The organism is Ancylobacter oerskovii, from assembly GCF_018390555.1.
In the GTDB taxonomy this organism is placed as follows: Bacteria; Pseudomonadota; Alphaproteobacteria; order Rhizobiales; family Xanthobacteraceae; genus Ancylobacter; species Ancylobacter oerskovii.
This window is the reverse complement of record NZ_JAHBGB010000044.1, coordinates 219,410-673,969: the sequence shown is the minus strand read 5'-3', so window position 1 is coordinate 673,969 and position 454,560 is coordinate 219,410. Positions and strand designations below refer to the sequence as shown.

Sequence of the window (454,560 nt, the reverse complement as noted above, 5' to 3'; positions counted from 1 at the left end):
CGGTTGAAGAACGCCGGCTTGCCGTCCGGCGCGAGGCGCCACACATGGGTGGGCACCATGTCGACGAGCTGCGAGAGTTCCCGCTCGCGCTCCGTCAGGGCGTCGTCGTTCACGGCGTTGATTGCGATGGACGACATCGCCACGTCCTCCTGTGGGGAGCCACGTTCGCCGGGCCCGCGACCTTGGCGCAGACTAGCATTCCTCCCGTCCAGGGGGCTCATTCGCCATGAGGATAGGGCCGCGCAGCGCCGCGGGCACCCTATGGAAATCCATCGGTTGCCTTGCGGAAGGCGGCCTGCGCGGCCGCGGCGGCGGGACAGCGATGCCCGCCGCCCGTCGAGGCAGGCGTCTACAGGCCGAAGCCGCCATCGACGCCGATGATCTGGCCGGTGATCCAATCGGCCGAGGGATCGGCGAGCGCCACCACCCAGCGGGCGACATCCTCCGGCACGCCGCGCCGTCCCAGCGGGATCATCTCGACCTCCCGGGCCTTGATGGCCGCCACCTCCTCGTCCGAGAACCCCATGCGCTCGCGCAGGAAATCGGTCTCCACCGGCCCGGAGGCCACGGCATTCACGCGAATTCCGTCCGGCGCGAGTTCGAGCGCCCAGCTGCGGGTGAGTTGCTCGAGGGCCGCCTTGCTGGCGCAATAGGCCGAGAAGCCCGGCACCGGCTTGCGGGCCAGCGTGCTCGACAGGTTGACGATGGTGCCGCGCGTGCGGCGCAGATGCGGCAGCGCCGCCTTGGCCAGCAGCGACGGGCCGAACACGTTGGTGCTGAAGATCGCCTCCAGGCTTTCCGCCGACATCTGCGCCAGCGCCGCCGGCTGGCCGGCCCCGGCATTGTTCACCACGATGTCGAGGCGCCCCCAATGTCGCAACGCCTCCGCGACCGTGGCCTCGATCGCCTCGGGGCGGGCGGCGTCCGCCACCACGCCCTGGATCGCGGGATGAGCCTGCGCCGCGGTCGCGACGGCCTCGGGCCGCCGGCCCGTGATCAGAACGCGGGCACCGCGTTCGGCCAGTTGCCGGGCCACGGCGTGGCCGATGCCGGCTCCGCCTCCGGTGACGATGGCAACGCGGCCTTCGAATGTCGTCATGATAACCTCCATCCATGGGTCATCGACATGTGAGCCGCGCGGATACTTTCCTCAATTGATGCGGAACTGGTCCAATCTTTCACGATCTGCAATGATCGACGGATGGATCGGCTGCGCGCCTATCAGGTCTTCGTCGCGGTCGTCGCGCGCAACGGCTTCGGCCGCGCAGCGGCGGAGCTCGGCATTTCGCCCGCCAATGTCAGCCGGCACGTCCAGCAGCTCGAAGCCTCGCTCGGCGCCCGATTGCTGGAGCGCAGCTCGCGTCGGCTGGCACTGACGGACGCCGGCCGCAACGTCTATGAGCGGGCGCGGCGGGTTCTCGACGACATCGCCGAGCTCGAGACGAGTTTCGCCGATCCCGACAGCGCGGCGCGGGGACGCCTGCGGGTCAACGCGCCCCTGACGTTCGGGCTCGTCTGGCTCGCCCCGCTCCTGCCGGAATTCGCCGGGCGTCACCCCGCCATCGACCTCGACATCCGCTACAGCGACCGGGTGGTCGAGATGACCGAGGAAGCGTTCGACGTGGCGCTGCGCATCTCGCCGGCAGGGCCGGAAAGCCATGTGTCCCGGCGGGTGGCCAGCACGCGCATGCGGCTTTGCGCGGCTCCCTCCTTGCTCGCCCGGATAGGGAATGTCGGCGACGTCGACACGCTGCTGTCCCTCCCCCGCATCGGCTACCAGTTCTCCGACACCGGAAATGTCTGGTCGCTCCTCGCGCCCGACGGATTCCGGCGGGAGATCGACACTCCCTGTGCCGTCACCTGCGCCAGCGGCCTCGGCATGAAAGCCGCCATGCAGCGCGGCGAGGGCGTCGCCCTGCTGCCGGACTTCCTCATCCATCGCGAACTCGCCTCGGGCGAGATCGTCTCCTTGCTTCCTGCTTATCGAAACGAGGCGATGGACATCCGCATCGTCTATGCCGGGCGCCGTCACCTTGCACGGCCGGTGCGGCTCTTCATCGATTTCGTCGCCGAGAGCTTCCGCCGGCCGCCCTGGGATGCGCCGGGGCGATAAGCCGGCTGACGATACGGGGAAGCCAGGGCGGCAGGGCTTGGGGGCACGGCCGCGCCTCTCGCCCGTCATCGTTTCACTTCGCCGGCTATCCGCCGGCGGTTCGATAGGGATGACGCGACCTATACCCCGGTATGACCCGCCCTCGTCCTCGACCCAATCGACCGCGAACCCGCCCCCCAATAGCGTCGTCCATGCCGCGCATAGGCGGCGGTCAACAGGAGGCGAATATGAGCCTGGACAACACCTCGCAACTCGAGAGACGGCCCCCTGACGAGCTGGTTCCGTCGCGCTATGCGGTACAGGTCGGCGACATCGAAGTGCTGGTCATCAGCGATGGCGTGCTGCCACTCCCGACCAAGATGCTCGGGCACAATGCGGATTCCGCCGTGCGGGCCGCCTGGCTGAAGGACATGTTCCTGCCACAGGACGCGTTCGACTGGTCGCTGAACGTGGTTCTGGTGCACAGCGGCGGCCAGACCATCCTCATCGACGCCGGGCTCGGGCTGGACCCGGACCTGAACCTGCCGCGGGCGGGGCAGTTGGTGAAGCGGCTGGCGTCCGCCGGCATCGATCTCGCCTCGGTGACCGACATCGTGCTCACCCACATGCACATGGATCACATCGGCGGGCTTCTCGTCGAGGGCGTGAAGGAACAGCTGCGCCCGGACCTGCGGATCCATGTGGCCGCCGCCGAGGTCACGTTCTGGGAGGCGCCCGATTTCACTCACGTCAACATGCCTCCGGGCTTCCCGGATGCCCTCCGTTCGGCCGCCACGCGCTTCGCAAGCGAGTACCGCAGCCAGCTTCGGCTGTTCGACGAGGAGCACGAGGTCGCTCCCGGCGTCGTCGTCCGTCGCACCGGCGGCCATACCCCCGGCCACAGCGTGGTCCGTCTCGCCTCCGGCGAAGACCGGCTGACTTTTGCCGGCGATGCCGTGTTCACGGTCGGCTTCGACCACCCGGACTGGCACAACGGCTTCGAGCACGATCCCGAGGAGGCGGCCCGCGTACGCGTGCGTCTGCTCACGGAGCTGGCGGCGACCGGCGAACAGCTGGTAGCCACTCACCTGCCGTTCCCGTCCGTCGGCCGCGTGGCGGTCGCCGGCGACGCCTTCCGCTGGGTGCCGGCCTTCTGGGACTACTGACCGACCGCCCCGCCCAAGCCCAAGCCCAAGCCGAGGCCGAAGCCCAAGCCGAAGCCGAACATCGGCTTGAATGCGCGGCGTCGGCGGGTCCAGGCGCCTTGCCGGTGCGCCGAGGTCGCGCACCGGAACGGGTGCCAGGCTCCGCCGACAAGGCATCGGCCTCGATAAGCCGGCAAGGCCGGCTCCTGTCCTTCCCCTGCCTGTTCACCGCGCCGCGCGACCCGCGGCTGCGACAAGGAGACCTTTGCCATGAAGATCGTCGTCATCGGCGGAACCGGCCTCATCGGTTCCAAGACCGTGGCCCGCCTGCGCAAGCGCGGCCACGACGTCCTCGCCGCCTCGCCCAATTCCGGCGTCGATACCGTGACCGGCGAAGGCGTCGCCGAGGCGCTCGCCGGCGCCGAGGTGGTGCTGGACCTTGCCAATTCGCCGTCCTTCGAGGATCAGGCGGTGCTCGATTTCTTCGGCACCTCGGGCCGTAACCTGCTGGCGGCGGGCAAGGCGGCGGGCGTGCGCCACCATATCGCCCTGTCGGTCATCGGCACCGAGCGACTGCAGGAAAGCGGCTATTTCCGCGGCAAGCTGCTGCAGGAGAAGCTGATCCGCGTCTCCGGCCTGCCCTTCACCATCGTGCACTCCACCCAGTTCCTCGAATTCCTGCCCGGCATCGCCAAGTCGGCGACCAGCGGCGACGCGGTCCGCCTGTCGCCGGCCTTTGTGCAGCCGATCGCCTCCGACGACGTCGCCGACGCGATGACCGACGTCGCTCTTTCGGCGCCGGCCAATGGCATCGTCGAGATCTCCGGCCCCGAGCGCTTCGCGTTGAGCGAGCTGGTCCGGCGATATCTGCGCGCCATCGGCGACGCCCGCGCGGTCGAGGTCGATCCCGAAGCCCGTTATTTCGGCGCCCGGCTGGACGAGACGTCCCTCGTCTCGGATGCTGGCCCTCGGCTCGGCTCCATCACCTTCGAGCAATGGATGAGCGCGCAGCGCTCGGCCGCCTGACCGGCCGCGCCGCCCATCCCGCGACATCCCAGGAGGATCCCATGTTCCGCACGCTTGGTGCCGCTTTCATTCTCGCCCTGTCCCTCGCCAGCGCCCATGCGCATGGCCCCGATGGCCTGAAGGACACCGACAAGGCGTCCAAGGTCACGCTGGTCTATGAGCACGAGCTGCCCAACGTGCCGGGCAAGAGCATGAAGGCGGTGCTGGTCGAATACGGCCCGGGCGGCTTCTCGGCCGCCCATACCCATCCGAACTCGGCCTTCATCTACGCGACCATCCTGGAGGGCGCCATCCGCAGCCAGGTGAATGACGGCCCGGTGGTGACCTATCACGCCGGCCAGAGCTTCTCGGAACTGCCGGGCGACCGCCACGGCGTCAGCGAGAACGCCAGCACGAGCGAACCGGCCAAGCTCCTCGCCGTGTTCGTCGTCGACACCGCCGAGAAGGAGCTGACCTTCCCGCTGAAGAAATAGCGCCCGTCGCCCACCGGCCGGCCCGTGCCGCGGGTGGGCGTCCAGCTTGGGAGAACGTCCGATGACGGGGGTGCAAGTGACGGGGATGCAAGTGACGGGGGTGCAGGCCTTGTCGCCGCTCGCGCTGATCAACCTGTTCGGCATTGCGGGGATCGTCGTCTGGCACGCGATACCCCGCCGGCAGGCGACCATGCGGCTGGTCGTCCAGCTCGGCTTCTTCGCCGTCATGACCGGCGTCCTGCTGCGCGACGGCGTCGTGCCCTACCGGATGGAAGGGTACGGCGCCTTCCAGTCCACCGACCTCACCTTGATCCTCGCCAAGATGCTGTGGTGGATCCACCTCGCCTGGGCGGTCATCGGCTTCGTCCGGCTGTATCTGGTGATCGAGGGACATCCCCGGCAGGCCCGGCTGCTGCAGGATATTTTCGTCGCCGTGATCTATCTCGGCGTGGCGCTGGCGATCCTGTCCTTCGTGTTCGGCATGAACGTATCCGCGCTGGTGGCGACATCGGGCGTGGTGGCGATCACGGTGGGCCTCGCCCTGCAGAACACGCTGGGAGACGTGTTTTCCGGCATCGCCCTCACTCTGGGCCGGCCCTACCGCCTCGGCGATCTCGTGGTTCTCGCCGACGGCACCGAGGGCCGCATCGTCGAGACCGACTGGCGCTCGACCCATGTCCAGACGCCCGCCAACAATGTCGTCGTGCTGCCCAACAGCGTGCTGGCGAAGATGACGATCACCAATCTCGGGCGGCCCGACGGCTCGCATATGCAGAGCGTCACCCTGCGCATCGCCCCCACCCACGCGCCGTCGAAGGTGAAGGAGGTGATGCGCGACGCGCTGGCCGGCTGCGGCGTGATCATGCGCGATCCCGCGCCGCTGGTGGCGCTCAGGAGCATCGACGCCGCGGCGATCGAACTCGAGCTGCGCTATTGGGTGGCGACGCCGGCCGATCGCGTCCCGGCGCGCAACGAAGTGCTCGACGTCGTCTATCGCCACGGCAAGGCGGCGGGCCTGCTGCTCGCCTAGCCGGGCGATGCCTCCTTGCCCGTGCCCGCCGTCCTCGCGGCGGGCAGCTTGTCGTCTCCGGCCTCCCGCTCGGCGAAGAGGCGTGTGACCTCGGCGATGTTCTCCGTGCCCCACACGCACAGCGGCACCAGCGCCTCGGCCAGGCCGCGGCCCAGAGGGGTGAGGCCGTAATCGACCCGCGGCGGCACCTCCCGGTAATCGGTCCGCTTCACCAGGCCGTCCGCCTCCAGCTCCTTGAGCTGCTGGATCAGCATCTTGTCGCTGACGTCGCGCACCGCCCGGCGCAGCTCGCCGTAGCGGATGGGGCCGCGCTGGGCGAGGAAATACAGGATCAGCGGCTTCCACTTGCCCGCGATGACCCGCAGCGTCGCATCGAGCCCGCAGGTGAAGCCGGGCAATGTCGGGGTACAGCTCGGGAGCGGCGACGGGACGGGGTTCGGATGGTCTGACGACATTTTTCCAGTACTTACCAAAAGGTGCATACTTGTCGATAAGTATGTGCCCAGCCAGCTTAGTGCAACCTCAATCAAGGAGCACATCATGAGCAGGCTACATGGCAAGACGGCGGTCGTGACCGGCGGGGGAACCGGCATCGGCCTCGGTGCCGCCAGACGGTTCATCGAGGAAGGCGCGTTCGTCTACATCTTCGGACGGCGGCAGGACGCCCTCGACGCCGCCCTGGCCCAGCTCGGGCCGCAGGCGCGCGCGGTGCAGGGATCGGTGACAGACTTGGCCGATCTCGACCGGCTGTACCGGACGGTGAAGGAGGAACGCGGCGGCCTCGACATCGTGTTCGCCAATGCCGGGACCGGAGCTTTCGCGCCGCTCGGCGAGATCACGCCCGAGCATTACGACCAGATCTTCGACGTCAATGTGAAGGGGCTGCTGTTCACCGTGCAGAAGGCGCTGCCGCTGATGACGGCCGGCGGGTCGATCATCCTCACCGGCTCCAGCACGGGGGTGATGGGAACGCCGCAGTTCAGCGTCTACAGCGCCACCAAGGCGGCGATCCGCAATCTGGCGCGCAGCTGGGCGCTGGACCTGCGGGGAACGGGCATCCGCGTCAACGTGCTGTCGCCGGGACCGATCCGAACCGAGCTGGCGATCGAGATCGTGGGCGAGGACACACTGGACGCCCTCGGCGCCACGACGCCGATCGGGCGCATGGGCGACGCGTCGGAGACCGGGGCGGCCGCGGCGTTCCTGGCCTCGGCGGACAGCAGCTTCATGACCGGCGGCGAGATGTTCGTCGATGGAGGCCTGGCGCAGGTCTGAGGCGCCAGGCGCGAGGGCTTCGAGCATTGCCTCGAAGCCCTCGCTGCGTTTCGGCGGGCGGCGGCGTCAGCTGATCGCCACGTCACGACCCGCAGGGCGGTACGGAAAAGGGGCGCCGCAGCGCCCCTTCGGAAAGCCGACGAAACCGCCGCCGTCAGTGCTCCTGCACCGACACGGTGGCGGTGAGGCCGGCGACCAGCTGCACATTCTCCGGCATCTCGTCGAGCGCGATGCGCACCGGCACGCGCTGGGCGAGGCGCACCCAGCTGAAGGTCGGGTTGATGTTGGCGAGCAGGCCAGTGCCGACCGTGCGCTCGCGGTCCTCGATGCCGGTGGCGATGCTCTCCACATGGCCGCGCAGCGGCGCCGCCTGCCCCATCAGCCGGATCGTCACCGGCGCGCCGACGCGGATGCGGGCGAGCTTGGTCTCCTCGAAATAGCCTTCGATCCGCAGCGAGTCGGTATCGACCAGCGCCACCTTGGCGGTGCCGGCGGTCACGTAGTCGCCGGGCCGCAGGCTGAGATTGGAGATGGTGCCGTTCACCGGCGCCTTTACCTCGGTGCGATCGAGATTGAGCTTGGCGAGGTCGCGATCCGCCTGGGCCTGGCGGAGGGACGCACCGGCCTCGGCCTCGGACATCCGCATCTGCTCGGTCTTCTGCTCGGAGACGACGTCCTTCAGCTCCTCATAGCGCTCGCGGTCGCGCACCGCCTGGTCGAGCGTCGCCTTGCGGCCGTCGACCACCGCCTCCGCCTGCGCCAGCGCGATGGCGAAGCGGGCGCGGTCGATGCGGAACAGCACGTCGCCCTTCTTGACGCTCTGGTTGTCCTGCACCAGCACCTCGCTGACGAAGCCGGAGACGTCCGGCGCCACGCCGACCACATCGGCGCGCACCTTGGCGTCGCGCGTCCAGGGATCGTCCATGTAGTGCGCCCACAGCTCGCGGCCGGCCGCGACCGCGGCGAGCACGAGGAGAAGCGTGACGGTAACGCGGATGGCGCCGCGAAACGAGATATTCATGACAGCCACCATTGGGACATCAGGGACATGCCCTGCAAGAGAACGATGTAGAGGGCGACGTCGAACAGCCCGCGATGCCACACCAGCGCATAGACGCCGAGAAAGGCGAGCACCCGCCGCACGACGAGGCTGACCAGCAGCGTCGCCACCATCAGCGCCAGCAGGTTGGGGATATAGACGCCGTAAATGTCGATTTCACCGGCCATGGGTCACTCCGCCGCCAGCAGCATCGGCTGGTCGGGATGTTTGGGCGCGAAGCCGCCCGCCGGGCCCGGCGCATCCGGGAACAGCGCCCGCCGCAGGCCCACCAGCGCATCGATGGTGCGCCGGGCCACCCCGCCCTCCTGGCAGGCGATCAGGCGGAGGGCGTTGTCGAGGGTGGCGCACAGCTCGTCGGAAGGCGCCACGAAGCCCCGCCGCGCCATGCGCTCGCGATACAGCCCGGCGACGCCGGCCAGCACCGCATCGACCGCCGCCCGCTCGCCCTCGGCGAACTCGCGGCGCGTCTTCTGCAGCTCGACGATGTTGAAGCCGACGCGCACCTCCGCGAAGCCGTCCACCTTGGCCAGCTCGCGGTCGTCGACCACGGCGATCCTCGGCACCAGCTGGCCGAGCCGGTCGAGCATGCGACCCGCCAGCCGCTCATGGTCGTCGCGATGATGCCCGGAAGCGGTCTCGGCGAGATCCTTCCAGCCCGCCAGCACCAGCCGGCGGGCGGCCATCTCGGCGCCGAAGGGGCGCGTCGCGATGGTCCAGGCGAAGGCGAAGGTCAGGCCGACGACCGCCGCCAGCCCCTCATTGGCGAAGGTGGCGAAATCGACGTTGTAACGGTTCTGCATCGCCACGAAGGAAGCGGTGTTCACCGCCATCAGCACGCCCAGCATGTTGAATTGCGGGCGCGGGATGATCAGCCCGAGCAGCAGGAAGGGCGGCGCGAACACCAGCACCAGCATCTCGAAATCGTGCACCATCGGCAGGATGGCGAACTGGTACACGCCCGCGATGACGACGCTGACGCCGGTCAGGACCGCCATGGTGCGGATGAACGGCGCCGGCCGGTCCATGGCCGCGAAGAAGGAGCAGGCGACGGCGGCCATCATCACCGCGCCGGAGCCGTTGGACCAGCCGCTGAGGATCCAGAAGCCGCTGAGCACCAGCGTGGCGAGCACGCAGGAGCCGGCGGAGAACAGCATGAGCCCGAAATCATAGTACCGCGCCCGGCTCACCACCCGGCGGTGACGGAAGCGCGGCCGCCAGGGCCCGGCATGCTGGCCGCGCTCGATATCCGCCTTCAGGCTGAGGCAATCGCTCCACAGGGAGACGACCTCGCCGAGCCGGTCGAGCGCGCTCGCCTGCATCAGCCCGCTCCAGTCGACGGCGCCCTCGGGCCGCAGCGCGGTCATGGCGGCGATCAGTTCGTCCGCCGCGCCGGGGTCGGCACGGCGGCCCTCGCCGAACCACTCGGCGACGCGCTGCAGCAGCGCCGCCAGCTCGGCCGGCAGTTCGCCCGCCTCCGCCTTCAGCGCGTGCAGCCGGTCGGCGAGCGAGGAGAGCAGCGGCAGCAGCATGAGCAGCCGGCCGCGCAGCTCGCGGGCATGGGGCACCACGTCGCGCGTCGCCGCGTCGTAGGAGAGCTGGCTGATGATCAGGTCGAGCCCGCCAATGTCGGCGGCCAGCTTCTGGCGGCGCAGCGGCGTCGCCGGCAGGGCGCCCTCCCCGTGCAGGATCTCGCCGGCCCAGGAGGCGGCGTCGTCGAGCCAGCCGGTGATGCGCGCCGACAGCGCCGTGCCGACGCTGGTGGGAAACACCACCGCGCCGACGACGGTGGCGCAGGTGATGCCGATGATGATCTCCTCGCTGCGCGCCAGCGCGACGTCGAAGATCTCCTCCGGCGTGCCGATCACCGGCAGCGCGATCAGCGGCAGGCTGTAGCCGGCAAGCATGAACACATAGCTGCGCGGCGTGCGGTCGAGCATGGAGATGTAGAGCAGCGTCCCGGTCCACAGCGCCACCACCAGGGTGAGCAGCTCCGGGGCGTTGATGAAGACCGGCACGAAGAACACCGCCGCCGCCGCGCCGATCAGCGTGCCGAGGGCGCGGTACAGCCCCTTGGAGCTGGTCGCGCCGGCGAGCGGGTTGGCGACGATATAGACCGCCGCCATCGCCCAGTAGGGACGCGGCAGGTCGAAGGCGAGCGCGATGTACAGCGCCAGCATGGAGGCGAGGAAGGCTTTCCCGGAGAAGAGCCAGTCCCGCCAGGACGGCAGAGTCACGACGCCCCCTCCTCCGTCGCGCGGACGGGTACCTCGTCAAAGGCCTTGAGCACCCGCAGCGCCGCCTCGAGATCGGCGGGATCGATGCCGGCGAGCACCTGCCCGCGCACATCCACCAGCACCTCCTCGATGCGGGCGGCAAGACGCTCGCCGGCCTCGGTCAGCCAGATCGTCTTGGCGCGCCGGTCGGTGGGGTCGTCGCGCCGCTCGATGAGATCGGAGGCGGCCAGCTGGTCCAGCAGCCGCACCAGCGAGGGGCCCTCGATGCCGACATAGGCGGCCAGCGTCACCTGCCGCACGCCGCCGCCCAGCCGGCCCGTCCACAGGAGCGGGGCGGCGCAGGCCTCGGAAATGCCGAGCGACACCAGCTCGCGCTCGGCGATGCGGCGCCATTGGCGCCCCGCCTGCAGCAGCTGGGCGGTGAGCGACCGCCGGAGGTTGATTGTTTCATTCATAACCAATTAATAGGATGCGAATAATATTTTTGCAAATGAAATATGCAGCAAACCCCAGGCGCGGGCGCCTCAAGACCCGGCCTGCCGGAACGCGGCGCCCGTAGCCTCGGATGGATTTTCATGGGGTGGACAAACGCCGATGCGCCCCGGCGCATCACGGCGGGGCGCATCATGGTCATGCCTGTCGGCGCCGGGCGAACCCCGGCCGGTAACGCCCGCGAAGAAGCGCGGGAAGGCGGCTAGCCGCCCGTCTTCATATGGGCGGCGAAGGCCTCGGCATAATCGGGATGCCAGCGCGACAGCGCCGGACGGTTCTCGACGATATCGCCCATCGCCCAGCGCATGCGCTTGAGATCCACCTCGCGCGTCACCTCATTGTCGGGGCAGAGAATATAGAAATCGCCCTTGCCCATGCCGTCGATCAGGAAGTCGGCCACCTGCTCGGAGGTCCAGGCGCCCGCGGGCTGCTCGCTCACCCCCTTTGCGCGGGTGAAGCCGGTGAAGGTGAAGCCGGGGATCAGCAGATGCGCACCGACCCGCCCCTCCGTCTGCGTGACGAGGTCGTGGGAGACGGATTCCGCCAGCGCTTTCAGCGCCGCCTTCGAGACATTGTAGGCGGTGTCGCCGGGCGGCAGCGTGATCCCCTGCTTGGAGCCGGTCATCACCACCGCGCCGGGAAGCGACGAGGCCACCATGTCCGGCACGAAGACCTGCAGGCTGTGGAACACGCCCCAGAAATTGACCTCCAGCGTCCGGCGCCACACGGCCTCCTCGGCCGCGAGCCCGCCGCCGCCTTCGCGCCCGGCATTGCACATCAGCACCGTCACCGGGCCCATGCGGTCCGCCTGCGCCTTCGCCGCCTCGATCTGCGCGCGGTCGCTCACATCGGCCGGGGCGTCCACCACCGTGACGCCTTCCGCCTTGAGCGCCTCCACCGCCTCGACGAGCGCCGGCCCGGGAAGATCGATGATCAGCACCGCCATGCCCGCGGCGCCGAAGCGACGGGCGGCGGCCAGTCCGATGCCACTGGCGCCGCCGGTGACGACCGCGACGCGGCCGGGTGCGATGGCCGGATGTGTCATGTTGCTTCCCTCGGTTCGCTCATCTCGGTGCGCTCATGGCCCGGCCTCATCCTACAGCGCGCGGCCGCCACCTCAACGCACGCGCCCTCATCGCCGCGTTGAGCCGGGCTCAACCGTCGCCTGCCCGCGGCGCATCGAAAAATACGATCATCAACATTGCCAATATTTATTCTGATGCGCTAAAGTCACCCAAGAGATGACAGGTTGAAGCGACCGAATAACGACATCTGATACATAGTTTTATCCGATGCTTTAAATAGAATTGCATAATTTTATCTGATTAAATAGTCATCTCGATTATCGATCCTTGCATCTATCGTGAGCATCCGTAGAGTTTCGGATGTCTTCTACGAGCGGATCCTGCGTCTGGCACGATAGATGCAAAAAGATCCGCCATCTTTCTCTAGGGCAAGGAATGCGGATCATGTTCACTCTCTCGCCGCTGAAGCGGCTGGCGGCCGTCGCTGTCGCCGCGTCGGTGCTCGGCGCCGCCGGGCTGGCCTCCTCCCCGGCCCTCTCCCAGACCAAGCTGCGGCTGGCGGTGGAGACCAATGCCGGCGATCCGCTGAACATCATGCTCGCCAATTTCCGCGACGCGCTCGTCAAGTCGGCCGGCCCGGAGGTCGCCATCGAGTTCTTCGAGGGCGGCGCGCTCGGCGACGAGACGGCGCTGATGGAACTGATCCGCGCCGGCGAGGTGCAGGTGGTGCCGATGGGCTCCGACGTCGTCACCCTCGACAAGGGCTTCTCGGTGCTCGACACGCCGTTCCTGTTCGCCGACAAGGCAAGCGCCCGCGCCGCCTTCGACGGCACCTTCGGCGAGTTGCTCGGCGCCTCGCTGCGCCAGAAGGCCGGGCTCGAGGTGCTGGCCTTCGGCGAGCTCGGCTTCCGCACCATCTCGACCACCAACAAGCAGATCAACGTCCCCGCCGACCTCAAGGGCCTGAAGATCCGCACCCCGGGCAGCCCCACCCGCATCCTCGCCTTCAAGGCGCTGGGCGCCGCCCCCACGCCGATGCCGCTCGGCGAGGTCTACATGGCGCTGAAGCAGGGTGCGCTGGACGGGCAGGAGAACCCGCTCTCGGTGATCAAGGACTTCTCCTTCTTCGAGGTGCAGAAGTTCATCGCGCTCACCAACCACGTCTACACGCCGATCACCCTCGCCATGAACGGCGCCGCCTTCGACGCGCTCTCCCCCGAGCTCAAGGCCAAGGTGAAGGAAGCCGCCAAGGCTGGCGCCGCCGCCACCCGCAAGGTCTCCGACGACAGCGACGCGCGCCTGGTCGACGAGTTCAAGTCCAAGGGCGTGACGGTGACGACGCCGGACCTCGCCGCCTTCCGCACCGCCGCCGAGCCGGTGAAGGGCGAGATCGCCAAGGTGGTCGGCCCGGATTTCATGGCCAAGCTCGAAGCCAGCCTGAAGTGAGCTCGATCGACATGACCGCCATCACCGGTGAGGAAGCCCGCAAGGGCTTCCGTTACGACGGCTACGCTACACTGGGCCGCCTCGGCCTCATCTACATCGCCTCCAGCATCGTCATGGACGCCGAATGGGCGGCCATGGCGGCGCCGGGGCTGTCCATCCATACCACCCGCGTGCGCCTGCCCAAGGTGACGCTGGAAGGCATCGACCAGATGATGAACGCGCCGGAGCTGGAGCAGTCCGCCCGGCTGGTCGGCTCGGCGCCGATCGACGTGCTGTGCTTCGGTGGCACCAGTGCCTCCTTCGTCTACGGCACCGCCTATGACAAGGCGCTGATCGGCCGCATGGAAGGCTGGGCGCCCGGCGTGAAGGCCACCACCGCCTCCACCGCCTCGCTCGCCGCCCTCAAGGAGGTGAAGGCCGGCCCGGTGGCGCTGGCGACCCCTTACGTCGACGCCATCCACCAGCGCGCCATCAACTTCCTGGAATCGAACGGCCACAAGGTGCTCAACAGCGGCAATCTCGGCATCGACGAGGATTGGGCGCTGGCCGAGGTGCCGCTGGAAAAGGTGTTCGACCATGTGGTCGCCTGCGACCACCCGGACGCCACGGCGATCTTCATCTCCTGCACCAATTTCCGCTCCGCCGGCGTCATCGAGGCACTGGAGACCGCGCTCGGCAAGCCGGTGATCTCCGCCGTGCAGGCCTCGTTCTGGCATTGCCTGGAGGTGGCCGGCATCGACGGCGCCCGGCCGGGCTATGGCCGGCTCTTCGACCGTCGCCTCGCCGCCGCCGAGGGAGGGCCCGCATCATGACCTTCAAGCTCATGGAGGCCCGCCCCTTGCCGTCGGGCGTCCCCGGCCGCGTCTCCCTCGTCGGCGCCGCCTCCTGGCTGCTGGAGACCGCCGGCGTGGTGCTGATGGCGGCGCTGAGCCTTCTGGTGCTCGCCAACGCCACCGGCCGCTACTTCCTCAACCATCCGCTGCCCTGGACCGAGGAGGCCGTCTCGATCCTGCTGGTCTGGATCGCCGCGGTCGGCGTGGTGCTGGCGGCGGGACGCGGCGCGCTGGTGGGCTGCGAGATCGTCACCAGCCGGCTGAACGCGCGCAATGCCCGCACGCTGGCGCGGGCGATCAGCTTCGTCAGCGCGCTCCTGATGCTCGCCGTCGCCTGGTTCTCCTGGCGCTACATGAACGTGTTCGGCCGCGACGTCACCCCGATGCTCGACATCCCGAAGTCCTGGATCTCGGGCGGACTGCTCGCCGCCGCGCTCGGCATGGCCGCCGCCTTCCTCTTCCGCACCGTGGTGCCGCACGAGCCGGTGCATATCGAAGACATCGCCGCGGAGATCGCCGCGCATCCCGCCCATGAGGTGAAGCTATGATGCTCGCTCTCGCCGGCGGCTCGCTCGCCGCCCTCTGCGTGCTGGTGGTGATCGGCTTCCCGATCATCGTGGCGCTGGTCGCCGCGGTGTTCATCTTCCTGTCGATCAGCGGCGGCTGGACGCTCGCCTTGCCGCAGCAGACGCTCACCGGCGTCGCCGACTACATCCTCGTCACCCTGCCGCTGTTCATCCTCGCCGGCGGCATCATGAACAATGGCGGCATCGCCAAGCGGTTGTTCGACTTCGCGGTGGCGCTGGTCGGGTGGATGCGCGGCGGCCTCGCCCATGTCGACGTGCTCACCTCCATCCTGTTCGGCGGCATGATCGGCACCTCGGTGGCCGACCTCGCTGGCACCGGCTCCGTCACCATCCCGCACCTCAAGAAGCACGGCTATCCCGGCCCCTTCGCGGCGGCGGTGACGGCGACCTCCTCGGGCATCGGCGTGCTGATCCCGCCCTCCTCGCCGATGATCCTCTATTCGGCGGTGACCGGCACCTCGCTGGGCGCGCTGTTCCTCGCCGGCGTGGTGCCGGGCCTGCTGATGGGCGGCATGATGATGGGCGTCATCTCCTGGCTCGCCCGCCGCAAGGGCTGGGGCACCGCCGGGCCGTTCATGCCCGCCGAGGTGTGGCGCACCGGCAAGCGCGCCATCCTGCCGCTCGGCCTTCCCGCCTTCATCCTCATCAGCCTGATCTCCGGCGTGTGCACGCCGAGCGAGGCCGGCGCCTTCGCCCTCGCCTATGCGTTCATCCTGTCGAAGTTCGTCTACCGCTCGATCTCTTGGGCCGAACTGCGCAAGGTGACGGTGGACGGGGTGATCATGACCGGCGAGGTCCTGATCGTCGTCGGCTTCTCCACCGCGCTCGGCTGGGCCTTGTCGCAGGCCAAGGTGCCGATGGTGCTGGCGGACGGGCTGCAGACGCTGTTCCCCTTCGAGGGCCAGACGCCGAAACTGCTCGTCCTGCTGCTGCTCGCCCTGATCGCCGGCATGGTGCTGGACCCGCTGATCCCGATGATCATGCCGGTGCTGCTGCCCTCGCTCGTCGCCATGCAGGTCGACCTCGTGCATTTCGGGGTGCTGATCGTGGTGACGGTGGTGATCGGCCAGATCACCCCGCCGGTCGCCATCGCGATACTGGTGTCGGCCAAGATCGCCCGGGAGGACGTGGTGCATGTGTTCCGCGCCAACATGCCGTTCTTCTGGGGCATGGTGGCCTTCCTCATCCTGCTCACCGCCGTGCCCTGGCTCTCCACCGGCCTGCCCTCGCTGATGGCGGAGTGACGACAGCGGCGGCGGCCCGACGGTCGCCGCCGGCCCCTGCCTGCCCTCGCCCGCTCGTCGCCGGGGCAAATGTAACAATCCGTGGCGCCCGCGCCGCGACGCGACAGCTGACGACAAAATCGATGCTGCGCCGCGGAAACTGCGCGACAATTGCCCGCTAGCGTCCCTCCAGGTTTCAACCAAGGGACAGCCATGCGCCTTCCGGGCACCCGCACCCCCCTCGCTCCCGCCGTGACATTGGCCGCCGGCCTGTCGGTGGCGGCGGCCGTCGCCGCCTTCCATCTCGTCTTCGACATACCCACAGGCCGGCCTGCCGGCCTGCCCGCCGAGACCCGCCTGCAGGCCGCCACCCCGCTGCCGCCCGCGGGCGCCATGCCGCGCGACTGCACCGCCCCCGGCGCGACGCCCGGCCAGGCCAGCCCATGCCGCTGACGGCCCCTGGCGGCGTCCCCGCTCCCGCCCGAGAAACGGAGTTTCCCATGCCCGACCACCCCGAACGACTTTCCGCCGGCTGGCGCGACATCGGCGCCGGCTTCTTCCTTGCCGGCACCATCCTGCTCGGCATGGTGGCCTTCGGCGATGCCGGCACCGATGTCGACCCCCACCTGCTGCGCGCCGCCGCCCCGCCGGTCGCCGACGAATGGCTGTCCGATGACGAGGCGACGGGTCCCGGCGCCCCGCGCGTCTATCGGGTCGTGTCGCCGGACGCCGGCTACCGGCATTATTGCCAGAACGGCACACCCACCCTTGTCGGCGCGCCGCCGAGCGATTATCCGCGTTCCTAGGCCGGCGGCGGCGCGGCCCGGTGCCCCCGGCCATGGAAACGCCATGCGGCGAGGGAATTGTCGCAATCCATCGCGCGCGCGGCACCGGCGACAATCTGCGACAATTTTTTCGGTCGGCCCGCGGTTTCTGCCTATATTGGAAGCGGCAAAGGGCCAGCTCATGGAAGCGACACCGCACATTGCCGTGGTCGACGACAATCGCGACATTCGCGATCTGGTCGGCAAATATCTGCAGAAGCACGATTACCGCGTCAGCCTCGCCGAGAACGCGGCGGCGCTCCGGCGCCTGGTCGAGCGCAACGCCATCGACCTCGTGGTGCTCGACCTCATGATGCCCGGCGAGGACGGCCTGTCGCTCTGCCGCTTCCTGCGCGAGACCACCCAGTTGCCAGTGATCATGCTCACCGCCATGGCGGAGGAGACCGACCGCATCGTCGGCCTCGAGCTCGGCGCCGACGATTATCTCACCAAGCCCTTCAATCCGCGCGAGCTGCTGGCGCGCATCAAGGCGGTGCTGCGGCGCGTGCAGAGCCTGCCGCCGCAGCGCGCCCAGATCCAGGCGAAGGAGGTGCGCTTCGACCGCTGGCTGCTCAATGTCGGCCGCCGCGAGCTCGTCGACCAGGACGGCATGACCGTTCCGCTCAGCACCGCCGAATTCCGCCTGCTCAGCGTGTTCCTCGATCATGCCGGGCTGGTCCTCAGCCGCGACCAGTTGCTCGACCTCGTGGTCGGGCGCAATGCCGAGCCGTTCGACCGGGCCATCGACAACCGCGTCAGCCGCCTGCGCAAGAAGATAGAGAGCGATCCCCGCGCGCCGGCGCTCATCAAGACCCATTGGGGCGGCGGCTACAGCTTCTCCGCCGAGGTGGTGTCGCGATGATCCGCCTGTGGAACCGCAGCCTTACCGCCCGCTTCGTCGCCATCATGCTGCTGGCGCTCGCCTTCTCGCAGGGCGTGAGCTTCCTTCTGTCGCTGGACGAGCGCGGCCAGGCCCTCGGCCACGCCGCCAAGACCGAGTTCCTCAGCCGCGCGGCGTCGGTCGCCCAGCTGCTGGAATCCACGCCGCCGGCGCAGCGGCAGGAGATCCTGCGCGCCAGCGGCACCAGCTATTCCCGCTTCTGGGTGACGCCCGGCTTCCCCGCCGATGCGGCGGCGTGGCGGGAGGATGCCAGGAGCCGGCTGGCGCAACCGCTGCCCACCGTCGCCAGCCTCGCCGCGTCCGGCGGGACGCCGGACGATGCCGCGCCGCCGGCCCGTGCGGAAGCGGAGATGGCGGCGTCCACCCCCGACCTGCCCCCATGGGTGGAGATGCCGGCCTCCGCCTGGCCGTTGTCGCGCCCGGCGAAATTCCTGCATCTCGACGATGCCAACGGCATGGGCCTGACCGTCCGGCTCAATGACGGTTCCTGGCTGTGCAGCGCCTTCGGCAAGAAGATCGTCAACAGCCTCTGGAGTTCGCAGTCGCTGCTGTCGCTCGGCGTCACCGCTTTGGTGCTGTCGATCAGCGCCGCCTTCATCGCCCGCTGGATGACCCGGCCGATGCGCCGGCTGGCGGTGGCCGCCGAGGCGCTAGGACGCGGGGAGAGCGTCGAGCCGCTGCCGGAAAGGGGGCCGGAGGACATCCGGCAGGCGGCGGTGGCGTTCAATCGGATGCAGGCGCGCCTGCAGCGCTTCGTCGAGGACCGCACGCGCATGCTGGCGGCGATCGGCCACGATCTGCGCACCCCGATCACCTCGCTCCGGCTGCGCACCGAGTTCGTCGCCGACGACGAGACCCGCGAGAAGATGCTGGCGACCCTCGACGAGCTGCGCGCCATGACCGAGGCGACGCTGGCCTTCTCGCGCGAGCAGGCGGCGGAGGAGCCGACGCGGCATGTCGATCTCACCGCGCTGGTCGAGAGCCTGTGCGACGATCTCGTCGAGCTCGGCCATGAGGTGGACGTCGCCGAGGCGCCGAGGATCGGCTATCGCTGCCGCGCCGACGCGCTGCGCCGGGCAGTGCGCAATCTGGTTGAAAACGCGGTGCGCTATGGCGAGCGGGCTCGCGTGGCCGTGCATTCCCGGCCGGCAGCCATCGAGATCGTCGTGGAGGATGACGGGCCCGGCATTCCCGCCGAGACGATGGAGCGGGTGTTCGCCCCCTTCTTCCGGCTGGAGGATTCCCGCAACCGCGAAACCGGCGGCATCGGGCTCGGCCTGTCGATCGCCCGCAACGTCGTGCGCCACCATGGCGGCGACGTCACACTCGTCAACACCGGTGCCGGGCTGCGGGCGGTGATCAGCCTGCCGCACGCCTCCCCTTCCGGCGGGCTCGACGGGGGCGAGGGCAAGGCCGGCGCCCGCTTCGCGGCCTGGCGCGGTCAGGGCTCGCCGCGCCCGAAGCCGGCGGCCGTCTGAGCCCGCGCCGTCGGAGCGACGGCACGGCCGGCATCTTCGTTACCGGATCTTCCTGGTCGGCGTCCATGAACCGCCCCCGGCCCGGCCTCGATATTTCGGGGCCGGGCGCGCCGGCGCCTGCGCGCTCCGGCGACAGGGCCGCCTGATTGATTTTGTCGCACCCCTCCTCAGACACGTTAAGCTTTTATCGGTCGAAAAATATTTTCATCCGATCGGTCAGAGTCGCTGACATGTTTTCGGAAGAACGTTGACTTCATTTGGCGACAGGAAAAATCGGACCGATCCGTCCGCGCATGGGCCACTCGAGGCCCTTCATGTCGAAAAAATGGCCGCATTTCGACACTCCGTCCGGCCAGATTCCACCTCTCCGAAAAAACACATATGACCCTTCTCATTGATTTTGCATAATTTATCCCAGAACTGGTTTTTTAATACCAATCGGGCGCCCAATGCCCTCCGATTGACTCCCCTAACGGAATCCGCAAGAATTTCGGAAAGAGAGTCATCTCTCGCATTTATTTCGAATATTAAGATACCCGCGAAGTTGGCGAGCGTATTTGGTATGCCAGTCAGCTTTTCGAGCGATCAATTAAAGTCGACCGAATAAAGGCCGTTGTCGTCTTCATTTTTTTATGCATCATAAGTAATTACATAACTGGTACGAGTATTAAGCGCGCACTTGATCAGTACGCGGTCGGGTATTCGTTGCCATTTATCAGAGAAACAGAGCTTTTATTCCACAGCATGGGGCAGGGAAGATGGCGCTTCTTGATGCAAACCTTTTTGACTCGAGCGTAACTTACGACTCGACCAATCTGCCGCCTGGCGAAACCAACGTCGTTACCATCACCGCGCTCGGCAGCAACACGCTGACGCTGGATGGCGTCGACACGACGGTCGATTACGGTCTGGTCGGTGCGCAGGCGGTCTCGAATGTGACCATCGCCGCCATCGGCGGCTCGAACGTGGTGGTCAACAACCCCGACGTGGCGGTCGCCGTCGGGACGAACTTCATCTATTCGGTCGGCGGCACGTCGTCGATGGAAGTCAACGGCAGCAACGTCCTCAATCTGCCGGTCGGCGTGACGCAGAGCGTCGCCTTCGACAACAGCGGCGCCGGCACCTTCATCTATGACTCCGGCACTCTGCTGGGTCTCTCGCCGACGTCCACGACGATCAGCGTCACCGGCTTCGCCACCGGCGACACGCTGGGTTACCAGAACGCCACCTTCAATGCGTTCTCGTACAATGCCGGCACCAGCGTCGGCACCATCACCTTCAACGAGCCCGGCCTGCTCGGCTCCACCGTCACCCAGACCTTCAACCTGCAGGGCCTGAGCGCTTCGGACGCCGCCGCGATCCAGGCGGCCATCACTGCCGGCACCTTCGTGGACGCCGACGGCAATGTCGTCATGCCGGTCTGCTTCGTCCGCGGCACCCTGATCGAGACCCCGGAAGGTCCGGTGGCGATCGAGACGCTCAAGATCGGCGACAAGGTGATCGGCCGCTCCGGCGTCCGCGAGGTGAAGTGGATCGGCTGGCGTGACTATGGCCGCGCCTATCTGCGCACCAACGAGCAGAAGCGGGCCGTCGCCCCGGTGCGTGTCCGCGCCGGCGCCTTCGCCGACAACGTGCCCTCGCGCGATCTGCTGGTCTCGCCCTGGCACCACCTCTTCGTCAGCGGCAAGCTGGTGCGTGCCAACGACCTCGTCAACGGCATGACCATCGTGCAGGAGCTGAACACTCCCACGGTCTCCTACTGGCACATCGAGCTCGACCAGTTCGACGTGGTGCGTGCCCACGGCATGTTCTCGGAAGCCTGGGCCGATGGCGGCAACCGCGACTTCTTCCAGAATGTCGACGTCACCGCCCTGCGCCCCGAGGACCGCAAGCGTCGCAAGGCCGATCGTCCCGGCTTCGAGGCGCTGCGCGACGAGAAGCGCATCAGCGTGATCCGCGAGAAGGTTGCGGCGCGCGCCCGCAAGCTGGCCGCGACCGAGGCGACGGTGGAAAGCACCACCGTCGCCGCCTGACGACCGAGACGGGAAGCGGGGCCCGGGCCGGAACAACCGGTCCGGGCCCCATTCTCGTTGAGCCTTGCGGAACCGTTGCGCGGCCTCAGCCCCCGCGCCGGCGGCGAATGTTCCCCGGTCGTCCACGAAGGACCTCCCGCACGAAGGGCCTTGCGGACCAGAAGGCCCCGCGCACAGGCCTCCCACAGGGGAGCTCCGCGCCTCCAGCGCCCCGCGCGCGAAAACCTCCCGCACGATAAGCCTCGCGCTGCCCTTGCAGCCCCCGCGCTCCCCCTTCCTCGCCTCCCGCGTGCCGTATAGGGTGAGCGAGGATTCCACGGGGAGACCACGAGCATGCGGCATATCGCGGTGACCGGCTCGAGCCGATCCAACCCCTATATGGACCTGCTCCTCTCCTGCTGCCCGCCGTCGGTGACCGTCTCCCGGATCAGCAACAAGAAGATCGCCCAGATCAACGAGGCCCCCATCCCGGAGGTGGTGCTGATCAACTGGGAGGAGCAGATCTTCAGCGGCGTGGATTCCGCCTTCCAGGCCCGGTCCGTCGCCACCCGCTACATTCGCGACCTGCGCAAATACGCGCAATCGGGCGGCCGCATCGTCTGGATGGTGCACAACGCCCACCCCCATAGCGATCTCTTCACCCATCACCTGGAGATGATGCGGAAGAAGATCATGCAGGCGGCGAGCGCCATCCTGCACCAGAACATCGAATCCCTGCGCTATGTCGACACGCTGGATGCCGGGATCGACCCGGAGCGGCACTATTTTCTCCCGCACCCGTCCTATCTGAAGGCCTATGAGCTTCGGCCGTCCTTCGAGGCCGCGCGCAACGCCGTGCTGATCTTCGGGCGCATCCTGCCGTACAAGAATCTCGAATGGTTCGTGCGGTTCCACGAGCTCCACATCCCGAAGACGCCGCTCGTCATCGCCGGCCAGTCCGACGACGAGAAATATGTCGACTACCTGCGGAAATCCGTGGCGCAGAACAAGAGGATCACCCTGGTCGCGGATCGCATCGAGGATGCCGACCTGCCGCTTTATTTCGACCGGGCGAAGTGCATCCTGCTGACCGACCACGACACCATCAATTCCGGCGTCGCGCATGTGGCGCTGCAGGGCGGCGCCGTCATCGTGGCTCCCGACACCGCCTATTACCGCGAGGTGATCCCGCCGGCGGGGCATCGCTTCTTCTACCAGCCCAACAGCTTCATGAGCCTGAAGAAGGCGGTCAGGAACGCCTTCAAGCTGGAGCCGGAGCCGCACCGGCAGCTGGTCGGCTCCTATATGCGCCGCGCCGCCTACATCAACAGCGACCGCATCAGCTCCGCGCTGTTCGGGATCTTCGAAGGGCTGGCGGGAAAGCCAGCCCCCGGGGAGAGCGACCCGGAGCAGGAGCCGCAGCAGGAACAGCCGGAGGAGCACATCGCCTCCTAGCCTGCCGGTCGCCGCGCGCGGCCCGCGCGGCCGGATATAGGCAAGCGCGGCCCCCCGCACCTCGGCGGCGTGGCCTCATGCATCCTCAAGGAGGTTCGCCGCCGACAGAACGGCTCCGACCGGACCCAGCCTCCCGCGAGCTCGCCCCCGGGGCGGCGCGCGGCGTGGCACCGACGCCGGCTTCCCGGTCGATCCGCCCTCTTCCGCCCCGCCCGGCACCTCGCCCCCGCGCGCGCACCCGTCGCGCGCCCGGGCCGGCTCCCGCCGAGGGCTTCGCCCTCGCCGCCCCGCGGGCGGCCCGCGCTCACAGGCGGTAGAGGATCTGGTCGGTCCAGAAGCGCTCCAGCCGCTGCAGCGCCTTGTTGATCACCTGGAAATCCTGCGAGCCGATGCCGCCGATCTGCTCGATGGTGGCGACATGCTTGGCATAGAGCGAGCCGACGATGTCGCGCACCTCCTCGCCCTTGGGCGTCAGGCTGATGCGCACCGCCCGCCGGTCGACCCGCGAGCGCTGGTGGTCGAGATAGCCGGTCTCCACCAGCTTCTTCAGATTGTAGGAGACGTTGGCGCCGAGATAATAGCCGCGGGTGCGCAGTTCCCCGGCGGTGAGCTCGGAATCGCCGATGTTGAACAGCAGCAGCGCCTGCACCGGGTTGACGTCCGAGCGCCCGCGCCGGTCGAACTCGTCCTTCACCACGTCCAGCAGGCGGCGGTGCAGCCGCTCCACCAGCGTCAGCGCCTCCTGGTAGAGCGGCGTGATCGCGTCCTGCGGTACTTCGTCGGGTACGGGCTTCAGCGCCCGTGCTGCGCTTCTCATGTTCGACACCCCGGCTCGACCTGTTGGGGGGTTGCGCCCCGCGCGGATGTCTCCGCGTGAGGCCCCTCCCTCTGTGTCGTTCCATATTCCGGGGGGCGTCTGAAAGTCCGTTTAAGCGGAAGGATGAATCGAATCCAAACGCCCATGCCTTACAAAGGGTTAAGCCCTGCGGTTCCCTTGCTTTTCCGGCGCCTCGCCCTCAGCGCTCGGCCTCGCGGCCGGCCTTGTAGGTGAGCCAGGCATAGATCGCCACCAGCACCGTCTCGAAGGCGGCGACGATGAACAGCCGGCCCACGCCCTCCGGCGCCGAGGCGTTGATCAGGATCTGCACCATGGCGGTCACCAGCCACAGCACCACGCCCCAGGCGGCGCCCAGCCACAGGCCCACCGCGGCCACGGGATTCATGATCGCCGCCCAGATCACCGCCGATTGCGCGGCCAGCGACAGCATCTCGAAGCGGCTGGTCTCGCCGTCCCACACGCCGCAGATCAGCGTCCAGCTATAGATGGTCTTGACGAGCAGCAGCCCGGCCAGCCCGCGCAGATAGAGCAGCACCCGCCGCTGCCAGGGCGGCATCGCGGCGCCGGCGGGTCCGAGGGTGGCGTCGATCGGATCGTAAAGTGTGCTCATTCTGCCTCAATAGCCGAAAATCGCGTCACGTCAGCAGCAAATCGTCCGGCAGGGGCTCGTCGAACATCGCCGCGATGGCGGCGGGGTCCACCTCGTCGAGCCGCGCGGGCTGCCAGCGCGGGCTCTGGTCCTTGTCCACCAGCACCGCCCGCACGCCCTCATAGAAGTCGTGCTGGGCGAGCACCCGCGTCACCAGCCGGAATTCCAGCGTCAGGCAGCCGGCAAGGTCGTGGGCCAGCCCGTGCTGCATCTGCTGGAAGGCGATATGCACGCTGGTCGGCGAGGCGCGACGGATCGTCTCCGCCTGCTTGGCGGCGAAGGCGCCCTCCGCGCCTTCCAGCGTCGCGGCATGGTCGAGCGCCGCCATCACCGCCGCCACGCTGCCGCCGGCGAACACCCGGTCGATGGTGGGAAACAGCGGGCCGAGCGGCGGCGGCGGCGGCACCGCGGCGAAGCGCGCCAGCGTCGGCTCGACCTCGTGTCCCCCAGCGAATGCCGCGACGAGATCGGGCCAGCGTTCCGCCGGCACATGATGGGTATAGAGCCCCAGCGCCATGGCGTCGGCCATGCCGATGCGGGCGCCGGTCATGGCGAGCCAGGTGCCGCTCCAGCCCGGCAGGCGCGGCAACACATAGGTGCCGCCGACATCCGGGAACAGGCCGATCGCCACTTCCGGCATGGCGAAGCCCAGCCCCTCGCCGGCGACGCGATAGCGCGCATGGCCGGAAATGCCGAAGCCGCCGCCGAAGCACAGCCCGTCCACCAGCGCCACGAAAGGTTTCGGATAGCGCGAGATCAGATGGTTGAGCGGGTATTCGTCGCGCCAGAAGCTGCGGGCCTCCTCGGTGCGCCCGGCGCGGCCGAGATCGTGCATCGCCCGCACGTCGCCGCCGACGCAGAAGGCCCGCTCCTGCGCCGAGCGCAGCACGATCACCGCCACCGCCGGATCCTCGGCCCAGGCATCCAGCGTCGCGCGCATCGCCCTCACCATTTCGTGATCGAGGGCGTTCAGCGCCTTCGGGCGGTCCAGCGTGATGATTCCGGCGCTTCCCGAGGTCTCGAAGCGAATGCCGATGGGCTCGACTGTCATTCATGCTCTCCAGGCCGGCCGGCCCCGCATCCGGGCCGCGTCATCATGACCTGCGACATATTTCGCGCGAATGCGCAATCGTTCGGGCGAATAGGTCGCTTCGACGCTTTTATGACGTTATAAGTGTTCGAAACTGGCTTCGAAGAGTGCGACATGCCCATTCCTTTCGCCCGCCCGCGCCCGGTGAACCTCGACCCGATGGGCCGCCCCGACGCTGCCACCCGCCTCGACCTGACGCATCGCCCCCGCCGCAACCGCAAGGCCGACTGGACGCGCCGGCTGACGCGCGAAAACACGCTGACCGTCGCCGACCTCATCTGGCCGATCTTCGTCATGGACGGCTCCGACGCCCGCACCCCGGTTTCCTCCATGCCCGGCGTCGAGCGGCTCTCGGTCGACCAGGCGGTGCGCGAGGCCGAGCGGGCGGCCGGGCTCGGCATCCCCGCGCTGGCGCTGTTTCCCTATACCGACCCGGAGCTGCGCACCGTCGACGGGCGCGAGGCGCTGAACCGCGACAACCTCGTCTGCCGCACGCTGCGGGCCATCAAGGACGCGGTGCCGGAGATCGGCCTCATCACCGATGTGGCGCTGGATCCCTATACCAGCCACGGCCATGACGGCCTCTTGTCGCCGGATGGGCGCATCCTCAACGACGAGACCATCGCGGTGCTCATCGAGCAGTCGCTGGTGCAGGCCGAGGCCGGCGCCGACGTCATCGCGCCCTCGGACATGATGGACGGCCGGGTCGGCGCCATCCGCCGCGCGCTGGACGCCGAGGGCCACCTCGACGCGCAAATTCTCGCCTATAGCGCGAAATACGCCTCGGCCTTCTACGGCCCGTTCCGCGACGCGGTGGGTTCCACCGGCTGCCTCAAGGGCGACAAGCGCACCTATCAGATGGACCCCGCCAACGGCACCGAAGCGCTGCGCGAGGCCGCCCTCGACATCGAGGAAGGCGCGGACATGCTGATGGTGAAGCCGGGCCTGCCCTATCTCGACATCGTCTGGCGGCTGAAGGACACGTTCGGCCTGCCGACCTTCGCCTATCAGGTGTCCGGCGAATACGCGATGATCGAGGCGGCGGCCCGCAATGGCTGGCTCGACGGCGAGAGGGCGATGATGGAGAGCCTGATGGCCTTCAAGCGCGCCGGCGCCGACGGCGTGCTCACCTATTTCGCCCCCCGCGTCGCCGAGAAGCTCGCCCGCGAGGCCTGATCCGCGCCGGGCCGGCGGCGGCTGCACTGATCGCCGGTCCATGCGCCTCATCATACACCTCACCGTACTCTGTCTCGGCCTGCTTCTGGCGGGTTGCGGCTCGGTGATCGATGCCGATCAGGCGCGCATCTGCCGCGACGTCGCCCCCGCCTTGCATGACGAAGGCGCCATCATCGAAGAGGTGTCTCTCGTGCCGGTGCCGGGGGCCGATGCGCTGCGGCTCGCCTATCGGGTGCGCCTCGGCGCACGCGCGCTACCCCATTGGATTGTCTGCCGTTTTGCCGGACAGACCGGCGCCGCCCGCGCCACGCTGACGGGTGTGGACACCGACGCCGGCCCGCTAAGCGACGTAAAATTCTACATGATCAAGCGCTGGTGGCTGGCCGAGCCGCCGGCTCGCGCCCTCCCGCCCGCCTGGCTGGCGCTGTCCGCGAGGCAGGCCTATTGGCTGCAGCAGGCGATGAACGGCACCACCCTCGCCGGCATTTACGGCCTGGTCGCCACCGGCTTCGCCCTCGTCCATGGCCTGTTCGGCCGCATCAATCTCGCCTTCGGCGAGATCGCGGTCGCCGGCGGCGTCTACATGCTCATCGCCATCGGCACGGCCGGCATGGCGGGACGGTTGGGGCCGGGCGATCTCACGCTCGCGCTGGCTGTCGGAATTATTGCCTCCATGTCAATAAGTTGGCTCGTCGGCCGCTATGTCGTCCTGCCATTGACGGCCGCCTCCCGCTCGCCGCAAACCGTGCTGATCGGCACCATAGCCGTCGCCATCGTGCTGGCGGAGGCGGCCCGCATCACCGCCCCCTCGCGCCTGAACTGGCTGCCGCCGCTGCTCAACGTCCCCTTCCCGCTCGCCGGCGAGGGGGAAGGCTTCGTGGCGACGGTCACCGCGGCGCAGATGCTGGCGGCCGGCTTGAGCCTCGTCGGCGCGTCCATCCTGCTCGGGATGATGGCCTTCACCCGCTTCGGCCGCGCCTGGCGCGCCTATGCGGACGACCCGCTGATGGCGACGCTCCTCGGCGTGCGCGCCCCCGCCTTGCGCAGCGGCACCTTCCTGATCGCTGGTGCCGCCGCCGGGCTCGCCGGCACGGTCAGCGTGATCGCCTATGGCACGGTCCAGCCAGGGGAAGGGCTGACCATCACGCTCAAAGCCTTGATTTCGGCCATCATCGGGGGCATTGGCTCTGTGCCGGGCGCCTTTCTCGGCGCCGTCATCGTCGCCGGCGTCGAAATCGTGTGGTCGGCGGCCTTCGACATCGTCTATCGCGATCTCGTCATCTACGCCCTTCTGGCCGCTTTCCTGGTATTGCGGCCCGGCGGGCTTCTCAACAATGCGGCCCCGCGGCCGCGCGAATTCTGAGTGGTTTCATGACCCTTCCCGTATCTCCCGCCGATATCGCCGCAGCCCGCCATGTGCTGACCGGCGCGGTGCTGCGCACGCCTACGCTGCCGGCGCCGCGCCTGTCGGCGATTACGGGCGCCCATGTCTTCGTCAAATATGAAAACCTGCAGGTCACCGCGAGCTTCAAGGAACGCGGGGCGCTGGTGAAGCTCGCCAGCCTCAGCGCCGAAGAACGTGCCCACGGCGTGGTCGCCATGTCGGCCGGCAACCACGCGCAGGCGGTCGCCTATCACGCCGCCCGTCTCGGCATCCGCGCCACCATCGTGATGCCGAAGCACACGCCCATCGTGAAGGTGGCGGCGACCGAGGCGCATGGCGCCCGCGTGGTGCTGCATGGCGAGACGGTCGCGGATGCCAGCATCGAGGCCGACCGCATCGCGCGCGATGAGAACCTCGTCTGGGTCCATCCCTATGACGACCGCCACGTCATTGCCGGCCAGGGCTCCATCGCCGCCGAGATGCTGGAAGATGCTCCCGACCTCGATGTCCTGCTGGTGCCGATCGGCGGCGGCGGCCTGATTTCCGGCATGGCGGTGGCGGCGCGTCACCTGCGTCCCGACATCGAGCTGGTGGGCGTGGAAACCACGCTCTACCCGGCGATGTGGAACGCCCTGCACCAGCAGAGCCTGCCCTGCGAGGGCACGACGCTGGCCGAGGGCATCGCGGTGAAGAATGTCGGCGTGCTCACCCGCGAGATCGTCTCGGCGCTGGTGTCCGACGTGGTGCTGGTGGACGAGCCGACCTTCGAGCGGGCGGTGAACCTGTTCCTCACCCAGCAGAAGACGCTGGCGGAAGGCGCCGGTGCCGGCGGCCTCGCCGCGCTGCTCGCCGAACCGGAGCGCTATCGCGGCCGCAATGTCGGCCTGGTGGTGTCGGGCGGCAATATCGATCCGCGCACCGTGGCCTCGATCATGCTGCGCGAGTTGGAGCGCGAGGAGCGCATCGTCTCCTTCCGCTTCTCCATGCTCGACCGGCCCGGCGAGCTCGGCATCATATCGACCCTGCTCGGCAGTCTCGGCGCGAACATTCTGGAGGTGGAGCACAAGCGCCACTTCCTCGATGTGCACGCCAAGGGCGCCCGGCTCGACGTGACGGTCGAGACCCGCGACCGCGCCCATGCCGACAACGTCCACCGCTCCCTGCTGGCCGAAGGCATGGACGTGGTGCGCATCGACTGGCAGTCAGGGAACTGATCCGGTCGCGATACGGCCTTGCCGGCGGAGCGGCCGAGGGCCATCTGTGAAGGGATGCAGCGGGAGACCTCCATGTCTGATCCCTTCGCGTTTGGCGGCTCGGCCGAGCCGAGGCCCTACGCTTACGACCCCGTGGCCGAGCCGGAATATTTCCGCGGGGTCCTCTGGCGGCGTTTCGTCGCCTTTCTGATCGATGCCTTCATCATCTGCGTGCCGGTCGGCCTCGCCGCGCTGGTGATCTTCGTCTCCGGCTTCGTCACCTTCGGGCTCGGCTGGCTGCTGTTCGGGCTGCTGAGCCCGGGCTTCGCCATCTGGGCCCTGGTCTATAGCGCGCTCACGCTCGGTGGCCGCGATTCGGCGACCATCGGCATGCGCGTGATGGAGATCGAGATGCGGCTCTGGTACGGCCCGCCGATGTACACGCTGCTCGCCGTGCTGAGCGTGGTGCTGTTCTGGGTGTCGTTCAGCGTCCTGACGCCGCTGGTGGTGATCGTCGGACTTTTCAACAGCCGCAAGCGTCTGCTGCACGACCTGCTGCTCGGCACCGTGGTCACGAACACCGAGGCGCGTGCGAACGCCCTGCGCCGGCGGTGACACTTTCGCGCGATACGCATTTCTACCTTTGACGCCGCGGCCGGCTCGCGCAATCCTCTCCACAGTCGAACATCGAAACTGCCGTGACGGAACATCCTCGCGATACGCCACAATTCTATCTGACGGCTCCCTCGCCATGCCCCTATCTGCCGGGGCGCGAGGAACGCAAGGTGTTTACCCATCTCGTCGGAGAGCGGGCGACGCAGCTCAACGACGTGCTGACGCATGGCGGATTCCGGCGCAGCCAGTCCATCGCCTATCGCCCGGCCTGCGAGCATTGCCGCGCCTGCGTCTCCGTGCGCATCGTCGTCGACGATTTCGCCCCGTCACGCCGCTTTCGCCGGGTGATGAAGGGCAATGCCGATCTCGTCGGCGACATGCGGGCCGCCGTGCCGACCGCCGAGCAATATTCGCTGTTCCGTGCCTATCTCGACAGCCGCCACGGCGATGGCGGCATGGCGGACATGACCGTGCTCGACTATGCGATGATGATCGAGGACAGCCATGTGCGCACGCGGCTGGTGGAATATCGCCGCCGCGGACCCGATACCGCCATCCACGGGCGCGGACAGGGCGCCCTCTATGCGGTGGCGCTCACCGACGTCCTGGCCGACGGACTGTCCATGGTCTACTCGTTCTACGAGCCGGACGAGGCGCCGCGTTCCATCGGCACCTACGTCATCCTCGACCACGTCGCCAAGGCCAAGGCAATGGGCCTGCCCTATGTCTATCTGGGCTACTGGGTCGATGGCTCCGCCAAGATGGGCTACAAGAGCCAGTTCCTGCCGCAGGAACGCCTCACCGCCCATGGCTGGGAACGGATCGAGAGCACCGAATAGGCGGACATCCGCGCGTGACCGCCGGCCGTCACGAGACGACCGGCATGTCGACAAACCCGGCTCAGAAGCGGTTATTGCGCGGGAACCCCTTGGGCGGCAGGCGACCGGCACTCGCCCGCTCGCCACGCCATTCCGTCAGGTCGTTCACCGTCCAGGTGCGGCCGGAACTGTCGAGCCAGGTAAGGCCGTCGGCGAGCGTGAACACCTTCAGGTCGGACATCTGGCCGTCCTTGTAGCGCTGCAGCCGCACGCCGCGTCCGCGCGCCATCTCCGGGATCTGCGACAGCGGGAAAACGAGCAGCTTGCGGTTCTCGCCGATCACCGCGACGCTGTCACCGGCCGCCACCACCAGCTTGCAGGCATCCTGCGCGTCGGCGGCGAGCACCTGCTTGCCCTTGCGGGTATTGGCGACGCAATCGTCCTCGGAGACGACAAAGCCCCTGCCCTCCCTGGCCGCCACCAGAAGCTTGCGCCCGCCCTGATGGACGATGACGTCGACGATGTCGGCTTCCTGCTCGAGATCGATCGTCAGGCGCAGCGGCTCGCCATGCCCCCGTCCGCCGGGCAGCTTGGAGGCATCCAGCGTGTAGAAGCGGCCATTGGTGGCGAAGACCAGCAATTTCGAAGTGGTCTCGGCGAAGAAGCTGAGCTTCAGCTCGTCATCGCCCTTGAAAGCCAGCGAGCCGAGATCCGCGACATGGCCCTTCAGCGCCCGGATCCAGCCCTTCTGCGACACCACCACGGTGATCGGCTCGCGCTCCACCAGCGCCTCGATCACCGCATCGGCGCCATGCGCCGCCGCCTCGCCGAAGCCGGTTCGCCGACGGCCGATCTCTGTCTCCGGCCCGAACATCTTGCGCGTCTCGCCGATCTGCCAGGCGACGGTCTTCCATTGCCGCGCCTCGGAGCCGAGCAGCTTCTCGATGCCGTCCTTCTCCTTGGTGAGCGCGTCATGCTCCTTGCGGATCTCGAATTCCTCAAGCTTGCGCAAGGACCGCAGCCGCATGTTGAGGATCGCTTCGGCCTGCACGTCGGTGAGCTCGAAGCGCGCCATCAGCGCCGGCTTGGGCTCGTCCTCCTCGCGGATGATGCGGATCACCTCGTCGAGGTTGAGATAGGCGATCAGGTAGCCGCCCAGCACCTCCAGGCGATGCTCGATCTCGGCGAGGCGATGGCGCGAGCGGCGCAGCAGCACCTCGCGCCGGTGATCCAGCCACTCGCGCAACGCCTCGGCGAGGCTCACCACCTTCGGCACCAGCCCGCCGACCAGCACGTTCATGTTGAGCGGGAAACGCGTCTCCAGTTCGGTGAGCTTGAACAGGCTCTCCATCAGCAGTTCGGCATCGACATTGCGCGCCCGCGGCTCCAGCACGAGGCGCACATCCTCGGCGGATTCGTCGCGCACATCGGCGAGCAGCGGCAGCTTCTTCTCGTTCAGCAGGTCGGCGATCTTCTCGACCAGCCGCGACTTGGCGACGCCATAGGGAATTTCGGTGACGACGACCACATAGGTGCCGCGCCCGGTTTCCTCCTTGTGCCAGCGCGCGCGCAGGCGGAAGCCCCCGCGGCCGGTGGCATAGGCATCCGCCATCGAGGCCGGGGATTCGATCACCACGCCGCCGGTGGGGAAGTCCGGCCCCTTCACGAATTGCAGGAGATCGTCGGTGGTCGCCTGCGGATGCTCGATCAGGTGCAGGCACGCGTCGAACAGCTCGGCGGCATTGTGCGGCGGGATGGAGGTCGCCATGCCCACCGCGATGCCGGTCGAGCCATTGGCCAGCAAATTCGGGAACCCGCCCGGCAGCACCACCGGCTCCTCGGCGGTGCCGTCGTAATTCGGGCGGAAGGAGACCGCGTCCTCGTCGATGCCGTCGAGGATGAGGCGCGCCACCTCGGTCATCCGCGCTTCGGTGTAGCGTTCGGCAGCGGCGTTGTCGCCGTCGATATTGCCGAAATTGCCCTGGCCGTCGACCAGCGGGTAGCGCTGCGAAAAATCCTGCGCCAGCCGCACCATGGCATCGTAGATCGCCATGTTGCCGTGCGGGTGGAACGAGCCCATCACGTCGCCGACGATCTTGGCGCTCTTGCGGAAGCCACCGCCCGGATCGAGCCGCAGGAGCCGCATGCCGTAGAGGATGCGGCGATGCACGGGCTTCAGCCCGTCGCGCGCATCCGGCAGCGCCCGATGCATGATGGTCGACAGCGCATAGGCGAGATAGCGCTCCTCGAGCGCGGCCTTCAGGCCGACAGGCTCGATGGTGCCGTCATCGGTCGGAATCGGTCCCTCTCCCATGATCTCTCGCTACCGCGAATGCGCGACAAGAACAAGACGCGAACACATGCCGCGCCCCTCTATCCAGAAGCTTGTTGGCAAAAGCCTGCCGCCAGGCGCCTACCGGCCGGGGCCGACGTCTCGCAGCACGGCCTGCAGGAACGCCGCCCGCGTGCCCGGCATTTCGCTTCCGCGCGGGTCGAACACCCGCCGCGCCAGGAAATGGCCGGTCAGCTCGAAGGCGGCGCGCAGATCCGCCGGCAATGGCGGCTCCGCCACCTCGCCGACGAGAAAATAGGGAAGCTCGAAGAGCTGAGCCCGCCACGGCTCGCCGGCGTCGCGGCTCACCGCGCGGCCGGATTTCGGCGAGACATAGAGCAGGTCGTTGCGCCCGCCGGTGGCGGCGCAGCTGTCGAGTTCCAGCCCGAAGCCGAGCTCGGCAAGCATGGCGAGCTCGAAGCGGGCCAGCATCATCCCGGCCAGCGACGGCTCGTCGAGATGCTCGACGATGGTCTCCAGCGTCGCATAGAGATCGGGATGAGGATCGCGCTCCGGCAGCAGCCGGATCAGGCTGCCGAGATGGCTGACGGCGAAGGTGGAATGCGCCTGTCGCATCAGCCGTTCCGCGCGGGCCTGCGTCACCTCCAGGGTGAAGGCGCCGAGCTGCTCGTCGAGACGCGCCCGCCAGGCCACATGCACGCTGTTGCCCGGCTGCAGGGCCGGCGCCTGCCGGCGCGACCCGCCGCCGCGCACCAGCCCGAGATGGCGCCCATGCCCGGCGGTGAGCAGCTCGACGATGGCATTGGCCTCGCCGTGGCGGCGAAGTCCCAGGATGATGCCCTCGTCGGTCCATTCCATCGCGGCGTCCCGCCCGGCTGCGGCCGCTCAGTCCGCGTCGGGGAATTCCAGCCCCATCTCGCGATAGCGCTCGGGATCATCCGACCAGTTCTCGCGCACCTTCACGAACAGGAACAGATGCACCGGCGCCTCGACGATCTCGGTCAGCTCCTTGCGCGCTGCCATGGAGATCGCCTTGATGGTGTCGCCGCCCTTGCCGAGCACGATCTTCCGCTGGCTCTCCCGCTCGACGAAGATGGTCTGCTCGATGCGCACCGAGCCGTCCTTGCGCTCCTGCCAGCTATCGGTCTCCACCGTCGAGCGGTAGGGCAGTTCCTCGTGCAGGCGGAGAAACAGCTTCTCGCGGGTGATCTCGGCGGCCAGCATGCGCATCGGCGCATCGGAGATCTGGTCCTCGGGATAGAGCCACGGCCCTTCCGGCAGCACCTCGGTCAACCATTGGCGCAATTGCACGAGCCCGTCGCCTTCAAGCGCCGAGATCATGAATACCCGGTCGAGGGTTATATGCTCGGCCACCTTGGCGGCGAGCTCGAGCAGGCTGTCGCGCTTCACGAGATCGATCTTGTTCAGGATCACCGCGCGGGGGCGCTTCACCTGGGCGAGGCCGCGCATGATGGCCTCCACCTCCTCGGTGATGCCCACGCGCGCGTCGATGAGCAAGGCGACCGCATCCGCATCGCCCGCCCCGCCCCAGGCGGAGCGCACCATCGCCTTCTCCAGCCGCCGCTTGGGGGCGAAGATGCCGGGCGTATCGACCAGCACGATCTGCGTCGTGCCCTCGATGGCGATGCCGCGCACCAGACTGCGGGTGGTCTGCACCTTGTGCGAGACGATCGACACCTTGGTGCCGACCAGCGCATTGGTGAGCGTCGATTTGCCGGCATTCGGCGCACCGATCAGGGCGACGAAGCCGCAGCGCGTGGCGGCTTCGGAAGAGGCGCCGGTATCGGCGTCGGTGTCATTCATGACGAAACTCGTTCGAGAAAGGCGGCCGCGGCGGCCTTCTGGGCACCCTGCTTGGAAGAACCGATCCCCTCGGCCATCTCCCATCCGGGGACTTCGACCGCGATGCGGAATTGCGGATTATGATCCGGCCCGTCGCGCTCGACCAGACGATAATGCGGCGGCGGCAGCCCACGCGCCTGCGCCCATTCCTGCAGCGCCGTCTTGGGATCGCGCCCTGCCCCGCCGTGCCGCTGCAAGCGCGGCCGCCAGAAGCGCTCCACCAGCTTTTCGGCCGCCGGAAAGCCGGCATCGAGATAGACCGCCGCCAGCACCGCCTCGGCGATATCGGCGAGAATGGCGGGCCGGTGTCGGCCGCCGGTGCGCTCCTCGCCGGCACCGAGCCGCACGAAGGAGGCGATTCCCATCTCGGCGGCGACCTGGGCGCAGGCCTCCTCGCAGACGAGATCGGAAAGCCGGCGCGACAGCTCCCCTTCCTCAGCATCGGGATAGGCACGATAGAGCATGTCGGAGACCACGAGCCCGAGCACATGGTCGCCGAGGAATTCCAGCCGCTGATAGGACTTCACCCGCGCCCGGCTGCCCTGCAGCCCGGTGACGGCGCTGATATGCGTCAGCGCCAGCGTAAGATAGGACGGGTCTGCGAAGACATGGCCGAGCGATTGCTCGAGGGCCGCGAGGTCGACGGGTTCGTCACCGCCCCGGGAGGACCGGCTCATCGCACGAACGAGAACAGGCGGTCCCAGCGTACCGTCCAGGGCCACTTCCACACCTGCCAGGCCGCCTCGCCCTCCTTGACCGAGAAGAAGATCACCTGGGCGCGGCCGATCAGATTTTCATAGGGCACGTAGCCGACCTGGCTGAGCACGCGGGAGTCGGTGGAATTGTCGCGGTTGTCGCCCATCATGAAATAATGGCCGGGCGGCACCTGGTAGACCGGCGTGTTGTCGTAGAAGCCGTTGTCGACGAGATCCAGCGTGTAATAGCTGACGCCGTTGGGAAGCGTCTCGATCCAGCGCTTCACCCGCTGAACCCGGCCGCCGCCCTCGTCGTCCATCCAGTAACCCGCGTCCTCGCGCTTCACCGGCTGGCCGTTGATGTGCAGCACGCCGCCGATCATCTGGATCTGGTCGCCCGGCAGGCCGATGACGCGCTTGATGTAATCGGTGGTCTCGTCGCGCGGCAGCTTGAACACCACGACGTCGCCCCGGTTCGGCGTCGAGCCGAGGATGCGCCCGTCGAACAGCGGCGGCGAAAAGGGCAGCGAGAAGCGGCTATAGCCGTAGCTGAACTTCGACACGAAGAGATAATCGCCGACCAGCAGCGTTTCCTTCATCGAGCCGGAAGGAATGTTGAATGGCTGGAACAGGAAGGTGCGGATGATGAGGGCAATGAGGAAGGCCTGCAGGATGACCTTGGCGGTCTCGCCCAGGCCGCCTTCCTTCTTCTTAGGTTCGGTTGTCGCGCTCATCGTGCTTTCCGCTTAGCCGTCCCGCTCTTCGCCGGCACGGCGCCACCCGCCAAGGCACGTCTGCCTCAAGGCCGTGGCTCCCTATAACCGCTCGAAACGCCTGCGGCAACGCGCGCACTTCACGATCGGTGGAGGTTACGCTCCGGGAGCGGCAGCCGCCTTCGGCACCGCGCTGATGATCACGAAGGCCTGGGCGAGCGGGCCGTCATCGGTGATGGTGAGGTCGATCCTCGCCTCGAAGCCCGGCGGGGTGATCGCGTCGAGCCGTGCCCGGGCGCCGCCGGTCAGCTGCATGGTCGGGCGGCCGGACGGCAGGTTGACCACCCCCATGTCCCGCCAGAACACGCCCTGCGCGAGACCGGTGCCGAGCGCCTTGGCACAAGCCTCCTTGGCGGCGAAGCGCTTGGCGTAGCTTTCCGCACGCCGTGCCCGCCGCTCCGACTTCGCCCGCTCGACCGGCGTGAACACACGCTCGATGAAGCGCTCGCCGTGGCGCTCCAGCACTTCGGCGACCCGCCTTGCGTCGGTGATGTCGGAGCCGATGCCGAGGATCATGCCAGCCTCATCACGCCGCGGCGCCGAGGCGCAGATGCGCCCGCCCGCGCGCCATCGCCGCGCGCATGCGCCGGATCGCCGTCTCCAGCCCCTCGAAGATCGCTTCGCCGATCAGGAAATGGCCGATGTTCAGTTCGCGGACATGGCCGTTGGCGGCCATGATCTCCGCCGTCGCATAGTCGAGCCCATGACCGGCATGCACTTCCAGCCCGAGCGTCACGGCCTGGTCGGCCGCCCGCATCAGCCGGTCCAATTCGGCAGCGGCATCCTCCTGCCGGCCGGCGACGCGATAATCGCACCAGGCGCCGGTATGCAGTTCGATCACCGCCGCGCCGATATCGGCCGCGCGCACGATCTGGTCCTCGTCCGGGGCGACGAACAGCGAAACCCGGATGCCGGCCGCCGCCAGCCGCTCGACACGGTGCGCGAGGTCGATGCCACCGGCGAGGACGTCGAGCCCTCCCTCGGTGGTACGCTCCTCGCGCCGCTCGGGCACCAGGCAGCAGGCATGAGGCTTCAGCTCGGTGGCGATGGCGACCATCTCATGGGTCGCGGCCATCTCGAAATTGAGCGGGAGGACCAGCGTCTCCTTGAGGCGCCGCATGTCCTCGTCGCGGATGTGGCGACGGTCCTCGCGTAGATGCGCGGTGATGCCGTCGGCACCGGCCGCCGCCGCCAGCGCCGCCGCCCGCAGCGGATCGGGCAAGGCCCCGCCCCGCGCATTGCGGATGGTCGCGACGTGATCGATGTTCACGCCGAGACGGATCGGCGGCACCACGACAGGCGAAGCGGCACTCATGCCTTGGCTCCCTGTATGCCGCGGCTGCCCGGCTTCACGGCCGGCAGGGCGGCGAGCTCCGGCGGCAGCTTGTCGGGCTCGTAATTCGGGATGTCGAGGCTCGCCAGGGCGACGAACGGTACGCCGAGATCAGCCTTGCCGCCCGAACGGTCGATCAGGCAGGCGGCACCGACGATTCTGCCCGGATGGTGGGCGATGGAGGCGAGGCACTCGCGCGACGACAGGCCGGTGGTGACGATGTCCTCCACCATCAGCACCCGCGCGCCCTCGGGAATGGAGAAGCCGCGGCGCAGCACGAACTGCCCGTCCTCCCGCTCGACGAAGATCGCCTTGGCGCCGAGATGGCGGGCGGTCTCATATCCCGGAATGATGCCGCCCATGGCGGGGGAGACCACGTAGTCGATCGGGCCGAAGGCCGCGCGCGCCTTCTCGGCCAGCGCCCGGCACAGTCGCTCGGTGCGCGCCGGATCCATGAAGATGAACATCTTCTGCAGGAAGACGGGGCTGCGCAGCCCGGAGGACAGGATGAAATGCCCCTCGAGCAGGGCGCCGGCGGCGCGGAACTCGGCAAGGACCTCGTCGTGAGTCATGACGGCAAACCGATCGGGCAATGAATGGACCGGCGGGTGATAGCCCATCCGCCGGTCCGCGTCACCTCATGGGCGTGGGCACCCGCACGCGCGCGTCACGCGGCGACGGAATCTCCGGCGATCATCTCGTCGGTCCACACCTCGAAGCTCGTCAACTGGTGCGGGCCGAAGGTGCAGACGATCGGCACGTCGGTGGCATCACGCCCACGCGCCATCACGATGCGTCCGATGCGCGGCACGTTGTGGCGGGCATCGAAGCTGTACCAGCGGCCATCGAGATAGGCCTCGAACCAGGCACTGAAATCCATCGGCGCCGGATCGCGCGGAATGCCGATATCGCCCAGATAGCCGGTGCAGTAGCGGGCGGGAATGTTCATCGCGCGGGACAGGGCGATGGCGAGATGGGCGAAGTCGCGGCACACGCCCCGCTTTTCCTTCAGTACCCCGGCAGCCGAGCGGGTGCAGTCGGCATGCGCATAGCCGAAGGCGACATACTCGTGGACGAAATCGCAGATCGCCTGCACCCGCGCCCAGCCTTCGGGGACGGAACCGAAGCGCGACCACGCTTCGCCGGCGAGAAGATCGGTCTCGCAATAGCGGCTGCCGAGCAGAAACGGCATGACCTCCTCTGGCAACTGGTCCAGCGCCGATTGCCGCGCGGCGACGTTCACCACATCCGGCACGCCCGCATCGTGGATGACGCCGTGATGCTCGATCTCGGTGCGCCCCACCGGCAGCACGAGGCGCCGACGGACATTGCCGAACATGTCGAGCGACATCGAGCCCGAAAGCAGGCGCTGCCCGCCGCGCAGGAACACCGGCGATTGCACGATGATGTCGTGATGACGCGAACTGTGCACGTCTATGGCGAAAGTGGCCGGTGTCGGATTGGCACAATCCAGCGCCATCCGAAATCCATATCGGATACGCATGCTTCGATCCTGTCTGGGAGGTGAGGCGCGGAGGCCCTCAGCGGGGGATGCGGCCGCTCCGGGAGCGGACCCGTACGGAGACGAGTGCCGCCCGTCCGACGAGTTCGTCGACGCGTCCCATTGCCTGCAAGGCACCGTCGCCCAAGGTACGGCCGCTGAGCTGCTTGAGGAAGCCGGCGAGGATCCGCATCGCGCTGTGAACGATCTCGACCATCATCGCCTCCTCCCTCATACGGCCGCTACGGCCTGTTCGAGGCGACAACGCGATGGAGGCCGGCGGGTTCCGGCAGGCGGCGTCAGCCGTTCACACGCTCGACGCTCGATACCACCGGCCGCGAGCGCAGGTCGGAGATGATGCCGTTGAGGTGGCGCAGGTCGTAGACGCCGATATCGATCACCATGCGGGTGAAATCCGGCGAACGCGAGGACATGTGCAGGTTCTCGATATTGCCGTCGCGCTCACCGATCACCTGCGCGATCTGCCCCAGCGAGCCCGGCTCGTTGGTCGCCACCACCACGATCTGCACCGGGAAGCGCTGCGGATCGTCCTCGTCGACGTCCCAGCGCACGTCGAGCCAGCGCTCCGGCTCCTCCTCGAAATCCTGCAGTGCCGGCGACTGGATCGGGTAGATGGTGATCCCCTCTCCCGGCGTCATGATGCCGACGATGCGGTCGCCCGGCACCGCGCCGCCATTCGGCGCGAAGCGCACCGGCAATTCGCGGTTGATGCCGCGGATCGGGATGGCGATCTTCGGGTCGGGAACGCTTTCCACGCCGGGGATCTTGAACTTGAGGCTCTGGCCGCCGTCGAGCTCGAACCAGCCCTCCCCCTTCGGCGCCAGCTTCTCCTCCGGCCGCGGCCCCGGCCATTCGGGATAGAGCGCCTTGACGACATCGTCGGCCTTCATCTCGCCGAGCCCGACGGCGGCGTAAACCTCCTCCGGCGTCGTGCGGGCGAGGCGGCCCACCGACCCCGCGAGCTTTTCGTCCGAGAACGCCTTGCCGGCGCGCGCCATCGCCCGCTCGACCATGCGGCGGCCAAGCCCGGCATATTGCGCACGCACCGCGACACGGGTGGCGCGCCGGATCGCCGCGCGCGCCTTGCCGGTGACGACGATGGATTCCCACGCCGCCGGCGGGGTGGCGCTCGGCGAGGTGATGATCTCCACCTCGTCGCCATTGTGCAGGCGGGAGACCAGGGGCGAGACCTTGCCGTTGATCTTGGCGCCGACCGCCATGTTGCCGACGCCGGTATGCACCGCATAGGCGAAATCGATCGGGGTTGCCCCGCGCGGCAGCGCGATCAGCCGGCCCTTGGGCGTGAAGCAGAATACCTGGTCATGGAACAGCTCGAGCTTGGTGTGCTCGAGGAACTCCTCCGGGCTCGACCCTTCGGCGAGGAGCTCGATGGTACGCCGCAGCCAGGCATAGGCATTGGAGTCGCGGGTCAGCAGATCCTCGCCCGCCGCGGCGACCGGCTCGCCGTCCTTGTAGACGGCATGCGCGGCGATGCCGTATTCGGCGATCTCGTGCATCTGCCTCGTGCGGATCTGCAGCTCGACGCGCTGGCGCCCCGGCCCGACCACCGTGGTGTGGATCGACCGGTAGTCGTTCTGCTTCGGCGTCGAGATGTAGTCCTTGAAACGGCCCGGCACCACGCGCCATTTGGTGTGCACCACGCCGAGCGCGGCGTAGCATTCCTGCACCGTGCTCACGATGAGGCGGAAGCCATAAATGTCGGAAAGCTGCTCGAAGGCGACCGACTTCTGCTCCATCTTGCGCCAGATCGAATAGGGCCGCTTCTCGCGCCCCTTCACCGTCGCGTCGAGGCCCTTCTGGTTCAGCGCCTCGGTCAGTTCCCGCTCGATCGCCGCGACCAGTTCGCCATTATGCTCCTTCAGGGCGTTCAGCCGGCCCAGGATGGATTCATAGGCCTCGGGCGAGAGCTGGCGAAAGGCGAGGTCTTCCAGCTCCTCGCGCATGTCCTGCATGCCCATGCGGCCGGCGAGCGGGGCGTAGATGTCCAGCGTTTCCTGGGCGACGCGGTTGCGCTTTTCCTCCGGCACCCATTTCAGGGTGCGCATGTTGTGCAGCCGGTCGGCAAGCTTGACCAGCAGCACGCGCACGTCGTCGGCGATGGCCAGCAGCAGCTTGCGCAGGTTCTCCGCCTGCTTGGCCTGCTTGGAGACGAGGTCCAGCTTCTTGATCTTGGTCAGGCCCTCGACCAGGGCGCCGATCTGCGGGCCGAACCACTTGTCGATCTCGTCGCGGGTGGCGTCGGTATCCTCGATCGTGTCGTGCAGCAGCGCCGCCACGATGGTGGCGTCGTCGAGCTTGAGATCCGTGAGGATAGCCGCGACTTCGAGCGGGTGCGAGAAATAGGGGTCGCCGGAGGCGCGCTTCTGCGTGCCGTGCGCACGCATGGCATAGACATAGGCGCGATCGAGCAGCGCCTCGTCGGTATTGGGATTATACCGGCGCACGCGCTCGACGAGCTCGTACTGCCGCATCATGACAGGGATCTCGCGAGGGGAACGACCCGTCCGTTCCTGACGGCTAGATATGTCCGCCGGCGAGGCCAACGCAAGCACCGCGGCGGAAATTCCGCCGTAAAAGCAGCAGCCCGGCACGAGGCCGGGCTGCAGGAAATCATCGCGAGGCGGTCGGGAGAAGGGCTTCAGCCTTCCTCGTCGTCGCTCGGCTCCGGCGGCACCAGCCCCTGCAGGCCGGCCAGCAGTTCCTCTTCCGTCATGCGGTCGAGCATGACGTCGGCATCGTCCGCGCCGCTCTCGCCGGTGCCCGACGCGATCATCGGCACCGTCTCGGGTTCCGGCTCGTCGACCTCGGTGAACTTCTGCAGCGAATGGATCAGGTCTTCCTTCAGATCTTCCGGCGAGATGGTCTCGTCGGCGATCTCGCGAAGGGCGACGACCGGGTTCTTGTCGTTGTCGCGATCGACGGTGATCGGCGAACCCGAGGCGATCATGCGCGCGCGATGGCCGGCCAGAAGAACGAGTTCGAAGCGATTGTCGACCTTGTCGATGCAATCCTCGACGGTGACGCGAGCCATGCTCCGGCACTCCTGTGGGTTAATTCGGAAAGCGCTGCCTTAACGCATGCCCGCCGGGAGGGCAAGCGACCCTCGGGGCGGATCGATCACATTCATAACTTTGAACGCCGCCCGGCATCAATTTCACCGCGCACAGGAGAAAATTTGCGCTATGAATCGTTTAGGGGCGGAAAGTCAGTTTCGTCAAGCGGGAGGCGGAACTTCATTTGAACGTATTGATTAGGTAATGCCGTAATGGTTCAACCCATGGAAAAGATTGCCTTATTTATTGACGGCGCCAATCTTTATTCAGCAACGAAGTCTCTTGGATTTGATATCGACTACAAGAGGCTTCTCAAGGAGTTTCAGAGTCGCGGATATGTATTGAGGGCCTTTTACTACACGACCCTCGTGGAGGATAACGAGTATTCATCCATCCGCCCGCTTCTGGATTGGCTGGATTACAACGGTTATTCGGTTGTAACAAAACCGGCCCGGGAGTTCACGGACAGCCAGGGTCGGCGGCGCGTGCGCGGCAACATGGACATCGAATTGGCGGTCAATGCGATGGAACTCGCCGCCCATGTCGATCACATCGTGTTGTTCTCCGGCGATGGCGATTTCCGCTCATTGGTGGAAGCGGTGCAGCGCAAGGGCGTGCGGGTGAGCGTGGTGTCCAGCGTCAACACCCAGCCGCCGATGATCGCCGACGAGCTGCGCCGGCAGGCCGACGCCTTCATCGACCTCGTCGATCTCCAGGCCCGCATCGGACGCGATCCGAACGAGCGCACCGGCCGCATGAGCGAGCCTCCGCGCTTCATGGAACGGCGTGGCCCGACGCCCGGCGTGGGCGGCGACGAGGAGCTCGCCAACCGGTGAGCGTGCACGACATGGCGACCGCGCCGGTTGCGGAGCCGGCGCGGGACTGCCCCATCTGCCCTCGTCTCGTGGCGTTTCGCCAGCATTGGCGGGCCGCCGAGCCCGGCTGGCACAACGCGCCCGTGCCTTCCTTCGGGCCGGTGGACGGCCGCCTGCTGATCGTCGGCCTCGCGCCCGGACTGCGCGGCGCCAACCGTACTGGCCGTCCCTTCACCGGCGACTATGCCGGCGAGCTGCTCTACGACACGCTGATCCGCTTCGGCTTCGCGACCGGAAAGTTCGAGGCGCGGCCGGATGACACGCTGCGGCTGAAAGACGCGCGCCTTACCAATGCCGTCCGCTGCGTGCCGCCGGAGAACAAGCCGACCACCGAGGAAATGCGCCATTGCCGCCCCTTCCTCGCCGCCACCATCGCCCAGTTGCCGAACCTCGGCGCCATCGTGGCGCTGGGCAAGATCGCCCATGACCAGGTGCTGGCCGCCCATGGCGAGAAGCTGTCGCACCACAAATTCGCGCATGGCGCCGTGCACCGCCTCGGCGATGTGGTGCTGTTCGACAGCTATCACTGCTCCCGCTACAACACGAATACCGGCGTGCTGACGCCGGAAATGTTCCGCAGCGTCTTCGCCGCCGTGCGGGCGCATATCGACACGCTCGGCTGATCAGGACGCGACCGGCGCCCACAGTACGTCCTCGATGCGGCGCGCCCCGGTCGCCAGCAGCACCAGCCGGTCGAGGCCGAGCGCAATGCCGGATGCCTCGGGCATCCGCGCCAGGGCGGCAAGGAAGTCCTCGTCGATCGGATAGCGCTCACCGTAGAGCCGCTGCTTCTCGTCCATCCAGCCGGAAAAGCGGCGGCGCTGCTCATCGGCGTCGGTGAGCTCGCCAAAGGCATTGGCGAGCTCGACGCCGCAGACATAAAGCTCGAAACGCTCCGCCACGCGCGGATCGCCCGGCTTCGGCCGGGCAAGCGCCGCTTCGCTGATCGGGTATTCGCACAGGATGGTCGGCCGGCCGAGGCCGAGGAAGGGCTCGATCTTCTCCACCATGACGCGGGTGAAGACATCTGCCCAGACATCGTCGCCCGCCACGCGGATGCCCGCCTGACGCGCCGCCTGCCACAGCGCGTCGCGATCGGTCGCCCCCGTCGCGTCCAGCGTCGCGAGAAGATCGATGCCGGCGAAGCGCGCAAAGGCCTCGGCAACCGTCAGCCGCTCGGGCGCGAGGCGGATATCGACGCCGTGCGGCCCGAAGCGGAAGACATCGATGCCCGCCGCTGCCGCGGCCGCCTGCAGCAACGCCGCGCAGTCGGCCATGAGCACCTCATAACTCTCCCGCGCCCGGTACCATTCCAGCATGGTGAATTCGGGGTGATGCAGCGCGGTGCGCTCGCCGTTGCGGAACACGCGGGCGAAGGTGAACAGCCTCTCCTCGCCGGCGGCAAGCAGCTTCTTGGCGGTGAATTCCGGTGATGTGTGGAGATAGCGCGGGCTTGCCGTTCCGTCCGGCGCCACGAGCTGGGTGGCGAAGGCGTGGAGATGCGTCTCGTTGCCGGGGGAAACCTGCAGGATCGGCGTTTCCACCTCGACGAAGTCCCGCGCGGCGAAGAAATCGCGCAGCGCGGCCAGTATGCGCTGGCGCCCGATCAGGAACGGCCGGCGATCGGCATGAACGTCCGGCGACCACCAGGGCGATGGATCGATATCGGGCATTGGCAGCCTCCGTCGGTCACGCGGGGGAAGGACATCAACCCCAATGCGGCCGCATTGGGGTTGGCGACGGGCGGTCGCGCTTGTATAGGAACCGCCCGAAGGAATCCCGGTCTGCGCCCGTTCATCCCGTGCGGCGCACCCAACAGCCAGAGGACCGCATGGTCAAGGTCATCGCCAGCACGCTGCGCAAGGGCAACGTGGTCGACATCGACGGCAGGCTCTATGTCGTGCTTACCGCCGATAACATCCACCCCGGCAAGGGCACGCCGGTGACCCAGCTCGACATGCGCCGCATCTCCGACGGCGTGAAGATCTCCGAGCGCTACCGCACCACCGAGCAGGTGGAGCGCGCCCATGTCGAGGACCGTCCCTTCACCTTCCTCTATTCGGACGGCGAAGGCTTCCACTTCATGAACCCGGAAAACTACGACCAGGTCGCGGTCTCGCCGGACGTGATCGGCGACCAGTCCGCCTATCTGCAGGAGAGCATGCAGGTCATGCTCAAGGTGCACGAGGGCAACGCCATCGCCATCGAACTGCCGCAGCGCGTCACCCTCGAAGTGGTCGACACCGAGCCGGTGGTGAAGGGGCAGACCGCCTCCTCGTCCTACAAGCCGGCGGTGCTGTCCAATGGCGTGCGCTCGGCGGTTCCCCCGCATGTCGGCGTCGGCACCCGCATCGTGGTGATGACCGCCGATGGCTCCTATGTCGAGCGCGCCAAGGACTGAGCGAGCTCCCGCCGCGACGGAATGAAAAAGGCCCGGGTTTCGCCCGGGCCTTTTGCTTTTGCTGGGTACCGACGTCCTGCGAGGCTCAGCCCCGGTCGCGCATCAGCCGCTGCTTGTCGCGCGCCCAGTCCTTCTCCTTGGCCGCCTCGCGCTTGTCATGCGCCTTGCGGCCGCGGGCAATGGCGATCTCGACCTTGGCCCGGCCCTGCTCGTTGAAATAGATGCGCAGCGGCACCACCGTCATGCCCTCGCGCTCCACCGCCTGCCACAATTTGGCGATCTCGCGCCCGTGCAGCAGCAGCTTGCGCGGCCGGCGTGGCTCGTGGTTGAAGCGGTTGGCTTGGAGGTATTCCGGGATGAACGTGTTGTAGATGATCGCCTCGCCGGATTTCGCCGAGACATAGCTTTCCGCCACGGTGGCCTTGCCGCCGCGCAGGCTCTTCACCTCGGTGCCGGTCAGGGCGATGCCGGCCTCGAAGACCTCGCCGATCTCGTAGTCGAAACGGGCGCGGCGATTCTCGGCCACCACCTTGCGGGGAACGGTTTTCTTCTTATCGGCCATCTTGCTCAGCTCCGTGCCGGAGCTTCGAAAGCTCCGGCCGGTATCAGTTGATCAGTCCCGCATGCACCATGGCCGAGCGGACGATCTCCTTCGTCTTGTCGCTCACCGGCACCATCGGGAGGCGCGCCTCGTCGGCGATCTTGCCGAGCACGCTCAGCGCATATTTGGTGGGGCTCGGATTGGTTTCAACGAACAGTGCCTGGAACAGCGGGAACAGCCGGTCCTGCAGCGTCAGCGCCGCGCGGAAATCGCCGGCGAGGCAGGCATTCTGCAGCTGCGAGCACAGCTTCGGCGCCACGTTGGAAGCGACGGAGATGCAGCCGTCGCCGCCATGGGCCATGAAAGCGAGGGCGGTGGCGTCCTCGCCGGACAGCTGGTTGAAGGACGGACCCATGGCCTGGCGCTGCTGGCTGACCCGGGCGAGATTGGCGGTGGCATCCTTCACGCCGACGATGTTCGGCAGTTCGAACAACCGGGCCATGGTCTCCACCGACATGTCGACCACGGACCGGCCGGGAATGTTGTAGATGATGATCGGCAGGCCGATGGCGTCGTTGATCGCCTTGTAGTGCTGGTACAGGCCTTCCTGGCTCGGCTTGTTGTAATAGGGCGTGACCACGAGCACCGCATCCGCCCCCGCCTTTTCGGCGTGGCGGGCGAGATCGATCGCCTCGATCGTGTTGTTGGAACCGGCGCCGGCGATCACCGGCACCCGGCCCGCCGCCTGGGCGACCGTCCATTCCACCACGCGCTTGTGCTCGTCATGGGTCACGGTCGGGCTTTCGCCGGTGGTCCCGACGGGGACGAGGCCGTGCGTGCCTTCCTCGATCTGCCAGTCGACCAAGCCGCGCAGCGCTTTCTCGTCGAGCGCGCCATCGCGGAACGGCGTCACGAGAGCCGTAAAGGAACCACGAAAGGGCGACGTGTGAGGCATGGCGCGCTCCTGGAATTTTCTGTCATTGGCGCCCGGCGCAGCACCTGCACCGGCAAAGGGGCTTTCAGATATCGCGTCGGCGGCTGCGGCGAAAGGGGTGTTGTGGCCTCCGACGCCGATCTTCCTTGGCAAAGCCGCCGCTTTGCGGCACGCTGCCATGGTTTCGCCGGTTAAGCGGGCGACAAGACCCTGCGTTGACGCAGATCACAAGATGCGTGATCGACCAGTGGTTAGCACTTCGTCAACGAGATCGCGAGACAACTGAAACGGACGCGGACCGGATCCGGGCTCGTGTGCGCCGCGTGGGGCGGTGTCTGTTTTTGGGGAGTGCGTGAACCGATGAGCCTCGAACCGCGTCGCCGCTGCGGCGTCGTCCTGTCCGTCGCGGCCAGCCTCCTGCTCGCGGCCACCGCTCCCTTCGTGCCGGCTCACGGTGCCACGCCCACCCCGCCGCAGAAGCCGAAGGCAGGGGCCAAGGCCGATAGCGCCAAGACCGCAACCGCCCCCAAGCCGCCGGCCAAGCCCGCCAAGGGCGGCACGGCAGCGTCCAAGGATGCCAAAACGGCCGCCAAGCCTGCGCCCAAGCCGACGGCGAAGCCAGCCGCCACGGCAACGGCGAAGAAGCCGCAGATCGCCGTGCCCGCCAATGCAAGCTCCTATGCTGCGGCATCGGCCACCGCCGGCGCGTCGTCCTTCCTTTCGCCGAGCTTCGCCGGCACGCCCGGTTTCTCGCCCGATCTCCGGCAGGCGATTGCCCTGGTCGAGAGCGGCAATGCCGCCGATGCGCTGGCCATGGCGGAGCGCATGCGCGATCCCGGGGCGCAGGCGCTGGTGCGCTGGCTGGCCCTGCGCGTGACCGCCCGTGGCGTCGGTTTCGACCAGGCTGTGGCGATCCTGCGCGCTCATCCGACCTTGCCCACCCCGATCGTGCTGCGGCGGCGGCTCGAATATCTGCTCTATGCGGAGAACAAGGACCCGGCGACCATCACGGCGTTCTTCGCCGAGCAGCGCCCCTACTCCGGCGAGGGCAAGATCGCGCTCGCCCGCGCGCTGTTCGCCGCCGGCGACCAGGCCAACGGCTCGGCCTGGCTGCGCGACGCCTGGCGCAACGATTCCCTGTCGTCGGACACCGAATCCACCGTCATGGTCGAGTTCGGTGGCGTGCTGACCCGCGCCGACCACAAATACCGCGCCGACAAGATGCTCTATAACGAGGACGCCGAGCGCGGCCTGCGCGCCGCCCAGCGCGCCGGCGCCGACGTGACGGCCCTCGCCCGAGCCCGCGTCGCACTGTTCAACAAGTCGGCGGGCGATCCCGCCAAGCTGCTGGCCAGCGTGCCGGCCTCGCTGCGCTCCGATCCCGCCTATCTCTACACCCTCGCCAAGATCCAGCGCCGCGCCGGCGACGATGCCGCCGCCGCCCGCACGCTCTCCTCGGCGCCGAGGGACCCGAAGCTGCTGATCGATACCGACGAATGGTGGATCGAGCGACGGCTCGTCTCGCGCGAGCTGCTCGATGCCGGCGACGCCCGCACCGCCTACAAGATCGCCGCCGAGACGGTGACGCCGGAAAACGAGCACTACATCGCCGACGCCCAGTTCACCGCCGGCTGGATCGCCCTGCGCTTCCTCGGCGATGCGCGCACGGCGCAGCAGCAATTCGCCCGCATTCCGCAGGATCAGACGCATCCGGCCACCCTGGCCCGCGGCTTCTACTGGCAAGGCCGGGCCTGGGAAGCGCTCGGCAGCACCGCCAATGCCCGCGCCCAATACGAGGTCGCGTCCAATTACAACTCGGCCTATTACGGCCAGCTGGCGCGGGCCCGCCTCGGCCGGCCGGATTTCTCGGTCCGCGCCGCGCCGGCCCCCAGCGCCGCCCAGCGCGTCGCCTTCGCCCGCGACGAGGGCGTGCAGATCTTCAAGCTGCTGCAAAAGCTCGACAAGACCGCGCTCACCGTGGCGCTTGCCCACGATCTCGCCGAGCGGCTGCCCGATCCCGCCTCCGTCGGCATGCTGGCCGAAGTCGCACGCGCCGACGGCGATGCCCGCACCATGACGGTCATCGGCAAGGTCGCCCTGAGCCGGGGCATGCCGCTGGAAGCCGAAGCCTTCCCCACCATCGGCGTGCCGCGCTACCAGCCGATCACCCAGGATGTGGACCGGGCTCTAGTCTTCGCCATCACCCGCCAGGAAAGCATGTTCAACGCTTCCGCGGTGTCGAGCGCCGGTGCCGCCGGCCTGATGCAGGTGATGCCCGCCACCGGCCGGACCATCGCCAACCGCACCGGCGCCCGGCTCGATCCGGCACAGCTGCGCTCCAATCCCACCGTCAACGTGCAGTTCGGGGCCGCCGAACTGCGTGCGCTGCTCGACAACTACCAAAACAATTACGTGCTGACCTTCGCCGGCTACAACGCCGGACGCGGCAATGTCGCGAAATGGATCGCCCAGTATGGCGACCCGCGCGACCCCAGCGTCGACCCCATCGACTGGGTCGAGCGCATCCCCTTCTCCGAAACCCGCAACTATGTGCAGCGGGTGATGGAGAATGCCCAGGTCTACAAGGCCCGTTTCGGCACCCGCGGCAGCCTGCAGATCGAAGCGGACCTGCGCGGCGCCCGCACGGACTGAGCCCGCTCAGCTGCGCCGCAGCGTGCGGCGCAGCCAGCAGCCGGCGGCACAGCCGACGACATAGACGGCGAACAACAGCAGCGCGACATCGACGGCGAACGCGGTCACGGCTTGGCTCCCAGCTCGGCCGGCGACGTTTCGTCGGCTACCGCGCGCCGACGCGGGGAGCACCCGCAGAACCAGCCGGTCAGCAGCCCGATCACCGCGGCGCCGAGGAGATAGGGCCAGAGTTCAAAGGCCAGAAAGATCATCGGCCGTCACCTCACGATGAGCAGGATGCCGCCATCCGCCCCCGGGCGGGCGGTCGACTGGGCGGCCAGCGTGCCGAAGGGCCCGACCCACAGACGTTCGGGGGCGATGCCGGCGGCGGCGAGATAGTCGATCACCGTGCGCGCCCGCGACGCCGCCTGATCGGGATCGATATCGGCATGGGCGACGCTGATCTCGATGGCGACATCGGGACAGCCCGCCGCCACGGAAGCCACGCGATCCAGAAGGCCGTAGCTCACCGGATCCAGCCGGGCGCTGCCTTGCGCGAACACGATGCTGCCGCGCTCCAGCAGCACGGCGACGGCTTGCCGGCACGCCTCGCGGTCCAGCATGTCGCGGCGCGTCAGGACATCGAGGCCAAGATCGACCGAGAAGCCGGCCGGCAGATCCCGCTTCAGGCTCTCCCCTATCGACGTGACGGCGGCGCTGTGGAAGGCGGTCCCGGTCAGCCGGAGCCGGCGGTCGTCGAGGCGCACCTCGCCGGCATCGAGGCGGGACAGCTCGCGCAGCGCCAGCCGGGCGGCAGCATCGAAACCGTCCGGCGCCCCCTGCGCCAGCGCCGAGACGTCGTTCACCGTTAGACCGGGAAAGTAGTGTTTGACGGCGTCGGTAATCTGGGCGTGCGCCTGCGGCGTCGGGTAGAAGCCGGAGATGGTGAGCCCCTCCCCGTCCCGGCGTATGCCGAACACATAGGGCGCCACCACCGGCGGGCGGACGTCGCTTTGCAGGGAGAAGCCCTTCGGGGCCGTTTCCAGCGCCCCGCTCACCGCCAGATAGGCGGCAGAATCCACCGCCTCGCCGGAGATGGTGAGCGTCGTGGCGAGGCCGCGCACCGAGCCCGCCCGCAATCGCGCCAGTTGCGCGATGCCGAAGGCGGTAGCGCTCGCCCACGCTTCCGCCGGGGGGCCACCGGCCGCGATGCGCATCTCGTCGCTGACCGGCAGGCCGGGGAAACCGGCGCGCACGGCATCGAGTGCCAGCTTCTTGGCCGCCTCGGAAGGCGCAAAGCCGGTGAGCCGCAGCCCGCCCGCCCCGTTCAGCACGCCCCAGATGAAGGGGGAGACCGTCGGCGGCTCCACCGCGAAGCGGGTGAGCGTATAGCCTTCGGGCAGGTTGCGCCGGGCACCGGCCAGCGCGTCATAGGACGCGAAATCCGGTGCCGTGCCCTCGATGGAGATCGTCGTGCCGGACAGCGACACCTTGCCGTCCGGCAGCCGCCCGAGCTGGTCCAGCGCGAAGGCCACCGCCTTCAGCCAGCCCTGCGTTGGCGGCGAGCCGTCGGCAAGGCGCAACTGGTCGGAGATCGCCGCCCCCGGAACCGCGCTGCGCACCAGGTCCAGCAAGGCGCGACGCGCATCGCCGAGCGGTATGTAGCCGGAGAGTTTCACCCCGTCCTGCTCGCGCTCGGCCGACCAGACGAAAGGCGCCACCGCCGGCGGCAGCACCGCGAAGCGGGCGAGGTCGAAATCCGCCGGCAATTCGCTGCGCACCGTCACTTCCAGCGCGTCATAGGTGGCGAAATCCGGCGCCCGCCCCTCGATGGAGAAGGAATTGTCGGCGATGGTCACTCGGCCGGACGGCATCTTCGCCAGCTGATTGATGCCGAAGATCACCACGCCGGCAAAGTCGCCGGCCGGCACGCCGCGCGCCCGGGTCAGTTCCTTCTCGCCGGTGACAATCACGCCGGGCGCCATCTGCGCGGCCGCCTCGGCGATGCGCTTTCGCGCCCAGCGCGAAGGCACGTAACCGGATAGATGCAGCTTGGAGCCGTCGCGCACCACCGAAAAGGTAAAGGGCCGGCGCTCCGGCAGCAGGGTGGTGCGATCCTCGAGGCTGCGCACGCCGGACAGCGCGGCGAGCTCGGTGCGAACCTTGACCCGGGCCTCCTCGGACAGCGCCTCGCCCTCGAGCTTCGCGTCACGGCCGTCGAAGCTCGCATGCGCCCAGGATTCGCCGATATTGACCAGCAGCGCCTCGGCCCGCCGCGTCAGGTCCTCCTCGGTCGGCACGCGCGCAAAGAACACTGCCGCCGCGATCAGCAGCGCCAGAGCGGGCAAGCCCTTCCACCAGGCGAGCCAGCGACACCTCACATTACGTCTCCCGATCCGCGCGGCCGCCCCCAACGCTTCCCGCACGGCACGAGTTCATCACAGTTCATCGACATCAGGAAGCGGCAACCCCGCGGCAACCGCTTCGCGCCGGCACGCTGATAGCCCTCATGCCCATTCGCCCTGCCGCATCACCGGCTCGGCCGAGCCGTCGGCCTTCAGGCCGTCGACGTCGATCTCCCCGGAGCCGATCATCCAGTCGATGTGGATGAGGCTGGAATTGGCTCCGCGCGCCGCCAGTTCCTCCGGCGACAGGTCGGCGCCGTTGATGAAGCACTTGGAATAGGACTGGCCCAAGGCGATGTGGCTGGCGGCGTTCTCGTCATAGAGCGTGTTGAAGAACAGCAGCCCGCTCCTGGAGATCGGCGAGGAATGCGGCACCAGCGCCACCTCCCCGAGCCGCCGCGAGCCCTCGTCGGTGTCGAGCACCTTGGAGAGCACGTCGAGGCCGGTGGCGGCCTGCGCCTCGACGATCCGCCCTTCCTCGAAGCGCACCCGGATGTCCTTGATCAGCGTGCCCTGATAGGCGAGCGGCTTGGTGCTCGCCACATGGCCGCTGACGCGCAGCTTGTGCGGGGTGGTGAAGACTTCCTCGGTGGGAATGTTGGCGTTGCAGACGATGCCGTTCTTGGCGACCGAGGCGCCACCGGCCCATTCGTGATCGTCGGCGAGCCCGACCGTGAGATCGGTGCCGGGACCGCGGAAGCGCAACGCCGCGTAGCGCCGGGAATTCAGCAGCGTGGTGCGGGCGTTGAGCTCGGCATTGTGAGCGTCCCATGCCGCGACGGGGTCCGGCGTATCGACCCGCGAGGCGGCGAAGATGGCGTGCCAGAGCTTGGCGACCGCGATGTCCTCCGGGTCGTCCGGGAACATCGCCCGCGCCCAGGCGGGGGAGGCATAGGAGACGATGGTCCAGTTGATGTCGAAGCCGGCGATCAGCGACAGCGCCGGCATATAGGCCCTGGAACGGGCCCGGTTGGCGCGCGAAACCTTTTCGGGATCCTCGTTCGCCAGCAGCGAGGGGTTCTCGCCGGCGATGGCGAGACGGGCGGCATTGCCCTTGAAGGCGTTCGCCATTCCCTCGTAGAGCCAGCCGGAAGCGGTGTCGAAGCTGGAATCCGCCGCGTTGCGGAAGCGCATCAGCGTCGCCTCCTCGTCGGAGAACAGCGTCGTCACCAGGCTCGCGCCGGCCCGGTAGGCGTGCTCGGTGATCCGGCGCACCAGCGGCAACGCGTCGAGCGAGGCGGTGATGACCAGCTCCTGCCCCGGCTTCAGGCCGAGGCCGACCTCGACCGCCACCCGTCCCAGCCGGTCGAGCCGCTCTTCATGCGAAAGAGCCTCGGGAACGCCTGCATGCCTCGTCATCATGGTCTCCGAATTGCCGCGGCCCTGTCATCGCCGGGCAGGCCGGCATGAAGGAACCTGCGGCGTCCTGCGTCAAGACCGCCATCCGGGGAGGTCCGGTCGAGCATGCGCGTCGGTACGGCGCGAATCCAGCCCTCGCCTTGCCTCACCGGCCGGTCAGCCAGTCGATTATCGGCCCGGCCGCCAGCGCGGCGGCAAGACTCGCCGCCAGCGCCGCCAGTACCATCATACGGGTATGGTGGTGAATCGCCCGGTGACGCGCCTCGTCGCGCCGCCGGCCTGCCGCGGCGGACAACGCCGCCACCGCCTCGGCGATGGCGTCCTGCGGCGCGGCATGCACCTTCTGGTCGCCGCGGACGATCATCAGGTTTTCCGGCCGGGCGAAATCCTCGATGAGATGGCCCTCCGCATCGCGGCCCGCCCCGTGCCGCGGATCCGCGGCGATCCGCTGCACAAGGTCGCGGGAATCGCTCGACCACAGGAACACCGGCAGCCCCAATGCCTCGGCATAGCCGATCTCGAAAGCGGTTCCCGGATCCATGTGGACGCCGCGGAAGGGGCTGATGTCGGCGACCAGCGCATCGGCGCGACCGATCAGTCCGATGCAATGGGCGCGAATCTCGTCGGCGTCCGCCACCTCGCCTTCCTGCAGCGGATAGAGGCCGAGGGCGCCGAGATCACGGCAGATTGCCTTCAGCCGCTCGCCTTCCGCCAGCGCGTCGGGGCGGAAAACCTCGGGCCCGGCAAGGTAGAGGCTCGGCTGCCACAGATCGCTCATATCGCCCCTCCCACGCTCGCCGCAGACGATTTCCGTCCGTCCTACACGCCGGCCTCCTGCCCGACAATCGCCTCGCCGTCATGCCCTAGCAGGTTCCCTGGCGGTAGAAATGCTTACCCCGCACCGCCAATTCGGCTAAATGCAAGGGAAGCCGACGCAAGGTCGGCCGGCCTTCGACCAGGCCGCTCCGCTCACGGGAGACTGGAGAATGACAGACAAGCGCGAGCCCTCCTTCGAAAACGGCACGACGCCGCCCGAGGCGGGAAGCCCCGCAGCAACCCAACCGCCGCCAGCCCCCGCGCCGCGCCCGGCACCGGCACCGGCCAAGACCGGCCGCACGCCGCCGGAAGATCCGGTGGCGTTCCAGCGCTGGATCGAGATCGAAAAGCTGAAGATCGAGCTGAAGCGCCTCGAACTGGAATCGCAGCACCTGCATCACGCCGCCGCCGAACCGCCGTCGAACATGCTGGCCTATGTCACGCTGGCGCTGGTCGCGGCAGTCGCCGGGCTGCTGATCTACATGCTGACCATGCTGGTGCCGCTGCGGGAGGAAGTCGGGCGGCTGCGCACGGCGCAGATCGAGTCTCCCGCCGATCTGGCGGCGGCAACGCCGGCGGCTCCGTCCGGGACGGCACCGGTGCCCGCCTCTCCCCCGCCCGAACCCTCGGCCGCGCAGTCTCCCTCGCCGCAGGCCGCGGCCCCGCAGGCGACGGACCCGGCCCTGCAGCCGCCGGCATCCGACACGCCGGCGCCGGCGCCCTCCGACAGCGCGGCCACCGAGCCCGCGCCGCCGCCGGCCGTCACCTATACGGTGCGGATCTTCGCCACCGCCTCGGCTGACAAGGCGAAGCTGGAGCGCTTCGCCAATGTCGCCAAGGCGGCGGGCTTCAATGTCGACGTCTCGTCGACGGAGGTGTTCCAGCCGCTGCGCAACGCGCTGTCCTACCACCCCTCGGTGGCGGACGCGGCCGGGCGCCTCGCCAAGGCGCTGCAGGCGAAATATCCCGGCATCAACCTTGATTCGAAACCGTCGCCCTCGATCACCGACATCGCCAAGAACGTGTTGATTCTCAACGTGATGGACGATGCCGTGAATTGAGCGGCCTCACGGCTTGAAGCGCTTCTTCAACGCTTCCGAGCCGCGCGCCAGCAAGCCGGTGTCGGACCCGACGGCCGTGAAAAGGCAGCCGGCCTCGATGTAGCGCTTCGCCAGCGCCTCGTCGCCGGTGAGGATGCCCGCCCGGTTGCCGGCGCCGCCGATGCGACCGATCAGTTGGACGATCAGATCGACGACGGCCTGATTTCCCTGATCGCCGAGATAGCCGATCGCCGAGGAGAGATCGCCGGGACCGATGAACACCCCGTCCACCCCCGGCACCGCGGCGATGGCCTCCAGATTCTCCATGCCGAGCTTCGATTCGATCTGCACGAGCACGCAGATCTCCTCATGGGCACGGGCGTAATAGTCCTTCACCCGGCCGAAGCGGGACGCCCGCGAGGCGCTGGCGAAGCCGCGGATGCCCTCCGGCGGATAACGGGTGGCCGCCACGGCCGCGGCGGCCTGCTCGGGCGTATCCACCATCGGCAGGAGGAAGCTCTGCACGCCGGCATCGAGGAAGCGCTTGATCCAGATCGGGTCGTTCACCGGCGGGCGCACGATGGGCTGCACCCGGTTCTCCATGCAGGCCTGCAGCTGGCACAGCACCATGGGCAGCTCGTTGGGCGAGTGCTCGGTATCGATGAGCAGCCAGTCATAGCCGGAGCCGGCGAGGATCTCGACGCTCATATGGCTGGCGAGGCTGCACCACAGGCCGATCTGTTGTTCACCGGCATAGAGGCCGCGCTTGAAATGGTTGGCGGGCAGTTCCACGGAAGAAATCCTTCTCAATAGATCGAGGGTTCGCCGACGGGGGCGCCGAACGAGGTTTCCAGGAAGTCGAAGTCGCAGCCTTCATGCGCCTGCTTGATGTGGCGCGAGAACATCCAGCCATAGCCGCGCTCGTAATGCGGCGGCGGCGGCACGAGGGCGGCGCGGCGGGCGGCGAGTTCCGCCTCGTCCACCTGCATGTCGATGCGCCGGTTGGGCACGTCGACGCTGACGAGATCGCCGGTGCGCAGCAAGGCGAGCGGGCCGCCGACATAGCTCTCCGGCGCCACATGCAGGATGCAGGCGCCGTAGCTGGTGCCGCTCATGCGCGAATCCGAAATCCGCAGCATGTCGCGCACGCCCTGCTTGATCAGCTTCCTGGGGATCGGCAGCATGCCCCATTCCGGCATGCCCGGCCCGCCGAGCGGACCGGCATTGCGCAGCACCAGCACATGGTCCGGCGTGACGTCGAGATCCTCGTCGTCGATGGCGGCCTTCATGCTTGGATAGTCGTCGAACACCAGCGCCGGGCCAGTATGCACCCGCAGATGCGGCGCGCAGGCGCTCGGCTTGATGACGCAGCCATCGGGCGCGAGGTTGCCGCGCAGCACGGCGAGCGCCCCCTCGGCATAGATCGGGTTCTCCACCGTGCGGATGACGTCGTCATTATAGACCGTCGCCCCGGCGATGTTCTCGCCGACGGTGCGGCCGGTGACGGTGAGCGCATCGAGATGCAGGTGGCCGGTGAGCCGTCCCATCAGCGCCGGCAGGCCGCCGGCAAAGTAGAAATCCTCCATCAGATAGGCGTCGCCGCTCGGCCGGACATTGGCGATCACCGGCACGAGGCGGCTCGCCTTGTCGAAATCGTCGAGGCCGATATCGACCCCGGCGCGGCGCGCCTGCGCGATGAGATGGATGATGGCGTTGGTGGAGCAGCCCATCGCCATCGCCACGGTGATGGCGTTCTCATAGGCCTTGCGGGTCTGGATGCGGTCCGGCGTCAGGTCCTCCCACACCATCTCGACGATGCGCCGGCCGCAGGCGGCGGCCATGCGGTTGTGCCCGGCATCGGCCGCCGGCACCGAGGAGGCGCCGGACAGCGTCATGCCGATCGCCTCGGCGATGGCGGTCATGGTGGAGGCGGTGCCCATGGTCATGCAATGGCCGAAGGAGCGGGCGATGCCGCCCTCGATCTCGCCCCACGCCGTCTCGTCGATATTGCCGGCGCGGCGCTCGTCCCAGAATTTCCAGGCATCCGAGCCGGAGCCGAGGGTCTTGCCCTTCCAGTTGCCGCGCAGCATCGGCCCGGCCGGCAGGTAGATCGCCGGCACCCCGGCGCTGGTGGCGCCCATCAGCAGGGCCGGGGTAGACTTGTCGCAGCCGCCCATCAGCACCGCGCCGTCGATGGGATGGGCGCGGATGCCTTCCTCCACCTCCATGGCGAGGAAATTGCGGTAGAGCATGGAGGTGGGCTTGAGGAAGGTCTCGGAAGCCGAATGCACCGGCAGCTCCAGCGGGAAGCCGCCGGCCTGCAGCACGCCGCGCTTCACGTCCTCCACCCGGTCCTTGAAATGGCCGTGGCAGGGATTGAAGTCCGACCATGTGTTGATGATGCCGATCACCGGCTTCCCCACCCAATCCTCCGGCGCATAGCCCATCTGCCGCAGCCGCGAGCGATGGCCGAAGCTGCGCAGATCGTCATGGGCAAAGTAGCGGGCGCTGCGCAGCTGGTCGGGAGTCTTGGCGGGATGGTTCTTGGGATGCGCGTTCATGAGGCACCTGTCGGGCGGAGGAATATCGAGAGCGCGAACCGGGCGGGAGTTCCGTCAGCGGCCCGCCATGGCCGTCTGGACGGTACCCCCGGTCGAAGGCGTGGAGGCCCGGGCCGGGCCCGGGGATGACGGAGCATGAGCGGGCCCGGCGTGCGGCACGGCAGGAAGGAGCACCGCGGACCGACAACATTCCCCTGTCTCTTCGTCATCCCGAGAGTCTGGCCCGTCATTGCCGAAAGAGCGGCAAAGCTCCCTCTCCCCGGCGGGGAGAGGGATGGGATGAGGGGTCTTCGACGCTTCCCAATGGTGTCTCCCCTCACCGAGCCCGCTTCGCGGGCCACCTCCCCATCGAAACCGGATGTATCCGGTTTCGACCTTGCCGGAACCGAACTCGGCAACAGCCGAGTTCGGTCGGGGAGAGGATAGGAAAGGCCGGCACTCTCAAGACGACGGCGCTCCATGAGCCGGCCTCCCGGCCCACGCCCCCGCCTCACTGCGTGACGATGTTGCCCGCCTTCACCACCTGGCGCCAGCGCTCCTCCTCCGCCTTCTGGAAGGCGGCGAATTCCTCCGGCGTGTTGGCGACCACCTCGAAGCCCATCTCGTTGAACTTCGCCTTCACGTCCGGCGCGGCGAGGCCGGCGGCGAACGCCTTCACCACCTTCGCCTTCACGTCGGCGGGAAGCCCCTTGGGCGCGGCGGCGGCCTGCCAGGAATAGACCTCGAGCCCGTCGACGCCGGCTTCCTTCATGGTCGGCACGTCCGGCAGCACCGGGTTGCGGGCGGCGGCGGTGACGCCCAGCACCTTCAGCTTGCCGGCCTTGATGTGGTTGGCGACGGCGCCAAGATTCTGGAACGACACGTCGGCATGGCCGGCGATGAGGTCGCCGATGGCCGGGCCGCCGCCCTTGTAGGGCACATGGATGCCGGACGTGCCGGTCTTCTGCCAGAACAGCGCCGCGGTGAGATGATCGGAGGATCCTACGCCGGAGGAGGCGAAGGTCACCTTGTCCGGGTTCTTCTTCAGGTAGTCGACCAGCTCCTTCACCGAATTGGCCGGGAAGGAAGGCGTCGCCACCAGCACGTTGGGCGTGCGCACCGCCACGGTGACGAGGTCGAAATCGGTCTTCGGATCGTAGCCGAGCGCCGGGTTGAGCGCCGAATTGATGGCGAAGACGCCGATGGAGCCGACCAGCAGCGTGTAGCCGTCGGCCGGCGAATTCTTCACATGCTGGGCGCCGGTAGCGCCGTTGGCGCCGGGCCGATTGTCGATCACCACCGACTGGCCGAGCGTCTCCGGCATCTTCGCGGCGACGAGGCGGGCGGTGGAATCCGAGGCGCCGCCGGGCGGGAACGGCACCACGACGGTGACCGGCCGGTCGGGATATGCCATGGCCGCGCCGGTGAACGGGCCGGCGGCAAAGGCGGCCAGCACCGCCAGCGAGGCGAGCGCGGCGCGGCGGGTCGGCGCGCGGGAAAGGTCGATGCGGGACATGTTTCCTCCTGTTCGTCCGTCAGGACCGGTGGAGGCGGACCGTTGGCGCGGCCTCGTGCCTCCCCTCCAACGCCCGTCTGTGCGGGCTGGGCTCCTCGAGCATGAATGCACTAAAGCGCTAATGCATCAGTGAAGTCAAGCCGAGACTGGTGTAGGATGCCGTCATGAACGTGACCGCGATTCCACGCCCCCCACGCGATCCGCACCGCCATGCGGCGCCGCAGGTGTTCGATTATCTGCGCGAACGGATCGTCAATCTGCAGCTGCCGCCCGGCACGGTGATCTCGCGTGCCGAGCTGCAGCAGCTGTTCGGCTTCTCCTCGACGCCGGTGCGCGACGCGCTGCTGCGGCTGCAGGAAGAATCTCTCGTCGAGATCTTCCCGCAGCATGCCACGGTGGTGAGCCCGATCGACCTGAAGCTCGCCCGGCAGGCGCAGTTCCTGCGCCGCTCCATCGAGCAGGAGGCGGTGCGGATGCTGGCCGCGCTGCCGGCGGCGGAGCGCCGTCCGGTGGCCGAGCGGCTGGAGACCGCCATCGACATCCAGGCCACCCTGCTCGGCCGGGGCGACCTCGAGGCGTTCCATGTCGCCGACCGCGACTTCCACCGGCTGTTCTTCGAGGCGGTGGGCGTGCCCGACCTGTGGGTGCTGGCGCGGCGCCATTCCGGCCATATCGACCGCATCCGCCGGCTGCATCTGCCGATTCCCGGCAAGGCCGAGCAGGTGATCGCCGATCACCGCGCCATCGCCGCCGGCATCGCCGCCGGCGAGGCGGCGCAGGCAGGGGCGGCGCTGCGCAACCATCTGTCGAAGTCGCTGGCCTTCACGCCGGACCTGCGCGCCCGCTGGCCCGCCTATTTCCGCGATTGAGGCGCCGGCCGCGCGCGGCGATGCCTTCCGGTCCTCGCGGGCGACGCCTATATGCGGGACAGGCCATCCTCTGAGCGACAGCGGGAGCAGGCGGATGTCGGAACGGATGCGCGAGGCGCCGGCGCAAGCGGAAGCCGGCGCGGTGCTGGTTCGCCAGCTCGGAGAAGGCGCCAGCTACTGGCAGCCCATGCCGGCCAACGGTCATGTCGAGGTGATCTTCGCCCCGGACGAGGTGGCGATGGAGCATCCGCTCGGCTTCGGTACCCAGACGGTGCCGCCCGGCGGGCATGTGCGCGAGCACGCCCATGACCGCAGCGAGGAAATCATCTTCGTGCTGCACGGGCGCGGGCGCGCGGTGATCGACGGGGCGGAGCACCCGATGCGGCCGGGATCGGCCCTCTTCCTCGGCCGCCACCGCCGGCACATGTTCGTCAATGAGGGCGACGAGAATCTCGTCTTCACCTGGACGATCGTGCCGAACGGGCTGGAGGCGTTCTTCCGGCGGATCGGCCGTCCGCGCCGGCCGGGCGCACAGGCGCCCGCACCGTTCGCGCGACCGGCGGACGTGCTCGACATCGAGCGCGAGACCGCCTTCGCGCCGCCGCCGGAGAACCCGCGGCAGCCTTGATCGTCGCCATGCGCCAAGCGCAGGCCTGAAGCACCGATAAACGGTACTCAGATAGCAGTGACGAGACGCAGGCGACGCTGCAGCGCTTCCTGAGGAACGTTCTCGGCGGCCTGCAGAGCGAGGCTGTGGATGTCGGCGCGGCTGAGGCCGAGCTCGGCGAGCTCGCGGTCGCTATAGGCTTCAAGCTCACGCTGGGTCTGGCGATACTGGCGGCGGCGCGCAAAGGCCGTCCGCAAGGCGATGCCGATCTGGTCGATCTGCATGACGATGTTCTCCTCTTGGATCTTGCTGCACAGCAACAAGGACCAGGGAAACATAGTGTGCGACGCAGCATCCAAGAAGCGTGAATCCCGCGCGCCAGCAATGCGCCCTGCGCAGAACGGCGAGCGGGAATATTTACCTTCCGATGCAATGATGCCCGCCACTCCCGTCGCCGGCATTCGCGAGCACGCGCCTATGCACGCACATGCCGATGCGGAGAGGCGCGTTCGGAGAGGCGCGCTCGGAGATGGCCGATGGCGCGCGGATTGGCTAGAAGGCGCGGATGATCGATCTCGCCGCCTATGCCGGGCTCTTCCTCGCCGCGCTCGTCGCCGCAACCATCCTGCCGATGCAATCCGAGGCGGTGCTCGCCGGCCTGCTGGTCGCCGGCAAGCAGCCGGCGGCGCTGCTGATCGCCGTCGCCAGCGCCGGCAACGTGCTCGGCTCGGTGGTCAACTGGTGGCTCGGCCGATTCATCGAGCACTATGCCGACCGGCGCTGGTTCCCCGCCTCGCCGGCGCAACTCGCGCGCGCCCAGAACTGGTACCGGCGCTACGGCAAATGGTCGTTGCTGCTGAGCTGGGCGCCGGTGATCGGCGATCCCCTCACCCTGGTGGCCGGGGTGATGCGCGAGCCTTTCCCGGTGTTCCTGCTGCTGGTCACCCTCGCCAAGGTCGGCCGCTATCTCGTGCTGGCGGCGCTCATCCTGAACGTGGCGTGAGGGAAGCGGGACCGCCGCTAGGCGTGCGGCTCGACGGCGATGCCGTTCGATTCCGCCCACCAGCGGAAGGCGTTGCCGGCCTCGATCACGTCCTCCGGGTCGGTGGCGATCTGCAGGCGGCGGATCAGGCCGTCATAATCGCCGCGCGGATGCGGGTTGGCCTGCGCGAAGGACAGCGCCTCGTCGAGCGTCAGTATGTCGAACTCCGCCGATCCCGCCCGCACCCGGACGGCGGGAATGGTGGCCGGCGTTTCGAGCGAATGATCGGCGATGGACATCGGGAAGCCTCCTCGTCGGGGCCGCCGCGGGCGGTCGGCGTCGCGCGGCCGTGGGAGTCAACGCGCATCCGGCGCCGGCGTTCCCGCGCCGGCGTCACCAATGATAGGCTAGGGTCGCCAGAACGCTGCGGCCGGTGCCGACGAAGCACTGATAGGCCGAAGCGCAGGCGGACACATAGTATTTGTCGGCGAGGTTCTGCGCGGTGAGCGAGGCCCGCCAGCCATCCCCTGCCCCCGGCGTGCCGCCGAAATCGTAATGCAGGGCGGCGTCGAACAGCACCCGGTCCGGCACCACCATCGCCGCCGTGTTGGTCTGGTCGCCGTAGCTCTCCCCGACATAGCGCGCGCCGCCGCCCAGCGTCAGGCCGGCCAGCACGCCGGTGTTCCAGGTGTAGTCGAGCCAGGCCGAGGCGGCGTTGCGCGGCACGCCCACCGGCACCTTGCCCTGGACGCCGGCGACGTTGCTCTGGGTGACCACCGCGTCCGTGTAGCTGTAGGCGACCGTGAGGTTGAGGCCGGCGAGCACCTCGGCCTTGCCGGAGAATTCGAAGCCGTGGGATTCGACCTCGCCGGTCTGGGTCTGGCAGGTGCTGCTGCTGCACAGAGTGACGGCGGTGTTGGTGCTGGTGTGCTGGGTGTCGGTGGTCAGCACGTTCTGCTGGGTCAGTTCGTAATAGGAGGCGGTGAACAGCCCGTTGAAGGTGGTGGGCTGGTACTTCACGCCGGCCTCGAACTGCCGCGCCGTGGTCGGCTCGAACGGAACGCCGCCATGGCCGGTGCCCATCACCGGATCGAAGGAGGTGGCGTAGCTCACATAGGGAGCGATGCCGTTGTCGAACTGGTAGAGCAGCCCGCCGCGATAGGTGAAGGCGGTGTCGTCGCCCGAATAGCTCACCTTGTTGCCGTTCGACAGCGTCTCGGTGGTGGTGTCGCTGTCGAGATAGTCCTCGCGGATACCGAGCAGCGCGTGCCAGTTGCCGATGGTGATCTGGTCCTGCACATAGCCGCCGAGCTGGGTGCGGTCGGCCGACTGGCTGGTCGTCAGCTTGGGCGAGGCGATGCTGGTCCAGGCCGGCGACAGGTAGTTCACATACACCGTGCTGCCGCTGCCATAGGTGGCGTCGGCGTCGTAGCGCTGCAGGTCGACGCCGAACAGCATCGTGTGGTCCAGCGCGCCGGTGGAGAATGTCGCCTGCGCCTGGTTGTCGAGGGTCAGGCCTTCCAGCGATTCGATGTAGCGCGAGGGCGAAAAGCCCATGCACAGATAGGAATGGCCCTGGCAATTGGCCGCCGAAGCCCACACGCTCGACGTCGCCACCGCGGAGAGCGCCTTGAAATCGGTATCCAGCCACATGTAGCGGAAGTTCTGGCGCAGGGTCCACACCGTGTCGACATCGTGCTCGATGCGGTAGCTCAGGCTGGTCTGCGTGCGGTCGAAGCCGGAATAGGGGCTCTCATTGGGCGAGAAATTGCGCGGGATCTGCCCGTTGGGGTTGGCCTGCAACGTGCCGAGCGCCGGCAGCCAGGTGGAGTAGTAGCTCTCCGGGTCGCGCTCATAGGTCGCCTGCAGCTCGACGCGGGTGTTCTCGGTGGGCTTGAAGGCCACCATCGGCGCCACGAGGATGCGCTCGCCTTCCGAGCCGTTGACCTCGCTGTCGCTCAGCCGCCCCAGCGCGATGAGGCGGTAGAGCGCCGAGCCGTCCGGCAGCAGCTTGCCGTTCAGGTCGAGGCCGAGCTCGGCCTCGCCATAGCTGCCGACGCCGGCGAGGATCTCGTTGCGCGCGTTCGGGTCCGGCCATTTGCTGACGAGGTCGATGCTGCCGCCCGGATTGGTCTGGCCGTAGATGGTGGACATCGGGCCGCGGACGATATTGATGCTCTCGAGCAGATAGGGATCGATGCTGGGCACCGCATAGTTCAATCCCTTGAACAGGCGCATGCCGTCCCAGAACTGCACGTAGTTGGCATTGCCGCCGAAGCCGCCGAAGCCGCGCATGATGATGCTGTCGTAACGGTTGCCCGGGCGGGCATCCGAGATGACTCCGGCCTCGTAGCGCAGCGCTTCCTGCACGGTCTGCGATCCCTGCACCTCGATCTGCGTGTCGGTGACCACCGAGATGGAGATCGGCGTCGTCTCGATGGCGGAATCCGTCTTGGTGCCGGCGGTGGTGCGCCGCGCGACATAGCCCTTGGTGTCGTCCTTCTCGTCGGCGCCGGTCACCTGGACGGTATCGAGCGAGATCGAGGCCTCGCCCTGCGATTGCGCCAGCGCGGGAGACGCCGCCGGCATGAGCATCAGCGACAGGGCAAGCCAGGAGGCTCGGCACATCAAATGCGCCTGCATTCCACACATCCTCGGGAGTTGACGTAACGTAAATAAAAATGGCAGATCGCTTTAATTCGCAGCCATTTTTCATGAAATTTCAGAAACGCATTATTATAACGATGCCGTGAGTGTCAATAAAATCGCAAAGATTGGAATTATTACACATTAAATAAGCGAATAATTGTCGCGAATACGCTTCCATCCTCTACACGAAATTGGAAACTTGCCTGAGTGACGAGTTTCAATACTGAAGATCGTAGCGGAAGCTGCCGATCGCCCGGCGCGGCGGCGGCATCGGATCACACCAACCGGCGCGTGCACGCGGTCAAGCGCGATGGCGGACAGGCGGAGGCCCGGCCTCGCGATGCGACCAAGAATCGCCATCGCCGGGCCTCGCCGCCTCGACTATTGGATCCCCGCCGATACCGAGGAGGAACGTCGATGCGCATGATTCTGATCGCACTCGCCCTGGCCGCGACCGCCGGCACGGCGCTGGCCCAGGAGGGCGACCTCGCGAAATACTGCAAGTCCGACATCGAGCGCCTGTGCACCGGCGTGCAGCCCGGCGGCGGACGCCTGTTGAAGTGCCTCAAGGCGCACGGCAAGGAGATGTCGGTGGGCTGCGCGCAGGCCCTGCAGAAGATGAAGGGCTAGCCTCTCACCGCGGCACCGGCCCCTCGGCCGCGGAAGGCGGCCGGCAGCGCAAGCTCCCCCCGGAGACGCGCCCCTGCCGGCCGCCGCCTCTCGCTCGCGGCCGCCCGCCGGCGACAATCGCGCATCGGCGGCGGAAGCATGGCGCCCTCAGGCGTCCGGCACGTCCGGCACACGGGCCGGCAAGGTGTCGCCGCCGCTCCCGAGCGGACGCTGCATCAGCACCGTGTCCACCCAGCGGCCGAACTTGAAGCCCACCGCTTTCAGCGTGCCGACGGTCTCGAAGCCATATCGCCGATGCAGGGCGATCGATCCCTCGTTGCCGCTATTGCCGATTACCGCCAGCATCTGGCGCCAGGGCCCGGCCTCGCAGCGCCGGATCAGCTCGTCCAGCAGGGCGCTGCCGATGCCGCGCCCGGCCTGTCCCTCCGCGACATAGACCGAATCCTCGATCGTGTGCCGATAGGCGGCGCGCGGCCGATAGGCGGTGGCGTAGCAATAGCCGACCACCCTGCCCTCGCGTTCCGCCACCAGATAGGGCAAGCCGGCGGCCCTCACCGCCTCCCGCCGGGCGATGAGATCGGCGACCGAGGGCGGAACCGTCTCGAAGCTGGCGAGGCCGTGCAGGACATGGTGCGCATAGATGGCCTGCACCGCCTCCATGTCGTCGCGGCCAGCCTCGCGAATGGATAGGGGATGGGCGCTCATCGCGTCGTCGCCGCCTCCTCGACCGGACAGCACCGTCACGCCGTCGCCCGGAAGCGATAGGGCGCGACCTCCATCAGCGGCGCCGGGTCCCATTCCGCCATGAAGCGGTCGGGACGCACCTCCTCGAAGAGCCGCATGCCCTCGGCCAGCGACGGGGCGAAGGGCAAGGTGAAGCCGACCCCGCTGGCGAAGTCCTGCCATTTGAACGGGACATCCAGATATTTCCCGCTCCAGAAGGCGAACGGTACGCCATAGGCCAGCGCGACCACCGCCGCATGCATGGCGTTCGCCATGACGAAGCGCGCGGAGGCGATGGCGTCGATGAACGCCTCGCAGGCCGCGACCGTGTTGGGAATGGCCGGGCTCATGATCACCGAATCCATGTCGGTGCCGAGCGTTTCCACCGTCACCTTGGGATGATGCACATGGGGAACCCAGAGCACCTTTCCCGCCGTCTCGGGGTTCACCGCCGGTGTGTAGAACTTCGGCAGCAGCAGCGCGGTGTCGCCGAGCGGCGTGTTCCTCGGCAGGTCCAGCGCCAGCCGCGAATGCTCCCCGCGTATGCCGAGGAAGATTGCCCGGCGCTCGGCGAGCGGCGGCAGGGGCTTGGCGTCGCGCTTGCCGCAGCCCCAGAACACCGCCCGGCCCGGCCCGGCATCCTCATGCGGCCCCCTGGCGCTGGTCTTGGCGATCTGGCGGTCGGAAATGACGCTGCCCACGAGATGCACCGTGCCGGTGCGGAACAGGCACGGCCCTTCGAACATGCGCGCCTGGTACAGCAAGGTCAGCGCATCGCCGAAATTGCCGAGCGTTTCCTTCGCGCGCCAATGAAAGATGGAAATATTCATAATTTCTCAATAAAATCGAACAAGCTGGACGACAGCCAGCCGGCATTACTCATGATGCCCCCTGCATCGTCAATCGCCGGGCCCCCCACGACGGCCTGACGCGGGAAAACCCGGCCGGACGGACGACCACCGTTCGAAACGGGATGGCGGCGGGAGCGATGGGCGCGGGAGCATCCGCACCGGGGACATTCGGAAGCGGCTTCGGGACTTTTCGCTCTCACAAGGGTCTTTTCGGGATTTCCGTTCCCTTTGCGACCCCGCAACCCCTTTCCGGGGAAGTCAGATTTTGTGTAAAATCAAGACCTTAATGGTCGGAGCGAGAGGATTTGAACCTCCGACCCCTAGTCCCCCAGACTAGTGCGCTAACCGGGCTGCGCTACGCTCCGACGCCGTGAGGCGCTGTCTCTCTAGCGATTTGATCCCGGCGATGCAAGCGGGGCCGGCCCCTCATTGGGGGATATATCCCCCGCCGCCTGCTCCCGCGGCGGCGTTTCCGGCCCCACTTCGCGCTCCACCGAGGCGCTGAGGCGCTGGAACAGGCCGAGTGACACCAGCGCCACGCAGCCGATCACCACCAGCAGCGCCGGATAGACCACCTCCGCCACCTCCTCGCGGGCGGTCTCGAACAGCAGGACCAGCGCCTCGAGGAAAAGCGCGATGATGATGGTGGAGAGGAACTTGGTCAGGCCGCGCCGCGCATCGGCGGCGGTGCGCTTCTCGCGATTGGCCGGCACTTCCTCCTCGAAGAAATATTTGGCGACGTCGAACAGCGCGATGGCGACGATGAGATAGCCGACGATGTTGAGCAGCGCCTCATGCACCAGCGTGTCGCCCCCCAATCCCTCGCGCAGGGCGGTATAGGGGGCGTAGACCAGCAGCACCGCCGCCACCGCCATCAGGGCGCAGGCGGCAATGGCGAACACGACGCGGATGAGGAAACTCATGGGGACGGGCTCCGTTGACCCAAGGCGAACTAGGACGCGGCGACCGGCCGTCAAGCACCTGCGCCTCAACGCCTGCCCTCGCCCCGTCGCGGATCGTGTATAGTCGCCGCACCCATCGACCGGAGATCCGCCATGGCCCATGAACACGCGAGCGCCGAGCTCGTCCGCGATCCCGACTTCGCGCCGCCGCCGGCGCTGGAGCCGATGATCGAGCGGCTCGCCGGCCGCCGCTCGGCGCCGCTGCGCAGCCTCGGCGGGCCGGCGCCGACGCCGGAGGAGCTCGATCGCCTGTTCGAGCTGGCGCTGCGGGTGCCCGACCATGGCCGGCTGACGCCCTGGCGCTTCATCGTCATCGAGGGCGAGGCACGGGCCGTCCTCGGCAGCCGGCTCGACGCGCTCTATGCGCGGCAGAACCCCGAGCTGCCGCCGTCCAAGGTCGATATGTGGACGCTGTACCTGATGCGCGCGCCGCTGACCGTGGTGCTGGTGAGCCGGCCGGACCCGGCCGCCAAGGTGCCGGAATGGAACCAGGAGCTCTCCGCCGGCGCCGCCGGCATGGCGCTGACCGTGGCGGCGAGCGCGCTCGGCCTCGCCACGCAATGGCTGCTGAAATGGCCGGGGCGCGACCCGCAGGCGGCGGCGCTCCTCGGCCTCGGGGCCGGCGAGAAGGTCGCCGGCTTCATCCATATCGGCCGGCCGACGGTCGCCAGTCCCGACCGGCCGCGCCCGGACGCCGCCGCCGTGGTGACGCGCTGGCGGCCGGCGGACTAGAAAGGCCCGCCCCGGCTCTTCCCGTCCCCCGAGCTATCTCATCCTGTTCGGAGATCGCATCGACAGGATAGAAACGCCTGCTCTTCCCGTCCCCCGAGCCACCTCATCCTGAGGTGCCGGGCGGAGCCCGGCCTCGAAGGATGGTCATCCAGCTGCGCTGAGCATCCTTCGAGGCTCGCCGTCGCTCGCACCTCGGGATAAGGGCGTTCCATGTCGGGGATGCATGGAAGCGCCCCGCCTCACTCTCCCACGTCGAAGGACACGCCCTGCGCCAGCGGCAGCGCGCGGGAGAAATTGATGGTGTTGGTGGCCCGCCGCATATAGGCCTTCCAGGCGTCGGAGCCGGCCTCGCGGCCGCCGCCCGTCTCCTTCTCGCCGCCGAAGGCGCCGCCGATCTCGGCGCCCGAGGGGCCGATATTCACATTGGCGATGCCGCAGTCCGAGCCTTCCGCCGACAGGAAGGTCTCCGCCTCGCGCAGGTCGTTGGTGAAGATCGAGGAGGAGAGCCCCTGCGGCACGCCGTTCTGCAGCGCGATCGCCTCGTCGAGGCCGCCGACGCGCAGCACATAGAGAATCGGCGCGAAGGTCTCGTGCTTCACCACCTCGGCCTGCTCGTCGATCTCCACCAGCGCCGGGCGGACATAATAGGCCTCCGGCGCGCCCGGCACCGCCACGCGCTCGCCGCCATGTACGGTGGCACCGGCGGCGCGGGCCTGTTCCAGCGCCGTCTGCATGCCCTCGAACGCCGCCTTGTCGATCAGCGGGCCGATCAGCGTGCCGTCCGCGCGCGGGTCGCCGATGGTGACGGAGGCGTAGGCCTTGGCGAGGCGCGGCACCAGTTCCTCATAGACGCCCTCATTGACGATCAGGCGGCGCAGCGTGGTGCAGCGCTGGCCGGCGGTGCCCATGGCGGCGAAGGCGATGCCGCGCAGGGAAAGGTCGAGATCGGCCGAGGGGCAGACGATGGCGGCGTTGTTGCCGCCGAGTTCCAGGATGGAGCGGCCGAAGCGCTTGGCCACCCGCTCGCCGACGATGCGGCCCATGCGGGTGGAGCCGGTCGCCGAGATCACCGGCACGCGGGGATCGTCGACCAGCGACGAGCCGATCTCGCCGCCGCCCACCAGCACCTGCGACAGGCCCTCCGGCGCATCGCCGAAGGCGGCGGCGGCGCGCTCGAACAGCGCCTGCACGGCGAGCGCGGTGAGCGGGGTCTTTTCGGACGGCTTCCAGATGAGGCTGTCGCCGCAGACCAGCGCCAGCGCCGCGTTCCACGACCATACCGCGACCGGGAAGTTAAAGGCGGTGATGATGCCGACCGGGCCGACCGGGTGCCAGGTCTCCATCATGCGGTGGCCGGGCCGCTCGGAGGCGATGGTGAGGCCGTAAAGCTGCCGCGACAGGCCGACCGCGAAATCGCAGATGTCGATCATCTCCTGCACCTCGCCGAGGCCCTCGGAGACGATCTTGCCGGCTTCCAGCGTGACGAGGCGGCCGAGCGCCGCCTTGTGGGCGCGCAATTCCTCGCCGAGCAGGCGCACCAGCTCGCCGCGGCGCGGCGCCGGCACCGTGCGCCAGGCGTGGAAGGCGGCCACCGAGCGCGCGACCGCCGCGCCGACATCGGCGGCCGTCGCCTCCGCGACATGCGCCACCACCTCGCCGGTGACGGGCGAGCGCACGGCGCGCCCGCCATCCTGCCAGAGCGCCGGCTCGACGCCGAGCGCGCCGAGCAGTTCCCCGACGTCGCCGGCGACCGGACCGAGGGCTGCGTTGATCTTCGCCGTCATGATGATGCTCCTCGCCTGCGCGGCCGGATCCGGCACGCCCGAACTGTTGCCGCGTCAATAGCACCGCTCGGCGCCACAAATCCATGCGGCCTGCGAAGGGGGCCGCCTCCCCGGCCCGCGACGCGCCCGGACGGGCCCTCCGGCCGCGGGGCCGTGCGGCGTATCGGCTCCTTCCCAAGGGGCATGACCGTGGGAGAAGCCGTTTGCCCGACAGCGAAAAAACCGCCGGTTTCTCTTTGCGGCAGGATAAGAATTCGCGCCAAGGATGTCTTGAATCTCTTCTGCGTATAACCCACATCACCGCTGCGATCAGTCTCGACAACAGGTCGCGAAGACTGTCACAATCAGCCTGTCGGCTCGCGAATTATGCATGGGGTATTCCATGGACAGATTCGCGAAATCACATTCCTGACATGAAATAGCTGTTCTGCAGCCACACTCCTTTTCCATCCGAATCCCGTGGATGCAACAGGAGAAGGACAGAGGTATTGACGGCTTGGGGAATGGGACGGATCGCGGGAGCGACGCTCGCCGCCGCGGTCATCTTCGCCGCCAGCGGCAATGCTGCTTCAGCAAACTCGGCAATCTCGAAAAAAACGGCCGCCTCCAGCGGGATGGCGTCCTATTACGGCTATGGCGGACGCACCGCCAATGGTGAGCGGCACAATGCCCGCGCCCTCACCGCCGCGCATCGCTCCTTGCCCTTCGGGACCAAGGTGCGGGTGACCAACACGGCCAATGGCCGGTCGGTCGTCGTGCGCATCAACGATCGCGGCCCCTTCATCCGCGGTCGCATCATCGACGTCTCGACCGCCGCCGCGGAGAGCCTCGGCTTCCGTCAGCGCGGGGTCGCGAAGGTCGATCTCGCCGTGGTCGACTGACGGCTCTGGAGTGAACGCCACGCCGGGACGAAGGTTCCTGAGGCCGCGCGGAACGCGCGCTCAGCTCTCGCCCCGGCGGGCTTCCAGCAGCAGGCGGTAGCATTCCTGCAGGTCGACCAGCGCCGCCCGCAACTGGGCCAGCTGCTCTTCCGAAAGCCCGTCCTCCGGTCCCTGCACGGGACGGAAGGCGGTCAGGCGCGCCGGCGGCTCGTCCTCGTCGAAGGGCGGCGCGGCGAAGGGTTCCCCCGCATGGCGGGGCGCGGACGCGGGATGCCCCGGTTCGCCGCCGACGCCGCGGAACGGGAACACCGGCCCGTCCGGTTCCGGCGCCCCGGCCGGCGGATCGAAATCCTCCGCATCCTCCGGCGGGTCGAAGCGCGGCTCGACGTGACGCGGCTCGGAATGGCGCGATTCGGCACGCTGCGGCTCCATATCCGGCAGCAGCGGCATATCGAGGAAGTTCGGTTCGTCCTCGGGGTCGCGCCGCCGCGCCGGCCGGCGCGGTGCCGGCTCGCTCTCGCGCTCCGGCGCCGCCGCGCCGCCGCGGCGCCCCGGCAGCAGCCCGAAGAAGCCGCCCAGCGCGGAGGTCCGCCCTTCCGGCGCCGGCCTCGCGTCGCCGTCTTCGGCGGCACCCTCGCCCATCGCCTCGCGCAGCAAGGCCTGCACGTAGCGCGGCCCCTCCTCCTTGAGGATGCGCTGGACACCGCGAATGGTGTAGCCTTCCCCGTAGAGCAGATGACGGATGCCGCGCAGCAGCTCGACGTCGTCCGGCCGGTAGTAGCGACGACCGCCGCCGCGCTTCAGCGGGCGGATCTGCGGAAACTTGGTTTCCCAGAAACGCAGCACGTGCTGCGGCAGATCGAGCTCTTCGGCGACCTCGCTGATGGTGCGGAAGGCGTCCGGGCTCTTCTCCACGGCGAAGCTTTCCTCCCTGCGGCTCACGACACGGCCCGCCTCACTCTTCGGTGGCGTCGAGGCCGTTGATCTGCTGCTTCAGGATGTTGGACGGCTTGAAGACCATGACCCGGCGCGGGGCGATCGGCACCTCCTCGCCGGTCTTCGGGTTGCGGCCGATGCGCTCGCCCTTCTGCCGCACCACGAAGGAGCCGAAGGAGGACAGCTTCACCGTCTCGCCCTTCGCCACGCAATCGGCGATCTCGCTGAGCACGGTCTCCACCAGCGCGGCGGATTCGGTCCGCGACAGCCCTACACGCTGGTACACCGCCTCGCAAAGATCCGCGCGCGTGATCGTCCGCCCTGCCATTGACCCGTCTCCGCCTTCTTCGTGTTGTGGCGATGCCTTGCGTCAACCTAGGCGCCGTCGCCCGCACAGGTCAACGGGGACGCGCATCCGGCGAAGCTCGAGGCGCCCGCCCTACCAGCGGACCAGCGCCGAGGCCCAGGTGAAGCCGCCGCCCATCGCTTCCAGCAGCACAATATCGCCGGCCTTGATCCGCCCGTCGCCGACCGCGGTGGCGAGCGCCAGCGGGATCGAGGCGGCCGAGGTGTTGCCGTGCCGGTCGACGGTCAGTACCACCTTTTCCGGCGCGATGCCGAGCTTCACCGCGCTGGCGTCGATGATGCGGCGATTGGCCTGGTGCGGCACGAACCAGTCGATGGTCGAGGAATCGAGTCCGGTGGCGTTGTAGGCATCGGTGATCACGTCGGTGATCATGCCCACCGCGTGGCGGAACACCTCGCGGCCTTCCATGCGCAGGAAGCCGGTGGTCTTGGTGGAGGACACGCCGCCATCGACATAGAGCTTGTTCTTGTGCCGGCCGTCCGAGCGCAGATGGCTGGTGAGCACGCCGCGCTCGTCGGGCGCGCCGGTGGTCGGCACCGCCTCCAGCACCAGCGCGCCGGCGCCGTCGCCGAACAGCACGCAGGTGGTGCGGTCCGACCAGTCGAGGATGCGCGAGAAGGTCTCGGCGCCGATCACCAGCGCCCGGCGGAAGCTGCCGGCCTTGAGGAAATTGTCGGCGGTCGCCAGCGCGTAGACGAAGCCCGAGCACACCGCCTGCACGTCGAAGGCGGCGCCGTGGGTGATGCCGAGCCCGGCCTGCACCGTCACCGCCGAGGCGGGGAAGGTGTTGTCCGGCGTCGAGGTGGCGAGCACGATGAGGTCGATGTCCTCCGGCTTCAGCCCGGCATTGTCGAGCGCCGCCCGCGCCGCGCGGATGGCGAGGTCGCTCGTCACCTCGTCGTCGGCGGCGATATGCCGCTCCCGGATGCCGGTGCGCTGGACGATCCATTCGTCGGAAGTGTCGACCATCTGGGCGAGGTCGGCATTGGAGAGGGTACGGGCCGGCAGATAGGCGCCGACGCCGCGCACCACTGAAGTCAAGCTGCTCACGATGAAACCTGCAATTCTGACGACGCCGCCCCGTCGGCGGAGCCGTCCCCATCCGGCGAGGTGCCCGCGCGCGGCCGCCCCTTGATGCCCGCCTCGATGCGCGACAGCAAGGCGTAGCGCACCATGTCGTAGCCGATGTCGATCGCCGAGGCGAAGCCCTCGGCATCGGTGCCGCCGTGGCTCTTGATCACCACGCCGTTGAGCCCGAGGAACACGCCGCCATTGGACTTGCGCGGGTCGAGCTTCTCCCGCAGCAGCGCGAAAGCGCCGCGGGCGAACAGATAGCCGATCTTCGCCATCAGGCTGGAGCGCATCACCCCGCGCAGCAGCTCGGCGAACTGCTTGGCGGTGCCCTCGGCGGTCTTGAGCGCGATGTTGCCGGAGAAGCCCTCCGTCACCACCACGTCGACCACGCCGCGGCCGATGTCGTTGCCCTCGACGAAGCCGCGATAGTCGAGCCCGGGATGCTCGGCGGCCTTCAGCGTCGCCCCGGCCTCCTTGACCTCCTCGACGCCCTTGATCTCCTCGACCCCGACATTGAGCAGGCCGACCTTGGGCTTCTCGATGTCGAAGACGATGCGCGCCATCGCCGCGCCCATCACCGCCATGTCGACGAGATGCTGCGCGGTGGCGCCGATCGAGGCGCCGACGTCGAGCACCACGCTCTCGCCGCGCAGCGTCGGCCACAGGCAGGCGATGGCGGGACGGGAGATGCCCTCCATGGTCTTGAGATTGACCTTGGCCATCGCCATCAGCGCGCCGGTATTGCCGGCCGAGACCGCGCAATCGGCCTCGTGGAGGCGCACCGCGTCGATCGCCTTCCACATGGAGGACACCTTGCGGCCGCGCCGCAGCGCCTGGCTCGGCTTGTCCTCCATGGTGACGACGACGTCGGTATGGACGATCGAGCTCGCCTCGGCGAGCTTGGGATGCCGGGCGAGGATGGCGCGGATCTTCGTCTCGTCGCCGAACAGCAGGAAACGGATGTCCGGGTGCCGCGTCAGCGCGAGGGCGGCGCCGGGAAGCACGACGTCGGCGCCGTGGTCTCCTCCCATGACGTCGAGCGCGATTCGAACGGGCGATGACATGAAGCGCTACTGATCTCGTTCATTCGGGGCCGGCGGCTCGCCGCCGGGACATGAGGGCATGCCCCAGTTGCGGGCGCGTGACAATAGCGGCTCGCCGCCGCGGAGCAACTTTCCGGTCAGTCGCCGCCGCCGCCCTCGGACTTCTTCAGCCGCGCGAGCGCCGCGAAGGGCGAGGCTTCCTCCGCTCCCGGCGCGTCCGGCGTCTCGAACGCCACCCCGGGCTTGCGCGGATAGGGATCGAGCCCCAGCGCCAGGAATTCCGCCACCACCGCGCCGACGTCGATAACGCCGTCGACGATCGGATCGGGGATGTCCTGCTCGCTTACCTCGATCTCCTGGCCGGGCCGGATCTCCGGCAGCTTGTCGGCCGGGGCGAAGCTCAACTCGATGTCCTCGCTCACCGGCGCATCGAAATCCTCGAGCGTGACCACGCAGTTCTGCCGCACCACGGCGTCGAGATGGCCCTCCACCCGCACGCCGCCGCGCTGGGGCATCAGCGTCACCGTGGCGGTGAGCTTGGGAATGCCGGCAATGCCGAAATCCTTGGCCAGCGCCGCGCGCGTCGCCGCGTCGGGCGCGAGTTTCACGGTCATGCCGTCATCGGGGATGGTGGCGACGAGGACGGGATGGGTCAGGGGAGCCGCATCGCTCATGAGGGTGTGTTCTCCACGAAGGGGGACGCGCCGGCCGCCGGCAGGGGCAGCTCGCCGCGCGCAAGGGTCTCGAACGGCGTCGCCGTGAGCGCCGCCGCCAGCTGGCGCAGCCGCACCGCCAGCGCCCCGGCCTCGGCGCGGCGCTCCGGCGAGGAGGCGTAGACGTTGCGCAGCAGCGCCTCGACGAGCTCGGCCTCCGGCCCGCCGAGCGCCGCATCATAGACGCCGACGCGGCCATAGAAAGCCGAAGCGACGTTCTTCATCTTCTTCGGCACCGTCAGGTCGCCGACGCCCATCTCGCGCAGATTGGCGTCCATGTCCCTGCAGAAGGCGTCGAACACCCGCTGGCCCAGCTCCTTGCCCGCCTCGCCCTCGTCCTTGAGGCGGTGGAACAGCAGGAAGGCGTGCAGCAGGATCATCTCGAAGCGGCCGGCGATGCTGTCGGCGACGCCATACTCCGTGTAATAGGCGGGATCGCGCGAGGACGCCACGATCGCGCCATAGAGCCGCTGGATTGTCTCGCGTCCGTCGTCCCGGCGGAAGAATCGCAGGATCATGGCGGGCCTCTGCCTTGTCGCCGCCGCGCATGGCGCCGTATCGCGGCGGGTTAGCGCGGGAGGGGGCCGCTGGCAAGCCTGCCGGCACGCCCGAACGGGGATTTCCCGTTGCCTCCCGGCGGCAGCCTGTGCTTTTTGCGCGGGACGACGTGCGGCAACGGCACAGGAGTGGGATGAATGGCAGTGCGGTTTGAGACACGGCAGGCGGATGAGCGGACCCGGCGCTCCGGGCACCGGCGCACACGCATGGCCGGCCTCGGCGGAGCCGCGCTGATCTGCACCGGCCTCGCCGGCTGCGCCGACATGCCGGTGGCGACCTCCAGCATGGGCCTCGCCCGCACCCCCTCGAACTTCGTCACCGAGCAGCAGCGCGGCTATGTCGCCGCCCCCGGCGCGCTCGACCAGATCCCGGTCGGCTCCAGCCAGGAGCAGGTGCTGCTGGTGCTCGGCACCCCGTCCACGGTCGCCACGGTGGACGGCGAGGTATTCTACTACATCTCGCAGAAGACCAAGAAGGTCATGTTCATGCGCCCCGAGGTGATCGAGCAGCGGGTGCTGGCGATCTATTTCGATCCCAAGGACAAGCGCGTCACTCGCATCGCCGATTACGGGCTGAAGGACGGCAAGGTGTTCGACTTCGTCTCGCGCACCACCCCGACCGGCGGCGCCGAGCTGTCGGTGCTCGGCCAGATCTTCACCTCCGCCCTCGGCGGCCCCAGCAACGACTGAGGCCCGCCCTTCCCGCGCGGGCCGCGGCTTCGGCGGGAAACCGCCGGCGCGGCCGCTCGCCGGGAGGCCGCGGCGGCAGCCCGCCGCCGGGGAACGGCCCGCCTCAGCCGAAGCGCGCCGGCGCGAACGGCGCCGGATCCACTGACGGCGTCTCGCCGCTCATCATCTCGGCGAGCAGCCGCCCGGTGATCGGGCCGAGCGTGAAGCCGAGATGCTGGTGGCCGATGGCGAGCCACAGGCCCTTCACCGCCTCCCCGCCCCGCCCGGTCGCCGGGCCGATCGCCGGCAGCATGTCCGGGAAGGCCGGGCGGCAGCCCATCCACGGCTCGGCCTCCACCCGCTCGCCGAGCGGGAACAGCTTGCGCGCCACCGCCTCGGTGCGCTCCAGCTGCACCGGTGTCTTGCGGGCGTCGCGGCGGGCGAACTCCACCCCGGTGGTCAGGCGGATGCCGAGCTCCATCGGGGTGATGACGTAGCCGCCCTCCTCGTCCAGCACCGGCCGCGACAGCTTCGCCCCGCCCTCGCCGCGATAATGCATGTGGTAGCCGCGCTTCACCGCCAACGGCAGCCGCACGCCGAAGGGGCGCAACACGTCGTCCGCCCAGGGCCCCAGCGCCACCACCACCTCGCGCGCCTCGACCAGGCCGGCGGCGGTCGACATCGCCCAGCCCGTGCCGAGCCGCACCAGGCCGCGCGCGTCGCCGGTCCCGATCTCGCCGCCCAGCGCCGCGAAATGCCGCGCATAGGCCTGGGTGACGCCGCCGGGGCTGGAGACCGAATGCGGATCGCTCCAGATCACCGCGGCGGCGAAATCCGGCCGCAGGTCCGGCTCCAGCGCCAGCGCCTCGTCGACCGTCAGCTCGCGCATGGACAGCCCGTATTGCCGCGCCAGCGGGAATTCCTTGCGCTCATTGTCCAGCCCTTCCGGCGAACGATAGAGCTTCAGCCAGCCGCCCTCGCGGAAATAATGCTCCGCACCGCTCAGCGCCGCGAGCCGCGCATGCTCGTCGAGGCTGTGGCGCAGCAGCGTCTCCATGGTGCGGGCATAGGCGAGGACGCGGGCGGGCGCCGAGGCCTTCCAATAGGCGTACATCCAGGGCAGCAGGCCGGGCAGCGCGTCCCAGTGGTAATTCGCCGCCGGGTTGCGGCCGAGCGCCACCTCCGCCAGCGCCTTCAGGTCGCGCGGGAAGGCCACCGGATAGATCGAGGAGCGCTCGACGAGGCCGGCATTGCCGTAGGAGGTCTCCTCCCCCGGCCCGCGCCGGTCGACCAGCGCCACCGAGCGCCCGCGCAGCCTGAAATTGAGCGCTACGCTGGTACCGACGATGCCGGCGCCGAGCACGAGCGTATCGACTTTCATGGGATGCACCATCCGCCGGCCGGCACGCGCCGGTCCGGTCCTGACCGGGAAAAGGGCCGGCGCCGCCGCTCCGTCGGGCGGCGGCGCCGGTTGCGACAGGCCTCAGTAGATGTCGAAGGGGAAGTACTTGGCGTTGATCTTCTTGTAGGTGCCGTCGGCGACGATCTCCTTGATCGCCGCGTTGATCTTCTCGCGCAGCTCATTGTCCTCCTTGCGCACGGCGATGCCGGTGCCCTGCGGATTGACGTCCTTCAGGTCCGGGCCGACGAACTTGCAGCACTTGCCGTCATTGCTCTTCTCCAGCCATTCGTAGAGCACGAACTTGTCGGCGAGGATGGCGTCGAGCCGGCCGGCGGCGAGGTCGGCATTGGCCTCGTCCTGGGTCGGATAGAGCTTGATCTCCGAACCCTTGTACTTCTCCTCGAGATAGACGGCGGCGGTGGTCGCCGACTGGGTGCCCAGCGTCTTGCCCTTCAGTGCCTCGGGCGAGATGTCGGTGATCTTGGTGTCCTTCGGGGCGATGAAATCGCCGGGCGTCTGGTAGTAGGGGACGGTGAAGGCCACCTTCTCCTTGCGCTCGTCGGTAATCGACATCGAGGCGACGATGGCGTCGAACTTCTTGGCCAGCAGCGCCGGGATGATGCCGTCCCAATCCTGGGCGACGAAGGTGCATTCCACCTTCATCTTCTCGCACAGCGCCTTGGCGATATCGATGTCGAAGCCGACCAGCTGGCCGGAGGAATCGGTGGAGTTGAAGGGCGGGTAGGCGCCCTCGGTGCCGATGCGCACCGTCTTGATCTCCGCCTGCGCGGTGGCGGCGGTCAGGGCCAGCACGGCGGCGGCGGCGAATAGTTTGGCGATCTTCATTGGAAAGCCCCTCTGCACGGCGGGCCGGAAGACCCGCCTGCCGGGCAAGCTAGGGCGCGGCGATGTCACGGGCAATCGGCGGAAAGGCCGAGACGGGAGCTACCCTCAGAAATGGCTGAAGCTGCGGCGCGCCAACCTCATCTCGGCACCGTCCGCGCCGAGCACCGACAGCCCGCTCCCGGCATGCGTCGAGCCGATCACCGCCAGCCCGAAGCCGGCGGCGGTCGCCACCATGCTCAGGGCGTCGATCCGGTCGTGCGGCACCGTGGCGAGGATCTCGTAATCGTCGCCGCCGGTCAGCGCCGTCTCCAGCAGTGCCGGCTCGGCGGCCACCGCGGCGCGGGCGGCGGCGCTCAGCGGCACCGCGGCGGCGCGGATCTCGCCCGCCACGCCCGATACCGCCAGCAGCTTGGCGGCATCGCCGATCAGGCCGTCGGAAACGTCCATCGCCGCGCTGGCATGCTCGCGTAGCGCCCCGGCCAGAGCGAGGCGCGGGCGCGGATGCAGATAGCGGTCCGCAAGGAAGGCCCGGCCGTCCGCGTTGAGCGCCCGGAAGCCGGCCCGCCCCGCATCGAGCCGCAGGGCGAGGCCGAGTGCGCCGTCGCCTATGGTGCCGGTGGCCACGATCGCCTGTCCCTCGCGGGCGCCGGAGCGCCGCACCATTCCCCCCGCCGGCACGGCGCCGAGCGCGGTGATCGACACGGTGAACGGCCCCGGGGTCCGCACCGTGTCGCCGCCGAGCAGCGGCGCCCCGAAGGCGCGCGCATCCTCGCCGATCCCGCGCGCGAAGGCGTCGAGCGCGGCGTCGTCCATGCCGGGCGGAATGGCGAAGGCCAGCAGCACGCCGAGCGGGCGGGCGCCCTTGGCGGCAAGATCGGACAGGTTCACCCGCATCGCCTTGCGGGCGATGCTGTCCGGCGGATCCTCGGGGAAAAAATGCACGCCGGCGACCAGCGCGTCCTTGGTGAGGATGAGGTCGTGCCCCGGCGGCGGGGCGAGGAAGGCGGCGTCGTCGGTGAGGCCGAGCGCGCCGGGATGGGTGGCGATCCGCCCGAACAGGCGGGCGATCAGCTTGTCCTCGCCGGAAGCCTTCGCCCCCTCGGAAGCCTTCACCCCGGAAGTCTTCGCCTCCTCGGAAATCTTCGTCCCGGAAGTCTTCGCCCCGCCGGAGCCGCCGCCCTTCCGCCCGTCCGCCATGATCGCCTCAGTTGCCGAACTCGCCCGCGCGCATCTCGCGCGCCAGTCCATCCAACACCGCATTGACCATTCCGGTTTCCTCGCGGTCGAGGAAAGCGGCGGCGACGTTCACATATTCCGCCACCACGACGCGGGCGGGAATGTCCGGCCGGCCGTGCAGCTCGTAGGCGCCGGCGCGCAGCACGGCGCGCAGCACCGTCTCGATGCGCTTCAGCGGCCAGCCCTTCACCAGCGCGGCGTCGAGCATCGGGTCGATCACCCGCTGCTCGCGCACCACCCCGCCGACGACGTCGCGGAACAGGGTGAGGTCGGCGCTGGCGATCTCGTCGCCCTCGATCTCCTGGCCGATCCAGTGGCTCTCGAACTGGGCGAGGATCTCCGGCAGCGGCGTCTGCGCGAGGTCCATCTGGTAGAGCGCCTGCACGGCGTTGAGCCGCGCCGCGCTCTTGCGCAGCGGCTTGTGGTTCACCGGCTTCTGGCCGGCGGAATTCGCGTCGCTCATGACCGCCTCACCAGGACCGGCGCTTCAGGCGCAGCAGGGAGAGCGCCGCCTCGACCGCGCCGCCGCCCTTGTTGCCGTCGGAGACACGGGCGCGCACCCAGGCCTGCTCGTCGGTCTCCACCGTCAGGATGCCGTTGCCGAGCGGCAGCTTGCGGGCGACGGCGAGGTCCATCAGCGCCCGCGAGGATTCCCCGGCGACGATCTCGAAATGATAGGTCTCGCCGCGCACCACGCAGCCGAGCGCCACCGCGGCGTCGAACGGCTTGCCGGCCGTCTCGGCGTCGTCGAGGGCGATGGCGATGGCGGTCGGCACCTCCAGCGCGCCGGGCACGGTGATGACCTCGCAGGTCGCACCGACCGCCTCGACGGCGGCGCGGGCGCCGGCCAGCAATTCATCGTTGAGGTCGTCGTAGAAACGGCCTTCGACGATCAGGATGCGAGCGCCGTCGAGACGCTCGGCCGCCTCGGCGGCGCGGCGGGGGGTCGCCATGGAAAGAAACCTCGTATTCGCGAACGAAGCGACGACGTACGCCGCTCCGCCGGACTGCGCAAGCCACGTCAGCGCAACTCCGCTCCCGCATGGGCGCAGCCCTGCCCCGCGTCAGCGGAACTCGGCGAGCCGCGCCGCGTAGCGGGCCATCATGTCGACCTCGATATTGACCCGATCGCCCGGCTGCACCGTCCCCCAGGTGGTGTGGGAGAGCGTGTGGGGGATCAGCAGGCAGGAGAAGCGCTCGCCCTCCACCGTGTTCACCGTGAGCGAGGTGCCGTCCAGCGTCACCGAGCCCTTGGTGGCGATGAAGGGCGCCAGCGCGCGCGGCGCCACGAAGGTGAAGCGCGTGGTCTCGCCCAGATCCTCGCGCGCCGCCACCTCGGCCTGGCCGTCGACATGGCCCTGCACGACATGGCCGCCGAGCTCGTCGCCGATCTTCAGCGCCCGTTCGAGATTGATCCGCGCGCCCTCCGACCAGTCGGCGACGGTGGTGAGCGCCAGCGTCTCCGGTGCCGCCTCCACCGAGAAGGCGTCCGGCTGCGTCTCCACCACGGTCAGGCACACGCCGGCACAGGCGATGGAGGCGCCGAGATCGATGGTCGCGGTGTCGTAGGCGGTGGCGATGGTGAGCCGGCGCACGTCGTTGCGGCGCTCGATGCGCACCACCTCGCCGATGTCGGTGACGATCCCCGTGAACATGTTCTAGCGTCGCCTCAATATGCGCAGCCGGTCCGGTCCGTGCCGCTCGGTTTCCACCGTGGTGAGATAGGTATCGAAAGCCGCCAGCGGCAGCCCCTCCAGCGCCTCGAGGCCATTGCGCCCGAGCAAGGTCGGCGCCTCGAACAGGCTGGCCTCGTCGACGAGATCGGCCTTGAGGAAGGCGGCCGACAGCCTCGGTCCCGCCTCCACCATCGCCCGGGTGATCCCCCGCGCCGCCATGAGCCGCAGCGCCGCCGCGAGATCGAGCGTGCCGTCCGGCGTCCAGCCGACCCGCATCACCTCGACGCCGACAGCCACCAGCGCCCGCTCGGCCTCGGCGGGCGCGTGCTCCCCGGCGATCGCCCATACGGGGGCGATGTCGAGATTGCCCAGCATCCGCGCGCCGACCGGCAGCCGCAGATGGGTGTCGAGCACCACCCGCACCGGCGAGCGCTCCGCCAGGCCCGGCAGCCGGCAGGTGAGGTCGGGGTCGTCGGCCAGCACCGTGCCGATGCCGGTGAGCACCGCGTCATGGGTGGCGCGCAGCATGTGCACCCGCGCCCGCGCCGCCTCGCCGGTGATGGCGGCGGGCCGGCGGCCCTCCAGCCCGGCCTTGCCGTCGGCGGAGACGGCGAGCTTCAGCATCACATGCGGCCGCCCGCGCACGATGCGGCTGATATGGCCGGCATGGGCGATCAGCGCCTCCGCCGCGCCCGGCCCGACCGTCACCTCGATGCCCGCCTCGCGCAGGATCGAGAAGCCGCGCCCGGCCACCCGCTCGTCGGGATCGCCGATCGCCGCCACCACCCGGGCGATGCCGGCGGCGCGGACGGCGTCGACGCAGGGCGGCGTGCGGCCATGATGCGAGCATGGCTCCAGCGTCACATAGAGCGTCGCCCCCCGCGCCGCCTCGCCGGCCTGGGCGAGCGCCAGCGGCTCGGCATGCGGGCGCCCGCCGGGGGCGGTGGCACCATGGCCGAGGATGAGCGGATTGTCGCCGTGGTCGAAGCGGGCCACCACCGCGCCCACCGCCGGGTTCGGCCAGGTCTGGCCGAGATGCCGCCGGCCCATCGCCAGCGCCGAGGCCATCAGCGCCGCGTCCAGCCGCTCCATGCCCGTCGTCTCCGCCGCCCCGGCGCCGGGGAGCGGATCGGCCGCCGCCGCGGCGGCGTCAGTCCTTGTCGGGATCGGCATCGATATCGGCCGGGAGACTGGTCGGCACGCCGCCGACCACGCCCTCGCGGGTCTGCAATTCGCCGATCAGCGCGTGGAAGTCCTTGGCCTCGCGGAAATTGCGGTACACCGAGGCGAAGCGCACATAGGCCACGTCGTCGAGCTGCTTCAGGCTCTCCATGACGAGCTCGCCGATCGCCTCCGAGGTGATCTCGCTCTCGCCCTGGCTTTCCAGCCGGCGCACCAGGCCGGAGACGAGGCGCTCCACCCGCTCCGGGTCCACCGGGCGCTTGCGCAGCGCCACCTCGATGGAACGTGCCAGCTTGTCGCGGTCGAACGGCACGCGGCGGCCGGAGCGCTTCAGCACGGTGAGCTCCCGCAGCTGCACCCGCTCGAAGGTGGTGAAGCGGCCGCCGCAATCCGGGCAGATGCGGCGGCGGCGAATGGCGGCGCTGTCCTCGGTGGGACGGGAGTCCTTCACCTGGGTGTCGAGGCTCCCGCAATAGGGACAGCGCATGGCGTTTCCTTTTTAGAGCCGGCCTCAGCCGTAGATCGGGAAGCGGGCCAGCAGGCCCTTCACCTTCTCGCGCACCGTCGCCTCGGTGAGGCTGTCCTCGTCGGTGCCCTTCTGCGACAGCACGTCGAGCACCTCGGCGATCATGTCGCCGATCTCGCGGAACTCCGCGACGCCGAAGCCGCGCGTGGTGCCCGCCGGGGTGCCGAGGCGCACGCCCGAGGTCACGAACGGCTTTTCGGGATCGAAGGGGATGCCGTTCTTGTTGGTGGTGATGTGGGCGCGCCCGAGCGCGATCTCCGACACCTTGCCGGTGAGCTTCTTCGGCCGCAGGTCGACCAGCATCAGATGCGTGTCGGTGCCGCCGGAGACGATCTCGAAGCCGTGGCCCTTCAGGTTCTCGGCCAGCGCCTTGGCGTTGTCGACGACGTTCTGCGCATAGACCTTGAACGAGGGCTGCAGCGCCTCGCCGAAGGCCACCGCCTTGGCGGCGATGACATGCATCAGCGGGCCGCCCTGGATGCCCGGGAAGATCGCCGAGTTGATCTTCTTGGCGATGTCCTCGTCATTGGTGAGGATCATGCCGCCGCGCGGGCCGCGCAGGGTCTTGTGGGTGGTGGTGGTCACCACATGCGCGTGCGGCACCGGCGAGGGGTGCACGCCGCCCGCCACCAGGCCGGCGAAATGCGCCATGTCCACCATGAGGTAGGCGCCGACCGAATCGGCGATCTCGCGCATCTTCGCGAAGTCGATATGGCGCGGATAGGCCGAGCCGCCGGCGACGATCAGCTTCGGCTTGTGCTCCTCGGCGAGCTTGGCCACCTCGGCATAATCGATGCGCTGGTCGTCCGGGCGCACGCCATAGGGCACCGCCTTGAACCACTTGCCGGACATGTTCACCGGCGAGCCGTGGGTGAGGTGGCCGCCGGCGGCGAGGTTGAGGCCGAGATAGGTGTCGCCCGGCTGCAGCAGCGCGAAGAACACGCCCTGGTTCGCCTGGCTGCCGGAATTGGGCTGCACATTGGCGAAGGCGGCGCCGAACAGCTTCTTGGCGCGGTCGATGGCGAGGTTCTCGGCGACATCGACATACTGGCAGCCGCCGTAATAGCGCCGGCCCGGATAGCCCTCGGCATATTTGTTGGTCAGCACCGAGCCCTGGGCCTCCAGCACGGCGCGGGAGACGATGTTCTCCGAGGCGATCAGCTCGATCTCGTCGCGCTGGCGACCGAGTTCGGCCGAGATCGCGGCGGCGAGCTCGGGATCGGTCTCGGCGAGGCCCGCCGAGAAGAAGGCATGGCTGGCGGCTTGGGCGGGCGACGACATCAGGAGGCCTCCGTGGCTCCGGGCGCGGCGGTCTGGCCGGAGAAGCATGCCCCGCGCGCCCGTGCGAACATGGCGGGTCGCTTAGCACAGCACCAGCGGCGTTTCAAAGCGAGACCGCGCCGGCGGGCATTGGCGAAGCGACCATCGGCGGAGGGCACGGGCGGAGCGCCCGCCCTGCCTCACCTATCATGCCTCACGTATGCAGCACCCGCACCCGCGCGCCCTCGAGCGCCACGCAGCTCAGCCGGCCGGTCTTGAAGGCGCCGGTATCGACATCGATGCGGTTGGCGCGGATGTCGACCCGCGCCACCGGCGTGTGCCCATGCACCACCCGCTTGCCGAAATCGGCGGTGGAATCGAGGAAGGCGCGGCGGATCCAGATCAGGTCGTGCTCGGTCTGCCGGTCCAGCGCGACGCCGGGCCGCACCCCGGCATGGCAGAAGAAATAGTCGCCGAAGCTGGCGCTGGTGCCAAGCGTGCGCAGGAATTCCATGTGCTCGGCCGGAAGCGCCGCCTCGAGCGCCCGCCGCAACCCGGCTTCGTCGTCGGACCCGCCATATGCCCGCGCCTTGATGCCATAGGAGGCGAGCACCGCATCGCCGCCATTGGCGAGCCAACGCTCCAGTGGGCCGGTGCCGTCGAGCCCCGCCAGCATCAGCGCCTCGTGATTGCCCGCGAGGCAGATGGCCCCGCGCTCGGCCTTCAGCTGGATGAGCCGCTCGATCACCCCGCGGCTGTCCGGCCCGCGGTCGATATGATCGCCGAGGAAGACGAAACGCGTCTCGGCATGGCCGCGCGAATCGCGCTCGACCGCCGCCAGCAGCTTGTCGAGCAGGTCGAGCCGGCCGTGAATGTCGCCGAACGCATAGACCCGCAGCCCCTCGGGGATGCGGTGAGGCGATGGTGCCGCGTCGGATCCCAATCCTCGCTCCCCTCAGGCCGCCCCGACCAGTTCCAGCAGCCGCGCCGCGGCGCGGAAGTCGCGCCAGCGCGCCTGCCGGCGCAACTCGGCCTCGTGGTCGGTGCCCCAGGCCTGTTCCTGCACTTCCTCGTCGATATGCGCGGCGCGCCAGGCCTCGTCCGCGGTCAGCCGTCCGTGCAGCACCGCCAGGGAGATCAGCGCCGAACCGCTCAGCACGGTCATCAGGTTGAGCGCGGCGAGCCGCAGCGGCTCGTCCGGCAGGCTCGCCCGGATCGCGTCGAGCGCCTCCGGCGGCTGGGCGACCGGCATCACCCCTTCCGCGAGCCGGAAACGGGCGTCGAGCCGCTCCTGCGCGAAGGCGAGCACCGGGTCCCAGAGTTCCGCCTGCAGCGCCACCAGCCGCGCCGGTCCCTCGGCGCGGTAGCACACCAGGTCGGAGCCGGCATAGCGCACCACTTCCGCCCCCACCTCCTCCTTCGCCGCCACCACGCCGTCCAGCGCCGAGTTGACGAGACGGGTGAGCGGCATGGAGAGCGGGTCGAGGGTCTCGCCTTGCGCCGCCCATTCGGCGGCGACCTCGCGTGCCAGCGCCTCGCTCGCCAGCGCGAGCGGGTTGCGGCCGGGCGTGCGCACCGGGCGGCCGTCGAGCTGCACCTGGAAGCCGGCCGGCCCCGCCGCGGTGCCCACCTCCTTGTAGAAGCGCTTGATCGGCGCGGCGGCGTTGCCGAGGCTCATCGCACCGCCTCCGCGGTGGGCTCCGACGCCAGCAGGCGCCAGAGATCGTCGAGCCCGCGCGCCAGCTCGTCGGCGCTGTTGACCAGCAGGTGCGCCCCGCCCTCCTCCAGCATCTCCGGCGCGTGATAGCCCCAGGTGACGCCGATGGCGCCCACCCCGGCGGCGCGCGCCATGATCATGTCGAAGCTGGTGTCGCCGATCAGCACCGTGTCGCGCGCCGAGGCGCCCACCGCCGCCATCGCCTGCTGCACCATGGCCGGATGCGGCTTGGACGGCGCGTCGTCGGCCGTCTGGATGGTGACGAAGCGGCCTTCCATGCCGTGATGCTTGAGCACCGAGGCGACGCCGCGCTGCGACTTGCCGGTGGCCATGCCGATCAGCACGTCGTCGCGCCGGTGCAGCGTCTCGACGAGGTCGCGCATGCCGGGGAACATCGGCTCGGTGAAATTGCCCTCGTCGCGCAGATCGTGGAACGCCGCGCGGTAGAAGCCGGCCAGTTCCTCGGCCGGAAATTCCGGCGCGTGGTTGCCGAGCGTGCGCATCGCCTCCACCAGCGACAGCCCGACAATGCCGAGGATCGCCTCGCGCGAGGGGCGCTCGATGCCGGCGCGGGCGAAGGCGCGGGTCATGGCGGAGACGATGACATGCTGGCTGTCGACCAGCGTTCCGTCGCAATCGAAGAGGACGAGTTTCACGTTCTTCCCACCCGGCCTCCGGCCGGCTCCGGCCGGTCGCGATCGTCTGCGACGGCTGCTGACGAATTGAAGGAAGGCCGGCGGCTTGCGGCCGGCGGCCTTGCCGATGCAGGGGCGCCGGTGGTGGGCGGTGACGGGCTCGAACCGCCGACCCTCTCGGTGTAAACGAGATGCTCTACCAACTGAGCTAACCGCCCTCGCCGACCCGCGGCCCTGCCGCTGCGTGCCCGGACGTCGTCCCGCCGCCGCGAGACCGCGGCCGGTGACGGCGCCCGCCGGTTCCGACCGGCTGATGGCGAGATAATCGGAATCGACCGCCGCGTAAACGGCCTTGCCGCATATTCCGGCCGGAGCGGCCGGAAACCCGTCGGCACGCCGCCCGGGAAAAGAGATGGGGTGTTGATCGAGGGAGGCGGCCATCGGCCGCTGGGCCAGTCGGCGCCGAAGCTGTGCGGCCCGTTCGGCCGCGAGAACCGGCGGCGGCCCGGTGGATCGTCGGCGAAGCCAGTCGGCGACGCCGCCCTTCCGTCCCGGAGCATTCCGCCCCGGCGGCCCCGTTTTCCACCCGGATCATCCGGCTGGAGCAGCCCCTCCAAGGGGCGGACCGGCCCCCCACCGGTCGAGCCGGCCGAGGCCGGCTGCGGCAGGGCGCGCCCACTTGCGTGGCCCGCGCGCCCCGATCCGCGCGTCCGGCCGGATCAGCCGTTGACGGTTTCCTTCAGGCCCTTGCCGGGCGTGAACTTCGGCGCCTTGGAAGCCTCGATCTTCACCGGGTTGCCGGTGCGCGGGTTGCGGCCCTCGCGGGCGGCGCGGGTAACGACGGAGAAGCTGCCGAAACCGATCAGCTTCACTTCCTCGCCGGCCTTCAGCGAAGCGGCAATGGCATCGAAGGTCGCGTCGACCGCGGCGGCGGCGGCCGCCTTCGTCAGCTTGGCCTGCTCGGCCACGGCGGCGACGAGTTCGTTCTTCGTGGTCATGAGACCGTTCCTTCCCTTGATTGCACAAGAATCGTCAGTGGGGTGCACGGACGACGGGCGCGTACCTTTCCCTAAATTGCGGCGATTGCAAGCATGATCGCCCCCAGAACCCGCATGAATAAACGGTTTTATGCACATTGAGGTATCTGGATAGGTCAAAGGTGAGATGTTTGGTACGCCTCCAATTTGAGCGTGGCGGCGGAAGCGCCCGGGTGTCCCGGTCCGGCGCCGGCCGAGGCGGCCGGCGGCAGATACGAAAACGGCCCCGGAATGTCTCCGGGGCCGTCCTCTCTTCAGGCAGGCAAACGCTTAGTGGGCGGCGACGCCGCCGCCTTCCTCGCGTGCGATCACCGGCTCGACCGGCGCGGGGGCATCGACAGGCTTCTCTTCCCACACGATCGGTTCGAGCTGGCGGATCAGCGCGTGGCGGAGCACTTCGTCCATCCGCGACACCGGCACGATCTCCAGCGCGTTCTTCACATTGTCCGGGATATCAGCCAGGTCCTTGGCGTTCTCCTCGGGGATGAGCACCTTCTTGATGCCCGCGCGCAGCGCCGCGAGCAGCTTCTCCTTGAGGCCGCCGATCGGCAGCACCCGGCCGCGCAGCGTGATCTCGCCGGTCATGGCGATGTCGCGGCGGATCGGGATGCCGGTCAGCACCGAGGTCAGCACGGTCGCCATGGCGACGCCGGCCGAGGGGCCGTCCTTCGGGGTCGCCCCTTCGGGAACGTGAACATGGATGTCCCGGCGCTCGAACAGCGGCGGTTCGATGCCGAAATCGACGGCCCGCGAGCGGACATAGGACGCCGCCGCCGAGATCGATTCCTTCATCACGTCGCGCAGGTTGCCCGTGACCGTCATCTTGCCCTTGCCGGGCATCATGACGCCTTCGATGGTCAGGATCTCGCCGCCGACTTCCGTCCAGGCAAGACCCGTCACCACGCCGACCTGGTCCTCGAGCTCGGCCTCGCCGTAGCGGAACTTCGGCGGCCCGAGATACTCCTCCAGCTGCGCGACGGTGATCTTCACGCTCTTCTTCTTGGTGAGCATGAGGTCCTTCACCACCTTGCGCGCGAGGTTGGAGATCTCGCGCTCGAGGTTGCGCACGCCCGCTTCCCGCGTGTAGCGGCGGATCAGGGTGAGCAGCGCCTCGTCGTCGATCGACCATTCCTCGGGCTTCAGGCCGTGCTTGGTCAGCGCCTGGGCGATCAGGTGCTTCTTGGCGATCTCGGCCTTCTCGTCCTCGGTGTAGCCGGCGATGCGGATCACTTCCATGCGGTCCAGCAGGGCCGGCGGAATGTTCAGCGTGTTCGCCGTCGTCACGAACATCACGTTCGACAGGTCGTAATCGACCTCCAGGTAATGGTCGTTGAAGGTCGAGTTCTGCGCGGGGTCGAGCACCTCGAGCAGCGCCGCCGAGGGATCGCCGCGGAAGTCGGCGCCCATCTTGTCGATCTCGTCCAGCAGGATCAGCGGGTTGGCCTTCTTGGCCTTGCGCATCGACTGGATGATCTTGCCCGGCATGGAGCCGATATAGGTGCGCCGGTGGCCGCGGATCTCGGCCTCGTCACGCACGCCGCCGAGCGACATGCGCACGAATTCGCGACCCGTCGCCTTGGCGATCGACTTGCCGAGCGAGGTCTTGCCGACGCCGGGCGGGCCGACGAGGCACAGGATCGGGCCGGTCAGCTTGTTCTGACGGCTCTGCACCGCGAGATATTCGAGGATGCGCTCCTTCACCTTGTCGAGGCCGTAATGCTCGGCGTCGAGCAGGCCCTGCGCGAAAGGCAGGTCCTTCTTGACCTTGGAGCGGTTGCCCCACGGGATCGACAGCAGCCAGTCGAGATAGTTGCGCACCACGGTGGCTTCCGCCGACATCGGCGACATCTGCCGGAGCTTCTTCAGCTCGTGCGTCGCCTTCTCGCGGGCCTCCTTGGAGAGCTTGATGGTCTTGATGCGCTCTTCCAGCTCGGCGAGCTCGTCGCGGCCTTCCTCGCCGTCGCCCAGCTCCTTCTGGATCGCCTTCATCTGCTCGTTGAGATAGTACTCGCGCTGGGTCTTCTCCATCTGGCGCTTGACGCGCGTGCGGATGCGCTTCTCGACCTGCAGGACCGAGATCTCGCTCTCCATCAGCGAGAGCACCTTCTCCAGCCGGGCGGGGACCTTGAGGATCTCCAGCACCGCCTGCTTCTCGGGAATCTTCACCGCGAGATGCGAGGCGACGGTGTCGGCCAGCTTCGAGTGGTCCTCGATCTGGGTGACGACGCCGACGACTTCCGGCGAGACCTTCTTGTTGAGCTTCACATAGCTCTCGAATTCGGCCAGCACCGAGCGGCCGAGCGCTTCCGCCTCGATCTTGTTGCCCGCGTCCTCCTCCAGCGCCACCGCCTCGGCCTCGTAGAGGTCGCTGCGGTCGGTGTAGTGGCTGACCTTGGCGCGCGAAATGCCTTCGACCAGCACCTTCACGGTGCCGTCGGGCAGCTTCAGTAGCTGCAGCACGGAAGCGAGCGTGCCGATCTTGTAGATGGCGTCGGTGGCGGGATCGTCGTCGGACGCGTTCTCCTGCGTGGCGAGCAGGATGAACGTGTCGTTGCGCATGACCTCTTCCAGCGCGCGGATCGACTTCTCGCGGCCGACGAAGAGGGGCACGATCATGTGCGGAAAGACGACGATGTCGCGCAACGGCAGGACCGGGAAGGTCTGCGGAACGCCGGGCGTGAGCGCGGTGCGAGGCTTCTGGCTCGTCATGGCTCTTTCCTTTCTGTTGCCGGCCGGCCGCCGGAGCTTTGCGCAGGACCCTGAAGGCAACCGCCCCGAAGGCATCCGCGCAGCTGTCCGTGGGACCGTGCCGCAATGCGGCCGGAACGCGAGCGAAAATCTCTCTGCGATGGCGGGAGGTTAGACCGCTTGGAGCAGGTCGATCCGATCGACGACCGGGTGTTGAAGCTCAGATGGAGATGCCGTCCCTCGCCGTCAAGGGCGGCCTGCGCCCCGCGGGAAGCCGCCGCCGCGCCCGGCGCGGCAGCGCGGGTCCGGCGCCTCCGGGAAGCCCCGGCCGGACGCGCGCGCCCGGCCGTATGCGTCTGTGGCGCCCCGTCAGGCACTCGCGCCCGCATCGCCGGCGGCACGGTCCGCATAGATGTAGAGCGGACGCGCGTTCTGCTCGACGACCTCCTTGGAGATCACCACCTCTTCCACGCCTTCGAGGCCCGGCAGGTCGAACATGGTGTCGAGCAGGATGCCCTCCATGATCGAGCGCAGGCCGCGGGCGCCGGTCTTGCGCTCGATGGCCTTGCGGGCGATGGCGCCCAGCGCCTCCTCATGGATGGTGAGCTCGACATTCTCCATCTCGAACAGCCGCTGGTACTGCTTCACCAGCGCGTTCTTCGGCTCGGCGAGGATCTTCTTCAGCGCCGCCTCGTCGAGGTCCTCGAGCGTGGCGATCACCGGCAGGCGGCCGATGAATTCCGGGATCAGCCCGTACTTCAGCAGGTCCTCCGGCTCGACCTCGCGGAACACCTCGCCCGGCTTGCGGTCCTCGGGAGCGGAAACCACCGCGCCGAAGCCGATCGAGGTGCCCTTGCCGCGCGAGGAGATGATCTTGTCCAGCCCGGCGAAGGCGCCGCCGCAGATGAACAGGATGTTCGTCGTGTCGACCTGCAGGAACTCCTGCTGCGGATGCTTGCGCCCGCCCTGCGGCGGCACGGAGGCGACCGTGCCTTCCATGATCTTCAGCAGCGCCTGCTGCACGCCCTCGCCCGAGACATCGCGGGTGATGGACGGGTTGTCCGACTTGCGGCTGATCTTGTCGATCTCGTCGATATAGACGATGCCGCGCTGCGCCCGCTCGACATTGTAGTCGGCCGACTGCAGCAGCTTGAGGATGATGTTCTCGACATCCTCGCCGACATAGCCCGCCTCGGTCAGCGTCGTCGCGTCCGCCATGGTGAAGGGCACGTCGAGGATGCGGGCGAGCGTCTGCGCGAGCAGCGTCTTGCCCGAGCCGGTCGGCCCGATCAGCATGATGTTGGACTTGGCGAGCTCGACATCGCCATGCTTGGTGGCGTGGTTGAGCCGCTTGTAATGGTTGTGCACCGCCACGGAGAGCACGCGCTTGGCGTGGAACTGGCCGATGACGTAGTCGTCAAGGACCTTGCAGATCTCCTTGGGGGTGGGAATCCCGTCGCGGGACTTCACCAGCGAGGACTTGTTCTCCTCGCGGATGATGTCCATGCACAGCTCGACGCATTCATCGCAGATGAACACGGTGGGTCCCGCAATCAGCTTGCGGACCTCGTGCTGGCTTTTGCCGCAGAACGAGCAGTAGAGGGTGTTCTTGCTGTCGCTGCCGCCAACCTTGCTCATGCGTCTCTCCGTCCGCTCGGCGGACCGGGGATGCCCGGCCTCGCCTCAGTCTCGCAGGCCGCCGCGGGCCTCCAAGAGGGAGAAACGCGACGGCATCAGGGCCGTCTGTCAGGAAGTGACCCGAGGGTCTGATCCGCCGGCAAGCCGACCACGCCAAGCCGATAGTCTAGCCAAGCATGGGTTAACCGAACCGATCAAGCAGGCAATCGTGCCGTCCCCGCTTTCGCGCGGGCCGAACGCCGCCTGTCTTCGCCTCGTCACACCTCCCGATCAACAATCACGCACGCTGCCGCATCACGCAAACCGTCGTCATGCATGTCACCCATGCAAGCGCGATGCCGCCCCGTGTGCAAGTGCCGGTTTCCCGGACAGCCCGCTCTTCCTCTCATATAGGAAGCCGCCGTTGCCCGGAAAACACGATCTCGTACGATATTTGGCGATGATGGTCAGGCCTTGGCGGGTGCGTCGTCGGGACGCTTGTCGATCACCTTGTCGATGATCCCGAACGCCTTGGCCGCATCGGAGGTCATGAAGTTGTCGCGCTCCAGCGCGTCCTCGACCTTCTTGAGCTCCTGCCCGGTATGGTGGACATAGATCTCGTTGAGGCGCCGCTTGAGGCTCTCGACCTCGCGGGCATGGATCAGGATGTCCGTCACCTGGCCCTGATAGCCACCGGAAGGCTGGTGCACCATGATTCGCGCGTTGGGCAGCGCGAAGCGCATGTCCTTCTCGCCGGCGGCGAGCAGCAGCGAGCCCATCGAGGCCGCCTGGCCGATGCACAGCGTCGACACCGCCGGCTTGATGAACTGCATGGTGTCGTAGATGGCGAGCCCCGACGTCACCACCCCGCCCGGCGAGTTGATGTACATCGAGATTTCCTTCTTGGGATTCTCGGCTTCCAGGAACAGCAGCTGCGCCACCATCAGCGTCGACATGCCGTCCTCGACCGGCCCGGTCAGGAAGATGATGCGCTCCTTCAGGAGGCGCGAATAGATGTCGTAGGAGCGCTCGCCCCGGTTGGTCTGCTCGACCACCATCGGGACGAGGTAGTTCATGTAGGTATCGATCGGATCACGCATCGTCTCTTCCTCGGCGGCGGGCGGAAGGCTGCCCGCGAATCCCTCTCGTGGCCCACAATAGTGGGAAAGCGCGTCCCGACCAGCCCGAAGCTCGCGCCCTCGACAGCCGCGTGCGCGGCACCGTCTCGAAGGCGGCGTCCCGGGGCCCGCGGGACGCTGAACGGTGGAAGGCCATGGCCTTCCTCATCCGAGCCTGGCGGCCCGGACGGTCCATGCCCACCCGAAACCGGAGGGGCCGGACGTCTCCAATGTCGGCATTGTCCGCGCCTTGCGCAAGGGAGCGAACGACAGGAGCGGACGACGGGAGCGGCGACGGACCCGGCCGCGAGGACCGGAACCCGGGACGACGCGGCGGCGAGCCCGCCCGCGCGCCCCGCCCGCGCTCCGTCCACGAGGTGCCGCCATGTCGGCCACGACGCCACGCCATGTCGGGCCGCATCAAGCCGACCGCGGCACGACGGGACCACACCATGCTGGTGCGGCCACGACGGACCGCTCCCTATCGGGCCGGATCAAACCGACCCCGCCATGACGGAACCTCGCCACGCCGGTGCGGGCACGACGGACCGCCCTCTATCGGGCCGTATCAAGCCGACCGCGCCATCACGCCGGTGCGGCCATCCATCGCGGCTGCCGGCGCCTGAAACGCAAAAGGAGCCGCCTCTGCGAAGCGGCCCCTGCGCAATCCACACCCGCCCGGAGGCGATGCTGGCGCTTTCCCCGACAGGGAGCAAGGCCCCTGCCCAGCAGGAAAGGGAGCACCCCGAGCTTCCCCTCCCCCAAGTGAGAGGAAGGCCCAAACTGTCCTTCTCCCCCGAAACGGAAGACCGCCCCCTGAACTTCCCTCCCCCATGGGGGAGAGGTGGCCCGCGAAGCGGGTCGGTGGAGGGGGGGGACGACATCGGGAGGCCGGGAAGGCCCCTCACCCCAGCCCTCTCCCCGTCGGGGAGAGGGAGCACGTCGCGACACTTGCCGCCCGACCGCCCGCCCTCATCCCGAGGTATGAGCGCAGCGAGCCTCGAAGGAGGCTGGGCGAAGCGCGCCCGGACGCCCCTCCTTCGAGGCCCGGCCTGCAGCCGGGCACCTCAGGATGAGGTGGCTCCAGGGTTTGCCCCAAGGTGGCTTCAAGGTGGCGTGCCCCCGAGATGGGCGTCAGATGCCCCCCGAGACGGACCTCAGGCGCGCGCCCCCGAAAAGGCCGCGCCGGATGCGCGGCCCGCCGGATGGCTCAGGCGGCCTTCTCGGCCTCGTCGTCGGCATAGAGCTCCTCGCGGGTGACCGGCTTCTCGGTCACATTGGCGAGCTCCAGCAGGAAGTCGACGACCTTCTCCTCGAAGATCGGCGCGCGCAGGGTGGCGAGCGCCTGGGCGTTCTTGCGGTAGAACTCCCACACCTGCTGCTCCTGGCCGGGGAACTGGCGGGCGCGCTCGACGACGGCGCGGGTCACCTCGTCGTCGGAGACCTGGATGTTGTTCTTCTCGCCGATCTCGGCGAGCACCAGACCGAGGCGCACGCGGCGCTTGGCGATCTTGTCGTAGTCGGCGCGGGCTTCCTCCTCGGTGGTGCCCTCGTCGGCGAAGCTCTTCTTCTGCTGTTCCATCTCCTGGGTGACGGAACCCCAGATGCCTTCGAATTCCTGCTCGGCCAGGGTCGGCGGCACGTCGAACTGGTGCAGGCCGTCCAGCGCGTCGAGCAGGCGACGCTTCACCTTGGCGCGGCTGGCGGCGGCGTGCTCCTGCACGATGCGGCTCTTCACCGTCTCCTTCAGCGCCTCGAGGCTGTCCATGCCGAGGGTCTTGGCGAACTCGTCGTCGAGCTTCAGCTCGCCGGGCGCCTCGATCTTCTTGGCGGTGGTCTCGAACTCGGCATCCTTGCCGGCGAGATGCGCGGCCTGGTACTCGGCCGGGAAGGCCACCTTCACGGTGCGGGTCTCGTCGGCCTTGATGCCGGTGAGCTGGTCCTCGAAGCCGGGGATGAAGCTGCCCGAGCCGATCACCAGCGGCACGTCCTCGGCGGAGCCGCCCTCGAACGCCTCGCCGTCGATCTTGCCGACGAAGGAGATGGTGACGCGGTCGCCCTTCTCGGCGGCGCCTTCCTTGTCGGAGAACGGCCGGTTGGCCTCGGCGATGCGGTTCACCGCCTCGTCGACTTCCTCGTCGGTCACGGCGAGGACCGGCTTCTCCAGCGAGATCGACTTGAAGTCGCCGAGCTCGATCTTCGGCAGCACCTCGAGGCCGACGGTGTAGGAGAGGTCGGCCTTGCCGTCGATGACCTCCTGCACCACCGCCTGGTCCTGCGGCAGCTCGACCTTGGGCTGCAGCGCCAGCTTGAAGCCGTTGTCCTCGACGATCTTGGAGTTGGCCTCGTTCACCGCCTGGTCGATCACCTCGGCCAGCACGGACTTGCCGTACATGCGCTTGAGATGGGCGACCGGCACCTTGCCCGGCCGGAAGCCGTTGAGGCGGACCTTGTCCTTCATCTCGTCGAGGCGGGCATTCGCCTTGGCGTCCAGTTCGCTGGCCGGCAGCACCACGCGATATTCGCGCTTGAGACCTTCGGCGAGGAGTTCGGTGACCTGCATTGTCGTTCGGCCTTCGTCGTGAGCGCCGCGTCGCGGCGTGTCTGATAGCGTCGATTGCGAGAGCGGCGCCGCACGGAACGGCCTCTGCCCTCGACGATGGGGTTCGGACTCGGCGGCAACGGAGGGGCAAACCCTGGTGCGGGCGGAGGGGCTCGAACCCCCACGACTTTCGTCACTGGAACCTAAATCCAGCGCGTCTACCAGTTCCGCCACGCCCGCTTTACGCGCCGCCGCTCCGGTCCTCGGCATACGCCATCGACCAAGGCACACGGACGCGCGCACCCGAATAGGTGCCGCCAGCCGGGTGCGGGCTTATAGCACGGACCTGCCCCGGCGCCAGAGCAAAATACATGTGAGGATCGGGCCACGGAGGCGACCGGCGAAAGGCCGGAGGGCCGGCCTCCCGCACACGGGACCGCGGGCGCCGAGGGCCGCCGTCCCTTCGCGGACCTGCGAATCGCGCGCCCCATCCCGATGGTCTTGGCTACTGGCCCCGCCCCGGGGCCTGACCGTCATTCCCGCTCGCATCGAGGCGAGGCGGCGCACGCAGCGGGTCTCGCCTTCGGCAAGCCCCGGGGAGCCGTCCCGGTTCGAAGCGGCGCTGCGGCCGGGATGATGACGGTTCGGTGGAGAATGATCATCCGGCGACGAGCGTCCGGGCCGGGCGGGACGGGGTTGGGCGGGACGGGACGGAGGGGACGGGACGGGACGGGACGGGACGGACGGGACGGACGGGACGGAGGGGACGGGACGGGACGGACGGGACGGGACGGACGGGACGGGACGGACGGGACGGAGGGGACGGGACGGACGGGACGGGACGGGACGGAGGGGACGGGACGGACGGGACGGAGGGGACGGGACGGACGGGACGGGACGGACGGGACAGGCGGGACGGGACAGGCGGGACGGGACAGGCGGGACGGGACAGGCGGGACGGGACAGGCGGGACGGGACAGGCGGGACGGGACAGGCGGGACGGGCTGGGCTGGGCCAAGCCAGGCCGCCCCCCCACCCGCACGACGTCATGGCCGGACTTGTTCCGGCTATCCACGCCTTCGGCTCCGCCGGGCGCACCGGCCCGAAACGTGAATGCCCAAACCCCACCCGGGCATGACGGCGTTTCTGCGATCGAGGTCAGCGCTCAGGAGACCGAACCGCATTCCCGCCCCGCTCCCCTGCCGAAAGCACGCCCTCTCACGCCCCCCAGCCACCCCCCTCATGCTGAGGCGTGAGCGCAGCGAGCCTCGAAGCACGCAGCCCCTCCCCCGCCAGCGACGTCTTCGCTCCCGCACGGCGCGTCCGGTCCAAGGCGTGGATGCCCGGGCCCCGCCCGGGCATGACGGCGTTTCTGCGATCGAGGTCAGCGCTCAGGAGACCGGACCGCATTCCCGCGGCCCCCCCTGCCGAAAGCCCCCCCCACCTCATGCCCCTCATGCCGAGGTGCGAGCGCAGCGAGCCTCGAAGCACGCAGCCCCTCCCCCGCCAGCGCTCACCCCGCGAACCCCAGCTGCGGAAACAGCCGCCGATAGACCGGCCTGAGCGCCTCGACGAGGTCGTCGGCGACCAGACCCGGCCCCGCCTCCCTTCCCGCCTCGCCATGCAGCCACACCGCCGCGCTCGCCGCCTCGAATCCCGGCATGCCCTGCGCCAGCAGCCCCCCGATCATCCCCGCCAGCACGTCGCCGGCGCCGGCGGTGGCGATGTAGGGCGGCGCGTTGGCGGCCACGCAGGCCCGCCCGTCCGGGCTCGCCACCACCGTGTCCGGCCCCTTGATCAGCAGCACCGCGCCGAGCAGCGCCGCCCCGGCCCGCGCCCGCTCCAGTTTCGACGGCGCCTCCAGCACCGAAGCCTCGCCGGCGAACAGGCGGGCGAATTCGCCGTCATGCGGCGTGACCACCGCCGCCGGTGCCGCCGCCAGCGCCCGCGCCAGCCCCTTCGCGTCGCCGGCGAAGGAGCTGATCAGGTCGGCGTCGACCACCAGCCGCCGCTCGGCCGCCGCCGCCAGCTTGGCCCGCGTCTGCGGCCCCACCCCGGCGCCGGGGCCCAGCACCACCGTGCCGAGCCGGGCATCGGCGAGCAGCTGCGCCAGTTCCTCGGCATCGTCGATCGGCCGCACCATCACCGCGGAGAGATTCGCGGCGTGGATGGCCAGCGCGTCCGGCGGGCACGCCACCGTCACCAGTCCCGCCCCGGCCCGCAGCGCCGCCTTCGCCGCCAGCCGCGTCGCCCCGGTGGCGGAAGCCGGGCCGGAGACCGCCACCAGATGCCCGCGCGAATATTTGTGCCCGTCCACGCGCGGCAGCGGAAAATGCGTCGCCCAGAGCGAGGGGACATTGGCGAAGGCCCGGGGACGGATCTCCTCCAGCACCTCCCGGCCGATCCCGATATCGGCCACCTCCACGGCTCCCGCATGCAGCCGCCCGGGCATCAGCACATGTCCCGGCTTCGGTCGGAAGAAGGTGACGCTCGCGCTCGCCCGGATGGCGGCGCCGCGCACCGCGCCGGTCGCCCCGTCTATGCCCGAGGGCAGGTCGACCGCCAGCACCGGCACGCCGGCCGCGTTCACCCGCCCGACGAGGGCGCGGACCTCTGGGTCGAGGTCGCGGGCGAGGCCGGCGCCGAACAGCGCGTCGACGATCAGATCGGCCGCGCCGACATCGACATCGGCCGCATCGTCCACCTCACCGGTCCACAGGGCGGCCATGGCGGCGGCATCGCCGCGCAGCCGCGAGGGCGAGCCGAGCAGCGCCAGCCTCACGCGGTAGCCCTGCCCCGCCAGCCGCCGCGCCGCCACGAAGCCGTCGCCGCCATTATTGCCCGGCCCGCACAGCACCAGCACCTGGCCGCCCGGTAGGCATCGCCGCGCCGCCGCCTGCGCCACCGCCGCGCCGGCCCGCTCCATGAGCACGGTGCCGGGAGTGCCGCCGGCGATGGTCGCGGCGTCCGCCCGCCCCATCTCGGCGGGAGTCAGCAGCTCGATTCCTGGCCCTTCCGGCAGCGGCGCGCGCAAGGCTGTGGACATCTCTCGCCTTCTCCTTCGCCCCCTCAAGCGGCAAAGCGGCATGTTTTGCCCAATTTAAACGCAGGACCGGCCGCCATACCGCGCCGAAAGCAGCCTATTTATTGATCGTATCGCACAAGAAATAATCAGCCGGGAAAGACCATCCGCCGCGGGCGGGATCATCGGCCGCCAAACAAGCTGATATCATGCGACTTACAGCGCTGCTATCGTGCTTGGCATGGGTTCTGCTTTGACGCGGGTGGCTCGGTCGCGGCTGACGGGCGGGCCAGGGAGACGAGATCAGATGAAGAAGATTGAGGCCATCATCAAACCCTTCAAGCTCGACGAGGTGAAGGAGGCGCTGCAGGAAGTCGGCCTGCAGGGCATCACCGTCACCGAGGCCAAGGGTTTTGGCCGTCAGAAAGGGCACACGGAACTCTACCGTGGCGCCGAGTACGTGGTAGACTTCCTGCCCAAGGTGAAGATCGAGGTCGTCGTAGGCGACGAGATGGTGGAGACGGCGATCGATGCCATCCGGCGCGCGGCCCAGACCGGCCGCATCGGCGATGGCAAGATTTTCGTTTCCAACATCGAGGAGGCGATCCGCATCCGCACCGGGGAGTCCGGCGTCGACGCCATCTGACGGGCGTTGCCGGGCTCCATTCTACGCCCGGCAAACCCCGCTGCCGATCAAAGGCAGTGCAATCAGAGGCAAGATACTATGACGACGGCCAAGGACGTCCTGAAGCTCATCAAGGACAACGACGTAAAATACGTCGACTTGCGCTTCACCGACCCGCGCGGCAAGTGGCAGCACGTCACCTTCGACATCTCGATGGTGGACGAGGATTTCTTCGCCGAGGGGCAGGCGTTCGACGGTTCGTCCATCGCCGGCTGGAAGGCGATCAACGAATCCGACATGCACCTGCAGCCGGACCTCGATTCGGTCAGCATCGACCCGTTCTTCGCCGAGACGACCCTCGTCGTCGTCTGCGACGTGCTGGAGCCGACCACCGGCGAGCCCTATGGCCGCGACCCGCGCGGCATCGCCAAGAAGGCCGAGGCCTATCTGAAGAGCACCGGCATCGGCGACACCGTCTATGTCGGTCCCGAGGCCGAGTTCTTCATCTTCGACGACGTCCGCTTCATGGCCGACCCGTACAACACCGGCTTCAAGCTCGATTCGAGCGAGCTGCCGACCAATGGCGACACGGAATATGAAGGCGGCAATCTCGGCCACCGCGTGCGCACCAAGGGCGGCTACTTCCCGGTTCCCCCGGTGGACAGCGCGCAGGACATGCGCGGCGAGATGCTGGCGGCGATGGCCCGCATGGGCGCCAAGGTCGAGAAGCACCATCACGAGGTGGCTTCCGCCCAGCACGAGCTGGGGCTGAAGTTCAACACCCTGGTGACGATGGCCGACCACCTGCAGGTCTACAAGTACTGCATCCACCAGGTCGCCAACGTCTACGGCAAGACCGCCACCTTCATGCCCAAGCCCGTCTATGGCGACAACGGCTCCGGCATGCATGTGCACCAGTCGATCTGGAAGGACGGCAAGCCGCAGTTCGCCGGCAACAAATATGCCGACCTCAGCCAGGAATGCCTGTGGTACATCGGCGGCATCATCAAGCACGCCAAGGCGCTGAACGCCTTCACCAACCCGCTGACCAACTCCTACAAGCGTCTGGTCCCGGGCTATGAGGCCCCGGTGCTGCTCGCCTATTCGGCGCGCAACCGCTCGGCGTCCTGCCGCATCCCCTACACCACCTCGCCGAAGGCGAAGCGCGTCGAGACCCGCTTCCCGGACCCCGGCGCGAACCCCTACCTCGCCTTCGCCGCGCTGCTGATGGCCGGCCTCGACGGCATCCAGAACAAGATCGATCCCGGCCCGGCGATGGACAAGGATCTCTACGATCTGCCCCCGCGCGAGCTGAAGAAGATCCCGACCGTCTGCGGCTCGCTGCGCGAGGCGCTGGTGTCGCTCGACAAGGACCGCGAGTTCCTCAAGAAGGGCGGCGTGTTCGAGGACGACTTCATCAACGCCTATATCGAGCTGAAGATGACCGAGGTGATGCGCTTCGAAATGACGCCGCACCCGGTCGAGTTCGAGATGTACTATTCGGTGTGATCCGGCCGGGGCGGGTTTTCCCCGCCCCGTCTTCTCACCGCGGACAAGACGGAAAGGGCGCCGACGGCGCCCTTTTTCATCAGGCATTCCGGCCGTCCGGCCCGGGCGAGCGGCGGACGCCGCCTCAGGGGGCCGCCGCCTTCAATCCCGGGTCGGGCCGTTCCGCCGCCCCCTCGCCGACGCCATGGACCACCACGCGGTCGCGCCCGCCCCGCTTGGCGGCGTAGAGCGCCGCATCCGCCTGCTCCTGCAGCGCTGCCAGGGCCGCCTCCGGGGCGAGCGGCGGCAGGAAACCGGCGGCGACGCCGATGCTGGCCGAAGGCCGCGCCTCGTGCATCGGCAGTCCCTCGCCGGACCGGCGGAAGCCGAGGCGGATGCGCTCGGCGATCTCGCGGGCCGCCGCCTCCCCCGCGCCGGGCAGCACGATGCCGAATTCCTCGCCGCCGAGACGCGCCACGATGTCGGCACCGCGCAGATTGTCGCGCAGCACATCCGCGAAAAGCCGCAGCACGTCGTCGCCGGCGGCATGGCCATAGACGTCGTTGATGCTCTTGAAGCGGTCGAGGTCCAGCGCCAGCACCGCCATCGGCCCGCCGCCGGCGACGACCTCGCGGATACGGGACTGGAATCCCCGCCGGTTGAGCAGCCCGGTCAGATCGTCGACCAGCGCCGCCTCCTCGAAATGACGTTCCCGCCTCTCGCGCACCAGGCCGATGAGGCAGAACGCCATCAGCAGTTGGAAGGCGACGAGTTCGAAGGCATAGACGATGAGGCCCGGATCCCGCAGGACGCTGCCTTCGATATTCACGGTGATGAAGCCGACCAGCAGCAGCGCCGGCCGGGCGACCATGGCGCCGAGATGCAGCGCCAGCAGCCCGATCACCAGCCAGCGCGACACCAGCCCGTCGGCGCGGCGGCGATAGATCTCGCGGATGCTGAGCAGCACCAGCACGGTGGTGAAGACGAGCATCACCCACATGCGCGGCACCGCGTCGTCGCGGAAGCCGGGAAGCTGGCAGGACAGGATCCAGGCGCCGATCAGCGCCAGCGGCAGCCAGATCACCGGGCGGCGGCGGTCGAAGGCGCGGAAGCCGTTCCAGGCCGTTGCCCAGGCGAGCAGCAGCGCGGTATTGGCCAGCTCGATGGAGGCGAAGGCCGGCACCACGCCGCGCGCCGCCAGGCCGGCGAGGCCCATGGTGGTGAGGACGAAGGCCGTGCCCCAATAGGCGAGCGCGTTCTCGCCCGGCCACATCACCCAGGACAGCAGCAGCACGCCCGCGATCAGCAGCGTCGAAAAGGTCGTGAAGGACCAGATCGTCAACGGGTCGTAGAACATGCGCGCGGCACCGGGCGGGGCGTGTCCCCGCCCCTTCGAGATAGCCGAACGGCGCGCCGCTGCCTAGCGACACCGCCGGGGAACGCGACATGAAGCCTGGCGCGACATGCAGCCTGGCGCGACATGAAGCCTCGCCAGCAAAAAGGGCAGGCCGCGAGGCCTGCCCTTCGATAGACGACGGTGGCCGGAGCCGCCGGTCAGCGCTTCGAGAACTGGAAGCTGCGGCGGGCCTTGGCGCGGCCGTACTTCTTGCGCTCGACGACGCGCGAATCGCGGGTCAGGAAGCCGCCCTTCTTCAGCGGGCCGCGCAGCTCGGGCTCGTAATAGGTGAGCGCGCGCGAGATGCCGTGGCGCAGCGCGCCGGCCTGGCCGGAGAGGCCGCCGCCGGAGACGGTGCAGACCACGTCGTACTGGCCGGTGCGGGCCGCGGCGGTGAAGGGCTGCTGGATGATCAGCCGCAGCACCGGACGCGCGAAATACACCTCGAGCTCGCGGTCGTTGACGACGATCTTGCCGGTGCCGGGACGAACCCACACGCGGGCGACCGCGTCCTTGCGCTTGCCGGTGGCATAGGCGCGGCCGAACTTGTCGAGCTTCTGGACGTGCTTGGGCGCCTCGGGAGCCTGGGCCTTCAGGGCGTCGAGCGCGTCGAGGGACTGGAGAACCTCGGCCATGATCAGTTCCTCACATTCTTGCGGTTCAGCGCGGCGACGTCGAGCGCCTCCGGCTGCTGGGCCTCATGCGGATGAGCCGGGCCCTTGTAGACGCGCAGGTTGCCCATCAGCTTGCGGCCGAGCGGACCGCGGGCGAGCATGCGCTCCACCGCCTTCTCCACCACGCGCTCCGGGAAGCGGCCGTCGAGCAGGAACTTCGCGGTCCGCTCCTTGATGCCGCCGGGGAAGCCGGTGTGGTGGTAGTAAACCTTGTCGTTGCGCTTGTTGCCGGTCAGCGCCACCTTCTCGGCGTTGATGACGACGACATTGTCGCCGCAATCGACGTGCGGGGTGTAGATGGCCTTGTGCTTGCCCTTCAGGCGCATGGCGATGATGGTCGCGAGACGGCCGACCACGAGGTCGGTCGCGTCGATCACCACCCACTTCTTCTCAATGTCGGCAGGCTTTGCCGAGAACGTCTTCATGGGATTGATCCAATATGCGTAAGGGTGCCGCCTTGAGGCCGCACTTCACTTGGGCGCGGCTTGTAACCGAGCGGCCCACGCGCGTCAATCGCATGACGTCGATATTATCGAAGCAAAATCAACAGCTTGCAAAATAGGTATAAAAATACCTTGCCGTAAGGCCCTCAAATCCCTCGTGGCGGAATGGAATAGGTGGTCACCGCATGGGCGCAGAGCTCCCGTCCCCCCGGCTCCCGCTCCCCCGGCTCCCCCTCCTCCTCGCCCTCTCCCATCAGCGCCACCTCGCACACGGCGAGGCGCTTGCCCAGCTTCATCAGCCTGGCTTCGGCGAGCATCGGCCCCGGCGCCGGGCGGCGCAGGAAGTTGATGGAGAAATTGGTGGTCACCGCCAGCGGCACCGGGCCGATGGCGGCGAGGATCACCGCATAGGCGGCGATGTCGGCCAGCCCCATCATCGTCGGGCCCGACACGGTGGCGCCCGGGCGCAGATGCTCGTCGCCGGCCAGCAGCCGCAGCGTGACCTTCTCCCCATCCACGCCGGCGATCTCGTGCGCCCGGCCGGGGCCGAAGGCCTGGGGGAACTCGGCGACGAGATAGGCCTGCAGCGCGTCCGCCGCCATGCCGTCGCCCGGCCGCGGGCTCGCCTCGACGCCGATCCTGCGCTCTGCCACCTCACCCATTCCGTCCTCCCGGCATTCCATCGTCCGCGATATTATCGCTGGCGTGCGGGCTCTGTCAGCCCGGCGACACCAGCATAGATTTCATGCCTGCCATCACCATATGCGATCGATCTGCCCCATGGAGCCCGCCCCATGAATCACGCTGTGAATCACGATTCCTATTCCGACGCCTATATCGCCGAGCAGCTGGGCCGCGTGCGCACGGTGGCCGTGGTCGGCGCCAGCCCCAATCCGGCGCGCCCCAGCCATGGCGTCGCCCGCTATCTCGCCTTGCAGGGCTTCCGGGTGTTCGCGATCAATCCCGGCCAGGCCGGCCGCGACATTGCCGGCCTGCCGACCTATGCCCGCCTCGCCGACGTGCCGGAGCCGATCGACATGGTCGACGTGTTCCGGGCCCCGGAATATCTGCCGAAGGTGGTGGAGGAAGCGCTGGCGCTCGTCCCCCTGCCGAAGCTGATCTGGTCGCAGCTCGGCGTGCGCGACGATGCCGCGGCGCGGCGCGCCGAGGAAGCCGGGGTCGCCGTCATCATGGATCGCTGCCCCGCCATCGAGATGCCGCGCCTGCGCCTCGGCGGGCCGCATTGAGCGGTTCCCCGGACAAGCCGCGCCCAGCGCAGCGCCGATCCGGGGTCCAAAGGAGTAATCGGCGAAGCCAGCGATCTCCTTATACCGAATTCCGTAAGCATACCCGACGACGGCAGTCCGCTCCCTCTCCCCGTCGGGGAGAGGGGTGGGGTGAGGGGCCTTCTTCGCTTCCCAGTGGTGTCCCCTCACCGACCCGCTTCGCGGGCCACCTCTCTGTCGAAACCGGATATATCCGGTTTCGATCTTGCCGGAACCGAACTCGGCAACAGCCGAGTTCGGCGGGGAGAGGGAAGCAGGGGGGCAGACTTCCAAGAAGCGCCTGCGGCGGCGTCTCCCCTCACGTTCCGGCTCGGCGCTCCGGCTGCGCCTCCGCCCGGCCGGAAAACAAGCGAACCGCTCGTCCCGAACGATCCACCACTCCGCAATTCACAACAGAATTTTGTTCTGAAAAATTCTATACGCCATAGTTGCGTTTTTTAGGCGCCGGGCGTGAACTGTCGCCCGGCGGCGGTGGTGCCGCCATGGAGGATGTCCAATGAGCGAGCAGACCCGCGACGCGGCGCAGACGCCCGGCTTCGCCACCCTCGCCGTGCATGCCGGCGCGGCGCCGGATCCGGCCACCAAGGCACGCGCCACGCCGATCTACCAGACGACGTCCTTCGTCTTCGACGATGTCGACCATGCCGCCTCGCTGTTCGGGCTGAAGGCGTTCGGCAACATCTATACCCGCATCGGCAACCCGACCAACGCGGTGCTGGAGGAGCGCGTCGCCGCGCTCGAGGGCGGCACCGCCGCGCTGGCGGTGGCCTCCGGCCACGCCGCGCAGCTGCTCACCTTCCAGACCCTATTGTCGCCCGGCGACGAATTCGTCGCCGCCAACAAGCTCTATGGCGGCTCGATCAACCAGTTCAACCACGCCTTCAAGAGCTTCGGCTGGAACGTGGTGTGGGCGGATCTCGACGACATCGCCTCGTTCGAGCGCGCCATTTCGCCCAAGACCAAGGCGATCTTCGTCGAATCGATCGCCAATCCGGGCGGTATCGTCACCGACATCGCCGCCATATCGAAGATCGCCAGGCGCGCCGGCGTGCCGCTGATCGTCGACAACACGCTCGCCACCCCCTACCTCATCCGGCCCTTCGAGCACGGCGCCGACATCGTCATCCACTCCGCCACCAAGTTCCTCGGCGGCCACGGCAACTCCATCGGCGGGCTGATCGTCGACGGCGGCTCCTTCAACTGGCTGCGCGAGGGGCGCTACCCCTTCCTGTCGCAGCCGCGGCCGGAATATGAAGGCGTCGTCATCGGCGAGACCTTCGGCAACTTCGCCTTCGCCATCGCCGCCCGCGTGCTCGGCCTGCGCGACCTCGGCCCGGCGCTGTCGCCCTTCAATGCCTTCCTCATCCTCACCGGCATCGAGACGCTGCCGCTGCGCCTCCAGCGCCACAGCGACAATGCGCTCGCCGTCGCCAAATTCCTCGCCGAGCACCCCAAGGTGGAATGGGTCAGCTATCCCGGCCTGCCCGGCGACCGCTACTACAACCTCGCCCAGCGCTACACGCCGAAGGGCGCCGGCGCGGTGTTCACCTTCGGGCTCAAGGGCGGCTACGAGGCGGGCGTGGCGCTGGTGTCGAACGTCAAGCTGTTCTCCCACCTCGCCAATATCGGCGATACCCGTTCGCTGATCATCCACCCCGCCTCCACCACCCATCGCCAGCTTTCCGAGGCGCAGAAGGTGGCGGCCGGCGCCGGGCCGGACGTGGTGCGGCTGTCGGTCGGCATCGAGGACGCCGCCGACATCATCGCCGACCTCGATCAGGCGCTCGCCGTGGCTTGAGTGCGGTGCAACAAAGGCGCCCGGCGCAATTATGAATGAATTATGGGCGTCGCATGCGCCGGCCGCATGGCTGGGATGCCACATACATTCTACTGGACGGGCATTCTGTCGAATATATAGGCAGCGAAATGATTACGGAGCGTGCAGCCAACCCCGGTAGCCGCTCCGCTTTCGCAACCTGATGGAGACTAGAATGCTGCACTGGGGCTTTATCGCCAAGCAGATCCGCCGTTGGCAGGCCTATCGCCGGACCGTTACCGAGCTCTCCCAGCTCGACGACCGCACCCTCGCCGACATCAACGTGTCGCGCTCGGAAATCTTCCGCGTGGCGCGTCAGGCGGCCGCTGCGGCCTGATGGCGGTTCAACCCGCCTGCGGATCCTCTGAGAACGCGGACTGAGCGGCCCCGGCCTTCCGGGGCCGTTTTCGTTTGTGGGCCCCGCGCGCGGGCGGCGCCTGTCTCCCGGCGCGATATCGCTCTGAGCGATAATCCTGCGCCGGATCGCGATCCGTGCTAAGGGGCCGCCCGGAAAAGCGGACCCTACCCAGCATGAACGTGAAGACTCCTTCTCCCGTCCATATCGTCGGCGGCGGCCTCGCCGGCTCGGAAGCCGCCTGGCAGCTCGCCCGTCGCGGCGTGCCGGTGGTGCTGCACGAAATGCGGCCCACCCGCGGCACCGATGCCCATAAGGGCGACGGCCTCGCCGAGCTGGTCTGCTCCAATTCCTTCCGCTCCGACGACGCCACCTCCAATGCGGTGGGCGTGCTGCATGCCGAGATGCGCCGGCTCGGCTCGCTGATCATGGCCAGCGCCGACAGCCACCAGATTCCCGCCGGCGGCGCATTGGCGGTCGACCGCGACGGCTTCTCGCAGGCGGTCACCGACGCCATCACTTCCCACCCGCTGATCACGCTGGAACGCGGCGAGATCGCCGGCCTGCCGCCGGCCGAGTGGGACAGCGTCATTCTCGCCACCGGCCCGCTCACCTCGCCGCCGCTGGCCGAGGCCATTCGCGAGCGCTCGGGCGAGACCTCGCTGGCCTTCTTCGACGCCATCGCCCCGATCGTGCATTTCGATTCCATCGACATGGACGTCGCCTGGTTCCAGTCGCGCTACGACAAGCCGGGCCCGGGCGGCACCGGCGCCGACTACATCAACTGCCCGATGGACAAGGCGCAGTACGACGCCTTCGTCGCCGCGCTCATCGCCTCCGACACCGTGCCGTTCCGCGAATTCGAGGCCAACACTCCCTATTTCGACGGCTGCCTGCCGATCGAGGTGATGGTCGCCCGCGGGCCGGAGACGCTGCGCCACGGCCCGATGAAGCCGGTCGGCCTCACCAATCCGCGCGATCCGCTGGTGAAGTCGCACGCCATCGTCCAGCTCAGGCAGGACAATGCGCTGGGCACGCTGTTCAACATGGTCGGCTTCCAGACCAAGGCCCGCCATGCCGAGCAAGTGCGCATCTTCCGCATGATTCCCGGGCTGGAAAACGCCGAATTCGCCCGCCTCGGCGGGTTGCACCGCAACACCTATCTGAACTCGCCGCGCGTGCTCGATGGCACGCTGCGCCTCAAGGCCGAGCCGCGCCTGCGTTTTGCCGGGCAGATCACCGGCTGCGAAGGCTATGTCGAGAGCGCCGCCATGGGACTGATCGCCGGCCTGTTCACCGCCGCCGAGCGGCTGGGTGTCGCCCTGCCGCCGCCGCCGGCCACCACCGCCCATGGCGCGCTGCTCGCCCACATCACCGGCGGCCACATCGAAACCGTGGAACCCGGCCCGCGCTCCTTCCAGCCGATGAACGTCAATTTCGGCCTGTTCCCGCCGCTCGCCGCCAATCCGACCCGCGATGCCGAGGGCAACCGCCTGCGCGGCACCCAGAAGACCGTCGCCAAGAAGCAGGAAATGGCCCGCCGCGCCCTCGCCGATATCGACCAATGGGCGCGCAACGCCGTGCCCGGCGATGGCGAGGTGTCCGCGTGACCCGCCGCTTCACCGATCCACCGATGCCGACCGCCCGCACCTCGGGCGGCCGCTTCGAGCTCGACACCGTGCTCAAGCGCGACATCTTCTCCACCATCGAGCGCGGCATCTGGCATGACGCGCAGGGCGCCCACCCCGCCGTGCGCCGGCACTATGCCGGGGTGAAATGGTGGGTGAAGCCGCTCGCCCGGCATTTCGCCCGCCGCGAGGCCCGCGCGCTGCGCCGGGCCAATGGCAGCGGCCACACCGTGCCGGTGTTCGCGCTGGAGGAAGGCTGGCTGGTGCGCGGCTTCGTCGATGGCCTGCCCTTGCAGATCGCCCGCCCGGTCGGCAACGCCCAGTGGTTCGCCGCCGCCCGCGAAGGGCTGCGCGCCATCCACCGGCGCGGCATCGCCCATAACGACCTCGCCAAGCCGCAGAACTGGCTCTATGCCGCCGATGGCGGCGCGGTGCTGATGGATTTCCAGCTCGCCGTCTGCTTCTCCAGGCGCTCGAAGCTGTTCCGCATCGCGGCCTATGAGGACATCCGCCACCTGCTGAAGCACAAGCGCAGCTTCTGCCCGGAGGCGTTGACGGCGCGCGAGAAGAAGATTCTGTCCCGCAAGAGCCTGATCAACCGGGTGTGGATGGCCAGCGGCAAGAAGGTCTACAACTTCGTCACCCGCAAGCTGCTGAACTACCATGACACCGAGGGCCGCGGCCCCCGCGCGATGGAGGAAGGCCCGCGCCTCGCCGCCGCCCTCGCCAGCGCCCCCGGCGTACGCGACGCGCATATCTGCGACTTCCCGACCCCCGGCGGCAGTTTCGGCCTCTATGCCTTCGTCGAGGCCGGGCCGGACGTCACCGAGCCGGCGCTGCGGGCCCGGCTGGCGAGTGCCCTGCCCGGCCATGCGCCGCCCGAGCACATCCAGCTGGTGGCCGAACTGCCCCGCGACGCCGATGGCGAGGTGCGCGACGACCTCCTGCGCCTCGTCGCGCTGAACCAGCTCGACCAGATGGACCAGCTGCCGCGCACGCCCGCGCAGCAGGCCGCTCTCGACGCCATCATCCGCGAGCGCAAGAACCTCAGCGACCGGGTGCGGCGGGGGATTTGAGCGGCTGTAGGCGCGTTCCGCCCGACGCTCCTTTTTTTCTTTTCCTCTCCCCACCCCAACTCGGCTGTTGCCGAGTTGGGATTCGACAGGGTCGAAGCCGGAAGCATCCGGCTTCGACGGAGAGATGGCCCCGCGCAGCGGGGTCGGTGAGGGGCGACGACGCTGGAAAGCATCGAGCCCCCTCACCCCAACCCTCCCCCACGGGGAGAGGGAGCAGCCCACCTCCCGCAACCCGCTCTCCCCGCCACCACCTCCCGCAACCCGCTGCCGTGGCCGCCGCCTCTAGCGCGCCGGCGCCGGCTCCGGCGGCAAGCCCCCCGCCCCCTTCCGCAACTCCCTCACGAACGCATCGATCAGCGGCCGCTCGCCCTTCAGCCGGCGCGTCGCGACGAAATGCGCCGATTCGAAGCCGTAGCTCTCCGGCCGGATCACCCGCATCTGCCCGCGCGCCACCCAGTCCTCGCCGATATGGCGCGGCAGGTAGCCGATGAAATGGCCGGACAGGATCAGCATCACCTGCGCCTCCATCTGCACGATCGAGGCGCTCGCACGCGGATGGTTCACCCGGTACAGGTCGTCGAAATGCCGATAGGCGCGCACGCTGAACAGCGCCGCCTCGATCTCCGCCTGGCCGATCTCGCGTGCCGGCCGCGCGAACAGCCTGTGGCCGCGCCCGCAATACAGCGCCTGCGGCTCGCGGTGCAGCGGAATGTAGGAAATGCCCGGCACCTTCTGCGAGAAGGCGCCGATCACCACGTCGCGCTCGCCGTCGAGCAGCGCCTGCTCCAGCTCGTGCGGCGTGCCGAGCACGAGATCGACGAACACCTCCGCCGCATAGTCCATGTAGCGGGAGAGCGCCGTCTGCAGGCCGAGATGCGGGTTGGTCACCACCCCGTCGAGAATGCCGATGCGCAGCCGCCCCACCAGCCGGTGCCGGTCCTGGCCGATGCGGGCGTGGAAACCCTCTATGTCGTCGAACAGCCGCCGCGCCGCCGCCAGCGTCGAGTCCCCGAAGGGGGTAAGGCGGAAGCCCGCGCGTCCGCGCTCGCAGAGCTGGCCACCGAGCTTGCGCTCCAGCGCCGCCAGATGGGTGGAGAGCGTCGATTGCGACAGGTTGAGCGCGATCTGCGCCTCGTGAAACCCGCCCTCCTCGGCCAGCACCACGAACACCCTGAGCAGCCGCAGGTCGATATTGTCGAGACGGCGCATGGCAGGCTCCGGGCGTTACATCGATGATTGTCGATACAAACTTCCATTAAAAGAGATTTTTGCGAATGTGAATCTGAGCGAGCATCGGTCGGCTTCTGGGGGAAGACGCATGACCGATATCGGCCTCGCCGGCCTTGCCGGCCGCACCGTGCTCGTCACCGGCTCCAGCCGCGGCATCGGGCTCGGCATCGCCCGCGGCTTCGCCGCCGCCGGGGCGCGGCTGCACATGCTGGCCGACGACGAGGCGATCTTCGAGGCCGCCGAGCGGCTCGGCGCCACCGGGCACCGGGCCGACATCACCCATGCCGGCGACATGGCGGCGCTGGCCGCGCAGCTCCCTCGCCTCGACGTGCTCATCAACAATGCCGGCCTCGAGCTGATCACCCCGCTCGACGATGCCGGCGAGGCGAACGAGGCCGCCTTCCGCCGCGTCGTCGAGATCAACGTGGTGGGGACGTTCCTGGTGACCCGCGCCTTGCTGCCGGGCATGGGCGCCGGCGGGCGCATCGTCAACACCGCCTCGATCTGGTCGCGCGGCTCGGAAGCGCTGTTCGGCGCCTATGTCGCCTCCAAGCATGCGGTGATCGGCCTCACCAAGACCTGGGCCCGGGAACTCGGCCCGCGCGGCATCACCGTCAACGCCGTCTGCCCCGGCTGGGTGCGCACAGAAGCCTCGCTGAGGTCCCTCCATCGCATGGCTGAGGCCCGCGGCGTTGCACCGGACGACCTCCTCAGCACGATCGTTTCGGCGCAGATTCTCCCCGGTCTCATGGAGCCGGACGACATGGCCGGCGCCTATCTGTTCCTGGCGTCCGACCTCGCGGCCAACGTCACCGGCCAGAGCCTCGGCGTCGATCGCGGAGAATTCCCATGGTAGCGCCCCACAAGGATTTGCGCGTCGTCATCACCGGCGCGGCAAGCGGCATCGGCCTCGCCAGCGCCAACGCGCTGGCGGATGCCGGCGCCCGGGTGGTGGGCCTCGACCTGCACCCGCCGGAAGTGGCGAACTGGCCGACCATCCTCACCAATGTCGCCGACGAGGCCGCCGTCGCCGGCAGCATGGAGGCCGCCGCCGCCCATCTCGGGGGCGGCTTCGACGTGGTGGTGAACTGCGCTGGCATCTGCCTCGAAACGCCGCTCATGAGCTTCGATGTCGCCGCCTTCGACCGCATGGCCAGCGTCAACATCCGCGGCCCCATACTGGTCGCGCGCGAGGCGCTGAAATATTTTGCCGGCGAAGGACCTATCAGGGGCCGCATCGTCAACATCGCCTCGGAGCTGGCCTATCTCGGCCGGGCCGGCTTTTCCGGCTATGCCGGCACCAAGGGCGCCGTCCTCGCCCTCACCCGCTCCTGGGCCCGCGAGCTCGCCCCGCATATCCAGGTCAACGCCATCGCTCCGGGCCCTGTCGACACCCCGCTGCTCGATTTCGACAATCTCAGCGACGAGCTCAAGCGGCTGGAGACCGGCAACCCGTTCGGCCGCGTCGGCCGGCCGGAGGAAGTGGCACAGGCGGTGCTGTTCCTCTCCAGCCGGGCGACGGGCTTCATCACCGGGCAATGCCTCAGCATAGACGGCGGCGCGGCCATGCACTGACCTCGGCAGATCACGCCTGCCTTTCCCTTTCCCCGCGGGGAAAGGGAGCCTCGCATCTCTACGCAACATCAGCTCGGACACAGAGGAAGATCATGGTCGACAGCGTGCGTCTCGACGAACTGAGCTGGCCGGAATTCGCGGCGAAGGTCGCGGCCGGTGCCCCGGTCTTTCTGCCGCTCGGCTCCACCGAGCAGCACGGCCCGCATCTGCCGCTGGGGGTCGACGTGGTGCTGCCCACCGGCGTGTGCGAGCGGGTGGCGAAGGCGGTCGGCGGCCTCGTCGCCCCCACCGTCAATTACGGCTGCAAGTCGATGCCGCGCTCGGGCGGTGGCGAGCAGTTCCCCGGCACGCTCAGCCTCGACGCCAACACCTTCGCGCTGGTGCTGCGCGACATCATCCGCAATCTCGGCCGCCAGGGCGTGCGCCGGCTGGTCATCGTCAACGGCCATTACGAGAATCTCTGGCCGTCGGTGGAAGGCCTCGACCTCGCCTTGCGCGAACTGAGGCGCGACGGCATCGACGACATGCAGGTGATGCGCCTCGAATATTGGGACTTCGCCACCCGCCCGACGCTGGACAAGCTGTTCCCGGACGGTTTTCCCGGCATCGAGCTCGAACATGCGAGCCTGCTCGAGACCTCGCTGATGCTGCTGTTCCGGCCCGAACTCGTCGAGATGGACAAGGTGCCGACCGACGGCCCCGCCACCTTCCCCACCTATGACCGCTTCCCGATCCCCACCGATTTCGGCCTGCCGCCCTCCGGCGTGCTGGCGGTCGCGGTCGGCTCGACGCCCGAGAAGGGCGAATTGCTGATGGCGGACTACCTCACGCACATCTCCGCCGCCATAACCAGGGAGTTCGGGCTCTGAGCCCGGCCGAGGTCTGATCATGACAGGACGTTTCGAGCCGCTCGATTCCGGCGCCGTGCCCCGCTATGCTGGTATCCCCACCTTCATGCGCCTGCCGCAGGCCGAGCCGGCCGAGGTCGACATCGCCCTGCTCGGCATCGCCTATGACGGCGGCGCCACCAACCGCGTCGGCACCCGCCACGGGCCGCGCGAGATCCGCAACCAGTCGAGCCTGACGCGCCGCGTGCATCACGTCACCGGCCTGTCGCCCTATGACCGCGCCCGCGTCGCCGATTGCGGCGACGTGCCGGTCGATCCGATGGACCTGATGCGCACGCTCGACCTCATCTCCGCGCATTATGCCGGGGTGAAGACGGCCGGCGCCCTGCCGCTCACCGTCGGCGGCGATCATCTCGTCTCGCTGCCGATCCTGCGCGGGCTGGCTTCCGACGGGCCGGTCGGGCTCATCCAGTTCGACGCCCATTCCGACACCTATGACAGCTTCTTCGGCAATAGCCGCTACAATCACGGCACGCCGTTCCGCCGTGCCATCGAGGAAGGGCTGGTCGATCCGAAGCGCTTCGTGCAGATCGGCCTGCGCGGTGCCATCTCCGACGCCGGCAATTACGACTTCGCCAAATCCGCCGGCGTGCGGATCATCTTCATCGAGGAGTTCGTCGAGCGCGGCGTCGCCGACGTCATGGCCGAGGCCCGCGCGATCGTCGGCGACCTCCCCACCTACCTCACCTTCGACATCGACTGCATCGACCCCTCGCAGGCCTCCGGCACCGGCACCCCGGAGATCGGCGGCTTCACCACCCGCGAGGCGCAGCAACTGGTGCGCAAGCTGGAGGGGCTGAACCTCATCGGCGCCGATCTCGTCGAGGTCGCTCCGCCGCTCGATCCCTCCGGCCTCACCGCGCTGACCGGAGCCACCATCCTGTTCGAGCTGCTCTGCGTACTCGCCGGCGTCGTCGATGCGAAAGGAGCCGAGTGATGGCCCACGGTTATGAAAGCGGCCGGCTCGACCTGCCCTTCGTCGGCATCTGCACCTTCGGCAAGTATCCGCTGGAACTCGACTGGTCGAAGATCGACGCCGACGTCGCCATCCTCGGCGCGCCCTTCGATCTCGGCACCCAGTGGCGCACCGGCACCCGCACCGGGCCGCGCGCCATCCGCGAGGCCTCGACGCTGTTCTCCTTCGGCCATGCCGGCGCCTATGACCACGAGGACGACGTCACCTATCTCGCCGCCGAGACGACGCGCATCGTCGACATCGGCGACGCCGACATCGTCCACACCGACACCATCCAGAGCCACGCCAATATCGAGGCCGGGGTGCGCGCCATATTGAAGGCCGGCGCGCTGCCGGTGGTGCTGGGCGGCGATCATTCGATCAACATCCCCTGCATCAACGCCTTCTCGGAGCAGGAACCGATCCACATCGTGCAGTTCGACGCCCATCTCGACTTCGTCGACGAGCGGCACGGCGTGCGCTTCGGCCACGGCAACCCGCTGCGCCGCGCCGCCGAGAAGGACTATGTGACCGGCCTCACCCAGCTCGGCATCCGCAATGTCTCCTCCACCGCCCGCGAGGGCTACGAGGCGGCGCGCGCCATGGGTTCGGACATCCTCAGCGTGCGGCAGATCCGCAAGCTCGGCACCGAGGCGGTGCTGGCCCGCATTCCCGCCGGCAAGCGCTACTACGTCACCATCGACATCGATGGCTTCGACCCGTCCATCGCGCCGGGCACGGGCACGCCGAGCCATGGCGGCTTCTCCTATTACGAGGTGCTGGAGCTGCTCGACGGCCTGACCAGGCGCGGCACGGTGGTCGGCGTCGATCTCGTCGAGGTCGCCCGCGAATATGATCCCGGCGGCATCACCGGCATCCTGGCGGCGCAGGTGCTGCTCAACTTCATCGGCCGCATCCTGCACCACCGCGCCGCCTGATCGCCGCGCGGTACGTTCCTGCCTCTTGAACTCGGCGCCGGGCGCCCGATTTCCTAGCGATCGAAGCCGCACGGGGGGTGGCCTCCCGTGCCCCGGCGGTGCCATGATGCGCCGGCCGGGTTCGTGAACGAGAGAGAGGCGACATGCATCCCCACAGCACCAGCAACGACGTTCCCTCCAACGCCAAGAAGGTGGCCATCGATCTGCTCAACGGCAATGTCGCGGCCTCCATCGACCTTGCCCTTGCCACCAAGCAGGCGCACTGGAACCTCAAGGGCCCGCAATTCATCGCCGTGCACGAGATGCTGGACGGCTTCCGCACCCAGCTCGACGGCCACGTCGACACCATGGCCGAGCGGGTGGTCCAGCTCGGCGGCACCGCGCTCGGCACCACCCAGACGGTGGTCAAGGCGACGTCGCTGGAGCCCTATCCCACCGATATCTACAAGGTGAAGGCGCATCTCGAAGCGCTGATCGAGCGCTACGCCAAGGTGGCGAACACCGTGCGCAAGTCGATCGACGAGGCCGACGAGGCCGGCGATCCGACCACCGCCGACATCTTCACCGCCGCCTCGCGCGATCTCGACAAGGCGCTGTGGTTCCTCGAAGCGCATCTCCAGGAACCCGCCTGACCCCTCCCGTCCCGGCCGTGGCCCGCGGGTGCCGCGGCCGGGACGCGACCACGATCGGACGTTTTACTGTCGTACCCGATGGAAAAAGATTTCGTGCCGCCACCCGGCCGCAACCTGTGGCATAAGGAAAGGCAACGGTTTCACGGCCATTTCCGGGTCGGGCAGGCTCCCTGCGTAAGCTAACCTTATGAGCTGCGCGCATATTTGTCTTTTTCAATCCAGCATTTAGGATCCAACCGTTGAAGAATCGGTGCAGCGCCTTACGGGTGTGCTGGAAAACAGCTGTATTGCGCCGGAAAGAGGGGGTGGCATCACATGGCTCGTAACGCGGCGTCGTCCGGCAAAGCGCCGGAGCACGATTTCGATCGCGACTTCACGACGCCGGACTCGCAGGGTTCCCAGGATGCGGCGACCGATTCGGTCATCACTCATCTTGAAATCGCGCGCTTGATCGAGCGGGCGCACCGGCGCTTCCTCGACCTGCTGCGCATGGAGCTGACCCGGCTGTCCACCGACGACATCAGCCCGTCGCAGGTGATGCTGCTGTTCACCATCGGCGCGGACGAGCTCTCGGTGCGCGACCTGCTGGAACGCGGCCACTATCTCGGCTCCAACGCCTCCTACAATCTCAAGCAGCTGGTGGATGCGGGCTATGTGAACCGCACCGCCTCGCAGCGCGACCGGCGCTCGGCCCGGTTGAAGCTGACGCCCAAGGCGGTGGAACTGTGCGACCGCATTCGCGCGCTCCACGATTCGGTGCACCGGCAGAACGTCAAGGACGACGCCGATGCCCGCGACCTCGTCACCGCCTATAATGTGCTGCGGCGGCTCGAAATGTTGTGGACAGGCTCGCTGCGCTATGGCGAGGGCGCCTGAGCCGGCGCCTCCTGGCCATCGGCCGAACGAAAAGGGCGCCACGCGGCGCCCTTTTGCTTTTCCCGGTGTCCGCCCCTTCCGCCCTCTTCCCTTTGGGGAGAGGTGGCCCGCGCAGCGGGTCGGTGAAGGGAGACAATTGGGAAGCCCAGAGCCCCCTCACCCGCCACTCTCCGTCAACATCGGACGTATCCGATGTTGACCTTGCCGAAGGCCGAACTCGGCAACAGCCGAGTTCGGCGCGGGGAGAGGGAGCCTCGCGGCTCTTTCGGGAATGACGAGGCGGCCCCCTCGGTCAGGTGATCACGTCCGGCGCCTTGCGCCCGGTGCGTCCCTCGATATCCGGCAGGCTGCGCGAAATCGCGATCAGGTCGGCCAGCGCGCCCTGCGTCTCCAGCGCATGCCTGGAGGCGTCCGGCTCGAAGCGCTCGATATAGACGCGCAACGTCGCCCCGGCGGTGCCGGTGCCCGACAGGCGGTAGACGATGCGCGAGCCATCTGTGAAGAACACCCGCACGCCCTGCTTCGTCGTCACCGAGCCGTCGACCGGGTCGTGATAGGCGAAGTCGTCGGCCTTCTCCACCGTCAGCCCGCCGATCATCTGCCCCGCCAGCCCGTCGAGCCGGCCGCGCAGATCGGCCATCAGCGCGTCGGCGGCGGCGCTGTCGACCTCCTCATAGTCGTGGCGGGTATAGTAGTTGCGCCCGTAGGTCGCCCAATGCTCGCCGACGATCTGCGCGACGCTCTGCTTGCGCACGGCGAGGATGTTCAGCCACATCAGCACCGCCCACAGGCCGTCCTTCTCGCGCACATGGTTGGAGCCGGTGCCGGCGCTCTCCTCGCCGCAGACGGTGGCAAGGCCGGCATCGAGCAGGTTGCCGAAGAACTTCCACCCGGTGGGCGTTTCATAGCTCTTGATGCCGAGCTTTTCCGCCACCCGGTCGGCCGCCCCGGAGGTCGGCATGGAGCGGGCGATGCCGGCGATCCCCGCCTTGTAACCCGGCGCCAGATGCGCGTTGGCGGCGATCAGCGCCAGCGAGTCGGAAGGGGTGACGAAGAGCCCGCGGCCGATGATCAGGTTGCGGTCGCCGTCGCCGTCCGAGGCCGCGCCGAGGTCCGGCGCCTTGTCGGACATCAAGAGGTCGTACAGCTCCTTGGCATGGACGAGGTTGGGATCGGGGTGATGGCCGCCGAAATCCGGCAGCGGCTCGCCATGCACCACCGTGCCCGCCGCCGCGCCGAGCTCGCCTTCCAGGATCGCCTTGGCATAGGGACCCGTCACCGCGCTCATGGCGTCGAAGCGCATGGTGAAGCCGCCGGCGAACAGGTCGCGAATGGCGCCGAAGTCGAACAGCGAGCCCATCAGCTCGGCATAGTCCTCCACGGGATCGATGACATCGACCACCATGTCCTCGACCCGGGTGATGCCGGGCGTGTCGAGGTCGACATCCTCGGCGTCGGAGATCCTGTATTCGCCGATGGTCTTCGAGCGCGCGAAGATCGCGTCGGTCACATGCTCCGGCGCCGGGCCGCCATTGCCGACATTGTACTTGATGCCGAAATCGCCGTCCGGTCCGCCGGGATTGTGGCTGGCCGAGAGGATGATGCCGCCGAAGGCCTCATGCTTGCGGATGACGCAGGAGGTGGCGGGGGTGGAGAGGATGCCGCCCCGGCCGACCATCACCCGGCCGAAACCGGCGGCGGCGGCCATCTTGATCACCTTCTGGATGGTCTCGCGGTTGAAGTAGCGCCCGTCGCCCCCGACGACCAGCGTCTCCCCCTCGAAGCCCTCCAGGCTGTCGAAGACCGACTGGACGAAGTTCTCGACATAATGCGGCTGCTGGAACACCGGCACTTTCTTGCGCAGGCCGGAGGTCCCCGGCTTCTGCCCGTCAAACGGCGTGGTCGCGACGGTGCGGATCATGTTACCCCCAAGGAAACGCTGTTCAGGCAATGATGGAAGACTATCGGCGCCGCTTATTTCGCGGCAACCGCCTGCGCGGTGAGGTGGGCGAGCAGCCCGGCCGAGGAACCGCTGAGCGAGGGCGGCGCGACACCACTCTCCACCGCCGGCAGCAGCGTGTCGGCGAGTTCCTTGCCGAGCTCGACGCCCCATTGGTCGAAGGAGTTGATGTCCCAGATCGCCCCTTCGACGAACACCCGGTGCTCGTAGAGGGCGATGATGCGCCCGAGCGCATAGGGGTCGAGAATGCCATAGGCGATGCTCACCGAGGGACGCGAGCCGGGGAACACCCGGTGCGGCGCCAGCCGGTCGGCTTCCTCGGCGCCGACGCCCTTGGCGAGCAGCTGGTCGCGCGCCTCTTCCAGCGTGCGCCCGCGCATCAGCGCCTCGGACTGGGCAAGGCAGTTCGCCATCAGCATGGCGTGGTGACGCTCGAGGCCCGGCTCATGGCCGCGCGCGGCGATGAGGAACTCCACCGGCACCGGGCTGGTGCCCTGGTGGATCAGCTGGAAGAAGGCATGCTGGCCATTGGTGCCCGGCTCGCCCCACACCACCGGCCCGGTGTCGTGGGAAACCGGCTTGCCCTCGCGGGTGACGCGCTTGCCGTTGCTCTCCATGTCGAGCTGCTGGAGATAGGCCGGCAGCCGGGCGAGGTGCTGGTCGTAGGGGATCACGGCGCGGGTGGCGTAGCCGCAGATGTCGCGGTGCCAGATGCCGGTGAGCGCCAGCAGCACCGGCAGGTTCTCCTCCAGCGGCGCGGTGGCGAAGTGCGCATCGAGATCCGTGGCCCCGTCGAGGAAGGAGCGGAACGCCTCCGTCCCGATGGCGATCATCAGGGGCAGGCCGACCGCCGACCAGATCGAGTAGCGCCCGCCGACCCAGTCCCAGAAGCCGAAGATGCGGTCGGAGGCGATGCCGAACGCCGCCACCTTGTCGAGCGCGGTGGAGACGGCGGCGAAATGCGAGCCGACCGCCTTCTCCCCCAGCGCTCCGGCGAGCCAGGCGCGGGCGGAGCGCGCATTCGCCATGGTCTCCTGGGTGGTGAAGGTCTTGGAGGCGACGATGAACAGCGTCGTCTTCGGGTCCAGCGACTTCAGCGTGTCGTAGAGATGCGCGCCGTCGACATTGGAGACGAAATGCAGGCGCGGACCGTCGTGATAGGGAGCCAGCGCCAGCGTCGCCATGGCCGGTCCTAGGTCGGAGCCGCCAATGCCGATATTGACGACGTCGGTAAACCGCTCGCCACCCTCACCGGTCACCGTACCGGCCCGTACGCCCTCGGCGAAAACGCCCATGGCCGCGAGCACGCCGGCGACCTCGGGCATGACGTCCTGCCCGTCGACCAGCACCACTTCGCCCGCCCGCCGGCGCAGCGCCGTGTGCAGCACCGCGCGCTTCTCGGTGAGGTTGATCGGCACACCCGACAGCATGGCGTCGCGCTTGGCCTCGACCCCCGCCGCGCGGGCGAGGTCGAGCAGCAGCGCGCGGGTGGTCTCGGTCAGCGATGTCTTTGAATAATCGAGGAGAAGGTCGTCGAGACGCAGGGAAAAGCGGTTGAAGCGTTCGGGATCGGCGGCAAACAGTCCGGGAAGCGTTGCGCCCGCCTCCCGGGCACGATGTTCGGCAAGCGTATCGAAAATCCGGTCGACGTCGGCGCTCATGAAAATCTCCGGCTCTGGCAATGCGGCGCAGCCTACGATGTCGGGGCGAGGCTGTCCTTTACCGCTTCAATCAACTGCTTCAACGTAAATGGCTTCGGCAAAAAGCCGAAATCCGCGCCCTCGGGCAGGTTCTTGGCGAAGGCCTCCTCGGCATAACCCGACATGAATATGACTTTTATGTCGGGATAGGAGACCTGCAATTCCCTGAGCAGGCTCGGCCCGTCCATTTCCGGCATCACGACGTCGGACAGCACGAGCTGCACCGCCTTGCCGTGCTCCTCCATCACCTCCAGCGCCTCGATGCCCGAGCCCGCCTCCAGCACCTGGTAGCCGCGCGAGGCGAGCGCGCGGGCGGCGAAGGCGCGGACCGCCTCCTCGTCCTCGACCAGCAGCAGCGTGCCGCGACCGGTGAGATCCGCCGGCCTGGCGGGGGCTTCCGGCTCGGCGGCCTTGGCGGGCGCCTCCTCCACCTCGGGGATATGGCGCGGCAGGAACACCCGGAACACCGTGCCCCGGCCCGGCGCGCTCTCCAGATCGATGGTGCCGCCGGTCTGCTTGACGATGCCGTACACCGTCGACAGGCCGAGGCCCGTGCCCTTGCCCACTTCCTTGGTGGAAAAGAAGGGCTCGAAGATCTTGTCGATGATCTCGGCCGGGATGCCGGTGCCGGTGTCGGCCACCTCGACCAGCACATGGTCGGCGTCCGGCAGCCCGGCACGGGCATAGTGCGCCGCCTGCGCCGCCGTCACATTGGCGGTGCGGATGCTGAGGGTGCCGCCATCCGGCATGGCGTCGCGGGCGTTCACCGCCAGGTTGACGATCACCTGCTCGAACTGGTTGAGGTCGGCCTTCACCGGCCACAGACCGCGCCCTTCCCTCACCTCCAGCTTCACCTGCTCGCCGAGCAGGCGGCGCAGCAGCATGGAGAGGTCGCTCATCACGTCGCCGAGGTTGAGCACCTGCGGACGCAGGGTCTGACGGCGGGAGAAGGCGAGCAGCTGGCGCACCAGCCCGGCCGCGCGGTTGGCGTTCTGCTTGATCTGCATCACGTCCTGGAAGGACGGGTCGGTCGGCCGCGCATTGGCGAGCAGCAGGTCGGAATAGCCGATGATGGCGGTGAGCACGTTGTTGAAGTCGTGCGCCACCCCGCCGGCGAGCTGGCCGACCGCCTGCATCTTCTGGCTCTGCGCGAATTGCGCTTCCAGCGTGCGCTGCTCGGTGGTCTCGATGGCGTAGACGATGGCCGCCTCCGCCTCCTCGCCGCCATCCTCCACCGGCGCCAGATAGAGCCGGGCGGAACGCCCGCCGTCGCCGGCGAAGGCGACATCCACCGGGCCGGGCGGCGCGTGGCCGGTGAGCGCCTGCTCCAGCGCCGCGACCAGCGCCGGACGGGAAGCATCGGTGGCCGCCTCGACCAGCCGCCGCTCCTGCCCGCTATCGGCCCCGACGAACTGGCGGGCGAACATGGCGTTGGCGCGGACGATCCGGCCCTTGCGATCGATGGTGGCGATCGGGATGGGGGAATTGTGGAAGAAGCGGGCGAAGCGCACCTCCGCCGCCCGCAGCGGATCCGCCTCGTTGTCCGCGCGCGAACGGTTGACCACCAGCGTGCGCGAGGCGCCCGGCGTGCCGTCGGCGGCGAAGGAGACCCGATGCCACATGCGCACCGGCAGGCGCTGGCCGTTCTTGCGCTTGAGATCGAGGTCGAACACCTCGGTGCGCACCCCGCCGGGCATGGGCGTCATGCCGGTGAGCAGCGCGGCGGAGGGACCGGGCACGATGTCGGCGACGGTCAGCCCGCCCGGACCGAACTCGGCGAGATCGTAGCCGAGCCAGTCCACCAGCGTGGCGTTGATGTAGTGGATCGCGCCGCCGGCCGCCGAGAAGAAGCCCGCCGGCGCGTGATCGAGATAGTCGATGACGTGCTGCAGCTCGAGGAAGGCGGTTTCCTGCCGCTCCCGCTCGCGGGTGAGATCGTTCACCGTCCAGATCACCGCGCGCCCCGGTGCCGGGCGGGCACCGAGCTTCAGCCAGCGGACCGGCGCGCCCGGCAGGCCGGCGATCCGCACTTCCTCGGAGACGGCCCGCCCGTCGCGCACGCCCTGCGCCAGCCGGTAGACCGCCTCGGAGGCATCGGGATCGGCGGTGAACAGCCGTTCCACCGGGCGGGCGTCGTCGAGGGAGGTGGCACCGGTGATGGCGAGATAGCTCGCATTGGCATGCAGCACCCGGCCGAGCGCATCGACGATGCTCATGCCTTCCGGCGCGCCGTCGACGATACGGCGGGCCAGCTCGTCCGACGGGTCCGGCATGCCGAAGCGCAGCAGCCCGGCGGCATAGGCGAACAGTGCGAACACCCCGATCACCGCCAGCGTGCTCAGCAGGCCGACGATCCAGGGATCGGCATTTTCGCGGCCGAGCAGCAGCAGCGACACCACCGCGCCGACGAGCGCCAACGCCACCGCCAGCACCAGCCTTATGCTGCCGCCGATTTCGCGGCGGTCGGGAGAGTGATCGTCGGGTCCGCTGTCCGCCATGTCCATGCCAGAAGCCGTCCGGCAATCCACCAGTCGCCGCGAGCGGGGCCGGCCGATGCCCAAGAAGGCGAGTCACTGATTCCCTTTGGTGCCCGAGCCAGCCCGCAGGGGCAAGGATGATTTTGGCTATGCACCGGATTGCCCCGGTTGGGGCGCATATCCGCGATAGACAGAAGCAGCGGCGGCCCGGCGCCGTTCGGGAGCGAGGGTTGCCGCAGCGCCGGTTCCGCTCCAAAAAGGACGCGAGTGATGCCGTCGGCGGCCGCCAGCCGGCTCCGTGGCACCAGGGAGACACGCTTTATGTTCGACACGCTCTTCGCCAATGGCGGCCTGACCGCCACCGGCGTGCTGGCCGCCATCGGGATCGGCCTCATCCTCCTCGTCGTGCTGGTGATCCGGCTCGGCCGCCGGGGCCGTCGCCATCACGGCGGCGCCGGTGGCCACCGGCTGGCGGTGCTCGACCAGGTGCCGATCGACGAGACGCGCCGGCTGGTGCTCATCCAGCGCGACGACGTCCAGCATCTCGTCATTCTCGGCGGCGGCAGCGACTTTCTCGTCGAGGCCGGCATCGGGCGGGCCCCGGCACGGCAGGCCGTGCCGGCGGAGCCCATTGCCGAGCGTGCCCCGGCCGTCGCGAAGGCCACGCCGCGTGCGGCCGCCCCGGTGCGCGATGCCGCTCCCGCCCCGGCGCCTGCGGCGGCTCCCGCGGCGCCGGCCGTGCCTGTCACCCCGGCGACGATCGTGCCGAAGCCGGTAGCCGCCGCACCGGCCGTCGCCGCGGCTGCGGTTGCGCCCCCGCCCCCGCCGCCCCGCTCCGCGGAACCGCCGGCAGCGCCGGTGCCGGTCTTCGACGCCACGGAAACCGAGGCTGAAACGGCTCCCGCCGCCGATGCGCGCCCGACATCCCCTTCCCTCGCCGAGGAGCCGCGCACGCCCGGAACCGGCCGCGTCGCGGTGAAGCTCGACCCGCATTTCGCCGGCATGGTCGACCAGCTGGAGGCGACGCTGCGCCGTCCGGCGGCGCCGGAACCGGCCGCCCGCCCGGCACCGCCCGTCGGGCCGGCCGAGCCGGCGGCCGAGGTCGCGCGCACCCAGGCCCCGCCGGTGCAGCCGGCGCAGCGGCCAAGCGTGGTCGATGCGGATTTCGAGAACGAGATGGCGAACCTGCTCGGCCGCACGCGCCGGCCGCAGGACGGCCAATAAGGCAAAGGCCAATAAAAAAGGGAGCGGCCCCCTGTCGGCGGACCGCTCCCCATTGATGCCCCGAATCGCTTCGGGAAAGTCGATCAGTCGTCGCGGTAGACGCGCTCGCGGCGCTCGTGGCGCTCCTGCGCTTCGATGGACAGGGTGGCGATGGGCCGCGCTTCCAGACGCTTGAGCGAGATCGGATCCCCGGTTTCCTCGCAATAGCCGTAGCTGCCATCGTCGATGCGTTCCAGCGCGGCGTCGATCTTGGCGATCAGCTTGCGCTGACGGTCACGGGCCCGCAATTCGATGGCGCGGTCCGTCTCGGAAGAGGCCCGGTCGGCGATGTCCGGGTGATTCTGGTTTTCGTCCTGGAGATGCTGAAGGGTTTCCCTCGCCTCGCGCAGGATGTCGTCCTTCCACTGCAGCAGCTTGTGGCGGAAATACTCCCGCTGCCGCTCATTCATGAAAGGCTCGTCCTCGCGGGGGCGATATTCCTCGTCGATAACTACCGACATCGGCCTTCGTCCTCGTGTTGCAGGGTGTGCCCCATTCGGGCGCAGCTTATAGCGTTCCAAACGGCACCGTACAACCGTCCACATTGTCATCCACATGACACGAAATGACGGATTTTTCAGCAGCTTGCGCGGAAATTGCAGGCAGGCCCCGCCGGGACGCGCCGCATCCCCGGCCTGGCGCGCCGAACGGCGCCACGGCGTCAGCCCAACGAAAAACCCCGCCCGAAAGCGCTCGGACGGGGTCGGGGCCTGCCGGAAGACGCCCCTCGGGACGCCGGTGTCACTGGAAGCCGAGGAAGAAGGTGTAGGAGAGCGACACGCCGGCCTGGAACTGGTTGCGGTCGCCGTTTTGCACCACCAGCGGGCTGTCGGCGGCATCGCCGGTCAGATACTCGTATTCGGCGAAGATCGAGCCGGTCCAGTTCGGGTTGAAGCGCTTCATGACCTGACCGCCGACGCCCACCGAGTAGATGCCGCCGCCGGCCTGGTAGGGAGCGAGGTCGTTGCCGAGCGCGACCGCATTGGCCGACTGTTCGTCGGTGATGCCGAAATAGGTGTCGACGAAGCCCGAGCTCGCCAGCTTCATGCGCGGGCCGCCGGAGATGGTCAGGCCGCCCCAGTAATCGGCGAAATGAATGGCGTCGAGCGCGAAGTCCGCCACCACGCCCTCATAGCCGCCGAAGCCGTAGCGCACTTCCGAGCGGAAGCGCAGCCAGTCGAGCGGGTAGAACTGCAGGTAGCCGCCGAGCTCGAAGGCATAGTCGACGTCGCCCAGGCCGCGCAGGTTCGGCGAATCACCCTGGTCGCGCTTCCAGACCATGTTGGCCACCGGGCCGAGCTCGAAGGTCCCGACATTGAACAGCGCGATGCTGGGGCTGTCGTTGAAGCTGCTGAAGCGGCTCAGCTCGTTGGCGCGGTCGATGCTGATGATCGGCATGAAGCCGAACTCATAGTCGCCGGAGCCGTAATATTCAGGCTGCGCAGTGAGATAGCCACCGAGCGTCAGCGTCCACTGCCGGTCGTTGGGCGTCTCGGTCTGGATGGTGACGGGCGGCACGGCCGACATATCGGCCGCCTGCGCCAGCGCCGAAAACCCCAGCAGGCCCGCCGCGACTGCCAGTCCCGTCACACCGATCGACCGCATGTACTCAACCCCATCCCCGCGTTGCCATTCGTTCATAGCCGAGCGCGGCGGAACTTTGGTTGCGGAAAAGTCACTTAACGGAAGTCGTTTGCGACAATAGCGTGTCGGCAGGGCAATCGGCCATACCCTACCTATATAGGGCCCTGTGTCCTCTCCTGGTCCGGGTTCCCGCCATGTTGCGTCTGATGCTGTTCCGCCACACCAAATCCGACTGGCCCGCCGGCGTGGCGGATCGCGAGCGCCCGCTCGCGGCAAGGGGTCGCAAGGCGGCTCCGATCATGGGCAACTACATGGTCAGCACCGGGCTCACCCCGTCGCAGGTTCTGGTGTCGCCGGCACGGCGCACGCTGGAAACCTGGGCGGCGGCCAGCGATTCCTGGGCCTCGCCGCCGCCCACCACCTATGAGGAGGCGATCTATGAGGCGGCCTCCGAAATGCTGCTCGACGTCATCCGCCGCCGCGGCACCGATAGCCCGCTGATGCTGGTCGGCCACAATCCCGGCCTCGAATCGCTCACCGCGCGGCTGGTGGTGTCGGCCGAGCGGGTGCGGCTGCCGGTGAAGTTTCCGACCGGCGGCCTCGCCGTCATCGATCTGCCCGGGGAAAGCTGGGCCGCGGTCAGTCCCGGCACCGGCACGCTGGAGCGCTTCGTCACCCCGCGCGGCGTCGAGGAGGATTGACGCGGTGGCGTCCTGGTACGAATCGCTGGTGGAGGAAGCCCGGCTCGCCGCCGTCACCCTGCTCGACCGTGCCGAGGAGCTGGCCAACCCGACGCTGCGCCTCGGCATCACCGGGCTGTCGCGCGCCGGCAAGACGGTGTTCACCACCGCCCTGGTCCATGCGCTGATGCGCGGCGAGCGGATGCCGGTGTTCCGCGCCATGCAGGAGGGGCGGATCGCCCGCGCCACGCTCGAGCCGCAGCCGGACGACGCCGTCCCCCGCTTCGATTATGAGGGGCACCTCGCCACGCTGGTGGACGAGCGCCGCTGGCCGGAATCCACCCGCCGCATCAGCGAGTTGCGCCTCGTCATCGATTATGCGCCCACCCGCGGCGGCCGCCGCAGCCTCACCCTCGACATCGTCGACTATCCCGGCGAATGGCTGCTGGATCTGCCGCTGCTGGGGCAGTCCTATGCCGACTTCGCCGCCCACAGCCTCGCCCTCGCCCGCGCTCCGGCCCGCACGGCGCTCGCCGCGCCCTTTCTCGCGGCACTCGCCGCCACCTCGCCCGACGCCCCGGCGGAGGAGGCGCAGGCCCGCGAGCTCGCGGCGCTGTTCACCGATTATCTCGCCGCCTGCCGCGCCGAGGCCGTCTCGATGAGCCTGCTGCCGCCCGGCCGCTTCCTGATGCCCGGCGACCTCGAAGGCTCGCCGGCCCTCACCTTCGCGCCGCTCGACCTGTCCCCGGGGTCGGAGCCGCCGCCCGGCTCGCTGCATGCCATGATGCAGCGGCGTTACGAGGCCTATAAGGAGCGCGTCGTCCGCCCCTTCTTCCGCGACCATTTCGCCCGGCTCGACCGTCAGATCGTGCTGATCGACGTGCTCGCCGCGCTCAATGCCGGCCCGGCGGCGCTGGCCGATCTCGAAGCCGCGCTCGACGGCATCCTCGCCGCCTTCCGAACGGGACGGGATTCCTGGCTCACGAGCCTGTTCCGCCACCGCATCGACAAGGCGCTGTTCGCCGCCACCAAGGCGGACCACCTTCACCACGCCATGCATGACCGGCTGGAGGCGATCCTGCGCCGTCTCGTCGAGCGGGCGCTCGCCCGCGCCGAAGGCACCGGCGCCGAGATCGACGTGGTGGCGCTCGCCGCCGTGCGCGCCACCCGCGAGGCCAGCGTCAAGCGCGGCCGCGCCACCCTGCCCGCCATCATCGGCGTGCCGGAAGCCGGCCAGCACGGCGCCGATGCCTTTGACGGCCTTGCCGAGGCCGCCGTCTTCCCCGGCGACCTGCCGGACAATCCCGCCGCGCTGTTCGATCCCGCCCTCGGCTTTCGCGGCCTGTCGGATGCCGAGGGCGGCGATTTCCGCTTCCTGCGCTTCCGTCCGCCACTGGTGGCGCGCAATGCGCAGGGACAAGCCCTCTCGCTGCCGCATATCCGGCTCGACCGGGCTCTCGATTTCCTGCTCGGCGATCGGCTGAGGTGACCATGAGCGACAAGACCTCGGCGGGCGCGCACCGCCGCCCGCAAGCCTTCCGTCTCGACGACCCGGACGTCGTGGTCGCCAAGGACGGCCGCGGCGCCCCGCGCGGCGCCATCGTCGTCACTCCCAGCCTCGCCATGGCCGAGCCGGAGGAAACGCCGCCGCTGCCGGCCCCGCCTCCCTCCGCCTCGCGCTGGTCGACGCTGTTCTGGACCGGGCTCGGCGGCCTCGTCTCGCTGGGACTCGGCCTCGCGGTGTCGAAGCTCATCGAGGACCTGTTCGCCCGTGCCGACTGGCTCGGCTATACCGGCCTCGCCTTCGCGGCCCTGTTCGTCGCCGGCGCCCTCGCCCTACTCGGGCGCGAAGTGTTCGGGCTGCTGCGCCTGCGCACCCTCAACGCGCTGCGCGAGCAGGCGGCGGAGGCGATCGCCAGGGATGACCGCAAGCAGGCGGAAGCCGTCACGCATGAGCTGTTGGCCATCACCAAGGCCTCGCCGCGCCTGTTCCGCGCCCGCACCGAGCTCGCGGGGCATCTCGACGCCATCATCGACGGCGCCGATCTGGTCCGCCTCGCCGAGCGGCACTTGATGGCGCCGCTCGATGCCGAGGCGACCCGCCTGGTCTCGGATGCCGCCAAGCGCGTCTCCGTCGTCACCGCCGTCTCGCCGCGGGCGGCGGTGGATCTCATCTTCGTGCTGCTCACCGCCGTCGGCCTCGTGCGCCGGCTCGCCTTGCTCTATGGCGGGCGCCCGGGCGCGCTCGGCATGTTCCGGCTGTTCCGGCAGGTCGTCGCCCATCTCGCCGTGACCGGCGGCATGGCGGCGGGCGACTCCATCCTGCAGCAGCTGGTCGGGCACGGCATCGCCGCCAAGCTTTCCGCCCGGCTCGGCGAAGGAGTGGTGAACGGACTGCTCACCGCCCGGCTCGGCCTCGCCGCCATCGAAGTGACCCGCCCGCTGCCCTTCGCCGCCCTGCCGGCGCCGGCGCTGTCGGACGTCGCCTCCGGGCTCATCTCGCGCAAAGAGGCAGATAAAACCGAATAGAAACAATATACAAAGTTATTTTTCTAAACTGAATTATGAGCATTCGCCCAATCAAGGACTCAACCGCCTTACGGCAGCATCTCCCGTCAGAAAGCGTTTCCGCATCAGCGGGATAGGCGAGCCGCCGGATTCAATTTCCCGAAACGGCGACCGTCCTCCATATGGCAGGGCGGGCTGACTTCCGCCCGCGCCCCATCGCACCGTCGTGCGTCTTCAGCGTCACGGCCGATGAATCGATTTCTGCACGATGGCAGGCAAGCCGTTGTCGGGGCTCGTCTCCTGCCCGCCGCCGGCTCCGCCGCCATCGCGCGCCCCGACCGGGGTCGGGCGGCGCTGCCCCCGAGGATGGGCATGGCGGCGAAAGGCCGGGCCTCAGCCCTGCTGGGCCGGCGTGCGCACCACGAGGCCATCCAGCGCGTCGGTCACCTTGATCTGGCAGGACAGGCGCGAATTGGGCTGCACGTCGGAGGCGAAATCGAGCATGTCCTCCTCCATCGGCCCCGGCTCGCCGACAGCGGCGACCCAGGCCTCGTCGATATAGACGTGGCAGGTCGCGCAGGCGCAGGCGCCGCCGCATTCGGCGTCGATGCCCGGAACGCCGTTGCGGATCGCCGCCTCCATCACCGTGGAGTTGACGGGCGCATCCACCGCCCGTTCGGTGCCGGCGGCGTCGATAAAGGTGATCTTCGGCATGGCTGACCGTTCGTGGAAAAAGAACAAATTCAGGCTAGAGTGCCTTGATAAACGCGCCCGGCGGCGAAAGCCAGCCATCGGCCCCTTCGTCCTCCGTAGGGACCGGACGCGACGCAGCGCTTTGAAAACAAGGCGTTAACAGGCATGGTGAACAGCCCGTTAACGATAACCTCAATCAGCTGATTAACCCCAGTTCCATTTTCTTATCCCACAAGCGTAGGATACGGGTGCGGTGAACTGACGTCCCGACAAGGTTTTCCGGCATTTGCCGCTCCGGCGCACGCGCATGCCGGAAACCTGAAGGGACGGCGGGGGCCCGCATACCCCGGCACGGCGGCGCGAGCCGTTCGGAGTTGCGTAAGGACCGGAGGCGACAGCCTATGTCGACGAGCACGAAGAAGGTGCATCAGGATCCCGCCGAAGCGGCGCTTTCGGCGATCGAGGAGGCCCTGAGCCTTGACCTCGCCGAGGAAGAGGCACGCACCAGGCCGGCGGACGACCCGCATGCGGCATCCGAGGGATCGGATCCGTCGCAGCCGGAGATCGCCCACGCCTCCGATGCGGCGACGGACGATCATGTCGATCTGGCACTGACCCGCGATATCGAAGGCCCGCACCTCGAGGACCGTCCGGGAGACGAATTCGACGAAGCGTTCGATTTCGACGCCGACCGCGCGCTCACGCGCGACGTCGAACTCGGCGATTTCGACACCTCGCTGACCGAGCCGGACGACGAGCCGGTGGCCAGCCGCCTCGGCCCGCCGCCGATCCTCGACATTCCCCGTCCCGAATTCGCCGAGGCCGCGCCCGTCCCGCCTCTCGCCGGCCGGGCAGAGGCGCCCGTCGCCGCCGGCCCCCGGGCGGCCAATGACGATCGCCAGTCCATCGGCCAGTTGCTGGCGGCGCTGCAGCGCCGGCCTTCGGCGGCGCCCTATTATCTCGCCGCCGGCGCCTCCGCGGCGTGGATCGCGGCGGGCGGCTTCCTCGCTGCCACCGCCTTGCGCGGCACCGGGCTCGACATTTCCCAGATGCTGACTTCGCCCGCCGCGCTTGCGGTCGCGGGCGGCCTCATCATCCCGCCCGCCTTCTTCTTCTCGCTGGCGGCGATGTCCCGCCGCATGCAGGAGATGCGCATCGTCGCCCAATCCATGGCGCAGGTCGCCATGCGCCTCGCCGAGCCGGCGGCCGCCCCGGTCGCCGCCCCCGAGCCGGCGCCCGCGCGCCTCACCTCCGCCGTGCCGGCCCTCGACGAGGAGCTCCAGCGCAATCTCAACCGCGCCGGCGAGCTGGAAACGCTGGTGCGCTCGGAAATCGCCGAGCTCGAGCGCGCCCATGAGGTGAACGAGACCCGCATGCGCCAGCTCGTCGAGCGGCTGCAGGGCGAGCGCGAGATGGTCCTCTCGCATGCCGAACATGTGCGCGAGGCGATCGCCGCCGCGCATTTCTCGTTCACCCACGAGGTGGACGGCGTGCGCGAGCGCATCAACGCCACCGTCTCCGAAGCCGCCGATCGCGTCACCGCCACGCTGTCGGACAAGGGCGAGCACATCACCCTCGCCCTCGGCCGCGTCGGCGACACCATCATCGACGCGCTGTCCGACAAGGGCGGCGACCTGATCACCCGGCTGCAATCCACCGGCGCCGACGTGAACGGCAACCTGTCCAACGCCAGCGACAAGCTGATCACCACCCTTTCGGCCCAGACCGAGGAGATCAGCACCCGCCTGTCCGGGATCACCGGAGAGCTCGCCACCTCGCTGGCGAGCCGCACCGACGAGATCGGCGACCGGCTGATGCGCACCGCCAGCGAGCTCGCCGACGTGGTGACCAGCCGCACCGACGAGATGGGCGCCAAGCTCACCGCCACCACGCTGAACCTCACCGAGACGCTGGCCACCCGCTCCAACGACATCACCGACGCCCTGGTCGGCACCGGCACCCGCCTCGCCGACGAGATCGCGGTCCGCGCCAGCGAGGTCAACCAGACCTTGAAGAGCACCGGCGACTCGCTGGTGCTCGACCTGTCGGTGCGCGGCGGCGAAGTGGTGCGCAAGCTGGAAGAGACCGGCGCCCGCGTCGCCGATACCATTACCGTGCGCGGCGACGACCTCGCCGAGCGCATCGCCGACACCAGCAACCGCATCTACGACACCATTGCGGGACGCGGCAGCGACCTGGAGCGCCTGCTCGGCGAGACCGGCGAGCGCGTCGTCCACCAGATCACCCTCGCCAGCGCCGGGGTGCATGATACGCTGGCGGCCTCCGCCGAGCAGTTCGGGCAGGACCTCGCCGAGCGCAGCGACGCGATGCGCCTGCAGCTCTCGTCGGTCGGCACCGATGTCGGCGAAACCATCGCCCAGCGCAGCGAGGAGGCCGACCGGCAGCTTCGCGAGAATGTCGAGGCGGTCATCTCCACCCTCGTCACGCGCAGCGACGCGGTGCGCGAACTGCTCACCACCCGCATCAAGTCGATCGAGGAGACCCTCTCGGTCCGCGGCAACGAGCTCGCCGACCGCATCGGCTCCGACACCGCCCTTCTCGGCCGTCAGATCACCGATGGCCTGCGCGATTTCGACACCGTGCTGCAGACCCACGGCTCCGACATCGTCGAACGCATCACCGAGCGCGTCGAGACCATCTCCCGCGCCATGGACGTCAACCTCGCCGGCTTCGACGACCAGGTCACCGCCAAGACCGAGCAGGTCACCGCCGCGCTCGACCAGCGCCTCGCCAATATGGAAGGCGTGCTCGACCGCGGCCTCGAGGGCCTGAACGAGACGCTGTCCGGCCGCACCGTCGAATTCGCCAAGACGCTTCAGGACGGCGCGCAGCTCGCCACCGAGGCGATGGACAAGTCGCTGGGCACGCTCGACGGCTTCTTCACCGACCGCGCCCGCCAGGTCACGGAATCGCTGACCGAGCGCATGGAGCAGGCCACCCGCGCCCTCACCGAGGGCGCGCAATCGGCGAACGACGCCATGAGCCAGTCGCTGGCGACGCTGGACGGCTTCTTCGAGGACCGCGCGCGCGGCGTCACCGACGAGATCGGCGAGCGCATCGCGCTGGCCGACCGCACGCTCGCCGACCGCTCCCGAGAGATCGCGGAAGCCCTCGACGTCCGCGTCAACCGCTTCGAGGAGACCATCGTCGGGCGGCTGGAAAGCGTCGCCGCCTCGGTCGAGGTGCGGGGCGCCGCCATGGCGGACCTGCTCGGCCAGCGCATCGGCGCCGTCGCCGGCCAGCTGCGCGGCGAGGCCACCGACATCGAGCAGAACCTCACCTCGCTCATCGACAATGTCAGCCGCACCCTGGCGGACCGCGCCGGCGACGTCGCCTCGCTGTTCGACACCCGGACCGAGGAGATCGGCCGCCTGCTCGACGAGCGCGGCAACGGCCTGCTCGCGGCGCTGGAGGACCGCAGCGTCGGCATCACCAGCGAGATCGGCCGCACCTCGACCGAGATGCTCGCCGCCATCGACGACCACCGCGACACGCTGGTGCAGGCGCTCGACCGCACCCGCACCGGCGCGGTGGAAGACATTCTGCGCGCCAGCGAGGAGCTGCTGAACACGCTGGAATCGCGTTCCGGCGTCATCGTCTCCTCCTTCGAGGCCACCACCAGCGAGCGCTCCGAGCAGCTCCTGCGCGTCGGCGACGAGGTGCTCAGCGCGGTGGAAGCCCGCACGGCCGGCATTCTCGACGCCTTCCAGCGTTCGACCGCCGGGGCGGCCGGCGACATGGCGCGGGTCGGCGACGACCTGATTTCCAACCTGCGCAACCAGAGCGGCGACCTCGTCATCGCCCTGCAGCAGGCCGGCGGCCAGCTGACGGAAGAGCTGGCCCGCAACTCCGCCACCCTGGTCGGCGACCTCGACGGTCGCAGCGCCCAGCTGGTCGAGGTGCTGCGTCAGTCGAGCGATGTCACCTCCGCCGAATTCCTGCGCCTGACCGAGCAGTTCGTGCGCGAGCTGGACGAGCGCGGCGGCACCATCGTCGACACCGCCCGCCAGACCGCCGAATTCGCCGCCGCCGAGCTCGCCCGCGTCAGCGAGGAGTTCGCGGTCTCGCTCGACGGCCGTGGCGAAGCCATGGTCGGCGCCGCCCGCCAGACGGCGGAAGCCGCCACGGTCGAGCTGGCCCGCGTCAGCGAAGAGTTCGTTGCCTCCCTCGACGGCCGCGGCGAAGCCATGGTCGGCGCCGCCCGCCAGACGGCGGAAGCCGCCACGGTCGAGCTGGCCCGCGTCAGCGAGGAATTCGTCGCCGCGCTCGACGGGCGTGGCGAGGCCATGGTCCAGGTGGCCCGCGAGACGGCGGAAGCCGCGGCGGTCGAGCTGGCCCGGCTCAGCGACGAGCTGGTGCAGTCGCTCGATGGGCGCAGCGAGGCCATCGTCGATGCCGCCCGCCAGACCACCGAATATGCCGCCACCGAGTTGGCCCGCGTCAGCGAGGCCTTCCTCGGCTCGATCGACGGGCGCGGCGAGGCCATCGTCGGCGCCGCCCGCCAGACCACCGAATATGCCGCCGCCGAGCTGGCCCGCATCGGCGAGGAGCTGACCGGCACCCTCGACGGCCGCGGCAACGCCATCGTCGACGCCGCCCGCCAGGCCGCCGACTTCGCCTCCTCCGAGCTGGTGCGCATCGGCGAGGAACTGGCCGGCACCCTCGACGGGCGTGGCAACGCCATCGTCGATGCCGCCCGCCAGACCGCGGAAACCGCCGCCGCCGAACTGGCCCGCATCAGCGAGCAGCTGGTCAGCGACCTCGACGGTCGCGGCGGCGCCATCGTCGACGCCGCGCGCCAGACTGCCGACTTCGCCTCTTCCGAGCTCGCCCGCCTCGGCGACGAGATCGCGACCACCCTCGAGGGACGCGGGACCGGCATTGTCGAGGCGATCGCCGAGAGCGGCCGCACCGCGGTGGCGGAGATCGCCGCCACCAACGAGGCGCTGCGCGGCGACGTGGTCAGCCTTCTGGAGCGGCTCGGCGACGTCAACGTCCAGCTGCAGGACGTGCTTGCCGGCTCCACCGCCAATCTCGGGGAGATCGAGACCTCCATCTCCACGCGACTGGAGAGCTTTCGCGCCACCGTCGCCAGTCTGGAGGAGACGAGCCAGCTCGCCTCCGGCCGCATGGACGAGCAGATCGGCGAATTGCGGGCCGTCTCGACCAACGTGCTGCAGGACGTCTCCACCCTCACCCGCTCCTTCAGCGAGCAGGCCGGCCTCATCGGCGACGTCGCCACCGCCCTCGGCTCCGCGCATGAGACGCTGGACGAGACGCTCGGCGGCCGCCACGAGGCGCTGCTCACCCTGGCCGATACGCTCAAGACGCGGGCCGGCGAGATCGACGGCACGCTCGCCGACTATGCCCGCGCGCTCGACGACACCTTCGCCCGCGCCGAAAGCCGGGCGGCGGAGCTGGCGCGCAGCATCGTCGAAAGCGCCGGCTCCTCCGCCGACGCGGTCGTGTCCCAGCAGGAGAAGCTGCGCCAGACCGTCGAGGCCGAGCGCGAGCGGACCGTCGCCGATCTTCACCGCAGCTACGAGCAGGCGGTGAGCGAGGTCAGCGCGCTCATGGCCAAGGCGCATGAGAACTTCAACGGCACCGCCGACGAGCTGCGCCGGTCCGCCAGCGAGATCCAGGGCCTGCTGGAGAACACCCGCGACGAGCTGAAGCGCGGCATTCTCGTGCTGCCGGAGGAAACGGAGGCAAGCGCCGCGACGCTGCGCCGTACCGTGAGCGACCAGATCAAGGCGCTGGCGGAGCTCAACGACATCGTGGCCCGCCATGGCCGGGCGCTCGATATCGATACCGGCGCCCGTGGCCGCCAGGCCTCCGCGCCGGCTCCGGCCCCCGTTCGGGCCGCGGAGCCCGCACGCCGCGTCGAGGCGCCCCGTGCCGAGACGCCGCGTCCGGCCGCTCCGGCCCGCCCGGCCGTGCCGCCGCGCTACGAACCGGCCCCGCGCCCCGCGCCGGCGGCCACCCGGCCGCAGGCTTCGGCCGCCCAGCCGGCCCGCCAGCCCGCGCCGGCGCAGCCGGCGGCGCGCCCCGTTGCTGCGGATGCCCAGAATGGCTGGCTGTCCGAGCTTCTGGCCCGCGCCGACACCGAGGCGGCCCCCCCGGCCCCGCGGACCTCGGGTTCCGCCCGGTCGGGCGAAGCCCGGCCGGCGGCCAATGAGCGTCCGGTGCAGCACACCATCGAATCGCTCGACTCGCTTTCGGTCGACATCGCCCGGATGATCGACCACGAGGCGGCGGTGGAGCTGTGGGAGCGCTACAAGCGTGGCGAGCGCAACGTGTTCACCCGCCGGCTCTACACCATGCAGGGCCAGCAGACCTTCGAGGAGATCCGGCGCAAATATCGCCGCGACCTCGAATTCCGCGACACGGTGGATCGCTACATCCTGGAGTTCGAGCGCCTGCTCGAGCAGATCTCGCGCGACGAGCGCGGCCAGGCGCTGACCAACACCTACCTCACCTCGGATACCGGCAAGGTCTACACCCTGCTCGCCCACGCGGCCGGCCGCTTCGACTGAGCGACCGACGGTATCACCGACAACGGAACGGGCGCCCTCGCGGCGCCCGTTTCCTTTCGAGGAGCTGCCCCGCTTCCTCAAAGGCAGGTCGCCGGCTCCGGGACGCCTTGCCCCTGCGCCTGCCCTTGCCCTTGCCCTTGCCTTGCCCTTGCCCTTGCCTTGCCCTTGCCTTGCCCTTGCCCTTGCCCTTGCCCCTGCCCCTGTCCCTGTCCCTGTCCCTGTCCCTGTCCCTGTCCTTGCCTTTGCCCTTGCCTTTGCCTTCGCGGCCGTGCCCGCGGCCCGGACAAGCTCCGGCGAGCGCCGCCGTGATGGGCACCGCATCCCGGCTTCCGGTTCCCGCGAACACGGTCGCGCAACCTTGCGCGACCGTGTTCGCGAGTGCGCCCCAGCCGTCCGAAGCGTGCGACACGCCTCCTCCGGATTCCACCGCGCTGAATAGCTGTCCGTGACAGGGTTTGCGATGAAGGATCCCCGCCGCATGCCATGGGCAGCCGGGTCGCGCTGTCGGATGAGCGAGGACGAGTGTCCGCAGCTAAAACCCGCCAGTGGCAGTCCCAGCGCAGCCGATACGGATCGCGCCCCACAGCGACGCCACCGGGAAAAAGTAAACCGGCCGCTCCGGCGGGCATCCGCGCCTTGCAGCGGCGCGCCGCGATAGCCAGCCATCGACTGTCGGCCGGCGCACCGGATCATTTACCCGAAGGCGCCGGGTACCCGGCTTGCGGACAGCGTCGAGGAATCACCCCGCCCAGCGGGCGGCAGATCGAGAGATCGCGCCCGACGCGTCGCCCGGATCGTCGTTATGGGCCATCACCGCCGGGATCGACATCATCGCGGCATTCCAGCGGGAGAGCGTCGAACAGCCGACCCGGGCGGAACCTCCGCCCGGTACCGCGTCCCCCCGGGCGCGGCTCGCTCAGCGTCGGCCGGAGGCCCAGCTCACCAGCTCGATCAGCGCCTGGTCGGAGGCCTCGTCCAGCGCCCGCGTCGCTTCCGGCCCGCTGGTGCCGGACGCCGCCGCCCGGCCGGTGAACACCCGCGCGGCGACGATGCGGCCGCTGCTCCCGGCGACGATGCGGGCCGAAATCTCCACCACCGCCTCGATGCCGTCATGGGTGCGCAGCCCGAAGGAGCGAATATCGGTCAGCAGCTGGTAGTCGGCCGTCACGCCGTCGCCGGCGCGCGTCACCGAGCGACCGCCCCCTGCGTTCTCGAAGGTCTCGATCAGCCGCGCCTGGAACAGCGCCGGCAGCCGGTCGCTCCACTGGGCGTCGCCGAGATAGGTGATCTGCCCGGGACGCGGCTCGACGACGATCTGCTGGGTGTCGAGCACCTGCAGGGCGGCCGGCGTGCTCACCGCCAGCACGCCCGGCATGGCGCGGGGCGCGCTGAAGCCGGTCGGCGCCGAAAGATCGAAGGTCGGGATAGGCTTGCTGCCGAGCAGGGACGCGCAGCCGCCCAGCGCCAGCGACACGGCGAACACCGCCGCGGCGGCGCGCAACCGCCGGCGCCGTCCATTCAGAATTCCCACGCGCAGGCCCCCGCCCGTTATCGATTCACGCCCAGCCATCATCACCGCCCAGTGTAGCTGGGAACCGAGGACCCGCCAAAGATGAACTGGCGGGGATTACGCTCGAGATTGCGGAAAACCCGCTCGATCTCGGCCAGCGTGCGGCGTCCGTCGGCGGCCAGCGCCTCGTATTGCCGCAGGCCCGGGCCGGTGAACTGGTTCAGGTTCTTCGTCAGCTCGGCGGTACGCACGTCGAGATTCGCCGCCAGCTTGCGCACTTCGGCGGCGGCGGCGGTGATCTCGTTGAACATGCCCTGCCCTTCCTTGCCGGAGGTCAGCCCGTTCACATTGTCGAGGATGCTGTCGACCTTGTCCGACATGGTGCCGAGCCGGGCGGTGAAGGCATTGATGTCGTTCACCGTGGTGCGCACCTTCTCCGGGTCCACCGCCTGCACCGTCTTGTCGAGATTGGCCGCCAGCTGGTCGATCCGCCGCGCCGCCGCGCCGACATCGGTGATCAGGCCGTTGATGTTCTCGGCATTGTTGCCGAGCACGGCGGTGAACTTGTCGACATTGTCGATCACCGAGCCGATCTTGCCCTCGTTGGCGCGCAGGAGATCGTCCACCCGGCGCACCACGTCGTCGACGCGGCCCATGATCTGCTTGGCGCCCTGCACGAGGTCCTGCACCGCGCCGCTATCGGCCTGGATGCGCGGCAGCTGGCCTTCCGCCGGCGGCTGCAACGGCTCGGCGCCGGCAAGGCCGCCGACGAGCCCCACCGAGGCGAGGCCGGTCAGCACCTGGGCGTTCAGCTCGGCGCGCGTATCGGCCTTCACCGGGGTCGAGGGCTGCACGGCGATGGTCGCCACCACCTTGCGCGGGTCCTGGGCATCCAGCCGCAAGCCCGTCACCTCGCCGACCGGGATGCCGTTGAAGGTGACGCCGGAACCCGTCTGCAGCCCGCTCACCGGGCCGTTGAACACCACGTCGTAGAGCGCGCGGGGGCCCCGCGAGGCGGAACCGTTGAACCACCACACGAAGCCGAAGCCCGCCGCGACCACGAGGAGAGTGAACAGACCGATGATCGTATAGTTGGCACGCGTTTCCATCGTCCGGTCTACCGTCCTTCGTCGTGGCCAGCCTGAACGCCGATGCCGGCCGCCCGCGCCCGCTTGCCGTGGAAATAGGCATGTACCCAGGGATGGTCGGATTTCAGCATCGTCTCGATCGGTCCCACCGCGATCACCTTGCCGTCGGCGAGGGCCGCGATTCGGTCGCAGACGCTGTGCAGGCTGTCGAGATCGTGCGTTACCATGAATACGGTCAGCCCCAAAGTCTGCTGCAGCGTGGCGATCAGGTCGTCGAATTCGCCGGCGCCGATCGGGTCGAGGCCTGAGGTGGGCTCGTCGAGGAACAGGATTTCCGGGTCCAGCGCCAGCGCGCGGGCCAGCGCCACGCGCTTGATCATGCCGCCCGACAGCTCCGAGGGCATCTTCTCGGCGACGTCCGGCTGCAGGCCCACCATCTCGATCTTGGCGATGGCAACCTCGTCCATCAGCCGCTGCGACATGGTGAGGAACTCGCGCATCGGAAACTGGATGTTCTGCTTCACCGTGAGCGAGGAGAACAGCGCGCCCTGCTGGAACAGCACGCCCCAGCGCTGCTCGATCTTGCGCCGCTCCTCGAAGTTCAGCGTGTCGAGGTCCTCGCCGAACACCTCCACCTTGCCGGACACCTTCGGCACCAGGCCGAGAATGGTGCGGGTCAGCACCGACTTGCCGCCACCCGAGGCGCCGACGAAGCCGAGGATCTCGCCGCGCCGCACGTCGAGCGACAGCCCCTTGAGGATCTTGCGCTGGCCGAAGGCCACCACGACGTCGCGCACCTTGATGATGGCGTCGTCGACAGGCTCGGCGGGAGACAGCGGGCGTTCGGTGTCGAGCTGCATCGCCGGCCCTCACATGTCGATCGCGGCGAAGAACATGGCGAACAGCCCGTCCACCACGATCACCAGGAAGATCGCCTTCACCACCGAGGCGGTGGTGTGCGAGCCGAGCGATTCCGAGGAGCCGCCCACCCGCATGCCCTCCATGCAGGCGATCAGCCCGATGATGGCGGCCATGAACGGCGCCTTGATCATCCCCACCTCGAAGGTGGTCAGCGAGATGGCGGCACGCAGCCGGTTGATGAAGATCTCCGGCGAGATGCTGCCATAGAGCCACGCCACCAGGCCGCCGCCGAACAGCGCGCACATGGAGCCGATGAAGGTGAGCAGCGGCACGGCGATGATCAATGCCACCAGCCGCGGCAGCACCAGCACCTCGTTGGGATCGAAGCCCATGACGCGCAGCGCGTCGACCTCCTCGCGCATCTTCATCGCGCCAAGCTCGGCGGTGAAGGCGCTGCCCGAGCGGCCGGCCACCATGATGGAGACGATCAGCACGCCGAGCTCGCGCAGGGTGAGGATGCCGACCATGTCGACCACATAGGTGGTCGCGCCGAAGCGGCGGAAATGGAAGATGCCCTGCTGGGCGATGATGCAGCCGATCAGGAAGGTCATCAGCGCGATGATCGGCACCGCGCGCAGGCCGGTACGGTCGAGATGGTACACCATCGACGTCCAGCGGAAGGTCAGCGGCCGCACCAGCACCCGCAGGAACGCCACCGTCACCGAGCCGACGAAGGAAAGGAACAGCAGCGCGTCCTCGCTGGTCTCCACCACCTTGCGGCCGGTGACGTCGAGACCGCCGATGAGCGGGTTGAGATGGCGGCGCGAGGGCGGCACCTCGTGGCAGCCCTGGGTGATCTCGTTCAGCAGCGGCTGGAAACGCCGCTCGAGGCCGACGACGCCGACCTTTGCCCCGCTGTCGCCGAGGCTGCGCACCAGCCGGTCGACCATCACCGCGCCGACGGTGTCGAGGCTGCGCACGCCGGAGAGATCGATCCGCACGGAGCCGGCGTCGTTGGCTTCGGCCAGCACCGCTTCCACCGCCCCCTCGAGGGCGGCACTCTGGGTCGCGACCCAGCGGCCATTTCCGACCACCACCAGCTCACGCCCGTTGCGGGCGGTGGCGACGAGCGGTGCTTCAGCGGCTCCCAAATCCGGCTCCCCTCATCCCCGCGCGACCCCGATCAATTGGCGTTCGGGAATCGGATTCCTCACCGCAGATTCCCCGTAACCTCTTATCCACGCAAAGGTCGGACTGTCGAGGGCGCCCCGGTCCGGGGGTCGAAATTGATGGTATCATGATAGCCACGACCCCTCGTCCGCCGCCCACTGTGCTTTCCCTGTGACGCCCTGGCGCCACATTTACCGGCAGACTGTTCCCCTCCCGCGCCGAGTCGCGCTTCTCGCCTCGTTGGTCCATGCCCCAGCTCCTCGTCCATGCCGAACGCTTTCCCATAAACGGCCGCTTCACCATCGCCCGCAGCTCCAAGACCGAGGCGGCCGTCGTGGTGGCGGAACTGCGCGACGGCGTGCATGTCGGCCGCGGCGAATGCGTGCCCTATGCACGCTATGGCGAGAGCGTCGAGGCGACGGTCGCGGCGCTGAAAGCGCTGGCCGGCGACGTCGCCGGCGGGCTCGACCGCACCGCGCTGCAGGAACGCCTGCCGCCCGGCGCCGCCCGCAACGCGCTCGATTGCGCCTTCTGGGATCTGGCGGCCAAGCAGAGCGGCCGGCGCGTCTTCGAGCTCGCCGGCCTGCCGGCGCCGCAGCGCGTCGTCACCGCCTACACGATCAGCCTCGATACGCCGGCGGCGATGGCCGAGGCCGCCCGCGCCGCCGCCCGGCCGCTGCTCAAGCTCAAGCTCGGCGCCGCCGGCGATGTCGAGCGGCTCGCCGCGATCCGCGCCGCGGTGCCGGACAGCGAACTGATCGTCGATGCCAATGAAGGCTGGCGCGCCGAGGAGCTGCCGGCCTATTTCGCGGCCTGCGCCGGCGCCGGCGTCACCCTGATCGAGCAGCCCCTGCCGGCCGGTGCCGATGCCGCGCTCGCCGACATCGCCCGCCCCGTCCCCATCTGCGCCGACGAGAGCGTCCACGGCCGCGACAGCCTCGCCGGCCTGGTCGGCCGCTACGATGCCGTCAACGTCAAGCTCGACAAGACCGGCGGCCTCACCGAGGCCCTCGCTCTGGCGCGGGAGGCCCGCGACGCCGGGCTCGACGTCATGGTGGGCTGCATGGTGGCGACCTCGCTCGCCATGGCCCCGGCGCTCCTGGTCGCCGGCCTCGCCCGCATCGTCGATCTCGACGGCCCGCTGCTGCTGGCCCGCGACCGCGAGCCGGCGCTGCGCTACGAGGGCAGCCTCGTCTATCCGCCCGAGCCTGGGCTCTGGGGCTGAACGACAGCGCTCCTCAGTTTTCCCGCGCCTGCAGCCGATGGGCGAGAAATGCGAGCACCGCCCCGGCTCCCCCCACCCCCGCCGCCAGGAAGAAGGTAGCGGCACCCGCTCTTTCCCAGAGCGGCCCGGCGATGAGCGTGGTCAGGGCCACGCCAATGGTCCCGCCCCAGGTCGCCAGCGCCTGCAGGCTGGCGCCCCGCCCGGCGGGCGCATGGCGCGCCACCAGTTCCACCGTGCCGAGATAGGTGCAGGCGAAGGTGCCGGCATGCAGCATCTGCAGCGGCACCAGCAGGAATGACGGCGGATCGAAGCCCATGGCGGCGAAGCGGACCACGCCGCTCACCCCGCCCAGCGCGATCAGCCGCGCCGGCCCCAGCCGCGCGGTCAGGCGGGTGCCGAAGCGGAACAGCGCCGCCTCCGCCATCACCCCCACCGCCCAGAGCGTGCCGATGATGCCGCCGCTCAGCCCTTGCGACTGCCAGTGCAGCGAGGAGAAGGCGTAGAGCACGCCATGCGCGCCCTGCACCATCGCCGCCGCGCCGAGGCCGACCAGCAACGCCGCCGGCAGGCGGCCGCCGACGGTCTCGCGGCCGCCGGCCGGCGTCGCGGCCTCCTCCAGCGGCAGCGCCAGCAGCGCGCAGGCGAGGCATCCCGCCACGATCAGCCAGATGACGCCGTCGCCGGGAAAGGCGCCGAGCATCAATCCTCCCGTGACATTGCCGCCGATGAAGCTGACCGAGCCCCACAGCCGTGTGCGGCCGTAATCGAGCCCGATCGCCCGGCGCCGCGCCACCGTATAGGCGTCGAGCACCGGCAGGGTCGGCTGCCAGAACACCGAGGCGAGGCCGAGCGCCGCCAGGAGCGTCCACGGCCCCGGCGCCGCCAGCACCGCGACGAAGCACAGGGCCGAGGCGAGCGAATAGAGGATCACCGTCAGCCGCGGCCGGCCGGTGCGATCGGCGATGAGGCCGCCGAGCGGCTGGGTGCACAGCCGCGCCAGCAGCGGCACCGAGAGCGCCACGGCGATGAAGGCGGCGTCGTAGCCGCGCCCCGCCAGCCACACCGGCAGGAACGGCAGGTAGATGCCGACGCCGAAGAACAGGCCGACATAGACGCTGGCGATGATATGGCGCTGGGCGATCATGGCAGACACGACGCGGAACGGGAGGGCCGCGCCGAAACGGGCGATTCGCGCGGCGCTGCTGCTGCGATAGCACCGCTTGCGAGGGCTGCGAATGGCCGCCGCGACAGGCTAGCCGCCGCGATCGCCCCACCAGGCGTGGAAGTGATGCACCGGCCCGTGGCCGCGCCCGATCGTCAGCTGGTCGGCGGCGCCGATGGCCCGCGTCAGATAGGCCTTCGCCGCCTCGACCGCCGGCCGCACCGCCAAGCCGCGCGCCAGCCCGGCGGCGATGGCGGAGGAGAGCGTGCAGCCGGTGCCGTGGGTGTTGCGGGTGGCGAGACGCGGCGCCGACAGCTCCATGAACCCTTGCTCGTCGAGCAGCACGTCGACGCTGTCCGGGCCGTCGCCATGGCCGCCCTTGACCAGCACCGCGCGGGCACCGAGCGCCCGCAGCCGCTCGGCCTGGCGGCGGGCGCCGTCGAGATCGGCGGCCGGCGCCTCGTCGAGCAGCGCCGCCGCTTCCGGCAGGTTGGGGGTGATCAGCAGCGCGCGCGGCAGCAGCTGCCGACGCAGGCTGTCGATGGCTTCCGGCACCAGCAGCCGGTCGCCGGAGGCGGCGATCATCACCGGGTCCAGCACCACCTTGTCGAGGCGGTGCCGGTCGAGCCCGGCGGCGACCGCCTCGATCACCTCGGGCCGCGACAGCATGCCGATCTTCACCGCATCCACCGCGAGGTCGGAGAACACCGCGTCCATCTGCGCGGCGATGAAGGCCGGCGGCACGTCGTGGATGCCGGTCACGCCGAGCGTGTTCTGAGCGGTGAGCGCGGTGATGACGCTGGCGCCGTAGACGCCCAGCGCCGAGAAGGTCTTGAGATCGGCCTGGATGCCGGCGCCGCCGCCGGAATCCGATCCGGCGATCGTCACCGCGATGGCGGTGCGGGGGGTGTCGGCGTGGCTCGTCTGCTGGCTCGTCTGCTCGCTCATCGGCGCCTCCTGGCCGGCAAAGGCCGGGCGCGTCCGTGGCGGGACGCGGGCGTCCCGTTGCGCGCGACCCGTTTCCTCCGCCGGCATGACCCGGATCAGGTTCGTGGGTTGGCACCGGAAGGATCCGGCGTCGCCTCTCAGCCCCGCAAGTCGCCTGCGGGACACCCCAACGCGATCGTCGCCAATGAGTTAAGCGATGCGACCGCCCGGCGCAAGGCGGTGCATCGCCGGCGTGCCGGGGGTTGCGCCGGCCGTGCCCTTCTGGTCCTGTGGCGGGGTGCGTTCAGGCTACCGGAATCCCGCCATGGTCCCCTTCTTCATGCAGATCAAATGTCACCTCGGCCGCTCCTACGAGGTGGCGAACGCCATCGCCGACGCCGAGATCGCCTCGGAAATCTATTCCACGGCGGGGGATTTCGACCTGCTGGTGAAGTTCTACGTGCCGGCGGAGACCGACATCGGCCATTTCGTGAACCAGAAGGTGCAGACCATCTCCGGCATCCAGGACACTCGCACCATCATCACCTTCAAGGCGTTCTGATACCGGTCGGTGTGCCGAAAACCCTTCCGTTCGCCGGGCCGCCGGGCGGCCCGCGGGAAGTTCTTCAGTTCGCCGGGCCGCCGGGCGGCCCGGCGGCGGCGTCCTCCTCGCGCGCGCCGCCGCCATGGCGCTCGCGCAGGATGACGAACAGCCCGGCACCGATGACGATCAGCCCGCCGGTCAGCACCATGAGCGGCGGCACCTCGCCGAACAGCAGAAAGCCGAGCAGCAGCGACCACAGCATCGCCGAATAGTTGAACGGCGCCACCACCGAGGCCGGCGCGAAGCGATAGCTCTCGGTCAGCAGGATCTGCCCCACCCCGCCGAGCAGGCCGATGGTGAGCAGCAGCGCCGCGTCGCCCCAGCCCGGCAGCACCCATCCCCAGGCGGCCGTGGCGAGGCCGGCGACCGCCGCCAGCGACTGGAAATAGAACACGATCGCCGCCGTGGTCTCGGTGGCGGTCAGGCGCCGCACCTGCACCATGGCGCCGGCGGTGCAGAAGGCGCCGACCAGCGCGCAGGTGGCGCCGATGGCGCTTTCGCGCGTATGGAAACCGCCGCTCATATGCGGCCACAGCATCACCACCACGCCGCCGAGGCCCACCGCCACCGCCGCCCAGCGATAGAGCTGCACGCGCTCGCCCAGCATCGCCGCCGCCAGCGCCACGGTGATCAGCGGCGCGGTGAAGCCGATGGCGGTGGCGTCGGCGAGCGGCAGGAAGGCGAGCGCCGAGAAGGACAGGCTCATGGCGATCACGCCGATGATGCCGCGCAGCACATGCCCGAGCGGGTTGGCGGTGCGCACCGCCGCGCTGATCTCGTTGCGCAGGGTCAGCAGCGCCAGCAGCGGGAACAGCGCGAAGAACGAGCGCGCGAACACCACCTCGCCGGTCGGAATGCGTTCCGAGACGATGCGGACCATGGCGGCCATGATGGTGAAGACGAAGGTCGCGCCGATCTGCAGCGCGATCCCCTTGAGCGCGTTCATGCGCGCCATGGAGCATGACTCCCGCCCGGCGGCAAGATGATCTTCCGCAGGGCGGGAATGCGTTCAGGGAAAGGGGTTTCCGCCCGCCAGCGCAATGCCGCCGAACACGATTGCCGCCGCCACCGCGAGGCAGGCCAGCGCGGCGAGGATCGACCCCGGCGTCGCCGCCGCGCGGTCGGCATAGGCGGCGGCCGGCTTGCGGCCGGTCACCATCGCCTTGACCAGATTGTCGCCGCCGAACAGCGAATAGGCGATGTTGGCCACGACATGCAGGCCGATCAGCCCCAGCAGGACCGGATAGATCCGCTGGTGCAGCATCGAGCCGAGCGACACCGCCTCCGAGCTCGCCGCCGCCACCATCGGCCCTTCGACGATGATGTCGTCGGTGGTGTAGAGCCCGGCCACGGCCTGGGCGCCCACCGCCGCCAGCAGGGCGATGGTCATCCACCCGCCCAGCGGGTTGTGGCCGAGATAGGCGACCTTGCGGCCGGTGACGAGCCCGCGAAGATAGCCCATCGCCGCCACCGGCCCGCGCAGGAAGCCGGCAAAGCGCGCCGTGCTGCCGCCCACCAGCCCCCAGAGCAGGCGGAACACCAGCACGGTGAGGATGGCGAGGCCGTTCCACATGTGCCAGACGAGGCCGACATCGCCGTAATACTTGCTGGCGAAGGCGAGCCCGACCAGCGCCGCCAGCGTCCATTTCGCCAGCCGCGTCGGCAGGTCCCAGGCCAGCACCGTCGCCGGCCCGGCCTGCGAGGCCAGCCCGGCCGAGGCCGGCGCGCGGGAGATGTCGGCCTGGCTCATCTCAGCTCTTGGCCCGGAAGGTCTGGTGGCAGGTGCCGCAGGTTCGGATCACGTCGGGAATATTGGCCTTGAAGCTCGCTTCGTCGGTGATCGCCGCCCGGGCGGCGGTGGCGTCGGCGCCAAACTTGACGAACAGCGCGTTGAACTCGGCGTTCTTCGTCCACACCGCCGGCAGCGCCTCGGTCTTGCCGCCGTCCGATCCGGCGGGGAAAAGCGCGGGCAAGGCCGCGGCATTCTTCGCATAGCTGTCGAGGGCCGCCTGCACGGCGGCGAGGTCGAAAGGCTGGCTGCCCTTCAGCATGGCGCCGACCGGACGTGTCACCTGGCCCCACTCCTTCATCAGCTTCTCGCGCTCGGCAACGGGATCCTGCGCGAGGACACTGGTGGCGGCAATGGCGGAAACCACGGCGGCGACGGCAAAAGCCGCCTTACGGCTCATCATGAATGCGCTCCTTGCAAAACCGGACGACAGCCCTTCCGGCGCGCAGCAGATTAGTGCGGCTCCAATCTGCTGCAATGCAATAGGCGGTATATCGCGCGCTCGTGATCACGCATCGGCAGGCGGGCGTGGGAGGCTGCCGGCCAGGGCGCGACGGGTTTTCGCCAGCGGCGATTTATCCGATGCCTGGGAATTCTGACGTAGCGTAATATCGTACGGTTTCTCCGAACGTCGATCGATGGAAGTGGCATCATGTCCCTACGCACCGTTCTCCTCCACGCCGCGCCCGACAGCGGGTTCAATGACCGGCTCGCCTATGCGGTCGCCCTGTCGAAGCAGGCCGGCGCCCGGCTGGTGGCGCTCTACACGCTCTATCCCGCCGGGGTACCGCGCGTCGGGCGCGCCTTGTCGATCTATGTGAACGAGCTGAAGCGCGAAGCGCGCGAGAAGGAAGCCGAGGTCCGCTCCCGCTTCGATGCCGCCGTCGCGGCCGCCGCCCTCCCCGCCGATTGGAGCGTGGTCGATGGCGAGGTGACGTCCGAACTGCGCCAGGCCGCCGATTTCGCCGATGTCATCGTGGTCAGCGAAACCGTCTCCGGCACCAGTGACGACGCGCTGGCGGCGATCCTGCCGGAGCATCTGGCGCTGACCTCGACGGCGCCGGTGGTGGTCGTGCCCACCGGCAAGAAGGTCCCCGCGCATATCGGCCGGGTGGCGGTGGCCTGGAAACCCTCGCGCGAGGCCGGCCATGCCGTCCGCCTCGCCCTGCCGCTGCTCAAGGCCGCCGATCAGGTGCTGGTGCTCACCGTAGGCGAGAACGGCGCCGCGCCGTCGGAGAGCGGGGCGCGCCTCACCGGCTTCCTCAAGACCCACGGCGTCAATGCCGAGCACCGGCACGCCGAAGGCGACCCCACCAAGGTCATCACCGCCGAGGCCGAAGCCTACAAGGCCGATCTCCTGGTGATGGGCGCCTATAGCCGCCCGCGGCTCACCGAGCTGGTGCTCGGCGGCGTCACCGCCTCGCTGATCGCCAATCCGCCGCTGCCGCTGCTCTGCGCGCATTGAGGCGGGAGCGGGCGGCTCACGCTCCGGCCGGGCGGCCTGCGCCGCCCGGCCGGGTCCGTCATCCTTCGAAGGGCACCACCTTCTGGCGCTGCTCGCCCAGCTTCTCGATGCCGAGCGTCATCACGTCGCCCGGCTTGAGATAGAGCGGCGGCTTCATGCCGAGCCCGACGCCGGGCGGCGTGCCGGTGATGATCACGTCGCCGACATCCAGCACCATGAACTGGCTGATATAGGACACCAGGAAGTCGACGCCGAAGATCATGGTGGCGGTCGAGCCGCGCTGGCGCCGCTCCCCGTTCACGTCGCACCACATGGCGAGCTTGCCGACGTCGCCCACCTCGTCCGGCGTGGCGAGGAAGGGGCCAAGCGGCCCGAAGGTCTCGCAGCTCTTGCCCTTGATCCACTGGCCGCCGCGCTCGATCTGGAAGGCGCGCTCGGACACGTCGTTGGCGAGGCAGAAGCCGGCAATATGTGCCCGGGCGTCCTTCTCCTCGACATAGCGAGTGCGCGCGCCGATCACGATGCCGAGCTCCACCTCCCAGTCGAGCTTGGTCGAGCCCTTGGGCTGGATCACGTCGTCATTGGGCCCGACGATGCAGTTCGGCGCCTTGGAGAACAGCACCGGCTCGTCGGGTATCGCCATGCCGGATTCCTCGGCATGGTCGGCATAATTGAGCCCGACCGCGATGAAGTGTCCGGGCCGGGCCACGCAGGGGCCGAGCCGCACGCCCGGCGCCGCCGCCGGCAGCGAGGCCGGCTCGATCGCCTTGAGCCGCGCGAGGCCTTCCGGCGTCAACGCCGCGCCGCCGATGTCCTCCACCACGCCGGAGAGGTCGCGCACCACGTCGTTGGCATCCAGCAGGCCGGGCTTCTCCCGTCCGGGAGCGCCGAAGCGCACCAGTCTCATGTCGTCATCCTCATCTTGATCGGAATGGCCGGGATCATCGTCCGCCCGGCGGCGCGAGGCAAGCCGGCGCCGCCCGCGCGTCGATTCCGGGTTGCGGAGCCCCGGCGGCGGCACTAGCTCTAGCCGCGCCGTGCTCGTGCCGGCGGCGTTCAAGTGGTGATCATGAGCCTGCCGATCCTGTCCCTCATCCTGTTCGGCCTCGCGGGGGGCATCACGCCGGGGCCGAACAACATGATCTCCGCCGGCACCGGCGCCGCCTTCGGCTTCCGCCGCACCCTGCCGCAGATCTTCGGGGTCGCCGTCGGCTTCGCGATCATGGTGGTGGCGGTCGGGCTCGGGCTCGGCGGCCTGTTCGTTGCCGTGCCGCAACTGCACTGGATCCTGAAGCTGGTCGGCGGCGCCTATCTGCTGTTCCTTGCCTGGAAGATCGCCAGCGCCGCCGGCGGCGTGGGCGCCGCCGCGATGGAGAGGCCGCCCACCTTCCTGCAATCGGCGCTGTTCCAGTGGGTGAATCCCAAAGCCTGGGCCTTCGCGCTCAGCGTGATCCCCGCCTTCACCACGCCGGGCGGCGAGCTGCTCGCCGAAGTGCTGCTCATCGCCGCGGTGCTCGGCCTGCTCAGCCTTCCCTGCCTCGCGGTATGGGCGGGCTTCGGCGTGCTGATCGGCCGCCTGCTCTCGACGCCGCGCCAGCACCGCATCCTCAACATCGTCATGGGCGGGCTGGTGGCGCTCAGCGTGGTCACGCTGTTCCTTTGAGATCGCGACCATCGCCTCTGTGACAACGGGATTTCACGACGGGGCGCGTGTCATAAAATCGTGACCCGAGTCGGGCTATCTGCCGTCATGACCCTATGGAAGCGCCCGCTCTGGCTTGCGGTGGCGCAATGACGGGGGAGGCCCTTCGCGGTGAACGACGCACCCGACGCCCGGCGCTACCGCACCATCTTCCTGTCGGACGTCCATCTCGGCACCAAGGGCTGCCAGGCGGACATGCTGCTGGATTTCCTGCGCTGGCACGACGCTGACACCATCTATCTGGTCGGCGACATCGTCGATGGCTGGCGGCTGCGCTCGGGCTGGTACTGGCCGCAGGCGCATAACGACGTGGTGCAGAAGCTGCTGCGCAAGGGCCGCAAGGGCGCGCGCATGGTCTATCTGCCGGGCAATCACGACGAGTTCCTGCGCGACTATTACGGCAGCCATTTCGGCGGCATCGAGGTGGTGGAGACCGCCATCCACGAATCCGCCGACGGCAAGCGCTTCCTGGTCATCCATGGCGACGTGTTCGACGTGGTGGTGCGCCACGCCAAATGGCTCGCCTTCCTGGGCGACGGCGCCTACACCGCCGCGCTCGGCGTCAACACCTATCTCAACTGGTGCCGCCGCAAGCTCGGCTTCCCCTACTGGTCGCTCAGCCAGTGGGCCAAGCTGAAGGTGAAGAACGCGGTGAACTTCATCGGCCGCTTCGAGGAAGCGGTGGCGAACGAGGCGCGCCGGCACAAGGTGGACGGCGTCATCTGCGGCCACATCCACCACGCCGTCATGCATGACCGCTTCGGCGTCGACTATCTGAACTGCGGCGACTGGGTGGAAAGCTGCACCGCCATCGTCGAGCATCCCGACGGGCGCTTCGAGATGATCGACTGGGCGCGCCGTTCGCGCGAAGGTGTCGAGCTGCCGGTCGCGCTGCCCGCCCCGAAAGTCGCCGCCTGATGCACATTCTCATCGCCACCGATGCCTGGGCCCCGCAGGTCAACGGCGTGGTCCGCTCGCTGGAGCACACCGCCCGCGAGGCCGCGTCCCTCGGCGCCCGCATTTCCTTCCTGACGCCGCAGGATTTCCGCACCGTCCCGATGCCGACCTATCCCGAGGTGCGGCTGGCGCTGGCCACCCGCGCCATGGTGGCGCGGCGGATGGACGATATCGGCGCCGATTTCGTGCACATCGCCACCGAGGGGCCGATCGGCGTGCTGGCGCGCCGCGTCTGCCTGGCGCGCGGGCGGGTGTTCACCACCAGCTACCACACCCGCTTCCCGGAATATCTCGCCGCCCGCGCCCCGGTGCCGCGGGCGCTGTCCTATGCCTGGCTGCGGCGCTTCCACAATGCCGGCGCCGGCATCATGGTCGCCACGCCGACCATCGAGACCGAGCTGAAGAAACGCGGCTTCCTGCGGCTGCTGCCCTGGTCGCGCGGCGTCGATTCCGAGCTGTTCCGCCCGCGCGACGAGGCCGAGCGCGCCGCCGACCGGCTCGTCGACCCGCTGCTCGACCTGCCGCGACCGATCTTCCTCTATGTCGGCCGGGTGGCGGTGGAGAAGAACATCGGCGCCTTCCTCGATCTCGACCTGCCCGGCAGCAAGCTGGTGGTCGGCGACGGACCGGCGCGTGCGGAACTGCAGGCGAAGCACCCGGAAGCCCGCTTCCTCGGCCTGCGCGAAGGCGAGGCGCTCGCCCGCGCCTATGCCGCGGCCGACGTCTTCGTCTTCCCCAGCCTCACCGATACCTTCGGGATCGTGCTGCTGGAGGCGCTGGCGAGCGGCCTGCCGGTGGCGGCCTTCCCGGTCGCCGGCCCGCTCGATGTCATCGGCTCGGCCCCGGCCGGCGCGCCGGTCGGCGTGCTCGACAACGATCTGCGCCGCGCGGCGCTGGCCGCGCTGGAGATCGGCCGGGACGCCCCGCGCGCCTTCGCGCTGCGCCACGATTGGCGTGCCTGCACCCGGCAATTCCTGGACAATGTCGAGCAGGCGCAAACCGCGGCCGAGCGCACCCGGGCGCTGGCGGGGTGATCGGCGGGTTTCCCGCCCCGGATCTCGCTTCCCGAGACCCGCACGGAGGTCTCAGTCCCCAAGGAACGCCCTCATCCTGAGGTACCCGCCGTCAGGCGAGCCTCGAAGGATGCTCGCCCGGATGCGCTTCAGCGAACATCCTTCGAGGCCCGCTATCGCTCGCACCTCAGGATGAGGTGGCTCTGGAGATCGGCCATCGCGAGCGACGGCGCTCCGTTGGCACCTCCCCGCGCCTCAGGCCGGCTCCGCCGCCGCGAAATCGAGGCAGCGCTGGAACATGCCGGCATCGACATTGCCGCCGGACAGCACCACCGCCGCCACCTTGCCCGCGAGATCCACCTTGCCGGCCAGCACCGCCGCCAGCGCCACCGCGCCGCCCGGCTCGACCACCAGCTTCAGCTCCTCGAAGGCGAAGGCCACCGCCCGCATCACCTCCTCGTCGGTGGCGGAGACGCCCTCGCCGACCAGGTGCGAGGAAATCTGGAACGTCAGCCGCCCCGGCGTCGGCGCCAGCAGCGCGTCGCAGATCGAGCCGGACACCCGGTTGTTGCGCTCGCGGCCGCCGGCGCGGAAGGAGCGTGCATGGTCGTCGAAGCCCGCCGGCTCGGCGGTCAGCACCCGCGCCTCGGGGAACATCTCCTTCACCGCCAGCGCGATGCCGGACACCAGCCCGCCGCCGGAGGCATTGGAGATCACCACGTCCGGCGCGAGGTCGCGCCCGGAGAGGTCGCGCACGATTTCCAGTCCCACCGTGCCCTGCCCGGCGATGATGTGGAAATCGTCGTAAGGCGGCACGAACACCGCGCCGCGCTCGGCGGCGATGGCATTGGCGATGGCGTCGCGATCCTCGGTCTCGCGGTCATATTCCACCACCTCGGCGCCGAAGGCGATGGTGCGCGCCTTCTTCATCGCCGGCGCGTCCTTGGGCATCACGATCACCGAGGGCATGCCCATCAGGGTGGCCGCCGCCGCCACGCCCTGCGCGTGGTTGCCGGAGGAGCAGGCGACCACGCCCCCGGTCTTCTGGCTCTCCGGCAGGCGGGAGATGCGGTTACAGGCGCCGCGGAACTTGAACGAGCCGGTGCGCTGCAACGGCTCGGCCTTGAGGAACACCCGCCCGCCGGTCAGCGCGTCGAGGCGCGCCGAATGCAGAAGGGGGGTGCGCACCGCCACGCCGTGCAGGCGATCGGCGGCGGAGACGACATCGTCGAAATTGGGGAGGAGCGGCTCGGTCATGCCGGCAACTTAGCGCCGGCGGAGCGATTCCGCACCGCCCTTGTCGCGGTGCGCTCGCGTGGGCACAACATTGTTCGCCCCGCGGCCCCGGTTGCGGCCGCGCTTGCGCCGGCACGGCGCGGCACCGTAAAATTCGCGTCCATCGACGAAGGAGACAGCATGTCCGGCCGCACGCGCAGCTTGGATCGTGGCGGCATGGAAGCCGGCGCCCTGGCCATCACCGGGCAGCTCGGCCGCACCATCCAGCGGCTGCGCAAGACCTACAACCTGTCGCTGTCCGAGCTCTCCGAGCAGTCGGGCGTGGCCAAGTCGATCATCAGCCAGATCGAGCGCAACGAGACCAACCCGACGCTGGCCACGGTGTGGCGGCTGTCGCAGGCGCTGGACGTCTCCATCGAGCGCTTCCTCGCCGCCACCGACGACGAGCCCTTCGTCGAGCACCTCACCCGCGCCGACACGCCGATCCTGGTCTCGGAGGACGGCAAGTGCCGCCTCACCATCACCGGCTGGATCAAGACGGTGGAATGGCTGCAATGGTTCGACTTCGTCGCCGAGCCCGGCGGCGAGCTGGTGTCGGATGGCCACCAGCGCGGCTCCATCGAATGCCTGTCGGTGCTGTCCGGCGAGCTGGAAGTGGAATGCGCCGACATCAACGAAGTCGCCCGCGCCGGCGAGACGCTGCGCTATCGCTGCGACCGCCGCCACGTCATCCGCAACACCGGCACCGAGCCAGCGCACGCCACCATGGTGTGCCTGCTGAAGGCCGCCGTGCTGGACTGAACCCTGCGGCGCGCCACACCGGGCGCGGAACGAAAGAAGGCCCCGCGGCCATCGGCAGCGGGGCCTTTTCTGTTGGCGAGGGCGAGCGGCCTAGTGGGCGCCGCCCGCCGCGGCCCTCTCCGCTTCCTTGCGGGCGCGCCGCTTCTCGCCGAAGCTCGCGAGCCAGCGGCACACCACATAGAAGGTCGGGGTGAACAGCAGGCCGAAGAAGGTCACGCCGATCATGCCGGAGAACACCGCCGTGCCCAGCGCCTGGCGCAGCTCGGCGCCGGCGCCGGTGGCGATCACCAGCGGCACCACGCCGAGGATGAAGGCCAGCGAGGTCATGATGATCGGCCGAAGGCGCAGCTGCGCCGCCTGGATCGCCGCCTCGAAGCGGGTCGAGCCCCGGTCCTCCAGCTGCTTGGCGAACTCGACGATCAGGATCGCGTTCTTCGCCGCGAGGCCGATCAGCACGATGAAGCCCACCTGGCTGAGGATGTTGTTGTCCTGGCCGCGTATGAGGATGCCCGTCACCGCCGCGATCAGACACATCGGCACGATGAGGATGACCGCAAGGGGCAGGGTCAGGCTCTCATATTGCGCCGCCAGCACCAGGAAGACGAACACCACGCCGAGCCCGAAGGCGAAGATCGCCGTGTTGCCAGCCCTCACCTGCTGGAAGGCCAGCGTCGTCCATTCATAGGAGAAGCCGTCCGGCAGCGTCTCGGCCGCGATCTGCTGCATCAGCTGGATCGCCTGGCCCTGGGAGATGCCGGCGACGTCGCCGTCGAGCTCGGCCGCTGGATACAGGTTGTAGCGCGGCACGCGGTAGGGGCCGGAAATGTCCCGCACCGTGGCGAAGGAGCCGAACGGCACCGTCTCGCCGTCGGCGTTCTTCACCCGCAGCTTCAGCAGGTCGTCCGGCGTCAGGCGATAGGGCGCGTCGGCCTGCGCCTGCACGCGGTAGGTACGGCCGAACAGGTTGAAGTCGTTGACATAGGTCGAGCCGATATAGGTCTGCAGCGTCGAGAAGGCGTCGGCCATGTTGATGCCGAGCAGCTGCGCCTTGGTGCGGTCGATGTCGAGGAACAGCTGCGGCGTCGAGGTCTCGAACAGCGAGTAGACCTGCTTGAGCCCCGGCGTCTGGTTGGCCCGGCCCATCATGGCGTAGACCGCGCCCTGCAGCGCCTCATAGCCACGCCCACCGCGATCCTCGATCATCATCCGGTAGCCGCCGGCATTGCCGATGCCGTTCACCGGCGGCGGCTGCACGACGATCATGAACGCCTCCTCGATGGAGGCGAGCTTGCCGAACAGCGCGCCCTGGATCGCGCTCGCCGATTGCTCGGGATGCTTGGCGCGCTCGTCGGCCGGGCCGAGGATGACGAACATGGCGCCGGCGTTCGGCGCATTGGTGAAGGTGGCGCCGGAGAAGCCGACGATGTTCACCACATGGGCGACGCCGGGGGTGGAGAGCACCTTCTGCGCCGCCAGCGTCATCACCTCGTTGGTGCGGGTGAGCGAGGCGCCGCCCGGCAGCTGCGAGGCGACGATCAGGTAGCCGCGGTCCTGCGCCGGGATGAAGCCCTGCGGGGTGGAGCGGAACATCTGCAGGCCGCCGGCGAGGATGACGGCATAGACGATCAGCACCAGCACCGCGAAGCGCACCAGCCGGCCGGTCAGCCAGGCATAGCCGTGCGACAGGCCGTTGAAGCCCTTGTTGAAGTAGTGGAAGAAGCCGGTGATCGGCCGGGCGTACCAGGCCGGCTTGTAGTCGGGATCGTGCGACTTCAGGAGCAGCGCGCACATCGCCGGCGACAGCGTCAGCGACACCAGCAGCGAGATCAGCGTCGAGCCGGCGATGGTCAGCGCGAACTGGCGGTAGAACTCGCCGGAGATGCCGGTGATGAAGGCCGAGGGGATGAACACCGAGGCCAGCACCAGCGAGATGGCGACCAGCGCGCCGCCCACTTCGTCCATGGTCTTGTAGGCGGCATCGCGCGGGGAGAGTCCCGTCGAGATGTTGTGCTCGACGCTCTCCACCACCACGATGGCGTCGTCCACCACGATGCCGATCGCCAACACCAGGCCGAACAGCGACAGGTTGTTCAGCGAGAAGCCGAACAGGCTCATGATGAAGAAGGTGCCGATCAGCGACACGGGAATCGCGAGGATCGGGATGATCGCCGCCCGCCAGGATTGCAGGAACAGCACCACCACGATCACCACCAGGATGATCGCCTCGAAGATGGTGTGCTCCACCGCCTTCACCGATTCGGCGATGAACTGCGTCGGGTTGTAGGCCGTCGAATAGGCGAGGCCGGCCGGGAAGCTCCTGGCGATGTTCTGGATTTCGCGCTCGATCGCCTGGCCGGTGGCCAGCGCGTTGGAGCCCGGCAGCTGGAAGATGCCGAGCGCCACCGAGGGCTTGGAATCGAAGTAGGAGATCGAGGAATTGTCCTGCCCCTCGATGTCGATGCGCGCGACGTCGCGCAGCCGCACCACGGCGTCGCCGGTCTGGCGCACCACGATGTTGCCGAACTCCTCCGGCGTCGACAGGCGGCCGAGCGTGCGCACCGCCACCTGGAAGGCGAGCTGGTTCTCCACCGGCGGCGCGTTCAGCACGCCGGACGCCACCTGCACGTTCTGCGCCTGCAGCGCGGCGGTGATGTCGGTGGGCGCGAGGTTCAGCGCCTGCATCTTCTGCGGGTCGAGCCAGACCTGCATCGCATAGTCGCGCGAGCCGAACACGGTGATCGAGCCGACGCCCGGCACGCGCTGCAGCTGGTCCTTGATCTGCAGGTTGGCGTAGTTGGAGATGAACAGGCTGTCGCGGGAATCGTCCGGCGAGAACAGGCTCACCACCATCAGGATGTCCGGCGAGGACTTCGCCACCGTCACGCCGATCTGCTGCACTTCCTGCGGCAGGCGCGGCGTCGCGGTGGAGACGCGATTCTGCACCTGCACCTGCGCGATGTCGAGGTCGGTGCCGATGTCGAACGTCACCGCGATGGAGAAGCGGCCGTCGGCGGTGGAGTTGGAGGAGATGTAGAGCATCCCCTCCACGCCGTTGATCTGCTGTTCGATCGGCGAGACCACGGTGTCGGCCACCGTCTCGGCCGAGGCGCCGGGAAACTGCCCGGTGACGTTCACCACCGGCGGGGCGATGTCGGGATATTGCGCGACCGGCAGCGAGATATACGCCACCGCGCCGAGGATCATCACCACGATGGAGACCACCGAGGCGAAGATCGGGCGATCGATGAAGAAGTGCGAGAATTTCATGTCCGAGGCTCCCGCGCTCAGTTGGCGGGCTTGGCGGCGGCGCCCTCGCCCGCCGGGGCGGCGGCCGGCTTGGCCTCTTCCGGCTTGCCGATCACCTTCGCGCCGGGACGGATGCGCACCAGCCCGTTGACCACCACGAGGTCATCCTTGCCGAGGCCCGAGGTGATGACGCGCAGCCCGTCCTCCTGACGGCCGAGGGTGACGTATTTGATCTGCGGCACCTGCGGCTCGCCGCCCGGCTGCATCACATAGACGAATTTGCGGGTCTGCTCGGTGCCGATGGCGACGTCCGGCACCAGCACCGCATCGTGCGGCGCGGCCGCCGGCACGCGCACGCGGCCGAACATGCCGGGCGTGAAAGCGCCGTCGGGATTGGCGAACACCGCGCGGCCGCGAATGGTGCCGGTGGTCTCGCTGATGCGGTTGTCGACGAAGTTCAGCGTGCCCTGGTGCGGGAAGCCCTTCTCGTCGATCAGCGCCAGATAGACGGTGATCGGCTTGTTGTCGGCGCCCATCTGCTTGGCGAGGCGCTGGTAGCGCAGATAGGAGGCCTCGTCATAGGTGAACTCGAAGTAGATCGGGTCCAGCGAGACGATGGTGGCGAGCAGCGTATTGGTATTGGTGCCGCCGGAGCCGCCGGTGACGAGGTTGCCGACCGAGGCCTTGCGGTCGCCGATGCGGCCGGTGACGGGCGAATGCAGCTGGGTAAAGTCGAGGTCGAGCTGCGCGGCGTCGACCGCCGCCTGCGCCGCCATTGCCGAGGCGCGGGCCGAGCGCTCGGTCTGCAGGCGCTGGTCGTAGGTCTGCTTGGAGATCGCGGTCGAGGTCTTGTCCTCGATCAGGGTCTGGGCGCGCTGCAGGTCCGAGGCGGCGAAGTCGACATCCGCCTGCGCCTTCTGCAGGTTGGCCTTGGCCTGGTCGAGCGCCACCTGGAACGGCCGCTTGTCGATGCTGAACAAGAGGTCGCCCTTCTTCACCAGCTGGCCGTCGGTGAAGTTGATGCTGTCCAGATAGCCGGAGACGCGCGCATAGACATTGACGAGGTCCACGGCGGTGAAGCGCCCGACATACTCGTCATAATCGGTGATCTGCTTCACCTGCGGCTTGGCGACCGTCACCGGCGCCGCCTGCGGCGCGGCGGCCTGCTGCTGCTTCTGGTCCGAGCAGGCGGCGAGCCCGAGCCCGGCCAGGACGAGAACGGGCGCCAAACGGCGAAGCGGAAGAAACGTCATGAGTTCAACTCCGGGACCAGCATCTCCGACGCCTTTTCAAAGCGCGTCGGGCCGCTCGACGGGGGCCGCCATCCCTCGTCGACCGGCATTGTCGTTAGGGTGGGTAACACAGTTTTGCTGCACTGCGTAAGCAATAAAATTCATACGATCGTGTGATCGATCAGGGGCGCAGCAAGGCCTTGAGCCGGCGCGGACCCACCAATATCGCCATCAGGAAAACATAGGCGCCGCCGCCTGCCGCGACGCACAAAGCGAGCTTCGCCTCGTCATGCAGGCCGGGCAGCGCGTCGATCAGCGGCTCGCCGAACCGCACGGCGGCGAACAGCGCCGCGGCGACGCCCAGCCCGATGAGGGCGAGGCGCGGCAGCAGGGCGAGCAGCGCCGCATCGCCGCACCCATAGCCGCGGCGCAGCGCGAAGCCGATCAGCAAAGCGAGGCTGATCCAGCCGCCGACCGAGGTGGCGAAGGCGAGGCCCACCTGCGCGAAATCGTCCATCAGCCACACCTTCAGCGCGATGTTCACCACCGCGGCGCCCAGCGTGGCGATCACCGGCGTGCGGGTATCGCCGCGGGCGTAGAAGGGCGACATGAAGGCGCGCATCACCACGAAGGGGATGAGCCCGATGGCATAGGCCGCCAGCGTCTGCGCCGCCGCCCGCGCCGCCTCGCCGGTGAAGGCGCCGCGCAGGAACAGCCCGCGCATGATCTCCTCCGGCACGATGAGGCAGGCGGCGAGGAAGGGCAGCACCAATAGCAGGATGAGCTCCAGCGCCCGCGCCTGGGCATGACGGGCGCCGGCCTCGTCACCGGCGGCGACGCGGCGCGACATCTCCGGCAGCAGCACGATGCCGGCAGCGATGCCGATCACCCCCACCGGCAACTGGTAGATGCGCTCGGCATAGAACAGCGCCGCGACCGATCCCTGCGGCAGGAAGGAAGCGACGATGGTGTCGGCGAAGATGGCGAGCTGCAGCCCGGCCGAGCCGAGGATCGCCGGCCCGAGCGCGATGAGAAAGCGCCGGGTCTCGGGATCGAGCCGCGGCAGCGCGAAGCGCGGGCCCAGCCCGTGCCGCTCGGCGTCGAACACCAGCAGCCCCACCTGCAGGAAGCCGGAGATCAGCACGCCCCAGGCGGCGGCGTCGCCGGCGGTCGGGAACCAGCCGGCGACGCTCAGCGTGCCGACCATGGCGACGTTCAGCAGGATCGAGGCCGCCGCCGCCGCCCAGAAGCGCTCATTGGCGTTGAGCACGCCGCCGACCAGCGTCACCACCGCGATGAGCCCGAGATAGGGAAAGGTGATGCGGGTATAGTCGACGGTCAGCGCGAAGCGCTCCGGGTCGTCGGCGAGGCCCGGCGCCAGCGTCGCCACCACCAGCGGCGTCGCCAGCAGGGCGAAGGCCAGCAGCGCGAGCTGCACCACCACCACGCCCGAGAGCACGCCATCGGCGAAGCGCGCCGCCTTGGCGGTCCCCTCCTGCGTCTTCACCCGCGCATAGGCGGGGATGAAGGCGGTGTTGAAGGCCCCTTCGGCGAAGATGGCGCGGAAATGGTTGGGCAGGCGGAAGGCAAGGTAGAAGGCGTCGGCCACCGGCCCGGCGCCGAGCACCGCCGCCATCATGATGTCGCGCAGGAAGCCGGTGAGCCGGGACAGCAGCGTCCAGCCGCCGACCGAGAAGATGGAACGAATCATGGAAGGCCCGGCTGCGGTGAGGTCGCGCGGACCCTAACGGAGCCCGCCCTCCCCCGCCAGCGGGTCGGGAAAGGCGACGTCCTCGTAGAGCTCGGCCATGGTGAGTTCGGTGCCGATGGCGGAAAGGTCGATCGCCCCGTCGAGGCCGTCGAACTGCGCGAGCTCCCAGGAGCTGCCCGCCGCGCGCCACCAAAGCAGGGCGCGCGGCAAATCCGGCTCGACCAGCAGGATATAGGCGAGCGACGGCAGCGCCTTGTACTCCTCCAGCTTGCGCACGAGGTCGGTCTGGCGCGTGGAGGGCGACAGCACTTCGACGACGAGGCGGGGAGCGGTGGCTTCGAAGGCGGTATCGGCGCGCGTACCGCAATCGACCTGCGCGTCAGGGCGCCGAATATTGCCCGACATGGTGGCCACCGCGATATCGGCGGTATGCGCGTGGCAGGGGGAGCCACGCAACTTGCGACGCAGCGTCGCCAGAATATTCAGCGTGATCGTATCGTGACGCTGGCTCGCCCCGGTCATCGCCTTGAGCGGAAAACCGTCCACCAGTTCATAGCGGACGCCCTCCTCGCCGGGCCAGCGGAAGAACTCTTCGGGCGTCATGCGCTTCAGCCCGGGTGGTGCCATGGAGCGGCTCCTTCCAGAACCGGACCATCGTACGAAAACGTGCGAGGATTGACGACTCGGTTGTGCGAACAATCGCTCCCGGCAGGGAACGAAGCCTGAAACCCGCGCAGCCCGTCCATGGGCAAGCCGTCATGGCCGGGCTTGGCCCGGCCATCCACGCGGTCCCGCCTGGTGCGCCGGGCCCTACCCAAGACGTGGATGCCCGGAACGGGTCCGGGCATGACGTCGCTCGATTCCGAAACGGATGTGAGGCCGGCGCCCCGCCCTACTTCCCCAGCGCCCGGCGCACGGCGGCGATCACCCGGTCCTGCGAGGCCTCGTCGAGATAGGCGTGGATCGGCAGGCTGATCACCTCGCCCGCCAGCGCCTCGCTCACCGGAAGGCCGTTGCCGGCGGCGGGATAGTGCGCATAGGCCGGCTGCCGGTGCATCGGGATGCGGTAATACACCGCCGTCGGCACGCCTTCCTTCTGCAGCGCCGCGGCGAGCCCGTCGCGCACCCCGTGCGGCAGGCGGATCGTGTACTGCGCCCACACCGAGGTCGCGCGCGGATCGACCACCGGCACGGTGCACACATCGGCCAGCGCCTCGTTGTAGCGCTTGGCGGCGCGGTCGCGGGCGGCGATCTCGTCCTCGAAGATGGCGAGCTTTTCCAGAAGGATCGCCGCCTGGATGGTGTCGAGGCGGCCGGTCATGCCGATGCGGACGTTCTCGTATTTGTCGACGCCCTGCCCGTGCTCGCGCACGCTCTTCAGCACCGGCACCAGATCGTCGTCATCGGTGAACACCGCGCCGCCGTCGCCGAAGCAGCCCAGCGGCTTGGCCGGGAAGAAGCTGGTGGCGGAGGCATCGCCGAAGGAGCCGGTGCGCTGGCCGTTCCAGGTGGCGCCGAAGCCCTGCGCGGTGTCGCACAGCACCTTCAGCCCATGCGCCCTGGCGATGGCGAGGATCGCGTCCATGTCGGCCGGCTGGCCGAACAGGTCGACCGGGATCACCACGCGGGGGTTCAGCCCCTGCCGCTCGGCGACCGCGATGGCGGCCTCGAGGCTCGCCGGGTCCATGTTGAAGGTGTCGGGCAGCACGTCGACGAACACCGGCGTCGCCCCCACCCACGGCACCACCTCGGCGGTGGCGCAGAAGGTGAAGGCCGGGCAGAACACCGCATCGCCGGCCTTCACGCCCCAGGCCATCAGCAGCATCGCCAGCGCATCGGTGCCGCTGGAGCAGGAGATCGCATGCTTCGCGCCGGCGAATGCCGCCAGCTGCTTCTCCAGCTCGATGACCTCCGGGCCGTTGACGAAGCGGCAATGGTCGAGCACGCGCTTCACCGCCTCGTCGACGCGGGTGCCGAGCCGGGCACGCTGCGAGGCGACGTCGATGAAGGGAAGCGGCGCGGCGTTGGCGTTCACATGGTCGTTCATGTCGGTCTCTCGGACTAGACGGCGGCGCGGGCGCGCGCGGTCGAAACGGAAGCCGGGCGCGCGGCCTCGGGGCCTTCCAGGCAGCGAATGGCGGTGGCGATGCTGGCGACGCCGTCCTCGCCGGTCACCGGCGGGGCCGCCTCCCCGCGCACCGCGGCGAGGAAGCGCGACAGCTCGACGCGCAAGGGCTCGGCATAGGCGACGGGCAGATGGCGCATGGAGTAGCTGCCATCGGGCTTGTAGTCGAAGCACTCGGTCACCTGCCGGGTGAGCAGGTCGCCGATGACGTATTTCTTGCGGGTGGCGACATGCACCGTGCGCGCCTTGAACGGCGTCAGCCAGTTGGTGTTGATGTGCGCCAGCACGCCGTTGGCGGTGCGGAACTGCAGGAGCGCGATGTCCTCGCGCTCGGCCACCGCCGCCTTCACCTGCGGCTGGATTTCGGCGATCTCCGAGCCGGTGAAATGGCAGATCAGGTCGATGTCGTGCACGGCGAGGTCGATCACCACGCCGACATTCGACATGCGCGGCGGGAACGGCCCGACGCGGGTGATGCCGATGGAGAGGATCTCCTCGCCGTCGATGGCCTTCTTCACCGCCTCGACCGCCGGGTTGAAGCGCTCGACATGGCCGACCATCAGCGCGACGCCGCGGGCCCTGGCGGCGGCGACGATGGCCTCGCCCTCGGCGACGCTGGGAGCGATCGGCTTCTCCACCAGCACATGCGCGCCGGCGCCGATGGCGGCCAGCGCCACGTCGTGATGCAGATGCGTGGGAGCGGCGACCACCACCGCGTCGACGCCGAGCGCGGTGAGCGCCTCGACATCGGCGACCGCGGCGCAGCCGAGCAGCCCGGCGACCTTGCCGGCCTGGGCGGCATCGGGATCGGCGATGCCCACCAGTTCGGCACCGGGCAGGTCGGCCAGCACGCGGGCATGGTTCGCACCCATGACCCCGACGCCCACCACCCCGACGCGGACCGGGCGAGGCGCCTCTTTCAGGCTGTTCGACATGCGACGATTCCTTGACTGCCAGCGTGACCAGCGCCGTCTAACATGCGCGCGGCAGGCTGGCGAGGCGCCGGCCCGCCGGAAGGCCCGGACGGCGCTTCACTAATTGATTCAGCTTGTTACCGCGAAGGCCGGCCTATTCGGTCGTGGAGGCGTCCGCCTCCTTGGGCGCGCCGGCGCTGACGAAGCTCTTGTAGACGAAGCCGCGCTTGCCGTCGGCGACGACCTCGCACCAGCTGCTGCACGACACCAGTTCGACCTGCTGGCCGCTCTTCAGCGTCTGCATCGCCGCGGCGCCCTTGTTCGGCCCGGTGCGCATGGTGACGGGCGAGCGGATGGTCGCCGCGCCGGTCGGGTCGGCGCCGGTCGTCGCGTCGGCCGTCTCGCCATCCGCCTCGACCTGCGCGGCGGGCGCCGCCGCCGTCTGCACGGCGGCCGGCTTGGCGGCGGGCGCGGGCTTGGGAGCGGCGGGGCTGGGGGCGGCGGAGAGCGTCGCCGCGGCGGCGTAGCGCGGCGCCGGCGGCGGCAGCGGCGCCTGGCGCGGCATGTGGGTTTCCGGTGCGGCGGCGAGCGGGGACGGGTCCGTCGCGGCGAAGGCGGTCAGCCCCGGCACGGCCGGACCCGGCTCGGCCGTCTCCGGCGCCAGCAGCGTGCGGGCGGAAATGGTCGGCAATACCGGCGGCGGCGAGGAGATCGGTTCCGGGGCGGCAAGGCGCGCGGCAGCCGCTGCGGCCGGCTCGACCACCGCGACCCGGGCCGGCTCGGCGGCGGGTGTGGCGAGCGCCGGTGCCGGCGCCGTGGGCGCCACCGCGGCGATGGCGGCGTTGCCGATCACTTCCGGCGCCACATGCGCCTCCTCGCGACCGACGACGGATTGCAGCGCGATCGCCGCGCCCCCGAGCGCCGCGATGCAGACCGCCAGCACGCCCAGGCGCCGCCAGGTGAAGGCCTCGCCGGAGGCCGCGCGGCGCCGGCGCGGCGCCGGCGCGCTCTCGGCGCGGCTGGAGGCGCCGAACATCCGCCGGCGCGCGGCCTGGCTGTCGGCCGTCGTCTCGGAGGCTCCGGCGGAAGCGCCCGCACCCGCCTCGGAATCCTCGGCCCCTCGGCGCGACGGCAGGATGTTGCGGGCATCGCTCAGGGCGGAAAGCTTGCTGCGGAGCTCGGCGAATCCCAGGGGAGCGGGACGGGCGGCGGCCGCCGGGGCGGAAGCGGCGGGCGATGCGGCCGCCGAGCGCAGCGGGCGGATCAGTGGCTGGCCCGGCGTCCGGCCTTGTGCCGGCGCCGCTCCGGCAGCGGGAGCCCGCTCGGCGGCGGGCTGCTGCGGCCCCTCGCCCCTGGTGTCCTCCAGCGAGCTGATCATGGCGCGGTAGTCGCGTACGAGCGAAGCGGAAAGCTCCGAGGCGGATCGTCCTTGCGGGTTGGTCGTCATGGCGACTTCAACCTTTCAGTCGGCGCAGGACGAGAAGAACGGAAGCCTGGGACGGGCAACGGCGAGGGGAATGGGAAAGATCTTCATCACTACGGCCAATTGCGGCCATTGCGCCCGTCCGCCCGAACCCGCGGTCAAACCCGTTCATCATGCGTTACGCCCAACTCTTTCCAACGGAGCCCCCAAGGCTCCGCACTGATTCGTCCACCCTGCATCGATTCGTCAGCCCGCCGCACACTACCGACAGAAGGTATCTTGATGCAAGAAAGACACACGCCTGAATTTTCACCATGCCGATCGATTGCGGCAACTCTTGGCCAAGCTTTCTGTGCGCGTTCGCGTTTACGGTCCTCGAATACCGCTTCCGTGCGGTTATCCTCAGCTTCGCCTCATACCAGAATTTCGCGCTCGGCCTGCGCCGCGACGCCGAACACCCGCTTGTAGCGGGCGATTTCCCCGGCCGGCCCCATCGCCTTGGTCGGGTTGTCGGAAAGCTTCACGGTGGGGCGCCCGTCGGCGGAAATCACCTTGCAGACGATGGAGATCGGGTCGAGCCCGCCATCGGCGACGAAGCCGCGGAAATCGTTGGTGAGCAGCGTTCCCCAGCCGAAGCCGAGCTTCATCCGGCCATGGAAATGCCGGTGGATGCGCTCGATGTCGTCGACGTCCAGCGCGTCGGAGAAGATGGCGAGCTTCTCCTTCGGGTCCTGGCCGCGGGAGCGCCACCAGGCGATGGCCTCCTCGCCGCCGGCGATCGGTTCCTTGCTGTCGATTCGGATGCCGGTCCACTTGTCCACCCAATCCGGGGCATGGGCGAGGAAGCCGGTGGTGCCGAACGTGTCGGGCAGGAGAATGCGCAGATTGCCGTCATAATCCTGCTGCCAGTCGAGCAGCACCCGGTAGGGCGCCTCGGCGAGCTGCTCGTCGGTATCGGCGAGCGCGGCATAGACCATCGGCAGCTCATGGGCGTTGGTGCCGGTCGCCTCCACCTCCCGCCGGAGCGCGATCAGGCAGTTGGAGGTGCCGAGGAAGCTGTCGCCGAGCCCCTCGATCATCGCCTGCACGCACCAGTCCTGCCACAGGAAGCCGTGGCGGCGCCGGGTGCCGAAATCGGCGACGTTCACCCCGTCCAGCGCGCGCAGCCGCTCCACCTTCTCCCACACCCGCGTCATGGCGCGGGCATAGAGCACCTGCAGCTCGAAGCGCCCCATGCCGCGCAGCACCGCCCGCGAGCGCAGCTCGTTGACGATGGCGAGCGCCGGGATCTCCCACATGGTGGTCTCGATCCACGGCCCCTCGAAGGTGAGCTCGAACTGCCCGTCGCGCTTTTCCAGGTGATAGGGCGGGAAGCGGAAGCCCTCGAGCCAGGCGATGAAGTCCGGCGAGAACATCTGGCGCTTGCCGTAGAACATGTTGCCGCGCAGCCAGGTCGATTCCCCGCGCGTCAGGCTCAGCGTGCGCACATGGTCGAGCTGCTCGCGCAATTCGCTCTCGTCGATGAAGTCGGCGAGGCGCACGCGGCTGGTGCGGTTGATGATGCCGAAGGTGACGCGGGTCTGGAAATGGCGGCGATAGATCGTCTGCGCCATCAACAGCTTGTAGAAATCCGTGTCGAGCACGGAACGGACGATCGGATCGATCTTCCAGGTGTGATTATAGACGCGCGATGCGATGTCGATCATGAGCCCCGCCCAACTCCGGCGCGCCTCTTCTAGACCAGATTGCGCGCAGACCGAAATAACCCGGACGGGGGCAATCGGCTCAAGCCGTTGAACTTGGAGCCTTTCCAATCACTTTCGGGCAACCGCCGCCGCGCGGGTCAGTCCAGCACCTCGACATGGCCGCCGCCGGCCGGCGCGCGCGGCGGCGCCTTCATCATGAGGAGCAGCAGCGCGGTCGGCAGCGTCACCAGCATCATCAGCTTGAAGTCGTCGACATAGGCGATGGCGGTGGCCTGGCGGGTGATCTCGGCGTTCATCGCCGCCAGCGAGGACGGGTTGGCGATGTTCCAGAACTGGTAGGCGCCGCCGCTCTGCACCATCGGGTTGAACGGGGTGACGTGCTCGGCGATCTGCGCATGCATGATCTGGGTGTTCTGCGCCAGCAGGAACGAGGTGATCGACACGCCGATGGCGCTGCCGACATTGCGCACCAGGCTGAACAGCGCCGTGCCGTCGGTGCGCAGCTCCGGGGCCAGCGTCGCGAAGGCGACGACGGTGAGCGGGGTGAACACGAAGCCGAGCCCCGCTCCCTGGGCGATGCTGTTGAGGATCATCGAGCGGGTGTCGATGTCCGGCGTCCAGCCGGTCATGTCCCACAGGCTCCAGGCGATCATCGCCAGGCCGGCCAGCATGACGAGCCGCGGCTCCAGCCGCGACACCAGCCGGCCGGCGATCATCATGGCGAGCATGGTGCCGAAGCCGCGCGGCGCCATCAACAGGCCGGCGGTCTGCACGGGATAGCCGCCGAGCCGCTGCAGATAGGGCGCCAGCAGCGCCGAGGTGGCGAGCAGCACCATGCCGATGGCGAACATGATGACGAGGCCGGCGGCGAAGTTGCGGTCGCGGAACAGGCGCGGGCTGAGGAACGGCTTGTCGTGGGTGAGCATGTGCACGGCGAACAGATACAGGCCGAGCGCCGCCAGCACCGCCTCCGCGACGATCTCGGTCGAGCCGAACCAGTCGAGCTGCTCGCCGCGGTCGAGCATCATCTGCAGCGCGCCGATCCCCAGCGCCAGCACGCCGAAGCCGGTCCAGTCGAAGCGCAGCCCGTCATTGCGGCCCTCGTCCTTCATGAAGACGATGAGGCCGGCGATGGCGAGCAGGCCGAAGGGCAGGTTCACATAGAACACCCAGCGCCAGTTATAGGCGTCGGTCAGCCAGCCGCCGAGCGTCGGCCCGAGGATGGGGCCGAGCATCACGCCCATGCCCCAGATCGCCATCGCCTGGCCGCGCTGGTGCAGCGGGTAGATGTCCATCATCGTCGCCTGCGACAGCGGCACCAGCGCCGCGCCGAACACGCCCTGCGCCAGGCGGAACACCACCATCTGGGTGAGCGACTGCGCCACCCCGCACAGCATGGAGGCGACGGTGAAGCCGATCAGGCTGGCCAGGAACACGTTCTTGCGGCCGAAGCGGGCCGACAGCCAGCCGACCGGCGCCGTCATGATGGCGGCGGCGACGATGTAGGAGGTCAGCACCCAGGTGATCTGGTCGGCGGTGGCGGAGAGCGAGCCCTGCATATAGGGCAGCGCCACGTTGGCGATGGTGGAATCCAGTGCCTGCATCAGCGTCGCCAGCATGGCGCAGACGGTGATGATGGCGCGGGTGGCGCCCTCGGGGCGCGCGGCGGCGGCGGACATGTTCGCGGGCCTCGTGGCCGGCCATCGGGCCGGAGAAACGATGAGACGGGCGGGGTCACAGACCTGCGGGACCGGGCCCCACCCGTCTCCACCGGCTGCCCTGGGGGGCGGAGGCAGCCGATCGGAAAATCCTAAAGGACGTCGCTCAGGCGACGCGCATGCCCGGTATCGATCTCGACATAGGCGCTCATGCCGGCGCGCAGCACCGGGTCGTCGGCCTGGTGCTTGACCAGGATCCGCACCGGCACGCGCTGCACCACCTTCACCCAGTTGCCGCTGGCGTTCTGCGCCGGCAGCACCGAGAACTCGGCGCCGCTGGCCGGGGCGATGCTGTCCACCACGCCGCTCCAGCTGTGGCCGGGATAGGCGTCGATGCCCACCTCCACCGTGTCGCCGGCCTTCAGATAGGTGAGGTCGGTCTCCTTGATGTTGGCCTCGACCCACATCTCGTCGTCGGCGATCAGCCCGACCGCGCCCTGGTTGGTGAGCGCCGCGGTGGCCGCGACGAGGTAGAGGCCGGGCTGGAGGTTGTCGACCTCGGTCACGATGCCGGCGAACGGCGCCTTCACCACCGCATGGTCGAGCTGGCGCTGCGCCTCGTCGAGGCTCGCCTTGGCCTGCAGGTAGAGCGGGTGCTGCTCGACGTCGAAATCGGGCTTGCCGCCCAGCTTGGCGAGCAGCACCGCCGCCTGCTGCTTGCTGGAATCGAGCTTGGCGCGGTCGGTGTCGAGCGTGAAGCGCGCCTGGTCGTAGGCGGCGCGGGAGACGGCGGCGGCGTCCTTCACCAGCACCGCGTAGCGGTCGAAGATCGCCTGGTCGTTCTGCACCGTGGCATTGGCGGCGGCGATGTCACTCGCCATGCGCTGGTAGTCCACCTTCATCGATTCCAGCGTCAGCCGCGTCTGGTCGAGATTGGCCCGGGCGTTGCGCACCGCGATCTCGTATTGCCGCGGATCGACCCGGAACAGCACGTCGCCGGCGGCGACATGCTGGCCCTGCCTGACGTCGACATCGGTGACGATCCCCGACACGTCGGTGGAGACCATCAGCTTGCCGGCCCGGACATAGGCATCGTCGGTGGAAACGTAGCGTCCGCCGGTCAGCCACACATAGAAGGCGCCGAGCGCCACCACGGCGATGCCGCCGAGCATCAGCGGCATCCGCAGGCGGGCGCGGCGCCGGGCCCTGGGCGCGGCCTCCGGCCTCGCGGGCGCGGCGGCCAGCTCGGCGGACGCCGTCGCGGCGGCCGGCGCCTCGGCGTCGAGGGCGGAAGGGTCCTTGGTGCGGTCAAGCATGGAGGTGTCTCACGCGGCGGTATCCGGCGCGCAGCCCGTGCGGGCGTCGCCGATCAGGTTCGCTTTCATCAGGCCGAGCGTCGCTTCGAGGCCGGCGAGCGCTTCCGGCGGCACATTGGTCCCGACGACCAGCGCCACCATCTCGCGGCGGGCGCGGGCGATCTCCTCGAGGATCGGCGCTGCCGCCGGCAGCAGGTGCAGGCGCCACACCCGCCGGTCCTGCGGGTCGTGCCGGCGCTCCACGAAGCCCCGCGCCTGCAGCCGGTCGACCAGGCGGGCGACGGTGATCGGCTCCACCTCGATCAGCTGGGCGAGTTCGTTCTGGGTCAGGCCCGGCGAGCGGTCCAGCTTCACCAGGATCACCCACTGGGCCCGCGTCATGTCATGGGTGCGCGCCCGCTGGTCGAACTTGATGCGCATGAGATGCGCCAGCTCGTGAAGCAGCGACAGGAAATCGACGTCGGGTTGGCATGTCATGTATCACCTACGCGGCATAACATAACGCACGTTATGATCACCTACAATAATATACGCTAGGTTATGCTACCAAAGCAGTAGACCGCTACCCGCTCCGCATGTCTGGTGCAGTGCACACCGGTATCTATCTGTGCTGGGAAGCTCCCCATTCGAGGACCATTCCAGATGACTGCCTCGCTTTTCGACCCCTATCGCCTCGGCGACATCACCCTGGCGAACCGCATCGTCATGGCGCCGCTCACCCGCAACCGCGCGGTGGCGGGCAACGTGCCCAACCCCTTGTCCGTCAAGTATTACGCCCAGCGCGCCAGCGCCGGGCTCATCGTCACCGAGGCCACCCAGGTCTCCGACACCGCCCAGGGCTACCAGGACACGCCCGGCCTCCACACCCCGGCGCAGGTCGAGGGCTGGAAGCCGATCACCGAGGCGGTACACGCCAGGGGCGGCCGCATCTTCGTGCAACTCTGGCATGTCGGGCGGGTGTCGCACCGCTCGCTGCAGCCCGGCGGCGCCGCCCCGCTCGCCCCCTCGGCGATCCGCGCGGAAACCAAGACCTTCGTGAACAACCAGTTCACCGAGGTCGACGCGCCCCGCGCGCTGGAGACCCATGAGGCCGCCGGCGTCGTCGACGACTTCCGCAAGGCGGCCGCCAACGCCATCGCCGCCGGCTTCGACGGTGTCGAGATCCACGGCGCCAATGGCTATCTCATCGACCAGTTCCTGCGCGACGGCGCCAACCAGCGCACCGATCAGTATGGCGGCTCGATCGAGAACCGCACCCGCTTCCTCAAGGAAGTGACGGAAGCGATCATCGGCGAGATCGGCGCCGGGCGCACCGGCATCCGCATCTCCCCGGTCACCCCGGCCAACGGCCTCACCGACAGCGACCCCGCCGCCCTGTTCGCCCATGTGGTGGATGTGCTGGAAAAGCTCGCCCCGGTCTATGTGCACCTGATCGAGGGCGCCACCGGCGGCCCGCGCGACATCGTGCCCGGCTTCGATTTCGAGGCGCTGCACAAGCGGTTCAGCGGCACCTGGATGGTGAACAACGGCTACGACAAGGCGCTGGCCGAGCAGGTCGTCGCCTCCGGCAAGGCGGACCTCGTCGCCTTCGGCAAGCCGTTCATCTCCTCGCCCGATGCGGTGGAGCGGCTGAAGCGCGACCTGCCCTTCAACGAACTCGACCGCGACCATCTCTATGGCGGCGGCGAGAAGGGCTACACCGATTATCCGACGCTGGAAGCCGCCGGCGCCTGACACCCGGCAGAACGAAAGGGCCGCCCCTCGGGGCGGCCCTTTTTTCGTGAGCTGGCGCTTCGCGCGCAGGCCGTCAGGCCACGATCTTTTCCGACGGGGCGCCCGGCACCGCCCCCTCCTCCGTCTCCCCGTCTTGCGCCTCCCCGGCAGGGACAATCGCCTCCGCCGGCGGCGCCTCGGCGGCCGGCATCTCCGGCTGATAGCTGCGCACCGCCACGTCGACCGTCATGCCGAGATAGTCGCCCACCAGCCCGGTGAAGCCGCCGGCCACCGGCACCGCCTGGCTGGGATCGCGCGTCACCGCTACCCGGATCAGGTTGTCGGCGGCGATCAGGCCGTTGGTGGGGTCGAACTCGATCCAGCCGGCGCCCGGCAGGTAGATGTCCGCCCAGGCATGGGTGGCGCCGCCGCCGACGATGCCGGCATTGGCACCGTCGAGCGCCGGGTCGTAGAGATAGCCGGTGACGAAGCGGGCGCCGAAGCCCAGCGCGCGCACCGCCTCGATCAGCAGCAGCGCGAAATCGCGGCAGGAGCCCGAGCCGAGCCGCAGCGTCTCCAGCGGCGGCTGGGTGCCCTGCTCGTGCCGCACCTGGTAGGCGAAGCCGGTATGGATGCCGGCATTGATGTCGGCGAGCAGCGCCAGGGTGTCGGTCGGCCGGCTGGCGATGAAGCCCTTGGCCCAGGCCTCCAGCTCGCCATTCGGATCGGGATAGTGGCATTCGAGCATGCGCCCGAGATCGGTGCGGTCGTCGGTGGAATAGACGAAGGGGTAGCTCGCCGCCCCCTCGTCCACCTCGAAGACCGGCGAGCCGAGGCCATAGCGCTCGATGGTCAGCAGGCTCTCGATCTTCAGCTCGTTGGACGGCTCGATGAAGTCCACCACCGCGACCGAGTTGCCGAACACGTCGTGCATCCAGCGGATATTGCCGTGCGGCCACAGCGTCAATTCGGCCCCCACCAGCCGCAGGTCGTGGCTGTCGCGCGGGCGCAGCATCAGCCGGTGCGGCTGGAACACCACGGGATTGGCATAGGCGTAGTGCGTGACATGGCGCACGGTAAGCGTTTGCATGAAGACGGTTCCTTGCGGATCGGCGCTCAGCGTGACAGCAAACGGCCGACGAGAAAACCGGCGATCCCGACCGCCACCAGCGCGTTGAACGAATATTTGCGCTCCGGCAGCCCGGCGTTCCGCTCCGGCAGGGACGGCTCGAGCCCGACATCGTCGGGCAGCGGCACGTCCGGCAGCGCCGAGACGATGTCCTGCGTCGTCCGCGGCGCCCGGGCGGCCATCGCGGCGCGGGGGCGCACGCTTGCCGTACCGGCGGCCATGTTCGAGGTGTCGCGCTTGGCCATCTCCACTCTCCTGTTCCGAAGGGGACCCGACGGCACAACGCGCGGCGCCGATTTTGGTTCGCGCCTCAGCGGCGCCCGGAGATGAACGCTACCACCTCGGTCGGCCCCTGGGCGTGGACGATCTCGATGCGCCGCCCGCCGCAAATGTCGCAGCGCAGCCGCGCCGGTGGCGCGCCGTCCGCGTCGGGCAGCGCGTCCAGCTGCTCGCTGCGTCCGAGGATGGAGCGTCGCCCGCAGCGCAGGCAGCGGGCGCAGAGGATGCTGGTGGCGTGAATGGCGGCGAACTCCTGAAACGCGGACAATGGGCCGGTGAATCGGCTATGTCGACACCCGACCGCATTCCGCACCGGTCAGGCGAGCGAGGGAAGGAAAGCCCATGTCCGACGAGATGCTGCGCGCCCTGCGCGACGAGCTCGGCGAAGCCGGCGTGCTGACGGATCCCGAGCGGCTCGTCCCCTATGTGGTGGATCAGCGCGATCTTGTGAAGGGCAGCACCCCGGCGGTGCTGCGACCGGCCTCCACCCCGCAGGTGATGGCGATCATGCGCCTCGCCGCCCGCCACCGCGTCGGCATCGTGCCGCAAGCCGGCAATACCAGCTATTGCGCCGGCGCCACGCCGGACGCCTCCGGCCGGCAATTCGTGCTCAGCCTGGAGCGCCTCGACAAGGTGCGCTCGGTCGATCCGCTCGACGCCGCGCTGTCGGTGGATGCCGGCGTCATCCTCAAGCACGCGCAGGAGGCGGCCGAGGCGGCGGGCCTCTATCTGCCGCTCAGCCTCGGCTCGGAGGGGAGCTGCCGCATCGGCGGCGTCATCGGCACCAATGCCGGCGGCCTGTCCGTGCTGCGTTACGGCATGACCCGCGACCTCATCCTCGGCCTGGAGGTGGTGCTGCCGGACGGCACGCTGGTGTCGGACATGAGGCGGCTGCGCAAGAACAACACCGGCTACGACATAAGGCAGAACTTCATCGGGGCGGAGGGCACCCTCGGCGTCGTCACCGGCGCGGTGCTCAAGCTGATCCCCGCCCCCACCCGCCGCGCCACCGCCTGGGTCGAGCTGGCGCCCGGCGTGCCGCTGCCGGAGATGCTGGCGCTGGTCCGCCGCGAGACCAGCGAGCTCGTCTCCTCCTTCGAGTTCATCACCGCCCGCTCGCTCGCCTTGGTGCGCGCGCCCGGCGGCCGGCTGAAGAGCGGCAGCGGCGGTGTCATCCTGGTCGAGCTCTCCTCCTCCTCCCGTCACCTGCCGGTCGAGGCGGTGCTGGAAGGCGCGATGGGCGAGCTGGTCGAGCAGGGCTGGGCGGAGGACATCATCATCGCCCAGACCGAAGCCCAGCGCGCGGATATGTGGCAGATCCGCGAGACCATCCCCGAGGGCGAGAAGCGGGCCGGCGGCTCGGTGAAGCACGACATCTCGGTGCCGCTCAGTCGCACCGTCGACTTCCTGGCGCAGGGCGGCGCCGCCGTCGCCGCCTATGATCCGCGCCTCGAACTCTCCGTCTACGGCCATGTCGGCGACGGCAATCTCCACTACAACATATTGGTGCCGCCGGGCGAGGAGCGCCTCGCCTTCACCGCCCGCATCGGGCGCGAACTGGCGCCGCAGCTCTACGACATCGCGGCGGGCATGGACGGCACCTTCAGCGCCGAGCACGGGGTGGGACGGCTGAAGCGCGAGCTGCTGCAGCATTATGCCGATCCCGGCCGCTACCGGGTGCTGCGCGGCATCAAGGGGCTGTTCGACCCGCAGGGGATCATGAACCCCGGCGCCATGGTCGACCCGTCCGACGGCCTGCCGTCCTAGCCGGCGGCGCCGTCAGCCCCGCTCCGGGCGCGGGCGCGGAGTGCTCGGCACCCCGTCCAGCGTGCCGTCCCCGGCGGGGCGGTCGTCCATGGGCGGCCGTGCCTGCCGCTGCCGGCCCGGCCGTTCGCGCCGGGGCCGCATCAGCCCGAAATCCACCAGAAGCTGCGCCAGCCAGCGCATCGGCCACCTCCTCGTTTTCGACCATGCCGGCCGTGGCCGGCTCCAGGGAAGAACGCCCGGTGCGAGGCGGCGTTCCCCGGTTCAGCTCCTGGGCTCCTCGCCCGCTTCTTTCTCGCCCGCCGGTGGCGGCCGGCCGGAGGCGGGCCCCCGGCCTTCCAGCAGCCGCTCGAGCGGCCGCACCAGCTCCAGCAGCACCAGCGTGATGACCAGGGCCATCACGATGAGGTGCCATGAGGCCAGCGCGCAGGCGATGCCCAGCGCCGCAGTGACCCATACCGCCGCCGCCGTGGTCAGGCCGTGCACCTCCAGGTCGCGATGATTGCGCAGCACCACCCCCGCCCCGACGAAGCCGATGCCGGTGAGCACGCCCTGGATGATGCCCTGGACCACGCGGCTGGTGGCGTCGGCATGTCCCTCGATGCCCGCGACGCCCATGGCGGTCAGCGAGACCAGCGCGGCGCCGAGGCTGACGAGGCCGAGCGTGCGCATGCCGGTCGGCTTGCCCCGCAAATCGCGGTTCAGCCCGACGAGCATGCCGCAGGCGACCGCCGCGAGCAGCCGCATCATCGCCTCCAAATCCGCTGGCGCCAGCAGGTCCATCTCGAAGCTCCGGCCGTGGTGATCCTCTTGCGGGACCCCGCGAGCCGCCGCGAGCCGCCTCGTCCCGCCTCACAACGCCCGACCGGGCCCGAGGGTTCGAGGCAGGCGCGCCAGGGCGGCACGACGCCGTCGAAAGCCTGCCCAGGCGGCCTCGGCTCCTGCCGATTTTACCTTGGAACAGGCTCCATCCTGATCGGTTGGTTCGACAGGGGGGCGAAATCCGACAGGAGAATTCGATATGGCGAACACGCAACATCGTGGCGGTTCCGGCAATTTTGCCGAGGATCGTGAACGCGCCAGCGAAGCCGGCCGCAAGGGCGGTGAACACTCCCACGGCGGCCAGCAGCACGCCCAGTCGGGCGGCGAGCCGCGCCAGCAGGGTGGCCAGCACGGCAACCCCGGCAATTTCGCCAATGACAAGGAACGGGCGCGTGAGGCCGGCCACAAGGGCGGCCAGCGCTAGTCGCCTTGACGAGGCCTGACACGAGCGGCGGCCGTCCCGATCTGCGGATCGGGGCGGCCGCATTCATGCGAGGCCGGGGCCGCCCGGCCGGCTGCCAAAGCTTCGTGACGAGAGGGAACCCGGATGGAGCCCGGCCGGTTGATCCGGCAGTTCGTTTGCCGCTGCGAGGAAGGAAACCGCGCATGGGTTCTCTCGAAGGATTGCCGCTCTCGAACCGTCCCGTCGCCCGGCCGACCGGTGCCGCGGTCGCGCTGGTAGCCGAGCCGGGCGACATGCTCGGCCATCGCCATCAGGCGGTGGAGGCGCTGGCGCGCCGCATCGCCAGCCTGCGCGGCAGCCCCATCCTCACGCTGTCCGAGGGTGGCATGGCGCAGCTGCGCGTCTACGCCGTTCCGGTCGAGACCCTGGTGGGCGGGGAATTCGCGGCGCGGCTCGGCATCGAGAGCGAGCGCGATTTCTTCGGCGGCCTGGTGCCTTATGCCGTGCAGGCCGGCAAGGCGATCACCCACCCCCTGCCCGACGACGACGCCACGCGGCCGGAAGGCTGGTCGAACGCTTTCGGCCTCGCCGTCCGCGAGGTGGTGCCCGCCGGCTTTTCCGCCTTCGACATCGATGCCGCCCGCCGTGCCGCCGGCCTCCTGCTGCCGCGCGGCCCGCTGCGGGTGAAGCCCGGCTGGTCGGATGGCGGCCGCGAACAGGCGATCGTCGCCGATGCCGTGGCCTGCGAGGCCGCCCTCGCGGCACTGGAGCGGGATCTGCTGGCCGAGCAGGGAGTGGTGCTGGAGGAGGATCTGTCGGACGCCGTCACCTTCAGCATCGGCCGGGTGCGTATCGACGACACCATCCTGTCCTATGTCGGGCAGCAGAGCACGACCCGGGACAATGCCGGCGTCGCGGCCTATGGCGGCTCGACGCTCACCGTGGTGCCCGGCGATCTTGAGGCGCTGCTCGCCCTCGAGCTCGACGCCACGGCGCGCCGCGCCGTGGAATGCGCGCTCGTCTATGACGGCGCGGCGATGCAGCATTTCCCGGGCCTGATCGCCTCCCGGCGCAATTACGACGTCATCGCCGGCCGCGACGCGCGCGGCAAGCCGCGCATCGGCGTGCTCGAGCAATCCTGGCGCATCGGCGGGGCCTCGGGGGCGGAGATCGCCGCCTTCGAGGCCTTCCACGACGAGCCCGACCTCGTCGCCGTGCGCACCTCCTGCACCGAGCGCTACGGCGCCATCGGCCGGCGCGCCGGCGACCTGCCGGACGACAGCTTCGTCTACTACCAGGGCGACGATCCCGTGGTCGGCCCGCTGCTCAAATACGCCACCATCGAGGCCCGCTACCGTGCATCATGAGAAGATCTGCATCGCCGTCGATGGCGAACACATCGACGGCACCTTTGCCGTGCCGCGCACCGGGGTGCCCGGCGTGCTGTTCCTGCATGGCTGGACCGGCAGCCAGCAGGGCGACCTCAAGCGCGCCAAGGCCATCGCCGAGCTCGGCTGCGTCTGCCTGACCTTCGACCTGCGCGGCCATGCCGCCACCGAGGCGATGCGCATGAGCGTCACCCCGCGGCAGAACCTGCACGATGCGGTGGCCGCCTATGACGCGCTCGCCGGCCATCCCCTCGTCGACCGGAAATCGATGGCGGTGATCGGCTCCAGCTATGGCGCCTATCTCGCCACCATCCTCTCCTCGTTCCGCCCGGTCCGCTGGCTGTCGCTGCGGGTGCCCGCCCTCTATCGCGACGAGCATTGGGCGCTGGCCAAGGGGCAGCTCGACCGGCTCGACCTCACCACCTACCGCAACTCGCAGGTGGGGCCGGACGACAACCGCGCGCTCGCCGCCTGCTCCCGCTTCGAGGGCGACGTGCTGGCGATCGAATCCGAGCATGACGACCTCGTCCCCCACACCACGGTCGCCAATTACGTCGCCGCCTTCCGCAACGCCCGGTCGCTCACCTACCGGGTGATCGAGGGCGCCGACCACGCGCTCTCCGAGAAGGAATTCCGCGAGGCCTATTCGACCCTGCTGCTCGGCTGGTTCCGGGAAATGGTGCTGGGCGCGCGCGGTTCGTCGTGAATCGGCCCGATCGGCCTACGGGGCCGGCATATCGTTCCCATCCTCCACCTCATCGTACCGGCCGCCGCCCAGCGGCCCGGCCAGCTGGCGCACCGCGACGAGGTCGGCGACGAAGGCGGCATGGGCCTCCTGCTTCGCCGCCTCGTCGGGTATCCGCAGCAAATAGGAGGGGTGCACGGTGAGGTAGCCCCGCCACGGCCCGAAGGCGAGCGGCCCCCGCTCGCGCGTCACCGCCACCCGCCGTCCCGCCAGCGCCTGCCCGGCGGTGGCGCCGAGCGCGACCACCAGGCGCGGTTCCACCAGTTCGAGCTCCCGCTCCAGCCACCAGCGCTCATGCGACACCTCGCCGGCCGTCGGCTTGCGGTGCAGCCGGCGCTTGCCGCGTTCCAGAAAATTGAAGCGCTTCACGGCGTTAGTCACATAGATGCGGCGCCGGTCGATGCCCGCCTCGCCGAGCGCGCGATCGAAAAGGCGGCCGGCCGGGCCGACAAAAGGGCGCCCCTGGCGGTCTTCCTCGTCGCCGGGCTGCTCGCCCACAAAGGCGACAGAGGCGGGGGCCGGCCCCTCGCCCGCCACCACCCGGCCGATGCCGGGGCCGGGCGACAGCGCCGCCCGCAGGGCCTCGTTCAGGTCGCCGAGCGACGCGAAATCCCGCCCCACCCGCCCCCGTTCGGACGTCACGCCACCCTCCGCCGATCATGGCGGCCTTCCCGGATTTCCTCGACGATCTTGGCGACGAAGGCCTTGAGATCGGCCGGCGAACGGCTGGTGACGATGCCCTGATCGGCCGCAACCTCGCGGTCGACCCACCTCCCCCCCGCATTCCTCACATCGGTGCGGATCGAGGCGTAGGACGTCACGGTGCGCCCGCGCACGGCATCCGCCTCTACTAGAACCCACGGCCCGTGGCAGATCGCGGCCACGACCTTGCCGCTGTCGAGGAAACTCCTGACGATCTTCATCGCGTTCGCGTCCACCCGCAGCAGATCCGGGTTGATCTGCCCGCCGGGGATGACCAGTGCGTCGTAATCCTGTGGCCGCACCGCCGTCAGCGACAGATCGACCTCCACCGTATCGGCCCAGTCCTTTCCCTTCCAGCCGCGGATCGGTTGTCCGTCGGGGCTTGCCACCTCGACGCGCGCGCCGGCGGCACGCAGGTCGTCGCGCGGAACCGTCAGTTCCGATTGCTCGAAGCCGTTCGCGGAGATGATGAGGATGCGGGCATCGTGAATGTCCGGCATGGAACGCTCCCTTGTTCGCTCCCCCTCAAGCCGAACGTCGGGCGCAGGGCGTGGTTCCCGCCCCTCACGCCGCCGACCGGCCGGAATCTCCCTGCCAGTCCACGTGCAGGAGTTCCATCAGGGTCCTGGCGTTCGCGGGCGCATGGCGCTTGTCGGTATTGTCGAAGAACAGGAAGACATCGCGCGGTTGGTGAGGCGCCCCAGCCTTGCCCGCGAATTCACCGTCCGGCATCTCGCGGCCACGCGACCATGCCGCGACGCGCTCGGCCCAGCGCCGCAGATCCTTGCCGTCATAGCCGGAACGATAAAGCTCGGTAGAGCCATGCAGGCGGCAATAGACGAAGTCGGAGGTGAGATCCATCAGCCTCGGCCACTTCACCGTATCCGCGCAAACCAGCGCCACTCCATGCCGCCGCAACAGCGCGATGAATGCCGGATCGCGGAAGCTGTCATGGCGGATTTCCACCGCGTGCCGCAACGGGCGGTGAGCATCGGTCCGCGCCCAGTCCCTCCCCTCGAGGCGGGCATCGTGGCGCCGGGCAAGCGTGGCCGCCGCCTCGGTGTCCTTCGGCAGCAGCGCCAGAAACGCCTCCATCCGTTCCCGATCGAAGGCGAAGCTCGGCGGCAATTGCCAGAGCAGCGGCCCGAGCTTCCGCCCGAGCCTCAAGACGCCGGAGGCGAGGAAATTGGCGAGCGGCACCTCGGCCTCCCTCAGTCTGAGGGTATGGGTGATGTAGCGCGAGCCCTTCACCGTGAAGACGAAATCCTCCGGCGTCTCGTCCGCCCAGCGCGCAAAGACATCCGGTTTCTGCAAGCCATAGAAGGTGCCGTTGATCTCCAGCGCCGGAAACTGCCCGGCCGCATAGGCGAGCTCCTTTTTCTGCACCAACCCCTGCGGGTAGAAATGGCCGCGCCAGGGAGCATAGGTCCAGCCGGAAACGCCGATGCGGATAGCGCCCGGCCCGTCATGGTGTCGCGTGCGGGAAGATCGGGTCATCGCCTGCCCTCGTCACTCGTCCTTGGGGCGAGAACCGACGGCGCCGGGGCGAGTTCCCTCGCATGGGAACCATCGGCATCGCAGACGGTTGGCCGTTGGATTCCGCCCTTCAAGGATCAGGAGGCCTGACCATGCTGGACAATCGTCCCGAGCCGCCCTTTCCCGAACAGCGTCAGCCCATGCCGGGCCGTACCGAAGCGATGAAGCCACGTCCCGACCATGGGGAATGGACCTATCGCGGTTCCGGTCGCCTCCTCGGCAAGAAGGCGATCATCACCGGCGCGGATAGCGGCATCGGCCGCGCCGTCGCCATCGCCTATGCCCGCGAGGGGGCGGATGTGCTGATCTCCTATCTGGAGGAAGACGAGGACGCCGCCGAAACCGCCGAATTGGTGCGCGGTGCCGGGCGCAAGGCCGTGCTTCTTCCCGGCGACATCCAGTATGCCGCGCATTGCCGCCACATCGTGGAGGAAGCCATGGCGCAGTTGGGCGGCATCGACATCCTCGTCAATAACGCTGCGCACCAGGCGACCTTCGCGGAAATCGGCGATATCAGCGACGAGGAATGGGAGCTGACGTTCCGGGTCAACATCCATGCGATGTTCTACATCAGCAAGGCGGCGGTGCCTCACATGAAGCCGGGCAGTGCCATCATCAACACCGCCTCGATCAATTCCGACAAGCCGAATCCGTCGCTGCTCGCCTATGCGACCACCAAGGGGGCGATCCAGAATTTCACCGCCGGTCTGGCGCAGATGCTCGCGGAGAAGGGCATCCGCGCCAATGCGGTGGCGCCCGGCCCGATCTGGACGCCGCTGATTCCCTCCACCATGTCGGCTGAGAAGGTGGCGCATTTCGGCGAACAGGTGCCGATGAAGCGGCCCGGCCAGCCGGCCGAGCTGGCCACGGCCTATGTCATGCTGGCGGACCCGCTGTCGAGCTACGTCTCCGGCGCCACCATCGCCGTCACCGGCGGAGCGCCCATGCTCTAGCGGCGCGGCGGGCCCGGCGGGGACGGAGAAAGATCGTCGAATCGCACCAGCGATATCGCCGCATCCAATCCTGATGAGATTTGGCGCTCGGCAACGAACCGGTCGGAAAGATCCACTCTTGAAGAGTGGTGGGCGCACAAGGGCTCGAACCTTGGACCCGCTGATTAAGAGTCAGCTGCTCTACCAACTGAGCTATGCGCCCGACCGGGTTGCTTCGGCGAGGACATTTCCCTCGCGAGCGGCGGTCGTGTACCAAAGCTGCCCGGGCCTGTCTATGGGCCCGGGCAATTTTTTCACTCCTTAAATGCTTCTTCGCGCTTCTTGCGCACCGAAGGCAGCAGCACCACCGCCAACGCCAGCACCGCAATGCCAAGCATTACCGCCGAAAGCGGGCGGGTGACGAACACGCTCGGATCGCCGCGGGAAATCAGCATGGCGCGGCGGAGATATTCCTCCAGCATCGGCCCGATGATGAAGCCCAGAAGCAACGGCGCCGGCTCGCATTCCAGCTTCACGAGCAGGTAGCCAACCACGCCGAACAGCGCCATCGCATAGACGTCGTAGACGTTGTTGTTCACGCTGTAGACGCCGATGCAGCAGAAGCCGATGATCAGCGGGAACAGGATGTGGTACGGCACCGTCAGCAGCCGCACCCAGATGCCGATCAGCGGCAGGTTCAGCACCACCAGCATGAAATTGCCGATCCACATGGAGGCGATGATGCCCCAGAACAGATTCGGCTGCTCGTTCACCACATTGGGGCCCGGCACGATGCCCTGGATGATCAGCGCGCCGATCATCAGCGCCATCACCGGGTTGGACGGGATACCGAGCGTCAGCATGGGGATGAACGAGGTCTGCGCGCCGGCATTGTTGGCGCTTTCCGGCCCGGCGACTCCCTCGATGGCTCCCTTGCCGAACTGCCGCGGATCCTTCGAGACCCGCTTCTCGATCGAATAGGAGGCGAAGGAGGACAGCATGGCGCCCCCGCCCGGCAGGATGCCGAGGAAGGAGCCCAGCACCGTCCCGCGCAGCACCGGAGCGATGATGCGCTTGATGTCGTCCCTGGACAGCATGAGGCCCTGCACCTTCTGCACCATGACGGTGCGGGTGTGCTCGTCCTCGAGGTTGCGGATGATCTCGACCAGGCCGAACAGGCCCATGGCGAGCGCCACGAACTCGATGCCGTCAGCCAGTTCCACGATATCGAAGGTGAAGCGCGGCGTGCCGGTATAGACGTCCTGACCGGACAGGCCGAGCAGGATACCCAGCACCACCATCGCCAGCGCCTTGATCACCGAGCCCGACGCCAGCGAGACCGACGCCACAAGCCCTAGAACCATCAGCGAAAAATATTCCGGCGGGCCGAATTTCAGCGCGATGTCGGCCAGCGGCGGGGCGAAGACGGCGAGCAGGAAGGTGGCGACCGAGCCGGCGAAGAAGGAGCCGAGCGCCGCGGTGGCCAGCGCCGCCCCCGCGCGCCCTTGCCGTGCCATCTGGTAGCCATCGATGGCGGTGACCACCGAGGAGCTCTCGCCCGGCAGGTTGATCAGGATGGCGGTGGTCGAGCCGCCATATTGCGCGCCGTAATAGATGCCGGCGAGCATGATCAGCGCCGAGACCGGCGGCAGGCCGAAGGTGATCGGCAGCAGCATGGCGATGGTCGGCACCGGGCCGAGGCCGGGCAGCACGCCGATCAGCGTGCCCAGCAGCACGCCGATGAAGCAGTAGAACAGGTTCTGGAAGGTGAAGGCGACCGAGAAGCCCAGCGCCAGATGATCGAAGATTTCCATAGACTTAACTCTCCGATCAATAGCCGCCGAGCCAGGGGCCGAGCATGGGGAGCGGCAGGCCGAGGCCCTTGATGAACACCGCCCAGGCGAAGGCGACCATGATGATCGCCATGAGCGCGCCGCCCGGAAGCGAGAAGCGCCGGCTCGCGGCCGAGGAGATGAAGACCGCGAGGCCCATTGCCGGGCCGAGCCCCAGCGGAGCCACGGCAAGCCCGAATACCACCACCGAGAGGGTCACGAGCAGGATGCCCCGCCACGGCACGGCGATCCGCTGCGCTTCGTCGTCGGCTTCCGCGTCACCGCCGAAGGCGAGGCCGGTGAGAAGTACGATGAGGCCAAGTGCGGCCAGAATGCCGCACAGGACCAGCGGGAAGTAGCCCGGCCCCATTCGGATCGCCCGACCGATCGGCAGATCGGAGCCGAGCCATGCGAACCAGGCGGCCAGGGCAATGAGCAGGAGGCCGGTGCCGACGTCCTTCGGGCTTCGGATAAAGCGACCCATGCGAACCTCGCGATGAGAAGAGGCTGCACCCGTCCGGCCACCTACCCCAGGGGAAGGAGGTCGAACGGGAACGGCGTTTCAGGAAAGAGGCGGATCAGTCGGCGAAGACGCCGGCCTGCTCGATGACGGGCTTCCACTTCGCCACTTCCGAGGCGACGAAGGCCTTGTGCACCTCCGGCGTGGCGCGCTCCTGCGACACCGGCTCGGTACCGAGATCGGCGAAGCGGGCGATGACCTTGGGATCCTGCAGCGCCTGCTTCAGCGCCGCATTGAGCTTGGCGACGACCGCCGGCGGCGTGCCCTTCGGGGCGTACATGCCGTGCCACACCGCGATCTCGAAGTCCTTCACCCCGCCTTCCTGCATGGTGGGGACATCGGGCAGCGCCTTCAGGCGCTCCTTGGTGGTCACGGCATAGGCCTTCACCTTGCCCGCCTTGATCTGGCCGGTGGTGTTGGTGGTCTGGTCGCACATCAGGTCGATCTGCCCGCCGACGAGGTCGTTCATCGCCGGGCCGGTGCCTTGGTAGGGCACGGTGGTCATCTGGGTGCCCAGCGCCGACATGAACAGCATGCCGCACAGATGCGACGCCGAGCCGACACCGGCATTGCCGTAGATCACCTTGTCCTTGTTCTGCTTCACATAGGCGACGAGGGCGGCGACGTCCTTGGGCTCCAGCGAGGCCTTGGCGATCATCGTCATCGGCACGTCGGTGACGAGGCCGACCTCCTCGAAATCGGTGAGCACGTTGTAGGGCAGCTTGCGGTAGAGCGTCGCCGAGGTCGCCTGGCCGATATGGTGCAGCAGCACGGTGTAGCCGTCCGGCGTCGCCTTCGCGACCTGCCCGGCGCCGCGGGTGCCGCCGGCGCCGCCGACATTCTCCACCACGATCTGCTGGCCGAGGGTGCGCGACATGGATTCGGCGATGAGGCGGGCAACGGTATCGGTGGGCCCACCGGCCGCGAACGGCACGATCATCGAGATGGCGCGGGTGGGATAATCCTGCGCCTTCGCGCCGGCGAGCGGCATCAGACCCAGGGCGAGAGCCGCAACACCCGCGGCGACGGTCTTCCATTTCATCGTGGCGTTCCTCCAGAAACGGTTATTGGGTGCGTTTTTATGGTCGGCGCCGTCCCTGCCCGGCAACGCCTTTTTCGGTTGCGGCTAGGCCATCATCCGACCGCCTCATCGTCAAGCCGGCTTTTGGCCTATTCTCAACATGTTTGCGCCACTGATGCATTAGAACACCAATTGCGACCAAAGGGCATCCCCCAAAGCCGCCGGCTAGGAAGTCGGGCGGGTTCGCCCCATATTCCCCTCATGATTCAGGAGCCGCCTCCCCTCGTCGTCTCGATCGACCATACCGATCCCTGGCACGCCGCCCGGCGGCTGGCGGCCGCGTTCGACGGGCTGGCCTTTCTCGACAGCGCCATGGGCCATCCGCAGCTGGGGCGGTGGTCCTTCGTGGCGGCGGACCCGTTCGGCCGCTTTCGCGTCGAGGGCGGCACCGCCTTCTGGAACGGCAAAGCCGAGGACGGCCCGCCCATCAAGGCGCTGCGCCGCCGGCTCGCGCGTCATGCGCAGGCTGCCCTGCCCTGCGACGCCCCCTTCCAGGGCGGCGCCATCGGCACCTTCGCCTATGAGGCCGGCCGGCTGTTCGACCGTTTCCCGACACCGCATCCCGAGCCGGGCGAAGGACCGGAGATCGACCTCGGCTTCTACGACGTGGTGCTGGCCTTCGACGGCGCCACCCGACGGGCCTATCTGATCTCCACCGGCTGGCCGGAAGCCGAGCCGCAGGCGCGGCTGGCCCGCGCCCGCGAGCGCATGGCGCAGATGAGCGCCGCGCTCGCCGCGCCACTGCCGGCGCTCGACACCGCCTTGCCGCCCGCCGCCTGGACATCGAATTTCGACGCCGGGCGCTACGAGGCCGCGGTGGCGCAGGTGATCGCCTATATCCGCGCCGGCGACATCTTCCAGGCCAACTTCACCCAGCAGTTCCGCGCCGCCATCGGCCCGGTCGACCCGCTCGCCGTCCACGAGCGGCTGCGCAACGCCAATCCCGCCACCTTCGCGGCGCTGATCCTCAGCGAGGGCCGCGCCGTCGCCTCCTCCTCGCCGGAGCGCTTCCTCACCCTGCGCGGGAGGGAGGTCGAGACCCGGCCGATCAAGGGCACGCTGCCGCGCTCGGTGGAGCCGACGCTCGACGCCTTTCGCGGCCGCGAACTGGTCGCCAGCGAGAAGGACCGCGCCGAGAACGTGATGATCGTCGACCTGCTGCGCAACGATCTCTCGCGGGTGTGCCGGCCGGGCACGGTGCGGGTGCCGCGGCTGTGCGGGCTGGAGACCTATGCCAATGTGCATCATCTGGTCTCGGTGGTGACGGGCACGCTGAAGGAGGGACGGGACGGGCTCGACCTGATCGCCGCCTCCTTTCCCGGCGGCTCGATCACTGGCGCGCCGAAGATCCGCGCCATGGAGATCATCCGCGAGCTGGAAGGCCGCCCGCGCGGGGTCTATTGCGGCGCGATCGGCTATCTCGGCTTCGACGGCACGGTGGACCTCAACATCGCCATCCGCACCGTGACGCTGGAGAAGGGCGAGGCCCATTTCGGGGTCGGCGGCGGCATCACCCTGCTCTCCGACCCGGCGGCGGAATATCGCGAGAGCCTGACCAAGGCCGAGCGCATCTTCCGTGCCTTCCGGCCGGCGGAGCGATGAGGCGGGAGCGATGACATGATCGTCCTTATCGACAATTACGACAGCTTCGCCTTCAACGTGGCGCGCTATCTCGTCGAGCTCGGCGCCGAGGTGGAGGTGCTGCGCAACGACGCGGTGGACGCCGCGACGCTGGCTGCCCGCGCCGATATCGAGGCGCTGGTGATCTCGCCCGGCCCCTGCGCCCCCAACGAGGCGGGCGTCTCGCTGGAAGCGATCCGGCAGCTCTCCGGGCGCGTGCCGATCCTCGGCATCTGCCTCGGCCACCAGTGCATCGCCCAGGCGCTGGGCGGGCGGGTTCTCGGCGCGAGGGAGCCGATGCATGGGCGGCCCTCGGCCATCACCCATCGCGGCAGCGACGTGTTCGCCGGCCTGCCCTCGCCCTTCGCGGCCGGGCGCTACCATTCGCTGGCGGTGGAGCTCGACCCCGCCGGACCGCTGGAGGCGACGGCCTGGAGCGCGGATGGCGAGATCATGGGTCTCGCGCATCGCAACCACCCCACCTACGGCGTGCAGTTCCACCCGGAATCGGTGCTGACCGAGCATGGCTACACGCTGATCGGCAATTTCCTGCGGCTGGCGGGGATGGCGGCCATCGATCCGGCGCGGCTTGCCGGGCTTTCCGCCACCGGGAGCCGCGAGGAGGAGAACCCCGGCGATGGCCGGCCTTCCGCCGCCTCGCTCTATTGGGGCGTGGGCCGCGGCGAGGAGCGCCGCGCGTGACCGCGACCGTCAGCGTCGAGGATCGCGGCTTCACCCTCGGCGACGGGGTGTTCGACACCGCGCTCGCCCTCGGCGGCGTGGTCTTCGCCCGCGAACGCCATGTCGCGCGGCTGCTCGCCGCCTGCGCCGGGATCGGCATCGCCGTGCCGCGCGAACGCGTCGAGGCGGCGATCGACGCGGCGCTGTCCCCGGCTCCGGCCGTCCTCCGCACCACGGTGACGCGGGGCATCGCGGCGCGCGGCCTCTGGCCCGCCAGCGTCGGCGAACCCACGGTGGTCGTGACGACGGCACAGTGGAACCCGGCGCTGCTCGGCCAGCCGGCGCGGCTCGTCACCGCGCGCGGGCGTCGCAACGAATTCTCGCCAGCCGCCAACCTCAAGGCCATCGGCTATCTCGACGCAATCCTCGCCGCCCGCGAGGCGACGCTGGCGGGAGCGGATGACGCGCTGCTGCTCAACACGCAGGGACGCGTGGCCTGCACCACCATCGCCAATGTTTTCGCGGTGATCGGCGGCCGGCTGGTGACGCCGCCTCTCGCCGAGGGCTGCCTGCCCGGCATCATGCGGGGGCTGGTGCGCGACATCGCCCCGACGCTCGGGCTGGCGCTGGAGGAGCGCCCGCTCGCTGCCGGCGAGCTCCACGCCGCCACGGCAGTGTTCCTCACCAACAGCGTCCGCTTCCTCCGCCCGGCGACGGTGCTCGACGGCCGCGCGCTGGGCACCGCCTCCGACGTGGCGGAGGCACTGATGCGGCAGCTTCGACGGCGTGTCGTCGCCGAATGCGGCGTGGAGCTCAACTTCGGCGATCAGTGAACCGCCGGCAGGTTGAGGGCCGTCCATTCCTGGCGCGGGATCGCCTCGCCGACCTTGAAGGCGAAGCCCACCACCTCGCGCAGGCCGGCGTCGAGGTCGCAGGAGAACGACACCTCGTACCATTTCCGGCCGCTGCGGAAGGCGCCGCCGCCGGCGACGAGGCTGTTGCCGTGCTGGCGGGTATCGGCGCGGGCATAGTCCACCAGCCGGTCGGGCTGGTAGGCCGGTTGCCACGCATGGATCTGCTCCATCGCTTCCAGGTCGCAGAGCTGGGCGACGCGCTCCTCATCCGCCAGCGTGGCGAGGGCCCGGCGGGTCGCCCGGCCGCGCGGATCGGCGAGCAGCCGCGCGGACAGCATGCGGGCGGGCCGGATCATGTCGTCCGGCCGCGCCGCCGTCGCCGGCGGATGGACGGCGGGCGAGGCGGAAGGGGTTGCGTCGGCCGCCGCCTCCGGGACGGATGGCGCCGGATCGGCGGGCTGCGCGACAGCGGGCGGCGGGGCGCCGCTGCGCAGGCCGTCGAAATCGCGGGCGCTGATGATCTCGGTCTCCACCGCCGGCCCCTCGCCCGGCGCCGGCGGCGGCGCAGTGCCGATGCGCACGGCCGGGGCGAGGACCGCGAGATGCAGCAGCAGCGCGCCGGCAAGCCACGCCGCGCCGATCCCTCGCCGTGACGGGGCGGCGGGCGGGACAGGCGCATCCAGCGCGCCCAGCTCGACGCACGGGGCAGCGATCATGCGGACGGCGCCATGCTGCGGATCTCCGGTCAGGCGCTCAGCCATTCCCGACCCGGCCGGCAGCATTATGGCGGCGGAGCGGCGGCGCACGACCGGAAGGCGCGCCGCGCGGCAAGCACACAGGGCAGATCGGGGAAATCATCGCGCAGCGATCCGCATTTCCGACCCATTTTACGCCTAGCAACCCCAGAGGAACGGCACAAATTCTACATGAGACCAGATCAATACGCAGCCATGATTTCGACATTATCCTTGTAATGGAAATATTGCCTCCACAAGAAACGTCAGAATCATTTTCTCATCTGAAACTTTTCTGACCGGACGACGTTGGTTTTGACTTCGCGTCCGTCAATACGAGGTGCGCTCATGCTTCGTCTCACCCGCCCGCTGCTCGCCATGGGCCTGACCGCGAGCCTGCTCGCCACCGTCGCCACGCTGCCCGCCGTCGCCCAGAGCGGTCCGATACGGCTGGCGCAGGCCGGCCCGCCGCAGGGTGGTGCCACGCTCGACGTGAACGTGTTCTATGATCGGCTCGGCGAGCACGGCTCCTGGGTCGAGCACCCCGACTACCAGTATGTCTTCATCCCCTCCAATGTCAGCCCCGGCTGGCGCCCCTATCAGGAAGGGCGCTGGGTGTGGACGGACGCCTATGGCTGGTACTGGGAATCCTACGAGCCCTTTGGCTGGGCGACCTATCACTATGGCCGCTGGGGCTACGACCCCGCCTATGGCTGGTTCTGGGTGCCCGGCGATACCTGGGCCCCGGCCTGGGTGACCTGGCGCCGCGGCGGCGGGCGCACCGGCTGGGCGCCGATCGCCCCGGACCGTCCCGGCTACGCCGTGGGACGGCCCGTCGCCTATGCGCCGCCGGTGGCGGAGAGCTGGGTCTTCGTCGAGGATCGCTACATGGGCGAGGAGGACCTGTCCCCCTATGTCGCGCCCATCCCCGCCATCGGCACCTATCTGAACGCGGCGCCGGACTATTACGAGCCGAGCTGGGGCGACGGTTATTACGTGAATCGCGGCTTCGGCGCCGATGTCTATGGCCCGCCGATCCGCGAGCGCATCGTCTCGCGCGAGGTGGTCTATGTCGACCAGCAGGACGAGCTGTTCTACAGCGCCGGTACGCTGGCGATCTTCGCGCCCTTCATCGCCTTCGGCGACCGCTACGCGCCGCCGCCGCGCTATGAGCGCCGGGTCGCGCCCGATCAGCGTGCCCTGATCCGGCAATATGTCCGCGAGGACCGCGACGATCGCCGGCAGCCCGGCCTGTTCGCCCCCTCGGCGGCACTGCTGGGGGCGCTGGAGCCCGAGCAGCGGCGCGAACTGCGCGAACGCCGCTTCGGCGACCCGGACGGCTATCGCCGCGATCTCGACCGGATCGAGCGCGAGCGCGGCGACCGCATCCGCGAATTGCGGCGCGAAGCCGATTCGCGCGCCGACGCCGTGGAGCGCGAACGGCGCCAGACGGTGGAGCAGCGCCGCCAGCAGGTCGAGCGCATCCGCAGCGAGCAGCGCGCGCGGGCGGAACGGGTCAATGCCCGCCCGGATGGTGCCCCGGGCCAGCGGCCGGGGATGGCCCCCGGTGTCCGCCCGGATGCGCGGCCCGACATGCCACCCGCGCCGCGGCCCGGCATGCCGCCGGCCGGCCCCGACGCCACCCGGAGCCCTCGCCCGGGTCCTGGCCCGGGTCCTGGCCCGGGCCAGCCCGCTCCGCGGCCGGACGACGCACAGCGTCCGCAAGCGGAGCCGCCGCGCCCGCAGATCGATCGGCAACGGCAGCAAGAGATCGAACAGCGTCGCCAGCAGGGCAACCAGCAGCGACTGCAGGCCGAGCCCCCGCGCCCCCAGATCGACCAGCAGCGGCAGCAGGAGATCGAACAGCGCCGCCAGCAGGGCAACCAGCAACGTCCGCAGGCGGAACCGCCGCGCCCGCAGATCGACCAGCAGCGGCAGCAGGAGATCGAACGACGCCGGCAGCAGGGTGATCAGCAGCGCCAGCAGATGGAGCAGCGCCGCCAGCAGGGCGATCAACAGCGCCAGCAGATGGAGCAGCGCCGCCAGCAGGGTGATCAGCAGCGCCAGCAGATGGAGCAGCGTCGCCAGCAGGGCGACCAGCAGCGACTGCAGATGGAGCAGCGCCGCCAGCAAGGCGATCAGCAGCGCCAGCAGATGGAACAACGTCGCCAGCAGGGCGACCAGCAGCGCCAGCAGATGGAGCAGCGCCGCCAGCAAGGCGATCAGCAGCGCCAGCAGATGGAGCAGCGCCGGCAACAGATGGAGCAGCGCCGGCAGCAGGCCGACCAGCCGCGGCCCCAGCAGGAACAGCGGCGCGGTCCGCCGCCGCAGCAGGGAGGCGGCGGTGGCGACGGCGGCGGCAAGCCCCGTCCGCGGCCCCCGCAGCCCGACCAGCAGTAGCGGGAACGCGCCTCGTCCATCGCAACAAAAAACCCCGGCCCTCGAGGGCCGGGGTTTTCCTTATCCAACAGACGGCAGGCTCATTCGGCCGCCGGGCTGGCCTGTGCGTTCAGGCTCTGGCGCTTCGCCTGCAGCTTGTTGAGCGCAATGATGTAGGCCTGCGCCGACGCCACCAGCGTATCCGGGTCGGAGCCGCGACCGGTGACCGCCTTGTCGCCGTCCTCCAGCCGTACCGAGACCTCCGCCTGCGCGTCGGTGCCCTCGGTGACGGCATGCACCTGATAGAGCGCCAGCTTGGCGACATGCGGCACGATGGCCTTGATGCAGTTGAACACCGCATCCACCGGGCCGTTCCCTTCTTCCTCGACGGTGAAGCGGCTGCCCTCGACTTCCATCTTCATGGTGGCCCGCTGCGGGCCGTGGCTGCCGGCGATGACCGACAGCGACACCAGCCTCATGCGGTCATGCGCCACCGCGATGCCCTGATCGACCAGCGCCTCGATGTCCTCGTCATAGACGACCTTCTTGCGGTCGGCCAAATCCTTGAAGCGGGTGAAGGCGTCGTTGAGCGCGTTCTCGCCCAGTTCGTAGCCCAGCGCCTTCAGCTTGTCGCGGAAGGCGGCGCGGCCGGAATGCTTGCCCATCACCAGCGAGGTCTTGGTCACGCCGACGCTCTCCGGCGTCATGATCTCGTAGGTGGTGGTGTTCTTGAGCATGCCGTCCTGATGGATGCCGCTCTCATGGGCGAAGGCGTTCCGGCCGACGATCGCCTTGTTGTACTGCACCGGGAACGAGGTCACGGCGGAAACCATCTTGGAGGCACGCGTGAGCATGCCGACCTCGATGCCGGTCGCGAAGGGCAGCACGTCGCCGCGGGTGCGGATCGCCATCACCACCTCTTCCAGCGCCGCATTGCCCGCGCGCTCGCCGAGGCCGTTGATGGTGCACTCGATCTGTCGCGCGCCGCCGGCCAGCGCCGCCAGCGAATTGGCGACCGCCAGGCCCAGATCGTCATGGCAATGGGCGGAGAACACGATGCGCTCGGCGTTCGCGACCCGATCCTGGATGTGGGCGCGCACCTGCCGGAACATCGCCTCATATTCCGACGGGGTGGCGTAACCCACCGTGTCCGGCAGGTTGATGGTGGTGGCGCCGGCCTTGATCGCCGTCTCGACGCAGCGCGCCAGATAGTCGATCGGGGTGCGGGTGGCGTCCATCGCCGACCATTCCACATCCTCGACGAGGTTTCGCGCCTGCGCCACCGTGGCGGCGATGATGTCGATCACCTGATCCTGCGTCTTGCGCATCTGGTGCTCCAGATGGATCGGCGAGGTGGAGACGAAGGTGTGGATGCGCGGGCGCTGCGCATGGCGCACCGCCTCGCCGGCGCGGGCGATGTCGGCGGGAATGGCCCGGGCGAGACCGGCGATCACCGCGCAGCGGGTGCGGCGGGCAATCTCGGCGACGCTCTCGAAATCGCCATTGGAGGCGATGGGGAAGCCGGCCTCGATGATGTCGACGCCCATCTCGTCGAGCAGCTCGGCGACCTCCAGCTTCTCCTCGAAGGTCATCGAGGCGCCGGGGCACTGCTCGCCATCGCGCAGGGTGGTGTCGAAGATGACGACGCGGTCGTGCTGGCGATCATGAGCGTTATCGGTGGACATTGGCGTCTTTCCTTCTGTCACGCAGCCGGTGCCCTGACTGGGGGCTTCCATCGGCACGGATCTGGATGTCTGAAGCGGGTTCGGGCGTCATCCCCTGAGCGCCCAGGCACGCAGCCCGGCCGGCCCTCAGGGGCGGCTAAGAAGAAGCAGGCCGGACAGAAGGAGAGCGTTCCCCGCAGACCGCTCGGCGGCCGGGGTCGCGGAAATGCAGCGGGCGGACGATATCGTCACGGCTCGGCTCTCGCGAGGTTGCTCTGAACGTCGTCATAATGGAAACAGGCCGGGCCTGGCAAGCCCCGTTCGCCCACCTTGCACGGGCGGCGGTTCTCCACCCTGCGCGGGCGATAGTTCTCCCCCCTGCGCGGGCGGCGTGCCTAGCCGGCGGCCGGCACGCGCCTCGATGCATGGAGTTCGCGCAGCGCCGCGACCAGCACGTCGCGGTCATAGGGCTTGGTGAGCACGCGGATATGCGCGCTGCCCGGCGGGATCATCGAGCGGTCGCCATAGCCGGTGACGAAGACGAAGGGAACGCCGCGGCGCTCCAGTTCCTCCGCCACCGGGGCCGAGGTGCCCGAGCCGAGATTGACGTCGAGCACCGCGACGTCGGGCGTCATCTCCTGCAGCCGGCGCAACGCATCGGCGGCCGAGGCGGCGGTGGTGATCCTCTCGATGCCGGCCTCGTTCATCATGGACTCGACATCCATCGCGATGATCATCTGGTCCTCGACCAGCAGCACGGAGGCCTCGGCGAGCGAGACCGGCGCCTCCTCCTCCGCGGCCGGGCGGCCGGCCCATTCCTCGTCACCCGCGGAACCGGCGGCAATGTGCCGGCCCGGCAGCTTCAGCCGCGCGACGAATCCGCCCGGCTCGTAGCGCATCTCGCTCTCTCCCCCGAGATCGTAGGGGATGCTGCGCTCGATCAGCGCGGTGCCGAAGCCGCTGCGTCCCGGCCGCGCGACCGGCGGGCCGCCGCGCTCGCGCCAGAAGATCTCGCAATCGCCGGCGGCGTCCACGCTCCAGCGCACCTCGACCTGGCCGCCCGGACGCGACAGCGCGCCGTATTTCGCGGCATTGGTGGCGAGCTCGTGCAGCACCAGCGCCATGACCGAGAAGGCACGGGCATCGAGCCGCACCACCGGCCCGCCGAGGCTGGCGCGGGCGGACGCGCCCTCATAGGGCGAGAGCTCGGCCCGCAGCAGGTCGGCAAGCGCGCCGCCGCCGGCGCCCCGCACCACCTGGTCATGCGCCAGGGCCAGCGACTGGATGCGCCCGCGCAGCGAGGCGACGTAATCCTCGACGCTGCGCCCGTCCTGCGCCGAATGCTCGACCAGCGACTTGATCACCGCGAGGATGTTCTTCACCCGGTGGTTCAGTTCCTCGTTGAGCAGGCGCTGGCGGGTGTCGGCCTTCTCGCGCTCCTCCGCCATCAGCTCGTTGTGGCGCAGCACGATCTCGACCAGGGCCGAGCGCGCCGCCTCGGCGATCTCGCGGTCGGCGTCGGTCCACGGGCTGGCGCGGCGGCGCACCGTCTCCTTCCAGATCGCGAAGCTCTTGCGCGGGGTGAGGCGGTCGCCATGCGGGCCGGTCTCGTAGATCTTCTCCGGCCGGCCGGCCCAGGCCAGCGTCTGCACGATCTCGCGGCGGAAGAACAGCAGGTAGTCGCGCGGCAGCTGCGACAGCGGCAGGGCCAGCACGCCGGCGGCCGATTCCCAGAAGGCCTCGGCCGGCGGCCAGACCTCGACCAGCGAATCGGTCGACCACACCCGCCCCTGCGCCTGCGTGCCGATGAAGGCGGCGAGCTCGGGCAAGGCGGAGGCCGGCGGAGTGGCGCCCTGCGCGGTCCAGCGGCCGCCGAGCCACAGGCCGACGCCGTCGCAGGGCATCAGCCCGGCGAATTCCTCGATATTGCCGCGCAGCAGCTCGCCGACATCGGTGTGATGCGAGGCGAGGCGCAGGAAGCGGTCGAGCGCGCCGCGGGCGGCGGTGGCCACCTCCAGCGTGCGCTTCTGCCGGAGCGCATGCAAATGCAGGGCGAAGAACGCCCCGAACATCTCCGCCGCCGCCCGCTGCGCCATGGGCAGCGCACGCGGCGAATAATGATGGCAGGCGATCAGCCCCCAGAGCACGCCGTCCACCATCACCGAGATCGACATGGAGGCCGCTACCCCCATATTGCGCAGATATTCCAGATGGATGGGCGAGACCGAGCGCAGATGCGCGTGCGACAGGTCGAGCGGCCGGCCATGGTCGTCGAGCTCCGGCACCAGGCTGCAACGCTCGCCGCCGGCATCGCCGATGACGCGGATGATGTTGCGCGTGTAGAGCTCGCGGGCCTGCTGGGGAATGTCGCTGGCCGGGAACCACTGGCCGAGGAAGCTTTCCAGCTCCGGCAGCCTGTCCTCGCCGACCACCTGGCCGGCACCGTCCTGGGCGAAGCGATAGACCATCACCCGGTCGTAGCCGAGCGCCTCGCGCACCACGCGCGGCGCCTCGGCCAGCAGGTCGTCGACCGAGATCTCGCGGGCGATGCGGGCGATCATGGTGCGCGCGATATCGAGCGCCGGCCCGTGCGCGTCGCTATGGCGCTCGAACTCGACGATGCCGGCGCCGCCGGCACGGTGCACCGCGACGTCGAAGCGCGCGCCGGAGGCGGTGGCGACGCCGAAGGCGAGGCGCGGCGGCATTCCCTCGCGGGTATCGGCCAGAATGGTCGCAATCCGGCCGGCCGCGTCCTCGCCGACCAGATCGGCGAGGCGGCGCCCCTGCATCGCCTCGCCGGACGCCAGGAAGGCCGGCGCGTTGGACGACCATCGCAGCAGCCGGCCGTCCTCCAGGGCGCTGACCACCAGGCAGCCGTGAGGCTGGGTGCTGCCGGGGATGTGGATCGGCTCTCGGTCGCAATTGGAGAGGTCGACGACCTCAGCCGACGGCATCGAGCGGCCTTTCGAACGCCGCCCCGGCGGCGGCGAAGGTGGCGAGCGCAGCGCTGACCGTGCGTCCCATGTCGAAGGGCTCGGCTGATTCGAGCAGGGCGAGGAAAGCCGGCCAACTCTCGCGATCCCCCGCCTGCGCGGCGAGATGGCGGGCGCCGAAGCGGCCATCGAAGCCGATCTCCGCCGCCCGGCGATGCAGCACGCGCGCGCCGAGGCCGGAACCTTCCAGCACGTAGAGCACGCCGAGCAGATCCGCCGGCGTCATCTCGATGGCCGGCAGGGTCGAGGACGGGGGATCGAGATCGAGATCCTCGAGGTCGGCGAGCAGGAGCGGCGCGAGCGGCCGCGGCCGCCAGTCGCCGAAGCCCGCCGGCCACGTCACACCTGCCAGCCCCACCTCCACGGCCCGGCGGAAGACATATTGGCCCTTGAGATAGCCGGCATAATCGCCCGCGCTGTCGAAGCCGCCGATGCTGGCGTCGAGTTCGGCATGGGCTTGCTGGGTGAGGGAACGCAGGAGATGGCGGCGGGAATCGTGAGACATCAGGAGACACAGATCAGGGCCGCCGGAACCGTCCGACGTCGAATAACCCGTAAAACGACTTAATCGCCGAACTGTTCCCTGGCTATCGGCTAATTTTCCGCCCGCGCCAGCGCCCGCTCGTCATCGGTGATGAAGTCGCGGATCACCGGCACCGCGTCGCGCTCATTCGCCAAGAGCAGTTGGTAGACCATGTTCGAGCCGTGCAGGAAGCCGAGCTCGACGGCGACCAGATAGAACTCCCACATGCGGGCGAAGCGCTCGCCCATCATCGCCACCACCTCAGGCCGCTTGGCCTCGAAGTTCAGCCGCCAGTGGCGGATGGTCCAGTAATAGTGCAGGCGCAGCATCTCGCAGTCGCCCACCCACATGCCGGTGCGCTCCAGCGAGGCGAACACCTCGGACATCGCCGGCACATAGCCGCCGGGGAAGATGTATTTGCGGATGAAGGGCGCGGTGGAGCCGGGCGGCGACATGCGGCCGATGGCGTGGATCATCGCCCAGCCGCCGGGCACCAGCAGGCGCTTGATGGTGTTGAAATAGTCGTCGAAATGATTGACGCCGACATGCTCCATCATGCCGACCGACACCACCCGGTCGAAGGTGCCGGTGAGCTCGCGATAGTCGCGTTCGAAGAAGGTGATGCGGTCGAGCACGCCGGCCTCGGCGGCGCGCCGCTTCGATTCGGCCAGCTGCTCGGTGGCGACGTTGATGGCGGTGACATGCGCGCCGAGCTTCGCCAGATAGATGGCGAGCGCCCCCCAGCCGGAGCCGATCTCGGCCACCCGCATGCCCGGCTCCAGCTTCAGCTTGGCGGCGATGTGGCGGAGCTTGGCCTGCTGCGCCTCCTCCAGCGAGGCGTCGGGAGTGGGGAAATAGGCGCAGGAATAGATCATCTGGCTGTCGAGCCACAGCCGGTAGAAATCCGGCGGATTGTCGTAGTGGCTCTGGGCGTTCTTCGCGGCCTTGCCGAGCGCGTTGGCCTGATGCCAGCGCTTGAGCGACCGCCAGGAGCGGCGCAGCGCCTGCTGCACGGGGTGCGAGGCGAGGCCCTTGCGATTGATCGAGAACAGATAGAGGAAATCGTAGACGGTCGAGCCGTTCTCGAAGGTGAGCCGGCCGTCCATATAGGCCTCGGCCATCACCAGTTCGGGATTGAGGAACAGCTCGCGGTCGAGCTTGCCGTCGTGCAGCCGCATGGTGACGCTCGGGCCATCCTTGCCCGAGCCGAAGCTGTGCGAGGTTCCCTTCTCGTCGATGACGACGAGCCGACCCTTGTCGACGAAACGCTTGAGAAGATGCGGGAGGAGGAACATACGCGCGGCAACCCGGAGCGGAGGACAGTCGCGGCATCGGGCATGGCAGGGGCCGCTCTGTCAAGCGAGCCGGTTCGGGCGAAGGCCGGCATCGCGCGAGCCGCCCGGGTGCGAGGCGGGATCGGCGGGCTAGCCCGCCGCCTCGCGCACCGCCAGCGCCTTCTGCTGGCTCTCGGCGCGCAGGAGCTTGCGCACCGCCGGGCTCGCCACGATCTGCGCCTTGTCGAAGAAGGCTTCGTGGTTGGCCTCGATGTCGTCGAGCAGGTAGCGGTAGTTCACCATCAGCCCGGCCGCCTGCTTCAACCCCTTGGCGGAGAGGTCGCCGAAGGGGTCGATGCGCTCCAGCCGGGCGCCGTTGCCGAGATGGAAGCGCGCCACCGGATCGAGCGGACGCCCCTTCGGCGAGCGTGCGATCAGGAAATAATGCGCGGCGAGCGCCGACAGCACCGGACGGAGCGCCGCCTGCCGCGCCGTGTCCTCCGCCAGTCCCGGCGCATCGAGCGCCGCCAGCGCCGCCCGGTCCTCGTCGGTGAGCACGGCGGAAGCCGGCGAGGCGCGCTCCGCTTCCAGCCAGGCCCGGAAGGTGGGCACCGGCGACAGGGTGACGAAGGTCTTGAGATTGGGCAGCTCGCGGGAAATCTCCTCCACCACCTGCTTGATGAGGAAATTGCCGAAGCTCACCCCGCCCAGGCCGATCTGGGTGTTGGAGATGGAATAGAACACCGCCACGCTGGCCCTGGCGGGATCGAGATGGGCGCGCTTCTCGGCCAGCACCGGCGCGATGGCCTCCGGGATGTCCTTCATCAGCGCCACCTCGACGAAGATCAGCGGCTCGTCGACCAGGGTGGGATGGAAGAAGGCGTAGCAGCGCCGGTCCGGCGAATCGACACGGGCGCGCAGATCGTTCCAGTCGCGGATCTCGTGCACCGCCTCGTAGCGGATGATCTTTTCCAGAACATTGGCGGGCGTCGACCAGTCGATCCGGCGCAGCACGAGAAACCCCCGATTGAACCAGGACGCGAAGAGATGGGTGAAGTCGCGATCGACCTCGGCAAGATCGCGGCGGCGCGGCAGGCTGGCAAGAAGGTCGGCCCGCATGCCGACCAGGCGCGCCGTCGCCCCGGGAGCGAGGTTCAGCCGGCGGATCAGCTCCTGCCGGCGCGGCTCGCTCGCCTGGTGCAGCTCGCTGGCCGTCGCCGCCGACGGCTTGGCGGCATAGGCGGCGGTCGCCTTATCGAGCCGCGCCATGTCCGGGCCGAACGTGCCGGCCAGCGCCTCGAAGAAGGCGATGCGCTCGCCGCTCTTGAGCGCGCCATAGGCCAGCAGGATCTCCTGGGCCAGCGCCACGCCCGAGGCCTCGCCACGCCCCGACAGCAATCGCTCGCACAGGGCGACCAGGCTCGCGGCCTTGATCGCGCCGGCCGGGCGGCGCTCGCGCCCGAGGTCGAGCAGCGCCCGCCCGCGCTCGGCAATCGTGCCGAGCAGATCACCGAAGAAGCTTGCCGTGTCGCTCATGGCTCCCCCGCCGCTCGCCCGCGCCGCCCGGATGGCGACGAGGCGCCCCTGCCTCGACGCCATGAGACGCCCTCGCCGCCACGGGCGCAAGACGCCTTTCGACCGGGTGCATCACGAGCCCGTCACGAGGTCGACCAGCAATTTCGCGTTGAGCGCGATGATCAGCGCCGCCGCCAATGCCGCCAGAACGGTCTGCCAGCGCGGCGCGACCAGCGCGCCCATCTTGCGGCGGTCCGCGGTGAACAGCACCAGCGGCACGATGGCGAAGGGCAGCTGCAGGCTGAGGATCACCTGGCTGAAGATGAGCAGCGCGCCGGCCCCCTGCTCGCCATAGGCGATGGTGACCAACGCCGCCGGCACGATGGCGATCACCCGGGTGATCAGCCGGCGGAGCCAGGGCTGGAGGCGCAGGCGCAGGAAGCCCTCCATCACCGCCTGCCCGGCGATGGTAGCCGTCACCGTCGAGTTCAGGCCGCAGCACAGCAGCGCGACGGCGAACAGCGTCGGGGCGAGCGCGCTGCCGAGCAGCGGGTTGAGCAGTTCGTGCGCCTTGCCGAGATCGGCCACCTCCCCCGCCCCGCCGGCATGGAAGGCGGAGGCGGCGAGGATGAGGATGGAGGCGTTGATGGTCAGGGCGAACATCAGCGCGAAGGTGGAATCGAAGGTGGCGAGCCGGATGGCGACGCGCTTGCCTTCGAGCGTGCCGTCGTGCCGGCGCGTCTGCACGATGGCGGAGTGCAAATAGAGATTGTGCGGCATCACCGTGGCGCCGAGGATGCCGAGCGCCAGATAGAGCATGTCGGGATTGCGCAGGATCTCGGTGGTCGGCGCGAAGCCGCGGATCACCGCGCCCCAATCGGGATCGGCGAGGGCGATCTGCACGCCGAAGCACAGGGTGATGATCGCCAGCATGCCGACCACCATGGCCTCCACCCATCGGAAGCCGAGGCGCTGCAGCCACAGGATGAGGAACACGTCGAGCGCGGTGACGACGACGCCGATCTCCAGCGGCAGGCCGAACAGCAGATTGAGGCCGATGGCGGTGCCGATCACCTCCGCGAGGTCGGTGGCGCAGATCGCCGCCTCGGCGAGGAGCCACAGCACGAAGGCCACCGGGCGGGGAAAGGCGTCGCGGCAGGCCTGGGCGAGGTCGCGTCCCGAGGCGATGCCGAGCCGCGAGCACAGGGCCTGCAGCAGGATGGCGATCATGTTGGAGAGGAGCGCGACGGTGAGCAGCGCATAGCCGAATTTGGAGCCGCCGGCGAGCGAGGTCGCCCAGTTGCCCGGATCCATATAGCCGGTGGCGACCAGGAAGCCCGGGCCGAGAAAGGCGAAGATCCGGCGCAGCCCGGCCTGCTTCGGCACGCTTATCGAGCCATGCACCTCCGACAGGGCGGGATCTCCCCGCTCCAGCCGCCATCCGCCCGAAGACACGTCGTCCAGCACGATCTCATCCGCTTCTGCAAATCAATCGCAACAAAGATGAGAGCGGTTCGCAACTCTGTCAATGCGCGGACGGCGCGGCGCCGTGCGAACACGATTGCGCCAGCGGCGGTGCCGGCTCTGGATTTGCCGCCGCTTCCCGCACATTGTGCGCCCATGTTGCGCGCCACCCGCTTCGTCCGCCTCGGCCTTCTCTTCTTCGGCCTGCCGCTCGCCGCCCATGCGCTGGTGACATGGCAGAACACCGACCTCTCGCTCGGCTGGCGTTCGGCCGACTGGTCGAGCACCGGCACCCTGCCCGCCGCCGCCCAGATGCCCGAGGCGATGCTGCGCGTCTACTGCGCGCCGGTCGGCGGCTGGCGCAGCATCTTCGCGGTGCATTGCTGGGTGGTGTACAAGCAGGCCGGCGCGCCCGCCTATGAGCGCTACGACGTCATGGGCTATTCCGGCGAGCCGATCCGCCACAACCGCTTCCCGCCGGACGGCAGATGGTTCGGCAACACCCCGGAACTGGTGGCCGAGACGACGGGGCCGGCGGCCGCGGCGATGATCCCGAAGGTGGAGGCGGCGATCGCCCGCTATCCCCATGGGGATGCCGGCGACTACGTGATCTGGCCGGGGCCGAACTCCAACACCTTCATCGCCTATGTGATGCGGCAGGTGCCGGAACTGCAGGCTGCCCTTCCCTCCACCGCCATCGGCAAGGACTATCCGGTCGAAGGGCGCTGGCTGGACTGGGCGCCGTCGCGCACCGGCGTGACGATCAGCCTCGGCGGCTATGCCGGGGCGACGCTGGCCTGGGTGGAGGGCGTGGAGATCAACGTGCTGGGCGCGGTGGCCGGCCTCGACCTGCGCCAGCCGGGGATCAAGCTGCCGGGCTTCGGGCGCATCGGGCTCTAGGGAAGCGATCATCGGCCGGGCACGGGGCCGCAGGCCGGAAGACGGGCGCCGGCAGCTCCGGCGCCCGCAGAAGGGTCACGCGACCTTCTTCACCGTCTTGGCAATCTCGGCGACCTCGGCGTCATACTTGCCGGCGAGCGCGGCGAAGGCATCGGCGCCTTCCGACAACGCATGCTTCAGATCCTCCGCCCAGGTGATGTGGCGCAGGGTGAAGGTCGAGTTGGCCGAGGAACCGTACTTCGTCGACAGGCGGACGCTCACCTTGAAGGGGATCGGTTCGGAAGCGAGGTAGCGGGTGGTCGGATGCTCCTTCACGAAGGCGGCGAAGGCCTCGGCGACGTCCTTGTACTTGTCGGCGTCGATGAGACCCGTCACCTGCTTCAGGAAGGGGGGCAGCGCGGAATGGGGGGCGGACATGGGTGTTTCCCTTTGCGAACGTCTTTGCATCCTCGCGGATGCTGGTCTGCGGCATCTGGTATACAGCACACCGGCCAAGTTCCAAAGCGTCGGATTTCCCGATTGCCGCCTTGCCCCCGCCGCGAATGAAAAACGATCATCCGCCGCCGAGCCCTCGAGGACATTCATGCCTCCCGCCCCCGGATGCGACGAGAACGACTGGTCCGCCTGGTCGCCGCGGCAGCTGGCCCGGCGACTGGCGGGAGTGACCGCGCCCTGGTGCATTGCCGGCGGCTGGGCGCTCGATCTGTGGCATGGCGCTCAGACCCGCACGCATGAGGATATCGAGTTCACCGTGCTGGCCGAAGACCTGCCGGCATTCCGGCAGGCGCTCGCCGGCATGGAGTTCCACACCGCCCATGCCGGGGTGCTGGCTCCCCTGCCCGGCGCTATGGAGCCGCCGGCGCATGTGGCGCAGATCTGGTGCCGCGATGTCGAGGCCGGCTGCTGGCGGGCGGACATGATGATCGAGCGCGGGACGCCGGCGACCTGGGTCTACAAGCGCGATCCGGCCATCACCTGCGCCCGCGACGAGGCCGTGGGCCGGACGCCCGACGGCCTTCCCTATCTGAAGCCGGCCATCGTGCTGCTGTTCAAGGCCAGGCACCGGCGACCGAAGGACGAGGCCGACTTCGCCAGCGCCGTGCCGCGCCTGTCGGTGGAGGAGCGCCGCCGGCTGAAAGCATGGCTCGCCCGCGCCCATCCCGGCCATGACTGGGGCGCGGCGCTCTGAAGGCGGCAGCCTCGCAAAAGCAAAGGGGCGCGTTGCCGCGCCCCTGAGCGAAAACATCATGCCCCGACGGTTCGCCGGGACGACCTCAGCCGAGATGGAACTTGGCGAGGTTGCGGTGCTCGGCCTCGATCCAGCGCACCGTGCCGGTGGCCGAGCGCATCACCACCGTGTGGGTGGTGACGATGTCGCCGCGGTACTTGACGCCCTTGAGCAGGTTGCCGGTGGTGACGCCGGTGGCCGCGAACAGGCAGTCGCCATGCACCATGTCGTGGACGGTGTAGATCTTCTTCGGGTCGGAGACGCCCATCTTCTTGGCGCGCTCGCGCTTCTCCTCGGTGTCGAGGATGAGGCGGGTGTACATCTCGCCGCCGATGCAGCGCAGCGCCGCCGCCGCCAGCACGCCTTCCGGGGCGCCGCCGGTGCCGAGATAGATGTCGACGCCGGTCTCTTCCGGGTCGGAGGTGTGGATGACGCCGGCGACGTCGCCGTCGGTGATCAGCTGCACCGAGGCGCCGGTGGCGCGCACCGCCTCGATGATCGCCGCATGGCGCGGACGGTCGAGGATCAGCGCGTTGATCTCGTGCGGCTTCACGCCCTTGGCCTTGGCCAGCGAGTGGATATTGTCGGCCGGCGAGGCGTCGATATCGATCGTGCCCTTGGGGTAGCCCGGCCCGATGGCGATCTTGTCCATGTAGACATCGGGCGCATAGAGCATGGTGCCGCCCTCGGCCATCGCCATCACCGCGATGGAGCCGGGCATGTTCTTGGCGCAGAGCGTGGTGCCCTCGAGCGGATCGACGGCGATGTCCACCGCCGGGCCCTTGCCGGTGCCGAGCTCCTCGCCGATGAACAGCATCGGCGCCTCGTCGCGCTCGCCCTCGCCGATGACGATGCGGCCGGCGATCGGCAGGCGGTTCAGCTCGCGCCGCATGGCATCGACCGCCGCCTTGTCGGCGGCCTTCTCGTCGCCGCGCCCGCGCAGGCTCGCCGAGGCGACCGCCGCGCGCTCGGTGACGCGCACCAGCTCCAGCGTGAGAATACGCTCCAGCAACTGATCGGGTTTGACCGTGATTTCCGCCATCGTCCCAGCCCTCAATCCTTCTCGATACGAATAACCTGCGGCGGCGACGTGATCACGCCATCGGCCTCGATGGCATCGATCGCGCGGCGCACCGCCTCTTCCGTCGTCGCATAGGTGATCAGCACCACGGGCGCGGGCCCGCCGGCGCTGTCCGCCTTGTCGCCGCCATGCGGGCGGCCGCGCCGGTGCTGCATGATGGATTCGAGCGAGATATTGCGCTCGGCCATGTGGCGGGCGATCGCCGCCGCCGTTCCCGGACGGTCGACCGCCGCGAGGCGGATATAGTAGCCGCCCTCGTGCCGCTGGATGGCGGGCTTGCCGGCCGGGCGCAGCCTTGCCGCCGGCCAGCCGAAGGGGCGGTTGTCCCGCGCGGCGGCGAGATCGCACAGATCGCCCACCACCGCCGAGGCGGTGGCATCGCCGCCGGCGCCGGGGCCGACCAGGGTGAGCGCCACCGCGTCGCCATCCACCGCCACCGCATTGGTGACGCCGGAGACCTGGGCGATCGGCCAGTGCTTGGGCACCATGGTCGGGTGCACGCGCAGCTCGACCTCATCGCCGGCGCGGGCGGCGACGCCGAGCAGCTTCACCCGGTAGCCGAGCTCGTCGGCCGCATCGAGGTCGGCCAGGGTGATCGAGCGGATGCCCTCGACATGGATGGCGTCGGGATCGGGCTGCACGCCGAAGGCGAGCGTCGCCAGCAGCGCCAGCTTGTGGGCGGTGTCGAAGCCGTCGACGTCGAAGGTCGGATCGGCCTCGGCATAGCCAAGCTGCTGCGCCTCGGCGAGGCAGGTCTCGAAGGAGAGCCCCTCCTCCCGCATCTTGGTGAGGATGTAGTTGCAGGTGCCGTTGAGGATGCCGGAGACGCGCGCCATGCGGTTGCCGAGCAGGGCCTCGCGCAGCGTCTTGACGATGGGGATGCCGCCGGCGACCGCCGCCTCGAAATGGATGCCCGCGCCCTTCTCCTCCGCCAGCTTGGCGAGCTCGACGCCGTGATGGGCGAGCAGCGCCTTGTTGGCGGTGACGACCGGCTTGCCGGCCGCCAGCGCGGCGGCCACCGCCTCGCGGGCGGCGCCGTCCGCCCCGCCGATCAGCTCGACGAAGACGTCGATGCCGGGGTCGCGGGCCAGCTCGACCGGGCCTTCCGCCCAGCGGACCGAGGAAAGATCGCAATCGCGCTTGCGCGAACGGTCACGCGCGCTGACCGCCACGACCTCCACCGCGCGCCCGCAACGGGCGGCGATCTCGTCGTTGCGACGGGCAAGCATGCGCATGACGCCAGCTCCGACCGTACCCAGGCCGGCGATGCCAATTTTAAGCGGCGGCGCCATCAAACAATCCGAACTTCAAAAACAACAGGACGGCGCCGGCCCGCAATAAACGGGCACTCAACGCGCCGCAGCGAGCGGCACGACGTTGTGCAATGTTTCCGCGCCCGTTTCAAGGAAGCGGCGGACATTGCGCGCCGCCTGACGGATGCGCTGTTCGTTCTCCACAAGCGCGATGCGCACATATTCGTCGCCGTGCTCGCCGAAGCCGACGCCCGGCGCCACCGCCACGTCCGCCTTCTCGATCAGCAGCTTGGAGAATTCCAGGCTGCCGAGGTGGCGGAACTTCTCGGGGATCGGCGCCCAGGCGAACATCGACGCCGACGGCGAGGGAATCTCCCAGCCGGCCTTGCCGAAGCTGTCCACCAGCGCGTCGCGGCGCTTGCGGTAGACCGAGCGCATCTCGGCGATGCAGTCCTGCGGGCCGTTCAGCGCCGCGGTGGCGGCGACCTGGATCGGCGTGTAGGCGCCGTAATCGAGATAGGACTTCACGCGGGCGAGCGCGGCGATGAGCCGCTCGTTGCCGACCGCGAAGCCCATGCGCCAGCCGGCCATGGAGAAGGTCTTCGACATGGAGGTGAACTCCACCGTCACGTCCATGGCGCCCGGCACCTGCAGCACCGAGGGCGGCGGGTCGCCGTCGAAATAGACCTCGGAATAGGCGAGGTCGGACAGCACGATGAGATCGTGCTTCTTCGCGAAGGCGACGACGTCGCGGTAGAAATCGAGATCGGCGACGCAGGCGGTCGGGTTCGACGGATAGCAGAGCACCAGCGCCAGCGGCGAGGGAATGGAATGCGCCACCGCCCGCTCCAGCGCGCGGAAGAATTCCGGGCCCGGCTCGCAGGGCACCGAGCGGATCGCCGCCCCGGCCATCAGGAAGCCGAAGGCGTGGATCGGATAGGAGGGGTTCGGCACCAGGATCACGTCGCCGGGGGCGGTGATCGCCTGCGCCATGTTGGCGAAGCCTTCCTTGGAGCCGAGCGTGGCGACCACCTGGGTGTCGGGGTTCACCTTCACGCCGAAGCGGCGCTCATAATAGGCCGCCTGCGCGCGGCGCAGGCCGGGAATGCCCTTGGAGGCGGAATAGCGGTCGGTGCGGGGCTTGCCGATGGTCTCCTTGAGCTTCTCCGCCACATGCGCGGGAGCGTCGAGATCCGGGTTGCCCATGCCGAGATCCACGATGTCGGCGCCACCGTTGCGGGCGGCGGCCTTCACGCGGTTGACCTGCTCGAACACATAAGGCGGCAGCCGGCGGATGCGGTGGAAGTCGGTCATCGGTCTCAAGCTCCAGGCCGGCCGTTTTCCTCATCCGGCGCGGCATAACGGGCGTTTCTACCATGTTCGCCACGCCCACTACAGGAGGCATGACAAGCGATGGTGGCACAAGCGTGGTGAATCAATCGGCAACGGGGCTCTGGCGGCCCCATCTCACGACGGCTTTCACTGGCCGACGTTCATGTCGTTGCCCTGGTTGATCTGCTGCTCCATCTCGCTGGCGCGATTGCGGGCCATGTTCTCGAGGCTCGACTGCGTCTGCGACTGGGCCTGGGCGTCCATCACCGGGCGGGTGCCGATCTGCGCCGGGGTGCCGAAATTCGGATAGGGCAGCTTCTGGTCGGGCACGCTGGTCTTCGGCAGGTTGGCGCCGCATGCGGACAAAGCGAGGCCAAGTGCCGCGCAGGCCAGAAGGCGCGCCGTCGCGAGCGGTGGGAACGAAATGGCGATACGGCGCGTCATGACCCGAGTTTCCCGAACTGTCATCGACTCCGCGCTAGGCTCTCGCTCGAACCGGGCGTCGCGTCTATGATGCCTCCACCTATGAACGCACGCACCCGCGGGGACAAGCGGTGAGTAACCGAAACGCCGACCGTTCCACCAGCCGGCGACGCGCCAATGCGCGCGACGGCGCCGGCGAGACCGCCACGGACACCACGACCACCCTGCCGCCGCCGGCTTCCGCCCCGGCGAAAACCTCCGAGAAGCGCCCCGGCAAGGCCGCCGGCCAGCCGGAGACGGCCGGCAAAGCCAAGCGGGCGCCGGCACCGGCAAAGCGCGCGGCCAAGGCCGCCGCGGCCGAATCGCCGAGCAAGCCGGCCGGCAAATCCGCGCCCCAAACCTCGCCCGCCAAGGCGCCGCCCGCCAAGATCCCGCCCGCCAAAGCGCCGCCCGCCAAGATCTCGCCTGCCAAGGCGCCCTCCCCCGCCGCGGCCTCCCGCAAGGCCGCCTCCGCGAAGGGTGCGGCGAAAGCGCCGACCGTGCGCGGCACCGCCGCCAGGGCCGCCGTGGAGCCCCCGGCCGCTCCCGCCGCCCTGCCCCGGCCGCGTCGGGTCTCGCAGACGAGGCCGGCCTCCAGCCCGGCGCGCCTCGCCCGCCCGCCGAGGAGCGCCGCCGTCGAAGCGCCGGCCGCGACGCAACACGCCGTCGCGCCCTCTCCCGCCCCGGTCGTCGCCCCGCCGGCGAAGGAGCCCCCCGAGGCGTCCGCGCCGCGCCCGGTCGACTTCGAGGCCTTCGCCGGCAATCTCGCCCGGCTGGTCGAGGAAGGCGGCAAGGCGATGGCCGCCTATCTGCGCCCGCGCGAGGAAGGCCGGGTAAAGGACGACATCGCCGAGGAGGTCGCCGACGTCATGAAGACGCTCGGCCATGTCGCCGAATACTGGCTGACCGACCCCAAGCGCACCGTCGACGTGCAGTCGCGGCTGATCGGCGGCTATCTCTCGCTGTGGTCCTCGACGCTGAAGCGGCTGGCCGGCGAGAAAGTGGAGCCCGTCGCCCAGCCGCCGGCGCGCGACGGCCGTTTCGTCGACCCGGAATGGAGCAGCAACCCGTTCTTCGACGCGCTGAAGCAGACCTATCTGCTCACCGCCAGCTGGGCGGAAAAGCTGGTCGAGGACGCCGAGATCGACAAGCACACCAAGCACAAGGCGGAGTTCTACGTGCGGCAGATCGCCAGCGCGGTGTCGCCGTCCAACTTCGTCTTCACCAATCCCGAACTGCTGCGCGCCACCTTCGCCTCGAATGGCGAGAATCTGGTGCGCGGCATGAAGATGCTGGCCGAGGACATCGAGGCCGGCGACGGCGAATTGAAGATCCGCCAGACCGACAATTCGAAGTTCAAGGTTGGCGGCAACCTTGCGGTCACGCCCGGCAAGGTGGTCTTCCAGAACGAGTTGATGCAGCTCATCCAGTACAGCCCCGCCACCGAGACCGTGCTGAAGACGCCGGTGGTGATCGTGCCGCCCTGGATCAACAAGTTCTACGTGCTCGACCTCAATCCCGAGAAATCCTTCGTCCGCTGGGCGGTGGAGCAGGGACTGACGGTGTTCATCGTCTCCTGGGTGAACCCCTCCCCGGCGCTCGCCGACAAGGGCTTCGAGGACTACATGCATTCCGGCGTGCTCTCGGCGATCGAGGTCGCCAAGCAGGCCGCCAATGTCGAGCAGGTGCATGCGGTCGGCTATTGCGTCGGCGGCACCATGCTCGCCATGACGCTGGCCTGGCTGGCCGCCGCCGGCCGGGATGTCGGCATCCGCTCGGCCACCTATTTCACCACCCAGGTCGACTTCGCCCAGGCCGGCGACCTGAAGGTGTTCATCGACGAGGAGCAGGTGTCGGTGCTGGAGCGGCGCATGCTGGAATCCGGCATCATGGACGGCCGGGTGATGGCCAACGCCTTCAACATGCTGCGCGCCAACGACCTGATCTGGCCCTATGTGGTGAACAACTACCTGAAGGGGCAGGCGCCGTTCCCCTTCGACATATTGTACTGGAACTCGGATTCCACGCGGCTGCCGCGGGCGAACCATTCCTTCTATCTGCGCAATTGCTACCTCGACAACAAGTTCGCCCGGGGCGCGCTCTCGCTGGCCGGGCACAGGCTGGACCTCGGCAAGGTGACGGTCCCGACCTACAGCCTGGCGACGCGCGAGGACCATATCGCCCCGGCGGTGTCGGTGTTCAACGGCCTCCAGCTGTTCGGCGCGCCGGTCCGCTTCGTGCTGGCCGGCTCCGGCCACATCGCCGGGGTGATCAACCCGCCGGCACGCGCCAAGTACCAGTACTGGACCGGCGACGCCCCCGCCGGCAGCCTCGAGGAATGGATCGCCGCCGCCGACATGCATCCCGGCTCCTGGTGGCCGGACTGGCTCGCCTGGCTGGAAGCGCAGGACAGCGAGCGGGCGCCGGCACGCGAACCGGGCGGCGGCGTCCTCGATCCGATCGAGGACGCGCCGGGCAGCTATGTGAAGGTGAAGTCTTGAGGCGAGCGGGCCGCGTCCGCCTGGCCGGCGCGACGGTCCTGCTGCTGGCGGGGTTGTGGCCCGCATCCGCCGGTGCCGCGAGCTTCGACTGCGGCAAGGCGCGGACACCGGACGAGCGCGCGGTCTGCGCCGACCCCACCCTCTCAACGCTCGACAGCGAGATGGGCGCGCTGTGGTTCAGCTACAGCCGCTTTCAGCTGCTGATGGGCGCGAGCGGCGCCCGGCGCGACGATGCCCGCGCCTTCCTGGCGGCGCGGGCGGCCTGCGGCGCCGACGCCGCCTGCCTCGCCCCGCTCTACCGCCAGCGCAACGCCGCGCTGAAGCAGCAGATCGCCGCCGCCATCACCAACCTAACCCGGCAGGCCAATGCCGATCCGGCCCCCGCCGGCACGCCGCCGATGCCGCAACCGGTGATGGACACGGTCGGCGCCTTTTTCGCCCAGTGCCGGGACCTCGGCGGCGAGTTGCAGGGCAATGCCCTGCCGCAGGCCATGAGCGCCGATCTCGACCGCGACGGCCGGCCGGACTATGTGCTCGACGCGCAGAACCTGCGCTGCGACGGCGCCGCCACCGCCTTCTGCGCCAATGACGGCTGCGACGTCGCGGTGAACCTGTCAAGCGCCGGCTATGCGCCGCTCAGGCTGCGCGGCAGCCGCCCGACGCTGGTGCAGGGCACCGAACAGGCCAGCCTCGATCTCTGGGTCGACCGCAGCCAGTGCCGCGACGCCGCTCCCGGCGCCGCCTGCTGGGGCAGCTGGCGCTGGAACGGCACCGCCCTGAAGCCGGCCTATGCCGTACGCGCGCCCTGAGCCGCGCCCTCAGGCGAGGAAATCGACCTTGCCGCTGGCGAGATCGTAGACGCTGCCGACGACGCGGACCTTCTTCGCGGCGACCGCCTGCGCCACCACCGGGCTGGCGGCGGCGATACGCGCCGTCACGTCCTCCACATTGGCCCTGACGGCATCCGCGACCAGATAATGCCCGTCATGGCGGGACCGCAGCACGGCGGGAAGGATCGGCTGCACCAGATCGTCGATCGAGCCGGGGAAATGGGTGCCTTCGGTCGCCATCTGGATCGCCGCCTGCACGGCGCCGCACTGGCTGTGCCCCATCACCAGCACCAGCGGCGCGCCGAGCACCGAGACGCCATATTCGATGGAGCCGATGGCGGAGGCATCCACCGTGTTGCCGGCGACGCGGATGATGAACAGCTCGCCGAGGCCGGTATTGAACACGAGCTCCGGCGGCGTGCGCGAATCCGAACAGCCGATGACGACCGCGAAGGGTGCCTGCCCGACGGCGAGCGGCGAGATGTGCGCCGTGCCGCCCGCCGGGGTGCAGGCGCCGCCCGCGACGAAGGCGGCATTGCCCTCCTTCAGCTTCGCCAGCGCCGCATCGGCGGACAGTTCCGTCCTGGCGACCCCGGAGGCTGCAAGGACGGGCGAGGAGCCGAAACCCACCGCCGCGGCGGCGCAGCCGCAGGCCAGGGTGCCGAACAGGTTCCGACGCGACAGGACGGGCGAAAAGCTCATGGCGGTCTCCTCACACTACGGGTAGCGCGAGGAGCATATACAATATGCCAGGCCCACAAGCGGGACATGACGGCGCACCTCGAGCGCGCCGCCGCCCTCCGCCGCGGCTCAGGGGAACAGCGCCAGCTGCTCCAGCCCCAGCGTCTCGGGATAGCCGAGCACCAGGTTCATGTTCTGCACCGCCTGACCGGACGCGCCCTTGACGAGGTTGTCGGTGGTGGAGATCAGAATGACACGGCCCGGCTGGCGGTCGGCGACGACCCCCATGACTATCATATTCGAGCCCTTCACGAAGCGGGTCTGCGGCACCTGGCCGAGCGGCAGCACCTGCACGAAGGGCTCGGAGGCGTAGAACTCCGCCAGCACGCGATGGACGTCCGCGGCGGCGACGCCGTCACCGGTCTTCGCGTAGATGGTGGCATAGATGCCGCGGCTCATCGGGATGAGATGCGGGGTGAAGCTCGGCACGATCGCTCGGCCGGCGGCCTTGGAATATTCCTGGTCGAGCTCGGCCATGTGGCGGTGATGGCCGACGCCATAGGCGTGCATGCCGTCGGTCACCTCAGTGAAGAGCAGCGATTCCTTGGCGGAACGGCCGGCGCCGGTGACGCCGCTCTTGGCATCGACGACCAGCCCTTCCGGCTCGATGGCGCCGGCCTCGATCAGCGGCACCACCGGCAGGATGGCGGTGGTGGTGTAGCAGCCGGGATTGGCGATCAGCCGCGCCTTGCGGATGTCGTCGCGATAGAGCTCGACGAGGCCGTAGACCGCCTCCTGCTGCAGCTCCAGCGCCTGGTGCGCGTGGCCGTACCACTGCTCATAGGCGCCGGGATCGCGCAGCCGGAAATCCGCCGACAGGTCGACCATCTTGATGTGCGGCGCCGTCTCGAACACCCGCTTGATCACCTGCTGCGTGGTGCCGTGCGGCAGGGCGCAGAAGGCGAGGTCGACATGGCCCCACGCCACCTCGTCGATGGTGACGAGCTTGGGCAGAGCGAGCTTGCCGAACTGCGGGAACACGTCGGCCATGGACTGGCCGGCCTTGCGGTCGGCGGTGAGGGCGACGATCTCGACGCGCGGATGGCGGGCCAGCAGTCGCACCAGCTCCGAGCCGGTGTAGCCCGAGGCCCCGAGGATCGCGATCCGCGCCTTTGTCTCCGTCATCGTCCGTCTCCCGGAAGAGGGTGCAAGCATTTGGTAAGCACATGTCGGCCAGCATGGGCCGAGTTCGCGCGTCTACACCGGTTGCACGACGAACGGAAGACGCGCGCACCCGAAGGGCAGCCCGGAAGCTGCCGCATTTGCGCAGGGCTGCTGCGCGCAAAAAGCCGGGAACGAAGGGACGGGCATCGCTCTTGCCGTCCCGCCGCCCGGAACGGGCCCGAAGGAAGCCGCCCATGATGCATCCCCTCGCCTTCATCTCGCTGGGTCTCGACATGACCCGCCTCGGCCTCGACGCGCAGGTGGTGATCGCCGAGCGCATGCGGCGGCTGGCGCGCGGCGACGTCGCCGCCGCCATCGAGGCCGCCCGCATGGTGACCGAAAAGACGCTGGCGCTCGGCGAGGTGAACGCCCGCCTCGCCAGCGCGGCGGCCTCGGGCACGCTCGACAAGGTGGGGCCGGAAATCGTGAGGTTCTACCGCCGCAAGGTGCGGGCAAACCGCCGCCGGCTCGGCAAGTGACCGTGCGCGACGCCGCGCGGCCGACGCCTCGCCCGACGTTTCGTTCACGGAACGTTCACGCCTGTGACTCACACTGGCATATTATGGTGTAATGGAATCATCGATCGATAGCCGCCAGCGAAAGTCCTGCCCGCCCCATGTCGGACCCCAACCTGTTTGACCTTCCGCCCCAGGCGCCGCGCCCTGCCGCCGCGAAGCCGCCGCGGGCCGCGGCCGCGGCCGTCCAGCCGGCCGGTGCGGAGAATGCCTATACCGCCGCCCATATCGAGGTGCTGGAAGGGCTGGAGCCGGTACGGCGCCGGCCGGGCATGTATATTGGCGGCACCGACGAGAAGGCGCTGCACCACCTCTTCGCCGAGGTGATCGACAATTCGATGGACGAGGCGGTGGCCGGCCATGCCAGCTTCATCGATGTCGAGCTCACCGCCGACGGCTTCCTGACCGTCACCGACAATGGCCGCGGCATCCCGATCGAGAACCACCCGAAATTTCCCGGCAAGTCGGCGCTGGAGGTGATCCTCACCACGCTGCACGCCGGCGGCAAGTTCGACAGCAAGGTCTACGAGACCTCCGGCGGCCTGCACGGCGTCGGTGTCTCGGTGGTGAACGCGCTGTCCGACCTGCTCGAGGTGGAGGTGGCGCGCGGGCAGGTGCTCTACCGCCAGACCTATTCGCGCGGCGTGCCGCAGGGCCCGCTCGTCGAGATCGGCCGGGTGCAGAACCGGCGCGGCACCCGGGTGCGCTTCCATCCCGACCCGACGATCTTCGGCGCCGATGCGCGCTTCAAGCCGGCCCGGGTCTTCAAGATGGCCCGCTCCAAGGCCTATCTGTTCGGCGGCGTCGAGATCCGCTGGAACTGCGACGCCGCGCTCGTCGCCGGGACCGACATCCCGCCGGAGGCCACCTTCCGGTTTCCGGGCGGCCTCAAGGACTATCTCGCCGCCGACATCGCCGGCCACACGCTGGTGCACCCGGAGATCTTCTCCGGCAAGACCTCCAAGCCCGGCGGCCATGGCTCCGCGGAATGGGCGGTGGCCTGGCTCGGCGACGCCGACGGCGCGGTCTCCTCCTATTGCAACACCATCCCCACCGCCGAGGGCGGCACCCATGAGGCGGGGTTCCGCTCCGCCTTGCTGAGGGGCCTGCGCGACCATGCCGAGCGCACCGGCAACGCCAAGCGGGCGAGCTCGGTGACTTCCGACGACATCATGTCCGGCTGCGCGGCGATGCTGTCGGTGTTCGTGCGCGAGCCGGAATTCCAGGGCCAGACCAAGGAGAAGCTCGCCACCGCCGAAGCCTCCCGCATCGTCGAGCAGGCGATCCGCGATCCCTTCGACCATTGGCTGGGCGGCAACCCGGTGCAGGCCAACCGGCTGCTGGACTGGGTGATCGAGCGGGCCGAGGAGCGCCTGCGCCGCCGGCAGGAGAAGGAAGTCTCCCGCAAGAGCGCGGTGCGCAAGCTGCGCCTGCCCGGCAAGCTCGCCGACTGCTCCAACAATTCGGCGGCCGGCTCGGAACTGTTCATCGTCGAGGGCGATTCGGCCGGCGGCTCGGCCAAGCAGGCGCGCGAGCGCCAGACCCAGGCCGTTCTTCCCTTGCGGGGCAAGATCCTCAACGTCGCCAGCGCCGGGCGCGACAAGCTCGCGCAGAACCAGCAACTCGCCGACCTGATCCAGGCGCTGGGGTGCGGCACCGGTACGCATTATCGCGAGGAAGACCTGCGCTATGAGCGGGTCATCATCATGACCGACGCCGATGTCGACGGCGCCCACATCGCCTCGCTGCTGGTCACCTTCTTCTTCCGCCAGATGCCGAAGATGATCGAGGGCGGCCATCTCTTCCTCGCGGTGCCGCCGCTCTACCGCATCACGCAGGGCGCCAAGACGCTCTATGCCCGCGACGAGGCGCATCGCGACGAACTGCTGAAGAAGGAGTTTTCCGGCCGCGGCAAGGTGGAGATCGGCCGCTTCAAGGGCCTCGGCGAGATGATGCCGGCACAGCTCAAGGAAACCACCATGAGCCGCAAGACTCGCACGCTGCTGCGCGTCACCGTCGAGGATGCCGAGCGTGCCGACACAGCTGACGTCATCGAGCGGCTGATGGGCAACAAGCCGGAGAGCCGCTTCGCCTTCATCTCCGAGCGGGCCGCCTTCGCCAGCGAGGAACTGCTGGACATCTGAGGCGCCTCACGGAGGAGGCCCGCAGCGCCGCCCCGGGGACATCCGGGCTTTCGGTTGCCCGCCCACCGGGGGGAGACGATGTCCGCCGCTTCCGCTCCCGTCTCCGCTCGGCAAGAGCCGCCGCGGGAGACCAATTCCGCGGGAGGCCAGCTGCCGCGGGAGGCTCACCGGCGCTCGAAGGCGAGCCGCGCCGCGAGGCCGAGGAACACCACGCCGGTGGCACGCTGGAACCAGCGTGCGAAGCCGGCACGGCCGGACAGCCAGCGGCCCACCGCGCCGGCAAAACCGCCGACGATCCCGTTCACCACCATGCCGCCCAGATTGAGGATGGCGCCGAGGATGAGGAACTGCGCGAAGGGCGAGCCGCGCGCGGGATCGACGAATTGCGGCAGGAAGGCCAGGACGAAGACCACGATCTTCGGGTTAGTGAGGTTCACCACCACCGCCTGCCGGAACGCGGCGCCCGCGCTGCCGCGCCGCGCACTCTCGGCGCCGGTCAGCGGGCCGGTCGCGGTGAAGGCCTTGAAGGCGAGGTAGACGAGATAGGCCACGCCGCCCCAGCGTATCGCCTCGAAGGCGGCGGGATGGGCGGCGAGCAGCGCCGCCAGCCCCAGCGCCGCGGCGAGCGTATGGATGAAGCCGCCCACCGTGATGCCGAGGCTCGCCGCCAGCCCGGCGCCCGGCCCGGATTTCATGCCCTGCCCGAGGCAGAACAGCATGTCGTTGCCCGGCGTCAGGTTCAGCATCAGCGCCGCCGGGGCGAAGACGAGGAGCGTCTCGGGGGGAATCAGCATGGGCGTGGCCTTCTAGTCGCTTTCCGGCGCCGTCTCGACGGCGACGATCTCCATGGTGCCCGCCGGCAGGTCCATCTCGTCGCCGATCCATTTTCCCATCAGCGCCCGCGCCACCGGCGACACCCAGGCGATGCGCCCTTCCCGCGGCTCGGCCTCGTCCTCGCCGACGATGCGGAAGCGACGGCGCGTGCCGGCCTCGTCCTCCAGCGTCACCGCCATGCCGAAGGTGATCGCCTCGCCCTGCGCCGGCGGCTCCGCCGGCTCGGCGCTTGCCCGCCTTGCGCTCCAGTAGCGCAACTCGCGCGAGGCCTGCGCGGCGGCATCGCGGTCGCCGCTCGACGCCGCCGTGGCCAGCGCCTCGCGATGGCGGGCGATCTCCCGCTCGATCAGCGCCAGTCCCCGCCGGGTGACGAGGTTGCGGTTGGGGCTCACGGGACGGTCGGGCAGCACCTCGGCGCCGCCGTCCTCCTTGACGAAGGCGCGGCTCATGGCGCCCTCCGCCCGGCGCCGCCTCGGCGCCCGGAGGCGGCTGGAAGGGCGATATTCGGAGCTTTGCGGCGGGTTGGCATCGGGCATCTCCGGCAGGCCGGCGGCGAAACGGCGGCCCGTATAGAAGCGCGCCTATCACACAAATGCACGTTTTGTCGCGCCAAACCCTTGAGGAACCTGAAAAGCGTTGACTTCGGAAGCATTATGCCTATGTTGCGCTGCATCGTCTGACCCAATCCGACCGATGCGCTCCGCGCGATGACGATGCAGCCCGTCCCCGGTTACGGCTCGGGGGAAGCCAGGGTGAGCGGTGCGCTGCCGCAGAATTGACCCTCGATGCCTTTCAACGAACTGGGCCTGAGCGACAAGGTGCTCTCGGCCGTCGCCGATACGGGTTACACGGAGCCGACGCCGATCCAGGCGCAGGCCATTCCCCATGTACTGGCCCGCCGCGATGTGCTGGGCCTCGCCCAGACCGGCACCGGCAAGACCGCCGCCTTCACCCTGCCGATGCTGACGCTGCTGGAGCAGGGCCGCGCCCGGGCCCGCATGCCGCGCACGCTGATCCTCGAGCCGACGCGCGAACTCGCCGCGCAGGTGGAAGAGAACTTCACGCGCTACGGCAAGAACCACAAGCTGAACGTCGCGCTGCTGATCGGCGGCGTCTCCTTCGGCGACCAGGACGCCAAGCTGCTGCGCGGCGTCGACGTGCTGATCGCCACGCCGGGACGGCTGCTGGATCACGTCGAGCGCGGGCGGCTGCTGCTGTCCGGCATCGAGATCCTCGTCATCGACGAAGCCGACCGCATGCTGGACATGGGCTTCATCCCGGACATCGAGCGGGTCTGCAAGCTGGTGCCGTTCACCCGGCAGACGCTGTTCTTCTCCGCCACCATGCCGCCGGAAATCCAGCGGCTGGTCGCGCAGTTCCTCTCCAATCCGGTGCAGGTGGAAGCGTCCCGCCCCTCCTCCACCGCCTCGACCATCACCCAGCTTCTGGTGGCGAGCGGCAAGGAGGACTACGAGAAGCGCGACACGCTGCGCCGGCTCATCGACGGCGCCGAGAACCTGCAGAACGGCATCATCTTCTGCAACCGCAAGCGCGACGTCGCGGTGGTGCACAAGTCGCTGCAGAAGCACGGCTACAAGGCGGTGTGCCTGCATGGCGACATGGACCAGCGCTCGCGCATGCAGGCGCTCGACCAGTTCCGCACCGGCGAGGCCAACCTGCTGGTCGCCTCCGACGTCGCCGCGCGCGGCCTCGACATTCCCGCCGTGAGCCATGTCTTCAACTACGACACGCCCCACCACGCGGAAGACTACGTCCACCGCATCGGCCGCACCGGCCGCGCCGGCCGCTCGGGTGCCGCCTTCACCATCGTCACCCATGCCGACGAGAAGTCGCTCGCCGCGATCGAGAAGCTGATCGGCCGCTCGATCGACTGGCAGGGCGAGAAGCTCGGCGAGGCGCCGCCGCGCGAGAAGCGCTCGGCCTCGGGACGCGGCGAACGTGGCGGCCGTGACGGCGAACGCCGTGGCGAGGAACGCGGCGAGCGTCGCGGCGCCCGCCCGGCCCGCCGCCGCGACGGTGCCGCTCCCGCTCCCGAAGCCGCCGAGGAGGCGCCCGCGCCGGTCGCCGCCCGTCCGGCACCGCGGAAATCCGCCGAACGCGCGCCCGAGCCCAAGGCCCCGGCCCGCGCCCCGGTGACTCCGACCTCGGTGCGTCGCGGCGAGGACCGCCGCCCGTCCTATCAGGACGAGCCGGCCGATACCTCGCACCTGCCGGCCTTCCTGCTGCGCCCGGTGCGCATCAAGGCGAGCTGACGCCGCGCTTCAGGTGGCGGCCGCAGCCGCCATCTGCCTGCCGCGCAGATGCCTGGTCAGCGCGGCCTTGACGGAGCCCTCGTCGCCGCTCGCGGTCCAGGCCGAGACGGTGATCTCCACCCGGTCGAGCAGCAGCTTCGACACCGCCGCCGAGGGACCGGGGCTGGCCAGCACCCGCGCATCGTTCTTCAGATAGTCGACCGCCTCCGCCATCGTCGCCTCGGCATCGGCCGTGCCCGGCAGCTCCAGCGTGAGGGCGAGCTGGCGCTGGCCGTACACCGAATTGTTGACGATGTTCGAGCCCCACACCTTGGCGTTGGGAATCAGCACCTGAACATTGGTGCCGGAAGCCAGTTCGGTGGTGAACAGCGACAGGCCCTTCACCGTGCCGGCGACGCCCGCCACCTCGACGCTGTCGCCGAGCTTGAACGGACGGAACAACAGCAGCATCACCCCCGCCGCCAGGTTCGACAGCGTGCCCTGCAGGGCAAGGCCGATGGCCAGCGAGGTCGCGCCCAGCACGGCGATGATGCTGGTGGTCTGGATGCCGAAGCGCTGCAGCACCGCCACCCCGACGAAGACCAGCACGGTGTAGCGGGCGATACTGCCGAGAAAGCCGGCGACGGTGAGGTCGATCCGGCGGGTGGCGCCGAGCGCGCGCAGCACCATGCGTTCCACGAAGGTCGCGAGCCACCAGCCGACGACGATCAATCCGATGGCGTAGAGGATATTCAGCCCGTAAAGGACGAACAGGTTGCCGAGGCTTTCAAGATCCAGGCGGTCGAGCTCCATGCCGTTCTCCCCACTGTTGCGACAGGGGTAACGGGCGGCGGCGCCAAAGGTTCACCGCCGGGCAGGCTCATTCTCGGCTGGTTCACGCGGCCGGAGCGGAACGGCGTGCCGCCCGCGGGCGCTTCGCTGGCGCCCGGCGCGCCACCGCGAGGGCGGCGCGCGCGATCCCGGCCAGGTCCTCGGCATCGTCCAGCGCCGCTTCCGGCGCCGACCAGTAGCCGAGTTCCACCCGCCGGCCGCGACGATCATAGGCGAAGGGCGCGGATCCCCGTGCCGCGAGGCGCGCGGCGAGGGCCTCATCCGCCTTGAAGTAGAGAATGCCGTCGATGACGATGGCCATCATCAGCCCGTCGGCGAACACGCCCAGGCCGCTGAACATGCGCTTGAGGCGCACCGGGCCGAAGGAGGCCAGCAGTTCCTCGATCGTCTCGGCGTCCACCGCCGCGCCTCAGGCGCCGGCGCCGGCGGCCTCCGGCCGGACCGGGGTGATGGCGACGGATTCGCCGCAGCCGCAGGCCGAGGTCTGGTTCGGGTTGTTGAACACGAACTGCGCCGACATCTTGTCGACCTTGTAGTCCATCTCGGTGCCGAGCAGGTACAGGATCGCCTTGGGATCGATGATCACGCGCGCGCCCTTGTCCTCGATCACCTCGTCGAAGCGGCCGGCCTCGTCGGCGAACTCCATGGTGTATTCCATGCCGGCGCAGCCGCCATTCTTGATGCCGACGCGCAAACCGGCGCCCGATTTGTCGCTGCGCTCCATGAGCGCGCGCACGCGGGCGGCGGCGGCTTCGGTGAGCCGCATGACGGGGGGGCGGGAACGGACTTCGGCCATGACATCGTCTCCAACTCGACGCCGGTTCAAGGCCGGCGGATCGGCATAGTGAAAATGGGATATCGGGCGCCGACAGGCAAGCCCGTCCACCCGCACGCCGGCCATGACCGAGGCGCGCGCCTCAGTAGTTCGGCCACAGGCCCGGCGTTGCCAGTTCGACGAGATGCCCGTCCGGGTCGCGAAAATAGAGGCTGACGCCGCCCTTCTTCCAGTCGACGCGGCCTTCCAGAGCCACGCCCGCCCGCTCCAGATGCGCGATCCAGGCCGCCAGCGCCGTCTCGGGGATCGCCAGCGCGAAATGCAGCGGGCCATGACCGTCATGCGGCGGGATCACCCCGCCCGGCACCTCGACCGGCTCGCGCGTATAGCCACGGCGAAACAGCAGCAGCACGCTCGCCGGACCGGCCTCATAGGCGCAGAAGCGATCATCCGCCACCATCGGCTTCAGCCCGAGCACACCCTCGTAGAAAGCGCGCGCCCGGCCGATGTCGTCGACATAGAGGCCGGTCTCCAGCACCCCGGAGAGCGGCGGCGGCGTGATGGTCGTGGCCGCCTCGGCCGGCATGGCGTCACTCCTGTCCGGCGCTCACCACAGATTGAGGGCGAGCCGCGCCTCTTCCGACATCCGGCCCTGGTCCCAGGGCGGGTCGAAGGTGAGATTGACATTGACGCCGGAGACGCCGCCGACGCTCGCCACCGCACCTTCCACCATGCCGGGAAGCTCGGCGGCGGAGGGGCAGTTCGGGGTGGTCAGCGTCATCTCCACCGCCACCTGGCGGTCGTCGGTGATGTCGACCTTGTAGATCAGGCCGAGCTCGTAGATGTCGACCGGGATCTCGGGATCGTAGACCGTCTTCAGCGCCGCGACGATGTCGTCGGTCAGCCGGTCCAGCTCTTCCTGCGGGATCGTCGATTCGATGGCCGGCATGTTCGGCGCGTCGGTGGATGCAGTGTCGCTCATGCGAACAGGTCCTGAGCCTTGATGAGGGCGTCGGCCAGACGGTCGACTTCCTCATGGGTGTTATAGAGCGCGAACGACGCCCGGCACGTCGCCGTCACACCATATCGCCCCAGAAGCGGCATTGCGCAATGGGTGCCCGCGCGCACGGCGACGCCAGCGCGGTCGATGATGGTGGCGATGTCGTGCGGGTGCGCGCCCTTCACGTCGAAGGCGAAGATCGCCCCCTTGCCCGGCGCGTCGCCATAGATCTGCACCGAGTTGATCGCCGACAGCCGCTGCTTGGCATAGGCGCCGAGCGAGGCCTCATGCGCGGCGATGCGCTCGCGGCCGAGGCTTTCCATGTAGACCAGCGCCTCGCCGAGGCCGATGGCCTGCACGATGGGCGGGGTGCCGGCCTCGAAGCGGTGCGGCGGCTCGCCATAGGTGACGCCGGCCTCGGTGACGGTGCGGATCATCTCGCCGCCACCCTCATAGGGAGGCAGCTTTTCCAGCAGCGCCCGCTTGCCGTAGAGCACGCCGATGCCGGTCGGCCCGTAGAGCTTGTGGCCGGTGACGCCGTAGAAATCGACGTCGAGATCCTGCACGTCGACCGGCATGTGCACCGCCGCCTGCGCGCCGTCGACCACCACCACCGCGCCGGCCTCATGGGCGAGGCGGGCAATCTCCTTGATCGGCGTCACCGTGCCCAGCACGTTCGACATGTGGGTGACGGCGACGATCCTCGTACGCTCGGTGAGGAGACCCTTGAACGCCTCGAGGTCGAAGGCGCCGTCTTCCGTGACCGGCACCCACTTGATCACCGCGCCCTTGCGCTCACGCAGATAGTTCCACGGCACGATGTTCGAGTGGTGCTCCATGATGGAGAGCACGATCTCGTCGCCTTCGCGGATCGACTGACCGAGCGAGGAAGCGACGAGGTTGATGGCACCGGTGACGGAGCGGGTGAAGATCACCTCCTCCAGCGTCGGCGCGTTGAGGAAGGCGCGGCAGCGCTCGCGCGCCTGCTCATAGGCCTCGGTCATCGCATTGGCGAGATAGTGCAGGCCGCGATGGACGTTGGAATATTCGTTCTCATAGGCGTAGCGCATGCGGTCCAGCACCTGGACCGGCTTCTGCGCCGAGGCCGCATTGTCGAGATAGGTCAGCGGCTTGCCATAGACCTGCTTGGACAGGATCGGGAAATCCTGCCGCACGCGCTCGACGTCATAGGTGCCGTTGGCGACGGCGGGGTGGAGGGTGGTCATCGGCTTAACCCGTTTCTACGGCGCTTTCATACCACACGCCGTCATGCCCGGGCCCGACCCGGGCATCCACGCCTTCCGGCGCGGAGGAAAGACGTGGATGGCCGGGCATAGGCGCCGGAAGGCGCCGTCTCTTGCAAGACGCCGAGGCGAACCTCGGCTTTGCCCGGCCATGACGAATCGGAGCAGCGCACAGCCAGCGCGGGATCAGGCCCGCGCCTTTAGCCACGCCTCGGCGCGCGCGACCAGCGCGTCGCGCAGCTCGTCATTGGCAACCGTCTCGATGGCCTCGCCGACGAAGGCCTGCACCAGCAGGCTCTGCGCTTCCTTCAGCGGGATGCCGCGGGCGCGCAGGTAGAACAGGAGGTCGTCGTCGATCGCGCCGCAGGTGGCACCATGGCCGCAGGCGACATCGTCGGCGAAGATCTCCAGCTCCGGCTTGTTGTCCATCTCGGCATCGTCGCCGAGCAGCAGCGCACGGCTCATCATGCGGCCGTCGGTCTTCTGGGCCGGCTGCCGCACCACGATCTTGCCCTGGAACACGCCGCGCGACGAATCGTCGAGCACATGCTTGAACAGTTCGCGGCTCTCGCAGCCCGTGGTCCGATGATCGACGAACAGCGTCGAATCCGCGTGCTGGCGATCCTTCAGCAGGATCGCGCCGTTGAACGCCACCGCGCTGTCGGCGCCGTCGAGCCGCGCATAGAGCGAGGTGCGAGCCACCGCGGCGCCGGACGCGAAGCCGAAGGCGTTCAGCTTCACGCCCTTGCCGACCTCGAACAGCAGCGTCGACAGGTGGAGCGCGGAAGCGCCGTCCTCCTGCATGCGCACCACGTCGAGGCTCGCCTCGTCGGCAACCACGAACTCGGTGGCGCTGTTCACCTGATAGGCGACGCCTTCCGGTCCCTCGAAGCTCTCGGCATAGGTGAGGCCGGCGCCTTCGCCGAGCACCACGAGGTTGCGCGCGAAGCTCGCCGCCGCCTTGCCCGAGAACACATGCGCGACATGCACCGGCCGCTCGATCACCGCGCCGGCGGCCACCGCGATCACCACGCCGTCGGCGGCGAGCGCGGTGTTCAGCGCCAGCGCCGCGTCATAGCGGCCGGGCTCCAGCGTGCCGAGGCGGGCGACCAGATCGCCGCCGGCGGCCAGCGCCGTGCCGAGCGGGGCGATGCTGAGCCCCGGCTCCAGATCGGCAAGGTCGGACAGCTCCGGCACCAGCGCGCCATTGGCGACGACGAGGCGGCGCGCGCCGGTGTCGATCAAGAGCCGCGCATGCGCCTCCACCTGCGCCGACTGCGCCGGCGAGGAGATCGGCAGCGCCTCGCGCATCAGCGTGCGCAGATCGGTGTACTTCCACTCCTCCACCCGGCGGTGGGGAAGCCCGTTGTCGTTGAAGGCCTGCGCGGCGGCCTCGCGCAGCGCACGCACGCGCGCATCGCCGGTCAAGGGCAGGTTCTTGAGCTCACCCGACAGGCCCTGCTCGGCCGGGGTGCGCATCGGACGGATTTCGGCGTTCATCTCGATCCCCTCACGCCGCGTCCTGCTGGTACTCGGCATAGCCATTGGCCTCGAGTTCCAGCGCCAGCTCCTTGCCGCCCGAGCGCACGATGCGGCCCTTGTGCATGACATGCACGAAGTCCGGCACGATGTGGTTCAGGAGGCGCTGGTAGTGGGTGATGACGATCATGCCGCGCTCGGGCGAACGCAGCGCGTTGACGCCCTCGGAGACGATCTTCAGCGCGTCGATGTCGAGGCCGGAATCGGTCTCGTCGAGAATGGCGATCTTCGGCTCCAGCACGGCCATCTGCAGGATCTCGGCGCGCTTCTTCTCGCCGCCGGAGAAGCCGACATTGACGCCGCGCTTCAGCATGTCCTGGCTGATGCCGAGGCCGGCCGCCTTGTCCTTCACCAGGCGCAGGAAATCCGGGGTGGAGATTTCCTCCTCGCCGCGCTTCTTGCGCTGGGCGTTCAGGGCCGAGCGCAGGAAGGTCATGGTGGCGACGCCGGGCACCTCGATCGGGTACTGGAAGGCGAGGAACACGCCCTTGGCGGCGCGCTCGTCGATTGCCATCTCCAGGAGGTCCTCGCCGTCGAGCGTCACCGAACCCTCGGTGACTTCATAGTCTTCCTTGCCGGCGAGGATGTAGGACAGCGTCGACTTGCCCGAACCGTTCGGGCCCATGATGGCGTGGACCTCGCCGGGATTCACCTTCAGCGACAGGCCCTTGAGGATTTCCTTGCCGTCCTCGCCCTCGATCTTGGCGTGGAGGTTGTCGATATCGAGCATGGCCATTTCATTCGTTCCATTGTCTGGAACCCGATCCGTGGATGGCGGGACCACGTCCGGCCATGACGAATGCAAGGGTTCTGAATAACCGAGGGGCGTCATGCCCGGGCGCGGCCCGGGCATCCACGTCTTGCCGGGCGCTCAGCCCACCGAGCCTTCGAGGCTCACCGAGATCAGTTTCTGCGCCTCGACCGCGAACTCCATGGGGAGCTGCTGCAGCACGTCCTTGACGAAGCCGTTGACGATCAGCGCCGTCGCCTCCTCGGGATCGAGGCCGCGCTGCTGGCAGTAGAACAGCTGGTCCTCGGAGATCTTCGAGGTGGTCGCCTCGTGCTCGAAATGCGCCGTCGCGTTCTTGCTCTCGATATAGGGCACGGTGTGCGCGCCGCACTGGTCGCCGATCAGCAGCGAGTCGCAGTTCGTGAAGTTGCGCGCGCCCGTCGCCTTGCGGTGCGCCGAGACGAGGCCGCGATAGGTGTTGTCCGAGCGGCCGGCGGCGATGCCCTTGGAGATGATGCGGCTCGACGTGTTCTTGCCGAGATGGATCATCTTGGTGCCGCTATCGACCTGCTGGCGGCCGTTGGAGATGGCGATCGAGTAGAACTCGCCCTGGCTCTCGTCGCCGCGCAGGATGCAGCTCGGATATTTCCAGGTGATCGCCGAGCCGGTCTCCACCTGCGTCCAGGAGATCTTGGAGCGGTCGCCGCGGCAGTCGCCCCGCTTGGTGACGAAGTTGAAGATGCCGCCCTTGCCCTCGCTGTCGCCCGGGTACCAGTTCTGGACGGTGGAGTACTTGATCTCGGCATCGGCCAGCGCCACCAGCTCGACCACGGCGGCGTGCAGCTGGTTCTCGTCGCGCATCGGCGCGGTGCAGCCTTCGAGGTAGCTCACATAGGAGCCCTCGTCGGCGATGATCAGCGTGCGCTCGAACTGGCCGGTGTTGCGCTCGTTGATGCGGAAATAGGTCGAGAGCTCCATCGGGCAACGCACGCCCTTCGGCACGTAGACGAAGGAGCCGTCCGAGAACACCGCCGAATTGAGCGTGGCGAAGAAGTTGTCGGTCACCGGCACCACCGAGCCGAGATACTTCCGCACCAGCTCGGGATGCTCGCGCACCGCCTCGGAGATCGGCATGAAGATCACGCCGGCCTTGGCGAGCTCTTCCTTGAAGGTGGTCGCCACCGAGACGCTGTCGAACACCGCGTCGACCGCGACCCGAGCCTTGCCGCTCCCCTCGCCGCCGGTGCTCTCGATGCCGAGCAGCGCGTCGCGCTCACGCAGCGGGATGCCGAGCTTCTCGTAAGTCGCCAGGATCTCCGGGTCGATCTCGTCGATCGACTTCGCCGCCTTCTGCTTCGGCGCGGAATAGTAATAGAGCTCCTGATAGGGGATCGGCGGATAGTCGACCCGCGCCCATTTCGGCTCCTGCATGGTCTGCCAGCGGCGGAACGCATCGAGCCGCCACTCCAGCAGCCATTCCGGCTCGCCCTTCTTGGCCGAGATGAAGCGGACGGTATCCTCGTCCAGTCCCTTCGGCGCCTTCTCCGATTCGATATCGGTGAAGAACCCGTATTTGTACTGATCGACGTCGATGGAGCGGACCTGCTCCACTGTCTCCTGTACGGCCGGCATCGTCTCATCTCCTCTCCCACGCGGGGTCAAGGCCCGCGGGTGCAGGTCAACACGTCACGTCTCGTCATTTCGAGCGGCCCCCTGCGGCACCGCCGAAACCTTCCCGGCCGCGGCGACAACCGCGGCCCTGCCTCATGCCGCCCTTGTGCGGCGCGAAAGACCCGGAACCACCCGGCGGAACACGCCGAGCGCCCGGTCGACATCCTCTTCCCGGCTCGACCAGCCGAAGGACAGCCGGAACGCCGAACGGGCGATGCGCTCGGGCACGCCCATGGCGGCGAGCACATGCGACGGCCCGATCTTGCCCGACGAACAGGCGGCTCCCGCGCTCGCCGACAGACCGGCGAGATCGAGCGCGATCACCGCCGTCTCGGCCGGCACGCCCGGCAGGGCGAAGCACGAGGTGTTGGGCAGGCGATCGACATCGCCCACCAGCAGCACCAGTTCCGGGAACTCGCACCTTAGAGCGTCTTCAAGCCGTTCGCGCAAGCCGCCAATACGAATGATTTCACTCTCGAGCGCCAGCCGGGCGCTGTGGGCCGCGGCGCCGAAGGCCGCGATGGCCGGGGCGTTCTCGCTGCCGGCACGCCGGCCGCGCTCCTGCCCGCCGCCGGCGAACACCGGCGCGGGGCGCAGATCCGGGTCGGCGAGCACCAGCGCCCCCGCTCCCGGCGCGCCGCCGATCTTGTGGGCGGACACCGAGACGGCGTCGACGCCGAGCTCGGCGAGATCGACGCGGATGCGCCCCGCCGCCTGCACCGCGTCGCTGTGAACGAGGCCGCCCTGGGCATGGACACGGCGCGCCGCCTCCGCCACCGGCTGGATCACCCCGGTCTCGTTATTGGCGAGCATCAGCGACAGCAGCACCCGGCGCCCGGCTTCCGCATGGGCGGCGAGCGCCTCGTCGAGCGCCTCGAGGCGCAGCCGGCCGCGCGCGTCCACCGGCAGGATCTCCACCTTGTCGGCCGCGAAGCGATGGCCGCGCAGCACCGCCGCATGCTCCACCGCGCTGATCAGGAGGACGTCGCAGGCAAGCGGCTCGCCGGCGCGCTGATAATCCGGGGTCAGCGCCAGCGCATCGGCCTCGGTGCCGCCGGAGGTGAACACCACGCCCTGCGCCTCGCCACCCACCAGGGCCGCCACGGCGCCCCGCGCCTCCTCGATGCGCGCCCGCGTCCCCCGCCCCTCGCCATGGATGGCGGAGGCATTGCCGGTGGCGAGCAACGCCGTGGCCAACGCCTCCGCCGCCTCCGGTCGCACCGGGGCGGTGGCATTGTGGTCGAGATAGATGCGTTCGGTCATCGCGGTCCGGTTCGGTTATTCAGTGCCTGCCGCCTATATAGTAAGATCCGGCCGCTTTCGCTGCGGCCACCGTTGATTTGCTTGCAAACCAAGCCCATCTCATTCATAGCTTCCGCTCCGCACAATCCGCGGGCGGCGCCGACGACGGTTGCGAGACAACCTCCTGCAACCATACGTAGTAATTTAGAATTATTCTAATAATTTAGGGATAACACCCTATGTCGTCAAGGCGCTCGCGGTATTATGTACACCCGCAGGAAAATTGAAACGGCGGCCCCGCGTCCGGGCTGCCTCTCTGCGCAGGACGGCCACGCCGTCCGCATCTAGGATCACACGCTTCATGCCCGAGGTCATCTTCACCGGCGAGAAAGGGCGTCTGGAAGGGCGGTACCAGCCGGCCAAGCAGCGCCACGCGCCGATCGCCATCATCCTGCACCCGCACCCGCAGTTCGGCGGCACGATGAACAACCCGGTCGTCTACAACCTCTACTACCAGTTCGTGAACCGCGGGTTCTCGACGCTGCGGTTCAACTTCCGGGGTGTCGGACGCAGCCAGGGCGCCTTCGACCACGGCCAGGGCGAGCTCGCCGATGCCGCCGCCGCGCTCGACTGGGCGCAGTCGATCAACCCGGATGCGCGCGCCTGCTGGATCGCCGGCTTCTCCTTCGGCGCCTGGATCGGCATGCAGTTGCTGATGCGCCGCCCGGAGGTGGAAGGCTTCATCTCGGTGGCCGCCCCTGCCAATCTCTACGACTTCTCCTTCCTCGCCCCCTGCCCCTCCTCCGGCCTGTTCGTGCATGGCGACAAGGACGCGGTGGTGCCGTTCTCGGCGGTGAACACGCTGGTGGAGAAGCTGAAGACGCAGAAGGGCATCGTCATCGAGCAGCAGACCGTGCCCGGCGCCAACCACTTCTTCGACAACCGCACCGAAGAGCTGACCGAGCTGATCGGCGGCTATCTCGACCGGCGCCTGCCGGACACCCGCAAGAGCGAGACCGCCGCCTGAGCGGCACCGCCCGGCGCGTGACAGCAAAAAGCCCGGCATGAGCCGGGCTTTTTCTTTTCCAGGGTGCGGCCTCCAGTCCGGTGGAGGCTGACGGACGGCTCAGTTGAGCACGAGGCGATCCGGGTTGGTCACCGTCACGCCATCACCGCGACGGGCGATCTCGACGACGCTGGCGGTCGCGCCCTCGGGACCGGGTACCGAGAAGCTGACGGCCTGTTCCGGCTGCAGCGTCGCGGCGACGCGGACCGGCGCACCGCCGGCGACGCTCAGCGTGGCGACGACGTGATAGCCGTCCTGCTGCGGCGTGTAGTAGGCGACGCCGTGCACATAGCCGATATTGATGGTCTGCGCCGTCGCGGCCCGCACGCTGCCCTTCTCGGCGGCGAAGCCGGGGGCGATGAAGGCGACGGCGAGAAGCCCGCCCGCCAAGGCGAGGGGCAGAATGTCACGGGAGAAGCTGCGCATCTCGATTGCTCCAAGTTCTGTCCAGGCGTGTTGATCAGAAGCTGCCTGCCTGGCGAGCCGGACTTCCGGGAGCCCTCAAGATACGCATTCTGTTGTGCGGCGCATCATACGTTTGCGCATCGCACCATTGCGTTTAAGGAATACTTCGCACGAACTCTGGAACATTAATTTTTTTTGAACGTTCGCTTCAGCTTTGCTTCAGCCGCCTATCGCCTCGCGCCGGACCGTCATTGCAGCGGTATCGAGACGCCCCCGGTCATCGGCGTCGGCACGCCGGTGGTGGTCGGAAAGCTGAGCGGCAGCCCCTTCAGCGCGCGCACCGCCAGGAAGGCGAAGGCCTGGGCCTCCATCGCGTCGGATGACAGGCCGACCGCCTCCGCCGGCGTCACCGGCACGCCGAGCCGGCCGGCGAGCATGGCGAGCAGCGTCGGATTATGGGCCCCGCCGCCGGCCGCCACCACCGCGCGCGGGCGCTGCGGCAGCAAAGGCAGCGCCGCCGCCACCGTCGCGGCGCTGAGGGCGGTGAGCGTCGCCGCGCCATCCTCGATGCTTTTCGACGCAAGGCCCGCATGCTCCGCCACGAACGCCTTGAAATCGTTGCGGTCGAGCGATTTCGGCGGCTGCTGCGCGAAGAAGGGATGCGCCAGCAGCCGCGCCAGCGCCGCCTCGTCGATACGCCCCGCCGCCGCGCAGGCGCCCTCGGCATCCACCGGCCGGCCGGTGCGCTCCTTCATGAAGTCGTCGATCAGCGCATTGGCCGGGCCGGTGTCGAAGGCGACGGGATCCGCCCCGCCGTCGACATAGGTGACGTTGGCGACCCCGCCGAGATTGAGGAACAGCACCGGCAATGGCAGGTCGAGCCCCTTCGCCAGCGCCGCGTGATAGACCGGCACCAGCGGCGCCCCCTGCCCGCCCGCCGCGACGTCGGCGGCGCGCAGGTCGTAGACGAGCGTGGCGCCCGGCCCCAGCCCCGCCGCCCGCAGCGCCCGCGCCAACCCCGCGCCATCGCCGATCTGCACGGTGAGCGCGATCTCCGGCCGGTGCAGCACCGTCTGGCCGTGGAAGCCGACCACCCGCGCCTGCGCCGCCGCCGGATGCGCCGCGACGAAGCACGCCACCGCCTCGCCATGGCGCGCCGTGAGCATCGCCTCGGCTTGGGCGAGCGCCCCCGGCCGGGCGGTGCGGTCGGTGAGCGGCGCCGCCTCCTCGATGGCCCGCACCAGCAGCGCCCGGTCGTCCGGCGCATAGGGATAGGTGGCATGCGGCCCGAAAGCGGCCACGCGCTCGCCATCGGTCTCGATCAGCGCCACGTCGACGCCGTCGAGCGAGGTGCCGCTCATCAGGCCGATCGCCGCCACGGTTTCCATCTGGTCCTCCCGGCGTGCATGTGCCGCCCGAAGCTGCTACATGACGCGCCCGATCCTTACCACCGCATTGACGCCGGCAGGCCCGACATGACGACGTTCCGTTCCGATTTCCTGCGCACCCTTTCCGAGCGCGGCTTCATCCACCAGATCTCGGACCCCGAAGGGCTCGACCGGCTCTTCGCCACGGAAACCGTCAGCGCCTATATCGGCTTCGACCCGACGGCACCCAGCCTGCACGCCGGCGGCCTCATCCAGATCATGATGCTGCACTGGCTGCAGGCGACCGGCCACCGGCCCGTCTCGCTGATGGGCGGCGGCACCGGCATGGTGGGCGACCCCTCCTTCAAGGAGGAGGCGCGCAAGCTGATGACGGTGGAGACCATTGCCGAGAACATCGCCTCCATCAAGCGGGTGTTCTCCAGCTATCTCACCTATGGCGACGCCCCCACCGACGCGCTGATGGCCAACAACGCCGAGTGGCTGACCTCGCTCAACTATCTCGAATTCCTGCGCGACGTCGGCCGGCATTTCTCGGTCAACCGCATGCTGTCCTTCGACAGCGTGAAGATGCGCCTCGACCGCGAGCAGTCGCTGTCCTTCCTCGAATTCAACTACATGATCCTGCAGGCCTACGACTTCGTGGAGCTGTCGAAGCGCTACGGCGTGCGCCTGCAGATGGGCGGCTCCGACCAGTGGGGCAACATCGTCAACGGCATCGACCTCGGCCACCGCATGGACACGCCGCAGCTCTACGCGCTGACCTCGCCGCTGCTCACCACGGCCTCCGGTGCCAAGATGGGCAAGTCGCTCTCCGGCGCCGTGTGGCTGAACGCCGACATGCTCGGCCCCTACGAGTTCTGGCAGTACTGGCGCAACACCGAGGATGCCGACGTCTCGCGCTTCCTCAAGCTCTACACCACCCTGCCCATGGACGAGATCGCCCGGCTCGCTGCGCTCGGCGGCGCCGAGATCAACGAGGTGAAGAAGATCCTCGCCACCGAGGTCACCGCCATGCTGCACGGTCGTGCGGCGGCGGAAGCCGCGGCCGAGACCGCGCGCAAGACCTTCGAGGAAGGCGGGGTGGCCGCCGACCTGCCGACCGTCGAGGTGCCGGCGGCCGAGCTCGAGGCCGGCATCGGCGTGCTCAGCGTCTTCGCGGAGAAGACCGGCCTCGTCGCCTCCAACGGCGAGGCGCGCCGGCAGATCAGGAGCGGCGGCCTGAAGGTGAACGACGCCACCGTCACCGACGACAAGGCGGTAGTGAGCGCCCGCGACCTCAGCGCCGAAGGGGTGGTGAAGCTCTCCTTCGGCAAGAAGAAGCACGTTCTGCTCAAGCCGGTGTGAGCCGCCTGCCGACGGCGGCGCCCCCCTGCCCTTCTCGCCGGAAATCCACCCGTCACACCGTCATGGCCGGGCTTGGCCCGACCCTCCACGCCTTGGACCGGGTGCGCCGGAGGCCGTCGTGGAATGCCCGGGCCAATCCCGGGCCCGACGCCGGGATTCGCGAAAATCCAGGTGACATCAAGCCGCCGGGGTGACGGCCGGCAAGCTCCTATCGCGTCGGCACCACCGCCGGCGGCGTCGGGTCCGGCGCCTGCCGGTATTCGAAGATCTTGCGCAGGAAGCCCGGAGCCACGGCGGAGATCGGATTCACCCGCAGCGTCGGCCCGCTCAACGGCCCGACGATCTCGTAGGTCACGCCCACCAGCCCCTCATTCGGGCCGCCGCCGAGGAAGAAGCCGAGCACCGGCAGCCGCGAGAACAGGTTGTTCAGCCCATAGGCCGGCACATAGGTGCCCTGGATCGAGATGCGGTCGCGCGCATAGTCGAGCGAGCCGTCGAAGGTCGAGCCGACCGCCGGGCCCCACACCACGCCGTCGCGGATGGACAATTGCTCGGCCGAGCGGGTGAACGTCACCTGCAGTTTCTTGAAGGTGATCGCCGCGCCGGGTTGCGGACGCCCGTTGGCGACGGTGGCCGGCGCTGCGGCGATCAGCCGGTCGAGCCCCGCCTCGCCGCGCACTACGAAATCCCGCATGTTGATGATGCCGTTCTGCGGCGCGCCGTCGCCCCCCGGCGGGTCGATGTCGAGCCACAGGTCGCCGCCATAGATGCGCGAATAGAAATTGATGAAGCGCAGCAGGGCGCCGGCATCGGTCGTCGCCACCCGCATCACCTTGGCGCCGCCGGCCCCGTTCATGATCTGCCCGGTCACACCGCCGTCGCGGCCGACCAGCGCCCCCAGCGAGAAGCTGCGCAGCGCGCCGTCGCGCCGCGACAGCTTCAGCACCGCTTCCCGCATCGTCTCGCCATTATTGCCGACCACGACGTCGAGATTGACGTCGAGATCGATGTCGACCGGCTTGGCCTGGCCGGCGCTGCCGGCGATCGGCGCCTCCAGCAGGTCCTTGAGGAAGGCGCGGGCCTCGATCACCTCGCCACGCACGGTGATCTTCATGACGCCGCCGGTCTGGTCGACCTTCACGCTCGCCTTGTCGCCATCGGAAAGCTGGAAGATCGGCAGGTCGGCGCTCACCGGCACGCCCTTGGCGTCCAGCGCCACCGAGCCGCGAATGTTCACCCCAGCGCCGGAGACGACGAGATTTTCCAGCCTGATGCCGTCCTCGCTCTTGTTGAGCTTGGCGGTCAGGCGCGCCGGCTTGCCCGCCGGCTTCGACCAGCCCGGCACCAGCTCGGCAAGCCGCGCCTTGGTGAGATCGACATCGACGTCGGCGCTCACCCTGCCATTCGCGGCGGTGGTGCCGTTCAGCTTCACCGTCACCGTGCCGCCAAGGCCGGCGAGGTCGAGATTGAGCTTGTCGCGTGCGCTCTGGTCCAGCGTCGCCGCCATGGTGAAGGAGGCGTCCCCCTTGGCCGGCAGCGTGTAGTCGAAGCTCACCGGCGCCCCGCCGAGCTTGCCGTCGCCGCGGAACACGCTGGCCTGCGGCGTCACGAAGGCGCGCACGGCGGCATCCTCGAGATCATGGCCGAGCACCATCTTGTCCGCCGAGAAATCGCTCAGCGTGGCCTCGAAGGCGAAGTCGACATCGGCGGGCTTGATCTCTTCCGACAGGCGGATGCTCACCTGTGCCACGCCTTGGAAATCGCCGGACACCGTCGCCGCGTCGAGCGGCGAGGCCGCCGCGTGGCTACGCAGCGACGGCAGGCTGGCGATCTCGGCCATGCCGGCGACCGGCCCGTTGACGGCGACGCGAATCTTCGCCGTCGGCGGATCCTGCGCGGTGTCGGGAATGTCGAACACGCTGTCCGAGATGGTGAGCTTGCGCCCGGCCGGTGTCTGCAACCCGCCCTTGGAGGCCTCCACATGGGCGGTACGGCCGGTGACGTGCACGCCGACATCGGCGCCGGTGATCGCCGCCAGTTCCGGCAGCACCCGGAAGGAGCCGTTGCCGGCGACGATGTCGATGCGCAGCGCCTCGTCCGGCAGCGGGATATCGGGATTGCCGATCGCCGACAGCGGCGCCCTCAGCGCGATCTCGGCACGGCTGACGTCGCCGGCGACCACATTGTCATAGACCCAGCCCCGCACATCGGGCGCCGCCAGCACCGGCCAGATGCGCTTCAGCGTCGTCGCCGAGGTCGGCGTGGTCGAGACGTTGAGCGTCAGCGCCGGATCCGGCCCGCCGAGATCCAATCCGCCGACGACGGTGATCTCGCCCTGCGGGCTCGAAACCTTGGCATGGTCGATGCCGAGGCTCTTCGCCTTGGGATCGAAATGCAGGTCGAGGGCGATGTTCGGGGCGACGAAGGGCGGCTCCTTCTCGGAATAGCGCCCGCCGCCACCGAGCGTGCCCTGCGCGCGGGTGGCGTGCAGCGTCCAGATCCCGTCCGCGGTCGTCGGCAGGTTGAGATCGGCGGCGATCTCCAGATCGAGCGGGCCGGCATGGATCGAGAGCGGCTTGATCGCTACCGTGCGGCTGTGCGGATCGAAGCCGAAATCGAGCGACACCTCGTCGATGATCATCCGGCCGAGTTCGTCCTTGCCCAGCTGAAGTTCGCCGGCGCCGACCAGCAGCCGGCCGGCGGAGCCGATGAGATCGCCCTTGGCGTCGATCTGCGCATGGATCTCGCCGGACAGCGGCGAGGTGGCGACCAGGTCCGCCTCGGCCATGCCGGCGGCGATCATCAGGTCGCGCGGCGCCAGGTCGCGAATGGCGACGCCGATGTCGCGGCGCCCGTCCGCCAGCGGCGCGATGGTCGCCTGCGCCGACCAGGGCCCGTCCGCCCCGCCGGCGCGCAGGTCGAAAGTGAGGCCGCCGGCCGTGGGACGGGCCAGGCTGATGTCGATCTTGTCGAATACCCAGCTGCGCCCGCTCACCTCGCTGCGCAGCGTCAGCGTGCCGTCCTTCAGCCCGATGTCGGAAAGCTCGCCGCCGTCGAGGCCGCCGCGGTCGAGACCGTCGGCGAGCGCCGCGAGGCTGGCGAGGCGGATGGGACCGAGCGACGGCGGCGCCTCGCCCGATGTCGCCGCGTTCGCGGCCGGCGCCTCCCCCGGGCCGGTCAGGGAGACGCCGGTGGCCGGCGCGGCATCGCCGGGCACGGGAGCCGCCGGCGCGGGGGCGGCCGCGGGGGCAGGCGCGCGGATCGGCTTGGCGTTCTCGCCGGTGGAAACCGCCAGCCCGCCATCGGCCGTCATCCAGACCTGCAGCTTCACGCCGATGAGGTCGATCCGCTTCGGCCCGGCCATCCATGGGAACAGACGGTCCTGCATGGTGATTTCCGCCTGCGGGGCGGAAGCGATCACGCTCCCCGTCTCGTCGCGCACCACGATGTCGTTGACGCGCAGCGCCATGCCGCCGGTCACGGCGCCGTTGGAGACGATCTCGCCGATCTCGACGCTGCGGCCGGCCCCGAGGCGCTCCGCCAGGGCCCGCTCGACATAGGGACGGGCGATGTTCACCGTCACCAGCCCGGTGGAGAACAGCACGTAGATCGTCAGCACGGCGGCGATGGCAAGACCGAACACGCCGCCGCAGGACCAGCCGCAAACGCGCACCCACCGACGACCGCGACGCGGCGCCTCGCAGGCGCGCACTATCCGCCGCAGACGCGGGCGCTTCCCCGGCCCGGCACGCCCGCCGGCTCTGCGCATCGTCCTGTCGATCATCTACCGTCCGAATCTCTGCATGTGGATGATAGCGCCTGTGCGGGGTCTATCGCGATATCCTGTCTGTTTCTTGTCCGTTGGCGAAACTATGACGGGATGAGCGGCCGGTAGGCGGCCACGGCCGGCGGCATCGCCGCAAAAGCCGACGAAAGGAAGGCAGATGACCACCATTGCCGCCGGGGAACCGGCACCCGACTTCGAACTGCCCGGCGACGACGGCAAGCCGGTCCGCCTTGCGGATTTCCGCGGCCGGAAGCTGGTGCTGTATTTCTATCCTAAGGCCAGCACCCCGGGCTGCGCCCTGGAGGCGCACGACTTCAACCGCCTGCTGCCGGATTTCGAGAAGGCCGGCACGGCGGTGCTCGGCGTCTCCGCCGATCCCGCCAAGGCGCTGGTGAAGTTTCGCAGCAAGGAGTGCCTGGCCTTCCCGCTCGCCACCGACGAGGCGCACGACATGCTCGCCGCCTATGGCGTCTGGGGCGAGAAGAGCTTGTATGGCAAGACGTTCATGGGCATCACCCGCGCCACCGTGCTGATCGACGACGAGGGGCGGATCGCCCGCATCTGGCCGAAGGTGAAGGTCGCCGGCCATGCCGAGGACGTGCTGGAGGCGGCACGGGCGCTGTGACGGGTCGCCCCGTTTGGCCGTCATCCCGGCGCGGGTCGACGCCGCCGGGCCGGGATCGCTCCCGGCCTCCCATGCCCCCGGATCGGCCTCCTGCCGTCCGGGATGACGGCGGATGGCCGGGCATGTCGTCGCGCAGCTTCCGCACCCGCCGTCATGCCCGGGCTGGTCCCGGCCATGACGCCGTTCAGGCGGAGACGGAATGCGGCGATCGTCGAAGCGGTCCCTTCAGCCCCGCCGGGCGAGAAGCTCCCTCACTCCACGTCGTCGACGCTCGCCGGGCCGCCGCCATAGGCGCGCTGGGCCAGCGCGGCCTCCATGAACGGGTCGAGGTCGCCGTCCAGCACCTCCTGCGGCGTGCCGGTGGAGACGCCGGTGCGCAGGTCCTTCACCAGCTGGTAGGGCTGCAGCACATAGGAGCGGATCTGGTGGCCCCAGCCGATATCGGTCTTGGCGGCCTGGTCGGCGGCGGCCTGCGCCTCGCGCTTCTTCAGCTCCATCTCGTAGAGCTTGGCGCGCAGCATGTCCCACGCGGTAGCGCGGTTCTTGTGCTGCGAGCGGTCGCCCTGGCTCACCACCGCGATGCCGGTGGGGATGTGCGTGAGGCGCACCGCCGATTCCGTCTTGTTGACGTGCTGGCCGCCGGCGCCGCCCGAACGCATGGTGTCGACGCGCACGTCGGCTTCCTTGATGTCGACGACGATGCGGTCGTCGATCACCGGATAGACGTCGATCGAGGCGAAGGAGGTCTGGCGGCGGGCGTTGGAATCGAAGGGCGAGATGCGCACGAGGCGGTGCACGCCGGCCTCGGTCTTCAGCCAGCCATAGGCGTTGTGGCCCTTGACCAGGATGGTCGCCGACTTCAGCCCCGCCGCTTCGCCGGGTGAGTCCTCGATCAGCTCCACCTTGAAGCCGCGCCGCTCCGCCCAGCGCGTGTACATGCGCAGCAGCATCTCCGCCCAGTCCTGGCTGTCGGTGCCGCCGGCACCGGCATGGACCTCGAGATAGCTGTCATTGGCGTCCGCCTCGCCGGAGAGCAGGGCTTCCAGCTGCCGGCGCGCCACCTCGGCCTTGAGGCGCTGGAGGGCCGCGGCGGCCTCGTCGACGATGGACGTGTCGCCCTCGGCCTCGCCCAGCTCGATCAGCTCGACATTGTCGGCGAGCTCGCGGTTGATGCGCTCGATGGCGCCGAGCCCGTCCTCCAGCGTGCCGCGCTCCTGCATCAGCTTCTGCGCGCGCTCGGGATCGTTCCACAGGTTGGGATCCTCGGCGAGGGCGTTCAGCTCGGCGAGACGGGCTTTGGAACGGTCGAAATCGATGTGCTGCCGCAGGAGACCGGCGGCTTCGCGGATTTCGTCGACGCTCGCGGCGAGCTCGGCGCGCATGATGGACACTCTCGAACCGGGTTGGAAGGCGGCGGAAAATAGAGAGCTTGGCCCGCCCTGTAAACCGGCCTCGGCCTTTCCCGCGCGCCCTCCCCGTCAATCGACGCTGCGGCGCGCCACCGCCAGCAGCGCGCGCGGGATCGGCCGCGCAGGCTCGGAGCGCAGCACCAGCGACGTCGTCACCTCGCCGAAGCGGCCGATGGCGTCGACGATGACGGCCAGATATTCCGGCGCCGGCACGATCGCCTTCAGCACGAAGCAGTCATTGCCGGTGACGCGATGCACCTCCACCACATAGGGCAGGTCGTCGAAGGCATCGAGGCAGGCGCGGATATGCTCGTGCGCCGTCTTGAGCCGGATGATGGCGGTCATCCGCAAGCCCACCGCCGCCAGGTCGATGCGCGCGCCATAGCCGGCGATGACGCCGCGTTCCTCCAGCCGCTTCACCCGCTCGGACACCGCCGGCTGCGAAAGCCCGATGCGCCGGCCGAGCTCGGAGAGCGGCAGCCTTCCGTCCTCCTGCAGGGCCTCGAGAATATCCAGGTCGCGGTCGTCGAGCCCGGTCACCGCCGGGCGGAAACCGGGAATGCGCGCACCGGGAAAATCGCGCCTTGAATCCATAAGCAGAACTCCATTTTCGCCGATGGATCAGCATGGCACTCGCCGGCGTCCTTTGTCATCGTGCCGGGGTCGCCAACATCCTCGCGTTCGGAACGCGCGGACCGTCCGCAACCCGGAGCCCTCCATGCGCCTCATCGGCATGCTCGATTCGCCCTATGTCCGGCGCGTCGCGATTTCCCTGAAGTTCCTGCGCCTTCCCTTCCGCCACGAGCCGGTCTCGGTGTTCCGGCATTTCGACGCCTTCGCGGCGATCAATCCGGTGGTGAAGGCGCCGACGCTCGTCACCGACGAGGGCGTCGTGCTGATGGACTCGACGCTCATCCTCGCCCATGCCGAGCGGCTCGCCGATCCGGCCCTGACGCTGGAGCCGGACGGGCTGGCCGACCATGCCCGCGCCCAGCGCCTCGCCGGCCTGGCGCTGGCGGCCTGCGAGAAGGCTGTGCAGATCGTCTATGAACACGAGCTGCGGCCCGCGGAGAAGCGCCACGAGCCGTGGCTGGCGCGGGTGCGTGGCCAGTTGCGCGCCGCCTATGCGCTGCTGGAAGCGGAGATCGATCCCGGCCGGGACTGGCTGATCGGCGAGCGGCCGATGCAGGCCGACATCACCGCCGCGGTCGCGCTCGGCTTCACCCGCCACCTGGTGCCGGACGCCATCGACGATGCCGACATCCCGGCGCTGGCGGCATTGGCGGCACGCGCCGAGCGGCTGCCGGAATTCACCGGCACGCCGATAGAGTGAGGCGGCGGGCGCCGCCTCAGTAGAGGCCGCCGGTGCCGCTGTTGCCGACCGCCCGGTCGGCGTCGGGGGAGACGGTGGTCGGGTAGCTCCCCGCGGAAGCCCCGACCACCGAATAGGTGTCCGGGGGGGCGGTGCCGGGCTTGAACGCCTCGAGGATGGACTTCTCGCCCGGGCCGGCGCGCAGGCCGCTCTTCGGGTTGATGCGGATCAGCTTCATGCCGGGCGGCACCCGGAACGGCACCGCCGGCCGGTCGGCCAGCGCCACCTGCATGAAGTCACGCACCACCGGCGCCGAGATCAGGCCGCCGGTCGAGCCCTTGCCCATCGGCTTGGGGGTGTCGAAGCCGAGATACACCGCCACCACCATGTCCGGGGTGAAGCCGACGAACCAGGCGTCCTTCTCCTCGTTGGTGGTGCCGCTCTTGCCCGCCACCGGCTTGCCCAGCACCTTCAGCGCCGTGCCGGTGCCGCGCTGGACCACGCCTTCCATCATCGAGACCATCTGGTAGGCGGTCATCGGGTCGAGCACCTGCTCGCGGCGGTCGACCAGCGTCGGCTCGGGCTGGTCCTGCCACTGGGTAGCGTCGCAGCCGCGGCATTCCCGCTCGTCATGCTTGTAGATGGTCTTGCCGTAGCGGTCCTGGACGCGGTCGATCAGCGTCGGCTTGATGCGGCGGCCGCCATTGGCGAACATCGAATAGCCGCCCGCCATCCGCATCACCGTGGTCTCGCCGGCGCCGAGCGACATCGACAGCACCGGCAGGAGGTTGTCATAGATGCCGAAGCGCTTGGCATAGTCGGCGATCACCGGCATGCCGAGATCGTTGGCGAGCCGCACCGTCATCACGTTGCGCGACTGCTCCAGGCCGAAACGCAGCGTCTGCGGGCCGTAGAACTTGCCGGAATAGTTCTCCGGCCGCCACGTCGCCTGCCCGGCCTGGTTGAGCTCGAACGGCGCGTCCAGCACGATGCTCGACGGCGTATAGCCATTGTCGATCGCCGAGGCGTAGACGAACGGCTTGAACGACGAGCCGGGCTGGCGCTGCGCCTGGGTGGCGCGGTTGAACTGGCTCTCGTCGAAGGAGAAGCCGCCGGCCATGGCCAGCACGCGGCCCGTCCACGGGTCCATGGCCAGCAGCGCGCCCTCGATGCGCGGCTGCTGGCGCAGGCGCCACTGATCCGGCTTGCCGTCCACCGGCTCGACATAGACGACGTCGCCGACCTTGAGCACGGCGTTGACGCCCTTGCGGCCGCGCAGCGCCCACTTCACCCCGTCGGCGGTGATCAGGCCGACCTCGCGCTGGTCGGGCAGCTGGCCGGAGCGGTCGCGCTGCGGCTGCAGGCCGATGCGGGCCGAATCGGCGCCGGCTTCCAGCACCACGGCGAGGCGCCAGGGAATGTCGGTGAAGGCGCGCACGTCGGCAAGCCGCGCGCCCCAGTCGCCGGAGGTCTCGATGCCGGTGATGGCGCCGCGATAGCCGCGCTGCTCGTCATAGCGGGTCAGGCCGTCGAGCAGCGCCTTCTTCGCCACCTGCTGCAGCTTGGGATTGAGCGTGGTGCGCACCGAGAGGCCGCCGCCATAGAGCTTGTCCTCGCCATAGCGCTCGAAGATCTCGCGACGCACCTCCTCGGCGAAATATTCCGCCGAGAAGATGTGCGCGCCGGTCGGGCGCACGGTGACCGCGAGGTCGGTCGCCTTGGCCTTGTCGGCCTGCTCCTGGGTGATGTAGCCGTTCTCGGCCATGCGGTCGATCACCCAGTTGCGGCGTTCGACGGCAGCGTCGTGGCGGCGGAACGGGTGGTAGTTGTTCGGCCCCTTCGGCAGCGCGGCGAGATAGGCCGCCTCGGCGATGTTGAGCTCGTTCACCGACTTGTCGAAATAGAGCAGCGAGGCGGCGGCGACGCCATAGGAGCCGATGCCGAGATAGATCTCGTTGAGATAGAGCTCGAGGATCTTGTCCTTGGAATAGGCGCGCTCCATGCGCAGGGCGAGCAGCGCCTCCTTCACCTTGCGGTCGAGCGAGACCTCGTTGGTGAGCAGGAAGTTCTTCGCCACCTGCTGGGTGATGGTCGAGGCGCCCTGCGGCCGGCGGCCGGAGCCGTAATTCTGCGCGAAGGCATAGGCGGCGCGGCCGATGCCGGTGATGTCGATGCCGCCATGCGAATAGAAGTTCTTGTCCTCGGCGGAGATGAAGGCTTCCTTCACCAGGTCAGGGATGTTCTGGATCGGCAGATAGAGCCGGCGCTCCTTGGCGTATTCGGCCAGCAGCGAGCCGTCGGCCGCGTGGATGCGCGTCATCACCGGCGGCTCGTAGTTCTGCAGCTGGGTGTAGTCGGGAAGGTCCTGCGAGTACTTCCAGACGAAATAGGCGGCCACGGCTCCGCCCACCACGAACAGGATGGTGCCGATCGCGAACAGGAACCCAAGGAACCGCAACAACAGCCGCATTCGGCCATGACCCCGCATGCTTGTGCGCCCGCCACGACGCGCGGCGAGCAGGCGCAATGAACCGACGTCGCCTCCACGCACCCTGTGCGCAGCAACTATGGCCTAATCGCGGCGGGTGCCGCTCGGGCACCGGCAACGGCCTCGTCCAACCCGCCCGGCAGCGCCGCCGATTTGCCGTCCGTCGGCTTCTGGGCGGTGAAGTAGGCCTCGATGGCCGTCGTCATCGCGTCGGTGACCTTAGACTGCCAATCCTCCGATGTCATGAGTTCGAGGTCCTTGCGGCTGGAAAGGTAGCCGAGCTCGAACAGCACGGAGGGCACGTCCGGGGCCTTCAGCACCCGGAATCCCGCCGATTTCAGCGGCGACTTGTGCATACGGGCGGTGGATTCGACATGGTTCGCCAGCGTGCGGGCAAAGGCGGCGGAGAAGTTGCGCGTCTCGCGCTGGGCGAGGTCGAACAGGATGCCGGCGACGTCGGCCGGCTCCTCGGAGAGGTCGAGGCCGGCGATCATGTCGGACTTGTTTTCCGAATCGGCGAGCCGCTGCGCCTCGGAATCGGAAGCGCGGTCGGAAAGCGTGTAGATGGTGGCGCCGCGGACGTCGCCGTCGCGGGCGGACAGCGAATCGGCGTGCAGCGAGATGAACAGCCGCGCCTTGGCCTCGCGGGCGATCTCCACCCGCTCGCCGAGCGCGACATAGGTGTCGTCGTCGCGGGTCATCACCGGGCGATAGCGGCCGGTCTTCTCCAGCCGGTCGCGCAGCATCAGGCCGATCTTCAGCGTGAGGTCCTTCTCGACGATGCCGAAGGCGGCGTTGCCGGCGCCGGGATCGATGCCGCCATGGCCGGGATCGATGGCGATCACCGGGCGCACGTCGCCCGGAGCCGCCGGCGCCGGCCGCTCGGCGGCGTTCTCCGGCAGGCTGCGCACCGGCGCGGCCACCGTCTTGAGGAAGGTGGCGCGGTCCACCTTGACGAGATCGACGACGAGCCGCGCCGGCTGCCCATCCATCGGGTCGAGCACGAAGGCCTTGTCGATCTTCACCGGATCGGCGACGTCCATGACGATGCGCCCCTTGCGCGGGGCGAACAGGCCGAAGCGATAGGCGGTGACGAGCCCCCGCCCCTCCTGGCCGGAGGCCGCCGGCAGCGAGAACACCACGTCCGGCACGTCGATGACGACGCGATAGGGGTCGGCGAGGGTAAAAGCGCCGAGCCCGACCGTACGCGACAGATCGACCACCAGGCGCGTGCGCTCGCCGTCGCCGGCCAGCCGGGCGTCGGTCGCCACCGCGGGAGCGGGGGCCTCCGCGGGCGCATCCTCGGCGATGGCCGGCGGGACCGAAGCCACCAGTCCGATCGCCAGGAGCAGCGCCGCAAGGAGCCTTGCTCCGAAACCTCTCGATCGCCTGCGCGTCGTCAGCGTCGTCTCTCCGAAACGTCGGGCCCCTCCCGCTATCTAACGGAATAGGAGCGCCGGGTTAACCGGTCGTTGACCGTCAGGGTTCCCGTCCCCGCCGCAGCGTGGCCGCCGCGCAACGCTCAAGCGTCGCGCGGCTTGCCAAATCGGCACCCATGCCGCTATTAAGGGCAGGCATATGGTTCGCCTGCAGGACGTCGGATTTTCCGGCTTTCGCGATCCGATGGCGCGGGCGGTCCAGCGATGGAGAGCCCCAGCATCCCGCCACGATCAGGTCCTTTACGGGCCAGCTCCAGTCAAGGGCGCGTGAGGATGCTAGAGAGCGGCCCTCGCGGACCGCGCGCCGCGGACACGCTTCAGCCGTCGACGTGTCGAGGCCGCGGAGCGCCGTTCGCCGGCGCCGGCTCGCTCGAGTCCCCCGCGCCTCTTCCTCGCCATGTGCCGCCGGCCGGGTCGTTCGCGACCGCGGCCACCTGTTCGGTCGAGGAATGGACGACACCAGAGTGATGACGCGTCAGCCGGCATGGGCGGATCGGGCACCGAGCGGGATTTCCCGCCCGGCACGCGGTCGCCGGATGTCGGCGCCGGCTCGCTCGCGCCCCGCATGCGAGGCCGCTCGTCCCCCTGGCCCGTTATCGCCCCCCGCTTACAGGCACGCTTTTCGCCGTCCGGCTGCGCTCGCGCCGCCGACGCCCGCGTGCCCCCATATGAGAGTTCAATGGCCAACAAGATGCTCATCGACGCCACCCACCCGGAGGAGACCCGGGTCGTGGTGGTGCGCGGCAGCCGAGTCGAGGAATTCGACTTCGAGGCCGCCAACCGCAAGCCGCTGCGCGGCAACATCTATCTCGCCAAGGTCACGCGGGTAGAACCGTCGCTGCAGGCCGCCTTCATCGAGTATGGCGGCAATCGGCACGGCTTCCTCGCCTTCAGCGAGATCCATCCCGACTACTACCAGATCCCGGTCGCCGACCGGCAGGCCCTGCTGGCCGAGGAAGAGCGCCAGCAGCGCAAGGAAGCCGAGGAAGAGAGCGAGGAGCGCCCCCGCGGCCGCGGCCGCCGGGGCCGCGACGACAGGTCGAGCGCCAAGCGCGCCGCCGGCGACGAGACGGTGAGCGAGGACGCTCCCGCCGAGGGCACTGACGCCGATGCCGACGACAGCGCCAAGGAAGCCTCGTCCCGCCCGTCCCGCCGCCCGCGCCGTCCTTCCGCCGATGACGAGCCGACCGGCGAGGTCGAGGAGATCGCCGGCGAGGAAGAGGTCGTCGACGAGGTCGGTTCCGACGACGCCCTCGAGGAGGTGCCGGAGCGGGCGCCGCAGCGCCGGGCCAAGACCTACAAGATCCAGGAAGTGATCAAGCGCCGGCAGGTGATGCTGGTGCAGGTCGTGAAGGAGGAGCGCGGCAACAAGGGCGCGGCGCTCACCACCTATCTGTCGCTCGCCGGCCGCTATTCGGTGCTGATGCCGAACACCGCCCGCGGCGGCGGCATCTCCCGCAAGATCACCTCGGCCGAGGACCGCAAGCGGCTGAAGGAGGTCGCCTCCGACCTCGACGTGCCGGAGGGGATGGGCATCATCCTGCGCACGGCCGGCGCCAGCCGCACCAAGACCGAGATCAAGCGCGACTTCGAGTACCTGCTGCGCCTGTGGGAGAACGTGCGCGAGCTCACCCTCGCCTCCACCGCCCCGGCGCTGGTCTACGAAGAGGGATCGCTGATCAAGCGCTCGATCCGCGACCTCTACAACAAGGACATCGACGAGGTCCTGGTCTCCGGCGACGAGGGGTATCGCGAGGCCAAGGACTTCATGCGCATGCTCATGCCGAGCCATGCCAAGAACGTGAAGCCCTATCGCGAGCAGCAGCCGGTCTTCGCCCGCTTCGGGGTGGAGAGCCAGCTCGACGCGATGTTCCTGCCGCAGGTGCAGCTCCGGTCCGGCGGCTATCTCGTCATCAACCCGACCGAGGCGCTGGTCTCGATCGACGTGAACTCGGGCCGCTCGACGCGCGAGCACAATATCGAGGACACGGCGCTAAAGACCAACCTCGAAGCGGCAGAGGAAGTCGCCCGCCAGCTGCGTCTGCGCGACCTCGCCGGGCTGATCGTCATCGATTTCATCGACATGGACGAGAAGCGCAACAACCGGGCGGTGGAGCGCAAGCTCAAGGAATGCCTGAAGAACGACCGCGCCCGCATCCAGCTCGGCCGCATCTCGCATTTCGGCCTGATGGAGATGAGCCGCCAGCGCATCCGCACCGGCGTGCTGGAAAGCTCCACCGAGGTCTGCCCGCATTGCGGCGGCACCGGCCATGTGCGCGCCTCCTCCTCCGTGGCGCTGCAGCTGCTGCGCGCGGCCGAGGACCTGCTGCTCAAGTCGAACACGCATAACCTCGTCATCCGCACCCGTGCGGAGAACGCCCTCTATGTGCTCAACCACAAGCGCGCGCATCTGCACGAGCTCGAGGCGCGCTTCGGGGTGATGATCACCATCTCCGCCGATCCGACGCTCACCGGCCTCACTCCCTTCGCCATCGACAAGGGCGACGCGGTGCTCAACCCGATCCCCCTGCCCCGCCCGGCCGAGCCCGTGGTGGAGATCGAGGAGGAGGTCGTGGTCGCCGAGGAGGAGGACGAGGAAGAAGAGGCCGCCGTGGCCGAGAGCGCCGCTCCCGCCCAGGCGGCCGCCGGCGAGCAGGCGGCGCAGGGCGACGGCAATCGCCGTCGCCGCCGTCGTCGTCGTCGCCGTCGCGGTGGTGGTGGCGCCAATGGCGAGAATGGCGAGAACGGCGGCTCGAACGATGCGGCGCTGAGCGGCGTCGAGTTCGAGACCGACGAGGAAGGCGACGAAGCCGGCGACGAGGAATGGTCGGTCGGCGGCGCGTCGGCGGAAGCGCCGGTGATCGCCGCCGCCCCGATCGAGGGCGAGCCGGCGGCGGAAGCCGTTGCCGAAGCCGAAACCGCCGCCGAAGCGACCGGCATCGTCGTCGAGGCCGCGGCCACCGAGGCGCCGGCGGCCGACAGCCCGGCGGCCGAGGCCGAGGCACCCGCGGCCGAGGCGGCGCCGAAGTCCCGTTCGCGCAGCCGTCGCGCCGCGACCGGCACCGGCAGCACCGGCACCCGCCGCTCGCGCTCCAGCAAGGCTGCTGCGGCGGCGGAGACGGTCGAGGCGGAAGCCGCCGCTCCGGCCACGGAAGCCCCCGCGGTCGAAAGCCCGGTAGCCGAGACCCCTGCTGCCGAGGCCCCTGCCGCTGACGCGGCGGTCGCTGCCGAGCCCGAGGCGCCCAAGCCGCGCCGCCGTCGCTCGACGGTCCGCGAGCGCGCCCCGGTCGCGGGCGAAGCGGCGCCGGAAGCTGCCGCCCGGCCGGCTGCGGAGGATGCCGCTCCGGCTCCCGTCGCGGCAGCGCCGGCCGAAGCCCCGGCGGAGGCCGGCACCGCGCCGACGCCCGCCCCGGAAGCGCCGGCAGATGACCGCCCGCGCCGCACCGGCTGGTGGCAGCGCAAGCTGTTCGGTGAGTGAGCCGTCCCGCCTCTGAAACGCGAAACCCCGGTCCATCATCTGGACCGGGGTTTTTCATGTGGGGGCAAAGGCTCCCGGCACCTCCGCCGGCGCGGGGCGAGGTCGGCACGGCGGCAAGGTCGCCCCATCGCGAGGCCGGCCGCCGGAAAGCCGCGGGAGGCCCGGACCGCCGCCCCGTTTATCCCCGCCGCAGGAAGTGGCCGATCCGCTCCACCGCCAGCGCCATCTCGTCGAGCGCACCGGCATAGGAGAAGCGCAGATAATGGTGGCCGCGATGCGGGTCGAAATCGACCCCCGGCGTCGCCGCCACGCCCGCCTCGTCGAGCAGCCGCCGGGCGAAGGCGGCGGAATCGTCGGTGAAGCGCGAGACATCGGCATAGAGGTAGAAGGCGCCGTCCACCGGCAGGAATTCCGGCAGGCCGACCTTGGGCAGCTCGCCGGTCAGCAGCAGCCGGTTCGCCTCGTAGCCATGCTTGACGGCCTCCATCTCGGCGGCGCCGTCGAACGCCGCCTCGGCGGCGACCTGCGAAAGCGTCGGCACCGAGATCATCAGGTTCTGCTGCAGCCGCTCCACCGCCCGCACCAGCGGTGCCGGCATCACCATCCAGCCGACCCGCCAGCCGGTCATGCAGAAATATTTCGAGAAGGAATGGATGACGGTGGCATTGGGGGAGATCCCCGCCGCGGTGGCGGCGGGGAAAGCGTAGTCGAGCCCGTGATAGATCTCGTCGGAGATGAAGCGGATGCCCTCCGCCTCGGCGGTGGCGATCAGCTCGGCCAGCGCTTCCGGCCGCATCATGGTGCCGGTCGGATTGGCCGGGCTCGCCACCAGCACGCCCTTGAGCGGCGCCTGCCGGTGCGCCGCGATCAGCGCCTCCGGGGTGATCACCCAGCGCGAGGCGGCATCGGTCTCGATCAGCACCGGCTCGCAGCCGAGCGCGGTGAGGATGTGGCGATAGGGCGGATAGCCGGGATTGGCGATCGCCACCCGGTCGCCGGGCTCGAACAAGGCGAGGAAGGCGAGCAGGAAGCCCGCGGAGGAGCCCGTCGTCACCACCACCCGCGCCGGATCGAGATCGACGCCGTAGGCCTCGCCGTAATGGCGGGCGATCCGGGCGCGCAGCGCCGGCAGCCCCAGCGCGGTGGTGTAGCCGATCCGGCCCTCGTCGAGCGCCCGCCGCGCCGCCGCGCGGGCGGTGAGCGGCGCCGGCGCCGCCGGCTGGCCGACCTCCATATGCACCACATGCCCTCCGGCCGCCTCGATCTGCGCCGCCCGCTCCATCACGTCCATGACGATGAAGGGGGCGATGTCGCTGCGCCGCGAGGGGGCGGCGAGCAGCGAGGCCGCGGCGTCGAGGAGGGACGGGGACGGAAAGGAGGCGGTCATGGGCAGGGACTCGGGCTGCCGCCGCATCGGTGCCGCAATCTGCGGTTCGTGTGCGACGTTACGTTCAAACGAAGATGATGCATACCGCTCTTGACCCCGGACCGGAGAGCAGGTCAGGTCGCGGCACCCGCATGCAGTCGATGGATGATGCTTCTGACCAGCCTTGACAACCCCCCGCTTCGGCGGAGCCAGGCGAAACACCGGCCTGCCGGCGCCGGCCGCCACGCCATGCGGGCGGCGACCCTGCTGCTGCTGGCCGGGGCCCTCGCCACGCCGCCGGCGCTCGCGCCCTTCGCCTTCGCTCCCCTCGCCGGCGCGCAGGAAAGCGGCCGACGCAACCCGACCGTCATCCGCGACGCCGAGATCGAGAACCTGCTGCGCGACTATATGCGCCCGATCTGGAAGGCCGCCGGGCTGACGCAGCAGAATCTCAGGGTCGTCATCATCTCCGATCCGTCCTTCAACGCCTTCGTGATGGACGGCAAGCGCATCTTCGTGAACACCGGCGCGCTGGCCAGCAGCGAGACGCCGAACGAGATCATCGGCGTGCTGGCGCACGAGACCGGGCACATCGCCGGCGGCCACCTCGCCCGCATGCGCCAGGAGATGGAGAACGCCCAGACCATGGCGATCATCGGCACGCTGCTCGCCGCCGGCGGCGTGGCGGCCGGTGCGGCCGGCGGCGCCAATATGGGCGGTGCCGCGGCGGCCCTCGCCGGCCCGCAGGAGATCGCCCGCCGCTCGGTGCTCTCCTATGCCCGCGCCCAGGAGCAGGCGGCGGACCGCTCGGCGATCAGCTACCTGGCCGCGACCAAGCAGTCGCCGGTCGGCATGCTGAAGACCTTCGAGCGCATGCAGAACGATCAGATCTTCATCAGCCAGCGCGTCGATCCCTATGTGCTGAGCCATCCCATGGCCCGCGAGCGTGTGGCCGCGCTGGAAGACCTGGTCGCCAAGAGCCCCTACAGGGACATCAAGGATTCGCCGGAGCTTCAGGCCCGCCACGAGATGATGCGCGCCAAGCTGGTCGGCTTCTCGATGCCTCCCGATGCGGTCGCGCGCCGCTATCCGCCGTCCAACACCTCACTGCCGGCCCGCTATGCCCGGGCGATCTCCGCCTATCGCTATGGCGCCGTGCCGGACGCCATCCGCCAGATCGACGCGCTGATCGCCGTCCAGCCGAACAACCCCTATTTCCACGAGCTGAAGGGCCAGGCGCTGCTGGAGGCCGGCCGCCCGCGCGAGGCGATCGCGCCGCTGCGCCGCGCGGAGCAGCTCTCCGGCGGCGCGCCGCTCATCCGCACCCTGCTCGGCCAGGCGCTGGTCGCCGCCAACGACAAGTCTTCGGTCGACGACGCGGTGCGCGAGCTCACCTTCGGGGTCCAGCGCGAGCCGGAATCCGCCGCCGCCTGGCGCTTCCTCGCCCAGGCCTATGGCCAGAAGGGCGACCTGCCCAATGCCGACCTAGCCTCCGCCCAGTCGGCGCTGCTCTCCGGCGACGTGCAGCTCGCCCGCGAGCTCGCCGCCCGCGCGCGCCAGACCTTTGCCTATGGCTCGCCGGGCTGGCTGAAGGCGGACGACATCGTCAACGTCAAGCCGCCGAAGAAGAAGCCCGGACGGCCGACGCCATGACCCTTCCTTCCTTTTATCGCGCGCGCTGCGCCGCCCATCTGGAGACCGCCATGTCGCCGATCCTTCCCTTCCGCCGTGTCGGGCGCCGCCTGGTCGCGGCGAGCCTCGCGGCGTCTCTGGCGCTCGGCATCGGCGCCGCGCCGGCCTTCGCGCTCGACGACGTCCAGCGCAAGGAGTTCGAGAGCGTCATCCGCGACTACCTGCTGAAGAACCCGGAAGTCATCCAGGAGGCGATCGGCGAGCTGCAGAAGCGCCAGGCCGCCGCTGCCGACGAGCAGCGCAAGCAGGCGATCGCCAAGCTGAAGCCGCAGATCTTCGATTCCCCGCATGGCGTGGTGGTGGGCAACCCCAAGGGCGACGTCACGCTGGTGGAGTTCTTCGATTACAATTGCGGCTACTGCAAGCGCTCGCTGCCGGACCTCGTGCAGCTGATCGAGAGCGACCCCAAGCTCAAGGTGGTGCTCAAGGAATTCCCGGTGCTCGGCCCGGGCTCGGTCGAGGCGGCGCAGGTGGCGGTGGGCGTGAAGCTGGTCGCGCCGGAGAAGTACCTCGCCTTCCACAAGGCGCTGCTCGGCGGCCGCGGCCAGGCCAACAAGGCCCGCGCGCTGGAAGCCGCCGCGGAGGCGGGCATCGACCGTGCGGCGGTCGAGAAGGCGATGACGCGCCCGGAGGTCAACGCCGCGTTGCAGGAGAGCATGCAGATCGCCGACGCGCTCGGCATCGACGGCACGCCGAGCTATGTGGCGGGCGATGCGGTGATCGTCGGCGCGGTCGGCCACGACCAGCTGAAGGGCACCATCGACGCCGTGCGCAGCTGCGGCAAGGCGGCCTGCTGATCCGCTCCGCAACCGCGCCTTCACGGCGGCCCGCCGGCGGGCGGGCGCGCTTTCCCGCAATTACGCGTGGGCAAGCCGGCCGCGGGGCCGCGCTGAAGCCTTTGGGGGCTTGGCCTCGGCCAAGCCTTTGCCTATAAACCCGCGGTCGTGCCGGCTTCCGCCGGCTTGGCCGTCAATCGGGACACCATGACCGACAGCATCCAATCCGGCACCATCCACGTCGTCAACGGGCCGAACCTCAACCTGCTCGGCACGCGCGAGCCGGCCATCTATGGCCGGACCACGCTCGCCGACATCGAAGCGATGTGCCGCGCGGCCTGCGAGCGCCATGGAATCTCCCTCGTCTTCGGGCAGTCCAACCATGAAGGCGAGATGGTCGAGATGATCCACCGCGCGAGCGGCTCGCTCGGGGTGGTGCTGAATGCGGCGGCCTACACCCACACATCGGTCGCGCTCGCCGACGCCATCAAGGCGGTCGGCGTCACCGCGATCGAGGTGCATCTGTCAAATGTCTTTGCCCGCGAGGCCTTCCGCCACCACTCCTATATTTCGTCGGTCGCCCGCGGGGTGATCTGCGGCTTCGGGGCGCAAGGCTACCGTTTCGCGATCGATGCGCTGGCCGAAAGCCGCGCGACCACGGCCGCGTGAGTTGAGGGAGGCGGGCAAGGACCGTCACGGGATCATGATGAAAACCACCAAACCCGCCATCGACCCCGCGCTGGTGCGCGAGATCGCCAATCTCCTGTCCGAGAGCGACCTCACCGAGATCGAGGTGCAGCACGAGGACCTGCGCATCCGCGTCGCCCGCGCCGCGCCGGTGGTCTATGCCGCCCCGGCGCCGGGCTATGCCGCGCCGGCCGCTCCTGCCCCGGCGCCGGTGGCTGCCGCCCCGGCGGCGAGCGCGGCGCCCGCATCCGCGGATCCGGCCAAGCACCCGGGCGTCGTGCCCTCGCCGATGGTCGGCACCGCCTATCTCGCCCCCGAGCCCGGCGCCCGCGCCTTCATCGACATCGGCACGGTGGTGAAGGAGGGCCAGACCCTGCTCATCGTCGAGGCGATGAAGACGATGAACGCCATTCCCGCGCCGCGCGCCGGCACCGTCACCCAGATACTGGTGAACAATGGTCAGCCCGTCGAATATGGCGAGCCGCTCGTGATCATCGAGTGAGGAAGCCGATGTTCGGCAAGATCCTGATCGCCAATCGCGGCGAGATCGCTCTCCGGGTGCTGCGCGCCTGCAAGGAGCTCGGCATCGCCACCGTCGCGGTGCACTCCACCGCCGACGCCGACGCCATGCACGTCAAGCTCGCCGACGAAAGCGTGTGCATCGGCCCGCCGGCCGCCAAGGACAGCTATCTCAACATCCCCGCGCTGCTCGCCGCCTGCGAGATCACCGGCGCCGAGGCGGTGCATCCGGGCTACGGCTTCCTCGCCGAGAACGCCCGCTTCGCCGAGATCCTCATCGATCACGGCGTGAAGTTCATCGGGCCCAAGCCCGAGCACATCCGCATCATGGGCGACAAGATCGAGGCCAAGAAGACCGCCAAGGCGCTCGGCATCCCCTGCGTGCCCGGCTCGGAAGGCGGGGTCTCCACCGACGAGGAGGCCGCCCGCGTCGCCGCCGACATCGGCTTCCCGGTGCTGATCAAGGCCGCCGCCGGCGGTGGCGGACGCGGCATGAAGGTCGCCCGCTCGCCGGAGGAGCTCTCCTCGGCGCTGTCGACCGCCCGCTCCGAGGCCCGCGCCGCCTTTGGCGACGACGCGGTCTATATCGAGAAATATCTCGGCACTCCCCGCCACATCGAGATCCAGGTGCTCGGCGACGGCCAGGGCAACGCCATCCATCTCGGCGAACGTGACTGCTCGCTGCAGCGCCGCCACCAGAAGGTGCTGGAGGAGGCCCCCTCCCCGATCATCACCCCGCAGCAGCGGGAGCGGATCGGCGAGACCGTCGCCAAGGCCATGCGCGATATGAAGTATCTCGGCGCCGGCACCGTCGAGTTCCTGTACGAGAACGGCGAGTTCTACTTCATCGAGATGAACACCCGCATCCAGGTGGAGCATCCGGTGACCGAGGCCATCACCGGCTTCGACCTGATCCGCGAGCAGATCCGCGTCGCCACCGGCGAGACGCTCGGCTACACGCAGGACGATGTGAAGATCGAAGGCCATGCCATCGAGTGCCGCATCAATGCCGAGCACCCGCGCACCTTCCGCCCCTCGCCGGGCAAGATCCAGTACTGGCACGTCCCCGGCGGCCTGGGGGTGCGCATCGATTCGGCGGTGTATCAGGGCTATTCCATCCCGCCCTATTACGACAGCCTCGCCGGCAAGATGATCGTCCACGGCGCCAACCGCGAGGAATGCCTGATGCGCCTCAAGCGGGCGCTGGACGAGTTCGTGGTCGAGGGCATCGAGACCACGCTGCCGCTGTTCCGCGAGCTGGTGGTCAACGACGACATCAAGCGCGGCGCCTACGACATCCACTGGCTCGAAGCCTTCCTCGCCGAAGGCGAGCCGGCCAGCTGACCGCTTCCGAAGGCGCCGCAGGGCGCCTTCGCCTATTTGGGCCGCGGCATCGCGCCCCCGCCCGCACGACGTCAGGCCCGGGCGCGTCCCGGGCATCCACCCGGGCGTGTCGGGCGGAACCGAAGGCGTGGATGCCCGGAACGGAGCCGGTCATGACGGTCCGCACGCAGCAATGGCCTCGAAACGCCCGCCGCGCACAATGTGACAAGGCCGCGCCTTCACAGCCTCGTCGCATTGGCTCATGCTGCGCCCATGTCGCGCCCCCACGAGCCACAACAGGTCGAGATCACGCCGGAAGTGCTGCTCAAGGCCTATGCCTGCGGCATCTTCCCCATGGCCGAGAGCGCGGATGATCCCGGCCTCTACTGGATCGAACCCGACAAGCGCGGCATCATCCCGCTCGACAGCTTCGTGATCCCCGAGCGCCTCGCCCGCACCGTCCGCTCGGACCGTTTCGAGATCCGCATCGACCACGATTTCGAGGCGGTGATGCAGGGTTGCGCGGCCCCGGCGGCGGACCGCCCCTCGACCTGGATCAACGCCCGCATCCACAGGCTCTATAGCGAGCTGCACGCGCGCGGCTTCTGCCACTCGGTCGAGGCCTGGCAGGACGGGGAGCTGGTCGGCGGGCTCTATGGCGTCCGGCTCGGCCGGGCCTTCTTCGGGGAGAGCATGTTCCACCGCGCCCGCGACGCCTCCAAGGTGGCGTTGGTGCATCTGGTGGCGCGGCTGCGGCGCGGCGGCTTCACCCTGCTCGACACCCAGTTCGTCACCGATCACCTGCGCCGCTTCGGCGCCGTGGAGGTGACGCGCCAGCGCTATGCGGTGCTGCTGGCGCGGGCGCTCGAGGGCGAAGGCGATTTCTACTGCTGGGGGCCCGGCGAGGCGATCACCGGCGCCGACTGCTTGCAGTCGATCAGCCAGGCGTCATAGATCGGGTGCTCGATGCCGTGCAGGCCGGGGCTGGACGCGAACATCCAGCCGCCGAACAGCGGCTTGATCTCGCCGTCGAGCGAGATCTCCTGCACCTCGACGAAGCCGGTGGTGTTCTGCTTCTCGTTTTCCGGCCGCGTGTAGCAGGCGCGCGGGGTGATGCGCAGCGCGCCGAACTGCACCGTCTCGCCCACCGCCGCGTCGAAGGTGATGATGCGGCCGGTGATCTTGTCGAGGCCGGAGAACACCGCGGTCTTGTTGGCGATCTTCTGCTCCGGCGGCTGCACCACCTCGATGTCGCCCTGCGGGCCGACGGTGGCGCTGCCCGGCACTTCCGGCGGCGGCGCCGCCGGGGCGCGCGGCTCGTCGGCGCGGGGATCCTGGCCGCGCGGCGCCTCGCCGCCCACGGGCGGCTCCATGATCGAGGGAACGCCCGCCCCGCCCGGAGGCGGCGAATCGGGGTTCTCCACCGGGCCGCCGGTCGGCGGCGCCAGCGGGGCCGATTCCACCCCGCCCTGCCAGCCCTGCTGGGCGGCAGCCGGCACGCCCGACAGCAGCGAGCACGCGAAGGCACAGGTGCCGGCGGCGGCGAGAAGCCGGCCGAGCCGAAGGCGTCGAAGCGCGGCGATCGATCCCGAAGTCATGATGCAGCCTCTGTCGGTGCCGTCCGCAGCGCGGCCGGCCTCCCGGCACATGGCGAGGCAATGCGGCGATGTAGGGGCGCCGCGCTCACAAGGGCGCGCGCGGCCCCGACGTCCGGGCCGCTCACTCGGGCGTCCAGGCCCGGTAGTCGCCGGTCACCGCCGGGCGGTGGCCGAAGCCCAGGGTGGAGCCGGCCGGGCGATAGGCGTTGGCGGTGCCGGTCGGGTTCGCCCGGTGCGGCTTCTCCCACTCATACGCCTTGTAGGCTTCCTTGCTCGGCGGCACGTCGGAGCGCTGGTGCATCCAGGCGTGCCAGCCCGGCGGGATGGCGGTCGCCTCGGCATAGCCGTTGAAGATCACCCAGCGCCGCTCGAAACCCAGCGCCGGGTCGATGGCGCCGCCCTTGGTGCGGTAATATTTGTTGCCGAACTGATCCTCGCCGACGAACTCGCCGTGCCGCCAGGTGTGGAAGCGGGTCCCGATGGTGTTGCCGTTCCACCAGGTGAAGAGTTCGGTGACGAAGGTCGAGAGGTTCACGGGCTGCGTCCCTTGGGCCGAAAACGGGGCCGAAAGCTAAATCGGCGGGAACATGCCACCCGCGCCGCCGCCTGTCCAGACAAGGAGCGGCACGGCGGCGCTCAGGCCGCCCCGCCGCGGCCTTCTGTGGCAAAATAGCCGAGCGCGGCGAGCAGGACGACGATGCCCGCCACCGATACCGCGCTCCAGCCGCCGAGCACATAAAGCGGGCTGGCCACCGCCGAGCCGAGCGCGCCGCCCAGGAAGAACATGGCGATGAACAGGGCGTTCAGCCGCGCCCGGATCGCCGGATCCAGCATGAACAGCGCCCGCTGGCCGAAGACGAGATTGGCCGCCACCGCGAGATCGAGCACCACCGCGCCGAGCGCCAGCAGCATTACCGAGCCCTGCGCCACGCCGATGGCGGCGAGCGCGAATCCGAGGACGGCGCTGGCGAGCGACAGCCCGGTGCCCAGCCGCGAATGGCCGCGATCGGCCAGCCGTCCGGCCAGCGAGGAGCCGAACACGCCGGCCGCCCCGGCAAGGGCGAACAGCGCGATGCCCCGCTGGTCGAGCCCGAAGGCGGGCCCGGCGAGCTCCAGCGGCACCGCGGTCCAGAACAGGATGAAGCTGCCGAACATCGGCATCTGGTAGGCGATGCGCCGGCGCAGCACCGGCTGGGTGCGCAGCAGCGTCGGAAAGGAGCGCAGCAGCGCCCACAGGCTGAGGCCGCCCTGCGGCCGCCGTTGCGGCAGCATCAGGCGCAGGCCGCCCGCCAGCGCCAGCATCAGCACCGCCGAGACGAGGAACACCGCCCGCCAGCCGAACCAGTGGGCGACGAGGCTCGCCACCGGCCGCGCCAGCATGATGCCGGTCATCAGCCCGGCGACGACATTGCCGACCCTGCGTCCGCGCTCCTGCGGCGTGGCCAGATGCGAGGCGAACGGCACCGCCACCTGCGCCACCACCGAGCCGAATCCGTAGACCACCGCCGCGCCGGCGAAGACCGGCGCCGATGGCGCGCCGGCCGCCAGCGTCAACCCGGCGCCGGCACAGAGCAGCACCAGGCCGAGCAGCCGTCGATTCTCGATCGCATCGCCCAGCGGCACCACCAGCAGCAGGCCGGCGATGTAGCCGATCTGGCCGAGGGTGACGATCAGGCTCGCCGCGCTCTCGTCGAGCCCGATATCGGCGGCGATCGGCGCGATCAGCGGCTGCGCGTAATAGAGATTCGCCGCCCCGGCGCCCGCCGCAAGGGCGAGAAGGAAAAAGGTCAGCTCGCTGGCGGTCCCATGGGACCGCTCATCCGCTCCGTTCATCGGCCATCTCCGGTAAGCGGGCCGTTGTGCGGTGCGGGAGCGCGTCTGTCCACCGGCGCAAATGCAAAGCCGGCATGCAAAGGCCGGCATGCATCGGCCGGCATGCATCGGCCGGCATGCATCGGCCGGCATGCATCGGCCGGCATGCATCGGCCGCGGCGGCCATAACCGCCCCGGGCCGACGCACGCCCGTCACGAGGGCGCACTAAAATATCCTCCGGGAGACTGTCCCCACTTTTCTCGTTGTTCCGGTGCCGCGCATTTATGCGGCCTGGCGGCTGGACTCGGATCACGAATCCGCGCTCGATAAGGGCTCGGGGTGGAACGCAAGGCCACCCGCCCCTATCTACGAGATGTAGAGGTTCTGTTTACCGACCCCCTATATCTTGACCTCACACGCCGATTCATACAGGTTGATCTCACTTCCGGCGGTTTGGCGTTCGTGTCGGTCCGGCAGTGATTTCAGCCCAGTCATCGCGTTCTTCCGGCGGCATCGCCGGAGCGTTTTTGCGTGCGGGTTCAGCAGGAAACGGAAACGGCAGGCGCCTCGGGCGGTTGTTTCCAGACGAGACAGGGGTGGCTTGGACGGAGAGCCAAGCCGTATCGAACAAGGCGCGGACGACAGGATCGCGCCTCTGAGCGAGTTGGGGACGAAGATCATGCGCATCGAGCGCCGCTATACCAAGGCCGGCCGGTCACCCTATGCGGACATCGCATTCCGCAACGTCACGAGCGAAATCCGCAACCCGGATGGCTCCATCGTCTTCCGCCTGGAAGGGATCGAGGTGCCCGAGCACTTCTCCCAGGTGGCGAGCGACATCCTCGCGCAGAAATATTTCCGCAAGGCCGGCGTGCCGGCGCGGCTGAAGCGCCTCGAGGAGGAGACCGTCCCCTCCTTCCTGTGGCGCGGCGCCGCCGACGACAAGGCGCTCGCCGCCCTGCCGGAGAAGGAACGCTTCGTCGGCGAGACCCGGGCGACGCAGGTCTTCGACCGCCTCGCCGGCACCTGGACCTATTGGGGCTGGAAGGGCGGCTACTTCGATTCGGAGGAGGATGCGCAGGCCTTCTTCGACGAGCACCGCTACATGCTCGCCATGCAGATGGCGGCGCCGAACTCGCCGCAATGGTTCAACACCGGCCTGCACTGGGCCTATGGCATCGACGGCCCCGGCCAGGGGCATTTCTATGTCGACTACGCCACCGGCAAGCTGACCCGCTCCAAGTCCTCCTACGAGCATCCCCAGCCGCATGCCTGCTTCATCCAGTCGGTGGGCGACGACCTCGTGAACGAGGGCGGCATCATGGATCTGTGGGTTCGTGAGGCGCGCCTGTTCAAATATGGCTCGGGCACCGGCTCCAACTTCTCCGCCCTGCGCGGCGAGGGCGAGCGCCTGTCCGGCGGCGGCCGCTCCTCCGGCCTGATGAGCTTCCTGAAGATCGGCGACCGCGCGGCCGGCGCCATCAAGTCGGGCGGCACCACCCGCCGCGCCGCCAAGATGGTGGTTGTCGACGCCGACCACCCGGATATCGAGACCTATATCGACTGGAAGGTGAAGGAGGAGCAGAAGGTCGCGGCCCTCGTCGCCGGCTCCAAGCTCGTCGCCAGGCACATGAAGGCCGTCATGAAGGCCTGCGTGAACTGCGAGGGCGAGGGCGACGACTGCTACGACCCGGAGAAGAACCCCGCCCTGAAGCGCGAGATCCGCGCCGCCAAGAAGGCGCAGGTGCCGGAGAACTACATCCGCCGCGTCATCCAGTTCGCCCAGCAGGGCTACACCGACATCGATTTCCCGATCTACGACACCGACTGGGATTCCGAGGCCTACCTCACGGTGGCCGGCCAGAACTCCAACAATTCGGTGCGCGTCGACGACGCCTTCCTGAACGCGGTCCAGGCGGATGCCGACTGGAACCTCGTCGGCCGCACCACCGGCAAGATCACCAGGACGCTGAAGGCCCGCGAGCTGTGGGAGAAGATCGGTCACGCCGCCTGGGCCTGCGCCGATCCCGGCATCCAGTTCCACACCACCATCAATGACTGGCACACCAGCCCGGCCGGCGGCCCGATCCGCGCGTCGAACCCGTGCTCGGAATACATGTTCCTCGACGACACGGCGTGCAACCTCGCCTCGCTGAACCTCCTGCAGTTCCGCAAGGCGGACGGTTCGTTCGACGTCGAGAGCTACGAGCATGCCTGCCGCCTGTGGACGGTGGTGCTGGAAATCTCCATCCTGATGGCGCAGTTCCCCTCCAAGGAGATCGCCAAGCTCTCCTACGAGTACCGCACCCTCGGCCTCGGCTACGCCAATATCGGCGGCCTCCTGATGACTTCCGGCATCCCCTATGATTCGGCGGAAGGCCGCGCCTATTGCGGCGCGCTGACCGCGATCATGACCGGCGTGTCCTATGCCACCTCGGCCGAGATGGCGAAGGAGCTCGGCCCGTTCCCGAACTACGCGCCGAATGCCGAGCAGATGCTGCGGGTCATCCGCAACCATCGCCGCGCCGCCTATGGCGAGGCCGCCGGCTATGAGGCGCTCGCCACCAGCCCGGTGCCGCTCGACCACGCCTCCTGCCCCGATCCGATCCTGATCGAGCGCGCCAAGGCGACCTGGGACGAGGCTCTCGCCCTCGGCGCCGAGCACGGCTACCGCAATGCCCAGACCACGCTGCTGGCGCCCACCGGCACCATCGGCCTCGTCATGGATTGCGACACCACCGGCATCGAGCCCGACTTCGCGCTGGTGAAGTTCAAGAAGCTGGCCGGCGGCGGCTACTTCAAGATCATCAACCGTGCGGTGCCGGAGGCGCTGCGCACCCTCGGCTATGCCGAGAGCCAGATCGCCGAGATCGAGGCCTATGCGGTCGGCCACGGCTCGATCGCCCAGGCTCCGGCGATCAACCATTCGACGCTGCGCGCCAAGGGCTTCGACGACGCCACGCTGGCGAAGATCGACGCCGGCGTGAAGTCGGCCTTCGACATCAAGTTCGTCTTCAACCGCTGGACGCTGGGCGACGAGACGCTGGCGAAGCTCGGCGTCTCCGCCGAGAAGCTCGCCGATCCCGCCTTCGACCTGCTGGCCCATCTCGGCTTCTCGCGGAAGGACGTCGAGGCCGCCAACATCCATGTCTGCGGTGCCATGACGCTGGAAGGCGCGCCCTTCCTGAAGGTCGAGCACTACCCGGTGTTCGACTGCGCCAATCCCTGCGGGCGCATCGGCAAGCGGTTCCTCTCGGTGGAGAGCCACATCCGCATGATGGCGGCGGCGCAGCCCTTCCTGTCGGGTGCGATCTCCAAGACCATCAACATGCCGAACGACGCCACCGTCGAGGACTGCAAGGAGGCCTACCTGCTCTCCTGGCGCCTGGCGCTGAAGGCCAATGCGCTCTACCGCGACGGCTCCAAGCTGTCGCAGCCGCTGAACTCCCAGCTCGTCGCCGATGACGACGAGGAAGAGGATGCGGTCGAGGCGCTGATCGAGAAGCCCGCCGCCGCCCGCACCACCCAGATCGTCGAGAAGGTGGTGGAGAAGATCGTCGAGCGCATCGTCGCCGTGCATGAGCGCGAGAAGATGCCGGACCGCCGCAAGGGCTACACCCAGAAGGCGGTGGTCGGCGGCCACAAGGTCTACCTGCGCACCGGCGAATATGATGACGGCCGCCTCGGCGAGATCTTCATCGACATGCACAAGGAAGGCGCGGCGCTGCGCTCCTTCATCAACAACTTCGCCATCTCGGTGTCGCTGGGCCTGCAATACGGCGTGCCGCTGGAGGAGTATGTCGACGCCTTCACCTTCACCCGCTTCGAGCCCGCCGGCCCGGTGCAGGGCAACGACACCATCAAATATGCCACCTCGATCCTCGACTACATCTTCCGCGAGCTGGCGGTGTCCTATCTCGGTCGCAACGATCTCGGCCATGTCGACCTGTCCGAGTCGAACTTCGACGCGCTCGGCAAGGGCGTGGACGAGGGCAAGGCGAGCTCCGCGGCAACCCCTGCCTCGCGCATGGTCTCCAAGGGCCTGACGCGCGGCCGCTCGGTGGGCCTGATGGTGGTGCCCTCCTCGGCGGTGGCCGGCGAGACCCGCGCGGCGGGGGCGGCGAACGTCACCAGCCTGCGCGGCGGCCTCACCCAGGGAGCCACCGCGCTGAAGCCGGAGGCCGACGCCGAGGTGGAAGAGGAAATCGCCGGCGAGACCGACGCCCTTCCCTGGTCGGCCCCGGCGGCCGCCCCGGCGAGCGCCCAGCCGACCAAGGCGGAAGCCCGCGCCATCGCCCGCGCCAAGGGCTATGAGGGCGAGGCCTGCCCGGAGTGCCAGAACTTCACCATGGTGCGCAACGGCACCTGCCTGAAGTGCGAGACCTGCGGCTCGACCACCGGCTGCTCGTGAGCGTGGCCGTCCGGCGGGAAGGCTGACGCCGCCCGCCCTGCCGACATCTTCCTGCGAAAGGCCGGATCCGCGGATCCGGCCTTTTTCTTTGGCGCTTCCGAGCGAACGGCCTGCCCCGCACTCCAGCCTATGACGTCGCGCTCGGGAGGGCAGCACCGGAACGGGGACGGCATGCTGCCGGCGGACGGCCTCCCCGGCTCTCTCCTCGACATCCCCTTCCCCCTCGTCCACCCTGCCGGTTCCTCGCCTTCCCCCCGACAGGAGATCCCCGATGTCCGATGTCCCCGATTCAGCGGCCCGCCGCTACGCCGGCGCCTGCCATTGCGGCGCGGTGCAGTTCGAGTGCAGCCTCGATCTTTCCGGCGCCATCGCCTGCAATTGCTCGATCTGCTCGGCCAAGGGGCTGGTCCTCGCCTTCGCGCCCGCGGACGCCTTCAGGATCCTCGCCGGCGAGGAACGGCTGAACGAATACCGCTTCAACCGCCATGTCATCGGCCACATGTTCTGCGACACCTGCGGCGTCGAGCCCTTCGCCAAGGGCCAGATGCCGGACGGCACGCCGATGGCGGCGGTGAATCTGCGGGTGCTCAAGGAGGTCGATGTCGCCGGGCTCTCCCCCACCCCCTATGACGGGCGCTCGGCCTGATCCGCGGCCCGGCCGCCTCTCCTTTTCACCCCTCGCGGAACCCGCCGGCGGACGGAGCGCGATCCCGCGCCGCCAGCCGGAGAGCCTCATGGTCGATATCCCCACCCTCCTCACCCCACGCCTGCGGCTGCGCGCCTATCGCCTCGACGACTTCGAGGCCTATGCCGCCATGTGGAGCGAGCCCGCCGTCATCCGCTTCATCGGCGGCATGCCGTTGCCGCGCGAGGCCGCCTGGAGCCGCTTCCTGCGGCAGATCGGGCTCTGGCACCATCTCGGCTTCGGCTTCTTCGCCATCGAGGATCGCGCCAGCGGCGCCTTCATCGGCGAGGCCGGCTTCCACGATCTCAAGCGGGCCATCACCCCGTCGATCGAGGGCACGATGGAAGCCGGCTGGGCGCTGGTCGGCGCCGCCCAGGGCAAGGGCCTGGCGCAGGAGGCCATGACGGCGGCGCTCGATTGGGCCGCCGCGCATGGCACCGGCGAGCGCGTCACCTGCATGATCCACCCGGATCACCGCGCCTCGCTGCATGTCGCCGGCAAACTCGGCTTCGTGCCCTTCGGGCATGGCGCCTATCAGGGCCATCCGATGACGCTGCTGGAACGCCCGCGCCGTCCCGCCCACGACGAGCGGCACGCCTAATAATTAGCCGGCTATATCTTTCACCACAAAGATGGCCGCCGCCAGCCCTCTTCGCATCCTGCCAGGACGGGCTCTTGCGCCGGCTTCGCAGGCAAGCCGGAGAGGGAAGCCGGAGAGTTGGCGGCACCCTCGATCAGTGCGTCGGCAGATAGCCGAAGCTGCCGCCGACCACCGCCACGAAGGCCAGAAGGAGCAGCACGAGACGGACGGTCCCGGTGTTGGTGTTGTCGCCCGGAATGCCCTGGAAGTTACGGTGCGGCCGATCATGGCTCATCGGTCTCTCCCTTGCGGAAGCCTCCAAGCACCTTGGGCGGGCGCGCCGCAATCGGTATTTCGGGAGCCTCGCGACGGCGCCGGAAGCCGGCCTCGACGGCCCACGAAAAAGCCGCCCTCCCCGGCCGGGAAAGGCGGCTTCTCCGTTCTGGTCGAGCGGGCGGAAACCGCCCGCGCGGGATCAGCTCACGCGCAGGTTGACGGCCGAGGTCTTGCCCGAGCGCTGGTCGGTCTGCAGCTCGAACGAGATCTTCTCGCCATCGCGCAGGCCCTGGAGGCCCGAGCGCTGCACGGCGCTGATGTGGACGAACACGTCCTTGCCGCCGCTGTCGGGCTGGATGAAACCATAGCCCTTCTGATCATTGAACCACTTAACGGTGCCGGTCTGGGTCGACATAGAGGGTAGTCTCTCGCCTAAGGTTGCAGTGTGCGGCCAAGGCCGCATTTCGAATTTGGAAGAAAATCTGAACGTGCACCGGCAACGCAGGTGAAACGACCCAGTAGTCCGCCCAAAGTCGCGGGAGAGACTAGACGGAATGACCGGCAATGCAAGGGTCTCGGCGTCGCGCCAACGAGAAATGCGCGCAGACGAAAGAAAACCGCCGTCCGGCAGTGCGGACGGCGGCAATCTATCTGCGGAAGCCCGCTCCGGCCGGCTAATCCGGCCGGGGCGAACTCAAGGAATCAAAGCGGGCGCAGGTTGACCGCGGAAGTCTTGCCCGAGCGCTGGTCGGTCTGCAGCTCGAAGGCAATCTTGTCGCCATCGCGCAGGCCCTGCAGGCCCGAGCGCTGCACGGCGCTGATGTGAACGAACACGTCCTTGCCGCCGCTGTCGGGCTGGATGAAACCATAGCCCTTCGTTTCATTGAACCACTTAACGGTGCCGGTATCAGCCATCGATAAAACCTTCGGAAGACCACGTTATTGCTTGCACACCGGTGCTTGGCGGCAACCGTGCGCTTCGCCGCGCTTAGACAAACCGGCAGGCCGCGCCGGGAACGCCGTGCGGTCTTTCGGCCAAACGAGACTGCGCACAGGATCGTCACGATTGTGGCTTTTGCACGGCACTATCCGCCGCAATCAGGCCACAAATCGCCACATCTCAGCGGCAATTGTGCCGATGTACCCGCACCACCCTGCCGTTCGACTGCTGCAGATAGCAGTTGCCCCCGCGCCAAAAATAAAACTCGCGGTAACGGTTGCGATTGCGGTCGGCCTGGCTGCCGATCACCGCGCCGGTGCCGGCGCCGATCGCACCGCCCACCAGCGCACCGGTGCCGCGCCCGGTCACGGCGCCGCCGATCACCGCGCCGGTGACGCCGCCGATGATGGCGCCGGTGGCGGTGCTGTTCTGCGCCTGTGCCGGGACATGCGAAAAGCCCGCGAGGCCCGCCATGGCGAGCCAGGCGAGCGCGAGGGAACTGCGGAGCCGCATCTGCCTGTCTTTCTCTTCTCTGCCGGGGTGCCCGCCGGCGCCCCGCGATCCGGGCCGGCGGAGGACATGCGCCCTCCGCCCGGCCGTGCCGTCGCGTGGGCTCAGCCCTGGGCCTCGGCCACCGCCACCGCCGTCATGTTGACGATGCCGCGCGCCGTCACCGAGGGGGTGAGGATGTGCACCGGCTTGGCGGTGCCCAGGAGGATCGGCCCCACCGGCAGCGCGTCGCCGAACACCTTCACCATCTGGTAGGCGATGTTGGCGGCGTCGAGATTCGGCATGACGAGGATGTTGGCCACGCCCTGCAGCTTGCTGCCCGGCAGCACGCGCTCGCGGATCTCCGGCACGATGGCGCTGTCGCCTTCCATCTCGCCGTCGACCATCAGCTCCGGCGCCTGCTGGTGCAGCAGCACGGTAGCGAGCCGCATCTTCTGGGCGCTGGCATCGTCGCGCGAACCGAAGTCGGAATGCGACACCATGGCGATGCGCGGCTCGATGCCGAAGCGCTTCACATGGCCGGCGGCCTGCACGGCCATCTCGACCAGGTCCTCGGCGCTGGGGTCGGTCGACACCTGCGTATCGCAGATGAAGAACGCCCCCTTCGGCGTCACCAGCATGGAGAGCGCCGAGACGTCGCGCACCCCGGGCGCCAGGCCGATGATGGTGCGGATGTGGCGGAGATGGCGGATGAACCGGCCCTCGACGCCGCACAGCATGGTGTCGGCGTCGCCGCGCATCACCGCGATGGCGGCGATCACCGTCGGGGTGGTGCGCACCAGCGTGCGGGCGATCTCCGGGGTGACGCCGCGGCGGCCGGCCAGCTCGACATAGGTCTGCACATAGTCGCGGTAGCGCGGATCGTCTTCCGGGTTGATCAGGTCGAAGTCGCGGCCCGGCCGGATGGAGAGGCCGAAGCGCGCGAGGCGGGTGTCGATCACCGCCGGGCGGCCGATCAGGATCGGCCGGGCGATGCCCTCCTCCACCACCACCTGGGCGGCACGCAGGATGCGCTCGTCCTCGCCCTCGGCATAGATCACCCGTTTGGGCGCCTGCTTGGCGGCGGCGAACATCGGCTTCATCACGAGGCCGGAGCGGAAGACGAAGCGGTCGAGCTGCTCGTCATAGGCTTCGAAATCGGCGATCGGCCGCTTGGCGACGCCGCTCTCCATCGCCGCCTTCGCCACCGCCGGCGCGACGCGCTGGATCAGGCGCGGGTCGAAGGGCGAGGGAATGAGCGAGGTGGCGCCGAACACCGGCGTCTCGCCGCCATAGGCGCGGGCCACCACGTCGGAGGGCGTCTCGCGGGCCAGCTCGGCGATGGCGTTCACCGCCGCGATCTTCATCTCCTCGTTGATGGTGGTCGCCGCCACGTCGAGCGCACCGCGGAAGATGAAGGGGAAGCACAGGACGTTGTTGACCTGGTTCGGGAAATCCGAGCGGCCGGTGCAGATCATCGCGTCGGGCCGCGCGTCGCGCGCGAGGTCCGGCATGATTTCCGGGGTCGGGTTGGCGAGCGCCATGATCAGCGGCCGCTCGGCCATGTTCTTCAGCATCTCCGGCTTCAGCACGCCGCCGGCGGAGAGGCCGATGAAGATGTCGGCGCCGACGATCACCTCGGCCAGCGTCCGCGCCTCGGTCTTCTGCGCGAAGGCCCCCTTATAGGGGTCCATCAGCTTCTCGCGGCCCTCATAGACCACGCCCTCGATGTCGGTGACGAAGATGTTCTCGCGCTTCGCCCCCATCGAGACCAGGAGGTTCAGCGTGGCGATCGCCGCCGCGCCGGCGCCGGAGGTGACGATCTTCACCTCCTCGATCTTCTTGTCGCCGATGAACAGCGCGTTGACCACCGCCGCGGCGACGATGATCGCCGTGCCGTGCTGGTCGTCGTGGAACACCGGGATGTTCATCTTCTCGCGCAGCCGCGCCTCGATCTCGAAGCACTCCGGCGCCTTGATGTCCTCGAGGTTGATGCCGCCGAAGGTCGGCTCCAGCGCCGCCACCACGCTCACCACATGGTCGATCTCGAGGGCATTGATCTCGATGTCGAACACGTCGATGCCGGCGAACTTCTTGAACAGGACCGCCTTGCCCTCCATCACCGGCTTGGAGGCTTCCGGGCCGATATTGCCGAGGCCGAGCACCGCCGTGCCGTTGGAGACCACCGCGACGAGGTTCTGCTTGGTGGTCAGCTCGGCGGCGAGCTCCTTGTCCGCCGCGATCGCCTCGCACACCGCGGCGACGCCGGGCGTGTAGGCCAGGGCGAGGTCGCGCTGGTTGGCGAGCGGCTTGGTCGCCTGGATTTCGAGCTTACCCGGACGCGGGAGCCGGTGATAGACCAGCGCACCCGAGCGCAGGTCGTCGGAGATATAAGAAGCCATTTGAACGTTTCCTTCCCGGAAATTCTGGGCGGAGAATAGGCATTTCATGCTGCGGTACAACGACTTTCCGAATTTGTAATGCTGGTCTTTCGGCGGTTGTTTATGGTTGGACGGGAATTGGCGGCGGGCAACCGGCCGTCGCGGAAAATCGGGTTCGGGCACGGCTTCATGCGCAAGACCTTCCTTGTCGCCCTCGCGGCGCTTCTGCTGGCGGGCGGCGCCGGCTATTTCGGGCTGATCTTCTACGCCGATCACGAGGCGCGGCGGCAGCTCGATGCCCTCGTCGCCTCGCTGGAGGCCGACGGCATCACCGCTCGCCACGGCGCGGTGGCGTTCGATCTGTTCGACCGCCGTCTCGAGGTGAAGGACCTCTCGGTCGAGGCGCCCGGCCAGGGCAAGGTGCGAATCGCCGCCCTCACCGCGCGCGGGCTGGACCAGCCGGCGGCCGACCGCGTCGCCGCCAGCGAGGTGGAAATCCGCGAGCTGGAGGCGGAAGGCCCGCTGCCGCTCTCGCCCGGCGTCGAAGGCCGGTTCACGGCGCCGCTGATATCGGTCGCCGATTTCGTCGGGCCGACGCAGGTCGCGGCCGCGGCCAACCAGCCCTGGCCGCTGGCGCTTGCCGTCGTCGAGGCGACGCGCATCGGGCGGATCGATATCCCCGCCTCCACCTCCACCACCGCCAGCGGACAGGGCGAGACCCGGATCGAGACCGACGCCACCTACGGGCCGACGACGCTGGAGCGTCTCGACGCCGGCAAGATCGCCCGGCTCAGCGTCGAATCGACCGTGCTGCAGATCGGCGGCTCGCCGGCCGTGGCGGCCAAGGGCGAGATGGGGCCGCTGGTGGCCGAGGCCGTCGATCTGGTGCCGGCGCTGGTCCTGCTCGATCCGGAGCGCCGCCCGCGCGAGACCGCGTTCCGCACGCTTTACGGCGCGGTGCGCGCGGAGAATTATCGCTTCACCGCCGATAACGGCACCGCCCAGCATTGGGCGAAGATGGAAATTCGCGACATCGCGCTGCAGCCGTCCGGCGTGCCGGCCGAGCAGCTGATCGAGACCGGCACCCGCCTGCGGCTGCTGGCGGCCGAGGGCAAGGAGCCCGAGCCCCACGAGGTCGCCGCCCTGCTCACCGGCCTCGCCGGCACCTATGAGGCGCTGCGCTTCGGCGGCGGCGTCTTCGAGGGCCTGGAAAGCAAGGAGCCGGACGGCTCCACCCTCGGCGTCAAGGCCATCAGGCTCGGGCGGCTGGAGAACGGGCGCCTCGATCTCCTCGCCATGGAGGACATGTCGGGCACGATGCCGGATGGCGGCACGCTGGCCCTGCAGCGGCTGGCCCTTGGCGGCCTGCGGCCGGGCACGGCGCTGCGCGTCGGCGCGCAGGCGGTGATCAGCCAGGACGTGGCGAGCGATCCGGCCAGCCTCGTCGCGCTGATCGCCACCCTCGCCAGCCTCGATATATCCGGCGCGCAGGTGACGCTGCCCGGCACGAAGGAGCCGACGCGGCTCGACACGCTGTCGCTGTCCTGGGACGCCGCCGAAGGGGCGGTGCCGAGCCGCCTCGCCTTCAAGCTGCGCGGCTCGGGCCCCACCGCCGGCCTGCCGGAAGGCAGCCCGCTGGCGCTGCTGGTGCCCGACGACGTGTCGCGCGCCAGCCTGTCGCTCGACCTCGCCGCCCGCTGGAACCCCGGCGACAAGACCGTGCTGGTCGATCCGGTCTATGCGGAGATGTCGGATTCCTTCGCGCTGCACGGCAAGGCGCGGCTCGGCCATGTCGAGGCCGCCGCCTTCTCGCCGGATGCTGCGACGGCGCTCGGCGCGGCGATGGTCGCCAATGTCGACATGGTGCAGCTCACGCTCACCGATTCCGGCCTCTACGACCGCAAGCTCGCCGAGGCGGCCCGCGAGCAGGGCGTGTCGCCGCAGATGCTGCGCCAGCTCTTCGCCGGCTTCGCGGAAATGCTGCTCGGCCCCGTCGCCGGCGACCGGCCGGATCTCGATCCGGCGGTGCAGGCGCTGGTCGGCTTCCTGCAGAAGCCGATGGGCACGCTGTCGCTGCGCCTCACGCCGCGCACGCCGCCGCTGCCGCTGCTTACCGCCGTCGAGGCGCTGCGCGACGACCCGACCAGCCTCATCGACCGGGTGAACATCCAGGTGGTGAATACGCCGTAGAAGGCGCGGCCTCGCGCCGGAACGCTCGCCCTCCCTCGCCCCCGGCCGAGCAGCGGGGGGAGCGGCGACCAAAAAATAAAAGCCGCGTCCCCTGCGGGACGCGGCTTTATGCCGTGGCGCGGGGGTCGGTCGCCCGCCCTCACTTCTCCGGCGCGTTGACGCGGATATGCAGCTCGCGCAGCTGCTTGGGCGTCGCCGCCGAGGGCGCGCCCATCAGTATGTCCTGCGCCTGCTGGTTCATCGGGAAGATCGAGATCTCGCGCAGGTTCGACACCCCGCAGAGCAGCATGACGATGCGGTCGACGCCCGCCGCCATGCCGCCATGCGGCGGCGCGCCATACTGGAAGGCGCGGTACATGCCGCCGAAGCGCTCCTGCACCGTCGCCTCGTCATAGCCGGCGATCTCGAACGCCTTCACCATCGTCTCGGGGCGGTGGTTGCGGATGCCGCCGGAGGCGATCTCGTAGCCGTTGCAGGCGATGTCGTACTGGAACGCCTTGATGGTCAGCGGATCCTGGTTCTTCAGCGCGTCGAGCCCGCCCTGCGGCATGGAGAACGGGTTGTGCGAGAAGTCGACCTTCTTCTCGTCCTCGCTCCACTCGTAGAACGGGAAGTCGACGATCCAGGCCAGCTCGAAGCGGTCGAAATCGACCAGCTTCAGCTCCTCGCCCACCTTGGTACGCGCCGCGCCGGCGAACTTGACGAATTTTTCCGGGTTGCCGGCGACGAAGAAGGCGGCATCGCCGGCACCGAGGCCGAGCTGCTGGCGGATCGCCTCGGTGCGCTCCGGGCCGATATTGTTGGCGAGCGGGCCGGCGCCCTCATTGTTCTCGCGCCACATGATGTAGCCGAGCCCCGGCTGGCCCTCGCCCTGCGCCCAGCTGTTCATGCGGTCGCAGAAGGCTCTGCTGCCGCCGGTCGGGCCGGGGATCGCCCAGACCTCGTTCTTCGGGTCTTCGAGCATGCGCGCGAACACCTTGAAGCCGGAACCGCGGAAATGCTCGGAGACCTCGCTCATTTCCAGCGGGTTGCGCAGGTCCGGCTTGTCGGTGCCGTATTTGCGCATCGACACCGCATAGGGAATGCGCGGCCACTCCTTGGTGACCGGCTTGCCCTCGGCGAACTGCTCGAACACCCCGGTGATCACCGGCTCGACGGCGGCGAACACGTCCTCCTGCTCGACGAAGCTCATCTCCAGGTCGAGCTGGTAGAACTCGCCCGGCAGGCGGTCGGCGCGCGGGTCCTCGTCGCGGAAGCAGGGGGCGATCTGGAAGTAGCGGTCGAAGCCGCTCATCATGATCAGCTGCTTGTATTGCTGCGGCGCCTGCGGCAGCGCGTAGAAGGTGCCGGGATGGATGCGGCTCGGCACCAGGAAGTCGCGCGCACCCTCCGGCGAGGAGGCGGTCAGGATCGGGGTCTGGAACTCGAAGAAGCCCTGCCCCTTCATGCGGGTGCGCATGGCGTCGATGATGGCGCCGCGCGTCATGATGTTCTTGTGCAGCTTCTCGCGGCGCAGGTCGAGGAAGCGGTAACGCAGCCGCGTCTCCTCCGGGTACTCGATGTCGCCGAACACCGGCAGCGGCAGCTCGGCGGCGGGGCCGAGCACCTCGATCTCGGTGGCATAGAGCTCGACCTCGCCGGTCGGCAGCTCGGCATTGGTGGTGCCTTCGGGGCGGTTGCGCACCCGGCCGTCGACGCGGATCACCCATTCGGCGCGCACCGCCTCGGCCAGCTTGAAGGCCGGGCTGTCGGGATCGACCACCACCTGGGTCAGGCCGTAATGGTCGCGCAGGTCGATGAACAGCACGCCGCCATGGTCGCGGATGCGATGGCACCAGCCGGAGAGCCGCGCAGTGGAGCCGACATCGCTTGAGCGAAGGGCCCCGCAGGTGTGCGAGCGATAGCGATGCATGGCGTAACCTCAAACCGGAACGGCGGACGAACGACGACGCCCGGCGGCGCCGGTCTCCGGCACCCCCGCGGGCGGGCGGAGGGGTGCATGCGGGCGCGCGGTTTGTCAATGTCCAAGACGGCATCGCGCCCAAGACGGGATCGCGCCCAAGACGGGATCGCCGCCCGGGCAAGGCCGGAGATGGCCGGCGCGTGCCGGTCCCTCGCCCCGCTCACTCCGGCGGGGCCGTCGAGGTCCATTTGGCGGCGGAGATCTGCGGCGAGCGGCTGAATTCGCCGACCAGCCGCTCCACCCGCGCATCCTCCTCGCGGCTGCTGAACACCATCGCCTCGACCTCGACGTCGCCGGACCCCTCGATCAGATGGCTTTCCAGCGCCTGCAGGCGAAGCTCATGCGTCTGGATGGCGGCGAGCAGGCGCGTGCGGATATCCGCCTCGTCGCGCGACGCGCAGGTGAGCTCGATGACGTAGAAGCGCTCGACCTTCGGCTCGGGCGCCAGCCGCTCCATCATCACGCTCAGCCGCGGCAGCGCGACATTGATGAGCACCACCAGCGCCGCGGTCTCCGCCGCCTCGAGGGCGAAGCCGTAGCCGGCGAGCGCCCCCACCGCCCCGGTCGCCCAGACGGTGGCCGCGCTCGACAGCCCGCGCACGCTCAGGCCGTCGCGCATGATGAGGCCGGCGCCGAGGAAGCCGATGCCGGTCACCACCTGCCCGCCGAGGCGGACATCGGTGGCATCGCCGATCAGCAGGGCGATCGAGGTGAAGGCGGCGGCGCCGAGCGCCACCAGCGCATGGGTGGTGAGGCCGACGAAGCGCTGGCGGAACTGGCGCTCCAGCCCGATCACCATGCCGAGCAGCGCCGCCACCAGCAGGTTGGGCGCGATCGACAGCGCGGGATAGCTGGTGGCGAGCGACGTCATGCAGCCCTTCCTCGCTTACCCCCGCCCGCGCGTTCCGGCGTATCGGCGGCCGGGCTCGCGCGCCGGCCGCCGGCGCGATCACGGCAGGTAGGTCAGCGTCATCTCGGCGACGCCCAGCGCCAGCGAGGCGCCGATATTGCCCTCGACCGAAATCGGGTTGAGTGCGATCGACTTGTCGGTACCCACCAGCGCATTGGCGCCGACGCCGACGCCCAGCGCCACGTCGGCGGAGACGCCGGCATATTTGCCGGCGAGCGCGGCCGGGGTCACCTTCTTGGTCAGCGAGGCCACGCCCCAGGTCATCATGCCCGCCCCGGTGACGCCGAGGTCGAGGCCGACGCGGCTGATCACGCCCTTGTAGTTGACGTCCGGGCCGTTCACCGGCTTGAAGGTGCAGCTCAGCTCCTGCTTCGACGACACGATCATGCTGATCGAGGAACCGACGCTGCACACCAGCACGCCGGCATCCACGCGCTCCTTCGCCGAGGCCGGGGCGCTGGCGGCAGCCGCCGCGAAGGCGAGAACGAGAAGCGTCTTCTTCATGATCGGGGTTTCCTGTTGGAGCCGGCCGGCCGGCGGGCGCTGATGCCGGCGGACCCTAGCGCAGGATGGTTAACGCTTTCGCAAGGTCATGCCGAATTCGCGGTCGTTTCCGGCGGTTTCTTCCGCTATGAAATTGCCACTATGGACATGATCACGACCACCGATTCCCTCGCCGCCGCGTGCGAACGCCTTTCCCGGCATCCCTTCGTCACCGTCGACACCGAGTTCCTGCGCGAGAGCACCTTCTGGCCGAAGCTCTGCGTGGTGCAGCTCGCCTCCACCGAGGAGGCGGTGGTGGTCGACGCCATCGCCGAGGGAATCGACCTCGCGCCGCTGTTCGATCTGATGGCGAACGAGCAGGTTCTGAAGGTGTTCCACGCCGGGCGGCAGGACATCGAGATCGTCTGGCATCTCGCCGGCATCATCCCGCATCCGGTGTTCGACACCCAGGTGGCGGCGATGGTGCTCGGCCATGGCGACAGCATCTCCTACGACCAGCTGGTGCAGCGCCTCACCGGCGCGGTGCTCGACAAGTCGCTGCGCTTCACCGACTGGTCGCGCCGCCCGCTCTCGGCGGCGCAGATCACCTATGCCGAGGCCGACGTCACCCATCTGCGCGACGTCTACCGCAAGCTCGACGCCGATCTCGCCAAGCGTGGCCGCAGCGAGTGGGTGACGGAGGAGATGGCGGTGCTCACCTCGCCCGACACCTATCGCCAGGAGCCGGAGCGGGCCTGGGAGCGGCTGCGCTCGCGGGTGCGCAAGCCGAAGGACCTCGCGGTGCTGATGGAAGTCGCCGCCTGGCGCGAGCGCGAGGCGCAGTCGCGCGACATTCCCCGCTCGCGCATCCTCAAGGACGAGGTGCTCGGCGAGATCGCCGCCCAGCACCCGACCACGCCGGAGCGCCTTGCCGGCCTGCGCTCGATCCCGAAGGGCTTCGAGCGCTCGCGCACCGGCGAGCAGATCCTGGAAGCGGTGCGCGCCGGCCTGGAGCGCGACCCGAAGACGCTGCCGATGATCGAGCGCGAGCGCCCGCTCTCCAACGGCGCCTCGGCGACGGTGGAACTGCTGAAGGTGCTGCTGCGCATGACCTCCGAGCAGCACGGCGTCGCCGCCAAGGTGATCGCCACCGTGGACGATCTCGAGCGCATCGCCGCCGATCACGAGCCGGAAGTGCCCGCGCTCGCCGGCTGGCGGCGCGAGCTGTTCGGCGAGAAGGCACTCGCCCTGAAGGAGGGCCGCCTCGCCCTCGCCATGCAGCGCGGCCGGGTGATCGCGCTGGATCGATAGCACCCCGCTTGCCGCCCGTCCGGGCCTAGCGGGGCAGCCCGCAGGCCTTGCGGATGGCGATCTGCACCGGCGACGGCGGCTGCGCGGGATCGAACGGCCCCTTCGGCAGCAAGGGCGGCTGCGCCAGGAAGCGCGGCGCATGGCCGCGATGCGGCTGCGCCGCGTGCACCAGGAACGGATGGCAGAGATAGACCGTGCCTGCCTCCCCGGTCGCCAGTGCCTCGGGTAGGGCCGCCGTCTGCGCGAAATCGTCCGCCGCCAGTTCCGCCAGCGTCATCCCCTCCTCGCCATGCGGCAGCAGGCGTCGGGCGATGGCGGCGTGCGAGCCGATGCGGAGGCGGGTCGGTGCATCGTCCGGCCCGACATCGGAGAACAGGAACAGCATCAGCAGCGCCCGCCCCCGGCTCCTGACATTGACGCGCCACTGCATGAAGTCCGGGTTCCCGGTGCCGAAGCTCGCATCGACATGCCAGCCGGCATCGCCGGGATCGTCCGGCGAGGGAAAGCGGATCGGGAAGGTGCCGAGCCCGGCGGGAGCGATCCAGCGCCCCTCTCCCGCCAGTGCGTCATAGGCGGCATGCAGGCGCGGCGTGTTCGCCGCCTCGACGAAGGGCCGGCCGCTCTGGAAACCGAGCCGAACCACCGGTTGCGTCCAGCCGGCCGGCGCGTGCGGGGAGAGGCCCATGGCGCTCCCGATGGCGCTCCACAGTGCTTCGCGCCCCTCGCGGGCGAGCGCGCGGCTGAACGCGCCGTCCAGCCGCAGGAACCCCTTGTCGATGAAAGGCTCGATCCAGGCCGTCTCCAGGCCCGGTGCGGGAATGTTTGACATGTCGATGCGTCCCGTTCGGCGGCCGCAGGGCGGCGCCGTTGATACCTGTCGGTTCATGCCGCGCGCAGCGCGGCGGTCCGGTCAGGCAAGCGGGAAGAAAGAGGACATGATCATCATGCCGCAAGGCTAGGCCGGGAGCGGCCGGCCGGCAAGCCTGCCGCCCGGCGCCTGCCCGCCACGCACCGGCAATCCCTACGTCACCACCACCGGTTCGCGGCCGATCAGCCGGGCCAGCGAGCGCAGGCGGCTGAGCACGCGCTCGCCGGCGAGCGGCGCGAGATTGCCCTCGAGATGCAGCACCAGCCGGCCCTTGTCGACCGTCATCGGCGCCACCGGCAGCGTGCCCGGCATGGCGGCGGAGAGGATGTAGCCCACCCGCATCGCCGCGCCGAGGATGCGCGCCCGGTCCAGCAGCCGGGTCGAGACCAGCTCGCGGATGCGCGGCGACAGGTCCTCGTCGACCAGCCCCATGTGCCGGTAGTAGATCGCCAGCGCCAGGAAGGCGCGGCCGGGATGGTCGAGGCCGATGAAGGAGGCGTGGGCGATCAGGTTGAGGCTCTGCTCGCCGCGATAATCGGGATGCGCCCGCCAGCCGATATCGGCGAGCAGGCAGGCAGCGTGGCGCAGCCGCCTCTCCTCCTGGCTCTCCTCGATGCCGGAGCTCGCCATGAAGCGGTCGGTCCAGGCGAACAGCTCCTCGCCATGCAGCGGCGAGCGCGAGCGCAGCTCGTTGAGTTCGGCCGAGGCGGCGATCAGCGGGTCGATCTTGCGCTCGCGCTCGGACAGCGCCTCGAACAGCAGGCCCTCGCGCACGCCCTGCGCCGAGATGTACACATTCGCCGGCTTGCCGATGCGCAGGATGTGCTCCAGCACCACGGCACCATAGGCCAGCAGCGGCCGGCGCACGTCCGACACCGTCTCGATGCGCGACAGCGTGTCGATCGGCACCCGGCGCAGCAGGCGCACATATTCCAGCGCTTCCTTGGCCGGCATGATGTAGCCGTGCATCACATGCAGCGGGTAGCCGCGCTGGAACATGTGCAGCCGCGCCAGCGCGCGCCAGGTGCCGCCCACCGCGTAGAAGGTGCGCCCCTTCAGGTGCTCCAGCCGGGTTTCCTTGGCGAGCGCATCCTTGACGATCTTGTCGGCCTTCTTCAGCGAGCGGCCGGAGCGCTCCTGCAAGGCGAGGCCGCCGAGCTGGAAGGTCACGCCGGCGCCGATATGCTGGCCGTGCACGTCGGCAAGCTCCAGCGAGCCGCCGCCGAGATCGCCGACCACGCCATTGGCGTGATGCACGCCGGAGATGATGCCGAGCGCGGAGAGCTGCGCCTCGCGCTTGCCGGAGAGCAGCTCCACCTCGGTGCGGCAGATCTCGGTGCAGGCGGCGATGAACTCGCCGCCGTTCTCGGCGTCGCGCGCGGCGGCGGTGGCGATCACCCGCACGCTGCCCACGCCCATGCGGTCGCACAGGGCGCGGAAGCGGGTGAGCGCGGCGAGCGCCTTGGCCACCGCGTCGGCGTTCAGCCGGCCGGTGGTCGCCACCTCGCGGCCGAGCGCGCAGGAGGCCTTCTCGTTGAAGATCGGCGTCGGCGAGCGCGCCAGCCTCTCATAGACGACGAGGCGTACGGAATTGGAGCCGATGTCGATCACCGCGACCGGCGTGCCTTGGACGAGGCCGCTATGGGCCTCGTGGGTCTCATTTGTCATGCTGTCACGTATTGCGGCCGCGGCGACGCACGAGGTTGCGCGGCGAGGATTCCTTGAGCGACTTGCCCCGACCCGAGAGGCTCGGGTTGGTCATGAAGTACTGCTGCGCGTTGAAGGGCTCGATCCCCTCTTCCACCACTATGCGTTGCGAGGAGCCGTCCGGCAAGATGCGCCAGCTCTGCTGGTTGTCCTCGAAATTGGCGACCATGATCTGGTCGAGGATCTGCATGTGCACCGTCGGATTGGTGATCGGGCACAGCGATTCCACGCGCCGGTCGAGGTTGCGCGGCATCAGGTCGGCGGAGGAGATGTAGACCGCCGCCTCGGCATGCGGCAGGCCGTGGCCGTTGCCGAAGCAGTAGATGCGCGGGTGCTCGAGGAAGCGCCCGACGATCGACTTCACCCTTATGTTGTCGGAGAAGCCGGGCACGCCGGGGCGCAGGCAGCAGATGCCGCGCACCACGATGTCCACCGCGACGCCGGCCTGGCTCGCCCGGTAGAGCGCGTCGATGACGGTGGGGTCCACCAGCGCGTTCATCTTCAGCCAGATCGCCGCCGGCTTGCCGGCCTTGGCGAAGCCGATCTCGGCGTCGATATGGTCGAGGATGCGCGACTTCAGCGTCAGCGGCGACACCGACATCGCCTCCAGCTCGGCGGGCTCGGCATAGCCGGTGATGAAATTGAAGATCCGCGCCACGTCGCGGCCGATCACCGGGTCGGCGGTGAAGAAGGACAGATCCGTGTAGATGCGCGCGGTGATCGGGTGGTAGTTGCCGGTGCCGACATGGCAGTAGCTGGCCAGCGCCCCGCCCTCGCGCCGCACGACGAGCGAGAGTTTCGCGTGGGTCTTCAGCTCCAGGAAGCCGAACACCACCTGCACGCCGGCGCGTTCCAGGTCGCGCGCCCAGCGTATGTTCGCCTCCTCGTCGAAGCGCGCCTTCAGCTCCACCAGCGCGGTGACCGACTTGCCGGCCTCCGCCGCCTCGGCCAGCGCCTTGACGATCGGGCTGTCGGAGGAGGTGCGGTACAGCGTCTGCTTGATGGCGACCACGTTCGGGTCGCGCGCCGCCTGCCGCAGGAACTGCACCACCACGTCGAAGGATTCGTAGGGGTGGTGGACCACGAGGTCCTTCTCGCGGATCGCCGCGAAGCAGTCGCCGGCATGGTCGCGGATGCGCTCGGGGAAGCGCGGGTTGTAGGGCTTGAACTTGAGGTCGGGCCGGTCGATGCCGACCAGCTGGCTGAACTCGTTCAGCGCCAGCACGCCCTCGACGAGGAAGATCTCGTCCTCGGCGACGCCGAGCTCGCGGGCGACGAAGCTGCGCAGCTCCTCCGGCATGGAGGCGTCGATCTCCATGCGGATCACCTGCCCGAGGCGGCGGCGCTTCAGCGCGGTCTCGAACAGGTGCATCAGGTCCTCGGCCTCTTCCTCCACTTCGAGGTCGCTGTCGCGGATGACGCGGAAGCCGCCATGACCCTTCACCTGGTAGCCGGGGAACAGGCGGCCGATGAACAGGCCGATCATCTGCTCCAGCGTGATGAAGCGGGCCGCCCCGCCCTCGCCGTCCGGCAGGCGGATGAAGCGGTCGATCTTGGCCGGCACGCGGATCAGCGCGTTCATCCGGCGCCCGTCATGGATGCGCGCCAGCTGCAGGGCCAGCGAGAAGCCGAGATTGGGGATGAAGGGGAAGGGATGCGCCGGGTCGATGGCGAGCGGGGTCAGCACGGGAAAGACGCGGCTGAGGAAGAACTCGTCGAGCACCGCCCGGTCGCCCTTCTCCACCCCGGCGCCGTCCACCAGCACGATGCCGGCATCGACCAGCTCGCCGCGCAGCTCGCGCCAGCGCGTCTGCTGGTCGTGGGCCAGCTCGGCGACCGCGGCGGCGATCAGCGGCAATTGCTCGCCCGGGGTGAGCCCGTCCGGGCTCTTGCCGGTGAAGCCCTCGCGCAGTTGCTCCTTCAGCCCGGCCACCCGCACCATGAAGAACTCGTCGAGATTATTCGCCGAGATCGACAGGAAGCGCAGCTGCTCGAGGACCGGATGCGCGCGGTTGGAGGCTTCCTCCAGCACGCGGCGGTTGAACTGCAGCCAGGAGAGCTCGCGGTTGATGAAGCGGTCCGGCGAGGTCATCAGGTCGTCCTCGAGCGGCCGCTGGACAGCGGCCGGCACGGGTGCATTCGCTTCGGTCGTCGCCATTTCGGTCTCCATCACGGCTGTCGGCTCGGTCTTTCGGGCGCTGCGCCGGGCAGGCTTGGGCACTTTGTTTCGGCGGGAAAATCGCTGCGCCGCGTGACGGTTGGATGACATAGAACGCTTCACCTACGGTCAATCCCCTTCATCGGCCGTATCCCGGTGGTCCCCGGCAGCGCGGCCGTCATCTTCCGCGTCCGGTTCGGCGCGCGCCCGCAGCAATTCGGCGGCGAGCGCCCGGGTCAGTGGCCGCTTGCGCGCCAGCGCCTCGCGGTCGAGCTCGGCGATCAGCGCGCCGATGGCGGCGTAGGACCGCTCGACGCGCGCCATCAGGTAGCCGATCAGCGCCTCGTCGGGGGTGATCTGCCGGTCGGCGAACAGCTTCACCGCCACCGCCGCCAGCAGCGCGTCGTCCGGCGCGCCCAGCCGCACCGCCGGCATCGCCCGCAGCCGCGAGGCGAGGTCGCGGGTGGCCAGCGTCCCGGCGAGCACCGCCGGCAGCTGGCGGGAGGTGACGAGCAGATGCGCCTGCTGCTCGCCCACCAGGTTGAGCAGGTGGAACAGCGCCGCCTCGTCGAGGCCCCCTTCGCCGAGATCTTCCAGCACCAGCGCCCCCGCCGCCAGCGCCTCGGGCACCGTCTCGCGCCGCAGCGCCGCCGCCGGCACGATGCGGGCGCCGCTCGCCTCGGCGAACAGCGCGGCGAGATGCGACTTGCCGGCCCCCGCCGGGCCGGTGATCGCCACCGCCCGCGCCGGCCAGTGCGGCCAGCCGTCGATCAGCGCCAGCGCCGGCTCGTTGGCCGGGCCGACGAGGAAGTCGGCGCGGCTGCGGTTTTCCATCGGCGGCAGGTCCAGCGGCAGCTGGCGGGCGGGCACGTCACGCACGGGCATGGCTTCAGCGGACCTCGGGGCCGGCATCGGGCTCGCCCTCTTCCTCGCCGGTGTAGAGCGGGCTGTCGAGATATTGGCGGATGGCGAAGCGCACCAGCACCCCCACCGCCGCGGCCAGCGGCACGGCGAGCAACAGGCCGAGGAAGCCGAGCAGGTAGCCAAAGGCCAGCAGGGCGAACATCAGCCACACCGGGTGCAGGCCGACGCTGTCGCCCACCAGCTTGGGCGAGAGGATGTAGCCCTCGATGAACTGGCCGAAGACGAAGATGCCGATGACGAGGCCGATCATCGTGTAGTCCGGGAAGAACTGCACGATGGCGACGCCGCCGGCCAGCAGCAGCCCGGTGAGCGAGCCGACATAGGGGATGAAGGTGATGATGCCGGAGACGAGGCCGATGACGAAGCCGAAGTTCAGCCCGGCCAGCGTCAGGCTCATCGCGTAGAAGGCGCCGAGGATCAGGCACACCAGCGATTGCCCGCGCACGAAGCCGGCGATGGCGCGGTCCATATCGCGGGCGATCTCACGGATCTTGTCGCGATTCTTCACCGGCAGCCAGGAATCCACCTTGGCCACCATGTCGTTCCAGTCGTTTAGCAGATAGAAGGCGACGACCGGGGTGATCACTACCAGCGAGAACAGCGAGATCAGTGCCTGCCCGCCGGTCCAGATCGATTGCACGAAGCCGAGAATATAGGAGGCGCCCTGCGTCACCAGCTGGCTCAGGCTCTGCTGGATGTTGGGCAGCCGGTCGCCTATCGCCGCTTTCAGCCAGCGCGCGCCCTCCCCGGTCGCCATGTTCTGCAGCTTGACGATGTATTCCGGCAGCCGCTCCAGGAAGGCGGAGAACTGGGCGCCGAAGATCGGCACCACCAGCAGCAGCAGGAGGATGCCGACCAGCAGCGTCAGCGCGATCGTGACCAGCGACGCCACCAGCCGGTTGACGCCGAGGCGCTCCAGATGCGTCGTCACCGGGTTGAGGAAATAGGCCAGCGCCAGGCCGGCGACGAAGGGCAGCAGCACGCCCGAGAGCAGCCAGCAGATCAGCACGATGGCCGTCAGGAAGCTCAGCCAGAACGTCACCTGCTTGTGCCACATCATGCGGTTCGACCGATCCTTGTGTTCGCGCCGCGCTTTCGCGCCCCCGTCACCGGCATTGATACAGGAAAATCATGGCGGCGCGATCGCGTCTCCCCGCAATTCAGCGGGCGAGGTGCCGGCTCCACTCGAAAAGATAGGCGAGCGCGGACAGGGCGGTAAGGCCGGCCACCAGCACCAGGCCCACCTGATAGGCATGGCCGATCGGGATGTCGAAGCCCCGCGCGCCCAGCATCAGCGCCGCGAAGCCGATCTGCGCCGCGGTGTTGAGCTTGGAGACGATCAGCGGCCGGATCGTCACCGGCTTCTCCATCGCGAAGGCGGCCGCCACCGCGCCGACGATCAGCACGTCGCGCACCACCACGGCGAGCGCCAGCCAGCCGGGCACCTGGCCCGCCAGCGCCAGCGCCACATAGATCGATACCAGCAGCGCCTTGTCCGCCACCGGGTCGAGATAGGCACCGAGCTCGCTCTGCATGTCGAAATGCCGGGCGATGAAGCCGTCCACGGCGTCGGAGATGCCGGCGGCGAGGAAGATCCAGAAGGCGAGCGCGATGCGGCCGTCGGCAATGGCCCACACCACCGCCGGCACGGCGAACAGACGCAGGACGGTGATGGTATTGGGAAGGTTCACGTCGGGCGGGGCTCCTCTCTGCCCGACATAGTGTCGGCCATCGGGCTTGCCAAGGCGAGCGGGAGCCCGGCCGTCCCACACGGCCCTCGTTGCGGCCATCGTTGCCCCTCCCCATGCGGCGCCCATGAGGACGCCGCGCCGGCGCCCCGCCCCCCGCCGGCCAGGCTTCGGAAGGCCCCCCGGGCCGGCCGACCCGAGGCGGGTGCCGCCTGCATGACGCCGCCTGCGTGACGCCGCCGCTCCGGCATGGCACAAGGCTCCTCCTGCCTTCTGCCGTGGTGCCCGCCATGCCCGCCGCCTCGTCCGATCCGTCGTCTCCCGCCCTGCGCGCCTCCGTCGTCACCTCCGCCATCGTCGCGGCGCTGGTCGGCTTCGGCGGCACGCTCGCCCTCATTGTCGCCGCCGCCCAGGCGGTGGGGTCGAGCCCGGATCAGATCTCCTCGGCGGTGATCGGCCTGTGCCTGTCGATGGCGGCGACCTCCGCCTTCCTCGGCTGGCGCTACCGCATGCCGATCATCACCGCCTGGTCGACGCCGGGCGCGGCGCTGATCGCCGGCTCGCACGGCCTCACGCCGCACACCGCGGTCGGCGCCTTCCTCCTCGTCGCCGGGCTCATCCTCGTCACCGCGGCGGTGAAGCCGCTCGGCGCGCTGGTGCAGCGGCTGCCGGTCGCCATCGCCGCCGCCATGCTGGCCGGCGTGCTGTTCCGCTTCTGCGCCGCCGTGTTCACCTCCGCCCAGGCCGACCCGCTGCTGGTGCTGCCGCTCATCGCGATGTTCCTCGTCGCCCGGCGCATCAGCCCCTTCGGCGCGGTGCTGGCGATCCTGGCGCTGGGCATCGCGCTGGCCTTCTTCCTCGGCCGCGTCGGGCCGCTGCCGGACGCCGTCCCGGCGCCGGTGCTGACGTTCATCTGGCCGGCATTCGATGCGCAGGCGCTGATCGGCGTCGGCGTGCCGCTCTACATCGTCACCATGGCCTCGCAGAACCTGCCCGGCCTCGCGGTGCTGCAGGCCGCCGGCTACCGGCCGCCCACCCCGCCGATCCTGGCCGTCACCGGGCTGTCCTCGCTGGTCACCGCCTTCTTCGGCTCGCTCACCTCCAACCTCGCCGCCATCACCGCCTCGATCTGCACCGGGCCGGACACCCATCCCGATCCGGGCAAGCGCTGGCTGGCCAGCCCGTTCTACGCGCTGTCCTATCTGGTGCTCGCCGCCGGCGGCGCCTCGCTGGTGGCGCTGATCGCCGCGCTGCCGGCCGGCCTCATCGCCGCCTTCGCCGGCCTCGCCTTGCTCGGGCCGCTGGTGAACGCGCTCGGCACCGCCATGGCCGACGGCACGCGCCGCTTTCCGGCGGTGCTGACGCTGGCGGTGACCGCTTCCGGCGTGTCGATGCTCGGCATCGGCTCGGCCTTCTGGGGGCTGGCCGCCGGCCTCGCCGCGCTCGGCATCGACCGCGCCGGGCGGCACTGAACCGCCCCCATACTTGCCCCCCGCCCGATTAGCGGCTAATCCGCGAGCTTTCGTGAGAGGGCGCAACATGAGCGGCAACGGCCAGGGTCTCAGCTATCGCGACGCGGGCGTCGACATCGATGCCGGCAACCGGCTCGTCGACCTCATCAAGCCGCTGGTGAAGGCCACCCGCCGCCCCGGCGCCGATGCCGATATCGGCGGCTTCGGCGGCGTGTTCGATCCCAGGGCCGCCGGCTTCAAGGATCCCCTGATCGTCGCCACCACCGACGGCGTCGGCACCAAGCTGAAGATCGCCATCGAAACCGGCCGCCACGACACCATCGGCGTCGACCTCGTCGCCATGTGCGTCAACGACCTGGTGGTGCAGGGCGCCGAGCCCTTGTTCTTCCTCGACTATTTCGCCACCGGCAAGCTCGCCCCCGAGGTCGGGGCGAAGATCGTCGCCGGCATCGCCAAGGGCTGCACCGAATCCGGCTGCGCGCTGATCGGCGGCGAGACCGCCGAAATGCCCGGCATGTATGCCGAGGGCGACTACGACCTCGCCGGCTTCTCGGTCGGCGCGGTGGAGCGCGGCGAGCTGCTGCCGCGCCCGGACATCGCGCCCGGCGACGTGCTGCTCGGCCTCGCCTCCTCCGGCGTGCATTCCAACGGCTATTCTCTGGTGCGCCGCATCGTCGAATTATCCGGCCTCTCCTGGGATGCCCCGGCGCCCTTCCACGCCGGCCAGTCGCTCGGCGAGGCGCTGCTCACCCCCACCCGGCTCTATGTGAAGCCGGCGCTGTCGGTGATCCGCGAGACCGGCAAGGTGAAGGCGCTCGCCCACATCACCGGCGGCGGGCTCACCGAGAACCTGCCGCGCGTGCTGCCCAAGGGCACCATCGGGCGCATCGACCTCGACGGCCTGCCGGTGCCGCCGGTGTTCCGCTGGCTGGCGCAGACCGGCGGCGTCGCAGCGGAGGAGATGCTGCGCGCCTTCAATTGCGGCATCGGCATGGTGGTGGTCTGCGCCTGCGAGCATGCCGAGACGGTGGCCGACGCCTTAGCCGACCAGGGCGAGGAGGTGATCCATCTCGGCGCCATCGAGCCCGGCGAGGGCGCGGCGCATGTCGTCTATGACGGCGCGCTCGATCTGGCCTGCCCGCTGTGAGCCTTGCCGCCGTGAGCCGCCCCCGCATCGCCGTGCTGATCTCCGGGCGCGGCTCCAACATGATGTCGCTGATCGAGGCGGCCGCCGCCCCCGGCTTTCCCGGCGAGATCGCCTGCGTGATCTCCAACCGGCCGGAGGCGCATGGCCTCGCCCGCGCGCAGGCGGCGGGCATCCCGGCCCGCGCCATCGATCACACCGCGTTCCGCGATCCTTCCGGCAAGCCCGACCGCGCCGCCTTCGACGCCGTCCTCGACGCCACGCTCGAAGCCGAGCAGATCGATCTCGTCTGCCTCGCCGGCTTCATGCGCCTGCTCACCCCCGGCTTCACCCGCAAATGGCAGGGGCGGATGATCAACATCCATCCGGCGCTGCTGCCGAGCTTCAAGGGCCTGCACACCCATGAGCGGGCGCTGGCCGAGGGGGTGAAGATCCACGGCTGCACCGTGCATTTCGTCACGCCGGAGATGGATGTCGGCCCGATCATCATGCAGGCCGCCGTGCCGGTGCTGGAGGGCGACACGCCGGAGGCGCTCGGCGCCCGCGTGCTGGCGCAGGAGCACGTCATCTACCCGGCGGCGCTGCGCCTCGTCTGCGAGGGCCGCGCCCGCATCGAGGACAATGTGGTGCGCGTCGACGAGTTCGAGTTGGCCGGTCACGCCCTCGTGGTGCCGCCGCCCGCCGGCTGACCGGCCTTCGGGCCTGACCGAAGGAGCCCCCTCATACTGAGGTGCCCGGCCATCGGCCGGGCCTCGAAGGAGGCTCGTCCGGGTGCGCTTTACCGGACACCCTTCAAGGCTCGCCGCGGCCGCATCTCAGGCTCCGACACGCAATAGGTCCGGCACGCAGTTCCCCCTCCCTTGTCGGGGAGAGGCCGCCCGCAAAGCGGGTCGGTGAGCGGGAAAGACCGTGGACTAAAAACGTCCCCTCAGAGAACGGGGGCCTTCGACACGCTGTCGGCAATTCTGGGTCAGACATTCGAGACGAGAGGCGCCCTTGACCTCAAGCAGGCCCCGACGCACGCAGCCCCTCCGCCGCCCGGCATCCCGGAAAAGCGCCCTTCACCCCACCCGGGCAACCCGCACCCGGTTGTCGTGCAGCGCCGCGCCGCCCACCGGCGCCACCGGATCGGCGCCGGTCAGCGTGTTGATGCCGCGCCCGCCGACATGTCGCCCGTTCGGCCAGATCGATTCCGCCACCACCACGCCGCGCCGCAGCCCGTCGAACGGCACCGCATGCAGCCGCACCGCGCCGCGGGCGCTGGCGACCTCCACCATGTCGTCCTCCGCCACGCCGAGCGCGGCGGCGTCTTCCGGGTGGATCAGCAGCGTCGGCCGCTTCTCGCGGGCGAGCGAGCCGGGCGTCTCGGTGAAGGTGGAGTTCAGGAAGCTGCGCGCCGGTGCCGTGACCAGCCGGAACGGATAGGCCTCCGTCGCCTCCTCGATCACCGCCCAATGGTCGGGAAAGGACGGCATGTCGGCCACCGGGCCGAACTTGCCGGGGGATTTGAACGGCACCTTCGCCCAGTCCGGCTTCAGCCGGAACTTGCCGTCCGGCCAGTTGAAGCCCTTGAGGAAATGCGCCGTCTCGAAATCCGGCTGCACGTCGAGGAAGTGCTTTTCCTCCAGCTCCTCGAAGCTGCCGCGCCCGGTGGCCTGCAGGGTCCAGTCGACGATCTCGCGGGCGGTCATGTCGAAGCCGCGATGCCGCGCCCCCAGCCGCTCGGCCAGCGCGCAGATCACCTCGTGGTTGGAGCGGCACTCACCCGGCGGCTCCACCAGCTTGGGGCCGAGGGTGACATACTGGTTGCCGCCGCCCTGGTAGACATCGTCATGCTCGGTGAACATGGTCGCCGGCAGCACGATGTCCGCCATCGCCGCCGTCTCGGTCATGAACTGCTCGTGCACGACGACGAACAGATCCTCGCGGGCGAAGCCGGCGCGTACCTTCTGCTGGTCGGGGGCGATGGTCACCGGGTTGGTGTTCTGGATGAGCAGGGCAGCGACCTTCGGCCCGCCGGCCAGCGCCTCCTCCTCGCCGCAGAGGATGGCCCCGATGCGCGACTGGTCGAGCTCGCGCGGCTTTCTGGCCTCACCGGACGAATTGGCCGCATTGTACGCCGCACCGGACAGCAGGTCGGTGCCCTCGATCAGGCTTTTGTTCCAGCCGAAGATCGCCGAATTGGAGTGGAAGGCGCCGCCGCCCTCATGCTGCCAGGCGCCGGTGACGGTGGGAATGCACGTCACCGCATGCATGTTCACCGCCCCGTTGCGGGAGCGGGTGAAGCCGTAGCCGGCGCGGATGAAGGTTCGGGGCGTCCGGCCGATCAAGCGAGCGAAATCAATGATTTCCTCGGCGGACAATCCGGTGATCGCGCTTGCCCATTCCGGCGTCCTGCCGGCGAGATGCGCCTCGAAATCCTCGGCATCGCGGGCATATCGGGCGAGATAGGCCCGGTCGGCGAAGCCTTCCGCGAACAGTACATGCATGATCGCGCAGGCGAGCGCCCCGTCGGTGCCGGGGCGGATCATCAAGGGGATATCCGCCTGCTCCATGGTCGGGGAGCGGTACACATCCACCACCGCGATCGGCGCGCCGCGTTCCTTGCGCGCCCTAACCGCATGAGTCATCACGTTAATCTGGGTCGAGACCGGATTGGTGCCCCAGATGATGTTGAGGTCGGCCCGCGCCATCTCGCGCGGATCCGGCCCCGACAACCTCCCCGCCCCGGCCATGAATCCCGACCAGGCCGGATTGACGCAGATGCTTGAAAAGAAACGCGAATATCCCTTGGCGTGCGTCAGCCGGTTGATGCCGTCGCGCATGACGAGGCCCATCGTGCCGGCATAATAATAGGGCCACACCGCCTCGGGGCCATGCGCCGCCTCGGCTTCGCGGAATTTTTCGGCAACGATATCAAGCGCTTCGTCCCAGGAAATCGGCTCGAAGGCGCCAGATCCCTTCGGCCCCGCGCGTCGCAGCGGCTGGGTCAGCCGGTCCGGGTGATGCGCCCGCTCGGCATAGCGCGCCACCTTGGCGCAGATCACCCCGGCGGTGAAGCTGTTTCCCCGCGAACCGCGCACACGGCCTATCCTGTTGCCGGATATCTCGATTTCCAGCGAGCAGGTCGAGGGGCAGTCGTGCGGGCAGGCCGAATGGCCGATGCGGGCGGAAGAGATCTCGGCGGCGGACGTATGCTGATTCATGAAAAAGCGCTCCGCCACCATCGTAGCGGAGCGCTCCTCTCATTGGAACGTCATCGATCGGCTAGTGCGAGCCGGAAACCGCGGCGTCGGAACGCCGCCCCTTCACGATCCAGCCGAAGGCCACCACGAAGGCCGCCCCGATCGCCGCCGCCAGATAATGCGGCAGGGCGGCGGGCTTCAGGCCGACCGGATCCTCGGGATCCGCAATGGTTTCAACCATTTGCGGCGCCATGCTCTGCATGGTTTCCAGCACCACCTTGTCGCTCACCAGCATCTCGCCGGCGATCCAGCCGAGCAGCGCCGCGCCGAACCAGATCAGGACCGGGAAGCGCGAGATCAGCTTCAGGATCAGCTGCGAACCGAAGATGATCAGCGGGATGGTGAGCAGCAGGCCGAAGATGAACAGCTCGGCATGGCCGCGCGCCGCCGCGGCGATCGCCACCACATTGTCAAGGCTCATCACCGCGTCCGCGATGGCGATGGTGCGCACCGCCTTCCACAGGCTGTCGGCGCTCTCGACATGATGGCCGTCGCCGCCTTCGTCGAGCACCAGCTTGATGGCGATCCAGAACAGCAGCAGCGCGCCCACCACCTTCAGCAGCGGCACGCCGAGCAGGTAGGAGACCGCAAGCGCAAAGACGATGCGCAGTCCGACCGCCGCTGCCGCGCCGAGCAGGATACCCCATTTGCGCTGTTTCTCCGGCAGCGACCGGCAGGCCAGCGCAATGACGACGGCATTGTCGCCGGACAGCAGCAGATCGATCCAGATGATCTGCAGCAGCGAGACCCAGAATATGGGACTAGAAAAATCCATCGCGTCCTCTCTTGTCGTATCCGTGAGCGGGACGATTTCACCTCTTCTGGCCGGCAGTCCTGGCATACGGAATTATTTGTGCCAGATTCCTCTGCCTGAACGGGAGGCGCCCGCAGCCTGTTCAGCTGCGGGCGCCGGCCGGAGGGAAATCGCAGCCCGTGTCAGTGCGTTACGTCGTGCCGCGCCGAGCCGGCAGCCACGCGGCGCGCCATGAACCAGCCGATGAGCAATACCAGCGCCGCCCCAAGAGCCGCCGCCGGGTATTCGAAGCTGTGCACGAAGGCCTCGCCCAGATATTCGGCGATCTTGATGTCGGACACGAACATTTCGCCGGCCACCCAGCCGAGCAGCGCCGCACCGGCCCAGACCAGCGCCGGGAAGCGCGACAGCAGCGACATGATCAGCGCCGCACCGGCCACGATCATCGGAATGGAGATCAGCAGGCCGATGGTGATCAGCACCCAGTTGCCGTCGGCGACCGCGGCGATGGCGACGACGTTGTCGAGGCTCATCACCAGATCGGCCACCGCGATGGTGCCGACCGCGCGCCACAGACTGTCATGCGCCTGCACGCCGCCCTCGCCGTCCTCGCCTTCCGGCACCACCAAGTCGACGGCAATATACATCAGCGCCAGCGAGCCGACGATGCGCAGCCAGGGCAGCCCGAGCAGCACCGCGATGATCGCCGTGAAGACGATACGCATGCCGACAGCCACGCCGGCACCGAGAATCATGCCCCAGCGGCGCATATTGTCCGGGAGCGACCGGCAGGCCATGGCGATGACGACGGCGTTGTCGCCCGACAGCAGCACGTTGATCCAGATGATCTTGACCAGCGCGAGCCAGAACAGCGGCTCAAAATAGTCCATGATGATTTCCCTCACCGCTCGTCCGCCCGCGGACGAGACACGATTATGGTTTTCCCTCGGCGTTGGCGCGCCGTGCTACGGTGAGGCAAGAGGAGGTGGCTCCGGCGGGCCCACTCCCGGGCGCTCTTGGCGCGCCATAACGGCATCCCCGCTGCGGGCCACTTCTCCTGTGGCCGGACCCCCGCAGCGCCCATTCGGGAAACATACATAATAATCCATGGAGGGGCCAACCCCATGGAGGCAAATTTCCTGACCTAAATGATGCTGCGCGCGCAACAAGACTTCGCGCCCGCAAAAGAAACGCCCCGCCCGGAGGACCGGACGGGGCGTGACGTTCGACGATAGAAGCAGCCGAGACGGCGTGCGCTCAGCCGACGATCTCGTTGCCAGCGAAGAACTGGGCGATCTCGATCGCCGCATTCTCCAGGCTGTCCGAGCCGTGAGCGGAATTCTCGCCGACGGAAAGCGCGAAGTCCTTGCGGATCGTGCCCTCGGCGGCATTGGCGGGATTGGTGGCGCCCATCACTTCGCGATACTTGGCGACGGCGTTCTCGCCCTCCAGCACCTGCACGACGATCGGCTCGGAGATCATGAACTCCACGAGCTCGCCGAAGAAGGGACGCTCCTTGTGGACGGCATAGAACGTTTCGGCCTGGGCCTTGGTCAGCTGGATGCGCTTCTGCGCGACGATGCGCAGGCCAGCTTTCTCGATGTAGCTGTTGACCGCGCCGGTCAGATTGCGGCGGGTCGCATCGGGCTTGATGATCGAAAAGGTGCGCTCGAGCGCCATGACGTTCTTTCCTCAGGAGTGGGGGAAGCGATTTCGCAGCGGCTTATAGCGATGGCCGGCTGTCGGGACAAGATGATGACGAAGCCACAGGGAACCCGAAATTTCCTTCGATCACGACTTGCTGATCGACCCTTGGAACTTTGTCGCGCATCCACACGTTAATGGCACGTTAACGCTGACAACGGGCCAAGAGACTGGTTTTCCCGAGCGGCGTTCGAGGTCGAAAGACGATGGCGCAGTGAATTGAGTAGATCGGATCGCATTCACCAAGATTAAATGCCGGCGGCATCGTCGTTCGCCGGAAGGCGGAGGCGTGCATCATGACGAAGGCATTTGTCGTTGGAGCGATCGCGGCCCTCATGGCGTTGACCGCCGTCTTCGTGGGCGGGGCCTCCGCCACCGGATATTTCAAGCGTCCGGCGGTCGTCAGCACGGTCGAGCTACCGCTCGATCCGGTCGCCGGTGACTGCGTCGTGCAGACGCGCTGGGTCAGCGATGCCGGTCAGATGCGACAGGTCGAGCGCGCCGTCTGCTATTGAAGGTTTTAAGGTTAGGCTCGCGGCATCCCACTCCCCCAAGCCCCACGCGAGCCCATAGCGCCCCGGCTTCTCCCCCAAGAAGCCGGGGCATTTTTTTGCGTCCCGCGCTCCCGCCGGAAATGAACGCCAGCCAACGGCATGTTCAGCTCCGGTTCCACCGGCTCGCTTTAAACGTGAAGGCTGCCGGTTGACATGATGGCCGGCAAAAGCGTGATCCGTTTCGCCGACCCCGGTTTCACGCGGTTTCGCCCCGGCTCGCCTTGCGAGCCGGGGCTTTACTTTGCGCGGCCGATCGACCGTACCCGGCTCAATCCTCCAGCAGCTTGGCGCGGAACAGCAGCCCCGCCAGCAGGCCTCCGATCGGCGGGATCACGATGAACAGCCAGAGCTGTTCGATCGCCTTGCCGCCGACGAAAAGCGCCGGGCCGATGCTGCGCGCAGGATTGACCGACACGCCGGTGACAGGAATGAACACGATGTGGATCAGCACCAGCGTCAGGCCGATCGCAAGGCCCGCGACCGGCGTTGCCCCGGCCTTGCTGGTGGCGCCGAGGATCACGACAAGGAAGACGAAGGTGCCGATCAGCTCGGCGAGGATGGCCGAGCTGAGTCCATATCCGCCGCCATATCCCTCGCCCCAGCCATTCTGACCGAGACCGGCCGTGGCGAGATCATGCCCGCCGATCTTCCCGGAGACGATCAGGTAGAGCAGCGCGGCACCGACGATGCCGCCCAGGACCTGGGAGATGATGTAGGCGATGAGATCGCCGGTCGGCAGACGCCCGGCGGCCCACACGCCCACGCTTACGGCGGGATTGATGTGACAGCCGGAGATCGGCCCGATGCCATAGGCCATCGTCGCCACCGACAGGCCGAAGGCAAAGGCCACCGCAAGGAACCAGACAGGAGAAACCGCGGCGAAACCGGTTACCGCAACGGAGCCGCAGCCGAAAAGCACAAGAACGGCGGTGCCGATGAATTCAGCAAGATACCTTTTCATGATCAGTGCCCCGGGTCGGAAGATGCGATGTACCCACCGACTCTTCCCAATTACCCCCCGGGACAAGCACATTCCTTGCGGCTCATCCCGTCAAGCTGAATAATCGTTGAGCACTTGCGAGTATTTATCAAACGGATTCGAACCAATGGTCGCGCATCGCTATTCCAGCCTGGCCCATTACAATGCGTGGGCCAACCATCGGGTCTATGAAGCTGCCGCACGTCTCTCTCCGGCCCAGTACATGCAGGATCGCGGCGCCTTCTTCGGATCCGTTCACGGGACACTGAATCACATGCTGGTGGCGGATCGCATCTGGATGCGACGCTTCACCGGCAATGGCGAGGCAGCTTGGAGTCTCGACACCATCCTGTTTCAGGAATTCGATGCACTGCGCCCGGCCCGCACCGCCGAGGACGCCCGCATCATCGACTTTGTCGCCGCGCTCGACGACGCGGCCCTGACCTCGACGATCAGCTACCGCAACAGTTCCGGCGCCGCATTCACGCAGCCGCTCGATGCGGCGCTCGACCACTTCTTCAATCACCAGACCCATCATCGCGGGCAGGTGCACGCCTTGCTGAGTGCGTTCCTCGGCAATGCCGATACGCCGTCGCTGGATCTGATCCGCTTTCAGCGCGAAAATGCAGTCGACGCCCCGTTCCGTGCATCGATGACCTGAGACGCTCTTGCTCCGGCTCGCGCGGCAAGGCAAAAGGCGCGGGTGATCACGCTCGACGACATATCGCTGCGCCTCGCCGGCCGCCTGCTGATCGACCACGCCTCCGTCGCCATACCGGAAGGGGCGCGGGTGGGGTTGGTCGGCCGCAACGGCACCGGCAAGACGACGCTGTTCCGCGCCATCACCGGCGAGCTGTCGCTGGAAGGCGGGCAGATCCGCATCCCCAATGGCGCGCGTATCGGGCAGGTGGCGCAGGAAGCGCCCGCCGGCCCGGAGAAGCTGATCGATGTGGTGCTTGCCGCCGACATCGAGCGGGCGCAACTCATCGCCGAAAGCGCCACGGCGACCGACCCCACCCGCATCGCCGAGATCGAGACCCGGCTCGTCGATATCGACGCGCATGCGGCCCCGGCTCGCGCCGCGCGGATCCTGGCGGGTCTCGGTTTCGACGACGCCGCGCAGCAACGCCCCTGCTCGGAGTTCTCCGGCGGCTGGCGGATGCGCGTCGCACTCGCCGCCATCCTGTTCGCGGAACCCGACCTGCTGCTGCTCGACGAGCCGACCAACTATCTCGACCTCGAGGGCACGCTCTGGCTGCAGGACTATCTGGCCCATTATCCGCGCACCGTATTGATCGTCAGCCATGATCGCGAGTTGCTGAACGAGTCGGTCGCCTTCATCCTGCATCTCGATCAGGGCAAGCTGCAGCTATGGCGGGGTGGCTACGATTCCTTCGAGCGGCAGCGCGCTGAAAAGCTGCTACTGAACCAGAAGTTGCGGGTCAAGCAGGAAGCCAAGCGCCGGCATATGGAGGCCTTCGTCGAGCGCTTCCGCGCGAAGGCGACCAAGGCACGGCAGGCGCAGTCACGCCTCAAGGCGCTGGCGCGAATGGAACCCATCGCCGAGGAGGCCGGAGAGACGGCCGCCGCCATCTCGATCCGCCATCCCGAGCGCATTCCCTCCCCGCCGATCCTGACGCTGGACGGCGTGTCGGCCGGCTATGAACCCGGCAAGCCGGTGCTGCGCAACCTGACGCTGCGCATCGACCATGACGACCGCATCGCCCTGCTCGGCCCCAACGGCAACGGCAAGTCCACCTTCGCCAAGCTGATTTCCGGGCGGCTCGACCCCATGTCCGGCCGCGTGGTGCAGGCGGCAGGCCTCGACATCGCCTATCTGGCGCAGCATCAGCTCGACGAGCTGGTCGCGGATGAGAGCGCCTATCACCATGTACGCCGGCTGATGCCGGAGGCGCCGGAAGCCAAGGTGCGTTCGCGCGCCGCGGAACTCGGCTTTTCCGGCCCGGCGGCGAACACCCCGGTCTCTTCGCTCTCCGGCGGCGAGAAGGCGCGTCTCCTGCTCGGCCTTGCCGCCTTCCATGGGCCGCATCTGCTGATTCTCGACGAGCCGACCAACCATCTCGACATCGCCGCCCGGCAAGCCTTGATCGAAGCGATCAACGACTATCCCGGCGCGGTGATCCTGGTCAGCCATGATCGCTCGCTGCTCGATGCCTGCGCCGAACGGCTTTGGCTGGTCGCCGACCGGACCGTGGTTCCCTATGAAGGCGATCTCGACGAATATCGCAAACTCGTGCTGCGCCGTTCGGATCGCAAGGACGAGCGACCGGCGGCCAAGCCCGATACCGCCCGCCAGATCGCGGCGCGCCGACGTGCCGAAGCGGCGCCGCTGCGCAAGAAACTGAAGGACGTCGAAGCCCGGATGACGCGATTGGAGCGGCAGATTCGCGAGCTCGACGAACAGCTTGCCGACGCCACTCTCTATGCCGGGAATCCGCAGAAGGCGGCCGATCTGGCACGGCAGCGCAGCGAACAGAGCGGCAAGCTCAGCGTGGAAGAAGAAAGCTGGATCGCGCTTTCTTCCGAAATCGACGCGCTGGAGACCGCCGGCGACTGAACCGGCGCGCGGGCGGCCTGCAGAAGGATGCCCGCTCTTTCTCCCGGACCGTTAGTTAACCAGCCGCATCGGAACTCCGGTCCCCGAGGACGCATCGACAGTCCCGCAGGCGCGGGCGGGCTTCAGGCCCTCGCTTGGGTATCGAGAGAGCCGAACGGAAGACTGTCGTCTTCGGGGATAGGGGAAACGGCTTCCCCAGGCGAAGGCACCGGCGCTTCACATCCAGATCAGCTGTCGACAGCTTCACAGCACGGCCGACACCGCAGGATAGTCACCCGCAAAAAAAGAAACCCCGGCACAAGGCCGGGGTTTCCAAGCACTCGATCCAGAAAGGATCAGAAGGTGCGACGCACCGACAGGATGACCTGCTGGTTGTCCGAGCTGTCGATCAGCGAACCGTAGTCGTTGTAGACCGGGTTGTCGTAGCTGGTCTGGGCGTAGGTGTACTGGGCGACGAAGAGGAGGTTCTTCACCGGGCTCCAGTTCAGGCTGCCGCCGAGGGTCCAGAGGCTGAAGTCGGAGTAGCCGAGATAGGTGTAGGCGGTGTCCGGAACGCTGTTCTGGCCGTAGTTGCCGTACAGCACGCCGAAGACCTGGGGCGTGAAGAAGTGGGTGAGTTCCGCCGCGATCGTCCAGGCATCGCCGGACTCGAGGGTGTTGTTCACCGGGTTGTAGTAGAGGTCCTGAGCCAGCTGGCCAGAAACGGTCGAGAAGCCACCGTTGATACCGGTGTAGCCGACCGCGCCGCTGCCGTAGGTGCCTTCGATGTACAGCGTGTCGCCTTCGCCGAGGGTCGGCAGGTTGAACTTCACGCCGCCGAGGACAGCCCAACCAACCGAGTCATTGGTGGAGATGCCGAAGGGGTCGTAGTAGCTGTCGTCGAGCTGGCGGATGGCGCCGGCGATCTGGAAGCCGCCCCACTCGCCTTCGTAGTTGATGTTGCCGATCAGCGCCGGGATGTCGGGCTGAGCGATCTCGCCGATGCTGTCGCCGTTCGAACGCGAAGAGTCGTCTTCGATCGAGATCGTGGCCGTGAAGCCGCCGCCGAAGTCGGCGGTGTAGGCAGCCGCGGTCACGTTGGTGTCGGCGGTCAGAGCGACCGAGTCGAAGCCCCACACGTTGTTGTCGGCGTAGTAGTCGAAGAACGACTGCACCTTACCGAAGGTGAAACCAGCGAACTGGATGTAGCCCTTGTCGAGGGTGATCGCGGTGGAGTCGCCGCCGTCACCGTAGACGTTGCCGAGGCCGTCGCCGTAGGTGGCGCGCAGGTCGATGAACGAACGCAGGGTGCCGTACTCGGTCTGCGTGCGGGCATCCAGACGGATCGTGCCGCGGGTACGGAAGTACGAGGACTGGAAGTCCGCGTTGTTCAGGTAGTCATAGTCCTGGTAGTAATAGTCGGCCTGCACGAAGCCGCCGACCTTCAGGCAGGTGTCGGTGCCGGGAATGTAGTAGAAGCCCGCGCCGTAGGTCGAGCAGATCTTCACATATTCCGCAGCCTTCGCCTTCACAGGCAGATCGGCCGCCGCAGCAGTCCCGACCATCGCAAGCCCGGCGACCGAGCCGAGCAGGATATTCTTCATGACCGTCTTCACTTCATTCTCCCCCAAATTGGATCAATGTTGGGTTTTCGATTGTCAGGACCCACCGCACGCGAAGCACGGCATCCGCGGATGATATTGTTTGAATCGGTTTCGGGGCGCAAAGCCAAAGTGCCGGAATTGGGCGACGAAAGGGCATTCCGCGGGCAGGTGTTGCGCCTCAGACACAATTTCAGGGAGGCAACGGAGTAGGAGCCCCTCGAAGGGACAAAATCGGAAAGCTTTTCTAAATCAAAGGGTAAGCTTAACCGATCATTAATGGCGCCATAACGCCATCCACAGGCTGCCAGCGGCCATGCCGGCAAGGCGCCGTAATCGGCGTCGAGCGATCCCGCCTTATTTGCGTGACCAGCGCCCCTGCGAATCCTGCTGCCAATAGGCGACCTCGTGCCCGGCGGCCCGCGCCGCCCGCCAGCTGTCCCGGGCGCGATAGATCCGCGCCGGATCGCCATCGTCGAACATGTGGATCACGCGCACATAAGCCGAGGCATCGTCGAGCACGGCGTCCTCGACGAGGAAGCGGACCTGCGCCCCGTTGGGATTGTCGTCGCGATCGGTCAGCAGCACCGGCTGGCGATGCGGATCGGGCTGCCGGTCGGTGCCGTGCGGCAGGAAGGACGCCTCGTCATAGGTCCACAAATGCTGATCCAGCGCGTCGACCCGCTCCGGCGAGGAGGCCTGCACCACGCAGCGCCACCCCCGCTCGAGGCATTTTTCGAGCAGTTGCGGCAGAGCCGCCTCGAGCGGGCGCTCCTTGAGGTGATAGAAGAAGACCTCCGTCACGACGCCCGCTCCACGGCCTCACTCTTCGTACTGGCGCGCCACCAGCTGGTCGAGCAGCCGCACCCCCCAGCCGGCAGCCCAGCTGCGATTGATCTCGCTCTGCGGCGACGACATGCCCGTGCCGGCGATGTCGAGATGTGCCCACGGCACCGTGCCGACGAAGCGCTGGAGGAACTGCGCGGCGGTGATCGACCCGCCGAAGCGCCCGCCGGTGTTCTTCATGTCGGCGAATTTCGAATCGATCAGCTTGTCGTATTCGGGCGAGAGCGGCATGCGCCACACCTTCTCTCCCGTCTCCTGGCCCGCCTCGTGGAGGCTGGCGGCAAGCGCGTCGTCATTGGAGAACAGGCCGGCATTCTCGGTGCCGAGCGCCACCATGATGGCACCGGTGAGCGTGGCGAGGTCCACCATGAAGCGCGGCTTGAAGCGCTCCTTCGCGTACCAGAGCACATCGCCGAGCACGAGCCGGCCCTCGGCATCGGTGTTGATGATCTCGATGGTCTGGCCGGACATCGAGGTGACGATGTCGCCCGGGCGCTGCGCCTTGCCGTCCGGCATGTTCTCCACCAGGCCGATGACGCCGACGGCATTCACCTTGGCCTTGCGACGCGCGAGCGCATGCATCAGCCCGACCACGCAGGCGGCGCCGGCCATGTCGCCCTTCATGTCCTCCATGCCGGCCGCCGGCTTGATGGAGATGCCGCCGGTGTCGAACACCACCCCCTTGCCGATGAAGGCGACCGGCGCGCTGTCGCTCTTGCCGCCGTTCCAGCGCATGACGACGACCTGGCTCTCCTCGTCTGAACCCTGCCCGACGCCGAGCAGCGCGCGCATGCCGAGCTTCTTGAGATCCTTCTCGCCCATCACCTCGACGTCGACTCCCACCTTGGCGAGGTCTCCGGCGCGACGGGCGAACTCGGTCGGCGTCAGCACGTTGGCGGGCTCGTTCACGAGGTCCCGGGCGATGGCCACGCCCTCGCCGATCCCCTCGCGCTTCTTCCAGGCCCGCTTGGCCGCGGCGTCGTCCTTTACATAGAGCGTGACGCGCAGCTTGCCGGCGGCGTCCTCCGACTTCTTCTTCGTCTTGTAGAGATCGAAGGAATAGGCACGCAGCCTCAAGCCCAGCGCCACTTCCGCGGCCGCCTGGGGGGTGACGTCCACGCCCGGAAGATCGATGAGGATGCCGACCTCGCCTGCGGATTCCGGCAGCCGCCCCATGATGGAGCCGCCGAGCTTCAGCCAATCGAGCGGCTGCAGGTCGGCCGCCTTGCCGGCCCCGACGACGAGAAGGCGCGGCACGGCAAGCCCGGCGGGGGCCAGCAGATCGAGGACCGCTCCGCTCTTGCCGTCGAAGCGATCGGCGGCGCCGGCGCGTTCGAGAAGATCGCCGGCGGGGGCCACCAGCGCCTCGGCCGCGGCGGACAGGCTCGCCCGCCCTCCCGCCGCGCCCGAAGCCGCCAGCAGCACGCTGGTGCCTTCGAGGTTTGCAGGAAACTTGGCAAAGCTGATCTTCACGCTGTCGGCCATAATCGGGCACCTTTGTACTGGCAGGTTCGAGCCGTCGGCCTGTTTAGACCATTCGCGGCGCGGCGACGAGTGGCGTGATCGACCGGAGTTAACAGCCCCGATGCGGCGGGATTTGCACCGGGCGACGAGCCCGCTTATTCATCGTGGCGATGAAGGCCGCATACGCGTTGCGCGGCGGTCGCGGGGGACGTTTCGGAACGCATGATGAGGAACGCCCGTTGATGACCCGCCTTGATCGCTATGTGTTCCGTTCGGCGGGTCTGGCGTTCGTCGGCACGCTGGCCGTGCTCGCCGGCATGATCTGGATCACCCAGGCGCTGCGCGAGCTCGACATCATGACGACCCAGGGCCAGACCATCCTGGCCTTCGTCTTCATCACCAGCCTCGCCTTGCCGGCACTGGTGCTCGCGCTGGCACCGGCCGCGCTGTTCCTTGCCGTGGCCCACACGCTTTTCCGCATGAACAGCGATTCGGAAATCGTCGTCGCCAGCGCCGCCGGCATCTCCACCGTCCGCTTCCTGCGCCCGCTGGTGATCCTCGCGGTCCTGGTCGCCGCGCTGTGCACCGCCCTTTCGATGGAGCTGGTGCCGGCGGCGCTGCGCCAGTTCCGATATGAGATCACGCGCGTGCGCGCGGACGTGGTGGCCTTCATCGCCCAGCCCGGACGCTTCACCACCTTGGCGCCCGGCATGGTGTTCAACGTGCGCGAGCGCAACACCACCGGCGTCCTGGGCGGCATCTTCATCAACGACGCCCGGAACCCGGAAGAGATCAGCACCTATCTCGCCGATCGCGGCCAGATCGTCGACACCGAGAAGGGCACCTTCCTCATCCTCGAGGACGGCGCTATCCACCGCCGCACGCCCGGCAAGCAGGACAGCAACGTCGTCGAGTTCCAGCGCTACGCCTTCGATCTGTCGCCCTTTACCGCCGGTAGCGACAACCCCGTCTATCGCGCGCCGGAGCGCAGCTTCCGCGAACTGCTCCACCCGGCGGCCGACGACCCGGCCTTCAAGACGGATCCGGGACGCTTCACCGAGGAAATCCACCGGCGATTGTCGCTGCCGCTCTATGTGCTCGCCTTCTTTGGCATCGCGGTCGCCGCGCTCGCCGAGCCGCGCACCACGCGGGAAGGACGCGGACTCGCCCTTGCGGCGACGGCGCCGTTCGTCATCACGCTGCAGGTGCTCAGCTTCGGCCTCATCCAGCAGGTACGCAACAATGCCGGCCTGGTGCCGTTCGTCTATCTCGTGCCGATTCTCGTCATCGCCGGTTCGGTGCTGTCGCTCAGCGGCCGCTTCAAGCCGCGGATGCCGGAGGCGATTCGCCGCCGGCTCGATACCCTCGCCCAGCGCGTCGTGCGCGAGACGGTGAACTGACCGCATGTGTGTCACTCGGACGATCGGAGCGATGCGGTGATCGGACGCACGCTCGGACTCTATTTTGCGCGCCGCTTCCTGAGCTCGGTGCTCGGCATCTTCTTCGGCTGCGTGTTCCTCATCATGCTCATCGACTTCCTCGAGATGTCGCGGCGCGTGGGCGAGAGGGACATCGACACGCTGACCCTGTTCCTCCTCACCATCTACCGGGCGCCGTTCTTCACCGAGCAGTTGCTGCCCTTCGCCGTGCTGTTCGGCGCCATCGGCACCTTCCTCACCCTGTCGCGGCGTCTGGAGCTGGTGGTGGCACGCGCCGCCGGGATTTCGGCGTGGCAGTTCATCTCGCCGGCAGCCATCTGCGCGATCGTGCTCGGGATCCTCTCGACCACGCTCTACAACCCGATCTCGGCGGAGTTCAAGGAGCGGGCGAATCGCATCGAAGCGGAGATCTTCAACCGCCAGACCGGCCTGTTCGCCTCGACCAACAGCGGCTTCTGGATTCGCCAGCAGAGCGTCGACGGGCAGGCCATCATCGAGGCCGCCGCCCAGACCGGAGGCGGACGCCAATTATCCGGCGTTAACGTCTTCTTGTTTGGTTCCGATGGAAAGCTGATCGAACGGATCGAGGCGCGCAACGCCGTCCTGGAAGCGGGGGCCTGGCGTCTCAACGAGGCGCGGGTGCTCACCCCCACGATAGGCATTCAGAACTACGAAACCTACATGGTCGCAACCAATCTCACCCCCGATCAGGTGCAGGAGACGCTGCAGAGCGAGACCGTCTCGTTCTGGGATCTGCCGCAGGCCATCGAGGCCGCGACGCGCGTCGGTTTCGGCGCCGAACGCTATCGGTTGCAATATCAAAGCCTGCTGGCACGGCCGGCTCTCCTGCTGGCGATGGTCCTCATCGCCGCCTCCGTCAGCCTGCGCGTCTTCCGTTTCGGCGGCATCGGCCAGACGATTCTCGGTGGCGTGGCCGCGGGCTTTCTGCTTTATGTAGCGACCAAGCTCGCCGAGGATCTCGGTGAGGTTGGGATCGTGCATCCCATTATCGCAGCGTGGTTTCCAGCAGTCGTTGGGGCATTGATGGGGGTTCTCATCCTGCTTCACCGGGAGGACGGATGAAGGTCGGCCGCGTACCAGCCGGCTACATTGGCGAGGTCACCCCGGTGTCCGACGGACATCGCAGGCGCCGCGCCGGTTGGCTGTTCTCAACGATCTTGTGCAGTGCGCTGGGCGTCCTCGTTCCGGCGGGCGGAGCCTTGGCCCAGCAGCCGGCCACGCCCAGCTCGGCCGCGGCGGGCGAGTTGCTCACCCAGCGCCAGACCGATCCCAACGCCAAGATGCTGGTGACGGCGGACGAGCTCGTCTACGACTACAACCGCAACGAGGTCATCGCCGACGGCAACGTCCAGATCTATTACGACGGCGCCGTGCTGGAAGCGAAGCGCGTCGTCTACGACCGCGCCAACAACCGCCTGAAGGCGGAGGGCGGCGTTCGGCTGAAGGACAAGGACGGCAAGATCATCGCCGCCGACAATCTCAACCTGTCGGAAAACTTCGCCGATGGCTTCGTCAACTCGCTGCGCATCGACACGCCGGACAACCTGCATTTCGCGGCGGCCCGCGCCGACCGCGAGGGCGGTGACACCACGGTTCTGACCAGCGGCGCCTACACGCCCTGCGAACCGTGCAAGACGGACACCACCAAGCCGCCGCTGTGGCAGATCAAGGCGGCGCGCATCATTCACAAGGAGAAGGAGCAGACCATCTATTTCCAGAACGCCAGCCTGGAATTCCTTGGCGTTCCGATAGCATGGGTGCCCTATATGGAAGCGCCGGACCCGACCGTTAAGCGCAAGTCCGGCTTCCTGATGCCGCAATTCATCAACTCGTCGGAGATCGGCTTCGGCGGGACCATCCCCTATTTCTGGAACATCGCGCCCAATATGGACGTGACGTTCTCGCCGCTGATCGTCTCCAAGCAGGGCGTCGTGCTCGATGCCGAGTTCCGTCATCGGCTCGAAACCGGCACCTACAGCGTGCGTGGCGCCTGGATCAACCAGCAGGACAAGGACGCCTTCCTCGACACGCCCGGCTATCGCGACGATCGCGGCTTCGTGGAAACGCATGGCCGCTTCAACATCAACCAGAACTGGTACTGGGGCTGGGATGGCTGGCTGACCTCGGACAAGACGTTCCTCGAGGACTACAAGTTCATCGAGGACAACGTGAAGGAGGTCACCTCCCAGATCTACCTCGTGGGTCAGGGCGACCGGTCCTATTTCGACATGAGGGCCATGTATTTCCAGGGCCTCACGGAATATGACGTCCAGGACCAGCAGCCGGTCGTCGGGGTGCTGGACTACAGCAAGACCCTCGGCCAGTCGGTGTTCGGCGGCGAGTTCAGCTACGACATCAACTTCACCACCCTCACCCGGGATGAAGCGGACCTGCGCGCCACCTCCGCCGCGTTTGCCATGCCGCAATACTCCCAGGGCGCAACCAATGCGTGCGACCTCTCCGCGATCAGCGCCGATCCGGCGCAGCAGCGGCAGGACTGCCTGATGCGCGGCATGGCCGGCACCTATACCCGCCTGTCGGGCGTGGCCAACTGGCGCCGCACCTTCATCGACGACGCCGGCCAGATATGGACGCCCTTCCTCAACGCCCAGGTGGACGTCGCCTCGGTGCAGGCCGAGGAGCAGGACTATCCCTGGCTCGCGAACAACGACCAGTCGCTCGTCCGCGCCATGCCCGCCGTCGGCTTCGAATACCGCTACCCCTTCATGTCGGTGGAGAAGTGGGGCACCCAGACCATCGAGCCGATCGCGCAGGTGGTGGTGCGGCCGAACGAGACCGATATCGGCAAGTTCCCGAACGAAGACGCCCAGAGCCTGATCTTCGACGACACCAATCTGTTCGAGATCAACAAATATTCGGGCTATGACCGGGTCGAAGGCGGCTCGCGCGTCAATTACGGCATTCAGTACAACGCCTTCATCAACGGCGTGGGTCAGGTGAACGCCCTCATCGGCCAGTCCTACCAGTTTGCCGGCCAGAACTCCTACGCCATCTACGACATGGCCAATACCGGCGCGCAATCGGGCCTCGATGACGACCTGTCCGACTATGTGGCGCGCCTCTATTACGCGCCGACGCAGAATTTTGCGCTGATCAACCGTTTCCGCTTCGACGAATCGGACTGGTCGGTCGAGCGGTATGAGGTCGAGGGCCGCGCCACCATCGACAAGCTGACGGTCGGTGCCATCTACGGCCTTTATGCCGCGCAGCCCCTGCTCGGCTATTACGAGCAGCGCGAAGGCGTCCTCGGCACCGGCACCTACAAGATCGACCAGAACTGGAGCCTGCAGGCCGCCGCCCGCTACAATTTCCAGGTCGACGAGATCGACTACACGCTGTTCGGCATCAGCTACATGGATGAGTGTTTCGGCATCACCCTGAGCTACAAGTCGGACTATACCGAGAGCGGCAACCGCGAGCGCGTCGACACCGTGCTGCTGACCCTCACCCTGCGCACGCTCGGAACGGTCGGCTTCTCCACCGGCGTCGGCGATTCCTCGTCCGAATGACAGCCTGGCTGACGGCGTCGCATTGACGCCACAACCAGCGCCCAAGAACAATCGTGAACGCGGCCCGGGCCGCAGGAGAGAAGGAGAAGGGGTCGCGTTATGCCTATGACGGGTTATCGCAAGCAGGCATGGCGTGGCCGTCCGACCCCTGCATTCTTCTCCCTTGGGAAGATGTGCCGCGCGGCTCTCCTGTGCGCCGGCATGGCGTTGCCCTTGCTTGTGGGCGCCGGTGCGGCGCAAGCCCAGCAGATCCTCGTCATGGTGCAGGGCGATCCCATCACCAGTTTCGACGTCAACCAGCGCATCAAGCTCGTCCAGCTCACAGAGCGCCGTTCGCTGAACAACAAGCAGGCGCTCGAGGAACTCATCGATGAGCGGTTGAAGATTTTCACCGCCAATCGCTACGGCATCTCCATCGATGACGCGGAAGTGAACAAGATGTTCGCCAATATGGCGAGCCGTTCGGGCCGCACATCCGATCAGCTGTCGCAGGCGCTGGCGCAGTCCGGCATCGATTCACGCATTCTCAAGCAGAAGATGCGGGCGGACTATGTCTGGAACAACTATGTGCGCGGCCGCTTCTCGTCGGCGACGACGGTGCGCGATTCCGACATCTTCGCCGCGCTGAGCGCCAAGGGGGCCGACGTCAACCAGGCCCAGCGCACCACCGAATACACCGTGCGCCAGATCGTCCTGGTGGTCTCCCGCACCGCACCGCCGGCACTGCGTTCGCAGCGCATGGCCGAGGCCAATGCGCTACGCAAGTCGTTTTCCGGCTGCGATGCCGGCGTGGCCGCCGCACGCCAGTTGCGCGAGACCGTGGTGCGCGATCCGGTGATCCGCACCAGCGCCGACATGTCCCAGGCGCTGCGCAAGATCATGGACGAGACGCCAGTCGGCCAGACGACGCCGCCGGAAGTGACGCAGGCCGGCATCGAAATGGTCGCGATCTGCAACCGCCGCGAGGTCGTCGGCGAGAGCGCCCAGAAGCGCGAGATGCGGAATGAATTGCAGAACAAGCAATTCGATTCCCAGTCGGCGCGCCTGCTGGCCGAGGCGCGCAAGAACGCCATGATCCAGTATCGCTGACGCGGCTTCGATGGACGCCCTCTCCACCCCGCTCGCTTTGTCGCTGGGCGAACCGGCGGGAATCGGGCCGGACATCGTCCTCACCGCCTGGCTGCAACGCGAAGAGCGGCACCTGCCGCCTTTCTTCGTCACCGGCGACCCTGCTTGTCTTATCGCGCGCGCGCGGCATCTCGGCCTTGCGGTGACCGTCGCGGAAGTCGCGCCGGAAACCGCCTCCGCCGCCTTTCCGGCAGCCCTGCCGGTCGTTCCGACGGGTCCGGCCGCCACCGCCGCTCCCGGCCGGCCGGACGCGTCGAGCGGACCCGCAGCCCAGGCGGCGATCGATGCCGCTGTCAGTCTGGTTCGCGAGGGACGGGCGCGCGCGGTGGTCACCAACCCGATCGCCAAATCCGTGCTTTATGCCAATGGTTTCCCGTTTCCGGGCCACACCGAATATCTGGCGCATCTGTGCGGAACACCCGCCCCGCGACCGGTGATGATGATCTGGTCACCCGAGCTCGCCGTGATCCCCGCCACCATTCACGTGCCCCTCGCCGAGGTTCCCCGCCTCCTCACCGTCGAACTGCTCGTCGAGACCGGGCGCATCGCCGCCGCCGACCTGACGCGGCGCTTCGGCCTTGCCGCTCCGCGCCTCGCGGTCTGCGGGCTCAATCCGCATGCGGGAGAGGACGGTACCATCGGCCGCGAGGACGAAGACGTCACCCGGCCGGCCGTCGAGGCGCTGCGCGCCCTCGGCATCGATGCGCGCGGCCCTCTGCCCGCCGATACGCTGTTCCACCCCGCCGCGCGCCGCACCTATGATGTCGTCATCGGCGCCTATCACGACCAGGTGCTGGCACCGATCAAGACGCTGGCCTTCGATACCGGCGTCAATGTCACGCTGGGGCTGCCCTTCGTGCGGACCTCCCCCGACCATGGCACCGCCTTCGACATTGCCGGCACCGGCCGCGCCAACCCGTCGAGCCTGATCGAAGCGCTGCATCTCGCCGATCGCCTCGCCGGCGCCGATGTCGTGGAAGCCGCGGCATGAGCGCCATTGACGGTCTGCCGCCGCTACGCGACGTCATCCGCACGCACGGGCTCTCGGCCCTGAAATCGCTCGGCCAGAACTTCCTGCTCGATCTCAACCTCACCTCTCGGGTCGCCCGCACCGCCGGTGCTCTGGAAGACATGACCGTGTTCGAGGTGGGCCCCGGCCCCGGCGGCTTGACGCGTGCACTGCTGGCTCTCGGCGCGAAGCGCGTCGTGGCGGTGGAGCGGGACAATCGCTGCATAGCGGCGCTGGGCGAGGTCGCCGCACATTATCCGGGCCGGCTGGAGATCATCGAGGGCGACGCCCTCGCCACCGATTTCGCGCCGCTGGCGGCGGGAGGGCGCGCCTGCATCGTCGCCAACCTGCCCTACAATATCGGTACGCCGTTGCTCGTCGGCTGGCTGTCGGCGGAACCCTGGCCGCCCTTCTATGAAAGCCTGACGCTGATGTTCCAGCGCGAGGTCGCCGAGCGCATCGTCGCCCAGCCGGGTACCGATCACTATGGCCGGCTTGCCGTGCTCACCGGCTGGCGGGCACAGGCCCGGATCGCCTTCGACGTCGCGCCCTCCGCCTTTGTGCCTCCGCCCAAGGTGACGTCCTCGGTGGTGCACATCGTGCCGCGGCCGGCTCCCCTGCCCTGCGACCGCCGGGCACTGGAGCGCGTCACCGAAGCCGCGTTCGGCCAGCGGCGCAAGATGCTGCGCCAGAGCCTGAAAAGCCTCGGCGTGGACGCGCTTGCCCTGCTGGAAGCCGCCGGCATCGAGCCGACCGAACGCGCAGAGCAGGTGCCGGTGGAGGGCTTCGTCGCGCTCGCCAACGCCTTCCTCGCGCAGCGCTCTGCTGCCGGCAAGGGTCAGTCGGTGAGCCCGGCGAGTTCCTGATCCAGCCGCTCGATGATCGGCGTCAGGCCGATCTGGCGCTCGCGGCGCAGCCGCTCGGCCGCGAGGATGCTGCGCAGGGAGGTGAAGGTCCTGTCGAGATCCTGATTCACCAGCACATAGTCATATTCGGTCCAGTGGGCGATTTCGGTGCGGGCATTCTTCAGCCGCTTCTCGATCACCCCGGAGGCATCTTCCGCACGGCGCTCCAGGCGCTGCTTCAGCTCGGTGGCGGAAGGCGGCAGGATGAACACGCCCACGATATCGGAACGCATCTTCTCATAGAGCTGCAAGGTGCCCTGATAGTCGATATCGAACAGAACGTCGCGGCCGGCAGTCAGCGCCGCCTCCACCGGCTCGCGCGGCGTGCCGTAGAAATTGCCATGGACCTCCGCCGATTCGAGCAGGTCGTCGGCTTCCCGCAGCCGCTCGAAGCGCTCGCGCGACACAAAATGATAGTGGACGCCCTCCACCTCGCTCGGCCGGCGCTCGCGCGTCGTGACCGACACCGAGAGATGGATCTCCGGGTGCTTCTCGAGCAGCAGCCGCGCCAAGGTCGATTTGCCGGCCCCGGACGGAGAGGACAGCACCAGCATCAGCCCGCGACGGGCAATGGAAATTTCGGTTCGGGCCGGGATCATGCGCGTCACTCGATATTCTGGACCTGTTCGCGGAACTGTTCGACGATCCCCTTCAACTCCAGCCCGATCGCGGTCAACGACACGTCATTGGCCTTCGAGCACAGGGTATTGGTCTCGCGATTGAATTCCTGGGCGAGGAAATCGAGACGCCGCCCCACCGCCCCCCCCTCCGCCAGCATGGCACGAGCCGCCGCCACATGGGCAACCAGCCGGTCGAGTTCCTCGCGCACATCCACCTTGCTGGCAAGGAGGAGTGCCTCCTGATGCAGCCGGTCCGGTTCGAAGGTCTTGCCGCCGGCATTGGTCAGCACGGCGATCTGCTCGGCGAGCTTGGCACGGATCGCTTCCGGCTGGCGCGCCGGATTGGCCTCCGCCATCGCCGTGAGCCGCTCGATGCCGTCGAGCCGCTCCTTGAGAACGACACCGAGCGCCGCGCCCTCGCTGGCACGCATGGCGATGAGCGCCTCGAGCGCCGCCTCGAAGCCGGCGATCACCGCCGTCTCCACCGCCTTGCGCTCTTCCGGCGTGTCCTCGGCCTCGGCGATCTCCATCACGCCCTTGAGGGAGAGAAGGCTTTCCAACTGCACCGGCGGCGCGTCCATCTCGCGGGCGATCCGCGACACCGTCGCGGCCACCGCGCGGAGCACGTCCTCGTTAACCCGCACACTGACGGCCGAATCGCCGCGCGTCATGGTCAGATTGGCGTTGATGTTGCCGCGCGACAGGCGCGACGCGGCGATCGCCTTCAGCGACGCTTCGAGGACGTCCCAGCCCGCCGGGAGGCGCAGGCGCAGGTCGAGCCCCTTCCCATTGACCGATTTGAGTTCCCACGCCCAGTTCCAGGCACCCGAGAGGCCCTGCGTACGTGAAAAACCCGTCATGCTGGCCAGCGCCATGAACTCACTCCCCGCCCGAACCCTTCGGGAGGGCGGGACCATAGCCAGCGACGACGCGGCTCTCAAGCCGTCGTATGCTCAATCCGCCGGCGGTGCGCCGGTATTGCCGGACACGCCAGCCGCGGCGGGCTGCTGCCGCTCGATCTGGCGCCACTTCGCCACGTTGCGGTTGTGCTGGTCCAGCGTCTCCGCGAAGACGTGGCCGCCCGTACCGTCGGCGACGAAATAGAGGTCCTTGGTCTTGGCAGGATTGGCGGTCGCCTCCAGCGAGGCCCGGCCGGGATTGCCGATCGGGCCGGGCGGCAGGCCGGCAATGGCGTAGGTGTTGAAGGGCGTGGGCGTGGCGATGTCGGCGCGGGTGATCGGCCGCTCCAGGCGTCCCTTGCCCCGCACCAGGCCGTAGATGATCGTCGGATCGGATTGCAGCCGCATCTTCTTGTCGAGGCGATTCACGAAGACCGCGGCGACACGGGAGCGCTCGTCCGGCTCTCCCGTCTCCTTCTCGACGATGGAGGCGAGGATGACCAGTTCCTCCGGGGTCTTCACCGGAATCGACGGATCGCGCTTCTGCCAGATTTCCTGCAGCACCGCCTGCTGGGAACGCGCCATGCGCCGCAAGATGTCTTCACGCGAGGTGCCGCGGGTGACCTTGTAGGTCTCCGGCAGCAGGCTGCCCTCGCGCGGCGTCTGCCGCACCGTTCCCGAAAGCACCTCGAATTCGGCCAGCCGTTGCACGATCTGGTCGCTGGTGAGCCCCTCGGGAATGGTGAGGTTGTATTCGATGACCTTGCCGGAAACGAGGGTGTCGAGCACGTCCCGCGAGGAAGCCCCCGCCGCGAAGGCGTACTCCCCGGCCTTCAGCTTTCCCGAGGACCGGGTACCGACCGCCGCGGCGACGAACACCCATTTGTCGTTGATGATGCCCTTGGAAGCCAGCAGGTCGGCAATGTCCATCAGCCCGTAGTCGCCGGGAATGATGAGCGTGGTGTCCGCCGCCAGGGGGCCGGGCGCGATATAGCGGGACTTGCCGATCCAGAACGCGCTGCCGCCAAGCACGATGGCCACCACAAGCAGCGTGAAGACGGCGCTGCCCGCGACCACGAGCGGGTGGTTCGCCCGGTCCGAAGCCCGACGACCGGGCTTGGCCGGCTTAGCCGGGCGCGGCGGCGGCGTGGACGACATGGCGGATGCAGGCGACTGAGGCGGCGCCTCGGCGGGGGTGGATCCGGGGGCCGGCGAGTTCTCGTCAGTCATCGGGGCCTCGCAGAAAGCCTGAACGCGCGGATCGCAAACCCGCCGGACGGCATATGCCACATCCGCCATCTTCCCCTTGGGGAGAGATCGCTGCGTCCGCAGGGCCGCGCAACGCAGGAGGCAGACTACCTCCAAATATGGCGAAAGCGGGAAGTCGGCTCGCGACTTCCCCAAAGGTCAGCCGAAGCGGCAGCCTAGTGCGTGAAGCGCTTGAACACCAGCGAGGCGTTGGTCCCGCCGAAGCCGAAGGAATTCGACAGCGCATAGTCGACCGGGCGCTCGCGCGGCGTGTGCGGCACGAGATCGATCGGCGTCTCCATCGACGGGTTGTCGAGGTTGATGGTCGCCGGGACGATCTGGTCGCGGATGGCAAGCAGCGAGAAGATCGCCTCCACCGCGCCGGCCGCACCGAGCAGATGCCCGATCGACGACTTGGTCGAGGACATGGAGATGGTCGCCGCCGCGTTGCCCACCAGACGCTGCACCGCGCCGAGCTCGATCTCGTCCGCCATGGTCGAGGTGCCGTGCGCGTTGATGTAGTCGATCTCGGAAGCGGAAATGCCGGCGCGCTTCAGCGCCGCACCCATGCAGCGATAGGCACCGTCGCCATCCTCGGAGGGAGCGGTGATGTGGAAGGCATCGCCGGACATGCCGTAGCCGACGATTTCGCCGTAGATCTTGGCGCCACGCGCCAGCGCATGTTCCAGCGCCTCGACCACGACGACGCCGGCACCCTCGCCCATCACGAAGCCGTCGCGATCCTTGTCATAGGGACGCGACGCCTTCTCGGGCGTATCGTTGTAGCTCGTCGAGAGCGCGCGGCAGGCGGCGAAGCCCGCGAGGCCGATTCGGCTGATCGGCGATTCGGTTCCGCCGGCCACCATCACGTCGGCATCGCCGAGTGCGACCAGACGCGCCGCATCGCCAATGGCGTGGGCGCCGGTCGAACAGGCAGTGACCACCGCGTGATTCGGCCCCTTGAGCCCGTGGGCGATCGACACATAGCCGCCCGCGAGATTGATCAGGCGACCCGGAATGAAGAAGGGAGAGACCCGGCGCGGACCGCGCTCCTGCAGCAGGAGGCTGGTGTCGGCGATCCCCTGGAGGCCGCCGATGCCGGAGCCGATCAGCACGCCCGAGGAGATCTGCTCCTCATAGGTCGACGGGTGCCAGTCGGCATCGTCGAGCGCCTGCGTGGCGGCGGCCATGGCATAGATGATGAAGTCGTCGACCTTGCGCTGCTCCTTCGGCTCCATCCACTCGTCGGGATTGAAGCTGCCATTGGAGCCATCGCCGCGCGGAACCTGACAGGCGATCTTGCAGGGCAAGTCATCAACCTGGAAGCTCTCGACGACGCGCGCGCCGCTCTTGCCTGCCAGGATGTTCTTCCAGCTGGTATCGACCCCGCAACCAAGCGGCGTCACCATGCCGAGGCCGGTAACGACGACACGCCTCATTCAATTTCTCCGAAATCAGGAGCACGGCGTGCCACGACGACCTCTCCCCGAGGGGAAGCCAGCCGTCGCGGCCGCACTGCGCCGCCCTCAGGCGGCGTTCTTCTCAAGGAACTTGATCGCATCGCCGACCGTCAGGATGGTCTCGGCGGCGTCGTCGGGAATCTCGCAATTGAAGGCCTCTTCAAAGGCCATCACCAGCTCGACCGTGTCGAGGCTGTCCGCGCCGAGATCGTCGATGAAGCTGGCATTCTCAGTCACCTTCTCGGGCTCCACGCCCAGGTGCTCGGCGACGATCTTCTTCACGCGCTCGGCAATATCGCTCATCGGTTCACCCTCGTCCGTATCAGGAGGTTGCTACGTTGTTTCCATCTAGGCCGCATCCAAGGGTTTCGGATGTCGGCCCGTTATCTGCCCCGATTAGAGGATGTCGCGGACGACTCGCTTGCTGCGCACGGCGTCCGCCCCCCTGTGAGCCGAGGCGGTCGTTAGCACACTTCATCCGGCAAAACCAGCACCCGCGAGGGCACGGGAATCCCCGGATTCAGCGGCTTTGATCAGATCATGGCCATGCCGCCGTTCACATGCAGCGTCTGCCCCGTCACGTAGCCCGCTTCGTCGGAAGCGAGATAGACGGCGGCGGCGGCAATGTCATCGGGCGTGCCGAGTCGAGCGGCCGGAACCGCGGACAGGATCGCATCGCGCTGCTTTTCGTTCAGCACGTCGGTCATCGGCGTGGCGATGAAGCCGGGCGCGATGCAGTTCACCGTCACCCCGCGCGCCGCCACTTCCTTGGCGAGCGCCTTGGACATGCCGATCATGCCGGCCTTGGCCGCGGCATAGTTGCCCTGGCCGGCATTGCCGGTGACGCCGACGATCGAGGTGATGCCGATGATGCGGCCGGAACGGCGACGCATCATGTTGCGGGCGGCCGCGCGCATCAGCCGGAAGCCGGCGGTGAGGTTCACCGCGATCACCGTGTCCCAGGCTTCGTCGGTGATGCGCACGAACAGCGCATCGCGGGTGATGCCGGCATTGTTGACGAGAATGTCGAGATTGCCGCCGAACGCTTCCTCGGCCTGCGGCACCAGCTTTTCCACCTCTTCCGAGGAGGCGAGGTTGCAGGGCAGCACGATCGTGCGCTCGCCGAGCTCGCCGGCAAGTGCATCCAGCGCCTCGCGGCGGGTGCCGGAAATGGCGACCGTGGCGCCGCGCGCATGCAGGCCCTTGGCGATGGCGCCGCCGATGCCGCCCGTGGCACCGGTGACGAGAGCGGTCTTGCCGGTCAGGTCGAACATGGAAAACTCCTGCTGCTCAGACGGAAGCGGAGGGGGCGGCAAAGCTCGCCACGTCCTCGGCGGTACCGACATTGGCCGAGGCCACCTGCCGGGCGATACGCTTGGTGAGACCCGACAACACCTTGCCGGCCCCGACCTCGACGAGGCGATCCACGCCCTGCTCGGCCATGAAGGCCACCGATTCGCGCCAGCGCACCGTGCCGGTGACCTGGCGGACCAGAAGCTCCCGGATCTCGGTCGGATCGGTCACCGGAGCGGCGGTCACATTGGCGACCACCGGCACTTTCGGCGCCGCGACGGCGACCGAGGCCAGCGCCTCGCGCATCGCCTCCGCGGCGGAGGTGATCAACCGGCAATGGAAGGGGGCGGAGACCGAAAGCAGGATGGCGCGCGCCGCACCTTCCCGCTTGGCGATCTCGACGGCCCGCTCGATCGCGGCCACGTCGCCGGAGACGACGACCTGCCCCGGGGCATTGTCGTTGGCGATGTCGCAGACCTGGCCCTGCGCCGCCTCCGTGGCGACCGCGACCACCTTGTCGTAGTCGAGGCCGAGGATCGCCGCCATGGCGCCGGTGCCCACGGGGGTGGCGGCCTGCATGGCGGTGCCGCGCAGGCGCAGCAGGCGGGCGGCATCGGCGATCGAGAAGGCCCCGGCCGCGGCGAGCGCCGAATATTCACCGAGCGAATGGCCGGCCACGAAGGCGGCATCGCGGGCGAGGTCCAGGCCGGCTTCGGCTTCCAGAACGCGGATGGCGGCCAGCGAGGTCGCCATCAGGGCCGGCTGGGCGTTGGCGGTGAGGGTCAGCGTCTCGATCGGGCCGTCCCACAGCACCGCCGACAGCTTTTCCCCGAGCGCCTCGTCCACTTGCGCAAAGACGTCGCGGGCACTGGCGAAGTTGTCGGCGAGCGACTTGCCCATGCCCACGACCTGGCTGCCCTGCCCGGGAAAAACGAAAGCTGTGCTCATGCAGATGTTGTCCGCAGGTTAACGAATTTAAGCGCGGGCAGGAACACCGGCCTGCCCGCGCTGTCAAGCGTGGCCCCACCGAAAGCGGCGAGAAGTCGCCTCCAGCCCACAGGCGCCGCGATCGCCGGCGACGACGACGGCGTCGCCAGATGCCCCCTCGCCTGCGGCCCGGCAATCTTGATTTCCCGGCGTTTTCGCGTATAAGCGCGCGCACTGTCGGTCCCGGCCGGGGGCTGAACGGACGGTTGCGCTCGTCGCAACGTTGGAAATCCAGGTGATTTCCGCGCGTCCCGTGTCCCCGCCTTCGAGATTGTTCGAGCCTTTCCGAGGCTCGAAGGGCTCGGCGCCGGGACGATAGCCGCAATAGTGCGGACATAAAAAGGAAAGGCACGAGACATGGCTCTTTACGAGCATGTGTTCCTCGCGCGCCAGGATGTGACGGCGCAGCAGGTCGAGGAACTGACCGCCCGCTTCAAGGGCGTGATCGAGGCGAATGGCGGTTCGGTCTCCAAGACCGAATATTGGGGCGTGAAGACGCTCACCTACCGCATCCGCAAGAACCGCAAGGCGCATTTCTCCCTGCTCAACATCGACGCCCCGGCTCCGGCCGTTGCGGAGATGGAGCGCCAGATGCGCATCGACGAGGACGTCCTGCGCTTCCTGACCATCCGGGTCGAGGAGCTCGAGGAAGGCCAGTCGGTGATGCTGCAGAAGCGCGACCGCGACGAACGTGGCGAGCGCGGTGATCGCGGCTTCGGTGATCGCGGCTTCGGCGGCGGCGGCCGCGGCTTCGGTGGCGGCCGGGACGATCGTCCCCCGCGCCGTGACCGTGAGGAAGCCAACGCCAATGTGGAGAGTGAATGATGGCCTTCGGTAGCACCGGTTCCGCCGGCGGCGGCGCGCGCCGTCCGTTCTTCCGTCGTCGCAAGACCTGCCCGTTCTCCGGCGCCAATGCGCCGAAGATCGACTACAAGGACGTGCGTCTGCTGCAGCGCTACATTTCCGAGCGCGGCAAGATCGTTCCGTCCCGCATCACGGCGGTTTCCGCCAAGAAGCAGCGCGAGCTCGCGGCCGCCATCAAGCGCGCCCGCTTCCTCGGCCTACTGCCCTTCGTGATCCGCTGATCGCGTGACTTTCAGCCTCCGGCAGCCATGCCGGAGGCGTCGTCCTGAAGATGCTTTCCGACCGATCCGCGGGACGTCCCGTCGGGTCCATAGTTGAGGCGGGCCCTTGATCCGCTTCTAACCGCCCAAGGAGCGGGACAGCTCGTCGATGATGATGATCTGGCTCATAGCGTTCGGCGCCGGTGCGGCGTCCGCCCTGATGGTCGCCGCGGTCGCGACCGGCAGCGCCTTGGCCGTGCCGCTGTTCTACCTTGCCCCGCTCCCCGTGCTGATCGCCGGCCTCGGCTGGTCGCATCTCGCGGCCCTGGTCGCCGCCTCCACCGCAGCGGTGCTCACCGGCCTCTTCTTCGGCCTCGAGCTGACCCTTGCCTATGTCGCCGGTGTGGGCCTGCCGGCCTATGTGATGGCCTATCTGGCGCTGATGGCCCGCCAGGAAGCGCCCGACGCCCCGCTCGAATGGTTCCCTCCCGGCCGCCTCGTGCTGGCGGCGGCGGTGCTCGGCAGCCTGGCGGTGGCCTCGCTCATCCCGCTGATCGCCGGCGATTTCGCCGAGTACGAAGCGGCGCTGCGCAGCCTTTTCCAGGCCATGCTCACCGAGCGTGCCGGGGAAGCCGGCCCCGACGCCGAGCGACTCGCCGACCTTCTGGTCGCCGTCATGCCGCCGGCCGCGGCGGTGGTCACCATGGCGACCCAGCTCGTCAATCTCTGGCTGGCCGCCCATGTCGCCCGGATGTCGGGACGGCTGATCAGGCCCTGGCCGGATCTCTCGGCAATCGTGTTGCCGCGCACGGCCGCCATTCTGCTCGTCGGAACCTTCCTCGGCGCCGCGATCACCTCCGGCTTCATCGGCCTGCTGGTGGAACTGCTGGCCGCGACGCTGCTGCTGGCCTTTGGCCTGCTCGGCCTGGCGGTGGTGCACGCGGTCACGCGCGGCGCGCCGGGCCGCAGCCTCGTCATCGGCACGGTCTGGCTGGCGGCGCTCGCTCTCGGCTGGCCCTTCGCGGCGCTCGCCCTGCTCGGCCTCGCCGAAACCCTGTTCGGCGTGCGCGCCCGTTTCCCCCGCGGCCGTGGCCGCGGCGGGCCGCCCGCCGCGAACGACATGTGAAACCTCTCGAAATCGAATGCACTGAAGGAGAACGAAGATGGAAGTGATTCTGCTGGAACGCGTGGCCAAGCTCGGCCAGATGGGTGAAATCGTCCGCGTGAAGGACGGCTTCGCTCGCAATTTCCTGCTGCCGGAAGGCAAGGCCCTGCGCGCCACCAAGGACAACAAGGCTCGCTTCGAGACCATGAAGGCCCAGCTCGAGGTCCGCAATCTCGAGCTCAAGAACGAGGCGGCCAAGGTCGGCGAGAAGCTCGACGGCACCGAGGTGGTGCTGGTCCGTCAGGCCGGCGAGACCGGCCAGCTCTACGGCTCGGTGTCGACCCGCGACCTCGCGGAGGCCCTGACCGCCGCCGGCTTCACCGTCGCCCGCTCGCAGCTGATCCTCAACCATCCGATCAAGACCATCGGCCTCCACACCGTGCCGGTCACCCTGCACCCGGAAGTCGAAGTGTCGATCAAGGCCAATGTCGCCCGCAGCGCCGACGAGGCTGCCCGCCAGTCGCGCGGCGAAGACCTGTCGGTCATCCGCGACGAGGATGACGAGGACGAGGAAATCGCCGAAGTGGTCGAGTCGGCCGAGACCGAAGAAGCCGAGCAGGCCTGAACTAACCCTGCGTAAGTAACCTTACGTCATAGGCCAAACTGCCTAGCCCGGTCGTTCGCGACCGGGCTTTTTTGCGTTCTGATCGGAAAATCGAAGTGTTGCGAGGGTGGCGATGTTGTGATGCAATGAAAAGCATCAAATGGAGACATGCCCTGCGATTGGGCAAGCGGTCTCACCACAGGGACCGCTGGTACCGTGGAGCCGGCCGATGGAACGGTTGCTCAGGAGCGCGCTCGCGCGCGTCGTCCGCCGTGGTTCGCTTACTGTCGTCTTTGCATCTGGCAAGAAAGTCATCTTCGGCGATGGGAGCGGCGAGCCGCTCGCCATGCGCTTCACCTCCCCTGCCTGGGAGAAGCAGGTCGCCCTCGATCCCGAACTCAAGTTCGGCGAGGCCTATATGGAAGGCGGGCTTGTCGTCGACCGGGGCGACATCGCCCAGATCCTGGCACTGCTGATGTCCCAGGTCGGCCTGCAGGTACCCAGCCCTCCGGCCAAGCTGTTGATGAAGCTGCGCTTCCTGTTCCGGCGGCTCGCGCAGTTCAATCCGCGCGATCGCTCCCAGAAGAATGTGGCGCATCACTACGATCTCGACGGACGCCTCTACTCGCTGTTCCTCGACGCCGACCGGCAATATTCCTGCGCCTATTTCGAACGGCCGGGACAGACCCTCGACGATGCCCAGCTCGCCAAGAAGCGGCACATCGCCGCCAAGCTGCTCTTCAACCGCCCGGACCTCGCCACGCTCGACATCGGCTGCGGATGGGGCGGAATGGCGCTCTACCTGGCGGAGAATGCCGGCGCCCGCGTCACCGGCGTCACCCTTTCGCAGGAGCAACTGGGCGTCGCCAAGTGCCGCGCCGAGGAGCGCCACCTGGCGGATCGCGCCGAGTTTCGCCTGCAGGATTACCGCGATGTTCCCGGCCCCTTCGACCGCATCGTCTCGGTCGGCATGTTCGAGCATGTGGGCGTCGGCCATTACGACGAGTACTTCACGAAGATAGCGTCGCTGCTGAAGGATGACGGCGTGGCGCTGATCCACTCGATCGGCCGCTCCGAGGGGCCTGGCATCACCAATCCGTGGATCGCCAAATACATCTTCCCCGGCGGCTACATCCCGGCGCTTTCGGAGGTGCTGCCGGCGATCGAGCGCGCCGGGCTCTACGTCGCCGATGTGGAGATTCTGCGCCTGCACTACGCCGAGACGCTGAAGGCCTGGCGCGAACGTTTCCTCGCCCATCGCGAGGAGGTCGAGCGCATCTATGACGAGCGCTTCGTCCGCATGTTCGAATTCTACCTCGCCTCCTCGGAAATGGCGTTCCGCCACCAGGGAATGGAGATTTTCCAGGTTCAGCTCGCCAAGCGCGAAGGCGTGGTGCCGATGACCCGCGCCTATATCGCGGAAGCCGAGGCGGGCCTGAAGGCGGCGGAGAAAAGGAATCGACCGGGACTTCGACTGGCGGGTGAATAGACGGGGACGACCGCGTCCCCGTTATCCCCGCATTTACGTCTGGGTCGGCACACGAGCGGCATGCCCGAGCTCCCCAGCGCAGTTTGGGGGCGATGTCGGGTTAAGGATACGTTAACCTTCCTCCGCTCGTCAGCAGTACCCGGAACCGTCATGCTCGATTCCCCCGCGCGCCCCACACCCGCGCCCGAACCGCATTACCGCACGGCTCCCCACAATATCGAGGCGGAGCAGGCGCTTCTCGGCGCCATCCTCGTGAACAACGAAGCCTTCTATCGCGTCTCCGATTTCCTGCAGTCGCGGCATTTCTTCGATCCGGTGCATGTCGCCGTCTACGAGACTTCCAGCGCCCTGATTCGCGCCGGTAAGGTCGCGACCCCGGTGACGCTGAAGACCTTCCTGCCGGCAGAGCTCGACATTGGCGGCCTCACGGCGCCGCAATATCTCGCCCGCCTCGCCGCCGAGGCCACCACCATCATCAACGCCGAGGATTACGGGCGCACCATTTACGACCTCGCGGTGCGGCGCGACCTCATCGCCATCGGCGAGGAGGTGGTGAACGAAGCCTTTGACGCACCTATCGATTCGACGCCGCAGCAGCAGATCGAGGAGGCGGAGAAACGCCTTTACGAGCTGGCCGAGACCGGACGCTACGACGGTGGTTTCCTGCGCTTCAACGATGCGCTGAAGGAAGCCGTCGACATGGCGAGCCGCGCCTTCCAGCGCGATGGCCACCTGTCGGGCACCGCCTCGGGTCTCGACGATCTCGACCAGATGATGGGCGGGCTGCAGCCCTCCGACCTCATCATCCTCGCCGGCCGCCCGGCGATGGGAAAGACCTCGCTCGCCACCAACATCGCCTTCAACGTCGCCGCCGCCTACCAATCCGAGACGCTGCCGGACGGCTCCATCCGTGCGAAGGACGGCGGGGTGGTCGGCTTCTTCTCGCTGGAAATGTCGGCCGAGCAGTTGGCCACCCGAATTCTCGCCGAGCAGGCCGAGATCGCCTCCTACAAGATCCGCCGCGGCGACATCTCCGAGCACGAGTTCGACAAGCTCGCCAGCTGTGCCCAGATGATGCAGACGATCCCGCTCTATATCGACGACACCGGCGGCATTTCCATCGCGCAATTGCGCGCCCGCGCCCGCCGATTGAAGCGACAGCGCGGCCTCGACTTCATGGTGGTGGACTATCTGCAGTTGCTGACCGGCTCCTCCAAGAGCTCCTCTCAAAATCGCGTGCAGGAAATCACCGAGATCACCACCGGCCTGAAGGCGCTCGCCAAAGAACTCGGCGTGCCGATCATGGCATTGTCCCAGTTGTCGCGCCAGGTCGAAGCGCGCGACGACAAGCGGCCGCAACTGTCGGATCTTCGCGAATCCGGCTCGATCGAGCAGGACGCCGACGTGGTGATGTTCGTTTTCCGTGAGGAATACTATCTGAAGAGCAAGGAGCCCAAGGAAGGCACCGAGGAGTGGTTCAAGTGGGACCAGGAGATGAAGGCGGCCCAGGGCATCGCCGAGGTGATCATCGGCAAGCAGCGTCACGGCCCCACCGGCACTGTGAAGGTCGCCTTCGAGGCGCAATATACCCGCTTCTCCACGCTTGCCCGCTCCGACCACCTGCCGTCGCATGAGTGAGGCGTGCCATGACTGATTCTTCCGTGCCGCTGGCGGAGGCCGGCGGTCGCCTCCTCATCGATCTGCAAGCGATTTCAGATAATTACGCGCAACTTGCCGCCCGTGTCGCGCCGGCGGCCTGTGCGGCGGTGCTCAAGGGCGACGCCTATGGCACCGGGCTGGAGCCGGCGGCGACGGCACTGTGGAACGCCGGCGCCCGCAGCTTCTTCGTCGCGCTGCTCGCCGAGGCGAAGCGCCTGCGCGACCTCCTCCCCCAAGCGGAGGTGTTCGTGCTCAACGGGCTCTTCGCCGGGACCGAACAGGTGTACGATCAGTACGATCTGAGGCCGGTTCTGTGCAGTCAGGACGACGTCGCCCGCTGGCAGGATTATTGCGCCGGGATCGGACGTCCCCTCCCCGCGGCGCTGCATGTGGATACCGGCATGAATCGCCTCGGCCTCTCGGCGACGGAGGCCATCCATCTCGCCGAGGGGCGGGACGAGTTCCGCTTCCCCCTGGCGCTGGTGATGAGCCACCTCGCCTGTGCCGACGAGCCGGATCACCCCCTCACCGCCCGCCAGCTGGAAGATTTCCGCGCGGTGGCGGCGCTGTTTCCCGGCGTGCGCGCCTCGCTGGCCAATTCGGCCGGGGCGCTCGGCGACAAATCCCTGCATTTCGACATGGTGCGCCCCGGAATTGCGCTCTATGGCGGGCGCTCGCGCAGGGATACGCCGCCGCTGCGCCCGGTGGTGCGTCTCGAACTCAGGATCGTTCAGGTCCGCGAGGTGCATGAGGGCGAAACCATCGGCTATGGCGCGGCGCAGACGGCACGGCGCCCCTCGCGCATCGCCGTGCTCGCCGCCGGCTATGCCGACGGCATTTTCCGCCTCGCCGGCGCCTCCGACGGGCAGCCAGGCGCCGAGGTGGTGATCGCCGGCCGGCGCTGCCCCCTCGCCGGGCGCGTCTCCATGGACCTGATGACGGTCGACGTCACCGATCTGCCGGAAGAGGCGGTGCGCCCCGGCGACTTCGCGACGCTCATCGGCGAAGGCATCGGCGTGGACGAACTCGCCGGCCATGCCCGGACCATCGGCTATGAGGTGCTGACCGCGCTCGGCCGCCGCTTCCACCGCAGGTGGGTGTAGGCACCCTCACGCCGCGACGCGGATGGCGAGCCGGGCGCGCAGCCCCGGCGGCAGCTGGCGCGCGGATTTCACCCGCGGCAGGGCGATCTCGCCGGTCGCGCCCCGCTCCTCGCCGAACAGCGTCACGTATTCGGCATGATTGTCGAAGCGGGCGCGGGCGGCATTGTCGACGAAACTTTCCGCCGGGACGCCCTCGGCGAGCACCAGCGCATGGTCGTCGAGCTCGATATGGTAATAGGTAAAGGTCTCGGCCGCCGGCACATGGCGGATGACCGTGGTGCCGTTGACGAGCGCGGCGGCCTGCACCAGCAGGCCCTCGAGGAAGAGCGCATGGTCGGGCGAGAGATATAGGTCGCGGACCGGTAAATTCTCGCCGAGCGCACCGGCGCCGATGCGGATCGGATGGGCGGCCAGCGGATCGGCAAAAAGGGTGGCGCACCGCTTGCGGCCGATCCAGCGCACCGGCCGGACCTCTCCGGCAACGGTCAGTACCATGTCGCCAATGGCAAGATCCTCCACCGACCGCTCGCCCTCGGGAGTGGCAATGAAGGTGCCGGCGAGGAAGCAGGGCGTGAAATCCTGGGCGACGATCGCCAGATTCCCAAGCGAATTAAACGATGTGAATGAATAATAACTATAACGTTGATCGCCAAGATCTATCAGAACACCATCTACATTCCCGTCGGAATCAAGATGATATCCCTCAAATGTGCCGGAATTATATATACCTCCGGTTATATTTACCGCTTCGCCAACTTCAAAAACACCATCGTCCGCTCCTGTCGTCGAAATGGCTCCAGAATATCTGACATCAGAAGCATATTCTGAGTAAGTTCCATCGGCATTTTGTATGATAAAAATACTAGCTTGCGCGTAATTTATGGTGGGCATGCTCAGATCCCTCGATGCGTTGACAGTCGATGCAAACCTGGAGCGCCACCGGCCGGCAAAAGCCCGTGTCAGCGCCACCATCTATCCCTACGATATCTCCAGACCCTGCAATAATGCCATTCTGTTACAACTCCGCGTCCTGGAAAAACCGGCACGCCGATCGTCCCGGACCGGCAACGTCTTGCGGGCCTGCGGGCGTATCTGACGTTTCCGCTGCCGGCAGCTTCCCTCCAGACACCTCCCGCCAACCGGCCGCCGGGATGTGCCGGCCGATCCCGTCGAGACATCCGCGCCTTGCATCCGGCGGCGGGCATGCGACATAGGGAGCATCCTCCCCGCCGACAGGATTCCGCCGCCCATGGCCAAGAAGACCGCCTCCTTCATCTGCCAGGCCTGCGGCGCCGTGCATTCCCGCTGGCAGGGCAAGTGCGATGCCTGCGGCGCCTGGAACTCGATCGCCGAGGAATCGCCCGCCGCCGTCGCCCTGCCGGCGGCCCACCGTTCCGGCCGCAAGGGACGGCCGATCGAGCTGCAGTCGCTGGCCGGCTCCAATGAAAGCCCGCCACGCACGCAGACCCGCATCGAGGAATTCGACCGCGTCACCGGCGGCGGCATCGTGCCCGGCTCGGTGCTGCTGATCGGCGGCGATCCCGGCATCGGCAAGTCGACGCTGCTGATCCAGGTCTCGGCGACGCTGGCCCGCGCCGGCCATCGCGTCATCTATGTCTCCGGTGAGGAGGCGGTGGAGCAGGTGCGGCTGCGCGCCGAGCGGCTCGGCCTCGCCAACGCACCGGTGGAACTCGCCGCAGAGACCAATGTCGAGGACATCGCCGCCACGCTGTCGCAAGGGCGCACCCCGGTGCTGGTGGTGATCGATTCCATCCAGACCATGTGGACCGACAGCGCCGAATCGGCGCCCGGCACGGTGACGCAGGTGCGCTCCTCGGCGCAGATCCTCATCCGCTACGCCAAGCAGGCGGGAGCGGCGGTGATCCTGGTCGGCCATGTCACCAAGGACGGGCAGATCGCCGGCCCGCGCGTGGTGGAGCACATGGTCGACGCCGTGCTCTCCTTCGAGGGCGACGGCGCCCACCAGTTCCGCATCCTGCGCGCGCAGAAGAACCGCTTCGGCCCCACCGACGAGATCGGCGTGTTCGAGATGACCGGGCTGGGGCTGTCCGAGGTGCCGAATCCCTCCGAGCTGTTCCTCTCCAACCGCGACCGCGGCGCGCCGGGTACGGCTGTCTATGCCGGCATGGAGGGCACGCGCCCGGTGCTGGTGGAGATCCAGGCGCTGGTGGTGCCCACCAGCCTCGGCACGCCGCGCCGCGCGGTGGTGGGCTGGGATCCCTCGCGGCTCTCCATGGTGCTGGCGGTGCTGGAGGCGCGCTGCGGCATCAAGCTCGGCGGCCATGACGTGCATCTCAACGTCGCGGGCGGCTTCCGCATCTCCGAGCCGGCCGCCGACCTCGCGGTGGCGGCGGCGCTGGTCTCCTCGCTTTCCGGGGCGGTGCTGCCGGGCGACAATGTGTATTTCGGCGAGATCAGTCTCACCGGGGCCGCACGGCCGGTGCCGCACGGGCCGGCGCGACTGAAGGAGGCCGCCAAGCTCGGCTTCGCCCGCGCCGTGGTGCCGGACGCCAAGGCCAAGGAGCGCGGCGGCAAGGAGCGCGACGGCGGCGCCCCGCCGATCCCGCTCGACGTCATCGGCTCGCTCGCCGATCTCGTCGCCGGCATCGCCGCGCGGGGACCACGGCGCGCCACGCGGGCGGTGGAGGAGGCGTAAGGGACGTCTTTTGCCTTTCATTGGGAAGGGTACGTTTGCCTTCCTCATTGGGAAGGGTACGGCGGAGGACGTGCTGCGGCTCCCTCCGTCCGAGGGTAAGGGGTCTTCCTTACTTCCCCATGTTGTCCCCCCTCACCGACCCGCTTCGCGGGCCACCTCTCCCCAACGGGGAGAGGGAAAGAAAGAAGGGGGCGCATTCGCAAGGGCAGGCGGGCGTGCTCGCCACCTCCTCGAGGCATTGGAGCGTGCCCGATCCGCCGGATGGAGGCGGCTCCCTCTCCCCGTCGGGGAGAGGGATGGGGTGAGGGGTCTTCTTGGCCTCCCCATGCCGCCCCCCTCACCGACCCGCTACGCGGGCCACCTCTCCGTCGAAACCGGATATTTCCGGTTTCGACCTTGCCGGAACCGAACTCGGCAGCAGCCGAGTTCGGGCGGGGAGAGGGAGGGGCATGGGCCTTCGCCCCCTCGCCGCCGCGCAATCAGCGGGACAGGCGACACGCAACGCCGCAACGGGGATGACGTGCGCGGCGGCTCGCGCTATACCTCGCGCGCCTGCGCGGCGCCGACCTTGCAGATTCGCCCCCGCGGTCTTGCCTGCGGGCCATCGCTTTGATCACGGTGTGCTAGATTTGACGCTGCTCGACATCATCCTTCTCGCCGTGATGGTGATCTCCGGCCTGCTGGCCATGGTGCGCGGCCTCGTCCGCGAGGTGTTCGCCATCGCATCCTGGATCATCGCGGCGGTGGTGACCCTGTACGGCTATCCGCACGTCCTGCCCTATGCCAAGCAGCACATCAGCAACGACACTTTCGCCATGGCGGCGACGGTGGGCGGGCTGTTCCTCGTCACGCTGCTGATCGTCTCGATCATCACCGTGCGCATCTCCGACGCGATCCTCGACAGCCGCATCGGCGCGCTCGACCGCACGCTGGGCTTCCTGTTCGGCCTCGCACGCGGATTCCTTATAATGGTGGTCGCCTTCCTGTTCTTCAACTGGCTGGTCCAGAACGAGCAGGGGCAGCCCGACTGGATTCGCAACGCGCATTCGCGGGTGGTCTTGCAAAGTGCGGGCGACTGGCTCATTTCCGTGTTGCCGGAAGATCCCGAGAAGCTGATACGCGACATTCGCAGCCCGAAGGACGCCGAACCGACCGAACCTCCCCCGGAGCCTGTAGCCCCGGGACCGGCCGCTCCTCCGGCACAGTGAATTCGCTCGCAGCGCCGGAACGGGATCGTTTCCGGCGCTGCGGCGTTCGGATCTAGAGGCTGGAGCCCTTTGCGATCGGCTGCGCTGCCGATCAACATAAAGTGCTCCATCGAACACGCGAGAGCGTGCGCAGCCGGGACTGCGTGAAGCGGAGCAAGGTCACATGACCCACAGGACCCTTGAGACTTCGGCCATCGACCTCGCGGGGAATGGACGAGCAGCTTCGCGTGAGTCGGGGACCGACTTGTTCGATCCCTATGGCGACACGCTGCGCGAGGAATGCGGCGTGTTCGGCGTGTTCGGCCACCCCGACGCCGCCGCCATCACCGCGCTCGGCCTGCACGCCCTGCAGCATCGCGGCCAGGAAGCGGCGGGCATCGTCACCTATGACGGCACGCGCTTCCACTCGGAACGCCGGCTCGGCCTCGTGGGCGACGCCTTCTCCGACGGCGAGGCGATCAAGCGCCTGCCCGGCCACATCGCGGTCGGCCATGTGCGCTATTCGACCACCGGCGAGACCATCCTGCGCAACGTGCAGCCGCTGTTCGCCGAGCTCGACGGCGGCGGCTTCGCCATCGCCCATAACGGCAACCTCACCAACGGCCTGACGCTGCGCCGCCAGATCATCCGCGACGGCGCCATCTGCCAGTCCACCTCCGACACCGAGGTGATGCTGCACCTCGTCGCCCGCTCCAAGCGGCCGCGCTTCACCGAGCGCTTCGTCGACGCACTGAAGGCGATCGAGGGCGCCTACGCCTTTGTCGGCCTCACCAACAAGAAGCTGGTCGGCGCCCGCGACCCGCTCGGCATCCGTCCGCTGGTGCTCGGCGAGCTCGACGGCCACCCGATCCTCACCTCCGAGACCTGCGCCCTCGACATAATCGGTGCGCGTTTCGTGCGGGACGTCGAGCCGGGCGAGGTGATCGTGTTCTCCTCCGACAAGGTGGAGACGCTGCGTCCCTTCCCCGCCGTGGCGCCGCGCCCCTGTATCTTCGAGTACATCTATTTCGCCCGGCCGGATTCGGTGGTGGGCGGGCGCTCGGTCTACCAGGTGCGCAAGAATATGGGCTTCCAGCTGGCCGCCGAGGCGCCGGCCGAAGCCGACCTCGTGGTGCCCGTTCCCGATTCCGGCGTGCCGGCGGCGATCGGCTATTCGCAGGCGTCCGGCCTGCCCTACGAGCTCGGCATCATCCGCAACCACTATGTCGGGCGCACCTTCATCCAGCCGACCCAATCGGTGCGCGACCAGGGCGTGCGCATGAAGCACTCGGCCAACCGCTCGGTGGTCGAGGGCAAGCGCATCGTGCTGATCGACGACAGCCTCGTGCGCGGCACCACCTCGGTGAAGATCGTCCGCATGATGCGCGAGGCCGGGGCGCGCGAGGTGCATTTCCGCATCTCCTCGCCGCCGATCACCCACCCGGACTATTACGGCATCGACACGCCGGACCGCGACAAGCTGCTGGCCGCCACCCACGACCTCGAGGGCATGCGCCGCTATATCGGCGCCGACAGCCTCGCCTTCCTGTCCATCGACGGCATCTACCGCGCCATGGGCTATGAGGGCCGCAACAACGCGCAGCCGCAGTTCACCGACCACTGCTTCACCGGCGAATACCCGACGCCGCTGACCGACCGCACCGGCGAGGTGCCCTCGCGCCAGCTGTCGCTGCTCGCCGAGGCCAGCTGAACCGGGGTCGGGGATCGGGTATAGATTGCCTTGAAGGGGTGAGCCTCTTTGGCGTTCCTCTCCCCGCGGGGGAGAGGAAGCCTCTTCACCTTCAGCGGTTGCCAAACGGATCGGGAGAAACGGACATGGTCGAACTCAACCAGTGGCACCGCGGCCGGCTGATCGACCATATCCAGCTCGTCGTCGCCGACTATGAGGCCTGCAAGCGCTTCTACAAGGCGGTGCTGACGGTAATCGGCGTGCCCGTCGTCGAGGGCGAGGGCTATTTCTACGCCGACGAGCTGTTCGTCTCGCCCGGCCAGCCGACCACCGGGCGCGCGCACCTCGCCTTCCAGGCGGCCGACCGCGAGACGGTGGAGCGCTTCTACGAGGCGGCGCTCGCCAATGGCGGGCGCGACAATGGCGCCCCGGGCCCGCGCGACTACCACCCGGGCTATTATGCCGCCTTCGTGCTCGACCCCGAGGGCAATAACATCGAAGCCGTCACCCACGGCCCGGCCAAGCGCTCGGCACCCTCCGTGGTGCTGACCGACGACAGCCACTGAACTCCCGCAGAAACCACCCGAGGAACGCCGGATGACCGACACGCCTGCGAGCGACACTCCCGCGCGGCCGCTGGAGGGCCGGCTCGCCCTCGTCACCGGCGCCACCCGCGGCATCGGCCGCGCCACCGCTCTCGCCCTCGCCGAAGCCGGCGCGCATGTGATCGCCACCGGCCGCACCCAGGGCGCGCTGGAGGAGCTCGACGACGCCATCGCCGCGACCGGCTCCACCGCGACGCTGGTGCCGCTCGACATTCTCGACTTCGCCGGCATCGATCGGCTCGGCGGCGCGCTCTATGAGCGCTTCGGCAAGCTCGACATATTGGTCGGCAATGCCGGCGTGCTCGGGCCGATGACGCCGCTCGCCCAGATCGATCCGAAGGATTTCGAGGGCCCGCTCAACGTGAACCTCACCGCCAACTGGCGACTGATCCGCTCCATGGACCCGCTGCTGCGGCTGTCCGATGCCGGGCGGGCGGTGTTCGTCTCCTCCGGCGCCGCGCACAAGGCCCGCGCCTTTTGGGGCCCCTATGCGGTGACCAAGGCCGGGCTGGAGGTGCTCGCCCGCACCTGGGCGGCGGAGACCGCCAATGTCTCGGCGCTGAAGGTGAACCTGATCAATCCCGGGCCGATCCGCACCCGCATGCGCGCCCGGGCCTTTCCGAGCGAGGATGCCAGCACCCTGCCGGCGCCGGAAGAAGTGGCGCAGGCGATCCTCGCCCTCTGCCTGCCGAGCTTTGCCGAGACCGGCCGGCTCTACGACTTCCCCAGCCGCGCCTTCAAGGAATTCCCGGTTCCGGCGTGACGGCTCGGCGGGGTGCGGCGCGGCGGGTGAAGATCGCCACCGCCAGCACCACGCCGACCAGTTGCAGCAGCGTGCCGATGGCCTCCGCCGAGGTCGGCAGGCGCTGCTCATAGGCGAGGCCGTAGCCGAGGCCGAACACCGTCTCGGCGACGATGAGCTGGGCCGACAGCGCCAGCGGCAGCTGCCGCGACGCCACCATCCAGCAATACGTGCCGAACCACGACACCACGCCGCCCATCACCAGCAGCCAGATGAGGAAACGCGTTGCGTCGTCGGGGACCGTCGGCAGCGTGGGCGCCCGCAGCACCACCGGCAGCAGCAGCGCAGCCGCCGTGCCGGCGCCGAGACCCTGCAGCCCGGTCCAGCGCAGCGCCGAGGGCGCGCCGTCGGCGCGCATGACCACCGCATTGACCAGCCCGTAGATCACCCAGGCCGCGAGCGCCGCCACCGACAGGCCGATGCCCGCCAACATGTCGAGCGCGTCATCCGGCGGCGCCTCACCGAGCCCGGCGGCGTTCACCACCGCCAGCCCGGCGGCGATGAGGCCGAGCGGCGCCAGCAGCCGGTGCCAGCGCACGGCCGACTCGCGCAGATTGCCGATCACCGCGAGGACGACCGGCGCGGTGCCGGCGATCAGCGGCGGCACCACCGGCCCGGCGAGCAGCACGGCGTGGGAGATGGTGAGGAAATAGCCGAAATAGCCGAGGGCGCCGAGCGCGAAGCCGGTGAGCCGCTGCCGGGGCGTGAGGCCGACCGGCCGGAAGCGCGCATCCAGCATCAGCACCAGGCAGATGATGCCGAACAGGAGATAGCGCCCGACCGACAGCTCCAGCACGGTGAAGGGCACCACCGCCCGCGGCGCCACGAAGGAAAGACCCCACAGCGCGCCGGTGGCGAGGCCCGCGAGGATGCCGATGAACATGTCGGGATTCCGTTTTGGGAGAGGGCGAGCATGCCACTCCCCGAGGCCGATTCGAATGGAGAAACGCAGCCTTTTCGCCGAAGATGCTTCAGGATCGAAGGAGAAAGGCCGATGCCGCCTCGGAACGGAAAAGCGGCGCTCGACGCCACCGATGCCCGCCTGCTTGCCGCGCTCGACCGCGACGCGCGGCTGGCGGTCAGCGAGCTGGCGCGGCTGGTCGGCATGTCCGCCCCGGCCGTGGCCGAGCGGATGCGGCGGCTGGAAGCGACCGGCGTGCTGAAGGGCTTTTGCGCCGAGATTGACCCGCGGGCGCTCGGCTATGCGATCAGCGCCATGGTGCGCATCCGGCCCCTGCCCGGCAAGCTGCACCTGGTCGAGCAGCTGATCGACGCCTGCCCGAACATCGTCGAATGCCACAAGATCACCGGCGACGACCCGTTCCTCGCCCGCATGGTGGTCCGCGACGTCGAGGAGATGGACAGCGTGCTGGAGGCGCTGGCCGATCACGCGACCACCTCGACGGCGGTGATCAAGTCGCAGGCGGTGCGAAGGCGGCTGCCGCCGCTGGAATGAGATTCGGCCCTGCGGATGGGGAGGCCGACGAAGGCCTTTTTCCGTTGGGGCATGTCCTTCCTCACGGGAGGGCCGGCATGCGCAGCGGGTCGGTGAGGGGCTCTAGCGATTGGGGAGCGTGGAGCCCCCTTACCCCACCCCTCTCCCCCTCGGGGAGAGGGAGCCTGTCGCTTCGGCGGCCTGTGGAGCGGGCCCGCGCGGAGGGCGCGGGAGAGCCATTCCTGCTGCGGACGGCCCCTCAGTCCTTCTCGGCGTAGGGGTTGTCCTTCTCGCGCAGCGTGAGGCGGATCGGCACGCCGGGCAAATCGAAGGTGGCCCGCAGCCCGTTCACCAGATAGCGGATATAGCTCTCCGGCAACGCGTCGGCGCGCGAGCAGAACAGCACGAAGCTCGGCGGCCGGCTCTTGGGTTGGGTGATGTAGCGCAGCTTGATGCGCCGGCCCGAGACCGCCGGCGGCGGATGGTCGGTCGTCGTCTCGATCAGCCAGCGGTTGAGCGGGTTGGTGGCGACGCGGCGGTTCCACACCTCGTGCGCCTCGCTGATCGCCCGCACCAGCCGGTCGAGCCCGTCGCCGGTGAGGCCGGAGACCATCACCACCGGCATGCCGCGCGCCTGCGGCAGCCAGTGATCGGCCTCCTCGCGCATCTTCTTGGCGATGCCGGCCTGGTCGCGGACAAGATCGCTCTTGGAAATCGCCAGCACCAGCGCCCGCCCCTCGCGCACCACCAGATCGGCGATGCGCAGGTCCTGCTCCTCGAAGGGATGGGTGGCGTCCATCATCACCACCACCACCTCGGCGAAGCGGGCGGCGCGCAGGCCATCGGCGACGGAGAGCTTTTCCAGCTTGTCCTCGACGCGGGCGCGCTTGCGCATGCCCGCCGTGTCGAACAGCTTCAGCCGCACGCCGGCGCGCTCGACGTCGACGGCGATGGAATCGCGGGTGATGCCGGCCTCCGGGCCGGTGAGCAGCCGGTCCTCGCCGAGCAGGGCGTTGATCAGCGTCGACTTGCCGGCATTGGGGCGGCCGAGAACCGCGACGCGGATGCGGCGATTGCCTTCCTCCGCCTCGGCGTCCTCGTCCTCGGTCTCCTCCTCGTCCGGCCAGCACTGCATCAGCGCCCGCACCAGCTCGCCCATGCCCTCGCCATGCTCGGCGGAGAGCTCCACCGGGTCGCCGAGGCCGAGCGAATAGGCGTCGAGCGCGCCGGCCAGCGCGTCCTTCCCCTCGCTCTTGTTGGCGACCAGGATGGTGTGCTTGCCCGAACGGCGGGCCAGCTCGGCGAAGGCGCGGTCGGACGGGGTGAGGCCGGCGCGGGCGTCGATGAGGAACAGCAGCACGTCGGCGTCGTCGATCGCCGCCTCGGTCTGGGCGCGCATGCGGCCCTCGAGGCTCTCGGCCTTGGCCTCTTCGAGGCCGGCGGTGTCGATGACGCGGAATTCGAGATGGCCGAGGCGCGCGTCGCCCTCGCGCCGGTCGCGGGTCACGCCGGGGCGGTCGTCGACCAGCGCGAGGCGCTTGCCGACGAGGCGGTTGAACAGCGTCGACTTGCCCACATTCGGGCGGCCGACGATGGCGACGGTCATGGTCATGGCGTGGCGCCCCCGCGCCGGTGGTTACTGGGCCGGCGTGGTGCCCGACGAGCCGGCGGCCGACGGGCTGGCGCTCGAGGCGGAATAGTCATAGCCGGAATTGGCCGGCTGCGGTGGCGCGGCGTTGTAGTCGACGCCGGGCACGCCTTCCGGGAATACCGACGTCCGGGCGCCCGGCAGCTTCTTCTCCTTCTCCTGGAAGGGATTCAGCTTGTCGAAATCCATCGATCCGCAGCCGGCGGTGGCGAAGGCCAGAGACAGCGCCGCGAGCGCCAGAGCCGCGCGGCGCACGGCGCGCCGGTTGTCACGCTTCAGGGACGGCATGCCGGTGTCTCCTTGTTACTGCACGGCCGGAGCCGCCGGCGCGGCGGCAGGCGCCGTCGCCGCGGGAGCCGGCGCCGTTTCGGCGGGAGGAGCGCTCGCGCTGGCGAGCTTCTGCATGAGATCGGCGCGCTGGCGCAGGCCCGGCGCCGCCTGCCCGTCCGAGAGGATCGCCTCGAAGGTCTTGGCGGCCGCGGCGTAGTCGCCGGCCTTGTACTGGGAAAGGCCGATCGCCTCCCGCGCCGAATTGCGGAACGGCCCCGTGGCCTCGCTCAGCGGCTGCATGCGGGCGGTGACGTCCGCCAGCGGCGCCGTGTCCACCAGCAGGAAGCCGGCGCGCAGCCGGGCGAGGTCGCGCATCAGCGGGCTGATCCTGCCGTCGGCGGCGATGGCGTCATAGGCGGCCACCGCGGCGGCGCGGTCGGTGGGCGCCAGCGCGGAGGCGGCGCGGAAGCGCGCCAGCGTGGCGTAGCCGGCGGTGCCGCTCCTCTCCAGCTCGGCGAAGGCGCCTTCCGCCTCGCCGCTCTTGCCCTCGGCGGCGAGCTTCAGCGCCGCCTCGAAGCGCGCGCTGGATTCCTGCTGCTGCTGCAGGTTCCACCATTCGATGCCGCGCCAGACCGCGACGCCGGCGACGATGAGCAGCGCCACGGCGATGAGCAGCCAGCCATAGCGCTTCCACAGGCGGGCGAACCGCTCGCGACGAAGGTCCTCGTCGATTTCGTGGAAGATGTCAGCCATGTCGCGATCCGTGGGAAAACTGTTCGGGATGTGCCGGCGCCGCACGCGAAGCGGCGGCAGTCCGGCACCTTGAGGAGGCCGCGTAAACTAGCGATGCGGCTTCAGCAAGGCAAATGCCGCCCTGACGCCGCGCGCCGGCCCGCCGGTCACACTTTCTTGGGGGCGTAGACGTGCTCAGCGGCGGGGAAGGAGCGCGCGCGCACCTCGCTGGCATAGGCCTCCACCGCGGCGCCGATGGCCGGGCCGATCTCGGCGAACTTCTTGACGAAGCGCGGCACCCGGTCCGAGAGGCCGAGCATGTCCTCCAGCACCAGGATCTGGCCGTCGCAGGCGGAGGAGCCGCCGATGCCGATGGTGGGCGGCGCCACCTCGGCGGTGATCTGGCGGGCCAGCGGCTCGGAGATCGCCTCCAGCACGATGGCGAAGGCGCCGGCATCGGCGATGGAGCGGGCATCGTCGAGGATGAGCGCCGCGCTCGCCTCGTCGCGGCCCAGCGCCTTGAAGGAGCCGAGCGTGTTGATCGCCTGCGGGGTGAGGCCGACATGGCCCATCACCGGCACGCCGCGATCGGCGAGGAAGCGCACGGTCTCGGCCATGCGGCGACCGCCCTCCAGCTTGATCGCGCCGGCGCCGGTCTCCTTTAGCACCCGCGAGGCGGTGGCGAAGGCCTGCTGCGGCGACCCCTCATAGGAGCCGAAGGGCAGGTCGACGACCACCAGCGCCCGCGACGAGCCGCGCATCACCGCCTGCCCCTGCAGGATCATCATCTCCACCGTGACCGGCACCGTGGTCTCCATGCCGTGCATCACCATGCCCAGCGAATCGCCCACCAGCATGAAGTCGACATGCGGGTCGATCAGCCGGGCGGTGTGGGCGTGGTAGGAGGTGAGCGAGACGATGGGCTCGCCGCCCTTGCGGGCGCGGATGTCGGGAGCGGTGAGACGACGGGCGGCGGACTGGACGGACATCGGGCACTTCCTCGTTTCGGCCGGTTCTTCTAGGTCCGGCATCGACTTAGGTCGGGATGACGGGCACGCCGACCACATAGGGGTGGAACCAGAAGGCGAGCGCCGCATAAAGCACGAGGCCGACCAGCACCGCAACGACGTCGCCGCCCCATCCCCGCGGGGCAACCGGCAGCGGCACGCCGCGCCGCTTCACCGCGATGCGGTCATAGACCGCCCAGGCGAGGATGACCCCGGCCAGGGTGACGGTGGCGGCGTCGCCATTGGCGAGCAGATGCGCCAGCGCCCAGACCTTCACCCCCACCAGCATCGGATGCTTGAGCCACGCCCGGACATGGCTCGGCACCAGATAGGCGCCGATGGCGATGGTGGAGACGAGCATGAGGGCGAGCGCCAGATGCCGCAGGCCGACGGGCGGCTCCCAGAGCTGCGCCGGCCCCGCCGCGCGCCAGCCGCCATAGCCATAGGCGATCATCAGCACCGCGACGATGGAAACCAGCGAATACAGCGCCCTGTAGGGCCCGAGCCCGAGCCGCGCCACCGCCCCGGCCCGCGCCTCGCGGAAGGTGGTGAACACATGAGCGGCGAGAAACAGCACCAGCCCGGCCAGCATCAGCAGCATGTCGCGATCCCCTCTTCAGCGAAGCGGCGCCACGCTAGAGCAAGCCGGCCCAAAATTGAACGAGTCCAAGGTGGAACATTCCATCGAAAGCCGGGACGCAACGGCCGGATCGCCTCCACCCCGCCATGGAAGGAAATGCGCGCCCGCGCCGGCCCGTTTTTCCGCCGCTTCCGCATCACCGGGCGCTCGCCGACCATTTTGCAGAAAACGGCGTCGTCTCGATAAAAATACGGACCCTTCTCGCAGGAAATCCCGCGGGGCCAAACAGCAACGCCGGCATCGAGCGCCTACTACATTGCGCGATTTTCATCGCTCGTCGCTCATGCGAGGCAGGGGAGATCGCTGGACAAGGCGAAGACATCCGTCCAAACTCCGCCGCACATCCCCCTGATCCTGGTTTGCGCTGATTATTGTAATGGTGCCTTCCCGTCCCGAACCTTCGGCAGCCCTGCGCAGGCCCCCGACAGCCGCCCCATCGCTCCCCATGCCCCTCCGCCTCGAAAAGCGTCCGCCCCCTCCGGCCGGACCGACACCGCCCCGTCGCGGATGCGGCCCCGATCCGAAACAGCTGCCGCGGGTGACGCGATGAGTTCAGAGCCCACCGATCGCTTCAGCAAGGCCAAGGCGCTGATCGCCGCCGGCCAGCCCGGCAAGGCGGAGCCCCTGCTGCGCCAGATCCTGAAATCCTCCCCCGGCAAGCCCACGCCGCTGATGATGCTCGCCGAGCTGCGGCGCAAGGCCGGCGACCGCGAGGAGGCCACGACGCTGTTCCGGCGGCTGTGGGCGGACGGTTCCGGCCCTTCCAAGGCCGGCCTCAGCCTCGCCCGGCTGCTGATCGCCGCCAAGGCGCAGGAAGAGGCGGAGACCGTGCTGCGGCAGGTGCTGGAGGCGGTGCCCGACCAGCTGGAGGCCCGCTTGCTGCTCGTCGACCTGCGTCGCCGGCAGCGCGACCAGCAGGACGCGGAGGCCCTGCTGCAGCAGGGCTGGTCGTTGCGCCCCGGCGAGGCCCGGCTCGGCCTGCCGCTCGTCGAGATCCTCATGGCGCGCAGGGCGCTGCCGGAGGCCGAGGCGGTGCTGCGGCCGCTGCTGGACGCCCCCCCCGACGATCTCGACATTCTCCTCCAGCTCGCCGAGCTCCGGCGGCGGCAGGGCGACACGGCGGAAGCCGAGAGCCTGCTGCGGCAGGGCAGGACGCGGCATCCCTCCAACGCCGCCCCGGTGCTCGAACTGAGCCATCTGTTCGCCCGCACCGGCAAGGCCGACGAGGCCGAGGCGGTGCTGGTCGAGGCGCTGGAGGCCTCGCCCGAGCATCCCGGCCTGCTGGTCGCCCTCGGCCGGCGGCAATCCGCCACCCATCGCGATGCGGAGGCGATGCAGACCTTCGAGCGCGCCATCGCGACCCCGGACTCGCCGACCGATGCCTGGCTCGGGCTGGCCAACGCCGCGGGCCGGCTGGTCTCCACCCGGCTGGCGCTGGAGAAGCTGGCGCAGGCGCTGGCGGCGAAGAACGACGACCCGGCGGTGCATTTCGCGCTCGCCAACCACCTGCTGCATATCGGCTGCCTGCCGGAGGCGGAGATGGTGGCTTCCGCCGCCATCGCCCGCTTTCCTGGCGACACCGACCTGAGGACGCTCGCCTTCCGGCTCGAGCTCGCCACCGGCCGGCACGAGGACGCCCTGGCGAGCCTGGCGCGCCTGCCCGACAAGACCCGCAAGGACCACCGGCTGAGGACCCGGCTCCGGGCCAGCCTGCTGAAGGGGCAATGGCGGGTCGACGAGGCGCGCGATCTCTACCGCACCGGCAAGCTGCCGGAGATGGCCGCCCCCGAATATCGCCTGCTCGCCGACATCCACCTGATGGCGCTCGATGTCGTCGAGGCGCGGAACTGCCTGCGGGAGGTCAACCGCCGCACGCCGCAGCGCCGCTCGATGAACGTGTCGCAGGGGCTGGCGGGAGAGATCCTCAACGATTTCTGGACCGACACCGAGGCGCTTGCCGCCGGCCAGGCCGCGCGCCGCCAGGACACGCTCGGCAACTGGGTCGCCACCGTCAACGCGCATCGCCACCATACCGGCTGCGCCGTCGGCTTCATGATCCATCTGCGCCAGAGCGGCCGGTTCGACGCCAAGCCCGTCGCACCCGACCTCGCCGCCATTCCCCGCCACATCCACCAGTTCTGGGACACGCCCGAAATCCCCGACGACGTGATGACGCTGATGGGCAGCTGGCGGGCGCACAATCCCGGCTGGAGCTACACGCTGCACTCCCTCGATTCGACGCGGGAATGGCTGCGGCAGGTCTCCGATACCGACCTGCTGCGCGCCTTTCGGCGGATGCCCACCATCGCCGGCAAGGTCGATCTCCTGCGGCTGGCGGTGCTGTTCGCCGAGGGCGGCGTCTATGCCGATGCCGACGACCGCTGCCTCGGCTCCCTCGACGCCGTGCTGGCGGGGCGCGGCCTCGTCCTGCGGCAGGAGCACTACGGCTCCATCGGCAACAATTTCATCGCCGTGCGGCCGGGTCATCCCGTCATCGGGCGGGCGCTGGAGGAAGCGGTGGAAGCGGTGCTGCGCGGCGACCGCGAATCCATCTGGCTGTCGACCGGCCCCGGCCTGATGACCCGGATCCTCGCCACCTATCTCGTCGACGATCCGACGCGGATCGACACGCTCGGCGGCGAAGTGCTGGTGCTCGACCAGCCCAAGATCACCGGCTTCTGCGTCTCCGGCTGCCGTGTCACCTACAAGCACACCGACCGCAACTGGCAGGCGCGCGAGTTCCAGAAGCTGCCGAACATCGTGCGCACCCCCGCCGCGATGCCGGCGGGCGCGCCGGGACGCCCCGCGGAAGCGGAGCCGGGCGGGCGCGACGGACCGACCGCGCAGGCGCTGCCGTAAGGGTGTTGCCGCGAGGGTGCTTCCCTCCGCAAACCATAAGTAGCGATCGCCCTCCCGCTGCACGCGCCGCCATGGCAGAATGCCTCCGGTCGGCTCCGTCGGGGGAGGCGGGACAGATGAAACCGGTGCTCGCCGCGCTGCTGGGCGCCCTGCTGCTGCAGGGGGCAGCGGCGGCGCTCGCCCCGCCCGCCCGGGCCGGCGCCGTGCTGGCCCGCATCGACATCGGCGCCCAGCGCATGGACGTATGGGTGGATGGCGCGCTGCAGTTCAGCTGGCCGGTCTCGACCGCCCGCAAGGGATACCTGACGCCGACCGGCAGCTTCCGCCCGCAACGGCTGCACCGGCGCTATTTCTCCCGCAAATACGACAACGCGCCGATGCCGCACGCGGTGTTCTTCCATCGCGGCTGGGCGATCCACGGCACCGGCGACCTGCGTCGGCTCGGCCGCCCCGCCTCGCATGGCTGCGTGCGCCTCGCGCCCGCCAATGCCGCGACCTTCTACCGGCTGGTCGGCACCCACGGGCGGGCGGACACCCGCATCGTCATCTCCCGCTGAGAGGCGGGCTCAGGCGGCCTTCTTCTTCACGTCCTTGATGTCGGTGAAGACGATGCCCGGCCAGCGATCGCCGGTATAGCCGACCATGAAGGCCGACGGGGCGAGGAACACCGGGTCGCCGTCGAGGTCCTCCGCCATGGAGGAGCGGTTGGCGGTGGCGAAATCGTCGAGCTTCCTGGTCTCTTCGCACGACACCCAGCGCGCCAGCTGGAATTCCGACATGTCGAAGCCGACCTCGAGGCCGTATTCGGCGTCGAGCCGGTTCTTCAGCACGTCGAGCTGCAGCGGGCCGACCACGCCGACCAGCGCCGGCGAGCCGTCATTGGGACGGAACACCTGCACCACGCCTTCCTCGGCCATTTCCTGCAGCGCCTGCTTCAGCTTCTTGGCCTTCATGGCGTCGGGCAGCTTCACCCGGCGCAGGATTTCCGGCGCGAAGCTGGGAACGCCGACGAAGTTGAGCTCCTCGCCCTCGGTCAGCGTATCGCCGATGCGCAGATTGCCGTGGTTGGGGATGCCCACCACGTCGCCGGCATAGGCCTCCTCGGCCAGCTGGCGGTCCTGCGCGAAGAAGAATTGCGGCGTGGCAAGGCTCATCGGCTTGCCGGTGCGCACCAGCTTCGCCTTCATGCCGCGCGTCAGCTTGCCCGAGCACAGCCGCGCGAAGGCGATGCGGTCGCGGTGGTTCGGATCCATGTTCGCCTGGATCTTGAACACGAAGGCCGACATGCGCGGCTCCTCGGCCTCGACCCGGCGCTTGTCGGCCTCCTGCGCGCGCGGCGGCGGGGCATATTTGCCGAGACCTTCCAGAAGGTCGCCGACGCCGAAATTGCGCAGCGCCGAGCCGAAATAGACCGGCGTCAGATGGCCTTCGAGGAAGCTGTCGAGCTCGAACGGGTTGCAGCCCTCGCGCACCAGACCGAGTTCCTCGGCGAGCGCCTCTTCGTCGAGCGATTTGTTGAGCGCCGCGATGGCGCCCATGCTCATCTCGCGCAGAGGGCCGGTCTTGCCCTCGTCGCCGTCGAGCAGCCGCATGCCGCCGGTGGCGATGTCCATGGTGCCGACGAAATCGCGCCCGCGCCCGACCGGCCAGGTCATCGGCGTGGTGTCGAGCGCCAGCGTCTTCTCGATCTCGTCGAGAATCTCGAACGGGTCGCGGCTCTCGCGGTCCATCTTGTTGATGAAGGTGATGATCGGGATGTCGCGCAGCCGGCAGACCTCGAGCAGCTTGCGCGTGCGCGCCTCGATGCCCTTGGCGGCGTCGATCACCATCACCGCCGCGTCGACGGCGGTCAGCGTGCGGTAGGTGTCCTCCGAGAAGTCCTCGTGGCCCGGCGTGTCCAGAAGGTTGAACACATGCCCGTTGAACTCGAAGGTCATCACCGAGGTGGCGACCGAGATGCCGCGCTCGCGCTCGATCGCCATCCAGTCCGAGCGGGTCGAGCGGCGGTCCTTCTTGGCGCGCACCTGGCCGGCGAGCTGGATCGCGCCGCCGAACAGCAGCAGCTTCTCGGTCAGCGTGGTCTTGCCGGCGTCCGGGTGCGAGATGATCGCAAAGGTGCGCCGGCGCGCGACTTCGAGCGCGATGGGCGAGGCGGCGGAATTGGAGAGCGCGTTGGATGGAACGTTCATGGCCGCCGATGTGGCAGGGATGGCGCGGCTTATCAAGAGGCGGCGCGCCTCGCCGGCCCGTTCATCGGCCTTCCGGGCCTTCTCCGGCGCCGCGAATGCCTTCCGACGGCACGCCCGACGCGCTATTCCTTCCGCCGGACGGGGTTGCCCCCTGCCCCCCTTGGAGGACGCCGCCATGTACGGATTGATCGGCCGGATGATCGCCGCCCCGGGCAAGCGCGAGGAATTGCTCGGCATCCTGCTCGCCGAGATCGCGCCGATGCCGGGCTGCCGCAGCTATGTCGTCGCCCGCGATCCCTCGCATGCGGATGCGCTCTGGATCACCGAGGCCTGGACCGACAAGGAAAGCCACGCCGCCTCGCTCGCCCTTCCCTCGGTGCAGGCGACCATCGCCCGGGCGCAGCCGCTGATCGCCGGCTTCGACAACCGCCACGAGACCGAGCCGCTGGGCGGCATCGGGGTATAGGGCGGCGGCGCCCGTCTTCGAGGCGGCCGGCGCGGCGGTTGTGGGGGGACGACATGGGGAGGCACAAGAAGGCCCCTCACCCTACCCCTCTCCCCGACGGGGAGAGGGAAAAAGAGCCGCCCGAGCCCCGGCCTCGTCTCGTCTCGTCTCGTCTCGTCTCGTTTCGTTTCGTTTCGTTTCGTCTCGTCTCATCGGGAAAGATGCCGCCTCACCTCATCGGCAAGAGGAGCCCCCCTCTTTCTTTTCCTCTCCCCGTTGGGGAGAGGTGGCCCGCGCAGCGGGTCGGTGAGGGGTGACGGCATTGGGAAGCCAAGAAGGCCCCTCACCCTACCCCTCTCTCCAACGGGAAGAGGGAAAAGAGCCGCCCGAGACCGAGCCTCGTCGCATCTCGGTTCGTCTCGTCTCATCGGGAAAGATGCCGCCTCACCTCATCGGCAAGAGGAGCCCCCTCTTTCTTTTCCTCTCCCCGTTGGGGAGAGGTGGCCCGCGCAGCGGGTCGGTGAGGGGGAACGACATCGGGAAGCCAAGAAGGCCCCTCACCCTACCCCTCTCCCCCACGGGGAGAGGGAAAAGAGCAGCCTGAGCCCCGGCCTCGTCTCGTCTCACCGGGAAAGATGCCCGCCCACCTCATCGGCAAGAAGACCCTCACCCCCTCCCTCTCCCCCAGGGGCAGAAGGAGCCTCCCGCACGGGGAGCGGCGTGCGTGTGGGAAGAACGGCCGGCGCTACTTCCCGAACTGCGCGGCGTAGATTTCCGGCTTGAAGCCGACGATCACCCTGTCGCCGATCTCCAGCACCGGGCGCTTGATCATCGAGGGCTGGGCCAGCATCAGCTCCATCGCCTTCAGCTCGTCGATGCCCTGCTTCTCGGCATCGGGCAGCTGGCGGAAGGTGGTGCCGGCGCGGTTGAGCAGCACCTCCCAGCCCACCTGCTTCATCCAGCCGCCGAGCCGCTCGCGGTCGACGCCACCGGTCTTGTAGTCGTGGAAGCCATAGGCGACGCCATGCGCATCGAGCCAGGCGCGCGCCTTCTTCATCGTGTCGCAGTTCTTGATGCCGTAGATGGTCGCGGCCATGGGAGTTCTCCGTCGCTGACGACGCTCATCTAGCGCGCCGCGGCCAGCCTCGCCACCGCCCGCCGTGCCATCACCGCCACCAGCTGCGCCCGATAGGCGCCGGAACCGTGGATGTCGGCGATCATCTCCTCCGCCTCCGGCCGGAGGCCGTCGAGGGCGGCGGGGGAAAAACCGGCCGCCAGCGCCGCTTCGGCCGCCCCCCAGCGGAACACGCCGCCCTGGCTGGCGCCGGTGACGGCGACACGGATCCCACCCTCCCCGCGCCGCACGAAGACGCCGGCCATGGCATAGCGCGAGGCCGGATTGGGAAACTTCTCGTAGGTCGCCTCACCGCCGAGCGGGAAGCGCACGGCGGTGACGATCTCGCCCGGCTGCAGCGCGGTCTCGAACAGGCCGGTGAAGAAGTCGCCGGCCGGCAGCTCGCGGCGGTCGGTGACGATGACGGCGTCCAGCGCGAGGCAGGCGGCGGGATAGTCGGCGGAGGGGTCGTTATTGGCCACCGAGCCTCCCAGCGTGCCGCGGTTGCGCACCGCCGGATCGCCGATCAACCCGGCCAGCGCCGCCAGCGCCGGCAGATGCGTGGCGACGATCGGCGAGGTCGCCACCTCGACATGGCGGACCATGGCGCCGATGACGAGCAGGTCCTGCACCACGGTGATGCCCCTCAGCGCCGGGATGCCGCCGAGGTCGACCAGATCGGACGGGCTGGCAAGGCGCTGCTTGAGCGTCGGGATCAGCGTCTGGCCGCCGGCGAGCGGCTTCGCCTCCTCGGAAGCGGCGAGCGCGGCCTGCGCCTCGATGAGAGTGGCGGGGCGGTGATAGGCGAAGGCGAACATGGCCCGCTCCTCACTCGGCCGCGACGGCGGCCGGCGCCGGGCCGGCCATGGCCGACGCCCCGGCCTGGATGGCCTTCACGATGTTGTGGTAGCCGGTGCAGCGGCAGAGATTGCCCTCGAGCTCGGCGCGCACCGTCTGCGCATCGAGTTCCGTCCCGAGCCGGCGCACCATGTCGATGCCGGCGACGATCATGCCCGGCGTGCAGAAGCCGCATTGCAGCCCGTGATGCTCGCGGAAGGCCGCCTGCATCGGGTGCAGCGCCTCGCCCTGCGCCAGCCCCTCTATGGTGACGACGCCGGCGCCCTCGGCCTGCACCGCCAGCACGGCGCAGGCCTTCACCGCTTCGCCGTCGAGCAGCACGTTGCAGGCGCCGCACTGGCTGGTGTCGCAGCCGACATGGGTGCCGGTGAGCCGCAATTCGTCGCGGAGGAGCTGGACGAGCAGGGTCCGCTCGTCGACGGCGACCGACACCGGCGCGCCATTGATGGTCAAAGTCAGGTCTCGCATCGAACCTCTCCCGGCTTTAAGGCGACGCGTCGAACGGGCAACGCTGGCGGATAGGAAAGACGGCTGGGCACGAAGAGGCTGGGACGGCCCGCCGCTCCCCCGGCGGGCGCGCGCTCAGGCCTCGCCGGCGACGGGTTCGGCCGCCGCTTGCGGCGCGACCACCGTGGCGAAGGCGGTGAAGAACTCGCCGACCAGCTTCTTCACCGTGCCGTCGATCAGCCGGGCGCCGAGCTGGGCGATCTTGCCGCCGACCTTGGCCTCGGTCTGATAGGTCAGCACCGTCTCCTCCCCCTCCTCGTCGAGGCGGACCAGCGAGGAGCCCTTGGCGAAGCCGGCCACCCCGCCCTGCCCCTCGCCGACGATGCGGCAGGACGCCGGCGGGTCGAGCTCGGTCAGCGTCACATTGCCGGCGAAGCTCACCTTCATCGGCCCGATCTTCAGCACCATGCGGGCGGTGAACTCGGTCGGCGAGACCCGCACCACCTCCTCGCAGCCCGGCGTGCAGCGGCGCAGCACCTCGGGATCGTTGAGCGCCGCCCAGACGACGGCGCGGGGGGCGTTGATGCGGTGCGAGCCGGAAAATTCCATGAAGCCACCTGAAGCAAGGATGCCGGCCGGACGGCCGGAACGAAGGCAAGCGCGCCGGGCGGCGACGCGCGGAAGGGACTGACGGGCCGGCGCGGCCGGACCGGCTCCCCGGCGAGCAACGACCATGCCATGCGTGCAACGGCGCCGTCCATCGCCATTCCCCCGCCGCCGGCGGCCGGGAAGTGCCGCCGCGAGAGGCACGCGCCGCATAAAATTAGCGCATGCTTAAGTTACTTACAGATTGAGGAATTGATGCATATTGGTATGGTCACATAGCACACCATACCATCGGGCGGGACACGCATCCCTTCAGGCCCCGGTGGCTCCGCGCATGAACGGCCCTTCGAGCAGGGCGGCTTCCCGCCCAAGAGACCGCCTCTGGAGACACCGCCTCCAGAGACATAAGCCTCCAGAGCACAGGAACAGGCACATGTTCGAACGAGACCTCCGCCGCCGCGCCGCTTCCACCCCGCGCCGAACCGGCCTGCTGGCCGCCGCGCTGCTCGCCGCGCTCGCCGGCACCGCCGCCGCCCCGGCGCTGGCACAGGAGACGATCAAGATCGGCGCGCCGCTGGCGCTCACCGGTGGCCTCGCCGACGAGGGTCACAAGCAGGACCTCGTCTGGAAGATGTGGGTGGAGAAGGTGAACGCCGCCGGCGGCCTCGCGGTCGGCGACAAGAAGATGAAGGTCGAGCTGATCGAGTACGACTACCAGTCGGAGGGCCAGCGGGCCTCGCAGCTGGCCGAGAAGCTGATCAACGACGACAAGGTGCAGTTCCTGTTCGCCCCGTTCGGCTCCGGCCACACCAAGATCGTCGGCGGCGTCGGCGAGCGCTACCAGGTGCCGACCATCGCCTGCGTCGCCTCCTCGGAGAGCGTGTTCGACCAGAGCCTGAAGCACCTGTTCGGCACCCTCTCCCCCAATGGCGGCATGACCACCGCCATGGTGAAGATGTTCAAGGAGAAGTTCCCGGACACCAAGACCATCGCCGTGCTCGGCCGCGACGACGTGTTCCCCAAATCGATGGCCGAGGGCATCGCCAAGGCGGCGGAGGCGCAGGGCCTGACGGTCGCCTATAAGGAGCTCTATCCGGTCGGCACCATGGACCATGCCGCCGCGCTGTCCTCCATCAAGGCGGCGAAGCCGGACTGGATCTACGTGTCCGGCTACACCCAGGACCTGATCCTCGCCCGCAAGCAGATGCAGGACCTCGGCGTCACCGCGCCGATCGTCACCATGGTGACGGGCCCGTCCTACAAGGAGTTCACCGAGGGCCTCGGCAAGCTGGCCGACGGCATCACCTCGTCGAGCTGGTGGCACCACGCCACCAACTACACCGGCCAGGGCGTGTGGCCGACCACGGCGGATTTCTACAAGGACTTCCAGGCCAAGACCAAGGGCGCCGACCCGGACTATGTGCACGGCTCCTGCGCCGCCGCCGGCGAGGTGATCGCCGAGGCGCTGAAGCGCACCGGCTCGCTCGACAAGGCCAAGCTGCGCGACGCCATCGCCTCGACCGACATCCAGACCTTCTACGGCCCGATCAAGTTCGGCCCCACCGGCATGAACCTGCCGCGCGAGCTGCCGATCATCCAGGTGCAGGACGAGACCATCAAGGTGCTGGCCCCGGCGGACATCAAGAACGCCGAGCTCATCGCCATGCCGAAGTGAAGGGCTCCTTTTCCCTCTCCCCGTGGGGAGAGGGTTAGGGTGAGGGGGATCGACGCTTCAAGCTTCCCAATGGCGTCGCCCCTCACCGACCCGCTTCGCGGGCCACCTCTCCCCGACGGGGAGAGGATAAGGAAAGGCGACCGCGCACCCTTCAACGCGCATTACTTCGGCCCCGAGCCTCATCGGAAACCCCATGGCCATCTATTCACAGATCCTCGCCAACGGGCTGATGCTGGGCGCGCTCTATGCCTGCCTCGCGGTCGGCTTCTCGCTGGTGTGGGGCGTGCTGAACGTCATCAACATGCTCCACGGCTCCTTCATCATCCTCGGCGGCTACCTCACCTGGTTCGCCTGGCACGGCTGGGGCATCCACCCCATCGTCATGCTGCCGGTGGTCGGTGCCCTCCTGTTCGCGCTGGGCTTCGCGCTGCAGAAGCTGGTCATCAACCGCGTGGTGAGCGCCCCGGTGCTGACCACGCTGACGCTGACCTTCGGCCTCGACATGATCCTCTACAACGTCATGACCTATTGGTTCACGGCGACGCCGCGGCGCGTGCAGCTCGACCTCGGCGCGGTGAGCCTCGGGCCGGTGACGCTGCCGGTCGACCGGCTGGTGGGCACGGCGCTGGCCCTTGTGCTGACGCTGGCGCTCTACGCGGTGATGCGCGGCTCCAATATCGGCCGCGCCATCGTCGCGGTGCGCATGGACCGCTCCGCCGCCGAGCTGATGGGCATCCGCACCGAGCGCATCTACGCCATCACCTTCGGCATCGGCGCGCTGATGGCCGGCGTGGCCGGCGTCGTCTTCGCCTCGGTATTCCCGATCACCACCAACGTCACCGGCACCTATCTCGGCAAGGCCTTCGTGGTCTGCGTCGTCGGCGGCCTCGGCTCGGTGCCGGGCGCGCTGGTCGGCGGGCTGGTGCTCGGCCTCGTGGAAAGCCTCGCCGGCCACTGGTTCGGCCCGCAGCAGGCGATCACCGCCGGCTTCGTGCTGATGCTGGCGATCCTGCTCACCCGTCCCACCGGCCTCGTCGGCGTCAGGGGGTATGAATGAGATCCGGTCCCCTCGCCTATGCGCTCCTCGCCGTCGGCATTCTCGTGCTGGCCTCGACGCCGCTCTATGCCGACAATTACGTGGTGCGCACCGCCGCCATCGTCGCCATGTACGGCGCCCTCGCCACCTCGTGGAACTTCATCGGCGGCTTCACCGGCTATCCCTCCTTCTCCACCGCCGCTTTCTTCGGGCTCGGCTGCTATGTCGGCGCCATCTGCCAGCGCGCCGGCGTGCCGATGGTGCTGGCCTGGCTGATCGCCACCCTCATGGTCGGCGCCTTCGCGGCGCTGCTCGGGGCGATCATCCTGCGGCTGAAGGGACATTACTTCGCCATCGGCTCCATCGCCGTGGTGGAAGTGTGCCGGCTCATCGTCTCCTCCTGGTCGAGCCTCACCGGCGGCGGCGACGGGCTCAACCTGCCGCTGCTCACCTGGGGGCCCGAACAGGTGATGCGCTTCTTCCTGTTCGTGATGCTCGCCATCCTGATCCTGAGCCTGATCGCCACCGCGCTGGTGGATCGCTCCCGGCTCGGCTTCGGGCTGCGCTGCATCCACCAGAACGAGGACGCCGCCGCCATGGTCGGCATCGACACCACCCGCTACAAGGTGGCGGCCTACACGCTGTCGGCGGTGTTCTGCGCCGCGGCGGGCGCCGCCTACGCCTCCTGGACTGGCTATATCGACCCGACCGAATCCTTCCAGATCCTGATGACGGTGAAGGTGCCGGTGATGGCGATGCTCGGCGGAGCGGGCACGCTGGCCGGGCCGTTCCTCGGCGCCGCCGCCTTCGTGCTGCTCGAGGAAGTGTTCTGGGCGAACTTCCTCGACTGGAACCGCGCCATCCTCGGCGTCGTCATCGTGCTGCTGGTGTTCTTCCTGCCGGGCGGGCTGCTGAGCCTCGCGCGCAAGAGAAGCGCGGGAGGCCCGGCATGACGGAGCCCATCCTCAAGCTCGAAGGCGTCTGCAAGAACTTCGGCGGGCTGAAGGCGCTGACCGATGTGAGCTTCGCACTCGCTCCCGGCGAGGTGGTGGGGCTGATCGGCCCGAACGGCGCCGGCAAGACCACGCTGGTCAACGTCGTCACCGGCAAGCTGCCGGCCTCCACCGGCAGGATCCTGTTCGAGGGCAAGGACGTGGCGGCGCAGAAGCCCCACGAGGCGGCGCGGCGCGGGCTCGCCCGTACCTTCCAGATCGTGCAGCCCTTCCCGCAGATGACGGTGATCGAGAACGTCACCGCCGGCGCGCTGTTCGGCGGCGGCGCGGCCTCGGTGGGCGACGCCCGCGACATGGCGCGGAAGAGCCTCGACTTCGTCGGCCTCGCCCCGCTGGCCGACCGGCCGGCGGCGCAGCTGGCGCTGGCTGCCCGCAAGCGGCTGGAGCTGGCCAAGAGCCTCGCCATGCAGCCCAAGGTGCTGATGCTCGACGAGGTGAATGCCGGGCTCAACTCCTCCGAGATCGACGGCGCGCTGGCGCTGATCCGCAAGATCGCCGAGAGCGGCGTCACCGTGCTGATCATCGAGCATTTGATGAAGGTGGTGCTGTCGTTGTCGAAACGGCTTCTCGTGCTGCATCACGGCCAGATGATCGCCGACGGGCCGGCAAAGGAGATCGTCGCCGACGAGCGGGTGATCGAGGCCTATCTCGGCCAGAAATACGCGGCGCGGTTGAAGGAGCTTCATCATGCCTGAACCGCGGCTCGACCCCCTGCTCGAACTCGCCGGCGTCACCTCCGGCTACGGCCAGATTCAGGTGCTGTGGGGCATGGATCTGGCGGTACACAGCGGCGAGGTGGTGGCGCTGGTCGGCTCCAACGGCGCCGGCAAGTCGACGCTGCTGCGGACGATCTCCGGGCAACTGGCCCCTCGCGAAGGCACCATTCGCTTCGACGGCCGCGCGATCGGCGGGGCGAAGCCGGATGCGGTGCTCACCGCCGGCATCGCCCATGTGCCGGAGGGGCGCCGGCTGTTCCGCGGTCTCACCGTGCGCGACAACCTGCTGCTCGGCGCCTATCTGCGCACCGACAAGGACGACATCGCCCGCGACCTCGCATGGGTGTTCGAGCTGTTCCCGATCCTCGCCGAGCGCCAGCGGCAGGACGCCACCACGCTCTCGGGCGGCGAACAGCAGATGTGCGCGGTGGGGCGCGGGATCATGTCGCGGCCCAAGCTCCTGATGATCGACGAGCTCTCGCTCGGCCTGTCGCCGCGCATGGTCGAGCATCTGGGCGAGGCGCTCATCCAGCTGAACAAGGCCGGCCAGACCATCCTGCTGGTCGAGCAGGACGTGATGACCGCGTTCGAGCTCTCCCATCGCGCCTACATCATGGAGAACGGCCGGGTGACGCGGGCGGGCGCCTCCACCGAGCTGATGGCCGACCCGACCGTGAGCGAGGCTTACCTGTCGATATGATATGCGTGATACAAAAGAAGAATTTGCCAAATTGATACTATCATTAGTATCATGGGAATAAGGCGCGCGGCGCCGACCCCGAACAGGTCGAGAGAATGAATCCCTTCGAGCTTCCGTCCGCCGTCGTCGATCCCGGCATCTATGCCCGCACCGTGGCGCATCTGCGCGAGCGCGGCATCGTGCTGCCACGCTTCGCCGAGCTTGCCGCCCCCGAGACCATCCCGGCCGCCACCCGCGCCGCCGCCTCGGCAGCCGACAAGGACGCGCCCGATGCGCGGAACCTGTTCGGCGTGCACTGGTACAACAACGCCCGCGACCTCGGCGGGCTCGCCGTGCCCGATTTCATCGAGCTGCCGAGCTCGGTCACCGGCGTGCCCGCCCGCATCGTGGTGATGCTGGGCCGGCACTTCCCGATGATCCACGCCCATAAGGTGCTGGCGGCCTATGCCTGCCTCGCACCACGCCTCGCCTCCGGTGCCTTCGACCCGACGCATCACCGCGCGGTGTGGCCCTCGACCGGCAATTACTGCCGCGGCGGCGTCGCCATCTCGCGCATCCTCGGCTGCCGCGGCGTCGCGGTGCTGCCGGGCGGCATGAGCGCCGAGCGCTTCGAATGGCTGGGCCAGTGGGTCACCGACCCCGCCGACATCGTGCGCACGCCGGGCACCGAGTCGAACGTCAAGGAGATCTACGACGCCTGCGCCGAGATGGCGAAGGATCCCGGCAACTTCATCCTCAACCAGTTCTCCGAGTTCCCCAACTATCTCGGCCACTACGCCGTGACCGGCGCGGCGGCGGCGAAGCTGTTCGAGGGGCTGAACGCGTCCGGCAGGCTGAACCTCGCCGCCTTCGTCGCCGGCACCGGCTCCGCCGGCACGCTCGGCGCCGGTGACAGGCTGAAGGAAGAGTTCGGCGCCCGCATCGTCGCGATGGAGCCGGTGGAATGCCCGACGCTGCTCTATAACGGCTTTGGCGAGCACAACATCCAGGGCATCGGCGACAAGCATGTGCCGCTGATCCACAACGTCACCAACACCGACATCGTCGCCGGCGTGTCCGATGCCGCCACCGACGACCTCGCGCTGCTGTTCGGCTCGCCGGAGGGCCGCGCCTATCTGGCGACGCGTCGCGGGCTGGATGAGGCGACCATCAAGGGGCTGGCGGGGCTGGGCCTTTCGGGCATCGGCAACGTGCTGGCGGCGATCAAGACCGCGCGCAAGCTCGACCTCTCGCAGGACGACGTCATCCTCACCGTCGCCACCGACGGCGCCGAGCTCTATCCGAGCGAGCTTGCCGGCCATCTCGCCCGCAAGGGCGGCCGGTTCGACCAGATCGACGCGGCGGAAGCCTTCGGCCAGCATTTGCTCGGCGGCGATGCCGACCATGTGGAAGAGCTCGACCATCGCGCCCGCCAGCGCGTGTTCAACCTCGGCTATTACACCTGGGTCGAGCAGCAGGGCGTCTCGGTGGAGGATTTCGACCGCCGCCGCCACCAGTCGTTCTGGAAGGGGCTGCGCGAGCATCTGGCCGGCTTCGACGAACTGATCGCCCGCCTGAACCGCGATGTCGGCATCGCCGAAGCCGCGTGAGGAGGGCGAGCGCGTGACCCAATCCTATCTCGACCTGCGACAGAAGACCCGCGAGCGCGACCGCAGCCTGCGCGACAAGGTGATGTCGCTGGAGGAAGCCGCGAAGCTGGTGCCGGACGGCGCCTCGGTGGCGCTGGGCGGTTGTACCGCCTCGCGTACCCCGATGGCGATGCTTTGGGCGCTGATCCGCGCCCGCAAGACCGGCCTCACCGTCTCCCGCTCGATCATGTCGACCGAGGGCGACCTGCTCTACGCCTCCGGCCTGTCCCGGCACATCATCACCTCATGGTTCAGCCAAGGCATCGTGTGGGGCGTGTCGAAGGTGATGCGCGCCTATACGGAATCCCATCGCGCCACCTTCGAGGAATGGAGCCACATGGCGATGGGCCTGCGCTACCGCGCCGGCGCCATGGGCGTGCCGTTCATGCCGATGCGCTCGATGATGGGCTCGGGCGTGGTCGACCGCGCGCCGGGTGCCAGGACCATGGAATGCCCGTTCACCGGCGAGACGCTGCTGCTGGTGCCGGCGCTGAACCCCGACGTGGCGCTGATCCATGTCCAGCGCTGTGACGCCTACGGCAATGCCCAGCTCGACGGATTGTCCTTCATGGACATCGACATCGCCATGGCGGCGAACAGGGTGATCCTGACCACCGAGCGCATCGTCTCCAACGACCAGATCCGCCGGCATCCCGACCAGACCAAGATCGGCTTCTTCACCGTCGACGCGGTGGTGGAAGTGCCGTTCGGCTCGGCGCCGCACGAATGCTACGGCCTCTACGAGCCGTTCTATTCGCATATGGACCTCTATGCGCAGATGACCGCCAAGGACCCGGACAAGGGCGCGGCGGAGTATCTCGAGCGCTTCCATTACGAGCCGAAGGACTGGGCGGATTATCTCAGCCGCATCGGCATGGCCGAATTGCTCGACGCCCAGCGTCGCGGGAGTGGCATCTATGACGACTGAACCCGTGCGCACGGCCCCGCCGCTGGCGGCGGTGCCCGCCTATACCGCCTCCGAGCTACTGGCGGTGATGAGCGCCCGCCTGCTGAAGGACGGCCAGACGGTGTTCGCCGGCGTCGGCATTCCGCTGCTCGCCGCCATCCTCGCCCAGAAGACCCACGCGCCCGGCCTCACCATCCTGTTCGAGGGCGGGGTGATCGGACCCTTCGTCGAGGCCGGCAAGCTGCCGCCCTCCACCAATGAGCAGCGCTGCACGAGGCGCGCCAACATGCTGGTGTCGATCACCGAGGTGCTGTTGATGCTGCAGCGCGGCTATGTCGATGTCGGCTTCATGGGCGGCGCGCAGATCGACCGCTTCGGCAACCTCAACTCCTCCTTCATCGGCGACGCCGACAACCCGAAGATCCGCCTGCCCGGCACCGGCGGCGGCAACGACATCGCCTCGCTGGCCGACATGATCGTCGCCATGAAGCACGAGAAGCGCCGCTTCGTGGAGAAGGTGGACTTCATCACCTCGCCGGGCTTCGTCGACGGCAGCGACAGCCGCGCCCGGGCCGGCCTGCCGGCGGGCGGCATGTTCCGGGTGGTGACCGATCTCGGCATCATGGGCTTCGACGAGGCGACCAAGGCGATGACGGTGGTGGCGCTGCATCCCGGCGTCACCCCGCAGGCGATCAAGGACAATACCGGCTTCGAGCTGCCGGTGCCGGCCGACGTCGCCGTCACCGAAGTGCCCGGCGATGTCGAGCTCGCCATCCTGCGCGAGCTCGATCCCGCGCGGCTCTACACGGCGTAAGCTTCCCTTCCCGTCGGGAGAAGGGACCGCCCCTCCTCCCAACGGGGAGGGGCTGCGTTCTGCTCCCTCTCCCCGCGGGGAGAGGGCCGGGGTGAGGGGTCTTCTTTCGCTCCGCAATCGTGCTCCCCCTCACCCGGCCGCTTTCGCGGCCGACCTCTCCCCAACGGGGAGAGGTGAGAAGAAGAAAGTCGTCCCCATGCCCGCTCCCGTCTCCTTCGGCATCGCCATGCGCAACTTCACCCGCTTCCCCGAACTGCCGGACGCGCCGGCGCTGGTGGATTACGGGGTACGGATGGAGGAACTCGGCTTCGAGTCGCTCTGGGTATGGGACCACATCCTGCTCGGCACCGACCCGCATTTCCCGATCATCGATTCGCTGACCCTGCTCACCGCCGTGGCGGCGCGCACCAAGACCATCAAGATCGGCACCGGCGTGCTGGTGCTGCCGCTGCGCAATCCCGTCGTGCTGGCCAAGCAGCTCGCCTCGATGGACCTGATCTCGAATGGCCGCCTGATGCTCGGCGCGGCGGTGGGCTGGTACAAGCGCGAGTTCGACGCCATCGGCATCGCCCATGACAAGCGCGGCAAGATCATGGACCGCAACCTCGACATCATCAAAAGGCTGTGGACCGAGGACGGCGTCACCGGCGAATGGGACGAGCTGAACCTGCGCAACGCGGTGATGTTCCCCAAGCCGGTACAGAAGCCGCACCCGCCGATCCTGATCGGCGGCTATGTCGATGCGGTGCTCAAGCGCGTCGCCAAGCGCGGCGACGGCTGGCTCACCTATTTCTACACGCCGGAAGGCTATAACGAGGCCTGGGCGAAGATCTCCGCCTTCGCCGAGGAGGAAGGCCGCGACCCGGCCTCGCTCTACAGCCTCAACCAGCTGCCGATCTATGTCGGCCCGCGCGAGGTCGGCCTGCCGAAGATGAACGAGTGGCTGAACGCGGAATGGGATCTGTCCAAGGGCTCGCTCTCCACCTTCGACAGCGCCATCGTCGGCACGCCCGCCGAATGCGCCGAGCAGATCGCCCGCCATATCGAGACCGGCGTGAAGAAGATCGTCTTCGTGCCCTGGCGCTACGAGAAGGAGCAGATCGACCTGCTCGCCCACGAGGTGCTGCCGCTGCTGCGCAAGTGAGCCAGCGAATGATCCGGGGCGGAGCCCATCCGCCGGGCTCCGCGGCACGCCTGCAGAAGAGCAACGGCCCGCCCCGCGCGAAGGGGCGGGTCGTTTTGTTTCATCGGTCAGACAGTGCCTTGCCGGCCGCACGGCGTAGGGACCTGTTTCGGATCATCCCGCCGGTGTCTCTGCGGCCGCGCGTGCCCCGGGTGCGGCCGACGACCCATTGCCCGATGCAAGCAACCGGAAAGCATGTCCACCATTTTGGACCGGCCGCTGCGGAAGACCGGCCGCTTTCTCTCGACTCCCGGGGTTGCGCTGCTACGGTGCCGCGCCGGGATGTCGCTTAGCCTCAGGAGAACACGCGTGAAACTGCCTTCGATCGCCGTGCTGGCGCTGGTCAGCATCACCGCCGCCGCATGCGTGACCACGACGCAGAACAAGGAAAACATGCTGTCGGCCGCCGGCTTCCAGATGCGCCTCGCCAATACGCCGGAGAAAGTGGCGTCGCTGAAGAGCCTGCCGCCGCACAAATTCACCATCCAGAGCCAGAACGGCCAGCCGGTGTTCCTCTATGCCGACCCGACGGTGTGCGGCTGCCTCTATGTCGGCACGCAGGAAAACTTCCAGAACTACCAGCAGATGGCGTTCCAGCAGCGCATGGTCAACGAGCAGCAGATGACCGCCATGATGAACCAGCAGACCGCCTTCGACTACAGCCCCTGGGGCGACGGCCCGTGGGGGCCGATGATGCCGATCGACTGATCGGCCCGCAGGACGGCCGGCGGCGGCTCAGCCCCGCCGCGCCGCGAGACTGGCTTTCAGGCTCCCCACCCTGGCGAACTTGCCCGCCGCCGGCTCGACGCGCGGGGTCAGCGCGTTGGCGGCATAGGAGCGCTGCTTCTGCCGCGACGGCGCGTCGTCATAAGTGGTGGTGCGCTGGCGGGCGAGGCGGCCGGCGGCGCGCACCGCCGCCTCCATGCGGTCGGGCGGGAATTCCTGCCCGTGCATGCCGCCGGCGGCGCGGCTGATCGATTCGTCCATCAGCGTGCCGCCGATGTCGTTGGCGCCCGAGCGCAGCGCCGCGACGATGCCGCCCTCGCCGAGCTTCACCCAGCTGGCCTGCACGTTGGGGATCACCGGATGCAAGGCGAGCCGCCCCACCGCGTGCATCAGCAGCGCCTCGCGCCGCGACGGCCCCTGCCGCGTGCCGCCCTTGAGGTAGAGCGGCGCCTCCATGTGCAGGAAAGGCAGCGGCACGAATTCGGTGATGCCGCCGGTCTCCTCCTGCAGATGCCGCAGGCGGATGAGATGCCGCGCCCAGTGGCGGTAATGGTCGACATGGCCGAACATGATGGTGGAGGTGGTCTTCAGCCCGACGCGATGGGCGGCGCCGACCGTTTCCAGCCACTCGGCGGTGTTCAGCTTGTCCGGGCAGATGATCGCCCGAACTTCGTCGTCGAGGATCTCCGCCGCCGTGCCGGGCAGCGTGCCGAGGCCGGCTTCTTTCAGCGCGACGAGGAAGTCCGGCACCGACAGGCCGAGCGTCGCCGCGCCGTGCCGCACCTCGAGCGAAGAGAAGGCGTGGACATGCATGTCCGGCACCGCCTGCTTCACCGCGCGGACGATGGAGAGATAGGTCTCGCCGGAGAAATCCGGGTGGATGCCGCCCTGCATGCACACTTCGGTGGCGCCGCGCTCCCACGCCTCCACCGCCCGGCGCTGGATCTCGCCGAGGTCGAGCTCATAGGGCTTGCCGCGCAGATGCTCGTTGTGCCGCCCCTTTGAGAAGGCGCAGAAGCCGCAGCGATAGGAGCAGACATTGGTGTAGTTGATGTTGCGGGTGACGACATAGGAGACGGTGTCGCCCACCGCCTCGCGCCGCAGCGCATCCGCCGCCTCCGCCACGCGCTGCGCCTCGTGGCCGCGGGCTTCGAACAGGCGGACGATCTCGGCTTCCTCCAGCCCGCGCCCGGCGAACGCCCGGTCGAAGAGGGCGTCGAGATCCCTCCCCTCGCCCGCGATCGAAGGACGAGCAATCACGGGATTTGCGGGCCATTCGACGACGGTGCTGTCGAAGCTCTCGCCCTCACCGACGCGCCAGCCGCTCTCATGGGCGAGGCCACCGGCATCGGCGCGGCGCAGCACGAAGGGCGTCACCGCCGTGTCGAGCCAGCGCGGCGCGTCGAACAGATAGGCCGGGTAAACGGCGAGCCGGGGGCTGAGCACCTTGCCGGCCTTGGCGGTGGCATTGGCGAGCGCGGCCAGCGCCGGCCACGGCGCCTCCGGGTTCACATGATCAGGCGTCACCGGCGACACGCCGCCCCAATCATTGATGCCGGCGGCGATCAGCGGGCCCAGTTCGTCGGCGCGCAAATTCGGCGGGGCCTGGATGGAAATGGACGGCCCGAGAATCAGCCGCGCCAGCGCGATGGTCCACAAATGCTCGTCGAGGCTCGGCTCCGGCGCGTTCACCATGCGGGTGCCGGGCTTGGCGCGAAAGTTCTGGATGATGACTTCCTGCACATGGCCGTGGCGGGCATGGCTGTCGCGAATGGAGAGCAGCGCCTCCACCCGCTCGGCCCGCGTCTCGCCGATGCCGATCAAGAGGCCGGTGGTGAACGGCACCTGCGCCTCGCCGGCCGCCTCCAGCGTTGCCAGTCGGGCGGCGGGCAGCTTGTCCGGCGAGCCAAAATGCGGGCCGCCGCGCGCCGAGAGCCGCTCGGCGGTGGTCTCGATCATCATGCCCTGCGAGGCGGATGCCTTGCGCAGCCCGCGCAGATCTTCAACCGTCAGCACGCCGGCATTGAGATGCGGCAGCAGGCCGGTCTCGCGCAACACCAGCTCCGCCATCGCCGCGAGATAGTCGACCGTGCTCGCATAGCCGAGCGCCGCCAGTTCCTCGCGGGCGACCCTGTAGCGTAGCTCCGGCTTGTCGCCGAGGGTGAACAGCGCCTCGTCGCAGCCGACGCGGGCGCCGGCGCGGGCGATCTCCAACACCTCTTCCGGGGTGAGGAAGGCGCGCTGCCCCCGGCGCGGCGGATGCGCGAAGGTGCAGTAGTGGCAGACGTCGCGGCACAGCTGGGTGAGCGGGATGAACACCTTGCGCGAGACGGTGACCACGCCGCCGAAGCCGGCGTCGCGCACCGAGGCGGCCGCGCGCATCAGCCCGGCGGTGTCGCCCTCTCCCGCCAGCGCCAAAGCGGCGTCGCGGTCGAGGCCGCCCGTCCCCAGCACCCGCCGGGCAAGATCGTCCCACCGCGCCGCCGCGTCGTCCATTCCCATCAGCCTTCCATCACTTCCGGCAGGGTGAGCAGCTCGATTCCCGCCGCCTTCAGCGCATCGCGCACCGCGCCCGCCACGACGATGGCGGTCGGCTCGTCACCATGTACGCAGAGCGAGTCGAATTTCGTCGGCATTTTCTTGCCATTCACCGAAATGATTTCGCCATCCTGCACCATGCGCACCGTGCGCTCGGCGGCCACCTGCGGGTCCTTGATCACCGCGCGCGGATCGGTACGGGTCAGCAGGTTGCCCTCGTCGTCATAGAGCCGGTCGATGAAGGCCTCGCGGGAAAGCTTCAGGTCCAGCGCCAGCGCCGCCTTCTCCATCTCGGAATTCGACAGCGCGAGATAATAGAGGCTGGGATCGACCGTCTTGATCGCCCGGCCGATGGCGAGCGCATAGTCCTTGTCGATGGCCGCCATGTTGTTGAGCGCGCCGTGCGGCTTCACATGCGTGACCTTCACGCCGGCATAGGCGGCCATGCCGGCCAGCGCACCGAGCTGGTAGGCGACGAGATATTCGAGATCATTGGCGTTCATGCGGATCTGCCGGCGGCCGAAGCCCCAGATGTCGTTGAAGCCGGGATGCGCGCCGATGGAGACGCCGTTCTCCTTGGCCTTCAGGCACACGTCGCGCATCACCGTGGCGTCGCCGGCATGCAGGCCGCAGGCGACGTTGACGCTCTGCACGATCTTGAGGATCGCGGCATCGTTGCCGATGTCATAATGGCCGTAGCCTTCGCCCATGTCGGCATTGATGTTGATGCGGGTTGCCAAAGACGCCTCCTGAATCGATGAACCCGAAGGGAAAGCCTCACCCCTCGACAGCTGACTTATTAAGGCATTAAATTATCATGCCTTTCAAGCTGAAACATCCTAACATTAGGATGATTGACGCACAGCAATATCCTTCCTGACACGCCCAGCATCGGAGTGCCATGGTGGCGACCTTTTCGCCGGACGGGAACCGTCTCGACCGCCTCGCCCGCTTTCTCTGCGTCGGCGACACCGCCTTCGCCATCGAGTTCGGCACCGGCATCGATCCGGTGCTGAATGCGCGGGTGCATCGCGCCGCCGCGCTGATCCGCGAGGCGGCGATGGCGGGGGTGGTGGAGACGGTGCCGAGCTTCCGCTCGCTGCTGGTGCATTACGACCCGCTTGCCACCAGCGCCGCCGCTCTCCGGGAGGCCATGGGCGAGATCGACCTCGGCGAGGCGGTGGTGAGCGCACCGGAGCGGGTATGGGTGATCCCCGCCCTCTATGGCGGCGAGGCCGGTCCCGACCTCGAGGAGGTGGCCAGCGCCACCGGCCTGTCGCCGGAGGAGGTGGTCTCCCGCCATGCCGGTACGCTGTTCCGCGTCTATGTGCAGGGCTTCCTGCCCGGCTTCGCCTATCTCGGCGTGCTGCCGCCGGAGCTGGAGCTGCCGCGCCTCGCCACGCCGCGCGTGCGGGTGCCGCCGGGCTCGGTCGCCATCGCCCAGCGCATGAGCGGCATCTATCCGGTGGAATCGCCGGGCGGCTGGCGGCTGATCGGCAACACGCCGCTGCGCCTCTTCGACGCCGGCTGGACACCGCCGACGCTGTTCGCGCCGGGCGACGGCGTGCGCTTCCGGCCTGTCGACGCCGGGGAGCACGCCGCCATCCGCGCCGCGGTCGCGCGTGGCGACTATGCACCCGAGCAGGAGGCCGGCCGATGAGCGCCCTCCTCGTCACCCAGCCCGGCCCGCAGACCACGGTGCAGGATCTCGGCCGCACCGGCGCACAGGCCTATGGCGTGCCGGTGTGCGGCGCGCTCGATCCGGTCGCGCTGCGCCTCGCCAATGCGCTGGTCGGCAACGATCCCGGCGCCGCCGCGCTCGAATGCCGCCTGATCGGCCCCGCCTTCACCGTCGAGGAGGCTCCGGTGCGGATCGCGCTCGCCGGTGCCGAGGCCGCCATCGACGTCACCCGCGGGGACGAGACGCGCAGCTATCCCGCCTGGCGCGCCATCGACGTGCCGGCCGGCGCCGGCGTGCGCATCGGCCCGCTGCGCGGCAGCGGCACGGCGGTGCTGGCGGTGACGGGCGGCGTGGAGGTCCCCGCGGTTCTCAACTCCCGCGCGACCGACCTCAAGGGCGGCTTCGGCGGGCTGGACGGCCGGGCGCTGAAGGCGGGCGACCGGCTGCCGATCGGCGCCGGCACACTGGGGAGCCCCTGCCTCGAACTGCCGCATCCGCCCGCGCTCGGCTTCGACGGCGCGCTACGGGTGGTATTGGGTCCGCAGGACGACGCCTTCACCGAGGCCGGCCTCGCGACGTTCCTCGGCAGCGCCTATCGCGTCTCGCGCGAGGCGGACCGCATGGGCATCCGCCTCGAAGGTGCGCCGCTCGCTTTCCGCACCTCCGCCGACATCACCTCCGACGGCATCACCACCGGCGCCATCCAGGTGCCGGGGTCGGGGCTTCCCATCGTGCTGCTGGCGGACCACCAGACGGTCGGCGGCTACGCCAAGATCGCCACCGTGATCTCCGCCGACCTGCCGCATGCCGGCCGGCTGCTGCCGGGCGCGGAGATCCGCTTCCAGGCCGTGGGCATCGCCGAGGCGGAAGCTGCCCGCCGGGCGCTGGAACGCGAGATCCTCGGCCTCATCGCGTCGATGACGCCGGTGCGGGCGGCGGCCGAGATCGACCTTGCGGCGCTCTATTCGGCCAATCTCATCTCCGGGGCGGTCTCGGCGTGCGATCTCGACTAGCGAGGCGGGCGCATAAGTTTATGTGATACTGAAGATAAGATCATTCGTTGATTCTGCCGCTGGTTGAAGCGGCCGCGATGGGTACGACACGAGCCGATGCTGAAGGACAACACGGCCGCGCTGGCCAATCCCGACTACCGCCGCAGCCCGGTGCCCCGCTATCTGCAGATCGCCGGCGTCATCCGCCGCCGCATCGAGGACGGCGTCTGGGGACCGAACGAGAAGATCTCGACGTTGCAGGAGCTGGAGGCCGAGTTCCAGGTGGCCCGCGTCACCGTCCGCCAGGCGGTGGAGGTGCTGCAGGGCGAGGGACTGGTGCGCCGCATCCAGGGCAAGGGCACCTTCGTCTCCGGCGCGGTGGAAGAGAAGCGCTGGCTGACGCTCGACCTGAAATGGCACTCCATCGCCGGCATCATCGGGGCAAACGTGCCGCGCTTCGTGCCGGGAGCCACCCCCGCGGCACCGCCGCAGATCCGCCCCGAGGACGGCACGCCGGCCGCGCATTATCGCTATCTGGAGAGCGTGCAGTCGCGGCGCGGCCAGCCCTATTCCTTCGCGCGGGTGCATTTCGACGACGCCGTCTACCGGATGGCGCCCGCCCGCTTCGACCGCGAGCCGACCGTCAGCGTCATCGCCACGCTGGATGGCCTGAAGGTGGCGAAGGCCCGCCAATCCTTCATCGTCGGCACGGTCGAGCCGCGCGTCGCCAATCTGCTCGCCATCGGCATCGGCTTCCCGACGGTGGAGGCGCATCTCGTCGTCACCGACGACGCCGATACGGTGATCTATGTCGCCGACATCATCTATCGCGGCGATTGCGTGCAGCTGGACGTCGACCTGCTGCGGTGAAGCGCGGGGCTGGCGCGCCCAGGCAAGCATCCTTCGAGGCCCAGTTCCACCTGGCGCACCCGGACCAAGGCGTGGATGCCCGGACCAAGCCCGGGCATGACGACGTCGGAAGCGGCTGCCTCGGTCGGCTGACCGCTTGTTCCGCTCACCCGCGCCCGAACAGCCGGGCCAGCCAGCCCTTCACCACGCTCCATGCCAGCGCGCCGGCGTCGAGCGAGGCGTTCGCCGCCACCGGCGCCTCGCCCTTGAGGTGAGCCGCGAGATTGGCGGCGAAGCTCTGCGTCAGCCGTGCCGCGAGATCGCGGGCAATGGCGCCGCGGCTCATCTGCGCCAGCGGGCCCTGCATCACATAGGCGACCTCGACGGTCACCCGCGTGGCCTCCCGAGGAGCCTCCCCTGCCTCGTCGAGCCGATAGGCGAGCCGGGCACGCAGCTGCGTGGCGCTGCGGCTATCGACGCCGCGCCCGTCGATGACGCCGGACCAGCTGGCCGGATCGGCCACGATGCGCCCGGTGCCGCCGAACGCCGCCTGCATCGGCCCGAGCTTCACCACCATCTCGGCGGCAAGGCTGCGCCCGTCGCTCGGCGCGGTGAGCCGCGCACCGGGCAGGCAGGCGATCACCTGCTCCGGCGACTGGAACAATGCCCAGACGGTTGCGCGCGGCGCCGGCACCTCGAAGCTCTCGCCGAGCTCGACCGGATTGTGCAGCGGCTCGTCGTCGGGCGTGGCGTCCGGCGACAATTCCGCCGGCAAGGCGATGGCCGATGCCGGCGGGTCTACCGGCGTCCGGCCGGCCGGCGACAGCGGCAGGCTGAGCGGCGAGGCATAGGACGGCGGCGTCAGCACCGTGCCGCGCGTCACCACCGCCGCCTCGCGTCCGGCGGCCACCTTCCTGATCGCGCGGATGATGCCGACATAGCCGGTGCAGCGGCACAGATTGCCCGCCAGCTCGTGGCGGATGACGTCGTCGTCCGCCTGCGGCCGGCGCAGCACGATGTCGCGCGCCATCACCAGCATGCCGGGCGTGCAGAAGCCGCATTGCAGGCCGTGCTCGTCCATGAAGGCCTCACGCAGCTCGCCGGCCACCGCGTCGTCGGCCAGCCCCTCGACGGTGGTGATGCGGGCGCCGTCGAGCATCGCGGGAAAGGCGATGCAGGAGCGCGCGGGCGCGCCGTCGATCAGCACGGTGCAGGCGCCGCACACGCCGTGCTCGCAGCCGAGATGGGTGGCAGTGAGCAGCATCTCCTCGCGCAGGAAATCGGCGAGGTGCTGGCGCGGCTCGACACGCGCCTCGATCGGGCGGCCATTCACTTCGAGGGTGATCGGGATCATGCGGGCAGGCTTTCGGAATTCAGCGCTTCAATAGCCTGGGAGATGACCTTCCGATGCAGGCGCAGCGTCGACGGATCGGCGGCAAGGCCGGCGCTCGCGAGACGTTCATCGAGAAGGCGCGGATCGGCGAGGACGCCCTTCGCCTCGGTGACGACAATGTGCCGCCCCTCGGTGGCGCCGATGACGAGGCGGTGCACGCCGCGAACGTCGTCCGCCAGCACCGCGCACATCGCCTCGGCGAACTCGCCGACCTTGCGGCAGGACTTGCGGTAGCCGAAACGCGCCCCCGCCGAGCAGCGCGGCACGAAGACACCGGTGACGATCTCGCCATCCTCCAGCGCGGTGGAGAAGGCGCCGAGCAGGAAATCCTCCAGCGCCAGCTCGCGGGTGCCGGACGGGCCGGCCAGCGCCACGCGGGCGCCGAGTGCGGTCAGCGTGGTCGGCCAGTCGGCGGCGGGATCGGCGTGGACGAGGCTGCCGCCGACCGTGCCGCGATTGCGGACCGCGCGATAGGCGATGCCGTGGGCGATGCGGGCGAGGAAGCCCGGCGTCGGATCCGGCACCACGCCGTCCTCGAATTCGGCATGGGTGATGGCGGCGCCGTAGAGCACGCCGTCGGCGCGCTCCTCGACGCGGCGCAGCCCGGGGATCTTCGCGACGTCGACCAGCGTCGAGGGCCGGGCGAGACGCAGGTTCAGCATCGGCCCCAGGCTCTGGCCGCCGGCCACCGGCTTGGCGGCCCCATCTTCGACCAGCGCCGCCACCGCCTCGGCGACCGTGGCCGGACGCCGATAATCGAAACGCGCGGCCTTCACGAAACCGCCCCTTCGCGCGCGGCGGCCACCGCCGCCCGCACCCGGCGCGGCGTCATCGGCGACATGGAGAGCTCGACACCCAGCCCCTTCAGCGCGTCGTTGATGGCGTTGCCCAGCGCCGCCGGCGGGGCGATGGCGCCGCCCTCGCCGATGCCCTTCTGGCCGAAGCGGGTGTTGGGCGAGGGCGTCTGGATATGGTCGATGCGCACGGCCGGCATCTCGCCGGCGCCGGGCAGCAGATAGTCGGCGAGCGTCGAGGCCAGGGGCTGGCCGTGCTCGTCATAGGTCATCTCCTCGTAAAGCGCGGTGCCGATGCCCTGCGCGGTGCCGCCATAGATCTGGCCGTCCACCACCATCGGGTTGAGCAGCACGCCGCCATCCTCGACGATGACGTAATCGAGGATCTCCACCTCGCCGGTCTCCGGCTCCACCGCCACCACCGCGGCATGGCTGGCATAGGAGAAGGTGCCGGTGTCCACCGTCGGCCTGTAGCCGGCGACGAGATCGAGGCCGTCCGGGTGGATATCGGCCGGCAGATTCTGCGGCGCGAGGTACCAGGTCTTCGCCACCTCGGCGAAACTGACGGAGCCGGCCGGCCCCACCACCTCAGCGTCGCGGATCGCCACGGCCTCCTCGGGCGCCTGCAGCAGATGCGCGCCGATACGCTTGATGCGCTCGCCGAGCCGCTCGCAGGCGCTGGCGACCGCGCCGCCCGACATCACCGCCGAACGCGAGCCCCAGGTACCGGTGGAATAGGGCGTCATCGCCGTATCGCCATGCACGACGTTCACCTGCGCGGGGTCGATGCCCAGCACTTCGCAGGCGACCTGCGCCATGGTGGTCTCCATGGACTGGCCGTGGCTCTGGGCGCCGATGCGCACTTCCAGCGTGCCGTCCGGGGTCAGGCGGGCGCCGCAGCTCTCGATGCCCGGCACCATCGGGATGCCCCAGCCGTGATAGACTGAGGTGCCGTGCGCGCCCTGCTCGCAATAGGTGGCGTAGCCGAGGCCGACGAGACGACCATCCGCCTCGCCCGCCTGCTGGCGCGCCCGCACCGCCTCATGGCCGATCATCTCCCGCGCCCGGCGCAGGCTCTCGGGATAGTCGCCCATGTCGAAATCCTTGCCGGTGATCGAGGTGAACGGCATCTGCTCGGGGCGGACGAGGTTGCGCATCCGCACGTCACAGGGGTCGAGCCCGGCTTCGCGGGCGACCGCGTCGATCATCAGCTCCATCGCCGTGCACACGCCGGTACGGGCGACGCCGCGATAGGGCACGATGGGCGGCTTGTTGGAGCACACCGACGTGGTGCGGCATCGATAAGCCGGCAAATTATAAGGTCCCGGCAGGTTCGACACCACCTGCGCGCCTTCGAGGCAGGCGGAGAACGGATAGACCGAATAGGCGCCGGCATCGACATGCGCCACCGCGTCGAGCCCGAGCAGCGTGCCGTCCGTGTCCGCATAGGCGGTCATCACATAATGATGCTCGCGGCAATTGGCGGCGGCGATCAGGTGCTCGCGGCGATCCTCCAGCCATTTCACCGGCCGGTCGAGCCTCAAGGCCGCCCAGGCGCAGCACACCTCCTCCGGTTGCAGCAGCCCCTTCCAGCCGAAGCCGCCGCCGACATCCGGCGCCACCACCCGGATCTGCCGAGTGTCGAGGCCGAGGCATTCGGCGAGGCCGGAGCGCACGATGTGGGGCATCTGCGTCGAGGTCCACAGCGCCAGCTGCTCGACATGCCGCTCATAGACGGCGATGCAGCCCTTGCCCTCCAGCGGCGACATGCATTGCCGGCTGGTGCGCACCTTGCGCGTCACCTTGATCGGCGCGCCCGCGAGCGTTCCTGCATCGAAATGCCTGTCGGTCTGCGAGACGAGGAACACATTGTCCGGCCACTCGTCATGCACCAGTGCCGCATCGGGCTCCACCGCGCGCAGCATGTCGTGATTGGCCGGCAGTTCCTCATAGTCGACGCCGATCTCTTCGATCAGGTCCTCCGCCTCGGCGCGGGTGTCGGCCAGCACCATCACCACCGGTTCGCCGGCGAAGCGCACCTTGCCGCTGGCCAGCGGCGGCTGGGCGGAGACGCGGAAGCCCGGCAGGCCGGTTCGGGCGAGGATGTCCTTCACGCCGACCATGTCGGCATGGGTGAAGGCCCGGCCCTTCAGATGCGCGGGGATGTGGATGGCCCGGATGCGGGCATGGGCGAAGGGCGAACGCAGGAAGGCGGCTTCGAGCTGGCCGGGGAAACGCATGTCGCCGATGAAACGCCCGCGCCCGGCCAGCAGCCGCGCATCCTCCTTGCGGCGGATGGAGGCGCCGACGCCCCGGCCTTTGCGCGACTCGTGGCTCGTTTCCTGCATGATCACGACCGACGATCCCCTGGCGGCAGTACCCATCACAAGGCACTATCCTATTCGATTATCGAGCTTATCAAACTATATGTGCTGATCTTTACACAAACAGTATCATTGGCAAGAGCGCAGAGCGGTTCTAAGCTGGGCCAACGGGTTCGAAGGGGAGCGTGTGATGAAATTCGGTGTGGGCCAGCCGTTCCGGCGCGTCGAGGATCAGCGCTTCATCACCGGCACCGGCCGCTACACCGACGACATCCATCATGACGGCGAGACCCATGGCTTCGTGGTGCGTTCCCCGGTCGCCCATGGCCTCCTGAACGGTGTCGACGCCGAGGCAGCGCGGGAGATGCCCGGCGTGCTCGCCATCTATACCGGCGCCGATCTCGCGGCCGACGGCATCGGCACCCTGCCGGCCGTCATCGTGCTCGACCATGTCGAGGGCGGCCGCATGCCCACCCCCCCCTATCACCCGCTGGCGCGGGAGAAGGTGACCTATCTCGGCCAGCCCGTCGCCTTCGTGGTCGCCGAAACCGCGCTGCAGGCACAGGAAGCCGCCGAGGCGGTGGTGCTGGACATCGAGGACCTGCCGGCGGTCGTCGATCCCGTCGCCGCCTTCGCCGAGGGCGCGCCGCAATTGCACCCGGAGGCGCCGGGGAATCTCGCGCTGCATTGGGCCCATGGCGATGTGACGGCGACGGAAGCGGCGCTCGCCGCCTCGCACCGCGTCGTCGAGATCGAGGTGGTGAACAACCGCATCGTCGTCGCCTCCATGGAGCCGCGCAACGCCATCGGCCTTCATGACGCCGAAACCGGCGACTTCACGCTGGTGACGGGTTCGCAGGGCAGCCACATGATCCGCGGCTGGCTGTTCGAGCAATTGTTCGGCGAGCCGGCGACCAAGCTGCGCGTCATCACCCCGGATGTCGGCGGCGGCTTCGGCATGAAGGCGATCCCCTATCCCGAGCAGGGGCTGGTGCTCTATGCCGCCCGCAAGCTCGGCCGCCCCGTGCGCTGGCAGTCGAGCCGCACCGAGGCCTTCCTCTCCGACACGCAGGGCCGCGACAATCTCTCGCGCGCCCGGCTCGGCCTCGACGCCGACAATCGCTTCACCGCGCTGCTGGTGGAGACCATGGTGCCCTGCGGCGGTGCGCTCTCGGCCTTCGGCGTCTATTGCCCGACGCTGTCCGGCCCGCCCATGGCGCCGGGCGTCTACCGCATTCCCATCGTCGCCACCGATGTGCGCGTCGCCTTCACCAACACCGCGCCGATGGACGCCTATCGCGGCGCCGGCCGACCGGAAGCCGCCTATCTCATCGAGCGCATCGTCGACAAGGCGGCCCGGGAACTGGGGCTGGCGCCGGAGGCGCTTCGCGCGCTCAACATGATCGCCCCCGAGGACATGCCGCACAGGACCGGAGCCGACGTCACCTATGATTCCGGCGACTTCGCCGCGGCGATGCGTGCGGGGATGGAGGCCGCCGACTGGGCCGGCTTCCCCGCCCGCCGGGCGCAGGCGGACGGGCTGATGCGCGGCATCGGCCTCGGTTACTACATCGAGCGCACCGGCGTGCCGGGCAAGGAAGGCGCGGTGGTGGAAATCTCCGCCGGGGGGGCGGTGACGGTGCATGTCGGCACCCAGTCCACCGGCCAGGGCCACGAGACCACCTATGTGCAGATGACCGCCGAAGCACTGGGTATCGATGTCGAGCGCATCACCGTGAAGACCGGCGATACCGACCAGCCGCTGCCCTCGGCCGGCGGCACGGTGGCGTCGCGCTCCATGGTGCATGGCGGCGGCGCGCTGCGGCTCGCCAATGGCGATCTCATCGGCAAGGCCCGGGCGGAGGCGGCGAAGCTGCTCGATGCCGTCCCGGACGAAATCGCCTTCGAGGACGGCGCCTTCCATGTGCCCGGCAGCAACCGGCATGTCGGCCTCCTGGAGGTGGCCGCGAAGGCGGGCGGCCTCACCGGCGTCGGCGATTTCGAGCAGATGATCGGCACCTTCCCTAACGGGGCGCATATTTGCGAGGTGGCTGTCGATCCCGAAACCGGCGCGATCAAGGTCGAGCGCTACACGGTGGTCGACGATTTCGGCCGCACGCTCAACCCGCTGGTACTGGCCGGACAGGTGCATGGCGGCATCGCGCAGGGCATCGGCCAGGCGATGCTGGAACATGTGGTCTACGACCCCGACAGCGGCCAGCTGCTGTCGGGGTCGTTCATGGATTATGCCCTGCCGCGCGCGGAGGACCTGCCCTTCTTCGAGGTTTCGACGCAGAACGTGCCCTGCACGACGAACCCGCTCGGCATCAAGGGCGCCGGCGAGGCCGGCGCGATCGGCGCGCCGCCGGCCTTCGTCAATGCGGTCATCGACGCGCTCGCGCCGTTCGGCATTACCGAACTCGACATGCCGCTCACCCCGTTCCGGGTGTGGGAGGCGATCGAAGCCGCCAAGGCGGGAACGAGCGCGGCGGCGTGAGGCCGGCGACGGCATCGGCCATCTCGTCGTCGACGGCCTCCTGTGCACCGGCATCCCGTCATCCCCGGGCTTGATCCGGGGGATCCACGCCCCGGCTGGGCGCGACGGCACCGGGAAGACGTGGATGGCCGGGACGAGCCCGGCCATGACGGATTGAAAGACACTCCTCGTCCGATGGAGGGCGCGCCATGTAACTGCGGCCTCTCATCGGCGAGCCGCGCGCCTCCACCCGGCGCGCCCTACTCCCTCTCCCCGTGGGGGAGAGGGGTGGGGTGAGGGGTCTTCCTGGCTTCCCAATCGCCCTCCCCCTCACCCGCCGCGTGTGGGAGGCGATCGAGACGGCAAGGCGGGAACGAGCGCGGCAGCGTGAGGCCGGCGACGGCATCGGCCATCTCGTCGTCGACGGCCTCCTGTGCACCGGCATCCCGTCATCCCCGGGCTTGATCCGGGGGATCCACGCTCCGGCTGGGCGCGACGGCACCGGGAAGACGTGGATGGCCGGGACGAGCCCGGCCATGACGGATTGAAAGACACTCCTCGTCCGACGATGGGCGCGCCATGTAACTGCGGCCTCTCATCGGCGAGCCGCGCGCCTCCACCCGGCGCGCCCTACTCCCTCTCCCCGTGGGGGAGAGGGGTGGGGTGAGGGGTCTTCCTGGCTTCCCGATCTCGTCCCTCCTCACCCGCCGCTGCGCGGCGACCTCTCCCCCTCGGGGAGAGGTGAAAGCTACGGCACCGCCGGTAGCGTGCCCTCGACCGGCCGCCAGCCGCCCTCCCCGCGCGCGAAAAGCGGGCAGCCATAGGCCGCCCTCACCCGCGCCGCCGGCAGCACCTCGGCGACCGTCTCGACCCAGCGATTGGTCTGCTTCATCGCCACCGCCATGCCGGCGATGTGCGCCCCTGCCCGCGACAGCAGCCGGCAGGCGGCCACCGCCGTGGCGCCGGAGGAGATGGCGTCGTCGACCAGCAACACCCGCCGCCCCTCGACCAGCGGCAGCAGATTGGGGTCGAGCCGCAGCCGCTTGCCCGCCTCCGGCGTGGTGATAGAGCTCACCGGCTCGGACAGCTCGTCGCGGTACCAGAACTTGCGGGAATAGCCGAGCGGCACGTAGCGTTCCTGTCCCAGCCGCTCGGCCACCAGCGCGGCGAAGGATAGGCCGAGCGTCGGCAGGCCGACCACCATCTCGGTATCGAGATCGCGGGCGGCCGCCGCCATCGCCTCCGCCAGCGCCGCGACCACCGCATGCGCCGCCTGATTGGCGATCAGCGAGGCCACCGCATGCGCCCCGTCCGGCAGCGCGCGCAAGGGCAGCACCAGCACCCGACCATCGGCGAGACGCACGGGATAGCCGAAGCGATAGGGCGCCGTCGCCGAGAAGCGCGGCGGGATGTCCGGCGTCAGTTCCTGCCAGTAGTCGGTCGTCGGCTCGGTGAAGAAGTCCTCGCCCTCATGCGACATCGAAGCGGTCCTCAACCATCTGGGCACCGTCATGCCCGGGCTCGGCCCGGGCATCCACGCCTTGGACCGGATGTGCCGACGGCACGGCAGACATGGATGGCCGGGACACACCCGGCCATGACGGTGTACTCATGGAACGCCTGCCCTGTAACCCGGCTCTCCGAGGCCCATCCTTCGAGGCTCGCTGACGCTCGCACCTCAGGATGAGGGTGTACGTTTTTACAGGGGGAGGGTTTTCCCGCGTTCCTCATGCTGAGGTGCGAACGTAGCGAGCCTCGAAGCACGCAGGCGCCTGCCGTTCAGGATGAGAGTGAACCCGGCGGTAGCGAAGGAACAACCCCGCCGCCCCCTCCTCATGCTGAGGTGCGAGCGCAGCGGGCCTCGAAGCACGCAGGCGCCTGCCCTCGTCCCCGCACAGGCGCCCGCCCCTCCCGGACCAACAGGCGCTAAAGCTCCCCCGCCGCCATCCGCTCGGCCATGAAGTCGGCCTGGCGGATCGCCAGCGCCACGATGGTCAGGGTCGGGTTGCAGGCGCCGCCGGTGGCGAAGGTCGAGCCGTCGGCAATGAACAGGTTCGGCACCTCCCACGCCCGGCCATGGCCGTCGAGCACGCCGTCCTCGGCCTTGGCCGCCATGCGGTTGGAACCGAGATTGTGGCTCGCCGGATAGGAGGGTGCCTCGATGGAGCGCTTCGCCCCCGCCGCCGCGTGGATGGCGGAGAGCGTCTTGTAGCCGTGCACGCGCAGCTTCAGATCGTTGGGGTGGTCGTCATAGTGGATGTTGGCGACGGGCACGCCGAAGGCGTCGAGCTCGTCGGTGAGCGTGATGCGGTTGCCGGGCTGCGGCATATCTTCGCCCGACATGAAGATGCCGGCCATGTTGCGGTACTGCTCGATCACCGACACGAAGTCGCGGCCCCACCAGCCGGGCTCCAGGAAGGCGGCGGTGGTCGGCAGGCCCATCGAGTTCATCTCGATGTAATAGCCGCCGGCGAAGCCGCGCGCGGGGTCATGGCGCACATAGTCGTCGATCATGCCGGCCATGATCTCGCCCCGGTGCATGTGGACCGGCTTGTCGAAGATCGACCACACGGTCTGGATGATGTGGCGCAGATAGTGCCGGCCGACATGGCCCCAGCCATTGGCGAGGCCGTCGGGGAAGCGTGCGCTCTTCGAATGCAGCAGCAGCCGCGAGGTCTCGACGCAATTGCCGGCCAACACCACCGCCCGCGCCTTCTGGCGATGCGTCACGCCGGCGGCGTCGACATAGACGACCGCCGAGGCCTTGCCGGCCTCGTCATGCTCGACCTGCACCACGCGCGACTGCGGGCGCAGTTCCAGCTTGCCGGTGGCTAGCGCGCGGGGGATCTCGACATTCAGCGTCGACCAGCGAGAGCCGGTCTTGTCGCCGGTGATGGTGAAGCCGTCCTGGATGGTGGCCGGGCGGCCGTCATAGGGAATGGAGTTGATGGCGTGCCGGCCGGTGGAGACATTCAGCCCCAGCGCCTTGGCGCCGGCATGCATCACCTTGAAGTTGTTGTTCGCCGGCAGGCCCGGCAGGCCGTTGGTACGCGTCACTCCCATCTTGGCCTCGGCGAGGTCGTAATAGGGGTTCAGTTCGTCGAGGGTGATCGGCCAGTCGATCAGGCTGGCGCCGGCAATGTCGCCATAGACGGTCTTGGCCCTGAGCTCGTCCTCAATGAAGCGGTAGCAGCAGGCCGACCAGTGGGTGGTGGTGCCGCCCACCACCTGGCAGCTCCAGCTCGGCGAGAAGGGATGGTCCTTGGCGGCGCGCCAGGTGCCGGACGCCGTGCGCTTGTCGAGCCAGGACAGCATCTCGTAGCCGCCCCACTCGTCATTCACGAAATCGTCCGGGGTCAGGTGCTTGCCGGCCTCCAGCAGCACCACCTCGACGCCGCGCTTGGCCAGCTCATGCGCCAGCGTGCCGCCGCCGGCGCCGGAACCGACGATCACCACGACGCCGGCATCATCCAGATCATAGCTTGTCATCATGCGTACCTGTGTGCGGTGAGCCGTCAGATGCCGGGAGGCGGTTCGGGCAGCCAGTCGAGGTCGTTGAAGCCGCGGTCGACATAGCCGCCCAGTTGCACGGCGGCGCCCTCGTAGCCGAAGGCCTGCCACACCTCGAGATCGTCATAGAGAAACCGGACGGTGGAGCGCTGCACCAGCCGAAAGGCCGGCGTCGCCTCGATGCCCTTGAGCGTGTTGACGCGGTAGCTTTCGGACAGCTCGCGGAACGGCACCGGCATGGCGCCGTCGACCAGATCGACGAATTCGGCGAAGCCCTGCGCCACCGCCGGCATCCTGGCCGCCAGCGCATCGAAGGCGACGACCGTGCGGCGATAGACCCGCTCCGGCAGGGTCTGGTGCGGATAGAGCGTGTGCGCCGCCGCCACCAGCGTCTCGGCGACGTGGGCGTCGAACACCTTCAGCACGCCCACCCATTCCGGGCCCTCCGGCAGGTCGACGGGCGGCGGCAGCTTGGGGTCCTTGTAGGCCGTGATTGCGGTCTCGTTCATCGGCACGGCCCCTCAGTTCGCCGGCAACTGCTCGCCCGGCGGCAGCCAGGCGTTGATGGCGGCGGCGTTCTTGATCAGATCGGCGGCATGGGTGGCGCGCGAACGCTCCTCGGCGATCAGCAGGCGCTCGCGGGTCGGCTGGAAATGCGGGATGACGTGGCGGGCGAACAATTCGTAATGGCGCAGCGTCGCCTCGCGGTTCGCCCAGTCATGCGCCAGCATCAGGAAGCAGCCGAAATCCCCGGCGCGCGCGGCTAGGCGCTTGAGGAAAGCCACCGCGTCGTCCGGGGTGCCGATGACGCCGATGCCGGTCTCGTTCATCCAGGCGATGCGTTCCTCGAAGGTGTCGCCCACCGCGGTGATCGAGGGCATGGCGATGGTCTTCTGGGTGTATTCGCAGAAGGCGTCGAAGCCGTGCCGCATGTCGGCCACCGCCTGCTCGCGGGTCTCAGCGACATGCACGTTGACGACGAGGCGCCAGCGCGAGGGGTCCGGCACATGGCCGTGCTTCACGGCCTCTTCCGCATAGACGTCCCAGTGCAGCGGCGGCGCCGGCATCCCCTCCTTCGGCGAGATCACACCGGTGGAGAGCAGCCCCAGCCCGTGCTTGCCGGCGATGCGCGGCCCGGCCTCCGAGCGGGTGGCGGCGACGCAGACATCGAACACCGGGTCGCTATAGGGCGCCACCTGGCAGAAGGCGTTGTTGAGCTCGTAGCGCTCGGTCTTCGCGCTCACCGGGTCGAGCGAGGTGAGCAGCTTCATCAGCACGCCGAGATCATGGTCGAGCGCCGGGCGCAGCTGGCGCGGATCGAGCCCGAACATCGAGGCGTCGCTCGGCAGCCCGCCCGGCCCGAAGCCGGCCATGAAGCGTCCGCGCAGCAAATGATCCATCAGGATCATCCGGTCGGCGACATGATAAGGGTTGTGATAGGGCAACGGCACGATGCCGGTGCCGAGCTTGATGGTCTTGGTCAGCGCCCCGACATGGGCGAGAAACACCATCGGGTCGGCGATGATCTCGCTGCCGGCGGAATGATGCTCACCGACCCACGCCTCGTCATAGCCGAGCGCGTCGATCCACTGGATCGTCTCCATGTTGCGCTGGAGCGAGGTGGTGATGTTCTGCGTCGGCGGCGAGTTCCACGGCGGCATGAAGATGCCGAAGCGCGTCTTTCCCATCGTTGTCGTCCCCTCAGCGGCGCGCGGGAAGAAAGCGCTTGGGCAGCACGCAATGGATGCCCTTGTTGCCGTCCACCGTCTGGGTGACGCGCAGATCGGCGCAAAGCGAGCACAGCGTGTAGGCGTCCTGCGCCGACAGGCCGGAATGCTCGGAGATCAGCACGATCATGTCGCGCAGCGCTTCCTTCACCGCGTCGTCGAGGTCGACGTCGAAGCCCATGGTGATCCACTCGTCCGGCTTCTCCGCGCGCGGCGTGGTCAGCTTCATGTCCTTGCGGACATGGAACTCGAAGGTGCCGGTCAGCGCCGTCTCGATGGCGGTCAGGCACACCTCGCCGTCGCCCTGCCGTCCATGGCCGTCGCCGACCGAGAACAGCGCACCCGGCGCGAACACCGGGAAATAGCTGGTGGTGCCGACGCCCAGTTCCTTGTTGTCCATGTTGCCGCCGAACACCCGCGGCTCGGTGGAGGACAGCCGGCCCCAGCCGGGCGCCGGCGCCACGCCGAAATTGCCGAAGAACGGGTCGAGCGGCAGTTCCTGCCCCCACGGCATCCGCGCCACGCCCTTCGCGCCGTCGACCGGAAAGTGAATGCGCCGCAGGCTCGGGAAATCCTCCGGCAGCGTGCCGAGGAACGGCATCTGGATGTTCCAGCCCCAATCCGCGCGGAAGGCGATGTCGAGGAGACGGACTTCCAGCACGTCGCCCGGCTCGGCGCCCTCGACGAAGATCGGCCCGGTCAGCATGTGCGGGCCGGGCCCGCGGAAGGTCGCGGCGAACACCTCCGCCTGCCCCGGCACCGGAGTGAAGCCGGTGGCGGCGAAGTCCGGCATGTCCTCCGGCTCGCCGGACAGCGTGTCGATCACCACCCGGTCGCCGGACCTGATGGTCAGCGCCGGCTTCAGTTTCGCGTCCCACTGCCCCCAGTTCACGGTGCCCGGCTGCGCCGGCAGGTAATGCTCCGCCATCTCGTTCTCCTCAGCCCTTGACGGCGCCGAGCGTCAGCCCGCGCACGATGTGTCGTTGCAGCACGAACACCACGGCGAGCACGGGGAGCAGCGCCGTCATGCCGACGACCGCCATCTCGCCCCAGCGCACGCCCTGGCTGGTGATCAGTTTGGGAATGGAGACCGGCAGCGTCGTCACCGACTTGCCGCCGAGCATGAAGGCGAACAGGAACTCGTTCCACGCGAAGATGAAGCACAGCACGCTGGTGGCGACGATGCCGTTGCGCAGCAGCGGGAACACCACCCGGCGGAAGATCTGCGGCTTCGACCAGCCCTCCAGCGCCGCCGCCTCTTCCAGCTCCACCGGCAGGTCACGGCAGAAGGAGCGCAGCACCCAGACATAGAAGGACAGGTTGAAGGTCATGTAGGCCAGCGTCAGCCCGAGGAAGCTGTCGAGCAGCCCGACCTTTGCGTAGATCAGGTAGAACGGGATGACGAGGCACACCGGCGGCGCCATGCGCGAGCCGAGGATGAACAGGAACAGATCGTCCTTGCCCTTCATCTCGAAGCGCGCGAACGCATAGGCGGCCGGGGTGCCGATGATTACGACGAGCGCCGTCGACACCGTGCACAGTACGAAGGAGGTGAGCAGGCTCCAGTGGAAGCCCTGCTCGATCACATAGGAGAAGTGGTCGAGCGTCGGCACGAACAGCCACTGCGTCGGGCGCGCGAACATCGCCTCGTTGGGCTTCACCATCATCGACGCCATCCAGAAGATCGGGAACAGCATGATGGCGGCGTAGACGATGACCAACGTGGTCCAGAACAGGCCGCGATTGCTCTCGCGATTGACGGCTTCGGCCATGATCAGTTCCTCGAATTCCACGGCATCGTTTCAGGATCGTCATGGCCGGGCTTGGCCCGGCCATCCACGTCTTGGTGCCGCGCGACAGCGGCGACCCAGGCGTGGATCCCCGGGCCAAGCCCGGGGATGACGTCGCTCATGCGGACAGGTGTGCGTCGCAGGGTCATGGAGCCGACTCAGAAGGCGTTCAGGCGCTTCTTGGCGACCTGGTAGAAGAGCGAGCAGAAGGCGAAGAAGGCGATCCACACCAGCACCGCCAGTGCCGAGGCTTCGCCGATGTTCCAGAACTCGAAGGTCATCTTGTTGGCGAGGATGGAGGGGGTCTCGGTCGAGGTGCCCGGCCCGCCATTGGTGAGGATGTAGATGGTGTCGAACACCTTGAAGGCGTCGATGAAGCGCAGGAGGCCGATCACCGCCAAGAGCGGCGTCATCATCGGCAGGGTGATGTGGAAGAACATCTGCACCGGATTGGCCCCGTCCACCGCCGCGGCGCGGTAGGGCCCGAGCGGCAGCGCCTGCAGGCCGGCGAAGAAGGCCAGCATCATGAACGGCGTCCACTGCCAGATGTCGACGAAGATCAGTGCGTAGAGCGCCAGCTCCGGCGAGGCGAAGATCGAGGTCTCGCCGAGAATGTTGAAGCGCTCCAGCACGTTGTAGGAGAAGAACCCCCACGAGCCGGCGAGCATGATCTTCCACAGGAGGCCGACGACGATCGGCGCCATCATGGTCGGCATGAACAGGAGCGGGATAAGGATCGAGCGGCCGCGCACATTCTGGTTCAGCACCAGCGCGCCGATCAGGCCGAGCATGAACTCGATCGGCACCGCGATGAACACGAAGGTCGTGGCGACGCCGATGGAGTTCCAGAAGCGCTCGTCGGTGAGCAGCGTCATGTAGTTGTCGAAGCCGACGAAGTCGCGCACCCGGCCGAACTTCGCCTCGTGGAAGCTGAGATAGATGGCGTAGATGAACGGTGCCAGCGACACCACCACCAGGGTGATCATCGAGGGGGCGATGAGCAGGTAGGGATACCAGGCCCGCTCGCGCATCCCCGCGCCCTGAAGGCCGGCCGCCGTGATCGTGTCGCTCGCGCTCGCCATCTCGTTGTCCTCTCCCTGCGTGGGGAGCAGCGCTCCCATCTTTCCTCCCAATGAGGAGGCCGTCGATAGGTCCGGCCGATGCCGCGAAAGCCCGCCACCGGTAGTTCGACCCCATCCGTCCTTCCGGGATGGGAGCGCCGGAACCCGGGCGGGCACCGTGGTTGCACCGCATCCCGAGATGCGGGCGCCGGAGCCCCGCCCGGGTACCTTCGTTGCGCCTCATCCGCGCACCCTCACCCTGAGGTGCGAGCGATAGCGAGCCTCGAAGGAGGCTCGGTGAAGCCCACCCGGGCGACCATCCTTCGAGGCCCGGCTGACGCCGGGCACCTCAGGATGAGGACGCTCCAAGGGGTGAAGGCCCAAGGATCCAAGGCACGAGAGCCCAAGACACCGGGGCTCAAGACCCACCCTCGCCCCCGCCCGAAGCGCGCCCTTATTCCCTCTCCCCCACGGGGAGAGGGAGCATCCCTTTCTTTCAACGCCGCCCAGCGCCGCGAACCGGGAAAAGCCGCGCCGCTCGCCGCGTTCAGAGACGGACCGCCCCTAGCGCTCTACAGCGTGCAGCTCTTGCCGCCGCAGAGCTTCTCCAGGATGGCCTGGCCTTCCTTGGCGCCCTGCTCGGGGGTCAGCTTGCCGAGGCCGACCTGCTGGGCGATGCCGCTCATGGCGTCGAACATCTCGGGGTACTTCTCCATCTTGGGGCGGGCCACCGCGACGTCGAGCGAGGACTTCATCGCCGCGAACAGCGTCGGGTTGGTGCTGCCGGTGATCGCCGGGGCCGCCCAGGAACTCTCGCGGATCGGCACGCCGCCCTGGCCCATCTCGATCAGCTTGTCCTGCTGCCTCTTGTCGGCCAGCCACTGCAGGAACAGGAAGGTCGCCTCGGGATGCTGCGAGGCGGCGCTGATCACCGTCACCGACGGCTCGGCGTCTGCGTGGCGGTGCGCCTCGTTGCCGGCCTTGGCCGGGATCGGGGCGTAGACGAACTTGCCGGCGTAGGGAGAGACGCCGGGCTTGTCGATGCCGAGCACGAAGTCCGACCAGGCCAGCGACTGCGCGGCGATGCCGTTGCCCATCACGGTGGGCACGTCGACCAGCGAATATTCGGCGATGCCGGGCGGGGCATAGGTCCACAATTCCCGCCACATCTTCAGCGCCGCCACCGTCTGCGGGCTGTCGAACACCGGCTTGCCGCTGTCGTCCAGCAGGTTGCCGCCATAGTTCTGGATGAAGTTCACCCACAGGTTGGAGAAGGTCGAGCCGCCCTTGATGCCTTCCAGCACGATGCCGTAGAAATCGCCGCTCAGCGGCTGGCCGGCCAGCTTCTCGCCCTTCTTGCGGGTGAAGAACTGCGCAATGTCGCGCATCTGCTCGATGGTCTTGGCCGGGGCGAGATCGTAGCCGTACTTCGCCTTGAACGCCGCCTGCTCTTCCGGGTTGTTCAGGAGGTCGGCCCGCGCCCAGTAGACGTGGTTGTAGTTCCAGTTGATGAAGCCGTACTGCTTGCCGTCGCTGAAGGCGGTGGTCTTGTAGGGCGCCTGGATGAAGTCGGCGGCGTTGAGGCCGGGATCCGACAGCTTCGGGTCGGCGACGAACTTGTCGAGCGGCAGGATCACGCCGGCCGACAGCATCGGGCCGAGCTGGGCGCCGTGCAGCATGATGGCGTCGTAGTGGCCGCGGCCGGACAGCATGTCGGCCTGGCCCTTGTTGATCACCTCGAAATGGTTGAGCAGCTCCCACTCGACCTTGATGCCGGTCTCCTTCTCGAAGTCCGGCACGATCTTGGAGAGCGTCTCCTGCAGCGGCGTGATCTCGTCGAGCACGCGGATGGTGGTGCCTTTGTAGGGCGCTGCCGCCTTCGCATAGAAGCCGGCATCCTGCGCCAGCGCCGGCGGCGCGGAGGAGATCACCATCGGCACCGTGAGCGCCGTGGTTGCCGCCAAGGCGGCGGCGAAACACCAGATCTTACGCTTCATCGCTCTTTCCCTCTGTTTTGCCGTTAGCGGCTTATGTCTGCAGTCGTCAGTCGCCGGACAGCGCCCGACCGGTGGCGCCGTCGAAGAGCACCATCCCCTCGCCGGGAAAGGTGAGGCCGATGTTCCGGCCGATGCCGCCATCGGCACCCAGTGCCCCGGCGCTCTCCATCGAGGTCTTCACCTTGGCGAGCAAAGCGCCGAGATCGATGGTAAGGATGGCGTGCTTGCCGAAGGGCTCGTTGGAATAGATCTCCGCCGGCGTCGCCTCCGGCGCGTCCGCCGGCGCGAAGCCGATGGCGTCGGGGCGCACGCCCAGCGTTACCGCGGCACCGCCGGCACGCTCGGCCGCCCGCGCCAGCGGCCCGGTCAGCGTCAGCTTCAGCGCCCGCCGCGCGAAGACGATGGCGCCGTTCTCGCGGGTCAGTTCGCCGTCGATAAGGTTCATCGGCGGGTCGCCGATCAGCTTCGCCACCCGCGCGCTGGCCGGGCGCAGCCAGATGTCCTCCGGCGTGCCGATCTGCTCCAGGCGGCCATTCTCGATCACCGCCACCCGGTCGCCGACCGAGAGCGCCTCCATGCCGTCCGGCGTCGCCCAGATCGTCGGCACCGGCTCCTGCGCCAGCCGGCGGCGGATCTCGCCGCGCAGCTTGTGACGCAGCTTGGCGTCGAGATGGCTGATCGGTTCGTCGAGCAGGTAGAGCGCGGGCGACTGCACCAGCAGCCGGGCGAGCGCCACGCGCTGCTTCTGCCCGCCGGACAGCGCACCGGGCAGGCGTGCGTGCAGGTGGCGGATTTCCAGCAGCTCCAGCACCTCGTCGACGCGCGTCTCCGCCTCGGCGGCCGGAAGCCGCCCGCCCGGCGCCTGCAAGGGCGAGAGCGCATTGCCGCGCACGGTGAGATGCGGGTAGAGCGCGTAGCTCTCGAACATCAGCGCCACCTTGCGCTCGCCCGCCGGCACCCCGGCCATGGAGCGGCCGCCCAGTTCGACCGAGCCGGCATCGGGCCGCTCCAGCCCGGCGAGGATGCGGCAGAAGGTGGTCTTGCCGGCGCCGGAGGGGCCGGTGAGCGCCAGAAGCTCTCCCGGCTTCACCTCGAGGCCGATCTCGGCCAGCACCTTGTGCTGGAAGCTCTTGGAAATGCCGCGCGCGATCAGCCCGGCCGAATGGGACATGCGCAGCGACGGGGTGGCGAGCGGAGCGTTCACGGCGCCACCTCCAGGTTCTTCTCGCTCACGGCATCGAAGACCAGCAGCCGGTCGACATCGAGGCCGAGCGACACCCGGTCGCCCGCCCGCCACGCCGACGGCCCGGCGATCTCCGCCACCAGCGTGCCGCCGGCACCGGAACCGGCACCGAGCGCCACGGTGAACACGTCGGCATCGCCGCGCGGCTCACGATAGGTGATGACGCCCTTCGCATCCCCGGCCCGATCCGGCGGCCGCAGCGTCACATGCTCGGGACGGATGCCGGCGACGATGGCGCCGTCCGGCAGCCTCGCCCGCCGCGCGGTGCCCAGCGTCACCTCCCAGCCCTCGCCGACGATGCGGTTGCCGGCCCAGCCGGCCTTCATCAGGTTCATCGGCGGCTCGCCGATGAAATTGGCGACGAACAGATTGGCCGGGCGCTCATAGAGATCCTGCGGCGCGCCTACCTGCTGCAGCACGCCGTGATTCATCACCGCCACCCGGTCGGCCATGGCGATGGCCTCGGTCTGGTCGTGGGTGACGAGGATGGACGTCACCTGCCGCAGCTTCTGCAACCGCTTGATCTCGGCGCGCAGCTGCACCTTCTGGTCGGCGTCGAGATGGGAGAGCGGCTCGTCGAACAGGATCACTTCCGGGTCGCGCACCAGTGCCCGGCCGATCGACACACGCTGCATGGCACCGCCGGAGAGGCCGCGCACCTTCTGGTCGGCCATCTGCCTCAGGCCCAGAAGCTGCAGCACCTCGCCGATGCGCTCGGAAGCCGGCTGGCCGGCGACGCCGCGCACCTTCAGCGGGAAGCCGACATTCTCCCACACCGTCATGTTCGGGTAGAGCGCGTAATCCTCGAACACCATGGCGATGTTGCGCTCGCCCGGCGCGAGCCGCGACACCGGCTTGTCGCCGAAGAAGATCTCGCCCTCGGTCACGCTCTCGATGCCGGCGGCCATCTTCAGCGTCGTCGACTTGCCGCAGCCCGAGGGCCCCAGCAAGGCGAGCATCTCACCGGCGGCGCAGGCGAGGTTGAGCTCCTTGACGGCATCAACCTCCCCGTAACGCTTGAAGACCTGCTCGAAGGCAATGGACGACATCCGGCACTCCAACTGGCTATGCCGATGAACAATCCAAGTTCTGTGCCAAAGTGTGCTGGTGTATAGACACTCTAGCCGATAGGGCCCTCGCGCCTCGTTCCGCCATTGAACATCTGCTTAAAAAAGCAGCCGGAAGGCACCCCGTGCTACCAGAATGGGCGCCGCCGGCGGCGCCTAGCCGCCCACCCGCCGCGCCACGTCATCGAGCAGCCCGGCGAGCGCGGCGGGGGCCGAGAAGAACGGCGAATGGTCGCCGTCGAGGGTGAACACCTCTTCGCACGGCGTTTCGGCGGTCATGGCGCGCTGATAGGCCAGCGACACCGCCCGGTCGGCCGTGCCCTCGACATAGAAGCGCCGCACCCGGTCGAAGCCGGCCACGCTCAGCTCCAGCCGGTCGGTGTAGACTTTCATCCGCTGCGGGGTCAGCCGCCCGGCGGCCCAGGCGGCGTCCGCCGGCGCACATGTGTTGTAGAACACTTCGGGAGCGGAGGCCGCGGGGAAGGTCGCGGTCTGCCCATCCGCCGCCACCTGCATGTTCTTCAGCACCAGATCCTCGACCCCGAGCCCGGCATGCGCATCGAGGAAGCTGACGAGGCTGGCACCATGGGTCAGCAGCAGGCCGTTCACATAGACGCATCCCGCCAGCCGATGGGCGCGGCGCTCGCTGGCCTGCGCGCTGACGATGCCGCCCATGGAATGGCCCACCAGCACCACGTCGTCCGGCATCTGGTCGATCGCCCAGGTGACGCGCGTCACATAGCTGTCGAGATCGGCGGTCTCCGGCGGCGCGTCATCCTCGCCGCTCGCCGGCAGATCCGGCGCCAGCACCGCGTGACCGCGCGCCTCCAGCAGCGGCACCAGCCTCTGCCAGCACCAGGCGCCATGAAACGATCCGTGTACGAGAACGAAATTCGCCATGGCGCCCTCCCGAGCGCGTCTATGCCCAGCCGGGCGGGAAGGCGCCGGCGGCGAGCGCCGCGCGCGTATGCGAGCGACCCGGCAGCGCGCGCAGCCGCGCCAGGTCGTCCGGCGCATCGACATCGAAGCCGATGCCGGGCAGCGCCCCGGCCTCATGCACGATCGTGGCCATGTCCGCCGCCCGCGCCGCCGCGCGGTGCGCCGCGAGGCTCCCCGGCCCGAAGCAAAAGCGCACGGCGTCCGCCGGCGTCGCCAGCAGCGCGTTGGTGCCCTGCCCGTCATGGGCGGCGACGAGGCTGACGGCGCGACCGGCGGGATGCGCGCCGATGAGCCGCGCCACCTCCGCCGCCGCCAGTCCCGGCACATCGCCGGGAATCGCCAGCAGGCCGGCGGCGCCGCGATGCACGAGGTGCCGCGCCGCCCGTTCCAGCGCCGTGTTGAGTCCGGCGGCCTCGGCCTCGGCGAGCCGCTCGGCCCCGAAATCGCGCGCCAGCTCCTCGACCTCGGGTTCGGCCGAGACGATCAGCGTTCCCGCCAGTCCGCCGACCGATCCCAGCGCCGCCAGCACGTCCTCCAGCATCGCCCGGGCGAGGCGGGCGCGCGCCTCGGCGCCCAGCGCCGGCGCCAATCGCTGCTTGGCGAGCCCGAACGGCTTCACCGGCACCACCGCCCAGATTCCCGCCGACGCCGTGCGGCTCACCGGAACAAATCCTCCTCCGGCGCGCGGATCAGCGCCGCCGCGGGATTATCGGCGGCCGTCCATGCCAGTCCCCGCACCAGCACCACCGGCGTGGCCTCCGTCGCCTGCCCCATCACCAGCGAGGCCGCGGCGGCGATCTCGTCGGCATAGGCGATCATGGTGGCGCGCAGCGTGCGGCCGTAGAGGTCCGTCTCGCCGCGACGATCGATCATCGACGGAAGGCCGGCGGCCCCGATGGCGATGCCGGTGGTGCCACGCCGCCAGGGCCGGCCGAAGCTGTCATTGATGACGACCGCCGGCGCCACGCCGGTCCGCCGCTCGATCTCGCCCCGCAGCCGCGCGGCGCTGGTGTCCGGGTCGAGCGGCAGCAGCAGCGCCACCTCGCCGTCCCCGTGCCGGACATTGGACTGGTCGATGCCGGCATTGGCCATGGTCAGCCCCAGCCGGTGCTCGACGATCAGCACGTCCGGCCGCGTGCGCACCACCCGCACGCTCTCGGAGAGGATCAGCTCGACGAGACGGGGATCCTTGCGCACCTCGCCGGCCAGCGCCCGCGCCCGCTCGGACGGCACCACCTCCGCGAGGCGGACGAGCCGGCCCTCGGCCTTGGACACCACCTTCTGCGCCAGCACCACCACGTCCTGCGGCGCCAGTTCCAGCCCCAGCCGCGCCACCCCGTCCAGCACGAAGCCGGCGAGGTCGTCGCCGGCTTCCACCATCGGGAAGCCCGGCAGCGCCAGGAGTTCGAGGCGGGCCGACATCGTCACCGCTCAGCCGAAGCGGGCACGCAGGCGCGGCAGCACCTGCTCGGCATAGAGCGCGAGGAAGCGCGGCTGGTCCTCGCCCGGGGCGTGGAACACCAGATGGTCGAAGCCCAGAGCCACATAGGCGGCGATCTTCTCGACATGCTCCTCCGGGTCGGTGGAGACGATCCAGCGCGAGGCCGCCCGCTCGACCGGCAGCGCATCGGCCAGCTTCTCCATCTCCAGCGGATCCTCCACCGAATGCTTCTCCTCCGGCGAGAGCGCCAGCGCCGCCCAATGGCGGGTGTCAGCCATGGCCCGCGCCCGGTCGGTATCGAAGGAGACCTTCATCTCGATCATGCGCTCATAGGGACGGCCCGGCTGCTCCGAGGCTTCCAGCCCCGCCGCGACATTGGGCAGCAGCGTCTCGGTGTAGAGCTCCCATTTCTTGCCGGAGGTGCAGATGAAGCCATCGCCCGCCCGGCCGGCGAACTTCGCCACCTGCGGCCCGGCGCCGGCGATGTAGATCGGCACCGGCGTTTCGGGACGGTCATAGATGGTGGCGTTCTCGGTGCGATAGAACTCCCCTTCGAAGCTGACGCGCTCCTCGGTCCACAGCGTGCGGATGAGGCGCACCGCCTCGCGCAGCCGGGCGAAGCGCTCCTTCAGTTCCGGCCAGGGCGCGCCGGTGGCCGGCACCTCGTTGAGCCCCTCGCCCGAGCCGACGCCGAGGATCACTCGCCCGGGAAACAGCTGGCCGAGCGTGCCGAAGGCCTGCGCCACCATAGAGGGGTGATGGCGGAAGGTCGGGGTGAGCACGCTGGTGCCCATCGCGATCCGCGAGGTCGCCGAGCCGAGCGCACCGAGGAAGGGAAAGGCGGCCGGCGCGTGCCCGCCCGTATGGCGCCAGGGCTGGAAATGATCGCTGATGAAGACGGAATCGAATCCGCTGCGCTCCGCGAGCACCGAGAAATCGACCAGCCGGCGCGCGTCGAACTGCTCCGCCGAGGCCTTGTAGCCAAGCTTCAGCACCTTACCATTCCCCCTGGACCGGCAATATGAATGTTACTATTGTCCAGCACATTATCCTGAATAAACATGCAATCACAATAGGCTGAATTTTCCGCAATTCGACAGGGCGGAAACGCCGCGGCGCCGGAATCGCAATGGCCTTGTCGCCGGCGGGGCAAGGCTTTATCCGGCACGGGGCAGCTTTTGGCGAGCGGGACATGAACGGGCGCAGCACGCAGATCCTTCTCGGCATCATTGCCGCCATCCTCATCGGCGCGGCGGCCTATCTCGCCGCCTCGATCGTGGCGCCGGTGGCCTTCGCGCTGTTCTTCATCGCGCTGGTCTGGCCGCTGCAACAGGCCCTGGCACGGCGCCTGCCGCAGCTCGCGGCGCTGTTCATCAGCCTCGCGGTGAGCCTCGTCGTCATCTTCGCGCTCACCTCGATGACGGTGTGGGGCTTCGGCCGCGCCGCGCAATGGCTGGTCGCCAACGCCAACCGCTTCCAGACGCTCTATCTGTCCGGCGCCGAATGGCTGGAAGGCCATGGCCTCTACGCGGCCGGCACCTTCATGGAGACCTTCAACGTCTCCTGGCTGATCCGCTTCTTCCAGGGCGTCGCCGCCCGGCTCAACGGCATGCTCGGCTTCGCGGTGGTGACCTTCATCTTCGTGCTGCTCGGCCTGCTGGAGGTCGATGTCGTCCGGCGCAAGCTCGCGGCCGGCGAGGCGGGCGATGGCGGGCGCATCCTGCTCGCCGCCGGTGCCGACATCGCCGGCAAGTTCCGCCGCTACATGGCGGTGCGCACGGCGATGAGCGTCGCCACCGGCTTCGCGGTCTGGGCCTTCGCCGCTCTGGCCGGGCTCGATCTCGCCTTCGCCTGGGGGGTGATCGCCTTCGCCCTCAACTACATCCCGTTCATCGGCCCGCTGGTGGCGACGCTCCTGCCGACCCTGTTCGCCATCGCCCAGTTCGAGAGCTGGCAGATGGCGGTGGCGGTGTTCGCCGGCATGAACGTCATCCAGTTCGTCCTCGGCTCCTATGTCGAGCCGCGCATCGCCGGCAAGGCGCTCGCCATGTCGCCCTTCCTGGTGCTGCTGGCGGTGTTCTTCTTCGCCTTCCTGTGGGGGCTGGCCGGCGCCTTCATCGGCGTGCCGCTCGCCATCGCCGCGCTCACCTTCTGCGCGCACACGACCTCCGCCCGCTGGGTGGCCCGGCTGCTCTCCGGCCGCGCCCCAGACGCCTGACGCCGCCCGACATCGAAGGAAAGGCCCCCGCATGGCCGCTCGCCGCCTCAAGCGCCTCGCCCTCTGGCTGCTCGTCACGCTCGCCCTGATGCTGGCGACCTTCCTCGCCACCCGCATCTGGTTCGCGCAGTCGGGCGCGCCGCTGGAGCCCTGGCACACCTATGCGCCGCGCGAACTCAGCGTCGCCGAGATGGACCGCACCGACTGGACGGGCTTCCTCGCCGCCGAGAACCGCGCCTTCGACGAGGTGTGGGAAAACGTCGTGCAGACCTTGCCGGCCGACCAGCGCATCCCGTCCAATCGCTATTTCTCCGGCAGCGTCGTCTACCCGCCGCGCCTCACCCGCGACTTCAACCGTTCCTACGAGATCGTGCCGGCCGGCGAGGCGAAAGGCGCGGTGGTGCTTCTGCACGGCCTCACCGATTCGCCCTACAGCCTGCGCCACATCGCCCGGCTCTACGCCGAGGCCGGCTGGGCGGTCGTCGCCATCCGCATGCCCGGCCACGGCACGGTACCGGCCGGCCTCGCCGAGGCGGAATGGCAGGACTGGCTCGCCGCCACGCGGCTGGCGGTACGCGAGGCCCATCGCCTCGCCCCCACCCGGCCGCTGCATCTGGTCGGCTTCTCCAATGGCGGCGCGCTCGCCCTGAAATACGCCCTCGACGCGCTGGACGATCCCGCCATGGCGCGGCCGGACCGGCTGATCCTGCTCTCGCCGATGATCGGCATCACCCGCTTCGCGCGCTTTGCCGGCCTCGCCGGCCTGCCCGCCTTCCTGCCGACCTTCGCCAAGGCGGCGTGGCTCTCCATCCTGCCGGAGTTCAACCCGTTCAAGTACAACTCGTTTCCGGTGAACGGCGCCCGCCAGTCCTACCTGCTCACCGCGGCGCTGCAGGACTCCATCGCCCGCCGGGCGCGGGCCGGCGGGCTGAAGGACCTGCCGCCGGCGCTCACCTTCCAGTCGGCGCTGGACTTCACCGTCTCCACCCGCGCCGTGGTCACCGCCTTCTACGGGCTGCTGCCGGACAACGGCAGCGAACTGGTGCTGTTCGACCTCAACCGCAACACCAAGCTCGGCCCGCTGCTGCGCGGCTGGACCTCGGCCGCCGCGCTCGGCCGCAACGTGCCACCGGCCCCGCGCAATTTCGCGCTGTCCATGATCACCAATCTCGATCCCGACAGCCCCGAGGTGCTGGAGCGGCGCACCCCGGCGGGCGCCACCGAAAGCCGCGAGCGCGCGCTCGGCCTGCTCTACCCGCCCGACGTGTTCTCGCTGTCCCACGTCGCCCTGCCCTTCCCGGACAGCGACAATCTCTACGGCTCGCAGCCGGACGGCACCGAGGATTTCGGCCTGCATCTCGGGGCGATGGCGGTCCGGGGCGAACGGGGGGCGCTGATCATCAGCGTCGATGCGCTGACCCGCATGTCGTCCAACCCGTTCTTCCCCTACATCGCCGGCCGGGTTGGCGACGTCATAGCCGCCCCGCGCCACTGAGGCCCAAATGAAACGGCCGCGTCCCTCGCGAGGCGCGGCCGCTCGAAAAGCCGGAGGGCGACGCTCAGTTGGCGGTCGCCGCGCCGATCACCGCGCCGGTGCCGGCGCCGATCGCCCCGCCCACCAGGGCGCCGGTGCCGCCGCCGGCAATGCCGCCGATGATGGCGCCGGTGCCGCCGCCGATCAGCGCGCCGCCGGTGGCGCGCTTTTCGGTGGTGGTGCAGGCGGCGAGCGAAAGCGCGACGAGAGAGATGGCGGCAACGCGGATCATGGAAGGTCCCCCAGGATGAATCGATAGCACCTTCATACCGCCGGCGGATTCCGCCAACAATAGGCGCGCTCCCGAAGTGCCGCGCGCCATCGCGACGCGGGCCTCCCGCAGCGGCACCTCGTGGCCGGCGCGCCGCGGCTAGGTGGCGGCCGGCTTGTCGCGCATCGTCGCCACATAGAGCGCCGGCAGGAAGATCAGCGTCAGCAGCGTGGCGACCAGGAGGCCGCCCATGATCGCGAACGCCATCGGGCCCCAGAACACCGTCGGCGCGATGGGGATCATGCCGAGCACGGTGGAGACGGCGGTGAGCATGATCGGCCGGAAACGGGCGCTGGAGGCGTCGAGCACCGCCTCGCGCACGCTCTTGCCGCCCGCCCGCTCGGCCTCGATCTGACCGATCAGGATCACCGCGTTCTTGATGATCATGCCGATGAGCGCCAGCACGCCGAGAATGGCGACGAAGCCGAGCGGCCGCTGCGACAGCAACAGCGCCGCCACCACGCCGATCAGCCCCAGCGGCGCTACCGACAGCACGATAAACATCAGCGAGAAGCGCCGCAGCTGGAACATCAGCACGGTGAGCATGATGAACAGCATCAGCGGCACCACCGCCACCACCGAGGCCTGCGACTTGGCGCTCTCCTCCACCGTGCCGCCGGTCTCGATGCGGTAGCCCCGCGGCAGCTCGGCGTTCAGCGCCGCGATCTTGGGGGCGAGCGCGCGCACCGCCTCGTCCGGCAGCGTGCCCGGCGCGACATCGGCCTGCACGGTGAGGCTGGGCACGCGGTCGCGTCGCCACACCAGCGGATAGGACTGGGCATAGTCGAAGCTGGCGAATTGCGACAGCGGCACGGTGCGCCCGCCGGGGATCGGCACCTGCAGGGTGCGCAGGCTGTCGAGCGACAGGCGCTGCTCGTCGGTGGCCCGCAGCACGACGTTGACGAGATAGATATCGTCGCGCAGCTGCGTCACCGGCGCGCCGGAAATCACCGTGTTGAGCACGCCAGCAATGGTCTCGGTCGACAGGCCGAGCCGGCGGGCCTCGTCCTGGTCGACCTTGATCCGCACCTCGCGTGCCGGTTCGATCCAGTCATAGTTCACCTGCGTCGCGCCGGGCTCGGCGGCCACCACCTGCGCGAGCTTGAAGGCGATGTCGCGCACCTCAGCCAGATCCGGGCCGAGCACGCGATACTGCACCGGCCAGCCGACCGGCGGGCCCAGCTCCAGCGGCGAGACGCGGCTCACCACGCCCGGGAACTCCTCGGCCAGCAGCGTCTCCAGCCGCGCCTGCAACCGGATGCGCGCCGGCGTGTCCTTCGCCACCACCACCGCCTGGCCGAAGAAATCGTTCGGCAGCTGGGCATTGAGCGGCAGATAGAAGCGGATGGCGCCCTGGCCGACATAGCCGCTCCAGCGCGCCACGTCGGGATCGTCCTTCAGCGCCGCGTCGAGCCGTTCCATGGCGGCCTCGGTGGCGTGGATCGAGGCGTTCTGCTGCAGGGTCATGTCGACCAGCAGCTCCGGCCGGTCGGAGGACGGGAAGAACTGGCTGGGGATCAGCGGCAGCAGCAGCACCGCGACGACGAACAGCGCCACCGTGACGCCCACCGTCACCCAGCGCCACGCGAGCGCCGTCGAGAGGAAGCCGCGATAAAGGCGCATGACCCGCCCCGGTTCCGGTACTCCTCCCTGGCTCGCGGCGGCGTTCTTCGGCGGCCGGAGCAGCACGAGGCCGATCAGCGGCGCGAACAGCACCGCCACCAGCCACGACACGATGAGCGCGATCGACACCACCGCGAACAGCGAGAAGGTGTACTCGCCGGCCGAGGAGGCCGCGAAGCCGATCGGCACGAAGCCGGCGATGGTCACCAGCGTGCCGGCCAGCATGGCGAAGGCATAGGTCTTGAAGGCATAGGTCGCGGCCACCGCCGGCTTCTCGCCGAGCGCCAGCCGGTTGATGGTGGCGTCGGTGGTGGTCATGGCGTCGTCGACCATGAGCGCCAGCGCGATGATCAGCGCGCCGAGCGAGATACGCTGCATGTCGATGCCGGTCAGCTCCATGACGGTGAACACCGCCGCCAGCGTCAGCGGGATCGACAGCGCCACCACGAGGCCCGGGCGCACGCCGAGCGCGATGAAGCTCACCACCAGGATGATGGCGATGGCCTGCCACAGCGATTCCATGAACTCGCCGATGGCGTGCTCCACCGTCACCGCCTGGTCGGCCACCAGGGTGACGCCGATGCCGATCGGCAGGTCGGCGGTGATCTCGGTGATGGCCGCCTTGATGTTGCTGCCGAGCCGCAGGATGTCGCCGCCCTCGCGCATGGCGATGGCGAGGCCGATCGCCGGCTCGCCATTGACGCGGAACATCGGCTGCGGCGGATCGGCGGTGCCGCGCCGCACGGTGGCGATGTCGGCGAGGCGAAGCATCCGCCCGTCGACGGCGAAGTTGATGTTCTCGATGTCGCGCTCGCTGTCGAAGGCGCCGGAAACCTGCAGCGCCAGCGTTTCGTCGCCGGTCTGGATGGTGCCGGCCGGCTGCACCACGTTCTGGCTGCGCAGGGCCGCGATCAGCGCCTGCCGGTTGATGCCGAGACTGGCGAGCTCCTCCATCGAGAATTCGACGAAGATGCGCTCGTCCTGGGCGCCGAGGATCTCGATCTTGGAGACATCCGGCACCTGCAGCAGCTTCGAGCGCACCTCCTCGACATAGTCGCGCAGCTCGCGATGGCTGAAGCCGTCGGCGGTGAAGCCGTAGATCAGCCCGAACGTGTCGCCGAACTCGTCGTTGAAGCCCGGCCCGACCACTCCCTGCGGCAGGGTGTGGCGCATGTCGGCGATACTCTTGCGCACATGGTACCAGACATCCGGCACCTCGGCGGCCGTGGTGGCGCCGTCGAGATTGACGAAGATGGTGGCGACGCCCGGCCGCGTATAGGAGCGCAGGCTGTCGAGATGCGGCGTCTCCTGCAGCGTGCGTTCGAGCCGCTCGGTCACCTGCTTCAGCATGTCCTGCGTGGAGGCGCCGGGCCAGGCGGCCTGCACCACCATGGTCTTGATGACGAAGGAAGGGTCTTCGGCCCGGCCGAGCCGGAAATAGGAACCGAGGCCGGCGACGATCACCACCAGCATGAAGAAGATGACCAGCGAGCGTTCGCGGATCGCCCATTCCGACAGGTTGAAGCGCATCAGGAACCCGAGGCCTCCGAAGCGGACGCCGCCGCTGCGCCGAGCAGCCGCACCTTCTGGCCGGGATGCAGGGCCTGCACCCCGGCGGTGACGACGACGTCGCCCACCGCGAGGCCGGAGGCGACGATCACCGTCGCCGGATTGAACCGCGCCACCTCGACATTGCGAAGCGCCACCGTGGCGGTGGACGGATCGACCACCCACACCGCCGGCCGGCCATTGGTGGCGGTCAGCGCCGAGGCCGGCACCTCCATGCCTACGCCGCTCTCGATCTCGACCCGGCCGGTCACGGCGGAGCCGAGCCGCATCGCCTCGGGCGGGTTGTCGAGCCCCACCCGCACCCGGAAGGTACGGGTCACCGGATCGGCCTGCGGCGCCACCTCGCGCACGCGGCCCACCGCCGTCACCGCGGCATCGTCGGCAAGCGCGACGGCGATCGCGGGATCGGCCGGCACCTGCCGCAGCACCTGCGCGGAGACGTCGAACACCGCGTCGCGACCGCCCTGCCGGGCGAGCTGGACGATCATCTGCCCGGCCTGCACCACCTCGCCGGGCTCGGCGCCGCGCGCGGTGACGACGCCCGGCGCGTCGGCCTTCAATTCGGTGTAGCCGACATTGTCCTCGGCGGTCTTCAGCTGCGCCTGCGCGTCGTCGAGCTGCGCCTGCGCGGCGAGGCGGCCCTGCCGCGCCTCGTCATAGATGGCGCGGGTGGTGAACCCGCTCTGGAGCAGCCGCTCCTGCCGGTCGTAATGGTTGGAGGCCTGCACCAGCCGGCCTTCCGCGGCCGTCACCGCCGCCTGCGCCGAGCGCAGCGTGTTGAGCGCGTTCTGCGGATCGAGGCGGGCCACCACCTGCCCGGCCTTCAGCTGGTCGCCGACATTCACCAGCCGCTCGATCATCCGCCCGCCGATACGGAAGGCGAGCGAGGCCTCGTCCTGCGCCTGGACGGTGCCGGAGATCGAGACCGACTGGCTCGCCGGCGCCTCCTCGACGGTGGTCACCCGGACCGGCCGCACCGGCGGCGGCGCATCCGCCTCCTCCTGCGAACAGCCGGCCGCCAGCAGCGCCATGGCGAGCGCGAGGCCGAGGCCGGAGCAGGAGCGGTTGCCGGAAATGCGCTTCAGCATGACGATCACGTCCTCCTTGAGCGTGCCGGCCAGGACGGCTCTTTGCGGCAAGCCGGCACCGGCGGATGGTGCACGCTTTTGCAGCCAAGGCATATCCCCGGAACGTTCGATGACGGGATTGTCCCGCGATCCGTCGTTCACGCCATCGCGACAGGGACGCCCGCCGCGCGCATTCCTCGCGGCAGAAGCCGGGCTCCGCCGGCCGCCCATGCGGCCCCGGACCAGGAGCCACGCGCGGCCGCAGAGCGGTACGCGCCGCGCCTTGGCCGCGGCCGGCTTGGTGCCCTGAAGCCACTATCGTCGTGATTCCATAAGCCCGACGGCAGGCCGATACCTCCGGTGCTTGAGGCAGCCTGCCGCTTTCGCTATCGATGCCGCTACGGAGTGGCAGGCGGGTCGACGATCGGCCGGCGAACGGGGCAGCGTAAGAGTATGCAGGTCGAAGCGCCGAGAACTGCGCAGCGCCTGGCAGGCGCCACAGCCCGGCTTCTGGCCGTTGCGCTTGCCGGCCTGGTGATCGCCAGCTGTGCCAGCCGGCCGACCGGCGTGCTGGCACCGGTCGCGGAAACCGCGCCGGACGCCACCCAGGTCGACATGCTCGTCGCCACCACCCGCGCCCCGTCCGACGACCCCGGCATCCTGTTCACCGGCGAGCGCGGGCGGCAGGTGCTCCTCTCGTCCTTCGTCGTGTCGATCCCGCCCGACCAGAACCGCCAGATCGGCGAGGTGCAATGGCCGCGCCGGCTGCCGCCCAACCCGCAGACCGATTTCGCCACCCTCGAAGCCAAGCCGCTCGACGGCCTCAGCTCGTCGCGTCGCTGGTTGCACGAGCACCTCACCCCCAGCCGGCGGGTGCTGATCTTCGTGCATGGCTTCAACAACCGCTTCGAGGACGCGGTCTACCGCTTCGCGCAGATCTCCCATGATTCCAAGGCCGACGCGACGCCGGTCCTGTTCACCTGGCCCTCGCGCGCCCGGGTATTCGACTACCTGTTCGATCGCGAAAGCACCATCTATTCGCGCGATGCCTTCGAGGAGACGGTGTGGGAAGTCGCCACCGACCCGGAGGTGAAGGACGTCACCATCATGGCGCACTCCATGGGAGCCTGGCTCGCCATGGAGGGCCTGCGGCAGATGTCGATCCGCCGCGGCAGGCTGCCGCCCAAGATCACCGACGTGATCCTCGCCTCGCCGGATGTCGATGTCGACGTCTTCGCCTCGCAATGGCGCGCGCTGAACCACCCGACCGCGCGTTTCACGGTGTTCACCTCGCAGGACGACCGCGCGCTGCAGGTGTCGCGGCGCATCGCCGGCAGCGTCGACCGGCTCGGCCAGATCAATCCGAGCGACTATTACGCCGAGCTCCAGAAGGCCGGCATCACCGTGGTCGACCTGACGGCACTGCGCTCCGGCGACATGCTCAACCACGGCCGCTTCGCCGAATCCCCGGAAGTGGTGCGGCTGATCGGCACCCGCCTCGTCGCCGGGCAGACGGTGACGGATTCGCAGATGAGCCTGGGCGATCGCATCGGCACCGTCGCCATGGGCGTCGGGCAGACGGTGGGCAGCGCGGCCAGCGTCGCCATCAGCGCCCCGATCGCCATCTTCGACCCGGCGACGCGCCACACCTATGAGGCGCAGGTGAACCAGTTCGGCCAGGTGATCAAGAACACCGCCGGCAACCCCGCCAGGCAATAGCCCGCTCGAACGGGCCGGGCACCCGCGGCGCCCGGCCGGTCCTTCTCAACGGAGCGGTCGGTTCACCAGCTGCGCACCCAGCGACCCGGCTCATAGACCCAGGCGCCGCGCCGCAGCACCCAACGCGGGCCGACATAGGTGAAGCCGCGCCGGTTCGGCTCCCAATAGCCGGGCTGCCACACCCAGCCCGGGCCGCGGCGCCAGTTCCAGTGGCCCGGTACCCAGGTATAGCCGCGACGCGGAGGCGGCCGCCGCTCGCGGCGCGGCGGCGGCGGTGGCGCCATGGGACGCGCCTGCGCCTCGGCCTCGCTCGACGTACCCAGCGCGGCGAGCGGCGCCACCGCGACAGCCGAAAGCAGGCCGGCGAGAAGTGAACGGCGGCTGATCATCTTTCCATCCTTCTGGTTGGGCCCGCGAAAGCGGAAAGCCGCGTCAGCGGGCCAGGAAGCCGATCATCGCAGCATTCGCGATATCGATGAAGAAGGCGGAAACGAGCGGCAGGATGATGAAGGCCCGCGTCGCCGGCCCGTGCGTCTTGGTCACCGCCGTCATGTTGGCGATGGCGGTCGGGGTGGCGCCGAGGCTGATCCCGGTGAAGCCGGCCGAGATCACCGCCGCCTCGTAGTTCTTCCCCATGGCCGGGAACACCACGAAGATGATGTAGGCCACCGCCGCCGCCGTCTGGATCGCGAGCACGATCACCAGAGCGAGGCCCAGCCCGCCCAGCGTCCAGAGTTGCATGCTCATCAGCGACATCGCCAGGAACACGTTCAGCGACAGGTCGGAGACCAGCGCCAGCGCCCGCGAGCGCGTCGGCCAGACGATGCGGGGCAGCAGGCGCGGCACGGTATTGGTGAGCACGATGCCGACGAGCAGGCAGATGACGAACAGCGGCAGCTTGATCGGCACCTCCTGCATCAGTTCCTCGACACCGAAGCCGATGAGGATGGCGACGTTCATCACCAGGATGGTGCGCAGCAGGCTCACATGGCTGACATCGTCGCGGCCGGGTTCCTCCAGCTTCTGCGGCAGGCCGACCACCGCCTCCTCCGAGCGGGGGCCTTCCAGCCGGTAGCGGCCGAGCAGGTATTTGGCGATCGGGCCGCCGGCGAGGCTCGCCACCACCAAGCCGAGCGTCGCCACCGCGATGCCGACCTCCATCGCATTGGCGAGGCCGAAGCGCTGGGCGATCAGCGGCGCCCAGGCGATGGTGGTGCCGTGCCCGCCGATCAGCGACGCCGAGCCGAGGAACACCGCGATGCCGTCGGGCAGGCCCAGCAGGGCGACGCTGCCGGCGGCGATGAGATTCTGGATGACGAGATACACCAGCGTCAGCGCCAGCAGCACGATCAGCGGCCGCCCGCCGGAAACGAGGTCCGACAGCCGCGCATTGAGCCCGATGCCGGTGAAGAAATAGAGCAAGAGCATGTCGCGCGCTTCGAGCGCGAAGGTGATCTCGATGCCGAGGACGCGATAGACGAGCAGCGTCGCCAGCGCCGTCAGCAGCCCGCCTGTCACCGCCTCGGGAATGTTGAAGCGCCGCAGCGGCTCGACGGCGCGGTTGATGCCCGCACCGGCGAAGAACACCAGGATCGAGATGGTGAAGGAGAGCAGGCCGGAAATCTGGATCGTCGACATCGGTCCTCGCGCATGCAGCCGGCGGCGTCCGCCGCGTCAGAATGATCCCGCCGCCGATCCCAGGGCGATCACCGCGACGAGGGCCAGGACGGCGCCGACGATGCCGACCATGACGATGTCGAGATAGCTCTCGCGGTGAGTTGTGCCGCAGACCGCCAGCAATGTCACCACCGCGCCGTTATGCGGCAGGCTGTCCAGCGTGCCGGAACCGATCACCGCCACCCGGTGCATCAGCGCCGGGTCCAGCCCGGTCTGCCCGGCGATCTGCATGAAGGTCGGCCCCAGCGCGTCGAGCGCGATGGTGAGGCCGCCCGAGGCCGAGCCGGTGAGCGCGGCGAGGATGTTGGTCGCCACCGCCAGCGACACCAGCGGCCCGCCCTCGATGGACAGCACCCATTCGCGCACCAGCTCGAAGGCCGGCAGCGCCGCCACCACCGCGCCAAAGCCGACAAGGCTCGCCACCGAGAACACCGGCAGCACCGACGCGTTGGCGCCGGCGTCGATGGTGGCCCGCAGGCCCGGCAGCCGCCGCCAGCTGAGGGCGAGCGCGGTCAGGATGGCCGCGGTCAGCGCCACCGCCACCGACCACACGCCGCCGACCGCCGCCAGCGAGGTCGCCCCCCAGCGTTCCTCGGCGAGGTAGGAGGTGTCGAGATGGGGCAGCACCGCCATCGACATCAGGAGATTGACCAGCACCACGACGACCAGCGGCAGCGCCGCCAGCACGATGGGCGGGTTCGCATAGGCATGCACGCCGTTGTGGATCTCCGCCGGGTCGAACTCGCGCGCGGTGGTGGCGCGCTCGCGTACCAGCGGGTCCTCGGCCGCGGCATCGACGGGCGCCGGCTCGTCGGCGCCGAAGCCCTCGCCGGCCGCCCGCGCCTTCGCCTCGGCGCGCCGCAGCCACCACAGGCCGAAGCCGAGCATGATCGCCGATGCGAGGATGCCGAGCCCGGGCGCCGCGAAGGGCGTGGTGCCGAAGAACGGCATGGGGATGGCGTTCTGGATCGAGGGCGTGCCGGGCAGCGCCGACATGGTGAAGGTGGAGGTGCCGAGCGCGATCGCCGCCGGCATCAGCCGGCGCGGCACGCCCGCGGCACGGAACAGCGCGAGGCCCATCGGCGCCAGCACGAAGAAGGCGACGAACAGGCTCACCCCGCCATAGGTGACGAAGGCGCCGGCCAGCACCACCGCCAGCACCGCCCGCTCGGCGCCCAGCTTCTCGGTCATGAACTGGGCGATGGCGGTGACCGAGCCACTGTCGTCCATGATCTTGCCGAACAGCGCTCCGAGCAGGAACAGCGGGAAGAACTGCGCCACGAAGCGCGCGGCGCTGCCCATGAAGGTCTGCGTCCAGTGCGCCAGCAGCGGCTCGCCGGCGAAGGCGGCGGCGATCAGCGCCGCGATCGGCGCCAGCAGCAGCACCGTCCAGCCGCGGAAGGCGAGCGCGATGAGCAGGCCGAGGCCGGCGAGGATTCCGATCAGTCCCACGGTCTCGCCCATCGCTCACACCCCTTCCAGCAATTGATCGATGTCCAGCGTCGAGCGCTTGCCGATGTCGTCACCGCAGGCATCGAGGAAGGCCTGTGCCGCGGCGCGCCCCTCGTCGCGCAGCATGGCGAGGAATTCCCATTCCGCGTTGAGCTTGGAGGAATAGCCGAGCGAGCCCATCACCGGATTGCGCACCATGTGGATGCGCATCCTCGCCCAGAGCGCGCCCTCGCTGTCGCCGGGATCGGCAACCTTGCGCATCATCGCCATCATGCGCAGCTCCTTGATGAGCACGGCGTTGAACGACACCTCGTTCAGCCGGCTGAGAATGTCGCGGGCATTGTTCGGGATGCCCTCGCGCTCCACCGGGTTGATCGGGATGAGGATGGTGTCGTCGGAGGCGAGATCGCGCACGAGCGGCGTCATGGTCGGATTGCCGGAATAGCCGCCGTCCCAATAGGCCTCGCCATCGATCTCCACCGCCTGGAACAGCGTCGGCAGGCACGCGGAAGCCAGCAGCACTTCCGGGGTGATCTCGCCGTTGCGGAACACCCGGCCACGGCCGGTGCGCACGCTGGTGGCGGTGATGAACAGCTTGATCGGCGAGGATTTGATCAGCTCGAAATCGATGAGTTCCTCGAGAATGCCGCGCAGCGGATTATTGCCGCCGGGATTGAGGTCGTAGGGCGAGATCAGCCGCGACATCAGGTCCATGGCGAGGAACATCGGCGAGGTGTCCATCGTCCAGCGGCCGAGCAGCCGATCCATCGGGCCGCGCTGGAAGGGGCTGAACCGCGCCGCCTTCGAGACCTCGCCCCAGAAATTGGCCAGCGCCTCGCGGGCCCCCTCGGCACCGCCCCGCGCATAGCCATAGCTGAGGACGGCCGCGTTCATCGCACCGGCGGAGGTGCCGGAAATGCCGTCAATGGTCAGCCAGCGCTCTTCCAGCAGCCGGTCCAGCACGCCCCAGGTGAAGGCGCCGTGCGAACCGCCGCCCTGAAGCGCGAAGTCGACGAGAACGGGCGCCCGCGCCGTGTCGCCGGTTGCCGAGCCTGTCGATCCCGTCCCGGTCATGTCGCGCCCCTTCCGCTGCAGAGGCCGACACGGCCCCATAGCCAACCATAGTCGCCCGTCGGCGACGGCAAAATGATCCGCCGTCGATTCTGCGGCATCGCAGCAAAATTATCGCATCGCGGGGGAACATCGACCGGAAACGCCGCGTTAGCCCCAGGCTAACGTGGAGGGGATGCATGCTGGCGGTACGGCGTCTGGCGGACGAAATCGAAAGCACGCTCTATTGGGCGCCCGACTGGCTGATCAGCCTCATCTTCTTCGCCATCGCCATCGTGCTGGGCATCCTCGCCCACCGCATCGCCTTCCGGGTCATCACCCGCCTGGTGCGGGACATGGACCTGTTCTGGCGCTCCCTGGTCTCGCGCACGGAAGGGCCGACACGCCTCGCCGCCATCGTCCTCATGCTCGGCATCGCGGCGCCGGTGGCGCCGCTGTCGCTTCAGGGCTCGCTCTGGGTCCGGCACATCCTGCTGCTCTGCTCCATCGCGCTGGTGGCGTGGCTCGCCCATACCACGCTGCACATCTGGGTCACGGTCTATCTGCGGCGCTTCAAGCTCGACGCCGAGGACAATCTCCTCGCCCGCAAGCACGTCACCCAGACGCGCATCCTGCGCCGGGTGGCGGCGTCGATGATCTTCACCGTCGCGCTGTCCGCCGCGCTGATGACCTTCGAGAGCGTGCAGCAATACGGCGTGTCGCTGCTCGCTTCCGCCGGCGCCGCCGGCCTGGTGATCGGCCTCGCGCTGCAGCCCTTCCTCAAGAACCTCATCGCCGGCATCCAGCTCGCCGTCACCCAGCCGATCCGCATCGACGACGCGCTGCTGGTCGAGGGCGAATGGGGCAATGTGGAGGAGATCACCTCCACCTATGTGGTGATCCGCATCTGGGACTGGCGTCGCCTGATCCTGCCGCTCAGCTACTTCATCGAGCAGCCCTTCCAGAACTGGACGCGCGAGGGCTCGGCGCTGATCGGCACGGTGATGATCTATCTCGACTACAGTGTGCCGGTGGACGCGGTGCGGGCCAGGGTGGAGGAGATCGTGCGCGCCTCCCCGCTCTGGGATCGCAAGGTGGTCAACGTCCAGGTCACCGATTTCAAGGAAACCGTGATGGAGCTGCGCATCCTGGTCAGCGCCGGAACATCGGGCCGCACCTTCGACATACGTTGCGAGGTGCGCGAGAAGCTGATCGCCTTCCTGCAGGCGAACTATCCCGCCGCGCTGCCACGCCTGCGGGCGGAGATCGCCGGGCCGCCGCCGCTCGCCGCCGGCTCCGCGCCGGCGGGCGCCCTCGCCTCCTGAGGCGCGTCCGGGCGCGCGGAGCATTTCCCTTTTGCCGTTCCCGTTCTATCTCCGCAGACGGGAACGGGAGATCCGCATGTTCAGCCTCGACGAACTGGAAGACGCCAGCCGGCGCGTGCATGCGGCCTTTGCGCCGACGCCGGCCTATGCCTGGCCGCTGCTCGCGGAACGCACCGGCGTCGAGCTGTGGGTCAAGCATGAGAACCTCACGCCCACCGGCGCCTTCAAGGTGCGCGGCGGCCTCATCCATGTCGAGCGGCTGGCGCGGGAAAATCTGGCGCCGAACGGCCTGATCTCCGCGACGCGCGGCAATCACGGCCAGTCGCTCGCCTTCGCCGGCCGTCGCTTCGGCGTGCCCGTGACCATCGTGGTGCCGGAGGGCAACAGCCCCGAGAAGAACGCCGCCATGCGCGCGCTCGGCGCCCGCCTCGTCGAGCATGGCGTCGATTTCGACGCCGCGCGGGTGGAGGCGATGCGGCTCGCCGAACGCGACGGGCTGCTTTTCGCACCGTCCTTCCATCGCGACCTGGTGCTCGGCGTCGCCAGCTGGGCGTTGGAGCTGTTCCGGCTCGCCCCCAGGCTCGACGCCCTCTATGTGCCGATCGGCCTCGGCTCCTCCATCTGCGGCGCCATCCGCGTGCGCGACCTGCTCGGCCTCGACACCGAGATCATCGGCGTGCAGAGCGCCGGCGCGCCGGCCTATGCGCGCTCGCTCGCCGCGGGCCGGCCGGTGGAGATCGAGCGGGCCGACACCTTCGCGGACGGCCTCGCCGTGCGCATTCCCGATCCGGCGGCGCTCGCCATCATCGCGGCGGGAGTCTCGCGCATCGTCACCGTCACCGACGAGGAGGTCGCCGCCGCCATCCGCGCCTACTGGACCGACACCCACCAATTGGCGGAAGGCGCGGGCGCCGCCCCGCTCGCCGCCTTGATGCAGGAGCGCGCGATCATGGCCGGCCGTCGCGTCGGCCTGCCGCTCAGCGGCGGCAATATCGACCTCGCCCTGTTCCGCGACCGCGTGCTCGCCGGCGCATGAGGCCTCAGGAGGCCGCCAGCTCCCGGCGGCCGCGCCCGAACAGGCCGAGCACCAGCGCACAGCCCAGCACCACCGTCGCCGCGCCGGCGATCTGCGGCAGCGAGAGCGGCTCGCCCAGCAGCCCGGCCCCGACGGCCACGGCAACCAGCGTGACCGCGAACTCGACGCTCACCGCCCGCGTGGCGCCGAGACGCCCGACCAGCCAGAAATACAGGAGATAGGTCAACCCGCTCATCAGTGCGCCGGCGACGAACAGGAACAGGTAGTCGAGCGGCAGCGGCGTGCCGGGCACGGGGACGAGGGCGAAGAGCGGCAGCAGCATGGCGCCACCGGTGAGGAACGAGCCGATCGTCACCTCCCACGCCCCGACATCCCGCAGCCGGTGGCCGACATAGTTCGAGCCGTAGGCGGCAAAGAAGGCGGAGGCGAGCGAGCAGAGGCAGCCGATGACGAACGAGGTCGTCAGCGGCACCACCGGAAAGCCCACCAGCAGCAGCACGCCGGCGAAGCCGAGAGCCAGGCCCGCCTTGCGCGACGCGCTCAGCCGCTCGATGCCGGAAAGCTGGGCGATGAGCATGGAGAATAGCGGGATGGTCGCGACCAGGATCGCCGACATCGCGGTGCCGATCATCGGCATGGCGTAGTTGAGGCCGGCGAGCTGCAGGGCGACGCTCGTCGCCCCCACCACGGCAAGCCGCGTCCAGCCGACCGAGAAATCGAGCCGCCGGCCGGTCAGCACGGCGACGAGGAGCAGCGTGCCCGCCGCCACGAAGGCCCGCAGCGTCACCGCGCCGACCCAGCCGAAGGCGTGGACCACGCGCAGCACCACCACGAAGGACAGGCCCCAGATCACCGCGAGGGCGACATAGGCGATCAGATCCTTCGGATTCATGATGGCGGCTCGCAGGCGCTGGGACAGGTCGCGCAGGGGCGCGCCGGCCGCAGGCGCTAGTGCCTCGCCTTGCGGCTGTCAACCGCCGGTTCAGCGCATCCTGACACCGTGGCCCTGCTCGCCGGGCGGCAGCAGCACCACCCCGGCCTCCTGCAAGGTGCGGATGAGCAGCGTTTCGGTACCGCGATGCAGCATATGGCGATGCCGTTCGAAGTCGCGCACCGTCGAACGCGAAACCCCGGCACGCACCGCCAGACGTTCCTGCGTCCAGTCGAGCAGGCCGCGTGCGGCGCGGCATTGTTCAGGCGACAGATCCATCGTTTCCGCCTTGCCTATGACGGCGCAAATCAACCATAATGGACGAAATCGCGCAAGATCGAGGATGTCCCGGCCGGGCGAGGAGGCGGCGAAACCATGTCTAACGGCCAGCTTCTCCTCCTCGCGCTGCTGCTGCCATTCGCGGGGAGTGCGCTCGCCGCCTTCCTTCCCACCCATGCCCGCAACGTGGCGGCCTTCATGGCCGGCGCGATCGCCGTCGTCGGCGTCATCCTCATCGTCGTCATGTATGGCGCGGCGGCGCACGACCAGCCGGTGCGGCTGGTCCTCGAATGGCTGCCCATGCTGGGCCTCAACGTCAGCCTGCGGCTCGACGGGCTCTCCTGGCTGTTCGCGCTGCTGGTGTTCGGCATCGGCGCGCTGGTGGTGCTCTATGCCCGCTACTACATGTCGGCCGAGGACCCGGTCCCGCGCTTCTTCTCGTTCCTCCTCGCCTTCATGGGCGCGATGCTCGGCGTGGTGCTGTCGGGCAATCTCGTCCAGCTCGTCTTCTTCTGGGAGCTGACCAGCCTCTTTTCCTTCCTGCTGATCGGCTACTGGCATCACACCGCCCCCGCGCGCGACGGCGCGCGCATGGCGCTCACCATCACCGGCGCCGGCGGCCTGTGCCTGCTGGTCGGCGTGCTGCTGATCGGCCGCATCGTCGGCAGCTACGAGCTCGACCAGGTGCTGGAGGCCGGCGGGCTCATCCGCTCGAGCCCGCTCTACGTGCCGGTGGTGGTGCTGGTGCTGCTCGGCGCCTTCACCAAGAGCGCGCAGTTCCCCTTCCATTTCTGGCTGCCGCACGCCATGGCGGCGCCGACCCCGGTCTCCGCCTATCTGCATTCGGCGACCATGGTGAAGGCCGGTATCTTCCTGATGACCCGGCTGTGGCCGGTGCTGGCCGGCACCGACACCTGGTTCTACCTCGTCGTCCCGGCGGGGCTGATCACCCTGCTGCTCGGCGCCTATGCGGCGATCTTCCAGCAGGACCTCAAGGGCCTGCTCGCCTATTCCACCATCAGCCATCTCGGGCTGATCACCCTGCTGCTCGGCCTCGGCAGCCCGCTCTCGGCGGTGGCCGCGATCTTCCACACCGTGAACCACGCAATCTTCAAGGCGTCGCTGTTCATGGCCGCCGGCATCATCGACCACGAGACCGGCACGCGCGACATCCGGCGCCTGTCGGGCCTGTTCCGCTACATGCCCATCACCGGCACGCTTGCCATGGTGGCGGCGGCCGCGATGGCCGGCACGCCGCTGCTCAACGGCTTCCTCTCCAAGGAGATGTTCTTCGCCGAGGCGGTGGAGAACCATACCGGCTCGCTGCTCGACGACAGCCTGCCCTATTGGGCGACGCTAGCCGGCATCTTCAGCGTCACCTATTCGCTGCGCTTCATCATCGGCGTGTTCTTCGGGCCGCCGCCCACCGACCTGCCGCGCACCCCGCACGAGCCGCCGCACTGGATGCGCTTCCCCATCGAGCTGCTGGTGCTCATCTGCCTGCTGATCGGCATCGTGCCGAGCTTCACCGTCGGCCCGCTGCTCGCCAATGCCGCCCGCGCCGTCATCGGCCCGGACCTGCCCTATTACAGCCTCGCCATCTGGCACGGGCTCACCTGGGCTCTGGTGATGAGCATCATCGCCATGTTCGGTGGCGTGCTGCTGTTCCTGGGGCTGAGATCCTATCTCGACAGCGGCGTCGAGGGGCCGCCGTTGGTGCGCGAGCTCAAGGGCCAGCGCATCTTCGAGCGCATCCTCGTCGTGATCTCCTGGCAGATGGCGCGTGCGCTCGAGCGGGCCTTCGGCAGCCGGCGCCTGCAGCCGCAGCTGCGCATCGTGGTGGGGGTGGCGCTGATCGCCGCCATCTCGCCGCTCTGGCTGCGCGGCATGGTCTCCGAGGGCACCCTGGCGCTGACCGATCTCGACCCGGGCTTCGCCCTGCTCTGGGCGGTCGGCTCCGGCTGCGCCATCGCCGCCGCCTGGCAGGCGAAGTTCCACCGCTTCGCCGCCCTGGTGCTGCTCGGCGGCGCCGGCCTCGTCAGCTCCATCACCTTCGCCTGGTTGTCGGCGCCGGACCTCGCCCTCACCCAGCTGCTGGTCGAGATCGTCACCACGGTGCTGCTGCTGCTCGGCCTGCGCTGGCTGCCCAAGCGCATCGAGGAACCCTATCCCACCAGCCCGCCGCCCTCGGTGCTGCTGCGGCGCTATACCGACCTCGCCATCGCCATCGCGGTCGGCGTCGGCCTCGCGGTGATCTCCTATGCGGTGATGACGCGCCCGCTCGGCGAGAGCGTCTCGCGCTACTTCGTCGAGCGCGCCTATGTCGGCGGCGGCGGCACCAATGTCGTCAACGTCATCCTGGTCGATTTCCGCGGCTTCGACACGCTGGGCGAGGTGGTGGTGCTCTGCCTCGTCGGCCTTACCGTCTACGCGCTGCTGCGCCGCTTCCGGCCGGCGCCGGAAAGCATCGAGGCCCCCGAGCAGCAGCGGCTGCAGGACGAGTTCGACGAGGCCGCGCCCGACCGCTCCCCCGGCGACACGGTGGCGGACTATCTGCGCATCCCGCGTCTCGTCATGCAGTGGCTGTTCCCGGTCATCGCCACCTTCGCGGTCTACCTGTTCATGCGCGGCCACGACCTGCCGGGCGGCGGCTTCGCGGCCGGCATCACCCTCTCCATCGCCTTCATCGTGCAGTACATGGCCGCCGGCACCCGCTGGGTGGAGGATCATCTGCGCGTGCTGCCGCTGCGCTGGATGGGCCTCGGCCTGCTCACCGCCTCGGCGACCGGCGTCGGCTCATGGTGGTTCGGCTACCCGTTCCTCACCACCCATGCGCGCTATCTCGACTGGCCGATCGTCGGCAAGTTCCCGGTGGCGAGCGCGCTGATGTTCGATCTCGGCATCTTCGCGGTGGTGGTGGGCGCCACCGTGCTCATGCTGGTGGCGCTGGCGCACCAGTCGCTGCGCAGCACGCGGCCCCGCCGCACGGCGGAAGGGGAATAGAATGGAAATCGTGCTCGCCATCGGCATCGGCGTCTTTGCCGGCTCGGGCGTCTGGCTGCTGCTGCGCCCGCGCACCTACCAGGTCATCATCGGCCTGTCGCTGGTCTCCTATGCGGTGAACCTGTTCATCTTCAGCATGGGCCGGCTGAAGGTCGGCGCGCCGCCGATCCTGCCCGGTCCCGGGGTCGGCGACCCGGCGACTATGGCCGATCCCACGCCCCAGGCGCTGGTGCTCACCGCCATCGTCATCGGCTTCGCCATGACCGCGCTGTTCCTGGTGCTGCTGCTGGCGGCGCGCGGGCTCACCGGCACCGACCACGTCAACGGGCGGGAGGACTGATGGTACGATCGCTCGCCGCGCATCTCGTCATCGCGCCGATCCTGCTGCCGCTGGCGGTGGGCGCCGCCATGCTGCTGTTCGACGAGCGGCGGCGCCAGCTCAAGATGACGCTGAGCCTGCTCACCGCGACGACGCTGTTCGGCATCGCGCTCACCCTTCTGATCCAGGCCGCGACCATCGACACCGACGGCGACGCCACCATCATCGCCTATCCGCTCGGCAACTGGCCGGCGCCGTTCGGCATCGTGCTGGTGGCGGACCGGCTGTCGGCGCTGATGCTGCTGCTCACCTCGGTGCTGGGCCTGTCGAGCCTGCTCTATGCCCTCGCCCGCTGGCACAAGGCCGGGCCGCGCTTCCACACGCTGTTCCTCTTGCTGCTCGCCGGCCTCAACGGCGCCTTCCTCACCGGCGACCTGTTCAATCTCTTCGTGTTCTTCGAGGTGCTGCTCGCCGCCTCCTACGGGCTGGTGCTGCACGGTTCGGGCACCGCGCGGGTGAAGGCCGGGCTGCACTACATCCCGGTGAACCTCGTCGCCTCCTCGCTGTTCCTCATCGGCGTCGCCATCATCTACGGCGTTACCGGCACGCTGAACATGGCCGATCTCGCGCGGCTGGTCCCGTCGCTGAACATCGACGAGCGGGCGCTGTTCGAGACCGGCGCGGCGATCCTCGGCGTCGCCTTCCTCATCAAGGCCGGCATGTGGCCGCTGTGCTTCTGGCTGCCGACCACCTATGCCGCCGCCTGCGCGCCGATCGCCGCCATGTTCGCCATCATGACCAAGGTCGGCCTCTATGTGATCCTGCGGCTGTTCCTGCTCTGCTTCGGCGGCGAGGCGGGCAACTCCGCCGGCTTCGGTGCCGACTGGCTGTATTATGGCGGCATGGCCACCATCGCCTTCGGCGGCATCGGCGTACTCGCCTCGCAATCGATGCTGCGCCTGGCCGGCTACAGCGTGCTGGTGTCGTCCGGCACCATCCTGGCCGCCATCGGCACCACCAACAACGCGGTCATCTCCGGCGCCTTGTTCTATCTCGTCACCTCCACCCTCTCCATCTCGGCCTTCTTCCTGCTGATCGAGTTGATCGAGCGCGGCCGCGATGCCGGCGCCGACGTGCTCGCCGTGACCATGGAGGCCTATGGCGACGGCGAGAGCGACGAGGAGGAGGACGACGACGAAGGCGAGGTCGGCGTGGCGATCCCGGCGACGATCGCCCTGCTCGGCGGCGCCTTCGTCGCCTGCACCGCCCTGCTCGCCGGCCTGCCGCCGCTGTCCGGCTTCATCGGCAAGGTGGCGATGCTGTCGGCGCTGGTCAACGAAGCCGGGTCGATCTCCTTCTCGCACTGGCTGCTGATCGCGCTGATGATGCTCACCGGCTTCGCGACGCTGATCGCCATGACGCGCACCGGCATCCGCACCCTGTGGGTGCCCGGCGAAGGGGCCATTCCGCGGGTGCGTGCCGTCGAGGCGGCGCCCCTCGGCGCGCTGCTGGCGCTCTGCGTTCTGCTCACCGTGTTCGGCGGCCCGGCGATGCGCTACATGGATGCCACCGCGCAGATGCTCTACTGGCCGCAGGAATATGCCCGCGACATACTCGGCATCGCGCCCGCCGGCACGGTGCCGCTGCGGCCCACCTCCGGCACGGGAGGCAAGCCATGAACCGCCCCTCCGGCCTGCTGCGACGGATCATCCCCTTCCCGCTGCTGTTCCTGGCGCTCCTCGCCATGTGGCTGCTGCTGCAGCAGTCGCTGGCGCCGGGGCATATCGTGCTCGGCAGCCTCGTGGCCCTCGGCGCGACATGGGTGATGGTGGCCCTAGATCCCGAGCCGACGCGGCTCAGGCGACCGGCGGCGATGGCCCAGCTGGCGCTGCGGGTGCTGGTCGACGTGTTCCGCTCCAATCTCGCGGTCGGCACCATCATCCTGCGCGGCGGGCGGCGCAGCGACCATGCCGGCTTCATGACGGTCCGGCTCGATCTGCGCAACGAATACGGCCTCGCGGTGCTGGCGATCATCCTCACCTGCACGCCGGGCACGCTGTGGGTCAATCACGACCCGGCTCGCGGCACGCTGCTGCTGCATGTGCTCGACCTCGTCGACGAGCAGAGCTGGACCGACCTCATCAAGCTCCGCTACGAGCGCCTCTTGATGGAGATCTTCGAATGACCGAACCGCTCGAAGTCCTCATCCTCGGCTGGTCGCTGACGCTGGCGCAGGTGCTGGTGGGCCTCGCCATGGCCTGCGCGGTCTACCGCATCCTCATCGGCCCGCGCGCGCAGGACCGCATCCTCGGCCTGGACACCCTCTATGTGAACGCCATGCTGCTGCTGCTCACCATCGGCATCCGCTCCGGCACCACGCTTTATTTCGAGGCGGCGCTGGCCATCGGGCTGCTCGGCTTTTCCGGCACGGTGGCGCTCGCCAAATTCCTCATGCGCGGCGAGGTGATCGAATGAGCACCGCTCCCCATCTGCCGCTATGGGCGGCCTTGCTGGTCGCCGCGCTGGTGGTCGCTGGCGCCGCCATCACCTTGGTCGGCTCCATCGGCCTGGTGCGGCTGAACAATTTCTACGCCCGCGTCCACGCGCCGACTTTGGGCGCCACGCTCGGCGTCGGCGGCGTGCTGGTCGGCTCGATGATCTGCTTCAGCGTGCTGCAGAGCCGGCCGCTGCTGCATGAGGTGCTGATCGCCGTCTTCGTCACAATCACCACCCCGGTGACGCTGATGCTGCTTGCCCGCGCCGCCCTGCATCGCGATCGCGTCGAGGGGAATCCCGAAGTGCCGCAAAGCGATCTCGCCTCGCTGGAGCGCCGCGACGGCTGAGCCTCAATGGGTGCTGAGCAGCCGGCGATAGAGCGTCGAGCGATTGATGCCCAGCGCTCGCGCCGCCTTGGACACATTGCCGCCATGGGCATCGAGCGCCCGGCGCATCGCCGCGAGCTCGATCGCGTCGAGATCGGCCGGCTCGGAGGAGGCCACGGCCGGCGCCCCGTCATCGGACGCGCCTCGCGAAGCCCCCACCTCCTCGGGCAACAGGTCCGGGCCGACCGGCTGGCCCGGCTCGGCAAGCGCCGCCAGCATCCTGAGCACGCCGACCAATTGGCGGAAATTGCCCGGCCATTCATAGGCCGCCAGCCGCTCCTCGCAGCCGGCGGTGAGGGCGAGCCGGTCGTCCCCGGCGACCCGGCGCCAGAGCTCGCGTACCGTCGCGAGGCGGTCCGGCAGGTCGCGCACCGCCGGCAGCTCGATCGTGTAATGGGCGATGCGGAAATAGAGATCGGAACGGAACGCCCCGCTCTCCACCAGCGCCTTCAGATGGCGGTGGGTGGCGCAGACCAGCGCGAAATCGACGCTCACCGGCCGGCCGGCACCCAGCGGCAGCACCTCGCGGTCCTGCAGCACCCGCAGGAGCCGGGATTGCAGGGCCAGCGGCATGTCGCCGATCTCGTCCAGGAACAGCACGCCGCCATCCGCCTCGCGCAGCAGGCCCTTGCGGCCGTGGCGGCGGGCGCCGGTGAAGGCGCCCTCCTCATAGCCGAACAGCTCGGCCTCGATCAGCGTCTCGGGAATGGCCGCGCAATTGACCGCCACGAAGGGGCCGGCGGCCCGGGGGCCGCGCCGATGGACCTCGCGTGCCGCCATCTCCTTGCCGGTGCCCGTCTCGCCCTGGATCAGCACCGGCACGCCGGCATCGGTCATCTTCACCGCCCGCGACAGTGCCCGCTCGTCCTCCTCGCGCAGCAGCAGCTCGCCGAATTGCGGCAAACGGCCCGGAGAATTGGACGGCGCGCGACGCAGGGCGACGCCCCCCGCCACACGGCGGGACGGCGCCTCCGCGCCATCGAGACGGCCGAACAGCACTCGCCCTCCCGTAACCTCGATGCGGGCGATGCCCGCCTCCTGCGGCAGCCGCGCGACGAGTTCTTCCACCCGCCGGCTGCCGAGCGCCGACCAGTCGATGCCGAACAGCCCCAGCCCGTGGCGGTTGGCCGCCACCAGCCGTTCGCCGTCGAACACCAGCACGCCCTCGCGCGCGGTGCCGAGCAGGGCCCGGTCGGCGCCGAGCCGCAGCACCTGCAGCTCGGCGAAGCCGTCGTCGAAGAAGCGATGCTCGATCTGCTCGGCGGCGAGCCGCACCAGCCCGAGCGCGTGGCGATGATCCACCGCCGCCGGCCCCGAAAGGTCGAGCACGCCCAGCGCATGCCCGAACGGGTCCATGATCGGCGCCGCCGAGCAGCTCAATATCCCATGCGGGTCGAGATAATGCTCGCCGCCATGCACGGCGATGGGACGCCCCTCGAGCAGCGCGGTGCCCACGGCATTGGTGCCGGTCGCCGTCTCGCTCCAGTCCACCCCCGGGTGCAGCGCCACCTGCGCCGCGCGCGAGGCGAAGGCGGCATGGCCCCGCGATTCCAGGATGAGGCCGGAGGCATCGGTGAGGACGACGACGCAGCCGGTCTGCATCGCCTCGGCATAGAGGCTCTCGATCTCCGGCCGGCTCAGGCGCCGCAGCCGCTCGTTGCGCTCGCTCGCCTGGCGCAGCTCGCCCGCGGTGAGCGGCACCAGCGAGGGCAGCACCTGGTTGTCGAGGCCGCGATCGGCGCAGCGCCGCCACGAGCGCAGGATGGGCTCGGCGACCAGCGATTGCGGCGGCCGCCCCTCGTTGAAGAACTGCCGGCGGGCGGCGGAAACCGCCCTCGACACCGTGTCGGCTCGCATACGCTCCTCCCGGAGTGTCGCATTCTGCAACACATGTTCTTAGTTATTGTCGTTCTCTCCCACAGTTGTGGCAAAGTTCCGGCCGGCGGTCCACACCCTTTGTTTTGAAACGAAAGTGAACTGATTTCTTAATCCAGCACTTTCAATATTTTGCCGTATCGCATCAACGATTTTTTGCGCCGCAAGAAAACTCTGGCACAGGCGGTGCAAACCCAGGGGCACCCAACTCGGGAGGATCCCAGAATGAACAAGCCTGAAATCGCCATCACCCGCCAGTCGCCCTTCAAGGCGAAATACGGCAACTACATCGGCGGCCAGTGGGTCGAGCCGGTGAACGGCCGCTATTTCGACAACACCTCGCCGATCACCGGCGGCAAGATCTGCGAGATTCCCCGCTCCGACAAGGACGACATCGAGCTCGCCCTCGACGCCGCGCACAAGGCCAAGGACGCCTGGGGCAAGACCTCCGCCGCCGAGCGGGCCCGCATCCTCAACCTGATCGCCGACCGCATGGAGGAAAAACTCGACACCATCGCGCTCGCCGAGACCTGGGACAACGGCAAGCCGATCCGCGAGACCACCGCGGCCGACATCCCGCTCGCCATCGATCATTTCCGCTATTTCGCCGCCTGCGTGCGTGCGCAGGAAGGCGCGCTCTCCGAGATCGACCACGACACCGTCGCCTATCACTATCACGAGCCGCTCGGCGTGGTCGGCCAGATCATCCCGTGGAACTTCCCGATCCTCATGGCGGTGTGGAAGCTCGCCCCGGCGCTGGCCGCCGGCAATTGCGTGGTGCTGAAGCCGGCCGAACAGACCCCCGCCAGCATCCTCTTGCTGCTGGAGCTGGTCGGCGACCTGCTGCCGCCCGGCGTGCTCAACGTCGTCAACGGCTTCGGCCTCGAGGCCGGCAAGCCGCTCGCCTCCAACCCGCGCATCGCCAAGATCGCCTTCACCGGCGAGACCACGACGGGCCGGCTGATCATGCAGTATGCCAGCCAGAACCTGATCCCGGTGACGCTGGAGCTCGGCGGCAAGTCGCCCAACATCTTCCACAAGGACGTCACCGCCGAGGACGACGACTTCTTCGACAAGGCGATCGAAGGCTTCGTGATGTTCGCGCTGAACCAGGGCGAGGTCTGCACCTGTCCGTCGCGCGCGCTGATCCACGAGGCCATCTATGACCGCTTCATGGAGCGGGCGCTGAAGCGCGTCGAGGCCATCGTGCAGGGCTCGCCGCTCGATCCCTCGACGATGATCGGCGCGCAGGCCTCCTCCGAGCAGCTGGAGAAGATCCTCTCCTATATCGACATCGGCAAGCAGGAGGGCGCGCAGGTGCTCACCGGCGGCGGGCGCAACGAGCTCGGCGGCGACCTGGCCGGCGGCTATTACGTGAAGCCGACCGTGTTCAAGGGCCACAACAAGATGCGCATCTTCCAGGAGGAGATCTTCGGCCCGGTGGTGTCGGTGACCACCTTCAAGGACGAGGACGAGGCGCTCTCCATCGCCAACGACACGCTCTACGGCCTCGGCGCCGGCGTGTGGACCCGCGACGGCAACCGCGCCTATCGCTTCGGCCGCGCCATCCAGGCCGGCCGCGTGTGGACCAACTGCTACCATGCCTATCCGGCCCATGCGGCCTTCGGCGGCTACAAGCAGTCCGGCATCGGTCGCGAGACCCACAAGATGATGCTCGACCACTACCAGCAGACCAAGAACCTGCTGGTCAGCTACTCGCCGAAGAAGCTGGGCTTCTTCTGAGCCGATCCGGCTCCGGTCGGGCGCCGCGCGCGCCCGGCCACCTTCCCGGCACGTCCCCACATGGGGAAAGACCAGGGATCGGCGGGGTGGACGGGGCTCCTCCCGCCGCAGCGATGGTGGCCGGCGCAGCGGGGCGCCCGCCCGAACAGGGAGACAAATTGGATGGCAAAGACGATGAAGGCGGCGGTGGTCCGTGCGTTCGGCAAGCCCCTCGTCATCGAGGACGTGGCGGTTCCAGAGCCCGGCCCGGGCGAGATCCAGGTCCGCATCCAGGCATCGGGCGTGTGCCACACCGATCTCCACGCCGCCGAGGGCGACTGGCCGGTGAAGCCGAACCCGCCCTTCATTCCCGGCCATGAGGGCGTCGGTTACGTCTCCGGCGTCGGCGCCGGGGTCAAGCACGTCAAGGAGGGCGACCGCGTCGGCGTCCCCTGGCTCTACACCGCCTGCGGCCACTGCGCCCACTGCCTCGGCGGCTGGGAGACCCTGTGCGAGGAGCAGAAGAACACCGGCTATTCGGTGAATGGCGGCTTCGCCGATTATGTGATCGCCGACCCCAACTATGTCGGCCACCTGCCGAAGAATGTCGGCTTCGTCGACATCGCCCCGGTGCTGTGCGCCGGCGTCACCGTCTATAAGGGCCTGAAGATGACCGACACCAAGCCCGGCGACTGGGTGGTGATCTCCGGCGTCGGCGGGCTCGGCCACATGGCGGTGCAGTACGCCAAGGCGATGGGCCTCAACGTCGCGGCGGTCGACGTCGCCGAGGACAAGCTCGATCTGGCCCGCAAGCTCGGCGCCGCCGTCACCGTCAACGTGCTGGAGCAGGATCCGGTCGCGGTGCTGAAGAAGCAGATCGGCGGCGCCCATGGCGTGCTGGTGACAGCGGTCTCGCCCAAGGCCTTCAGCCAGGCGCTCGGCATGATGCGCCGAGGCGGCACGCTGGTGGCGAACGGGCTGCCGCCCGGCGCCTTCGACCTGCCGATCTTCGATATGGTGCTGAACGGCACCACGGTGCGCGGCTCCATCGTCGGCACCCGTCTCGACCTGCAGGAATCGCTCGATTTCGCCGCCGAGGGCAAGGTGAAGGCGACGGTGGAGCGCGGCAGGCTCGAGGACATCAACGATATCTTCGCGCGCATGCATGCCGGCAAGATCGACGGCCGCATCGTGCTGGACATCGCCGCCTGAGCCACCGGGAGGCCGGACGGCATGCGGCTGCCCGGCTTCACGCGGCGACGGGCCGACCTGGCGCGCGTTTGCCGCGCGCTTGCCGGCGGACCGTTCGGGCCCCATCTTCGGAATGCCGACAGCCGCGCCACACCGGCCGAACGAGCGCGGCGACGAAACGGGAGGAGACCATGACCGACACCCTCGCCGCCGATCCGCTCACCCCCGCCGACACGGTTTCCCGCGTCCTCGCCACCGAGGCGGCGCTGGCGCTCATCGCCGAACTGCAGGGCGAATACGGCCCGGTGCTGTTCCACCAGTCCGGCGGCTGCTGCGACGGCTCCTCGCCCATGTGCTACCCGCAGGGCGACTACATCGTCGGCGACGAGGACGTCCGGCTCGGCGCCATCGGGGGTGCGCCCTTCTATATGAGCCCGTCGCAATTCGACTATTGGCAGCACACCCAGCTGATCATCGACGTCGTGCCCGGGCGCGGCGGCATGTTCAGCCTGGAGAACGGCCGGGGCGTGCGCTTCCTCACCCGCTCGCGCCTGTTCACCGATGCCGACCTCGACCGTCTCGCCCCCATCGGGCGCGGCGCCGCCGGCTAGCCCCGTCTCCCCCGCTAGCGCGGGGTCAGCGCGGTGACGGCGAGCGCCGTCGCCGCCGCCCGGTTCTCGACGCCGATCTTGGCGTAGATCTGCTCCAGATGCTTGTTCACCGTGCGCGGCGACAGGCCGAGGATCTCGCCGATGTCGCGGTTCGCCTTGCCGCGCGCCAGCCACATCAGCACTTCCGCCTCGCGCAAGGTGAGGTTCAGCCGGGCTTTCAGCACCTGCTCGGGCGCCAGTCCCTCGTCCTCGACGATGCGCAGGAGCAGTTCGTCCGGCCCGATCTGCCCGACATAGGAGAGTCGCAGCCGCCGCGCGGAGCCGTCGACCGGCAGGTCGATCGCCTCGCGGGCCGTGCCCGACGCCGTCTCGCCGCGGCGGCCGGCGAGCCAGTCGCGCACCGCCTCCGGCAGCAGGAAGGCGTCGCCCGGCGCGGAAACGGTGATGGCGGCGAGCAGCGCGGTCGCCTGCGGCGTGCTCCACAGCACCCGCCCCTGCGCCGTCGAGGACAGCAGGAAGCGGCCGGCCGCGTCGAGCGCCGCCCGCGCGCTGTGTGTTTGCCGGGCATTGGCGAGATGCACGCGGATGCGGGCGATCAGTTCGTAAGGCGAGATCGGCTTCGTCACATAGTCGACGCCGCCCGCCTCCAGCCCTTTCACGATCTGCTCGGTTTCCGACAGGCCGGTCATGAAGATCACCGGCACATGCGCGGTGGCCTTGTTGCCCTTCAGCCGGCGGCAGGTCTCGAAGCCGTCCATGCCCGGCATCAGCGCGTCCATCAGGATGACGTCCGGGGTGATACGCTCCACCAGGGCGAGCGCGTTGGCGCCCTCCACCGCCACCAGCACCGTGGCGCCGGCGGCTTCCAGCGCGTCGGTCAGGAGGCTGAGGGTTTCCGGCGAATCGTCCACCACCAGGACGATGTCGCGGCGCTCCACGCTATGCATCATCGCTGCGCAACGCCTCCAATACGGCCATGTATCGCTTGAGATCGAAGGTGTCGACGAGGTCGCGCATATGCGAGACGAAGGCGCCGCTCTCCGGCGAGGCGGCCTCGATCTCGGAGAGCTTGGCCTGGATGCCGCGCACATAGCCGATCTCGCCGAGCTTCATGAGATCCTCGATATGCGCGCCCGCCGGCGGCCGCAGCACCGGCACCGACGCCGGAACCGGCGACGCGCCCTGCCCCTCGACGATCCAGTCGAGCTCCAGCAGCTTTTCCAGCTTTTCCAGCAGCGCCGCGAGCTGCACGGGCTTGGCCATCTGGTCGTCGTGATGGCGGGCGTCGAGCCCCTCGCCGATGATCTCGCCGGCATTGGCGGAGATCATCAGGATGCGTAGCCGCGCGAAGCCCTCGTCGCGCAGCTGCCGCGCCACTTCCCAGCCGTTCAGCCCGGGCATGGAGATGTCGAGCAGCACCAGGTCCGGCGCCCATTGCCGCACCATGTCCAGCGCCGCCACGCCGTCGGCGGCGGCGAGTACGGTGAAGCCGAGCGGCACCAGCACCTCGTGCATCAGGTCGCGATGCGCGTCGTCGTCGTCGGCCACCAGCACGGTGCGCCGCCGCCCGGCATAGCCGGCGATCCGGCGATGCGGCGGGGCGGCGTTGCGGCTCGGCCGCGCGACTTCCGAGAGCATCACCTTCACCCGGAAGACGCTGCCGGCGCCCGGCGTGGAGGTCAGCGAGATCTCCCCGCCCATGATCTCGGTGAGCAGCTTGGTGATGGTCAACCCGAGGCCGATGCCGGCGGTGGAATAGGTGCCGGCCCGCTCGCCGCGCTCGAACGGCTCGAAGATGCGCCGGTGATCGGCCGCGGGAATGCCGATGCCGGTATCCTCGACCTCGAACTCCGCGACCTGGCTGCGATAGGCGACGCGCAGCGCCACCCGCCCCGAATGGGTGAACTTGATGGCGTTGGAGAGCAGGTTGATGAGGATCTGCCGCAGCCGCTTCTCGTCGGTATAGACCACCGCCGGCAGCCGCTCGGGCCCGACATAGACGAAATCGATGCCCTTGGCCGTCGCCTGCAGCCGGAACATGTCGACCAGCTGGTCGAGGAACTCGCCGATGCGCACCTCGTCGCGGGCGAGATGCAGCCGCCCGGCCTCGATCTTCGAAATGTCGAGCAGCCCGTCGATGAGGCCGGACAGGTGCTCGGCCGAGCGCCGCATCACCCGGATCGAGTCGCGCCGGTGCGGCGGGATGGCGGCGTCGCGCTCCAAGAGCTGGGCATAGCCGAGAATGGCGTTGAGCGGCGTGCGCAGCTCATGGCTGATGCCGACCACGTAGCGGCTCTTGGCGAGGTTGGCGGCCTCCGCGACTTCCTTCGCCTTCTGCAGCTTGGCGTCGGTGCGCTTGTGCGCCTCGATCTCGCGCATCAGCAGCGCGGTCTGGCGGTTGCTCTCTTCCTGGGCGACGCGCCGGCTCTCCTGCGCCAGCACGAACAGCCAGGCGGCGACGCCGGCGATGATCAGCAGGATGAAATAGAGGGTGAACAGCATGCCCCCGATCGCGTCCCGCTCGGCGGGCGGCGACAGCGCGGCCTGGACATAGATCACCCCCAGAATGGCGCCGATCACCACCGCCAGCAGCGACAGCACGCCGATATAATGGCCGAGCCGGGAGTTGATCCGCGCCACCGCCCACACCGGCAGGGCCGCCCGCAGCATGGCGAGGATCTGGTCGGGAAAGCGCGCCTCCTGCTTGCAGCGGTCGTGGCAGCGCGCGTCGAGCGAGCAGCACAGCGAGCAGATCGGCCCGGCATAGACCGGGCAATGCGCCATGTCCTCCGGCTCGAACTTGTGCTCGCAGATGCAGCACCGCAGCGTGGTGCGGCCTTCCCACCGCTTCGTGGTCTGGCGGGCGAGATAGTAGCGCCCGCCGGTTCCCCAGGCGACGGCGCAGGCGGTGGCGAAGGAAACCACCAGCGCCACGAAGGGCGCGAAGGCCTGCAGCGCCGCGCCGAACAGCCCGGCGAAGGCCAGCACCGCGACGCCGGTGCCCGCCATCACCGCCGCCACCCCGACCGGGTTGATATCGTAAAGATGCGCCCGCTTGAATTCGATGCCCGGCGGGCTCCAGCCCATCGGCTTGTTCACCACGAGGTCGGCCACCAGCGCCGCCACCCAGGCCACCGCCACGATGGCGTAGAGGCCGAGGATCTGCTCCAGCACCTTGTAGATGCCGAGCGCCATCAGCATCAGCGCGATGGTGACATTGAACACCAGCCACACCACCCGGCCGGGATGGCTGTGGGTCAGCCGCGAGAAGAAGTTCGACCAGGCGATCGAGCCGGCATAGGAGTTCGTCACGTTGATCTTGAGCTGGGCGAGGATGACGAACAGCCCGGTGGCGACGAGCGCCGCCTGCGGCGGCAGGCCCACCTCGAAGGCGACGAGATACATCTGCGTCGGCTCGGCGGCGTGCAGGAAGGGCACGCCATGAGTGAGCGCGAAATAGGCGAGGAAGGACCCCGCCAGCATCTTCAGCCCGCCGACGACGATCCACCCCGGCCCGGCCGACAGCAGCGCGAGCCACCACGCCGTATTGCGGGCGGCGGCACTGCGTCCCGGCGCACGGCGCGGCAGGAAGCGCAGGAAATCCACCTGCTCGCCGATCTGCGCCACCAGCGCGAACACCACGGTGGCGGCGCTGCCGAACAGCAGCGGATCGAACGAGCCGTCGGGCGCGCCGAGCCGGCCGGCATAGCGCGTCCACTCCTCCAGCGCGTTCCCGCCGGCCTGCAGCACGAAGACCAGCGGCACGATGTTGAGCAGCACCCAGGCGGGCTGGGTCCACAGCTGGAAGCGGCTGATGAAGGTGATGCCGTGCGTCACCAGCGGAATCACCACCAGCGCGCTGACGAAATAGCCGACCATCAGCGGCACGCCGAAGCACATCTCCAGTGCCAGCGCCATGATCGCCGCCTCGATGGCGAAGAACAGATAGGTGAAGGAGGCGTAGATCAGCGAGGTGACGGTCGAGCCGATATAGCCGAAGCCGGCGCCGCGGGTCAGCAGGTCGATGTCGACGCCGTATTTCGCCGCGTAGTAGCAGATGGGCAGGCCGGTGGCGAAGATCAGCGCGCAGACGACGAGGATGGCGGCGACGGCGTTGTGGAAGCCATAGGCAAGCGTCACCGCGCCGCCGATCGCCTCCAGGGCAAGGAAGGACACCGCCCCGAGCGCGGTGTTCGCCACCCGCAGCGCCGACCAGCGCCGGGCGCTCTTGGCGGTGAAGCGCAGCGCATAGTCCTCCAGCGTCTCGTTGACGACCCACTGGTTGTAGCGGCGTCGCACGCGCACGATCTTCTGCTCGGCCGCCATGGTGTCCTGCCTCGCCGCCTCGACGCCCGCCATTCCTCCCCTGTTCCTCCCACGCCCTGTTCTGCCGCCGGCCACGTCCGGGCCGGTCGCACGCCAGCAAAAAACGCACCATGCGCCCCGGCTCCCGAACGCGACGGCCGTCGCGCTCCCGGCGCAGGACGTCTCGCCGGAACCAACAATCGAACCGGCGACACCCCGAACCGGACACCGGGCTCTTCCGCTGCCCGGAAAGTAGAAAACCCTTCAACCCGCGTGCACCTTCGCTCGCGCGCGTAGAAATCAGGCCCGCCGACCGGCGGAACCTGCCTTTCCAGGCGCGCAGACATGGTGAGGGGCGGGCCGGCGAATCCCTATACGTCAATTGACGTATTGCTGCGGCGCGGTCTCCCCCGCCACCATCATGACAATACAAGCACAGCGACAAGCTTGTTTAGCCACGCCAAACCCGTGGAGGGGATTTGCATGTCCACGCATCAGGACGGATCTGATAAGTTTTCTGCGACGCGCCGCCGGCTTCTGAAAGGTCTCGCCGCGCTCCCCGCGGCACCTCTTCTTTCATCCACCGCGCTGTTTCCTTCCCGCGCCTTCGCCCAGGCGCCGGCGACCTCCGCCGTCAACACGACGGGACTTGCAGTAACCGATACCGACGTCACCGTCGGCATCCTGCATTCCGTCACCGGCACCATGGCGATCTCCGAGACCGGCTCGGTGCAGGCGGAGAAGCTCGCCATCGACCAGATCAACGCCATGGGCGGCGTGCTCGGCCGCAAGATCAAGTTCGTGCAGGAGGACGGCGCCTCCGATTGGCCGAACTTCGCCGAGAAGGCCAAGAAGCTGCTGGTCAACGACAAATGCGCCGCGGTGTTCGGCTGTTGGACCTCAGCCTCCCGCAAGGCGGTGCTGCCGGTGTTCGAGCAGTATAACGGCATGCTCTACTACCCGACCTTCTATGAAGGTCTCGAGCAGTCGAAGAACGTCATCTATACCGGCCAGGAGGCCACCCAGCAGATCATCGCCGGGCTCGACTGGGTGCAGAGGGAGAAGGGAGCCAAGAGCTTCTATCTGCTCGGCTCCGACTATATCTGGCCGCGCACCTCCAACAAGATCGCCCGCAAGCACATCGAAAACTTCATGAAGGGCAGCAAGGTGGTGGGCGAGGAATATTTCCCGCTCGGCCATACCCAGTTCAACTCGGTGATCAACAAGATCAAGCTGACCAAGCCGGACGTGATCTACGCCATCATCGTCGGCGGCTCCAACGTCGCCTTCTACAAGCAGCTCAAGGCCGCCGGCATCGACCTGTCCAAGCAGACGCTGCTGACCATCTCCGTCACCGAGGACGAGATCGACGGCATCGGCGGCGACAACATCGCCGGCGCCTATAGCTGCATGAAGTACTTCCAGTCGCTCGACAATCCCAACAACAAGGACTTCGTCGCCGCCTTCAAGAAGATGTGGGGCGAGAAGACCGTCATCGGCGACGTCACCCAGGCCGCCTATCTCGGCCCGTGGCTGTGGAAGCTCACCGTGGAGAAGGCCGGCAGCTTCGACATCGACAAGATCGCCGAGGCCTCCGCCGGCATCGAGTTCCCCAAGGCGCCGGAAGGCTACGTCAAGATCCACCCCAACCACCATCTGTGGTCGAAGACCCGCGTCGGCCAGGCGCAGCTCGACGGCCAGTTCAAGGTGGTGTTCGAGACCCCCGATCTCATCGAGCCCAACCCGTTCCCCAAGGGCTATCAGTGATCGCCCGCCGCTGATCCCGGAGAGGGCTCGCCCTCTCCGGCCGCTTTCGGTCGACGAAGCCGCGCCGCTCGGGCGCCTGCCGGGGGATTCCCGATGTTTTCCGATTATTCGCTGGCCGAGCTCAGCTCCATCTTCCTGATGCAGGGTTTCGCCGGCCTGATCCTGTTCTCGGTCTTCGTGCTGATGGCGCTCGGCCTCGCCATCATCTTCGGCCAGATGGGCGTGATCAACATGGCGCATGGCGAGTTCATGATCCTCGGCGCCTATGTTACCTACTTCACCTCGCAATTCTTCCTGAACCACCTGCCGTCGCTGTTCGGGATCTACTTCTTCGTCGCGATGATCCTCGCCTTCCTCGCCTCCGGCGCGCTGGGCATGGCGACGGAATGGCTGATGATCCGCCATCTCTACAAGCGCCCGCTCGACACGCTGCTCGCCACCTGGGGCCTCAGCCTGATCCTGCAGCAGGTCTACCGCTCGGTGTTCGGCCCGCGCGAGGTCGGCGTCGAGCTGCCGGGCTGGATGATGGGCTCGCTCCCCGTCACCGATGTCGTCGAGGTGCAGATCAACGGCCTGTTCGTCATGGGGCTGACCATCGCCATCACCGTCGCGGTGGCGCTGCTGATGTACCGGTCGAGCTGGGGCAAGCAGGTGCGCGCCGTGGTGCAGAACCGCGTCATGGCCGGTGCGGTCGGCATCAACACCGAGAAGGTCGACCGCTACACCTTCGGCCTCGGCTGCGGCATCGCCGGTGTCGCCGGCTCGGCCTTCACCATGATCGGCTCCACCGGCCCGACCTCCGGCCAGCTCTACATCGTCGACACCTTCCTCGTCGTGGTGTTCGGCGGCGCGCAGAGCCTGCTCGGCACCATCGCCTCCGCCTTCACCATCTCGCAGGCCCAGTCGACGCTGGAATTCTTCCTCTCCGGCTCGATGGCCAAGGTCCTCACGCTGATCGGCGTGGTCGTCATCCTGATGCTGCGGCCGCAGGGCCTGTTCGTCATCAAGGTCCGTCGTTGAGGAGGCGCCCGTGACCACACAAGCCCCGACATCCGGCCGCAGCTTCTTCCTGCGCCCGCAGGACATGATCGGCATCGCCCTCCTCGCGCTGCTGTTGCTGGTGGTGCTGCCGCTGGCGCTGGACAATTTCCGCCTGCAATTCGTCGGCAAATACCTCACCTACGCCTTCGTGGCGCTCGGCCTGGTGCTGTGCTGGGGCTATGCCGGCATCCTCTCGCTCGGCCAGGGCGTGTTCTTCGGCCTCGGCGGCTACTGCATGGCGATGTATCTCAAGCTCGAAGCCTCGAGCGTCGAGAACACCAGGATCCAGTCGACGCCCGGCATTCCCGATTTCATGGACTGGAACCAGATCACCGCCCTGCCCTGGTTCTGGGAGCCGTTCCGCCATTTCGGCTTCACCACGCTGGCGGTGGTCGCGGTGCCCGCCCTGTTCGCGCTGATCCTCGGCTTCGCGCTGTTCAAGCGGCGGGTGGGCGGCGTCTATTTCGCCATCATCACCCAGGCGCTCGCCGCCATCATGACCATCCTGATCGTCGGCCAGCAGGGCTATACCGGCGGCATCAACGGCATCACCGACCTGCGCACGCTGCACGGCTGGGATATCCGCACCGACGGCGCCAAGACGGTCCTCTATTTCGTCTGCGTCGGGCTGCTGCTCGCCTGCATCCTGCTCGCCTATTACGTGAAGTCCTCCAAGCTCGGCCGCCTCCTCGTCGCCATGCGCGACAAGGAAGACCGCGTGCGCTTCTCCGGCTACGACGTCTCCAGCTTCAAGGTGTTCGTCTTCTGCCTGTCGGCGGCTCTCTCGGGCATAGGCGGGGCGATGTTCACCCTGCAGGTCGGCTTCATGTCGCCCTCCTTCGTCGGCATCGTGCCGTCCATCGAGATGGTGATCTACACCGCGGTCGGCGGGCGCCTGTCCATCCTCGGCGCCATCTACGGCACGCTGCTGGTGAATTGGGCGAAGACCTCCTTCTCCGAAAGCTTCCCGGAGCTGTGGCTGCTCGGCCTCGGCGGACTGTTCATCGCCGTGGTGCTCGCCTTTCCGAACGGCATTGCCGGCCTCTGGCAGGTCCATGTCGCCCCGCGCCTCGGCCCGCTGTTCGGCGGTCCGGCCCGGCGCGCCGCGTCCCCGGCGGTGGCCGAGCCCCTCCCCGTCGCCACGCCCGCCGTCGCCGAATAGGAGCCGCAACCATGAATGCCAATGTCATCACCGATGCGATGAACAAGGACTTCGTGCTGGCGGTGGAGGGGCTCACCGTCTCCTTCGACGGCTTCAAGGCGGTCAACGACCTGTCCTTCTATGTCGACGAGAACGAGATCCGGGTGATCATCGGCCCCAACGGCGCCGGCAAGACCACGGTGCTCGACCTCATCTGCGGCCGCACCAAGGCGACCGCCGGCTCGATCCGCTTCAAGGACCGCGAGCTGACCCGGATGAAGGAGCACGAGATCGTCCGCGCCGGCGTCGGCCGCAAGTTCCAGAATCCGTCGATCTACGAGGACCTCACCGTCTTCGAGAACCTCGAAATCTCCTACCCGAAGGGGCGCACCGTCATGGGCGCCCTCACCTTCCGCCGCGACGGCCCGGTGAAGGAGCGGGTGCAGGAGGTGGCCGAGACCATCTTCCTCGCCGACCAGCTCGACCAGCGCGCCGAATATCTCTCGCACGGCCAGAAACAGTGGCTGGAGATCGGCATGCTGCTGATCCAGGACCCGGAACTCCTGATGCTCGACGAGCCGGTGGCCGGCATGAGCGTCTCCGAGCGCAAGAAGACCGCCGAGTTGCTCAACCGCATCATCAAGGACCGCTCGGTGATCGTCATCGAGCACGACATGAAGTTCGTCGAGGACATCGCCCACAAGGTCACGGTGCTGCACCAGGGCAGGATCCTGTCGGAAGGCCCGATGGCCAAGGTCCAGGCGGACCCCAAGGTCGTCGAAGTCTATCTCGGCCATTGAGGGAGGCTCACCATGCTCGACATCGCCGACCTCCACGTCTCCTACGGCCAGAGCGAGGTGCTGCACGGCATCGACGTCAAGGTGGCGCCGAACGAGATCGTCGCCATCATGGGCCGCAACGGCATGGGCAAGACCACGCTCATGAAGTCGCTCATGGGCATCGTGCCCACGAAAAGCGGCTCGGTCACGCTGGGCGCCACCGACATCACCAGGCTCAAGAGCTATGAGCGCGTCGCCAACGGCATCGCCTATGTGCCGCAGGGCCGCATGATCTTCTCCACCATGACGGTGCAGGAGAACATCGAGACCGGGCTGATCCCGCGCGGCGAGATCAAGGTGCCGCCGGACCTCTACGAGCTGTTCCCGGTGCTCTTGGAGATGAAGGGCCGCCGCGGCGGCAACCTTTCCGGCGGCCAGCAGCAGCAGCTCGCCATCGCCCGCGCGCTCGCCACCCAGCCGAAGGTGCTGCTGCTCGACGAGCCGACCGAAGGCATCCAGCCCTCGATCATCCGCGAGATGGCGCGTACGCTGAAGCGCATCCGCGACGAGCGCGGACTGTCCATCGTGGTGTCGGAGCAGGTGCTGTCCTTTGCCCTCGACATCGCCGACAGGGTGCTGGTGATCGAGAATGGCGAGATCGTCCACGAGGACAGGCGCGCCGACGTCGACGAGGCGAAGGTCGCGCGCTTCCTTTCCGTCTGAGGCCGGGCACCGGCCGGTCGGCCGGCATCCCAATTTCCAAACCATCCGCATGCAGTCCAAGGGGAACGGAGTTCGCCATGCCTGAAACACTGATCTCGGTCGATCTGTCGAAGCCGGCCACGGAGAACGAATATCTGCACAATCGCTGGCACCCGGACATTCCGATCGCCACCTGGGTCGAGCCGGGCGCCGACTTCCTGGTCGAGACGGTGGACTGGACCGGCGGCGCCATCGCCAACAACGATTCCGCCGACGACATCCGCGACGTCGACCTGTCGACGGTGCACTATCTCTCCGGCCCCATCGGCGTGAAGGGCGCCAAGCCGGGCGACCTGCTCGTCGTCGACATCCTCGACGCCGGCACGCTGAAGGGCCATGAATGGGGCTTCAACGGCTTCTTCTCGAAGAAGAACGGCGGTGGCTTCCTCACCGACCACTTCCCGCTCGCGCAGAAGTCGATCTGGCACTATGAGGGCATGTTCACCCGCTCGCGCCACGTGCCGGGCGTCGGCTTCGCCGGCCTCATCCATCCCGGCCTCATCGGCACCCTGCCCTCGCAGAAGCTGCTCGACACCTGGAACGCCCGCGAGCAGGCGCTGATCGACACCAACCCGACCCGCGTACCGCCGCTCGCCAACCCGCCGGCGCCGAAGACCGCGCATCTCGGCAAGCTCGGCAAGGGCGACGCCTGGGATAAGGTGGCGGCCGAGGGCGCCCGCACCGTGCCGCCGCGCGAGCATGGCGGCAATTGCGACATCAAGGACCTGTCGCGCGGCTCGAAGATCTACTTCCCGGTCTATGTCGACGGCGCCGGCCTCTCCATGGGCGACATGCACTTCTCCCAGGGCGACGGCGAGATCACCTTCTGCGGCGCCATCGAGATGTTCGGCGCCTGGCTGCACATCAAGGTCGACCTGATCAAGGACGGCATGGCGCTGTACGGCATCAAGAACCCGATCTTCAAGCCGTCGCCGATCACCCCGAACTACAAGGACTACCTGATCTTCGAAGGCATCTCGGTCGACGAGAGCGGCACCCAGCACTATCTCGACGCCAATGTCGCCTACCGGCAGGCCTGCCTCAACGCCATCGAGTACCTGAAGAAGTTTGGCTATTCCGGCGCGCAGGCGCACTCCATCCTCGGCGTCGCGCCGGTGCAGGGCCATCTCTCGGGCGTGGTCGACATCCCCAATTCCTGCGCCACGCTGTGGCTGCCGACCGAGATCTTCGACTTCGACATCAAGCCCTCTTCGGCCGGCCCGACCAAGTTCATCGACGGCTCGGTCGACATGCCGATCTCGCCGGACCTCTGACCCCCTTTTGGTCCGGTCGACGGGACGGTGGCGACACCGTCCCGCCTCCATCGAGGAAACGCCCTAACGGAACCGCTCAAGGAACCGGCACATGCCCGTCTACGAATATCTTTGCGACGACTGCGGCGACTTCACCGCCCTGCGCCCGATGAGCGAATACCAGTCCCCGCAGCCCTGCCCGGATTGCGGCGTCATGGCCCCGCGCGTGCTGCTCACCGCCCCGCACTTCACCTCGATGTCGCGGGCGAGCCTCAGCGCCCATGCGGGCAACGAGCAGGCCCGCCACGCGCCGATGAGCGTCGACGGCTACCGGGAAAAGCAGGAGCGGGCGAAACACGCCGCCGGCTGCTCCTGCTGCTCCGGCGGCATGAAGAGCCGGTCGAAGAAGAACCGCACCGCCACCTCGGCGAACGGCGCCAAGAGCTTCCCCTCAGCGCGCCCGTGGATGATCAGCCACTAGAGCGGCGCGGCGGCATTCCCTTCGTCATGGCCGGGCCGGGCCCGGCCATCTGCGCTTTTCAACTCCAGGCACTCTCGTCATGGATCCCCGGGCCAGGCCCGGGGATGACGCACCCAGGAGGCGCTCACTCGCCGATCACCGCCCCTTCGCGGCGGGGGTCGGCGGCGCCGGTCAGCCCGTCCGGGCCGATCAGCACCGCCTGCACGCCCGAGGTCATCGGCGCCGTCTTCACCTTGTAGCCGAGCTCGGCGAGCTTCGGCGCCAGCGCCTCGGCCGGCGTGCCCTGCTCGACCTCCACCTCGTTGAAGCGCGCCAGCACGTTCGGCGCGGCGATGGCGGCGGGCAGGTCCATGCCCCAGTCGAGATGGGCGATCAGCGTCTTCGTCACATAGCCGATGATCTGGCTGCCGCCCGGCGAGCCCAGCGCCAGCAGCGGCTTGCCGTCCTTCATCACGATGGTCGGCGCCATGGAGGAGCGCGGCCGCTTGCCGGGCTCGACCCGGTTGGCGATCGGCACGCCGTCCTTCTGGGAACGGAAGGAGAAGTCGGTCAGCTCGTTATTGAGCAGGAAGCCGCGCACCATCAGCCGCGAGCCGAAGCCCGCCTCGATGCTGGAGGTCATGGAGGCGACGTTGCCGTCGCGGTCGACGATGGTGATCTGCGTCGTCGAGGGCAGCTCGATCGATTCATCGTCGGCCCGCTTCGGCGCCAGCATGGCGTGATTCCAGGTCGGGGTGCCCGGCGCCACTTCCGGCAGCGCGTCGTCGCCGCGCAGCAGCTCGGCGCGGCTCTTCAGGTAGTCCGGCGCCAGCAGCCCCTTGGTCGGCATCGGCACATAGTCCTGGTCGGCCATGTAGCGGTCGCGGTCGGCGAAGGCGAGCCGCGAGGCATCGGCGATCAGCCGCCAGGATTCCGGCGAGGACGCCCCCAGCGACTTGAGGTCGTAGGAATTCAGCATACCTAGGATCTGCCCGACCGTGAGCGCTCCCGAGCTCGGCGGGCCCATGCCGCAAATGTCGAGCCCGCGATAGTCGCCGCACACCGGCGCCCGCTCCTTCACCCGGTAGGCGCGCAGATCCTCCAGCGTCAGCGCACCGGGATTGCCCTGCGCCCCGCGCACCGTGCGCACGATGTCGCGGGCGATGGGGCCGCGATAGAAGGCGGCGGAGCCGTAGCGCGCCAGCTGGCGCAGCGTGTCGCCATAGGCCGGGTTCTTCAGCGTCGTCCCCGCCGCCAGCGGCGCGCCCTTGTCGTCGAAGAAATAGGCGGCCGTCTCCGGGTTGGCCTTCAGCGTCTTCTCGTCCTCGGCGATCAGCTTGGAGAGACGCGGCGAAACCGGGAAGCCGTCCTCGGCAAGGCGCACCGCCGGGCGGAACAGATGCGCCCAGGCGGTATGGCCGTAGCGCCGATGCGCGAAATCGAGCAGGCGCGGCAGGCCGGGCGTGCCGACCGAGCGGCCGCCGACCACCGCCGACATGAAGGTCAGCGGTTCGCCCTTGGCGTTCTGGAACAGCGTCGGCGTCGCCGCGCGGGGCGCCGTCTCGCGGCCGTCGAAGGTGGTGAGCTTGCCGCTCGCCGCGTCCCAATAGACCAGGAAGCCGCCGCCGCCGAGGCCGGAGGATTGCGGCTCCACCAGGCCGAGCACCGCCTGCGCCGCCACCAGCGCGTCGATGGCGTTGCCGCCATTGCGCAGCGCCGCCGCCCCGGCGCGGGTGGCGAGCGGATTGGCGGTCGCCACCATCCAGTGCTTCGAGGTGGCCGACTTCGCCTCGGCGGCGATCGCGCTCGGCGCTTCCGGCGCCTGCGTGTCGGAAGCCTGCTGGCTGAGGGCGGGCGTCGCCATCACGGAAGCCGCCAGCATCCACGCCAGGGGCGTCTTCAAGGCGTTGCTCAAGGCACTGCGCATCGTCACCTCCTGCATCGAACCGCTCACCGAACATGTCACACCGCAACCGGATGTGAACAGTCGTGCCGCAAGGGAGGATGACGTCGCCGCGAATCGCGCTAAGCTCACAACGTCGTCAACAATCGAAAGGAGGTGATCCAGTGTCTGATCGTCTTGATCCGCGGTCGTCCGTATCCGTGACCTGGACACTTGCCTCTAGCGAGGTCCGTGCCGCGTGACGCGACACTAAGCACCGTCCAACAGACGGTTTACCGGGCCGGACCGCGGTCTGACATGGGAAGGGCTGTCCTGACGGGCAGCCCTTCTTTCTTCCAGCACCTTCCCCAGCGGCACCGAATACCTTGGCCAGATCCACCATCATCTATGTCGACGCCGACGCCTGTCCGGTAAAGGACGAGACCTACCGCGTGGCCGAGCGCCACCGGCTGAAGGTGTTCGTGGTGGCGAACAGCTTCGTCAACGTGCCGCGCACCGACTGGATCGAGCGGGTGATCGTCCCGGCCGGTCCCGATATCGCCGATGACTGGATCGTCGAGCGGGTGGAGCCCGGCGATGTGGTCGTCACCGCCGACGTGCCGCTCGCCGCCCGGGTGGTGGCGAAGGGGGCGGAGGCATTGGCGCCCGGCGGCAAGGCCTTCACCGCCTCCTCCATCGGCCTGCAGCTCGCCACCCGCAACCTGATGCAGGATCTGCGCGAGACCGGCGCGATCACCGGCGGTCCCCGTCCCTTCTCGCCGCGCGACCGCTCGGAATTCCTGCAGGCGCTGGAAAGAACCGTCTCCCGCCTGAAACGAATGGGCCATCACGCGGGTTAAGGGCATTGATGTCCCACCGGGAGGAACGCCGCATGCTCCAGGCCTGTCTCAACGGTTCGCGCGACAAGGGCTTCCACGCCGATACGCCCTTCACCCCCGCCGAGCTCGCCTTTCAGGCGGAAGCGGTGGTGGCGGCCGGCGCGAGCGAGCTGCACCTGCATCCTCGCGACACGAACGGCCTCGAGACCCTCGATCCCGCCGCGGTCGCCGCCGCGCTGGCCGCGATCCGCGCCCGGGTGCCCGGCGTGCCGGTCGGCCTGTCGACCCATGCCGACATTCCTCCCGGCGGCCGCGGCCGGCTGGAGGCCGTCGCCGCCTGGACCGAGCGGCCGGACTACGTGTCGGTGAACCTCGTGGAGGAAGACGCGCCGGAAATGATCGCCCTCGCGCTCGCTCGCGGCATCGGCGTCGAGGCCGGCCTGTGGTCGGTCGCGGATGCCGAGCGCTTCGTGAAGCTGCCCGAGGCGCCGAAATGCCTGCGCATCCTCATCGAGATCAACGAGCAGGACGAGGCGGAGGCACTGGCCGCCGCGGCCGCGATCCGCACCGTCCTCGCCCGTGCCAGCCTGGACGTGCCGGTCCTGCAGCACGGCTATGAGGCCAGCGTCTGGCCGCTCTACCGCGACGCGCTGTTGCGCGGCCTCGACAGCCGCATCGGGCTGGAGGACGGCAGGCACCTGCCCGGCGGCGACATCGCCGGCGGCAATGCCGAGCTCATCAGGACGGCCTTCCAGATGGCCCGCGTGCCGCCGAACATCCCGCCGGAAGCCAAGCCCGCCGCCGGCCTGTGAAGGCCCCGTCGCGCAAGGGCCTGGCGCCGGGGAGCCCGCTCCCCAACCGCGCCGTGCATCGGCCCCGCCCATTGGGGCGATGCCCACCCTCACCTCGTCGGGAAAGATGCCCTTCTTTCTTTCCCTCTCCCCGTTGGGGAGAGGTGGCCCGCGCAGCGGGTCGGTGAGGGGCTCTAGCGATTGGAGAGCTAGGAAGACCCCTCACCCCGACCCTCTCCTCAATGGGGAGAGGGAGAAAAAAGCGCACCGTGCATCCACCCCTCCCCATTGGGACGATACCCACCCTCACTCATCGGGAAGAGCCCCTTCTTTCCTTCCCTCTCCCCGTCGGGGAGAGGTGGCCCGCGCAGCGGGTCGGTGAGGGGCCCTAGACATCGGGAAGCCAGGAAGCCCCCTCACCCCACCCCTCTCCGTCAAACTCGGCTGTTGCCGAGTTTGACCTTCGGAGAGATCGAACTCGGCAACAGCCGAGTCCGATGCGGGGAGAGGGAGAAAAAGCGCGCCGTGTCTCCCCCAGCAGGGACGACGCCCGCCCACCCCCACTCATCAGCAAGCCGACGCCCCCTCACCCCGAATTGCGCAGCCCGGCGGAGATGCCGTTGATCGTCAGCTGGATGCCCTGCAGCACCTTCTCGTCGGTGTCGTTGGCGCGGTACTTCCTCAGCAGCTCGACCTGCACATGGTTGAGCGGGTCGATATAGGGGAAGCGCGCGCGGATCGAGCGGTCGAGCAGCGGGTTGGAGCCCAGCAGCGTCGATTGCTCGGAAATCGCCAGCAAGGCGTCGATCGCCGCCTGGTGCTCGGTGCGGATGCGCCCGAAGATGCTTTCGCGCAGTTCGATGTCCTCCACCAGCTTCGCATAGCGCGAGGCGATGGCGATCGAGCTCTTCGACAGCACCATGTCCATGTTGGACAATTGCGTGCGGAAGAACGGCCATTCGCGATACATCTCGCGCAAGAGCGTCAGCCCGTCGGGGTTCTTGGCCAGCCAGTCGCGTATGGCGGTGCCGAAGCCGTACCAGCCCGGCAGCATCAGCCGGCACTGCGCCCAGGAGAACACCCACGGGATCGCGCGCAGGTCCTCGATCCGCCGCGTCTTCTTGCGCGAGGCCGGGCGCGAGCCGATGTTCAGCGTCGCGATCTCGTTGATGACGGTGGATTCCCAGAAATAATCCTCGAAGCGCGGGGTCTCGTAGACGAGCCCGCGATAGGCGCGGAACGCCGCGTCGGACAACGCCTCCATCACGGTGAGGTATTCCTCGCGCGGCGCCTTGGCGTCGCCGGAGAGCAGCGTCGCCTCCAGCGTGGCGGCCGCGAGGATCTCCAGATTGCCGCGCCCGACCTGCGGGTTCGAGTACTTGGACGAGATGATCTCGCCCTGCTCGGTGATGCGGATCAGCCCCTGCACCGCCCCGCCCGGCTGGGCGAGGATGGCGTCGTAGCTCGGCCCGCCGCCGCGGCCGACCGAGCCGCCACGGCCGTGGAACAGCCGCAGCCGCACGCCATGGCGCTTGAACACCTCGATCAGCTCGATCTCGGCCTTGTAGAGCTCCCAGCCGGAGGTGACGAAGCCGCCATCCTTGTTGCTGTCGGAATAGCCGAGCATCACCTCCTGCATGCCGCCGCGGCTGTCGACCAGCTTGCGGTATTCCGGCAGGCGGAACATCTGCTCCATCACCTTGGCGGAGTTGCGCAGGTCCTCGATGGTCTCGAACAACGGCACGATGTTCACCGCCGCGGCGCCCGCCGGGTCGACGAGGCCGACCTCCTTGAGCAGCAGGGCGAGCTCCAGCATGTCGGAGACGCCCTCGGCCTTGGAGATGATGCAGGTCTGGATCGCCTCCGGGCCGTAGATCCTGTGGATGCGCGCGCAGGTGCGCAGCATGTCCATCTCGCCCACCGTCTCGTCGGAATAGGCGGCGAAGGGCGAGGTGAGCGGGCGCGCCGTGGTCAGCTCGCGCAGCAGCAGGGCGACGCGCGTGCCCTCGGGCAGGCTCTTGTAGCCGGTGCCCGGCGCGGCCACCTCGAACAGCTCGGCGACGCAGCGCTCGTGCACGTCGGAATTCTGGCGGGAATCGAGGATGGCGAGGTGGAAGCCGAAGCAGTCCACCGCCCGGCGCAGCTCGCGCAGCTTGCCGCGGGCGATGGCGCCGGACTTGTGGGTCTTCAGCGAGCGATCGATGATGTCGAGGTCGGCCCGCAATTCCGCCGCGGAAGCATAGGGGCGCACGCTCGGCTTCTCGGCGATGCCCGCCAGGTCGGCAACCTCCAGGCTGAAGGCCGTCGCCTTGAGCCGGCCGATGATGGTGGTGACGGCGAGGCGGTACGGCTCGTTGCGCCGGTGCGGCGAGAGGTCGGGCGAGGAATCCACCAGCGCCAGCAATTCGTCCGACACCGCCACGCGGATGGTGCTGATCGACAATTCGCCGCCGAGCTCGTCCAGCTCCTGGAGATAGAAGCGCACCGCCTGGGCGCCCTGCAGGCGCAGGGTCTCGCGCGTCACCTCGGCGGTGACGAAGGGGTTGCCGTCGCGGTCGCCGCCGATCCAGCTGCCCATGCGCAGGAAGGAGCCGACCTCCGGCGCCTCCGCCCCCGCGCCCTCGATGTCGGCGAGTCGATCCTCCAATGCCGCATAAACCCGCGGCAATTGCCGCAGGAATGTGTAGTCGTAATAGGCGAGGCCGTTGGCCACCTCGTCCAGCACCGTCAGCTTGGTCTTGCGCAGCAGGTTGGTCTGCCACAGCGTCAGCACCCGCCGGCGCAGCTCGTCGTCGATGAGCGCCGCCTCCTCGGGCGTCGGCTCGCTGCGCTCGCGTTCGGCGAGCAATTCGGCAATGCGCATCTCGTGCGTCATGGTGCTGCGCCGGCGCACCTCGGTCGGGTGCGCGGTCAGCACCGGGCTCGCCAGCGCGGTATCGAAGAACTTGCGCAGGCTCTCCGTCGGGATGCCCTCGCCCATCGCCCGCTCGATGGCATTGGCCAGCGAGGCCGGGCGCGGGCCGTGCCCGGCCGCCGCCAGCGCCCGGGCGCGGCGGATCACATGCTGGTCCTCGGCGATGTTGGCGAGGTGGGAGAAATAGCTGAAGGCACGGACGATGGAGATGGTCTGGTCGGGGTCGAGCCCGAGCAGGATCTCCTCCAGCTCCCGGCGCGCGCCCTCGTCCTCCTCGCGATGGAAGCGGGTGGAGACCCGGCGGATGGTTTCCACCAGGTCGAAGGTCGGCTCGCCTTCCTGGTCGCGCAGCGTGTCGCCGAGCACGCGCCCCAGCATGCGGATGTCGTCGCGCAGCGTCTGGTCGATCCCGGCATCGACGTCGGGTTCGGAATCCGGTTGGGCGAGGGTGAGGGCAAAAGACATGGCTTGTTCGCTCCGGTGGTCGACGCAACTTAGCAATTAGCATGCCGGGGTGTGGCCATTTGGCCTCAGCCTATCCAAATCCACATCTGGACCGTGCCTGCCGTTGAGTTACCTGTACTTCGCCCAGAACCTGCCGCGATTCTGAACGAAACAGCGGCTGTTATGAACGGACCGATCAGTCCTCATTCAGGATTGCGGATCTATAAAGGTGCCGTGCCTAGCGTTGAGAGACGACGCATCGCCTAACCGCGTATCGCGTATCAGGAAGGATTGAGTTATGTCCGCCGTCAGGAATCGCGCCGAGGAACGAGTTCCCGCCGCGCTCCGCCAGCCCGCCGCACTGAAGACGGTGCCCCGCGCTGTCGAGACCCCCACCGAGAAGCAGGCCCCTCACGTAGCCCCCGCGCCGGTCGGCTCCATCGCCGCCATCGAGACGCGGCTCGGCTTCTGAGCCTCGGCCTCCTCCCGCAGGCTTGATCGCCCCGGGAGGTGACAAACGGTCATGGCCTCCCCATATGCTGACGCAGCGTCACATTGTGACTCCCGTGTCAGTTCCGAGAGAGGCCATGCGCATCAAGTCCCTGTTTCGTCTGCCTGACCTGGCCACCGTCGCGCGTGTCGGCGCGGCGGCCGTCATCGTGGCCGGCAGTCTGATCGCCGTCGTTCCCGACGCCGACGCCCGTGCGGGCGGCGGTCGCAGCATGGGGAGCCGCGGTGCGCGCACCTGGTCCGCTCCCGCGCCGACCCCGACCTCTCCCTCCGCCCAGACCATGCAGCGCTCGGCGACCCAGCCCGGCGCCACCACCACCAATCCGGCCGCCACGGCCGGCACGGCGGCGGCGGCTCGGCAGGGCGGCTTCTTCAATCGTCCCGGCTTCATGGGCGGGCTGATGGGCGGCCTGCTCGGCGCCGGCCTGTTCGGCCTGTTGATGGGCGGCGGCTTCTTCTCCGGCCTCGGCAGCCTCGCCGGCATTCTCGGCCTGCTGCTGCAGATCGCGCTGATCTTCATCGTCGTCCGGCTGGTCATGGGCTGGCTCGCCTCGCGCAACCGCCCGGCGACCGCGCAGGGCCCGCAGCCCGGCGCCCCGCTGGCGCGCGACATGTTCGGCGGTGGCTCGGCTCCCGGCTCGAACGGCGCGGCGGCCGGCCGCTCCGGCTTCGCCAGCCGTCCCCGCGGCCGGCCGCTGCAGCTTCAGGGCGCCGATTTCGATGCCTTCGAGCGCAGGCTCGGCGAGGTGCAGGACGCCTATTCCCGCGACGACCGCGCCGCTCTGTCGCAGCTGATGACGCCGGAAATGGCTGATTATGTCGGCGAGGAACTCGACGGCTACGCCCAGGACGGCCTGCAGAATCGCCTCAGCGACGTGAAGCTGCTGCAGGGCGACCTCTCCGAGGCCTGGAGCGAGGACGGCCGCGACTACGCCACCGTCGCCATGCGCTACCAGCTGAAGGACACGCTGATCGAGCGCGCCACCGGCCGCCTGGTGCAGGGCGACCCGGACCGCCTCGAATCGGTGGTGGAGTTCTGGACCTTCACCCGCCCCGCCGGCGGCGGCGAGTGGACGGTGACCGCCATCCAGCAGGGCGGCTGATCCCCCGCCATTCGGGGGTGCCCCAGGTGGGCGTCCCGCCATGCATGAAAGCCTCCATGGCCGGTCGCCATGGAGGCTTTTTTCATGCCCGGCTGAGCGGCGACCTGTGCTGCGGCATTCACCCGTCCGGGCACCGGGACCAGCCGACCATCCGGCGAAGCCGCGCCGGTCTTGCCACCCGCCCCTCTAGTCACCCGCCCCCAAGAGCCCCCTCATCCTGAGTCCCCCAAAGAGCCCCCATCCTGAGGTCCTCGAGAGCCCCCTCATCCTGAGTCCCTCAAGAACTCCCTCATCCTGAGGTGCCCGGCCGCAGGCCGGGCCTCGAAGGATGCCCGCCAGGGCGCGCGTTACCGAGCCCCCTCCGAGGCTCTCTGCGCTCGCAGCCTGAGGATGCATTGTGAGGGGCGGCGGCCCGCTCGCCTGCGCATCCCCTGCGGGCGCCTCAGTAGCGCATGAGCGGGTCCTCGCCGAAGCGGTTCGGCCCTTCGGTGCCCTTCACCATGAACCAGAAGAACAGCACCAGCGCCCCGATGCCGGTGAGCCCGATCAGCACCCACCAACCGGTGCGGTTCATGTCGTGAAAGCGGCGCACCGCCACCGCGATGCAGGGCAGGATCAGCGCGATACCGACGATCGTGGTCAGTGGCGTGAAGACGTGGACGTCGCCGGTGGCGATGAAGGAGAAGGCGCCGAACAAAGCGAGGTCGGCGAAGCTCAGCACCCAGTTCAGCAGGATGGTGAACAGCACCCACCACCAATATTCCGAGCGCGGCGCCCGCCCCTCGAAGGTGGCGTATTTGCCGAGCACGCTCGCGATCGCCTGCGTGAAGCCCATGGAAACCTCCCTGCCCCGAGCCGGCCCTCCCGCGGCCTCGCGCTGCGGCAAGCGGCTCGCACCTCATTAAGCGGAAGCCGCCTCGCCGTGCCAAGCATCGCTCGCGCGCAGGTTCGCCGCCTGCCGGCGGCGCTCACCGCTTCGGCGCGCGGCGCCCGCCCTTGCGATAGCCCTTGGTCATCGGGTCCGGCCGTTCCGGCCGCGTCCACCCTTCCGGCCCCAGCGGCTCGGCACGGTCGGTGCCCGGCCCCATATCGTCGAGCGACGGCCGCACCACCCGCGAGCGCGGCGCCGCCTCGCCGGCATCGTAGGTCGCCTGCGCCTCGTCGGCCCGCGCCTGATGGCCGGAGGAGACGTGGCCGGGCGAGGACCGCGGCCCGCTTTTGCCGCCCGATCGACCGCTCCCCGCCTTCTTCTCCGGCAGATTGGCCGAACGGCCATATTTGCGCTCGCCGCGATAGCCGCCGGTGCGGTCGTCGATGGCGTCCTGCCGCGCCAGCGGATCGTCGGAAATCGCCAGCTCGGTGGCCTGCAGCCGCTTGATCTCGTCGCGCAGCCGCGCCGCCTGCTCGAAATCGAGATCGGCCGCCGCCGCGCGCATGCGCTTCTCGAGATCGGCGAGCACCGCCGCGAGGTTGTTGCCATAGGCCGCCGGCGCCTCTGCAAGGCCGGTATCGACCGTCACATGGTCGCGCTCATAGACGCTGTTGAGGATGTCGCCGATCGCCTTGCGCACGCTCTCGGGGGTAATGCCGTGCTCGGTGTTCCAGGCGATCTGCTTGGTGCGGCGGCGCTCGGTCTCCGCCATCGCCCGCTCCATCGAGCCGGTCACGCCGTCGGCATAGAGGATCACCCGCCCGTCGACGTTTCGCGCCGCGCGGCCGATGGTCTGCACCAGCGAGGTCTCCGAGCGTAGGAAGCCTTCCTTGTCGGCATCGAGGATGGCCACCAGCCCGCATTCCGGGATGTCGAGGCCCTCGCGCAGCAGGTTGATGCCGATCAGCACGTCGAAGGTGCCGAGCCGCAGGTCGCGCAGGATCTCGATGCGCTCGATGGTGTCGATGTCCGAATGCATGTAGCGCACCCGGATGCCGTTCTCGTGCAGATATTCGGTCAGATCCTCGGCCATGCGCTTGGTGAGCGTCGTCACCAGCGTGCGATAGCCCTTGGCCGCCACCTGCCGCACCTCGCCGAGCAAATCGTCCACCTGGGTGCGCGCCGGGCGCACCTCCACCGGCGGGTCGACGAGGCCGGTCGGGCGGATCACCTGCTCCACGAACACGCCGCCGGTGCGCTCCATCTCCCAGGCGCCGGGCGTCGCGGAGACGTGCACCGTCTGCGGCCGCATCGCCTCCCACTCCTCGAAGCGCAGCGGCCTGTTGTCCATGCAGCTCGGCAGGCGGAAGCCGTATTCCGCCAGCGTCGCCTTGCGGCGGAAGTCGCCGCGATACATGGCGCCGATCTGCGGGATGGTCACATGGCTCTCGTCGCAGAAGATCAGCGCATTGTCGGGCACATATTCGAACAGCGTCGGCGGCGGCTCGCCGGGGCGGCGGCCGGTGAGCCAGCGCGAATAGTTCTCGATGCCGGCGCAGGAGCCGGTCGCTTCCATCATTTCGAGGTCGAAGGTGCAGCGCTGCTCCAGCCGCTGCGCTTCGAGATAGCGGCCCATGGCGTTGAGCTCGTCGAGCCGCATCTTCAGCTCGGCCTTGATGCCGGAGATCGCCTGGATCAGCGTCGGGCGCGGCGTCACGTAATGCGAATTGGCATAGACCTTGACGAATTTCAGGTCCTGCGACTTCTGCCCGGTGAGCGGGTCGAATTCCTGGATGCTCTCCACCTCGTCGCCGAACAGCGAGACGCGCCAAGCCCGGTCCTCGTAATGCGCCGGGAAGATCTCGATGACGTCGCCGCGCACCCGGAAGGTGCCGCGGCCGAAGTCGCCCTGGATGCGCTTGTATTGCAGCGCCACCAGGTCGGCGAGGATGCCGCGCTGGTCGATGCGGTCGCCCACCTCGATCTTGAAGGTCATCGAGGCGTAGGTCTCGACCGAGCCGATACCGTAGATGCAGGACACCGAGGCGACGATGATGACGTCGTCGCGCTCCAGAAGCGCGCGGGTCGCCGAGTGGCGCATGCGGTCGATCTGCTCGTTGATCGACGATTCCTTCTCGATGAAGGTGTCGGTGCGCGGCACATAGGCCTCGGGCTGGTAGTAGTCGTAGTAGGAGACGAAGTACTCCACCGCATTGTCGGGGAAGAAGCTCTTGAACTCGCCATAGAGCTGCGCCGCCAGCGTCTTGTTCGGGGCGAGCACCAGCGCCGGGCGCTGCACGCGCTCGATGACGTTGGCCATGGTGAAGGTCTTGCCCGAGCCGGTGACGCCGAGCAGCACCTGGTCGCGTTCCCCCTGCGACGCGGCGGCGACCAGTTCGTCGATGGCCTGCGGCTGGTCGCCGCTGGGCGTGTAGTCGGACTTGATGACGAATTTGACGCCGCCTTCCGACTTTTCCGGCCGCGCCGGCCGGTGCGGCATCCACACCTGCCCGTCGACCTCCGGGCGACCACCCTCGATCAGCGCCGACAGCGCGGCGACGGTGGCGGAGGCGCCCGAGGTCGGCGCCACGCCGAGCTTCTCGGCGAGGACGGGATCGAGCGTAGCGGGTTGCGCAGGTTCGAAGGCGCGCTGGGAGCGCTCTCCGAATCCGCCGGGACGTGCAGCTTTGGCCATGGGCGGGAATATGGGGCTTCGCCTCCGCCATGGAAAGGGCTTCGCCGGCCGCCGCTCAGAAGAACGGATAGGGACCGGGAAAGCGGCCGATCGGCAGGTAATGCGTGACGAGGCCGGCCGGCGTCCACCGGTGCAGCAGCATCGCCGGCGGCTCGACGAAGGAGGCCGGCTCGGCATCCGGCCGCAGCCGCAGCGCGATGGCGGTGGTGGTGCTCGGCGCCGTCACCAGCAGGGTGCCGCCGAAGCGCGCCTGCATGAAGCGGTGGATGTGCCCGCACAGCACCCGCTCGACCTGCGGATGACGCGCGAGGACGGCGGCGAGCCTCTCCCCTCCCCGGCAATTATAGTCGTCGATATAGGGAATCCCGCCCAGGATCGGCGGCTGGTGCATCATCACCAGCGTCGGCCGGTCCGGCTCGGCCGCCAGAGCGGAGTCCAGCCAGGAACTGGCCTCATCATACACCTCACCGTAATGCTCGCCGGGCACGGTGACGTCCAGTCCGACGACCCGCACCGGCCCGTGATCGCCGACCGCAAAATGCAGTGGCCCGGTCTTCGGCAGGTGGGAATGCCCCGCGAAGCAGGCCCGGAACGCCTCCCGCTCGTCATGATTGCCGGGAATGACCAGCAGCGGCAGCCCGATGCCGGCCAGCATCTCCACCGCCACGGCATATTCCTCCGCCATGCCTTCATCCACCACGTCGCCGGTCAGCAGCACCAGATCCGGGCGGGGATCGAGGCGGGCGAGGTGGTCGAGGGCCGCCGCGAACATGGCGTTGGAATCGACAAGGCCTTGATAGAGATGGCCTTTCGGCCGCAGATGCGGGTCGGAGAGATGAACGATGAGCATGGAGCGATCCGAGGGGCGGGAGGCGCCATACGAGCATTCCGCCCCGCGTGCCGCAACGTGCCGCCCTGCGGCTTCATCCCCCGGCAATCGCGCTTCCCGGTATCGCTCGATGGCGGCGGCAAGCGCGAGGTGAGCTGGAAACACCGCATATCGCACAAACATCGTGCAGACAGGCGAGGTGAGGCAGGAAGACAGAAATCAATAAACACATTTTAAATCAAATACATAACTGATAAATCGCCTATGATTTAGGCATGGCATGCTTGATGCATACATTTCAGCATACAACGAACCCGGCGCGCCCGAACGCCGATCCGCGGAGATGCCGATGCCCGTCCTCGCTGCCGAACCGACGCCGCTTCCCTTCGACCCCGCCCGCACGGCGCTGGTCATCATCGACATGCAGCGCGATTTCCTCGAGCCCGGCGGGTTCGGCGAGACGCTGGGCAACGACGTCTCGCTGCTGCAAGCCGCTGTGGAACCTTGCAGAAACGCGCTGGAAGCGGCCCGCGCCGCCGGCATGCTGGTCATCCACACCCGTGAGGGCCATCGCCCCGACATGGCCGACGCCCCGCCCGCCAAGGTGGAACGCGGCGAGCCCACCGCCCGCATCGGCTGCGCCGGACCGATGGGCCGCATCCTCATCCGCGGCGAGCCCGGCCACGACATCATCGCCGCCCTCTATCCCACCGAGGGCGAGCCGGTACTCGACAAGCCCGGCAAGGGCGCCTTCTACCAGACCGACCTGGAGCTCATGCTGAAGAATCGCGGCATCGACACGCTGCTGGTCTGCGGCGTCACCACCGAGGTCTGCGTCCACACCACCATTCGCGAGGGCAACGACCGCGGCTATCGCTGCGTTGCGCTATCCGATTGCTGCGCCTCGTATTTCCCGGAATTCCATCGCGTCGGCCTCGACATGATCAAGGCTCAGGGCGGCATTTTCGGCTGGGTGTCGGACAGCGCCGCCTTCCTCGCCGCGCTCGGCAGGACGAGCGCAGAAGCCTCTCCTGCGGCCGCCTGAGCGGCCTGCATCCCCGCGCCGGCCCGGCCGGCCCGTTTGCCTGCGCATGCGCCTCCCCATCATTCCCCATCGAGGAGTCCCGAGCATGTCTGCGCCTTCGATGTCTCCGCTTTCACCCATGCGTACCGGCATGCGGCCGATCCTGTGGACCCGGGGCGACTGGAACGCCCTGTTCGGCTTCGGCACCAACATCCTCGTCAACATGCTGGTGCTGACCGGCCTGCTGCAATTCGTGCTGAAGATGCCGGCCGAACTGGTATTCGGCCGCATCCTGCCGGCGGTCGGGCTGATGATGTTCCTGTCCACCGCCTATTACGCCTGGCTCGGCTACCAGCTGGCGAAGAAGACCGGCCGCGACGACGTCTGCGCCCTGCCCTCCGGCATCTCGGTGCCGCACATGTTCGTCGTCGTCTTCGTGATCATGCTGCCGATCGGCGCCTCCACCGGCGATCCGGTGAAGGGCTGGGAAGCCGGCCTCGTCTGGGTGTTCTTCCAGAGCTTCATCCTGATGATCGGCGGCTTTGTCGCGCCCTATATCCGCCGCATCACCCCCCGCGCGGCGCTGCTCGGCACCCTCGCCGGCGTGTCGGTGGCCTTCATCTCCATGCGCCCGGCCTTCGAAATCTTCATGACGCCGGCGATCGGGCTCACCTGCTTCGCCGTCATCCTGGTCAGCTGGCTCGGCGGGGTGAAATACCCGAAGGGCATTCCCGCCGGCCTCGTCGCCATCGCGATCGGCATGGTCATCGCCTGGGGGTCGAACCTGTTCGGCCTGAACTATGGCGGCATGAGCCTCGACAAGCTCACGACCTCCTTCGCCAATTTCGGCTTCTCGGTGCCGCTGCCGGCCTTCGGCCATGTCTTCTCCGGCTTCGAATATCTCGGCGTCATCCTCGTCACGGCCATCCCGTTCGGCATCTATGATCTCGTCGAGGCGATGGACAATGTGGAGAGCGCCGAGGCGGCCGGCGACCACTATCCCACCACCCGCGTGCTCACCGCCGACGGCATCGTCAGCCTGATCGGCTGCCTGATGGGCAACCCGTTCATCAACGCCGTCTATATCGGCCATCCCGGCTGGAAATCGATGGGCGGGCGCATCGGCTATTCCGCCGCCACCGGGCTGATGGTGATCATCCTGTCCTGGTTCGGCATCATCGCCGTGCTGCTCGCGCTGGTGCCGGTCGTCGCCATCTCGCCGATCCTGCTCTACATCGGCATGCTGATCGGCGCGCAGGCGTTCCAGACCACGCCGGCCCGCCACGCCCCGGCGGTGATCCTGGCGCTGACACCGCACCTCGCCGCCTGGGCCAAGCTGCTCATCGACAATGCGCTGGGCCTCGCCGGCACCTCCGCCCATGCCATCGGCATGGACAAGCTCGGCACGGTCGGCGTGCTCTATCACGGGCTGGAGGTCATGGGCGGCGGCGCCATCCTGGTCGGGCTGGTGCTCGGTGCCATCGGCGTCTTCGTCATCGATCGCAAGTTCACCCATGCGGCCGCCTTCGCCCTCGCCGGCGCCGTGCTCACCTTCTTCGGCTTCATGCATGGCGAGACGGTGGGCATCGCCGTCACCCCCGGGGTTTCGCTCGCCTATGTGATGGTGGCGGGCTTCCTGCTGGCCTGCGCCCGTTACGCCGAGGTCGAGGCGCGGCCGCCGGCGGCGATCGAGGCAGAGCCGGCACCGGCCGAATAGATCGGTTCCCGCCCCGCACCGGCGGCGGGGGGCGGATAGCCGCCGGCTCCGGGAACGGGACGCGTCGGGCGTGCGATTTCGGTCGCGCGCCCGACGTTTTTGCCTTGGCCGTCATGAATCATACCGTAAAGTCCTCAACCGGGGGGCAAAGTGGACGCCGATGCATCGGCGGCGCGCCTTGTCGATTGAGGAGGACATAGCCGTGTCGATCTTGAAAAAAGGCCTTGCCGGCACTCCGGTCAAAATCCTGCAGGAAAAGCTGGGCGTGCCCGCGGACGGCCAATTCGGCCCCAAAACCGAGGAGGCGCTGAAGGCCTATCAGAAGGAGCACGGGCTGGCGGCGGACGGCATCGCCGGGCCGGACACCTTTGCCGCGCTCGGGCTCTACGAGCTCGTTCTCCTGAAGGTCGGCACCTCCGGCGAGACGGTCAAGAAGCTGCAGACGGCGCTCGGCCTCGACGCCGACGGCAAGTTCGGCGCCGGCACGCAGAAGGCGGTCAAGGACTATCAGGCCAATAACGGCCTCGACGCCGACGGCTTCGTCGGACCGGCGACCCTCGCCAAGCTCGGCCTGTTCGCCCAGATCACCCCGGAGGTGGTCTCCAAGTCGCAGATCTCGCCGCAGGACGCCGCGCCGACGGAAGCTTCCGCCGCCGGGGAGGCTCCGGCCAAGAGCATCTGGGCGACCATCAAGGGCTTCTTCAGCTAGAATCGGGAGGCCGCGCCCGTTTGGGGGCGCGGCCTCTCCCATATTGGATCCACCATGGCGTTCTTCCTGCCTTTTGATCTCGCCGCTCTCGGCGCTCCCGAGGAAACCGCGCCGCTGCCGGAACGGCTCGTCGCCGGAACGCCGATTCACCGCACCTGGAATTTCGAAACCCTGCCCGATGGCGCCTTGTTCGCCGGCGTGTGGGAATCGACGCCCGGCGCCTGGCGGGTCGAGTACGAGGAATGGGAATTCTGCTCCTTCCTCGAAGGCGTCTCGGTCCTGCACGAGGACGGCAAGGCGCCGGTACGCCTCGCGGCCGGCGACTCATTCGTGCTGCGCCCCGGCTTCAAGGGCGTGTGGGAAGTGCTGGAGACCACCCGCAAGCTCTATGTGATACGCTTGATCTGAGCCACGACGCGCGCTTCGCGCCGGAATGGGAGGGTGCCCTTATGTTGCATGCCCGCATTCCTCATGCCCGCCTTTGTCACGTTCCCCGTGCTCATGCCTTTCCGCACGCGACCCGCAGCGTCCGGCACGGTGCCGCGACGATCGCCCTGCTGCTGGCCGCCGGCGGCAGCGCCGCGGCCGATTGCAAATGCCGCGCCGGCGGGCGCGACTATGAGCATGGCGAGCGCATCTGCCTCTCCGGCACGGCCGGCCCGCGCACCGCCGTGTGCGGCATGGACCAGAACGTGGCGAGCTGGATCTTCATCGACGAGCCCTGCGCCGTCTCCGCGCGCCCGTCGTCGCTGCACATCGCCGCGAATCGGACGCCCCTGCGTTGAGCGACCGGCCTTGCGATCCGGTGCGGTAGATTTTTGCCCGATGTGTTGCACCCCCGTCCTTGACCGGTGTCGGGACGGGATGCATCGTCGCGCCAACACATCGGGGAGAGTTTGCATGTTCAAGGATCGGAGCCGGCAGGCCGGCGGCACGGCCCGTCGCGTGATTTCCGCCGTGCTCGGCGCCGGCCTCCTGCTGGCCTCGTCGGCCGGCGGCCAGGCGGCAAGCTTCCTCGAGAAGAACTTCTGGCTCTCCGGCCCCAACTACAGCGGCAACGTGCCGGCCTGCGACACGCCCGAGGCGCTCGCGCGCATCCAGAAGCATTTCGCGGAGACGCAGAGCACCTATTGGGACTCCAAGGCGACCATCGACGGCTTCGACCATGTCCAGGAAGTCGCCTTCCGCCCCTGGGGACCGGAATATCAGCCGCGCCGCTATTGCGCGGCCGACGCCGTCGTCTCCGGTGCGCCGGCGACGGCCGGCCATGTCTATGCCGGCGGCCAGTATGCCGGCGGCAAGGTCGGTGCGGTGAAGGCGGTGCCCGCGGGCGCCAGCCGTCACAAGGTCTATTACTCGATCATCGAGGATGGCGGCTTCATCGGCTTTTCCTGGGGCGTCGAATGGTGCGTTCAGGGCTTCGACCGCTCCTGGACCTATGCGCCGAACTGCCGGATGGCCCTGCCGTGAGCCTGGGTGACGCGGCGCGGTTCGTCCGCGCCGCCCTCGCCCGGTCTGCCTTCGCTCGGCTTGTCCTCGCCTTCGTCGCGCTCGCAGCGTCCGGCCTGGCCGGCGGCGCGACGCCGGCGGCGGCACAGACGGCCGGGACGCCCGGCCGGTTCGATCACTATGTGCTCTCGCTTTCCTGGTCGCCCACCTATTGCGAGAGCGCCGGCAACAGGGCGGATCCCGCCCAGTGCCGGAGCGCCCGCCCCTTCGCCTTCGTGGTGCACGGGCTGTGGCCGCAGAACGCCGTCGGCTGGCCGGAAGACTGCCAGAAGCCGGCGCCTTTCGTGCCGGAGCCGGTGGTTCGCTCCATGCTCGACCTCATGCCGAGCCGTCGCCTGATCATCCATGAATGGCGCAAGCACGGCACCTGCGCCGGCCTCGACCCCACCGCCTATTTCGACCTGGTGCGCAAGGCCCGCGCGGCGGTGACCATTCCCACGGAATATCGCCAGCTCGACACATACAAGATGGTGTCGCCCGACGAGGTCGAGGCGTCTTTCCTCGACGCCAATCCCGGCCTCGACGCCGGCATGATCGCCGTGACCTGCGATTCCCGCCGCCTGCACGAGGTACGCATCTGCCTCGACAAGTCGCTCGGCTTCACCTCCTGCGCCGACGTGGACAAGCGCGCCTGCCGCACGCCCCGCGTCGTGATGCCGCCGATGCGCGGTGGCTGAGCCCGTTCGATGAACTATCGCCACGCCTTCCACGCCGGCAATTTCGCCGATGTCGTCAAGCATGTCGTGCTGACGCGCATTCTCGCCTATCTCGGCCAGAAGGATGCCGCCTTCCGCGTGCTCGACACCCATGCCGGCGCCGGTCTCTACGATCTGTCCGGCGACGAGGCGCAACGCACCGGCGAGTGGGAACGCGGCGTCGGGGCGGTGTTGCGGGCCAGCTTCAGGCCGGAGATCGACGCGCTGCTGGCGCCCTGGCGGCAGGTCCTCGACGCCTGCAATCCCGGCCTCGACGCCGACCCGGCCGGCATGCGCCACTATCCCGGCTCGCCGCTCTTCGCCCTCGCCCTGACCCGGCCGCAGGACCGGCTGCTGTTTTGCGAGACGGAGCCCGGTGTCAGGGCCGCCCTGTCCGAGGTCGCCCAGGATCACCGCGCCAAGGTGCTGCCGACGGATGGCTGGCAGGCGCTCACCGCCTATCTGCCGCCCAGGGAGCGGCGCGGCCTGGTGCTGGTGGATCCCCCCTTTGAGGAAGCCGGCGAGTTCCACCGCCTCGCCTCCACTCTCGCCGAGGCGCATGCGCGCTGGGCAACCGGCATTTATGCGCTGTGGTACCCGATCAAGGACGTGCGCGCGGTCGATGCCTTTCAGCGCGAGATCGCCCGCGCCGGCATTCCCAAGACCCTGCGCATCGAGTTCGACACCCGCGCCGTGCGCCAGGCCGGCGTGCTCTCCGGCTGCGGGCTGATCGTGGTCAATCCTCCCTTCACGCTCGCCGACGAGATCCGCGCCGTGCTTGCCGCCCTGGCGCCGGTGATGGCGAGCGATGGCGTCGGCCGCTCCCGCGTCGGCTGGCTGATACCCGAGCGCTGAGCTGGCGCGGCGCCCGCGCCGCATCGGCTTTTTGCGCCCCTCCCGCATTCGCGGCATCGGTCTTGCTTCAACGTCTGGGTTCATAAGACCCGGCGGCAGGCGAACGGCGCCGGCGGAGGCAAGGAGCAGGCGCAATGGCAATGACGGGAACCGTCAAGTTCTTCAACACGGAAAAGGGTTACGGCTTCATCCGGCCGGACGACGGCGGGCGCGACGTCTTCGTGCATGTCTCGGCGGTCACCCGGTCTGGCCTGGGCGCCCTCGCCGAGGGACAGCGGATCAGTTTCGAGGTCGAGCCGGACAAGCGTGGCAAGGGCCCCAAGGCCATCGACCTCCAGCCCGCCGACTGATAGCTCTTCATCGAAGCGACGGCATGGCGCCGCCGCCGCATGCCACGACGCCCGTCCGCGCCGTAGGGGACGGGTCGGCGGTGCCGCATGCGCCTGAAGATCTGAAATCCGCGATGATCCTCCGTTCGTCAAAACCCTCCCCGTTCGGCCGCAAGGTCAAGATCGGCGCCGTTCTGTGCGGCATCCATCTCGACATCGAATGGGCGGACACCACCGATCCGACGGATTCCGTGCGCCAGCAGAATCCGCTCGGCAAGATCCCCGTGCTGCTGTCGGACGGCGCGCCGGTCTATGATTCGCCGGTCATTCTCGAATATCTCGACATGCAGGCAGGCGGCGGCATCATCCTTCCCGCGGCCGGTCCGGCGCGCATCGCCGCTTTGATCGGCCAGGCCCTGGCCGATGGCCTCATGGATGCGGCGCTGCTGCAGGTCTACGAGGTCCGTTACCGTCCCGAGGCCCAGCGCACCCCGGCCTGGGTCGACAATCAGGCCGGCAAGGTCGCGCGGGCCCTCAAGTCGCTGGAAGCCAACCCGCCGGCCAAGGGGGCGACCGCCACCGGCATCGACGTGGCGGAGATCGCCACCGCTTGCGCGCTCGGCTATCTCGACCTGCGCTTCGACGGCAGCTGGCGCGCCGATCATCCCGCGCTCGTCGATTGGCTGGACGCCTTCGCCGAACGGGTGCCCGCTTTCGAGGCAACCCGCGCCTGAGCGCGAAGCGCCGCGGCAGGCGGCCAGAAAGCAAGCGGCCATGAAAAAGGCCCCGGAGTTGCCTCCGGGGCCTTTAGCGTACCGAGAGATCGGCGCCCGGAGGCGCCGGTCAGGCTCAGAACTTGTAGTTCACGCCGACGCGGGCGACGTTGAGGTCGAGACCCGCCTTGGCGCCGAGATTGTTGTAATAGTCGTCGCCGAGATCGACATACAGATACTCGGCCTTGACCGTCCAGTTCGGCAGGAAGGCGTATTCCACGCCGGCGCCGATGGTCCAGCCGGTCTGGGTCGAGCTCTCGTTCCAGTCCAGCACCTGGTCGTTGATCTTGCTCTTGCCATAGGCGAAACCGCCGGTGACGTAGGGCAGCACGGTGTCGAAGGCGTAGCCGACACGGGCGCGCACGGTGCCGAAGTAGTCGAGCTTCGACTCATAGCCGTAGGCGGTGTCCTTGATGCCGGTGCCCTGCAGGTCGGCCTCGACGCCGATCACGACGTTGTTGCCGAGCTGATAGTTGAAGCCGACCTGGCCGCCGCCGAGCCAGCCATCCGGGTCGAGGCCGAGGGTCTCGGCATAGCCATTGCCGCTGCCCCAGCCATAGCCGGCATTGGCACCGAGATAGAAGCCGGTCCAGGAGAAGACCGGCACGGGGGCGACGACCGGAGCCTTTGTCGGGTAGGGCTGCGCGATATCGGCAGCGAAGGCCGGGGCCGCGACCATGAGGGCGGCGAGCGCAACGCCCGAGGCAAGGATCTTCTTCATAATGTACTCTCCGAGCAAAACTGCTGAACACAATGCAGTTGAGGATGAGATAGAAGCGCAGCTTGTCAGGTCGAGGGCCGGAATGCGGCGAAAACCGAAACAGCGCCGCCCCAGCTTGCTCCCGCATCGCCGACGAACACCTCGCGAGGCGTTGCGAATACGGAATCGCGGGAGGTAACGCGCCGATCGCGACTGCGGCGCGGGCTGCAACATTTCCGCCACGATCACTCATCGATTGATTTGCAGCGTCGCAGAAATGCAACAGATTGCCCGTGCGGCCGGCAGCAAACGCAAAGGCGGCCCCGAACCGGGGCCGCCTTCCTTCGTGACGGGATGCCGGACGTCCGGCGGGCGTCAGAACTTGTAGTTCACGCCCAGGCGCAGGATGTTGGCGGTGGTGCCGACATCGATCGGCCCGCCCACGGTCTCGTAGGACTCGGAGCCGAGGTCGAGATAGAGATACTCGGCCTTGACGCTCCAGTTCGGCGAGAAGGCATATTCGCCGCCGGCGCCGATGGTCCAGCCGGTGTTGGTCTGCTTGTTCGACAGGCCCCCGATCTCGTAATTGCCGCGCGCATAGGCGAAGCCGCCGGTGCCGTAGATCAGGAACTGGTCGACCGCCCAGCCGAGGCGGGCGCGCACCGTGCCGAAATAATCGAGCGAGAAGGTCGGGCTCTCGATATTGGTGGCCTGGATGTCGGTCTCGACGCCGACCACCAGCGGGCTGCCGGCGAACTGCCAGTTATAGCCGGCCTGGATGCCGCCGAGGAAACCGTTGGTGTCGTCGGAGAAATCCGCTTCGCCCCAGCCATAGCCGGCGTTGGCGCCCAGATAGAAACCGGTCCAGGTGAACACGGGGGCCGGCGGAGCATAGGCGGCCGGGGCCGGGTAGCTGAGATCGGCGGCGGAGGCCGGCACGGCGATCGCCGCCGCGAGGGCCAGGCCCGCGAGAACTGCTTTCATAATCGTCTCCCAATCATCCAGGCAGCGTGCGCCCGGGTTCAATTCGATAGGGTCGACGGTCACATAAGATTATGAGCAAATTCTTATGGCATTTCGTAACCTGATATTATCATTAACGATACGTATACAAGTCGCGCGAAGCATAAGATCTCGAAAATCGGCCCGTCCGGCGCGCGAATTATATCGCATTTCGTTTTTCATGGTTAAGGATATGTTAATCTTGCGTCGATGGAACGAACAGATCGGCGCTTTTCGAATTGGACAGTCCTTTCGCTCCGGTTCATGAAGAGATATGACCTTGTCCGCTCCGCAATCACCTGCCGCCGCTCGTCCGCTCGCGCTCGTCACCGGCGCCGCGGTGCGCATCGGCCGCGCCATTTCTCTCGCCCTCGCCTCGGCGGGTTACGATCTCATCGTCCACACCCGCCATCCCGGGCCCGCCGCCTCGTCGATCGGCGGCGAGATCGAGGCGCGCGGCGCCCGCGCCCATCTCGTCCATGCCGAGCTCTCCGATGCCGCGGCCGTGGCGGCCCTGCTGCCGGCCTGCGCCCGCTTCGGCGTCGTCCGCCTTCTGGTGAACAACGCCTCGGAATTCCATCCCGACGCGGCCGGTTCGCTGTCGCCGGAGCTGTGGAACCGGCATTTCGCCGTCAACCTGCGCGCACCGGTCTTTCTCGCCGAAGCCTTCGCGGCGCAGCTGCCGGCCGGCGAGACCGGCGCGGTGGTCAACCTCATCGACCAGCGGGTCCTGAAGCCGACGCCGCACTATCTCTCCTACAGCCTGACCAAGCAGGGCCTGTGGGCGGCGACCCGCCTGCTCGCCCAGAGCCTCGCCCCGCGGGTCCGCGTCAACGCGGTTTCCCCGGGGCCGACCTTCGCGAACAGCCGCCAGAGCCTCGAGGATTTCGCACGGCAGAGCGCATCGGTGCCGCTCGGCCGCGGGCCGCAGCCGGAAGAGGTCGCCGCGGCGGTGCTGTTCCTCGCCCGGGCGGAGAGCGTCACCGGCCAGATGCTGACGGTCGACGGCGGCCAGCACATGGCCTGGCAAACGCCGGACACCGAAGTGCCCGACTAGGGGGTCCCGCGGCTATCTGCGCCGGTCGCTGAGGGTGAACCAGCCGACGCTCGTCATCACCAGCACCGCGCCGGCGAGCTCGAGCGGACTTGCCGTCTCGCCCAGCACGAAGAAGGCGAGCGCCATCGTCGCCACCGGGCTCACCGTCGAGATCATCGAATTGGCCTGCGCCGAGATGCGCTTCAGCGCCGCGTTCATCAGGAAGGTCGGCACCACCGTCGCGCCGATGGCGATCAGCACCGACAGCATCAGCACCCGCGGGGACACCAGGAGCCCCGCCAGCGGGCGCATCACGGCGAACTGGCCGATCGCCATCACCGAGGCCGAGATCATCGCCACGCAGGTGAACAGGGCCGAGCCTATGCTGTTCAGGAGCTTGCGCGCCATCAGCTGGTAGAGCGCGAAGCTGACCGCCGCCATGCCCACGAACATCGCGCCGCGCGCCACATCGGTGCCGACCGTCGCCAGTCCCTCCATGAAGATCAGCGCCAGGCCGCCATAGGCGATGAGGAAGGTCCACAAGGCCTTGAGCCGGATCGGCTGGCCGAACAGCAGCGCGCCGAACAGCACCACGAACAGCGGATAGGTGAACAGGATCAGCCGCTCGAAGGAGGCGGAGATATATTGCAGCCCGAGGAAATCGACATAGCTGGAGAACCAGTAGCCGAGCGCACCCACCCCGGCGGACTGGATCAGGATCCTGAGACCCGGCATGGTCTCGCCGCGCAGGCGCATGGTCCTCAGCGCAAGGCCGCCGATGACGAGGTAGAAGGGCAGCGAGAAGGCCATGCGCAGCGCCAGCAACGTCTCGGGATCGACACCCTCGCCATAGGCGAGCTTGATGATGATGCCCTTGGAGGCGAACAGGATCGCTCCCGCCGCACCATAGATATAGCCGGTGAGCGGGACGGCGGGTTTCGCGGAGATGTCGGAGACGGAGGTCATGGCCTCTCCCCTTACCCCGATTTCTCCGCCGCCACAGCCACGAAATTGCGCATGGCAGTCCCGCGACAGCCGCTTTCTTGCGCGGCGCGATGGAGCTCTCTCCCTCTCCCCGGCGGGGAGAGGGCCGGGGTGAGGAGGCTCCCTGGCTTTCCGATGTCGTGGCCCCTCACCGACCCGCTGCGCGGGCCACCTCCCCCCAGCGGGGAGAAGACAGGGAGGTGGCTCATCGAATGCTCGCACGATCCCGGATCCGCCTGCCGGATCCGCCTGTCGGCCCTCCGGGACACCGGCAATGTTTTCCGCCAGAACCACCTCATCCTGAGGTGCGAGCGCAGCGAGCCTCGAAGGAGGCTCGGTGACGCGCCCCCGGGCGAGCATCCTTCGAGGCCCGGCCGGCGGCCGGACACCTCAGGATGAGGGCGATCTGTGGTCGGCGGGATCAACAGGCGTGAGTTCGCCGCCCTCCCCCTGTTCGCGGCGGGTGCGAATCCATATTTTAGGCTCGCATGATCGCTCGCCCCCACCATAACGCGCCCGAGCCGGAGATCGACGACGCCGAGATGGCCGAGATCGACGACGAGGCGCTCCTTGTCCTCGACGAGCCCGACGAAGCCACCCCCGCCGCCGGCTCGCTCGCCTCCGGCCGCGCCGCCATCCTGCGCGCGGTGAAGCACGCTCCGAACGGCGCCGGCGTCTACCGCATGCTCGATGCCGAGGGCGCGGTGCTCTATGTCGGCAAGGCGAAGAGCATCAGGAAGCGCATCATCGCCTATACGCGGCCGACCGGGCTGACCAACCGCATCTTCCGCATGGTGTCGGCCACCGCCGAGATGGAGTTCATCTCCACCGGCACCGAGACCGAGGCGCTGCTGCTCGAGGCCAACCTCATCAAGCAGCTGCGCCCGCGCTTCAACGTGCTGCTGCGCGACGACAAGTCGTTCCCCTATATCCTCATCACCCGCGACCATGTCTCGCCGCAGATCGCCAAGCATCGCGGCGCCCGCTCCAGGCCCGGCGACTATTACGGCCCCTTCGCCTCGGTCTGGGCGGTGAACCGCACCATCAACGCGCTGCAGAAGGCGTTCCTGGTCCGCTCCTGCTCGGACAGCTATTACGAGGCGCGCACCCGTCCCTGCCTGCTGTTCCAGATCAAGCGCTGCGCCGGCCCCTGCACCGGCGAGGTCAGCCACACCGACTATGCCGAATATGTCCGCGAGGCACGCGACTTCCTGTCCGGCAAGAGCCGCACGGTGAAGGAGCAGCTGGCCCACGAAATGGAGCAGGCCTCGGAGGATCTGGAGTTCGAGCGCGCCGCCGCGTTGCGCGACCGCCTCGCCGCGCTCTCCGCCGTGCAGGGCTCGCAGGGCATCAACCCTCGTTCGGTGGAAGAGGCCGACGTGTTCGCCATCCACCAGGAGGGCGGCGCCACCTGCGTGCAGGTGTTCTTCTTCCGCACCGGGCAGAACTGGGGCAACCACGCGCTCTATCCGCGCGCCGACCGCACGCTGGAGCCGGGCGAGGTGCTCGGCGCCTTCCTGGCGCAGTTCTACGAGGACAAGCCGGCGCCGCGCCTCATATTGCTCAGCCATGCGGCGGAGGAGAGCGGCCTGCTCGCCGAGGCGCTCAGCGAGCGCAGCGGCCACAAGGTGGAGATCGCCGTACCCCAGCGCGGCGAGAAGCGCGAGCTGGTCGAGCACGCCATGCAGAACGCCCGCGAGGCGCTCGGCCGCAAGCTCGCCGAGAGCGCCAGCCAGGCGCGGCTGCTCGACGAGCTGGCCCGCGCCTTCGCCCTGCCGGCCTCGCCGCGCCGCATCGAGGTCTATGACAACTCGCACATCATGGGTTCGAACGCGGTGGGCGGCATGATCGTCGCCGGCCCGGAAGGCTTCGCCAAGAGCCAGTACCGCAAGTTCAACATCAAGAACGCCGAGCTCACGCCGGGCGACGATTACGGCATGATGCGCGAGGTGCTGCAGCGCCGCTTCTCCCGCCTGCTGCGCGAAGCCCCGCGGGCCGGCGACGGCCCACCTCGCGCCGACGAGAAGGAAGGAACGCCGCTGGTCGCTCCCCTTTCTGCACCTCTCCCCGAGGGGGAGAGGTCGACGGCGCAGCCGTCGGGTGAGGGGGAAGCGACGCTCCCCATCGCCGACGCGCATTCCCCCTCACCCCACCCCTCTCCGTCAAAATTAGATGCATCCGATTTTGACCTATCTCGAGATCAAACCCGGCAACAGCCGGGTTTGATGCGGGGAGAGGGGAAAGCTGTCGCGCCGGCCGGCATCGCCGCCGACGACGAAGCCCCCGAACCGCTGCGCCTGACGCCTGAGGGCTGGCCGGACCTGGTGCTGATCGATGGCGGCGCCGGACAGCTCAAGGCGGCGCGGGAAACCCTCGCCGAGCTCGGCATCACCGACGTGCCCCTTGTCGGTGTCGCCAAGGGCCCCGACCGCGACGCCGGCCGCGAGACCTTCTTCGTCCCCGGCCGCGAGCCCTTCCGGCTGGAGGCGCGCGACCCGGTGCTCTATTTCGTCCAGCGCCTGCGCGACGAGGCGCATCGCTTCGCCATCGGCTCGCACCGCGCCCGCCGTTCCAAGGACATCGCCCAGGGCGGGCTGCAGGAGATCCCGGGCATCGGCCCGACCCGCAAGCGGGCGCTGCTGCGCCATTTCGGCACGCTGAAGGCCATCGAGCGCGCCTCGCTGTCGGATCTCGAGGCGGTGCCGGGGGTGAATGCCGCCACCGCGCGGGCGGTCTACGACTTTTTCCACGCCGGTCCACGCTGAAGCCGGGGGGCGAGCGACGCATGGCCGTTACTTTGCCGTGAAATGCCCGCAGTAGATTGACGTGGCCCCCCAGGGTGGTTACGTCCCAGTCGAGGAACCGGACAGAGCAATGGTCGACGTCGCGCCCGCCCGGAATACGGTGACTGAACCCGCACAGGCCGCCTCTGTGCGCGGCAAGCGTGCGCATACCTACGCGCTCCCCAACCTGCTCACCTATGCGCGCTGCGTGGCGGTGCCGCTGCTGGTCGGCTGTCTGTTCTGGGCGGATATCCTCGCCGGCGGGCTGTGGCTGCGCTGGGCGGCGCTCGGCATCTATGTCGCCGCCGCCATCACCGATTTCTTCGACGGCTATCTCGCCCGCATCTGGTCGCAGCAATCGGCGATCGGGCGCATGCTCGATCCCATCGCCGACAAGCTGCTGGTCGCCGCCTCGCTGTTGATGATGGCATCGGACGGCACCATCCGCGGCTGGTCGCTATGGGCGGCGGCGGTCATCCTGTGCCGCGAGATCCTGGTCTCCGGCCTGCGCGAATTCCTCGCCGAACTGCGGGTCAGCGTCCCCGTCACCCGCCTCGCCAAGTGGAAGACCGCGACGCAGCTGGTCGCGGTCGGCGTGCTGCTGGCGGGCCCCGCGGCCGATGCGCTGCTGCCCGGCACCACGCTGGCCGGCATCCTGCTCTTGTGGATCGCGGCGCTGCTCACACTTTATACCGGGTGGGACTATTTCCGGGCCGGCGCCCGGCACCTGCTCGAGGAAGAGGCGTGAAGATCGTTTATTTCGCCTGGGTGCGCGAGCGCATCGGGCATGAGGCCGAGGAGGTCGAGACGCCGCAGGGCGTCCGCACCGTGGCGGAACTTGCCGCCTTCCTCGCCGCGCGTGGCGAGGGCTATGCCGAGGCGTTCAAGGACCCCAAGGTGGTGCGTGCGGCCATTGATCGCCGCCATGCGCGCCCCGACGCGCCGATCGCCGGCGCCCGCGAGATCGCCTTCTTCCCGCCGATGACGGGAGGCTGACGTCGTGACGGATGACGGCCGTTTCACCATCCGCATCCAGAGCGAGGATTTCGACACCGCCGCCGAGATCGCCGCCTTGTCGGCCGGTCGCACCGACATCGGCGCGGTCGTCACCTTTTCCGGCCTGTGCCGCGCCGACGACGCGTCCGGCGAAGGGTGCCTCGTCGCCCTGACGCTGGAGCATTATCCCGGCATGGCGGAGGAGGAAATCGGCCGCCTCGTCGAGGAAGCCCGCGCGCGCTGGCCGCTCCTCGGCGCCACGGTGATCCACCGCCACGGCCGCCTGGTGCCGGGCGAGAACATCGTGCTGGTGGTCACCGCCTCGCCGCATCGCGGCGCCGCCTTCGAGGCCGCCGAGTTTCTCATGGACTGGCTGAAGACCAGCGCCCCATTCTGGAAGCTGGAAGAACGCGAGACGGTGAAAAACTGGGTTGCCGCCAAGGAGGCGGACGACGCCGCGGCGGAGCGGTGGCGCTGACCCGCCTTACCGGTCCCTACGCGTCCGAGCCCTCGACACGGAGCCGTGCAAACGCCGAGCCCTCCGCCCGGCGGGCGAGCAGATGCCGCTTCAGCCCCTCGGGATAGAGCGCCGGCCCGCCGGCGATGTCGAGTTCGGCCAGATCGTACCAGTGCGCCACCACCGGGCTGCCGTCGTCCTCGTGGAAGACGATGCGATCCTGCCCGGCGAAGGCGTCCGCGGCGAAATCCACCTCATAGGCGAACACCACCTCATGCCCGGTCGCGCCCTGATGGGTGTAGATGTTCTCCAGCACCGCCGGACCGTCGATCACCTCGATCGCGACGCCCAGTTCCTCGCGGAATTCGCGCATGAGGGCGGCTTCGCAGCGTTCGCCGAACTCGACCCCGCCGCCCAGCGGCCGCACGCCCTTGAGGCGGCCGAGATCGTCCCGCACCTCGGCGGCGAGCAGCCGGCCGTTCCGCCAGTGCAGGCCGATGGCGAGAACGCGAATATGGGAAACCGGGCGCCAGATGCTCATGCCGCCCGGCTAGGCCAATCCGCCGCGCGCGGCAAGCCCCCGATGCATAGCAAGTCCCCGACGCCGGGAGGCCGACGCACGCCGAGCCCTACCGGTGCCCGGACCGGGTGCGCAAAACGAAAATGCCGGCCCGAAGGCCGGCATTTCATTCATGTGCGAAGAGCGTCGGCCGCTTACGCCGCCGCCTTCTTCTTCGGCTGCACCTCGACGTTGTAATCCTCGAACAGCGTCTTGGTCACCGGGCCGGGCTGGAAATGCGTGCCGGCGATCTCCGACACCGGCGTCACCTCGGCGGCGGTACCGGTGATGAAGCACTCGTCGAAGCTGGACAGCTCCTCCGGCATGATCGCCCGCTCGTTCACCTCGATGCCGCGGCGCTTGGCGAGCGCGATCACCGTCTGGCGGGTGATGCCGTTGAGGAACGCATCCGCCTCCGGCGTGTGGATCACCCCATCCTTCACGAAGAAGATGTTGGCGCCGGTGCATTCGGCGACACGGCCGCGCCAGTCCAGCATCAGCGCGTCGGCATAGCCCTCGCGCTCGGCAGCGTGCTTGGAGATGGTGCAGATCATGTAGAGGCCGGCCGCCTTCGAGGTCGAGGGCGCGGTCAGCGGATCGGGACGGCGATACTTCGCCATGCCGATGCGGATGCCCTTCAGCCGCTCCGCCGGATCGAAATAGCTCGGCCATTCCCACGCCGCGATGGCGAGGTGGATCTGGTTGTTCTGGGCGGAGACGCCCATCATGTCCGAGCCGCGCCACGCCACCGGGCGCAGATAGGCGTCGACCAGATTCTGCTTCACCAGGATCTCGCGGCAGGCGGCGTTGATCTCCGCCTCGCTGTAGGGAATCTCGAAATCGAGCAGGCGCGCGCTCTCCTTCAGGCGGACGGTGTGCTCGTCCAGCTTGAAGATCTCGCCGCCATAGGCGCGCTCGCCCTCGAATACACAGCTGCCGTAATGCAGGCCGTGCGTCAGAACATGGACCTTGGCATCCGACCACGGCACCAAGGCGCCGTCGTACCAGATCCAGCCACTGCGTTTGTCGAAGGGTTCGCTTGCCATGGTACTGTCTCCCGAACGGGGCCCGCCGCCCGCCATGATCCGGCGGCAGCGCCCATCTTGTCCTTAAAGCATGTCCTACCCGGTCGCGTGCGTGTTTTCAGCGCATATTTTGCTTCGCAGGCCAAGTACATCTATCGTGATCGCCGTCGAAGGAACTGCCATCCGGCACCGCCGACGCGCTGGCTGACGCGAAGGTCGCGCGGGGCAACCCGAACGATCCTTTCGTCAAACAGGGCTTCTTGGTAACGATCATAACGAAAAAAGTCAACATGGCTGACATAAATGTCTCTCGACCGCCCCACGCCAATGCGGCGGATGCCGATGCCGCCGCCGCGGGCGATGCCGCGCCGGCCAACCAGACCGACCTGATCGAGCTGCTGTTCTTCGCCTATCGCAACTTCGTCAGCGACCCGGACAAGGTGCTGCAGGGGTACGGTTTCGGGCGCGCGCATCACCGGGTCCTCCACTTCGTCAACCGCCACCCGGGCATGCGGGTGACGGACCTGCTCGACATATTGCGCATCACCAAGCAGAGCCTCGGACGGGTGCTGCGCGAGCTGGTCGACGGCGGCTTCGTCGACAGCCGCGCCGGCTCCTCCGACCGCCGCCAGCGCCTGCTCCACCTCACGCCCAAGGGCGCGGCACTGGCGCGCGACTTTGTGGCCATCCAGTCGCAGCGCATCGAGCGGGCGCTCGCTGCCTGCGCGCCGGGCACGCGGGAGGATGTGCGCCGCTTTCTTGTCGCCATGATCGATGCCGAAGATCAGGCCGGGGTGGAGAAGCTCATCGCCCGCGCCGACCAGGCCATGGCGCCGGGCAGCGCGCGCGCCGGCAAGGCGCCCGCCCGCCCGCGCTAGGGCGTGTTCCGCGAAGGTCGAAAGGCCTTCGCAAAGGGAACATGCTCCAGCCCATTGAATCGAAAGCGCTTTCCGATCGGGCGATTCCGCCTGGCCGCAAGGCGATCGAGGAGACACCGATGCTCGACGCTGCCAGTTCCGGCCCCGCCTCGACCGCCCGCCCGCGCATGGCGACGCCGGCCGACGACGCCGTCCATTTGCTGATCGTCGACGACGACCGCCGGATCCGCGACCTCCTCTCGCGCTTCCTGTCGGAGCAGGGCTATCGGGTGACGACGGCGGAATCGGCCGACGACGCGCGCGGACGGCTCGCCGGCCTCACCTTCGACCTGCTCATCCTCGACGTGATGATGCCCGGCATGAACGGGCTGGAGCTCGCCCGGCTGGTGCGCACCGAATCCGGCGTGCCGATCCTCATGCTCACCGCCCGCTCGGAGACCGAGGACCGCATCAAGGGGCTGGAGATCGGCGCCGACGACTATCTCGCCAAGCCCTTCGAGCCGCGCGAGCTGCTGCTGCGCATCAACAACATCCTGAAGCGCGCGGCGGTCCCGCCGGCCCAGGTCATCGAATCCGTGCGGTTCGGGCCGTTCGTGTTCCATCTGGAGCGCGGCGAGCTCCAGCGCGAGGGCGAACTCGTCCGCCTTACCGACCGCGAGCGCGACATGCTGCGCGTGCTCGGCGAGCGGCCGGGCGAGACGGTGCCGCGCCAGGCGCTGGTCGCCCCCGGCATTTCCGCCGGCGACCGGGCGGTCGACGTGCAGGTCAACCGCCTGCGCCGCAAGATCGAGCGCGATCCGGCCAACCCGGCCTATCTGCAGACCGTGCGCGGCGTCGGCTACCGGCTGGTCGTGGCGCCTTGAGCCTGCTCGACGATCAGCGGCTCGGCGCCGCCCGGCACTTCCTGCGCGATCTCGGCACGCGCCTGCGGGAGAACAATGCCCGCCTCGCCGCCGCGGTGGGCCGGGTCATGCCGAAGGGGGCCCACACCGCCTGGGGCGCCCTGTGCGACGCCAATGCCCGCCTGCGCGAGAACAATGCCCGCTTCGGCTCCTGGTTCAACCGGGTGATGCCGAAGGGGCTCTACGCCCGCTCGCTGATCATCATCGTCACGCCGATGGTGATCCTGCAATCGGTGCTGGCCTTCGTGTTCATGGAACGCCACTACAACACCGTCACCCGCCGGCTCTCCGCCGCGGTGTCGCAGGACATCACCGCGCTCGCCGACCTCGCCGTCGCCTTTCCCAGCCAGGAGGGACGCGAGCGGGTGCGGCAGATCGCCCAGTCGGCCATGGGCCTGTCGGTCGACTTCCTGCCCGACGAGCACCTGCCGCCGCCGGGGCCCAAGCCCTTCTTCTCCATCCTCGATTCCAACTTCACCGGCGAGCTCGGCAAGCGGCTGCGCCGGCCGTTCTGGACCGATACCGTCGGCAATTCCAACCTGATCGAGGTGCGGATCCAGTTCGACGACATGGTGATGCGCATCTTCGCCCGCCGCAGTCAGGCCTATCTCTCGAACTCCCACATCTTCCTGGTCTGGATGGTCGGCACCTCGCTGGTGCTGCTCACCGTCGCCATCCTGTTCCTGCGCAACCAGATCAAGCCGATCGAGGCGCTGGCCGACGCCGCCATCGCCTTCGGCAAGGGGCGCGACGTCACCGGCTTCCGGCCGCGCGGGGCGCGCGAGGTGCGCGGCGCGGCGCTCGCCTTCATCGAGATGAAGCGGCGCATCGAGCGGCAGATCGAGCAGCGCACCACCATGCTGGCGGGCGTGTCGCACGACATGCGCACCATCCTCACCCGCTTCAAGCTGGAACTCGCCTTCATGGACGAGCGCGAGACCGAGGCGCTGCGCAAGGATGTCGACGAGTTGCAGAGCATGCTGGAGGCCTATCTCGCCTTCGCCCGCGACGACATGGGCGAGCCGCCGGCGCTCACCGACATCGCCCGGCTGATCGAGGAGGCCCGGGTGGCCGGCGAGCGCCACGGGGCCACCGTCACCGCGTCCTTCTCCGGCGATCCGATGGTGACGCTGCGGCCGGACGCCTTCCGCCGCTGCCTCGCCAATCTGGTGGCGAATGGTTGGCGCTATGCCGGCCGCATCGACATCAACGGCACCCGCGCCGAGCGCTGGCTGATCGTCACGGTGGACGACGACGGCCCCGGCATTCCGCCCGAACGGCGCGAGGAGGTGTTCCGGCCGTTCTTCCGCCTCGACGAGGCGCGCAATCAGGACGAAGGCGGCTCGGGGCTGGGGCTGACCATCGCCCGCGACGCGGCGCGCGCCCATGGAGGCGATGTCACGCTGGGCGACAGCCCGCTCGGCGGGCTGAGGGCGACCATCCGCATCCCGGTGTGAATGGGCGAAGCTTTGGACATGCCGCCGCCCCGAACCTCACCCTCGTCCCCGGGCGTGACCCGGGGATCCGACCCATACATCGGAACAAGTCGGGACAGCCGGATGCCCGGGGTCCAGCCCCGGAATGAAGCAAGCCGAGACCGGCGCCCCCCGCCTCAGAACAGCCGCGCCCCGTTCGGCACCTCGCGGTCGGGAGCGAACAGCACCACGGCGCCGTCCTCGTCCGGGAAGCCGAGGGTCAGCACCTCCGACATCACGGGCCCGATCTGCCGCGGCGGGAAGTTCACCACCGCCGCCACCTGCCGGCCGATGAGGTCCTCCGGCGCATAGTGCACGGTGATCTGCGCCGTGGACTTCTTCACCCCGACATGGGCGCCGAAGTCGATCACCAGCTTCAGCGCCGGCTTGCGCGCCTCCGGGAAGGGCTCGGCCTGGATGATCGTGCCGACGCGGATGTCGACCTTCAGGAAGTCGCCGATATCGATGGTCGCGGCGGGTGCAAGGCTCATGGGATCCTCCTCGTCTTCGCGTCCGCCGGCTCAGCCCGCCAGCTCGCGCGAGCGGCGCGCGGCGGCGGCGACCGCCTCGGTCAGCAGCGGGCCGAACCCCTTCGTCTCGTCCATCAGCACCGACAGCGCCGCCGCCGTGGTGCCGTTCGGCGAGGTGACGTTGCGCCGAAGCTGCGCCGGGTCGATGCCGGAGCGGACGATCAGCTCGCCGGCGCCGGCGACGGTGGCGCGGGCGAGCCGGTCGGCCATGTCGACCGGCAGCCCGGCCTTGGCACCGGCCTCCGCCAGCGCCTCGGCGAGCAGGAACACATAGGCCGGGCCCGAGCCCGACACCGCCGTGGCGACGTCGATCAGGTCCTCGCTCTCCACCCATTCGCAGCCGCCGGTGGCCTTGAGCAGCGCATCGGCGATGCGCATCTGCTCCGGCGAGACCGCCCGGTTCGGCACCGCCACCGTGACGCCACGCCCGATCGCCGCCGGGGTGTTGGGGATCGAGCGCACCACCGCCGTGCCCGGCGCGAAATGCTCCTCGAGAAAGGCGAGCGTGCGGCCGGCCATCACCGAGACCACCAGCGTGCCCGGCCCGGCGAGCGGCGCCACCTTGGCAAGCACGTCGGGGGCCACCTGCGGCTTCACCGCCACCAGCATCACCGATGGCGGCCCGCCATTGAGCGGATTGAGCGCCACGCCGCGCGCTTCCAGCATCGCCGCCACTTCCGGCGGCGGACCCGGATCGACGACGGCGATCCGGGCGGGCTCCAGCCCGAGGCCGATCCAGCCTTCGAGCATGGCACCGCCCATCTTGCCGGCCCCCACCAGCAGGACACGGCCGGGAATATCGGAAAGAAGAGCCATGGTGTCGCCTCGCGCCTCTGCGCCGCCTGAGCGGTATCGGGCAAGGGATTAGCGGATTCGCCCGATCAATGCTGCCCCGGCGGCACCGGTGTCCACCGCATCTCCGGCAGCGAACGCCGCCGGCGCCTCGCTACGCTTCGCCGATGGTCTCGAACAGGGTGGCGTCCATCGCCTCGCGCGCCGACTTGCCGGCCCAGACCACGAACTGGAAGGCCGGGAAATAGCGCTCCACCGCCTCCACCGCGACTTCCATCAGCACTTCGCACTGGCGATCGGTCGCCTCGGCACCGGCGAGCAGCAGGGCATGGCGGAACATGATCACGCCCTCCTTCGACCACAGGTCGAAATGGCCGACCCACATCTGCTCGTTGATCAGCGACAGCAGCCGCAGCACCTCGTTCTTGCGCTTCTCCGGCACCTTCAGGTCGAAGGCGCAGGCGATGTGCAGCGCTTCCACCTCGTCCATCCACTGGAAGGAGACGTGGCAATCGGTCCACCGCCCCTCCACCGAAATGGTGATCTCATCCTCGGCCGAGCGTTCGAACGACCATTCGTTGAGCGCGGCCATGCGTTCGACGAGATCGAGGGGATTGATCCGGGTGTCGGCTTCGAAATCGGTATAGGTCATGCTCGACCTCGCGAGGCTGGGACGCGGGAGGGGGTCGAACGCACACAACGCGGGCAGCAGGCCGGCAACTCCTTCGTTCTCCGAACGAATCACCGTGATCCGACTATATCGCGCTGAATCCGTACCTCGCTACGACCGTTCGTGGGTGATCGCCTCTCGACAATCAATAGATTGAAGGTGTCAGGGATTCGCGGGATGCCGCAAGCCTCGCGGCCCGGCGTCCACAGCCCCCCTCATTCGGCCGCGTCGGGCGTGGCGAGCCGGGCTTCCAGCGCCGTGATCCGCGCCTTCAGCTCCTCGTTCTCCTCGCGGGCGGCGGCGGCGAGATCCTTCACCGTGTCGAACTCCTCGCGCGTCACCACGTCGAGCTCGCGCAGGATACGCTCGGCCTGAGCGCGCATCACCGTCTCGGCCTCGCGCCGCACGCCGGTGGCGACGCCGGCGGCATCGTTCATCAGGCGCGCAAAATCGTCGAAGATGCGGCTCGTGGTCTGGGTCATGTCTACTCTCTCCCGGCGTGACGCCTCGGCTTGAACAATGGGGCGCAAGTCCCCGCACCGCAAGGGCGCGACGCCGCCCGCACCCATATTCCACACGCCGGGGGCGGCGGTTTGCCGGCCGCAGCGACCCATCTCGGCCTTGATCCTGTCACGCGAGGGAGGCAAGACCGTGACGGCGCCGAATGCCGCGCGAGTCGTGCCGCGGCCGGGCGCGCCGTCGTCGGCCCCGCAGCCCGGATCCTTCATGCTGATCGCTTCGCCGCTTCTCGCCCTGCCCTTCCCGGCCATCGATCCGGTGCTGGTCCAGCTCGGCCCCTTCGCCGTCCGCTGGTACGCCCTCGCCTATGTCGCCGGCCTGCTCATCGGCTGGTGGCTGGCGAAGAAGCTCTGCGCCACGCCGGCGCTCTGGGGCGGCAAGGCAGCCATCGCGCCGGAAGAGTTCGACGATGCCGTGGTGTGGGTCGCCTTTGGCGTCATCCTCGGCGGGCGCATCGGCTATGTGCTGTTCTACAACCTGCCCTATTATGCCGATCACCCGATGGAAGCGCTCACCGTCTGGCATGGCGGCATGTCCTTCCACGGCGGCTTCCTCGGCTCCATCCTCGCCATGGCGCTGTTCTGCCGCCGCCGCGGCCTGCCCTTGATGTCGATGCTGGACATCGCCGCCGCGGTGGTGCCGATCGGCCTGTTCCTCGGCCGCCTCGCCAATTTCATCAATGGCGAATTGTGGGGCCGCGTCACCGATGTGCCCTGGGCATTCGTGTTCCCCACCGGCGGCCCGCTGCCGCGCCATCCCAGCCAGCTCTACGAGGCGGCGCTGGAAGGCATCGCCATCTTCGTCATCCTGCAGATCGCCATCCACGGCTTCCGGGCGTTGGCCCGCCCCGGCATCGTCGGCGGCCTGTTCGTCATGCTCTACGGCATCTCGCGCATCATCGTGGAATTCGTGCGCGAGCCGGATGCGCAGCTCGGCTATCTCTATGGCGGCTGGCTGACCATGGGCATGGTGCTGTCGGTGCCGATGGTGCTGTTCGGCGCCTGGCTCGCCTGGCATTCGGCCCGCCGCCCGCCGCTCGACCAGCGCGCCCGCGCATGAGCGGGACGCCCACGCCGCTCGCCTCCGCTCTCGCCGCCCGGATCGCGGCCGACGGCCCGCTCACCGTGGCGGATTTCATGGCCGAGTGCCTGTTCCACCCCCGCCACGGCTACTATTCCACCCGCGAACCCTTCGGCCGCGCCGGCGATTTCGTCACCGCGCCGGAGATCAGCCAGATGTTCGGCGAGCTGCTCGGCCTGTGGGCGGCCGATGCCTGGATGCGCCTCGGCGCGCCCTCCCCCTTCGTATTCGCCGAGCTCGGGCCCGGCCGCGGCACGCTGATGGCCGATGCCCTGCGCGCCGCCCGCGTCGTTCCCGGCTTTCTCGACGCCGCCCGCCTCGTGCTGGTCGAGGCCTCGCCGCGCCTGCGGGATGTCCAGCGCGCCGCCCTCGCCGGCCATCGCATCGAATGGGCCGATCGGGTGGAGGACCTGCCCGCCGGCCCGCTCATCCTTCTCGCCAACGAATTCATCGACGCCCTGCCGGTCCGCCAGTTCGTCCGCACGCCGGAGGGCATCGCCGAGCGCATGGTCGGGCTCGACGCCGAAGGCGCGCTCGCTTTCGGGCTGCGTCCCGGCGCCCGCCTCGACGCCGCCGACGAGCACCGGCTGCTCGCCACCCCGGCGGGGGCGCTGCTCGAAATCTGCCCGCTCGGCCGGAGCGTCGCCGCCCATGTCGGGGCGCGCCTTCCCCGCGACGGCGGCGCGGCGCTGTTCGTCGATTACGGGCACGCCGGCGGCTTCGGCGACACGCTGCAGGCGTTGCGTGCGCACGCCTATGACGACCCGCTCGCCCATCCCGGCGAGGCCGACCTCACCGCGCATGTCGATTTCGCCGCTCTCGCCGCCGCCGCCCGCGCCAACGGGGGCCGCGCCTTCGGGCCCGTCGGCCAGGGCGAGTTGCTGGGCCGGCTCGGCCTCGAGGCCCGCGCCGGTCGGCTGAAGCGCGATGCCTCGCCGGAGGCCGCCGCGGCCATCGATGCCGCCGCGCTCCGCCTCGCCGGCACGCACGAGCAGGGCATGGGCACCCTCTTCAAGGCGCTCGCGCTGGTGCATCCTCATCTCGGCGCCCCGGCGGGATTCGCGCCGGAAGACGAATTCGGAGGTTCCGCATGAAGGTCGAATCCCCCGCGCTCAAGGCGCTGCCCGGCATCCGCCACGCCTTCTTCACCCGCGAGGGCGGCGTGTCGGAGGGCATCTATGCCGGTCTCAACGGCGGCACCGGCTCCAGCGACGTGCCGGGCAACGTCGTCGAGAACCGCGCCCGCATGGCCGCCGCGCTCGACGTGCCGCCGACGCACTTCCTCACCTGCTGGCAGGTCCATTCGCCGGACTGCCTCCTCGCCCGCGCCCCCTGGGGCGAGCGCCCCAAGGCCGACGCGCTCGCCACCGATACGCCCGGCATCGCCATCAGCGTCTCGATCGCCGATTGCGGCCCGGTGCTGTTCGCCGATGCCGAGGCGGGCGTCGTCGGTGCCGCCCACGCCGGCTGGAAGGGCGCGGTCGGCGGCGTGCTCGACAGCACCGTCGC

At 68.8% G+C, this 454,560-nt stretch carries 407 protein-coding genes, 4 tRNA genes, 4 pseudogenes and 1 riboswitch (2 of these 416 only partly in view); of the genes and pseudogenes, 180 read left to right on the top strand and 235 right to left on the bottom strand.

From position 1 onward, the window contains the following. A pseudogene (locus KHC19_RS24140) lies at positions 1-101 on the bottom strand (PAS domain-containing sensor histidine kinase); its annotated part reaches 3,745 nt to the left of the window's first position; the annotation flags it as partial. A gap of 248 nt (positions 102-349) precedes the next feature. Further along, the gene (locus KHC19_RS24135; RefSeq protein ID WP_213356089.1) at positions 350-1,099 is read right to left on the bottom strand and encodes an SDR family NAD(P)-dependent oxidoreductase; all 750 of its coding nucleotides are present in this window, start codon (positions 1,097-1,099) and stop codon (positions 350-352) included. A 102-nt stretch (positions 1,100-1,201) separates the two neighbouring features. On the opposite strand from KHC19_RS24135, the gene KHC19_RS24130 reads away from it, so the two are divergent. From KHC19_RS24130 to KHC19_RS24110, 5 genes and pseudogenes are all read left to right on the top strand, one after another. Then, entirely contained in the window at positions 1,202-2,113 is a 912-nt protein-coding gene (locus KHC19_RS24130; RefSeq protein WP_213356087.1) for a LysR family transcriptional regulator, read from the top strand. Positions 2,114-2,304: 191 nt separating this feature from the next. Then, on the top strand, positions 2,305-3,258 hold the full coding sequence (locus KHC19_RS24125) for an MBL fold metallo-hydrolase (protein ID WP_213356086.1): 954 nt from the start codon (positions 2,305-2,307) through the stop codon (positions 3,256-3,258). Positions 3,259-3,507: 249 nt separating this feature from the next. Next, positions 3,508-4,263 (top strand): SDR family oxidoreductase, encoded by a 756-nt coding sequence (locus tag KHC19_RS24120; protein ID WP_213356085.1) that lies wholly within the window; start codon positions 3,508-3,510, stop codon positions 4,261-4,263. 41 nt (positions 4,264-4,304) lie between these two features. Next, positions 4,305-4,736, top strand: a complete 432-nt coding sequence (locus tag KHC19_RS24115) for a cupin domain-containing protein (RefSeq protein WP_213356084.1) — start codon at positions 4,305-4,307, stop codon at positions 4,734-4,736. 85 nt (positions 4,737-4,821) lie between these two features. Further along, positions 4,822-5,763 (top strand): annotated as a pseudogene (locus KHC19_RS24110) (mechanosensitive ion channel family protein); the annotation flags it as partial. Here the strand turns inward: KHC19_RS24110 and KHC19_RS24105 are convergent. After that, a complete protein-coding gene (locus KHC19_RS24105; RefSeq protein ID WP_213356083.1) occupies positions 5,763-6,221 on the bottom strand; it encodes a winged helix-turn-helix transcriptional regulator in 459 nt (152 codons plus the stop codon). The pseudogene KHC19_RS24110 and the gene KHC19_RS24105 sit on opposite strands and share 1 nt — an antisense overlap. An 85-nt stretch (positions 6,222-6,306) precedes the next feature. On the opposite strand from KHC19_RS24105, the gene KHC19_RS24100 reads away from it, so the two are divergent. After that, a complete protein-coding gene (locus tag KHC19_RS24100; protein ID WP_213356082.1) occupies positions 6,307-7,041 on the top strand; it encodes an SDR family NAD(P)-dependent oxidoreductase in 735 nt (244 codons plus the stop codon). Between the two features lie 154 nt (positions 7,042-7,195). Here the strand turns inward: KHC19_RS24100 and KHC19_RS24095 are convergent, their stop codons facing one another. From KHC19_RS24095 to KHC19_RS24075, 5 genes are all read right to left on the bottom strand, one after another. Beyond that, the gene (locus KHC19_RS24095; RefSeq protein ID WP_213356081.1) at positions 7,196-8,062 is read right to left on the bottom strand and encodes an efflux RND transporter periplasmic adaptor subunit; all 867 of its coding nucleotides are present in this window, start codon (positions 8,060-8,062) and stop codon (positions 7,196-7,198) included. Continuing rightward, complete coding sequence (locus KHC19_RS24090; protein WP_213356080.1) at positions 8,059-8,268, bottom strand: DUF1656 domain-containing protein; 210 nt, start codon at positions 8,266-8,268, stop codon at positions 8,059-8,061. The genes KHC19_RS24095 and KHC19_RS24090 overlap by 4 nt, the downstream gene beginning before the upstream one ends. Before the next feature lie 3 nt (positions 8,269-8,271). Continuing rightward, a complete protein-coding gene (locus KHC19_RS24085; protein WP_213356078.1) occupies positions 8,272-10,335 on the bottom strand; it encodes an FUSC family protein in 2,064 nt (687 codons plus the stop codon). Further along, on the bottom strand, positions 10,332-10,790 hold the full coding sequence (locus KHC19_RS24080; protein WP_213356077.1) for a MarR family winged helix-turn-helix transcriptional regulator: 459 nt from the start codon (positions 10,788-10,790) through the stop codon (positions 10,332-10,334). The genes KHC19_RS24085 and KHC19_RS24080 overlap by 4 nt, the downstream gene beginning before the upstream one ends. A gap of 239 nt (positions 10,791-11,029) precedes the next feature. Further along, positions 11,030-11,872: an SDR family NAD(P)-dependent oxidoreductase gene (locus KHC19_RS24075; protein WP_213356076.1), complete on the bottom strand. Its 843-nt coding sequence runs from the start codon at positions 11,870-11,872 to the stop codon at positions 11,030-11,032. A gap of 424 nt (positions 11,873-12,296) precedes the next feature. Between KHC19_RS24075 and KHC19_RS24070 the strand changes: the two genes are divergently transcribed. The 10 genes from KHC19_RS24070 (at position 12,297) to KHC19_RS24025 (ending at position 22,611) form a co-directional block, all read left to right on the top strand. Then, positions 12,297-13,298 carry a TRAP transporter substrate-binding protein gene (locus KHC19_RS24070; protein WP_213356075.1) on the top strand — a complete coding sequence of 334 codons (1,002 nt, stop codon included), beginning with the start codon at positions 12,297-12,299 and terminating at the stop codon, positions 13,296-13,298. Positions 13,299-13,309: 11 nt separating this feature from the next. After that, the gene (locus tag KHC19_RS24065) at positions 13,310-14,110 is read left to right on the top strand and encodes a maleate cis-trans isomerase family protein (protein ID WP_213356074.1); all 801 of its coding nucleotides are present in this window, start codon (positions 13,310-13,312) and stop codon (positions 14,108-14,110) included. Continuing rightward, positions 14,107-14,679, top strand: a complete 573-nt coding sequence (locus KHC19_RS24060; protein WP_213356073.1) for a TRAP transporter small permease — start codon at positions 14,107-14,109, stop codon at positions 14,677-14,679. The genes KHC19_RS24065 and KHC19_RS24060 overlap by 4 nt, the downstream gene beginning before the upstream one ends. Beyond that, entirely contained in the window at positions 14,676-15,962 is a 1,287-nt protein-coding gene (locus KHC19_RS24055; protein ID WP_246549453.1) for a TRAP transporter large permease, read from the top strand. Before KHC19_RS24060 ends, KHC19_RS24055 begins: the two co-directional genes overlap by 4 nt. A 192-nt stretch (positions 15,963-16,154) precedes the next feature. After that, positions 16,155-16,394, top strand: coding sequence for a hypothetical protein (locus tag KHC19_RS24050; RefSeq protein WP_213356071.1), 240 nt, complete (start codon positions 16,155-16,157; stop codon positions 16,392-16,394). A 47-nt stretch (positions 16,395-16,441) separates the two neighbouring features. Continuing rightward, a complete protein-coding gene (locus KHC19_RS24045) occupies positions 16,442-16,747 on the top strand; it encodes a hypothetical protein (protein WP_213356069.1) in 306 nt (101 codons plus the stop codon). Between the two features lie 160 nt (positions 16,748-16,907). Continuing rightward, entirely contained in the window at positions 16,908-17,627 is a 720-nt protein-coding gene (locus tag KHC19_RS24040) for a response regulator (protein ID WP_213356068.1), read from the top strand. Further along, entirely contained in the window at positions 17,624-19,144 is a 1,521-nt protein-coding gene (locus KHC19_RS24035) for an ATP-binding protein (protein WP_213356067.1), read from the top strand. The genes KHC19_RS24040 and KHC19_RS24035 overlap by 4 nt, the downstream gene beginning before the upstream one ends. Before the next feature lie 758 nt (positions 19,145-19,902). Next, complete coding sequence (locus tag KHC19_RS24030) at positions 19,903-21,177, top strand: Hint domain-containing protein (protein ID WP_213356066.1); 1,275 nt, start codon at positions 19,903-19,905, stop codon at positions 21,175-21,177. 333 nt (positions 21,178-21,510) lie between these two features. Further along, positions 21,511-22,611, top strand: coding sequence for a glycosyltransferase (locus KHC19_RS24025; RefSeq protein WP_213356065.1), 1,101 nt, complete (start codon positions 21,511-21,513; stop codon positions 22,609-22,611). A 304-nt stretch (positions 22,612-22,915) separates the two neighbouring features. Here KHC19_RS24025 and ldtR read toward each other — a convergent pair whose 3' ends face one another. The 3 genes from ldtR to KHC19_RS24010 form a co-directional block, all read right to left on the bottom strand. Further along, the gene (gene ldtR, locus KHC19_RS24020; RefSeq protein ID WP_213356064.1) at positions 22,916-23,428 is read right to left on the bottom strand and encodes a transcriptional regulator LdtR; all 513 of its coding nucleotides are present in this window, start codon (positions 23,426-23,428) and stop codon (positions 22,916-22,918) included. A gap of 199 nt (positions 23,429-23,627) precedes the next feature. After that, entirely contained in the window at positions 23,628-24,059 is a 432-nt protein-coding gene (locus KHC19_RS24015) for a DUF6163 family protein (protein WP_213356063.1), read from the bottom strand. A 25-nt stretch (positions 24,060-24,084) separates the two neighbouring features. After that, on the bottom strand, positions 24,085-25,149 hold the full coding sequence (locus KHC19_RS24010) for an enoyl-CoA hydratase/isomerase family protein (RefSeq protein WP_213356061.1): 1,065 nt from the start codon (positions 25,147-25,149) through the stop codon (positions 24,085-24,087). A 153-nt stretch (positions 25,150-25,302) separates the two neighbouring features. On the opposite strand from KHC19_RS24010, the gene hemB reads away from it, so the two are divergent. The 5 genes from hemB (at position 25,303) to KHC19_RS23985 (ending at position 30,395) form a co-directional block, all read left to right on the top strand. Further along, positions 25,303-26,364, top strand: a complete 1,062-nt coding sequence (gene hemB, locus KHC19_RS24005) for a porphobilinogen synthase (protein WP_213356060.1) — start codon at positions 25,303-25,305, stop codon at positions 26,362-26,364. 40 nt (positions 26,365-26,404) lie between these two features. After that, positions 26,405-27,727 carry a branched-chain amino acid ABC transporter permease gene (locus KHC19_RS24000; protein WP_213356059.1) on the top strand — a complete coding sequence of 441 codons (1,323 nt, stop codon included), beginning with the start codon at positions 26,405-26,407 and terminating at the stop codon, positions 27,725-27,727. An 8-nt stretch (positions 27,728-27,735) separates the two neighbouring features. Continuing rightward, positions 27,736-28,962 (top strand): threonine ammonia-lyase, encoded by a 1,227-nt coding sequence (locus KHC19_RS23995; protein ID WP_213356058.1) that lies wholly within the window; start codon positions 27,736-27,738, stop codon positions 28,960-28,962. Between the two features lie 72 nt (positions 28,963-29,034). Then, complete coding sequence (locus KHC19_RS23990) at positions 29,035-29,556, top strand: RDD family protein (protein ID WP_213356057.1); 522 nt, start codon at positions 29,035-29,037, stop codon at positions 29,554-29,556. Positions 29,557-29,639: 83 nt separating this feature from the next. Beyond that, complete coding sequence (locus tag KHC19_RS23985) at positions 29,640-30,395, top strand: arginyltransferase (RefSeq protein ID WP_213356056.1); 756 nt, start codon at positions 29,640-29,642, stop codon at positions 30,393-30,395. Between the two features lie 61 nt (positions 30,396-30,456). Here the strand turns inward: KHC19_RS23985 and parC are convergent, their stop codons facing one another. The 12 genes from parC to rpoZ form a co-directional block, all read right to left on the bottom strand. Then, positions 30,457-32,688, bottom strand: a complete 2,232-nt coding sequence (gene parC / locus KHC19_RS23980) for a DNA topoisomerase IV subunit A (protein ID WP_213356055.1) — start codon at positions 32,686-32,688, stop codon at positions 30,457-30,459. A 99-nt stretch (positions 32,689-32,787) separates the two neighbouring features. Beyond that, positions 32,788-33,525 carry a DNA repair protein RecO gene (gene recO, locus KHC19_RS23975; RefSeq protein WP_213356054.1) on the bottom strand — a complete coding sequence of 246 codons (738 nt, stop codon included), beginning with the start codon at positions 33,523-33,525 and terminating at the stop codon, positions 32,788-32,790. Between the two features lie 27 nt (positions 33,526-33,552). After that, entirely contained in the window at positions 33,553-34,491 is a 939-nt protein-coding gene (gene era, locus KHC19_RS23970; protein WP_213356053.1) for a GTPase Era, read from the bottom strand. Continuing rightward, positions 34,488-35,207 (bottom strand): ribonuclease III, encoded by a 720-nt coding sequence (gene rnc, locus KHC19_RS23965; RefSeq protein WP_213356052.1) that lies wholly within the window; start codon positions 35,205-35,207, stop codon positions 34,488-34,490. Before rnc ends, era begins: the two co-directional genes overlap by 4 nt. Next, a complete protein-coding gene (lepB, locus tag KHC19_RS23960) occupies positions 35,204-35,959 on the bottom strand; it encodes a signal peptidase I (protein ID WP_213356051.1) in 756 nt (251 codons plus the stop codon). Before lepB ends, rnc begins: the two co-directional genes overlap by 4 nt. A 135-nt stretch (positions 35,960-36,094) precedes the next feature. Continuing rightward, complete coding sequence (gene acpS / locus KHC19_RS23955) at positions 36,095-36,514, bottom strand: holo-ACP synthase (RefSeq protein ID WP_213356050.1); 420 nt, start codon at positions 36,512-36,514, stop codon at positions 36,095-36,097. A gap of 10 nt (positions 36,515-36,524) precedes the next feature. After that, positions 36,525-37,313 (bottom strand): pyridoxine 5'-phosphate synthase, encoded by a 789-nt coding sequence (locus KHC19_RS23950; RefSeq protein ID WP_213356049.1) that lies wholly within the window; start codon positions 37,311-37,313, stop codon positions 36,525-36,527. Further along, positions 37,310-37,903 carry an orotate phosphoribosyltransferase gene (pyrE, locus tag KHC19_RS23945; protein ID WP_213356047.1) on the bottom strand — a complete coding sequence of 198 codons (594 nt, stop codon included), beginning with the start codon at positions 37,901-37,903 and terminating at the stop codon, positions 37,310-37,312. The genes KHC19_RS23950 and pyrE overlap by 4 nt, the downstream gene beginning before the upstream one ends. Before the next feature lie 95 nt (positions 37,904-37,998). Continuing rightward, positions 37,999-38,835 (bottom strand): transglutaminase-like domain-containing protein, encoded by an 837-nt coding sequence (locus KHC19_RS23940; RefSeq protein WP_213356045.1) that lies wholly within the window; start codon positions 38,833-38,835, stop codon positions 37,999-38,001. Between the two features lie 37 nt (positions 38,836-38,872). Beyond that, the gene (locus KHC19_RS23935) at positions 38,873-39,052 is read right to left on the bottom strand and encodes a CsbD family protein (protein WP_213356043.1); all 180 of its coding nucleotides are present in this window, start codon (positions 39,050-39,052) and stop codon (positions 38,873-38,875) included. 79 nt (positions 39,053-39,131) lie between these two features. Continuing rightward, complete coding sequence (locus tag KHC19_RS23930) at positions 39,132-41,348, bottom strand: RelA/SpoT family protein (RefSeq protein ID WP_213356041.1); 2,217 nt, start codon at positions 41,346-41,348, stop codon at positions 39,132-39,134. Between the two features lie 164 nt (positions 41,349-41,512). Beyond that, the gene (rpoZ, locus tag KHC19_RS23925) at positions 41,513-41,905 is read right to left on the bottom strand and encodes a DNA-directed RNA polymerase subunit omega (protein ID WP_213356039.1); all 393 of its coding nucleotides are present in this window, start codon (positions 41,903-41,905) and stop codon (positions 41,513-41,515) included. Positions 41,906-42,139: 234 nt separating this feature from the next. Between rpoZ and KHC19_RS23920 the strand changes: the two genes are divergently transcribed. Both KHC19_RS23920 and KHC19_RS23915 read left to right on the top strand, forming a co-directional pair. After that, the gene (locus KHC19_RS23920) at positions 42,140-42,763 is read left to right on the top strand and encodes a LabA-like NYN domain-containing protein (protein WP_213356037.1); all 624 of its coding nucleotides are present in this window, start codon (positions 42,140-42,142) and stop codon (positions 42,761-42,763) included. 11 nt (positions 42,764-42,774) lie between these two features. Further along, positions 42,775-43,425 (top strand): uracil-DNA glycosylase, encoded by a 651-nt coding sequence (locus KHC19_RS23915; RefSeq protein ID WP_213356433.1) that lies wholly within the window; start codon positions 42,775-42,777, stop codon positions 43,423-43,425. On the opposite strand, the gene epmA is transcribed toward KHC19_RS23915, so the two are convergent. Further along, positions 43,426-44,475: an EF-P lysine aminoacylase EpmA gene (epmA, locus tag KHC19_RS23910; RefSeq protein WP_213356036.1), complete on the bottom strand. Its 1,050-nt coding sequence runs from the start codon at positions 44,473-44,475 to the stop codon at positions 43,426-43,428. Between the two features lie 158 nt (positions 44,476-44,633). On the opposite strand from epmA, the gene efp reads away from it, so the two are divergent. Beyond that, the gene (efp, locus tag KHC19_RS23905) at positions 44,634-45,203 is read left to right on the top strand and encodes an elongation factor P (protein ID WP_213356035.1); all 570 of its coding nucleotides are present in this window, start codon (positions 44,634-44,636) and stop codon (positions 45,201-45,203) included. 85 nt (positions 45,204-45,288) lie between these two features. On the opposite strand, the gene smpB is transcribed toward efp, so the two are convergent. Further along, positions 45,289-45,765: an SsrA-binding protein SmpB gene (gene smpB, locus KHC19_RS23900; protein WP_213356034.1), complete on the bottom strand. Its 477-nt coding sequence runs from the start codon at positions 45,763-45,765 to the stop codon at positions 45,289-45,291. Positions 45,766-45,808: 43 nt separating this feature from the next. Next, on the bottom strand, positions 45,809-46,699 hold the full coding sequence (dapA, locus tag KHC19_RS23895) for a 4-hydroxy-tetrahydrodipicolinate synthase (RefSeq protein ID WP_213356033.1): 891 nt from the start codon (positions 46,697-46,699) through the stop codon (positions 45,809-45,811). Positions 46,700-47,038: 339 nt separating this feature from the next. Here dapA and KHC19_RS23890 point away from each other — a divergent pair, with 339 nt between their 5' ends. Beyond that, the gene (locus KHC19_RS23890) at positions 47,039-49,330 is read left to right on the top strand and encodes a lytic transglycosylase domain-containing protein (RefSeq protein ID WP_213356032.1); all 2,292 of its coding nucleotides are present in this window, start codon (positions 47,039-47,041) and stop codon (positions 49,328-49,330) included. A 104-nt stretch (positions 49,331-49,434) separates the two neighbouring features. On the opposite strand, the gene KHC19_RS23885 is transcribed toward KHC19_RS23890, so the two are convergent. The 4 genes from KHC19_RS23885 to KHC19_RS23870 all read right to left on the bottom strand — a co-directional run bounded on the left by KHC19_RS23885 (position 49,435) and on the right by KHC19_RS23870 (position 53,851). Further along, positions 49,435-49,581: a hypothetical protein gene (locus tag KHC19_RS23885; RefSeq protein ID WP_213356031.1), complete on the bottom strand. Its 147-nt coding sequence runs from the start codon at positions 49,579-49,581 to the stop codon at positions 49,435-49,437. A gap of 6 nt (positions 49,582-49,587) precedes the next feature. Next, positions 49,588-51,690, bottom strand: a complete 2,103-nt coding sequence (locus KHC19_RS23880; protein ID WP_343207789.1) for an OmpA family protein — start codon at positions 51,688-51,690, stop codon at positions 49,588-49,590. A gap of 126 nt (positions 51,691-51,816) precedes the next feature. After that, positions 51,817-53,073 carry an aminopeptidase gene (locus KHC19_RS23875; RefSeq protein ID WP_213356029.1) on the bottom strand — a complete coding sequence of 419 codons (1,257 nt, stop codon included), beginning with the start codon at positions 53,071-53,073 and terminating at the stop codon, positions 51,817-51,819. A 145-nt stretch (positions 53,074-53,218) separates the two neighbouring features. Continuing rightward, the gene (locus KHC19_RS23870) at positions 53,219-53,851 is read right to left on the bottom strand and encodes a nucleoside 2-deoxyribosyltransferase (RefSeq protein ID WP_213356027.1); all 633 of its coding nucleotides are present in this window, start codon (positions 53,849-53,851) and stop codon (positions 53,219-53,221) included. 208 nt (positions 53,852-54,059) lie between these two features. On the opposite strand from KHC19_RS23870, the gene KHC19_RS23865 reads away from it, so the two are divergent. Next, positions 54,060-54,950, top strand: a complete 891-nt coding sequence (locus tag KHC19_RS23865; protein ID WP_213356026.1) for a hypothetical protein — start codon at positions 54,060-54,062, stop codon at positions 54,948-54,950. A gap of 6 nt (positions 54,951-54,956) precedes the next feature. On the opposite strand, the gene KHC19_RS23860 is transcribed toward KHC19_RS23865, so the two are convergent. The 3 genes from KHC19_RS23860 to KHC19_RS23850 form a co-directional block, all read right to left on the bottom strand. After that, the gene (locus KHC19_RS23860; protein WP_213356025.1) at positions 54,957-55,721 is read right to left on the bottom strand and encodes an aldolase/citrate lyase family protein; all 765 of its coding nucleotides are present in this window, start codon (positions 55,719-55,721) and stop codon (positions 54,957-54,959) included. A gap of 14 nt (positions 55,722-55,735) precedes the next feature. Next, on the bottom strand, positions 55,736-57,490 hold the full coding sequence (gene araD / locus KHC19_RS23855; protein WP_213356024.1) for an L-arabinonate dehydratase: 1,755 nt from the start codon (positions 57,488-57,490) through the stop codon (positions 55,736-55,738). A 490-nt stretch (positions 57,491-57,980) separates the two neighbouring features. Beyond that, positions 57,981-58,985: a Bug family tripartite tricarboxylate transporter substrate binding protein gene (locus tag KHC19_RS23850; protein ID WP_213356023.1), complete on the bottom strand. Its 1,005-nt coding sequence runs from the start codon at positions 58,983-58,985 to the stop codon at positions 57,981-57,983. A gap of 164 nt (positions 58,986-59,149) precedes the next feature. On the opposite strand from KHC19_RS23850, the gene KHC19_RS23845 reads away from it, so the two are divergent. Both KHC19_RS23845 and KHC19_RS23840 read left to right on the top strand, forming a co-directional pair. Continuing rightward, complete coding sequence (locus tag KHC19_RS23845; protein WP_213356022.1) at positions 59,150-59,854, top strand: GntR family transcriptional regulator; 705 nt, start codon at positions 59,150-59,152, stop codon at positions 59,852-59,854. A gap of 94 nt (positions 59,855-59,948) precedes the next feature. After that, a complete protein-coding gene (locus KHC19_RS23840) occupies positions 59,949-60,482 on the top strand; it encodes a cupin domain-containing protein (protein WP_213356020.1) in 534 nt (177 codons plus the stop codon). A gap of 47 nt (positions 60,483-60,529) precedes the next feature. Here KHC19_RS23840 and KHC19_RS26510 read toward each other — a convergent pair whose 3' ends face one another. Then, the gene (locus KHC19_RS26510; protein WP_425514537.1) at positions 60,530-60,907 is read right to left on the bottom strand and encodes a YjiS-like domain-containing protein; all 378 of its coding nucleotides are present in this window, start codon (positions 60,905-60,907) and stop codon (positions 60,530-60,532) included. Between the two features lie 119 nt (positions 60,908-61,026). On the opposite strand from KHC19_RS26510, the gene KHC19_RS23830 reads away from it, so the two are divergent. Beyond that, positions 61,027-61,464 carry a YqaA family protein gene (locus tag KHC19_RS23830; RefSeq protein ID WP_213356018.1) on the top strand — a complete coding sequence of 146 codons (438 nt, stop codon included), beginning with the start codon at positions 61,027-61,029 and terminating at the stop codon, positions 61,462-61,464. A 17-nt stretch (positions 61,465-61,481) separates the two neighbouring features. Here the strand turns inward: KHC19_RS23830 and KHC19_RS23825 are convergent, their stop codons facing one another. Together KHC19_RS23825 and KHC19_RS23820 are read right to left on the bottom strand one after the other, a co-directional pair. Next, entirely contained in the window at positions 61,482-61,742 is a 261-nt protein-coding gene (locus KHC19_RS23825) for a hypothetical protein (RefSeq protein ID WP_213356016.1), read from the bottom strand. A gap of 94 nt (positions 61,743-61,836) precedes the next feature. Continuing rightward, a complete protein-coding gene (locus KHC19_RS23820) occupies positions 61,837-64,086 on the bottom strand; it encodes a TonB-dependent siderophore receptor (protein ID WP_246549449.1) in 2,250 nt (749 codons plus the stop codon). Positions 64,087-64,509: 423 nt separating this feature from the next. Here KHC19_RS23820 and KHC19_RS23815 point away from each other — a divergent pair, with 423 nt between their 5' ends. Next, positions 64,510-64,722, top strand: a complete 213-nt coding sequence (locus KHC19_RS23815) for a cysteine rich repeat-containing protein (protein WP_213356015.1) — start codon at positions 64,510-64,512, stop codon at positions 64,720-64,722. A 147-nt stretch (positions 64,723-64,869) separates the two neighbouring features. On the opposite strand, the gene KHC19_RS23810 is transcribed toward KHC19_RS23815, so the two are convergent. The 4 genes from KHC19_RS23810 to KHC19_RS23795 all read right to left on the bottom strand — a co-directional run bounded on the left by KHC19_RS23810 (position 64,870) and on the right by KHC19_RS23795 (position 67,219). Further along, a complete protein-coding gene (locus tag KHC19_RS23810) occupies positions 64,870-65,427 on the bottom strand; it encodes a GNAT family N-acetyltransferase (protein ID WP_213356014.1) in 558 nt (185 codons plus the stop codon). Positions 65,428-65,462: 35 nt separating this feature from the next. Beyond that, positions 65,463-66,275, bottom strand: coding sequence for a polysaccharide pyruvyl transferase family protein (locus tag KHC19_RS23805; protein ID WP_213356013.1), 813 nt, complete (start codon positions 66,273-66,275; stop codon positions 65,463-65,465). Between the two features lie 308 nt (positions 66,276-66,583). Further along, a tRNA-Pro gene (locus KHC19_RS23800) sits at positions 66,584-66,661 on the bottom strand. A 21-nt stretch (positions 66,662-66,682) separates the two neighbouring features. Next, positions 66,683-67,219 (bottom strand): GNAT family acetyltransferase, encoded by a 537-nt coding sequence (locus KHC19_RS23795; RefSeq protein ID WP_213356012.1) that lies wholly within the window; start codon positions 67,217-67,219, stop codon positions 66,683-66,685. 132 nt (positions 67,220-67,351) lie between these two features. On the opposite strand from KHC19_RS23795, the gene KHC19_RS23790 reads away from it, so the two are divergent. Beyond that, positions 67,352-67,990: a nitroreductase family protein gene (locus KHC19_RS23790; RefSeq protein ID WP_213356011.1), complete on the top strand. Its 639-nt coding sequence runs from the start codon at positions 67,352-67,354 to the stop codon at positions 67,988-67,990. A 239-nt stretch (positions 67,991-68,229) separates the two neighbouring features. Here KHC19_RS23790 and amaB read toward each other — a convergent pair whose 3' ends face one another. Continuing rightward, complete coding sequence (amaB, locus tag KHC19_RS23785; protein ID WP_213356010.1) at positions 68,230-69,774, bottom strand: L-piperidine-6-carboxylate dehydrogenase; 1,545 nt, start codon at positions 69,772-69,774, stop codon at positions 68,230-68,232. 503 nt (positions 69,775-70,277) lie between these two features. On the opposite strand from amaB, the gene KHC19_RS23780 reads away from it, so the two are divergent. Further along, positions 70,278-70,655: a septal ring lytic transglycosylase RlpA family protein gene (locus tag KHC19_RS23780; protein WP_213356008.1), complete on the top strand. Its 378-nt coding sequence runs from the start codon at positions 70,278-70,280 to the stop codon at positions 70,653-70,655. 60 nt (positions 70,656-70,715) lie between these two features. Here KHC19_RS23780 and KHC19_RS26505 read toward each other — a convergent pair whose 3' ends face one another. The 6 genes from KHC19_RS26505 to KHC19_RS23750 form a co-directional block, all read right to left on the bottom strand. Continuing rightward, on the bottom strand, positions 70,716-71,570 hold the full coding sequence (locus tag KHC19_RS26505; protein WP_417281962.1) for a MerR family transcriptional regulator: 855 nt from the start codon (positions 71,568-71,570) through the stop codon (positions 70,716-70,718). Between the two features lie 40 nt (positions 71,571-71,610). After that, a complete protein-coding gene (locus tag KHC19_RS23770) occupies positions 71,611-71,919 on the bottom strand; it encodes an integration host factor subunit alpha (protein ID WP_213356006.1) in 309 nt (102 codons plus the stop codon). Between the two features lie 111 nt (positions 71,920-72,030). Further along, positions 72,031-73,008: a beta-ketoacyl-ACP synthase III gene (locus KHC19_RS23765; protein WP_343207788.1), complete on the bottom strand. Its 978-nt coding sequence runs from the start codon at positions 73,006-73,008 to the stop codon at positions 72,031-72,033. Continuing rightward, entirely contained in the window at positions 73,005-74,096 is a 1,092-nt protein-coding gene (gene plsX / locus KHC19_RS23760) for a phosphate acyltransferase PlsX (protein WP_213356004.1), read from the bottom strand. The genes KHC19_RS23765 and plsX overlap by 4 nt, the downstream gene beginning before the upstream one ends. 116 nt (positions 74,097-74,212) lie before the next feature. After that, the gene (locus KHC19_RS23755; protein ID WP_213356003.1) at positions 74,213-74,749 is read right to left on the bottom strand and encodes a YceD family protein; all 537 of its coding nucleotides are present in this window, start codon (positions 74,747-74,749) and stop codon (positions 74,213-74,215) included. Further along, complete coding sequence (locus tag KHC19_RS23750; RefSeq protein WP_213356002.1) at positions 74,746-75,306, bottom strand: ubiquinol-cytochrome C chaperone family protein; 561 nt, start codon at positions 75,304-75,306, stop codon at positions 74,746-74,748. Before KHC19_RS23750 ends, KHC19_RS23755 begins: the two co-directional genes overlap by 4 nt. A 177-nt stretch (positions 75,307-75,483) precedes the next feature. Here KHC19_RS23750 and KHC19_RS23745 point away from each other — a divergent pair, with 177 nt between their 5' ends. Beyond that, entirely contained in the window at positions 75,484-76,035 is a 552-nt protein-coding gene (locus KHC19_RS23745) for an outer membrane protein assembly factor BamE (protein ID WP_378296922.1), read from the top strand. Between the two features lie 103 nt (positions 76,036-76,138). Here KHC19_RS23745 and KHC19_RS23740 read toward each other — a convergent pair whose 3' ends face one another. From KHC19_RS23740 to KHC19_RS23645, 20 genes are all read right to left on the bottom strand, one after another. Beyond that, positions 76,139-77,395, bottom strand: a complete 1,257-nt coding sequence (locus KHC19_RS23740; RefSeq protein ID WP_213356001.1) for an NAD(P)/FAD-dependent oxidoreductase — start codon at positions 77,393-77,395, stop codon at positions 76,139-76,141. Between the two features lie 102 nt (positions 77,396-77,497). Beyond that, positions 77,498-78,262, bottom strand: coding sequence for an ABC transporter substrate-binding protein (locus KHC19_RS23735; RefSeq protein WP_213356000.1), 765 nt, complete (start codon positions 78,260-78,262; stop codon positions 77,498-77,500). 105 nt (positions 78,263-78,367) lie between these two features. After that, on the bottom strand, positions 78,368-79,459 hold the full coding sequence (gene thiL / locus KHC19_RS23730) for a thiamine-phosphate kinase (RefSeq protein WP_213355999.1): 1,092 nt from the start codon (positions 79,457-79,459) through the stop codon (positions 78,368-78,370). A 7-nt stretch (positions 79,460-79,466) separates the two neighbouring features. Further along, positions 79,467-79,961, bottom strand: coding sequence for a transcription antitermination factor NusB (nusB, locus tag KHC19_RS23725; RefSeq protein WP_213355998.1), 495 nt, complete (start codon positions 79,959-79,961; stop codon positions 79,467-79,469). A gap of 7 nt (positions 79,962-79,968) precedes the next feature. After that, positions 79,969-80,451 carry a 6,7-dimethyl-8-ribityllumazine synthase gene (ribH, locus tag KHC19_RS23720; protein ID WP_213355996.1) on the bottom strand — a complete coding sequence of 161 codons (483 nt, stop codon included), beginning with the start codon at positions 80,449-80,451 and terminating at the stop codon, positions 79,969-79,971. A gap of 111 nt (positions 80,452-80,562) precedes the next feature. After that, the gene (locus KHC19_RS23715) at positions 80,563-81,153 is read right to left on the bottom strand and encodes a riboflavin synthase (protein WP_213355995.1); all 591 of its coding nucleotides are present in this window, start codon (positions 81,151-81,153) and stop codon (positions 80,563-80,565) included. Positions 81,154-81,156: 3 nt separating this feature from the next. After that, the gene (gene ribD / locus KHC19_RS23710) at positions 81,157-82,242 is read right to left on the bottom strand and encodes a bifunctional diaminohydroxyphosphoribosylaminopyrimidine deaminase/5-amino-6-(5-phosphoribosylamino)uracil reductase RibD (RefSeq protein ID WP_378297131.1); all 1,086 of its coding nucleotides are present in this window, start codon (positions 82,240-82,242) and stop codon (positions 81,157-81,159) included. 82 nt (positions 82,243-82,324) lie between these two features. Next, complete coding sequence (gene nrdR, locus KHC19_RS23705) at positions 82,325-82,843, bottom strand: transcriptional regulator NrdR (protein WP_213355994.1); 519 nt, start codon at positions 82,841-82,843, stop codon at positions 82,325-82,327. A gap of 24 nt (positions 82,844-82,867) precedes the next feature. Continuing rightward, a complete protein-coding gene (gene glyA, locus KHC19_RS23700; protein WP_213355993.1) occupies positions 82,868-84,163 on the bottom strand; it encodes a serine hydroxymethyltransferase in 1,296 nt (431 codons plus the stop codon). Between the two features lie 193 nt (positions 84,164-84,356). Next, complete coding sequence (locus tag KHC19_RS23695; RefSeq protein ID WP_246549447.1) at positions 84,357-85,085, bottom strand: metallophosphoesterase family protein; 729 nt, start codon at positions 85,083-85,085, stop codon at positions 84,357-84,359. Between the two features lie 12 nt (positions 85,086-85,097). Then, on the bottom strand, positions 85,098-85,820 hold the full coding sequence (locus tag KHC19_RS23690) for an ATP12 family chaperone protein (protein ID WP_213355992.1): 723 nt from the start codon (positions 85,818-85,820) through the stop codon (positions 85,098-85,100). Continuing rightward, positions 85,817-86,515, bottom strand: coding sequence for an HAD-IA family hydrolase (locus KHC19_RS23685; RefSeq protein WP_213355991.1), 699 nt, complete (start codon positions 86,513-86,515; stop codon positions 85,817-85,819). Before KHC19_RS23685 ends, KHC19_RS23690 begins: the two co-directional genes overlap by 4 nt. 121 nt (positions 86,516-86,636) lie before the next feature. Beyond that, positions 86,637-86,712, bottom strand: a tRNA-Val gene (locus KHC19_RS23680). A 501-nt stretch (positions 86,713-87,213) separates the two neighbouring features. After that, complete coding sequence (locus KHC19_RS23675) at positions 87,214-87,492, bottom strand: HU family DNA-binding protein (RefSeq protein ID WP_018386927.1); 279 nt, start codon at positions 87,490-87,492, stop codon at positions 87,214-87,216. Between the two features lie 309 nt (positions 87,493-87,801). Continuing rightward, positions 87,802-90,240 (bottom strand): endopeptidase La, encoded by a 2,439-nt coding sequence (gene lon / locus KHC19_RS23670; protein ID WP_213355990.1) that lies wholly within the window; start codon positions 90,238-90,240, stop codon positions 87,802-87,804. A 348-nt stretch (positions 90,241-90,588) separates the two neighbouring features. Continuing rightward, positions 90,589-91,857, bottom strand: a complete 1,269-nt coding sequence (gene clpX / locus KHC19_RS23665; RefSeq protein ID WP_213355988.1) for an ATP-dependent Clp protease ATP-binding subunit ClpX — start codon at positions 91,855-91,857, stop codon at positions 90,589-90,591. A gap of 446 nt (positions 91,858-92,303) precedes the next feature. After that, positions 92,304-92,936, bottom strand: a complete 633-nt coding sequence (locus tag KHC19_RS23660; protein WP_213355986.1) for an ATP-dependent Clp protease proteolytic subunit — start codon at positions 92,934-92,936, stop codon at positions 92,304-92,306. A gap of 1,228 nt (positions 92,937-94,164) precedes the next feature. After that, entirely contained in the window at positions 94,165-95,517 is a 1,353-nt protein-coding gene (gene tig / locus KHC19_RS23655; protein WP_213355984.1) for a trigger factor, read from the bottom strand. 134 nt (positions 95,518-95,651) lie between these two features. Further along, positions 95,652-95,736, bottom strand: a tRNA-Leu gene (locus KHC19_RS23650). A 1,273-nt stretch (positions 95,737-97,009) separates the two neighbouring features. Continuing rightward, on the bottom strand, positions 97,010-98,500 hold the full coding sequence (locus KHC19_RS23645) for an NAD(P)H-hydrate dehydratase (RefSeq protein ID WP_213356417.1): 1,491 nt from the start codon (positions 98,498-98,500) through the stop codon (positions 97,010-97,012). A gap of 325 nt (positions 98,501-98,825) precedes the next feature. On the opposite strand from KHC19_RS23645, the gene KHC19_RS23640 reads away from it, so the two are divergent. Together KHC19_RS23640 and glnA are read left to right on the top strand one after the other, a co-directional pair. After that, complete coding sequence (locus KHC19_RS23640; protein WP_213355983.1) at positions 98,826-99,164, top strand: P-II family nitrogen regulator; 339 nt, start codon at positions 98,826-98,828, stop codon at positions 99,162-99,164. A gap of 78 nt (positions 99,165-99,242) precedes the next feature. Then, on the top strand, positions 99,243-100,652 hold the full coding sequence (gene glnA, locus KHC19_RS23635) for a type I glutamate--ammonia ligase (protein WP_213355982.1): 1,410 nt from the start codon (positions 99,243-99,245) through the stop codon (positions 100,650-100,652). Between the two features lie 124 nt (positions 100,653-100,776). Here glnA and KHC19_RS23630 read toward each other — a convergent pair whose 3' ends face one another. The 4 genes from KHC19_RS23630 to KHC19_RS23615 all read right to left on the bottom strand — a co-directional run bounded on the left by KHC19_RS23630 (position 100,777) and on the right by KHC19_RS23615 (position 103,806). Further along, positions 100,777-101,988 carry a GGDEF domain-containing protein gene (locus KHC19_RS23630; protein WP_213355981.1) on the bottom strand — a complete coding sequence of 404 codons (1,212 nt, stop codon included), beginning with the start codon at positions 101,986-101,988 and terminating at the stop codon, positions 100,777-100,779. Between the two features lie 197 nt (positions 101,989-102,185). After that, the gene (rpsI, locus tag KHC19_RS23625; protein ID WP_213355980.1) at positions 102,186-102,662 is read right to left on the bottom strand and encodes a 30S ribosomal protein S9; all 477 of its coding nucleotides are present in this window, start codon (positions 102,660-102,662) and stop codon (positions 102,186-102,188) included. Between the two features lie 2 nt (positions 102,663-102,664). Next, a complete protein-coding gene (gene rplM / locus KHC19_RS23620; protein WP_213355979.1) occupies positions 102,665-103,126 on the bottom strand; it encodes a 50S ribosomal protein L13 in 462 nt (153 codons plus the stop codon). 164 nt (positions 103,127-103,290) lie between these two features. Beyond that, the gene (locus tag KHC19_RS23615) at positions 103,291-103,806 is read right to left on the bottom strand and encodes a PaaI family thioesterase (RefSeq protein ID WP_378296931.1); all 516 of its coding nucleotides are present in this window, start codon (positions 103,804-103,806) and stop codon (positions 103,291-103,293) included. Positions 103,807-103,950: 144 nt separating this feature from the next. On the opposite strand from KHC19_RS23615, the gene KHC19_RS23610 reads away from it, so the two are divergent. The 5 genes from KHC19_RS23610 (at position 103,951) to KHC19_RS23590 (ending at position 109,305) form a co-directional block, all read left to right on the top strand. Beyond that, positions 103,951-104,391 (top strand): CoA-binding protein, encoded by a 441-nt coding sequence (locus KHC19_RS23610; protein ID WP_213356413.1) that lies wholly within the window; start codon positions 103,951-103,953, stop codon positions 104,389-104,391. A 535-nt stretch (positions 104,392-104,926) separates the two neighbouring features. After that, positions 104,927-106,228 (top strand): O-acetylhomoserine aminocarboxypropyltransferase, encoded by a 1,302-nt coding sequence (locus tag KHC19_RS23605; protein WP_213355978.1) that lies wholly within the window; start codon positions 104,927-104,929, stop codon positions 106,226-106,228. 193 nt (positions 106,229-106,421) lie between these two features. Next, the gene (locus KHC19_RS23600; protein WP_213355976.1) at positions 106,422-106,583 is read left to right on the top strand and encodes a DUF1127 domain-containing protein; all 162 of its coding nucleotides are present in this window, start codon (positions 106,422-106,424) and stop codon (positions 106,581-106,583) included. 194 nt (positions 106,584-106,777) lie between these two features. Continuing rightward, the gene (trmFO, locus tag KHC19_RS23595; protein WP_213355974.1) at positions 106,778-108,211 is read left to right on the top strand and encodes a methylenetetrahydrofolate--tRNA-(uracil(54)-C(5))-methyltransferase (FADH(2)-oxidizing) TrmFO; all 1,434 of its coding nucleotides are present in this window, start codon (positions 106,778-106,780) and stop codon (positions 108,209-108,211) included. Beyond that, on the top strand, positions 108,208-109,305 hold the full coding sequence (locus KHC19_RS23590; RefSeq protein WP_343207786.1) for a serine/threonine protein kinase: 1,098 nt from the start codon (positions 108,208-108,210) through the stop codon (positions 109,303-109,305). The genes trmFO and KHC19_RS23590 overlap by 4 nt, the downstream gene beginning before the upstream one ends. Before the next feature lie 282 nt (positions 109,306-109,587). Here KHC19_RS23590 and KHC19_RS23585 read toward each other — a convergent pair whose 3' ends face one another. Further along, entirely contained in the window at positions 109,588-110,514 is a 927-nt protein-coding gene (locus KHC19_RS23585; protein WP_213355972.1) for a LysR family transcriptional regulator, read from the bottom strand. A 109-nt stretch (positions 110,515-110,623) separates the two neighbouring features. Here KHC19_RS23585 and KHC19_RS23580 point away from each other — a divergent pair, with 109 nt between their 5' ends. The 7 genes from KHC19_RS23580 (at position 110,624) to KHC19_RS23550 (ending at position 116,419) form a co-directional block, all read left to right on the top strand. Beyond that, entirely contained in the window at positions 110,624-111,391 is a 768-nt protein-coding gene (locus KHC19_RS23580) for an SDR family NAD(P)-dependent oxidoreductase (protein WP_246549421.1), read from the top strand. Then, the gene (locus KHC19_RS23575) at positions 111,385-112,110 is read left to right on the top strand and encodes an SDR family NAD(P)-dependent oxidoreductase (protein WP_213355970.1); all 726 of its coding nucleotides are present in this window, start codon (positions 111,385-111,387) and stop codon (positions 112,108-112,110) included. Before KHC19_RS23580 ends, KHC19_RS23575 begins: the two co-directional genes overlap by 7 nt. Positions 112,111-112,202: 92 nt before the next feature. Next, on the top strand, positions 112,203-112,979 hold the full coding sequence (locus KHC19_RS23570) for a creatininase (protein WP_213355968.1): 777 nt from the start codon (positions 112,203-112,205) through the stop codon (positions 112,977-112,979). Between the two features lie 19 nt (positions 112,980-112,998). Beyond that, on the top strand, positions 112,999-113,955 hold the full coding sequence (gene speB / locus KHC19_RS23565; RefSeq protein WP_213355966.1) for an agmatinase: 957 nt from the start codon (positions 112,999-113,001) through the stop codon (positions 113,953-113,955). Then, a complete protein-coding gene (gene speB / locus KHC19_RS23560) occupies positions 113,955-114,911 on the top strand; it encodes an agmatinase (protein WP_213355964.1) in 957 nt (318 codons plus the stop codon). Before speB (KHC19_RS23565) ends, speB (KHC19_RS23560) begins: the two co-directional genes overlap by 1 nt. 143 nt (positions 114,912-115,054) lie before the next feature. Beyond that, the gene (gene dps, locus KHC19_RS23555; protein ID WP_213355962.1) at positions 115,055-115,543 is read left to right on the top strand and encodes a DNA starvation/stationary phase protection protein Dps; all 489 of its coding nucleotides are present in this window, start codon (positions 115,055-115,057) and stop codon (positions 115,541-115,543) included. A 315-nt stretch (positions 115,544-115,858) separates the two neighbouring features. Then, positions 115,859-116,419, top strand: coding sequence for a MarR family winged helix-turn-helix transcriptional regulator (locus tag KHC19_RS23550; RefSeq protein ID WP_213355960.1), 561 nt, complete (start codon positions 115,859-115,861; stop codon positions 116,417-116,419). Between the two features lie 292 nt (positions 116,420-116,711). Here the strand turns inward: KHC19_RS23550 and KHC19_RS23545 are convergent, their stop codons facing one another. The 3 genes from KHC19_RS23545 to cckA are packed head-to-tail and all read right to left on the bottom strand — an operon-like array spanning position 116,712 to position 122,577. After that, positions 116,712-118,340 carry an alpha-D-glucose phosphate-specific phosphoglucomutase gene (locus KHC19_RS23545; RefSeq protein WP_213355958.1) on the bottom strand — a complete coding sequence of 543 codons (1,629 nt, stop codon included), beginning with the start codon at positions 118,338-118,340 and terminating at the stop codon, positions 116,712-116,714. Positions 118,341-118,393: 53 nt separating this feature from the next. Then, complete coding sequence (pgi, locus tag KHC19_RS23540) at positions 118,394-120,040, bottom strand: glucose-6-phosphate isomerase (protein WP_213355956.1); 1,647 nt, start codon at positions 120,038-120,040, stop codon at positions 118,394-118,396. Between the two features lie 32 nt (positions 120,041-120,072). After that, the gene (gene cckA / locus KHC19_RS23535) at positions 120,073-122,577 is read right to left on the bottom strand and encodes a cell cycle histidine kinase CckA (protein WP_213356407.1); all 2,505 of its coding nucleotides are present in this window, start codon (positions 122,575-122,577) and stop codon (positions 120,073-120,075) included. 300 nt (positions 122,578-122,877) lie between these two features. On the opposite strand from cckA, the gene KHC19_RS23530 reads away from it, so the two are divergent. After that, entirely contained in the window at positions 122,878-123,780 is a 903-nt protein-coding gene (locus KHC19_RS23530; RefSeq protein WP_213355954.1) for a flagellar biosynthetic protein FliO, read from the top strand. An 83-nt stretch (positions 123,781-123,863) separates the two neighbouring features. Here the strand turns inward: KHC19_RS23530 and dksA are convergent, their stop codons facing one another. Beyond that, positions 123,864-124,280, bottom strand: coding sequence for an RNA polymerase-binding protein DksA (gene dksA / locus KHC19_RS23525; protein ID WP_213355952.1), 417 nt, complete (start codon positions 124,278-124,280; stop codon positions 123,864-123,866). A 280-nt stretch (positions 124,281-124,560) separates the two neighbouring features. Beyond that, positions 124,561-125,424, bottom strand: coding sequence for a MipA/OmpV family protein (locus KHC19_RS23520; protein WP_213355949.1), 864 nt, complete (start codon positions 125,422-125,424; stop codon positions 124,561-124,563). 173 nt (positions 125,425-125,597) lie between these two features. On the opposite strand from KHC19_RS23520, the gene KHC19_RS23515 reads away from it, so the two are divergent. The 3 genes from KHC19_RS23515 to KHC19_RS23505 are packed head-to-tail and all read left to right on the top strand — an operon-like array spanning position 125,598 to position 128,612. Beyond that, positions 125,598-126,104: a SixA phosphatase family protein gene (locus KHC19_RS23515; protein WP_213355947.1), complete on the top strand. Its 507-nt coding sequence runs from the start codon at positions 125,598-125,600 to the stop codon at positions 126,102-126,104. Positions 126,105-126,108: 4 nt separating this feature from the next. Further along, complete coding sequence (locus KHC19_RS23510) at positions 126,109-127,572, top strand: YcjX family GTP-binding protein (RefSeq protein WP_213355945.1); 1,464 nt, start codon at positions 126,109-126,111, stop codon at positions 127,570-127,572. A gap of 2 nt (positions 127,573-127,574) precedes the next feature. Next, entirely contained in the window at positions 127,575-128,612 is a 1,038-nt protein-coding gene (locus KHC19_RS23505) for a YcjF family protein (RefSeq protein ID WP_213355943.1), read from the top strand. Between the two features lie 372 nt (positions 128,613-128,984). On the opposite strand, the gene KHC19_RS23500 is transcribed toward KHC19_RS23505, so the two are convergent. Next, positions 128,985-129,305: a 2Fe-2S iron-sulfur cluster-binding protein gene (locus KHC19_RS23500; RefSeq protein ID WP_213355941.1), complete on the bottom strand. Its 321-nt coding sequence runs from the start codon at positions 129,303-129,305 to the stop codon at positions 128,985-128,987. A gap of 380 nt (positions 129,306-129,685) precedes the next feature. On the opposite strand from KHC19_RS23500, the gene KHC19_RS23495 reads away from it, so the two are divergent. Next, a complete protein-coding gene (locus KHC19_RS23495) occupies positions 129,686-135,841 on the top strand; it encodes an apolipoprotein A-IV repeat region-like domain-containing protein (protein ID WP_213355939.1) in 6,156 nt (2,051 codons plus the stop codon). Positions 135,842-136,757: 916 nt separating this feature from the next. On the opposite strand, the gene KHC19_RS23490 is transcribed toward KHC19_RS23495, so the two are convergent. Genes KHC19_RS23490 through KHC19_RS23475 form a run of 4 tightly spaced genes read right to left on the bottom strand, consistent with a single transcriptional unit; the run spans position 136,758 to position 140,451 of the window. After that, positions 136,758-137,372: an ABC-type transport auxiliary lipoprotein family protein gene (locus KHC19_RS23490; protein ID WP_343207785.1), complete on the bottom strand. Its 615-nt coding sequence runs from the start codon at positions 137,370-137,372 to the stop codon at positions 136,758-136,760. Between the two features lie 41 nt (positions 137,373-137,413). Beyond that, on the bottom strand, positions 137,414-138,460 hold the full coding sequence (locus KHC19_RS23485) for an MlaD family protein (RefSeq protein WP_213355935.1): 1,047 nt from the start codon (positions 138,458-138,460) through the stop codon (positions 137,414-137,416). A gap of 8 nt (positions 138,461-138,468) precedes the next feature. After that, the gene (locus KHC19_RS23480) at positions 138,469-139,299 is read right to left on the bottom strand and encodes an ABC transporter ATP-binding protein (protein WP_213355933.1); all 831 of its coding nucleotides are present in this window, start codon (positions 139,297-139,299) and stop codon (positions 138,469-138,471) included. Positions 139,300-139,308: 9 nt separating this feature from the next. Continuing rightward, the gene (locus KHC19_RS23475; protein ID WP_213355931.1) at positions 139,309-140,451 is read right to left on the bottom strand and encodes an ABC transporter permease; all 1,143 of its coding nucleotides are present in this window, start codon (positions 140,449-140,451) and stop codon (positions 139,309-139,311) included. A gap of 266 nt (positions 140,452-140,717) precedes the next feature. Here KHC19_RS23475 and dgcA point away from each other — a divergent pair, with 266 nt between their 5' ends. Then, entirely contained in the window at positions 140,718-141,695 is a 978-nt protein-coding gene (gene dgcA / locus KHC19_RS23470) for an N-acetyl-D-Glu racemase DgcA (protein ID WP_213355929.1), read from the top strand. A 13-nt stretch (positions 141,696-141,708) separates the two neighbouring features. Here the strand turns inward: dgcA and KHC19_RS23465 are convergent, their stop codons facing one another. Then, entirely contained in the window at positions 141,709-142,839 is a 1,131-nt protein-coding gene (locus tag KHC19_RS23465) for an MFS transporter (protein WP_213355927.1), read from the bottom strand. 108 nt (positions 142,840-142,947) lie between these two features. Further along, on the bottom strand, positions 142,948-143,805 hold the full coding sequence (thiD, locus tag KHC19_RS23460; protein WP_213355926.1) for a bifunctional hydroxymethylpyrimidine kinase/phosphomethylpyrimidine kinase: 858 nt from the start codon (positions 143,803-143,805) through the stop codon (positions 142,948-142,950). A gap of 55 nt (positions 143,806-143,860) precedes the next feature. After that, positions 143,861-143,984, bottom strand: a riboswitch (TPP riboswitch). A gap of 125 nt (positions 143,985-144,109) precedes the next feature. Here thiD and KHC19_RS23455 point away from each other — a divergent pair. Beyond that, positions 144,110-144,346: an Lrp/AsnC ligand binding domain-containing protein gene (locus KHC19_RS23455; RefSeq protein WP_213355924.1), complete on the top strand. Its 237-nt coding sequence runs from the start codon at positions 144,110-144,112 to the stop codon at positions 144,344-144,346. Positions 144,347-144,410: 64 nt separating this feature from the next. Here the strand turns inward: KHC19_RS23455 and KHC19_RS23450 are convergent, their stop codons facing one another. From KHC19_RS23450 to KHC19_RS23440, 3 genes are read right to left on the bottom strand one after another with little or no spacing between them, the layout of a single operon-like run. Then, positions 144,411-145,343: a DMT family transporter gene (locus tag KHC19_RS23450; RefSeq protein WP_343207784.1), complete on the bottom strand. Its 933-nt coding sequence runs from the start codon at positions 145,341-145,343 to the stop codon at positions 144,411-144,413. 54 nt (positions 145,344-145,397) lie between these two features. Further along, positions 145,398-146,138, bottom strand: coding sequence for a cytochrome b/b6 domain-containing protein (locus KHC19_RS23445; RefSeq protein ID WP_213355923.1), 741 nt, complete (start codon positions 146,136-146,138; stop codon positions 145,398-145,400). Between the two features lies 1 nt (position 146,139). Beyond that, entirely contained in the window at positions 146,140-146,580 is a 441-nt protein-coding gene (locus KHC19_RS23440) for a c-type cytochrome (protein WP_213355920.1), read from the bottom strand. A 249-nt stretch (positions 146,581-146,829) separates the two neighbouring features. On the opposite strand from KHC19_RS23440, the gene KHC19_RS23435 reads away from it, so the two are divergent. Next, entirely contained in the window at positions 146,830-147,642 is an 813-nt protein-coding gene (locus KHC19_RS23435) for a universal stress protein (RefSeq protein ID WP_213355918.1), read from the top strand. 58 nt (positions 147,643-147,700) lie between these two features. Here KHC19_RS23435 and KHC19_RS23430 read toward each other — a convergent pair whose 3' ends face one another. Continuing rightward, a complete protein-coding gene (locus tag KHC19_RS23430) occupies positions 147,701-148,549 on the bottom strand; it encodes a fumarylacetoacetate hydrolase family protein (RefSeq protein ID WP_213355916.1) in 849 nt (282 codons plus the stop codon). Between the two features lie 162 nt (positions 148,550-148,711). On the opposite strand from KHC19_RS23430, the gene KHC19_RS23425 reads away from it, so the two are divergent. The 3 genes from KHC19_RS23425 to KHC19_RS23415 all read left to right on the top strand — a co-directional run bounded on the left by KHC19_RS23425 (position 148,712) and on the right by KHC19_RS23415 (position 151,335). Next, positions 148,712-149,305, top strand: coding sequence for a LysE family translocator (locus tag KHC19_RS23425; RefSeq protein WP_213355914.1), 594 nt, complete (start codon positions 148,712-148,714; stop codon positions 149,303-149,305). A gap of 150 nt (positions 149,306-149,455) precedes the next feature. After that, positions 149,456-150,262: a UDP-2,3-diacylglucosamine diphosphatase gene (locus tag KHC19_RS23420; RefSeq protein WP_213355913.1), complete on the top strand. Its 807-nt coding sequence runs from the start codon at positions 149,456-149,458 to the stop codon at positions 150,260-150,262. Continuing rightward, complete coding sequence (locus KHC19_RS23415) at positions 150,262-151,335, top strand: glycosyltransferase family 4 protein (RefSeq protein ID WP_281418589.1); 1,074 nt, start codon at positions 150,262-150,264, stop codon at positions 151,333-151,335. The genes KHC19_RS23420 and KHC19_RS23415 overlap by 1 nt, the downstream gene beginning before the upstream one ends. A 234-nt stretch (positions 151,336-151,569) precedes the next feature. Here the strand turns inward: KHC19_RS23415 and KHC19_RS23410 are convergent, their stop codons facing one another. Further along, positions 151,570-152,571: a threonine ammonia-lyase gene (locus KHC19_RS23410; protein ID WP_213355912.1), complete on the bottom strand. Its 1,002-nt coding sequence runs from the start codon at positions 152,569-152,571 to the stop codon at positions 151,570-151,572. A 159-nt stretch (positions 152,572-152,730) separates the two neighbouring features. On the opposite strand from KHC19_RS23410, the gene KHC19_RS23405 reads away from it, so the two are divergent. Further along, the gene (locus tag KHC19_RS23405) at positions 152,731-153,351 is read left to right on the top strand and encodes a helix-turn-helix domain-containing protein (protein ID WP_213355910.1); all 621 of its coding nucleotides are present in this window, start codon (positions 152,731-152,733) and stop codon (positions 153,349-153,351) included. Positions 153,352-153,441: 90 nt separating this feature from the next. Here KHC19_RS23405 and KHC19_RS23400 read toward each other — a convergent pair whose 3' ends face one another. From KHC19_RS23400 to KHC19_RS23350, 11 genes are all read right to left on the bottom strand, one after another. Next, positions 153,442-156,618, bottom strand: coding sequence for an efflux RND transporter permease subunit (locus KHC19_RS23400; RefSeq protein WP_213355907.1), 3,177 nt, complete (start codon positions 156,616-156,618; stop codon positions 153,442-153,444). A 17-nt stretch (positions 156,619-156,635) separates the two neighbouring features. Beyond that, complete coding sequence (locus tag KHC19_RS23395; RefSeq protein ID WP_213355906.1) at positions 156,636-157,850, bottom strand: efflux RND transporter periplasmic adaptor subunit; 1,215 nt, start codon at positions 157,848-157,850, stop codon at positions 156,636-156,638. A gap of 160 nt (positions 157,851-158,010) precedes the next feature. Continuing rightward, entirely contained in the window at positions 158,011-159,540 is a 1,530-nt protein-coding gene (gene murJ / locus KHC19_RS23390) for a murein biosynthesis integral membrane protein MurJ (RefSeq protein ID WP_213355904.1), read from the bottom strand. A gap of 33 nt (positions 159,541-159,573) precedes the next feature. Then, the gene (locus KHC19_RS23385) at positions 159,574-160,167 is read right to left on the bottom strand and encodes a Uma2 family endonuclease (protein WP_213355902.1); all 594 of its coding nucleotides are present in this window, start codon (positions 160,165-160,167) and stop codon (positions 159,574-159,576) included. A 265-nt stretch (positions 160,168-160,432) separates the two neighbouring features. Further along, complete coding sequence (locus KHC19_RS23380; RefSeq protein ID WP_213355900.1) at positions 160,433-161,587, bottom strand: DegT/DnrJ/EryC1/StrS family aminotransferase; 1,155 nt, start codon at positions 161,585-161,587, stop codon at positions 160,433-160,435. A gap of 14 nt (positions 161,588-161,601) precedes the next feature. Continuing rightward, positions 161,602-162,600 (bottom strand): Gfo/Idh/MocA family protein, encoded by a 999-nt coding sequence (locus KHC19_RS23375; protein WP_213355899.1) that lies wholly within the window; start codon positions 162,598-162,600, stop codon positions 161,602-161,604. Positions 162,601-162,733: 133 nt separating this feature from the next. Next, positions 162,734-164,026, bottom strand: a complete 1,293-nt coding sequence (locus KHC19_RS23370) for an SH3 domain-containing protein (protein ID WP_213355897.1) — start codon at positions 164,024-164,026, stop codon at positions 162,734-162,736. Positions 164,027-164,415: 389 nt separating this feature from the next. After that, on the bottom strand, positions 164,416-165,708 hold the full coding sequence (gene pncB / locus KHC19_RS23365) for a nicotinate phosphoribosyltransferase (protein WP_213355896.1): 1,293 nt from the start codon (positions 165,706-165,708) through the stop codon (positions 164,416-164,418). A 137-nt stretch (positions 165,709-165,845) separates the two neighbouring features. After that, positions 165,846-167,387 (bottom strand): DHA2 family efflux MFS transporter permease subunit, encoded by a 1,542-nt coding sequence (locus KHC19_RS23360; RefSeq protein WP_213355895.1) that lies wholly within the window; start codon positions 167,385-167,387, stop codon positions 165,846-165,848. Between the two features lie 131 nt (positions 167,388-167,518). Continuing rightward, positions 167,519-168,682, bottom strand: coding sequence for an HlyD family secretion protein (locus KHC19_RS23355; protein WP_213355893.1), 1,164 nt, complete (start codon positions 168,680-168,682; stop codon positions 167,519-167,521). Positions 168,683-168,691: 9 nt separating this feature from the next. Continuing rightward, a complete protein-coding gene (locus KHC19_RS23350) occupies positions 168,692-169,159 on the bottom strand; it encodes a MarR family winged helix-turn-helix transcriptional regulator (protein WP_213355892.1) in 468 nt (155 codons plus the stop codon). A 165-nt stretch (positions 169,160-169,324) separates the two neighbouring features. Here KHC19_RS23350 and KHC19_RS23345 point away from each other — a divergent pair, with 165 nt between their 5' ends. After that, a complete protein-coding gene (locus KHC19_RS23345; protein WP_213355890.1) occupies positions 169,325-170,416 on the top strand; it encodes an alkene reductase in 1,092 nt (363 codons plus the stop codon). A 73-nt stretch (positions 170,417-170,489) separates the two neighbouring features. Here KHC19_RS23345 and KHC19_RS23340 read toward each other — a convergent pair whose 3' ends face one another. The 3 genes from KHC19_RS23340 to KHC19_RS23330 form a co-directional block, all read right to left on the bottom strand. Next, the gene (locus tag KHC19_RS23340) at positions 170,490-171,485 is read right to left on the bottom strand and encodes a transglutaminase family protein (RefSeq protein ID WP_213355889.1); all 996 of its coding nucleotides are present in this window, start codon (positions 171,483-171,485) and stop codon (positions 170,490-170,492) included. Between the two features lie 26 nt (positions 171,486-171,511). After that, a complete protein-coding gene (locus KHC19_RS23335; protein WP_213355887.1) occupies positions 171,512-171,769 on the bottom strand; it encodes a hypothetical protein in 258 nt (85 codons plus the stop codon). A gap of 65 nt (positions 171,770-171,834) precedes the next feature. Next, positions 171,835-172,071 carry a hypothetical protein gene (locus KHC19_RS23330; RefSeq protein WP_246549419.1) on the bottom strand — a complete coding sequence of 79 codons (237 nt, stop codon included), beginning with the start codon at positions 172,069-172,071 and terminating at the stop codon, positions 171,835-171,837. A gap of 74 nt (positions 172,072-172,145) precedes the next feature. On the opposite strand from KHC19_RS23330, the gene KHC19_RS23325 reads away from it, so the two are divergent. Further along, complete coding sequence (locus KHC19_RS23325) at positions 172,146-173,570, top strand: FAD-binding oxidoreductase (protein ID WP_213355886.1); 1,425 nt, start codon at positions 172,146-172,148, stop codon at positions 173,568-173,570. A 12-nt stretch (positions 173,571-173,582) separates the two neighbouring features. Here the strand turns inward: KHC19_RS23325 and KHC19_RS23320 are convergent, their stop codons facing one another. Together KHC19_RS23320 and KHC19_RS23315 are read right to left on the bottom strand one after the other, a co-directional pair. After that, positions 173,583-173,750 carry a hypothetical protein gene (locus KHC19_RS23320; protein WP_213355885.1) on the bottom strand — a complete coding sequence of 56 codons (168 nt, stop codon included), beginning with the start codon at positions 173,748-173,750 and terminating at the stop codon, positions 173,583-173,585. Positions 173,751-173,831: 81 nt separating this feature from the next. Next, complete coding sequence (locus KHC19_RS23315; protein WP_213355884.1) at positions 173,832-174,350, bottom strand: MgtC/SapB family protein; 519 nt, start codon at positions 174,348-174,350, stop codon at positions 173,832-173,834. A gap of 238 nt (positions 174,351-174,588) precedes the next feature. Between KHC19_RS23315 and KHC19_RS23310 the strand changes: the two genes are divergently transcribed. The 3 genes from KHC19_RS23310 (at position 174,589) to KHC19_RS23300 (ending at position 176,886) form a co-directional block, all read left to right on the top strand. Further along, positions 174,589-174,813 (top strand): con-10 family general stress protein, encoded by a 225-nt coding sequence (locus KHC19_RS23310; protein ID WP_213355882.1) that lies wholly within the window; start codon positions 174,589-174,591, stop codon positions 174,811-174,813. Positions 174,814-174,995: 182 nt separating this feature from the next. Next, positions 174,996-176,159 carry a DUF3182 family protein gene (locus KHC19_RS23305; RefSeq protein ID WP_213355881.1) on the top strand — a complete coding sequence of 388 codons (1,164 nt, stop codon included), beginning with the start codon at positions 174,996-174,998 and terminating at the stop codon, positions 176,157-176,159. Beyond that, on the top strand, positions 176,149-176,886 hold the full coding sequence (locus tag KHC19_RS23300; RefSeq protein ID WP_213355877.1) for an alpha/beta hydrolase family protein: 738 nt from the start codon (positions 176,149-176,151) through the stop codon (positions 176,884-176,886). Before KHC19_RS23305 ends, KHC19_RS23300 begins: the two co-directional genes overlap by 11 nt. A 15-nt stretch (positions 176,887-176,901) precedes the next feature. On the opposite strand, the pseudogene KHC19_RS23295 reads toward KHC19_RS23300, so the two are convergent. From KHC19_RS23295 to KHC19_RS23285, 3 genes and pseudogenes are all read right to left on the bottom strand, one after another. After that, positions 176,902-177,519 (bottom strand): annotated as a pseudogene (locus tag KHC19_RS23295) (UdgX family uracil-DNA binding protein); the annotation flags it as partial. Between the two features lie 44 nt (positions 177,520-177,563). Next, on the bottom strand, positions 177,564-178,127 hold the full coding sequence (locus KHC19_RS23290; protein WP_213355874.1) for a type 1 glutamine amidotransferase domain-containing protein: 564 nt from the start codon (positions 178,125-178,127) through the stop codon (positions 177,564-177,566). Positions 178,128-178,191: 64 nt separating this feature from the next. Then, a complete protein-coding gene (locus tag KHC19_RS23285; protein ID WP_213355872.1) occupies positions 178,192-179,124 on the bottom strand; it encodes a DUF72 domain-containing protein in 933 nt (310 codons plus the stop codon). Between the two features lie 131 nt (positions 179,125-179,255). On the opposite strand from KHC19_RS23285, the gene KHC19_RS23280 reads away from it, so the two are divergent. Continuing rightward, a complete protein-coding gene (locus KHC19_RS23280; RefSeq protein ID WP_213355871.1) occupies positions 179,256-180,116 on the top strand; it encodes an SDR family oxidoreductase in 861 nt (286 codons plus the stop codon). Between the two features lie 126 nt (positions 180,117-180,242). Here KHC19_RS23280 and KHC19_RS23275 read toward each other — a convergent pair. From KHC19_RS23275 to KHC19_RS23260, 4 genes are all read right to left on the bottom strand, one after another. Continuing rightward, positions 180,243-180,318: transfer RNA gene (locus KHC19_RS23275), tRNA-Lys, on the bottom strand. A 91-nt stretch (positions 180,319-180,409) separates the two neighbouring features. Continuing rightward, a complete protein-coding gene (locus tag KHC19_RS23270; protein ID WP_213355870.1) occupies positions 180,410-181,909 on the bottom strand; it encodes a tripartite tricarboxylate transporter permease in 1,500 nt (499 codons plus the stop codon). 16 nt (positions 181,910-181,925) lie between these two features. Further along, positions 181,926-182,411 carry a tripartite tricarboxylate transporter TctB family protein gene (locus KHC19_RS23265; RefSeq protein ID WP_213355868.1) on the bottom strand — a complete coding sequence of 162 codons (486 nt, stop codon included), beginning with the start codon at positions 182,409-182,411 and terminating at the stop codon, positions 181,926-181,928. Positions 182,412-182,505: 94 nt separating this feature from the next. After that, the gene (locus KHC19_RS23260) at positions 182,506-183,489 is read right to left on the bottom strand and encodes a tripartite tricarboxylate transporter substrate binding protein BugD (RefSeq protein ID WP_213355867.1); all 984 of its coding nucleotides are present in this window, start codon (positions 183,487-183,489) and stop codon (positions 182,506-182,508) included. Positions 183,490-183,729: 240 nt separating this feature from the next. On the opposite strand from KHC19_RS23260, the gene pabB reads away from it, so the two are divergent. The 3 genes and pseudogenes from pabB to KHC19_RS23245 all read left to right on the top strand — a co-directional run bounded on the left by pabB (position 183,730) and on the right by KHC19_RS23245 (position 186,662). Next, positions 183,730-185,130, top strand: coding sequence for an aminodeoxychorismate synthase component I (gene pabB, locus KHC19_RS23255; RefSeq protein WP_213355866.1), 1,401 nt, complete (start codon positions 183,730-183,732; stop codon positions 185,128-185,130). Positions 185,131-185,145: 15 nt separating this feature from the next. Then, a pseudogene (locus tag KHC19_RS23250) lies at positions 185,146-185,709 on the top strand (anthranilate synthase component II); the annotation flags it as partial. Positions 185,710-185,846: 137 nt separating this feature from the next. Further along, positions 185,847-186,662 carry an aminotransferase class IV gene (locus KHC19_RS23245; RefSeq protein ID WP_213355862.1) on the top strand — a complete coding sequence of 272 codons (816 nt, stop codon included), beginning with the start codon at positions 185,847-185,849 and terminating at the stop codon, positions 186,660-186,662. Here the strand turns inward: KHC19_RS23245 and KHC19_RS26050 are convergent. Beyond that, positions 186,656-187,399: a DUF930 domain-containing protein gene (locus KHC19_RS26050; protein ID WP_246549415.1), complete on the bottom strand. Its 744-nt coding sequence runs from the start codon at positions 187,397-187,399 to the stop codon at positions 186,656-186,658. The genes KHC19_RS23245 and KHC19_RS26050 overlap by 7 nt on opposite strands. Positions 187,400-187,765: 366 nt before the next feature. Between KHC19_RS26050 and KHC19_RS26260 the strand changes: the two genes are divergently transcribed. Next, positions 187,766-189,817 carry a DUF6600 domain-containing protein gene (locus KHC19_RS26260; protein WP_213355861.1) on the top strand — a complete coding sequence of 684 codons (2,052 nt, stop codon included), beginning with the start codon at positions 187,766-187,768 and terminating at the stop codon, positions 189,815-189,817. 80 nt (positions 189,818-189,897) lie between these two features. Here the strand turns inward: KHC19_RS26260 and KHC19_RS23230 are convergent, their stop codons facing one another. The 6 genes from KHC19_RS23230 to KHC19_RS23205 form a co-directional block, all read right to left on the bottom strand. After that, positions 189,898-191,481: a 2-isopropylmalate synthase gene (locus KHC19_RS23230; RefSeq protein ID WP_213355859.1), complete on the bottom strand. Its 1,584-nt coding sequence runs from the start codon at positions 191,479-191,481 to the stop codon at positions 189,898-189,900. A 374-nt stretch (positions 191,482-191,855) separates the two neighbouring features. Continuing rightward, positions 191,856-194,414, bottom strand: a complete 2,559-nt coding sequence (locus KHC19_RS23225) for an HWE histidine kinase domain-containing protein (RefSeq protein WP_213355858.1) — start codon at positions 194,412-194,414, stop codon at positions 191,856-191,858. Next, complete coding sequence (locus KHC19_RS23220) at positions 194,401-194,958, bottom strand: biliverdin-producing heme oxygenase (protein ID WP_213355857.1); 558 nt, start codon at positions 194,956-194,958, stop codon at positions 194,401-194,403. The genes KHC19_RS23225 and KHC19_RS23220 overlap by 14 nt, the downstream gene beginning before the upstream one ends. An 89-nt stretch (positions 194,959-195,047) precedes the next feature. Beyond that, on the bottom strand, positions 195,048-196,271 hold the full coding sequence (locus KHC19_RS23215; protein WP_213355856.1) for an SAM-dependent methyltransferase: 1,224 nt from the start codon (positions 196,269-196,271) through the stop codon (positions 195,048-195,050). Between the two features lie 129 nt (positions 196,272-196,400). Continuing rightward, on the bottom strand, positions 196,401-197,786 hold the full coding sequence (locus KHC19_RS23210) for a malonyl-CoA decarboxylase (protein WP_213356398.1): 1,386 nt from the start codon (positions 197,784-197,786) through the stop codon (positions 196,401-196,403). A gap of 111 nt (positions 197,787-197,897) precedes the next feature. Further along, entirely contained in the window at positions 197,898-199,232 is a 1,335-nt protein-coding gene (locus KHC19_RS23205) for an Nramp family divalent metal transporter (protein WP_343207783.1), read from the bottom strand. 153 nt (positions 199,233-199,385) lie between these two features. Between KHC19_RS23205 and KHC19_RS23200 the strand changes: the two genes are divergently transcribed. Then, complete coding sequence (locus tag KHC19_RS23200; RefSeq protein WP_213355853.1) at positions 199,386-200,129, top strand: DUF3750 domain-containing protein; 744 nt, start codon at positions 199,386-199,388, stop codon at positions 200,127-200,129. 75 nt (positions 200,130-200,204) lie between these two features. Here the strand turns inward: KHC19_RS23200 and KHC19_RS23195 are convergent, their stop codons facing one another. After that, complete coding sequence (locus KHC19_RS23195) at positions 200,205-200,546, bottom strand: hypothetical protein (RefSeq protein ID WP_213355852.1); 342 nt, start codon at positions 200,544-200,546, stop codon at positions 200,205-200,207. A 166-nt stretch (positions 200,547-200,712) separates the two neighbouring features. Here KHC19_RS23195 and KHC19_RS23190 point away from each other — a divergent pair, with 166 nt between their 5' ends. Beyond that, complete coding sequence (locus KHC19_RS23190; RefSeq protein WP_213355851.1) at positions 200,713-201,318, top strand: nucleotidyltransferase domain-containing protein; 606 nt, start codon at positions 200,713-200,715, stop codon at positions 201,316-201,318. Between the two features lie 85 nt (positions 201,319-201,403). Here KHC19_RS23190 and glpX read toward each other — a convergent pair whose 3' ends face one another. The 4 genes from glpX to KHC19_RS23170 all read right to left on the bottom strand — a co-directional run bounded on the left by glpX (position 201,404) and on the right by KHC19_RS23170 (position 205,467). Further along, positions 201,404-202,399: a class II fructose-bisphosphatase gene (gene glpX / locus KHC19_RS23185; RefSeq protein WP_213355850.1), complete on the bottom strand. Its 996-nt coding sequence runs from the start codon at positions 202,397-202,399 to the stop codon at positions 201,404-201,406. A gap of 11 nt (positions 202,400-202,410) precedes the next feature. After that, complete coding sequence (locus KHC19_RS23180) at positions 202,411-203,730, bottom strand: homoserine dehydrogenase (RefSeq protein ID WP_213355848.1); 1,320 nt, start codon at positions 203,728-203,730, stop codon at positions 202,411-202,413. Positions 203,731-203,787: 57 nt separating this feature from the next. After that, positions 203,788-205,005 (bottom strand): LL-diaminopimelate aminotransferase, encoded by a 1,218-nt coding sequence (locus KHC19_RS23175; protein ID WP_213355847.1) that lies wholly within the window; start codon positions 205,003-205,005, stop codon positions 203,788-203,790. Between the two features lie 165 nt (positions 205,006-205,170). Continuing rightward, positions 205,171-205,467 carry a hypothetical protein gene (locus KHC19_RS23170; protein WP_213355845.1) on the bottom strand — a complete coding sequence of 99 codons (297 nt, stop codon included), beginning with the start codon at positions 205,465-205,467 and terminating at the stop codon, positions 205,171-205,173. Between the two features lie 791 nt (positions 205,468-206,258). Here KHC19_RS23170 and phaC point away from each other — a divergent pair. Both phaC and KHC19_RS23160 read left to right on the top strand, forming a co-directional pair. Further along, positions 206,259-207,986 (top strand): class I poly(R)-hydroxyalkanoic acid synthase, encoded by a 1,728-nt coding sequence (gene phaC, locus KHC19_RS23165; RefSeq protein WP_378297132.1) that lies wholly within the window; start codon positions 206,259-206,261, stop codon positions 207,984-207,986. Next, positions 207,983-208,795: a lysozyme inhibitor LprI family protein gene (locus KHC19_RS23160; protein WP_213355842.1), complete on the top strand. Its 813-nt coding sequence runs from the start codon at positions 207,983-207,985 to the stop codon at positions 208,793-208,795. Before phaC ends, KHC19_RS23160 begins: the two co-directional genes overlap by 4 nt. A 9-nt stretch (positions 208,796-208,804) precedes the next feature. Here the strand turns inward: KHC19_RS23160 and KHC19_RS23155 are convergent, their stop codons facing one another. Beyond that, positions 208,805-209,518: a carbonic anhydrase gene (locus KHC19_RS23155; RefSeq protein ID WP_213355841.1), complete on the bottom strand. Its 714-nt coding sequence runs from the start codon at positions 209,516-209,518 to the stop codon at positions 208,805-208,807. 108 nt (positions 209,519-209,626) lie between these two features. After that, positions 209,627-210,682, bottom strand: coding sequence for an N-acetyl-gamma-glutamyl-phosphate reductase (gene argC, locus KHC19_RS23150; RefSeq protein WP_213355840.1), 1,056 nt, complete (start codon positions 210,680-210,682; stop codon positions 209,627-209,629). A 233-nt stretch (positions 210,683-210,915) separates the two neighbouring features. Here argC and KHC19_RS23145 point away from each other — a divergent pair, with 233 nt between their 5' ends. Both KHC19_RS23145 and parE read left to right on the top strand, forming a co-directional pair. After that, positions 210,916-211,200, top strand: a complete 285-nt coding sequence (locus KHC19_RS23145; RefSeq protein ID WP_378296957.1) for a hypothetical protein — start codon at positions 210,916-210,918, stop codon at positions 211,198-211,200. A 137-nt stretch (positions 211,201-211,337) separates the two neighbouring features. Continuing rightward, positions 211,338-213,380: a DNA topoisomerase IV subunit B gene (gene parE, locus KHC19_RS23140; protein ID WP_213355839.1), complete on the top strand. Its 2,043-nt coding sequence runs from the start codon at positions 211,338-211,340 to the stop codon at positions 213,378-213,380. Positions 213,381-213,544: 164 nt separating this feature from the next. On the opposite strand, the gene KHC19_RS23135 is transcribed toward parE, so the two are convergent. Both KHC19_RS23135 and KHC19_RS23130 read right to left on the bottom strand, forming a co-directional pair. Then, complete coding sequence (locus KHC19_RS23135) at positions 213,545-214,174, bottom strand: LysE family translocator (RefSeq protein WP_213355837.1); 630 nt, start codon at positions 214,172-214,174, stop codon at positions 213,545-213,547. 12 nt (positions 214,175-214,186) lie between these two features. Next, positions 214,187-214,663: a GreA/GreB family elongation factor gene (locus KHC19_RS23130; RefSeq protein ID WP_213355836.1), complete on the bottom strand. Its 477-nt coding sequence runs from the start codon at positions 214,661-214,663 to the stop codon at positions 214,187-214,189. A gap of 336 nt (positions 214,664-214,999) precedes the next feature. On the opposite strand from KHC19_RS23130, the gene KHC19_RS23125 reads away from it, so the two are divergent. Further along, entirely contained in the window at positions 215,000-216,487 is a 1,488-nt protein-coding gene (locus tag KHC19_RS23125) for a DEAD/DEAH box helicase (RefSeq protein WP_213355834.1), read from the top strand. Positions 216,488-216,496: 9 nt separating this feature from the next. On the opposite strand, the gene KHC19_RS23120 is transcribed toward KHC19_RS23125, so the two are convergent. The 10 genes from KHC19_RS23120 to KHC19_RS23075 form a co-directional block, all read right to left on the bottom strand. Beyond that, on the bottom strand, positions 216,497-217,279 hold the full coding sequence (locus tag KHC19_RS23120) for a mechanosensitive ion channel family protein (RefSeq protein ID WP_246549413.1): 783 nt from the start codon (positions 217,277-217,279) through the stop codon (positions 216,497-216,499). Positions 217,280-217,361: 82 nt separating this feature from the next. Further along, positions 217,362-217,718 carry a TfoX/Sxy family protein gene (locus KHC19_RS23115; RefSeq protein WP_213355831.1) on the bottom strand — a complete coding sequence of 119 codons (357 nt, stop codon included), beginning with the start codon at positions 217,716-217,718 and terminating at the stop codon, positions 217,362-217,364. Positions 217,719-217,727: 9 nt separating this feature from the next. Next, positions 217,728-218,114, bottom strand: coding sequence for a HesB/IscA family protein (locus tag KHC19_RS23110; RefSeq protein ID WP_246549411.1), 387 nt, complete (start codon positions 218,112-218,114; stop codon positions 217,728-217,730). A 121-nt stretch (positions 218,115-218,235) separates the two neighbouring features. Then, complete coding sequence (locus tag KHC19_RS23105) at positions 218,236-218,679, bottom strand: VOC family protein (RefSeq protein WP_213355829.1); 444 nt, start codon at positions 218,677-218,679, stop codon at positions 218,236-218,238. A 21-nt stretch (positions 218,680-218,700) separates the two neighbouring features. Further along, positions 218,701-219,075, bottom strand: a complete 375-nt coding sequence (locus KHC19_RS23100) for an SUF system Fe-S cluster assembly protein (RefSeq protein WP_213355827.1) — start codon at positions 219,073-219,075, stop codon at positions 218,701-218,703. Further along, entirely contained in the window at positions 219,072-220,319 is a 1,248-nt protein-coding gene (locus KHC19_RS23095; RefSeq protein ID WP_213355826.1) for a cysteine desulfurase, read from the bottom strand. The genes KHC19_RS23100 and KHC19_RS23095 overlap by 4 nt, the downstream gene beginning before the upstream one ends. A gap of 204 nt (positions 220,320-220,523) precedes the next feature. Then, the gene (sufD, locus tag KHC19_RS23090; RefSeq protein ID WP_213355825.1) at positions 220,524-221,837 is read right to left on the bottom strand and encodes a Fe-S cluster assembly protein SufD; all 1,314 of its coding nucleotides are present in this window, start codon (positions 221,835-221,837) and stop codon (positions 220,524-220,526) included. A 10-nt stretch (positions 221,838-221,847) separates the two neighbouring features. Beyond that, complete coding sequence (gene sufC, locus KHC19_RS23085; protein ID WP_213355824.1) at positions 221,848-222,606, bottom strand: Fe-S cluster assembly ATPase SufC; 759 nt, start codon at positions 222,604-222,606, stop codon at positions 221,848-221,850. A gap of 141 nt (positions 222,607-222,747) precedes the next feature. Then, positions 222,748-224,238 carry a Fe-S cluster assembly protein SufB gene (gene sufB / locus KHC19_RS23080; protein WP_213355823.1) on the bottom strand — a complete coding sequence of 497 codons (1,491 nt, stop codon included), beginning with the start codon at positions 224,236-224,238 and terminating at the stop codon, positions 222,748-222,750. Between the two features lie 132 nt (positions 224,239-224,370). Beyond that, positions 224,371-225,540, bottom strand: coding sequence for a cysteine desulfurase family protein (locus KHC19_RS23075; RefSeq protein WP_213355822.1), 1,170 nt, complete (start codon positions 225,538-225,540; stop codon positions 224,371-224,373). A 340-nt stretch (positions 225,541-225,880) separates the two neighbouring features. Between KHC19_RS23075 and KHC19_RS23070 the strand changes: the two genes are divergently transcribed. Next, complete coding sequence (locus KHC19_RS23070) at positions 225,881-226,546, top strand: alpha/beta hydrolase (protein ID WP_213355821.1); 666 nt, start codon at positions 225,881-225,883, stop codon at positions 226,544-226,546. A gap of 99 nt (positions 226,547-226,645) precedes the next feature. Here the strand turns inward: KHC19_RS23070 and KHC19_RS23065 are convergent, their stop codons facing one another. Beyond that, the gene (locus KHC19_RS23065) at positions 226,646-227,011 is read right to left on the bottom strand and encodes a hypothetical protein (RefSeq protein WP_213355819.1); all 366 of its coding nucleotides are present in this window, start codon (positions 227,009-227,011) and stop codon (positions 226,646-226,648) included. Between the two features lie 227 nt (positions 227,012-227,238). Beyond that, entirely contained in the window at positions 227,239-228,378 is a 1,140-nt protein-coding gene (locus KHC19_RS23060) for an anhydro-N-acetylmuramic acid kinase (RefSeq protein WP_213355817.1), read from the bottom strand. Between the two features lie 87 nt (positions 228,379-228,465). On the opposite strand from KHC19_RS23060, the gene tyrS reads away from it, so the two are divergent. Beyond that, positions 228,466-229,722 carry a tyrosine--tRNA ligase gene (gene tyrS, locus KHC19_RS23055; protein WP_213355815.1) on the top strand — a complete coding sequence of 419 codons (1,257 nt, stop codon included), beginning with the start codon at positions 228,466-228,468 and terminating at the stop codon, positions 229,720-229,722. A gap of 208 nt (positions 229,723-229,930) precedes the next feature. On the opposite strand, the gene KHC19_RS23050 is transcribed toward tyrS, so the two are convergent. Continuing rightward, entirely contained in the window at positions 229,931-233,365 is a 3,435-nt protein-coding gene (locus tag KHC19_RS23050; RefSeq protein ID WP_343207782.1) for a YhdP family protein, read from the bottom strand. 301 nt (positions 233,366-233,666) lie between these two features. Here KHC19_RS23050 and bcp point away from each other — a divergent pair, with 301 nt between their 5' ends. Further along, entirely contained in the window at positions 233,667-234,134 is a 468-nt protein-coding gene (bcp, locus tag KHC19_RS23045; protein WP_213355811.1) for a thioredoxin-dependent thiol peroxidase, read from the top strand. A 251-nt stretch (positions 234,135-234,385) separates the two neighbouring features. On the opposite strand, the gene prfB is transcribed toward bcp, so the two are convergent. Together prfB and KHC19_RS23035 are read right to left on the bottom strand one after the other, a co-directional pair. Then, positions 234,386-235,516, bottom strand: coding sequence for a peptide chain release factor 2 (prfB, locus tag KHC19_RS23040; RefSeq protein ID WP_213355810.1), 1,131 nt, complete (start codon positions 235,514-235,516; stop codon positions 234,386-234,388). A gap of 96 nt (positions 235,517-235,612) precedes the next feature. Further along, positions 235,613-236,137 (bottom strand): Lrp/AsnC family transcriptional regulator, encoded by a 525-nt coding sequence (locus KHC19_RS23035; protein ID WP_213355808.1) that lies wholly within the window; start codon positions 236,135-236,137, stop codon positions 235,613-235,615. A 124-nt stretch (positions 236,138-236,261) separates the two neighbouring features. On the opposite strand from KHC19_RS23035, the gene KHC19_RS23030 reads away from it, so the two are divergent. After that, positions 236,262-236,876: a glutathione S-transferase family protein gene (locus KHC19_RS23030; RefSeq protein ID WP_213355807.1), complete on the top strand. Its 615-nt coding sequence runs from the start codon at positions 236,262-236,264 to the stop codon at positions 236,874-236,876. Between the two features lie 16 nt (positions 236,877-236,892). Here the strand turns inward: KHC19_RS23030 and KHC19_RS23025 are convergent, their stop codons facing one another. Continuing rightward, positions 236,893-239,325, bottom strand: a complete 2,433-nt coding sequence (locus KHC19_RS23025) for a penicillin-binding protein 1A (RefSeq protein WP_213355806.1) — start codon at positions 239,323-239,325, stop codon at positions 236,893-236,895. A gap of 95 nt (positions 239,326-239,420) precedes the next feature. Continuing rightward, on the bottom strand, positions 239,421-240,677 hold the full coding sequence (locus KHC19_RS23020; RefSeq protein WP_213356392.1) for an N-acetylmuramoyl-L-alanine amidase: 1,257 nt from the start codon (positions 240,675-240,677) through the stop codon (positions 239,421-239,423). Positions 240,678-241,461: 784 nt separating this feature from the next. Here KHC19_RS23020 and KHC19_RS23015 point away from each other — a divergent pair. Next, on the top strand, positions 241,462-244,260 hold the full coding sequence (locus KHC19_RS23015; RefSeq protein ID WP_213355804.1) for an Rne/Rng family ribonuclease: 2,799 nt from the start codon (positions 241,462-241,464) through the stop codon (positions 244,258-244,260). Positions 244,261-244,438: 178 nt separating this feature from the next. Here KHC19_RS23015 and KHC19_RS23010 read toward each other — a convergent pair whose 3' ends face one another. Next, on the bottom strand, positions 244,439-245,647 hold the full coding sequence (locus tag KHC19_RS23010) for a pyridoxal phosphate-dependent aminotransferase (RefSeq protein WP_213355802.1): 1,209 nt from the start codon (positions 245,645-245,647) through the stop codon (positions 244,439-244,441). Between the two features lie 228 nt (positions 245,648-245,875). On the opposite strand from KHC19_RS23010, the gene KHC19_RS23005 reads away from it, so the two are divergent. From KHC19_RS23005 to aat, 6 genes are all read left to right on the top strand, one after another. Next, the gene (locus KHC19_RS23005; protein ID WP_246549409.1) at positions 245,876-247,279 is read left to right on the top strand and encodes a M48 family metalloprotease; all 1,404 of its coding nucleotides are present in this window, start codon (positions 245,876-245,878) and stop codon (positions 247,277-247,279) included. Positions 247,280-247,329: 50 nt separating this feature from the next. Next, positions 247,330-248,115, top strand: a complete 786-nt coding sequence (locus KHC19_RS23000) for a DsbA family protein (protein WP_213356390.1) — start codon at positions 247,330-247,332, stop codon at positions 248,113-248,115. Between the two features lie 186 nt (positions 248,116-248,301). Then, positions 248,302-248,763: a type II 3-dehydroquinate dehydratase gene (gene aroQ / locus KHC19_RS22995; RefSeq protein ID WP_213355799.1), complete on the top strand. Its 462-nt coding sequence runs from the start codon at positions 248,302-248,304 to the stop codon at positions 248,761-248,763. 34 nt (positions 248,764-248,797) lie between these two features. Further along, the gene (gene accB / locus KHC19_RS22990; RefSeq protein ID WP_378296964.1) at positions 248,798-249,283 is read left to right on the top strand and encodes an acetyl-CoA carboxylase biotin carboxyl carrier protein; all 486 of its coding nucleotides are present in this window, start codon (positions 248,798-248,800) and stop codon (positions 249,281-249,283) included. A gap of 8 nt (positions 249,284-249,291) precedes the next feature. Next, the gene (gene accC, locus KHC19_RS22985) at positions 249,292-250,644 is read left to right on the top strand and encodes an acetyl-CoA carboxylase biotin carboxylase subunit (RefSeq protein ID WP_213355797.1); all 1,353 of its coding nucleotides are present in this window, start codon (positions 249,292-249,294) and stop codon (positions 250,642-250,644) included. 252 nt (positions 250,645-250,896) lie between these two features. Further along, complete coding sequence (aat, locus tag KHC19_RS22980; protein ID WP_213355796.1) at positions 250,897-251,577, top strand: leucyl/phenylalanyl-tRNA--protein transferase; 681 nt, start codon at positions 250,897-250,899, stop codon at positions 251,575-251,577. Here aat and KHC19_RS22975 read toward each other — a convergent pair. The 3 genes from KHC19_RS22975 to KHC19_RS22965 form a co-directional block, all read right to left on the bottom strand. Continuing rightward, entirely contained in the window at positions 251,508-252,221 is a 714-nt protein-coding gene (locus tag KHC19_RS22975; RefSeq protein ID WP_246549387.1) for a DUF2155 domain-containing protein, read from the bottom strand. The genes aat and KHC19_RS22975 overlap by 70 nt on opposite strands. A 121-nt stretch (positions 252,222-252,342) precedes the next feature. After that, entirely contained in the window at positions 252,343-252,756 is a 414-nt protein-coding gene (locus tag KHC19_RS22970; RefSeq protein WP_213355794.1) for an NADH:ubiquinone oxidoreductase subunit NDUFA12, read from the bottom strand. Between the two features lie 101 nt (positions 252,757-252,857). After that, positions 252,858-254,054 (bottom strand): MFS transporter, encoded by a 1,197-nt coding sequence (locus tag KHC19_RS22965; RefSeq protein ID WP_246549385.1) that lies wholly within the window; start codon positions 254,052-254,054, stop codon positions 252,858-252,860. A 659-nt stretch (positions 254,055-254,713) separates the two neighbouring features. Here KHC19_RS22965 and KHC19_RS22960 point away from each other — a divergent pair. The 3 genes from KHC19_RS22960 (at position 254,714) to KHC19_RS22950 (ending at position 259,731) form a co-directional block, all read left to right on the top strand. Further along, positions 254,714-258,445 (top strand): vitamin B12-dependent ribonucleotide reductase, encoded by a 3,732-nt coding sequence (locus KHC19_RS22960; RefSeq protein ID WP_213355789.1) that lies wholly within the window; start codon positions 254,714-254,716, stop codon positions 258,443-258,445. A 271-nt stretch (positions 258,446-258,716) separates the two neighbouring features. After that, entirely contained in the window at positions 258,717-259,091 is a 375-nt protein-coding gene (locus KHC19_RS22955; RefSeq protein WP_213355786.1) for a GFA family protein, read from the top strand. A gap of 88 nt (positions 259,092-259,179) precedes the next feature. Then, positions 259,180-259,731 carry a GNAT family N-acetyltransferase gene (locus tag KHC19_RS22950; RefSeq protein ID WP_213355785.1) on the top strand — a complete coding sequence of 184 codons (552 nt, stop codon included), beginning with the start codon at positions 259,180-259,182 and terminating at the stop codon, positions 259,729-259,731. 133 nt (positions 259,732-259,864) lie between these two features. Here the strand turns inward: KHC19_RS22950 and KHC19_RS22945 are convergent, their stop codons facing one another. The 5 genes from KHC19_RS22945 to KHC19_RS22925 all read right to left on the bottom strand — a co-directional run bounded on the left by KHC19_RS22945 (position 259,865) and on the right by KHC19_RS22925 (position 263,817). Continuing rightward, the gene (locus tag KHC19_RS22945; RefSeq protein WP_213355783.1) at positions 259,865-260,005 is read right to left on the bottom strand and encodes a hypothetical protein; all 141 of its coding nucleotides are present in this window, start codon (positions 260,003-260,005) and stop codon (positions 259,865-259,867) included. Between the two features lie 180 nt (positions 260,006-260,185). Continuing rightward, positions 260,186-260,401, bottom strand: a complete 216-nt coding sequence (locus KHC19_RS22940) for a cold-shock protein (protein ID WP_213355782.1) — start codon at positions 260,399-260,401, stop codon at positions 260,186-260,188. A gap of 287 nt (positions 260,402-260,688) precedes the next feature. Continuing rightward, the gene (locus KHC19_RS22935; RefSeq protein WP_213355781.1) at positions 260,689-260,901 is read right to left on the bottom strand and encodes a cold-shock protein; all 213 of its coding nucleotides are present in this window, start codon (positions 260,899-260,901) and stop codon (positions 260,689-260,691) included. A 205-nt stretch (positions 260,902-261,106) separates the two neighbouring features. Then, positions 261,107-261,439 (bottom strand): glycine zipper domain-containing protein, encoded by a 333-nt coding sequence (locus tag KHC19_RS22930; RefSeq protein WP_246549382.1) that lies wholly within the window; start codon positions 261,437-261,439, stop codon positions 261,107-261,109. A 101-nt stretch (positions 261,440-261,540) separates the two neighbouring features. Next, positions 261,541-263,817 (bottom strand): NADP-dependent malic enzyme, encoded by a 2,277-nt coding sequence (locus KHC19_RS22925; protein WP_213355779.1) that lies wholly within the window; start codon positions 263,815-263,817, stop codon positions 261,541-261,543. Positions 263,818-263,985: 168 nt separating this feature from the next. On the opposite strand from KHC19_RS22925, the gene KHC19_RS22920 reads away from it, so the two are divergent. Beyond that, positions 263,986-265,986: a hypothetical protein gene (locus KHC19_RS22920; RefSeq protein ID WP_213355778.1), complete on the top strand. Its 2,001-nt coding sequence runs from the start codon at positions 263,986-263,988 to the stop codon at positions 265,984-265,986. 139 nt (positions 265,987-266,125) lie between these two features. Here KHC19_RS22920 and aspS read toward each other — a convergent pair whose 3' ends face one another. The 3 genes from aspS to KHC19_RS22905 all read right to left on the bottom strand — a co-directional run bounded on the left by aspS (position 266,126) and on the right by KHC19_RS22905 (position 269,363). Continuing rightward, a complete protein-coding gene (gene aspS, locus KHC19_RS22915) occupies positions 266,126-267,898 on the bottom strand; it encodes an aspartate--tRNA ligase (protein ID WP_213355776.1) in 1,773 nt (590 codons plus the stop codon). A 211-nt stretch (positions 267,899-268,109) separates the two neighbouring features. Further along, the gene (locus tag KHC19_RS22910) at positions 268,110-268,820 is read right to left on the bottom strand and encodes an MgtC/SapB family protein (protein ID WP_213355774.1); all 711 of its coding nucleotides are present in this window, start codon (positions 268,818-268,820) and stop codon (positions 268,110-268,112) included. A gap of 78 nt (positions 268,821-268,898) precedes the next feature. Continuing rightward, on the bottom strand, positions 268,899-269,363 hold the full coding sequence (locus KHC19_RS22905; protein WP_213355772.1) for a DUF992 domain-containing protein: 465 nt from the start codon (positions 269,361-269,363) through the stop codon (positions 268,899-268,901). Between the two features lie 141 nt (positions 269,364-269,504). Here KHC19_RS22905 and rnd point away from each other — a divergent pair, with 141 nt between their 5' ends. Next, positions 269,505-270,653 carry a ribonuclease D gene (gene rnd / locus KHC19_RS22900; protein ID WP_213355771.1) on the top strand — a complete coding sequence of 383 codons (1,149 nt, stop codon included), beginning with the start codon at positions 269,505-269,507 and terminating at the stop codon, positions 270,651-270,653. A 25-nt stretch (positions 270,654-270,678) separates the two neighbouring features. On the opposite strand, the gene KHC19_RS22895 is transcribed toward rnd, so the two are convergent. The 6 genes from KHC19_RS22895 to KHC19_RS22870 form a co-directional block, all read right to left on the bottom strand. Beyond that, positions 270,679-271,482 (bottom strand): phytanoyl-CoA dioxygenase family protein, encoded by an 804-nt coding sequence (locus KHC19_RS22895; RefSeq protein WP_213355770.1) that lies wholly within the window; start codon positions 271,480-271,482, stop codon positions 270,679-270,681. Positions 271,483-271,674: 192 nt separating this feature from the next. Beyond that, complete coding sequence (locus KHC19_RS22890) at positions 271,675-273,189, bottom strand: Ppx/GppA phosphatase family protein (protein WP_213355769.1); 1,515 nt, start codon at positions 273,187-273,189, stop codon at positions 271,675-271,677. 4 nt (positions 273,190-273,193) lie between these two features. Continuing rightward, positions 273,194-275,497, bottom strand: a complete 2,304-nt coding sequence (locus KHC19_RS22885) for an RNA degradosome polyphosphate kinase (protein WP_378296972.1) — start codon at positions 275,495-275,497, stop codon at positions 273,194-273,196. Positions 275,498-275,515: 18 nt separating this feature from the next. Beyond that, positions 275,516-276,271, bottom strand: coding sequence for a P-loop NTPase family protein (locus tag KHC19_RS22880; protein WP_246549371.1), 756 nt, complete (start codon positions 276,269-276,271; stop codon positions 275,516-275,518). Between the two features lie 4 nt (positions 276,272-276,275). Then, positions 276,276-277,370: an AI-2E family transporter gene (locus KHC19_RS22875; protein ID WP_213355768.1), complete on the bottom strand. Its 1,095-nt coding sequence runs from the start codon at positions 277,368-277,370 to the stop codon at positions 276,276-276,278. A 100-nt stretch (positions 277,371-277,470) separates the two neighbouring features. After that, entirely contained in the window at positions 277,471-278,001 is a 531-nt protein-coding gene (locus KHC19_RS22870) for a CDP-alcohol phosphatidyltransferase family protein (RefSeq protein ID WP_213355767.1), read from the bottom strand. 323 nt (positions 278,002-278,324) lie between these two features. Between KHC19_RS22870 and KHC19_RS22865 the strand changes: the two genes are divergently transcribed. From KHC19_RS22865 to purN, 3 genes are all read left to right on the top strand, one after another. Beyond that, positions 278,325-279,470: a benzoate/H(+) symporter BenE family transporter gene (locus tag KHC19_RS22865; protein ID WP_213356382.1), complete on the top strand. Its 1,146-nt coding sequence runs from the start codon at positions 278,325-278,327 to the stop codon at positions 279,468-279,470. A gap of 67 nt (positions 279,471-279,537) precedes the next feature. Beyond that, the gene (gene purM, locus KHC19_RS22860; protein ID WP_213355765.1) at positions 279,538-280,617 is read left to right on the top strand and encodes a phosphoribosylformylglycinamidine cyclo-ligase; all 1,080 of its coding nucleotides are present in this window, start codon (positions 279,538-279,540) and stop codon (positions 280,615-280,617) included. Positions 280,618-280,628: 11 nt separating this feature from the next. Further along, complete coding sequence (gene purN, locus KHC19_RS22855; RefSeq protein ID WP_213355763.1) at positions 280,629-281,303, top strand: phosphoribosylglycinamide formyltransferase; 675 nt, start codon at positions 280,629-280,631, stop codon at positions 281,301-281,303. Positions 281,304-281,675: 372 nt separating this feature from the next. On the opposite strand, the gene KHC19_RS22850 is transcribed toward purN, so the two are convergent. The 4 genes from KHC19_RS22850 to ndk form a co-directional block, all read right to left on the bottom strand. Next, positions 281,676-283,820 (bottom strand): molybdopterin-containing oxidoreductase family protein, encoded by a 2,145-nt coding sequence (locus KHC19_RS22850; protein WP_213355762.1) that lies wholly within the window; start codon positions 283,818-283,820, stop codon positions 281,676-281,678. A 61-nt stretch (positions 283,821-283,881) separates the two neighbouring features. Beyond that, positions 283,882-284,634, bottom strand: a complete 753-nt coding sequence (locus KHC19_RS22845) for a TerC family protein (protein WP_213355761.1) — start codon at positions 284,632-284,634, stop codon at positions 283,882-283,884. Between the two features lie 161 nt (positions 284,635-284,795). Then, the gene (locus tag KHC19_RS22840; RefSeq protein WP_213355760.1) at positions 284,796-285,503 is read right to left on the bottom strand and encodes a TerC family protein; all 708 of its coding nucleotides are present in this window, start codon (positions 285,501-285,503) and stop codon (positions 284,796-284,798) included. 367 nt (positions 285,504-285,870) lie between these two features. After that, positions 285,871-286,293 (bottom strand): nucleoside-diphosphate kinase, encoded by a 423-nt coding sequence (gene ndk, locus KHC19_RS22835; RefSeq protein WP_213355759.1) that lies wholly within the window; start codon positions 286,291-286,293, stop codon positions 285,871-285,873. Between the two features lie 320 nt (positions 286,294-286,613). Here ndk and KHC19_RS22830 point away from each other — a divergent pair, with 320 nt between their 5' ends. Continuing rightward, positions 286,614-286,832: a hypothetical protein gene (locus tag KHC19_RS22830; RefSeq protein ID WP_213355758.1), complete on the top strand. Its 219-nt coding sequence runs from the start codon at positions 286,614-286,616 to the stop codon at positions 286,830-286,832. 307 nt (positions 286,833-287,139) lie between these two features. Here the strand turns inward: KHC19_RS22830 and aqpZ are convergent, their stop codons facing one another. Then, positions 287,140-287,832 carry an aquaporin Z gene (gene aqpZ, locus KHC19_RS22825; protein WP_213356380.1) on the bottom strand — a complete coding sequence of 231 codons (693 nt, stop codon included), beginning with the start codon at positions 287,830-287,832 and terminating at the stop codon, positions 287,140-287,142. A 145-nt stretch (positions 287,833-287,977) separates the two neighbouring features. Here aqpZ and KHC19_RS22820 point away from each other — a divergent pair, with 145 nt between their 5' ends. Then, positions 287,978-288,511 (top strand): DinB family protein, encoded by a 534-nt coding sequence (locus KHC19_RS22820; RefSeq protein WP_213355757.1) that lies wholly within the window; start codon positions 287,978-287,980, stop codon positions 288,509-288,511. Positions 288,512-288,553: 42 nt separating this feature from the next. Continuing rightward, positions 288,554-290,428 carry an ABC-F family ATP-binding cassette domain-containing protein gene (locus KHC19_RS22815; protein ID WP_213355756.1) on the top strand — a complete coding sequence of 625 codons (1,875 nt, stop codon included), beginning with the start codon at positions 288,554-288,556 and terminating at the stop codon, positions 290,426-290,428. 335 nt (positions 290,429-290,763) lie between these two features. Here KHC19_RS22815 and KHC19_RS22810 read toward each other — a convergent pair whose 3' ends face one another. The 3 genes from KHC19_RS22810 to KHC19_RS22800 all read right to left on the bottom strand — a co-directional run bounded on the left by KHC19_RS22810 (position 290,764) and on the right by KHC19_RS22800 (position 294,339). Then, positions 290,764-292,023, bottom strand: a complete 1,260-nt coding sequence (locus KHC19_RS22810; RefSeq protein ID WP_213355755.1) for a porin — start codon at positions 292,021-292,023, stop codon at positions 290,764-290,766. A gap of 342 nt (positions 292,024-292,365) precedes the next feature. Next, positions 292,366-292,812: a DNA polymerase III subunit chi gene (locus KHC19_RS22805; protein ID WP_213355754.1), complete on the bottom strand. Its 447-nt coding sequence runs from the start codon at positions 292,810-292,812 to the stop codon at positions 292,366-292,368. An 18-nt stretch (positions 292,813-292,830) separates the two neighbouring features. Further along, entirely contained in the window at positions 292,831-294,339 is a 1,509-nt protein-coding gene (locus KHC19_RS22800) for a leucyl aminopeptidase (protein WP_213355753.1), read from the bottom strand. 221 nt (positions 294,340-294,560) lie between these two features. Here KHC19_RS22800 and lptF point away from each other — a divergent pair, with 221 nt between their 5' ends. The 6 genes from lptF to rsmA all read left to right on the top strand — a co-directional run bounded on the left by lptF (position 294,561) and on the right by rsmA (position 302,311). Further along, the gene (gene lptF / locus KHC19_RS22795; protein ID WP_213355752.1) at positions 294,561-295,718 is read left to right on the top strand and encodes an LPS export ABC transporter permease LptF; all 1,158 of its coding nucleotides are present in this window, start codon (positions 294,561-294,563) and stop codon (positions 295,716-295,718) included. 36 nt (positions 295,719-295,754) lie between these two features. Next, positions 295,755-296,840 carry an LPS export ABC transporter permease LptG gene (gene lptG / locus KHC19_RS22790; protein ID WP_213355751.1) on the top strand — a complete coding sequence of 362 codons (1,086 nt, stop codon included), beginning with the start codon at positions 295,755-295,757 and terminating at the stop codon, positions 296,838-296,840. Between the two features lie 137 nt (positions 296,841-296,977). Further along, positions 296,978-299,308 carry an LPS-assembly protein LptD gene (locus KHC19_RS22785; RefSeq protein WP_246549369.1) on the top strand — a complete coding sequence of 777 codons (2,331 nt, stop codon included), beginning with the start codon at positions 296,978-296,980 and terminating at the stop codon, positions 299,306-299,308. A 201-nt stretch (positions 299,309-299,509) separates the two neighbouring features. Beyond that, entirely contained in the window at positions 299,510-300,397 is an 888-nt protein-coding gene (locus KHC19_RS22780) for a SurA N-terminal domain-containing protein (RefSeq protein WP_246549367.1), read from the top strand. Positions 300,398-300,407: 10 nt separating this feature from the next. After that, positions 300,408-301,427: a 4-hydroxythreonine-4-phosphate dehydrogenase PdxA gene (pdxA, locus tag KHC19_RS22775; RefSeq protein WP_213355746.1), complete on the top strand. Its 1,020-nt coding sequence runs from the start codon at positions 300,408-300,410 to the stop codon at positions 301,425-301,427. Then, on the top strand, positions 301,424-302,311 hold the full coding sequence (gene rsmA / locus KHC19_RS22770) for a 16S rRNA (adenine(1518)-N(6)/adenine(1519)-N(6))-dimethyltransferase RsmA (RefSeq protein WP_213355745.1): 888 nt from the start codon (positions 301,424-301,426) through the stop codon (positions 302,309-302,311). Before pdxA ends, rsmA begins: the two co-directional genes overlap by 4 nt. Here rsmA and gmk read toward each other — a convergent pair. The 7 genes from gmk to fabD form a co-directional block, all read right to left on the bottom strand. Next, positions 302,284-302,949: a guanylate kinase gene (gmk, locus tag KHC19_RS22765; protein WP_213355744.1), complete on the bottom strand. Its 666-nt coding sequence runs from the start codon at positions 302,947-302,949 to the stop codon at positions 302,284-302,286. The genes rsmA and gmk overlap by 28 nt on opposite strands. A gap of 5 nt (positions 302,950-302,954) precedes the next feature. Next, on the bottom strand, positions 302,955-303,845 hold the full coding sequence (locus tag KHC19_RS22760; RefSeq protein WP_213355743.1) for a YicC/YloC family endoribonuclease: 891 nt from the start codon (positions 303,843-303,845) through the stop codon (positions 302,955-302,957). A 78-nt stretch (positions 303,846-303,923) separates the two neighbouring features. Continuing rightward, the gene (gene mltG / locus KHC19_RS22755; RefSeq protein WP_246549365.1) at positions 303,924-305,099 is read right to left on the bottom strand and encodes an endolytic transglycosylase MltG; all 1,176 of its coding nucleotides are present in this window, start codon (positions 305,097-305,099) and stop codon (positions 303,924-303,926) included. A 194-nt stretch (positions 305,100-305,293) separates the two neighbouring features. Then, positions 305,294-306,556, bottom strand: a complete 1,263-nt coding sequence (gene fabF, locus KHC19_RS22750; RefSeq protein WP_213355742.1) for a beta-ketoacyl-ACP synthase II — start codon at positions 306,554-306,556, stop codon at positions 305,294-305,296. An 87-nt stretch (positions 306,557-306,643) separates the two neighbouring features. Continuing rightward, the gene (locus KHC19_RS22745; RefSeq protein WP_013165911.1) at positions 306,644-306,880 is read right to left on the bottom strand and encodes an acyl carrier protein; all 237 of its coding nucleotides are present in this window, start codon (positions 306,878-306,880) and stop codon (positions 306,644-306,646) included. Positions 306,881-307,110: 230 nt separating this feature from the next. Next, entirely contained in the window at positions 307,111-307,851 is a 741-nt protein-coding gene (gene fabG / locus KHC19_RS22740; protein WP_213355740.1) for a 3-oxoacyl-[acyl-carrier-protein] reductase, read from the bottom strand. 16 nt (positions 307,852-307,867) lie between these two features. Beyond that, complete coding sequence (gene fabD, locus KHC19_RS22735) at positions 307,868-308,818, bottom strand: ACP S-malonyltransferase (RefSeq protein ID WP_213355738.1); 951 nt, start codon at positions 308,816-308,818, stop codon at positions 307,868-307,870. A 396-nt stretch (positions 308,819-309,214) separates the two neighbouring features. Here fabD and rpsF point away from each other — a divergent pair, with 396 nt between their 5' ends. The 7 genes from rpsF (at position 309,215) to alr (ending at position 315,881) form a co-directional block, all read left to right on the top strand. After that, positions 309,215-309,682 carry a 30S ribosomal protein S6 gene (rpsF, locus tag KHC19_RS22730; RefSeq protein WP_213355736.1) on the top strand — a complete coding sequence of 156 codons (468 nt, stop codon included), beginning with the start codon at positions 309,215-309,217 and terminating at the stop codon, positions 309,680-309,682. Beyond that, positions 309,682-309,942 carry a 30S ribosomal protein S18 gene (gene rpsR, locus KHC19_RS22725; RefSeq protein WP_213356376.1) on the top strand — a complete coding sequence of 87 codons (261 nt, stop codon included), beginning with the start codon at positions 309,682-309,684 and terminating at the stop codon, positions 309,940-309,942. Before rpsF ends, rpsR begins: the two co-directional genes overlap by 1 nt. A 148-nt stretch (positions 309,943-310,090) precedes the next feature. Then, positions 310,091-311,047, top strand: coding sequence for a DUF2232 domain-containing protein (locus tag KHC19_RS22720; RefSeq protein WP_213355734.1), 957 nt, complete (start codon positions 310,091-310,093; stop codon positions 311,045-311,047). 37 nt (positions 311,048-311,084) lie between these two features. After that, positions 311,085-311,651, top strand: coding sequence for a 50S ribosomal protein L9 (gene rplI / locus KHC19_RS22715; protein WP_213355732.1), 567 nt, complete (start codon positions 311,085-311,087; stop codon positions 311,649-311,651). A 208-nt stretch (positions 311,652-311,859) separates the two neighbouring features. Beyond that, positions 311,860-313,119 carry a cyclopropane fatty acid synthase gene (locus KHC19_RS22710; protein ID WP_213355731.1) on the top strand — a complete coding sequence of 420 codons (1,260 nt, stop codon included), beginning with the start codon at positions 311,860-311,862 and terminating at the stop codon, positions 313,117-313,119. A 150-nt stretch (positions 313,120-313,269) separates the two neighbouring features. Continuing rightward, positions 313,270-314,757 (top strand): replicative DNA helicase, encoded by a 1,488-nt coding sequence (locus tag KHC19_RS22705; protein ID WP_213355730.1) that lies wholly within the window; start codon positions 313,270-313,272, stop codon positions 314,755-314,757. Between the two features lie 8 nt (positions 314,758-314,765). Beyond that, on the top strand, positions 314,766-315,881 hold the full coding sequence (gene alr / locus KHC19_RS22700) for an alanine racemase (RefSeq protein WP_213355729.1): 1,116 nt from the start codon (positions 314,766-314,768) through the stop codon (positions 315,879-315,881). A 6-nt stretch (positions 315,882-315,887) separates the two neighbouring features. Here alr and KHC19_RS22695 read toward each other — a convergent pair whose 3' ends face one another. Then, positions 315,888-316,772, bottom strand: coding sequence for a Hint domain-containing protein (locus KHC19_RS22695; protein WP_213355728.1), 885 nt, complete (start codon positions 316,770-316,772; stop codon positions 315,888-315,890). Positions 316,773-317,130: 358 nt separating this feature from the next. On the opposite strand from KHC19_RS22695, the gene radA reads away from it, so the two are divergent. The 5 genes from radA to KHC19_RS22670 all read left to right on the top strand — a co-directional run bounded on the left by radA (position 317,131) and on the right by KHC19_RS22670 (position 322,803). Next, complete coding sequence (radA, locus tag KHC19_RS22690) at positions 317,131-318,558, top strand: DNA repair protein RadA (RefSeq protein WP_213355727.1); 1,428 nt, start codon at positions 317,131-317,133, stop codon at positions 318,556-318,558. Positions 318,559-319,187: 629 nt separating this feature from the next. Continuing rightward, positions 319,188-319,766, top strand: a complete 579-nt coding sequence (locus tag KHC19_RS22685) for a CvpA family protein (protein WP_281418593.1) — start codon at positions 319,188-319,190, stop codon at positions 319,764-319,766. 163 nt (positions 319,767-319,929) lie between these two features. Further along, positions 319,930-321,456 carry an amidophosphoribosyltransferase gene (purF, locus tag KHC19_RS22680; protein ID WP_378296987.1) on the top strand — a complete coding sequence of 509 codons (1,527 nt, stop codon included), beginning with the start codon at positions 319,930-319,932 and terminating at the stop codon, positions 321,454-321,456. 125 nt (positions 321,457-321,581) lie between these two features. After that, positions 321,582-322,001, top strand: a complete 420-nt coding sequence (locus KHC19_RS22675; RefSeq protein ID WP_213355724.1) for a VOC family protein — start codon at positions 321,582-321,584, stop codon at positions 321,999-322,001. A 31-nt stretch (positions 322,002-322,032) separates the two neighbouring features. Further along, a complete protein-coding gene (locus KHC19_RS22670; protein WP_213355723.1) occupies positions 322,033-322,803 on the top strand; it encodes an SDR family NAD(P)-dependent oxidoreductase in 771 nt (256 codons plus the stop codon). Here the strand turns inward: KHC19_RS22670 and KHC19_RS22665 are convergent. Further along, positions 322,778-323,725 carry a DMT family transporter gene (locus KHC19_RS22665; RefSeq protein WP_213355722.1) on the bottom strand — a complete coding sequence of 316 codons (948 nt, stop codon included), beginning with the start codon at positions 323,723-323,725 and terminating at the stop codon, positions 322,778-322,780. The two genes, KHC19_RS22670 and KHC19_RS22665, sit on opposite strands and share 26 nt — an antisense overlap. 111 nt (positions 323,726-323,836) lie before the next feature. Between KHC19_RS22665 and KHC19_RS22660 the strand changes: the two genes are divergently transcribed. After that, positions 323,837-324,298, top strand: a complete 462-nt coding sequence (locus tag KHC19_RS22660) for an Lrp/AsnC family transcriptional regulator (RefSeq protein WP_213355721.1) — start codon at positions 323,837-323,839, stop codon at positions 324,296-324,298. A 238-nt stretch (positions 324,299-324,536) separates the two neighbouring features. Here KHC19_RS22660 and der read toward each other — a convergent pair whose 3' ends face one another. From der to KHC19_RS22635, 5 genes are all read right to left on the bottom strand, one after another. Continuing rightward, positions 324,537-325,889 carry a ribosome biogenesis GTPase Der gene (der, locus tag KHC19_RS22655; RefSeq protein WP_213355720.1) on the bottom strand — a complete coding sequence of 451 codons (1,353 nt, stop codon included), beginning with the start codon at positions 325,887-325,889 and terminating at the stop codon, positions 324,537-324,539. Positions 325,890-325,913: 24 nt separating this feature from the next. Next, a complete protein-coding gene (locus tag KHC19_RS22650; RefSeq protein ID WP_213355719.1) occupies positions 325,914-326,213 on the bottom strand; it encodes a hypothetical protein in 300 nt (99 codons plus the stop codon). A 15-nt stretch (positions 326,214-326,228) separates the two neighbouring features. Next, entirely contained in the window at positions 326,229-326,948 is a 720-nt protein-coding gene (locus KHC19_RS22645; RefSeq protein ID WP_213355718.1) for a tetratricopeptide repeat protein, read from the bottom strand. 146 nt (positions 326,949-327,094) lie between these two features. Continuing rightward, positions 327,095-327,916, bottom strand: coding sequence for a 3-methyl-2-oxobutanoate hydroxymethyltransferase (panB, locus tag KHC19_RS22640; RefSeq protein WP_213355717.1), 822 nt, complete (start codon positions 327,914-327,916; stop codon positions 327,095-327,097). 46 nt (positions 327,917-327,962) lie between these two features. After that, on the bottom strand, positions 327,963-328,535 hold the full coding sequence (locus KHC19_RS22635; protein ID WP_213355716.1) for an NnrU family protein: 573 nt from the start codon (positions 328,533-328,535) through the stop codon (positions 327,963-327,965). Between the two features lie 585 nt (positions 328,536-329,120). Between KHC19_RS22635 and KHC19_RS22630 the strand changes: the two genes are divergently transcribed. Further along, a complete protein-coding gene (locus KHC19_RS22630) occupies positions 329,121-331,433 on the top strand; it encodes a tetratricopeptide repeat protein (RefSeq protein ID WP_213355715.1) in 2,313 nt (770 codons plus the stop codon). 116 nt (positions 331,434-331,549) lie between these two features. Beyond that, complete coding sequence (locus tag KHC19_RS22625) at positions 331,550-331,990, top strand: L,D-transpeptidase (protein WP_213355707.1); 441 nt, start codon at positions 331,550-331,552, stop codon at positions 331,988-331,990. A 9-nt stretch (positions 331,991-331,999) separates the two neighbouring features. Here KHC19_RS22625 and KHC19_RS22620 read toward each other — a convergent pair whose 3' ends face one another. Beyond that, entirely contained in the window at positions 332,000-333,622 is a 1,623-nt protein-coding gene (locus tag KHC19_RS22620) for a peptide chain release factor 3 (RefSeq protein ID WP_213355706.1), read from the bottom strand. Between the two features lie 175 nt (positions 333,623-333,797). On the opposite strand from KHC19_RS22620, the gene KHC19_RS22615 reads away from it, so the two are divergent. Beyond that, on the top strand, positions 333,798-334,088 hold the full coding sequence (locus tag KHC19_RS22615; RefSeq protein ID WP_213355705.1) for a putative quinol monooxygenase: 291 nt from the start codon (positions 333,798-333,800) through the stop codon (positions 334,086-334,088). A 724-nt stretch (positions 334,089-334,812) separates the two neighbouring features. Here the strand turns inward: KHC19_RS22615 and KHC19_RS22610 are convergent. From KHC19_RS22610 to KHC19_RS22595, 4 genes are all read right to left on the bottom strand, one after another. After that, the gene (locus KHC19_RS22610; protein WP_213355704.1) at positions 334,813-335,163 is read right to left on the bottom strand and encodes an ArsC family reductase; all 351 of its coding nucleotides are present in this window, start codon (positions 335,161-335,163) and stop codon (positions 334,813-334,815) included. A gap of 29 nt (positions 335,164-335,192) precedes the next feature. Beyond that, positions 335,193-335,999, bottom strand: a complete 807-nt coding sequence (locus KHC19_RS22605) for an FAD binding domain-containing protein (RefSeq protein WP_213355702.1) — start codon at positions 335,997-335,999, stop codon at positions 335,193-335,195. A gap of 10 nt (positions 336,000-336,009) precedes the next feature. After that, on the bottom strand, positions 336,010-336,507 hold the full coding sequence (locus tag KHC19_RS22600) for a (2Fe-2S)-binding protein (RefSeq protein ID WP_213355700.1): 498 nt from the start codon (positions 336,505-336,507) through the stop codon (positions 336,010-336,012). Positions 336,508-336,621: 114 nt separating this feature from the next. After that, a complete protein-coding gene (locus KHC19_RS22595) occupies positions 336,622-337,095 on the bottom strand; it encodes an SRPBCC family protein (protein ID WP_213355698.1) in 474 nt (157 codons plus the stop codon). A gap of 430 nt (positions 337,096-337,525) precedes the next feature. On the opposite strand from KHC19_RS22595, the gene KHC19_RS22590 reads away from it, so the two are divergent. The 10 genes from KHC19_RS22590 (at position 337,526) to KHC19_RS22545 (ending at position 347,472) form a co-directional block, all read left to right on the top strand. Next, positions 337,526-338,767: an amino acid ABC transporter substrate-binding protein gene (locus KHC19_RS22590; RefSeq protein WP_213355697.1), complete on the top strand. Its 1,242-nt coding sequence runs from the start codon at positions 337,526-337,528 to the stop codon at positions 338,765-338,767. Positions 338,768-338,960: 193 nt separating this feature from the next. Then, the gene (locus KHC19_RS22585; RefSeq protein WP_213355696.1) at positions 338,961-339,824 is read left to right on the top strand and encodes a branched-chain amino acid ABC transporter permease; all 864 of its coding nucleotides are present in this window, start codon (positions 338,961-338,963) and stop codon (positions 339,822-339,824) included. Beyond that, positions 339,821-340,756: a branched-chain amino acid ABC transporter permease gene (locus tag KHC19_RS22580; protein ID WP_213355695.1), complete on the top strand. Its 936-nt coding sequence runs from the start codon at positions 339,821-339,823 to the stop codon at positions 340,754-340,756. The genes KHC19_RS22585 and KHC19_RS22580 overlap by 4 nt, the downstream gene beginning before the upstream one ends. Then, complete coding sequence (locus tag KHC19_RS22575) at positions 340,753-341,511, top strand: ABC transporter ATP-binding protein (RefSeq protein ID WP_213355694.1); 759 nt, start codon at positions 340,753-340,755, stop codon at positions 341,509-341,511. Before KHC19_RS22580 ends, KHC19_RS22575 begins: the two co-directional genes overlap by 4 nt. Beyond that, positions 341,504-342,232, top strand: coding sequence for an ABC transporter ATP-binding protein (locus tag KHC19_RS22570; RefSeq protein ID WP_213355693.1), 729 nt, complete (start codon positions 341,504-341,506; stop codon positions 342,230-342,232). The genes KHC19_RS22575 and KHC19_RS22570 overlap by 8 nt, the downstream gene beginning before the upstream one ends. A 95-nt stretch (positions 342,233-342,327) precedes the next feature. Then, complete coding sequence (locus KHC19_RS22565; RefSeq protein ID WP_213355691.1) at positions 342,328-343,821, top strand: pyridoxal-phosphate dependent enzyme; 1,494 nt, start codon at positions 342,328-342,330, stop codon at positions 343,819-343,821. Beyond that, positions 343,796-344,788, top strand: coding sequence for a CoA transferase subunit A (locus KHC19_RS22560; RefSeq protein WP_213355690.1), 993 nt, complete (start codon positions 343,796-343,798; stop codon positions 344,786-344,788). Before KHC19_RS22565 ends, KHC19_RS22560 begins: the two co-directional genes overlap by 26 nt. Continuing rightward, positions 344,778-345,581: a CoA-transferase subunit beta gene (locus KHC19_RS22555; protein WP_213355689.1), complete on the top strand. Its 804-nt coding sequence runs from the start codon at positions 344,778-344,780 to the stop codon at positions 345,579-345,581. Before KHC19_RS22560 ends, KHC19_RS22555 begins: the two co-directional genes overlap by 11 nt. 196 nt (positions 345,582-345,777) lie before the next feature. Next, entirely contained in the window at positions 345,778-346,725 is a 948-nt protein-coding gene (locus tag KHC19_RS22550) for an LLM class flavin-dependent oxidoreductase (protein ID WP_213355688.1), read from the top strand. Positions 346,726-347,073: 348 nt separating this feature from the next. Further along, positions 347,074-347,472: a hypothetical protein gene (locus tag KHC19_RS22545; RefSeq protein ID WP_213355687.1), complete on the top strand. Its 399-nt coding sequence runs from the start codon at positions 347,074-347,076 to the stop codon at positions 347,470-347,472. A 27-nt stretch (positions 347,473-347,499) separates the two neighbouring features. Here KHC19_RS22545 and cofH read toward each other — a convergent pair whose 3' ends face one another. Beyond that, on the bottom strand, positions 347,500-349,986 hold the full coding sequence (gene cofH / locus KHC19_RS22540; RefSeq protein ID WP_213356372.1) for a 5-amino-6-(D-ribitylamino)uracil--L-tyrosine 4-hydroxyphenyl transferase CofH: 2,487 nt from the start codon (positions 349,984-349,986) through the stop codon (positions 347,500-347,502). Positions 349,987-349,991: 5 nt separating this feature from the next. Continuing rightward, entirely contained in the window at positions 349,992-350,768 is a 777-nt protein-coding gene (locus KHC19_RS22535; RefSeq protein ID WP_213355686.1) for a LamB/YcsF family protein, read from the bottom strand. 161 nt (positions 350,769-350,929) lie between these two features. Here KHC19_RS22535 and pxpB point away from each other — a divergent pair, with 161 nt between their 5' ends. The 3 genes from pxpB (at position 350,930) to KHC19_RS22520 (ending at position 353,571) form a co-directional block, all read left to right on the top strand. Continuing rightward, positions 350,930-351,688 carry a 5-oxoprolinase subunit PxpB gene (gene pxpB / locus KHC19_RS22530; RefSeq protein WP_213355685.1) on the top strand — a complete coding sequence of 253 codons (759 nt, stop codon included), beginning with the start codon at positions 350,930-350,932 and terminating at the stop codon, positions 351,686-351,688. Next, positions 351,685-352,722: a 5-oxoprolinase subunit C family protein gene (locus KHC19_RS22525; protein ID WP_213355683.1), complete on the top strand. Its 1,038-nt coding sequence runs from the start codon at positions 351,685-351,687 to the stop codon at positions 352,720-352,722. Before pxpB ends, KHC19_RS22525 begins: the two co-directional genes overlap by 4 nt. A gap of 96 nt (positions 352,723-352,818) precedes the next feature. Beyond that, positions 352,819-353,571 carry a GntR family transcriptional regulator gene (locus KHC19_RS22520; RefSeq protein WP_213355681.1) on the top strand — a complete coding sequence of 251 codons (753 nt, stop codon included), beginning with the start codon at positions 352,819-352,821 and terminating at the stop codon, positions 353,569-353,571. A 145-nt stretch (positions 353,572-353,716) separates the two neighbouring features. On the opposite strand, the gene KHC19_RS22515 is transcribed toward KHC19_RS22520, so the two are convergent. The 3 genes from KHC19_RS22515 to KHC19_RS22505 are packed head-to-tail and all read right to left on the bottom strand — an operon-like array spanning position 353,717 to position 358,085. Beyond that, entirely contained in the window at positions 353,717-354,904 is a 1,188-nt protein-coding gene (locus KHC19_RS22515; protein WP_213355679.1) for a xanthine dehydrogenase family Fe-S subunit, read from the bottom strand. Beyond that, positions 354,901-355,719 (bottom strand): FAD binding domain-containing protein, encoded by an 819-nt coding sequence (locus KHC19_RS22510; protein ID WP_213355678.1) that lies wholly within the window; start codon positions 355,717-355,719, stop codon positions 354,901-354,903. The genes KHC19_RS22515 and KHC19_RS22510 overlap by 4 nt, the downstream gene beginning before the upstream one ends. Beyond that, positions 355,716-358,085, bottom strand: a complete 2,370-nt coding sequence (locus KHC19_RS22505) for a xanthine dehydrogenase family protein molybdopterin-binding subunit (protein ID WP_246549525.1) — start codon at positions 358,083-358,085, stop codon at positions 355,716-355,718. Before KHC19_RS22505 ends, KHC19_RS22510 begins: the two co-directional genes overlap by 4 nt. A 166-nt stretch (positions 358,086-358,251) precedes the next feature. Here KHC19_RS22505 and KHC19_RS22500 point away from each other — a divergent pair, with 166 nt between their 5' ends. Continuing rightward, positions 358,252-360,558, top strand: coding sequence for a xanthine dehydrogenase family protein molybdopterin-binding subunit (locus KHC19_RS22500; protein WP_213355676.1), 2,307 nt, complete (start codon positions 358,252-358,254; stop codon positions 360,556-360,558). A gap of 727 nt (positions 360,559-361,285) precedes the next feature. Here KHC19_RS22500 and KHC19_RS22495 read toward each other — a convergent pair. From KHC19_RS22495 to fgd, 14 genes are all read right to left on the bottom strand, one after another. Then, complete coding sequence (locus tag KHC19_RS22495) at positions 361,286-362,017, bottom strand: phosphoribosyltransferase (protein WP_213355675.1); 732 nt, start codon at positions 362,015-362,017, stop codon at positions 361,286-361,288. 446 nt (positions 362,018-362,463) lie between these two features. Continuing rightward, positions 362,464-364,026, bottom strand: coding sequence for a GMC family oxidoreductase (locus tag KHC19_RS22490; RefSeq protein ID WP_213355674.1), 1,563 nt, complete (start codon positions 364,024-364,026; stop codon positions 362,464-362,466). 26 nt (positions 364,027-364,052) lie between these two features. Continuing rightward, positions 364,053-364,556: a hypothetical protein gene (locus KHC19_RS22485; protein WP_213355673.1), complete on the bottom strand. Its 504-nt coding sequence runs from the start codon at positions 364,554-364,556 to the stop codon at positions 364,053-364,055. 12 nt (positions 364,557-364,568) lie between these two features. Further along, positions 364,569-365,735, bottom strand: coding sequence for an LLM class flavin-dependent oxidoreductase (locus tag KHC19_RS22480; protein ID WP_213355671.1), 1,167 nt, complete (start codon positions 365,733-365,735; stop codon positions 364,569-364,571). Positions 365,736-365,748: 13 nt separating this feature from the next. Then, positions 365,749-366,702: an acetamidase/formamidase family protein gene (locus KHC19_RS22475; protein ID WP_213355669.1), complete on the bottom strand. Its 954-nt coding sequence runs from the start codon at positions 366,700-366,702 to the stop codon at positions 365,749-365,751. A 10-nt stretch (positions 366,703-366,712) separates the two neighbouring features. Further along, positions 366,713-367,567, bottom strand: a complete 855-nt coding sequence (locus KHC19_RS22470) for a carbohydrate ABC transporter permease (protein WP_343207780.1) — start codon at positions 367,565-367,567, stop codon at positions 366,713-366,715. 155 nt (positions 367,568-367,722) lie between these two features. Then, positions 367,723-368,685, bottom strand: a complete 963-nt coding sequence (locus tag KHC19_RS22465; protein WP_246549355.1) for a carbohydrate ABC transporter permease — start codon at positions 368,683-368,685, stop codon at positions 367,723-367,725. A 512-nt stretch (positions 368,686-369,197) separates the two neighbouring features. After that, positions 369,198-370,622: an extracellular solute-binding protein gene (locus KHC19_RS22460; protein WP_213355667.1), complete on the bottom strand. Its 1,425-nt coding sequence runs from the start codon at positions 370,620-370,622 to the stop codon at positions 369,198-369,200. A 46-nt stretch (positions 370,623-370,668) separates the two neighbouring features. Continuing rightward, a complete protein-coding gene (locus tag KHC19_RS22455; RefSeq protein ID WP_343207779.1) occupies positions 370,669-371,826 on the bottom strand; it encodes an ABC transporter ATP-binding protein in 1,158 nt (385 codons plus the stop codon). Continuing rightward, positions 371,823-372,914: an ABC transporter ATP-binding protein gene (locus tag KHC19_RS22450; RefSeq protein WP_213355665.1), complete on the bottom strand. Its 1,092-nt coding sequence runs from the start codon at positions 372,912-372,914 to the stop codon at positions 371,823-371,825. Before KHC19_RS22450 ends, KHC19_RS22455 begins: the two co-directional genes overlap by 4 nt. Before the next feature lie 174 nt (positions 372,915-373,088). Continuing rightward, positions 373,089-373,832 carry an alpha/beta fold hydrolase gene (locus KHC19_RS22445; protein WP_213355663.1) on the bottom strand — a complete coding sequence of 248 codons (744 nt, stop codon included), beginning with the start codon at positions 373,830-373,832 and terminating at the stop codon, positions 373,089-373,091. Between the two features lie 19 nt (positions 373,833-373,851). Further along, positions 373,852-374,532 carry a 2-phospho-L-lactate guanylyltransferase gene (gene cofC / locus KHC19_RS22440; RefSeq protein ID WP_213355661.1) on the bottom strand — a complete coding sequence of 227 codons (681 nt, stop codon included), beginning with the start codon at positions 374,530-374,532 and terminating at the stop codon, positions 373,852-373,854. Then, complete coding sequence (cofE, locus tag KHC19_RS22435) at positions 374,529-375,293, bottom strand: coenzyme F420-0:L-glutamate ligase (protein ID WP_213355659.1); 765 nt, start codon at positions 375,291-375,293, stop codon at positions 374,529-374,531. Before cofE ends, cofC begins: the two co-directional genes overlap by 4 nt. Before the next feature lie 9 nt (positions 375,294-375,302). Further along, entirely contained in the window at positions 375,303-376,307 is a 1,005-nt protein-coding gene (gene fgd / locus KHC19_RS22430) for a glucose-6-phosphate dehydrogenase (coenzyme-F420) (protein WP_213355657.1), read from the bottom strand. 197 nt (positions 376,308-376,504) lie between these two features. Between fgd and KHC19_RS22425 the strand changes: the two genes are divergently transcribed. Further along, positions 376,505-377,530: an AI-2E family transporter gene (locus tag KHC19_RS22425; RefSeq protein WP_213355655.1), complete on the top strand. Its 1,026-nt coding sequence runs from the start codon at positions 376,505-376,507 to the stop codon at positions 377,528-377,530. A 31-nt stretch (positions 377,531-377,561) separates the two neighbouring features. Next, positions 377,562-379,025: an alpha/beta fold hydrolase gene (locus KHC19_RS22420; RefSeq protein ID WP_213355653.1), complete on the top strand. Its 1,464-nt coding sequence runs from the start codon at positions 377,562-377,564 to the stop codon at positions 379,023-379,025. 64 nt (positions 379,026-379,089) lie between these two features. Here KHC19_RS22420 and KHC19_RS22415 read toward each other — a convergent pair whose 3' ends face one another. From KHC19_RS22415 to KHC19_RS22405, 3 genes are all read right to left on the bottom strand, one after another. Next, positions 379,090-379,296 (bottom strand): hypothetical protein, encoded by a 207-nt coding sequence (locus KHC19_RS22415; RefSeq protein ID WP_213355651.1) that lies wholly within the window; start codon positions 379,294-379,296, stop codon positions 379,090-379,092. 138 nt (positions 379,297-379,434) lie between these two features. Further along, positions 379,435-382,488: an efflux RND transporter permease subunit gene (locus KHC19_RS22410; RefSeq protein WP_213355649.1), complete on the bottom strand. Its 3,054-nt coding sequence runs from the start codon at positions 382,486-382,488 to the stop codon at positions 379,435-379,437. Then, the gene (locus KHC19_RS22405) at positions 382,488-383,615 is read right to left on the bottom strand and encodes an efflux RND transporter periplasmic adaptor subunit (RefSeq protein ID WP_213356364.1); all 1,128 of its coding nucleotides are present in this window, start codon (positions 383,613-383,615) and stop codon (positions 382,488-382,490) included. Before KHC19_RS22405 ends, KHC19_RS22410 begins: the two co-directional genes overlap by 1 nt. A gap of 432 nt (positions 383,616-384,047) precedes the next feature. On the opposite strand from KHC19_RS22405, the gene KHC19_RS22400 reads away from it, so the two are divergent. After that, positions 384,048-385,313, top strand: a complete 1,266-nt coding sequence (locus KHC19_RS22400; RefSeq protein ID WP_213355648.1) for an alpha/beta hydrolase — start codon at positions 384,048-384,050, stop codon at positions 385,311-385,313. A 62-nt stretch (positions 385,314-385,375) separates the two neighbouring features. Here KHC19_RS22400 and KHC19_RS22395 read toward each other — a convergent pair whose 3' ends face one another. From KHC19_RS22395 to KHC19_RS22380, 4 genes are read right to left on the bottom strand one after another with little or no spacing between them, the layout of a single operon-like run. Then, positions 385,376-385,702: a YXWGXW repeat-containing protein gene (locus KHC19_RS22395; protein WP_213355647.1), complete on the bottom strand. Its 327-nt coding sequence runs from the start codon at positions 385,700-385,702 to the stop codon at positions 385,376-385,378. Between the two features lie 43 nt (positions 385,703-385,745). After that, complete coding sequence (gltS, locus tag KHC19_RS22390; protein ID WP_213355646.1) at positions 385,746-386,951, bottom strand: sodium/glutamate symporter; 1,206 nt, start codon at positions 386,949-386,951, stop codon at positions 385,746-385,748. Positions 386,952-386,987: 36 nt separating this feature from the next. Further along, positions 386,988-388,442 carry a GntP family permease gene (locus KHC19_RS22385; RefSeq protein WP_213356362.1) on the bottom strand — a complete coding sequence of 485 codons (1,455 nt, stop codon included), beginning with the start codon at positions 388,440-388,442 and terminating at the stop codon, positions 386,988-386,990. 15 nt (positions 388,443-388,457) lie between these two features. Then, on the bottom strand, positions 388,458-389,516 hold the full coding sequence (locus tag KHC19_RS22380) for a patatin-like phospholipase family protein (protein ID WP_213355645.1): 1,059 nt from the start codon (positions 389,514-389,516) through the stop codon (positions 388,458-388,460). Positions 389,517-389,692: 176 nt separating this feature from the next. On the opposite strand from KHC19_RS22380, the gene KHC19_RS22375 reads away from it, so the two are divergent. Then, on the top strand, positions 389,693-390,817 hold the full coding sequence (locus KHC19_RS22375) for a mechanosensitive ion channel family protein (protein WP_213355644.1): 1,125 nt from the start codon (positions 389,693-389,695) through the stop codon (positions 390,815-390,817). A 76-nt stretch (positions 390,818-390,893) separates the two neighbouring features. Continuing rightward, the gene (locus tag KHC19_RS22370; RefSeq protein ID WP_213355643.1) at positions 390,894-391,853 is read left to right on the top strand and encodes a threonine dehydratase; all 960 of its coding nucleotides are present in this window, start codon (positions 390,894-390,896) and stop codon (positions 391,851-391,853) included. Between the two features lie 4 nt (positions 391,854-391,857). Here KHC19_RS22370 and KHC19_RS22365 read toward each other — a convergent pair whose 3' ends face one another. Further along, the gene (locus tag KHC19_RS22365; RefSeq protein ID WP_213355641.1) at positions 391,858-392,745 is read right to left on the bottom strand and encodes a DMT family transporter; all 888 of its coding nucleotides are present in this window, start codon (positions 392,743-392,745) and stop codon (positions 391,858-391,860) included. Between the two features lie 90 nt (positions 392,746-392,835). After that, positions 392,836-393,063, bottom strand: coding sequence for a helix-turn-helix domain-containing protein (locus tag KHC19_RS22360; RefSeq protein ID WP_213355640.1), 228 nt, complete (start codon positions 393,061-393,063; stop codon positions 392,836-392,838). Positions 393,064-393,159: 96 nt separating this feature from the next. On the opposite strand from KHC19_RS22360, the gene KHC19_RS22355 reads away from it, so the two are divergent. The 6 genes from KHC19_RS22355 to mnhG are packed head-to-tail and all read left to right on the top strand — an operon-like array spanning position 393,160 to position 399,228. Next, positions 393,160-396,066, top strand: a complete 2,907-nt coding sequence (locus tag KHC19_RS22355; RefSeq protein WP_213355639.1) for a monovalent cation/H+ antiporter subunit A — start codon at positions 393,160-393,162, stop codon at positions 396,064-396,066. A 1-nt stretch (position 396,067) separates the two neighbouring features. Beyond that, positions 396,068-396,406 (top strand): Na+/H+ antiporter subunit C, encoded by a 339-nt coding sequence (locus KHC19_RS22350; protein WP_213355638.1) that lies wholly within the window; start codon positions 396,068-396,070, stop codon positions 396,404-396,406. Further along, complete coding sequence (locus KHC19_RS22345; RefSeq protein ID WP_213355637.1) at positions 396,406-398,064, top strand: monovalent cation/H+ antiporter subunit D; 1,659 nt, start codon at positions 396,406-396,408, stop codon at positions 398,062-398,064. The genes KHC19_RS22350 and KHC19_RS22345 overlap by 1 nt, the downstream gene beginning before the upstream one ends. Beyond that, on the top strand, positions 398,061-398,570 hold the full coding sequence (locus tag KHC19_RS22340; protein ID WP_246549350.1) for a Na+/H+ antiporter subunit E: 510 nt from the start codon (positions 398,061-398,063) through the stop codon (positions 398,568-398,570). Before KHC19_RS22345 ends, KHC19_RS22340 begins: the two co-directional genes overlap by 4 nt. Further along, positions 398,567-398,860 (top strand): K+/H+ antiporter subunit F, encoded by a 294-nt coding sequence (locus KHC19_RS22335; RefSeq protein ID WP_213355636.1) that lies wholly within the window; start codon positions 398,567-398,569, stop codon positions 398,858-398,860. Before KHC19_RS22340 ends, KHC19_RS22335 begins: the two co-directional genes overlap by 4 nt. Further along, a complete protein-coding gene (gene mnhG / locus KHC19_RS22330; protein WP_213355635.1) occupies positions 398,857-399,228 on the top strand; it encodes a monovalent cation/H(+) antiporter subunit G in 372 nt (123 codons plus the stop codon). Before KHC19_RS22335 ends, mnhG begins: the two co-directional genes overlap by 4 nt. Before the next feature lie 3 nt (positions 399,229-399,231). Here the strand turns inward: mnhG and KHC19_RS22325 are convergent, their stop codons facing one another. Then, positions 399,232-401,124, bottom strand: a complete 1,893-nt coding sequence (locus KHC19_RS22325) for a sigma-54-dependent Fis family transcriptional regulator (protein ID WP_213355633.1) — start codon at positions 401,122-401,124, stop codon at positions 399,232-399,234. Between the two features lie 243 nt (positions 401,125-401,367). On the opposite strand from KHC19_RS22325, the gene adh reads away from it, so the two are divergent. From adh to KHC19_RS22310, 3 genes are all read left to right on the top strand, one after another. Continuing rightward, positions 401,368-402,885, top strand: coding sequence for an aldehyde dehydrogenase (gene adh / locus KHC19_RS22320; protein ID WP_213355631.1), 1,518 nt, complete (start codon positions 401,368-401,370; stop codon positions 402,883-402,885). A 162-nt stretch (positions 402,886-403,047) separates the two neighbouring features. Further along, positions 403,048-404,076, top strand: coding sequence for an alcohol dehydrogenase AdhP (gene adhP, locus KHC19_RS22315; protein WP_213355629.1), 1,029 nt, complete (start codon positions 403,048-403,050; stop codon positions 404,074-404,076). A 170-nt stretch (positions 404,077-404,246) separates the two neighbouring features. After that, positions 404,247-404,666, top strand: coding sequence for a DUF779 domain-containing protein (locus tag KHC19_RS22310; protein ID WP_213355628.1), 420 nt, complete (start codon positions 404,247-404,249; stop codon positions 404,664-404,666). 14 nt (positions 404,667-404,680) lie between these two features. Here KHC19_RS22310 and KHC19_RS22305 read toward each other — a convergent pair whose 3' ends face one another. Further along, positions 404,681-405,616, bottom strand: a complete 936-nt coding sequence (locus KHC19_RS22305) for a response regulator (RefSeq protein ID WP_213355627.1) — start codon at positions 405,614-405,616, stop codon at positions 404,681-404,683. Continuing rightward, the gene (locus KHC19_RS22300; RefSeq protein ID WP_213356358.1) at positions 405,606-408,992 is read right to left on the bottom strand and encodes a hybrid sensor histidine kinase/response regulator; all 3,387 of its coding nucleotides are present in this window, start codon (positions 408,990-408,992) and stop codon (positions 405,606-405,608) included. The genes KHC19_RS22305 and KHC19_RS22300 overlap by 11 nt, the downstream gene beginning before the upstream one ends. A 462-nt stretch (positions 408,993-409,454) precedes the next feature. On the opposite strand from KHC19_RS22300, the gene urtA reads away from it, so the two are divergent. The 7 genes from urtA to KHC19_RS22265 all read left to right on the top strand — a co-directional run bounded on the left by urtA (position 409,455) and on the right by KHC19_RS22265 (position 416,195). Continuing rightward, complete coding sequence (gene urtA, locus KHC19_RS22295; RefSeq protein WP_213355626.1) at positions 409,455-410,738, top strand: urea ABC transporter substrate-binding protein; 1,284 nt, start codon at positions 409,455-409,457, stop codon at positions 410,736-410,738. 93 nt (positions 410,739-410,831) lie between these two features. Next, on the top strand, positions 410,832-411,758 hold the full coding sequence (gene urtB / locus KHC19_RS22290; RefSeq protein WP_213355625.1) for an urea ABC transporter permease subunit UrtB: 927 nt from the start codon (positions 410,832-410,834) through the stop codon (positions 411,756-411,758). A gap of 64 nt (positions 411,759-411,822) precedes the next feature. Further along, the gene (urtC, locus tag KHC19_RS22285; protein WP_213356356.1) at positions 411,823-412,941 is read left to right on the top strand and encodes an urea ABC transporter permease subunit UrtC; all 1,119 of its coding nucleotides are present in this window, start codon (positions 411,823-411,825) and stop codon (positions 412,939-412,941) included. An 11-nt stretch (positions 412,942-412,952) separates the two neighbouring features. Then, a complete protein-coding gene (gene urtD / locus KHC19_RS22280) occupies positions 412,953-413,720 on the top strand; it encodes an urea ABC transporter ATP-binding protein UrtD (protein WP_213355624.1) in 768 nt (255 codons plus the stop codon). A gap of 12 nt (positions 413,721-413,732) precedes the next feature. Then, positions 413,733-414,422, top strand: a complete 690-nt coding sequence (gene urtE / locus KHC19_RS22275; RefSeq protein WP_213355623.1) for an urea ABC transporter ATP-binding subunit UrtE — start codon at positions 413,733-413,735, stop codon at positions 414,420-414,422. A 77-nt stretch (positions 414,423-414,499) separates the two neighbouring features. Further along, complete coding sequence (gene fmdA, locus KHC19_RS22270) at positions 414,500-415,735, top strand: formamidase (protein ID WP_213355622.1); 1,236 nt, start codon at positions 414,500-414,502, stop codon at positions 415,733-415,735. A 91-nt stretch (positions 415,736-415,826) separates the two neighbouring features. Further along, positions 415,827-416,195, top strand: a complete 369-nt coding sequence (locus KHC19_RS22265) for an FmdB family zinc ribbon protein (protein WP_213355621.1) — start codon at positions 415,827-415,829, stop codon at positions 416,193-416,195. Between the two features lie 124 nt (positions 416,196-416,319). On the opposite strand, the gene ggt is transcribed toward KHC19_RS22265, so the two are convergent. Then, entirely contained in the window at positions 416,320-418,101 is a 1,782-nt protein-coding gene (gene ggt / locus KHC19_RS22260) for a gamma-glutamyltransferase (protein WP_246549348.1), read from the bottom strand. Between the two features lie 341 nt (positions 418,102-418,442). Between ggt and KHC19_RS22255 the strand changes: the two genes are divergently transcribed. Both KHC19_RS22255 and KHC19_RS22250 read left to right on the top strand, forming a co-directional pair. After that, the gene (locus KHC19_RS22255) at positions 418,443-418,916 is read left to right on the top strand and encodes a YaiI/YqxD family protein (protein ID WP_213355620.1); all 474 of its coding nucleotides are present in this window, start codon (positions 418,443-418,445) and stop codon (positions 418,914-418,916) included. Positions 418,917-418,948: 32 nt separating this feature from the next. After that, positions 418,949-419,707 carry a 3-keto-5-aminohexanoate cleavage protein gene (locus tag KHC19_RS22250; protein WP_213355619.1) on the top strand — a complete coding sequence of 253 codons (759 nt, stop codon included), beginning with the start codon at positions 418,949-418,951 and terminating at the stop codon, positions 419,705-419,707. A 565-nt stretch (positions 419,708-420,272) separates the two neighbouring features. Here the strand turns inward: KHC19_RS22250 and ppc are convergent. Then, positions 420,273-423,065 carry a phosphoenolpyruvate carboxylase gene (gene ppc / locus KHC19_RS22245; RefSeq protein WP_213355618.1) on the bottom strand — a complete coding sequence of 931 codons (2,793 nt, stop codon included), beginning with the start codon at positions 423,063-423,065 and terminating at the stop codon, positions 420,273-420,275. Positions 423,066-423,342: 277 nt separating this feature from the next. On the opposite strand from ppc, the gene KHC19_RS22240 reads away from it, so the two are divergent. After that, the gene (locus KHC19_RS22240) at positions 423,343-423,516 is read left to right on the top strand and encodes a hypothetical protein (protein ID WP_213355616.1); all 174 of its coding nucleotides are present in this window, start codon (positions 423,343-423,345) and stop codon (positions 423,514-423,516) included. Between the two features lie 115 nt (positions 423,517-423,631). Continuing rightward, positions 423,632-424,657, top strand: coding sequence for a TIM44-like domain-containing protein (locus KHC19_RS22235; protein ID WP_213355614.1), 1,026 nt, complete (start codon positions 423,632-423,634; stop codon positions 424,655-424,657). A 442-nt stretch (positions 424,658-425,099) separates the two neighbouring features. On the opposite strand, the gene KHC19_RS22230 is transcribed toward KHC19_RS22235, so the two are convergent. From KHC19_RS22230 to KHC19_RS22220, 3 genes are all read right to left on the bottom strand, one after another. Beyond that, entirely contained in the window at positions 425,100-425,492 is a 393-nt protein-coding gene (locus tag KHC19_RS22230; protein ID WP_213355612.1) for a DUF805 domain-containing protein, read from the bottom strand. A gap of 133 nt (positions 425,493-425,625) precedes the next feature. Next, positions 425,626-428,223 carry an excinuclease ABC subunit UvrB gene (gene uvrB / locus KHC19_RS22225; RefSeq protein WP_213355610.1) on the bottom strand — a complete coding sequence of 866 codons (2,598 nt, stop codon included), beginning with the start codon at positions 428,221-428,223 and terminating at the stop codon, positions 425,626-425,628. Between the two features lie 55 nt (positions 428,224-428,278). Further along, positions 428,279-429,073: a phosphodiesterase gene (locus KHC19_RS22220; RefSeq protein WP_213355608.1), complete on the bottom strand. Its 795-nt coding sequence runs from the start codon at positions 429,071-429,073 to the stop codon at positions 428,279-428,281. Positions 429,074-429,395: 322 nt separating this feature from the next. Between KHC19_RS22220 and KHC19_RS22215 the strand changes: the two genes are divergently transcribed. The 10 genes from KHC19_RS22215 (at position 429,396) to KHC19_RS22170 (ending at position 436,624) form a co-directional block, all read left to right on the top strand. Beyond that, on the top strand, positions 429,396-430,097 hold the full coding sequence (locus KHC19_RS22215) for a cysteine hydrolase family protein (RefSeq protein ID WP_378297012.1): 702 nt from the start codon (positions 429,396-429,398) through the stop codon (positions 430,095-430,097). A gap of 85 nt (positions 430,098-430,182) precedes the next feature. Then, on the top strand, positions 430,183-431,793 hold the full coding sequence (locus KHC19_RS22210; protein WP_213355605.1) for a regulator: 1,611 nt from the start codon (positions 430,183-430,185) through the stop codon (positions 431,791-431,793). A 202-nt stretch (positions 431,794-431,995) separates the two neighbouring features. Beyond that, positions 431,996-432,502, top strand: a complete 507-nt coding sequence (locus KHC19_RS22205; protein WP_213355604.1) for a peptidoglycan-binding domain-containing protein — start codon at positions 431,996-431,998, stop codon at positions 432,500-432,502. A 54-nt stretch (positions 432,503-432,556) separates the two neighbouring features. Further along, positions 432,557-432,910: a cupin domain-containing protein gene (locus KHC19_RS22200; protein WP_213355603.1), complete on the top strand. Its 354-nt coding sequence runs from the start codon at positions 432,557-432,559 to the stop codon at positions 432,908-432,910. Between the two features lie 41 nt (positions 432,911-432,951). Further along, positions 432,952-433,287: a hypothetical protein gene (locus KHC19_RS22195; RefSeq protein WP_213355602.1), complete on the top strand. Its 336-nt coding sequence runs from the start codon at positions 432,952-432,954 to the stop codon at positions 433,285-433,287. A gap of 115 nt (positions 433,288-433,402) precedes the next feature. Continuing rightward, positions 433,403-433,972 carry a hypothetical protein gene (locus tag KHC19_RS22190; protein ID WP_213355601.1) on the top strand — a complete coding sequence of 190 codons (570 nt, stop codon included), beginning with the start codon at positions 433,403-433,405 and terminating at the stop codon, positions 433,970-433,972. 2 nt (positions 433,973-433,974) lie between these two features. After that, on the top strand, positions 433,975-434,688 hold the full coding sequence (locus KHC19_RS22185; RefSeq protein ID WP_246549511.1) for a ribonuclease T2 family protein: 714 nt from the start codon (positions 433,975-433,977) through the stop codon (positions 434,686-434,688). Between the two features lie 9 nt (positions 434,689-434,697). Next, positions 434,698-435,561, top strand: a complete 864-nt coding sequence (locus KHC19_RS22180) for a 23S rRNA (adenine(2030)-N(6))-methyltransferase RlmJ (RefSeq protein ID WP_213355599.1) — start codon at positions 434,698-434,700, stop codon at positions 435,559-435,561. A gap of 134 nt (positions 435,562-435,695) precedes the next feature. Beyond that, positions 435,696-435,911, top strand: a complete 216-nt coding sequence (locus KHC19_RS22175) for a cold-shock protein (protein WP_213355597.1) — start codon at positions 435,696-435,698, stop codon at positions 435,909-435,911. A gap of 113 nt (positions 435,912-436,024) precedes the next feature. Next, complete coding sequence (locus KHC19_RS22170) at positions 436,025-436,624, top strand: glutathione S-transferase family protein (RefSeq protein ID WP_213355596.1); 600 nt, start codon at positions 436,025-436,027, stop codon at positions 436,622-436,624. Positions 436,625-436,739: 115 nt separating this feature from the next. Here the strand turns inward: KHC19_RS22170 and KHC19_RS22165 are convergent, their stop codons facing one another. Beyond that, on the bottom strand, positions 436,740-437,384 hold the full coding sequence (locus tag KHC19_RS22165; RefSeq protein WP_213355595.1) for an outer membrane protein: 645 nt from the start codon (positions 437,382-437,384) through the stop codon (positions 436,740-436,742). Positions 437,385-437,738: 354 nt separating this feature from the next. Then, positions 437,739-438,347, bottom strand: a complete 609-nt coding sequence (locus KHC19_RS22160; RefSeq protein WP_213355594.1) for an outer membrane protein — start codon at positions 438,345-438,347, stop codon at positions 437,739-437,741. Positions 438,348-438,639: 292 nt separating this feature from the next. Between KHC19_RS22160 and KHC19_RS22155 the strand changes: the two genes are divergently transcribed. Then, positions 438,640-439,422: an SDR family oxidoreductase gene (locus KHC19_RS22155; protein WP_213355593.1), complete on the top strand. Its 783-nt coding sequence runs from the start codon at positions 438,640-438,642 to the stop codon at positions 439,420-439,422. 12 nt (positions 439,423-439,434) lie between these two features. On the opposite strand, the gene KHC19_RS22150 is transcribed toward KHC19_RS22155, so the two are convergent. Then, positions 439,435-440,367 carry a DMT family transporter gene (locus tag KHC19_RS22150; RefSeq protein ID WP_213355592.1) on the bottom strand — a complete coding sequence of 311 codons (933 nt, stop codon included), beginning with the start codon at positions 440,365-440,367 and terminating at the stop codon, positions 439,435-439,437. A 506-nt stretch (positions 440,368-440,873) separates the two neighbouring features. Here KHC19_RS22150 and uvrC point away from each other — a divergent pair. The 4 genes from uvrC to KHC19_RS22130 all read left to right on the top strand — a co-directional run bounded on the left by uvrC (position 440,874) and on the right by KHC19_RS22130 (position 444,642). After that, on the top strand, positions 440,874-443,150 hold the full coding sequence (uvrC, locus tag KHC19_RS22145; RefSeq protein WP_213355591.1) for an excinuclease ABC subunit UvrC: 2,277 nt from the start codon (positions 440,874-440,876) through the stop codon (positions 443,148-443,150). Positions 443,151-443,259: 109 nt separating this feature from the next. Further along, a complete protein-coding gene (gene pgsA, locus KHC19_RS22140) occupies positions 443,260-443,916 on the top strand; it encodes a CDP-diacylglycerol--glycerol-3-phosphate 3-phosphatidyltransferase (RefSeq protein ID WP_213355590.1) in 657 nt (218 codons plus the stop codon). Next, the gene (gene moaD, locus KHC19_RS22135; RefSeq protein WP_213355588.1) at positions 443,913-444,164 is read left to right on the top strand and encodes a molybdopterin converting factor subunit 1; all 252 of its coding nucleotides are present in this window, start codon (positions 443,913-443,915) and stop codon (positions 444,162-444,164) included. The genes pgsA and moaD overlap by 4 nt, the downstream gene beginning before the upstream one ends. 4 nt (positions 444,165-444,168) lie before the next feature. After that, the gene (locus tag KHC19_RS22130) at positions 444,169-444,642 is read left to right on the top strand and encodes a molybdenum cofactor biosynthesis protein MoaE (RefSeq protein ID WP_213355586.1); all 474 of its coding nucleotides are present in this window, start codon (positions 444,169-444,171) and stop codon (positions 444,640-444,642) included. 16 nt (positions 444,643-444,658) lie between these two features. On the opposite strand, the gene KHC19_RS22125 is transcribed toward KHC19_RS22130, so the two are convergent. Together KHC19_RS22125 and KHC19_RS22120 are read right to left on the bottom strand one after the other, a co-directional pair. Further along, on the bottom strand, positions 444,659-445,162 hold the full coding sequence (locus KHC19_RS22125; protein WP_213355584.1) for an NUDIX hydrolase: 504 nt from the start codon (positions 445,160-445,162) through the stop codon (positions 444,659-444,661). 173 nt (positions 445,163-445,335) lie between these two features. After that, positions 445,336-446,226 (bottom strand): branched-chain amino acid aminotransferase, encoded by an 891-nt coding sequence (locus tag KHC19_RS22120; RefSeq protein WP_213355582.1) that lies wholly within the window; start codon positions 446,224-446,226, stop codon positions 445,336-445,338. Positions 446,227-446,495: 269 nt separating this feature from the next. Between KHC19_RS22120 and KHC19_RS22115 the strand changes: the two genes are divergently transcribed. The 3 genes from KHC19_RS22115 (at position 446,496) to KHC19_RS22105 (ending at position 449,442) form a co-directional block, all read left to right on the top strand. Next, the gene (locus KHC19_RS22115; RefSeq protein ID WP_213355581.1) at positions 446,496-447,083 is read left to right on the top strand and encodes a MarR family winged helix-turn-helix transcriptional regulator; all 588 of its coding nucleotides are present in this window, start codon (positions 446,496-446,498) and stop codon (positions 447,081-447,083) included. A 119-nt stretch (positions 447,084-447,202) separates the two neighbouring features. Continuing rightward, positions 447,203-447,946, top strand: a complete 744-nt coding sequence (locus KHC19_RS22110) for a response regulator (RefSeq protein ID WP_213355580.1) — start codon at positions 447,203-447,205, stop codon at positions 447,944-447,946. 107 nt (positions 447,947-448,053) lie between these two features. Next, positions 448,054-449,442, top strand: coding sequence for an ATP-binding protein (locus KHC19_RS22105; RefSeq protein ID WP_213356352.1), 1,389 nt, complete (start codon positions 448,054-448,056; stop codon positions 449,440-449,442). Between the two features lie 155 nt (positions 449,443-449,597). Here the strand turns inward: KHC19_RS22105 and KHC19_RS22100 are convergent, their stop codons facing one another. The 4 genes from KHC19_RS22100 to KHC19_RS22085 form a co-directional block, all read right to left on the bottom strand. Further along, positions 449,598-449,951, bottom strand: coding sequence for a tRNA-binding protein (locus KHC19_RS22100; RefSeq protein WP_213355579.1), 354 nt, complete (start codon positions 449,949-449,951; stop codon positions 449,598-449,600). A gap of 30 nt (positions 449,952-449,981) precedes the next feature. Next, positions 449,982-450,806, bottom strand: a complete 825-nt coding sequence (gene proC / locus KHC19_RS22095; protein WP_213355578.1) for a pyrroline-5-carboxylate reductase — start codon at positions 450,804-450,806, stop codon at positions 449,982-449,984. Positions 450,807-450,936: 130 nt separating this feature from the next. Further along, the gene (locus KHC19_RS22090) at positions 450,937-451,434 is read right to left on the bottom strand and encodes a type III secretion system chaperone family protein (protein ID WP_213355577.1); all 498 of its coding nucleotides are present in this window, start codon (positions 451,432-451,434) and stop codon (positions 450,937-450,939) included. Between the two features lie 233 nt (positions 451,435-451,667). Continuing rightward, on the bottom strand, positions 451,668-451,934 hold the full coding sequence (locus KHC19_RS22085; protein ID WP_213355576.1) for an accessory factor UbiK family protein: 267 nt from the start codon (positions 451,932-451,934) through the stop codon (positions 451,668-451,670). A 244-nt stretch (positions 451,935-452,178) separates the two neighbouring features. On the opposite strand from KHC19_RS22085, the gene lgt reads away from it, so the two are divergent. The 3 genes in view from lgt to pgeF are tightly spaced (each overlapping or abutting the next) and all read left to right on the top strand, a layout consistent with a single transcriptional unit that may run on beyond the window. Then, positions 452,179-453,030, top strand: coding sequence for a prolipoprotein diacylglyceryl transferase (gene lgt, locus KHC19_RS22080; RefSeq protein ID WP_213355575.1), 852 nt, complete (start codon positions 452,179-452,181; stop codon positions 453,028-453,030). Beyond that, positions 453,027-454,145, top strand: a complete 1,119-nt coding sequence (locus KHC19_RS22075; RefSeq protein WP_213355574.1) for a class I SAM-dependent methyltransferase — start codon at positions 453,027-453,029, stop codon at positions 454,143-454,145. The genes lgt and KHC19_RS22075 overlap by 4 nt, the downstream gene beginning before the upstream one ends. Then, positions 454,142-454,560 carry the 5' portion of a peptidoglycan editing factor PgeF gene (gene pgeF, locus KHC19_RS22070; protein WP_213355572.1) on the top strand. The gene runs 346 nt beyond the window's last position, so the window shows 419 of its 765 coding nt (coding positions 1-419); it begins with the start codon at positions 454,142-454,144; its stop codon lies off the right edge, out of view. The genes KHC19_RS22075 and pgeF overlap by 4 nt, the downstream gene beginning before the upstream one ends.

Excerpts from the sequence above, each read along its gene's own strand:
- KHC19_RS24135 (WP_213356089.1), bottom strand. The coding sequence starts at position 1,099 with ATGACGACATTCGAAGGCCGCGTTGCCATCGTCACCGGAGGCGGAGCC.
- KHC19_RS24130 (WP_213356087.1), top strand. The coding sequence starts at position 1,202 with ATGGATCGGCTGCGCGCCTATCAGGTCTTCGTCGCGGTCGTCGCGCGC.
- KHC19_RS24125 (WP_213356086.1), top strand. The coding sequence starts at position 2,305 with ATGCCGCGCATAGGCGGCGGTCAACAGGAGGCGAATATGAGCCTGGAC.
- KHC19_RS24120 (WP_213356085.1), top strand. The coding sequence starts at position 3,508 with ATGAAGATCGTCGTCATCGGCGGAACCGGCCTCATCGGTTCCAAGACC.
- KHC19_RS24115 (WP_213356084.1), top strand. The coding sequence starts at position 4,305 with ATGTTCCGCACGCTTGGTGCCGCTTTCATTCTCGCCCTGTCCCTCGCC.
- KHC19_RS24105 (WP_213356083.1), bottom strand. The coding sequence starts at position 6,221 with ATGTCGTCAGACCATCCGAACCCCGTCCCGTCGCCGCTCCCGAGCTGT.
- KHC19_RS24100 (WP_213356082.1), top strand. The coding sequence starts at position 6,307 with ATGAGCAGGCTACATGGCAAGACGGCGGTCGTGACCGGCGGGGGAACC.
- KHC19_RS24095 (WP_213356081.1), bottom strand. The coding sequence starts at position 8,062 with ATGAATATCTCGTTTCGCGGCGCCATCCGCGTTACCGTCACGCTTCTC.
- KHC19_RS24090 (WP_213356080.1), bottom strand. The coding sequence starts at position 8,268 with ATGGCCGGTGAAATCGACATTTACGGCGTCTATATCCCCAACCTGCTG.
- KHC19_RS24080 (WP_213356077.1), bottom strand. The coding sequence starts at position 10,790 with ATGAATGAAACAATCAACCTCCGGCGGTCGCTCACCGCCCAGCTGCTG.
- KHC19_RS24075 (WP_213356076.1), bottom strand. The coding sequence starts at position 11,872 with ATGACACATCCGGCCATCGCACCCGGCCGCGTCGCGGTCGTCACCGGC.
- KHC19_RS24070 (WP_213356075.1), top strand. The coding sequence starts at position 12,297 with ATGTTCACTCTCTCGCCGCTGAAGCGGCTGGCGGCCGTCGCTGTCGCC.
- KHC19_RS24065 (WP_213356074.1), top strand. The coding sequence starts at position 13,310 with ATGACCGCCATCACCGGTGAGGAAGCCCGCAAGGGCTTCCGTTACGAC.
- KHC19_RS24060 (WP_213356073.1), top strand. The coding sequence starts at position 14,107 with ATGACCTTCAAGCTCATGGAGGCCCGCCCCTTGCCGTCGGGCGTCCCC.
- KHC19_RS24055 (WP_246549453.1), top strand. The coding sequence starts at position 14,676 with ATGATGCTCGCTCTCGCCGGCGGCTCGCTCGCCGCCCTCTGCGTGCTG.
- KHC19_RS24050 (WP_213356071.1), top strand. The coding sequence starts at position 16,155 with ATGCGCCTTCCGGGCACCCGCACCCCCCTCGCTCCCGCCGTGACATTG.
- KHC19_RS24045 (WP_213356069.1), top strand. The coding sequence starts at position 16,442 with ATGCCCGACCACCCCGAACGACTTTCCGCCGGCTGGCGCGACATCGGC.
- KHC19_RS24040 (WP_213356068.1), top strand. The coding sequence starts at position 16,908 with ATGGAAGCGACACCGCACATTGCCGTGGTCGACGACAATCGCGACATT.
- KHC19_RS24035 (WP_213356067.1), top strand. The coding sequence starts at position 17,624 with ATGATCCGCCTGTGGAACCGCAGCCTTACCGCCCGCTTCGTCGCCATC.
- KHC19_RS24030 (WP_213356066.1), top strand. The coding sequence starts at position 19,903 with ATGGCGCTTCTTGATGCAAACCTTTTTGACTCGAGCGTAACTTACGAC.
- KHC19_RS24025 (WP_213356065.1), top strand. The coding sequence starts at position 21,511 with ATGCGGCATATCGCGGTGACCGGCTCGAGCCGATCCAACCCCTATATG.
- ldtR (WP_213356064.1), bottom strand. The coding sequence starts at position 23,428 with ATGAGAAGCGCAGCACGGGCGCTGAAGCCCGTACCCGACGAAGTACCG.
- KHC19_RS24015 (WP_213356063.1), bottom strand. The coding sequence starts at position 24,059 with ATGAGCACACTTTACGATCCGATCGACGCCACCCTCGGACCCGCCGGC.
- KHC19_RS24010 (WP_213356061.1), bottom strand. The coding sequence starts at position 25,149 with ATGACAGTCGAGCCCATCGGCATTCGCTTCGAGACCTCGGGAAGCGCC.
- hemB (WP_213356060.1), top strand. The coding sequence starts at position 25,303 with ATGCCCATTCCTTTCGCCCGCCCGCGCCCGGTGAACCTCGACCCGATG.
- KHC19_RS24000 (WP_213356059.1), top strand. The coding sequence starts at position 26,405 with ATGCGCCTCATCATACACCTCACCGTACTCTGTCTCGGCCTGCTTCTG.
- KHC19_RS23995 (WP_213356058.1), top strand. The coding sequence starts at position 27,736 with ATGACCCTTCCCGTATCTCCCGCCGATATCGCCGCAGCCCGCCATGTG.
- KHC19_RS23990 (WP_213356057.1), top strand. The coding sequence starts at position 29,035 with ATGTCTGATCCCTTCGCGTTTGGCGGCTCGGCCGAGCCGAGGCCCTAC.
- parC (WP_213356055.1), bottom strand. The coding sequence starts at position 32,688 with ATGGGAGAGGGACCGATTCCGACCGATGACGGCACCATCGAGCCTGTC.
- recO (WP_213356054.1), bottom strand. The coding sequence starts at position 33,525 with ATGGAATGGACCGACGAGGGCATCATCCTGGGACTTCGCCGCCACGGC.
- era (WP_213356053.1), bottom strand. The coding sequence starts at position 34,491 with ATGAATGACACCGACGCCGATACCGGCGCCTCTTCCGAAGCCGCCACG.
- rnc (WP_213356052.1), bottom strand. The coding sequence starts at position 35,207 with ATGAGCCGGTCCTCCCGGGGCGGTGACGAACCCGTCGACCTCGCGGCC.
- lepB (WP_213356051.1), bottom strand. The coding sequence starts at position 35,959 with ATGAGCGCGACAACCGAACCTAAGAAGAAGGAAGGCGGCCTGGGCGAG.
- acpS (WP_213356050.1), bottom strand. The coding sequence starts at position 36,514 with ATGATCCTCGGCATCGGCTCCGACATCACCGACGCAAGGCGGGTCGCC.
- KHC19_RS23950 (WP_213356049.1), bottom strand. The coding sequence starts at position 37,313 with ATGAGTGCCGCTTCGCCTGTCGTGGTGCCGCCGATCCGTCTCGGCGTG.
- pyrE (WP_213356047.1), bottom strand. The coding sequence starts at position 37,903 with ATGACTCACGACGAGGTCCTTGCCGAGTTCCGCGCCGCCGGCGCCCTG.
- KHC19_RS23940 (WP_213356045.1), bottom strand. The coding sequence starts at position 38,835 with ATGCGTATCCGATATGGATTTCGGATGGCGCTGGATTGTGCCAATCCG.
- KHC19_RS23935 (WP_213356043.1), bottom strand. The coding sequence starts at position 39,052 with ATGATGGTCGAGATCGTTCACAGCGCGATGCGGATCCTCGCCGGCTTC.
- KHC19_RS23930 (WP_213356041.1), bottom strand. The coding sequence starts at position 41,348 with ATGATGCGGCAGTACGAGCTCGTCGAGCGCGTGCGCCGGTATAATCCC.
- rpoZ (WP_213356039.1), bottom strand. The coding sequence starts at position 41,905 with ATGGCTCGCGTCACCGTCGAGGATTGCATCGACAAGGTCGACAATCGC.
- KHC19_RS23920 (WP_213356037.1), top strand. The coding sequence starts at position 42,140 with ATGGTTCAACCCATGGAAAAGATTGCCTTATTTATTGACGGCGCCAAT.
- KHC19_RS23915 (WP_213356433.1), top strand. The coding sequence starts at position 42,775 with ATGGCGACCGCGCCGGTTGCGGAGCCGGCGCGGGACTGCCCCATCTGC.
- epmA (WP_213356036.1), bottom strand. The coding sequence starts at position 44,475 with ATGCCCGATATCGATCCATCGCCCTGGTGGTCGCCGGACGTTCATGCC.
- efp (WP_213356035.1), top strand. The coding sequence starts at position 44,634 with ATGGTCAAGGTCATCGCCAGCACGCTGCGCAAGGGCAACGTGGTCGAC.
- smpB (WP_213356034.1), bottom strand. The coding sequence starts at position 45,765 with ATGGCCGATAAGAAGAAAACCGTTCCCCGCAAGGTGGTGGCCGAGAAT.
- dapA (WP_213356033.1), bottom strand. The coding sequence starts at position 46,699 with ATGCCTCACACGTCGCCCTTTCGTGGTTCCTTTACGGCTCTCGTGACG.
- KHC19_RS23890 (WP_213356032.1), top strand. The coding sequence starts at position 47,039 with ATGAGCCTCGAACCGCGTCGCCGCTGCGGCGTCGTCCTGTCCGTCGCG.
- KHC19_RS23885 (WP_213356031.1), bottom strand. The coding sequence starts at position 49,581 with ATGATCTTTCTGGCCTTTGAACTCTGGCCCTATCTCCTCGGCGCCGCG.
- KHC19_RS23875 (WP_213356029.1), bottom strand. The coding sequence starts at position 53,073 with ATGACGAGGCATGCAGGCGTTCCCGAGGCTCTTTCGCATGAAGAGCGG.
- KHC19_RS23870 (WP_213356027.1), bottom strand. The coding sequence starts at position 53,851 with ATGAGCGATCTGTGGCAGCCGAGCCTCTACCTTGCCGGGCCCGAGGTT.
- KHC19_RS23865 (WP_213356026.1), top strand. The coding sequence starts at position 54,060 with ATGACAGACAAGCGCGAGCCCTCCTTCGAAAACGGCACGACGCCGCCC.
- araD (WP_213356024.1), bottom strand. The coding sequence starts at position 57,490 with ATGAACGCGCATCCCAAGAACCATCCCGCCAAGACTCCCGACCAGCTG.
- KHC19_RS23850 (WP_213356023.1), bottom strand. The coding sequence starts at position 58,985 with ATGTCCCGCATCGACCTTTCCCGCGCGCCGACCCGCCGCGCCGCGCTC.
- KHC19_RS23845 (WP_213356022.1), top strand. The coding sequence starts at position 59,150 with ATGAACGTGACCGCGATTCCACGCCCCCCACGCGATCCGCACCGCCAT.
- KHC19_RS23840 (WP_213356020.1), top strand. The coding sequence starts at position 59,949 with ATGTCGGAACGGATGCGCGAGGCGCCGGCGCAAGCGGAAGCCGGCGCG.
- KHC19_RS23830 (WP_213356018.1), top strand. The coding sequence starts at position 61,027 with ATGATCGATCTCGCCGCCTATGCCGGGCTCTTCCTCGCCGCGCTCGTC.
- KHC19_RS23825 (WP_213356016.1), bottom strand. The coding sequence starts at position 61,742 with ATGTCCATCGCCGATCATTCGCTCGAAACGCCGGCCACCATTCCCGCC.
- KHC19_RS23820 (WP_246549449.1), bottom strand. The coding sequence starts at position 64,086 with ATGCAGGCGCATTTGATGTGCCGAGCCTCCTGGCTTGCCCTGTCGCTG.
- KHC19_RS23815 (WP_213356015.1), top strand. The coding sequence starts at position 64,510 with ATGCGCATGATTCTGATCGCACTCGCCCTGGCCGCGACCGCCGGCACG.
- KHC19_RS23810 (WP_213356014.1), bottom strand. The coding sequence starts at position 65,427 with ATGAGCGCCCATCCCCTATCCATTCGCGAGGCTGGCCGCGACGACATG.
- KHC19_RS23805 (WP_213356013.1), bottom strand. The coding sequence starts at position 66,275 with ATGAATATTTCCATCTTTCATTGGCGCGCGAAGGAAACGCTCGGCAAT.
- KHC19_RS23795 (WP_213356012.1), bottom strand. The coding sequence starts at position 67,219 with ATGAGTTTCCTCATCCGCGTCGTGTTCGCCATTGCCGCCTGCGCCCTG.
- KHC19_RS23790 (WP_213356011.1), top strand. The coding sequence starts at position 67,352 with ATGGCCCATGAACACGCGAGCGCCGAGCTCGTCCGCGATCCCGACTTC.
- amaB (WP_213356010.1), bottom strand. The coding sequence starts at position 69,774 with ATGACGGCGAAGATCAACGCAGCCCTCGGTCCGGTCGCCGGCGACGTC.
- KHC19_RS23780 (WP_213356008.1), top strand. The coding sequence starts at position 70,278 with ATGGGACGGATCGCGGGAGCGACGCTCGCCGCCGCGGTCATCTTCGCC.
- KHC19_RS23770 (WP_213356006.1), bottom strand. The coding sequence starts at position 71,919 with ATGGCAGGGCGGACGATCACGCGCGCGGATCTTTGCGAGGCGGTGTAC.
- plsX (WP_213356004.1), bottom strand. The coding sequence starts at position 74,096 with ATGTCATCGCCCGTTCGAATCGCGCTCGACGTCATGGGAGGAGACCAC.
- KHC19_RS23755 (WP_213356003.1), bottom strand. The coding sequence starts at position 74,749 with ATGAGCGATGCGGCTCCCCTGACCCATCCCGTCCTCGTCGCCACCATC.
- KHC19_RS23750 (WP_213356002.1), bottom strand. The coding sequence starts at position 75,306 with ATGATCCTGCGATTCTTCCGCCGGGACGACGGACGCGAGACAATCCAG.
- KHC19_RS23745 (WP_378296922.1), top strand. The coding sequence starts at position 75,484 with ATGGCAGTGCGGTTTGAGACACGGCAGGCGGATGAGCGGACCCGGCGC.
- KHC19_RS23740 (WP_213356001.1), bottom strand. The coding sequence starts at position 77,395 with ATGAAAGTCGATACGCTCGTGCTCGGCGCCGGCATCGTCGGTACCAGC.
- KHC19_RS23735 (WP_213356000.1), bottom strand. The coding sequence starts at position 78,262 with ATGAAGATCGCCAAACTATTCGCCGCCGCCGCCGTGCTGGCCCTGACC.
- thiL (WP_213355999.1), bottom strand. The coding sequence starts at position 79,459 with ATGGCGGACGGGCGGAAGGGCGGCGGCTCCGGCGGGGCGAAGACTTCC.
- nusB (WP_213355998.1), bottom strand. The coding sequence starts at position 79,961 with ATGAGCGACGCGAATTCCGCCGGCCAGAAGCCGGTGAACCACAAGCCG.
- ribH (WP_213355996.1), bottom strand. The coding sequence starts at position 80,451 with ATGGCGACCCCCCGCCGCGCCGCCGAGGCGGCCGAGCGTCTCGACGGC.
- KHC19_RS23715 (WP_213355995.1), bottom strand. The coding sequence starts at position 81,153 with ATGTTCACGGGGATCGTCACCGACATCGGCGAGGTGGTGCGCATCGAG.
- ribD (WP_378297131.1), bottom strand. The coding sequence starts at position 82,242 with ATGGCCTCGGCGCTGGCGATGGGCCGGCGGCATCTCGGCCAGACCTGG.
- nrdR (WP_213355994.1), bottom strand. The coding sequence starts at position 82,843 with ATGCGCTGTCCCTATTGCGGGAGCCTCGACACCCAGGTGAAGGACTCC.
- glyA (WP_213355993.1), bottom strand. The coding sequence starts at position 84,163 with ATGTCGTCGCCCGCCCAAGCCGCCAGCCATGCCTTCTTCTCGGCGGGC.
- KHC19_RS23690 (WP_213355992.1), bottom strand. The coding sequence starts at position 85,820 with ATGAGCCTCGGCAACGCCGCCGCGCCGATCAAGCGCTTCTACAAGGAG.
- KHC19_RS23675 (WP_018386927.1), bottom strand. The coding sequence starts at position 87,492 with ATGACCACGAAGAACGAACTCGTCGCCGCCGTGGCCGAGCAGGCCAAG.
- lon (WP_213355990.1), bottom strand. The coding sequence starts at position 90,240 with ATGACGAGCCAGAAGCCTCGCACCGCGCTCACGCCCGGCGTTCCGCAG.
- clpX (WP_213355988.1), bottom strand. The coding sequence starts at position 91,857 with ATGAGCAAGGTTGGCGGCAGCGACAGCAAGAACACCCTCTACTGCTCG.
- KHC19_RS23660 (WP_213355986.1), bottom strand. The coding sequence starts at position 92,936 with ATGCGTGATCCGATCGATACCTACATGAACTACCTCGTCCCGATGGTG.
- tig (WP_213355984.1), bottom strand. The coding sequence starts at position 95,517 with ATGCAGGTCACCGAACTCCTCGCCGAAGGTCTCAAGCGCGAATATCGC.
- KHC19_RS23640 (WP_213355983.1), top strand. The coding sequence starts at position 98,826 with ATGAAGAAGATTGAGGCCATCATCAAACCCTTCAAGCTCGACGAGGTG.
- glnA (WP_213355982.1), top strand. The coding sequence starts at position 99,243 with ATGACGACGGCCAAGGACGTCCTGAAGCTCATCAAGGACAACGACGTA.
- KHC19_RS23630 (WP_213355981.1), bottom strand. The coding sequence starts at position 101,988 with ATGTTCTACGACCCGTTGACGATCTGGTCCTTCACGACCTTTTCGACG.
- rpsI (WP_213355980.1), bottom strand. The coding sequence starts at position 102,662 with ATGGCCGAGGTTCTCCAGTCCCTCGACGCGCTCGACGCCCTGAAGGCC.
- rplM (WP_213355979.1), bottom strand. The coding sequence starts at position 103,126 with ATGAAGACGTTCTCGGCAAAGCCTGCCGACATTGAGAAGAAGTGGGTG.
- KHC19_RS23615 (WP_378296931.1), bottom strand. The coding sequence starts at position 103,806 with ATGGGTGAGGTGGCAGAGCGCAGGATCGGCGTCGAGGCGAGCCCGCGG.
- KHC19_RS23605 (WP_213355978.1), top strand. The coding sequence starts at position 104,927 with ATGAGCGAGCAGACCCGCGACGCGGCGCAGACGCCCGGCTTCGCCACC.
- KHC19_RS23600 (WP_213355976.1), top strand. The coding sequence starts at position 106,422 with ATGCTGCACTGGGGCTTTATCGCCAAGCAGATCCGCCGTTGGCAGGCC.
- trmFO (WP_213355974.1), top strand. The coding sequence starts at position 106,778 with ATGAACGTGAAGACTCCTTCTCCCGTCCATATCGTCGGCGGCGGCCTC.
- KHC19_RS23585 (WP_213355972.1), bottom strand. The coding sequence starts at position 110,514 with ATGCGCCGTCTCGACAATATCGACCTGCGGCTGCTCAGGGTGTTCGTG.
- KHC19_RS23580 (WP_246549421.1), top strand. The coding sequence starts at position 110,624 with ATGACCGATATCGGCCTCGCCGGCCTTGCCGGCCGCACCGTGCTCGTC.
- KHC19_RS23575 (WP_213355970.1), top strand. The coding sequence starts at position 111,385 with ATGGTAGCGCCCCACAAGGATTTGCGCGTCGTCATCACCGGCGCGGCA.
- KHC19_RS23570 (WP_213355968.1), top strand. The coding sequence starts at position 112,203 with ATGGTCGACAGCGTGCGTCTCGACGAACTGAGCTGGCCGGAATTCGCG.
- speB (WP_213355966.1), top strand. The coding sequence starts at position 112,999 with ATGACAGGACGTTTCGAGCCGCTCGATTCCGGCGCCGTGCCCCGCTAT.
- speB (WP_213355964.1), top strand. The coding sequence starts at position 113,955 with ATGGCCCACGGTTATGAAAGCGGCCGGCTCGACCTGCCCTTCGTCGGC.
- dps (WP_213355962.1), top strand. The coding sequence starts at position 115,055 with ATGCATCCCCACAGCACCAGCAACGACGTTCCCTCCAACGCCAAGAAG.
- KHC19_RS23550 (WP_213355960.1), top strand. The coding sequence starts at position 115,859 with ATGGCTCGTAACGCGGCGTCGTCCGGCAAAGCGCCGGAGCACGATTTC.
- KHC19_RS23545 (WP_213355958.1), bottom strand. The coding sequence starts at position 118,340 with ATGATCCGCACCGTCGCGACCACGCCGTTTGACGGGCAGAAGCCGGGG.
- pgi (WP_213355956.1), bottom strand. The coding sequence starts at position 120,040 with ATGAGCGCCGACGTCGACCGGATTTTCGATACGCTTGCCGAACATCGT.
- cckA (WP_213356407.1), bottom strand. The coding sequence starts at position 122,577 with ATGGCGGACAGCGGACCCGACGATCACTCTCCCGACCGCCGCGAAATC.
- KHC19_RS23530 (WP_213355954.1), top strand. The coding sequence starts at position 122,878 with ATGTTCGACACGCTCTTCGCCAATGGCGGCCTGACCGCCACCGGCGTG.
- dksA (WP_213355952.1), bottom strand. The coding sequence starts at position 124,280 with ATGTCGGTAGTTATCGACGAGGAATATCGCCCCCGCGAGGACGAGCCT.
- KHC19_RS23520 (WP_213355949.1), bottom strand. The coding sequence starts at position 125,424 with ATGCGGTCGATCGGTGTGACGGGACTGGCAGTCGCGGCGGGCCTGCTG.
- KHC19_RS23515 (WP_213355947.1), top strand. The coding sequence starts at position 125,598 with ATGTTGCGTCTGATGCTGTTCCGCCACACCAAATCCGACTGGCCCGCC.
- KHC19_RS23505 (WP_213355943.1), top strand. The coding sequence starts at position 127,575 with ATGAGCGACAAGACCTCGGCGGGCGCGCACCGCCGCCCGCAAGCCTTC.
- KHC19_RS23500 (WP_213355941.1), bottom strand. The coding sequence starts at position 129,305 with ATGCCGAAGATCACCTTTATCGACGCCGCCGGCACCGAACGGGCGGTG.
- KHC19_RS23495 (WP_213355939.1), top strand. The coding sequence starts at position 129,686 with ATGTCGACGAGCACGAAGAAGGTGCATCAGGATCCCGCCGAAGCGGCG.
- KHC19_RS23485 (WP_213355935.1), bottom strand. The coding sequence starts at position 138,460 with ATGGAAACGCGTGCCAACTATACGATCATCGGTCTGTTCACTCTCCTC.
- KHC19_RS23480 (WP_213355933.1), bottom strand. The coding sequence starts at position 139,299 with ATGCAGCTCGACACCGAACGCCCGCTGTCTCCCGCCGAGCCTGTCGAC.
- dgcA (WP_213355929.1), top strand. The coding sequence starts at position 140,718 with ATGCCCCAGCTCCTCGTCCATGCCGAACGCTTTCCCATAAACGGCCGC.
- KHC19_RS23465 (WP_213355927.1), bottom strand. The coding sequence starts at position 142,839 with ATGATCGCCCAGCGCCATATCATCGCCAGCGTCTATGTCGGCCTGTTC.
- thiD (WP_213355926.1), bottom strand. The coding sequence starts at position 143,805 with ATGAGCGAGCAGACGAGCCAGCAGACGAGCCACGCCGACACCCCCCGC.
- KHC19_RS23455 (WP_213355924.1), top strand. The coding sequence starts at position 144,110 with ATGGTCCCCTTCTTCATGCAGATCAAATGTCACCTCGGCCGCTCCTAC.
- KHC19_RS23450 (WP_343207784.1), bottom strand. The coding sequence starts at position 145,343 with ATGGCGCGCATGAACGCGCTCAAGGGGATCGCGCTGCAGATCGGCGCG.
- KHC19_RS23445 (WP_213355923.1), bottom strand. The coding sequence starts at position 146,138 with ATGAGCCAGGCCGACATCTCCCGCGCGCCGGCCTCGGCCGGGCTGGCC.
- KHC19_RS23440 (WP_213355920.1), bottom strand. The coding sequence starts at position 146,580 with ATGATGAGCCGTAAGGCGGCTTTTGCCGTCGCCGCCGTGGTTTCCGCC.
- KHC19_RS23435 (WP_213355918.1), top strand. The coding sequence starts at position 146,830 with ATGTCCCTACGCACCGTTCTCCTCCACGCCGCGCCCGACAGCGGGTTC.
- KHC19_RS23430 (WP_213355916.1), bottom strand. The coding sequence starts at position 148,549 with ATGAGACTGGTGCGCTTCGGCGCTCCCGGACGGGAGAAGCCCGGCCTG.
- KHC19_RS23425 (WP_213355914.1), top strand. The coding sequence starts at position 148,712 with ATGAGCCTGCCGATCCTGTCCCTCATCCTGTTCGGCCTCGCGGGGGGC.
- KHC19_RS23415 (WP_281418589.1), top strand. The coding sequence starts at position 150,262 with ATGCACATTCTCATCGCCACCGATGCCTGGGCCCCGCAGGTCAACGGC.
- KHC19_RS23410 (WP_213355912.1), bottom strand. The coding sequence starts at position 152,571 with ATGACCGAGCCGCTCCTCCCCAATTTCGACGATGTCGTCTCCGCCGCC.
- KHC19_RS23405 (WP_213355910.1), top strand. The coding sequence starts at position 152,731 with ATGTCCGGCCGCACGCGCAGCTTGGATCGTGGCGGCATGGAAGCCGGC.
- KHC19_RS23400 (WP_213355907.1), bottom strand. The coding sequence starts at position 156,618 with ATGAAATTCTCGCACTTCTTCATCGATCGCCCGATCTTCGCCTCGGTG.
- KHC19_RS23395 (WP_213355906.1), bottom strand. The coding sequence starts at position 157,850 with ATGACGTTTCTTCCGCTTCGCCGTTTGGCGCCCGTTCTCGTCCTGGCC.
- murJ (WP_213355904.1), bottom strand. The coding sequence starts at position 159,540 with ATGATTCGTTCCATCTTCTCGGTCGGCGGCTGGACGCTGCTGTCCCGG.
- KHC19_RS23385 (WP_213355902.1), bottom strand. The coding sequence starts at position 160,167 with ATGGCACCACCCGGGCTGAAGCGCATGACGCCCGAAGAGTTCTTCCGC.
- KHC19_RS23380 (WP_213355900.1), bottom strand. The coding sequence starts at position 161,587 with ATGAACGACCATGTGAACGCCAACGCCGCGCCGCTTCCCTTCATCGAC.
- KHC19_RS23375 (WP_213355899.1), bottom strand. The coding sequence starts at position 162,600 with ATGTCGAACAGCCTGAAAGAGGCGCCTCGCCCGGTCCGCGTCGGGGTG.
- KHC19_RS23370 (WP_213355897.1), bottom strand. The coding sequence starts at position 164,026 with ATGACGACCAACCCGCAAGGACGATCCGCCTCGGAGCTTTCCGCTTCG.
- pncB (WP_213355896.1), bottom strand. The coding sequence starts at position 165,708 with ATGATCGACATCGCATCGCGCGTCTATAATCACACCTGGAAGATCGAT.
- KHC19_RS23360 (WP_213355895.1), bottom strand. The coding sequence starts at position 167,387 with ATGTCCGCCGCCGCCGCGCGCCCCGAGGGCGCCACCCGCGCCATCATC.
- KHC19_RS23355 (WP_213355893.1), bottom strand. The coding sequence starts at position 168,682 with ATGCTTGACCGCACCAAGGACCCTTCCGCCCTCGACGCCGAGGCGCCG.
- KHC19_RS23350 (WP_213355892.1), bottom strand. The coding sequence starts at position 169,159 with ATGACATGCCAACCCGACGTCGATTTCCTGTCGCTGCTTCACGAGCTG.
- KHC19_RS23345 (WP_213355890.1), top strand. The coding sequence starts at position 169,325 with ATGACTGCCTCGCTTTTCGACCCCTATCGCCTCGGCGACATCACCCTG.
- KHC19_RS23340 (WP_213355889.1), bottom strand. The coding sequence starts at position 171,485 with ATGCAAACGCTTACCGTGCGCCATGTCACGCACTACGCCTATGCCAAT.
- KHC19_RS23335 (WP_213355887.1), bottom strand. The coding sequence starts at position 171,769 with ATGGCCAAGCGCGACACCTCGAACATGGCCGCCGGTACGGCAAGCGTG.
- KHC19_RS23325 (WP_213355886.1), top strand. The coding sequence starts at position 172,146 with ATGTCCGACGAGATGCTGCGCGCCCTGCGCGACGAGCTCGGCGAAGCC.
- KHC19_RS23320 (WP_213355885.1), bottom strand. The coding sequence starts at position 173,750 with ATGCGCTGGCTGGCGCAGCTTCTGGTGGATTTCGGGCTGATGCGGCCC.
- KHC19_RS23315 (WP_213355884.1), bottom strand. The coding sequence starts at position 174,350 with ATGGACCTGCTGGCGCCAGCGGATTTGGAGGCGATGATGCGGCTGCTC.
- KHC19_RS23310 (WP_213355882.1), top strand. The coding sequence starts at position 174,589 with ATGGCGAACACGCAACATCGTGGCGGTTCCGGCAATTTTGCCGAGGAT.
- KHC19_RS23305 (WP_213355881.1), top strand. The coding sequence starts at position 174,996 with ATGGGTTCTCTCGAAGGATTGCCGCTCTCGAACCGTCCCGTCGCCCGG.
- KHC19_RS23290 (WP_213355874.1), bottom strand. The coding sequence starts at position 178,127 with ATGCCGGACATTCACGATGCCCGCATCCTCATCATCTCCGCGAACGGC.
- KHC19_RS23285 (WP_213355872.1), bottom strand. The coding sequence starts at position 179,124 with ATGACCCGATCTTCCCGCACGCGACACCATGACGGGCCGGGCGCTATC.
- KHC19_RS23280 (WP_213355871.1), top strand. The coding sequence starts at position 179,256 with ATGCTGGACAATCGTCCCGAGCCGCCCTTTCCCGAACAGCGTCAGCCC.
- KHC19_RS23270 (WP_213355870.1), bottom strand. The coding sequence starts at position 181,909 with ATGGAAATCTTCGATCATCTGGCGCTGGGCTTCTCGGTCGCCTTCACC.
- KHC19_RS23265 (WP_213355868.1), bottom strand. The coding sequence starts at position 182,411 with ATGGGTCGCTTTATCCGAAGCCCGAAGGACGTCGGCACCGGCCTCCTG.
- KHC19_RS23260 (WP_213355867.1), bottom strand. The coding sequence starts at position 183,489 with ATGAAATGGAAGACCGTCGCCGCGGGTGTTGCGGCTCTCGCCCTGGGT.
- pabB (WP_213355866.1), top strand. The coding sequence starts at position 183,730 with ATGATTCAGGAGCCGCCTCCCCTCGTCGTCTCGATCGACCATACCGAT.
- KHC19_RS26050 (WP_246549415.1), bottom strand. The coding sequence starts at position 187,399 with ATGATCGCTGCCCCGTGCGTCGAGCTGGGCGCGCTGGATGCGCCTGTC.
- KHC19_RS26260 (WP_213355861.1), top strand. The coding sequence starts at position 187,766 with ATGCTTCGTCTCACCCGCCCGCTGCTCGCCATGGGCCTGACCGCGAGC.
- KHC19_RS23230 (WP_213355859.1), bottom strand. The coding sequence starts at position 191,481 with ATGTCCACCGATAACGCTCATGATCGCCAGCACGACCGCGTCGTCATC.
- KHC19_RS23225 (WP_213355858.1), bottom strand. The coding sequence starts at position 194,414 with ATGCCGTCGGCTGAGGTCGTCGACCTCTCCAATTGCGACCGAGAGCCG.
- KHC19_RS23220 (WP_213355857.1), bottom strand. The coding sequence starts at position 194,958 with ATGTCTCACGATTCCCGCCGCCATCTCCTGCGTTCCCTCACCCAGCAA.
- KHC19_RS23215 (WP_213355856.1), bottom strand. The coding sequence starts at position 196,271 with ATGTTCCTCCTCCCGCATCTTCTCAAGCGTTTCGTCGACAAGGGTCGG.
- KHC19_RS23210 (WP_213356398.1), bottom strand. The coding sequence starts at position 197,786 with ATGAGCGACACGGCAAGCTTCTTCGGTGATCTGCTCGGCACGATTGCC.
- KHC19_RS23200 (WP_213355853.1), top strand. The coding sequence starts at position 199,386 with ATGTTGCGCGCCACCCGCTTCGTCCGCCTCGGCCTTCTCTTCTTCGGC.
- KHC19_RS23195 (WP_213355852.1), bottom strand. The coding sequence starts at position 200,546 with ATGTCCGCCCCCCATTCCGCGCTGCCCCCCTTCCTGAAGCAGGTGACG.
- KHC19_RS23190 (WP_213355851.1), top strand. The coding sequence starts at position 200,713 with ATGCCTCCCGCCCCCGGATGCGACGAGAACGACTGGTCCGCCTGGTCG.
- glpX (WP_213355850.1), bottom strand. The coding sequence starts at position 202,399 with ATGGCGGAAATCACGGTCAAACCCGATCAGTTGCTGGAGCGTATTCTC.
- KHC19_RS23180 (WP_213355848.1), bottom strand. The coding sequence starts at position 203,730 with ATGGCGCCGCCGCTTAAAATTGGCATCGCCGGCCTGGGTACGGTCGGA.
- KHC19_RS23175 (WP_213355847.1), bottom strand. The coding sequence starts at position 205,005 with ATGACCGACTTCCACCGCATCCGCCGGCTGCCGCCTTATGTGTTCGAG.
- KHC19_RS23170 (WP_213355845.1), bottom strand. The coding sequence starts at position 205,467 with ATGACGCGCCGTATCGCCATTTCGTTCCCACCGCTCGCGACGGCGCGC.
- KHC19_RS23155 (WP_213355841.1), bottom strand. The coding sequence starts at position 209,518 with ATGAGCTTTTCGCCCGTCCTGTCGCGTCGGAACCTGTTCGGCACCCTG.
- argC (WP_213355840.1), bottom strand. The coding sequence starts at position 210,682 with ATGACGGAGACAAAGGCGCGGATCGCGATCCTCGGGGCCTCGGGCTAC.
- KHC19_RS23145 (WP_378296957.1), top strand. The coding sequence starts at position 210,916 with ATGATGCATCCCCTCGCCTTCATCTCGCTGGGTCTCGACATGACCCGC.
- parE (WP_213355839.1), top strand. The coding sequence starts at position 211,338 with ATGTCGGACCCCAACCTGTTTGACCTTCCGCCCCAGGCGCCGCGCCCT.
- KHC19_RS23135 (WP_213355837.1), bottom strand. The coding sequence starts at position 214,174 with ATGCTGATTCCCCCCGAGACGCTCCTCGTCTTCGCCCCGGCGGCGCTG.
- KHC19_RS23130 (WP_213355836.1), bottom strand. The coding sequence starts at position 214,663 with ATGAGCCGCGCCTTCGTCAAGGAGGACGGCGGCGCCGAGGTGCTGCCC.
- KHC19_RS23125 (WP_213355834.1), top strand. The coding sequence starts at position 215,000 with ATGCCTTTCAACGAACTGGGCCTGAGCGACAAGGTGCTCTCGGCCGTC.
- KHC19_RS23120 (WP_246549413.1), bottom strand. The coding sequence starts at position 217,279 with ATGGAGCTCGACCGCCTGGATCTTGAAAGCCTCGGCAACCTGTTCGTC.
- KHC19_RS23110 (WP_246549411.1), bottom strand. The coding sequence starts at position 218,114 with ATGGCCGAAGTCCGTTCCCGCCCCCCCGTCATGCGGCTCACCGAAGCC.
- KHC19_RS23105 (WP_213355829.1), bottom strand. The coding sequence starts at position 218,679 with ATGCCGGCCGAGGCGGCCACGACCATCACGCCGCCGCCGCTCTCCGGG.
- KHC19_RS23100 (WP_213355827.1), bottom strand. The coding sequence starts at position 219,075 with ATGAGCGACACTGCATCCACCGACGCGCCGAACATGCCGGCCATCGAA.
- KHC19_RS23095 (WP_213355826.1), bottom strand. The coding sequence starts at position 220,319 with ATGACCACCCTCCACCCCGCCGTCGCCAACGGCACCTATGACGTCGAG.
- sufD (WP_213355825.1), bottom strand. The coding sequence starts at position 221,837 with ATGAACGCCGAAATCCGTCCGATGCGCACCCCGGCCGAGCAGGGCCTG.
- sufC (WP_213355824.1), bottom strand. The coding sequence starts at position 222,606 with ATGCTCGATATCGACAACCTCCACGCCAAGATCGAGGGCGAGGACGGC.
- sufB (WP_213355823.1), bottom strand. The coding sequence starts at position 224,238 with ATGCCGGCCGTACAGGAGACAGTGGAGCAGGTCCGCTCCATCGACGTC.
- KHC19_RS23075 (WP_213355822.1), bottom strand. The coding sequence starts at position 225,540 with ATGACCGAACGCATCTATCTCGACCACAATGCCACCGCCCCGGTGCGA.
- KHC19_RS23070 (WP_213355821.1), top strand. The coding sequence starts at position 225,881 with ATGCCCGAGGTCATCTTCACCGGCGAGAAAGGGCGTCTGGAAGGGCGG.
- KHC19_RS23065 (WP_213355819.1), bottom strand. The coding sequence starts at position 227,011 with ATGCGCAGCTTCTCCCGTGACATTCTGCCCCTCGCCTTGGCGGGCGGG.
- KHC19_RS23060 (WP_213355817.1), bottom strand. The coding sequence starts at position 228,378 with ATGGAAACCGTGGCGGCGATCGGCCTGATGAGCGGCACCTCGCTCGAC.
- tyrS (WP_213355815.1), top strand. The coding sequence starts at position 228,466 with ATGACGACGTTCCGTTCCGATTTCCTGCGCACCCTTTCCGAGCGCGGC.
- bcp (WP_213355811.1), top strand. The coding sequence starts at position 233,667 with ATGACCACCATTGCCGCCGGGGAACCGGCACCCGACTTCGAACTGCCC.
- prfB (WP_213355810.1), bottom strand. The coding sequence starts at position 235,516 with ATGCGCGCCGAGCTCGCCGCGAGCGTCGACGAAATCCGCGAAGCCGCC.
- KHC19_RS23035 (WP_213355808.1), bottom strand. The coding sequence starts at position 236,137 with ATGGATTCAAGGCGCGATTTTCCCGGTGCGCGCATTCCCGGTTTCCGC.
- KHC19_RS23030 (WP_213355807.1), top strand. The coding sequence starts at position 236,262 with ATGCGCCTCATCGGCATGCTCGATTCGCCCTATGTCCGGCGCGTCGCG.
- KHC19_RS23025 (WP_213355806.1), bottom strand. The coding sequence starts at position 239,325 with ATGCGGCTGTTGTTGCGGTTCCTTGGGTTCCTGTTCGCGATCGGCACC.
- KHC19_RS23015 (WP_213355804.1), top strand. The coding sequence starts at position 241,462 with ATGGCCAACAAGATGCTCATCGACGCCACCCACCCGGAGGAGACCCGG.
- KHC19_RS23010 (WP_213355802.1), bottom strand. The coding sequence starts at position 245,647 with ATGACCGCCTCCTTTCCGTCCCCGTCCCTCCTCGACGCCGCGGCCTCG.
- KHC19_RS23005 (WP_246549409.1), top strand. The coding sequence starts at position 245,876 with ATGCGGGCGGCGACCCTGCTGCTGCTGGCCGGGGCCCTCGCCACGCCG.
- KHC19_RS23000 (WP_213356390.1), top strand. The coding sequence starts at position 247,330 with ATGTCGCCGATCCTTCCCTTCCGCCGTGTCGGGCGCCGCCTGGTCGCG.
- aroQ (WP_213355799.1), top strand. The coding sequence starts at position 248,302 with ATGACCGACAGCATCCAATCCGGCACCATCCACGTCGTCAACGGGCCG.
- accB (WP_378296964.1), top strand. The coding sequence starts at position 248,798 with ATGATGAAAACCACCAAACCCGCCATCGACCCCGCGCTGGTGCGCGAG.
- accC (WP_213355797.1), top strand. The coding sequence starts at position 249,292 with ATGTTCGGCAAGATCCTGATCGCCAATCGCGGCGAGATCGCTCTCCGG.
- aat (WP_213355796.1), top strand. The coding sequence starts at position 250,897 with ATGTCGCGCCCCCACGAGCCACAACAGGTCGAGATCACGCCGGAAGTG.
- KHC19_RS22975 (WP_246549387.1), bottom strand. The coding sequence starts at position 252,221 with ATGACTTCGGGATCGATCGCCGCGCTTCGACGCCTTCGGCTCGGCCGG.
- KHC19_RS22965 (WP_246549385.1), bottom strand. The coding sequence starts at position 254,054 with ATGAACGGAGCGGATGAGCGGTCCCATGGGACCGCCAGCGAGCTGACC.
- KHC19_RS22960 (WP_213355789.1), top strand. The coding sequence starts at position 254,714 with ATGCGCATCGAGCGCCGCTATACCAAGGCCGGCCGGTCACCCTATGCG.
- KHC19_RS22955 (WP_213355786.1), top strand. The coding sequence starts at position 258,717 with ATGTCCGATGTCCCCGATTCAGCGGCCCGCCGCTACGCCGGCGCCTGC.
- KHC19_RS22950 (WP_213355785.1), top strand. The coding sequence starts at position 259,180 with ATGGTCGATATCCCCACCCTCCTCACCCCACGCCTGCGGCTGCGCGCC.
- KHC19_RS22945 (WP_213355783.1), bottom strand. The coding sequence starts at position 260,005 with ATGAGCCATGATCGGCCGCACCGTAACTTCCAGGGCATTCCGGGCGAC.
- KHC19_RS22940 (WP_213355782.1), bottom strand. The coding sequence starts at position 260,401 with ATGTCGACCCAGACCGGCACCGTTAAGTGGTTCAATGATCAGAAGGGC.
- KHC19_RS22935 (WP_213355781.1), bottom strand. The coding sequence starts at position 260,901 with ATGGCTGATACCGGCACCGTTAAGTGGTTCAATGAAACGAAGGGCTAT.
- KHC19_RS22930 (WP_246549382.1), bottom strand. The coding sequence starts at position 261,439 with ATGCGGCTCCGCAGTTCCCTCGCGCTCGCCTGGCTCGCCATGGCGGGC.
- KHC19_RS22925 (WP_213355779.1), bottom strand. The coding sequence starts at position 263,817 with ATGGCTTCTTATATCTCCGACGACCTGCGCTCGGGTGCGCTGGTCTAT.
- KHC19_RS22920 (WP_213355778.1), top strand. The coding sequence starts at position 263,986 with ATGCGCAAGACCTTCCTTGTCGCCCTCGCGGCGCTTCTGCTGGCGGGC.
- aspS (WP_213355776.1), bottom strand. The coding sequence starts at position 267,898 with ATGCATCGCTATCGCTCGCACACCTGCGGGGCCCTTCGCTCAAGCGAT.
- KHC19_RS22910 (WP_213355774.1), bottom strand. The coding sequence starts at position 268,820 with ATGACGTCGCTCGCCACCAGCTATCCCGCGCTGTCGATCGCGCCCAAC.
- KHC19_RS22905 (WP_213355772.1), bottom strand. The coding sequence starts at position 269,363 with ATGAAGAAGACGCTTCTCGTTCTCGCCTTCGCGGCGGCTGCCGCCAGC.
- rnd (WP_213355771.1), top strand. The coding sequence starts at position 269,505 with ATGGACATGATCACGACCACCGATTCCCTCGCCGCCGCGTGCGAACGC.
- KHC19_RS22895 (WP_213355770.1), bottom strand. The coding sequence starts at position 271,482 with ATGTCAAACATTCCCGCACCGGGCCTGGAGACGGCCTGGATCGAGCCT.
- KHC19_RS22890 (WP_213355769.1), bottom strand. The coding sequence starts at position 273,189 with ATGACAAATGAGACCCACGAGGCCCATAGCGGCCTCGTCCAAGGCACG.
- KHC19_RS22885 (WP_378296972.1), bottom strand. The coding sequence starts at position 275,497 with ATGTCATCCAACCGTCACGCGGCGCAGCGATTTTCCCGCCGAAACAAA.
- KHC19_RS22880 (WP_246549371.1), bottom strand. The coding sequence starts at position 276,271 with ATGCCCGTGCGTGACGTGCCCGCCCGCCAGCTGCCGCTGGACCTGCCG.
- KHC19_RS22875 (WP_213355768.1), bottom strand. The coding sequence starts at position 277,370 with ATGATGTGGCACAAGCAGGTGACGTTCTGGCTGAGCTTCCTGACGGCC.
- purM (WP_213355765.1), top strand. The coding sequence starts at position 279,538 with ATGAGCGGCAACGGCCAGGGTCTCAGCTATCGCGACGCGGGCGTCGAC.
- KHC19_RS22850 (WP_213355762.1), bottom strand. The coding sequence starts at position 283,820 with ATGAATCAGCATACGTCCGCCGCCGAGATCTCTTCCGCCCGCATCGGC.
- KHC19_RS22845 (WP_213355761.1), bottom strand. The coding sequence starts at position 284,634 with ATGGATTTTTCTAGTCCCATATTCTGGGTCTCGCTGCTGCAGATCATC.
- KHC19_RS22840 (WP_213355760.1), bottom strand. The coding sequence starts at position 285,503 with ATGGACTATTTTGAGCCGCTGTTCTGGCTCGCGCTGGTCAAGATCATC.
- ndk (WP_213355759.1), bottom strand. The coding sequence starts at position 286,293 with ATGGCGCTCGAGCGCACCTTTTCGATCATCAAGCCCGATGCGACCCGC.
- KHC19_RS22830 (WP_213355758.1), top strand. The coding sequence starts at position 286,614 with ATGACGAAGGCATTTGTCGTTGGAGCGATCGCGGCCCTCATGGCGTTG.
- aqpZ (WP_213356380.1), bottom strand. The coding sequence starts at position 287,832 with ATGAAAAGGTATCTTGCTGAATTCATCGGCACCGCCGTTCTTGTGCTT.
- KHC19_RS22820 (WP_213355757.1), top strand. The coding sequence starts at position 287,978 with ATGGTCGCGCATCGCTATTCCAGCCTGGCCCATTACAATGCGTGGGCC.
- KHC19_RS22800 (WP_213355753.1), bottom strand. The coding sequence starts at position 294,339 with ATGGCCGACAGCGTGAAGATCAGCTTTGCCAAGTTTCCTGCAAACCTC.
- lptF (WP_213355752.1), top strand. The coding sequence starts at position 294,561 with ATGACCCGCCTTGATCGCTATGTGTTCCGTTCGGCGGGTCTGGCGTTC.
- KHC19_RS22780 (WP_246549367.1), top strand. The coding sequence starts at position 299,510 with ATGGCGTTGCCCTTGCTTGTGGGCGCCGGTGCGGCGCAAGCCCAGCAG.
- pdxA (WP_213355746.1), top strand. The coding sequence starts at position 300,408 with ATGGACGCCCTCTCCACCCCGCTCGCTTTGTCGCTGGGCGAACCGGCG.
- rsmA (WP_213355745.1), top strand. The coding sequence starts at position 301,424 with ATGAGCGCCATTGACGGTCTGCCGCCGCTACGCGACGTCATCCGCACG.
- gmk (WP_213355744.1), bottom strand. The coding sequence starts at position 302,949 with ATGATCCCGGCCCGAACCGAAATTTCCATTGCCCGTCGCGGGCTGATG.
- KHC19_RS22760 (WP_213355743.1), bottom strand. The coding sequence starts at position 303,845 with ATGGCGCTGGCCAGCATGACGGGTTTTTCACGTACGCAGGGCCTCTCG.
- mltG (WP_246549365.1), bottom strand. The coding sequence starts at position 305,099 with ATGACTGACGAGAACTCGCCGGCCCCCGGATCCACCCCCGCCGAGGCG.
- fabF (WP_213355742.1), bottom strand. The coding sequence starts at position 306,556 with ATGAGGCGTGTCGTCGTTACCGGCCTCGGCATGGTGACGCCGCTTGGT.
- KHC19_RS22745 (WP_013165911.1), bottom strand. The coding sequence starts at position 306,880 with ATGAGCGATATTGCCGAGCGCGTGAAGAAGATCGTCGCCGAGCACCTG.
- fabG (WP_213355740.1), bottom strand. The coding sequence starts at position 307,851 with ATGTTCGACCTGACCGGCAAGACCGCTCTCGTCACCGGTGCCACGGGC.
- fabD (WP_213355738.1), bottom strand. The coding sequence starts at position 308,818 with ATGAGCACAGCTTTCGTTTTTCCCGGGCAGGGCAGCCAGGTCGTGGGC.
- rpsF (WP_213355736.1), top strand. The coding sequence starts at position 309,215 with ATGGCTCTTTACGAGCATGTGTTCCTCGCGCGCCAGGATGTGACGGCG.
- rpsR (WP_213356376.1), top strand. The coding sequence starts at position 309,682 with ATGGCCTTCGGTAGCACCGGTTCCGCCGGCGGCGGCGCGCGCCGTCCG.
- KHC19_RS22720 (WP_213355734.1), top strand. The coding sequence starts at position 310,091 with ATGATGATGATCTGGCTCATAGCGTTCGGCGCCGGTGCGGCGTCCGCC.
- rplI (WP_213355732.1), top strand. The coding sequence starts at position 311,085 with ATGGAAGTGATTCTGCTGGAACGCGTGGCCAAGCTCGGCCAGATGGGT.
- KHC19_RS22710 (WP_213355731.1), top strand. The coding sequence starts at position 311,860 with ATGGAACGGTTGCTCAGGAGCGCGCTCGCGCGCGTCGTCCGCCGTGGT.
- KHC19_RS22705 (WP_213355730.1), top strand. The coding sequence starts at position 313,270 with ATGCTCGATTCCCCCGCGCGCCCCACACCCGCGCCCGAACCGCATTAC.
- alr (WP_213355729.1), top strand. The coding sequence starts at position 314,766 with ATGACTGATTCTTCCGTGCCGCTGGCGGAGGCCGGCGGTCGCCTCCTC.
- KHC19_RS22695 (WP_213355728.1), bottom strand. The coding sequence starts at position 316,772 with ATGCCCACCATAAATTACGCGCAAGCTAGTATTTTTATCATACAAAAT.
- radA (WP_213355727.1), top strand. The coding sequence starts at position 317,131 with ATGGCCAAGAAGACCGCCTCCTTCATCTGCCAGGCCTGCGGCGCCGTG.
- purF (WP_378296987.1), top strand. The coding sequence starts at position 319,930 with ATGACCCACAGGACCCTTGAGACTTCGGCCATCGACCTCGCGGGGAAT.
- KHC19_RS22675 (WP_213355724.1), top strand. The coding sequence starts at position 321,582 with ATGGTCGAACTCAACCAGTGGCACCGCGGCCGGCTGATCGACCATATC.
- KHC19_RS22670 (WP_213355723.1), top strand. The coding sequence starts at position 322,033 with ATGACCGACACGCCTGCGAGCGACACTCCCGCGCGGCCGCTGGAGGGC.
- KHC19_RS22665 (WP_213355722.1), bottom strand. The coding sequence starts at position 323,725 with ATGTTCATCGGCATCCTCGCGGGCCTCGCCACCGGCGCGCTGTGGGGT.
- KHC19_RS22660 (WP_213355721.1), top strand. The coding sequence starts at position 323,837 with ATGCCGCCTCGGAACGGAAAAGCGGCGCTCGACGCCACCGATGCCCGC.
- der (WP_213355720.1), bottom strand. The coding sequence starts at position 325,889 with ATGACCATGACCGTCGCCATCGTCGGCCGCCCGAATGTGGGCAAGTCG.
- KHC19_RS22650 (WP_213355719.1), bottom strand. The coding sequence starts at position 326,213 with ATGCCGTCCCTGAAGCGTGACAACCGGCGCGCCGTGCGCCGCGCGGCT.
- KHC19_RS22645 (WP_213355718.1), bottom strand. The coding sequence starts at position 326,948 with ATGGCTGACATCTTCCACGAAATCGACGAGGACCTTCGTCGCGAGCGG.
- panB (WP_213355717.1), bottom strand. The coding sequence starts at position 327,916 with ATGTCCGTCCAGTCCGCCGCCCGTCGTCTCACCGCTCCCGACATCCGC.
- KHC19_RS22635 (WP_213355716.1), bottom strand. The coding sequence starts at position 328,535 with ATGCTGCTGATGCTGGCCGGGCTGGTGCTGTTTCTCGCCGCTCATGTG.
- KHC19_RS22630 (WP_213355715.1), top strand. The coding sequence starts at position 329,121 with ATGAGTTCAGAGCCCACCGATCGCTTCAGCAAGGCCAAGGCGCTGATC.
- KHC19_RS22625 (WP_213355707.1), top strand. The coding sequence starts at position 331,550 with ATGAAACCGGTGCTCGCCGCGCTGCTGGGCGCCCTGCTGCTGCAGGGG.
- KHC19_RS22620 (WP_213355706.1), bottom strand. The coding sequence starts at position 333,622 with ATGAACGTTCCATCCAACGCGCTCTCCAATTCCGCCGCCTCGCCCATC.
- KHC19_RS22615 (WP_213355705.1), top strand. The coding sequence starts at position 333,798 with ATGTACGGATTGATCGGCCGGATGATCGCCGCCCCGGGCAAGCGCGAG.
- KHC19_RS22610 (WP_213355704.1), bottom strand. The coding sequence starts at position 335,163 with ATGGCCGCGACCATCTACGGCATCAAGAACTGCGACACGATGAAGAAG.
- KHC19_RS22605 (WP_213355702.1), bottom strand. The coding sequence starts at position 335,999 with ATGTTCGCCTTCGCCTATCACCGCCCCGCCACTCTCATCGAGGCGCAG.
- KHC19_RS22600 (WP_213355700.1), bottom strand. The coding sequence starts at position 336,507 with ATGCGAGACCTGACTTTGACCATCAATGGCGCGCCGGTGTCGGTCGCC.
- KHC19_RS22595 (WP_213355698.1), bottom strand. The coding sequence starts at position 337,095 with ATGGAATTTTCCGGCTCGCACCGCATCAACGCCCCCCGCGCCGTCGTC.
- KHC19_RS22590 (WP_213355697.1), top strand. The coding sequence starts at position 337,526 with ATGTTCGAACGAGACCTCCGCCGCCGCGCCGCTTCCACCCCGCGCCGA.
- KHC19_RS22585 (WP_213355696.1), top strand. The coding sequence starts at position 338,961 with ATGGCCATCTATTCACAGATCCTCGCCAACGGGCTGATGCTGGGCGCG.
- KHC19_RS22580 (WP_213355695.1), top strand. The coding sequence starts at position 339,821 with ATGAGATCCGGTCCCCTCGCCTATGCGCTCCTCGCCGTCGGCATTCTC.
- KHC19_RS22575 (WP_213355694.1), top strand. The coding sequence starts at position 340,753 with ATGACGGAGCCCATCCTCAAGCTCGAAGGCGTCTGCAAGAACTTCGGC.
- KHC19_RS22570 (WP_213355693.1), top strand. The coding sequence starts at position 341,504 with ATGCCTGAACCGCGGCTCGACCCCCTGCTCGAACTCGCCGGCGTCACC.
- KHC19_RS22565 (WP_213355691.1), top strand. The coding sequence starts at position 342,328 with ATGAATCCCTTCGAGCTTCCGTCCGCCGTCGTCGATCCCGGCATCTAT.
- KHC19_RS22560 (WP_213355690.1), top strand. The coding sequence starts at position 343,796 with ATGTCGGCATCGCCGAAGCCGCGTGAGGAGGGCGAGCGCGTGACCCAA.
- KHC19_RS22555 (WP_213355689.1), top strand. The coding sequence starts at position 344,778 with ATGACGACTGAACCCGTGCGCACGGCCCCGCCGCTGGCGGCGGTGCCC.
- KHC19_RS22550 (WP_213355688.1), top strand. The coding sequence starts at position 345,778 with ATGCCCGCTCCCGTCTCCTTCGGCATCGCCATGCGCAACTTCACCCGC.
- cofH (WP_213356372.1), bottom strand. The coding sequence starts at position 349,986 with ATGGACGACGCGGCGGCGCGGTGGGACGATCTTGCCCGGCGGGTGCTG.
- pxpB (WP_213355685.1), top strand. The coding sequence starts at position 350,930 with ATGGTGGCGACCTTTTCGCCGGACGGGAACCGTCTCGACCGCCTCGCC.
- KHC19_RS22525 (WP_213355683.1), top strand. The coding sequence starts at position 351,685 with ATGAGCGCCCTCCTCGTCACCCAGCCCGGCCCGCAGACCACGGTGCAG.
- KHC19_RS22520 (WP_213355681.1), top strand. The coding sequence starts at position 352,819 with ATGCTGAAGGACAACACGGCCGCGCTGGCCAATCCCGACTACCGCCGC.
- KHC19_RS22515 (WP_213355679.1), bottom strand. The coding sequence starts at position 354,904 with ATGATCCCGATCACCCTCGAAGTGAATGGCCGCCCGATCGAGGCGCGT.
- KHC19_RS22505 (WP_246549525.1), bottom strand. The coding sequence starts at position 358,085 with ATGCAGGAAACGAGCCACGAGTCGCGCAAAGGCCGGGGCGTCGGCGCC.
- KHC19_RS22500 (WP_213355676.1), top strand. The coding sequence starts at position 358,252 with ATGAAATTCGGTGTGGGCCAGCCGTTCCGGCGCGTCGAGGATCAGCGC.
- KHC19_RS22495 (WP_213355675.1), bottom strand. The coding sequence starts at position 362,017 with ATGTCGCATGAGGGCGAGGACTTCTTCACCGAGCCGACGACCGACTAC.
- KHC19_RS22490 (WP_213355674.1), bottom strand. The coding sequence starts at position 364,026 with ATGACAAGCTATGATCTGGATGATGCCGGCGTCGTGGTGATCGTCGGT.
- KHC19_RS22485 (WP_213355673.1), bottom strand. The coding sequence starts at position 364,556 with ATGAACGAGACCGCAATCACGGCCTACAAGGACCCCAAGCTGCCGCCG.
- KHC19_RS22480 (WP_213355671.1), bottom strand. The coding sequence starts at position 365,735 with ATGGGAAAGACGCGCTTCGGCATCTTCATGCCGCCGTGGAACTCGCCG.
- KHC19_RS22475 (WP_213355669.1), bottom strand. The coding sequence starts at position 366,702 with ATGGCGGAGCATTACCTGCCGGCGCAGCCGGGCACCGTGAACTGGGGG.
- KHC19_RS22465 (WP_246549355.1), bottom strand. The coding sequence starts at position 368,685 with ATGGGAGCGCTGCTCCCCACGCAGGGAGAGGACAACGAGATGGCGAGC.
- KHC19_RS22460 (WP_213355667.1), bottom strand. The coding sequence starts at position 370,622 with ATGAAGCGTAAGATCTGGTGTTTCGCCGCCGCCTTGGCGGCAACCACG.
- KHC19_RS22450 (WP_213355665.1), bottom strand. The coding sequence starts at position 372,914 with ATGTCGTCCATTGCCTTCGAGCAGGTCTTCAAGCGTTACGGGGAGGTT.
- KHC19_RS22445 (WP_213355663.1), bottom strand. The coding sequence starts at position 373,832 with ATGGCGAATTTCGTTCTCGTACACGGATCGTTTCATGGCGCCTGGTGC.
- cofE (WP_213355659.1), bottom strand. The coding sequence starts at position 375,293 with ATGTCGGCCCGCCTCGAACTCCTGGCGCTGCCGGGCTTCCCGATGGTG.
- KHC19_RS22425 (WP_213355655.1), top strand. The coding sequence starts at position 376,505 with ATGAACGGGCGCAGCACGCAGATCCTTCTCGGCATCATTGCCGCCATC.
- KHC19_RS22420 (WP_213355653.1), top strand. The coding sequence starts at position 377,562 with ATGGCCGCTCGCCGCCTCAAGCGCCTCGCCCTCTGGCTGCTCGTCACG.
- KHC19_RS22415 (WP_213355651.1), bottom strand. The coding sequence starts at position 379,296 with ATGATCCGCGTTGCCGCCATCTCTCTCGTCGCGCTTTCGCTCGCCGCC.
- KHC19_RS22410 (WP_213355649.1), bottom strand. The coding sequence starts at position 382,488 with ATGCGCTTCAACCTGTCGGAATGGGCGATCCGCGAACGCTCGCTGGTC.
- KHC19_RS22405 (WP_213356364.1), bottom strand. The coding sequence starts at position 383,615 with ATGCTGAAGCGCATTTCCGGCAACCGCTCCTGCTCCGGCCTCGGCCTC.
- KHC19_RS22400 (WP_213355648.1), top strand. The coding sequence starts at position 384,048 with ATGCAGGTCGAAGCGCCGAGAACTGCGCAGCGCCTGGCAGGCGCCACA.
- KHC19_RS22395 (WP_213355647.1), bottom strand. The coding sequence starts at position 385,702 with ATGATCAGCCGCCGTTCACTTCTCGCCGGCCTGCTTTCGGCTGTCGCG.
- gltS (WP_213355646.1), bottom strand. The coding sequence starts at position 386,951 with ATGTCGACGATCCAGATTTCCGGCCTGCTCTCCTTCACCATCTCGATC.
- KHC19_RS22380 (WP_213355645.1), bottom strand. The coding sequence starts at position 389,516 with ATGACCGGGACGGGATCGACAGGCTCGGCAACCGGCGACACGGCGCGG.
- KHC19_RS22375 (WP_213355644.1), top strand. The coding sequence starts at position 389,693 with ATGCTGGCGGTACGGCGTCTGGCGGACGAAATCGAAAGCACGCTCTAT.
- KHC19_RS22370 (WP_213355643.1), top strand. The coding sequence starts at position 390,894 with ATGTTCAGCCTCGACGAACTGGAAGACGCCAGCCGGCGCGTGCATGCG.
- KHC19_RS22365 (WP_213355641.1), bottom strand. The coding sequence starts at position 392,745 with ATGAATCCGAAGGATCTGATCGCCTATGTCGCCCTCGCGGTGATCTGG.
- KHC19_RS22360 (WP_213355640.1), bottom strand. The coding sequence starts at position 393,063 with ATGGATCTGTCGCCTGAACAATGCCGCGCCGCACGCGGCCTGCTCGAC.
- KHC19_RS22355 (WP_213355639.1), top strand. The coding sequence starts at position 393,160 with ATGTCTAACGGCCAGCTTCTCCTCCTCGCGCTGCTGCTGCCATTCGCG.
- KHC19_RS22350 (WP_213355638.1), top strand. The coding sequence starts at position 396,068 with ATGGAAATCGTGCTCGCCATCGGCATCGGCGTCTTTGCCGGCTCGGGC.
- KHC19_RS22345 (WP_213355637.1), top strand. The coding sequence starts at position 396,406 with ATGGTACGATCGCTCGCCGCGCATCTCGTCATCGCGCCGATCCTGCTG.
- KHC19_RS22340 (WP_246549350.1), top strand. The coding sequence starts at position 398,061 with ATGAACCGCCCCTCCGGCCTGCTGCGACGGATCATCCCCTTCCCGCTG.
- KHC19_RS22335 (WP_213355636.1), top strand. The coding sequence starts at position 398,567 with ATGACCGAACCGCTCGAAGTCCTCATCCTCGGCTGGTCGCTGACGCTG.
- mnhG (WP_213355635.1), top strand. The coding sequence starts at position 398,857 with ATGAGCACCGCTCCCCATCTGCCGCTATGGGCGGCCTTGCTGGTCGCC.
- KHC19_RS22325 (WP_213355633.1), bottom strand. The coding sequence starts at position 401,124 with ATGCGAGCCGACACGGTGTCGAGGGCGGTTTCCGCCGCCCGCCGGCAG.
- adh (WP_213355631.1), top strand. The coding sequence starts at position 401,368 with ATGAACAAGCCTGAAATCGCCATCACCCGCCAGTCGCCCTTCAAGGCG.
- adhP (WP_213355629.1), top strand. The coding sequence starts at position 403,048 with ATGGCAAAGACGATGAAGGCGGCGGTGGTCCGTGCGTTCGGCAAGCCC.
- KHC19_RS22310 (WP_213355628.1), top strand. The coding sequence starts at position 404,247 with ATGACCGACACCCTCGCCGCCGATCCGCTCACCCCCGCCGACACGGTT.
- KHC19_RS22305 (WP_213355627.1), bottom strand. The coding sequence starts at position 405,616 with ATGATGCATAGCGTGGAGCGCCGCGACATCGTCCTGGTGGTGGACGAT.
- KHC19_RS22300 (WP_213356358.1), bottom strand. The coding sequence starts at position 408,992 with ATGGCGGCCGAGCAGAAGATCGTGCGCGTGCGACGCCGCTACAACCAG.
- urtA (WP_213355626.1), top strand. The coding sequence starts at position 409,455 with ATGTCCACGCATCAGGACGGATCTGATAAGTTTTCTGCGACGCGCCGC.
- urtB (WP_213355625.1), top strand. The coding sequence starts at position 410,832 with ATGTTTTCCGATTATTCGCTGGCCGAGCTCAGCTCCATCTTCCTGATG.
- urtC (WP_213356356.1), top strand. The coding sequence starts at position 411,823 with ATGATCGGCATCGCCCTCCTCGCGCTGCTGTTGCTGGTGGTGCTGCCG.
- urtD (WP_213355624.1), top strand. The coding sequence starts at position 412,953 with ATGAATGCCAATGTCATCACCGATGCGATGAACAAGGACTTCGTGCTG.
- urtE (WP_213355623.1), top strand. The coding sequence starts at position 413,733 with ATGCTCGACATCGCCGACCTCCACGTCTCCTACGGCCAGAGCGAGGTG.
- fmdA (WP_213355622.1), top strand. The coding sequence starts at position 414,500 with ATGCCTGAAACACTGATCTCGGTCGATCTGTCGAAGCCGGCCACGGAG.
- KHC19_RS22265 (WP_213355621.1), top strand. The coding sequence starts at position 415,827 with ATGCCCGTCTACGAATATCTTTGCGACGACTGCGGCGACTTCACCGCC.
- ggt (WP_246549348.1), bottom strand. The coding sequence starts at position 418,101 with ATGCGCAGTGCCTTGAGCAACGCCTTGAAGACGCCCCTGGCGTGGATG.
- KHC19_RS22250 (WP_213355619.1), top strand. The coding sequence starts at position 418,949 with ATGCTCCAGGCCTGTCTCAACGGTTCGCGCGACAAGGGCTTCCACGCC.
- ppc (WP_213355618.1), bottom strand. The coding sequence starts at position 423,065 with ATGTCTTTTGCCCTCACCCTCGCCCAACCGGATTCCGAACCCGACGTC.
- KHC19_RS22240 (WP_213355616.1), top strand. The coding sequence starts at position 423,343 with ATGTCCGCCGTCAGGAATCGCGCCGAGGAACGAGTTCCCGCCGCGCTC.
- KHC19_RS22235 (WP_213355614.1), top strand. The coding sequence starts at position 423,632 with ATGCGCATCAAGTCCCTGTTTCGTCTGCCTGACCTGGCCACCGTCGCG.
- KHC19_RS22230 (WP_213355612.1), bottom strand. The coding sequence starts at position 425,492 with ATGGGCTTCACGCAGGCGATCGCGAGCGTGCTCGGCAAATACGCCACC.
- uvrB (WP_213355610.1), bottom strand. The coding sequence starts at position 428,223 with ATGGCCAAAGCTGCACGTCCCGGCGGATTCGGAGAGCGCTCCCAGCGC.
- KHC19_RS22220 (WP_213355608.1), bottom strand. The coding sequence starts at position 429,073 with ATGCTCATCGTTCATCTCTCCGACCCGCATCTGCGGCCGAAAGGCCAT.
- KHC19_RS22215 (WP_378297012.1), top strand. The coding sequence starts at position 429,396 with ATGCCGATGCCCGTCCTCGCTGCCGAACCGACGCCGCTTCCCTTCGAC.
- KHC19_RS22210 (WP_213355605.1), top strand. The coding sequence starts at position 430,183 with ATGTCTGCGCCTTCGATGTCTCCGCTTTCACCCATGCGTACCGGCATG.
- KHC19_RS22200 (WP_213355603.1), top strand. The coding sequence starts at position 432,557 with ATGGCGTTCTTCCTGCCTTTTGATCTCGCCGCTCTCGGCGCTCCCGAG.
- KHC19_RS22195 (WP_213355602.1), top strand. The coding sequence starts at position 432,952 with ATGTTGCATGCCCGCATTCCTCATGCCCGCCTTTGTCACGTTCCCCGT.
- KHC19_RS22190 (WP_213355601.1), top strand. The coding sequence starts at position 433,403 with ATGTTCAAGGATCGGAGCCGGCAGGCCGGCGGCACGGCCCGTCGCGTG.
- KHC19_RS22180 (WP_213355599.1), top strand. The coding sequence starts at position 434,698 with ATGAACTATCGCCACGCCTTCCACGCCGGCAATTTCGCCGATGTCGTC.
- KHC19_RS22175 (WP_213355597.1), top strand. The coding sequence starts at position 435,696 with ATGGCAATGACGGGAACCGTCAAGTTCTTCAACACGGAAAAGGGTTAC.
- KHC19_RS22170 (WP_213355596.1), top strand. The coding sequence starts at position 436,025 with ATGATCCTCCGTTCGTCAAAACCCTCCCCGTTCGGCCGCAAGGTCAAG.
- KHC19_RS22165 (WP_213355595.1), bottom strand. The coding sequence starts at position 437,384 with ATGAAGAAGATCCTTGCCTCGGGCGTTGCGCTCGCCGCCCTCATGGTC.
- KHC19_RS22160 (WP_213355594.1), bottom strand. The coding sequence starts at position 438,347 with ATGAAAGCAGTTCTCGCGGGCCTGGCCCTCGCGGCGGCGATCGCCGTG.
- KHC19_RS22155 (WP_213355593.1), top strand. The coding sequence starts at position 438,640 with ATGACCTTGTCCGCTCCGCAATCACCTGCCGCCGCTCGTCCGCTCGCG.
- KHC19_RS22150 (WP_213355592.1), bottom strand. The coding sequence starts at position 440,367 with ATGACCTCCGTCTCCGACATCTCCGCGAAACCCGCCGTCCCGCTCACC.
- uvrC (WP_213355591.1), top strand. The coding sequence starts at position 440,874 with ATGATCGCTCGCCCCCACCATAACGCGCCCGAGCCGGAGATCGACGAC.
- pgsA (WP_213355590.1), top strand. The coding sequence starts at position 443,260 with ATGGTCGACGTCGCGCCCGCCCGGAATACGGTGACTGAACCCGCACAG.
- KHC19_RS22125 (WP_213355584.1), bottom strand. The coding sequence starts at position 445,162 with ATGAGCATCTGGCGCCCGGTTTCCCATATTCGCGTTCTCGCCATCGGC.
- KHC19_RS22120 (WP_213355582.1), bottom strand. The coding sequence starts at position 446,226 with ATGGCAAGCGAACCCTTCGACAAACGCAGTGGCTGGATCTGGTACGAC.
- KHC19_RS22115 (WP_213355581.1), top strand. The coding sequence starts at position 446,496 with ATGGCTGACATAAATGTCTCTCGACCGCCCCACGCCAATGCGGCGGAT.
- KHC19_RS22110 (WP_213355580.1), top strand. The coding sequence starts at position 447,203 with ATGCTCGACGCTGCCAGTTCCGGCCCCGCCTCGACCGCCCGCCCGCGC.
- KHC19_RS22105 (WP_213356352.1), top strand. The coding sequence starts at position 448,054 with ATGCCGAAGGGGGCCCACACCGCCTGGGGCGCCCTGTGCGACGCCAAT.
- KHC19_RS22100 (WP_213355579.1), bottom strand. The coding sequence starts at position 449,951 with ATGAGCCTTGCACCCGCCGCGACCATCGATATCGGCGACTTCCTGAAG.
- proC (WP_213355578.1), bottom strand. The coding sequence starts at position 450,806 with ATGGCTCTTCTTTCCGATATTCCCGGCCGTGTCCTGCTGGTGGGGGCC.
- KHC19_RS22090 (WP_213355577.1), bottom strand. The coding sequence starts at position 451,434 with ATGACCTATACCGATTTCGAAGCCGACACCCGGATCAATCCCCTCGAT.
- KHC19_RS22085 (WP_213355576.1), bottom strand. The coding sequence starts at position 451,934 with ATGACCCAGACCACGAGCCGCATCTTCGACGATTTTGCGCGCCTGATG.
- lgt (WP_213355575.1), top strand. The coding sequence starts at position 452,179 with ATGCTGATCGCTTCGCCGCTTCTCGCCCTGCCCTTCCCGGCCATCGAT.
- KHC19_RS22075 (WP_213355574.1), top strand. The coding sequence starts at position 453,027 with ATGAGCGGGACGCCCACGCCGCTCGCCTCCGCTCTCGCCGCCCGGATC.